This is a genomic window from Actinosynnema sp. CS-041913 (genome assembly GCF_050942485.1).
Classification (GTDB): domain Bacteria; phylum Actinomycetota; class Actinomycetes; order Mycobacteriales; family Pseudonocardiaceae; genus Actinosynnema.
In genome coordinates, this window is the sequence record NZ_CP192037.1 from 5,908,783 (window position 1) to 6,370,155 (window position 461,373).

341 protein-coding genes, 2 tRNA genes, 17 pseudogenes and 1 riboswitch (2 of these 361 cut by a window edge) are annotated in these 461,373 nt (G+C 70.7%); of the genes and pseudogenes, 181 read left to right on the plus strand and 179 right to left on the minus strand.

Translation table 11 applies throughout. From position 1 onward, the window contains the following. The 4 genes from ACQPZF_RS26575 to ACQPZF_RS26590 all read right to left on the minus strand — a co-directional run. Positions 1 to 736, minus strand: the 5' portion of a protein-coding gene (locus tag ACQPZF_RS26575; protein ID WP_433261363.1) for a sensor histidine kinase. Its footprint begins 692 nt before the window's first position; only the first 736 of its 1,428 coding nucleotides appear in the window; the start codon lies at positions 734 to 736; its stop codon lies off the left edge, out of view. Further along, positions 733 to 1,422: a response regulator gene (locus ACQPZF_RS26580; RefSeq protein ID WP_433261365.1), complete on the minus strand. Its 690-nt coding sequence runs from the start codon at positions 1,420 to 1,422 to the stop codon at positions 733 to 735. Before ACQPZF_RS26580 ends, ACQPZF_RS26575 begins: the two co-directional genes overlap by 4 nt. 155 nt (positions 1,423 to 1,577) lie before the next feature. After that, on the minus strand, positions 1,578 to 2,003 hold the full coding sequence (locus ACQPZF_RS26585) for a hypothetical protein (protein WP_433261367.1): 426 nt from the start codon (positions 2,001 to 2,003) through the stop codon (positions 1,578 to 1,580). Positions 2,004 to 2,016: 13 nt separating this feature from the next. Then, complete coding sequence (locus ACQPZF_RS26590; protein ID WP_433261368.1) at positions 2,017 to 7,806, minus strand: hypothetical protein; 5,790 nt, start codon at positions 7,804 to 7,806, stop codon at positions 2,017 to 2,019. A 262-nt stretch (positions 7,807 to 8,068) separates the two neighbouring features. Between ACQPZF_RS26590 and ACQPZF_RS26595 the strand changes: the two genes are divergently transcribed. Both ACQPZF_RS26595 and ACQPZF_RS26600 read left to right on the plus strand, forming a co-directional pair. Further along, positions 8,069 to 8,437 carry a hypothetical protein gene (locus tag ACQPZF_RS26595; RefSeq protein WP_433261370.1) on the plus strand — a complete coding sequence of 123 codons (369 nt, stop codon included), beginning with the start codon at positions 8,069 to 8,071 and terminating at the stop codon, positions 8,435 to 8,437. After that, positions 8,371 to 8,787: a thiopeptide-type bacteriocin biosynthesis protein gene (locus ACQPZF_RS26600; RefSeq protein ID WP_433261372.1), complete on the plus strand. Its 417-nt coding sequence runs from the start codon at positions 8,371 to 8,373 to the stop codon at positions 8,785 to 8,787. The genes ACQPZF_RS26595 and ACQPZF_RS26600 overlap by 67 nt, the downstream gene beginning before the upstream one ends. Positions 8,788 to 8,845: 58 nt before the next feature. On the opposite strand, the gene ACQPZF_RS26605 is transcribed toward ACQPZF_RS26600, so the two are convergent. From ACQPZF_RS26605 to ACQPZF_RS26705, 21 genes are all read right to left on the minus strand, one after another. Then, a complete protein-coding gene (locus ACQPZF_RS26605) occupies positions 8,846 to 9,256 on the minus strand; it encodes a peptidase inhibitor family I36 protein (protein WP_433274700.1) in 411 nt (136 codons plus the stop codon). Positions 9,257 to 9,496: 240 nt separating this feature from the next. Continuing rightward, a complete protein-coding gene (locus ACQPZF_RS26610; RefSeq protein ID WP_433261374.1) occupies positions 9,497 to 10,033 on the minus strand; it encodes a hypothetical protein in 537 nt (178 codons plus the stop codon). Between the two features lie 163 nt (positions 10,034 to 10,196). Further along, positions 10,197 to 12,674, minus strand: coding sequence for an XRE family transcriptional regulator (locus ACQPZF_RS26615; RefSeq protein WP_433261376.1), 2,478 nt, complete (start codon positions 12,672 to 12,674; stop codon positions 10,197 to 10,199). Between the two features lie 256 nt (positions 12,675 to 12,930). After that, positions 12,931 to 13,209, minus strand: a complete 279-nt coding sequence (locus ACQPZF_RS26620; protein WP_433261378.1) for a hypothetical protein — start codon at positions 13,207 to 13,209, stop codon at positions 12,931 to 12,933. Positions 13,210 to 14,604: 1,395 nt separating this feature from the next. Continuing rightward, positions 14,605 to 14,817: a hypothetical protein gene (locus ACQPZF_RS26625; protein WP_433261380.1), complete on the minus strand. Its 213-nt coding sequence runs from the start codon at positions 14,815 to 14,817 to the stop codon at positions 14,605 to 14,607. Then, positions 14,814 to 15,077 (minus strand): hypothetical protein, encoded by a 264-nt coding sequence (locus tag ACQPZF_RS26630; protein WP_433261382.1) that lies wholly within the window; start codon positions 15,075 to 15,077, stop codon positions 14,814 to 14,816. Before ACQPZF_RS26630 ends, ACQPZF_RS26625 begins: the two co-directional genes overlap by 4 nt. A gap of 480 nt (positions 15,078 to 15,557) precedes the next feature. After that, positions 15,558 to 17,174: a thiamine pyrophosphate-binding protein gene (locus ACQPZF_RS26635; RefSeq protein ID WP_433261384.1), complete on the minus strand. Its 1,617-nt coding sequence runs from the start codon at positions 17,172 to 17,174 to the stop codon at positions 15,558 to 15,560. Beyond that, positions 17,171 to 17,932: a cyclase family protein gene (locus tag ACQPZF_RS26640; RefSeq protein WP_433261386.1), complete on the minus strand. Its 762-nt coding sequence runs from the start codon at positions 17,930 to 17,932 to the stop codon at positions 17,171 to 17,173. Before ACQPZF_RS26640 ends, ACQPZF_RS26635 begins: the two co-directional genes overlap by 4 nt. A gap of 102 nt (positions 17,933 to 18,034) precedes the next feature. Beyond that, on the minus strand, positions 18,035 to 18,736 hold the full coding sequence (locus ACQPZF_RS26645) for a cupin domain-containing protein (protein ID WP_433261388.1): 702 nt from the start codon (positions 18,734 to 18,736) through the stop codon (positions 18,035 to 18,037). Further along, positions 18,733 to 19,164 (minus strand): OsmC family peroxiredoxin, encoded by a 432-nt coding sequence (locus ACQPZF_RS26650; protein ID WP_433261390.1) that lies wholly within the window; start codon positions 19,162 to 19,164, stop codon positions 18,733 to 18,735. The genes ACQPZF_RS26645 and ACQPZF_RS26650 overlap by 4 nt, the downstream gene beginning before the upstream one ends. Then, positions 19,148 to 20,317 carry an aminotransferase class V-fold PLP-dependent enzyme gene (locus ACQPZF_RS26655; protein WP_433261392.1) on the minus strand — a complete coding sequence of 390 codons (1,170 nt, stop codon included), beginning with the start codon at positions 20,315 to 20,317 and terminating at the stop codon, positions 19,148 to 19,150. Before ACQPZF_RS26655 ends, ACQPZF_RS26650 begins: the two co-directional genes overlap by 17 nt. A gap of 177 nt (positions 20,318 to 20,494) precedes the next feature. Then, positions 20,495 to 21,028 (minus strand): cupin domain-containing protein, encoded by a 534-nt coding sequence (locus ACQPZF_RS26660; RefSeq protein WP_433261393.1) that lies wholly within the window; start codon positions 21,026 to 21,028, stop codon positions 20,495 to 20,497. Between the two features lie 45 nt (positions 21,029 to 21,073). Beyond that, complete coding sequence (locus ACQPZF_RS26665; protein WP_433261395.1) at positions 21,074 to 22,072, minus strand: LLM class flavin-dependent oxidoreductase; 999 nt, start codon at positions 22,070 to 22,072, stop codon at positions 21,074 to 21,076. After that, positions 22,048 to 22,947, minus strand: a complete 900-nt coding sequence (locus tag ACQPZF_RS26670) for an ABC transporter permease (protein WP_433261397.1) — start codon at positions 22,945 to 22,947, stop codon at positions 22,048 to 22,050. Before ACQPZF_RS26670 ends, ACQPZF_RS26665 begins: the two co-directional genes overlap by 25 nt. Next, positions 22,944 to 23,948: an ABC transporter permease gene (locus ACQPZF_RS26675; protein ID WP_433261399.1), complete on the minus strand. Its 1,005-nt coding sequence runs from the start codon at positions 23,946 to 23,948 to the stop codon at positions 22,944 to 22,946. Before ACQPZF_RS26675 ends, ACQPZF_RS26670 begins: the two co-directional genes overlap by 4 nt. A 3-nt stretch (positions 23,949 to 23,951) precedes the next feature. Next, on the minus strand, positions 23,952 to 24,338 hold the full coding sequence (locus ACQPZF_RS26680) for a hypothetical protein (RefSeq protein WP_433261401.1): 387 nt from the start codon (positions 24,336 to 24,338) through the stop codon (positions 23,952 to 23,954). Between the two features lies 1 nt (position 24,339). Beyond that, on the minus strand, positions 24,340 to 25,821 hold the full coding sequence (locus ACQPZF_RS26685; protein ID WP_433261403.1) for an ABC transporter substrate-binding protein: 1,482 nt from the start codon (positions 25,819 to 25,821) through the stop codon (positions 24,340 to 24,342). 122 nt (positions 25,822 to 25,943) lie between these two features. Further along, a complete protein-coding gene (locus ACQPZF_RS26690) occupies positions 25,944 to 26,933 on the minus strand; it encodes an ABC transporter ATP-binding protein (protein WP_433261405.1) in 990 nt (329 codons plus the stop codon). Then, positions 26,926 to 27,915: an ABC transporter ATP-binding protein gene (locus ACQPZF_RS26695; RefSeq protein ID WP_433261407.1), complete on the minus strand. Its 990-nt coding sequence runs from the start codon at positions 27,913 to 27,915 to the stop codon at positions 26,926 to 26,928. The genes ACQPZF_RS26690 and ACQPZF_RS26695 overlap by 8 nt, the downstream gene beginning before the upstream one ends. Positions 27,916 to 28,196: 281 nt before the next feature. Next, positions 28,197 to 29,909 (minus strand): sensor histidine kinase, encoded by a 1,713-nt coding sequence (locus tag ACQPZF_RS26700; protein WP_433261409.1) that lies wholly within the window; start codon positions 29,907 to 29,909, stop codon positions 28,197 to 28,199. Then, entirely contained in the window at positions 29,899 to 30,600 is a 702-nt protein-coding gene (locus ACQPZF_RS26705; protein WP_433261411.1) for a response regulator transcription factor, read from the minus strand. Before ACQPZF_RS26705 ends, ACQPZF_RS26700 begins: the two co-directional genes overlap by 11 nt. Positions 30,601 to 30,722: 122 nt before the next feature. On the opposite strand from ACQPZF_RS26705, the gene ACQPZF_RS26710 reads away from it, so the two are divergent. The 5 genes from ACQPZF_RS26710 to ACQPZF_RS26730 are packed head-to-tail and all read left to right on the plus strand — an operon-like array spanning position 30,723 to position 35,384. Further along, complete coding sequence (locus ACQPZF_RS26710; protein WP_433261413.1) at positions 30,723 to 31,808, plus strand: peptidoglycan-binding protein; 1,086 nt, start codon at positions 30,723 to 30,725, stop codon at positions 31,806 to 31,808. Next, positions 31,805 to 32,491, plus strand: a complete 687-nt coding sequence (locus tag ACQPZF_RS26715) for an ABC transporter ATP-binding protein (protein WP_433261415.1) — start codon at positions 31,805 to 31,807, stop codon at positions 32,489 to 32,491. The genes ACQPZF_RS26710 and ACQPZF_RS26715 overlap by 4 nt, the downstream gene beginning before the upstream one ends. Further along, positions 32,488 to 33,705, plus strand: a complete 1,218-nt coding sequence (locus ACQPZF_RS26720; protein ID WP_433261417.1) for an ABC transporter permease — start codon at positions 32,488 to 32,490, stop codon at positions 33,703 to 33,705. Before ACQPZF_RS26715 ends, ACQPZF_RS26720 begins: the two co-directional genes overlap by 4 nt. Positions 33,706 to 33,732: 27 nt before the next feature. Next, on the plus strand, positions 33,733 to 34,272 hold the full coding sequence (locus tag ACQPZF_RS26725; protein WP_433261419.1) for a lipoprotein: 540 nt from the start codon (positions 33,733 to 33,735) through the stop codon (positions 34,270 to 34,272). Further along, the gene (locus ACQPZF_RS26730; RefSeq protein WP_433261421.1) at positions 34,269 to 35,384 is read left to right on the plus strand and encodes a hypothetical protein; all 1,116 of its coding nucleotides are present in this window, start codon (positions 34,269 to 34,271) and stop codon (positions 35,382 to 35,384) included. Before ACQPZF_RS26725 ends, ACQPZF_RS26730 begins: the two co-directional genes overlap by 4 nt. Before the next feature lie 30 nt (positions 35,385 to 35,414). On the opposite strand, the pseudogene ACQPZF_RS26735 reads toward ACQPZF_RS26730, so the two are convergent. From ACQPZF_RS26735 to ACQPZF_RS26795, 13 genes and pseudogenes are all read right to left on the minus strand, one after another. Continuing rightward, a pseudogene (locus ACQPZF_RS26735) lies at positions 35,415 to 35,912 on the minus strand (transposase); the annotation flags it as partial. 40 nt (positions 35,913 to 35,952) lie between these two features. After that, positions 35,953 to 36,353: pseudogene (locus ACQPZF_RS26740) on the minus strand (transposase); the annotation flags it as partial. Positions 36,354 to 36,440: 87 nt separating this feature from the next. Further along, complete coding sequence (locus ACQPZF_RS26745) at positions 36,441 to 37,667, minus strand: MFS transporter (RefSeq protein ID WP_433261423.1); 1,227 nt, start codon at positions 37,665 to 37,667, stop codon at positions 36,441 to 36,443. A 762-nt stretch (positions 37,668 to 38,429) separates the two neighbouring features. Then, on the minus strand, positions 38,430 to 39,398 hold the full coding sequence (locus ACQPZF_RS26750) for a TauD/TfdA family dioxygenase (RefSeq protein ID WP_433261425.1): 969 nt from the start codon (positions 39,396 to 39,398) through the stop codon (positions 38,430 to 38,432). 156 nt (positions 39,399 to 39,554) lie between these two features. Beyond that, positions 39,555 to 39,695 (minus strand): hypothetical protein, encoded by a 141-nt coding sequence (locus tag ACQPZF_RS26755; RefSeq protein ID WP_433261427.1) that lies wholly within the window; start codon positions 39,693 to 39,695, stop codon positions 39,555 to 39,557. Beyond that, complete coding sequence (locus tag ACQPZF_RS26760) at positions 39,692 to 40,888, minus strand: ATP-grasp domain-containing protein (RefSeq protein WP_433261429.1); 1,197 nt, start codon at positions 40,886 to 40,888, stop codon at positions 39,692 to 39,694. The genes ACQPZF_RS26755 and ACQPZF_RS26760 overlap by 4 nt, the downstream gene beginning before the upstream one ends. Positions 40,889 to 41,057: 169 nt before the next feature. Further along, positions 41,058 to 42,230 carry a pyridoxal phosphate-dependent aminotransferase gene (locus ACQPZF_RS26765; protein ID WP_433261431.1) on the minus strand — a complete coding sequence of 391 codons (1,173 nt, stop codon included), beginning with the start codon at positions 42,228 to 42,230 and terminating at the stop codon, positions 41,058 to 41,060. A gap of 31 nt (positions 42,231 to 42,261) precedes the next feature. Further along, positions 42,262 to 43,629, minus strand: coding sequence for a 3-deoxy-7-phosphoheptulonate synthase (locus ACQPZF_RS26770; RefSeq protein WP_433274702.1), 1,368 nt, complete (start codon positions 43,627 to 43,629; stop codon positions 42,262 to 42,264). A gap of 158 nt (positions 43,630 to 43,787) precedes the next feature. Beyond that, complete coding sequence (locus ACQPZF_RS26775; RefSeq protein ID WP_433274990.1) at positions 43,788 to 44,003, minus strand: hypothetical protein; 216 nt, start codon at positions 44,001 to 44,003, stop codon at positions 43,788 to 43,790. 127 nt (positions 44,004 to 44,130) lie between these two features. Beyond that, positions 44,131 to 44,313, minus strand: a pseudogene (locus tag ACQPZF_RS26780) (FAD/NAD(P)-binding protein); the annotation flags it as partial. A 20-nt stretch (positions 44,314 to 44,333) separates the two neighbouring features. Next, a complete protein-coding gene (gene pheA / locus ACQPZF_RS26785) occupies positions 44,334 to 45,182 on the minus strand; it encodes a prephenate dehydratase (RefSeq protein ID WP_433261433.1) in 849 nt (282 codons plus the stop codon). Continuing rightward, positions 45,179 to 46,360, minus strand: coding sequence for a LeuA family protein (locus tag ACQPZF_RS26790; protein ID WP_433261435.1), 1,182 nt, complete (start codon positions 46,358 to 46,360; stop codon positions 45,179 to 45,181). Before ACQPZF_RS26790 ends, pheA begins: the two co-directional genes overlap by 4 nt. Positions 46,361 to 46,404: 44 nt before the next feature. Continuing rightward, positions 46,405 to 47,409, minus strand: coding sequence for a TauD/TfdA family dioxygenase (locus ACQPZF_RS26795; protein WP_433261437.1), 1,005 nt, complete (start codon positions 47,407 to 47,409; stop codon positions 46,405 to 46,407). On the opposite strand from ACQPZF_RS26795, the gene ACQPZF_RS26800 reads away from it, so the two are divergent. Continuing rightward, on the plus strand, positions 47,408 to 47,548 hold the full coding sequence (locus ACQPZF_RS26800) for a hypothetical protein (RefSeq protein ID WP_433261439.1): 141 nt from the start codon (positions 47,408 to 47,410) through the stop codon (positions 47,546 to 47,548). The two genes, ACQPZF_RS26795 and ACQPZF_RS26800, sit on opposite strands and share 2 nt — an antisense overlap. A 76-nt stretch (positions 47,549 to 47,624) precedes the next feature. On the opposite strand, the gene ACQPZF_RS26805 is transcribed toward ACQPZF_RS26800, so the two are convergent. Next, complete coding sequence (locus ACQPZF_RS26805) at positions 47,625 to 47,816, minus strand: hypothetical protein (RefSeq protein WP_433261441.1); 192 nt, start codon at positions 47,814 to 47,816, stop codon at positions 47,625 to 47,627. 71 nt (positions 47,817 to 47,887) lie between these two features. Beyond that, a complete protein-coding gene (locus ACQPZF_RS26810) occupies positions 47,888 to 48,175 on the minus strand; it encodes a hypothetical protein (protein WP_433261443.1) in 288 nt (95 codons plus the stop codon). 189 nt (positions 48,176 to 48,364) lie between these two features. Here ACQPZF_RS26810 and leuC point away from each other — a divergent pair, with 189 nt between their 5' ends. From leuC to ACQPZF_RS26825, 3 genes and pseudogenes are all read left to right on the plus strand, one after another. Beyond that, positions 48,365 to 49,774 carry a 3-isopropylmalate dehydratase large subunit gene (gene leuC / locus ACQPZF_RS26815; RefSeq protein ID WP_433261445.1) on the plus strand — a complete coding sequence of 470 codons (1,410 nt, stop codon included), beginning with the start codon at positions 48,365 to 48,367 and terminating at the stop codon, positions 49,772 to 49,774. Between the two features lie 14 nt (positions 49,775 to 49,788). After that, positions 49,789 to 50,397, plus strand: a complete 609-nt coding sequence (gene leuD / locus ACQPZF_RS26820) for a 3-isopropylmalate dehydratase small subunit (protein ID WP_433261447.1) — start codon at positions 49,789 to 49,791, stop codon at positions 50,395 to 50,397. A 221-nt stretch (positions 50,398 to 50,618) separates the two neighbouring features. Beyond that, positions 50,619 to 51,268, plus strand: a pseudogene (locus ACQPZF_RS26825) (glyceraldehyde 3-phosphate dehydrogenase NAD-binding domain-containing protein). Positions 51,269 to 51,318: 50 nt separating this feature from the next. Here the strand turns inward: ACQPZF_RS26825 and ACQPZF_RS26830 are convergent. Beyond that, positions 51,319 to 51,975, minus strand: a complete 657-nt coding sequence (locus tag ACQPZF_RS26830) for a response regulator transcription factor (RefSeq protein WP_433261449.1) — start codon at positions 51,973 to 51,975, stop codon at positions 51,319 to 51,321. A 443-nt stretch (positions 51,976 to 52,418) separates the two neighbouring features. On the opposite strand from ACQPZF_RS26830, the pseudogene ACQPZF_RS26835 reads away from it, so the two are divergent. From ACQPZF_RS26835 to ACQPZF_RS26855, 5 genes and pseudogenes are all read left to right on the plus strand, one after another. Next, positions 52,419 to 52,805 (plus strand): annotated as a pseudogene (locus ACQPZF_RS26835) (transposase); the annotation flags it as partial. Between the two features lie 250 nt (positions 52,806 to 53,055). Then, on the plus strand, positions 53,056 to 53,331 hold the full coding sequence (locus ACQPZF_RS26840; protein ID WP_433261451.1) for a tetratricopeptide repeat protein: 276 nt from the start codon (positions 53,056 to 53,058) through the stop codon (positions 53,329 to 53,331). Next, on the plus strand, positions 53,217 to 53,555 hold the full coding sequence (locus ACQPZF_RS26845) for a tetratricopeptide repeat protein (protein WP_433274704.1): 339 nt from the start codon (positions 53,217 to 53,219) through the stop codon (positions 53,553 to 53,555). The genes ACQPZF_RS26840 and ACQPZF_RS26845 overlap by 115 nt, the downstream gene beginning before the upstream one ends. Before the next feature lie 238 nt (positions 53,556 to 53,793). After that, positions 53,794 to 54,285, plus strand: a complete 492-nt coding sequence (locus ACQPZF_RS26850; RefSeq protein WP_433261453.1) for a hypothetical protein — start codon at positions 53,794 to 53,796, stop codon at positions 54,283 to 54,285. 1,173 nt (positions 54,286 to 55,458) lie between these two features. Further along, entirely contained in the window at positions 55,459 to 55,986 is a 528-nt protein-coding gene (locus ACQPZF_RS26855; RefSeq protein WP_433261455.1) for a hypothetical protein, read from the plus strand. A 104-nt stretch (positions 55,987 to 56,090) separates the two neighbouring features. Here ACQPZF_RS26855 and ACQPZF_RS26860 read toward each other — a convergent pair whose 3' ends face one another. After that, a complete protein-coding gene (locus tag ACQPZF_RS26860; protein WP_433261457.1) occupies positions 56,091 to 56,849 on the minus strand; it encodes an SAM-dependent methyltransferase in 759 nt (252 codons plus the stop codon). Positions 56,850 to 56,937: 88 nt separating this feature from the next. Beyond that, positions 56,938 to 57,562, minus strand: a pseudogene (locus tag ACQPZF_RS26865) (transposase); the annotation flags it as partial. Between the two features lie 65 nt (positions 57,563 to 57,627). Between ACQPZF_RS26865 and ACQPZF_RS26870 the strand changes: the two are divergent. The 5 genes and pseudogenes from ACQPZF_RS26870 to ACQPZF_RS26890 form a co-directional block, all read left to right on the plus strand. Further along, positions 57,628 to 57,813, plus strand: a pseudogene (locus tag ACQPZF_RS26870) (tetratricopeptide repeat protein); the annotation flags it as partial. Then, complete coding sequence (locus tag ACQPZF_RS26875) at positions 57,799 to 58,068, plus strand: hypothetical protein (RefSeq protein ID WP_433274706.1); 270 nt, start codon at positions 57,799 to 57,801, stop codon at positions 58,066 to 58,068. The pseudogene ACQPZF_RS26870 and the gene ACQPZF_RS26875, both read left to right, overlap by 15 nt. 157 nt (positions 58,069 to 58,225) lie before the next feature. After that, entirely contained in the window at positions 58,226 to 58,408 is a 183-nt protein-coding gene (locus ACQPZF_RS26880; protein WP_433261459.1) for a beta-ketoacyl synthase N-terminal-like domain-containing protein, read from the plus strand. 17 nt (positions 58,409 to 58,425) lie between these two features. Then, positions 58,426 to 58,776: pseudogene (locus ACQPZF_RS26885) on the plus strand (aldehyde dehydrogenase family protein); the annotation flags it as partial. Between the two features lie 22 nt (positions 58,777 to 58,798). Next, entirely contained in the window at positions 58,799 to 59,530 is a 732-nt protein-coding gene (locus ACQPZF_RS26890) for an aldehyde dehydrogenase family protein (protein ID WP_433261461.1), read from the plus strand. A gap of 73 nt (positions 59,531 to 59,603) precedes the next feature. On the opposite strand, the gene ACQPZF_RS26895 is transcribed toward ACQPZF_RS26890, so the two are convergent. Further along, positions 59,604 to 60,818: an alpha/beta fold hydrolase gene (locus tag ACQPZF_RS26895; protein WP_433261463.1), complete on the minus strand. Its 1,215-nt coding sequence runs from the start codon at positions 60,816 to 60,818 to the stop codon at positions 59,604 to 59,606. Between the two features lie 132 nt (positions 60,819 to 60,950). Here ACQPZF_RS26895 and ACQPZF_RS26900 point away from each other — a divergent pair, with 132 nt between their 5' ends. Further along, positions 60,951 to 61,556, plus strand: coding sequence for a TetR family transcriptional regulator (locus ACQPZF_RS26900; protein WP_433261465.1), 606 nt, complete (start codon positions 60,951 to 60,953; stop codon positions 61,554 to 61,556). 16 nt (positions 61,557 to 61,572) lie between these two features. On the opposite strand, the gene ACQPZF_RS26905 is transcribed toward ACQPZF_RS26900, so the two are convergent. Together ACQPZF_RS26905 and ACQPZF_RS26910 are read right to left on the minus strand one after the other, a co-directional pair. Continuing rightward, positions 61,573 to 61,923, minus strand: coding sequence for a DMT family transporter (locus tag ACQPZF_RS26905; protein WP_433261467.1), 351 nt, complete (start codon positions 61,921 to 61,923; stop codon positions 61,573 to 61,575). Between the two features lie 127 nt (positions 61,924 to 62,050). Then, positions 62,051 to 62,371: a DMT family transporter gene (locus tag ACQPZF_RS26910; RefSeq protein ID WP_433261469.1), complete on the minus strand. Its 321-nt coding sequence runs from the start codon at positions 62,369 to 62,371 to the stop codon at positions 62,051 to 62,053. Between the two features lie 267 nt (positions 62,372 to 62,638). Here ACQPZF_RS26910 and ACQPZF_RS26915 point away from each other — a divergent pair, with 267 nt between their 5' ends. The 7 genes and pseudogenes from ACQPZF_RS26915 (at position 62,639) to ACQPZF_RS26945 (ending at position 67,139) form a co-directional block, all read left to right on the plus strand. Then, on the plus strand, positions 62,639 to 62,998 hold the full coding sequence (locus tag ACQPZF_RS26915; RefSeq protein WP_433261471.1) for a MerR family transcriptional regulator: 360 nt from the start codon (positions 62,639 to 62,641) through the stop codon (positions 62,996 to 62,998). Positions 62,999 to 63,159: 161 nt separating this feature from the next. Then, positions 63,160 to 63,672 (plus strand): TetR family transcriptional regulator, encoded by a 513-nt coding sequence (locus ACQPZF_RS26920; protein WP_433261473.1) that lies wholly within the window; start codon positions 63,160 to 63,162, stop codon positions 63,670 to 63,672. 14 nt (positions 63,673 to 63,686) lie between these two features. Beyond that, a complete protein-coding gene (locus tag ACQPZF_RS26925) occupies positions 63,687 to 64,043 on the plus strand; it encodes a hypothetical protein (RefSeq protein ID WP_433261475.1) in 357 nt (118 codons plus the stop codon). Between the two features lie 904 nt (positions 64,044 to 64,947). Continuing rightward, a pseudogene (locus ACQPZF_RS26930) lies at positions 64,948 to 65,436 on the plus strand (macro domain-containing protein); the annotation flags it as partial. An 87-nt stretch (positions 65,437 to 65,523) separates the two neighbouring features. Next, a pseudogene (locus ACQPZF_RS26935) lies at positions 65,524 to 65,835 on the plus strand (FAD-dependent oxidoreductase); the annotation flags it as partial. Positions 65,836 to 66,136: 301 nt separating this feature from the next. Beyond that, a complete protein-coding gene (locus tag ACQPZF_RS26940; RefSeq protein WP_433261477.1) occupies positions 66,137 to 66,736 on the plus strand; it encodes a hypothetical protein in 600 nt (199 codons plus the stop codon). 64 nt (positions 66,737 to 66,800) lie between these two features. Next, positions 66,801 to 67,139: a hypothetical protein gene (locus ACQPZF_RS26945; protein ID WP_433261479.1), complete on the plus strand. Its 339-nt coding sequence runs from the start codon at positions 66,801 to 66,803 to the stop codon at positions 67,137 to 67,139. Here ACQPZF_RS26945 and ACQPZF_RS26950 read toward each other — a convergent pair. Next, positions 67,103 to 67,288: a PspC domain-containing protein gene (locus tag ACQPZF_RS26950; protein WP_433261481.1), complete on the minus strand. Its 186-nt coding sequence runs from the start codon at positions 67,286 to 67,288 to the stop codon at positions 67,103 to 67,105. The genes ACQPZF_RS26945 and ACQPZF_RS26950 overlap by 37 nt on opposite strands. Positions 67,289 to 67,652: 364 nt before the next feature. On the opposite strand from ACQPZF_RS26950, the gene ACQPZF_RS26955 reads away from it, so the two are divergent. Further along, positions 67,653 to 69,314, plus strand: coding sequence for a recombinase family protein (locus tag ACQPZF_RS26955; RefSeq protein WP_433261483.1), 1,662 nt, complete (start codon positions 67,653 to 67,655; stop codon positions 69,312 to 69,314). Positions 69,315 to 69,504: 190 nt separating this feature from the next. Here ACQPZF_RS26955 and ACQPZF_RS26960 read toward each other — a convergent pair whose 3' ends face one another. Continuing rightward, positions 69,505 to 70,275, minus strand: coding sequence for a transposase family protein (locus tag ACQPZF_RS26960; protein ID WP_433261485.1), 771 nt, complete (start codon positions 70,273 to 70,275; stop codon positions 69,505 to 69,507). Positions 70,276 to 70,693: 418 nt separating this feature from the next. Between ACQPZF_RS26960 and ACQPZF_RS26965 the strand changes: the two genes are divergently transcribed. The 4 genes from ACQPZF_RS26965 (at position 70,694) to ACQPZF_RS26980 (ending at position 75,410) form a co-directional block, all read left to right on the plus strand. After that, a complete protein-coding gene (locus ACQPZF_RS26965; RefSeq protein WP_433261487.1) occupies positions 70,694 to 72,025 on the plus strand; it encodes a PIN-like domain-containing protein in 1,332 nt (443 codons plus the stop codon). A gap of 33 nt (positions 72,026 to 72,058) precedes the next feature. After that, positions 72,059 to 72,733 carry a DUF4145 domain-containing protein gene (locus ACQPZF_RS26970; protein WP_433261489.1) on the plus strand — a complete coding sequence of 225 codons (675 nt, stop codon included), beginning with the start codon at positions 72,059 to 72,061 and terminating at the stop codon, positions 72,731 to 72,733. A gap of 405 nt (positions 72,734 to 73,138) precedes the next feature. Continuing rightward, positions 73,139 to 73,513: a hypothetical protein gene (locus ACQPZF_RS26975; protein ID WP_433261491.1), complete on the plus strand. Its 375-nt coding sequence runs from the start codon at positions 73,139 to 73,141 to the stop codon at positions 73,511 to 73,513. A gap of 343 nt (positions 73,514 to 73,856) precedes the next feature. Beyond that, a complete protein-coding gene (locus tag ACQPZF_RS26980; protein WP_433261493.1) occupies positions 73,857 to 75,410 on the plus strand; it encodes a transcriptional regulator in 1,554 nt (517 codons plus the stop codon). Here the strand turns inward: ACQPZF_RS26980 and ACQPZF_RS26985 are convergent. The 3 genes from ACQPZF_RS26985 to ACQPZF_RS26995 form a co-directional block, all read right to left on the minus strand. Beyond that, on the minus strand, positions 75,399 to 75,749 hold the full coding sequence (locus ACQPZF_RS26985; RefSeq protein ID WP_433261495.1) for a signal peptidase I: 351 nt from the start codon (positions 75,747 to 75,749) through the stop codon (positions 75,399 to 75,401). The genes ACQPZF_RS26980 and ACQPZF_RS26985 overlap by 12 nt on opposite strands. Next, a complete protein-coding gene (locus ACQPZF_RS26990; RefSeq protein ID WP_433261497.1) occupies positions 75,746 to 77,314 on the minus strand; it encodes a transcriptional regulator in 1,569 nt (522 codons plus the stop codon). The genes ACQPZF_RS26985 and ACQPZF_RS26990 overlap by 4 nt, the downstream gene beginning before the upstream one ends. 137 nt (positions 77,315 to 77,451) lie before the next feature. Beyond that, on the minus strand, positions 77,452 to 77,835 hold the full coding sequence (locus tag ACQPZF_RS26995; RefSeq protein WP_433261499.1) for a helix-turn-helix domain-containing protein: 384 nt from the start codon (positions 77,833 to 77,835) through the stop codon (positions 77,452 to 77,454). Between the two features lie 358 nt (positions 77,836 to 78,193). Here ACQPZF_RS26995 and ACQPZF_RS27000 point away from each other — a divergent pair, with 358 nt between their 5' ends. From ACQPZF_RS27000 to ACQPZF_RS27030, 7 genes are all read left to right on the plus strand, one after another. Then, entirely contained in the window at positions 78,194 to 78,523 is a 330-nt protein-coding gene (locus ACQPZF_RS27000) for a WhiB family transcriptional regulator (RefSeq protein WP_433261501.1), read from the plus strand. Further along, positions 78,520 to 78,852, plus strand: coding sequence for a hypothetical protein (locus ACQPZF_RS27005; RefSeq protein ID WP_433261503.1), 333 nt, complete (start codon positions 78,520 to 78,522; stop codon positions 78,850 to 78,852). Before ACQPZF_RS27000 ends, ACQPZF_RS27005 begins: the two co-directional genes overlap by 4 nt. Next, positions 78,849 to 79,463 (plus strand): hypothetical protein, encoded by a 615-nt coding sequence (locus ACQPZF_RS27010; protein ID WP_433261505.1) that lies wholly within the window; start codon positions 78,849 to 78,851, stop codon positions 79,461 to 79,463. Before ACQPZF_RS27005 ends, ACQPZF_RS27010 begins: the two co-directional genes overlap by 4 nt. Next, on the plus strand, positions 79,460 to 81,517 hold the full coding sequence (locus ACQPZF_RS27015) for a cell division protein FtsK (RefSeq protein WP_433261507.1): 2,058 nt from the start codon (positions 79,460 to 79,462) through the stop codon (positions 81,515 to 81,517). The genes ACQPZF_RS27010 and ACQPZF_RS27015 overlap by 4 nt, the downstream gene beginning before the upstream one ends. 138 nt (positions 81,518 to 81,655) lie before the next feature. Beyond that, a complete protein-coding gene (locus ACQPZF_RS27020; protein WP_433261509.1) occupies positions 81,656 to 83,671 on the plus strand; it encodes a recombinase family protein in 2,016 nt (671 codons plus the stop codon). Between the two features lie 240 nt (positions 83,672 to 83,911). Then, positions 83,912 to 85,123: an ISAs1 family transposase gene (locus tag ACQPZF_RS27025; protein WP_433261511.1), complete on the plus strand. Its 1,212-nt coding sequence runs from the start codon at positions 83,912 to 83,914 to the stop codon at positions 85,121 to 85,123. Positions 85,124 to 85,162: 39 nt separating this feature from the next. After that, a complete protein-coding gene (locus ACQPZF_RS27030; protein WP_433261512.1) occupies positions 85,163 to 85,654 on the plus strand; it encodes a hypothetical protein in 492 nt (163 codons plus the stop codon). A gap of 310 nt (positions 85,655 to 85,964) precedes the next feature. Here the strand turns inward: ACQPZF_RS27030 and ACQPZF_RS27035 are convergent, their stop codons facing one another. Next, the gene (locus ACQPZF_RS27035) at positions 85,965 to 86,981 is read right to left on the minus strand and encodes an SGNH/GDSL hydrolase family protein (protein ID WP_433261514.1); all 1,017 of its coding nucleotides are present in this window, start codon (positions 86,979 to 86,981) and stop codon (positions 85,965 to 85,967) included. A gap of 325 nt (positions 86,982 to 87,306) precedes the next feature. On the opposite strand from ACQPZF_RS27035, the gene ACQPZF_RS27040 reads away from it, so the two are divergent. Further along, the gene (locus ACQPZF_RS27040; RefSeq protein ID WP_433261516.1) at positions 87,307 to 87,834 is read left to right on the plus strand and encodes a terpene synthase family protein; all 528 of its coding nucleotides are present in this window, start codon (positions 87,307 to 87,309) and stop codon (positions 87,832 to 87,834) included. Between the two features lie 29 nt (positions 87,835 to 87,863). On the opposite strand, the gene ACQPZF_RS27045 is transcribed toward ACQPZF_RS27040, so the two are convergent. The 9 genes from ACQPZF_RS27045 to ACQPZF_RS27085 all read right to left on the minus strand — a co-directional run bounded on the left by ACQPZF_RS27045 (position 87,864) and on the right by ACQPZF_RS27085 (position 103,508). Then, positions 87,864 to 88,748 (minus strand): IS3 family transposase, encoded by an 885-nt coding sequence (locus ACQPZF_RS27045; RefSeq protein ID WP_433261518.1) that lies wholly within the window; start codon positions 88,746 to 88,748, stop codon positions 87,864 to 87,866. After that, complete coding sequence (locus tag ACQPZF_RS27050; RefSeq protein ID WP_433261520.1) at positions 88,745 to 89,038, minus strand: transposase; 294 nt, start codon at positions 89,036 to 89,038, stop codon at positions 88,745 to 88,747. The genes ACQPZF_RS27045 and ACQPZF_RS27050 overlap by 4 nt, the downstream gene beginning before the upstream one ends. A gap of 536 nt (positions 89,039 to 89,574) precedes the next feature. Then, entirely contained in the window at positions 89,575 to 91,146 is a 1,572-nt protein-coding gene (locus tag ACQPZF_RS27055) for a hypothetical protein (RefSeq protein WP_433261522.1), read from the minus strand. 9 nt (positions 91,147 to 91,155) lie between these two features. Continuing rightward, a complete protein-coding gene (locus tag ACQPZF_RS27060; RefSeq protein WP_433261524.1) occupies positions 91,156 to 91,614 on the minus strand; it encodes a hypothetical protein in 459 nt (152 codons plus the stop codon). Then, entirely contained in the window at positions 91,611 to 93,488 is a 1,878-nt protein-coding gene (locus ACQPZF_RS27065) for a hypothetical protein (protein ID WP_433261526.1), read from the minus strand. The genes ACQPZF_RS27060 and ACQPZF_RS27065 overlap by 4 nt, the downstream gene beginning before the upstream one ends. 30 nt (positions 93,489 to 93,518) lie before the next feature. Further along, the gene (locus ACQPZF_RS27070) at positions 93,519 to 95,231 is read right to left on the minus strand and encodes a hypothetical protein (protein ID WP_433261528.1); all 1,713 of its coding nucleotides are present in this window, start codon (positions 95,229 to 95,231) and stop codon (positions 93,519 to 93,521) included. Further along, complete coding sequence (locus ACQPZF_RS27075; RefSeq protein ID WP_433261530.1) at positions 95,228 to 97,492, minus strand: hypothetical protein; 2,265 nt, start codon at positions 97,490 to 97,492, stop codon at positions 95,228 to 95,230. Before ACQPZF_RS27075 ends, ACQPZF_RS27070 begins: the two co-directional genes overlap by 4 nt. 6 nt (positions 97,493 to 97,498) lie before the next feature. Continuing rightward, entirely contained in the window at positions 97,499 to 101,755 is a 4,257-nt protein-coding gene (locus ACQPZF_RS27080) for a DUF6603 domain-containing protein (protein ID WP_433261532.1), read from the minus strand. Between the two features lie 31 nt (positions 101,756 to 101,786). Next, positions 101,787 to 103,508 (minus strand): hypothetical protein, encoded by a 1,722-nt coding sequence (locus ACQPZF_RS27085; protein ID WP_433261534.1) that lies wholly within the window; start codon positions 103,506 to 103,508, stop codon positions 101,787 to 101,789. A gap of 300 nt (positions 103,509 to 103,808) precedes the next feature. Between ACQPZF_RS27085 and ACQPZF_RS27090 the strand changes: the two genes are divergently transcribed. Then, positions 103,809 to 104,843, plus strand: coding sequence for a hypothetical protein (locus tag ACQPZF_RS27090; protein ID WP_433261536.1), 1,035 nt, complete (start codon positions 103,809 to 103,811; stop codon positions 104,841 to 104,843). A 101-nt stretch (positions 104,844 to 104,944) separates the two neighbouring features. On the opposite strand, the gene ACQPZF_RS27095 is transcribed toward ACQPZF_RS27090, so the two are convergent. Together ACQPZF_RS27095 and ACQPZF_RS27100 are read right to left on the minus strand one after the other, a co-directional pair. Beyond that, positions 104,945 to 106,843 carry a hypothetical protein gene (locus ACQPZF_RS27095; protein ID WP_433261538.1) on the minus strand — a complete coding sequence of 633 codons (1,899 nt, stop codon included), beginning with the start codon at positions 106,841 to 106,843 and terminating at the stop codon, positions 104,945 to 104,947. A gap of 54 nt (positions 106,844 to 106,897) precedes the next feature. After that, entirely contained in the window at positions 106,898 to 109,537 is a 2,640-nt protein-coding gene (locus tag ACQPZF_RS27100) for an NACHT domain-containing protein (protein ID WP_433261540.1), read from the minus strand. A gap of 142 nt (positions 109,538 to 109,679) precedes the next feature. On the opposite strand from ACQPZF_RS27100, the gene ACQPZF_RS27105 reads away from it, so the two are divergent. After that, entirely contained in the window at positions 109,680 to 110,858 is a 1,179-nt protein-coding gene (locus tag ACQPZF_RS27105; protein WP_433261542.1) for a hypothetical protein, read from the plus strand. Between the two features lie 381 nt (positions 110,859 to 111,239). Here the strand turns inward: ACQPZF_RS27105 and ACQPZF_RS27110 are convergent, their stop codons facing one another. Further along, a complete protein-coding gene (locus tag ACQPZF_RS27110; protein WP_433261544.1) occupies positions 111,240 to 111,926 on the minus strand; it encodes a hypothetical protein in 687 nt (228 codons plus the stop codon). A gap of 590 nt (positions 111,927 to 112,516) precedes the next feature. Between ACQPZF_RS27110 and ACQPZF_RS27115 the strand changes: the two genes are divergently transcribed. The 7 genes from ACQPZF_RS27115 (at position 112,517) to ACQPZF_RS27145 (ending at position 120,011) form a co-directional block, all read left to right on the plus strand. Continuing rightward, positions 112,517 to 113,146, plus strand: a complete 630-nt coding sequence (locus tag ACQPZF_RS27115; RefSeq protein ID WP_433261546.1) for a hypothetical protein — start codon at positions 112,517 to 112,519, stop codon at positions 113,144 to 113,146. A gap of 146 nt (positions 113,147 to 113,292) precedes the next feature. Then, entirely contained in the window at positions 113,293 to 113,946 is a 654-nt protein-coding gene (locus tag ACQPZF_RS27120; RefSeq protein ID WP_433261548.1) for a hypothetical protein, read from the plus strand. Positions 113,947 to 114,107: 161 nt separating this feature from the next. After that, a complete protein-coding gene (locus tag ACQPZF_RS27125; RefSeq protein WP_433261550.1) occupies positions 114,108 to 114,785 on the plus strand; it encodes a YaaC family protein in 678 nt (225 codons plus the stop codon). A gap of 202 nt (positions 114,786 to 114,987) precedes the next feature. Continuing rightward, positions 114,988 to 115,374, plus strand: a complete 387-nt coding sequence (locus ACQPZF_RS27130) for a YaaC family protein (protein WP_433274708.1) — start codon at positions 114,988 to 114,990, stop codon at positions 115,372 to 115,374. Between the two features lie 69 nt (positions 115,375 to 115,443). After that, positions 115,444 to 116,415, plus strand: coding sequence for a DUF4365 domain-containing protein (locus ACQPZF_RS27135; protein ID WP_433261552.1), 972 nt, complete (start codon positions 115,444 to 115,446; stop codon positions 116,413 to 116,415). Positions 116,416 to 116,755: 340 nt separating this feature from the next. Then, the gene (locus tag ACQPZF_RS27140) at positions 116,756 to 119,221 is read left to right on the plus strand and encodes a hypothetical protein (protein ID WP_433261554.1); all 2,466 of its coding nucleotides are present in this window, start codon (positions 116,756 to 116,758) and stop codon (positions 119,219 to 119,221) included. Positions 119,222 to 119,546: 325 nt separating this feature from the next. Continuing rightward, positions 119,547 to 120,011 carry a hypothetical protein gene (locus ACQPZF_RS27145; RefSeq protein WP_433261556.1) on the plus strand — a complete coding sequence of 155 codons (465 nt, stop codon included), beginning with the start codon at positions 119,547 to 119,549 and terminating at the stop codon, positions 120,009 to 120,011. A 120-nt stretch (positions 120,012 to 120,131) separates the two neighbouring features. Here the strand turns inward: ACQPZF_RS27145 and ACQPZF_RS27150 are convergent. Together ACQPZF_RS27150 and ACQPZF_RS27155 are read right to left on the minus strand one after the other, a co-directional pair. Continuing rightward, a protein-coding gene (locus ACQPZF_RS27150; RefSeq protein WP_433261558.1) for an IS5 family transposase occupies positions 120,132 to 120,960 on the minus strand; the annotation gives its coding sequence in 2 pieces (ribosomal slippage) (positions 120,132 to 120,651 and positions 120,650 to 120,960; 831 coding nt in all). A gap of 67 nt (positions 120,961 to 121,027) precedes the next feature. Beyond that, entirely contained in the window at positions 121,028 to 121,723 is a 696-nt protein-coding gene (locus ACQPZF_RS27155) for a hypothetical protein (protein ID WP_433261560.1), read from the minus strand. A 40-nt stretch (positions 121,724 to 121,763) separates the two neighbouring features. Here ACQPZF_RS27155 and ACQPZF_RS27160 point away from each other — a divergent pair, with 40 nt between their 5' ends. The 4 genes from ACQPZF_RS27160 (at position 121,764) to ACQPZF_RS27175 (ending at position 124,710) form a co-directional block, all read left to right on the plus strand. After that, positions 121,764 to 121,934, plus strand: a complete 171-nt coding sequence (locus ACQPZF_RS27160; RefSeq protein ID WP_433261562.1) for an Lsr2 family DNA-binding protein — start codon at positions 121,764 to 121,766, stop codon at positions 121,932 to 121,934. Positions 121,935 to 122,078: 144 nt separating this feature from the next. Further along, positions 122,079 to 122,561, plus strand: a complete 483-nt coding sequence (locus tag ACQPZF_RS27165; RefSeq protein WP_433261564.1) for a DUF6283 family protein — start codon at positions 122,079 to 122,081, stop codon at positions 122,559 to 122,561. Beyond that, positions 122,554 to 122,898, plus strand: a complete 345-nt coding sequence (locus ACQPZF_RS27170) for a hypothetical protein (RefSeq protein WP_433261566.1) — start codon at positions 122,554 to 122,556, stop codon at positions 122,896 to 122,898. Before ACQPZF_RS27165 ends, ACQPZF_RS27170 begins: the two co-directional genes overlap by 8 nt. A 462-nt stretch (positions 122,899 to 123,360) precedes the next feature. Next, the gene (locus ACQPZF_RS27175; RefSeq protein WP_433261568.1) at positions 123,361 to 124,710 is read left to right on the plus strand and encodes a hypothetical protein; all 1,350 of its coding nucleotides are present in this window, start codon (positions 123,361 to 123,363) and stop codon (positions 124,708 to 124,710) included. Here ACQPZF_RS27175 and ACQPZF_RS27180 read toward each other — a convergent pair. Then, entirely contained in the window at positions 124,707 to 125,132 is a 426-nt protein-coding gene (locus ACQPZF_RS27180) for a hypothetical protein (protein WP_433261570.1), read from the minus strand. The genes ACQPZF_RS27175 and ACQPZF_RS27180 overlap by 4 nt on opposite strands. A 708-nt stretch (positions 125,133 to 125,840) precedes the next feature. On the opposite strand from ACQPZF_RS27180, the gene ACQPZF_RS27185 reads away from it, so the two are divergent. After that, a complete protein-coding gene (locus ACQPZF_RS27185; RefSeq protein ID WP_433274710.1) occupies positions 125,841 to 126,329 on the plus strand; it encodes a helix-turn-helix domain-containing protein in 489 nt (162 codons plus the stop codon). A gap of 290 nt (positions 126,330 to 126,619) precedes the next feature. On the opposite strand, the gene ACQPZF_RS27190 is transcribed toward ACQPZF_RS27185, so the two are convergent. The 5 genes from ACQPZF_RS27190 to ACQPZF_RS27210 all read right to left on the minus strand — a co-directional run bounded on the left by ACQPZF_RS27190 (position 126,620) and on the right by ACQPZF_RS27210 (position 130,822). After that, positions 126,620 to 127,915 carry a hypothetical protein gene (locus tag ACQPZF_RS27190; protein WP_433261572.1) on the minus strand — a complete coding sequence of 432 codons (1,296 nt, stop codon included), beginning with the start codon at positions 127,913 to 127,915 and terminating at the stop codon, positions 126,620 to 126,622. Between the two features lie 156 nt (positions 127,916 to 128,071). After that, complete coding sequence (locus tag ACQPZF_RS27195; protein WP_433261574.1) at positions 128,072 to 128,641, minus strand: hypothetical protein; 570 nt, start codon at positions 128,639 to 128,641, stop codon at positions 128,072 to 128,074. Further along, the gene (locus ACQPZF_RS27200) at positions 128,638 to 128,937 is read right to left on the minus strand and encodes a hypothetical protein (protein ID WP_433261576.1); all 300 of its coding nucleotides are present in this window, start codon (positions 128,935 to 128,937) and stop codon (positions 128,638 to 128,640) included. Before ACQPZF_RS27200 ends, ACQPZF_RS27195 begins: the two co-directional genes overlap by 4 nt. Before the next feature lie 401 nt (positions 128,938 to 129,338). After that, positions 129,339 to 130,550 carry an AAA family ATPase gene (locus tag ACQPZF_RS27205; RefSeq protein WP_433261577.1) on the minus strand — a complete coding sequence of 404 codons (1,212 nt, stop codon included), beginning with the start codon at positions 130,548 to 130,550 and terminating at the stop codon, positions 129,339 to 129,341. Then, positions 130,547 to 130,822, minus strand: a complete 276-nt coding sequence (locus ACQPZF_RS27210; protein ID WP_433261579.1) for an AAA family ATPase — start codon at positions 130,820 to 130,822, stop codon at positions 130,547 to 130,549. The genes ACQPZF_RS27205 and ACQPZF_RS27210 overlap by 4 nt, the downstream gene beginning before the upstream one ends. 477 nt (positions 130,823 to 131,299) lie before the next feature. Between ACQPZF_RS27210 and ACQPZF_RS27215 the strand changes: the two genes are divergently transcribed. After that, positions 131,300 to 134,356 carry a hypothetical protein gene (locus ACQPZF_RS27215; RefSeq protein WP_433261581.1) on the plus strand — a complete coding sequence of 1,019 codons (3,057 nt, stop codon included), beginning with the start codon at positions 131,300 to 131,302 and terminating at the stop codon, positions 134,354 to 134,356. Positions 134,357 to 134,493: 137 nt separating this feature from the next. On the opposite strand, the gene ACQPZF_RS27220 is transcribed toward ACQPZF_RS27215, so the two are convergent. Next, positions 134,494 to 134,805 (minus strand): hypothetical protein, encoded by a 312-nt coding sequence (locus tag ACQPZF_RS27220; RefSeq protein WP_433261583.1) that lies wholly within the window; start codon positions 134,803 to 134,805, stop codon positions 134,494 to 134,496. A 246-nt stretch (positions 134,806 to 135,051) separates the two neighbouring features. Beyond that, the gene (locus ACQPZF_RS27225; protein WP_433261585.1) at positions 135,052 to 136,200 is read right to left on the minus strand and encodes a hypothetical protein; all 1,149 of its coding nucleotides are present in this window, start codon (positions 136,198 to 136,200) and stop codon (positions 135,052 to 135,054) included. A gap of 48 nt (positions 136,201 to 136,248) precedes the next feature. On the opposite strand from ACQPZF_RS27225, the gene ACQPZF_RS27230 reads away from it, so the two are divergent. Continuing rightward, entirely contained in the window at positions 136,249 to 136,413 is a 165-nt protein-coding gene (locus ACQPZF_RS27230) for a hypothetical protein (RefSeq protein WP_433261587.1), read from the plus strand. A 157-nt stretch (positions 136,414 to 136,570) separates the two neighbouring features. Here the strand turns inward: ACQPZF_RS27230 and ACQPZF_RS27235 are convergent, their stop codons facing one another. The 3 genes from ACQPZF_RS27235 to ACQPZF_RS27245 form a co-directional block, all read right to left on the minus strand. Then, positions 136,571 to 137,701, minus strand: coding sequence for a tyrosine-type recombinase/integrase (locus ACQPZF_RS27235; protein ID WP_433261589.1), 1,131 nt, complete (start codon positions 137,699 to 137,701; stop codon positions 136,571 to 136,573). Continuing rightward, a complete protein-coding gene (locus ACQPZF_RS27240) occupies positions 137,638 to 138,114 on the minus strand; it encodes a hypothetical protein (RefSeq protein WP_433261591.1) in 477 nt (158 codons plus the stop codon). The genes ACQPZF_RS27235 and ACQPZF_RS27240 overlap by 64 nt, the downstream gene beginning before the upstream one ends. Positions 138,115 to 139,296: 1,182 nt before the next feature. After that, positions 139,297 to 143,946 (minus strand): NACHT domain-containing protein, encoded by a 4,650-nt coding sequence (locus ACQPZF_RS27245; RefSeq protein WP_433261593.1) that lies wholly within the window; start codon positions 143,944 to 143,946, stop codon positions 139,297 to 139,299. 178 nt (positions 143,947 to 144,124) lie between these two features. On the opposite strand from ACQPZF_RS27245, the gene ACQPZF_RS27250 reads away from it, so the two are divergent. Continuing rightward, the gene (locus ACQPZF_RS27250) at positions 144,125 to 144,322 is read left to right on the plus strand and encodes a hypothetical protein (protein ID WP_433261595.1); all 198 of its coding nucleotides are present in this window, start codon (positions 144,125 to 144,127) and stop codon (positions 144,320 to 144,322) included. 621 nt (positions 144,323 to 144,943) lie between these two features. On the opposite strand, the gene ACQPZF_RS27255 is transcribed toward ACQPZF_RS27250, so the two are convergent. Continuing rightward, a complete protein-coding gene (locus ACQPZF_RS27255) occupies positions 144,944 to 145,078 on the minus strand; it encodes a hypothetical protein (protein ID WP_433261597.1) in 135 nt (44 codons plus the stop codon). A gap of 265 nt (positions 145,079 to 145,343) precedes the next feature. Between ACQPZF_RS27255 and ACQPZF_RS27260 the strand changes: the two are divergent. Both ACQPZF_RS27260 and ACQPZF_RS27265 read left to right on the plus strand, forming a co-directional pair. Beyond that, positions 145,344 to 145,969, plus strand: a pseudogene (locus tag ACQPZF_RS27260) (transposase family protein). Between the two features lie 36 nt (positions 145,970 to 146,005). Beyond that, the gene (locus ACQPZF_RS27265; protein ID WP_433261599.1) at positions 146,006 to 146,323 is read left to right on the plus strand and encodes a hypothetical protein; all 318 of its coding nucleotides are present in this window, start codon (positions 146,006 to 146,008) and stop codon (positions 146,321 to 146,323) included. Positions 146,324 to 146,719: 396 nt separating this feature from the next. Here ACQPZF_RS27265 and ACQPZF_RS27270 read toward each other — a convergent pair whose 3' ends face one another. The 4 genes from ACQPZF_RS27270 to ACQPZF_RS27285 all read right to left on the minus strand — a co-directional run bounded on the left by ACQPZF_RS27270 (position 146,720) and on the right by ACQPZF_RS27285 (position 155,278). Beyond that, positions 146,720 to 151,267, minus strand: a complete 4,548-nt coding sequence (locus ACQPZF_RS27270; protein WP_433261601.1) for an NACHT domain-containing protein — start codon at positions 151,265 to 151,267, stop codon at positions 146,720 to 146,722. Between the two features lie 422 nt (positions 151,268 to 151,689). Next, positions 151,690 to 152,214 (minus strand): IS3 family transposase, encoded by a 525-nt coding sequence (locus tag ACQPZF_RS27275; protein WP_433274712.1) that lies wholly within the window; start codon positions 152,212 to 152,214, stop codon positions 151,690 to 151,692. A 1,038-nt stretch (positions 152,215 to 153,252) separates the two neighbouring features. After that, positions 153,253 to 153,813 carry a hypothetical protein gene (locus ACQPZF_RS27280; protein WP_433261603.1) on the minus strand — a complete coding sequence of 187 codons (561 nt, stop codon included), beginning with the start codon at positions 153,811 to 153,813 and terminating at the stop codon, positions 153,253 to 153,255. A 226-nt stretch (positions 153,814 to 154,039) separates the two neighbouring features. Then, positions 154,040 to 155,278: a NucA/NucB deoxyribonuclease domain-containing protein gene (locus tag ACQPZF_RS27285; RefSeq protein ID WP_433261605.1), complete on the minus strand. Its 1,239-nt coding sequence runs from the start codon at positions 155,276 to 155,278 to the stop codon at positions 154,040 to 154,042. 603 nt (positions 155,279 to 155,881) lie between these two features. Between ACQPZF_RS27285 and ACQPZF_RS27290 the strand changes: the two genes are divergently transcribed. Beyond that, positions 155,882 to 156,166: a hypothetical protein gene (locus ACQPZF_RS27290; RefSeq protein WP_433261607.1), complete on the plus strand. Its 285-nt coding sequence runs from the start codon at positions 155,882 to 155,884 to the stop codon at positions 156,164 to 156,166. 179 nt (positions 156,167 to 156,345) lie between these two features. Here ACQPZF_RS27290 and ACQPZF_RS27295 read toward each other — a convergent pair. The 5 genes and pseudogenes from ACQPZF_RS27295 to ACQPZF_RS27315 form a co-directional block, all read right to left on the minus strand. Further along, positions 156,346 to 156,660: pseudogene (locus ACQPZF_RS27295) on the minus strand (transposase family protein); the annotation flags it as partial. 35 nt (positions 156,661 to 156,695) lie between these two features. Further along, complete coding sequence (locus ACQPZF_RS27300) at positions 156,696 to 156,953, minus strand: integrase core domain-containing protein (RefSeq protein WP_433274714.1); 258 nt, start codon at positions 156,951 to 156,953, stop codon at positions 156,696 to 156,698. A gap of 140 nt (positions 156,954 to 157,093) precedes the next feature. After that, positions 157,094 to 157,699 (minus strand): annotated as a pseudogene (locus ACQPZF_RS27305) (DDE-type integrase/transposase/recombinase); the annotation flags it as partial. Continuing rightward, a complete protein-coding gene (locus tag ACQPZF_RS27310) occupies positions 157,699 to 158,133 on the minus strand; it encodes a transposase (protein WP_433261609.1) in 435 nt (144 codons plus the stop codon). The gene ACQPZF_RS27310 and the pseudogene ACQPZF_RS27305, both read right to left, overlap by 1 nt. A 384-nt stretch (positions 158,134 to 158,517) precedes the next feature. Continuing rightward, positions 158,518 to 161,757: a hypothetical protein gene (locus tag ACQPZF_RS27315; RefSeq protein WP_433261611.1), complete on the minus strand. Its 3,240-nt coding sequence runs from the start codon at positions 161,755 to 161,757 to the stop codon at positions 158,518 to 158,520. Positions 161,758 to 162,171: 414 nt separating this feature from the next. Here ACQPZF_RS27315 and ACQPZF_RS27320 point away from each other — a divergent pair, with 414 nt between their 5' ends. From ACQPZF_RS27320 to ACQPZF_RS27335, 4 genes are read left to right on the plus strand one after another with little or no spacing between them, the layout of a single operon-like run. Continuing rightward, on the plus strand, positions 162,172 to 163,713 hold the full coding sequence (locus tag ACQPZF_RS27320; RefSeq protein WP_433261613.1) for a DUF2397 family protein: 1,542 nt from the start codon (positions 162,172 to 162,174) through the stop codon (positions 163,711 to 163,713). Next, positions 163,710 to 164,960 carry a DUF2398 family protein gene (locus ACQPZF_RS27325; RefSeq protein WP_433261615.1) on the plus strand — a complete coding sequence of 417 codons (1,251 nt, stop codon included), beginning with the start codon at positions 163,710 to 163,712 and terminating at the stop codon, positions 164,958 to 164,960. The genes ACQPZF_RS27320 and ACQPZF_RS27325 overlap by 4 nt, the downstream gene beginning before the upstream one ends. Next, positions 164,957 to 169,906, plus strand: a complete 4,950-nt coding sequence (locus ACQPZF_RS27330; protein ID WP_433261617.1) for an SbcC/MukB-like Walker B domain-containing protein — start codon at positions 164,957 to 164,959, stop codon at positions 169,904 to 169,906. The genes ACQPZF_RS27325 and ACQPZF_RS27330 overlap by 4 nt, the downstream gene beginning before the upstream one ends. Then, positions 169,906 to 171,117, plus strand: a complete 1,212-nt coding sequence (locus ACQPZF_RS27335; RefSeq protein WP_433261619.1) for a DUF2399 domain-containing protein — start codon at positions 169,906 to 169,908, stop codon at positions 171,115 to 171,117. The genes ACQPZF_RS27330 and ACQPZF_RS27335 overlap by 1 nt, the downstream gene beginning before the upstream one ends. Positions 171,118 to 171,332: 215 nt before the next feature. Here the strand turns inward: ACQPZF_RS27335 and ACQPZF_RS27340 are convergent, their stop codons facing one another. Both ACQPZF_RS27340 and ACQPZF_RS27345 read right to left on the minus strand, forming a co-directional pair. Beyond that, a complete protein-coding gene (locus ACQPZF_RS27340) occupies positions 171,333 to 172,658 on the minus strand; it encodes a hypothetical protein (protein ID WP_433261622.1) in 1,326 nt (441 codons plus the stop codon). A 289-nt stretch (positions 172,659 to 172,947) separates the two neighbouring features. Continuing rightward, on the minus strand, positions 172,948 to 174,192 hold the full coding sequence (locus ACQPZF_RS27345) for an IS110 family transposase (protein WP_433261624.1): 1,245 nt from the start codon (positions 174,190 to 174,192) through the stop codon (positions 172,948 to 172,950). Positions 174,193 to 174,710: 518 nt separating this feature from the next. Between ACQPZF_RS27345 and ACQPZF_RS27350 the strand changes: the two genes are divergently transcribed. Then, positions 174,711 to 175,916 carry an IS110 family transposase gene (locus ACQPZF_RS27350; RefSeq protein WP_433261626.1) on the plus strand — a complete coding sequence of 402 codons (1,206 nt, stop codon included), beginning with the start codon at positions 174,711 to 174,713 and terminating at the stop codon, positions 175,914 to 175,916. A gap of 417 nt (positions 175,917 to 176,333) precedes the next feature. Here the strand turns inward: ACQPZF_RS27350 and ACQPZF_RS27355 are convergent, their stop codons facing one another. The 6 genes from ACQPZF_RS27355 to ACQPZF_RS27380 all read right to left on the minus strand — a co-directional run bounded on the left by ACQPZF_RS27355 (position 176,334) and on the right by ACQPZF_RS27380 (position 182,254). Beyond that, positions 176,334 to 176,747 (minus strand): hypothetical protein, encoded by a 414-nt coding sequence (locus ACQPZF_RS27355; protein ID WP_433261628.1) that lies wholly within the window; start codon positions 176,745 to 176,747, stop codon positions 176,334 to 176,336. Between the two features lie 105 nt (positions 176,748 to 176,852). Next, positions 176,853 to 177,161, minus strand: coding sequence for a hypothetical protein (locus tag ACQPZF_RS27360; protein WP_433261631.1), 309 nt, complete (start codon positions 177,159 to 177,161; stop codon positions 176,853 to 176,855). A gap of 1,259 nt (positions 177,162 to 178,420) precedes the next feature. Further along, on the minus strand, positions 178,421 to 179,311 hold the full coding sequence (locus tag ACQPZF_RS27365) for an IS3 family transposase (protein WP_433261633.1): 891 nt from the start codon (positions 179,309 to 179,311) through the stop codon (positions 178,421 to 178,423). Then, the gene (locus ACQPZF_RS27370) at positions 179,308 to 179,610 is read right to left on the minus strand and encodes a transposase (RefSeq protein WP_433261635.1); all 303 of its coding nucleotides are present in this window, start codon (positions 179,608 to 179,610) and stop codon (positions 179,308 to 179,310) included. The genes ACQPZF_RS27365 and ACQPZF_RS27370 overlap by 4 nt, the downstream gene beginning before the upstream one ends. A gap of 1,118 nt (positions 179,611 to 180,728) precedes the next feature. Continuing rightward, complete coding sequence (locus ACQPZF_RS27375; RefSeq protein WP_433261637.1) at positions 180,729 to 181,193, minus strand: hypothetical protein; 465 nt, start codon at positions 181,191 to 181,193, stop codon at positions 180,729 to 180,731. Next, complete coding sequence (locus ACQPZF_RS27380; RefSeq protein WP_433261640.1) at positions 181,190 to 182,254, minus strand: tyrosine-type recombinase/integrase; 1,065 nt, start codon at positions 182,252 to 182,254, stop codon at positions 181,190 to 181,192. Before ACQPZF_RS27380 ends, ACQPZF_RS27375 begins: the two co-directional genes overlap by 4 nt. Before the next feature lie 146 nt (positions 182,255 to 182,400). On the opposite strand from ACQPZF_RS27380, the gene ACQPZF_RS27385 reads away from it, so the two are divergent. Next, positions 182,401 to 182,673, plus strand: coding sequence for a helix-turn-helix domain-containing protein (locus ACQPZF_RS27385; protein WP_433274715.1), 273 nt, complete (start codon positions 182,401 to 182,403; stop codon positions 182,671 to 182,673). 370 nt (positions 182,674 to 183,043) lie between these two features. Further along, positions 183,044 to 186,268: a hypothetical protein gene (locus tag ACQPZF_RS27390; RefSeq protein ID WP_433261642.1), complete on the plus strand. Its 3,225-nt coding sequence runs from the start codon at positions 183,044 to 183,046 to the stop codon at positions 186,266 to 186,268. A gap of 380 nt (positions 186,269 to 186,648) precedes the next feature. Here the strand turns inward: ACQPZF_RS27390 and ACQPZF_RS27395 are convergent, their stop codons facing one another. The 7 genes from ACQPZF_RS27395 to ACQPZF_RS27425 form a co-directional block, all read right to left on the minus strand. Next, a complete protein-coding gene (locus ACQPZF_RS27395) occupies positions 186,649 to 187,557 on the minus strand; it encodes a DUF4231 domain-containing protein (RefSeq protein WP_433261645.1) in 909 nt (302 codons plus the stop codon). A gap of 6 nt (positions 187,558 to 187,563) precedes the next feature. After that, complete coding sequence (sepF, locus tag ACQPZF_RS27400) at positions 187,564 to 188,025, minus strand: cell division protein SepF (RefSeq protein WP_433261647.1); 462 nt, start codon at positions 188,023 to 188,025, stop codon at positions 187,564 to 187,566. Between the two features lie 58 nt (positions 188,026 to 188,083). Beyond that, positions 188,084 to 188,284, minus strand: coding sequence for a hypothetical protein (locus ACQPZF_RS27405; protein WP_433261649.1), 201 nt, complete (start codon positions 188,282 to 188,284; stop codon positions 188,084 to 188,086). Positions 188,285 to 189,542: 1,258 nt separating this feature from the next. Next, on the minus strand, positions 189,543 to 189,701 hold the full coding sequence (locus ACQPZF_RS27410) for a hypothetical protein (protein WP_433261651.1): 159 nt from the start codon (positions 189,699 to 189,701) through the stop codon (positions 189,543 to 189,545). 569 nt (positions 189,702 to 190,270) lie between these two features. Then, positions 190,271 to 191,275, minus strand: coding sequence for a tyrosine-type recombinase/integrase (locus tag ACQPZF_RS27415; RefSeq protein ID WP_433261653.1), 1,005 nt, complete (start codon positions 191,273 to 191,275; stop codon positions 190,271 to 190,273). Further along, complete coding sequence (locus tag ACQPZF_RS27420) at positions 191,265 to 191,645, minus strand: hypothetical protein (RefSeq protein WP_433261655.1); 381 nt, start codon at positions 191,643 to 191,645, stop codon at positions 191,265 to 191,267. The genes ACQPZF_RS27415 and ACQPZF_RS27420 overlap by 11 nt, the downstream gene beginning before the upstream one ends. A 271-nt stretch (positions 191,646 to 191,916) precedes the next feature. After that, positions 191,917 to 192,002 (minus strand) — tRNA-Leu (locus tag ACQPZF_RS27425). A gap of 1,175 nt (positions 192,003 to 193,177) precedes the next feature. Here ACQPZF_RS27425 and ACQPZF_RS27430 point away from each other — a divergent pair. Both ACQPZF_RS27430 and ACQPZF_RS27435 read left to right on the plus strand, forming a co-directional pair. Further along, entirely contained in the window at positions 193,178 to 195,127 is a 1,950-nt protein-coding gene (locus tag ACQPZF_RS27430; protein ID WP_433261657.1) for an ATP-binding protein, read from the plus strand. A 100-nt stretch (positions 195,128 to 195,227) separates the two neighbouring features. Next, positions 195,228 to 195,365, plus strand: coding sequence for a hypothetical protein (locus ACQPZF_RS27435; protein WP_433261659.1), 138 nt, complete (start codon positions 195,228 to 195,230; stop codon positions 195,363 to 195,365). A gap of 395 nt (positions 195,366 to 195,760) precedes the next feature. Here the strand turns inward: ACQPZF_RS27435 and ACQPZF_RS27440 are convergent, their stop codons facing one another. The 5 genes from ACQPZF_RS27440 to ACQPZF_RS27460 form a co-directional block, all read right to left on the minus strand. Next, on the minus strand, positions 195,761 to 197,323 hold the full coding sequence (locus tag ACQPZF_RS27440; RefSeq protein ID WP_433261661.1) for a hypothetical protein: 1,563 nt from the start codon (positions 197,321 to 197,323) through the stop codon (positions 195,761 to 195,763). A 660-nt stretch (positions 197,324 to 197,983) separates the two neighbouring features. After that, positions 197,984 to 202,048 carry a TIGR02680 family protein gene (locus tag ACQPZF_RS27445; RefSeq protein WP_433261663.1) on the minus strand — a complete coding sequence of 1,355 codons (4,065 nt, stop codon included), beginning with the start codon at positions 202,046 to 202,048 and terminating at the stop codon, positions 197,984 to 197,986. Further along, positions 202,045 to 203,277, minus strand: a complete 1,233-nt coding sequence (locus ACQPZF_RS27450) for a TIGR02678 family protein (protein ID WP_433261665.1) — start codon at positions 203,275 to 203,277, stop codon at positions 202,045 to 202,047. The genes ACQPZF_RS27445 and ACQPZF_RS27450 overlap by 4 nt, the downstream gene beginning before the upstream one ends. Then, on the minus strand, positions 203,274 to 204,827 hold the full coding sequence (locus ACQPZF_RS27455; RefSeq protein ID WP_433274717.1) for a TIGR02677 family protein: 1,554 nt from the start codon (positions 204,825 to 204,827) through the stop codon (positions 203,274 to 203,276). The genes ACQPZF_RS27450 and ACQPZF_RS27455 overlap by 4 nt, the downstream gene beginning before the upstream one ends. A 38-nt stretch (positions 204,828 to 204,865) precedes the next feature. Next, positions 204,866 to 206,095, minus strand: a complete 1,230-nt coding sequence (locus ACQPZF_RS27460) for a TIGR02679 family protein (RefSeq protein ID WP_433261667.1) — start codon at positions 206,093 to 206,095, stop codon at positions 204,866 to 204,868. A gap of 162 nt (positions 206,096 to 206,257) precedes the next feature. Here ACQPZF_RS27460 and ACQPZF_RS27465 point away from each other — a divergent pair, with 162 nt between their 5' ends. From ACQPZF_RS27465 to ACQPZF_RS27495, 7 genes are all read left to right on the plus strand, one after another. After that, complete coding sequence (locus tag ACQPZF_RS27465; protein WP_433261669.1) at positions 206,258 to 207,568, plus strand: serine hydrolase domain-containing protein; 1,311 nt, start codon at positions 206,258 to 206,260, stop codon at positions 207,566 to 207,568. Between the two features lie 366 nt (positions 207,569 to 207,934). Continuing rightward, positions 207,935 to 208,090: a hypothetical protein gene (locus ACQPZF_RS27470; protein WP_433261671.1), complete on the plus strand. Its 156-nt coding sequence runs from the start codon at positions 207,935 to 207,937 to the stop codon at positions 208,088 to 208,090. A 139-nt stretch (positions 208,091 to 208,229) separates the two neighbouring features. Further along, the gene (locus ACQPZF_RS27475) at positions 208,230 to 208,646 is read left to right on the plus strand and encodes a hypothetical protein (RefSeq protein WP_433261673.1); all 417 of its coding nucleotides are present in this window, start codon (positions 208,230 to 208,232) and stop codon (positions 208,644 to 208,646) included. Beyond that, on the plus strand, positions 208,643 to 208,969 hold the full coding sequence (locus tag ACQPZF_RS27480; RefSeq protein ID WP_433261675.1) for a hypothetical protein: 327 nt from the start codon (positions 208,643 to 208,645) through the stop codon (positions 208,967 to 208,969). The genes ACQPZF_RS27475 and ACQPZF_RS27480 overlap by 4 nt, the downstream gene beginning before the upstream one ends. Positions 208,970 to 209,192: 223 nt before the next feature. Beyond that, positions 209,193 to 209,399, plus strand: coding sequence for a DUF5988 family protein (locus ACQPZF_RS27485; protein ID WP_433261677.1), 207 nt, complete (start codon positions 209,193 to 209,195; stop codon positions 209,397 to 209,399). Between the two features lie 58 nt (positions 209,400 to 209,457). After that, on the plus strand, positions 209,458 to 210,879 hold the full coding sequence (locus tag ACQPZF_RS27490) for an acyl-CoA carboxylase subunit beta (RefSeq protein WP_433261679.1): 1,422 nt from the start codon (positions 209,458 to 209,460) through the stop codon (positions 210,877 to 210,879). A gap of 147 nt (positions 210,880 to 211,026) precedes the next feature. After that, a complete protein-coding gene (locus tag ACQPZF_RS27495) occupies positions 211,027 to 213,765 on the plus strand; it encodes a LuxR C-terminal-related transcriptional regulator (protein WP_433261681.1) in 2,739 nt (912 codons plus the stop codon). Positions 213,766 to 213,820: 55 nt separating this feature from the next. On the opposite strand, the gene ACQPZF_RS27500 is transcribed toward ACQPZF_RS27495, so the two are convergent. Together ACQPZF_RS27500 and ACQPZF_RS27505 are read right to left on the minus strand one after the other, a co-directional pair. After that, the gene (locus ACQPZF_RS27500) at positions 213,821 to 214,018 is read right to left on the minus strand and encodes a ferredoxin (protein WP_433261683.1); all 198 of its coding nucleotides are present in this window, start codon (positions 214,016 to 214,018) and stop codon (positions 213,821 to 213,823) included. 5 nt (positions 214,019 to 214,023) lie between these two features. Then, positions 214,024 to 215,247 carry a cytochrome P450 gene (locus tag ACQPZF_RS27505; RefSeq protein WP_433261685.1) on the minus strand — a complete coding sequence of 408 codons (1,224 nt, stop codon included), beginning with the start codon at positions 215,245 to 215,247 and terminating at the stop codon, positions 214,024 to 214,026. Positions 215,248 to 215,416: 169 nt separating this feature from the next. Here ACQPZF_RS27505 and ACQPZF_RS27510 point away from each other — a divergent pair, with 169 nt between their 5' ends. The 10 genes from ACQPZF_RS27510 (at position 215,417) to ACQPZF_RS27555 (ending at position 264,475) form a co-directional block, all read left to right on the plus strand. Continuing rightward, positions 215,417 to 215,824 (plus strand): nuclear transport factor 2 family protein, encoded by a 408-nt coding sequence (locus ACQPZF_RS27510; protein WP_433261687.1) that lies wholly within the window; start codon positions 215,417 to 215,419, stop codon positions 215,822 to 215,824. Between the two features lie 89 nt (positions 215,825 to 215,913). Next, complete coding sequence (locus tag ACQPZF_RS27515; RefSeq protein ID WP_433261689.1) at positions 215,914 to 216,945, plus strand: 3-oxoacyl-ACP synthase III family protein; 1,032 nt, start codon at positions 215,914 to 215,916, stop codon at positions 216,943 to 216,945. After that, positions 216,942 to 218,804, plus strand: coding sequence for an HAD-IIIC family phosphatase (locus ACQPZF_RS27520; RefSeq protein WP_433261691.1), 1,863 nt, complete (start codon positions 216,942 to 216,944; stop codon positions 218,802 to 218,804). The genes ACQPZF_RS27515 and ACQPZF_RS27520 overlap by 4 nt, the downstream gene beginning before the upstream one ends. Next, the gene (locus ACQPZF_RS27525) at positions 218,801 to 219,028 is read left to right on the plus strand and encodes an acyl carrier protein (protein WP_433261693.1); all 228 of its coding nucleotides are present in this window, start codon (positions 218,801 to 218,803) and stop codon (positions 219,026 to 219,028) included. The genes ACQPZF_RS27520 and ACQPZF_RS27525 overlap by 4 nt, the downstream gene beginning before the upstream one ends. Next, the gene (locus ACQPZF_RS27530; protein WP_433261695.1) at positions 219,025 to 219,786 is read left to right on the plus strand and encodes a 2-oxo acid dehydrogenase subunit E2; all 762 of its coding nucleotides are present in this window, start codon (positions 219,025 to 219,027) and stop codon (positions 219,784 to 219,786) included. The genes ACQPZF_RS27525 and ACQPZF_RS27530 overlap by 4 nt, the downstream gene beginning before the upstream one ends. Positions 219,787 to 219,791: 5 nt before the next feature. After that, a complete protein-coding gene (locus tag ACQPZF_RS27535) occupies positions 219,792 to 220,874 on the plus strand; it encodes an alpha/beta fold hydrolase (protein ID WP_433261697.1) in 1,083 nt (360 codons plus the stop codon). A 12-nt stretch (positions 220,875 to 220,886) separates the two neighbouring features. After that, on the plus strand, positions 220,887 to 238,805 hold the full coding sequence (locus tag ACQPZF_RS27540; protein ID WP_433261699.1) for an SDR family NAD(P)-dependent oxidoreductase: 17,919 nt from the start codon (positions 220,887 to 220,889) through the stop codon (positions 238,803 to 238,805). A 47-nt stretch (positions 238,806 to 238,852) separates the two neighbouring features. Further along, complete coding sequence (locus ACQPZF_RS27545; protein ID WP_433274719.1) at positions 238,853 to 250,000, plus strand: SDR family NAD(P)-dependent oxidoreductase; 11,148 nt, start codon at positions 238,853 to 238,855, stop codon at positions 249,998 to 250,000. 61 nt (positions 250,001 to 250,061) lie between these two features. Continuing rightward, entirely contained in the window at positions 250,062 to 261,251 is an 11,190-nt protein-coding gene (locus ACQPZF_RS27550) for an SDR family NAD(P)-dependent oxidoreductase (RefSeq protein WP_433274721.1), read from the plus strand. Beyond that, the gene (locus ACQPZF_RS27555; RefSeq protein WP_433261701.1) at positions 261,248 to 264,475 is read left to right on the plus strand and encodes a type I polyketide synthase; all 3,228 of its coding nucleotides are present in this window, start codon (positions 261,248 to 261,250) and stop codon (positions 264,473 to 264,475) included. Before ACQPZF_RS27550 ends, ACQPZF_RS27555 begins: the two co-directional genes overlap by 4 nt. Before the next feature lie 44 nt (positions 264,476 to 264,519). On the opposite strand, the gene ACQPZF_RS27560 is transcribed toward ACQPZF_RS27555, so the two are convergent. Continuing rightward, entirely contained in the window at positions 264,520 to 265,407 is an 888-nt protein-coding gene (locus ACQPZF_RS27560) for a TIGR03620 family F420-dependent LLM class oxidoreductase (RefSeq protein ID WP_433261703.1), read from the minus strand. A 151-nt stretch (positions 265,408 to 265,558) separates the two neighbouring features. Here ACQPZF_RS27560 and ACQPZF_RS27565 point away from each other — a divergent pair, with 151 nt between their 5' ends. Both ACQPZF_RS27565 and ACQPZF_RS27570 read left to right on the plus strand, forming a co-directional pair. Continuing rightward, a complete protein-coding gene (locus tag ACQPZF_RS27565) occupies positions 265,559 to 266,842 on the plus strand; it encodes a cytochrome P450 (protein ID WP_433261705.1) in 1,284 nt (427 codons plus the stop codon). A gap of 16 nt (positions 266,843 to 266,858) precedes the next feature. Further along, the gene (locus ACQPZF_RS27570) at positions 266,859 to 268,118 is read left to right on the plus strand and encodes a cytochrome P450 (protein WP_433261707.1); all 1,260 of its coding nucleotides are present in this window, start codon (positions 266,859 to 266,861) and stop codon (positions 268,116 to 268,118) included. Between the two features lie 263 nt (positions 268,119 to 268,381). Here the strand turns inward: ACQPZF_RS27570 and ACQPZF_RS27575 are convergent, their stop codons facing one another. The 3 genes from ACQPZF_RS27575 to ACQPZF_RS27585 form a co-directional block, all read right to left on the minus strand. After that, positions 268,382 to 269,818: an FAD-dependent monooxygenase gene (locus ACQPZF_RS27575; protein ID WP_433261709.1), complete on the minus strand. Its 1,437-nt coding sequence runs from the start codon at positions 269,816 to 269,818 to the stop codon at positions 268,382 to 268,384. Next, positions 269,815 to 271,305: an FAD-dependent monooxygenase gene (locus tag ACQPZF_RS27580; RefSeq protein ID WP_433261711.1), complete on the minus strand. Its 1,491-nt coding sequence runs from the start codon at positions 271,303 to 271,305 to the stop codon at positions 269,815 to 269,817. Before ACQPZF_RS27580 ends, ACQPZF_RS27575 begins: the two co-directional genes overlap by 4 nt. Positions 271,306 to 271,477: 172 nt before the next feature. Then, positions 271,478 to 272,971, minus strand: coding sequence for an MFS transporter (locus tag ACQPZF_RS27585; RefSeq protein ID WP_433261713.1), 1,494 nt, complete (start codon positions 272,969 to 272,971; stop codon positions 271,478 to 271,480). Between the two features lie 130 nt (positions 272,972 to 273,101). On the opposite strand from ACQPZF_RS27585, the gene ACQPZF_RS27590 reads away from it, so the two are divergent. Next, positions 273,102 to 273,710, plus strand: a complete 609-nt coding sequence (locus ACQPZF_RS27590; RefSeq protein WP_433261715.1) for a TetR-like C-terminal domain-containing protein — start codon at positions 273,102 to 273,104, stop codon at positions 273,708 to 273,710. Here the strand turns inward: ACQPZF_RS27590 and ACQPZF_RS27595 are convergent. Further along, on the minus strand, positions 273,659 to 274,303 hold the full coding sequence (locus ACQPZF_RS27595; RefSeq protein ID WP_433274723.1) for a TetR/AcrR family transcriptional regulator: 645 nt from the start codon (positions 274,301 to 274,303) through the stop codon (positions 273,659 to 273,661). The two genes, ACQPZF_RS27590 and ACQPZF_RS27595, sit on opposite strands and share 52 nt — an antisense overlap. A 202-nt stretch (positions 274,304 to 274,505) precedes the next feature. On the opposite strand from ACQPZF_RS27595, the gene ACQPZF_RS27600 reads away from it, so the two are divergent. Continuing rightward, a complete protein-coding gene (locus ACQPZF_RS27600) occupies positions 274,506 to 275,288 on the plus strand; it encodes an AfsR/SARP family transcriptional regulator (RefSeq protein WP_433261717.1) in 783 nt (260 codons plus the stop codon). A gap of 49 nt (positions 275,289 to 275,337) precedes the next feature. Here ACQPZF_RS27600 and ACQPZF_RS27605 read toward each other — a convergent pair whose 3' ends face one another. Both ACQPZF_RS27605 and ACQPZF_RS27610 read right to left on the minus strand, forming a co-directional pair. Continuing rightward, entirely contained in the window at positions 275,338 to 275,661 is a 324-nt protein-coding gene (locus ACQPZF_RS27605; protein ID WP_433261719.1) for a non-heme iron oxygenase ferredoxin subunit, read from the minus strand. Between the two features lie 173 nt (positions 275,662 to 275,834). Further along, positions 275,835 to 276,794, minus strand: coding sequence for a toxin glutamine deamidase domain-containing protein (locus tag ACQPZF_RS27610; RefSeq protein WP_433261722.1), 960 nt, complete (start codon positions 276,792 to 276,794; stop codon positions 275,835 to 275,837). A 312-nt stretch (positions 276,795 to 277,106) separates the two neighbouring features. Between ACQPZF_RS27610 and ACQPZF_RS27615 the strand changes: the two genes are divergently transcribed. Next, positions 277,107 to 278,411 (plus strand): glycoside hydrolase family 18 protein, encoded by a 1,305-nt coding sequence (locus tag ACQPZF_RS27615; protein ID WP_433261724.1) that lies wholly within the window; start codon positions 277,107 to 277,109, stop codon positions 278,409 to 278,411. Positions 278,412 to 278,478: 67 nt separating this feature from the next. Here the strand turns inward: ACQPZF_RS27615 and ACQPZF_RS27620 are convergent, their stop codons facing one another. Beyond that, positions 278,479 to 280,773, minus strand: a complete 2,295-nt coding sequence (locus tag ACQPZF_RS27620; RefSeq protein WP_433261726.1) for an Orn/Lys/Arg decarboxylase N-terminal domain-containing protein — start codon at positions 280,771 to 280,773, stop codon at positions 278,479 to 278,481. Positions 280,774 to 280,941: 168 nt separating this feature from the next. Here ACQPZF_RS27620 and ACQPZF_RS27625 point away from each other — a divergent pair, with 168 nt between their 5' ends. Further along, positions 280,942 to 282,267: a M20/M25/M40 family metallo-hydrolase gene (locus ACQPZF_RS27625; protein WP_433261728.1), complete on the plus strand. Its 1,326-nt coding sequence runs from the start codon at positions 280,942 to 280,944 to the stop codon at positions 282,265 to 282,267. A gap of 31 nt (positions 282,268 to 282,298) precedes the next feature. Here ACQPZF_RS27625 and ACQPZF_RS27630 read toward each other — a convergent pair whose 3' ends face one another. Next, a complete protein-coding gene (locus tag ACQPZF_RS27630) occupies positions 282,299 to 283,462 on the minus strand; it encodes a Vgb family protein (protein WP_433261730.1) in 1,164 nt (387 codons plus the stop codon). 188 nt (positions 283,463 to 283,650) lie between these two features. On the opposite strand from ACQPZF_RS27630, the gene ACQPZF_RS27635 reads away from it, so the two are divergent. After that, on the plus strand, positions 283,651 to 284,502 hold the full coding sequence (locus tag ACQPZF_RS27635) for an alpha/beta fold hydrolase (protein ID WP_433261733.1): 852 nt from the start codon (positions 283,651 to 283,653) through the stop codon (positions 284,500 to 284,502). Between the two features lie 6 nt (positions 284,503 to 284,508). Here ACQPZF_RS27635 and cph read toward each other — a convergent pair whose 3' ends face one another. Next, positions 284,509 to 285,336: a capreomycin phosphotransferase gene (cph, locus tag ACQPZF_RS27640; RefSeq protein ID WP_433261735.1), complete on the minus strand. Its 828-nt coding sequence runs from the start codon at positions 285,334 to 285,336 to the stop codon at positions 284,509 to 284,511. Positions 285,337 to 285,566: 230 nt separating this feature from the next. Between cph and ACQPZF_RS27645 the strand changes: the two genes are divergently transcribed. After that, a complete protein-coding gene (locus ACQPZF_RS27645; RefSeq protein WP_433261737.1) occupies positions 285,567 to 286,082 on the plus strand; it encodes an OsmC family protein in 516 nt (171 codons plus the stop codon). A 30-nt stretch (positions 286,083 to 286,112) separates the two neighbouring features. Here the strand turns inward: ACQPZF_RS27645 and ACQPZF_RS27650 are convergent, their stop codons facing one another. Next, positions 286,113 to 286,511 (minus strand): DUF4267 domain-containing protein, encoded by a 399-nt coding sequence (locus ACQPZF_RS27650; protein ID WP_433261739.1) that lies wholly within the window; start codon positions 286,509 to 286,511, stop codon positions 286,113 to 286,115. Between the two features lie 89 nt (positions 286,512 to 286,600). Between ACQPZF_RS27650 and ACQPZF_RS27655 the strand changes: the two genes are divergently transcribed. Then, entirely contained in the window at positions 286,601 to 287,170 is a 570-nt protein-coding gene (locus tag ACQPZF_RS27655) for a TetR/AcrR family transcriptional regulator (RefSeq protein ID WP_433261741.1), read from the plus strand. Between the two features lie 31 nt (positions 287,171 to 287,201). On the opposite strand, the gene ACQPZF_RS27660 is transcribed toward ACQPZF_RS27655, so the two are convergent. Then, the gene (locus ACQPZF_RS27660) at positions 287,202 to 287,723 is read right to left on the minus strand and encodes a hypothetical protein (RefSeq protein WP_433261744.1); all 522 of its coding nucleotides are present in this window, start codon (positions 287,721 to 287,723) and stop codon (positions 287,202 to 287,204) included. Between the two features lie 190 nt (positions 287,724 to 287,913). Beyond that, complete coding sequence (locus tag ACQPZF_RS27665) at positions 287,914 to 288,396, minus strand: anthrone oxygenase family protein (RefSeq protein ID WP_433261746.1); 483 nt, start codon at positions 288,394 to 288,396, stop codon at positions 287,914 to 287,916. Between the two features lie 276 nt (positions 288,397 to 288,672). Here ACQPZF_RS27665 and ACQPZF_RS27670 point away from each other — a divergent pair, with 276 nt between their 5' ends. From ACQPZF_RS27670 to ACQPZF_RS27680, 3 genes are all read left to right on the plus strand, one after another. Beyond that, a complete protein-coding gene (locus tag ACQPZF_RS27670; RefSeq protein WP_433261748.1) occupies positions 288,673 to 290,424 on the plus strand; it encodes a M28 family peptidase in 1,752 nt (583 codons plus the stop codon). 204 nt (positions 290,425 to 290,628) lie between these two features. Continuing rightward, a complete protein-coding gene (locus ACQPZF_RS27675) occupies positions 290,629 to 295,875 on the plus strand; it encodes an NACHT domain-containing protein (RefSeq protein ID WP_433261750.1) in 5,247 nt (1,748 codons plus the stop codon). Between the two features lie 180 nt (positions 295,876 to 296,055). Then, a complete protein-coding gene (locus ACQPZF_RS27680; protein WP_433261752.1) occupies positions 296,056 to 298,320 on the plus strand; it encodes an ATP-binding protein in 2,265 nt (754 codons plus the stop codon). Between the two features lie 14 nt (positions 298,321 to 298,334). Here ACQPZF_RS27680 and ACQPZF_RS27685 read toward each other — a convergent pair whose 3' ends face one another. Further along, positions 298,335 to 298,796: an Lrp/AsnC family transcriptional regulator gene (locus ACQPZF_RS27685; protein ID WP_433261754.1), complete on the minus strand. Its 462-nt coding sequence runs from the start codon at positions 298,794 to 298,796 to the stop codon at positions 298,335 to 298,337. A gap of 158 nt (positions 298,797 to 298,954) precedes the next feature. On the opposite strand from ACQPZF_RS27685, the gene ACQPZF_RS27690 reads away from it, so the two are divergent. Both ACQPZF_RS27690 and ACQPZF_RS27695 read left to right on the plus strand, forming a co-directional pair. Next, a complete protein-coding gene (locus tag ACQPZF_RS27690; RefSeq protein ID WP_433261756.1) occupies positions 298,955 to 302,467 on the plus strand; it encodes an indolepyruvate ferredoxin oxidoreductase family protein in 3,513 nt (1,170 codons plus the stop codon). A gap of 114 nt (positions 302,468 to 302,581) precedes the next feature. Next, positions 302,582 to 305,806 carry a DUF3376 domain-containing protein gene (locus ACQPZF_RS27695; protein ID WP_433261758.1) on the plus strand — a complete coding sequence of 1,075 codons (3,225 nt, stop codon included), beginning with the start codon at positions 302,582 to 302,584 and terminating at the stop codon, positions 305,804 to 305,806. A gap of 135 nt (positions 305,807 to 305,941) precedes the next feature. Here ACQPZF_RS27695 and ACQPZF_RS27700 read toward each other — a convergent pair whose 3' ends face one another. Next, positions 305,942 to 306,655, minus strand: a complete 714-nt coding sequence (locus tag ACQPZF_RS27700; RefSeq protein WP_433261760.1) for a GntR family transcriptional regulator — start codon at positions 306,653 to 306,655, stop codon at positions 305,942 to 305,944. Positions 306,656 to 306,814: 159 nt separating this feature from the next. On the opposite strand from ACQPZF_RS27700, the gene ACQPZF_RS27705 reads away from it, so the two are divergent. The 7 genes from ACQPZF_RS27705 to ACQPZF_RS27735 all read left to right on the plus strand — a co-directional run bounded on the left by ACQPZF_RS27705 (position 306,815) and on the right by ACQPZF_RS27735 (position 315,024). Beyond that, entirely contained in the window at positions 306,815 to 308,020 is a 1,206-nt protein-coding gene (locus ACQPZF_RS27705; RefSeq protein ID WP_433261762.1) for an ROK family transcriptional regulator, read from the plus strand. Positions 308,021 to 308,132: 112 nt separating this feature from the next. Beyond that, the gene (locus ACQPZF_RS27710; RefSeq protein WP_433261764.1) at positions 308,133 to 308,834 is read left to right on the plus strand and encodes a Crp/Fnr family transcriptional regulator; all 702 of its coding nucleotides are present in this window, start codon (positions 308,133 to 308,135) and stop codon (positions 308,832 to 308,834) included. Positions 308,835 to 308,989: 155 nt separating this feature from the next. Continuing rightward, positions 308,990 to 309,607: a Crp/Fnr family transcriptional regulator gene (locus tag ACQPZF_RS27715; protein ID WP_433261766.1), complete on the plus strand. Its 618-nt coding sequence runs from the start codon at positions 308,990 to 308,992 to the stop codon at positions 309,605 to 309,607. 207 nt (positions 309,608 to 309,814) lie between these two features. Continuing rightward, entirely contained in the window at positions 309,815 to 311,347 is a 1,533-nt protein-coding gene (locus ACQPZF_RS27720; RefSeq protein ID WP_433261768.1) for a hypothetical protein, read from the plus strand. A gap of 42 nt (positions 311,348 to 311,389) precedes the next feature. After that, positions 311,390 to 313,501, plus strand: a complete 2,112-nt coding sequence (locus ACQPZF_RS27725) for a hypothetical protein (RefSeq protein WP_433261770.1) — start codon at positions 311,390 to 311,392, stop codon at positions 313,499 to 313,501. Between the two features lie 30 nt (positions 313,502 to 313,531). Further along, the gene (locus tag ACQPZF_RS27730) at positions 313,532 to 313,759 is read left to right on the plus strand and encodes a hypothetical protein (RefSeq protein WP_433261772.1); all 228 of its coding nucleotides are present in this window, start codon (positions 313,532 to 313,534) and stop codon (positions 313,757 to 313,759) included. Continuing rightward, entirely contained in the window at positions 313,756 to 315,024 is a 1,269-nt protein-coding gene (locus tag ACQPZF_RS27735) for a CHAT domain-containing protein (protein ID WP_433261774.1), read from the plus strand. The genes ACQPZF_RS27730 and ACQPZF_RS27735 overlap by 4 nt, the downstream gene beginning before the upstream one ends. 47 nt (positions 315,025 to 315,071) lie before the next feature. On the opposite strand, the gene ACQPZF_RS27740 is transcribed toward ACQPZF_RS27735, so the two are convergent. The 3 genes from ACQPZF_RS27740 to ACQPZF_RS27750 all read right to left on the minus strand — a co-directional run bounded on the left by ACQPZF_RS27740 (position 315,072) and on the right by ACQPZF_RS27750 (position 317,300). After that, complete coding sequence (locus tag ACQPZF_RS27740) at positions 315,072 to 316,187, minus strand: hypothetical protein (RefSeq protein WP_433261776.1); 1,116 nt, start codon at positions 316,185 to 316,187, stop codon at positions 315,072 to 315,074. 11 nt (positions 316,188 to 316,198) lie between these two features. Further along, positions 316,199 to 316,861, minus strand: coding sequence for a hypothetical protein (locus ACQPZF_RS27745; protein ID WP_433261778.1), 663 nt, complete (start codon positions 316,859 to 316,861; stop codon positions 316,199 to 316,201). A 70-nt stretch (positions 316,862 to 316,931) separates the two neighbouring features. Next, complete coding sequence (locus ACQPZF_RS27750; RefSeq protein WP_433261780.1) at positions 316,932 to 317,300, minus strand: hypothetical protein; 369 nt, start codon at positions 317,298 to 317,300, stop codon at positions 316,932 to 316,934. A 31-nt stretch (positions 317,301 to 317,331) separates the two neighbouring features. Here ACQPZF_RS27750 and ACQPZF_RS27755 point away from each other — a divergent pair, with 31 nt between their 5' ends. Both ACQPZF_RS27755 and ACQPZF_RS27760 read left to right on the plus strand, forming a co-directional pair. After that, positions 317,332 to 321,615 (plus strand): hypothetical protein, encoded by a 4,284-nt coding sequence (locus ACQPZF_RS27755; protein ID WP_433261782.1) that lies wholly within the window; start codon positions 317,332 to 317,334, stop codon positions 321,613 to 321,615. A 66-nt stretch (positions 321,616 to 321,681) separates the two neighbouring features. Further along, positions 321,682 to 322,625: pseudogene (locus ACQPZF_RS27760) on the plus strand (DNA polymerase domain-containing protein). A gap of 45 nt (positions 322,626 to 322,670) precedes the next feature. On the opposite strand, the gene ACQPZF_RS27765 reads toward ACQPZF_RS27760, so the two are convergent. Then, on the minus strand, positions 322,671 to 324,290 hold the full coding sequence (locus ACQPZF_RS27765) for a helix-turn-helix domain-containing protein (protein WP_433261784.1): 1,620 nt from the start codon (positions 324,288 to 324,290) through the stop codon (positions 322,671 to 322,673). Between the two features lie 206 nt (positions 324,291 to 324,496). Here ACQPZF_RS27765 and ACQPZF_RS27770 point away from each other — a divergent pair, with 206 nt between their 5' ends. The 3 genes from ACQPZF_RS27770 (at position 324,497) to ACQPZF_RS27780 (ending at position 327,386) form a co-directional block, all read left to right on the plus strand. Beyond that, positions 324,497 to 324,901, plus strand: coding sequence for a hypothetical protein (locus tag ACQPZF_RS27770; RefSeq protein WP_433261786.1), 405 nt, complete (start codon positions 324,497 to 324,499; stop codon positions 324,899 to 324,901). Between the two features lie 246 nt (positions 324,902 to 325,147). Beyond that, positions 325,148 to 326,449 carry a M28 family metallopeptidase gene (locus ACQPZF_RS27775; RefSeq protein ID WP_433261788.1) on the plus strand — a complete coding sequence of 434 codons (1,302 nt, stop codon included), beginning with the start codon at positions 325,148 to 325,150 and terminating at the stop codon, positions 326,447 to 326,449. A gap of 82 nt (positions 326,450 to 326,531) precedes the next feature. Then, positions 326,532 to 327,386, plus strand: a complete 855-nt coding sequence (locus tag ACQPZF_RS27780; protein WP_433261790.1) for a hypothetical protein — start codon at positions 326,532 to 326,534, stop codon at positions 327,384 to 327,386. Here the strand turns inward: ACQPZF_RS27780 and ACQPZF_RS27785 are convergent. The 3 genes from ACQPZF_RS27785 to cysC are packed head-to-tail and all read right to left on the minus strand — an operon-like array spanning position 327,383 to position 330,072. Then, positions 327,383 to 328,660, minus strand: a complete 1,278-nt coding sequence (locus ACQPZF_RS27785; protein ID WP_433261792.1) for a sulfate adenylyltransferase subunit 1 — start codon at positions 328,658 to 328,660, stop codon at positions 327,383 to 327,385. The genes ACQPZF_RS27780 and ACQPZF_RS27785 overlap by 4 nt on opposite strands. Continuing rightward, positions 328,661 to 329,548, minus strand: a complete 888-nt coding sequence (gene cysD, locus ACQPZF_RS27790) for a sulfate adenylyltransferase subunit CysD (protein WP_433261794.1) — start codon at positions 329,546 to 329,548, stop codon at positions 328,661 to 328,663. After that, positions 329,545 to 330,072, minus strand: a complete 528-nt coding sequence (cysC, locus tag ACQPZF_RS27795; protein WP_433261796.1) for an adenylyl-sulfate kinase — start codon at positions 330,070 to 330,072, stop codon at positions 329,545 to 329,547. The genes cysD and cysC overlap by 4 nt, the downstream gene beginning before the upstream one ends. 296 nt (positions 330,073 to 330,368) lie before the next feature. On the opposite strand from cysC, the gene ACQPZF_RS27800 reads away from it, so the two are divergent. From ACQPZF_RS27800 to ACQPZF_RS27835, 8 genes are read left to right on the plus strand one after another with little or no spacing between them, the layout of a single operon-like run. Further along, entirely contained in the window at positions 330,369 to 331,511 is a 1,143-nt protein-coding gene (locus tag ACQPZF_RS27800) for a Glu/Leu/Phe/Val dehydrogenase dimerization domain-containing protein (protein ID WP_433261798.1), read from the plus strand. Further along, complete coding sequence (locus ACQPZF_RS27805) at positions 331,508 to 332,452, plus strand: NAD(P)-dependent oxidoreductase (protein ID WP_433261800.1); 945 nt, start codon at positions 331,508 to 331,510, stop codon at positions 332,450 to 332,452. The genes ACQPZF_RS27800 and ACQPZF_RS27805 overlap by 4 nt, the downstream gene beginning before the upstream one ends. Next, complete coding sequence (locus tag ACQPZF_RS27810) at positions 332,449 to 333,555, plus strand: sulfotransferase family protein (protein WP_433261802.1); 1,107 nt, start codon at positions 332,449 to 332,451, stop codon at positions 333,553 to 333,555. Before ACQPZF_RS27805 ends, ACQPZF_RS27810 begins: the two co-directional genes overlap by 4 nt. 16 nt (positions 333,556 to 333,571) lie before the next feature. Continuing rightward, on the plus strand, positions 333,572 to 334,783 hold the full coding sequence (locus tag ACQPZF_RS27815) for an ABC transporter substrate-binding protein (protein ID WP_433261804.1): 1,212 nt from the start codon (positions 333,572 to 333,574) through the stop codon (positions 334,781 to 334,783). After that, positions 334,783 to 336,336, plus strand: a complete 1,554-nt coding sequence (locus tag ACQPZF_RS27820) for a thiamine pyrophosphate-binding protein (RefSeq protein ID WP_433261806.1) — start codon at positions 334,783 to 334,785, stop codon at positions 336,334 to 336,336. Before ACQPZF_RS27815 ends, ACQPZF_RS27820 begins: the two co-directional genes overlap by 1 nt. Before the next feature lie 11 nt (positions 336,337 to 336,347). After that, on the plus strand, positions 336,348 to 337,736 hold the full coding sequence (locus ACQPZF_RS27825) for an FAD-binding oxidoreductase (protein ID WP_433261808.1): 1,389 nt from the start codon (positions 336,348 to 336,350) through the stop codon (positions 337,734 to 337,736). Continuing rightward, complete coding sequence (locus ACQPZF_RS27830; RefSeq protein WP_433261810.1) at positions 337,736 to 339,013, plus strand: APC family permease; 1,278 nt, start codon at positions 337,736 to 337,738, stop codon at positions 339,011 to 339,013. Before ACQPZF_RS27825 ends, ACQPZF_RS27830 begins: the two co-directional genes overlap by 1 nt. Before the next feature lie 18 nt (positions 339,014 to 339,031). Further along, positions 339,032 to 340,117, plus strand: coding sequence for a pyridoxal phosphate-dependent aminotransferase (locus ACQPZF_RS27835; protein WP_433274725.1), 1,086 nt, complete (start codon positions 339,032 to 339,034; stop codon positions 340,115 to 340,117). On the opposite strand, the gene ACQPZF_RS27840 is transcribed toward ACQPZF_RS27835, so the two are convergent. Next, the gene (locus ACQPZF_RS27840; RefSeq protein ID WP_433261812.1) at positions 340,100 to 340,837 is read right to left on the minus strand and encodes a class I SAM-dependent methyltransferase; all 738 of its coding nucleotides are present in this window, start codon (positions 340,835 to 340,837) and stop codon (positions 340,100 to 340,102) included. The two genes, ACQPZF_RS27835 and ACQPZF_RS27840, sit on opposite strands and share 18 nt — an antisense overlap. Positions 340,838 to 340,956: 119 nt before the next feature. Between ACQPZF_RS27840 and ACQPZF_RS27845 the strand changes: the two genes are divergently transcribed. Beyond that, positions 340,957 to 341,412, plus strand: coding sequence for a DUF4383 domain-containing protein (locus tag ACQPZF_RS27845; protein ID WP_433261814.1), 456 nt, complete (start codon positions 340,957 to 340,959; stop codon positions 341,410 to 341,412). Here the strand turns inward: ACQPZF_RS27845 and ligD are convergent. The 10 genes from ligD to ACQPZF_RS27895 form a co-directional block, all read right to left on the minus strand. Then, the gene (gene ligD / locus ACQPZF_RS27850; protein ID WP_433261816.1) at positions 341,409 to 342,365 is read right to left on the minus strand and encodes a non-homologous end-joining DNA ligase; all 957 of its coding nucleotides are present in this window, start codon (positions 342,363 to 342,365) and stop codon (positions 341,409 to 341,411) included. The two genes, ACQPZF_RS27845 and ligD, sit on opposite strands and share 4 nt — an antisense overlap. Positions 342,366 to 342,430: 65 nt before the next feature. Then, positions 342,431 to 342,571 (minus strand): hypothetical protein, encoded by a 141-nt coding sequence (locus ACQPZF_RS27855; protein WP_433261818.1) that lies wholly within the window; start codon positions 342,569 to 342,571, stop codon positions 342,431 to 342,433. 53 nt (positions 342,572 to 342,624) lie between these two features. Continuing rightward, entirely contained in the window at positions 342,625 to 342,978 is a 354-nt protein-coding gene (locus tag ACQPZF_RS27860) for a hypothetical protein (RefSeq protein ID WP_433261820.1), read from the minus strand. 96 nt (positions 342,979 to 343,074) lie between these two features. Continuing rightward, on the minus strand, positions 343,075 to 344,184 hold the full coding sequence (locus tag ACQPZF_RS27865; RefSeq protein WP_433261822.1) for a helix-turn-helix transcriptional regulator: 1,110 nt from the start codon (positions 344,182 to 344,184) through the stop codon (positions 343,075 to 343,077). Positions 344,185 to 344,484: 300 nt separating this feature from the next. Then, entirely contained in the window at positions 344,485 to 346,068 is a 1,584-nt protein-coding gene (locus ACQPZF_RS27870) for a dipeptide ABC transporter ATP-binding protein (RefSeq protein WP_433261824.1), read from the minus strand. Beyond that, positions 346,055 to 348,337, minus strand: a complete 2,283-nt coding sequence (locus ACQPZF_RS27875; protein WP_433261826.1) for an arylsulfatase — start codon at positions 348,335 to 348,337, stop codon at positions 346,055 to 346,057. Before ACQPZF_RS27875 ends, ACQPZF_RS27870 begins: the two co-directional genes overlap by 14 nt. Positions 348,338 to 348,353: 16 nt before the next feature. Next, the gene (locus ACQPZF_RS27880) at positions 348,354 to 349,151 is read right to left on the minus strand and encodes an ABC transporter permease (protein WP_433261828.1); all 798 of its coding nucleotides are present in this window, start codon (positions 349,149 to 349,151) and stop codon (positions 348,354 to 348,356) included. Next, complete coding sequence (locus tag ACQPZF_RS27885) at positions 349,148 to 350,107, minus strand: ABC transporter permease (RefSeq protein ID WP_433261830.1); 960 nt, start codon at positions 350,105 to 350,107, stop codon at positions 349,148 to 349,150. Before ACQPZF_RS27885 ends, ACQPZF_RS27880 begins: the two co-directional genes overlap by 4 nt. Continuing rightward, a complete protein-coding gene (locus tag ACQPZF_RS27890; RefSeq protein WP_433261832.1) occupies positions 350,104 to 351,663 on the minus strand; it encodes an ABC transporter substrate-binding protein in 1,560 nt (519 codons plus the stop codon). The genes ACQPZF_RS27885 and ACQPZF_RS27890 overlap by 4 nt, the downstream gene beginning before the upstream one ends. Continuing rightward, positions 351,660 to 352,850, minus strand: a complete 1,191-nt coding sequence (locus ACQPZF_RS27895; protein ID WP_433261834.1) for an ROK family transcriptional regulator — start codon at positions 352,848 to 352,850, stop codon at positions 351,660 to 351,662. Before ACQPZF_RS27895 ends, ACQPZF_RS27890 begins: the two co-directional genes overlap by 4 nt. 326 nt (positions 352,851 to 353,176) lie before the next feature. Between ACQPZF_RS27895 and ACQPZF_RS27900 the strand changes: the two genes are divergently transcribed. Then, positions 353,177 to 354,082, plus strand: coding sequence for a TauD/TfdA dioxygenase family protein (locus ACQPZF_RS27900; protein ID WP_433261836.1), 906 nt, complete (start codon positions 353,177 to 353,179; stop codon positions 354,080 to 354,082). Positions 354,083 to 354,306: 224 nt separating this feature from the next. Here the strand turns inward: ACQPZF_RS27900 and ACQPZF_RS27905 are convergent, their stop codons facing one another. Next, positions 354,307 to 354,708, minus strand: coding sequence for a VOC family protein (locus tag ACQPZF_RS27905; protein ID WP_433261838.1), 402 nt, complete (start codon positions 354,706 to 354,708; stop codon positions 354,307 to 354,309). A 131-nt stretch (positions 354,709 to 354,839) separates the two neighbouring features. On the opposite strand from ACQPZF_RS27905, the gene ACQPZF_RS27910 reads away from it, so the two are divergent. The 16 genes and pseudogenes from ACQPZF_RS27910 (at position 354,840) to ACQPZF_RS27985 (ending at position 377,747) form a co-directional block, all read left to right on the plus strand. Further along, the gene (locus ACQPZF_RS27910) at positions 354,840 to 355,532 is read left to right on the plus strand and encodes a TetR/AcrR family transcriptional regulator (RefSeq protein WP_433261840.1); all 693 of its coding nucleotides are present in this window, start codon (positions 354,840 to 354,842) and stop codon (positions 355,530 to 355,532) included. 589 nt (positions 355,533 to 356,121) lie between these two features. Next, on the plus strand, positions 356,122 to 358,407 hold the full coding sequence (locus tag ACQPZF_RS27915) for a VWA domain-containing protein (RefSeq protein ID WP_433261842.1): 2,286 nt from the start codon (positions 356,122 to 356,124) through the stop codon (positions 358,405 to 358,407). 25 nt (positions 358,408 to 358,432) lie between these two features. Further along, the gene (locus ACQPZF_RS27920; protein WP_433261844.1) at positions 358,433 to 361,552 is read left to right on the plus strand and encodes a tubulin-like doman-containing protein; all 3,120 of its coding nucleotides are present in this window, start codon (positions 358,433 to 358,435) and stop codon (positions 361,550 to 361,552) included. Continuing rightward, a complete protein-coding gene (locus ACQPZF_RS27925; protein WP_433261846.1) occupies positions 361,549 to 363,723 on the plus strand; it encodes a hypothetical protein in 2,175 nt (724 codons plus the stop codon). Before ACQPZF_RS27920 ends, ACQPZF_RS27925 begins: the two co-directional genes overlap by 4 nt. Continuing rightward, complete coding sequence (locus tag ACQPZF_RS27930; protein ID WP_433261848.1) at positions 363,720 to 364,724, plus strand: hypothetical protein; 1,005 nt, start codon at positions 363,720 to 363,722, stop codon at positions 364,722 to 364,724. The genes ACQPZF_RS27925 and ACQPZF_RS27930 overlap by 4 nt, the downstream gene beginning before the upstream one ends. Further along, complete coding sequence (locus ACQPZF_RS27935) at positions 364,721 to 365,809, plus strand: hypothetical protein (RefSeq protein ID WP_433261850.1); 1,089 nt, start codon at positions 364,721 to 364,723, stop codon at positions 365,807 to 365,809. Before ACQPZF_RS27930 ends, ACQPZF_RS27935 begins: the two co-directional genes overlap by 4 nt. Next, positions 365,793 to 367,538, plus strand: coding sequence for a hypothetical protein (locus ACQPZF_RS27940; RefSeq protein WP_433261852.1), 1,746 nt, complete (start codon positions 365,793 to 365,795; stop codon positions 367,536 to 367,538). Before ACQPZF_RS27935 ends, ACQPZF_RS27940 begins: the two co-directional genes overlap by 17 nt. Before the next feature lies 1 nt (position 367,539). Next, positions 367,540 to 368,385 carry a DUF4231 domain-containing protein gene (locus ACQPZF_RS27945; protein ID WP_433261854.1) on the plus strand — a complete coding sequence of 282 codons (846 nt, stop codon included), beginning with the start codon at positions 367,540 to 367,542 and terminating at the stop codon, positions 368,383 to 368,385. 2 nt (positions 368,386 to 368,387) lie between these two features. Then, positions 368,388 to 369,605 (plus strand): toll/interleukin-1 receptor domain-containing protein, encoded by a 1,218-nt coding sequence (locus tag ACQPZF_RS27950; RefSeq protein ID WP_433261856.1) that lies wholly within the window; start codon positions 368,388 to 368,390, stop codon positions 369,603 to 369,605. 12 nt (positions 369,606 to 369,617) lie between these two features. Next, positions 369,618 to 370,580: an AAA family ATPase gene (locus ACQPZF_RS27955; RefSeq protein ID WP_433261858.1), complete on the plus strand. Its 963-nt coding sequence runs from the start codon at positions 369,618 to 369,620 to the stop codon at positions 370,578 to 370,580. Beyond that, positions 370,570 to 371,583: a hypothetical protein gene (locus tag ACQPZF_RS27960; RefSeq protein WP_433261860.1), complete on the plus strand. Its 1,014-nt coding sequence runs from the start codon at positions 370,570 to 370,572 to the stop codon at positions 371,581 to 371,583. The genes ACQPZF_RS27955 and ACQPZF_RS27960 overlap by 11 nt, the downstream gene beginning before the upstream one ends. After that, the gene (locus ACQPZF_RS27965; RefSeq protein ID WP_433261862.1) at positions 371,574 to 374,267 is read left to right on the plus strand and encodes a hypothetical protein; all 2,694 of its coding nucleotides are present in this window, start codon (positions 371,574 to 371,576) and stop codon (positions 374,265 to 374,267) included. Before ACQPZF_RS27960 ends, ACQPZF_RS27965 begins: the two co-directional genes overlap by 10 nt. A 40-nt stretch (positions 374,268 to 374,307) precedes the next feature. Beyond that, positions 374,308 to 374,364: pseudogene (locus tag ACQPZF_RS27970) on the plus strand (PadR family transcriptional regulator); the annotation flags it as partial. A 45-nt stretch (positions 374,365 to 374,409) separates the two neighbouring features. Continuing rightward, positions 374,410 to 375,992 (plus strand): annotated as a pseudogene (locus ACQPZF_RS27975) (FAD-dependent oxidoreductase). Between the two features lie 45 nt (positions 375,993 to 376,037). Continuing rightward, positions 376,038 to 376,166, plus strand: coding sequence for a hypothetical protein (locus ACQPZF_RS27980; protein ID WP_433261864.1), 129 nt, complete (start codon positions 376,038 to 376,040; stop codon positions 376,164 to 376,166). Between the two features lie 15 nt (positions 376,167 to 376,181). Beyond that, positions 376,182 to 377,747 carry a PH domain-containing protein gene (locus ACQPZF_RS27985; RefSeq protein WP_433261866.1) on the plus strand — a complete coding sequence of 522 codons (1,566 nt, stop codon included), beginning with the start codon at positions 376,182 to 376,184 and terminating at the stop codon, positions 377,745 to 377,747. Between the two features lie 118 nt (positions 377,748 to 377,865). Here the strand turns inward: ACQPZF_RS27985 and ACQPZF_RS27990 are convergent, their stop codons facing one another. Beyond that, on the minus strand, positions 377,866 to 381,078 hold the full coding sequence (locus ACQPZF_RS27990) for a S8 family serine peptidase (RefSeq protein WP_433261868.1): 3,213 nt from the start codon (positions 381,076 to 381,078) through the stop codon (positions 377,866 to 377,868). A 273-nt stretch (positions 381,079 to 381,351) separates the two neighbouring features. Between ACQPZF_RS27990 and ACQPZF_RS27995 the strand changes: the two genes are divergently transcribed. Then, the gene (locus ACQPZF_RS27995; protein WP_433261870.1) at positions 381,352 to 382,473 is read left to right on the plus strand and encodes a hypothetical protein; all 1,122 of its coding nucleotides are present in this window, start codon (positions 381,352 to 381,354) and stop codon (positions 382,471 to 382,473) included. A 64-nt stretch (positions 382,474 to 382,537) separates the two neighbouring features. Here the strand turns inward: ACQPZF_RS27995 and sigC are convergent, their stop codons facing one another. Continuing rightward, entirely contained in the window at positions 382,538 to 383,107 is a 570-nt protein-coding gene (sigC, locus tag ACQPZF_RS28000; RefSeq protein ID WP_433261872.1) for an RNA polymerase sigma factor SigC, read from the minus strand. 64 nt (positions 383,108 to 383,171) lie between these two features. On the opposite strand from sigC, the gene ACQPZF_RS28005 reads away from it, so the two are divergent. Beyond that, complete coding sequence (locus ACQPZF_RS28005; protein WP_433261874.1) at positions 383,172 to 383,942, plus strand: zf-HC2 domain-containing protein; 771 nt, start codon at positions 383,172 to 383,174, stop codon at positions 383,940 to 383,942. Positions 383,943 to 384,098: 156 nt separating this feature from the next. On the opposite strand, the gene ACQPZF_RS28010 is transcribed toward ACQPZF_RS28005, so the two are convergent. Beyond that, complete coding sequence (locus ACQPZF_RS28010; RefSeq protein ID WP_433261876.1) at positions 384,099 to 385,172, minus strand: P1 family peptidase; 1,074 nt, start codon at positions 385,170 to 385,172, stop codon at positions 384,099 to 384,101. Continuing rightward, entirely contained in the window at positions 385,173 to 385,778 is a 606-nt protein-coding gene (locus ACQPZF_RS28015) for a TetR/AcrR family transcriptional regulator (protein WP_433261878.1), read from the minus strand. 135 nt (positions 385,779 to 385,913) lie between these two features. On the opposite strand from ACQPZF_RS28015, the gene ACQPZF_RS28020 reads away from it, so the two are divergent. Further along, positions 385,914 to 387,341, plus strand: coding sequence for an APC family permease (locus ACQPZF_RS28020; protein ID WP_433261880.1), 1,428 nt, complete (start codon positions 385,914 to 385,916; stop codon positions 387,339 to 387,341). A 59-nt stretch (positions 387,342 to 387,400) separates the two neighbouring features. Here ACQPZF_RS28020 and ACQPZF_RS28025 read toward each other — a convergent pair whose 3' ends face one another. Beyond that, complete coding sequence (locus tag ACQPZF_RS28025; RefSeq protein WP_433261882.1) at positions 387,401 to 388,246, minus strand: LysR family transcriptional regulator; 846 nt, start codon at positions 388,244 to 388,246, stop codon at positions 387,401 to 387,403. Between the two features lie 70 nt (positions 388,247 to 388,316). Here ACQPZF_RS28025 and ACQPZF_RS28030 point away from each other — a divergent pair, with 70 nt between their 5' ends. Then, entirely contained in the window at positions 388,317 to 388,913 is a 597-nt protein-coding gene (locus ACQPZF_RS28030) for a short chain dehydrogenase (RefSeq protein ID WP_433261884.1), read from the plus strand. On the opposite strand, the gene ACQPZF_RS28035 is transcribed toward ACQPZF_RS28030, so the two are convergent. Together ACQPZF_RS28035 and ACQPZF_RS28040 are read right to left on the minus strand one after the other, a co-directional pair. Then, entirely contained in the window at positions 388,903 to 390,066 is a 1,164-nt protein-coding gene (locus ACQPZF_RS28035; RefSeq protein ID WP_433261886.1) for a helix-turn-helix domain-containing protein, read from the minus strand. The two genes, ACQPZF_RS28030 and ACQPZF_RS28035, sit on opposite strands and share 11 nt — an antisense overlap. Continuing rightward, complete coding sequence (locus ACQPZF_RS28040; protein WP_433261888.1) at positions 390,063 to 390,848, minus strand: hypothetical protein; 786 nt, start codon at positions 390,846 to 390,848, stop codon at positions 390,063 to 390,065. The genes ACQPZF_RS28035 and ACQPZF_RS28040 overlap by 4 nt, the downstream gene beginning before the upstream one ends. 219 nt (positions 390,849 to 391,067) lie before the next feature. On the opposite strand from ACQPZF_RS28040, the gene ACQPZF_RS28045 reads away from it, so the two are divergent. Both ACQPZF_RS28045 and ACQPZF_RS28050 read left to right on the plus strand, forming a co-directional pair. Beyond that, positions 391,068 to 392,789, plus strand: coding sequence for a LamG-like jellyroll fold domain-containing protein (locus ACQPZF_RS28045; protein ID WP_433261889.1), 1,722 nt, complete (start codon positions 391,068 to 391,070; stop codon positions 392,787 to 392,789). 156 nt (positions 392,790 to 392,945) lie between these two features. Beyond that, the gene (locus tag ACQPZF_RS28050; protein ID WP_433261890.1) at positions 392,946 to 394,388 is read left to right on the plus strand and encodes a flavin monoamine oxidase family protein; all 1,443 of its coding nucleotides are present in this window, start codon (positions 392,946 to 392,948) and stop codon (positions 394,386 to 394,388) included. Positions 394,389 to 394,415: 27 nt separating this feature from the next. On the opposite strand, the gene ACQPZF_RS28055 is transcribed toward ACQPZF_RS28050, so the two are convergent. From ACQPZF_RS28055 to ACQPZF_RS28065, 3 genes are all read right to left on the minus strand, one after another. Next, entirely contained in the window at positions 394,416 to 394,985 is a 570-nt protein-coding gene (locus tag ACQPZF_RS28055; protein WP_433261892.1) for a hypothetical protein, read from the minus strand. Beyond that, positions 394,982 to 395,935, minus strand: coding sequence for a hypothetical protein (locus ACQPZF_RS28060; RefSeq protein WP_433261894.1), 954 nt, complete (start codon positions 395,933 to 395,935; stop codon positions 394,982 to 394,984). Before ACQPZF_RS28060 ends, ACQPZF_RS28055 begins: the two co-directional genes overlap by 4 nt. A 150-nt stretch (positions 395,936 to 396,085) precedes the next feature. After that, positions 396,086 to 396,892, minus strand: coding sequence for an SDR family NAD(P)-dependent oxidoreductase (locus ACQPZF_RS28065; protein ID WP_433261896.1), 807 nt, complete (start codon positions 396,890 to 396,892; stop codon positions 396,086 to 396,088). 147 nt (positions 396,893 to 397,039) lie between these two features. Here ACQPZF_RS28065 and ACQPZF_RS28070 point away from each other — a divergent pair, with 147 nt between their 5' ends. The 5 genes from ACQPZF_RS28070 to ACQPZF_RS28090 all read left to right on the plus strand — a co-directional run bounded on the left by ACQPZF_RS28070 (position 397,040) and on the right by ACQPZF_RS28090 (position 403,266). Then, positions 397,040 to 398,065 carry an ABC transporter permease gene (locus tag ACQPZF_RS28070; RefSeq protein ID WP_433261898.1) on the plus strand — a complete coding sequence of 342 codons (1,026 nt, stop codon included), beginning with the start codon at positions 397,040 to 397,042 and terminating at the stop codon, positions 398,063 to 398,065. 26 nt (positions 398,066 to 398,091) lie between these two features. Next, a complete protein-coding gene (locus tag ACQPZF_RS28075) occupies positions 398,092 to 399,138 on the plus strand; it encodes a sugar ABC transporter substrate-binding protein (RefSeq protein ID WP_433261900.1) in 1,047 nt (348 codons plus the stop codon). After that, positions 399,138 to 400,619: a sugar ABC transporter ATP-binding protein gene (locus ACQPZF_RS28080; protein ID WP_433261902.1), complete on the plus strand. Its 1,482-nt coding sequence runs from the start codon at positions 399,138 to 399,140 to the stop codon at positions 400,617 to 400,619. The genes ACQPZF_RS28075 and ACQPZF_RS28080 overlap by 1 nt, the downstream gene beginning before the upstream one ends. Before the next feature lie 546 nt (positions 400,620 to 401,165). Further along, the gene (locus ACQPZF_RS28085) at positions 401,166 to 402,317 is read left to right on the plus strand and encodes a family 2 encapsulin nanocompartment cargo protein terpene cyclase (RefSeq protein WP_433261904.1); all 1,152 of its coding nucleotides are present in this window, start codon (positions 401,166 to 401,168) and stop codon (positions 402,315 to 402,317) included. Positions 402,318 to 402,444: 127 nt separating this feature from the next. Further along, positions 402,445 to 403,266, plus strand: a complete 822-nt coding sequence (locus tag ACQPZF_RS28090) for an alpha/beta hydrolase (protein ID WP_433261906.1) — start codon at positions 402,445 to 402,447, stop codon at positions 403,264 to 403,266. Positions 403,267 to 403,269: 3 nt separating this feature from the next. Here the strand turns inward: ACQPZF_RS28090 and ACQPZF_RS28095 are convergent, their stop codons facing one another. Both ACQPZF_RS28095 and ACQPZF_RS28100 read right to left on the minus strand, forming a co-directional pair. Beyond that, complete coding sequence (locus ACQPZF_RS28095; protein WP_433261908.1) at positions 403,270 to 404,694, minus strand: helix-turn-helix transcriptional regulator; 1,425 nt, start codon at positions 404,692 to 404,694, stop codon at positions 403,270 to 403,272. A 156-nt stretch (positions 404,695 to 404,850) separates the two neighbouring features. Then, the gene (locus tag ACQPZF_RS28100) at positions 404,851 to 406,290 is read right to left on the minus strand and encodes a GMC family oxidoreductase (RefSeq protein WP_433261910.1); all 1,440 of its coding nucleotides are present in this window, start codon (positions 406,288 to 406,290) and stop codon (positions 404,851 to 404,853) included. A gap of 149 nt (positions 406,291 to 406,439) precedes the next feature. Here ACQPZF_RS28100 and ACQPZF_RS28105 point away from each other — a divergent pair, with 149 nt between their 5' ends. The 10 genes from ACQPZF_RS28105 (at position 406,440) to ACQPZF_RS28150 (ending at position 417,597) form a co-directional block, all read left to right on the plus strand. Next, positions 406,440 to 407,501: a DUF4037 domain-containing protein gene (locus tag ACQPZF_RS28105; protein ID WP_433261912.1), complete on the plus strand. Its 1,062-nt coding sequence runs from the start codon at positions 406,440 to 406,442 to the stop codon at positions 407,499 to 407,501. A gap of 82 nt (positions 407,502 to 407,583) precedes the next feature. Next, positions 407,584 to 408,411 (plus strand): hypothetical protein, encoded by an 828-nt coding sequence (locus ACQPZF_RS28110; RefSeq protein WP_433261914.1) that lies wholly within the window; start codon positions 407,584 to 407,586, stop codon positions 408,409 to 408,411. After that, positions 408,408 to 409,352: a polysaccharide deacetylase family protein gene (locus ACQPZF_RS28115; RefSeq protein WP_433261916.1), complete on the plus strand. Its 945-nt coding sequence runs from the start codon at positions 408,408 to 408,410 to the stop codon at positions 409,350 to 409,352. The genes ACQPZF_RS28110 and ACQPZF_RS28115 overlap by 4 nt, the downstream gene beginning before the upstream one ends. Then, positions 409,349 to 410,647, plus strand: coding sequence for an O-antigen ligase family protein (locus ACQPZF_RS28120; RefSeq protein WP_433261918.1), 1,299 nt, complete (start codon positions 409,349 to 409,351; stop codon positions 410,645 to 410,647). The genes ACQPZF_RS28115 and ACQPZF_RS28120 overlap by 4 nt, the downstream gene beginning before the upstream one ends. Then, positions 410,622 to 411,686 (plus strand): glycosyltransferase, encoded by a 1,065-nt coding sequence (locus ACQPZF_RS28125; protein WP_433261920.1) that lies wholly within the window; start codon positions 410,622 to 410,624, stop codon positions 411,684 to 411,686. The genes ACQPZF_RS28120 and ACQPZF_RS28125 overlap by 26 nt, the downstream gene beginning before the upstream one ends. Continuing rightward, the gene (locus ACQPZF_RS28130) at positions 411,683 to 412,600 is read left to right on the plus strand and encodes a hypothetical protein (RefSeq protein WP_433261922.1); all 918 of its coding nucleotides are present in this window, start codon (positions 411,683 to 411,685) and stop codon (positions 412,598 to 412,600) included. Before ACQPZF_RS28125 ends, ACQPZF_RS28130 begins: the two co-directional genes overlap by 4 nt. Beyond that, positions 412,597 to 413,955: a glycosyltransferase family 87 protein gene (locus ACQPZF_RS28135; protein WP_433261924.1), complete on the plus strand. Its 1,359-nt coding sequence runs from the start codon at positions 412,597 to 412,599 to the stop codon at positions 413,953 to 413,955. The genes ACQPZF_RS28130 and ACQPZF_RS28135 overlap by 4 nt, the downstream gene beginning before the upstream one ends. Then, entirely contained in the window at positions 413,952 to 415,358 is a 1,407-nt protein-coding gene (locus tag ACQPZF_RS28140) for an oligosaccharide flippase family protein (RefSeq protein WP_433261926.1), read from the plus strand. The genes ACQPZF_RS28135 and ACQPZF_RS28140 overlap by 4 nt, the downstream gene beginning before the upstream one ends. Continuing rightward, the gene (locus ACQPZF_RS28145) at positions 415,355 to 416,443 is read left to right on the plus strand and encodes a glycosyltransferase (protein WP_433261928.1); all 1,089 of its coding nucleotides are present in this window, start codon (positions 415,355 to 415,357) and stop codon (positions 416,441 to 416,443) included. Before ACQPZF_RS28140 ends, ACQPZF_RS28145 begins: the two co-directional genes overlap by 4 nt. Then, a complete protein-coding gene (locus ACQPZF_RS28150; protein ID WP_433261930.1) occupies positions 416,440 to 417,597 on the plus strand; it encodes a glycosyltransferase family 4 protein in 1,158 nt (385 codons plus the stop codon). Before ACQPZF_RS28145 ends, ACQPZF_RS28150 begins: the two co-directional genes overlap by 4 nt. Before the next feature lie 24 nt (positions 417,598 to 417,621). Here the strand turns inward: ACQPZF_RS28150 and ACQPZF_RS28155 are convergent, their stop codons facing one another. Together ACQPZF_RS28155 and ACQPZF_RS28160 are read right to left on the minus strand one after the other, a co-directional pair. Next, entirely contained in the window at positions 417,622 to 419,229 is a 1,608-nt protein-coding gene (locus ACQPZF_RS28155; protein WP_433261932.1) for a putative glycoside hydrolase family 15 protein, read from the minus strand. Continuing rightward, complete coding sequence (locus ACQPZF_RS28160; RefSeq protein WP_433261934.1) at positions 419,211 to 420,608, minus strand: exopolysaccharide biosynthesis polyprenyl glycosylphosphotransferase; 1,398 nt, start codon at positions 420,606 to 420,608, stop codon at positions 419,211 to 419,213. The genes ACQPZF_RS28155 and ACQPZF_RS28160 overlap by 19 nt, the downstream gene beginning before the upstream one ends. Positions 420,609 to 420,958: 350 nt before the next feature. On the opposite strand from ACQPZF_RS28160, the gene ACQPZF_RS28165 reads away from it, so the two are divergent. Together ACQPZF_RS28165 and ACQPZF_RS28170 are read left to right on the plus strand one after the other, a co-directional pair. Then, positions 420,959 to 421,759: a glycosyltransferase gene (locus tag ACQPZF_RS28165; protein ID WP_433261937.1), complete on the plus strand. Its 801-nt coding sequence runs from the start codon at positions 420,959 to 420,961 to the stop codon at positions 421,757 to 421,759. A 194-nt stretch (positions 421,760 to 421,953) separates the two neighbouring features. After that, positions 421,954 to 423,432, plus strand: coding sequence for an FAD-dependent oxidoreductase (locus ACQPZF_RS28170; RefSeq protein ID WP_433261939.1), 1,479 nt, complete (start codon positions 421,954 to 421,956; stop codon positions 423,430 to 423,432). On the opposite strand, the gene wecB is transcribed toward ACQPZF_RS28170, so the two are convergent. Then, positions 423,355 to 424,467, minus strand: coding sequence for a non-hydrolyzing UDP-N-acetylglucosamine 2-epimerase (gene wecB, locus ACQPZF_RS28175; RefSeq protein ID WP_433261941.1), 1,113 nt, complete (start codon positions 424,465 to 424,467; stop codon positions 423,355 to 423,357). The genes ACQPZF_RS28170 and wecB overlap by 78 nt on opposite strands. A gap of 140 nt (positions 424,468 to 424,607) precedes the next feature. Between wecB and ACQPZF_RS28180 the strand changes: the two genes are divergently transcribed. Further along, complete coding sequence (locus tag ACQPZF_RS28180) at positions 424,608 to 425,543, plus strand: lysyl oxidase family protein (RefSeq protein ID WP_433261943.1); 936 nt, start codon at positions 424,608 to 424,610, stop codon at positions 425,541 to 425,543. Positions 425,544 to 425,671: 128 nt separating this feature from the next. Here the strand turns inward: ACQPZF_RS28180 and ACQPZF_RS28185 are convergent, their stop codons facing one another. Next, the gene (locus tag ACQPZF_RS28185) at positions 425,672 to 426,517 is read right to left on the minus strand and encodes an SDR family NAD(P)-dependent oxidoreductase (RefSeq protein ID WP_433261946.1); all 846 of its coding nucleotides are present in this window, start codon (positions 426,515 to 426,517) and stop codon (positions 425,672 to 425,674) included. 177 nt (positions 426,518 to 426,694) lie between these two features. On the opposite strand from ACQPZF_RS28185, the gene ACQPZF_RS28190 reads away from it, so the two are divergent. Continuing rightward, positions 426,695 to 428,161 (plus strand): flavin-containing monooxygenase, encoded by a 1,467-nt coding sequence (locus tag ACQPZF_RS28190; protein ID WP_433261948.1) that lies wholly within the window; start codon positions 426,695 to 426,697, stop codon positions 428,159 to 428,161. Positions 428,162 to 428,217: 56 nt separating this feature from the next. Then, positions 428,218 to 428,820 carry a DUF4232 domain-containing protein gene (locus ACQPZF_RS28195; protein ID WP_433261950.1) on the plus strand — a complete coding sequence of 201 codons (603 nt, stop codon included), beginning with the start codon at positions 428,218 to 428,220 and terminating at the stop codon, positions 428,818 to 428,820. Between the two features lie 97 nt (positions 428,821 to 428,917). Here ACQPZF_RS28195 and ACQPZF_RS28200 read toward each other — a convergent pair whose 3' ends face one another. After that, positions 428,918 to 429,178: a hypothetical protein gene (locus ACQPZF_RS28200; protein ID WP_433261952.1), complete on the minus strand. Its 261-nt coding sequence runs from the start codon at positions 429,176 to 429,178 to the stop codon at positions 428,918 to 428,920. Between the two features lie 278 nt (positions 429,179 to 429,456). After that, positions 429,457 to 429,536: riboswitch (ZMP/ZTP riboswitch) on the plus strand. Positions 429,537 to 429,563: 27 nt separating this feature from the next. Between ACQPZF_RS28200 and ACQPZF_RS28205 the strand changes: the two genes are divergently transcribed. Continuing rightward, complete coding sequence (locus ACQPZF_RS28205) at positions 429,564 to 430,403, plus strand: bifunctional 5,10-methylenetetrahydrofolate dehydrogenase/5,10-methenyltetrahydrofolate cyclohydrolase (protein WP_433261954.1); 840 nt, start codon at positions 429,564 to 429,566, stop codon at positions 430,401 to 430,403. Between the two features lie 155 nt (positions 430,404 to 430,558). On the opposite strand, the gene ACQPZF_RS28210 is transcribed toward ACQPZF_RS28205, so the two are convergent. After that, positions 430,559 to 432,151, minus strand: coding sequence for a TlrC/CarA/OleB/SrmB family ABC-F type ribosomal protection protein (locus ACQPZF_RS28210; protein WP_433261956.1), 1,593 nt, complete (start codon positions 432,149 to 432,151; stop codon positions 430,559 to 430,561). A gap of 913 nt (positions 432,152 to 433,064) precedes the next feature. On the opposite strand from ACQPZF_RS28210, the pseudogene ACQPZF_RS28215 reads away from it, so the two are divergent. Beyond that, a pseudogene (locus ACQPZF_RS28215) lies at positions 433,065 to 433,415 on the plus strand (transglycosylase SLT domain-containing protein); the annotation flags it as partial. A gap of 279 nt (positions 433,416 to 433,694) precedes the next feature. On the opposite strand, the gene ACQPZF_RS28220 reads toward ACQPZF_RS28215, so the two are convergent. After that, positions 433,695 to 433,916: a hypothetical protein gene (locus ACQPZF_RS28220; protein WP_433261958.1), complete on the minus strand. Its 222-nt coding sequence runs from the start codon at positions 433,914 to 433,916 to the stop codon at positions 433,695 to 433,697. Between the two features lie 209 nt (positions 433,917 to 434,125). Here ACQPZF_RS28220 and ACQPZF_RS28225 point away from each other — a divergent pair, with 209 nt between their 5' ends. Continuing rightward, positions 434,126 to 436,858, plus strand: coding sequence for a BTAD domain-containing putative transcriptional regulator (locus ACQPZF_RS28225; RefSeq protein ID WP_433261960.1), 2,733 nt, complete (start codon positions 434,126 to 434,128; stop codon positions 436,856 to 436,858). Between the two features lie 462 nt (positions 436,859 to 437,320). Here the strand turns inward: ACQPZF_RS28225 and ACQPZF_RS28230 are convergent, their stop codons facing one another. Continuing rightward, complete coding sequence (locus ACQPZF_RS28230; protein WP_433261962.1) at positions 437,321 to 437,887, minus strand: hypothetical protein; 567 nt, start codon at positions 437,885 to 437,887, stop codon at positions 437,321 to 437,323. A 152-nt stretch (positions 437,888 to 438,039) separates the two neighbouring features. Between ACQPZF_RS28230 and ACQPZF_RS28235 the strand changes: the two genes are divergently transcribed. The 3 genes from ACQPZF_RS28235 to ACQPZF_RS28245 all read left to right on the plus strand — a co-directional run bounded on the left by ACQPZF_RS28235 (position 438,040) and on the right by ACQPZF_RS28245 (position 441,409). Beyond that, entirely contained in the window at positions 438,040 to 439,158 is a 1,119-nt protein-coding gene (locus tag ACQPZF_RS28235) for a sensor histidine kinase (protein WP_433261964.1), read from the plus strand. A gap of 82 nt (positions 439,159 to 439,240) precedes the next feature. Next, positions 439,241 to 439,897, plus strand: coding sequence for a response regulator (locus ACQPZF_RS28240; RefSeq protein ID WP_433261966.1), 657 nt, complete (start codon positions 439,241 to 439,243; stop codon positions 439,895 to 439,897). A 186-nt stretch (positions 439,898 to 440,083) separates the two neighbouring features. Then, positions 440,084 to 441,409, plus strand: a complete 1,326-nt coding sequence (locus tag ACQPZF_RS28245) for an alpha/beta hydrolase family protein (protein ID WP_433261968.1) — start codon at positions 440,084 to 440,086, stop codon at positions 441,407 to 441,409. An 8-nt stretch (positions 441,410 to 441,417) separates the two neighbouring features. On the opposite strand, the gene ACQPZF_RS28250 is transcribed toward ACQPZF_RS28245, so the two are convergent. The 6 genes from ACQPZF_RS28250 to ACQPZF_RS28275 form a co-directional block, all read right to left on the minus strand. Further along, on the minus strand, positions 441,418 to 442,095 hold the full coding sequence (locus ACQPZF_RS28250) for a response regulator (protein WP_433261970.1): 678 nt from the start codon (positions 442,093 to 442,095) through the stop codon (positions 441,418 to 441,420). After that, positions 442,092 to 444,659, minus strand: a complete 2,568-nt coding sequence (locus ACQPZF_RS28255) for a DUF4118 domain-containing protein (protein ID WP_433261972.1) — start codon at positions 444,657 to 444,659, stop codon at positions 442,092 to 442,094. The genes ACQPZF_RS28250 and ACQPZF_RS28255 overlap by 4 nt, the downstream gene beginning before the upstream one ends. Positions 444,660 to 444,852: 193 nt before the next feature. Then, entirely contained in the window at positions 444,853 to 445,227 is a 375-nt protein-coding gene (locus ACQPZF_RS28260) for a YbaB/EbfC family nucleoid-associated protein (RefSeq protein WP_433261975.1), read from the minus strand. Beyond that, entirely contained in the window at positions 445,224 to 446,303 is a 1,080-nt protein-coding gene (locus tag ACQPZF_RS28265; protein WP_433261977.1) for a hypothetical protein, read from the minus strand. Before ACQPZF_RS28265 ends, ACQPZF_RS28260 begins: the two co-directional genes overlap by 4 nt. 18 nt (positions 446,304 to 446,321) lie before the next feature. Next, positions 446,322 to 446,675 carry a hypothetical protein gene (locus tag ACQPZF_RS28270; RefSeq protein ID WP_433261979.1) on the minus strand — a complete coding sequence of 118 codons (354 nt, stop codon included), beginning with the start codon at positions 446,673 to 446,675 and terminating at the stop codon, positions 446,322 to 446,324. Between the two features lie 103 nt (positions 446,676 to 446,778). After that, entirely contained in the window at positions 446,779 to 447,531 is a 753-nt protein-coding gene (locus ACQPZF_RS28275) for a nucleotidyltransferase domain-containing protein (protein ID WP_433261981.1), read from the minus strand. A gap of 89 nt (positions 447,532 to 447,620) precedes the next feature. On the opposite strand from ACQPZF_RS28275, the gene ACQPZF_RS28280 reads away from it, so the two are divergent. Together ACQPZF_RS28280 and ACQPZF_RS28285 are read left to right on the plus strand one after the other, a co-directional pair. Then, a complete protein-coding gene (locus tag ACQPZF_RS28280) occupies positions 447,621 to 448,067 on the plus strand; it encodes a hypothetical protein (protein ID WP_433261983.1) in 447 nt (148 codons plus the stop codon). Positions 448,068 to 448,211: 144 nt separating this feature from the next. After that, complete coding sequence (locus ACQPZF_RS28285; protein ID WP_433261985.1) at positions 448,212 to 448,637, plus strand: DUF6292 family protein; 426 nt, start codon at positions 448,212 to 448,214, stop codon at positions 448,635 to 448,637. Between the two features lie 168 nt (positions 448,638 to 448,805). Here the strand turns inward: ACQPZF_RS28285 and ACQPZF_RS28290 are convergent, their stop codons facing one another. The 3 genes from ACQPZF_RS28290 to ACQPZF_RS28300 form a co-directional block, all read right to left on the minus strand. Continuing rightward, a complete protein-coding gene (locus ACQPZF_RS28290) occupies positions 448,806 to 449,150 on the minus strand; it encodes a hypothetical protein (protein WP_433261987.1) in 345 nt (114 codons plus the stop codon). Positions 449,151 to 449,264: 114 nt separating this feature from the next. Then, on the minus strand, positions 449,265 to 450,548 hold the full coding sequence (locus ACQPZF_RS28295) for a DUF3500 domain-containing protein (protein ID WP_433261989.1): 1,284 nt from the start codon (positions 450,546 to 450,548) through the stop codon (positions 449,265 to 449,267). A gap of 133 nt (positions 450,549 to 450,681) precedes the next feature. Then, positions 450,682 to 451,329 (minus strand): NAD(P)-dependent oxidoreductase, encoded by a 648-nt coding sequence (locus ACQPZF_RS28300; RefSeq protein WP_433261992.1) that lies wholly within the window; start codon positions 451,327 to 451,329, stop codon positions 450,682 to 450,684. A gap of 88 nt (positions 451,330 to 451,417) precedes the next feature. Between ACQPZF_RS28300 and ACQPZF_RS28305 the strand changes: the two genes are divergently transcribed. Continuing rightward, the gene (locus tag ACQPZF_RS28305) at positions 451,418 to 451,810 is read left to right on the plus strand and encodes a winged helix-turn-helix transcriptional regulator (protein ID WP_433261994.1); all 393 of its coding nucleotides are present in this window, start codon (positions 451,418 to 451,420) and stop codon (positions 451,808 to 451,810) included. A gap of 62 nt (positions 451,811 to 451,872) precedes the next feature. Here ACQPZF_RS28305 and ACQPZF_RS28310 read toward each other — a convergent pair. Further along, a tRNA-Arg gene (locus ACQPZF_RS28310) sits at positions 451,873 to 451,946 on the minus strand. Between the two features lie 373 nt (positions 451,947 to 452,319). Here ACQPZF_RS28310 and ACQPZF_RS28315 point away from each other — a divergent pair. Further along, positions 452,320 to 454,002, plus strand: coding sequence for a PHP domain-containing protein (locus tag ACQPZF_RS28315; protein WP_433261996.1), 1,683 nt, complete (start codon positions 452,320 to 452,322; stop codon positions 454,000 to 454,002). A gap of 57 nt (positions 454,003 to 454,059) precedes the next feature. On the opposite strand, the gene ACQPZF_RS28320 is transcribed toward ACQPZF_RS28315, so the two are convergent. Continuing rightward, entirely contained in the window at positions 454,060 to 455,646 is a 1,587-nt protein-coding gene (locus ACQPZF_RS28320) for a hypothetical protein (RefSeq protein WP_433261998.1), read from the minus strand. 201 nt (positions 455,647 to 455,847) lie between these two features. Between ACQPZF_RS28320 and ACQPZF_RS28325 the strand changes: the two genes are divergently transcribed. The 3 genes from ACQPZF_RS28325 to ACQPZF_RS28335 are packed head-to-tail and all read left to right on the plus strand — an operon-like array spanning position 455,848 to position 456,855. Next, positions 455,848 to 456,174 (plus strand): PadR family transcriptional regulator, encoded by a 327-nt coding sequence (locus ACQPZF_RS28325; RefSeq protein WP_433262000.1) that lies wholly within the window; start codon positions 455,848 to 455,850, stop codon positions 456,172 to 456,174. Then, positions 456,171 to 456,527 (plus strand): DUF1048 domain-containing protein, encoded by a 357-nt coding sequence (locus ACQPZF_RS28330; RefSeq protein WP_433262002.1) that lies wholly within the window; start codon positions 456,171 to 456,173, stop codon positions 456,525 to 456,527. Before ACQPZF_RS28325 ends, ACQPZF_RS28330 begins: the two co-directional genes overlap by 4 nt. 1 nt (position 456,528) lies before the next feature. Then, entirely contained in the window at positions 456,529 to 456,855 is a 327-nt protein-coding gene (locus ACQPZF_RS28335) for a DUF1048 domain-containing protein (protein ID WP_433262004.1), read from the plus strand. Between the two features lie 28 nt (positions 456,856 to 456,883). Here ACQPZF_RS28335 and ACQPZF_RS28340 read toward each other — a convergent pair whose 3' ends face one another. Genes ACQPZF_RS28340 through ACQPZF_RS28360 form a run of 5 tightly spaced genes read right to left on the minus strand, consistent with a single transcriptional unit; the run spans position 456,884 to position 460,042 of the window. Further along, positions 456,884 to 457,345 carry a MarR family winged helix-turn-helix transcriptional regulator gene (locus ACQPZF_RS28340; RefSeq protein ID WP_433262006.1) on the minus strand — a complete coding sequence of 154 codons (462 nt, stop codon included), beginning with the start codon at positions 457,343 to 457,345 and terminating at the stop codon, positions 456,884 to 456,886. Between the two features lie 5 nt (positions 457,346 to 457,350). Then, positions 457,351 to 457,731 (minus strand): hypothetical protein, encoded by a 381-nt coding sequence (locus ACQPZF_RS28345; RefSeq protein ID WP_433262008.1) that lies wholly within the window; start codon positions 457,729 to 457,731, stop codon positions 457,351 to 457,353. Between the two features lie 39 nt (positions 457,732 to 457,770). Next, complete coding sequence (locus ACQPZF_RS28350; RefSeq protein ID WP_433262010.1) at positions 457,771 to 458,211, minus strand: HIT family protein; 441 nt, start codon at positions 458,209 to 458,211, stop codon at positions 457,771 to 457,773. A gap of 38 nt (positions 458,212 to 458,249) precedes the next feature. Further along, a complete protein-coding gene (chrA, locus tag ACQPZF_RS28355; protein WP_433262012.1) occupies positions 458,250 to 459,374 on the minus strand; it encodes a chromate efflux transporter in 1,125 nt (374 codons plus the stop codon). After that, positions 459,371 to 460,042, minus strand: coding sequence for a helix-turn-helix domain-containing protein (locus ACQPZF_RS28360; RefSeq protein WP_433262014.1), 672 nt, complete (start codon positions 460,040 to 460,042; stop codon positions 459,371 to 459,373). Before ACQPZF_RS28360 ends, chrA begins: the two co-directional genes overlap by 4 nt. A gap of 341 nt (positions 460,043 to 460,383) precedes the next feature. Between ACQPZF_RS28360 and ACQPZF_RS28365 the strand changes: the two genes are divergently transcribed. After that, on the plus strand, positions 460,384 to 461,253 hold the full coding sequence (locus ACQPZF_RS28365) for a hypothetical protein (protein ID WP_433262016.1): 870 nt from the start codon (positions 460,384 to 460,386) through the stop codon (positions 461,251 to 461,253). Positions 461,254 to 461,263: 10 nt separating this feature from the next. After that, a protein-coding gene (locus ACQPZF_RS28370) for a beta-propeller fold lactonase family protein (protein WP_433262018.1) crosses the window boundary here: on the plus strand, positions 461,264 to 461,373 show its 5' portion. 853 nt of this gene lie beyond the right edge of the window; only the first 110 of its 963 coding nucleotides appear in the window; it begins with the start codon at positions 461,264 to 461,266; the stop codon falls past the right edge of the window.

Sequence of the window (461,373 nt, forward strand, 5' to 3'; positions counted from 1 at the left end):
CGAGCCGCTCTGCCATCGCGTTGAAGGAACCGGCGAGATCGGCCAGCTCGTCCCGGCCCTGCACGGGCAACCTGGTGGCCAACTCGCCTGCCCCGAACCGCCGGGCGGCGTCGGCCGCGGTGCGCACCCGGCGCTGGATCGCCCGTGCGGCCAACACGCCCAGCGCGCTGCCGAACAGCGCGATCAGCACCGCCACGGCGGCGAGCCGGGTGCGCAGGGTGGCCAGTTCGCTGTCGATGCCGCGCGTGTTGTAGAACTCGGCCAGCAGCAGGCCCGGTTCGACCTCGCCGACGATCACGAGCTGCGAACCCACCGGGGTGTCCACGGTGTAGCGCACCGAACCCCGGCGCCCCCGGATCTCGTCCACTTCGGACACGGGGAGCTGACCGGGGAACGACCCCGTGCCGGCCACCGGGAGGTACATCCCGTCCCGGGAGACGGAGACGGGACCGGACGTCGGGGTGAAGTTCACCAGTGCCCACGTCAGGCCCAGCCGCGCCCGCATGTACTCCGCCACACCATCCACAACGGACTTGAAGGCGGTGCTGCGGACGAGGAACTGGTGCGCCTGCTGGGTGTCGGAGTCGAAAGCGGCCTGCGCCGCGGCGGTGAACCGCTCCCTGGTGGCCCCGGCCTGGAGGTGGTATGTCGTGAGCGCCATCGTGACGGTCGTGACCAGGGTGACGACCACGACGGTCAGCACGATGCCGGCCCGCAGGCCCGGCCGCCACGTCACGGCTTGACCAGGCGGTAACCGAATCCCCGGACGGTGCGCAGCAGCACGGGGTTGGTCGGCTCGGGCTCGATCTTCGCCCGCAGGCGGGCCACGGCGGCGTCGACCAGGCGCGAGTCGCCGGAGAACCCGTAGTCCCACACCCGCTTCAGCAGCGCCTGCCTGCTCAGGACCTGACCCGCGTGCTCGGCGAACTCGATCAGCAGGCGGATCTCCGTGGACGTGAGGTTCAACTCCTCGCCGTTCCGGGTCACGACCATCGCGACGGTGTCGAGTTCCAGGTCGCCCAACGTGTGCACGTGCTGCCGCGACGGCTGTGCGGGCACCGCGCGACGCAGGACCGCCTTGATCCGGGCGTCGAGCACTCGCGGCTCGACCGGTTTCACGACGTAGTCGTCGGCACCGCACTCCAGGCCCACCACGATGTCCACCGCGTCACCGCGAGCGGTCAGCAGAATCACCGGAACCGTGTCGCCCGACCGGATGCGGCGGCACACCTCGAACCCGTCGACACCGGGCAGCATCACGTCCAGCAGCACCAGGTCCGCGGCCTCCCGCCGCTCGACCAGGCTCTCCAGCGCCTGCTCTCCCGTGGTCGCCACCGCGACTTCGTGCCCGAGGCCGCGCAGCGCGAGCGACAACGCCTCGGCCAACATCGCGTCGTCCTCCACGAGCAGCAAGCGCGACACTGGTGGAACTCCTCGTCCTCGGCACGCCCCCTCGCCCACAAGCGTATAGGCCCACCATTGACGACGAGTGTGCGCGCCCTGCCCCAGAATGATGACAGGTCTGTGACGAAGTGTGACGAACGCGCACAGCCGCACCCCGGCCACCACGGCCGGCCTCAGGGCTCGTAGCGGAACGGGGCTTGGCTGCTGCGGATGCACACGGCCTTGCCCGCCTCTTCCGAGGTTTGGAATTCCGACACCTCGGCCTGGTAGCGGCCGATCGCCGTGAAGTCCACGCCCTGCACCGGTGTGGCCCGCAGGTAGTCGTCCACGTGCAGGCGCGCGACCCCGTCGGCGTCGGTGTCGGCCGACCCGGCCAGTGCGCCGCCCTCGGGCGGCCAGCCGACTCGGAACTCCAGCACCAGCCCGGCGACCGGCTTGCCGCCGTCGACGACCCGGGCCTGGAGGTCGAGGTCGGCCGCGGGTGCGCCGCTGCCCTGGATGACCACCGGGTCGACGGTCACCGTCGTGTCGCACGCGTCCCCGCCGCCGGTCGCGCAGGCCGACACGGCCGCCCCGCACAGGACGACCGTGCCGACCACCGCTCGAAGCCGTTCAGCAGCCAGGGCCCGGCCCCCCGTTCTTGTCGAACGGACTGTACTTGAACGCCGTGGCCAAATCGATCAGCGGGCGGTCCTTCTCCTCCAGGCCCGGGTCGAGGAGGCTGAACACCAACTTTTGGTCCTGTTTGGACGGTGTGTAGACGAACCCGGACAGGGTTCCGTTCGGCTCGACGTCACGCAGGTGCCGCGGCACCCGTTCGAGGTCGAAGTCGAACAGCTCCGCGTCGCCGATCTTGAGCACCAGCTTGGCGACCGGGCCGTACTCCTGGTCGTAGAGGTGCATCCGCACGGTGTTGCGGGTGACCGCCGGGTCGAGCAGCACCCGGTTCTCGTAGAACGGCTTGATCGTCGGGTCGTCGAACTTGAGCACCTTGATCTGGAGGTCGACGTCGATGTTCATGACCATGTCGTCCATGCCGACGCCGAACTCCCGGTAGTCGCCGTCGACACCGAGTGCGAGGTACTGCTCGCCGGGGTGCACCGAGAACCTGGTGAACCCGTCGGCGTGCAGGTAGACCGTCCCGATCTCCATCTTGTTCACCTGGACGTGGCCGCCGAGGTGCAGCGCCGCGACGTCGACGCCGCAGATCGGGATCCGCAACGCCGGGTCGGGGATGGTGATCCGGTCCGTGCGCAGCGAGAACGCGCCGCCGATCAGGATGGACCCGGCGGCGGGCGAGGAGGTGACCGTGGTGTCGAAGCTACCGGTCACCACGTTCTGCACGATCTCGGTGGTCACCTGCGACCCGGCGTCCTCCAGCTTCAGGAAGGCGTCGTGCAGTTGCAGGTGCACCGGTTTCGCGTTGATGCCCAGCGTGCCGCGGACGAACGCCTCGACACCCAGGCCCGCCGCCGGCGCGTCGACCCTTACCTTCGGAACCTTGAGCGCTGTCCCGTGGCTGTCGGTGCCCTCGATCCGCACGGTCACGCAGTTCGTGCCGACGCACGCCGGGATGTTCGTGACCGATGCCCGCGCCGAGGCGGGCTGACCCGAGAACCGGGCCGTGACGCCCGCGTCCACCAACGTGATCGGCGAGGACGCCTCGACGCGCACGGTCGAGTTCTTCCCGAAGCCACCGGTGATCCCCATCCGGGCGGGCACCCCGAACACGTCGAGCTCGCCGACCAGGTCGCCGTGCTCGGTGGTCGTGCGCGCCTCCGCTTTCAGCGCGAGCGTCTCGATGGCGGCCGAGCTGTCGTAGGCGACGGCCAGCGTGCTCGGCTCGGCGGGGTCGAGGCTCTGGTCGAACCCGAACGGCCCGATGTGCAGGTCGAACGGGGCGGGCAGCCCGCTGAGCTTCGCCTGGGCGGCGGCGTGCGGCACCCGGGCGATCAGGTCGTCCAGCGCGACGTACGCGGTGAGGTCGACGCCGGCCGGCGGCTGGTAGCCCACCACGTCGACCTTCTGGTTCTGGATGTCGAGGTCGACCCGCGTGGGCAGACCGGGCAGGTTCACGGTCCCGACCGCGCCGAAGCACCTGCCGAACACCTTGCACAGCGGCGTCTCGTCGCGCGCGCAGCCCGCGCCGCCGTCGCACCCCTTGGCTTCCAACGCGACGCCGTGCGGGTAGAACGGGGCGCCGCCCACCGCGTTGATCGCCGCGACCTTGCCGATCCTGGCCTCGGCCACCAGCCCGACCGGGCGGTCGGTCTCGTAGTGGAACTTGTCGCCGCTGTAGTCGATGAGCAGGTGGCTGGGCAGGCTCACCCGGCCGACGCCCGCGAACCGGGTGTCGTCCGCGCCGCCGGCGGCCAGCACCACGTCGCCGTCGAAGGCGAACACCCCGTTGCCCGACCGCATGTCGAACGCCAAGCCGTGGTCCTTTTTGGACACCGACACGGCGGAGAGCCCGTCTACCGAGGCGCTGGCGTCGAGGTCGCCGGTGAGCTGCCGGTAGTGCGCCGCCACGTGCTGTCCGGCGGGCGCGGTGGCCCCGGGGTGGTTGGTGACCGCGAACCGGGCCGCGCCGACCGGGCCGGTGACGCCGCGGAAGTCCAGCGCACCGCCCGACCACTTGGCCGTCATCTTCGTGGGCAGACCGGTCGCCTGCGCGAACACCTGGTGCCCCCGACCCTGGAACGGCACACCCGCGGCGGCGAAGGTGAGGTCGCCCAACGGGTCCGACAGCGTCGAGGTGAACGTCCCGGCGGGCACGTCGGCCCGCACGTCGATGTCCTTGGGCACGCCGGTGGCCGACGCGGACAGGTATCCCCTGTCCACGCCCCACAGCGCGGCGGTGATCTCGTCGATCCCGGCCGAGTTGTGCACGCCGAGCGTGGTGACCGCGTCGAAGGCGCCGACGACGTGGACCGTCGCGGGCAGCTTCGAGATCGTGGCCCGGCCGCGCAGGGTGCCGTACGCGGTCGAGGTCGCCGCTTCCGCGTCCACCCGCAGGGTGCCCAGCGGCGCGGACGCCCGGTAGCCGACGTCCACCCGGGCCGGGTTTCCGTCGACGGTGATCGGACCCACGGTCAGGTCGACCGCGGCGGGCAGGCCGTCGAGCCGGACCAGGCCCTCCAGCCGGGGCAGGCCGGCGAGCAGGCCGTCGACCTCCAGGTACGCGCTCAGCGGCGCGCCGGCGGGCTGGCTGTAGCCGGTGAACTCGACCTGCTTGGCGGTGAGGTTGAGCGCGAGGGAGGTGGGCAGGCCGGGCAGGCGCACGGTGCCGACCAGGCCGAGGCAGCGGGGGAACAGCGTGCACAGCGGGGTGTCGTCGCGCGCGCAGCCCGGCCCGTCGTCGCAGCCCCGGGCGCGGACCGCCACGCCGTTGTCGAACAGCGGCGCGCCGAGCCCGCCCAGTGCCTTGACCTTGCCGACGCGCACCTCGGCGGTCAGGCCGATGGACTTGTCGCCGGTGTAGGTGAGCCTGCCGTCCGCGAGGTCCTGCACCAGTTCCAACCGGGTGGGCAGGTGGTCGATCCGCGCGGTCAGCGCCAGGCGGGTGTCGTCGACGCCGTTCGCGGCGAGCACGACGTCGGCGTCGGCGAACACCGGCTGACCGCCGGTGTCGGAGTCCAGCCGGGTGGTCTGCTTCGCCGCGCCGCGCGAGTACTCGGCGTGCGACAGGTTGCGCACCAGGACACTGCCGTCGAAGTCGCCGGTGGCCTGCCGGTAATGCACCGAGACGTGCTGGCCCGTCGGCGCGGTGGCGCCCGTGTGGTTGGTCACCGCGAACCGGGCGGAGCCGAGCGGACCGGTGAGCCCGCGGAAGCGCATGGCGCCGTCGGCGAAGTCGGCGTCGAACCGGGCGGGGACGCCGGTCAGCGCGGCGATCGCCACGGTGTCCCGGCCGGCGAACGGCGTCCGCGCCACGGCGTCGATGCCGCCCAGCGGGGCCGACATGGTGCCTTCGAGGTGCCGTGCCGGGAGGTCGACCAGGATGTCGACCTCGGTCGGGACGTCCGTGACCGCCGTGGACAGGTAGTGGTGCGCGCCGGGGTCGAGCGTCTCGACGCCCTGCGGACTGGCGAATAGCTCCACCCGCGGGACCGGGCTGGACGCCCGGTAGCGCACGCGGGGACGCTCCCCGAGGTCGTAGTCCACGTCGACGGACGCGGGCACCCCGTCCACCGCGGCCACGGCGCTCGGGCCGGTGGTGGTGTCGACGTAGGCGGCCCGCACCCGTTGCACGACGCTGCTCGCGCGGAACGCGACCTTGCGCTGGGCGGTGTCGAGGTCGAACGACAGCGTCGCGGGCAGGTTGGACACGTCCAGCCGGGCCTTCTGGTGGCCGTCGACGTGCCCCGCGCCGACGAACGCCTGTCCGCCGGGGGTGAACTCGAAGGCGCCCCGAGGGTGGTCGCCGAAGAACACGTCGATCTTCTTCAGGCCGGTGACCCGGGCGCTCGCGCCGAGCCCGCCGCCGTTGAGCACCAAGGTGGTGTGGTCGCCCGCGAGCGGCGCGAACGCGCCCTGGTCGCGCGACACGAACACCTCCGCGGAACCCAGCGCCTCGGCGGCGTCGAAGAGCACGTGCCGGCCGGGGATGTCGACGTCGACCGTCGCGGACGTGGGGATGTCGCGCAGCGCGCCGCGCAACACGATGGCCGGGTCGCGGTCGAGCACTGCCACGTCGAGCGCGCTGAGCCGGCTCGCAGCCGTGTAGTCGAGCTTCACCTTGTCCTGCACGGAGGTCAGGACCGCGTTCCACCGCGTCGGCACGGCCTTCGCTTGGGCTTGGACCGCGCGGGTCAGGTCCCGTCCGGTGTAGACGTAGTCGGCGAAGAACACGTCGTCGATGGCCGAGTCGGCGGTGTACTGCACCGTGGCCTGGGCTCCGCCCGCCGGTCTGGTCAGCGCCGCGGCCACCGAGGTGGGCAGCAGGTCGACCTTGAGCTGGTCGAAGCGGTTGGCCGCGGGGCTGTTGGACAGCACCTGGGTGTCGAGGTGGGTGCGTTCGCTGCTGGACGAGTCGACTGTCGCCTTCTGGTCGCGGTCGGCGGCGCCGGGGTCGATGAAGGCGTGCGCGGTGAACAGGTTCGGCACGGGCGAGAAGCGGGCGCTGGCGACCGTCGGGTCGACCGCCTCGCCCTGGTCGGTCTCGGCGACACCGGCCAGCCCGGCCGTCACCGCCATCGATTCGCCCGCCCCGACCTGCACCACGGTCGCCTTGATGTCGAAGATCCCGCGGACGGCCTGGACCGGGTTGAACGTGTAGAGGCCGAGGGCCGCGGTCGGCAGGCTGGAGCCGCGCCGGAGGCCGTCGAAACCGACCGAGATCCGCTTGCGGGTGGGCAGGTCGTAGACGGCCCACACGTGCGCGGGAAGGTCGCCGCCGGCGTGCTCGCTGGTGGGCAGGCGCACGCTGAGCACGCCCAGGCCGGCGTGGACCAGGTTCAGCAGCGCCTCGACCTTCTGCCGCAGCAGGTCGTTCAGGCTCGTGAGTAGCTGCTCCAGTTGGAGCCGCTCGATCAGCAGCTCGGGGTGGAGGATGACGTTGATCGGGTCCTTGAGCAGTTCGACGACCACGTTGAGCCGCGCGGTGGTGTCCGCGATCTGCCGTTCGAGGTCCAGGACCTCCCGGGACGCCCCGACGACGTCACCGAGGGCGGCGACGGGGACCAGGTCGGCGAGGACGTCCGGGGTGCGGTCGCCGGTGACGTCGACGATCGCCGGCACGGCCAGCGGCAGGGTCAGCGAGCAGGACACCGCCTTGGTCGGGGACTCCGAGCAGATCCGGTAGGTGATCCTCGGGATGCCGTCGGGCAGTTCCTGCAGCAGCGCCAACGGGTCCACCGGCAGGGGCGGCGGGAGGTTGCCCGACGTCACCGCGTCGATCAGCTCCTGGAGCGTCCCCTTCCGCGAAGGGTCGAGCACCTGCGCCGAGGACACCTGCGGTTGCAGCTTGGTCGCGTCGAGGTCCGGTGCGCCGTCCGGCGCAAGCCTGCCCGCCCGCCCCAACGCGGCCGACGCGTCGGCGGAGGTGGCGTCGACCAACTCCTGTGCGGGCCGGGTGGGCAGGTCCAACGTGGTCGGGCGCACCGGCGGCTCGGGCACGATCGCCTGCCGTTCAACGGTGACCCGGCCGTCAGGCCCGGGGTCCACCTCGGGCAACGGGGCCACCGGCTGAGCCCGCGACGGCTCCCGCCCGACGTCCGGCGCACCGTCCGGCCCGGGGTCCAGCGGCGGGAGGTCCCGCGGCGGCGGCAAGGGCGCCGACTTCGCGGCAGCGCCGGCCATCTCATCGACGACCGGCTGGGTGGCCGACCCGGTGCCGGGCTCCGCCGAGGCCGGAACGGCGGTGGCGCCGACACCGAGGACCGCCGCCAACGCGACGATCAAGAGCTTGAATCTGATCCGAACCGGTCTGGCCGTGAGAAACGCATGCCGACGAAGACGTGCCACCGGAACCCCCCTGGTCGATGCACAGTGACCGAGGGCCCCCACCCCCGTCCGGTTGAACTCACCACAGATCACCTTCGGCGGTCAAGCGGGTTCACGATCTGCCGGCACGATCGGAACGCTCCACTGCGGCCGATCGGGACGATGGCGCGACCGGCCGGGCGGTGTCGCCGCCGGAGGTGCCGCACCATCCGCGGTCAAGATGTTCAAGGCCGACGGCAGACGACCGGACCTCTCGACGAGACCGGTCGGGTCGCCCGACACCTGGGTGTCGTCGGGACACCTGATCCGCAAGCCGATGTCGATCAGCGACGCGGCCTCGCCCGGACAATCGACTCCGACTCCGCGCGCGATGGCCGAATGCGACCTGATCTGCGGCCTGTCCGGCCTGGGCGCCTACCACCTGCACCACAATCCGCAGCACGAGATCACCGACGAGGTGCTGTCCTACCTCGTGCGGCTCACCGAACCCCTCCCCGGCAGCACCGACGACCTGCCCGGCTGGTGGACCGACGTCGGAACCAGATCTACGAGCCCGAGGGGCATGCCTTCGGCGGCCCCGACGGCATGACCGTGGCCCACCGTCTCTTCCATTCCGACAGCCGCCACAGCCTCGTCCACCTCCGCACCGGGCAGGCGGCGATCGGAGAGCGCGAGTTGCCCGTTCTGCTGTGCAGCACGCTGCTGCGCGGCGCAGGCCAGGACCGGCTGCACCGCCTACGAACCCAGCTTTCGGCGACTCATGACCACCGACACCTCACCCGGCAGCCTGCTGCCGGCCGACACCGCACCGCCAGCCGCCTGGGTCACCGCGTTCGCCGACGCCGGCGCGCCCTGCGCGACCTCGCCGCCACCGGTTCGCCGCGTCTCCGACTTCGGGTAGCCGGCTCACCCGCATCGGCGCAGGTCTGCCGCTGGTAACCGTGGGCTTCCCACTCCGCTTGAGCGGCGTGGGAAGCCCACGGTCAACTACCTACGGTCAGGGGCACACTCGCAGTGAGCTGATCTTGTTGTCCATGCTGTACTGCGCCGTGTTGCCGCGCCAGTTTCCGACCGGCCACACTCTTCCCTGGTACTCCTTGTCGACGTGGGTGCACCAGACTTTGCCGGTGCGGTTCCACACCGACGAGATCTTGTCGTTGAAAACGAAACCGCCGATCGGGTTCGCCAGATTCTCCGATCCCCACGCGAAGCGGGCGAAATGCCCGCCGATGACGCCCGCATTCCCATTGGGATACTCCCACACGCAGAAGTAGCCGTCGAGGCACTGTTCCCACGAAGCCACGGACACCGGAGTGTCGAGCGGCGTCGCGTGGGCTGCGGCCGGTGCCACAAGGGCAGTCGCCGCGACAAACCCCAGCGCAGCAGTCAAACCTTTCAGCCAACGCATGCTGTTCACAGCCTCTCTCATCCATCGATGCCGGATGGTCCGGCGTTGCCTCATCCCCTCTTCGAGGCCGAGGCAATGGTCACCGGTGTAGTGCAGACGGGTTGTCCGGTGCCGGAAGGATGGATGCCGGACATCAACGTCCGGTCAATGGGAATCGACGTGGAGCGCCGGTCGGAAGTGTCGCGTGTTGAACGACTGGTACACCTTGATGGCGATCCTAGATGTGGAATATGCGCGTGGTCACGGGCACAGTTCCTGTTGGGGCACGCCGGGGAAATGTAGCGCCCAGCCAACGGCTTCTTTGTCCACGTCGCGGCGGGCACAAACCTTTCCCAACAGACTTTCGGCGTCCAGGTCGAACTTCCACAACCAGCCTTGAGGGCTGACGGATACAGCTTCACGCGTATCGGGACGGTAGCTCCATCCGGCCACGGGGTCGCCGAATTTTCCGATACCTACGACTCGGCGGAAGCCTTCCCGGCCCTTCACGTCCCATACTTCAAATGACGAAGGGCCGGTCATCGCCAGTGTCCGGCCATCAGGGCCTAACTCGACCTCGGATACGGTGCCGAGCTGCTGACTCAAGTCGACTCGCAGCGTAGGAGCGTACAGGTCCCCGACGTCGATGACAGCAGGTGCTTTTTCGCGCTGCCTGACGGCGAGCGATCGCCCGTCTGCGCTGTACGTCAAGGTGACGTCCCAGTTCTCTCCGGAGGAAGTGGCGGCGATACCTGCTTGACGCGGTGCGCCGTCGGGCTCAAGGCTCCAGAGTTCCACATCGGTCTCTTTCGTGACGGGATCAGGCCGGACGACCGCTGCTGCTCGCCCGTCGGGGCGCAAGGTGATCCTCTGTCCGTGCCTATCGGGCAGTGCGAAGCCTGCGAACTGTCCCGAGCTGTCTCGCCGCCATACCACAATGCCACTAACTTTAGCCACGTTTTCACAGCTCAGATCGATCCAGAGGACGTTCAGCTCGACCGGATCCGGGCCATCCCGGACTCGTTGGGGCGAGAGGCGACCTGGGGATCTGCGCCTGCGCGATGCAACTATGTCCTAAGTGGACAATCTTTCGTAGTGTCATCCGGCCTGTTCGGCGGACGAACCTGGCCCTGACCAGCGGAAAGCTTAAGTTAGTGGCATTGCGCCATACCATCACGTTGTAGGCCGATCGACATTGAGGCGGGACCGGTGCGCCCTCCGGGATCACACCGTCCGGTACCCGACTCACTCCGGCCATGGTTTCCCCGGATTCACTGATGCTGTGAATCAATGTCGGGCAGTTCAGCGTGGCGATCACACGGGGATGTCTCTGGTCGGTAACGTCCCACAGCCGGGTCAGCCGCTCTTCGGAGAGCGCGACAAACCGCCCTTCCGGACTGAATACCGGAGGGTAACGTCCCTTCCAGATCTCGGAGACGTACTTGTCCCGGTCCACTGACCACAGTCGATATGGTGATTCGGGGTTCAGTGGCCTTGTCGTCACGATGAAGCGTGCCTGAGGTCCCACATCGTGCACGTGTTCGTCGGCCGACAGGTCTGTTCCGAAGATGTATTCACCTTGTCCTGCGGTGATGACGCGCAAGGCATTGAGGGCTTCCGCCGTGGGCGCCACCCGGTAGGCCGCGAGCGCGAGCAAAAGCCCTTGATGGGAATCATCTTCCGCAAGAACCAGTGCCGCATCGGCAGCTCTCAGTGACAAGGCGTTGTTGCGCTCGCTTGTGGCGGTTCGTTGGGTGACCACGGCGTATGCGGTCATGCCAGTGAGCACCACCACGAGCACGGTCAACACGGCGACGAACTGCCGCAACCTGCGGGCGCGACGCCGGGCCACCGCTCGTGCGGCCTGGTCCGCGGAGATGCTGGCGTCGAGGAACTCCTGCTCCGCAGCGCTGGCCGGCCCACCACGGTCGGCCCATTCCCTCGTGGCATCAAGTCGAGCACCGCGCAGCAGGGCATCGGGGGCCCTGTTCAGGCTGAGCCAGGTGTGGGCGGCGTCGGCCAGTTGACGGTGCAGGCGCAGGTCGTCGCGATCGTCCTCCAGCCACTGACGCAGTCGTGGCCAGGCTCGGATCAGCGCTTCGTGGGTGATTTCCAGGGCATCGTGGTCCCGGATGAGCAGCCGTGCCCGGATCAGGGTGTCGAGCACGGCCTCCAGGGTGGAGTCCTCGTCGAGTTCGGCGGTGTCGAGTCGCCGTCTGGTGTCCTCGGTGCCTTCACCGAGTGCGACCAACCTGCCGAACAGCGTCTTGGCGGTCCGTCGCTGCTGGGCGTTGAAGCTGTTGTAGATCTCCTCTGCGGTCCGGCTCAGCGCGCCGTCGAGCCCACCGCCGGCCTGATACGCGGACAGTGTCATCAGGCTTCCGCTCCTGCGCCCCCACACCTGCAGCAGCACGTGCGACAGCAGCGGCAGCACGCCGGTCCGCCCGTGTGCCTGGGCGATGAGCTCGGCCAGCAACCGGCTCTCCACGGCGCAGCCCTTGCGCATGGCGGGTTCGACGATGGCACGGCGCAGTTCGTCGGTGGTCATGGGTCCGACCACGACCTGTCCCTCTGGCAGAGCCGCGAGGAGGGAGGGGTGTGCCGAGAAGTGGGCGAAGAAGTCCGATCGCACGCTCAGCGCGACTCGGCACCTACTGCCCTCGGTGGACGCCGCGGTGATCAGCCCGGCGATGAACCGCTCGCGCTCGGCGGTGTCACGGCACAGCGCGAACACTTCCTCGAACTGGTCCACCACGACCACCATTTCAGCGCGCTCGTCGTGCCCGACCAACGCCTGCAATACCAGCCGGTGCAGGCCACGCTCGTCATGCCACCACTCGTCCGCGACCACGCTCGGCACGACGCCCAGGACGGACGCGAGATGAACACACCCCTGTTCAATCGGGCGAGCTCCCGGAGCGAAGGTCGACACGACGGTGCCACGAGCTCGCAACTCCGGGACGACACCCGCTCGCAGCACCGAGGACTTCCCCGAGCCGGAAGCGCCGAACAACACCGCGATCCGCCGTTCCCCAAGCCGGTCCAGCACCTCGGAGACCAGTCGTTCCCGGCCGAAGAACAAACCCGCGTCATCGGGACCGAACGAGCGCAAACCAAAATACGGCGCTCCAACTGCGACCTCGTCGACTGGCCCAGGAACCGCCGCGCGTGCGTTCAGTTCCGTGGCGACCGCATGCCAGCGTTCCTTCCACTCGATCTCGTTTCCGCCGCACGCGCGAACGAAAGCAAGCGTAACGTCGAGGCTGGGAAGTTTCCGCCCTGCGGCGGCCTCAGCGAGCGTCGTCGACGCATAGTGCGCCAGACGAGCCAGCTCCCGATAGGCCGGCAGCCCTGCCCGAGCCCGCAAAAGCCGCAGGTCAATCGCGAATCCCACGAGTGCGGAACCGTCCGGCACAAGCGGCTGCTCGACACGCGGCACACGTCCACCTTCCAACGGTCCGGACAGCCATTATCCGGACCGCGTTGTCAAGTGTCCACCTCGACCGCCTTCGACTTTGATATGCCGCGGATTTAATCGAGTCAGGTTACTGGACAGTCATGCTGATGATCCCGGTGCGAGGTCGGCATACCCAGGGATTACCCGTCGGAGCTTCGTCGCAAGATTTCGACCCGCCCAAGGCCAGCAGCACGGTCGCGCAGGTCCTCCATGACCTGGAGATCAGCGAGCTGACGAACTACACCTGGCGCGGCCGGTCGGTGGCCACCACCGTGGCCGGACCAGCGTGGAGTTCAACAAGACCGGCGTCGACGTGCTCGAAGGCCGCGATGAGGGAGCGTGCTCCGGGTCCGGAAGGAAGCCGACCTTCCCGGTATTCCCGATAGGCGGCCTTGGTCAGTTCGCCCTTGCGGCTTTGTTCCTCCCGCTTGAGCTCTACGTGCAGCCGGGCCTGTGCCCCGTCTGGCCGGGCGGCGTACTCCTCGGTCGTGGACACGTTGATCTGTTCGAGGTCCACTTTCGCCGCCAGAGTCCATGCGGGCGGCGAGCCATCTCCAGCGCCAGTGTTTCGGCGGGCCGTCCGGCCGGTGACGTCGCCGTCCGGGATGGGCGCCTGGCCCAGCCGGCCGCCCACGGGGCTGTTGACCCGGTCGGACAGTCCGGGCGGAATTCCACCGACGCGGCCGGTGCCGCAGTGGAGGGCTGAAACCGCCTCCGCTGCCACCTGTCGCGGCACGAGGGGCGCGCGGCGCCGATCGGGCGCTCGGTTTGGGAGCAGTTGAGCGCACTTGACGCCTCGTGTTCAGGGGCCGTCCTGCCGACGGCCCCTGACGCTGGAACACCTTCTCAAGGCATACCCGGCGCCGTGGACCAGACGCCTGCCGTGGTGAACGCCGCCCGCGCCCAGGTGCGGGCCAGGGCCTCGTTGGGCTTGATCGCCAAGGATGGGCGTCGTGAGCGCTCCCCTGGTCCGTCGATCCGACATCACCATGTACCTGGTCGAGAGCACCGCCGATCTGGAACTACCCCGGTGCGTTCTGGCGGATCCTGCTCCATCGCGACGACATGGGTCCGACCGACACTCCAGAGCCGTACCTGCAACCGCGCCGGCTCACTCTCAACCCGGGCGCCGAGAAACTCACGATCTGGTGGCCTGAGCAGAAGCTCACCGACGACCAGATGACCGACGGCCAGGTGACCGACGAAGCATTCACCGAACACGGCACCGCGGTCTGCCTGAGTTCAAGATCGGGGGTGTCCCGTCCTGGATCCAGGAGCGCGAGTCCTACTGCTGCCCCTGTGGCACCGACCTGGTGTACGTGTGTCAGCTACCCGAGAACACCAGGTTCGACAAGAACCCCCACCAGCCCGACGCGTCCGACCGCGACAAGTACCTACTCTTCCTCGGTACCGAGTTCTACATCCTGGCCTGCCCGGCACACTGCAACCCCGCTGCGGCATGGCCCGTCAACCACAACTGAACCGAGGCCGCTCCACTCCCCCGACGACGCTCGGTGCTCCACGGCCTCCGGGCCGGTGCCCCACACCATGCAGGACCCGTTCGCCGAAGGCCCGGCCACCTGGCAGGCGGCCGTGAACAACAGCCCGCCAACCGCGATCAACCGGCGGGACAAGGAATACGCGGCGCGGTCGGTCACCGGCCCGACTCTGCCCACTCACCCCGACGACCGACCGCCTTCCTCGGTCAGCGGTGCGACTGCACGCCCACTCCTCTCCGGTGACGATGCCGTACTGGTGCTCGCGGTCACGCTGATCGCAAACCCGACCTCTGCCCCGCCCTCCGATCGGGGAAGTCCCGGAACGCGACCCTGAACCTGCTCGGAGCACCCTGTCCTTCGTGATGTGGCGAAGGTCGCCGTGCCTCACGACGACGGGACTGTACAAACGTCGGCTAGGGCACCGGTTGCGTGATCAACCAGCCGGGGCCGGGTGCGAGGTCGAACCCCTGCTCGTTGGCGAAGTGTCGCTGGTCGAGCAGGATTCGCTTGCGCAGCAGGGCGATGCTCGCTGCTCCAGAGGTTGGTCGCTTGAGCGGCTCGACCTCGTTGACGACGCCTTCGATGACGTCCCTCGGGCCTGGCAAGCACCCGAACAGCTCGATCACGCAACCGACCACAGGGTCACCGAGGGCGTGTGCCCTCGGTCCGCCCCGTGCTGGAAGGGGTTCACGCGCCGCCGCGGATCACGCGGGACGCTGCGGACGACGACGTCGGTCGACCCGCCGTTGTAGACGCGGAAGTCCATGCCTCCCGCCTGTGCTCCGCGGATCGCGGCGTCGGACAGGGTGAAGATCGCGGTCTTGAGGGCGCCGGAGTTGGTGTTGGTGACCGTCGGGGTGGAGGCCGTGGCGGTGCTGTACTGCACGCTCCACTTGGCGGTTCCGGTGTCGCGGTAGGTGACGGCGATCCGGAACGCGCGTTCGGTCGCCGGCGCGAAGCGGGGGTCGACGTCGAAGTAGATGTAGTCGTTGCGGCTGGCGTGGTCGGTCCGTCGCGCGAAGTTAGGTCACCGCGGGTTGGGTGACGTTTGCAGAACCCGTAGTGCTGGGGGTGCCAGGTGAACTGCTCGGTGAGAGTGGTGCGACCGCCTCCCTCGACGTCCCGCTGGAGCAGGTCCTTCTCGTAGTTGTGGTAGCGCCGTGTGCCGTTGTAGCAGCCGTCGTAGACATCTGAGGGTCGCGCAGGCATCGGGCGCCTGGCCGACCGCGTAGCCCGCGCTCTGGCGGAAGTAGTTGCGCAGGGCCGCGAACCGCGGGTACCCCGCGTCCTGTTCGCCGGTGCGCAGGTCATGGGGGAAGATGGCCTAGTTGTGACCCTTGCGCAGCATGTTCACGAGGGTTCGACGTCAGTGGCCGCGAAAGGCCTCTTCCAGCCACCAGGACGCACGACGAGCGGTGACCTTCGCATCGATCAGGAGCGGGGTGTCGCGCGGGCCGTTGAGCCACTGGGTCAGGCCGGCGAGGTCGGCGCGGCGGCGCACGGTCAGTGCGGTGCAGCCGAAACCGCGTCCGACGGCCGCGAGGTCGGTGTCGGGGAACCGCACGGTGTCCAGCGGATGCCCGGCGGGACCGAAGTGGTGGAACTCGGCGCCGTAGCCGCTGTCGTTGTAGATCACGACGACCATCGGCAGGTCGAGCCGGACCACGGTCTCCAGTTCGGCGATGCCCATCAGGCCTCCGCCGTCGCCGAGCGCCGCGACCGGCAGGCGGTCGGGTTCGGCCAGGGCCGCGCCGATGGTGGTGGCCAGGCCCAGGCCGATCGACTGGAACGCCTGGGTGAAGCAGAATCCGCGTTCGTCGGGCACCGAGAGGTACGCGCTCGGATAGCCCATGAAGTTGCCCGAGTCCACCCCGATCACCCGGTCGGCCGGCAGCAGGTCGTCCAGCCCGATGGACAGCGTGCGCGGGTCGATTCTGTCCACTTCGGACTCATCGCGGTAGGGGACGTCGCGCCAGCGGCCGGAACGCGCGATCCGCGAGGCCAGTCCGGACGACCGGTAGCCCGGCGATTCCTCGACCCGCAAAGCGGCGGCGACGGCCCGGACGTCGCCGACAACCCCCAAGTCGACAGGACGGTGCGCACCAAGGGCGTCCGCATCCAGGTCGACCTGCACGACGGTCGCTTCGGGGCCGATCAGCGTGCCGTGCCGCGTGGTCCACATGTTCAGCGCGCAACCCCAGCCGACCACGAGATCCGCGTCGGCGATCAGCTCGGCGGCGAGCGGGCCGGAGAAGCCGCCGGAAATGCCCAGGGACCACGGGTTCCCGGCGAACAGCCCGTTGGCCACGGCCGACGTCGCCAGCAGCGCGCCGCATCGCTCGGCGAGGCGTTCCAGCTCGGCGCGGGCGTGGCGGGCGCCCCGGCCGGCGACGAACACCGGGCGACGCGCCTTGGTGATGGCCGCCGCGAGCGCTTCGACGGCTGAGGGGTCGGGCGTGGGTGGGAGGTACGTCGGCACGGGGTCGATCGAGCCGACCGGAGCGGGTTCGGTCTGTTGGTCCAGCGGCAGGTTGAGCACGACGGTACGACGTTCGTGCGTGGCGCGGCGAACCGCTCGCACGACGGTGTCCACGGCGGATGAGGCGGAGGTGACGCGTTCGGCGACGGCGCCGACGGACGTGGCGAGCGCGGTCTGGTCGACGAAGAAGTTCGAGCGCGATGAGGTGGCCTCGGCGGCGAGCACGATCATGGGGGTCCGGCTCTTGGCGGCCTCGGCGATGCCGGTCATCGCGTTCGTCAGCCCGCAGCCTTGGTGCACCGACAACACCCCGAGCTTGCCGCTGGTACGCGCGTACGCGTCCGCCATCGTGGCCGCACCGCCTTCGTGCCGGGCGGCGACGTACCGCGCTCCCCCCGCGATCAGGCCGTTGGTGACGTGGAAGTTCCCACTGCCGACCACGCCGAACACGTGGTCGGCGCCGAGATCCGCCAGTGCGCGGCCGACAGCGTCCGCGACCGTCATCGTTCGACCAGCGCCAGCACCCGGGTCGGGCTGCCCGAACCACCGACGATCGGCAGCGGCGCGGTGAGCACCACGGCGCCGGTCGGCGGCAGGACCGCGAGGTTGCGCAACTGCGTCAGGCCGTACTTGCCCGCGCCCAGGAGGTAGGAGTGGCAGGGGAAAGCGGGCTCGAACGAATGCGCGGCGCCCGCGTCCGTGCCCACGGTCTCCACACCGACGCCGATGATCGGGGTCTCCTCGGCGAGCCATCGGGCGCACTCCACGGAAATGCCGGGACTGTGACCGCCGTTGAGGAACTCCGACTGGCTCTCACCCCGGGCGTCCCACCCGGTCCGGTACAGCAGCCAGCCGCCGTCCGGCAGTGGGCCGTGCGCCTCCTGCCACTGCTTCACGTGCGCGATCTCCAGCAGGAAATCCGAGTCCTGGGCCGCATTCCCGGCGAAATCCAGCACCGCGGCGGGCGCGACGAGTTTCGCCGGGTCGACCTGGGACACGTCCTCGCCGTCCCTGCCGGTCGCCCAGTGCACCGGCGCGTCGAAGTGGGTGCCGGTGTGCTCCCCGGTGTGGATGTCGTTCCAGTACCAGCCCGGTCCCCGGTCGTCGTAGCGGCTGATCTCCTCCAGCCGGAACGGGATCGTGTTCGCGAACGGTTCCGGGAGTTGCAGCAGCGGGGTGCCCGAGTGCAGCGGAGCGGTCAGGTCTACGACCTCGACCCGTCCCGAGCCGAGCGCGCCGAGCAGGTCGGACAGAATCGACATCAGCCTCTCCCATCTCACAGAGCTTGAACCGCTGCACCAGCCGGTGGCGGGTCAGGGCGTCGAGGAACCGCTACGGTACTTGACCTTCAGCCGCACGACACGTCACACCGGGATGTTCTGCGACGGGCTGCCCGCAGGCACGAACACCCCGAGCAACCGGAGGAATCCTTCGCCACCGAGGTTCTCCACCAGGTGGTGGACGCCGGCCGGAAGGTAGAAACACGTGCCCGCGCCGATCGTGGACGTCGAACCCGCGATCTCGACCCGACCGGTACCCGACAACACGAACACCATCTCGCTGTAGGGGTGGTAGTGCATGGGCGTGCGGATCGCCGGGATGTACCCGACGAACTGGGTCACGCCGGAACACCCGGTCCCGGGGTCGAACAGGGTCTGGTACTCCCGGTCGCTCACCGCGTCCTGCTTGACCTGATCGGCGAGGTCGATCCACAGGCGGTAGTCGCCGCACGCCACGTCGGGATGCTGTCGCGCCGTGACCGACACGAGCACGACCTCGCTGTCGGTCGTGATCTCGTAGACGTCCTCCCCGACGACGAGTACCGCGAGTTCCGCGCGCAGCGCCTGGCTTTCCCCGTTGACGTGCAGCGTTCCGTCGCCGGACAGCACGAACAGGGTCTCCAGCCGCCCGGCGCCCGGCGAACGCGGCATCGAACGGCCGGCACGCACGTGGTAGACCGCCTGCCGCAGTCCGGCCGCGTCGTCCCGGTGGGTCTCGCGGACGTCGACCGTGTCACCATCCACACAGGACGGTTCGACCAGGCCGTAGTGGAAGACCTTGCTCACGATTCGACCTCGACTTTCAGGGTGACATCGGCGGCGTAGAGGAGCCGGACCGGACAGGTGCGCTCGGCGTGTTCCGCCATCTCGCGCACCTTGTCCTCGGCCACGCCCGGCGCGTGGACCACGCAGGACAGCTCGACCCGGGGGATGCGGAACCCCTCTGCCGTCTGCACGAGGTGGACGACGGCGACCGCGTCGATCGACTCGACCGGGGTGCCGTTCTCCTCGGCCAGGTTGGCCAGCGACATCGAGAAGCACCCGGCCAGCGCGGAGCCGAGCAGCTCCTCGGGGTTGGTCGCGGGCTCCTCGCCGACCCGGCTGCGCAGGCTGAACGGCAGGGACGCGCCCCGCCTGCCGAGGTCGAGCGTCCCGCTTCCGGTGGACGCCGGACCGTGCCAGCTCGCTCGGGAGGACCTACGGATGTGCAGCACCTGTGTCTCCTCGGTTCTTCGCGCGGTAGTCGGCGATCGCCGAGCACACCGCGTCCACATCGGACTCGTCGTTGAAGTAGTGAAAGGCCAGTCGCAGCACCGTTCCCCGCGGCGCCGTGGCGATCCGGCGCGCGGACAGGTGGGCGGCGAGGGCATCCGGGTTCTGGTCGACCAGTGCCACCTGGGGGCCGGGGTGCGCCGGGTCGCGCGGCCCCCACACCTGCTCGCCCGCATCGAGCAACCGCTCGGACGCCAGGGTCGCCAGCTCGCCGACATGGCGCTCGACGTCGTGCAGGTCGACCCGGGACAGCAGCCGCAACCCGGCGTTGGCGCCGTAGACGGCGGGGATGCCCGGAGTGCCGGTCTCGAACCGGCGCGCCTCGGTCGGGTAGTCGACCTTCCTCGGGTCGAACCGGAACGGGTCGACCCGACCGAACCAGCCGGTGAGCTGCGGCGGCAGGTCGTCCGCCAACCCGCCCCGGGCGTAGAGGAACGCCACACCGGGCAACCCCAGCAGGTACTTCAGCGCGCCCGAGACGAGGTAGTCGCAGTCGAGCGCGCGGACGTCCACCGGTAGCACCCCGGCAGCCTGGTACGCGTCGACGAACACCCGCGCGCCGACCTCGTGCGCCTTCTCGACGGCCTCGCGGACCGGCATCCTCGCGCCGTTCCGGTAGGACGCGATCGGCACCGACACCAAGCCGGTCCGCTCGTCGATCGCGGCGACGAGTTCGCCGATGTCGACGGCGGCGTCCCGCTCGGGCACGTGCGTCACCCGGGCGCCCCGCGCCGCCTGGGCCAGCCAGACGTGGCCGACGGACGGGAACTCCATGTCGGTCGTCACGATTCCGGGCCGCGCCGACCAGTCCTTCGTGGAGGCCACCTGGTACGCGCCGTCCGACGCGCAGTGGACCACCGCGATCTCGTCGGGGTCGGCGTTGACCAGCGCGGCGAACCGCCGCCGCGCCTGCTCGACCTCGGCCATCCACAGGTCCCACGGCGCGGCGTGCTCGCGCATCGTGAAGGTCATCTCGGACAGTGCGGCCAGCAGTTCGCCCGACAGCGCGCCCTGGCTGCAACTGGCCAGGTGCACGGTGTCGGCCAGGACGGGGAAACACTCCCGGAACTGGCGGCTGGTGAGTTTCACTGGCATGACACCTCAAAACTTTTAGTGTGACTAAAGGATGGTAGGGAGCCTCGCCGAGCCAAGTCAAGGATGCGCTGACCCGCGTCCCCACCGCACGAACTCCCTGAAGCCTTGTAGGCAAACCAAAAACCGGTCGGTGACCATGGCGGCCACGCAAAAGCAAGCCGTCGGTGGCCGGGACCGTCAGTAGCTCGGCGGCGTCACCGACAGCATGAACCGCACCGGTTTCGTCGTCTCGTTGAGGTACCGGTGCGGCAGCCGGGAGTCGAAGCTCCCGCTGTCGCCCGGCTTCAGCTCGTACCGCTCACCGTCGACTTCGAGCACGAGGCGCCCGGTCAGCACCACGACGCACTCGTCCGACGGGTGGCTCCAGCCTGTCTCCGAGGACGCCGCGCCCGCTTCGAGCAAGCCTTCGAGCACCTCGATCTTGCCCACGCCCGCCGACACCCGCTGGTAGACCAGGCCACCCTGCGGCGAGCGGATGTCCATCCTGCGGTCCTTGCGCACCAACGCGACCCGTTCCAGATCGGTGTCCTGGAACAGGTTGAACACCGGGGTGTCCAGCGCTCGCGCGATCTTGCGAACGGTCTCCAGGCTCGGGTCGGTGATCCCGCGCTCGACCTGACTGATCAACCCGACCGACACGTCGGCCGCCTTCGCCAGCTCGGTCGCCGTCATCGACCGCGCCGCGCGCAGCTCCCGAATCCGTTCGCCCATCACGGTGTGTGCTCCCCTATCGTCGTCGGCTCGGTCAGACAGTAGTTAATCCAACATCGGCAACACCTGCTCACCCAACAGGCGGATCGCCGCGTCCGGGTCGGGGCCGAGCGGGCCGCCGATGCTGAGCTGGGTGACACCGGCGGCGAGGAGCCGGCGCAGTCGGACGACGACCTCGGCCGGGGTGCCGACGACCGCGAGCCTCAGCATGTCGTCGGTGACGAGCTTCGCCGCCGCGTCGACACCGTCGGCCTGCATCGCGGCCGTGACCGGCGCGAAGTCCGCCGAGCTCAGACCGACCACCGCGAGTTCGCGATCGGACAGGTACGGCCCGAAGAACGCGATCGTCGGCCGGATGAGGTCGCCCGCCACAGTCGGGTCGTCGGCGACCGACACCCAGACGCAGCCCGCGATGTCCACTTCGGACGGATCACGGCCGGCCGCCACCGCGCCGGCGTGCACCCATCCGACCACTTCGGGCGCTGTCTCCGGGGGGAACAGGATCGGCAGCACGCCGTCGCCGTAGCCGCCCGCGGCGGTGAGGAACTCCTCGCCGTATGCGGTGACGTGGAGCGGGATCCGGCGCCTCGGTGGCGTGAAACCGAGCGCACACCCCGGTTTCCACCGGAAGTGCTCGCCGTCCGTCGGCGCCTCCTCCCCGGCGATGAGCGCGCGGATCAACCGGACGGCCTCGGCCGTGCGGCCGGGGATGGCCGTGCCGTCGATACCGAGCTTCGGGACCATCCCGTCGGTGTGCGCGCCGATCCCGGCCAGCGCGCGGCCGCCGGACAACAGGTCGAGCGTGCCGAGGTAGGCCGCGATCTCCGACGGGTCCACGGTGCCGGGGTTCATCCCGAGCGCGCCGACGTGGATGCGCGACGTGCGTTGCGCCACGGCGGCGCACAGCGCCCAGGTGTGCAGCATGAACGGGTCACTGGCGAACCACACCTGATCGAACCCGGCCTCCTCGGCCGTGACGGCCAGGTCGACCAGTTCGGCCGGTCCTCCGACGAACTGGGTCAACCGGATGCTGGTGAGGACCACTTCTGACGCACCTTTCGCTTCTTGCCGCCGGAGCCACCGGAGAGCCGGTCCCCGACGTTGTCGCCGAGGATGGTGAACGCAAGGACCACGAGCGCGATGGCCAGACCCGGGAACAGCGAGTACCACCAGGCATCGAGCAGGAACCCGAGCCCGTCACTGGTCATCACGCCCCATTCCGGGGTCGGCGGCCGGGCGCCGAGGCCGAGGAAGCCGAGCCCTGCGCTGGCCAGGATCACGAATCCGACGTCCGTGGTGGCCAGCACGACGATCGGCCCGACCGCGTTGGGCAGCACGTGCCGGAGCAGGATGCGACGGGTCGGCACCCCGAGCACGATCGCGCTGTCGACATAGGGCCGTCGACGGACCGACACGACCTGCCCGCGCATCAATCGCGCGTAGGAGGGCCACCACACCGCCGCCAGCGCTATCGTGGTGTTGACCAGGCCGGGTTGCAGCGCGACCACGACCACCATCGGCAGCAGGATGTAGGGCACCGAGAGGAAGACGTCGGTGATCCGCATGAGCACCTCGTCCACCCAGCCGCCGCGAAATCCCGCGATCAGCCCGAGCCCGCCGCCGACGATGGTCGAGAACAGCACCACCGACACACCGATCGCGAGCGAGATGCCGGCTCCGTGCATGATGCGGCTCAACAGGTCCCGGCCGTTGTTGTCGGTGCCGAGCAGGTGATCCGCCGACGGTGGCCGGAGGCCGGCGCCGAGGTCGATCGCGTTCGGGTCGTACGGTGCGAGCACACCCGGGATGACCGCCATCACGACCGTCACCCCCAGCACGGCGAGGGCGACCGCGGTGGACGGTCGCCATCCCGCGAGGCTGACCCGGCGGCGGATCCGACGCGGCGGTCCGGCGGTCATGACAGCCGGACTTTCGGGTCCAGCACCGCGTGCAACACGTCCACCAGCAGGTTGACCACGAGGAAAGCGACGGTTGCCACGAGGGTCACCCCCATCGCGGAGTTGTAGTCCAGCATGGTGATCGACTCGTAGGCGTACCGGCCGACACCCGGCCACTTGAATATCTTCTCCACCAGCACGGAACCGCCGAGCAGGTACCCGAACGCGAGCCCGGTGACGGTGACCACCGGCATCATCGCGTTGCGCAGCGCGTGCACGTACACGACCCGGTGCTCGGGCACGCCTTTCGCCCGCGCGGTGGCGACATACGGCTCGGACAACGCTTCCAGCATCGCCGCCCTGGTGGTCCGCATGACGCGGGCCAGGGTCGGCAAGGCCAGCGTGGTGGCGGGCAGGACCAAGTGGTGCACCACATCCAGGAAACCCGCGCCGTCGCCGCGCAGGATCGCGTCCAGCGAAGCGAAACCGGTGATCGCCCCGGTCCCACCGGCCACGTCGGCCTGCCCCTCGCTGGGCAACCACCCGAGCTGGGCGTAGAACACCACCACCAGCACGATTCCGACCCAGAACACCGGAACGGCGACCCCGGCGAGGCTGAGCACCCGCCCCAGGTGGTCGAAAATCCCGCCCCGACGGGTCGCCGCGAGCACACCGAGCGGGATGCCGAACGCCAGCGCGATGATCAGCGACGCGATGGTCAACTCGATCGTCGCGGGCAACGCGCCCAGCAGGTTCGACAGCACCGGCTGCTGGTTGGTCAGCGAGTCGCCGAGGTCGCCGCGCCCCAGCCGCAGCAGGTACAGCCCGAACTGCGTCACCAGCGGCTCGTCCAGCCCGGCCTGCTCGCGAATGCGCTGCACGGCCTCCTCGCTCGCGTTCAGCCCGGCCAGCACCCGCGCCGGGTCGCCCGGGACGATGTGCGTGAGCAGGAACGTGATCAACGAGACCGCGAGCACCAGCGGAACGGCGATGAGCACCCGGAGCATTACGAATCGGCCCATGGACTACGACCGTGATCGGCCGGGCAGCCACAGCCCGCGTTCGACCGGCTCCCAGAAGTTCAGCGTGACGTCGTCGAGGAACGGCTCGTAGGGGTCCACCTTCTTGTATTCGGCGTACGGCCCGGACCAGTCCTTGCGCCGCTCCTTGTACGCGCGGCGCTCCGCTTCGGAGTGGTACTCGAACAACATCGTGTACCGGCCGGTCGGCGTCAGCGTCGCCGGATCGACCTCGTGGTAGTAGGACGCGGCCTTCCACTCGGGGAACAGCTCGGCCCGCCGGTCGGCCACCCAGCGGAACCAGGTCCGCATCCCCTCGTGGTACTCGCGCGGGTCGACCCCGTCCCGGATGGTCCACGACTCGACCTCGATGATGCTGTTGTCCTCTGCCATGTCAATCCTTCCCCACGATGGACAGGTCGGGCCGCGACAGCGCGGATTCCCGGTAGTTGCTGATGTTCTTGCGGACCGCCCGGCGGTCGACGTCCTGGTACAGCGGCAGCCACGGGGCGTCCTGGCTGATCTGGGCCGACGCCGCGAGCCAGTCCGCGTCCTGCGCCTGGTGATCGGCCGAGCCGCGCGCCCGGTCGAGCAACTGGTCGACCTTGTCGTTGCGGTAGTGCGCGAGGTTGCCCTCGACCGACCGGGACGCCTTGCCGTGCAACTTGCCGTACAGCAACGCGTCCGGGCTGGCGTAGTTCAAAGTGGACTTCCAGGAGAAGAACGGCAGTTCGCCCTTGCCGACCTTGTCGATGATGGTGGACAGGGGGAGTTCACCGATCGAGCACTCGACGCCCACCTCCTTGAGGTTGGCCTGCATCACCTCGGCGATCTGCTTGAGCGTGCCGTAGCCGGGCACGTAGGTGCTGTCGATCTTCAGGCCGTTGCCGTGGCCGGCCGCCGCCAGCAACGCCTTGGCTTTCGCCACATCCCGCTTGTACACCACGATTTCACCGTGGTCGGCGTACCCGCCGACGAGGCTGCCCGGGATCGGGCCGCGCAACGGGATGCCGCTCTCCTTGACGACGTTGGCCATGATCGCGTCGTGGTCGATCGCGTAGCAGATCGCCTGGCGCACCCGGACGTCGTCGAACGGCGGCTGTTCGGTCTGGAAGATCCAGTAGGTGATGTCCAGCAGCGGCGTGGCGAGGACCGTCACGTCCTTGTTCTGCGCCAGCCGGTCGATCAGGTTGACCGGCAGGTTGCCGACCACGTCGAGGTCGCCGCGCTCCAACTGCAACGCGGCGGTCGACGGCTCCACCGGCGAGTTGAACAGCACCCCGGCCAGCTTCGGCCTGCCGCGCCAGTGGCCGTCGAACGACTTGACCTCGATCACCTGGTTGGGCGACCAGCGGACGAACTGGAACGCGCCGCTGCCGGCCATGTTCCTGGCCAGGTACTTCGCCGCGGTCGGATCGGCCTGCGTCTTGTTCGCCGCGACCACCGCCGGGTTCACGACCGAGCCGACCGCGTCCAGCGCCAGCGTCCGCAGGAACGGCGAGAACGGCGCGTCCAGCGTGATGAAGACGGTGCCCGCGTCCTTGGCGACGATGTTGCCCGGCTTGACGTGGTCGATGAGCAGATCGCTCGCGCCCTGCCCGACTTCCATCGTCCGCCGCAGCGAGGCGACCACGGCGTCGGCGTCCAACGTACTGCCGTCGGAGAACTTCACGCCCTGGCGCAGGTGGAAGGTGTGGCCGATGCCGTCCGGCGTGACCTCCCAGCGCTCCGCGAGGCCCGGGGAGACGTCCTTGCCGTCCCCGGTCAGCTCCAGCAGCCGGTCGTAGACGTTGTGGATCACGATGCCGGAGTTGGACTCGCCGGTGGAGGCCGGATCGAGTCCCTTCGGCTCGGCGGACAACGCGTACCTCAGCATGCCGCCCGAACCCGATTGGCCCGTCCTGGTGTCACCGCAGGCGGAAGCGAACGGGACGAGCAGTGCGGCGCCACCGGCCGCGCGCAGAAAACCCCGCCGGTTCAGGGGTGAGTGGTGACCGGTCACGATTGGCCCTCCGTCGGGATTTGCGAGCGGCGGATCTGGGGAAACAGGCAAGCGGCCAGGTGGTTCGGCGCGAACGCGGCCAAGTCGGGCAGGCGGGTGCCGCACTCCGCTTGGGTGTGCGGGCATCGCGGCCGGAAGTGGCAGCCTGCCGGCGGATTCATCGGGCTGGGCGCCTCACCGTGGAGCCGGGTCGGTCCGCCCGGCGTCAGAGTGGGGATCGAGGCGAGCAGGGCTTGGGTGTAGGGATGAACCGGAGACTCGAAAATGTCCTGCGCGGTACCGGATTCGACGATCCGGCCGAGGTACATCACCGCGACGCGGTCGGCTATCTGACGCACCACGGCCAGGTCGTGGCTGATGAAGACGTACGCGATGCCGAGGTCGGACTGCAACCGGCGGAGCAGCGCGATGATCTGGGCCTGCACCGACACGTCGAGCGCCGATGTCGGCTCGTCGCAGATCAGCACCGCCGGCTGCGGCGCGAGCGCCCTCGCGATGGCAACCCGCTGCCGTTGCCCACCGGAGAGTTGGCGGGGGTGATGGCCGGCCATCGCGGGTTCCAGACCGACCCGTGCGAGCAGCTCGGCCACTGCGGCTCGCGCGGAGCCGACGCCGTCGGGCAGGCCGTGCACCTCGAACGCCTCACCGATCAGGTCGCCGACGCTCATGCGCGGGTTCAGCGAAGCGAACGGGTCCTGGAAGACCATCTGGATCCGCTTGCGCTGCGGCCTGCGCCTGCGTTCCGGCAGCCCGGCGAGGTCGGTGTCGTCGAGCATCACCCGGCCGGACGTCGGCTGTTCGAGGCACACCAGTGTTCTGGCCAACGTCGATTTCCCGCAGCCCGATTCGCCGACCAGCGCCAGCGTCTCGCCCCTGCCCAGTTCGAAGCTGACGTCGTGCACCGCGCGAACGACACCGCGCTTGCGTCCATTTCGGACTTGGTAGTGCTTGACGACGTTCTCGGCGCGCAGCAACGGATCAGCCACCGGCCACCTCCTCCGCGCGGTGACAGGCGACCAGTGACTCGTCCGCCAGGACCCGCAACACCGGCTGCTCGGCACGGCAGATGTCGATGGCGAACCGGCAGCGCGCTGCGAACGCGCATCCGGCGGGCAGCGCGGCCGGATCCGGCGGGGAGCCGGGGATGGAGCCCAGTTCCTCGACCCGTCGTTCCACCCTGGGCACCGATTCGAGCAACGAGATCGTGTACGGATGCCGCGGTGTGCGGTAGAGCCGGTTCAACGGACCGGTTTCGACAACCTGACCGGCGTACATGACCGCGCCCCGCGACGCGACCTGCGCGGCGACCGCGAGATCATGGGTGATCAGCACGAGCGCGGTTTCGTACTCCCGGCGCAATTCCTGGAGCAGCTCGATGATCTGGGCCTGCACGGTGACGTCGAGCGCCGTCGTCGGCTCGTCGGCGAGCAGCAACTCGGGGCCGAGCGCGACGGCCATCGCTATCACGACGCGCTGGCGCATGCCGCCGGAGAGCTGGTGCGGGTACTCCCCGGCACGCCGCCGCGCGTCCGGGATGCCGACCCTGGCGATGAGGTCGGTCGCTCGCTCACGCGCGGCCTTCTTGGACGCGCCGGTGTGCACGCGGAACATCTCGGCGATCTGGTCGCCGACCGTGAACGACGGGTTCAGCGCGGTCTGCGCGTCCTGGAAGACCATCGCGATCTTGCTGCCGCAAAGCGCGCGGCGGCGCTTGGCCGGCAGGGTGAGCACGTCCTCGCCCCGGTAGACGATCCGGCCGATCACCTCGGTCCCCGGGTCGAGCAGGCCCATCACCGCGCGGGCGGTGGCCGTCTTGCCGCACCCGGACTCACCGAGCACTGCCATGGATTCCCTGGCCGACAGGGAGAACGACACGCCGCGTACGGCGCGAACCTCCCGTTCGCCGTGGAAGGTCACGCGAAGGTCCTCGATCGCGAGCAGTGCAGTGTCGGCAGTGGACTCGCTCATCCCGCCTCCGCCCTTGGAGATTTCGGGAAGGCTAAATCCGTTTAGCTACACTGTCAACGCCTGGCCGAGGCCCACGCCGTGGAATCCCCCGTCATGCCGGCCGATCCGGCGTCGCCCGCGCTGATCGACGAAGCCCTCGGGTGATCATCCTGCTGCCGCAAGAAGAATGATCACCCGAGGGCTTCGCTCATGATCGACCAGAAGTCCGGCGGCGTCCCAGGCGTGATGCCACGCACTGGTCGCGGAAGTCGATGGCGGAGAGGTCCGGGCTGAGCAAGTCGCTAGCCGTTCGGCAGCCGGAGTGTGAACGTCGTCCCCTGACCCTCCGCGCTCACAGCGGTCACGTCGCCGCCGTGCGCTTCGGTGAGCTTCCGGACGATGGCGAGCCCGAGTCCGCTGCCGCCGGTCTGCCTGCTGCGGGACTTCTCGGCCCGCCAGAAGCGGTCGAACACGTGCGGCAGGTCCTCGGCGCTGATGCCGGTGCCCGTGTCGGCGACGTCGATGACGGCGGTGTGCCCGTCGGCACGGGCGGTCACCGCGATCGAGCCGCCACCGGGCACTTGCCGCAGCGCGTTGGTGACGAGGTTGTCCAGAATCTGCCGCAGTCGCAGCGCGTCGGCGCGCAGCATCAGTCCCGGCTGCGACGCGACAGACAGGGTGATCCCGTTCTGGGTCGCCCGCGGCCCATGCGCCGACCGTAGCTGCGCGAGCAGGCTCCCCGCGTCGAGTGCGTCGAGGCTCAGGCGCAGCTCGCCCGCGTCGGCGGCGGCCAGGTCCTGCAGGTCGTCCACCACGTGCTGGAGCATGAGCGCTTCCTTGAGCAGCAACGCGATCAGTGCCGGGTCGCGTTCGCTGATCCCGTCCTCGGCGGCTTCCAGCCAGCCACGGATGTTGCTCAGCGGCGTGCGCAGCTCGTGCGCGATGTCGCTGACCATTGCCTTGCGCAGCCGCTCCATCCGGGCCCGTGCGGCGGACATGGTGTTGAACGCCGAGGCGAGCTGGGCCAGCTCGTCCTTGCCCTTGACCACCACTTGCGGGGTATCACCGCCGGCCACCCGATGGGCTGCCCCGGTGAGCGCTCGCAGCGGGCGGATGAGCCGGGCGCAGGCCGCCGCGGTGACCAGGACCGCGACGAGCAGGATCGCCAGCGCGACGGCAGCGATCCGCCGCCAGTTGCCCTCGGACAGGTCGAAGGTGGTGGTCGGCGCTCCCGCCGGGCTGGTGACGAACAGCAGCGCGGACTGCGTGACATAGGGCGCTAGCTGCTCCTGCCTGGTGGTGGTCACGCAGGTCCCGATGGCCTGCTCGTCCCTCGGCACGTTCTCCTCGAACTTCGGCTGCCAGGTCAGGCTCGGGTCGAGCTCCACCGGGAGCAGACCTCTCCTGTCCAGGCAGACGTTGACCAGCTCTTCGAGGGCGAACACCGCCCGGAGATCGCTCAGCTCGGACTCGGGCATCCGCGAGTCGAGGCACCGCTTCTCCTCGCCCTGCGCCTTGGCCGGGTCGTCGATCAGAGCAACGTTCCGCAGGCACTTGAGGGTCCCCGTGTGGTCTTTGGGTGCCCGCTGGTCCGCGGGCACCCAAAACGGGCCGAGCGCACGCCTGTCGATCCGGTCCCGCGCGGCGTCGGGCACCAGGACCGGGTCGACGGCGAGCGGGTCGATGACAGCGGAAGCGGTGGCGGGCAGTGGACCGCCGCCTCCGCCGACGTCGGCGATCGGCCGGCGGTCCCTGGTGAGCAGAGCGATCCGGCGGTTGGGGTGCTGCGCGGCGAGACCCTGGACGACCGGCGTGACCTCGTTCCAGTTCGGGTGCGTCGCGGCGTATCCGAGCAGGGTCGAGTAAATGTTGTTGTCCACGGCGAGTTCCCGGCCCTGCTCCTGCTCGATCGAGCCACGGGTGATCTGCGCGACCAGCCATGCGGTCGCCGCGATCGAGCACATGGCGAGCAGCACGGTGACCCCGAGCAGCCGGGTGAAGATGCTACGGCGCATCGGCGCGTCCGCCGGTGAGTTTGTATCCGACGCCGTACACGGTCACCAGGTGCACCGGGTTGCGCGAGTCGGCCTCGATCTTGCGGCGCAGGTTCTTCACGTGCGCGTCGATGGTGCGCCCGGTGATGTACCGGTCGAAGCCGTGCATGCGCTCCAGCAACTGCTCCCTGGTGAACACCCGGTCCAGCTCGGCCGCCATGGTCTCGAGCAGGCGGAACTCGCCAGGTGTGCACTCGACCGGACGACCGCGCACGGTCACCTCGTGCCGAACTGGGTCGACGGCCAGCGGCCCCGCCCGCAGCAGCGGGTCGGGCGGGATCGTCACCTGCTCGGCCCGCCGTAGCAGGGTGCGCACCCGGGCCACCAGTTCCCTCGGGCTGAACGGCTTGGTCATGTAGTCATCGGCGCCGAGGTCCAGTCCGAGCAGCATGTCGTCCTCAGTGGACCGCGCGGTGAGCATGAGTACCCGGACGTCGGACTCGGCACGCAGGATGCGGCACACGTCCAGCCCGCCGACCTTGGGCAGCATGACGTCCAGCACGACCAGCGCGGGCAGGTGCTTGCGCGCCTCCTCGATGGCGGCGCGCCCGTCAGCGGCGAGGATGACGGTGTGGTGGTCCTGCTTGAGGTACCGGCGGACCAGTTCGGCCTGGTTCTCGTCGTCCTCGGCCACCAGGATGAGCGCGCACACGCGGCGATGATAACCAGGCCATGGCGCGTTCGGCCGGGTCCGCACGACCGCGAGGCCCTCGGCTCACGGGAGCCGCACAGGACGATCACAGGTTCCTCACAAGCTCCTTCGATCATCGCCGCATGACCAAATCTCCCCATCGCCGCCGGGCGGTCATCGCGGTGGCCGCGCTGGTCGCCGTCGCGGCGGGCGTCGTGGTGCTGATCGCCCAACGCAGACCGCCGGAGAGTGCCCCTTCGGCGGCCCCGGAGGTCAAGACCACGACCGTGCGCAAGTCCGATCTGACCAACACCCGGTCTGTCGGCGGGATGCTGGGTTTCGGCGCCCCTCGCGTGGTCAAGGGCGCGGGCGCGGGTTCGCTGACCAAGCTCCCCGCTGTCGGGGACGTCGCGGAGCTGGGCAAGCCCCTGTACCGGGTGGACGACCGGCCGGTGCCGGTGTTCTTCGGCGATACCCCGCTGTTCCGCAAGCTCGAGGCCACCGGCACCAAAGGCGCGGACGTGGCCGTGGTGATGGACAACCTCGCCGCGCTGGGCTATCAGCCCGGTCGCAGGCCGGACGACGCCCAGCAGGCCGAGTTCACACCCGCCGTCGTCGCCGCTCTCAAGAGGTGGCAGAACAAGGTCGGCCTGGAGCCGAACGGCACGCTGGACGTCGGCCAGGTCCTGGTCCTCGACGCGCCGGCGCGGATCGCCGCCGTGACGGCCCAACTCGGCGATCCCGCGACGGGCCCGCTGGTCTCCGTGACGGCGAACGCGCGGGTGGTCTCGCTGTCGGTGCCGGTCGGTGAGGTCGGCACGCTCAAGGCAGGCTCCACCGTGGTCGTGGTGCGCCCGGACGGCAAGGAGCTCCCGGCGAAGGTCGGTTCGATCAGCACGGCGGTGGTGAGCGGCGACTCCGGCCAGTCCCAGACCGGACAACCGGGCGGTGGCGTGCAGAAGATGGACGTCGTCGTCATCCCGGACGACGCGGACGCCGTCGCCGACCTCGACTCGGCATCGGTGCAGGTGAAGATCACCACCGAGAGCCGCCCCGGCGTGCTGGTCGTGCCGGTCCACGCGCTGATCGCGCTGCGCGAGGGCGGATACGCCGTGCAGCCGCGCGACGGACCGCTCAAGGCCGTGCAGACCGGGATGTACTCGCAGAACCTGGTGGAGATCACCGGCTCGGGCATCGCGGAAGGCCTGGAAGTGGTGACCGCGTCGTGAAGGCTGTACTGGAGCTGCGCAGCGTCAGCAAGCACTACGCGGGCGGTGTGACGGCGATGGACGACGTGTCGTTGAAGATCACCGAAGGCGAGCTGCTCGCGATCGTCGGCCCGTCCGGATCGGGCAAGTCCACCTTGCTCAACATCATCGGCACCCTGGATCTGGCGACCGAGGGCACCGCGGAGGTCGGTGGCCAGGACGTCGTCCGGTTGTCCGACCGAAGTCTCGCGGCGCTGCGCGGCAGCCGACTGGGCTTCGTGTTCCAGCAGTTCCACCTCTCCGACGGGCTCAGCGCGGCGCAGAACGTGGCAACGGGGCTGCTCTACGCCGGGATCCGCCGCCGCGAGCGTCGTCCACTGGCGTTGGCCGCGTTGGACCGGGTCGGGCTGAGTCATCGGGTCGACCACCTGCCGCACCAGCTCTCCGGCGGTGAGCGGCAACGGGTCGCCATCGCCCGCGCGGTGGTCAACGAGCCCGAACTGGTGCTCGCCGACGAACCGACCGGGGTGCTGGACACCGCCAACGGCACGGCCATCCTCGACCTGCTGGTCGAGCTCAACCGCGACGGCACGACCATCGCCGTCATCACGCACGACCGCGACATCGCCGCCCGGCTCCCCCGCCGCGTGGAGATGCGCGACGGCCGGATCGTGTCCGACACCCGCGCGGGCGGTTGGTCATGACCAGATCCACTGTGGACGGACCGCGTCCGGTGCGGCTGTCCGTCGTCGACATGTTCGGGCTCGGCATGCTCGGGCTGAGCACCCGCAAGATGCGGGCCGCCTTGTCGGCCCTGGGTATCTCGCTGGGAATCGCCACCATGGTGGTGGTCACCGGCATCCCCGCGTCCAGTCAGCAGGCACTGCTCGAAGAGCTGACAGCGTTGGGAACCAACACGTTGCGGGCCCAGCCGATGCCGGGACAGGACAAACCGGTCGAGCTGCCCGAGGCTTCTGCGGGCATGGTCGAGCGGATCGGCCCGGTGACCGCCGTTGCCCAGGTGGCGAACACGCACGCCCGTGTCCGGCGTTCCGACCGGCTGGACGCGAGCTACGGGTCAGACCTGACGGTCCTGGCCAGCAGCACGGGACTGCTGGAGACCGTCAACGGGGGCGTCCAGAGTGGACAGTTCCTCACCGAGTCCACCCAGGCGTTCCCCGTCGTGGTGCTCGGGTACGTCGCCGCGAGCAGGCTCGGCGTCGACCGGGTCCTGCCGGGAGGCGCTGGTCCGGCCGTCTTCGTCGGTGATCGCTGGTTCAGCGTCGTCGGCGTGCTGAGCCCGATGCCGCTCGCGCCGGAGATCGAGCGGTCGGTGCTCGTCGGCTGGGACGTCGCGCGCTCCGAACTGAAGTTCGACGGGCACCCGACGGTGATCTCCCTCAAGGCCAGGGAGGAGGCCGTCGAGGACGTGCGCGCGGTGCTTCCCGCGACGCTGTACTCGGAGATCCCCGGCCTGATCCAGGTCAGCCGCCCGTCCGACGCACTCGCGGCGAAGCGGGCGACCCAGAACTCGTTCGCCGCGCTGTTCCTCGGTCTGGCGGGCGTCGCCCTGCTCGTCGGCGGGGTCGGCGTGGCGAACACCATGGTCATCTCGGTGTTGGAGCGCCGCAGGGAGATCGGGCTGCGCCGGGCGCTCGGCGCCACCCGCGGGCAGATCCGCGGCCAGTTCCTGACCGAGGCCGTGCTGTTGTCGGGCCTCGGCGGTCTCGCCGGGACGGCGCTCGGCGTGCTCGGCACCGTCGGGTACGCCACTTCGCAGGGCTGGCCGCCGGTCATCCCGCTGACGGCGCTGACCGGCGGTGTCCTCGCCGCGGTGGTGGTCGGTGTGGTCGCCGGCCTCTACCCGTCGATCCGCGCGGCCCGCCTCACCCCCACGCAAGCCCTCTCCGCGCAGTAACCGTTCCCTCCCAGATTGGGTGTGCAGATGCGGAAATTCGTTCTCGGCCTGGTGCTCGTCGCCACGGTCACGGCGTGCTCCTCCCCGCCGGACCAGGCCGACCAGGTCGCCTCGCTGACCACGCCCGGCAGCGGCTCACCGTCCTCGCCGGCGACGCCGGCGGACTCCCAACGACCACGTATGCGGATCGACATGACGCCCGAGGACAAGGACGCCCTCTACCAGGTCCACATCCGGTGCATGGCCGAGCACGGTGTGGACAAGACGCGCTTCCAGACCGAGGGGATTCCGACGGACGAGGTGCAGAAAGCCGCCGCGAAGGCGTGCGAGTCGAGCGATCCCCTGCCGCCGTGGGAGATGGACCGCGCCAACCCCGAAACCCCCGACTTCACCCGCCGCGTCGTGCAGTGCCTGCGCGACAAAGGAGTGAGGGAGGTCGAGGTCGCCAACGATCCCAACTCCCCGATCGTCTCCGTCTCCCTCGGCGGCCCGGAGAACGACAGGGAGTCCGTCGTCAAGGGCTTGGAGCTGATGCCCGAGTGCGAGAAGGAGGCGTCGAAGAAATGAGGACCATAGCTGCGCTGCTGGCCGCGATCGCCCTGATCTCACCCACCGCGGCGCGGGCCGACCACGGCCCGCCGCAGGTCGGAGTCGCCGTCTACGACCTCGGCGACACCGCGTTCACCCGAGAGGGCTTCCGGGGCCCCAACGAGCTCCGTGCCGTCGTGCACTACCCGAAGCAGCGGACGACCACGCCCCGACCGCTCGTGCTCCAACTGCACGGCATGTGGTGGACCTGCGTGGCCACCCCGAAGAACGAGCCCACGATGGACTGGCCATGCCCGCAGGGGCATCACGAGCTGCCCAGCTACCGGGGTTACGACTACCTCGGAAAGGCGTTGGCGCGCCGAGGTTTCGTCGTGGTCTCCATCGGCGTCAACGGCATCAACTCCGCCAACCCCGGTGCCGCGTACACCGACCGCGCGCACCTGCTGAACAAGCACCTGGAGATGTGGCAACGTCTGTCGAGCACAGGAGACGGCGAACTGGCGGGCAAGTTCGCCGATCCCGTGACAGGCGCACCGGTGCCCGTCGACTTCCGCGGTCAGGTCGACCTGACCAACGTGGGCACGATGGGCCACTCCCGCGGCGGGATGGCCGCCATGCTGCACTCGTCCGAGCAATGGCGGCCGACCTGGCCGCCGGGAGTCCAGGTGCGGGCCGTCCTGCCGCTGGGCGCCGTCTACAACGTCGTCGAGCCGACCGAGGTGACCTCGGTCCCCTTCGCCGTCCTGGACGGCGGCTGCGACTCGATCAGAGGGCGGTCGTACTTCGACGATGTCCGGGGCCGTACCAAGGTGCCCATCCACGCGTTCCTGGTGCACGGCGCCAATCACAACTTCAGCAACGTCCAATGGTCGCCGGGCAGCGGCCAGGCGGGCGCGGTGGACGACGCGTCGCACGAGGGCCTTCCGGCGGGCCAGTGCACAGACGGCCATGCGGGCAGCACACCCGGGCGGCAGCTCACCGAAGCCCGGCAGCGGGAGGTGGTCGTGACCTACGCGACGGCGTTCTACCAGCGGTACCTGCAGGGCCGCACCGACCGCGACCCGGTGCTGACCGGACAGTCGCATCCGGTTCGGCACATCACACCGGTCGACGTGGAGTTCGCGTCATGAGGTACCCCGCCAACCCGGACGCGGCCGACTTCAGGTTGGCAGGAACACCAACCCGACGGCGTTGCACTGAGCCCCTGGCGGACGTCGGGGTGCCGGTGGGACGTGAGGTTGCCCATGATCAGAGCAGGGATCCGGTAGTGGATGCGTCCGGTGGTCAGGTCGACTGCGGCGAGCATGTTCACAACGCCGTGCCGGCGGTTGTAGGTCGTGGTCGATCCAGGCGTTGCGGTGGGTCAGGCGTGGGTGCAGGCGGTTCCAGGCCTGTGCGGTGGCGGTGCCGTAGAGGCGGGTGTCGGTGCGCGTCAGCACGTCCTCGGCGCCCCGGGTGGCCGGGTCGCCGAAGACGAACTCGCCGCCGTGCTCGGGAAAACGTCCGCCCAGAGGATTGTGGACCCGGGGTGGGGTCGGGCGGCGCAGCACCCGGTCCGACCGCATCCGTCCCAGCACCCGCACCGGCAGATCGGCCGACAGGTACGCGATGCGCGGCACGTCGTAGCCGGCGTCGAGCACCACCGGGATCTCCGGATCGCCCTGCCTCCACTACCCGGCGGCGATCAGCCGTTCGACCACCCCGCGCAGCCGGGCGACGGTCACCGCGGCGACGTCCGCGCCGGGCGGCAACCGGACCGCGTCCGGCAACGCCGTCCACGACGTGCCGCCGGTCTCCAGCGCGGCCACGAACGAGTACTGCTCGTCCAGGACCGCGACGTGCAGACGACGCCACAACCCGGCCTCGGTCCACTGGGAAAAACGACGGTGCACGGTGGGCACGGCCACCCCGGACGAGGGCGGCAGATCACGCCACGCACACCCGCCGGCCAGGACTTACACGATCGCGGTGAACACCGCCCGATCGTCCACCGGCGGGGTGCCGCCACCCTGCGGACGCACCGCGAACCCCGGAACCAGCGGCTCGACCAGCGCCCACAGCCCGTCCGGCACCAACCGCAACGCCAACTTGTCCGTCATGGCATATCAGCATCCCACCAGCCCACAACCCCACCACACGAAACACGGTCTTAACCTGCATGGACGTAGTTTTCGGCACGCACACCGCTACACCGGCGCCTGAATGGAAGCCCGCCGCAACCCCGGAGTGGTGGCCCCGACCACCGCGACCGCGATCACGCACAGTAGCCCACCGCTCACCAGCGCGAAGGGCCCCGACGTCGCACCGGCCACCAGGCCACCGCGCATGTTGCCCACGTCGGGCCCGGCCTGCGCGACGATCTGCTCGGCGGCGGCCACCCGCCCCAACATCGAGTCGGGCGTGTGCAACTGCACCAACGCCCCGCGCGACACCACGGAAACGGTGTCCGCCACCCCCGCCAGCACCAGGAAACCCAACCCCACCCAGGGATTGGTGGATATCCCGAACAACGCCACCGACACGCCCCACCCCAGCGCCCCGACGACCATCACCACCCCCGGTCGCGCGAGCCGGGTGAACGTGCCGGAGAAGACCGACGCCGCCACGCCACCCACCGCGATGGCGGTGAGGAACAACCCGAACGTCCGCGGATCCCCACCGAACCACTCCGCGTTCACCAGCGGGAAGACGCTGATCGGCATGGACAGCACCATCGCGGCAAGATCGGTCAGCAACGCCCCGCGCACCACGGGTTCCCGAACCAGGTACGCCAACCCGTCCACGACACCACGAACCCCCGGCCGCGACAACTCCCCTTCCGGCACCATCGGCGGCAACCCGAAAGCCCCGTAGAACGCCACCCCGAACGTCACCACGTCAACCAGGTAGCACCCACCAACCCCTGCCCACGCCACCAGGACCCCACCGAGCGCGGGCCCGAGCAACATCGCCCCCTGGACCCCGATCCGGTTCAACGCCAACCCGGCCGCGAGTTGCTCCTTGGGCAACAACCGTGGGATGAACGTCCGCGACGCGGGCCCACCACCGGCGACGAAACAGGCTTGGAGGGCAACCAGCGCCAACACCCCTCCCACGGGCAGGTGCCCCACAAACCCCTGCACAGCGAGCAGAACACCGCAGAACGCCTGCCCGGCAACCGTGATCAGGTAAAAACGCCGCCGATCAACCCGATCCACCAACGACCCGGCGAACAACCCGAACACGATGATCGGCAACGCCATCGCCAACCCCACAGCCCCGGTCCACACCGTGCTACCGGTCATGGACCAAACCTGGAACATCACCGCGACGAGCGTCATCTGACTGCCAAAACCAGAGAACACCCGCCCAACGAACAACCGCCGAAAAACCGGAGCCCTCAACGGCGCAACATCGATCAACGCCCGCCCCAAAAAAACAACACCCCTCCCACTGTCAAGTACCGGGTTTGATGGAGACTGGATTAGCTGGTTTCCAGGCTTGCAGTGACCGGCCGGGTCACCCCGAAACTACGTGATCCCGACGCGGCCGATCGGTGGACCTGGCTGCTGCCGGCCGCCTCTACCCAACTGCGCTTGGCACGCGGCATGGTCGCGGACTTGCGTCATCCCTGGGAGAAAACCGTTCTGCCACAACGACTCACCCCGGCACAGGTCCGACGGGGATTTCGGTACATCCGCCAGCAGGTGACCTGTCCGGCCCATGCGCCGAAACCCACCAGACCCGGACCGGGTCGACCATCAGGACGGCCCAATCGACACCCGGCCACACGCCTTAAAACTCAAGCTTGGTGTGGGACCGGTGTCTGGCCAAACTCGTTCCAGGCGTCCGGCGAGTCGCTCTCTCATTGCGGCTGCCCACCGATTGGTTGGCATGTCCCACTCATGGCCTGCGCCTCGCCGAACGCCGTGTGAGGAGGGACTTAGAAGAGGTTTGCCCTGATCAACGTCGAGGAAGGCCGTCGCAGACCCGACCGATTGTGGGCGGTCGGGTCGGCGACGGCGTAGTCAAACACCTCGCGCAACGCTTGGTCGCCGACAGCGAACCGGTCCTCGGCATTCCCACCAAGCTCGCGGTCGAAGCCAGGGTGTTCGACACCGGTCACGGCCGCAAGACCGACGCCACCAACACCCGCTTCGTGGCCCTGGTCACGCTGCGGCAGTTGGCTGACGTGGTCAGAACAACAACGGCGTCTGCCCGTAACCATGTTCAGTCTGCTCTCGGGAAGGACGCAGCCGAGGCGCTCGAACGAGGACTCGCTTCAACCAGCGATCCGTTCCGTCATAGCGAGGCCGGAAAGCTACTCGACCATGAACCAAAACGTCGTTGTCGACGACCAACAGATCGCCCGGTCGAAGGTTCACGCTGAAACTGCAGTCTTCGAAACGCTGGGCGAGTTGCTCGTAGGTATCGAGGAACGTCGGCTCCTCCTCAAGGAAGCGCGTATAGAAAGGATCGTAGCGCACGCACAGTCCATCGGTTCGGGACCAAACGGTCGACATCCCGACATCGGATGCACCGTCGCGCCCGTCGATCCTATAAGAATCGTCCGGATTGATAATCGCGAGCGGCTGTTGGAGGCGCTCCAGCTCGGTCGAGCTAAGCGCGATGTCGCGAATGGACGCAAGTCGGGTGCCCACGGAATCAGGATTTCGCATGCACGCGAGCAGTAGTACATCCGCCCGTTCTGAATGGAATGCATCCTCTGTATGCCAGGCCAGGGGAACCGCACTGCTGGCACCGACCTGTAGTCCAGCGCTCTCCGGGCTGGGCAAGATATTATGCACCAGTCGACCGTCCTGCTGTCCCGCCCATCCGAAGGGTCGCCCCAGAGCGGAGGCGACAAGGACAAGAGCCACATCATGGGCCGCAGCCTGCGTTGCTTCAACCTCGGACCAGCGCGGTGGCGTGTGCCCAGGATCGCCAAGCCCATTCAAGAGGCCCGGCACCACTCGAAAGCCCCGATCCTCTGGGTGCAGTGAAACGATCTCCTTCATGGCCGCGCTCAGGCCCGGATCCAACTGCCATTCGGTCTTGGACATTACCGTTTGGCCGGACGCGCCGTCCGAAATCAACCGGCCGACAGTATTGCGGAACATTGACTGAAAGTTGCCAGATAGCAAATCTGACTCGATTACGGACATTCTTATTCCTTCACCTTGACACAGGCAAACAAATCAACGCATGAACGGTGCCGTGCAGCGCATATTGCGCGAATCCTACGGCCCCCCAAAGAAAGCAAGTGAAAAATCTTCGATACATCGACATACGGTAAAGAACCCATATGACCGACAGCACACTCAGGACTTGCGTCCCCAGCCGCCGGCCTCGTTTTGTACGCGGACGACGAGCAGCGGCCAGCCGCCGGTCACGGGCCGCCCGTGCTTGAACTGAGCCCGGCGCAGCGGCGTCGTCACGACCCTGGCTCCGATCGCCGTCACCTGCGCGGCTGCTCCACCCGGACGGTGACCTTCTCGCGTATCCAGTCGATTCGAGCCCGGACCTGTTCCTCGTCGGAGCCGGCCACGACGTACTGAGCGATGCTGCCGCCGACACGCCCGAGCGGTTGAACGCTGTCGCCGACGTCGGCGAAGACCTGCCGGGAGATCAGCCAGTCGGGTGGCACCATGGCGTCGTCCATGCCCTCGAACACCCCTGGGCGGGCGTAGAACATCACGTCGCCGATTGCCGGCGGGCCCGGCTGCCAGTCCGGGTCCGGCTTGCTCGGCTCACCCACGGCCATGTCGATCATGGACCCCATCAGGTTGTAGCCGCTTAGCTGGTAGACCATCTCGTTGATCGTCCCGCCGCCGACGCGACAAGCGACCTCGTTGAAGACGAGGCCGTCCGGGCTGATGAACGCCTCCAGGTGCAGCACGGAGTCCCTCACCGAGAACGCTTCCAGCACCTGGCTGGTCAGCGCGTCGGCTGCCCGCTGGAGCGCGAGGTCGTCGCTGATGGCCGTAGCGGTCGGCCGACCTGTGGTGTACTCGAGCTGCGAGTTGACGTAGCGGAACACCGTCCGGTGCAGCACGCTCCCGTCGCGGACCAGGCAGTCGACGTGGAGCATCTCGCCTTCCACGAACTGTTCCACCTGGTGGTGGCGTAGCTGCGGCGGGAGCAGGTCGAGGTCGGCCGTGCTCGATAGGACGTGCACGCCGACCGAGCCGGCACCGTCCCTCGGCTTCACCACGACCTTGCCATAGCGGGCCAAGAACGGCGCCACGTCGGCGGGCGTGTCCACCAGGGCGTGCGGGGCGCAGCGCAGCCCACCGGCCCGCGCGACCTGCTTCATCAGGTTCTTGTCGCGGAATGGCGCCACCCAGTTGGTGTGCGGGCCCGGCAAGCCGTGCTCGGTGCGGAACTGGGCCACTGGTAGCTGGAGGTTCTCCGGAAAGACCACGACCGCGTCCAGGCTCCGCCCCGCGTGCAGGGCTGTGAGCATCCCGATCAAGGTCGGCTCGGAATTGATCGGGAAGCCGAGCACCGCGGACCAGTCGCTCAGCCGGGACTTCGACACCTTGTCTGGGTCGGTGAGCAACACCGCGTCGGTGCCAGATCGGTGCAGCCAGGCGTCACCGTTAGCCCGTGCGAACCGGTCGGCCCCTCCTCGGTCGATGATCGCTATGCGCATGCCCCTACCCTTCGTGTCTGGTCGTACATTCGCTGCCGCTCGTCGGCGACGGCGGCGCCGTCATGGCGCGGCCATCAGGCCGAGCAGGACTTGGTCGAGCTCTACTGGTGCAGGCGCGGGTAACGGCACCATCTACTGAGCCGGGACATGGCGCTTGTCGTGCTCGTCGTTAGATGCGGCTCTGAGCCTTCTCGATCCGCACCAATGCGTCCTCTAGTTCCTCCTCGGGCGCCGCGAACGACAGCCGCACGTGGCCCTGTCCCCCAGGACCGAATGCGGAACCGGGTGTCGTCACCACACCTGCCTCGCGCAGCAGCCAGTCCGCGAACTCGGCCGCGTCCGGCAGGTGGGTCGCACGGATGTCCGGGAACGCGTAGAACGAGCCTTCCGGCGCAGCACAGGTGATTCCCGGCAACGCGTTGAGCCCGTGCACCAGGAGGTCACGTCGCCGGGTGTACGCGGTCAGCATGGCGACGACGGCCCTGGTGCCTCCGGTCAGTGCGGCCTCGCCCGCGATCTGGACGAAGGTCGCGGCGCAACTCACGCTGTGCTCGTGCACCTTGAGGGTGGCGGAGATCAGGTCTTCCGGTCCGGCCAGGTAGCCGAGACGCCAACCCGTCATGGCGTAGCCCTTGGAGAAGCCGTTGACGGTGAGCGTGTTCTCCGGCAACTGAGCGGCCGGGCTGAGGTGCGAGCGGCCGTCGTAGCGCAGGTGTTCGTAGATCTCGTCGGAGATGACAATGAGATCGTGGGCTCGTGCCACGGACACCACCGCCTCCAGTTCGGCTGAGTCGAGCACCCGGCCCGTGGGGTTGTTGGGGCTGTTGACCAGCAGCACGCGGGTGTTCGGCGTGATCGCCGCCGCCAAGTCGTCACGGGAGATGCGAAAGCCCGAGGACGGGTCCAGCGGCAGGGGCACCGGTGTCGCGCCCGCCAGCGACACCATGGCCGCGTAGCTGACCCAGCCCGGAGACGGGATCACGACCTCGTCGCCGGGGTCGAGCAACGCGGTCAGCGCCGCGTAGAGGGCGTGCTTGGCCGATGGGGTGATGATCACCCCATCGGCCGGGTTGACGAGGATGCCGTTGTCCTTCGCCAACTTCGCCGCCACCGCCGCGCGCAGTCCAGGCAACCCGCGGCTGGGCGAGTAGTGGGTCTGGCCCGAGCGCAACGCGTGGATCGCCGCTTCCGTGATCCCAGACGGGGTGGTGAAGTCGGGCTCGCCCCTGGACAGGTCCACAAGGGACGCGCCAGACGCCCGCAGGTGCTGCACCGTCTCCAGCATCGCCACCGTCGCCGATCGCTCGACGCCCGCCACCCTTCGCGCCGCACGCTTGGTCATCGCCATCTCCTCGTTCTGCTTCGGAATCCGGTCAGGACCGGAGCATCTCGGCGATCAGGAACGCCAGTTGCACCGACTGCTGGGCGTTCAACCGCGGATCGCACGCGGTCTCGTAGCGGCGCGTGAGGTCCGCCTCCGAGATCTGCTGTGCGCCACCCAGGCACTCGGTCACGTCGTCGCCAGTCAGTTCCAGGTGAACGCCACCGGGGTGTGTGCCGAGCTTGCGGTGTACCTCGAAGAAGCCCTGCACCTCGTCGACGATTCGGTCGAAGTGCCGGATCTTGTGGCCACTGCCGGAGTTCTGGGTGTTGCCGTGCATCGGGTCGCACTGCCACACGACCTTGTGCCCGGACGCCACCACCCTCTCCACAATCGGCGGCAACGCCTCGCGGACGCGGCCGTTGCCCATCCTGGCGATCAGGGTGAGCCTTCCCGGCTCATGCCGCGGGTCGAGCCGCTCGACGTAGTCAAGCGCCTGCTCTGGCGATGTCGTCGGCCCCAGCTTCACGCCGATCGGGTTCGACAGGTGCTCGGCGAACGCGATGTGCGCGCCGTCGAGGTGGCGAGTCCGTTCGCCGATCCACAGGAAGTGCCCGGACGTGCCATAAGCGCGCCCTGATTCGCCGGCGCGGACCAGGGCCGCCTCGTAATCCAGCAGCAGTGCCTCGTGCCCCGCGAAGAACTCCGGCGCCCGCGCCAGGTCGCCGGAGAACCCGCCGAAGGCGTTCATGAACGCGAGACCGCGGTCCACCTCGGCGGCCATCGCGTTGTACCGGCCGCCCGCGCGGGCCGAGGCGAGGAACTCCTCGTAGCCTTGGTGCGCGCCGCGCATGCTGCTCGTGCCCACCACCGCCCGCAACATGTTCATGGTGACGCAGGCATTCGCGTGGGCGCGGACCATGCGGTCGGGGTTAGGCACTCGGCCGTCCGACGTGGGTTCGAACGCGTTGACGGCGTCACCGCGGTAGCTGGGCGGACCGAGCGCGACGGTGTCGCCGGAGCGGGGTTTGGCGTCCTGGCCCGCGATCCGGCCGAGGTGCACCACGGGAATGCCCCCGTGGTAGCCCAACACGGCGCTCATCCGCAGCATCGTCTGGATGTTCCTGCGCAGGTGCGTCTCGGTGTTGCCGTCGAACGTCTCCGCCCAGTCACCACCCTGCAGCAAAAACGCCGAGCCCGTCGCGACATCGGCGAGGCGGGAGGTGAGGGTGTCGATCTCGGGCGGGGTGACCACGGGCAGGGCTTCGGCGAGTTCGGCCGACGCCGCCCGCAGCACACTCTTGTCGGGCCACGACGGCTGCTGGGCGGCGGGCAGGTCGAGCGCGCCGGCCAATCCGGCCCGGACATCCGGGCGGAGCAGGTCGAAGTGAGGACGGGGGATGGTGGTGGACTGGCCGATCCAGGCGGTGGCGGGTGCCAGCGTCGGGACGGTGGTGGTCACTGGGCTTCTCCTTGTCGGTGGAGCACGTCACGCACCGCGCGCGACCACTTCGGCAGGCACGCGGACGGGGCGAGCACCGAGACGGTGATCGCGGCGACGTCGTGGACGATGTCGCTTCACTGGCCGGATCTGCTGCTGCCGACCTGCATGAACCAGCGGGTGTGCTCGGTCGGGATGCCAAGCACGTGCAGTCCTTCGTCGGGCCGACCATGCCGGTCGACCGGGTGGAACGGGCTGGCCGTGACGGCGACGCCACCGGTGTCGTACTCCTCGCTGGCGCCGCGGTTGACGAAACTGGACCAGATGCCGCGGTCGTGCAAGTCCCCCGTCAACGGCAAGGAGTCCACACGGAGGTCCGGGCTCGGGATGCGGGCGTCTATCGGGCCCCTGGCAGCCGGGTTCGGCGGCTTCCCGCCACTCCCAAAAGGACGGTCCCGCACCCGCGCGAGCCTGCTCGTCGTCCGGCAGGCCCGAGAACGCCGAGATCTGGCCGAGGACTGTGTTCATGAGGAACCAACGGGGATGGTCGGTGCGGTGCACGCGGCCGGCGCCCACCTCCACCGCGTCGATGGCAAGGACCTCGACCGCTCGGTCGCGGGGCTCCGCGGCCGGCCGGGCTGCGATCCGCTCCAGCACCATCATTGCGCGCAGACCCGTCCCGATCACCTGACCACCTCCTTCACCACTGCACGGGGCGCGCGGGCGTAGCTGCCCAAGACCGCGACGTCGGCGGCTTTCCGCAGTGCCGCAACGGCATCCGCGAGGGGCAGGTCGTCCAGGTGACCCTCCACGTCGACGAAGAACCGGAAGCGGCGCAGGCTCGACCCGTCCGGCCACGAGTGCAGCCAGACCAGGTCCACACCACGCGCGCCGAACTCGGCCAACGACTCGGCGAGCACGCCAGGCCGGTTGACCCGATGTGTGATCAGCAACGATGTCCGGTCGTGCCCGGTCGGAAGGACGGACTCACCCGCCCGGCGGACTGACACGAACCTCGTCCACGCGTCGGTTCGGTCACCCACGCTGTCGACGAGCACGCTCAAGCCGTAGTGGGCGGCGGCCTCGGGTGAGGCGATGGCGGCCACCGCGGGTGAACCGCCCGCGGCGACCTCCCTCGCCGCAGCGGCGGTGGAGTCCGACAGAACGACCTCGACACCAGGTAGCGACTCGCTGATCCAGCGGGCGCACTGGCTGTGCGCGTGTGGATGACTGCGCACACGGTTGACGCCGGACAGGCTCGCTCCGGACAAACCGAGCAGCGCGAGTCGCACCGGCACCTCGACCTCGCCGTCGACCCGCAGGTCCTCGCCGATCCTGGCGAGTTCGCCCAACGTCGCGGGCACCACGCCGCTCGTGCTGTTCTCCAACGGGATAACGGCCGCGTAGCACTCGCCACCGCGCGCGGCGGCGAGCGCGGCGGAGACCGAGGTGTAGGGACGGACCCGCGTGCCGAACGAGCGCGCCGCCGTCTCGCTGAAGGTTCCTTGCGGCCCGAGGTAGGCGTGGGTCATGACGCTACGACCGAGGCTGGTGCGACGGACAGTTCCGCGGCCATCCTGGCCTGCACGACCGAGAGGTCCTCGCAGTCGCCACCGGGGCGTTCGGCGACGTGCCTGCGGTAGAGGTTCTCCAACTCGGCGTCGGTCACCCGCGCACCGAGGTTGTCCAGGATGTGGCGCAGCACGGCCCGGCCGGAGTGGCGGGCGATGAGCAGCGAACGCTCGCGGCCGAAACGGGACGGCTCGACGAACTCGTAGGTCGCCGGGTTGTTCAGGATGCCCTGCTGGTGGATGCCCGCCGCGGTGCCGAACGCGTACGTGCCGAAGATCGCCTTGTTCCTCGGCTCCTCAAGGCCGATGATCTCGCGCAGCCGGTTGTAGGCCGCGTACATGGACTCCAGCTTGATGTCGGCCCGCATCCCCAACTCGGCGGACTTGTAGGCCAGCACCGCGGCCAGTTCCTCCAGCGGGGTGTTGCCCGCGCGCTCACCGATGCCACCGAGCGTCACCTGCACCTCGTCAGCGCCCGCTTCCAGACCGGCGATGGCGTTGGCCAGCGACAGCCCGAAGTCGTTGTGGCAGTGGGTGGACACACGGACCGGACGGGGCGCCCACGAGCGGATCTTGCCGATCAGCTCGGCGTACTCGGCCGGCAGGTGGCACCCGGTCGTGTCGGCCAGGATGATGCACGTCGCGCCCGCCTCCAGCGCGCTGTCGGTGAGTGCGCGCAGCAGGTCGTCGTCGCCGCGGCTCGCGTCCTCGATGCCGACCGAGATGTGTTCCACGCCAAGCGATCGGGCGAAAGCAACGGTGTCGGTGACCTCGGCGACAGCAGCGGCTGCGGTGATGCCGCGCTTGTGCTCCAGGTGGATGCGGCTGCCGGTGGCCACCATCTGCACCTCGTGGTTGTCCACGCCTCCCGCTTCGACGGCGCGCGCGACATCGAGGCGGGACGTGCGGGAGAAGGTGGCGAACCGGGTTCCGCGCAGGTTCTGTGAGATCAGGCGGGTCGCCTCGAAGTCGCTCGGCGACGACGCGGGGAAGCCTGCCTCGACGCAGTCCACGCCCAGCTCCGCGATGCGCAGGGCCAGGTCGAGCTTCTCCTCGGGGCGCATGGCGTTGCCGGGAGCCTGCTCGCCGTCGCGCAGAGTGGTGTCGAACAAAGCGATCCGCCGCGTGCTCTGGTCCATGACTGCCTCTCCGGTGGGTGTGTGGTCCGCGGTCACCGGTTTCCTCAGTCCCCCACCAGTCCGGGGATGCCGTTGATCCAGCGATCGGTATGGTGGTCGGCGGCGGCCTGGTCGCGGAAGGCGTAGGTCTTGAGCAGCCAGCGCGAACGGGATCGTTCGACGTCGACGACCTCGATCAGCTCGCGGTTGTGCAGACCGTCCTGGTTGGCGAAGGTGAAGAGGTCGCCTTCGAGGATCCGGTGTCGCTTGCGCTCCGCACGGGAGAGCGCGCTCTTGAGCGCCAGCAAGGCGTCCTTCGCTTCCGGCGGCGCGGTCCGCGACACCGTGGTGTGCGAGTCCAGGTACCGGATGCTGTGATCGTTCTCGAAGATGACGTGCGGCGCCGACTCGGTGAGCGAGTTGTTGTTGTCCTTGGACACCACGTCGAACGGTGTCACGAAGTGCGGCAGGCGCAGCACCGCTTCCTCGTCGGCGCTGAGGTTCGCGAGCAGTGAGCGTCCATCGATGAACGCGGTGTAGGTCATCTCTTCCGCCGGGCAGCGCATACCGAGCAGGGTGATGAAGTCGGCGCGGACCGGGTGCGCGGTGCGGTCGTTGTGGAACACGAGTTCGCCGTCGCTGTAGCCGGTCTGCTTGCCGAAGTACTTGTCGATGGCGAACACGTCGGTGAAGAAGTCGCCGTTGAACCGCGTGGCGTAGGCCAGCAGCGGAGTTGTGGTCAGCAGGCCGAAGGCCGCGAGGAACGCCTCACCGACGTACGTCTTCTTCCGCGCGTACTTGTCGACCTGCGGGTTGCTGTGCGACAGAGTCGGCAGTTCGGTGTCGACAGGGCAGTTGCGCAGCGCGTGCACGTCGGAGTGGCCGCTCTCGCGCTCGCCCCGAATCTGGTCGGCGACTTTCACCAGCGGGGCGGGCAGGCCGTCCCGTACCAGTGCCGCGACCGCGGCCGTGAAGCCGAGGTAGTCGCGGTAGGGGTCGACGGTGATCGCTCCCAACGCCGCGCGGATGTCGTCCCGTTCGGTATCGGAGAACGTGTGGATCGGTTGCATGAAGTCCCCCTCTGTCGATCGGATCGACTTCGATTCTCACGACCTCGCCATGTCGGCGAATCGTCCGAGGGAGGAGACCGAGGAGCTGGAGGTGGAGGTGGACTACGTGCGTTCGGAGGAACGACTGCCATTGGTGTAGCCGTGGACGCCGACGGCGGATGTCTGCTGTGGACAGTCGTCCGCAGCAGACATCCGCCGTTCCTGCTCGACCAGGGTCAGGCTGCCCCGGTGGCCCGTGCCGCCTTGAGCGCCGCTGGGGCCAGGGGTACCGCCACCCCCGAGGCGATGCCGACGAGCAGCCACACCCAGCACCCGTGCCAGGCGTTGGCGAACACGCCGCCGATCGCCGGCGTGGCGGCGACCAGGACTGTCGGGGCGTCGACGAGGAACGCCGACAGCACGAGCATCACCGCCGCGGCGGCACCGAAGACCTTGATGGCCTGCCTGCGGTTGCCGTGCTTGTCGGTGTACCTGCCGCTCAGATGCGCGCAGCGCCACCGCCGATCTGCACCACCATCAGCATCACGACGGTGGCCGGCACGCCCACGCCCTTGGCGTCGTGCAGGAAGACCGCGCTGAAGGTCAGGATGCCGAACTGCGGCACCGTCAGCAGGGCGCCGGCCGGCGCGAGCCGCCAGATGTCCCACCGCACCAACGGAGAACGGACGCCAGCGGCCGTCGCGGCGTCGCCGATCCCCAGCACCGTCCAGCGGTGGTTAGGCCCGAAGCGGTGGGTCTCCCTGCGTTCCTGGCCTGCGATAGCCAAGGCGGACTTACTGTCTCCCCAATCAGGTAACCGTACAAACAGGTTGTTTTAGCGGTAGCAGCCCGGTGGCCCACGCGAAAGCGTGACTCCACCGGGTGGACACGAGTGGAAATCGCCCTAGCCGAGGGACGAGCACGTCTCATCCGTCGGCCGTTGCCCGCCCACCGCCCAGCGGATGAGCTTGGGGACATGCGAGCGACCCAAGGCCGGACCCTGGCTCGGAAGGTGTGGGACGAGCACGTCGTGCGTTCCGGCGACGGCGGGCTCGACGACCTCCTCTACGTGGACCTCCACCTGCTGCACGAGGTCAACACGCAATACGCCTTCGACGACCTGAGGGCAGCGGGACGTGCGGTCCGCAGACCCGACCTCACACTGGCGGTCGAGGACCACAACACCCCGACCAGGTCACTCGACGAGGTCATCCACGAACCCGCAGGCCGCCGCCAATCGGCTTTGCTACGCCGCAACTGCGCCGAGTTCGGCATCCCGATGCGCAAGCTCGGCGACCGGAAACAAGGTATCGTGCACGTCATCGCGCCTGAACAGGGCCTGGTTCGGCCGGGCATGATCATCGTCTGCTGCGACTCGCACACCACCACACTCGGCGCGTTCGGAGCGGTGGCGTTCGGCATCGGCACCGGCCAGGTCGAGCACGTGCTGGCCACCCAGACCCTGCCCGCGCGCAGGTTGAAGGACATGGCGGTGACCGTGCGGGGCGACCTGCCCGCCGGTGTCGAGGCGAAGGACCTGGCGCTGGCGCTGGTCGCGCGGATCGGCACGGGAGGCGCGCAGGGACACGCCCTGGAGTATCGCGGGCCCGCGATCACGGCGATGTCGATGGAAGCGCGCATGACCCTGTGCAACATGGCGGTCGAGGCCGGTTCGAAGGCCGGGGTGATCGGCCCGGACGAGACGACCGTGCGCTACCTGCGCGACCGCCCTGGCATGCCTGCCGACTTCGCCGCCGAGGTCGAGCGCTGGCTGGCCTTCCGCACCGACGACGACGCCGAGTTCGACACCCGGTTCGTGATCGACGCGAGCGAGCTGACCCCGTTCGTGTCGTGGGGCACCAATCCCGCGCAGAGCCTGCCGCTGGCAGAGGTGGTCCCCGACCCGGACGCCTTCACCGACGAACGGGAGCGCTCAGCCGCACGGCGGGCGCTCGACTACATGGGCCTGCGACCCGGCACAGCCATGCGCGACATCAAGGTGGACTCGGTGTTCGTCGGCTCGTGCACCAACGGGCGGATCGAGGACCTGCGTGCCGCCGCGGCAGTGCTGTCAGGCCGCAAAGTGGCTGACGGGGTGCACCTGATGATCGTGCCGGGGTCCGCCGACGTGCGCGCGCAAGCAGTCACCGAGGGGCTGGACCACGTCTTTGCCGAGGCGGGCGCCGACTTCCGCGTGGCGGCCGGGTGCTCGATGTGCTGCGGCCTCAACGACGACCGGCTGCTTCAGGGCCAGCGCGCGGCGTCCACCTCGAACCGCAACTTCGAGGGCAGGCAGGGCAAGGGCTCCCGCACCCACCTCGTCTCCCCGGCGGTGGCCGCCGCCACCGCCGTCGCGGGCCACTTGGCCGCGCCGTCCGACCTCTGACCCGCCGAGGACGTATGTTCCCCATCACCGCACACACCGGTACGGCAATGCCGCTACGCCGCAGCGACGTCGACACCGACCAGATTTCCCCCGCACGGTTCGTGCCCTACTACGCCAGGGGTGGCTACACCAACATCCTGTTCGCGGACTGGCGCGACGACCCAGGGTTCGTGCTCAACAAGCCGGAGCACCAGGGTGCCACCGTGCTGGTGGCGGGCGCGGACTTCGGCACCGGTTCGTCACGCGAGTCGGCGGTGTGGGCGCTGCAGTCGAGCGGGTTCCGCGCGGTGCTGGCCCCGCGCTTCGGCGACATCTTCTGCGGCAACGCCCTGACCAGGGGCCTGCTCGCGGTCGCGTTGCCGGACGACGAGATCCGCGCGCTGTGGGACCTCGTCGAAGCCGATCCTTGGCTGGAGATCACCGTCGACCTGGTGGCGCGCGAGGTGCGCCACTCGGACCGTGTGCTGCCGTTCGACATCGACCCCGCGGCGCGGGCACGGCTGCTGCACGGGGTCGACCTGATCACCGAGACGTTGCGCCGCGAGGCCGACATCGCCGGTTTCGAGCGGTCCCGCCCTTCGGGCCCGTCGTTGACGACCGAACCCGTGGAGACCCCCGCATGAGAGCACTGCTGGTGCTCGATCTGATCAACGAGATCACCCACCCCGACGGCCGCTATCCCGAGGCGTGCCTCGACCAGGTGCGCGAGCGCGGGGTGCTGGAGAACGCCGCACGCGCGGTGGCCGCCACACGCGCTCAAGGCGTGCCGGTGGTGCACGTCGTCGTCGGCTTCTCCGCTGGTTACGCGGACTGGCCCCGGTCCTCACCGCTGGGGACTTCTGCGATGACCTTGCGCATCGGCGTGAACGGGTTCGGCCGCATCGGCCGCGGCTTTCTGCGCGCGGCGCTGTCCCGCGACGACGACATCGAAGTAGTGGCGGTCAACGATCTCACCGACGCCGCCACGCTCGCACACCTGCTCAAGTACGAGTCCGTCCTGGACATGCTGCCTCTCTATGTGACCGCGGGCCAGGACTTCATCCCGGTGGACGGACGCAAGATCACCGTGCTCGCCGAGCGCGACCCGGCCGCGCTGCCGCGGGCCGACTTCGCCATACGCGTGTGTGAGGTCCTCGTTCGTGGCAGGCACGGAGATGATCACCCTGCGCGCACCCGCCTCGATGTGTGCGCGGGCCTTGGTGGCGTCGGTGAACACGCCGGTCGACTCGATCACGAGGTCGACCGAGTTGTCGGGACGACTCGACGGCTACTCGATCCGCGTACCGGTGCCGACGGGCTCGCTGACCGACCTGACCGTGCAGATGAGCACGGACACCACGATCGAGGAGATCAACGCGGCCTTCGCCGCTGCCAAGGGACGCGGGCCTGACCAAGGTCGTCGGCGGCCGCACCGTCAAGGTGGCCGGCTGGTACGACAACGAGACCGGCTTCTCCCAACCGCCTGCCGGACACGCGCTGCTCCTGGCGGACTGAGGACCGCCTGATCCGCGCGGACCCGGCACCGCTGTCCGTTCGGCGACTCGTCACCGCCGGACGACCGAGCGGACCATCAGCACGGCCTCCACACGGTTGCGCACCCCGAGCTTGGTGAGCGAGTGTGAAACGTGGCTCTTCACCGTCGCGGCGGAGACGTGCAGCGCCGCGGCCACCTCGGCGGTGGTGTTGCCTGCGGAGAGCAGGGTCAGCACCTCCAACTCGCGTTCGGTGAGCGAACGGACGAGTTGCTCCGGTGACAACGCCCCCGGCCTGGTGATGCCCTGCGCGACCTCGGCAGGCCGGTAGAACCGGAGCAACTCGGGCGAGAGGATCAGGTGGCCGGACCCGGCAGCGGCCGCGGCGGTGGCGATGGTGTCGATCCGGGTGTTCTTCACCAGGCACCCCCTGGCTCCAGCCGCGAGCGCCTCACCCACGGACTCGCCGGTCCACCTGGTCCCGACGAGCAGCACGGGCAGTCCTCTGCCCGCGATCTCGCGGACGTGAGCGATCGCCTGACTGTCCGGCAGGGCGCAAAAGACCACCACGTCAGCCTGGTCGGGTCCCCAGGCCCGGATCTGGTCCGGCCCCTCGACGGTCGCCACGAGCACCACCATCTCCTCCTGTCCGAGGACGGCGCCGACGACGTGCCGGGAGATCGGATCGTGGTCGACGAGCAACACCCGTACCAGGGATTTCTTCTTCATCTCTTGCCGAATGTCACCTAATTCGGCGGACATCCCATCCTCCTTGGTCGGCTGACTGTTCGCACGGCTGAATGACTGATGTCGTGCCCACGCCGGAAACGGCCACACCCAACCGGCGCCAATACAGGAGCCGTCAGCGAAAACCGCATCGCAATAACCGGCTTGCTTAACACTGAGCGTATCCCCGGGCCGGTTCACGAAGATCGATGGTGCCCTCCGCCACAACCGGATGTCTTCACCGCAACCCTAGGACGCCGTTCCGGCGGCTGGTTTACCGCCCGCAAACTCATGACCTTAAGTGCACGTTTAGGTGCATACAAGTTCACGCCACTGTCAGTTTTCGGCAACGGCGCCAACAGTGACGTGATTCGGAGTAGCCTGATCACGCTCGGAACTAGAGCCGGCCTCACGTGGCGGTCGCAATGCTGTCATGATGTTGTGTCGTGTTCGATCGTTTGGCGTTGCGGTTGGTGCCTGATGACTTGTGGGCTGTGGTCGAGCCGCTGATCCCGAAGTTCGCGGCGCGTCCGCAGGGTGGCGGGACGGCCCCGGTGGACGACCGGGCGGTGTTCACCGCGATCGTGTTCGTGCTGACCAGTGGCTGTCGGTGGCGGGACCTGCCACCCTCTTTCGGTGTCTCGGCGCCCACGGCGCACCGGCGGTTCACGCAGTGGACGCAGGCCGCGTTGTGGCGGCGACTGCACCAGGCGGTACTCGACGCCGTGCTGTGCGCCGATAGGCGGTGCGGACCCTGGTCGGCTTGTCGCTGGCACCGGAGCACCGACGCGGTCACGGCGGCCTGTACGACGCGGTCAACAACGGCCGGATCGACGTCGACCGGCTGCGGAACGCACTGGTCAGGCTGCCGATCTCGCGGCCCTCGGCGAGATCGCCCTCGCCGCCGCCACAGCCCTCGGACACACCACCGGCCAGGCACTGGCGCACCGCGGTGTGGCACTCGCGCAAGCCTGGCACGGCGATTACGTCGACGCCGAGCGCAACTTCGACCAGGCACTCGCACTGCACCGCGCCGACAGCGACCTCATCCGAGAGGCCAGGACGCACCTGGAGATCGACTGGATGTACCACCGCGGTGCGCGTCACCGTGAAGCACTGGGACACGCACAGCACGCGCTCGCGCTCTACAGATCGACACACCACCGCGCCGGTCAGGCGGGCGCGCTCAACGACGTCGGCTGGTGCCTGACAGAACTCGGCGAGCACGAGGAGGCACTGGTGCACTGCGACCAAGCCCTCCGCCTGCACCGCGAGCTGGACACCGCTACGGCCAGGCCGCGACGTGGCACAGCATCGGCTACGCCCACCACTACCTCCGACACCACCCCGAGGCGATAGCGGCGTACCGGTCCTCACTGGCGCTCTACCGCGAACTGGGCAGCCGGTACGACCAGGCCGTCACGCTGGACCACCTGGGCGACACCCTCCACGCGACGCACGACGACACCGCGGCAGCGGAGTGCTGGCACGAGTCCCTGGCCATCCTGGAACAGCTCCGACACCCCAACGCCGCAGACGTGCGCGTGAAGCTGGACCTGTCCGGTAGCCGGCTCTTCCATTAGCAGTGCCTTGTCAGGTCGATGCCCCGGGACGGCGGTCGTCCAGCGGATCGTCCTCGACCTGGTCGGCCAGTCCGGGACCGAGCACGTCGTGGTAGCGGAGCTACGGGTTCAAGAAGTCTGCAAACTTCTTGCCGGATGCCTCCGGTGCGCTGGTCTCCGCAAGCCGTGCCGAACTTCCCGACCGGTGGAACCAGCCTTCTTCGCCGGTCCAGCGCGAAGTCTTCCAAGGAGATCGACCATGAAGCGCATCATCATCGTTTTCGCTGCGGCCCTGGTCACCATGCTGTCCATCGTCGCACCCGCGCAGGCCGCAATCCCGTTGGCGTGCACCAACGGCTCGTACACCGACCCGGCCTTCCCCTACCAGACCCACTGGCTGATCGGGGAACGCAAGTACGGCAGTGCCGTGACCAACCGAGTCACCTACCGATTCTGGCTGCACGAATCCCTTCTCAGCACTCCTCGATTCCTGTCGGTCAGCTACGCGCGGTGCCTCGACTTCACCGGCAGCGAAACCACGATTCAGCCGTACAACGGCAACTTCGATCGCCCGTGCTCCGCGAGCGGTGACTACGTCACTGTCGTGGGCGATCGATTGATCAACCACCGGCTCATCGGCTCCCGCTTCAGCCCGCCGGTCCGACCACCGGCCCTCGCCTTCACCTACAGGTTCTGGGTGCGCGAGGACAACGGCTGGTATCTCGACAACAACGTCGCGCGGTGTGGATAGGGCTGTCTGGCGGCGACACCGCCATGACCCCACCGCTCCCCCACCCGGCCGCATGTCGCTCGCCGACGTCCGCCGCGCCCGACTACGACCTGGTCGAGCTGCCCCGCAACTTGCACAGCTTCGACAGCGGGCCTTCGCCGCGCGATTCCGGCGGCCCGCCGATCCCCGGCCACGCGTGTGCGGGCGGCCACCTCCGCAGTGCGGACCGGAATACGCTCACCGGTCCGCACTGCGGAGCACTCCACTTGGTTACCCCGTAGCCGGGCCGAGCGCGCCACGGCGACTGCTCGGGTCGGCATCGACGGATTCCGGCTCCGGGATATGCCCGCGCGGCGGTGTGGTCACAGGAGATCCCGGCCGTGATCGTGCTGTGGACCGTTGGACCACGCAGTACCACGGCCGCCCACGACGGTGAGGAGGTGTCCGGGCGGGAGGAGAAAGACCTCCCGGCCGGCAGGGAACGTCTCTGCTCCCCGGTGACGGCTACGGCCGTGCCGCGTCCACCATCGACCGGGACCGTTGTCAGGCCCCCTGACCGCCAGGCGACCGACGAGTGGAAACAGCGCGACGCGATCCGGGCCGGTGTCGAGGGCTTCCGTCCACCAAGCGGTCGCCGCCACCAACACCGTGATCACAGACCGTTCAGGTTCGAGTCCTACCGGGGCCATACAAGATCGGCAGCGTCAAAGTCCGGGCTTCTCGTGTTCGAAGACACCTACCGGGTGTGAGTACCAGCCGTTTCCCGTTACCAGGGTTCGGTGGTTCGAGCAGGGCAACCGCGATCCAGCAGTCCCTCTGCGTGGGTTACTGGACCGCCCGCATCGCGGCATCGCGGACGCCGGGATGTCACCGGACCGTGGTCCCGCGCAGCCGGGTGATCTCCGAGCCTCACAGCTGACCACGACATGCTCGCGTTGCTTGCCCGACGGGGAAGCCCGGCTGCCCATGCGGGCGTACCCACATCCCTTCCAGCACGGGCACGCCGGGCGCGGATCTCATGTGTATGAACGCCAGCGCGGTCGTGCAGGACGAGGAGGGCAGGCGCACCCACCAGACGATCGCGCGAACGCCGCAGCCTGTATTCCGTGCGTCACGATTGCTGGCGCTGCAGCGCACAACGGGAACCAGGCCACGGCGGCGCTGGTGGCGGCCAAGTCGGTGCAACGTGACTCGGTGACGTTCGAGCTCGAACAGGTCACACCTGCACAGCAGGCTGATCTCGCGGCGCGTGGCATTCGACTGCCCGGCGCGTCGGCGGCATCCGTCGATCCCCGGCACCACGGTGATTACACCGATCTCCGGGTGAACGCCGTCGGTTTCGGCATCTACCTCGGTGGCTACCTGGTGTACTGCGACGGCTTGCCGTTGCCGGTGTTCGTGCCCGACTCCGACGTGGACTTCGGGTCTGCCGCAGCGAATGCGCCCGACTCCGCGATCTACCCGGACCGCACCGAAGCGGTGCGGGCAATCCCGTTCGGACCGCCCGCACCGGGGGCACGGCCCACCGGTGGCCTTCTACCGCGGCGCGGGCGGAGCCGTAGTGGCACCGACGAGCTTCTCCCCGCTACCACGCCTCGTTTCGCCGAATGCGCGCTACGCGCCCGCCGGGAGTTGGCCGAGCAGGTGCAGCACGACCTGAATCCAGAAGGCCCTGAGTGTCATGCTCGGCAGGGTCGAAGACCACATCGGTCCGAGGAATAGTCAAGACCTGTGGATCGGCGTGTCGTGCGACTTGCCCTTCTGACTTCTTGTCGGATCACGCGACGAGCTGGCCGCCGTAACATTGGCAGCAATGTGAACGCCGATCAGTCGCGCGCGCCAGCGGCGGCGGCGTCGTGCAGGACGAAGGTGGCGAACCCAAGCTCGCGTCGCGCGCCGCTCAGCCAGGACTCGCGATGCTCACGTGCAACGGCAAGCGCCTGGGCACGATCCTCCGTCGTCGAGGCCTCCCGTACGGCCCAGTCGACGAGCGACCCGGCCCAACTGAACTGGTAGTCGTCCCACTCGGCCAACGTGCTTACGTGCCCGTACGACGGCTCGAACCCGTGCTCACGGATGGCTCGCACGAAGCCGGCGAGGTCGGGATAAGCGTCGGCAGAAACCTCAAGCGCCGCCAGCGCAGAGGCCGACGGGCGGCCCTCCCAGATGCTGTCGCCGATCAGCGCTTGGCCGCCGGGGCGCAGATGCCGCCGGACAGCGACCAGCATGTCCTCCAGCCGGCCGAAGGCGTGGCTCGCACCGACGCACAGCACCACGTCGAAGACCCCGTCGGCCCAGGTGGCGGCATCCGTTTCGATCCAGCGCACACGGTCGCTCAGCCCCCGCTCGCCGGCACGCCCGGCGGCAGAGGCCGGGAGCATGTGGTCTACCCCTACGCCCGTGATCCCGGGGTGGGCAAGCAGCAACTCCTGCAGCCACTCGCCCTCTCCGCACCCGAGGTCGACGGCGCGGGCGCCGTCGCTTGGGCGCAGCCAGCCGACCAGTTCGCGTAGCCGCTGGGGCGCCACCGGCGCCGCGATCGGATGGCGCAGGTGGGCAATGTCGAAGATCTCGGAGCGCTCCACTGCAGCAACTCTACAAGCAGACTCAACCGAGGCTGAGGCATGCCAGAATGAGGCACATGATCCGCCGTACTTGCGTGGATCGGCGTGGTCATGCGACGTGCTGATCGCCTCCTGACTTCTCATCGGGTCGCTCGACCAGGACGCCGCGTTCGAAGGTCGCGCCAGCGCGGACGAGGGCGACCAGGTGGGGTGCGTTGACCGCTCGCCACCGATGCTGGGCGGACTCGATCAGCTTGAACGCCATAGCCAGGCCTGCCGCGCGGGATCCGGGGCCCTCGGTGACCTTCTGCCGCAACCGCACGGTCGCGAAGGTCGACTCGATCGGGTTCGTGGTCCGCAGGTGCACCCAGTACTCGGCCGGGTAGTTGTACAACTCCAGCAACACGTCCAGGTCGTCGGTGATCTTCGCGGAAGCCTTGGGAAACCTCACCCCGTAGGCATCGGCGAAGCTCGTGGCCGCTGTCCGGGCGTGGTCGGCGTCTTCGGCGTTGTAGATTTCCTGCATCGCTTTGGTCGCTGCGGGCTGCGCTGACTTCGGCAGCGCCGCAAGAACATCCGCACTCTTGTGGAACCAGCAGCGCTACTCCCGGGTGGTCGGGAACACCTCCCGCAGCGCCGCCCAGAAGCCGAGCGCCCCGTCGCCCATCGCCAGTATCGGGGCGCATCCCGCGCCGTTTGCAGTCGCGGAGCAGATCGGCCCAGGACTCGGCGGTCACGATCAACTGCTCCACGGGCACCGTGAACGCCACTCCACACCTCCAGAGACCACAAGCACCTCGGCCGCATAGGCCAGGCCGAGACCCTGTGCGAACGCGCGCTGGCGATGATCGCCGACCACCCTCCTCCGGCGACTCGATCAGTCGCCGCCACCGCGTACGGCCACCTCGGCATCGTGCACCGCATGGCGGGACGACCCGACCGAGCCGTCGACGCGCTACAGCAATCCCTTGTGCTGCTGCGGCAAGCAGGCGACCGGCTCAACGAATGCCTGTTCCTCAACGAACTGGGCGAGACACTGAGGATCGACGGCAACCTCCCGGAGGCCCTCGCCACCTTCCGGCAGGCACTCGCCCTCGCCACCACCATGAACCACCCCCACCAAACCGCCCGCGCACACACCGGCATCGCCAACTGCATCCCCCGACACGCCGCCGCCGCGCATCACGCACGGGCACGCGCCATCCTGACCGAACTGGACGTCGGCCCGTTCTGCCGATGACCGCACCCGTCCCATCCGACAGCCGCACGAAGCAGCCTGATGCGTGCGACCGACGGTGACGACGCCGGCCAACCTGGCTGCGCGCCTGGGCCGAGATGGGCTGATGCCGTGCGTGTGACACGACTCCCTGTCACCCCTTGCCGGACGATCACCGGTCATGTCGGCCAGGATCTCGATCGTGGGTGTGGGGTGCCGGTTGCCCGGTGGGGTGACCGACCTGGACGGGCTGTGGTCCGTGCTGGTCGAAGGGCGGGACGTGGTGGACGAGCCTCCCCCGGACCGGTTCGACACGGAACGGTACTGGGACGTCAACCAGATGGAAGCAGCGCGACCTCGTTGAGCTACGCCCTGCACAACGTGATCATCCCCGTGTTCGAGGCGCACGGCGCGCCACCCGGCACGATCAACGTCATCTGCGCCGACTTCGAGGTCACCATGCGGCAGTGGCTGGACAGCCCGTCGGTGAACACCGTCTATTACTTCGGCTCCAGCGACCACGGGCTCGCGCTGGAGCGCAAGTGCGTCGAACGCGGCAAGAAGGCGATTTTGGAACTGTCGGGCAACGACGGTGTGCTGGTCTGGCACGACGCGCACCTGGAACACGCCACTGCGGCGTTGCCGGAGTCCTTCTACGCCTCGGGCCAGGCCTGCGTCGGCCCGAAGTACGTCATCGCGCACCCGGACATCGCCGACGAGTTGCTGACCAGGTTGGCCACGGCCCACGTCGGCGTTGCGACCAGGGGATCCCGAGACCTCCGACACGGTGCTCAGCCCGGTGCTGCGAGCCACCGCGTTCCAGCGCACCCTCGACGACACCACGAGCGCGGGCGCCGTGAAAGTCTGCGGCGGCAACCGGGTCGGCCTGGACGGCGAGCCGGACCCGAACGGGCTGTTCATCGAACCCACCGTGCTGCGGGTCGACGGGTTCGAACAGGCGGACAGTCTGCCTGCGGTGCGCGGCGAGAAGTTCTTCCCGATGCTTTCCGTCGTGGTGCCAGAGGACGGCCCCGACCTGCTCGACCACTGCCTGGACTTCCTCAACCGCAACAAGTTCGGCCTGCGCAACTCCTTGTGGGCCGAGGACCCCGTCGTGGTGGAGCGGTTCACGACCGAGGTGGTCAACGGCGGCCTGCCGAAGGTCAACGACTCACATTTGGCCAGCGCCCCGTACCTTCCCGGTCTCGGCGGCACCGGCGACAGCGGCGGCACGCACGGCGAGGCGGCGTGCCCCATCCTGGGAGCAAGCCGATTGCAGGCGGTCGCGATCGCCACTTCACGGGTGCACCCGCACGCCGCCGTGTTCGGCTCATCAGCGGCGGCGGCCTCGGAGGTCTTGCCGAGCAGCACGCCGACGGCGGCTCGGTCGGTGTTCTGCTCGAAGCTGGAGCCCTGGAGACCGGCCCGGTCGACCGAAGTCGGCGTTGAACTCGGTGTAGGAGGTGTGCGCCCGGACGAGGGCTGACCTGCGGTGGTTCCTGATCATCTGAGTGCCCCGGCAGGACTCCAACCTGTCGAAGTGCCACGAGGACCGGTCGTCATGCGAGGGCGTCGTCGTCGAGCGCTCGTGCGGCTTCGACGGGTGCGTAGGCAGCGAGCGCGGTCACGAGGCGGCGGATCCCGTTCAGGGTAGTGACGGGAAGACGGGCGAAGCGGGCTACGTCGAGTTCGTTGGCGATGGTGAGCACGGCGAAGTCGGCGAGGTCGGCCTCATGGATCGGTGTGCTGTCGCCGGTGAAGCGATCACGCACGGGAAGCGGTTGGTGCCCGAGGTTGCGGTAGGTCTGGGATCGGTCACAAGCGCCATAGAGGTAGACGAGCGACTCGGCCTCGGGCCCGATGACGCGTTCGAGCCGTCGCCGCTCCGTCGCCGCCAGCAGCGCGTGCGGGAACCCGTCGGTGCCATAGGTCGCGTGGCAGATGGCGGCCAGTTGGATGCGTGGCGTGGCGGACCATTCGACGGTCAGACCGTGCACCCTGTGCAGGTGGGCAAGCAGCGTTCCGCCCGGGTGGTCGAGCCGGTCGGCGCCCAGAGAGCGTTGCAGCGCGAAGGCGCGACGGGTGGTCGTCTCGGTGTCGAGCCACGTCGACGCGTGGTCCGCGACGAGGTGTGCGAGTTCCTCGGGAGCATCACGAGCTACCAGGTGACCTGCGGCAGGCACCCGGGAGACCGTGACCGCGGGGTTGGCGGCGCGGAAGCGCTCCACCTCAGCGTCGCGGAGCGGTGAGCTCGGCCCGCCACGGACCAGCAGAATCGGCAGGTCGATCTTCGTGGCTGTCGCCAGAAGCTCGGGACCGCGTTCGAGGATGTCCTCGACGATCTCGGCGCGGTCGTGGCGGAGGCCGCGGCCGTCGAGCCAGGCGCGGACCCGAGCGGGATCGGGGTCGGGTACGACGTCGACGAGCACCAACCCGGCAACGTGACGTGCCGTGCGCGGGTTGGCGAGGGAGGCGATAGCGGCCAGTCCGCCCAGGGAAGCGCCGACCACCACGACCGGTGCCGGCTCACGGCGGATCATCGCGGTCACGTCCTCCGCGATCGCCCGCAGCGTCGTTGCCCGTCCCGAGCTGTCGCCGTGACCGCGCAGGTCGAAGGTCACGCTCCGGAGCCCGCACAGGGTGAGCGCCGCCGCGACCGGCGTCCAGACACCGCGATGTTCGCCGCCGGCGTGGAGCAGGAGGACGGTCGGACCGGTGCCGGTGGCCGTGCCTCGCAGCGTTGCGCCTCCTCGGGCGAGGGTGACGTCGGTCATCGCCGGTTGAAGCGCGAGGCTCGCTGTCGAGCCGTGAGGTCAACCATGGGCACAGCCGCGCTCCCTCCACCTTGAGCTGTCAAGGTACGATACGACCCACTGCTTTGACTGGTCAAGGTAAGGTCGAAGGTCATGGCGACACGTCGAACACGCAGACCGCCCGAGGAGGCTCGCCGCCTTATCCTCGACGCCGCAGCAGCGCTGCTCGCCGAGGGAGGCGTCGCAGCGGTCCAGGTCCGTGCCGTCGCCGCCCGGGTCGGCATGACGGACGCCGGCGTCACACACCACTTCCAGAGCCGCGACAACCTGCTGCGCGAACTGCTTCGACACGGTGGACGACAACTGAAAGCCGCCGTGCAGGACGTCCTCTCGTCGTGGCTGGACCGGGGCGCAGACCTCCTGGAACTCGTCGAGTCACTCGCCAACCTCTACCGGCAGGGCTACGGCGAGCTGGCGGTCGCTCTGCATGCCGCGGGCTGGCGCGAGCATGGCAGCGGGATGCTGACCCCTGTGGTCGAAGCCCTCCACCGGCTGCGGCCATCCGCGGCTTCGATCGAGGACACGCAGCTCGCGGTCGCGGCCCTCCACCAAGCGATGGCGATAGACCCCCTCTACGGGAGCGCCTTCCGCCGCAGCGCCGGCCTCACCGGCGTCACAGCGAGCACCCCGACCGCTCACCTGCGCTGGTGGACGCGGCAACTCCAACTCGCACTCCAACTCGAACCGTCCGCGCTTTGACCTGACCGGTGACTGGTCATGGCCTGTGGTCGCTCATCTCGGCCTGCGTTCGCTTGGGGCCGTCGGAGAGCTTGAGCCAGACGACGCCGACGATGATCACGGTGAGCCAGAATGCCTTGACCGGGGTGAGGGTCTCGCCGAAGAAGACGGGACCGAGTACTGCGGCTCCGACGGCGCCGATGCCGGCCCAGACGGCGTAGCCGATGCCGACGTCGATGGTGCGTAGGGCGACGCTGAGGGCAAAGAGCGCCAGAAGGAAGAACACGACCGAGACGAGCGACCAGGAGAGCACGGTGAAGCCTTGGCTGCCTCCGACGCCGAGGGCGTAGCCGACCTCGAAGGCTCCGCGAGGAGGAGTACGAGCCATGCTCGTGCCCGGTCGCTACGGGTGGTGGCGTTCGTGTGGGTGGTGGCGGTTTCGCTGGTCATGTGGGTTCCTTCCGCAGGGTCGATTTCGGCGAGATGGCGTGGTGCGGGGTTGGCGTCCTGGGTCATCACGCTGCTCCGCTGAGTTGGAGGCCGACGACTCCGGCGATGACGGCGGCGATGCCGAGAAGCTTGCGCCAGTCGAGACGTTGGCCGAAGAAGGGAGCGCCGAGGACGACGATCCCGACGCCGGCGACGGAGGTCCAGATCGCGTAGCCGACGCCGACGTCGAAGGTCAGCAGCGCCAGGTTGAGGAGGTAGGTGGCGATGCCACCGCTGACCAGCGTGGCAGTGGTCCAGGCGGGTCGGGTGAAACCCTGCGCCTTGCCGGCGGAGATGGCGACGGCGATCTCGAAGACGACGGCGATGCCGAGGTAGAGCCAGTGCATGGCGGGTGTCCTTTGTCGGGGTGGGTTACGAGTGGGTGGTGAAGTCGGAGCGGTACCGGGTGAAAGGGACCAGGCCTCGCTCCATGGCGTCGGCCATCAGTGCCCCCGGATCCGGGTCGTGTCTGCGGTCATGCGGATGCTTCGTGCCGGGCTCGGCGGATCACTACTTCGGTGGCGACGCCCTCCAGGGTGGGCCCCTCGATCGTGAAACTTCACGCCGGTGTCAACTGCAAGGATGGGAGCCGGCGGGCAGCCTTGGGAGGTCTCATGCGCATCGGTGAGCTAGCGGATGCCAGCGGCGTCAGCACCCGGCCCCTGCGGTACTACGAGGAGCACGGGCTTATCCGCTCCGAGCGCACCCCCGGCGGGTGGCGCGCCTTCGACAGCTCCATGGTCGAGCGGGTCGTGATGATCCAGCACCTGTTCGCCGCCGGACTGAGCAGCGCCACCGTCAACGAACTGCTCCCGTGCCTGGAGGCCCCGCCCGACGAGCACACAGGCGTCATGGAGCAGTTGCTCGCCCAGGAAGTCGAGCGTCTCGAAGCCAAGCGACGTGACATCGATCGCGAGATCGACACTCTGCAGGCGCTCCGCAGCGAGACGGCCTTGGCCGGTGAGATCCTGTGATGCACGACACGGCTCAGCAGCCGCACGAAGCATCCTGACCTGGGGGAACTCAGCTTCAGGCGGAGGCGTCCACCCTGGTGACGAACGCGGAGGCCGAGCTCGCGCGAATTTAGGAACGATCGTTCTTGACTGATCGTTCCCGAATTGTCTACGGTTGCCGCATGGGCCGACCGAGGGGATTCGACGAAGCCGAAGTGGTGCGAGCCGCGGCAGCGCTGTTCGCGGAGCGGGCGTACGACGGGGTCTCCGTGGACGACCTGGTCAGCCGCCTCGGTGTGCATCGCAACAGCCTGTACAAGACCTTCGGCAGCAAGCAGGGCCTGTACCTGGCCGCGCTGCGCCGACTCCTGGACGACGATGTCCGTCCGCTCGCCGAGGCCCTCACCGAGGCGGACGGGCCGGCACAGGCCGCGCGCCTGGTGGCGGAGGCGGGGCTGGACCTGCTGCTGCTGGCGGCGGTCGAGCGCGCGCCCTCGGACACTGGGGTCGCCGCGCTGGTCGGCGAGGCACTGGAGGTCCTCGACCGGGCGCTCGGCGCGGTCCTGCCCACCTCGGACGCCACGGAGACCGGCGCGTTCACCTCGGCGCTGCTCGGGCTGCGCCTGCGCGCACGGGCCACCGACTCCGCCACCGAACCCGGTTCCGCCGCGTTGGCGCGGCGGTTCGACACCTGATGAAGGAGCACCACATGGCACGGATCGAGATCGACGGCGGCGACCTGGTCGTGACGATCGAAGGGCTGGACAAGCTCTGGGCGCTCAAGAGCCGCCTGACCGTCCCTCTGACCAACGTCCGCGGCGCCACCGTCGACCCCGGCATCGTCAAGGAACCCAAGGGAATCCGGGCCCCCGGAGCACACCTGCCCGGCGTGATCACCGCAGGCACCTTCCACCGCGACGGAGAACGTGTCTTCTGGGACGTCCACGACGCCGCCAAGGCCATCGTCATCGAACTGGCCGACGAGCGGTACGCCCGCCTGGTCGTCGAAGTCGAAGACCCTCGCACCGCCGTCGCACTCATCGAGAACGCCCTGCACCGCTCCTGACCCGTGTTCGACGCCCTCCTCGGACGGGCGCACGGCACCGGTGGCCACCCCCCGGCGTGGGTTCCGCGCCGGGGGCCCGTCCACCCGAACGAGCCTTCCCGAACCAACGTCGTGTCGGCCGGCCCGGAGTAGCTGGTACGGGAGTCTCATGACGCTACCCGAGACGCACCACCGCACGATCGTGGTGGTCGACATCGCCGACTACACCAACCCCGCCCGCACCGCCGCGCACCAGGCCGCCGCGCACGACGGCCTGCAACGGATCCTCGGCTCGGCCTTCTCCGACGCCGGTGTGGAACTCGGGCAGTGCTTCACCGAGAACCGGGGCGACGGCGCGTTGATCCTGGTCCCGTCCGAGGTCTCCAAGAGCGCGTTCGCCAATCGGCTGCCGGACGGGCTGCTCCGCGCCCTGCACCGGCACAACGCCGTGCACTCCGCCCGAGCCGCGATCAGACTCCGGGTCGCGTTGCACGCCGGCGAGGTGCGGCTCAACAGCAGGGGTGCGGTGAGCCCCGCCATCAGCTTCGCGTTCCGCATCCTCGACGCCGAGGCCGCGCGGCTGGTGTTGAAGCGCGGCGACACGCCGTTGTCGCTGGTCGTCTCCGACTCGTTCTTCCACGACGTGGTCGAGCAGGACCCGGCCGCCGCCCCGGAGGAGTACCAGCAGATCCCGGTGCGCGTGAAGCGCACCTCCACCCACGCCTGGCTGCGGGTTCCCCGACTGCCCGCTCCCGTCGGGGAATCCGCGTCGCGGCGGAAGTCCCCCGTGCGGCCGCCGATTCGCCGGCGCATCTCGCCGCCCCGCTTCGCCGTGCACGCGTTGTCCGCCTTCGGCGTCGCGGTCGCGGCCACCGCGGTCGTGGACGTCCTGCTGGACACGGCGGCCAGGCAGTCGTGGGCGGCGATGGCCGTGCCCGCCGTGGTGGGGCTGGCGTGGGGCCTGCGGAAGGGAGCGCGTCCGGTCGGTGTCCGCAGGGACTTCCGACACCCGGCAACCGCGGTCCGGGTGGTGGTCGGCGACCTGTTCGACCAGCCGGGGCACATCGTCGTGGGCTTCGCCGACACCTTCGCCACCGACACCACCGACGACCTGGTGATCAGCCGGCGGAGCGTCCAGGGCCAACTGCTGGACCGCCGGTACGCGGGCCGCGTGGACCGCCTGGACCGCGACCTGGCCGAGGCGCTGGACTCGGCCGAGCCGCAGGCGGCGGTCGCCAGGGCGGACAAGCGCCTGGGCAAGCTCGTCCGCTACCCGATCGGCACGGTGGCGGTGCTGCCCGCCGACGACGGCCGGGTGTTCTGCCCGGCGTACAGCACGATGGGCGACGACCTGGTGGCGCACTCGACCGTCGACATGCTCTGGACGAGCCTCGGCCGGCTGTGGGCGACGCTCGCCGAGCACGCCTGCCGACCGGCCAGCGGCTCTACGCACCACCCGGTCGGGCTACGTGGCACGAGAGCATCTGAGGCCCCTGGATGTGCCCTGCCCGTCGGCCACTCGTGGGGCCGCGTGCCCGGCGTGACGCTGCTCGGCGATGCCGCACACCTGATGTCACCGTTCGCCGGCGAAGGCGCCAACCTCGCCATGTACGACAGGTCCGGGCTCGCCTTGGCCATCGCCGCCCACCCCGACGACGTCGAAACCGCGCTCGCCGCCTACTAGGCCGAACTCTTCCCCTGTTCCGAGGACACCGCAGCCGAAACCGCGCGCAGCTTGGAAATGCTGTTCAACGAGCACTCGCCCGGGCCGCTCCTGAAGGCGTTCAGCCGGATCGGCCAACCGACACCCTGACCGTCGAACTCCGCCCGAACGACTGCACCTCCGGACCTCGATCGGTCGAACGACGATGGTGACGATCGGGCCGTGTTGGAGCATGCGGCGATGGGACCACAGCAACAAGCCGAACCCACCTCACCGTTTCGAGTCACGAGTCGGTCGTCGCCCCGTATGCACCGCTGTCCCCGGCTGCTTTTGCCCGCCTCCAGCGGGCGGTGGGCAACGCCGCCGTCCAACGGATGCCGTAGTCCAACGCACCGGCCTGACCACCCCGGACGAGGGGCACCGACGAGTGCTTGACGCCCTGGACTCCGCCATGCCTGAGGAACGTGTGGAGATCGCCACGGCGTTGTGCGCCGCGAGGGGTGACCCGGCGATCGTCGACCTGCCCGCACGGCTGGTGGTCGCGGGCACGGTGACGGCGGTCGCACGTGCCGACGTCCCGGCTCTGCTCGAAGCGGCGCGGAGTCGTCCGGTCGGCGCGGAGCGGTCCGGGGTCGACGCCGACGCGGAAGCACCACCGGAGCCGTCGGTGCCACGGTCCAGGACCGTGCCGCCGGCGCTGTTCATGCTGCCTGATCGCGTGCTGCACGACCGGGTTTCCCGCCGCTTCCCGCTGGGCCACCACGCACTGAACTTCACCGTCGCCAGCGCATCGCTGTCCCTCGGCTCCGGTTGGACCATCGGCGCGGAGGTCACCGGTCACGTGGGCGGCACGCTCAACGCCGATGCCGAGTTCGGGCCCGTGATGGTGCGCGAACTCAGGTTAGTCGGCCGGAGCGGGCACGCCGAACTGCACGTCGCGGCACGTGCCCGCCTGCGCCTGGTGCTGTCCGGTGGCCTCCGGGGCAGCCTGCACTTCCCGGGTGTCGACGACGTGATCGGCGTGGCGGGCCGGATCACGGGGTGTCGGTGAGCTTTTCGGCGCAGTCGGCGTCCGACCGACGTCGTCAACGCACGACGAGCGCATCGCACACGAGGTGGAGCGGTTCCACCAGGCTTTTCGCGCCATCGCCGCCCTGGGAACCGACGACCGTGTGGTCCACGGCATCGCGCGGTTCCTCGTCGAGGTGTCCAACCGCATCGAGAACGAGATCAACAGCGAGGACGGCCAATCGAGCGGGCCTGCTTACGCCGCCGAGGTGCTCGGAGGCGCCACACAAGCCCAGACTCCGGCCATGCGACTCATCCTCGACATCACGGCGCTCGCGGTGCAGTGGGACATGTCGCCGGACAAGGCCGACGTGCTGTGGTCTCAGATGGTGGGAGCCGCCGACGATGGTCAGCGCGAGGGCATGATGGCCCACAGGACGATGTAAATCAGGATCTGCGGGCCGGGAAGCAGGCAGGACAGCACGAACAGGAGCCGGACCGCGCCAGGCTTCATACCCCATCGCTGGGCCAGACCGGCGCAGACGCCGGCGATCCTGCGGTTGTCGCGTGGCCTGCTCAGTGCGCTGGTCGTCATGCGTTTCGACGAACCAGGCGGCTTTAACTACTCCAACCGGGCGTATCTTCGGAGTTCTTTGTCATCGAGGCAAGCGTGTCTCGTCACCTCGGCATCCAGCCCCTTCCGATGTCGAGGACCGCGTCATGACGGTGTCCGCCCTGCCACGCCCGACTACGCTCGCCGAGTGGATCGCCGCGACCATCCCACCGGGCATCCCGGCCCTGGACGCCGCTCCGGTGGAGAGTCTGCGGTTCTTGTTCTACGGTCGCGCTTCCACCCGTAAGCACCAGGACCCGCGCACCTCGCGGGCGTGGCAGTTGGATGTCTCGCGCAGGGTCACCACGGAGCACGGCGCGATCGTGGGAGAGTACTTCGAGGTGGGGTGTCCCGTCAGGTGCCGTGGCATCTGCGGCCTCGGGCGGCGGCGATGCTGCGGTACATCGCGGCGAACGCGGATCGGATCGACGCGGTGGTGGTCGGCGAGTACGAGCGTGCGTTCCTCGACGGCGCCCAGGTGCGGGAGCTGCGGGCGGTGCTGGAGCGGTTCGGGGTGCAGCTGTGGCTGCCGGAGGCCGAGGGGCCTGTGGACTTCGACAACCCCGCGCACGAGGCGTTGCTGTCGCTGCTCGCGGCGCGCTCGCAGACGGAGGTGCTGCGCTCCCGGCACCGGGTCGTCACGGCCATGCGGATGCAGACCGTCGAGCAGGGGCGCTACCTCGGTGGCAGGCCGCCCTACGGCTACCGGCTCGTCGACGCCGGGCCGCATCCGAACCGGGCGTTGGCGCGGCGCGGCGTTCGGCAGCAGCGGCTCGTGCCGAACCCGGCCACGGCACCCGTGGTGAAGCTGATCTTCTCGTTACGCCTGGCGGGGCACAGCGCCGCGGGCATCGCCCGTCACCTCAACGAGCAGGCCGTGCCCAGCCCGTCGGGTGTGGACACGGAACGCGACAGGGCTCGGGTGGACCCCGAGTGGTCGCTGCGCACGGTGGTGGAGATCCTGGGCAATCCCCGCTACACCGGCCGCCAGGTGTGGAACCGCACCAGCGCCGACCGCGCCACCCGCTCGCCGAGCGGCCGACGGACCAGCGTCCGCAACGAGCAGCACGCCTGGGCGATCTCGACCCGCATCGCCCACCCGCCGCTGGTGTCCGAACAGGACTTCGTCACCGCCCAGACCATCCAAGCCGCCCGGCACAGCACCGGCCAGGCCGCCGACGCTGATGGTGGCGAGTGCGTCTACCTGTTGGCGGGCCGGCTTCAATGCGGATTGTGCGGGCGGAAGATGGACTCGCACCGCTCCCACAGCCGGGCCGCCTACCGCTCCCACAGCCGGGCCGCCTACCGCTGCCGCCACGGTCACACCAGCGCCCGCACCCGACCGGAGAGTGCACCCGGCAACCTGTACTTGCGCGAGGACCACCTACTCCCCCGCATCGCCGCACACCTCACCACCACGGGCATCACCGACAACCCCGACGCCGAGCAGACCGCACGACTGGCCGACGAACTCGGGCTCGTCTTCCGCTGCGACGCCACCCGCGTCGAACTCCTCGACCGCGGCACCACCACGTCAGCGCGCACACCACGCAGACGCCTTGCCCAGCAGCCCAGCAACGACACGCTCCGGAACGGAGACAACCAACTCCTGCTGTCCCTGACCTACGCGACAGCCAAGGAGACGGACCGGCCCGACACACCCGCGGACCGGGATGACGCACCAGCCAGCGAAATCCACTCTGCGCGACAGCCTCTCCGGCCGCCGCCCCGCCCGCAACGCCCTGCGGTGCCACAGCGACGACGACGGCAGAGCAGGCTGCACGCGGCTATCGCCGCCAGGCGGTCGCGAGACACCTGCCGGGCCGGGCGAGACGACCGCCCGCCGAGCGGGCTCCATGACAACCACAGTCAACAGGAGCTGGCACGAAGAGCCGGGCGTCGCCCGCTGCTCCTACCCGCACGCCAGCAGACACCCCACGGCCAGCGGTCGACGGGTAGGCTCGGAGCAGCGTCGGGAAACACCAAGCCCCGCGAGCCTTCCAGGTGACCTGGAGATATCTCGCGGGGCAAATTATGTGTCCGAAGACTATTCACCCAGGTAGTTCTGCGGAACGATTCATGGCAGCAGTAGAATTCCATGACCAAGCCGGTGTTACCTGAAATTATTGTGCGGATGAACCCCAAAGGCCCGACACTAAGATTCCATCCAAAGTTTCGAACCTGCCAAGGAGCCTTATTCATAATGGCTGCCATCCGAGTCGGTAGAATTCCAGGGCGGTGATGACGCGGATGATGGTGGGGAGTTCCGCGAGGCGGCCTCGGTAGCCGGTTTTGAGTATCTTCCAGTTTTTGAGGTGGGCGATGGCGCGTTCGACGGGGGCGCGGAGGGCGGATATCTCGCGGTTGCATTCGAGGTCGCCGGGTGAGTGTTCGCCGCCGCCGTAGTTGCGGCGGCGGGGTGTGACGACGGTGGTGCCGCGGTAGGCGAGGTCGCCGATGGCGTCGGTGAGGTGGGTTTCCCAGCCGGTGTGGGCCAGGGCGGTGCGGTCGTGCAGCGAGCCGCGTTGCGGCGGGGACACCGCCAGGAGGGTTCCGCCGAGGTCGGCGAGGACCTGGACGTTGACGCCGACCCTGCGGTGTTTGCCGGAGAAGTGGTCCTGGCGGCCGGCGCGGTCGCCGATCGGAATCAGGGTGCCGTCGACCAGTACGGCCCGGCCGCGCAGGATCTCGGGGACGGGCGGGATGTGCAGGCACAGGGCCTGGCCCACCAGTGGAGTGAGTCTGCGGTGGATGCGGGAGACCGTCGGTTGGCTGACCCCCACCAGATCGGCCAGGGTGGCCTGGTCGAGATTGGACCGCAGCAGGATCAGGGTGACCACGACCGACCGGTACAGGCCGAGTGCGGGAGGCCGTCCCCGTCGTCGTTCCGGCGGCAGGATCTGTCGGATCCTGGCGACCAACTCCTGGATCTGGTCCGGGTCGAGCCCGGTAGTAGACTCGTAGTGCAACAGCCCCGCCGTGGATCGGTTTCCGTGAGAAGAAGCGATCCTAACCGGTCGGGGCTGTTGTCTATTCCACGGGTGGGCAACACTTTTGAATAAGGCTCAAGGTCACCGATGCTCACAACCGACCGCTCTCTTGCGTCAACTCCACGCGCCTAGGAGGGTTCTGCGAGGCGACGCAGAGCAGACCGCAAGACGAAGAGGGCACGCTGACAGAGCCTCTGACGCGATCCGGTGTCAGTGGCATGCCCAGCAGCTCGCTAGAGTAGTGTGCACTCCTAACATGACCGCAAAAACGACAGAGATGACGAAAGAAGAGAAGCCATGCAAGGGTTCACTCAGGAAAGAGCAATCAGACTTTTCAGTCGAGTCTAATCACGTGCCGTCCGCACGTGCAATCGAACCAACACAAGGAGGTCACGCAATGACCGATGACAACGAGCACAGACAAGTTCGAGATGGTGCAAATATTGCAGATAATTTTGGAGCGTACCAGACAGCTTCGAAAGATGACTATCACAGGGTTCTTGCGAGTGGCCTAGTAGTGCTCGACACGAGCTGCCTGCTCAGCTTATATTTGTATACACCGCAGACCCGCAGGGACTTTATTGGCACCTTCTCCGCTATAGGACCCAATCTCTGGATTCCCCACGAGGCTATGCAAGAGTTTTGGGAAAATAGAGAGCACATCGTTGAGGAAGCAACGAAGCTGTCGCAGAGAACTTCAGATTCCCTGCGTAGCCTAGAAATCAAAATGCTCATGGAAATGCAGACCTGGGGACGCCGCGTATCGCTGTCAACCGACCAACTAGACTCTCTTGAGAATATACTCTCGCGAGCGGTCGAAGAAGTACAGCAAAAGATACTTAGTACTGGCACCCGAAATGACCTGAGCGAAGCGCGAGATACAACACGCGATCCCGTGCTACGAGAATTGATGGGTGCACTAGAGAAAAACGTAGGGCCACCACTGTCGCAAAGCGAACTTGAAAACGCAATTCAAGAAGGTCAGCGCAGGCTTGCGAATAAAATTCCTCCAGGATACATGGATAGGAATAAGGCGGATCGATCAGCATCCGGCGACTACATCAAGTGGGAACAAACACTCAGAGAAGCTGAACTGCGTTCGCGCGACGTTCTCCTAATTACTGCCGATGCAAAAGAAGACTGGTGGAGGAGATCAAGAGGCAGACTATTGGGTCCACGACCGGAACTCTTCGAAGAGTTGGCAGAAAGAACTGGCAAAAAGCTCTTCATGGCACGTCCAGATACGTTCCTGCGACTCGCAAGCAATCTATTCTCCCTACCTGTGACGTTCGCTTCTGTCGACAACGTGCTGACTGTGGAAGGTTCGGAGGTGAACATTGACCGACGGCCCGAAACACACGATATACACGCTCGAGCACAATTGATTGCAATGGCATACTCAGAATACCTTTCGAAGCGCGGAATCGAAACGAAACCAGCTACACAGGACCAATACGGCTCCTTTACTGCCAACATAAATGGGGCGTGTTACTTCTTCAAGTTCCGATCCGCCGCCACAGTCCTACGAGTCGACATGCTCGGTTCGATAAGTCAAGCAGCACAACAGGAGGGGGCAGAGGAGGGCGTGATTCTTTCCGATGCCATCCCCAATCCGATAACACTCGCCATCCTCGAACGAAATGGCGTGGCCGCTATATGGCGCGCCGCCGATAAATCTTGGTCTGGCAACGCCTACGCTGATCAAAAGGGCCTCACCGCCTCCTCGTAAGAGCTCTCATGTCAACGAACCGACTGGAATGCGATGCCCATCACTCCGGAATCTCGCTCATCAGAAGTTGTCGGAAAGATCATCGCAAATTGCTTCATATGCGATGATCCCGGCGAATTGTCAGTATACGGCTTCATTGCGATTAACCAGCCCGATATCGGACACGAGAACGTCCGCTACACCTTGTCACAATGCACCAGATGCGGGGACGTAGCACTTCTTCAGCAGAAAATTTCACCGCAACGATTCGATGGTTGGTCCACACCCGAAAGGGTGTGGCCATGGGAAGAGGGGTATCTGAATAACTTCATACCCTCGGCAATCCGAAACGAGATGACACAAGCTCGGAATTGCTTCAAGCATCAAGCATATACTGCCGCCGTAGTCATGGTCCGCAGAACACTCGAGGGAGTCTGCGCAGATCACTCAATCAACGAGAGGACTCTTATCTCGTCCCTCCGAAAAATGGAGGAGAGAAAGATCATCGATGGCCAATTGGTGGAATGGACCACGGAGCTTCGAACTTTAGGAAATACAGCAGCCCACTACACCGGCGAAGCTTTGACTAAGCAGGATGCACAGGATGCGCTTGCACTCGCCGAGGCATTACTAGACTATGTCTACTTCTACTCCAGGAAGTTTGCAGACTTCAAACAACGTCGACAATCGAACTCCGACGGAGTTGCTTCAGACGAGAACCTGCCATAAAAGCGCCCCTGGGATGCTTGTGCAGACTGTAGCGATTTCCAGGAGCTCAGGCATTCACGAATGCTCCACTTTAGACAGCTCAGCAAGTCGCCCGATGTCGTTTCATGTCAGGTTTTTGTCGTTGACTTACCTGTGACGACTTCCCCAGACTCCTCATTACGCATTCAGTCCGATCGAGGTGGTGGTGGAGATGTGGAGCGCTTTGAGCGTCGACGTAGGCGGGATTGTGTTGTTCCTGGTCTGGTTGGTGTTGCCTCCGCTCTACGTCGTCGCGCTTGGTCGGCGGTATGTGCGGCAGTGCGTGGAGAGCGCTGCGGCGGCGGTGTGGGCGCAGCAGGAGGTTCTGGCTGTGCTTGAGGGGCCGTCGTCTGTTGGTCGGCATCGTCTGGAAGGAACATGATTGGCATGGCGGCTGTGACGACTTTGGCGGAGTCCGGGGACGGCGTGACCGAGGAAGAGGCCGCAGAGGCGCGGTGCGGTGCGGGAGATCTCGGCTCTGAGCCGTATGACCCGGACATGTTGGACATGGTGGTGGCGTCGGCTCCCAGCGTGTTCGCCGTGGTGGAGTACGAGGTGAAGAACCCGGAGATCGCTCGGGTGATGGGGTTCGGGATTTCTGCTGACGAGTGGGTGCACGTGGTGTCGGTGGACGGGAAGGCGTGCGGCACGTTCGGGACGACGGAGGAAGCGCTCAAGCCCTACGGCAAGTCGGACGAGGTGGCGGTGCGGGTCGTGTGGGTGTCGCCTGCCTTGGCGCTCCGGAAGATGCTCATGGGGTAGCGCCCCCTCGGCAGTGAGTGGGACGGGACGGCTGTGGGCGGCGCATCTCTGGATGTCCCGCCCACAGCCGTTTTGTGTCCGTTGGGACGGGGTTGCGGGCACGCGTCCCGGTGTCCCATGGGCGGTTTGCTCTGGTCAGTGCGGGTTTGGGAGGTGTCCCGCGATAGTGGTAGGTGGGACACGCGGGACGGCTGCGGGGACGCCTGGTTGATCTCTATGGGCATGGCTTGGAATCAAGTAGGCGTGGGCATGTCAGACTGAAATCAAGAGATGGTCAGCGCTCAGTCAGCTCTGATCTTGGTCCGACGTGATGGGAGGCGGGGCTATGCGGACGCCTCGCACGGTGCTTGAGCAGAAGATTCGTGAGCGGCGGATGACCTTGGAGGAGTTTGCCGAGTACGCCGAGACGTTCGCTCGTGAGCGCGGTGAACCGGGCACGTTGGGGCTGCGGCACCTTCAGCGCCTGGTGGCTGGGCGGAAGTCGTCCGGGGAGCCGGTAAGGCCGGTTCGGCAGGTGACTGCTCGGCTGCTGGAGAGCATTTTTGAGGTCGGCATTGAGGAGCTGTTGGCCGTGCCTTCGCCGGACGCTGGTCTGGTGAGGGTCGCGACTGCTGAGCCGCCTGTCCGCGCGGACGTCGAGTTCGCGGCGGCGCTTGACTGGCTGGACGATCGGGCCGGGTGGTCGGCTGGCACGAGTCGCGCTGAGGTCCGGTCTGGACTGTCCGGGTTGGAGCCTGGTGCCTTGCTCGATCGGCGCGCGACGCGGGGCAGGGTTGGGCGTCGGCAGCTTGTGCGGACGCTGGCCCACTACTACCGCGATGGGGTGGAAGGGTACGACACCTACCGGGTTCGCTTCGGCGGTCAGGGCCTCATGACCACGATCTTCGGTGCACCGGAGTGGTGGGCTGAGGTTCGACCGCTGGCGGACGGTAGCGAGCGGATGAAGTTGTTGCGGGACAAGGAGACTGCGCGGCCTGAGCTGGGGGGTGCGATGGCTCACGCGGCGGCTTCGAAGCTTGCCGAGTCGGCCGCGCTTGGGGTGCGGGTGGCGAACCTTCCGCTGTACCGGTTGTTGGAGATCGAGCAGGGCGATCCGCTGGTGGGCACGGTGGGGTTGGTGCCGTTCGTTGAGTACGCGCTGACCGCTGATCTGCTTGAGGGTGAGCTGGTCGACGCGGTGAGCCGGCATCACGGCGGCTTGCCGTTGCGGGATGAGTACCTGCCGGACCTGGAGGCCGTGCTCGACTTGCCGGCGCGTACGTGTGCGGGTGGCGTGCTGGCTCTGTGTGCCATCGCGCGGCCACGTGATCGTTTCCGGGGTGAGCCTGACTATGCGTTGCTGGTGCAGGAGCGGTCTGGGCATGTGCTCAATGCGGCTGGGCGGCTGGCGGTCATCCCGAAGGGATTTCACCAGCCGCTCAACGATGTCCGGGGTGATGTGCCGGTGAGCGCGACGCTGCTTCGGGAGATGGAAGAGGAGCTGTTCGGGCGCGCGGAGGTGGATACCACCACCGGGGAGAGCCGGGCCGCTTCGCCGATGCATCCGGGGCGGTGGTCAGCGCCGATGCGATGGCTTGCCGAAGAGCCTGGCCGAATGCGGATGGAGTGCACCGGGTTCGGGTTCAACCTGGTGAGTGGGAACTATGAGTTCGCCAGTTTGGTCGTCATCGAGGATGAGGAGTTCTGGCCACGGTTTGGCGGTCAGGTTGAGGCGAACTGGGAAGCGGCTGGGTTGCAGCTCTATTCGAGCCTTGACGGCGAGCTGGTTGAGGATCTGGTGGCGCGCGAGTCTTGGAGCAACGAAGGGTTGTTCGCGTTGCTCCAAGGACTTCGGCGGCTTCGGGAGATCGGTGGGAAGCGGGTGGACTTGCCGGCCGTTGAGCTGTCAGGTCTGTGATGGCCACCGGACGGTCATGACCGTGGAGTCGGCCAAGGCTTCCCACGAGTGGTCGACGCCTGGACCCCACATGATGTAGTCGCCGGGGCGCGTCATGGTGGAGTTGCCCTCGGTGGTGTCTACGCGGAAGTGGCCCTGCACAAGGAGAACCAGGGTGGTCCGTTGGTCGTCTGCCGTCCAGTCCGGGCGCTTGTCACCGGCTGGGTGGTTGGCCCACTTGACCTCTACGTCCTTCTGAGAGCGGATGCCCTGGGACGGGTCGATGAAGTGGCCTACCAGCCAGCCGCGCGTGTCGCTGCCGTCCTCGGTGGCGTTTCCGGCCTGCCAGTTGGCGGTCACTTGATCTCCCATTCGATGGTTGGCAGGTTGACGCGGTTTCCGCCGATCTCGCGTAGTCGGCGGAGACCTTGCATCAGCGCGAACAGCCCTTCGTTGCTCCACGCTACGTCGTTGGCGAGTTCTTCCAGCAGCTCCCTGTCCAGGCTGGAGTACTGGCGCAGGTTCGAGGACTCCCAGTTGGCCCGCACCTGACCGCCGTAGCGGGTCCAGAACTCCTCGTCTTCGATGACGATCAGGCTGGCGAACTCGAAGTTGCCGCTCACGAGGTTGAGGCCGAAGCCGGTGCACTCCATGCGTAGGCGGCCGGGGCCGGACATGAGCCAGCGCATCGGCTCGGACAGGCGGCTGGGGTGCATGGGATCGGCGTGGCGCTGCTCCCCCACCGTGTTGTCGATGTCTTCGCGGCCGAACAGTTCCTCTTCCATCTCACGGCGGAGCGTTGCGCCGATCTGTGCGTCAGCGCGGAAGTCCGTGAGTGGTTGGTGGAAGCCTTTCGGGATGACTGCCAACCGGCGCGCGGCGTTGATCACGTGGCCGGAGCGTTCCTGCACCAGCAGGAGGTAGTCCGCTTCGCCTCGGAAGGGGTCGGCCGGGCGTGCGATGGCCGTCAGGGCGAGGGCGCCGCCGGCGCACATTCGGTCGGACACGTTGAGGGCGCCGGCGAGGTCCGGTAGGTAGGCGTCGCGCAGGGGCAGCGTTCCGCGGGAAGTCGGTTGGCCGGTGGTGAGCGCATCGACCAGCTCGCCTTCGAGCAGGTCCATCGTCACCACGTACCCCACAAAGCTCGTCACGCCAACGGAACTCGCGATCGCGTGCTTGCGCACGCCTACGTCCAGTAGCCGGAACAGGGGCATGTTGACCATGCGGTTGCCCAGTGCCAGCGTCTCGGCCAACCGCTGAGCGGCACGCCCGGCGGTCTCCTCGTCCATCGCTGGATCATCGTCCGGGGTTACGCCCGTGAGCTTGAGGCGGTCGTGGCTGGGGAGCAGTGGGCAGTCGAGGTCCAGCCAGTCTCGGTGGGTCAGGACTGTGGTGGACGCTTCGACGGTGCCGAACCGGGCCGTGTAGCGGCCGTGGTCGTCGGTGGGTTCGCCGTAGTAGTCGGCAAGTGCTCGGGCTGAGTCGCGCTGGTTGATCCGGCCACGTCGGACGCCTCGGTCGTATAGTGCTCCGACATCCAGGCGCACGAGCCGTGCAGCCACTTCTCGGCGGGCGGTTCCCGGCTCCCAGTGGGCGTGTTCGTCGAGCCAGTCCAGAGCGGCGACGATGGACGTGTCTCCGCTCAACCGTGCCTCTGCGTCGGCCGCCGCACCTTCCGGGAGGTCCAGGGCCGGTCCGGTAACGAGTGCGGCGAACCGGGCCTTGACCGCTGGGTCCGCTCGGTCCAGTGCCGTGTCCAAGAGCTGTTGCATCTCCGACTTCGGCCGTAGGTCCGGCTTCTGGTGCCAGGACGCGACTGTGCGGACACCGATGCCCAAGTGTTCGGCGAACGTCTCATTGGTGAGGCGCAAAGCGGCTTGGAGGGCGGACGCGGTTCGGCCGGTCCAGCCGTCGTTCAAGCTCATCTCGTCGCTACCCCCGCGCGCGATATGCATTGAACCTGCACTGGTTGTGCATCGGTGGTGCATGGGTTCCGGCCGCTAATCGCAGTGGAATTAGCGGCATGGGAAACAAGCGGTCTAACCAGCGGAAACGCATTGGGCTACCGGCGTTCGCGGACATGTTCGATCACTGTCGAGAGGTCCGACTTGAGGTCGTCCAAGCGTTCGGTGATCTCGCTCAGGCGTTGCTCGACACTGTCCAAACGGGACCAGAGGCTGTCTGCGGGGTCCGCCACCGGTTCGTCTGCTTCGGGTGGCCTTCGGCCGTGCAGCACGGCATCGAGGTGTTGCGGGTGCCAGCCGAGCGCTGTCGAGAGGGACTCCAGGGTTCGAGGGCTGCGACGACGCTCAACGGTGTGGTGCTGGACTTCGCGGACGATGGCTTGGGAGACGTGCGAACGTTCCGCAAGCTCCCGTTGACGCCAGCCCAGCTCGTTCACTCGCTGGTTGATGGCCTTGGCGACTGCCGCCCAGTCCTCCGACACGTATTCCTCCGCGCTCCGCCTCAGCGCTGAGATTAGCCGCCTTCCGCTGTTCCGCGATGAGACACGGCGCATTTCCCGCCGGTCGCGATCAAACGCGTACTCAATCGCGCTGAAATCAGCAACCTAGAGCTGAAATCGTCAGCTCTCTCAATCGAAGGGCATTTCTCATGAGGACTTCTCTGCCTTCTTCCGGCTACACCGTTCGTCAGGCCGCTTGGCTGCTCGGTGTCGAGCCGTCCACCGTTCACCGCGCTGTCCGCGTCGGGACGGTTCGGCTCGTGCGTCGGCGCGGTCGGTACGTCCTGCCGGCGAACGTGCTGGTTCGGCTGCTCGGTGAGCCCCGTTCCGGGGGTACGCCGTGAACCTGATCTGGATTGCTTGGGAGCTTGATCGGCTTCGGTGGGTGCCTACCGCCCTGCTCGCCGACGTGGTCGAGCGTGACGGCTTGTGCATGTGGGCGTTCACGGACGTGCCGCCGTGGGCCGATGAGGAGATGACCGATCGGGAGTTGGCCGCGCGGATGTGCGCTGGCTGCCCGGTGCGGGACGAGTGCTTGGAACTGGAGTTGCGCACCGCCGGTGAGGACACCGTTGGAGTGTGGGGTGCGCTATCGGCCGATGACCGGCGGGCGTTGTACCCGCACTGGCTCCGACGTGGTGAACGCGCCGAGAGGGGGCCGCGTTCATGAACGCCCTCAGCGTGACGCCTGTCCAGTTGCTGGCCGGGCTCGGCGTGGTCCTGGTGCTGCTGTTGGTGTGGCGGGCGGGTGCCCGCCGAGCCAAGGCGACCGCTCGTGCGGCGCGAAGCGGTGTGCGGTTGGCGTCGCTGGCCGGTCGAGTGGTGATCAACGCGGCGTTGATCGTGGTCGTTCAGTGGGTGGTCGTCACCTATCGCGGGGACGGTTGGCTGCTCTTGGCCGTGCTCGTGGTGCCTGCGCTGTTCGCGTCCTACACGTTGACGCGGGCGCTGATGATCACTACCTACGAACCGCGTCGTGGCCGAGGTGAGCGGCGATGAGCGAGTCGGTTGAACGGGTGGCGGTGCAGGTGGACCGGTTGTGTTGGACCGGGATTCTGCTGGGGCTGGCGTTCACGATGACCAACGTCCAGCAGTTCGCGGCGGCCGGTGCGGCGGTGTGGTCGTTGGCTTGGTCTGCGGCTTGGCTGCTGGACCCGATGGTGTCGCTGGTGTTGTTGGCCATTCTGCGGGCTGAGCAGGTGACGGCTCGGTACGGCGTGCGGATGGGCGGATGGGTTCGCGGTGCGAAGTGGTTCACGCTTGCGGCCACGTACGTCATGAACACCTGGGGCGCGTTCATGGACGGCTCGGCTGCGCTCGTGGTGCTGCACTCCGTGCCGCCGCTGGTCGTGTTCGTTGCGGCTGAGGCAGTGACCGAGCTGCGGGACAAGCTCGGCGCGGCGGTGGCGAACGCCGCGCCGACTGGCCCGAATGAACCGACGCCACCTGTGCCGAGGACGTCCTTCGCGGACTACCTCGAAGCGGCGCGGGCGGCGCGTACGCCGGACGTGGTGGTGACGCCTGCCTGGGTTCGGCAGGTGACCGGGTGCTCGCGTGGGTTGTCCTCTCGGCTTGCGGCGGCCCTTGACGAAGATGGGGGCCGTTCATGAACGGCGACCTGGTGCCCGCCGAGCCCGTCTATGAAGGGGAGTTGGTTGCTGACCAGCCGGAGCCGGTCCGGCGCTTGGGTGTGGGATGGCAGCGTGAGGGATTGCGTTACGTCGCAAGGGATGCGGTTGGGTGGTTGGTGCGGCTGCCGGGGCGGTTCCTTAGTGGGGTTTGTCGCGGCATGGTGGTTGCAGCTCGTGCGTGGCGGCGTTGGGTGCGGGTGCGCGACTACCGGGAGGCTGCCGAGCAGTCGGAGAAGTTGGCGGACAAGTTCGTGGAGATCCGGGCGCTGACGCTGTTCCGCTGGAAGGTGACCGGGGTGGTTGTGGCTGCCATCTCAGCGGTGCTGGTGGTGGCGTATGTGATCTACGGGTGGCTGGCACTGTGGGCTGCGGTGGGTGTTGTGTCGGTGGCGCTGGCGGTCGCCGGGCGACGCAAGGACGGCTCGCCGGGGCGGAAGGCGGTGCTCGCCGGGCCGCGCACGCTGACGTGGACGATGGACCCTCAGGTGCTGGTGGATGCCTTCCGGGACGCGAAGTTGATCGGCAAGGACGAAGCCTTGCGGCTGGTCGAGCGGGCCAGGCGGACGGGTGACGGTTGGGCTATGACGGTCGACCTGCCGGCTACGCGCAAGGCGGCCGATGTGATCAAGAATCGGGACGCGCTGGCGTCGGCGCTGGCGGTGGATGAGGTTCAGCTCATCGTTGAGCGCGTGCGTGGTCGTGGGGGTCATGCCGGGCGAGTGTTCCTGTGGGTGGCGGATGAGGACCCGTACGCAGGTCCGCCGGTGCGGACGCCGTTGCTGGATGTGGAGTGGTGGGACGCGTGGCGGCCGGTGCCGTTCGGGCGGGACGCGCGGAACCGGCGGATTGATCTTCCGTTGGTGTGGACGTCGTTGCTTGTGGGCGCGATTCCTAGGCAGGGCAAGACGTTTGCTTCTCGGCTTGCCGCCGCTGGATTGGTGCTGGACCCGTACGCGCGGCTGTACGTGTTCGACGGCAAAGGCGGCAAGGACTGGGACGCAGCCGAACAGCTCGCGTACCGGTACGTGTGCGGGGACGAGCTGTCACACGCCTACGCCGTGCGGGATCACCTCGTGGAGCTGGTGGCAGAAGTCCAATCGCGGTACGCGCGGATGGCCACATTGGACGATGAGGTTTGTCCCGAGTCGAAGATCACTCCGGCCATTTCGCGAGATGTGGACCTTGGGATGCCGATCACGGCGGTGATCATTGATGAGGTTCAGGTCTTCCTGGAGAACCCGGCTCGGGAGCAGGTGGGCGGCAAGAAGACCACGCTCGGCTCGTACATCGCTGACTTGTTGACCTACCTGGTTCGCAAGGGGCCAGCGGCTGGTGTGGTGGTCATCCTGGCGACGCAACGGCCGGACTCAAACACCATTCCGTCCCGGCTGCGGGCGGTGTTGGGGTCTCGGTTCGCGCTGCGGGTGATGGACTGGCGGGACTCCAACATCGTGCTCGGTGAGCAGATGAACACGCGTGGGTTCGACGCTTCGACCTTGTTGCCGAGTCACAAGGGCGTCGGCATCCTGCGGCCTGACGGGGAGACGGACGCTGGGGCTGACATGGTCGCCATGACCGTGCGGACGTACTACATGCCGAACACCGACTGGCGGGTGATCTGCGACCGGGGACGTGCGCTGCGGGAGGCTGCCGGGACGCTTTCAGGCCACGCTGTGGGCGACGATGCAGTGCGGTCGGTTGACTCGGCAGCCGTGGTTCAGGTGCTGGGGAGCGGAACGGCTGACGGGTGGGTGGTCGAGTTGCCCGAACCGTTGGCGGCCGTTGTGGACTACCTCGGGGACGACCTGGACGAACGGGAGTTCGTGCCTACCGCCGAGCTGGTCGAGGCGTTGGAGGTCGAGGCGGGCACGTTCGGGCGGGAGATGGGCGAGCTGGGTTGCCGCCCGTTGCGGCAGTACGTGCCCGATGGTGACGGCGCGCGAAGGGTCCGTGGCTACCTCACGGCGGACATCCGTGCTGCTGTCGATCAGGTGGGTGATGAAATCGGCTCACCAGGGTCTGAGCAGCCATGAGCGCAGGTGAGGACGTCACGGTGAACCTGCCGGACGAGCTGCCTCCGCTCACGCCCGTGACCAGCCGTGCTCTGCTTGCCATACTGGTCGAACTGACCACCGTGGAGGTCTTGGACGGACCTCGGGCAGGGGGCGACCGTGACTGCTGAAATCAGCCGAGACCCATGGGCGACGCTGGACGAACTGCTCGGCATCGAGGTAGCCGACACAGTCGAAGACGGTATCGGGCCGATGGCGGGCTACGGCCGGTGCTCGACCGAGGACAACCAAGATCCGGAGACATCGCGCGGGTGGCAGTTCGGCAACGGGCGGAAGTTCGTGGAGCCGTTCGGTGGGGTGATCGTGGAGGAGTTCTTCGATATCGGGCAGTCGCGGTCCGTGCCCTGGGATCGGCGGGAGGAGGCGTCACGGTTGCTGGCGGCGTTGAAGAACCCGTATCGCGGGTGGAACGCCGTGGTCGTGGGTGAGGGCACCCGGTGCTGGTTCGGTAACCAGTTCTCGTTGATCGCGCCTCGGTTCGCCGCGTACGGGGTGGATCTGTGGGTGCCGGAGTTGGGCGGCAAGTACGACCCTCGCAACCCGTCGCACAAGATGCTGATGAGCGTGCTCGGCGGCATGAGCGAGTCCGAGCGTCAGCACGTCCAGGCACGGGTGCGGGCGGCTATGGATGCTCAGGTGCTCAATGAAGGGCGACACCAAGGAGGGCGCGCGCCGTACGGGTACGAAACCGTGGATGGTGGGCCGCATCCGAACCCGCGCAAGGCTGTCGAGGGCTACCGGTTGCGGGTGTTGGCGATTGACGAGGGATCGGCGTGGGTGGTGCGGCGGATCTTCGCCGAGTACCTGAGCGGGCGGGGCGACCGGGCGATTGCGACGGGGTTGAACCGCGACCGCATCCCGTGTCCTTCGGCGCGGCGGCCGGACCAGAATCCGCACCGGCCCGGCGACGGTTGGCAGGGCAGCACGGTTCGGGCGATTCTCGACAACCCCCGGTACACCGGCTATGCGTTCTTCGGCCGGTGGATGCGTCAGGAGATGCTGCTCGATCCGGACGACGTTGCGGCCGGGAACGTGATCCGGTTCCGGCGCGCGAGCGCTGACCGCATCGTCCGGTCACGTAGGCCGGCGCACCCGGAGATCGTCAGCGTGGAGGAGTTCACGCAAGCGCAGTTGCTCCGCAAGTCGAAGTCCGCCGGCGGGCTGAAGACGGCTCGGAAGACGGAGCGCGCCGAGCGGCCGACGAAACAGACCTACCTATTCCGAGGGCGGCTGCGGTGCACGGTGTGCGAACGGAAGATGGAAGCCAGTCCACGGGCGCGCGGGATGTACTACCGGTGCCCCGCAAGGACATTGCCCAACGGGTCGCCCGCGCTGGGCATCCACCCGCCGACGATCTACCTCCGTGAGGACGTTCTGCTGGACGCGGTGAACAAGTGGCTGGGCGGGCTGTTCGACCCGAGGAATGTCGACCGGACTGTGGCGGCGCTGGTTGCCTCACAGGGGACTCTGACCCCCACGAACCACGATTCGGCGCGAAAGCGGTTGGCGAAGGCAGAACAGGAACTGAGCCGCTACCAGGCAGCCATCAAGGCGGGAATCGACCCGATGGCGCTGGTAGAGCCCATGAACGAAGCCCAGGCAGTGCGGGCTGCGGCCAAGGCCGAGCTTGACAACACTCCCCCGCCGGGCCACCTGACAGCGGCCGAAGTGCACGCCATGATCGACTCACTCGGGGACGTCGGAGCGGCGCTGAAGGGAGCCAAGACGGAGAGCCTGCTCAAGGTCTACCAGGGGCTTGACCTGCATGTTCTCTACAAAGACAAAGCCCACGTGGCTGATGTGATGATCAAGCCAGTGGGCTATGTGAATAGTGCTCGTGTCCGAGAGGTTTGCCCAAACGCGCAGCTGTGGGGAATTCCCCACTCCCCTCGAAGAGGAGTGGCTCATAAGTCCAGCTTAGCAGCCGTTCGAGGCTCCCGTGCAAGAGTGGGGAATTCCCCACTCAGTCTTTCGTCCAGTGAAATGACTCGACCCAGGGTCAGCCGCAGACGGTCACCGTCAATCGCGTTAGACGCTACTTGTCCTGCTTGGTCAAGAAGGGTTGCGGCTCGATCCAAGGAATTCAAGAACTACAGCAAACGCGATAGCGAATAGGAAGGATCGAGGTGATTCGTCGAATAGCGGAGGTTGGAACGTGTGGGGCTTGGGGATGGCAATTGACGCATCAGAGGAAGGGAGGCAAGTCCAGGGCGATTGCGTAGTCAGAAAGCAAGGCTCTGAGCTGCGAGTTTGCGGAGCGAAGGGCCTTCATGGAGGCGGGAGCGGCAGGTGAGACCGCATCGGTGATCATGGAGTTGCGACGCTTCACGACTCCGAGGAAGACCTCACCCGCCGATGACATCATCTCTCATCACCGCACTGACCGTCACCACACCCACCCTTGACCGGCTACCAGCGCCCGTCGCCGACGGCGAGCATGGCGGTCTGCTGGACGCTTTGGCGAAGGTCCCGGACCCGCGTGACCCGCGCGGGATCCGTTACCCACTGTCGGCATTGCTCATGATTGCGGTCTGCGCGGTCCTGGCCGGGGCGTCGTCCTTCGCGGCGATCACCGACTGGATACAGGATCTCGACAGCGATGCCCGTGGCCGGCTCGGTTTCGAGCGCATCCCTTCCGGCACAACGATGTGGCGGCTGCTGACCCGCCTCGACGCCGACCTGTTGGCCACCGTCCTCGCCGGCTGGCTCACCACCCGCGCCCGGCGATCACCGCCGGTCCGTCCACGCCGACACCGCCATGTCATCGCCGTGGACGGCAAAACCCTGCGCGGCGCCCGCCTCGACGACGGCCGACAGGTCCACCTGCTCTCCGCCCTGGACACAGACACCGGCATCGTCCTGGCCCAGGTCACCGTGAACGCGAAGTCGAACGAGATTCCAGCGTTCACCCCGCTTCTCGACGCCGTCCACAGGGTTGTGGGCACCCTGGAGGGCGTGGTGTTCGTCGCCGACGCACTGCACACCCAAGCCGGCCACGCCCACCAGGTCGCCACCCGCGGAGCCCACCTGATGACCGCGGTGAAGGGCAACCAGCCGACATTGTTCACCCAACTGAAATCCCTGCCCTGGCCCAAGATCCCCGTCGGGGACCGCACTCGCGACCGAGGTCACGGACGCCGCGAGACCCGCACCGTCAAAGCCGTCACCCCGCACACTCCCGGCGGCATCGCGTTCCCCCACGCAGAGCAGGCCGTCCGGATCACCCGCAGCCGCACCACCGGCACGAAGACCACCCGCGAAACCGCGTACTTCACCGTGTCCCTGCCCGCCGGCGACGCCCTGCCGGTCGATCTGCAGGACTGGATCCGCCGCGAATGGCTCATCGAGAACCAGGTCCACCACGTCCGCGACGTGACGTTCCGTGAAGACTCCCACCAAGCCCGAACCGGCACCGGCCCCGCCGTCATCGCCACTCTGCGCAACACCGCGATCGGCTGGCACCGCACCAACGGCCACACCAACATCGCCCGCGCCCTCCGACGCGCCAACCGCCGATCACACGACCTGATCACCGCCGTGACCAGCAGCTACTCCACAACGCAATGACCCTGGAGGCAAGTCGGATCGAAGGATGCCCTCCGCGAGGTGCGTTTCGCGTTCTACGGGTGTGTCGGGGCGTCCGATCCGGAAGGGCCGGAGGTGTCGGAGGCGTGGCAGCGTGAGATGGCCGAGCACACGATCGCCGATCAGGGTGTCATCGTGGCGGGCTTCTTCGACGTCGGGGTGACGTCACGCGTCTCGTGGTCGGATCGTCCGCGGGCTTCGGCGTTGCTCGTGGCGTCCGGTGATCCGGATCGGGGTTTCGACGCGGTGGTGGTCGGTGACTACGAGCGGGCGTTCGGCACGGTCGCCGAGTTCAGGGAGTTGGTCCTGTTGTTCGAGGGCCGCGGGGTTCAGGTGTGGATGCCTGAGGCGGGTGGTCTCGTCTCGGTGGACGGCCCGGACTTTCCGGCGTTGTTGACCATGTTGCAGCCGGTTGTCCCCTCGTCCACCGTGCGAGAAGTTCGGGCGGGCAGGCGTCGACCGGGTGGGCAGGCCGGACGCCGCGCTCGGCCAGGCGTCGGATCACCGGCTTAGGGTCCGACTCCCGGTACAACCGGACCGCACGGGACCTCAACTCGTCTGGGTACTTCTTCGGTGGTGCCACGGACGACTCCCTTCAGGCCCTATCGGACCATGTCTGGAAAGCCTTCGGGCTGCCGGGGGAAGCTCATACTCGGGGGCGAACAGGTGGCTGGCAGGGTCGATGTCTTCGGAGTACCGGATGACGCTGGTCAGGACGCGATCAGGTGTGCGCGAGGTAGGCGACCTGGCTCGCCGGCGCGGTCCGCGCCGCCTCCGCCGCCTGGGTGAGGGTGGACGAAGAACCGGTGGGGACCGGTAGAGGTCAGGTGCGGAGGGTGTGCTGAATGGCGGTGGCGACGTGGTGACCCTGGATGTCGCGTCCGCGGGTGTTGGGGTGCAGGAGCCAGGGCAATGGCACGCCGAGGAGCTTGACCTGGGATGTCTCGAACAGGCCGCCGATGCCGCGGTCGTCGCCGTCGCAGGCGGTGTTGTAGCCGGTGACCGCGTAGAGGTCGACGAACAGCGCTCCTGCCTCGTCGGCCTTGGCGCGCATCAGGTCGTTGAGGCGCTCCTGGATGTTGTCGAACACGGGCAGGGCGTTGGTCGGGATGTCGGCCAAGGGCTTGTACTTCCGCCCTGGTGCGGGGATCTGGCACTTGACGAAGTTGTCGGGCACGATCCGCGGATAGCCGACCAGCACGGCCTTGGCGTGCGGCGAGAGTTCGCCGACGTTGTCGAACAACACCCCCAGCTCCGTCTCGACCGTATCGAATCGGGAGTCGAGCCACTGCCTGCCGGCGCCGACGGTGAAGAAGGCGGCGCACTGCTCGGCGGGGTCGTCGGGGTCGACCGGGTCGCCGGGCAGCACCGCGTCCAGGTTGCGGAAGGTCTGGGAGCACTGCTGGAGGATCTGGACGAAGCCGAGGGTGTTGCCGCCGAGGGTGCCGACGACGAGCCTGGTTTCGCTGCCCAGGGCCTCCTGCTGGGGCGGCTTGCTCTTGCCCTTCGGCAGGGGTTGCGTGGTCCAGAAGTGCTCGATGACCGCGGCGCCGCAGGAGCGGTCGGAGGCGACGTCGAGCGTGGTGCCCTGCTCGGCAAGTTCCCGGGCCGCCACCGCCGGATAGTTCTCCTCGGACCGGAAGCAGTAGTACTCGTTCAGGTCCCAGGCCCCGAAGATGGGTGCGATGCCGAAGTTGGCGGCGTAGGAGTCGCCGAAGAATACCGTCGACACCGGCTCCGGCCGCGCCAGCTCGTGCGCGGCTGCGGGCGCGGCCCCCGCGCACATCACCACGGCCACCGCCGCCACGAGCAGGCTGCGGCCCCGTCTTGTCGTTGTCACCGCTGCGATCTCCTCACCGGTCCGTCCAGCGCCGCCGCCCTACCCGGACGACAGCGGCGGTCGCCGATCCGGCGACCCGCAAGCAACGTAGGCACACCCCGGACCGCACCGCCGGCACTCCACCCGACCGTGCGCCACCCACCCGACAGCGGTGCTTCCGCCGCGACGACCGCAGCCACGCTGCGAGAACCCTCGGGACGACCGAGCCGGTTCCTTCGCCGGAAGGTTCCTGAACAGTTGGGATGCACGTCGGGTGCGGTCGGTCGCGAGCAGCGTGGTCGGGTGGGTTCACACGGTCGAGCGATCGACCACCGCGCCCGCTGGCTTGGATGATCACCGTCGTGCCGCGCACCTGTCACCCGACTGGGACTACGCCGAACGGCAGGTACGCGCCTGGAGCGCTGACGTCGGCTTGACGACCAACGCGGACGGCGAGCACGCACTGGCCAGGATGGGCCGCGGCGGGATGGCGGGCTGGCTAGCGTCTGACGCCGATCGCTTCGAACCGGCCCTGCTGTCGCGGCGGAGCGTGTTCATCGCGGTGGTCGACGACGGGTTCGACCATGAGCGGGCCGAGCCGGAGCGGGTGCGGGTGTTGCTGGAGCAGTTGATCGGGGTGCTGGAAGGCGTCGACATACCACGCGGGTACCCGGCTGTGGCGGCGCTGGCGGATCTGTGGCCGCGCAGGCTGGCGGGTGCCGCGTCGGGTTGGGCGGTGCGGTTCGTCGAGGTGTACCGGCGGCACGCCGACGCCACGTACACGGCGGTCGAACTGTGTGCGCGCGGCGGCAAGCAGGGCTTGGCGGACCACCCGGCGCTGCGCAGGCACACCATCACCGCGTTGCCGACCTGAGGTTGTCCCCGATGACCGGACACCGGATTTCATGCCACGAGGGTGAGGTCTCGACGATAGCCGACGCTGACTTCGTGCGGAGTGCGGTAGTCGAGTGTCGAATGTAGACGGTCGTGGTTGTAGTAGCCCAGGTAGGCGAAAACGTCGCGTCGGGCTGCGTCGCGGGTGTCCCAGACGGTGGTGCCGATCTCGGTCTTGAGGGTGGCGAAGAACGACTCCGCCACCGCGTTGTCGAAGCATGACCCGGTCCGCCCCACCGACGGCCGGAAGCCGTGACCAGCGAGCGCGGAGCGGAACAGTCCGGAGGTGTATTGAGTCCCGCGATCAGCGTGGAAAATCGCGTCGTCGCCGGTCAGGCCGCGTCGGACGGCGAGGTCGAGGGCGTCGCGGACCAACTCGGCGCGCATGTGGTCGGCCATCGCGTGCCCGACCACCTCGCGGCTGTGCAGATCGATCACCGTGGCCAGGTAGAGCCACCCCTCCCGCGTGGGCAGGTACGTGATGTCCCCGACCAGCCGCATCCCCGGCGTCAGGGCGGTGAAGTCGCGGCCGATCAGATCCGGCACTGGCGCCGCGACCGCATCAGGCCTGGTCAACGACCTGCGGCGTCTGCGGGTGAGCCCGACGACCCCGCGTTCGCGCATGACCCGCCCGACCCGTTTGTGGTTCACCCGCCGGCCTCGACGACGCAGCGCGACGACGATCCGCGGACGCCCATAGGCACCCCGGTGACCGGCGTGGACCTCGGCGATCTCGGCGGCCAGGCGCTCGTCCGCCTTCGCCCGCTCCGCCCTGGCTGGGGCGGCGGCCAGCCATTCGTAGAAGCCCGGGCGTCGCACGCGCAGGACCCTGCACAGCCGGGTGACGCCGAAGGCGGCACGGTGTTCGGAGATGAACCGGTAGCTGCGGGTCAACGACCCATCTCCTTGGCAAAATACGCGGCGGCCTTGCGGAGGATGTCCTTCTCCAGCTCCAACTCGGCCACGCGCTTGCGCAGCGCCCGCAGCTCCTCCTGGTCCACCACCACCGCCGCCGTGCCGACCGATCCGGCCTGGGCCTGTTCGGCGGTGCGGACCCAGTTGCGCAGGGTCTCGTGGTTCACGCCCAGCTCACGGGCGACCTGCCGCAACGGCCGGTCCGACGAACGGGCCAACGCGACGGCGTCCCTGCGGAACTGCTCGGGGTACTTCGACTTGCCTGACACGGGGAACATCCTTCCCCAGACCGCTGTCTGGGATCAGGGTGTCCGGTTCAAGGGGACAACCTCAGTAGGTGGCCACTGCCGCACCTTGCCGCCGACAGCGGGAGAAACCGACCGTGTGAGTGAGAGGTCCACGACCGGACGGTGACGGTGCCGCGCCCGAACACCGAGTGTGTCGTTCGTTCCGATCGGATAGCGGTTGCGCGGTGGGCTGGCTCAACCCCGACGAGTACGAAGCCGCCGGGCATGCCGCTCGGGCCGACCCGACTGCCATCCCGGCACCACCTACCCGATCCAGGTAACAACCGCCTCGGGTCATCGGGGAATCTCAAGCGATTCGGGCTGGCCGCGGGCCGGACCAACGTGTCACCCACTTCGGAGCCCATCTCGACACCCCGCCTTGCTTGACCTGATCAGCGGGTGCATGGGAGTGGGCGCTTGAGTTCCCATCGTGCACGAGGCGGTGGAATCGCCGGGGTCTCGGGCGACGGGGGCGGAGCGGTGACGACTGTCCACGGAGGACGGGGCTCCCGGCGGGATCAGTCGAAGGGCTCGGGCTCCGCCGCGTCGTGCTGGTCGAAGTCGTCCACCTCCGCCGGCGCCGGGTCGAGGCTGATGGTTCCGTCGCCGAACGGAACCCACCTCAGCCAGGCGTACTTGCCCTGGCGACCGGAGGCACCGCCGTTGTCGACGAAGCTCACGGTGCAGTCGACGCCCCTTTTTACTGGTAGCACGGTGGTCGAGTAGGTGTTTCCGCGGTCGGTGTTGTATCGCCGCGCGGTCGCCTGGGCTGATACTCCGCCGGTCTTGAGTTCCAGCATGGGGTTGCTGTGGATGGAGGTGCTCAGCACGATCCCGATCGCGAGGCCCGAGGTGGGCGCGGTGAACTTGTGCGCGGTGTTCCATTCCAGCTCAAAGGACTGCATGCCTCCGACCAGCCTGGTTTCGCCGAAGGCGGAGAGCAGGCCGGCGACGGTGAGGGACCCTTCCTCGGTGACCGTGACCTCGCCGGTGAACTCCGCCTTGGGCGTCACCAGTCTCCCGTATCCGGTGATCTTGAGGCTGGCGCCTCTGTAGATTTCGGTGGTGCTGCCGATCTTCAGTACCTCTTCGGACCCCCCGCGCAGTTCTCTGATGTACACGATCTTGTCCTCGGCAATCGCCGACACGTGCCCGTTCGCCGTAAACCCGCCGGTGCCGGTGGTGATCGATGCGACGGTGCCCGACTGGTCGAGGTCGTCCCTGACCTTGATCGCCGACCCGCCACCGGACAGGGTGCGCACCTTCAGCGTCTTGGCGGTGTCCACGACCAGGTCGCTGACCACCTTGTCCGCCACCCCGAGCGTGTGGACCCGGACGTCCGGGTCGGCGACCCGGACGTGGGTGGTCTGGTAGAGGTCTTTGTCTCCGAGGGTGGCTTTGAGGGTGAAGTTCGTGGCGTCGACCAGCGGGGGCGAGGTCCAGGTGCCGCCGGGGTTGTCCAGCACCTTCGCTTGGTCCTCGCCGTCCTTGTCCCGGTAGTACACGGTGTACTGGGCGTTCGTGGAGCCCTCCCAGTTGAGCTGTGCCGTGCCGTCGCGGGAAATGACGTTGTCGGCCGGTCGCAGCGAGTGCAGGAAGAACACGTCGTCGCGCTTGACGACCTCGACGTGGCCCTTGCGCTCGGTCCACTCTTCTCCGGCGGTCTTCGTCCGTTCGGCGAGTTCGATCGTCACCGGGCCGATCGCGCCGTTGACCTCGATGCCGGACAGTTTGACGTCCAACTGCCACGTGCCGTCGAACGTCGCGTTGTCCTCCGGGACGAGGGTGTATTCGGTCCGGTTCGGGTCGGTGGAGTCCCTGGCGACGTGCCACCTCTTTCCGGTGCCGTCGGTGAAGACGCCCGTGGACGGGGTGATCCGCTGCGGGTCGCCGGTCAGCGCGGTGGCCGATCGGCCGGTGGGGATGGAGATCCGCAACTTGCAGCAGTCGGTCGGCCAGCTCGCGGCGGGGTCCTTCTCCCTGCCGTACACCAGGGTCAGCGTGGCGTAGGAGGGTTCCGCGAACGTGCTCACCGTCAGCGGGTCCGGGTCGGTCGCGAGGACGGGTTTGATCAGGTTGTCGTCTGGCACGAAACGCTCCTATGCCTGCGTGATCGGGACTGGTGCGGTGCGGGCGGTCAGGGCGGCGGTTCCGGCGGCGGCGCGCTCGCTGATCTCGGCCGCCGCCGAGCCGACCGGGACAGGGAGGTCGATCTCGAACGTCACCGACCAGGTGCCGTCGAAGGTGGCGGGCTCGTCCGGGACGCACTCCAGCCTCAGCACCGCCGGGTCGGTCCGGTCGGCGGCGATCCACCAGTGCCTTCCTTGAGCGCGGCCCCGCACGGGGGTGCCGCGCAGGTGCGGGGCGTGCCGCACCGCCGGGTCGACGGGCACGGACAGCACGAAGCCGTCGCAGCGCACCTGCGTCTCGTGCTCGGCGGAAGGGCCTCCGACGGTGAGCAGGAGCCGCGTGCCGGGCGCGGTGGCGTCGACGGCGGCCTTCGATCCCGCGCGGCTCTCCAACCGGTACGGCAACAGCAGTGGTCGGTCCTCGCTCACGTGTTCTCCTCTCCGGCCGGGTCGGTCGGGCGCAGCAGCAGGTAGCCCGCGCGGGCGGACGGTACGGGGTCGTCGACGCGGGCGGAGTCGTCGGAGGCCAGGATCGGCAGCTCGGCCCAGTCCGGCAGCGGCGCGGCGTCCACCACGACCGGTTCGGCCCAGGTCCACTCGCCGTGCCACTGCGCCGGCTTGGGCATGACCACGCCGGGCTGTTCGTCGTCCGAAGTGCCGTCGCGTGGGCCGCGTTCGACGGCGAGCAGCGGGTTGAGCCGGAACGCCGCCCGGATGCGGCGCAGCGCCGCGCCGACGACCTCGGTGTCCACGCGCAGCGCGGCGATCGGGAGGATGTCGGTGGTGGCGTGGACGGCGCTGTGCGGGCACATCAGCAGGGTCAGGTCCAGTGGTTCGAGGTCGTCGGAGAGCCGGGCTCGCACCCGGACGCCCGAGCCGGTGCCGATCGGTTCGACGTAACCGCCCGCCCCGGCGGGGGTGACCGCGTGCAGCGCCTCGTACTCGACGGGCGCGCCCGGCTCCGGCGCCTGGTAGTAGCCGATGAGGCCGTCCTTGAGCTGTTCGGCGTCGCCGAGCCGGACCGTCCACCGCCAGTCCGGGTACGGCTCGCGCGGCGGATCGAGCACCCGGTCCCACGCGGGGTCGGTGAGCAGGGGACCGCGCAGTTCCAGGCCGAGGCGGGCGCGGACGAGGGCGACCGGCCGGCCGATGAGCCGCAGCGGGGAGGTGTCCTCGCTCGGGGTGAGGTCGCTGATCCGCTCCAGGCTGGTGTCGATCGTGGTCATCAGCGCGGTGAACGCGTCGGGGCCGCGTCCGAGCAGCCCGAGGGCGAAGCCCGCCACGTGCGGGTGGGCGGCGCGGAAGTCCTCGTCCGCCGGGTGGCGCAGCGGCGCGTTGGGCAGCGGCGTCCAGGTGATCTCGTGGGTGTCCGACGCGAGCACGACGACGCGCAGCTCGCCCAGCGGCAGGCCGTCGGGGGCGTGTACGAGGACGGTCTGGTCGAGGTGGTTGACCAGCAGCCAGCCCACGATCGGGGTGTCGGCCCCCTCGCGCGTCGGCTCGAACCGGATCCTGGTCTCGTGCAGCAGCCTCGGCGGGAGTTGGAGGTAGCGCTGCGGGCCGGGCGCGTCGGGGAAGATCAGCCGGTCCGGCTGGACGCTGGCGGCGCGGATCGGCGCGAACTGGATCGGCTGGGAGCCCTGGGCGGCGACCTTGCGCACGGTCTGGCCGAACCGGTCGACCAGGTGCAGTTCGCGGAAGTAGAACTGGCCGCCGCGCACCGGCTGGAACCGCTGGTCGCGCCGGTCGCCGGCGCCGTCGGGCACGTGGTTGGTCTCTCCGACCAGCTCGGCCAGGTCTTCGTCACCGGCCAGTGCGACCTGCGTGGTGACCTGGCACTGCCCGTCGCGTTGGAGCAGCCAGTCGGTGAGGCCGTCCAAGCGTTGCGACAGGACGCTCAGCTCGGACAGGTCGGCGCGCAGGCCGCGCAGCGCCGAGACCTGCCCCGCGGGCGCGCTCTCGGTCTGCCGGTCGATCTGGCCGCGCAGCACGTAGGAGAAGGAGGGCGTGAGGAACGCCCGGCCGGTGAAGTCGGTCTTGCGCAGGCCGCCGTGCTCCTCCGGGCCGGAGCCGGAGTCGGTGGCGGGTTCGGCTCCGGTGCCGAGCCAGCGGTAGCGCTCACCGTCGAACTCCCAGTGCTCCCCGTCGTCCCCGGCGTACGGGGTGGCGCAGTGCACGATCCGCCACTGGATGTACATCGGCAGCCACGGCTGCGACCAGACCGCCAGGTACTCCGGCCACGGCCCTTCCGCGCAGCCGTCGGGGTCGGTGGTGATCGCGTGCAGCGCGGTCGCCCCGTCCACGGCGGTGGTGGCCGCGCGCTCCAGCAGCTCTTACTCCGCGATGAGCGCCGCGCACGCCGGGGGCAGCCCGTCGCTGTGGGGTGGCAGCGGCGCGGCGGGGTCCGCCTCGGCCCAGGTGTCGCCGATCCTGACCCTGGTGAGCAGCGCGGAGGGCAGCCTGCACGGCAGCGGGTCGTCTTCGGCGCGGGCGAGCGGGTCGACCGGGCCGCAGTCGCTGAGCAGCACGACCGGGTCGGCGGGCCGGTGGAACACGCCCAGCGGCCTCCTGCGCAGCTCGAACTCCGAGGTCAGTCCTTTGCCGGCGGCGAAGTCGGCGATGGCGGCGGGCAGGTCGTCGGGGTCGTCGGCGTGCGGGATGCGTGCCCGTGCGGCGGTCAGCGCGGTCAGGTGAGCCTCGACCTCGGCGTGTGCTTGCGCGATGCGCTCGTCCCAGGTGTCCGGGTCGACGACGTAGTCGGGCGGGCGGTGACCTTCTTCTTCCGGCAGGTCCCGCATCCACCGCAGGCTCCACAGCCGCCACCGCGCGGCCTCCAGGCGCGGCGGGATCAAGTCGTGGGCGGCCTGGTCGGCGTTCAGCTCGGCCACCCAGGCCGGTTGGGCGGGTGGCGGCGGCGGGGTTTCGGCCGGGTCCGCCGGACGGGTGGTGACCTCCCACTCCTGGCCGCCGTCGCGCGCGGCGAACCACGACCCGTGGGTCAGCTCGGCGAGGTCGATCTCGCCGTCGGCGGTGTCCAGGGCGTCCGGGTCGCCGTGGAACAGCGCGTTGACCAGGTCGCCCATCCGCGCCGAGCGGGTCTGGTGCGCCGCAAGTGCGGTGGCGGCGTCGGCGGTGGAGTGGCCGATGGCGACCTTCACCGCTTCGGGGGCGGGCCTGCTCGACGGGGGCTGGTAGCCGCGCTGCTGCCAGTGGATGCCCAGCGCGGTGCCCGCGTACCGGGTGTGCCGGACGGTCGTGGGCAGGGCGTCGGGTATGGACCAGCCCAGCGCCGCGGCCACCGCGCGGACGTCGTCGGGGTCGGTGTCGGGCGGGAGCAGTTCGGGGACGTCCCGGGCGCGGCGCAGCACGTCGGCGTCGTCGTCGCTGTACCAGCCGAAGACCTGGTAGCTGAGCGTGGCCTCCGGCGGGTGGTTCCCGCCCGGCAGTGTCAGGTCCGCGAGCGTGTCGTGGAACAGGAACACGTTCTCGTGGTACGGCGCGAACGCGGCGAACGCCGGGAGACCGGGGCCGATCGCGGTGAGGAACAGCGGCCGCGCGGGCGGCTCCTGCCACGGGCCGTCGGCCAGCGCGTGGGCGCGCCCGATGTAGTCGTGGCGCGGCTCGCCTGCGGGCGCGAACGGGTCCAGGTACTGGGTGTACGCCTCGATCCCGAGGTCGTCGTGCTTCTCCAGGTAGTCGCTCTGCACCAGCCACCCGGCAACCTTGCGCTCGCCGCCCACCCGCGCGTAGCGCACGACGAGCCACCGGTTGGGCACCAGGGGGAAGACCGACTCGCCGGTCTCGGGGTCGATGTGACCCGCGGTCAGCGCCTCGGGCAGCTGCCACTGCACGTGGACGCCCTCGGAGCCCGGCATGTCGAAGAGGTCGCCGTCCTCGTACGGTCCCGGTTCGGCGCTGAGCTTGTAGCGGGGGTTGAGCATCATCGTGTACCGCGGCTGCCAGCGCAGGAAGTCCTGGGCGCGGACGTCCTGGTTGACCATGAGCGCGTGCACCCGGACGGGCACGAGGAGTTCGGTGTCGGTCACGCGGTCTCCTCGGTGGGGGCTCCGGCCCTGATCGAGACTTCGACGGGGGCGTTGACCAGTTGCAGCGCGAACTCGGCCGGGGTGAGGTCGTCGCGGTCGAGGGCTTGCGCCAGCGCGGGCACGATCCCGCGCAGGTCCAGCACGTCGGGGGTGCCCGCGGCGGGGCGCAGGTGGTCGTCGAAGACGGTGCCCTCGTCCGGGAACGAGCGCTCCAGCGGATAGCCGAGGGTGGGGCCGGGGTCGAGCCCGCGCAGCGAGATCACGTCGCCGTGGTCGATGCCGAAGTGGATGCCCTGGCCGGGTTCCCTGATCACCACCTCGTCGGGGACCTCGCCGAACAGGCACAGCAGGACGTCGGGTGCCGGGTGGTCGCGGCGCAGCTCGATGACCGGCGCGCCCGACGCTGTGGCCAGCAGGTCGAACACTGGCCAGGCCCTGACCAGCGCGGAGCGGATCAGCACCCCCGCGGCGGCCCGCTGCCCGGTGCGGGCGGCGTCCACCTCGGCGGTGAGGGCCGCGTCGGCGGCCACGTCGACCGCGGTGTGCACGCCGACGTCACGGGCCCCGGCGACCAGCGACTCCACCCACTGCCGGTCCACCACGAAGAACCTCAGCGACTCCGGCGGCAGCAGGTCCTGGTGCGGAACGAGGTAGCGGAAGGGCACGCCGCGCAGCAGCGCCACCCCGTCCAGCCAGGTGGGCATCCCCGAGCCGCGTTCGCGGGCGGTGCGGCGCAGCAGCCGCTGCATCCGCCCGCCCGCCAGCGCGCCGACACCCGCCCTGGTCCTGCGGGTCCGCACGCCGGGGGTGGCGGGCACGTCGTCCTCGGGGCGCTGCGGGGCGGCGAGCGCGTCGACCAGCGCGCGCCCGAGCCCGCCCGCGGCGAGGCCCGTGGCGGTGGTGGCCGTGCGCGCCGGGCGCTCCGGGTCGATGCCCAGGCTCTCCAGGTGCGGGTCACCGGCCACGGCGAGCCCTTCGACGGCCTGGTTGGCCAGCTCCCTGCGGACCTGGGCCAGCTCGGCGGCGTAGGCGGGGTCGCTGAGGGCCAGCGCGCGGCCCAGCGTCCACGCCGCGGCGTAGGAGACGTCGAACAGGCCGTTCTCCGGCTCGAAGATCAGCGCGTGGTCGGCGGTGGTGTGCGGGGTGGACCTGCCCACGACCGGGACCGGTGGCACCGCGGCGGGCGCGCAGGGGCCGCGGTACCAGCCGAAGGTCAGCTCGCCGGAGCCGACCCGGTACGGCACGGGCGCGTACCCCAGCCACAGCCGCCGGGCGGCGTAGTCGGCCGCCTCACCGCCCGCCCCGCCGTCGGCGGGCCGCAGTCGCGGCGCCAGGTTCTCGGGATCGGCGCGCCCGGGTTCGGCCAGCGCGTCGAGCAGGCTCCGCGCGTCGAGGACGGCGGCAGGGTCGCACCGGAACGACCACGAGCGCAGCGAGCACAACCGGAACGCCCGGTACTCCTCGGGTGTCCCACCGTCGTCCAGGCAGCCCGCCCGGTCCTGCTCGGGTGGCTCGGCGTCGCCGAGCCACTCCTTCCAACCCTCCAGCGACACCAGGTGCACCGCGTGGGCGCCGGTGGTGCGGGCGAACCGGTTGGCGGCGATCACCGCGTAGCGGCCCTCGGTGAGCACCTCGCCGTCGTCGAGCAGCAAGGGCGCGGTGGTCACGTCGCGCACGTGGGCGAGGTGGCGCAACTCGTCCAGGCGCGGCACGACCGCCGAGAAGACCTCTCTCGGCACGTCGATGGTCTTCGTGGTGCTCGCGGAGACGTCGGCGTCGATCCCCTCGTCAGCGAGCTTCGGCCCGAGCACGTCCTTCTCGGTGGGGCAGCGCAGCTCCTCGACGGTCCTGGACACGGCGTCGCCGCGGGCGTCGGGGTCGTCAGGCAGTTCCCCCGCGCGGAACACCAGCAGCGCCAGCCAGGGTTCGCGGACGGGCACGTCCTCCAGGGCGTGGCCTTCGGTCTCCCGCTCCCACGGCAGGACCGCCCGGTTGAGCGTGATGTGCGGCAGGGTCAGCCGGTAGTCGCCTTCGGCTCCCTCGGCCGGGTAGAGGGCGTGCACCGAGGACTCGTCGAGCACGAAACGCACGGCCCTGACCTCGAACCGCTCGACCACCTCGGGCAGCTCGTGCCCCGGCGTGGGCACCGGGTCGTCGCCCTTTTCGAGCACCTGGGTGGCCTCCACCGTGTAGACACCGGCGGTGGCGCGGGGCTGGTAGTAGTCGTGGAAGCTGATGCGCAGGTCGGGCTGGGTCGGCAACGCGTCTCACCTCGGGGCGGTCGTGGTCAGCGGCTTGTCGGTGAAGGCGGTGGCCGCCACCTCGGCGTAGTGGGTGAGCGGGCCGTCGGCGCCCGGGCCGAGACCCATCGCCGACAGCGCCTCGTGGACGGCGGTCCGCCTGGCCGCCGTCGCCGTGATCCCGGTGATCTCGGTGATGCTGTCCGGGTCCTCCCGCGGGGCGGGTCCTCTCGGCTCGGGGTCCTGTCCGGGCAGTCGCGCGGGCTCCAGCGCGTCCACGTCGAACGCCTCGGCGTCGATCGGTCCGAGCGCGGGCGCGAGGTCGGGCGGCGGGACGGCGAACCGGAGCCCGGTCAGACAGTCCGGCACCTGGGGGTCCTCGGTGAGCGCGTCACCCGGCCTGTCCAGCAGGTCACCCCACATCGCGCGGGGCAGGCCCTGGACGACCGCGGTGACGCTCCAGCCGTAGTCCTGCGGGTCGAACGGCTTGTCGCCGAGCCGGATGGTGACGACGTGCTCGCTGGTGGCGCCGGTCAGCCGCATCGGCCGGATGTTCACCGACGTCGCCTCGGCACGGTCGAACTCGGTGCAGTTGAGGACGATCCTGGTGGAGGGCAGGTTGGTGAGCGTGGCCAGGCTGAACCCGTCGGAGGAGACCAGGATGGGCTTCTTCTCGGCGGCGCGCAGCGCCTTCTCCTCCTGGTCGACGTCGGCGAGCAGCCCGGACTCCGGGACGATCGCGATCGGCGACGGCAACTGGGTGCTGAACTCGTCCCAGTCGACCGCGGGGGCGCTGTTCCGCGACGCGCCGATGCCGATGGTGAAGGAGATGAACCAGACCTTGACGTGCACGGTGCCGCCGATGGGCGGCCCCCACAGCGACAGCCGGACGCCGACCTCCAGCGAGACTCGAACCCGAACGAACAGCACCTTCACGGTGGCCGCGACCCCGACGGACACACCCATGTCCAGGTCGAAGTAGAACGGCTTCCACTGCACCAGCACGTCGAGCCACGCGGTGTACCACGCCTCAAGCCGGATGCCGTGGCCGCGGTCGTAGCGGGCCTCCAGCCTGCCGCCGGCCATGAACGCGCCGTCGGTGACGGCCGCGTACACCTCGCCCCGGATCGACACGTCGCCGCGCTTCCACTCCCAGCCCACCCTCGGCGGGCGCGGGTAGTAGGGGGGCACGACGAACTTCGGGTGGTAGCCGCCCAGGGTGAACACGAACCCCCGGCCGCCGCCCACGGCCGTGGTGTCGGTGCCCCAGATGTAGAGGGACAGGCCGCCGGTCAGCCGCGCGTCGGGGTCCAGCACGTAGGAGCCGGGGGCGATCAGGACGTCCATGTAGAAGAGGTGGTGGGCTTCCCGGTAGCCCATGGCCATGTCGACCACGACCCTGGCCAGCGGTCGTCCGCCGGACCTGTTCCTGGGCAGGTCGACCGTGGCCCGCGCCAGCAGCATCACGTTCCACTCACGGCCGCCCTCCACGAGCAGCAGCGCGCGGGCCTCCAGGAAGCGGAACGAGGTGAACTCCAGCCCGCCGGCGCCCCAGTACTGGCCCTCCTTCGGGGTGATCCACCCGTCGGGGCCGACCAGCCGTTCCAGCGCGGCCGACGGGTCGCCGTCCTCGGACAGCCGCTGAACCAGCGGGAACTCGCCCACCTGGTCGATGGTCGGGGTGCGCACGGTCGAGTTCACGCCGAACCCGAGCGCCACCGAGGTGACGGTGAAGGCCGGCACCCCGAACAGCCCGACCCCGTTGCGGCTGCCGATCTCGCCGAACAGGAACAACGAGGTCCAGCCGTCGTGGCCGCGCGCGTAGCTGCCGACGGCCTCCAACGCGAAAAACCCGGTCTCGACGCTGAGGCGGCCGGTGAACCACTCGCGATAGGCGGGGTCCTCGCGGCGCTCCATCATCCCGGACAGCTTCACCGGCGGCTTGTCCATCAGCACGCCCGCGCCGCCCAGAACCGGCCGCACCCCGAACGAGCCGTCAATGCCGATCCCCAGTCCCAACAGGACGAACCGGACGGGGCCCAGCGCCAGCTCCGCGTCGAGCACGACGTGCGCCGCGCCGGCGGCGTAGGACAGCGCGATGCGGTGGAACCGGGCGGGCCCCAGTGCCAGGTCGAGCTGCCTCGCGGTGGAACTGTCGTTCGCGAGCACCGCGCCGCCGGTGGGAATCGGCAGCGCGAGCGGGTCCTGCGCCACACCCCCGAGGCTGTGGTCGAGGGTCACCTCCAGCCCGCGCGGCAGCCCGGCGGCGGGCAGCTCGGGCACCCTGGTCCGGTCGACGAGGTCCTCGGCGGGAGCGAGCGCCGCGACGACGTCGGCCACCTGCTCGGGCGTCCACGCCGTGGCGGCGTACCGGAACCCGAGGCCGGTGAGCACCAGGTCGTGGTCCGCCGGCACCGCGCTGCCGACCACGGGCAGGTCCGAGGCCCGCACCTCCAGCGCACCGCGCACGACGACCGCGCGGGCCCGGGCCTGCCCGGTGCCGGTGACCGCGCCGAGCACCCCGATCCGCTCACCCGCCACGGCGAGCGCGAACGTGCCCGTGGCGGGCGCGCAGGCGATCGTCACCCCCTCGACGCCGGGCCAGTCCAGCGCCGCCAGGTGGTCGCGGACCTCCTCGACACCGGGCCCGAGCACCCCGAGCAGGTCGAGGACGTCCACACCCGCCCCGGGATCGGCATGCCAGGACGCGGTCAGCACGGTGCCGTCCGGGTCGGTGTCCAGGGTGAGCCGGTAGTCCATCCACGCGGGCTCCTCCGCGGTCCCGCCCGAGGGCAGGGTCAGCTCGCCTTCCGCGCCGCCGACCCACGTGCCGCCCTTCTTCGCGAACCGCACCCGCACCCGCACCGACCCGGACAGGTCACCGACGGGGAACTCGCCGTCCAACGTGAGTGCGAAGCTCTTGGCCGCCGGGTCGAAGGTGGCGGTGGCGCCGTGCAGGACCAGTCCGGCTAGCGACGCGGGCAGGGGGATCCCCCAGGTGTCGTGCAGCCAGTCGGCGACCTCGGCGAGGTCGAGGTCGGCGCCGCCGGTGCCCGCGGCCATCGACCAGCCGCCCGCGGCCGTGCGGCGTGCCTCCAACCGCAGGGGCAGGTTCCCGATGGGCAGCGACGCGCCGATCACGATGTCGTCGACCGCGCCGCGGTGCCCCGTCAGCTCCAGGGTCAGCCCGTCGGCGGTGAGGCCGTCGAAGAAGCCCCAGTCGGTGTCGAGTCCGCAGGACAGGCTGTAGTCCAGGTCCCGGAGCCGGACGACGGCGGACAGGTGCGACAAGTGCACGCCATCGGGGATTCCGCTGCCCGCGAGCCGGTCACCGATCAGCTCTCCGGTCTCGGGCGGGTCCTCCAGGTCTGCGGTGAGCACCAGGCTCGGCAGGTGCACGGTGGCGGACATCCGGTTGCCCAGGACGGTCGCCGTCGCGCCGAGCTCGGCGGTGACGACGTAGCCCGCGGCCACCCCCTCGCCGAGGTCGGGATCGTCGTGCCCGACCGCGAACTCGGCCCACACCTCGTCCAGCACCACCACGCCGGGGATCAGCTCGTTGCCCGCCCCCACCAGCGCGGCGCGGACCCGCGCCCAGCGGATGCCGTGCGCGTCGACCCGCACCAGCACGTCGAGGCCGGTGATCGCGCTCGCCGCCGGGATCTCCTCCGGCAGCACCAGTTCTCCCGGCCCGACCGGGTCGAAGCCGGGCACGCCGACGAGGTCGGCGGTGCCGGGCAGGGTCAGCTCGGGCCCGAACGCGCCGAACAGCTCGTACCCGCTGTCGAGCCCCTCGCCCCGGACCACCAGGCACACGGCCTGGCCCGCCAGCGGGAAGGTCACCCCGGCCGCGACCCACGAGGACGGCAGCTCGCCGCCGGGGGCGACGCCGACGCCGAGCAGCACCACCGCCGAGTCGAACCCGCACTCCCGCAGGAAGTCCAGATCCACCCGCAGGAAGGGCACCTCCACCGACCACCCGGTCAACGGGGCGGCCACCTGGAGGCCGGCGACGTGCTCGTCCTCGTCCGCCAGGAAGGTGATCGCCACGCCGCCGAGCGTGCCGAGTTCGCCGAGCTCGACCTCGCCGGTGAGGGTCAGTGAGTCCTCGTCGAAGGTGAACCCGGCTCGCACGACCAGATCGGCCCCGCCGAGGTAGGTGTCGAAGAACTCGCGCGCGTGCTGCAACCCGAGCAGGTCGAACGACAGGGTGAGCGGGGAAGAGGACTCCTCCGCCTCGCCGATCTTCTCCAGCAGGTCGGACACGGGCAGGGCAGCGGACATCGGGCGCTCCCAGGGGTCGTCGGACGGCCGGTCAGGGCTTGGGCGCAGGCGGCAGCGGGGCGGCGGTGGCACGGCGGAGGAGCTCGTTGCCCCGGCTGTCCACGGGTGTGCCGGGATGGGCGTCCACGTCCTCAACGACCTTGGCGGCCCGCTCGCGCACCTGCTGCGGCACCGTGCCCGCCTCGACCGTGACGGTCCGGATCGGTTGTCCCGTCACGCAATCGGTGACCGGGGTGTCGCCAGGCTTCCAGCCGCTCGCGGCGGCGGGGGCAGGGTTGCCGGACTCCCAGGCGTTCAGCGCCGCGACGTACTCGTCGAGGTGGGCGACCGAGTCCGGGTCCTCCGGCTTCGAGGTGGCCCCCGCGAGGGCGGTGCGCAGCGCGGTGTAGGGGGCTTGGCCGGTGAAGGTCTCGTTGGGCAGGTCGGCGCGCTTGAGCGGCAGGTACAGGTGGCGGTGCAGGTGCGCCTCGACCTTGCCGGGAGCCGTCTGCTTGGACAGCGTGGGCGCGTAGGACATCCGCGTCGGCAGCCCCAGCTGTCGGGCCAGGACGACCTCGTTGACGTCGCGGGTGCACAGGCGGAGCTGCCTGACCAGCTTGGCGGCGGTGAGCGCGGCGGCCGTGGCCTTGTCCTTCGGCTTGGCGCGCAGCAGCTTCTCCAAGCGCTGGACCTCGCCGCTGGCGGCATCGTCGCTGCCGCGTTCGGCCACCGTCGGCCGGATGCGGCGGAGGTCGACCACGACGTGGACGCCGTGGAACCACGCCGTGGTCAGGTCCGCGCCGTGGGTCTTGGTCTCCTCCAGGTTCACGATCGGCTTCTGGAAGACCACGTCCCCCTCCGGCTTCTCCTGCACGGGCATGACCGGGGCGAGCGCCTGGCTCGCGAGCACGAGGAGTTCGTCGTACAGCTCGACCATGTCGTCGATCCGGTCCCGCTGCCCCTTGGGGAGCTTGTCGTAGGCGGCGGCGTTCGCCGGGTCGAGCCAGGCGATGAGCAGGTTCACATCCAGCCCGGTCTCGGCCGTGAACAGGGCTGCGGCGAACGCCTCCGGGCCCCCGGTCCTGGCCTTCTGCACATGCCTGCCTCGGCTGAGGCTCCCCGACAGCATGTGCACTGCGTGCACCAATTCGTGCCCGAGGATCAGTTCGGGGGCGATGGCAAGGCGGTCGACCAGCACCCCGTTGCGCGGTCCGAACACGACGGTCGGCGCGGCCCCCAACCCGGCATGCGCGCTGACGGACCCGTCGGGCAAGACATGGCAGTGGTCCTCGAACGTCTCATCCTGGAGGATCACCACGTTGATGGAGACCTCGCGCTGCGGCGCGGCCGCAGTGACCGCTTTCCAACGACGTGGATTGATCCCGAACTTCGAGTCATCCGGCCCGTAGTCCCACGCCAGGGACGTGCTGCGCCGTCGGGGCAGCGGGAAGCCGGATGCGAAGAACCCGATGAGCCTGCGCCCCGCGTCGGTGGTCTCCAGCCGGCGCACCAGGTGCTCGACCTCGTCGACATACTCGGCGAGCCCCAGCGCGGGCCGCTCGGGAGCGTACCCCCACCCCATCTCCCGCAGCCTTCGTCCGGTCACCTGGGTGTCACCGGACACCGCCACGCCGGGACGGATCTCGACAGCGGACAGCTTGATCCCGTGGTCCCAGTCGATCAGGACGCTCCGGCGGCAGAAGGGCACTTTCGCCTTGCTCCCGCCCCCACCCGCGATCAGGCCGCTCCCGCTTCCTCCTACGGGCACCAGCACACAAGACTCCTTCCCCTCGGACGCCGTCCAAGGGTTCGGCGTGGTCCGCCATCAAGTCTTGCCTGCTGAAGCTCGCCAACAAGTCCAGTGACGGCGCTTCACCCCGACGTGCGCCGGATTCGACGGATCGATTCAGAGCTTCGGCAAGCGGTAGCCGATCACCACCCCCGCTCGTGGACCGATCGCACACGGACGGTGGCGGCACACCCATGCCGACCGCCACGCACAGTCGACCGCCACGAGGTGCTCAACCCGGAGACCACTGCCTGGTTGACGTGGGGTCGGGCCAGCCGCCACGGCGTGACCTACCAGTCCCAGCGCTTCGACTTCGTCGCGGCAGGGATCCCTGCGGTCAACCGGCTGGCGCGGCCCGCGGTGCGCGATCTCGGTCTCGCCGACTGGGTGCAGGCCAAGAGCCGCGAGCACGGCCTGGAGGTCCGCGTCAGCGATGCCGGGCAGCGCAGCGCGCTGCTGGCACGGATGCTGGGCGGCCGACGACAGTTCCTCGACCTGTTTGCGGGGCCGTTTCTGGGCGCCTTGCACGGCATGCGCCCGACGAGCGCGACCAGCAGTCATGCCTACCCGCACCGGGATGGTGTTGCGCTGTCCAGCGAGCAGGGTGTGTTGACCTTCGGTGGGCTGTGTGCGCGCATGCCCGACACGTCGCGTGAGCAGGCGCGGGCCTTGGCGGATACCGCGTTGCGCGCGGGGGTGCTGCGCCGCGGCCTGGTGCTGGGGTGTGCGGTGTGCGAGGAGGTGCAGTTCCAGCCGCTGGAGCGTCTGGGGCAGACCTGGACCTGTCTGCGCTGCGGTGCCACCGGTCAGCTGGACTTGGCGGCGTGGCGGATGCCGGTCGACGTACCGACGTGGTTCTACGACCTGCACCCCGTCGCCCGTCATTTCCTGCGTGACCACGGTGAGGTCTCGGTGCTGTTGTCCGCACATCTGGCTTCGCAGACTCCGAGGCTGCCCAAGGCTGTGTTCCAGGACGTCGAGGAACTGGAGTTCGCTCTTCAGGGCACGCCGAGGGTCGAGGTCGACCTGATCACTTACAACGACGATATCCTCACCGTCGCGGAGTGCAAGAGCACCGACCACCTCGCCGGAGGCAAGGCTAAGGGTCAGGCGGAGGTGGCCAAGAAGTGCCAGGCGGTTGAGTGGCTTCAAGCAGACCGCTTGCTGTTCGCCACCACCGCACTCACGTGGTCTGAGGCGACACGCAACGTGATCCGCGGTGGCGTGGCGACATATCCGTGGGGACCGCTCGGAGCCCCCGAGGTTCGCCTAGTCACCGGCCTGGGCACGCCTGAAGTCCTCGATGAACGGCTGCTGTGAACCGGCCGTTCCATACAGCTGCGGGTGCTACCTCGTCCGTTGGAGCTGGTCCCTCCAGGTGTGAGAGCTCCGATCGGTGTGTGGTGATCTTCCAGGTGGGATCAGCCGGACAGTTCGCTCCTTCCGCTGGGTGTAGCTCTCGGGATTGTGAGGATGGCGGGGAAGGTACGCTTTCCGGTTCCTTCCCGGATCTGCTTGGCTTGCTCTTCTAGGATTTCGGTCAGCTGTTCCGGTGAGTTCAGTCTCGTAGCTGCTCGTTTCGGGTTCGGGTCGTCGGAGGTCCAGTGCTCCAGGTCGTACCAGCCGACCAGGTAGATGCCGACGTCGGTGTTTTTCGCTGCCAGGTAGCGCATCAGTTGGTCTTGTTGGGCCGTCGGAACTGCTTCGTGCCAGTTGCCCTTGATCTCGATGGGCACGCTGATCGTCTCGATGCTCTCAAGCCATGAGGAGGTGGCCGTTGCCTCGACGAGGATGTCGGGACGTTCGCCGGAATCGCCTTCGTCGGTCGGCCTGATCATGACCTCGCGGTTGACGATGATGCCGCGGAGTTGCAGTCTGAGCAGCAGTTCGTGGGCGATGTAGGCCGAGAGCGCTCCTTCGCGTTTGGGGCGCCACAGACGATGTTGCTTGCTTTTTCCTGTTGTTTCGTCAAGTTCCGATACGCGTTCGCAGTCCCAGAGCAGGTTCGAGTGGGTATGCAGGTCGCGTTGGATGTCGGCGATGGTGTCGATGAGGACTTCGGCGAGTTCGACGGCCGTGCGGACAACTCGTCGGTGTGGGTCGGCGAGGAGGGTGGTGACTTGGTCGTGTGTGAGCAGCATGGCTGCGGCTGCTTGGGCTTGGCGCCGTGCGTTGATCAACGCGGCCCGAAGCGTGCGATCTTCCGGGAACCGGTCGACGATCTTGCGGACGCTGCGGACCGACTCGGTGGTGCCTCGGCGGGACAGCAGGGTCAGCGTCCTTTTGCGCCATTCGTGAACCGCCTGGTCACCTGTGACGTAGAAGTCTGCGGTCAGGTCAGCCTCGGTGTCGGGAGGGCAGGTGTCGGCCAGCCAGAGGTAGACCTGAGCCAGTTCGGTGTCGGACAACGTCTCGATGATCGAATCGCTCGTGATCCGGTTCGCGCACGCCTGGGCGAGGTCCTGCGCGAATTGAGGTGATTCTGTCAGTTTCGGGCGGATGATCGGCCATGCGGTGGCTGCGTCTGAGGACAGCAGGACCCCGCCGGCTGCGACGCCTACGGGATGCGAGGTCTCGCTGTCTTGGACGGTGTCCAACGCCTGGGTGACCAGTTGGACGGCTCGGGCGTCTCCGGCAATCAGGGGGTGGCGCAGGAGGTCCTGCCAGGTTCGGAGAGCGGCATCGCGAGCTTGTTGGGTCGGAGGCAAGGTGATGCGGTCGGCTTGGTCCATGGCGGATGACGGGGACGGTGAGGCGTCGCTCGACTGGGGCGTGGTGTCGATGGCCTGTCTGCTCAGCGCCGTGTGAAGTTCCTCCGCGAGGGTGACGAGAAGATGGTGTGCGGCCGGTGGGAGTGCCGAGGCGAGGTGGCTCAGCGCCCACGGTTGCTGGCCGTCGTTGCAGGCGCGACGAACCAGTTGCTGGAGAGCGTCGCCGAGTTGAGTCGGTGCGCGAACCGCCATCTGGCTGAGCAACTTGCGGCAGGCAGTGCCCTCTTTGGCCACACCTAGTCGGTGTGCCTTATCGATGACGGCACCCACCCAGGCACTCCACGGGACGTCCAGGTCGTCGAGTCGGCCGGTGTTGCGCAGGAACAGCAGTGCGGCGTAGCCCGCTTCGGCCTTGCGGTTGGTCAGCCGGGCGCCGAGCCAGGTGTCGCGGTCGTCGTTCTCGGTGAGCAGATAGTGGCGGGCGGCGAGGTGGAAGGCGTGATCGAACTCGTCTTCGGACCACAGGCTCGCGCCCGCATGGCGACGTACATCGTAGGTGTCGCTGACGTCGGGTCGCCCGGTTAGCGGGTCGGCGCGTAGGTCGTGCACGAGGCGATGGAAAGCGGTGGTGTCGCCTTCCGCGGCCTCGCGCAGGCGCTGGCGTTACATCTGAGCGAACTCGGTGGCGTGTTCCCACTTTTTCGGTCCGCGCAAGCTGCGCTTCATGTTCTTCGCGCGCCGACTGTCCAGCTCGACGCCTTCGTACATCCACTTGATGTTTGTCCACTCAGGCGTGTCGCGGAGAGTGTAGGCGCGCTCGAACGTTGCGGGGTTGTACAGGTCGGCGATGGCGGTCGCCAGGACTCGCAAAGCCGCTGCGTGTGCTGGGGCACCTTGGGTGTGGTGGTGATCTGCGCGGTCCATCGCCCAGGTGAAGTCTTGGTCGTCGAGCAGGTGTGTCCGGTCGCCACGCTGTGTTCCGATCGGGGCGAGGGTGTCGCGGTATGAAGGGGTGCGTCGCCACTCGTGGGCGATCATGAGGGCGAGTGCCAGTTCGAGGTCGCCTGTGCGCTTGACGATCTCCAGCACCATGGCTTCGGCCAGCGCGTGCCGCAGTTCTCTGCTTCCGCCGTCCTCGATGCCGTCGTTGTGCACGAGGTCGAGCCCGACGGGGAGCGTCGGCCGGAACTCGACTCGGATGAGATCGGTGAACAGGTCCGCCAACGCCGGAACATGCAGATGCGCATCGGAGGAAACCGACACGCGGTCGGTGATCGGCGCGAGGACCTCCTCCAGCGTCGTTTCGCGCGAGAGCCCGTGGTTCGGTGCGCCCGTGACGTCGACCAGGTCGCCCTCGTCGGACAGGCCCGCGACCTTGCGTGCCAGCTGACGTGCGGTGTTCAGCAGGGCCGGGACATCGGCATCGGCGACCGCACGCGGGAACTGGCCCAACTGCCACCGGTACACGCCTTGCGGTCTTTGCTGCACGGGTCGGCCGTGCGGTAGCACCTCTGCGAGGTCCGCGTGCTCAGGCCACAGCAAGGACAACAGGACACCGACGAGTTCGTCGTGCTCCTGGTCGCGATCGTCGGACACGTCCTGGAGGGTGCCGAGCAGTGCTCGCAGCCGTGGCGCTGCGACGGTGACAGCGGTCTCCATGGCGACATCCGCAGCGGTTGTACGCAGCAGGATGGGCAGCTGCGAGTTCTCCGCCAACCGCAGGAGCAGGTCGGTCACAGTCTCATCGGGGCAGTCGCGTGCCAGGTGCAGGGCGACAGTCACCTCGGCGTGGTTCCACTCTTCCGCCGGATCGATGTTGGACGTGTCGAGGACGACGCGGAGTTGGTCGGCGAGGCCCGGATGCGCCAGGTGCCAACGTGTGCCTCGCCAAGACCATTGGGACAGTTCGACCTCGGCGGCGCGGCGCAGCAGCTCGTCGGTCATCAAAGCCCGCGTATCATGATCGGTGATGACGGCGCTGTGCGCCACGAGACCTTGAGGATCGGCGCGGGCCAGCCAGCGGTGCTGAGTCGGAGCGTGCGCCAGGAGCCATGCGGCGGTCTCACGCAAGTGGATCGGGATGCTGACGGTGTCCTCGTCAGGGGCTGCGACCAGGAACAAACCGGCCAGCTGGCGGCGCACACCGCTGCCGCCTTGGTCGGCCCGAATCGCGAGATGTCGGGCTGCGAGGTATGCGGCGAACGACGAGTGGGCGAACGCCCTACGGTGCGGGCCGCTTCGGGAGAACAACGCCGTTCGAAGGGTCTGAGCGACAGCAGCGGGCGTGACGTCGAAGCTTCCGCCCGCGATTTCGGTTCCTCCGGCCAGCACGCCCTCGGTGAGATCGTGTGCATCTGCCAGCGCGTACTCACCGGTCCAGATCGCCCGCTGGCCGGAGAGTACGAGACGTGCGGCGATGCGGCCGGCGATCTCCACGCGCTGCGGCACACTGGTGATCGGCGCCCAGGTCCGGGCACGTTCGCGATCGTGTTCGTCGGCCAGGTGCCCGACGCCCAGGGCGAATAGACCGAGCGCTCCCTGGGTCAGCGATTGGGTGTTCTGGCGGTAGGCACCAAGCAGTATCGCCAACGTCAGCGGGACGCTGGCAAGCGTGCCGGCGCCGTTGGCGACAACAGCCTTCACGAACGCCTGCGCGTCCACACCGTCGAAGCTTGCGGCCAGAGTGGTGACATCGGCCCGGGTCAATGGGGCGAGGTCAGCGACTATGCACCCGCCCAGCGCCTGCTTGAGCACCGCGGTCAGTGATTCCGGGTAGTCGGCTGTGCGGCAGGCGATCAGCAGCCGCAGAAACCGCACGTCCTTATCCTTGAGCGCTTGGTGCAGGCGTCGAGGCAGGTTCCGGAGGAACGGGCTCTCGTCGAGCTGGTCCAACACGATCGTCAGTGGGTGTGGCTCCAGGTCCGACCCGCTGGAGGGTAGGGCGGCCAGGTGCTCGCCGACGGTCTCCCGAAACGTCGTAGGGTCGCTCAACTCGGAGCCGGTCACCCAGACCGTGCCAGGCTGACCTGGATCGGGTGGCGGGGTGTCGGGGTCGGCGCCGGTCACCAGCGACAGCGTCGTGGTCTTGCCCGCGCCGGGCTCGCCCAGCAGAACCAGTGCGCCGCTGTCGGCTGCCTCATCGGGGCGGATCAGAAGTTGTGAGACCGAGCGAGCCGCGTGGCTGTCCGGCGCAGGCAGGAAACCGTCCTCGTCGAGGTCGAATGGCGGATCGCCATCCTCTGACTCGTCCCGGACCCGTACCCAACGGGGGACAGGTGCATCGAACTTCAACTTGCTCGGCACGACACCATGATCGCTGCTCGCCCGCATACCGCTACACGACACGGCTGGCTGCATCCCTGTCAGCATGAATCGAGGCCGTCGTCGAGTGTCGAGCCAGACCCTGCGAGAGGGGCTGCCGAAAGCACATATACCATCGAGGGTCATGGTCGTCTACACGAACCGGAACCGGACGGATCCGTCACCAAGAAGGGCTTCCGAGCCTGAAGCGGAGTTCTACGAGCGGGTTGCCGGGCCGTACTGGGACCAGGTTCGTGAGGTGATCAACGAGTGGGTTTCGCATTTCCCGGAGCACAGCCGCTCCGGCCTCCTCAGTCGCTTGCTGGACCGGAATTCCGACGCGAACGTGTACTCCGCGCTGTGGGAATTGTATCTGCATGAGATGCTGCTCGGCTCAGGCTGCACTGTCCAGGTCGAGCAATCACTCGGAAGTCGCGGCAAGAGTCCGGACTTCCTCGTGACCCGTGATGACAGGCAGTTCGTCATCGAAGCGATCTGGACGGCGCAGCGTATCGGTGACATGACAAGCGGCGCGTTGACGCCTTCTCTGATCGACGCCATCGAGAGTGTGCCGAGCCCCAACTTCTATTTGGCGGTCTCGGTCAATCAGGCAGGATCGGCAGCGCCGTCGCAGAAGCGACTGAAAGCTGGCCTGATTCGCTGGCTCGCCGCGTTGGACCCGGACCGATTCCTGGCTGACCGAGACCGACACGACATGCCTCTGTCGGCCCATGTCTGGCGGGAGGCAGGCTGGTCCGTCTCGTCCCGGGCTATCCCGCGAAGCATCGAAAACCGAGGTCTTCCATCGAACGGAACCATTGGGTTCTACCCAGCGTTGGCCTGGTTCGACAGTGGCTCCAGCCTGGTGTTTGACGCGGTCAGGAAGAAGGGCAAAAAATACGGCGACCTGTCACTTCCTTTCGTTGTGGCAGTCGGAAACGCATCCGGGTTTCCCGAGGAAAGGGACACCGAGAGATCGCTGTACGGAAATTTGGTCGAGCGTGATCACGCCGGTGGCGCATCAACTTTGTATCGCCGGGCGGACGGCTATTGGACAACTGCTCACGCCCAAGGTCGCGAGCGGGTGAGCGGCGTTCTCATCGTCGACAATCCCGCGCCATGGACCTGGACGATAAACACGCCCGTTCTATGGCGCAGCCCCAACCCGAACTCGATCGAAGCCCCGACGCTTCCGACTTGGGCGACAGTGCGACTCGTCGGCGATCAGGTCGAACGCCAGCCACCTGCCGCCCCTGGCCACACGGCGGTCGGCCTCGCCGAACAGTGGCCGCTCGGCGACGCCTTCCCGCGGCAAGTCGATTGAAAGTTGTAGTTACAACCGGTTTGATGCTTAAGGTCCGGTTATTGAATCGAAAGTGATCGTCTTCCGGCAGGTCGATCACTTTCGGTTCAATAAGACGAGATTCAGAAGGTCGACTCCCGCGTCGCCGTGCGGTCCGCTGACCTACCTGGTGCCGGTGCAACCCGCCCTGATCTTTCTCACCCGTCGTCCAGTTCGCCTACGACCCGCACGCGACACGACCACACCCACCGCCGGCGACCCGGCCGACGACCGCGAACAGACACCGGCACCCCACCTGCGTGGCACCCCAGCCCTGGCCGTCATCGGTGACGAGTTGCCCGCCGTCGGCCGTAGCAGTTCATACGAGGCCGACGGCCTTGGGTCGGCTCGTGCGGATCATGATCACTTCGGATCGAGATAGGCCGACCACTGGCGGGCATCGGAACCCAGGACACCAGTGATCCATGCGCGGAAGTACAGCTCACGCCACCGTGCGATCGACGCGTTGATAATGCCGTTCACTCGCGTTCGGGATTGCGCGAAACCGGGTCCACCTGCGGTCGCCAAGAGCGTCGGGTCATTCTCCCAAACCATGGTTTCCGTCATGGTCCAGAGTTCTCGGGGTGAAGGCTCGGCCTGCGGACTTTCGGCCAGGGCGTCGAGGTTGTGGAAGCGGCCTTGGGAGCCGTAGCGATCGAGGGTTTCCAAGACTGCGGCCAGGACGCGGTCCTGTGCGACCTCGTCCAGTAGTGTGCGGATGAGTGGTGTGACGCTGGATAGTTCAGCGTGTGAAGCCATGTGCTCGCGACACTTCGAATCGAGCAGTACGACGCGGTGGCGCAACAAATTCTGCATTGTGACTTTGTCAGGCCAGTGCCCGGTGTCCTGGATACCCGCCATGCCCAGGGTCAGTTTTGTCGTCTTCTCCACGCCGATGGACAGGCACGCCAACAACGGGTCGGCGTCGTGAGCCGCCGATTGATAGCGTTCGAGTAGCTCGACAGCGCGCTTCATGAGACTGGCCGCTGCGTCCAGCTCGTCCATCAGCGCCTTGACGACGGGCAGCCTGATTCCACCGGGGTTCACCACGGTCCCATCATCGCAGGCCACTACAGCTGATGAACCGGTGGCTGCGAGTCCGAAACCACTCCTCCGCGAGATACGCAGTCGTCTCCCGCAGTATCCCTTTCTCCTACTTGCCCGCCTGCTTGCGTAAACGCCCGCAGCTCTCCCTGGTTCGCGGCGGTGGCCGCGCCCGACGGTCGTGGCGAGCCTGCTCGGCGCTGTGCACCCGGTGCAGCTGGATCCGGTCGATCACTGGCACGCCAGGGAGTGGGCGCACGGCGATGTCGCGGCGTTGTTGCGGTCGTGGTTGCCCGAGGTGTTGGGGGTGTTGAGCGGTGCCCAGCGGCACTCGATCGCCGACGAGCTTGCGTTTGGACGCGGCCGGGCGGGTCGAGGCGCTGCGGCTGCTGGTGACCGGGTGGGATCCGGAGTCGGCGGCCTCGCGTATCTGGCAGATGGGCGAGGTGACTCGGTGGCCGCGGAACTTGCCGCTGTTCGGGGTGGCCGATCAGTGGCAGGTGCGGACTTCACGTCCGGTACCCGCGCCGAGGTCGGGCAGCAGTCTGGCTAGGGATGACGAGGTGACGGCGCTGTGGCAGGTATCCCACACGGCTGTGACCGGCCTGGTTGCGGCGGTGGACCACTTCCATGCGGCCAAGTCGCTCGTCACCGACGCGCACGTGCTGCATACCCACGCCTTGTTCACGCTGCTCCGGGCGGCGTTGGAGAATGCCGCCACCGCGGCGTTCGTGCTGGCCCCGCCCAGTCGGAACACCAGGATCCTGCGGAGCCTTCGGGTGACGTGGGCGGACCTGGTGGAGCGGGACAAGCTGATGGGGTTGCTCGACACGAAGCCCGCTGTCACCACAGGCCGCCGCAAGACCCAGTTGCAGGACATCGCGCGAGCGCGAGGCCTGTCCGTCGACGAGGTTGCGCAGGTTGCCGCGAGGTCCATCTCGTACTCGACGATCGTGCGCGCGGCCGGTGACGAGGCGTTGCGGGGTGCCGGTGAGGAGATGTTGGCGATCTGGATGTTGAACAGCGGCTCGGCGCACGGCAAGAAGTGGGCGTCGATGATGATGCTCGACCGCTCCCGGATCATCCCGTCGGAGGTGCCCGGTGTGCGGCAAGGGCTGGTGACCGCGCCGGAGGGGCAGGTGTCGTTCAGCGTGCTGGCGGCGCGGCGGATGATCGAGCGCGCATGGCATCTGCATGACCTGCGTTCGCTGGGATCCGGTTCGTGACAGAGTGCTCGACCTACCGTCGCGGCTGGCGGGGGTGTGTAGGTCGGGCGAGGGAAGCGGGAGCGTTGGCGACGCGGTGTGTGATGTGCGGGGCGACCGGAGGGCTGACGCGGGAACACGCGCTTCCTGCCTGGCTGGGACGGGTGATGGATCCGATCGGTGAGCCGGTGGGGCACCGCTATGAGGGAGCGCCGGGCAGTGGCGTGCTGCGGGAGTGGCATGCCTTCGGTCTGGGCATCACGGTCAAGGCGGTGTGCGCGTCGTGCAACAACGGGTGGATGTCGGAGTTGGAGAGCAGCGCGCAGGCGGTGCTGGCCCCGTTGATCCTGGGTCAGGACCGTGCGGTGACCACCGTGCAGTGCAAGTTGATCGTCCGGTGGTTTCTCAAGACCATGCTCATGCTGGAGTTGGCCGGTGCGAGGGCGCAACGTGTCGCCCCTGTCGAGCAAGAGGCGTGGGTACGGGACGACGCTGCCCCCACTGAGGGAGTGACGGTGTGGGTGGGAGCCGCACGGGACCTGTCCGGGGTGGCTACCGCGGGTCGAGGCGCCACGGTCCGAGTCGGTGAAGACGTTGTGGGCGACGGCTGGTTCTTCGTGATCATCTTGGGACGTCTCGTCCTCGCAGCGTTCGGTGGCCCGCCCGGCTACAAGCGGCCTTCGTTGTCGCCACCGCTGACGAGTGCCTTGACCAGGCTGTGGCCCGCGCCTCCGCTGCTTGTGCCGTTCCCGCCAAGAGTGCGACTGAAGCGCTCGCAGACGCCCCTGATCCTGGAGATGTTGTCGGCCTGCCTGGTCTGAGGACCGAACCGATCGCCCCTGTAGAGGTGCTCAGCCTCGCCATGCGGGTGGTTGGTTCCGAGATCGCCTGTCTTGGTCAGCCAGCGGCGGGCCCCCGAGTCGCAGTCGAGCGTCCATTTAGTCCATGAGCTAGGTTATGGCGCTGTCCCTGAGGAGGTCAGGTGGTCACAGGAACGCTCCTGCGAAGCCTTCGCGCTCTGCGCTTCGATCCACCCGGCTACGCAAAGCAGGGTGCACGACGAGCGATGTTCCAAGCTGCTCTGGAACAGTGCGAACAGTTTCTGGCCGCTGCTCGTGAAGCAGGTTACGCCACTCGGCCGGTGCAATTATTCTACGCGCTGTCGCAGGCTGGTCGGGCGGTTGTGGCGGCGTCACCACATATCAGTAATCAGCACTGGCGAGTGTCCGGCCATGGAATGACTGTCGACACTAATTTCTCCAATGCTGTGGATGTCACCGTCACGGCGGCCAAAACCGGACTTTATCCGGCTGTTGCCTCGGCGCTAGGTGTGGAGCCTCTGGTGTCCGGAGAAGCTATACCGCTCGGTCAACTATGGCCGCTGCTCCCTGAAGTCGCCGGATTCCCCATCGTGACCGAAAGGCCGTTGCCGGCGCTGCTCTTTTTTCCTGGCAGCGGGTTGGCGGGTGAAAGTTTCTCTCAGGCGGAAATCTCATGGATCCCTCCATGGCTGAAGGAGCAGCATGGTGACGATCCTGTTCGCGTCAAAACGCATCTTGATCGGTATCCTGCACTTGTCGACAGTGAGTTGGTGTTGTCGCAGCCGCTGGGCAGTTTGAGATGGCGGTCGGCTGGTCATGGGTCAATGCCACTAACTTAAGCTTTCCGCTGGTCAGGGCCAGGTTCGTCCGCCGAACAGGCCGGATGACACTACGAAAGATTGTCCACTTAGGACATAGTTGCATCGCGCAGGCGCAGATCCCCAGGTCGCCTCTCGCCCCAACGAGTCCGGGATGGCCCGGATCCGGTCGAGCTGAACGTCCTCTGGATCGATCTGAGCTGTGAAAACGTGGCTAAAGTTAGTGGCATTGGGTCATGGGTTCACGCTCGAAGTTCGGTGGCTTACGGGAGAGACATGGCGTACAGGAGAGACTCCGTTGCGTGTCTCGGAACCTCGGACACTCGCAGATCTCGGCGTCATTGCGTACAGATCCGCTGATGATCTTGTCGTGACTCCGACTCTTGGAACGATGGCGAACGGGCTGCATCCGTTTCTGGCACTATGGTCGACACTGCTCGCATTGTCTTCGCTGGCGCGGTACGAACCTGCCAGTTGGTCGAAATTGATCAACATCGACAGGTCAGCCGAGGCGAATCCGATCGAGCACTTTCTCGATGAAGCCGTTAACTCGATCGCCCAAACTGTCCGGCATGTTCTTACCACAATAGATTATTCGACTCGGCCGTAGGTGGCGTGCATCCCAACGCCGCAAGGCGGATTGTCTTGCGGGCGATCACAGGAATGATGAGGTGCGGCAGTGCGCCGCAAGTTCTCGGCAAAAGTGGCCAGTATTGGAGTAACCCGCACGCAACTTGCCATCCAGGAAGAACTCGGATGGTTGTTCCGTGAGCAGCCGACCGAAGACTACGGCATCGATGCGCACGTTGAGGTGGTCGACGGACATCGAGTCGAAGGTAGGCTTTTGGCACTACAGATCAAAAGCGGTGTGAGCTGGTTTCAAAAACCCGTCCCCGGCGGCTGGTGGTTCCGTCCCAGGGCGGAGCACGTGAAATACTGGCTCAACCATTCCCTGCCGGTCGTAGTGGTGTTATTTCACCCTGACGCCAACCGGTGCTACTGGCAACTGGTCAATCAGGCCACCTTGCAAAAGGCGTCGACGGGACAGGGGTGGAAGATTCTTGTTCCTGAAGAGCATGTCCTCAATGGAAGTGCAAGGACGCGACTTCGCGAGGCGGCCGAAGGTGACCCATACCTTCTGAGGATGCGGCAACTGCGACTGGCTCGGCCCTGGATGGACCTGTTGGTCCAAGATCATCGTGTGATCATCTACATCGAAGAATGGCTCAACAAGATATCCGGCCCCGCGTCCATCGCCCTGGAGGTAGTCCATCCTGGCAGTGGAAGTATGGAGAAGTTGGCGACCTGGGGAGTCAGGCTTGGTGGGGAAGTCTATGCGGACGCAATTCCGTCACTGTTCCCGTGGGCAGATGTGAAGTTGCATGAGGAGACGTACCGCAACTCGTTCTACCCCGGCCGGGATTTTGAATATCTACTCGACTACGAACCTTCTTCCTCTGGCGAGGAAGAATCTGGCGAAGCGGAAGGTATCCAGTTTCTTCCCGGTCTTCGGCCGTATGCGAACTCAATGGGGGAAGTCGATCATTGGCGCCTCGAACTGACTCTCAACGAACTGGGCAGAGCATTCATGGTAGTGGACGACTTCGGGATGAACGTCGACTCCTTGCCGTCTTCTTCGTCCGCGCCGTAAGTTCAGGTGTACCTGATGCAGGTGTACCTGATGGGCGAGCGGCAACGGTCCGAGACCGGTAGCCTGCGGGTCCGTTTCCCGCGTCGTTGACATGGTCCGGCCGCGGCCAGCTGGCCTCGGCCGATAGGTCGTAAGGTCCTGTGATCGGCTGCGCGCGGTGGCCGGGCAGGGTGGGAGTACTGGGGTGGCCAGACGGAGACGGGGCGCGGCGTGGTCGTGGCTGCTGCCGGCCGCAGCTGGGTTGACGTCGTGGTGGTGGCTGCCGTCGCCGTTGGCGGTGCTCGACTCCTATTGGTCGTTGCCGTGGGAGGAACGTGATCAGCGAGCCAGCGTAGCCGGCATGGTGATCGGCGCGGCCTCGCTCGCGGTTGGAACCGTATCGATCTTGCAGAACCGTCGGCGTTCCGCCGCCGCCGCCGTCGAGGTCCCCGAGCCCGTCCGCGCACCTCGCGCTGAGCTCGCGGAGTTGCCACTGATGCGCACGCTCCCGGCGGGCCGGGCTCGGGTGCACGAGGCGGTGCCGCTGCCGGCAGGGCACGGCCGCCACCGACGTCGCCGGTGGGCGCTGCGGCGGGCGAACGGCGCTGCACTGGACGCGGATCTGCCGTTGTTCGTGCCCCGCGAGCTGTCGGCGGACGTCGCGGCGTGGATGCGGCAGGCGCGCCGCGAGGGTGGCTTCCTGCTGTTGGTGGGTACTTCCAGCGTGGGCAAGACCCGGTTGTTGTTCGAGACCGCCCGCCAGGAGCTGGGCGGTGCCCGGGTCCTGGTGCCCGATCTAGGCGACGGCGGGGCCGTCAACGCCCTTGCCGATGCCGCGCTGTCGGGGCCGGTGGTGGTGTGGTTGGACGAGCTGCAACGCTTCCTGGCCGGGCCCTATTTCGTCACCGACGACAGCGTCGACGACGTGCCGGTTACCGCCGCCGTCTTGCGGCGCTTACTCGACGGTGACGCGCCGGTGATCGTGCTGACAACCCTGTGGCCGGACTACCTCGACCGGCTCCGCGCCAGCGACACCGACGACGCGGGTGTGACCAGGCCGCGCTACCCAGGTGCTGCGGACGTGCTGGCCCTGCGCTCCAAGCAGTTGCGCGTGGACACGTTCACCGCGGCGGAGAGGCATCGTGCCCGCGAGTTGGGTCCACGCGACCCCCGGCTGGCCTTCGCCGTGGAAGGCACGGACTTCAACGTCACCGAGACCCTCGCCGGTGCTCCGCGCATCATGCAGCGCTACCGGGAGGCTCCCGCCGAGCGGCAGGCGGTCGTCCACGCCGCTGTCGATGCCCGACGCCTGGGCATCCAAGGCCCGCTGAGCCGGCGCCTGTTGTGCGAAGCCGCCCGCGGCTACCTCACTGGCATCCACGCCGACGACACCTGGTTCGATCGCGCCCTGGCCGAGCTGACTCGCCATGACCGCCGTGACGACGCCGCCACAGCGCCACTGTTGGCCATCGCCACGGCCGACCACCGCCGCGTTCTCGGCTACACCGTCACCGACTACCTGCTCCAGGAACTCCTCCGACACCGCCGAAGCGCCCTGCTCTCCGACACCACCTGGGACGCCCTTCTCGACCACACCGATGACGTCGACGACCGTCGCCGCCTCGCTCGGGGTGCCGAGCAACGGATGCAGTATCGGCACGCCCACCGTCTCGACCACGCCCTCTCGAACGTCGGTGACATCGACGCCACCGTCCGAGTGGCCAAACGGTTGGCCAAGCAGGGCAGGGTCGACGAAGCCGTGGAGATGGTGCGTCCCCTTGATGCGACAAGCGAGTCGTTCGTCGTCCTGAGCTTGTCGGAGTTGCTTGAACAACAGGGTGAAGTCGGTAAAGCCGTAGCACTGCTGCGTACTCTGGTTGACACCGGTCACCGCTACGCAGACATACTTCTGGTCGAGATGCTGACCCGCCACGGCATGGTGGAAGGGCTGTTGCCCCTGGCCCTTGATGGTGACATCTACGCGTCCATGAAGTTGATCCCACTGCTGACCGAGCGCAGCATGGTGAAGCCGCTGCGCCGCCTCGCCGAGGCGGGCAACACCCAGGCTGCCTCCTACCTGGCTGGGCTGCTGATCGAACAGGGAAAGATCGACGAGGGCTATACGTGGCTTCGCGCTCACTACGATGCGACGCACGCCCGGACCGGCACGTTCGCCCTCTGGTTGGTCGAGCGGGGCGAAACGGACAAGGCCCTGGCTGTGCTGCGCGCCATCGCCGACGACAGCCCGCTTGCCGCCACGCTGCTGACCCGTCTGTCTGACAGGCAGGACACGATCGAGGAGCTGCGCACGATCGCTGGCCTTACTGCATCCCTCACCTCGCACGCGCTGGCCGACATGCTGGCCGAGCACGGCATGCTGGACGAGCTACGCTCCCTATCCGACGCTGACGACACCCACGCTCGCCGCCAGCTCTATCACCAGCTTGCCAAGCACGACATGCTCGACGAGTTGCGCGCTCGTGGCGACGCTGGCGACACCGACGCCGTAATCGAGCTGGCCCGACACCTTGCCACGTGTGGACGCCTCTCCGGGGCCGTGACACTACTGCGCAGCCGTGCCGAAACCGATTCCACGTGTGCGTGGGCGTTGGCAGATCTGCTAGCCAAGCATGGCGAACACGAGCTGCTGTGGGACGAAGTGCACGCCGGCAACAAGCACGCCTCTCGCGGCCTGATCAATTCCCTCCGTGCCACCGGGCAGCAGGAACACGCCGAGCGACTGCGCATGTGGGGCCTGACATCCGACGGAATGCCATCGCCGCCCTGGTGGCCGACAGCGGGCTGCACCGGTGAATCCAGCCATTGACGAGTATTTCTCGCTGGGCACAGTCACCTCGGTGGAGGCAGACACCACCGCGCAAGGATGAGCGGGCAAGCGGCACGGCGCATGCCCGTCTTGGCCGACGCAACACGCAGCGCCCGGCTCGAACTGCCTCCCGACCATATGGCTGTCTCGACGGCGCTAGAGCCTGTCTCCTTGGAGTTTTCCCACGTCCGGGTGGTTTGCCGCGTGGGGGCGCATTCCCAGGGCATCGGCAGTGTTGCCTGGGGCCCGGCCCACTCGTTGCCGCAGAAGGTCGTTGACCGGAGGCGGTCGCGGGCGCGGCGATCACCAGGTGAAGGAGTCACCCATGGAAACCTTGAAGTCTGGCGTCTACCGCATCGTCAGCTGGTCCAGCGCCATGAGCCCCGAGGCGCGGGTCCTCACAGCCGGGGAGAACGGTGTGACCGTTGCGGCTCCGGGGGCCGCGCCGGAACGGGAGCAAGAGTTCAGCGTGGAGGTCCGCGAGGACGGCACCCTTTGCGCCATCCAGATTCCCGCCCGGCTCTTCCCCTCTCGTTCCGTGAGCTACAAGGAGGCGGAGATGGGCGAGAGGGTGATCCTGGGGCCGGTGAGTGACTTCCCCACTCGTGAGTGGAAGATCGAGCCTGCTCCGCAGAACCCGCTCCCGATCCCCTACTTCCTCCGTGTTCCCGACCGGGACCTGCAACTGGTGATCTCGCCGAAGGCGATCTTCCCGCCCGAGCTCGAACTGGTGCCTTCCGACTCCGACCTCCAGAACGCCTGGGCGCTGCTGCCCGTCAAGACGGATTAGCCACCTGACGCCCGGGTGAGGGCACCGGTCCCCCTGCGCATGGCGTTCAGCGTGGTGCAGCACGTCGGTACTGGCGCTTCGCCTGCGGACGCGCGTTGGGCGGTTGACTGCTGACGACGGCTATCGCCGGGCCCAGATGAGGATCGCGGCGAGGTGGAGTGCGGCCTGGTAGGCGATGGCGAGCTTGTCCGTTCGCATGGCCAGGCCGCGCCACTGCTTCAGCCGGGCGATGCACCGCTCGACGGTGTTGCGTCCCTTGTATGCCTCTGGGTCGAACGTCGGCGGCCTCCCGCCGTGCGAGCCGCGTCGCCGACGGTGACGAACCTGGTCCGCCGGCTGCGGGATCACCGTGCGCACGTGCCGCTCGCGCAGGTGAGCGCGGATCGCGCGCGAGGAGTAGGCCCGGTCCGCGAGCACCACGTCCGGCCGGGTCCGCGGTCGCCCGGTCCGGCCGCGCGGTATACGGATCGCGGCCATCACCGCGGTGAACGCGGGCGCGTCGCCAGCCTGACCTGCCGTCAGGACAATCGCGAGGGGACGGGCGTGGGAGTCGCTGGCCAGATGAACTTTTGTGCTCAGGCCACCTCGCGAGCGTCCCAGCGCGTGGTCGGCGGGCTTACCCCGGCCAGCGTCACCCTTTGCGGGCGCCCGCCGCATGCTGATGGGCCCGGCAGACGGTCGAGTCCACCGTGACCACCCACCCGATGTCGCCGTCCGCGTCCGCCGCCGCCAGGACCGCAGCGAAGATGCGGGCCCACGTGCCGTCCACCGCCCAGCGCAGCAGCCGCTTATGAGCGGTCTTGAACGAGCCGAGCTCCCCGGGCAGGTCCCGCCAGGGCGAGCCCGTCCGGAACTTCCACGCGATGGCCTCCAGAGTCCGGCGATGGTCCGCCCACCGCCGCCCACGGACCGGATCGGCCGGCATCAACGGCTCGATCCGGCCCCACATCACATCGCTGATCACCAATCGAACAGACACATCCGATCAACAGCTCAACCCATCAAAGAGACACGCTCTAGCTGGTGGAGTCCGTCGCAGGCAATGGCGGGATGGAATCGCGCATCATGCCGATACCGGCGCTGACAAGGAACTGGGCCGACTCCGAGCCAAGTTTCCACGGGTGCTGAAGAAGCGCACGTCGCAGCCGGTTTTTGTCTGCGATCTCCCGTGGGCGTGGGCGCAATCGGGAGAACCATTGGCCTTCCGCGCCCCAATGCGAGTCGGTCGGGTCGTCCAGCGCGCGGACGAAGCGGTCGACCAGCCCCGGCCAGGTCGGGGTACCCCACCAGTGGCGACAGGCAAGCCCTGCATGGGCTGCGGCGCGCCAGAAGGCGTAGTGGGCGTCGCGGTCTTCGGCCAGCTGGGCAACACCGCCGAGGACCCCCAAGGCGTGATCGGTGTACTCGTCGAGGTTGTCGCCAGCGAGGTCGGCGAGGGCGACCCCGGTAGGCAGTCTGCGTCGAGGGTCGGTCAGCCAACGGCACAGCTTGCCCGCGAGCCAGTCGACCGCCTCGATGTCGAGTTCGTCCAGGTAGGCGATGGGTGCATGGGCGTCGATGCCGCAGTCGGTGCGCCAGCGTCGGATGATGTCGCGCATCCGGCTGGTTGTGTGGGAATTGATGCGGAGCATGTCGCCGTCGCTCAACGGGCCGTCGCCGGCGTGCCAGTCCTCGACCGGACTGTTTCGCCACGCGCTGTTGACCAGTCCCACTGCGGCGAGGTCGAGGACCGCGCCGCAGTGGTCGGGTTCGATGCCGACCTGGTGGCGCCGGTCGGACGTCGCCCGCAAGACCACGACCGGCGACCGGGAGTTGAACCAGGCGATCCGCGACTGGGCCAGGAACCAGGGACACCAGGTCTCGGAACGAGGCCGCATTCCACAGGACCTGGTCGTGGCCTTCAAGGAAGCACAGCCGGCCTGACCGGCAGTCCGCTCGCCTGCCGGCAAGGCATTCGGCACGTCTCGGACCGCCCCTCGCAGACCGCCCGAGCAGGATGGTGATCTACTGCGTCACCATCCTGCTCGGGCGGCACCACGGCGACCAACGCGATTGGGAACAATCACCGTGACTGACAGCGACCGACCGAAGATCGTCATGGTTCGTCCGGCAGGGGACGGCAAGTGGGGCGTCGTCACCGTCGAACGCCGAGGAAGCGACCACCGGACCGAACCGTGTCCGCGCTGCCCTTGGCGGCTGGACGCCCCCGCCGGGGCATTTCCTCCGCAGGTGTTCCGCGACAGCGCCCGCACCACCTACGACATGGCCATCCACACCTTCGGCTGCCACGGCTCGGCCCGAACGCGACCCCAGATGTGCGCGGGGTTCCTCCTGCGAGGAGCCTCCGACAACCTCACCGTCCGCCTGGCTTTGATCAAGGACCGGATCGATCCCGACTCGATCAGCAGCCCCGTCGGGCTCTACCCGAACTACCGCGCGATGGCCGTCGCCAACGGCGTCGCCCCGGACGATGCCGCACTGGCGCCCTGCCGCGGCGACCGGCCGATGATCGGTCTCGACCACGGGCAGGACGACACCAACGGTGACTGAGGACGACCGGCGCGACCGGTTCGCCGACATCTTCACCGTGGTATTGATCAAAGGCGCCGTGGAGGGCGATCCCTACCGGCACTTCGGTTCCCTCGGCGGCGTCACCCAGCACCTGGCGACCGCGCGACGCCTGGGACTGATCGACCCCGAAGACGAGTACACGGCAACTGCTCGTGCCCAGGCGTTGTACCAACGTCATGGACTCAACCGCCTGTCCGCCGGGCGCGCCTACCTGGCATGGCGCGGCTCGCCGATCGTGGAAGCGGTCCTGGCCGAGTTGCTGCCCGAAATTACCCCGCCCGTCGACCAAGCTCGCCACGAGGCGGACAAGAGTTGAGGTTCACTCGGGTGCGGGTCGGGACCTCGCGGTGCCGCGCGCGGGCAGCGCGAGGTACCGTGCGGTCTCAGCGACGATCGGCGAGGCTCTCGGTCGAGATGAGCAGGCCGTTCAGTTTGGTGATGAACCGCGGCGAGTTCCGTGACGCGCTCGCCGCTTGTGGCCGAGAGCGTGAACATGGTGTGCAGCGCCACGAGACCGGTCGAACATCATCCATGGGTCCGCGGGCCGAGCGTGTCCTCGTCCACGGTGTGCCGGACGGCGGTCATGTCCGGATGGCAGGCAGCAAGTCGCAACGAGAGTCACCGGTCAGCGAATCCGTGGTGTCATGGCGACCCGAAGTAGCATCTGCCGATGCAGGCTCAGTTACCGGTGCATGTCGGCCGACCGCAGAATCCCTTACCTTCGAGTTCAGGTCCCGACCGGTCGTCATTGCCGACGGGTTACGAGGTGGAGCCGGTGGTGACGGTCAGGCGGCCGTCGCTTCATGAGGTCGACTGGGCACGGCACGAGGTCGAGCCGCGATGGTTGGGGTACGAGACGGCCCACTGCGTAGCCGCGCTCGAACCCAACCTCTACAACGGCACGAACGAACTCCGACGCTTCCTCGCAGGCGCGGCCAGGCGAGACGAAACCGCCCTGATCATCGCCGTGATGGGCACCGTCAAGGGCCGCCCGTCCCGGCCGCCCGGCGACTACGACGACTCGATAGCACTGCTGGACCACGACACCACCATCTACGGCTGCCTCTGCCCGCAGGGAACCCGACCGGTACTCGCCGACGCACTCGACCCTGCGGATCGGGATCTGGGACTGCGACTGCTCAACCGTCCCCCCGACGCCTCGTGGTGGGAAATGCAGTCCGACCGCGAGGGCGGAGACCCGGCCGGAGCGCAATGGGGCACAACCCGACCGGCAGGGCAGTTGCGTCCGATCCTGCTCGATCCGCTCGGTACTCCGGTCGTCGCAGTGTGGGTGTCCCCGGACGAACGTGAGCGCTGGTACATCGTGCCCGACGGCGTCGACTGGGACACGATGATCGACTGGCTGGTGCAGCGCGCCGTCCCCGCCTACGCCCCGGACGCGCCACGACGTCACCGCCTGACCTTCGCGGTCGACGCGGACTTGGAGACGCCAGCGGAGACCGAGGCCCGCGCCGCGCTGGCCGACCTGGAGGTCCGGTACGCCCGGGACAGGGCGCGGCTGCAGCAGGACCTGGCAGACGCCACAGCCGTCGCGGACCCCATCCGCAACGGTCTGATGTTCGGCACCGGCTCGGTTCTGGTTGACGCGGTCACCCAAGCGCTGTCCGCTGCGGGGTTCACCGTCGACGACGTCGACGCCCGACTGGGCGCGACGGTGTCGGCCGACCTCCTGGTGACCTTCGGCCCGCACCACCGCCTGGTCGAGGTGAAGTCCGAAGGAGGCAGAGCCAAGGAAGCGCTGGTCGGCGACCTACTGCGACATCTAAGCACCTGGGGCGGCCTCCAGCCCGACTCACCTGTCGACGGCGGCACCTTAATCGTCAACCACCAGCGCAAACAGCCGCCCGGTGAGCGGTTCCGGCAGATCTACGGGCGCCCGGAGTTCGTCAAGACGCTCACAGTGCCGGTCGTCGGCACCCTCGACCTGTTCGACTGGTGGAAGACCGAGAACTGGGAAGCCATCCGGACCGCGGTGCTGGGAACTTCACCGACCGCTGACGGCCAGCCCTCGACAGGGCTTGTGGAGGGCACGGCAAGCGCGCCACCCCATGCCGCCGTACCCAGCCACCTGCACCGGCCACCGACCCGCGATCCCGCTCCAGGCTAGTCCTCCTGCGGGCCGAAGTTCTCGTCGACGAACAACTCCGAAGGAAGATCCGACCGTGCCCTGACGCGGATTCGACGGTCTTCAAGACCTCGAATCCGCATGTTCAACTCGAACACGTGGGTCATCTCCTGCAAGACCGCGAGGGGGTCGACCTTATGGACCAAAAACTCGGTCACTTCGATCTCGGCGTTGTCATCGGATGCGCGTTTCTCCCACACATCGCGGGGCGCGGCGTAGACCCGCAGGTCGTACCCGTGCTCGCCTCCGCCGATGCTGAACCCGACCACCTGCCACTGCTCGCTGTCGAGACCTACCCTCCGCACAAGCCCTCTCCACGGCACAGTCTTGCGCTCGTCGAGCTGTGCCGTGCCTTTCCAATCGGGAAAGGTGACGCTCGCCTCGCCCCAGGGTTCCCCTTCCACGCCCTACTCCTTTCGTCTGCGACCGGAATATACCCCTCGGCATGAGTCGCACAGCAGAAGGACTGCGCCGATACGACCCGGTAGGCCCGATTGAGCGCCAAGACAGCAACGCGCTGTTCGTCCGGCTGTGGCCGATCGGTCGCCGCGTCAGGAGTTGGTGACTAGTCGAGGTTGATCGTGTCTCGGGCGTGCCCGTGTCGACGTCGGAGTGGGCCAGGGGATCAAGGGATAGAACGTCATAGGACGTAACGGGTGGCGTAGCTGTGTCACCCCAGCCCCGGCACGACCGTGCTACCGCAGCCCCGGCGCAGCTGCGCCACCGGCGGCAATCTGCCGGGGGTGGCAACCTGCCGGGGGTGTGGACAACTAGGAGTCCGACCTCAGGGTCTACGCGTGAAGAAGTGCAATCGACATGACGGATTTCGCACACCGAAATCCCGGATCGATTTCGTTCTTTGTGCAAGATTTCACCCGTTGAAAACTTTGACACTTCGGACGATCGATGTGACGATGCCCTGCGGAGCGAACCGGGGGGCGTGAAGTCGGATGGTGGCAGCAAAGCGGCAACGACGCACCGCAGGAAGACTCGGTCGACCCGCTACGCACGTCGAAGAGGGGCATGGGTCGGCAGCGGAAGAGGAGCCCGGAAACTGCGGTGATTCCGCCGGATACTCATGCGGTCGGTGAGTCCGCATGAGTATCCGGGTGATGACCTGGGTGTGGGAACACGCCGAGGCCGCGGGCACCGACCTGCTCCTGCTGTTGGCGATCGCCGACTCGGCCGACGACCAAGGGCGCAACGCCTGGCCATCGATCGCCGATCTGTCCCGCAAGACACGACTGGACGAGCGCACAGTCCAGCGTCGCCTCAAACGCCTGCACGACCAAGGACGCATCGCGATCGAGGTCGGCGGCGGACGGCGCCGCAACCGCTACGCCATTTTCATGAACCCATCACCGATTCTGTCGCCACCACAGGATCGGCCGGCCGCACCGGTCGAGCGCCACACGACCACCGCGTCCTCCCGCCGGGGTCGTGCCCGGGAACCGGACCGGAGATCCGACCGCGTCGACTGGCCGCAATGGTGCGGGCGCTGCGACGGCCCCGCACCGCAGGAACGCTACGTCGACGACGGCACCGGCCTGCTGGTCCCATGTCCCCGCTGCCACCTAAAAGGACGTGATCGGAACACCTGATCGTCCACCAGACCCTCATCCAACGGCGACAGCACTCCGGCAGTCCTCTGCCGCACCTCACCCGCCGGCAGACGGCCTGGTCGGCTTCGGATCGATCCCGTGCGCCAGGTTGGATTAGTACCGACGACCGCGCTTGACCACGGCCAGGAACACCCAGGCCCGTAAGGCGACCCATACGACGGTGGTCATCGGCGCACGACGCGGTCGAGTTCCGGTTGCCGCCCCACGGGACGCTGTATCAGGCTTGCAGGTTGTCGAGCCGGCGATCCTCACCGGCCCGGCTTCACCGTTCAGGATTCGGCGGTCCACGGGGGTAGCAGGGACGGCACCCGAGCACGGCCGGGAGCGAGAGGACGTGCGTCGAGTCCTGCCTGGGTGGCGTGCTGAAGGATCGTGTGCCAGTCACCGCTGGTCACTGTGTGAGCAGGGCAGACCGGACACGGCCTTGCGTCCTTACAGGCGCTGGTGGCGTCGGTCTGGTTGCGGATGTGGTTGAACGCGCTGAGCGGGTCGTCGGCCTTGACCAGGAACCAGGTGCCGGCTCGCTGGTCGGAGGGCAGTTCGGCCGTGACCGCAATGCCTCGGGGCGGGTCGACGTGGTCGCCGTGGCGACGGATCACGAAGTGGCGGTCCAGGGTGTCGACCTCGTCGTCCACGGGCCGGTGGGCCTCGACCCAGGCTCGCGCCTGCTCGACGGTGCCCGGTCCCCAGAGCAGCTCCACCGGGTAGCGGGTGGTCTCGAACCGGGGATCGAACCCGAGCAACTCCTGGCGGTTGTCGGCTTGTGCCCGCACAACCAGGCAGGTGGGGTCGACCACCATGTCCGAGCTGGGCACCGAGGCGACATCGCCGATCTCCACGCGTTCGGTGTCGTCCCAGACGATGAGCTGCACCGGCCGGTGCACGGGGGCGGGATGCAGGCGACCGCCGGGCGTCCGGGCACCCCACAGGCAGTTGATGATTTCGGCCAGGTCGCGGATGACCCGCACAGCGTCGACGGGTGTGCCGAGGTGATAGCCGGAGGAGTGCGCGACCATGTTGCGCAGTTCGATCCACGCAGACCGCATCCTCCGGGCCCGTTGGCCGGGCAGGAGCCCTTCCACGCCGGCCCACTCCCTCAGATCCTTGAGCATGCCGTTGAACTTTTCGAGCTCGCCGCCGGTGGCCAACTTGAGCTTCCACGGGCCGCCCCGCCGCTTGAAGGCGGCATGGACCTTCTCGAACGAGTCGACCTCTACGGTGCGTTCCCGCCCGCTGGAGGCGCTCACCAGGACGATGCGGTGCTCGTAGAAGGTCAGGAACCGGTCGCGAAGGGCGTGCTCGACGACCAGGCGGGCGTAATCACCGGCGATGGTGAAGAACTCGTAATCCAGCACGCCGTGGAGGTAAAGAGTGCGGACGCGCTCGAAGCGCAGTCGCGTGCCCTCGGTGACCTCGTCCACCAGGTCGGTACCCGTCAGTAACGTGTGCTGGTAGGCCAGAGCCGCTTCCGGCGTGAGCATGTGGGTGATGCCCAGCCCGTAAGGGGTGAAGTGCTGCGTGCGCTCGTCGGGCGTGCGCAACTGCTCCAGCGTGTGGGTGATCACGGACCTGCTCCTTCATCGCCAGCTGCCGACCGAGGTGGGTAGGCCGGCCGGGAGGCCAGCCGAGCAGGATGCCACACCAAGCCGCGGTTGGCTCGATGTTTTCGGCGGGACGAGCCGACGAGCAGGACAGGGTGTCGCAGCCGGAATTCCCGATGCTCAAGCGCGCCGAATCAGCAGCGGGCGCTGTCGAGGCAGGCGGCGGCTCGACCGGAAGGTGGTTGGCTGATCATGGGCTCGGCGGCGGCGAGGGCTGGTGTTCGGGGCGCAGGACGGGCGGGTCGATGCGGGTTCCGAGTGCCTGTTCGGCGCGGGAGATGGCCTGGTCGAACGGATGTCCGGCGACGAGTCGGTGATGGTCCTGGTGGTCTGGATCGCGCAGGCGGCGGTGTGGAGCAGTCCGCTATAGCTTTCGAGGATCGGCGTGCTGTGCGGTCCCGTCTGTGGGTCAAGGTAGGCCATCGCGCCCTTGGTGGAGGGGTGGACGTGGGCCGAGTAGAGGCCGAACGCGACGTAGGTGGTCTGTGCGTCGTAGGCGCGGCAGAGTTCGGCGAAGTTCTTGACCATCGGCAGCAGCGGATGAAGCGTGTCCGGTTTCGGCGGGACCGTCGTGCCGACGGCTTCGGGTGCTGGCCAGCCGGCTCGCTGCGCGTGGCCGAAGAACCTGCGCTGTTCGTTCTCGCCGTGCTCGGCCATCGCCTCCAGGGCCTGGTCGCCAACGTCGATCACCCATTGGAGCACCAGGGCGTGTTGCCGGATCGACCGGCAATGGGTTCCGCTTCGTGGTCCAGGCCGTTGTCGTGGAGCAGGACGGTGGCCTTGCTGCTGCGCATGATCCAGGCCCACCAGCCGAACATCGCCTGGAAGACGTGGCTGGTCTGGGCGTGGACGGTGATCTGCCCGGCGTCCACGACCGCGTCGAACGCCTCGGTCAGGATCGTGATCGCGGTCCGGGCCTTACGTGCGTTTTCCCTGTCGTCCCACAGTCGAGTCTTGGACGTGTGGTTCCGGTCGTCGGTGGTCATCAGACGTCACCGAGGCTTTCCCGGCGCAGGTCGTAGAGACGCCAGGCTTCCTTGAGCAGCAGCGCGGCGGCGCCGGTGGCGGTGACCACCTGCTCGAACGAGGTGCTCGCCGCGCCTCACAGGGTGCCGTTGCCGCGGTCGACGACGCTGCCGTGGTCGATCAGCGACAGGCGACTGCCCGGAGTGCCGTGGGCGTGGCCGCTCTGCGAGCGTCACAGCAGTCCGGTACCCGAACGGATCACCGCTGCGTCGGCGGCGTCGACCAGGTTGGCCAACCCGACCGCCTCGGTGATCACCAGGGTCATGTTGAACTTCCACTTGCGGATGTTGGCGGGATTCTTAAATCAGCGGTGCTTTATCGAAACGATAGGAATTGGTAGAGAGTCGCCCTAGGTCGATCCCTACTTGAGTGGAATGATGTCGATGAATTTGGCAACCATGTCCCGGACCTCCTCGGGGCGCTCTTGTGCCCATATCGCTAGGAAGGCGCTGGCAACGACCATTCCGGCGATGAAGCCCAAATCCTCGCCAATCTGCTCGAAAATAACATGGCGGTCGCGATTCGTCAGAGCCCTGTCGCGTACTACTTGCTTTACGTGTTCCTGTTCGCTCGGTGGCAGTTGCATGGAAACGGTAAGGCGCGCTGCGACATGGTCCAATCGGTCGAGGGCGACATCAAAAACATGTGCCTCCGGGTCGCTGTCGCCTGGGAGGATGAACACCCGGTTCGCGGTATCCGCCTTTGCGGACTGGTCTCCGTCAAGCAGGCACACGGAGGGGAACTGGGAAGTGGGGTCGAGGTTATGCTGTTGGTTCACTTTGATGGCAGGATCCTCGCCGCCCATGCCGTGAATTTTGACAGCGTCAAGCTCAACTTTGCCATGATAGCGCAAAGCTGTTGCTACCATCAGTTCGGCGAATTCGTCCTCGACGAAGATGGCCAATTTGGCGTCAATCTGTCCTGTGATGGTACGGAGGGCCTTAATGTCAAGCTTGCCTTGCAGGACCTCGCCATTATAGGCGGCCCAAATTGCCGTAGATGGCAGTGGGGTAAGCGCATCGTTGCTATGAGTAGTGAAGACAACTTGGCAAGACTTGCGCAATGCGACATCGACGAGATATTCAACCATTCGCCGAGTGGCAATCGGGTGCAGGCCGTTCTCGAGTTCCTCGATGAGGATCATTGCCCCATCCGGGGCTTCCTCGATTGCGGAAACGATCCTAATGACGCTAGCCTCTCCGGCGCCAAAGTGAAACTCAGAGTACTCGCTGCCGTCGGAGTTGCGCACCGCGAAAAGAGTTGCGTGGCCGAGAGCGTCGATGGACAGGCGGTTGCAGCCTTGCATGTCCTTACCTAGAATCTTTTCGACTGCATCCACCACGCCCGACGAGAGCGCCACTTCGTGGCGGGCGACAAATTTGCTTCCGATGGCCTTGACTAGTTCTTTGCGTTCCGTGGCGGGAAGGGTTCGTGAGAGACCAAAGAATAGTACTGGTCGCTTAATGGCCTTACGGTTCCATTTAAGTTGTCGGAAACTCGCAGTACGTTGAAGCGGAAGGCGTGCATTTAGGGTCTTATCGATCAATTCATACTCGATGACCCAGTTCTTCATACTCGCGTCATAGCGTCCACTTTTGCGAAGAACGTCCCCGGTGAGATGCCGCTATAGGCTAGTCCGACAGCGCCGAGAATGGTCGTCTTTCCGCCTCCATTGGGGCCGACGAGCGCGGTTACCGGAAAATCGAAGCTAACCACACGATCGGTGAACTTGCGGATCTGCTTGAGTGTGATTCGACGCAGGTATGTGCCGTAATTGCCTGCGCTTACCTTCTTTTCCAGACGATCGAGATCGCTATCTCGAACCTCGCTACGGTAGTTGCTCACGGCACCTTCCAATGGTGGCAGCGCGAGAGACCACCTGCTGCGCGCCCTCGCGGCCCGGATCTTAGCAAAGTGCGCGCGAGATACCCGGTGCCTCGCGCGCAAGCAGCGTGGGTTGCGTACCGCCTGAGCCCATCGGGCTACACGACGCAACATCAGCGGGCTCGACAGGAAACTGACCTGCGACGGGGACGGGTCCGTCGTCTGCCAGCAGCGCCGCGCCGACCTGCCAGTCACTGGAGATGTCGACGCTCGCAGACGGACCGGGGCAGGGAGCCAGGCGGCGTCAAGGGGGCGAATAAGGATGACAGGGTGTGTGTCGGTGAGTGCCGCAGACCTTTCGCCGTCTCGTAGATCGTGATGTGCACCCGCCGTCCGAGCAGGGCGGTCTGTCGGGTCGCTGATGTCGACCCGTCGACTGGTTTGCGAGGTGGCAGGATGTCCGGACTGCTCCACCGCGTGAGGCAAGGCGAGGTATAGGTGGCCACTCCGGTCGAGACGTCCCAGATGATCCGGTTCGCGCTGCACACCCTGGCTGCGGACAACGCTCATCACTCGTTCGAGCACGTGTGCCGCCACGTGGCCAAGCGGCGCATCACGAGCAACATCCTGCCCGCGACCGGCCCGGTGTCCGCAGGCGGCGACCAGGGACGGGACTTCGAGACTTTTCGCACCTACCTGGCCGGTGAACTGCCCTTCGCGCTGGCTTTCCTTGCGCTGGCCTCCACTGACGTCGTAGTTTTCGCCTGCACCATCCAGCGCGATGGGTTGCGGGCGAAGTTCGAGGGCGACATCACCTCCATCTGTACCCAGGGCACCCACGTCGACCGCATCTACATCTTCGCCATCGAGAACGTCCCGACCCGCCTGCGTCACGACCTGCAAGCCTGGGCGGGACAGCGCTACGACGTCGCGGTGGACATCGTCGACGGAACGGCCCTGGCGGAGTGGCTGGCCGAGCCGGAGCTGTACTGGATCGCCCAGCAGTACCTGCACCTGCCTGCCGAGCTTGCACCCCCGACCGATTATCCCGACCCCGGGTCGCAACTGCCCGACTGGTACGTCGAGCTGCGCGGGTTTTGGCAGCACCCCGACTCCCGACCGCTCAACCTCGGCGACCTGTTCGACCTGCGCCATGGTCTACGCCACGCCATCCCTCCGGGCCCGGCCCGCGCCGACCTGCCCGGCTGGCTGACCCTGATGACCCGACTCGCCGAGCGCACCCCGGACGACGAGGCCCGCCTGCACGCCGTCTACGAGATCGCAGTCGCCCACAGCCGCGGCACTGCCGACCTGCGGCCCGCCGAGCCATTGATCCGCCGCTTCTTCGACGACATCCACCACAGCGACGACCCGACCTTGCTGTTCAACGCCAGCCTGCTCATCCAGTTCTGCACTATCGCAGCCGCGAATGGCCACACCGACATCCCACTCGCCGAAGTGCTGGACTGGACAGCACCGCTACGTCACCACGTCGACCGACTACTGGAGCAGGAGTGGGGACCCAACACGCGAGCTGGCCTGCTCAAGGTAGCCGCGCACCTGGCGCTGCACATCGACTACACCGACGGGGAGATGCGGAGTGGCGCGACGTTGGAGGACGTTGACCATCTGTATGACGACCTGATTCAGGCCATGGAGCACGGCACGCTCCAGACCCATCTGCAGACCGCGCCGGTGCTCGACCTCGACGCGGGCATGCGACACCTGCTGACCCTGGTCGAACTGCTGCCCGAAGCTCCCACCTATCCGATCGACGTGTTCGGCACGGTCGTCGACCTGCTCACGCCGACTCTGCGTGACCACCCGCTCTACCGACAGGTGTGCGACGGTCTGGACCGGGCCGTCGCAGCGCAGGAAGGCGAGGCCGCGGTCGGCGACAGGTGTCGCCAACGGGCCGAAGCCCTTAGCGACGCCGGCCGACTCCTCGATGCCCTACGCGAGTTCCACCAATCGAAGATCAACTGGTTCCACGGCGACACCCTCTTCGGCACCCTGCTGGCGATGTCCAGCATCGTGGACATCTACTCCACCCTGGGCATGTACCTGGCCGCCAAGAAGTACGCCCTGGCCATGGCAGCTCTCGCCCGCAGCAGCGCAGACGCCGACGACCGCAAACTCGTCCCGATCGCCTTGTTCTCCGCCGCCAACATGGACCACCTGGCCGGAGCCTGGATCTCCTCGGCGAAACTAGCCACCATCGCAAGCCAAGCCCACTTCGCATGGGCACCCGATCCGGGCAACCTCGAACGCCACGCCTACATCACCGATGCGATCAAGTACCAGGGGTTCACCACGGTGATCGCCGAACAGACCCGACCGGAGTTCCTGCCGATCATCCACGACATCCAGCGGGACAGTGTGTTCGACGGCTTCACCCACACTCGCGACACCCCCGCCTCGGGGACCCCACGCAGCGAACAAGAGTGGACTGACTGGCTATCGGACAAAGCCGGTGCCCCGTTCAGCGACGTCGGACCACGCCGTACCGTCGCCTTCCACGCCCTGGGCGTGCGGTGGACGGTGCACGGCCTCAACGAGCAGGACACCGTCCTAGCGGTGGAGGACTTCACCTCGACCCTGCAGATCCTGCTGGTGGAGTTCGCCTCCCTGGATCCCGTCCTCGTCACTCAGGACGTCGACATCGAAATCCGCACCTACCCGCCCGTTCGACGCCCGACCGAGACCTACCGGACCCGCGTCGAGGGTGACCGGCGACTGTGGCTGCTGTTCCTGCCCGTCCACCCGCCGTCCGACAATCAGGTCCATGACGGTGTACTGCACCTGGCTTTCCAGGTGCTACTCGGCAATTCCCTGCTCGACCAACAGTCGTTCGGCCGGCTCATGGACCAGGCAGCCGGCAACGGCCTCTTCTCCAACCTGGAGATCGGCCGCCACTACCGGGAACTGGCGCTGTTCCGCGCCGAACCCGTACCACCCCTGACCGGCCCGCGTCACCGCCCACTGACCAACACCGAACACCCCAACCCGCGAGCAGGCGCACCCCACCTCCAGCCACGGACAGGCCCTGGACCCGGCTACAGCACCGACAAGGCCCACGCCATCCTGGCCGAACGCTACGAGGTCCTGCCGATCGCCATCCGGCACACCATCCCCGCCCTCGTAGCCGACCCACGCGTCCGCGACCTGTTCCGCCAGCTGCGCGAGGAAGGCTGGAAGGACTGGCACCTGCTCAACGTCGTGACCAACCTGACCGTCAACCACCGCCTGGCCCTGCGTCACGGCCCTATTACCGCCGACCGCGCGCACCAGATGATCAGGCTGTTCCACGACGAAGCACTCCGCGACGAGCAACCCGACGCCCCCCGGATCTCCCCGGACCGGATCACCCGCAACGTCATGGATGACGGGATCTTGCTCGTCGCGACAAGCAGCCTGCATCGCTGGGAGCTGACGCTGCACCACGCAACCACCAATCCCACCATCGTGATGCGGCTACTGGCCGAACGCTACGGCTTCTGGACCGACGACATCCCGCACGCCGACCCCTTCACCGACCTGTTGACCAACGCCTGATCACCGAGCCACAGGGTGATCGACGTTGCTCCACTGCTCAGGAACCAGGCCACGGAGGCAGCGGCGGCGGTACTCGGATGTCGGGGGGGTGTGTGTCGAGTCCCGCCTGGGCGGCATACCGGATGGTCGTGTGTCAGTTACCTCGGATCACGGTGTGGGCAGGACAGGCCGGACGGGGCCTCGGCCCACACAGCCGCTGTTCCGGTCGGTTTGGTTGCGGACGTGTTGAACGCACCGAGTGGGTCATCGGCCTTGACCAGGAACCAGACGCTGATCCGCCGGCTGGTGGGGAGTCCGGCGGTGACCGCGGTGCTGCGAGGCGGGTCGTGGTCGACGTGGCGGCGGATCACGAAATGGCGGTCCAAGGTATCGACCTCGTCTACCGGATGGTAGGCCTCGGTCCACGCCCGCGCCTGCCCTACGATGCCCGGCCCCCACAGCAGCTCCACCGGGTAGTGAACCGGAGCAACTCGTCACGGTTGTCGGCTGCTGCCCGGACGAGCAGGCAAGTGGCGTCCGCCGCCATGTGCTCGGTGGGCACGGAGGTCATGTCGCCGATCTCTACTCGTCCGGTGTCATCCCACGTGATGGGCTGCACCGGTCGGTGAATGGGCGCTGAGTGCAAGCGCCCGTCGGAAGCCCGGGTGTGCCCACAGACAGTTGATGATTTCTAGGGGTACTTCTAACCGAGCCCGTCAGCTGGTCTGCTCCTCAAAGACCTCGCCATCGGCCACCGCCTGGACGGTGCCACGGCGGCCGACGTAGCCACCTCGGTAGAGCACCCGTTTGCAGGCGGCCTCGGCTTCGTTGTGGAACCTTTTGGTGGAGTCGTAGCGCTTCAGCGTCACGCCGGGGTGATCGGCTTGCTCGGTGATCCAGTCGTTCCACAGCATCCGGATCTCATCCCACGTGCACCCTGGCCGACGACGGGCGACGAACCGGGCCAAGGCAAGCTGTGGAATCGCCTGGGAACGCGCTCGGTACTCACCCTCGGTGCGGATGGCGTCGAACCGCTTGCGGGCAGCGCGGTAGGCCTCGGCGACCTCCTCGGGCATCGCAGCGGGGTGAACGTCCAGCGTGATGCGCTCCGACCAGGCCATCCACCACGAATCCCGGATGTTCTCCCGCGCCTCGGTGACCCGGATCAACCCGACCAGCGGGGTCACCCCGGTCAGCACCCAGGTGGTGGCCTGCGCGGGTTCCCACCCGTGGGCGGTGGCCAACCCCACCGACAGCCTGCGCAACCATCCCAGCACGCCACCGGGCACGACCACGATCCACCGAACCCGGTCGTACCCCGGCACGACGTACTCCAGCCGGTCGACGAACAAGCTCGCCGAGGTCGACGGCAGCGGCTCGTCAGGTTGCCAGCCGGCCGGAACCTGGACGCGGGCCTGCCGCAGATCACCCGGCTGCTCCTGTGCCCGTAGGCTGATCCACTCCTCGACCTGGTCCAGTCCAATGACACCGTCGGGCAGGTGGGCCGCGCGGAAGGCCCCGGTCTGGCGATCACGATCGGCCACGGCGGCGATGTTCTCGCTCAACGCCAACGCGTATGCCGCCGACCGTTGCCCCACCGCAGCCGAGTGAACCTGCGGCGAGGACGGCGACGGGAGGGTACGACCCGGGTCGGAGGACCCGGCCGGGTCGGAGGCAGGGTATGCCTCCCTCATGTCCTTGAACAGCTCCGCGACGGCCTTGATCTCCTCGCCCAGATCACCGCCCTCGCGGGAGAGCAGGTCGTCCAGGTGGCCGCGTTTGACCAGGAATGCCCACTCGCGCTCCGTCAGACCCGCACGCAGACGCCTGGTCAACAGCTTGCGGATCTCCGCCTCGGTGGCCATGACTGTGAGTTTATGGGGTATGGAAAATGGGGTATCACCGTGGTCGGTGTGAACATCAACCAGCGCATCACCCGGTGGGCCAAGACCGCCTGTACCCTGCTGGACGCCGTGCGGTCGGTCCTCATCTCCGCCCGACGGCTCGTCATCACCGCCACCGCGCTCACGGCCGCCATCACGCTCCTGATCACCCAGGTCGTTCCAATGCTCAGGTAGCCGCACCTCCTGCGATACCCATCCACCGCAACACCTCCGGCAACCCTTCGCCGTTGTCGACAGCCGCTCGGCAACGTGCACGACGGCGAACCCAAGAGCCGAGTCACGGCCAGGGTCGCCCGACCGTCAACCAACGGTCGGGCGACCATCACCCCGACTACAGCTCCTGCGGCCCGACGAGCACCGCCGCCAACGGGTGCTCCTCCACCTCCTCGTACCCGAAGATCGCCAACGGGTGCCGGATGCCGGTCATGGCCTGCAACGCCGTGGCCACCTCTGTGAGGCTGGCCTTGACGTAGGTGTAGGTCGCGCCGTGCTTGTTCGAGGTGGGCTCGGCGTGCCCGGCGTAGGCCCGCGCCACCGCGAACCCGAAGTTGCGCTCCACCCAGGTCAGCGTGGTATGCCGCAACCAGTGCGTGCTGATCATCTGCGTGTGCACGGTGTCCACGTGCTTGCCGATGCGCCCCCACAGCGTCTCGTAGCGCTTACGGGTCAGCGGGGTGCCGTCGTGGTAGCGCAGCACCGGACTGTCCTCGTCCCGCGCGCCGCGCTGATGGGCGTGGTGGACCAGGGTGTCCATCAGCGTCGGCGACACCGGCTGCCACCGCGACGTCATGCCCTTCTCCCGCAACAGCACCAGGCACTGCTCCCGGTCCAGATCCCGCAGCCGCAGCCCGAGCGCGCCGCCGCGCCGGGCCGCGGTCTCGATGTGGAACCGCAGCAGCAACGCGTCCAACCCCGGGTCGTTGCCAGTGGTCGAGGCGACCTCCTGAATCTTCGCCACAAGTTCGGGGTCGAGGCTGTGGCGACGCGACCGCACCCGCTTCGGTTTCGCCACCCGCAGCATCACGTTCTGCCGGACCGACAGCAGTTCCTCGTCCATCGCATACCGGTACAGGCACAACAACGCGTTGTAGGCGTGCTCGGCCGCGCCCTGACCGCCATTGCCCGACCGCCGCTTCACCACCCCGGTCCTGACGGACTCGAACAGGCCCTGGACATCGGAGACGGTGACCTCGTCCAGCCTCCGCCCGCCCCAGACCTCGACGATCTTGCGCCAGTAGGTGCCGTACACCCGCCGCGAGGGCGCCGGAACCGCACCCTCGACCACCGGCACGAACTCCGCGAACGTCGGCACCCGCCGCACCGTCGGAACCTCACCGCCGGCTCCCGCGCGCTCGGCCACCAACGCGTCGAGGTCGACCAAGTCCTCGATGCGCAGGTTCATCCGCGCCAGCAGCTGCGTGGCCATCGCCACGTCGGCCGGGTCGGGAACAGCCTCAGCCACGACGCCCACCTCCCGACTCCACGGATCCGGACCGACGCCCCCGCCTCTGCGGCTCGAACAGAGGGGCCATCGCCGGGACCGCCGACTTGGACCCCCACGGCGCGAGCCGCGTCCACGAGTCGACGTGGGTCGGGCAGGGCGTGGTCCAGCCGTTCCTGGCCGAAGATCAGCAGCGTCGACAGCTCCGGCACCGCCCGCAGCAGTACCAGTTCACGCTGGCCGAAGGAGCACCAGTGCCGGACGGTCGCCGGGATGTGCAGGAACCGGCGGCTCTTCACCTCGTACTCGCCGCCGCGGGCGCGGCGCACCACGACCGTCCCGGCCTGCGCGGTGATGTCGATCCGCGTTCCCGCTTCCCAGTCGAGAACGTCGAACAACATCCCGCACGTCAACCGGCCCTTGTGGTCGAACATCGACGTGGAATACCGGCGCAGGTGCCGCATCCGAATCGGCGGAAGCTCGCCCGGAGCCGGTGCCGGAGTGCGCCGCAGATCCAATTCCCTGGGTGCGAGAGGTTCCGCCGCGGGGATGCCCGTCCCCGCTGTCGAGGGCGTCCGTCCCGGATCCGACGGTGCGCCCGAGGGGGTGCGGCGGGTGGTTCGGCCGGGAACGAGCGCGGGGATGATCCGATCACTCAAGGTGACCACCCCGCAGGAGGGCGGACTGCCGTCGAAGCGACTTGAACCCCCGACCGCGTGCTGCGATCGGGGGCCGGTACTGCCATGATGGGTAGTGGGGAATTCCCCACGTTTGAGTGTCCGAGAGGGACTTTCAACCACCCTGCCGTGGGCTGCAACCCACACCCGAAGGGTGTGAGGAGCCATGAAATGAAACTCTAGCAAGGGTTTCAACTCTGCGGATCACTGGGTCGTGACCCAAGTAGACGGTGTCATCGTCTGTGGTGGCCAAGGAATCCTCGGACACCACCGCTCGCTCCATCGAGCGGTGAGCGGCGTCCGCGAACACCGCTTCCGACGGCTTCGGTGGCGACGCCACGTGGTTTCCTTCTGCGTTCGGCACCTAGGCAAGGCCGTCGCCCTGATCGGAGAACGAGCCGCGACCGCAGCCACCAGATCAACCTGGCGGCACACGGGGACATCAGGGTCGACACGTGGATCACGTCGGCGCCAAGCTCGCGACATCGCCGCTGCGCGCGCAGACCGGTGCCTCCCCCGCCCACAACGATTCGGGATCCGGCGGCGAAGTCGACGTTGAATCAGCGGCCTGCAAGACGGCGCGTCGGTACTCGGAGTTCGCCGTAGAGGTTCAGAACACCCGCCTCGCCCGCCATGGGTGCGGACCTGTGTCGTGGACGCCTTGGCTGACGATCAGGACGGCTTCGTCGAGCGACTGGGCGTTCCGGCATTGTCCCGATCTCGTGATTCCGTACGCGTCCGATGAGCGATCGCCGCTTCACCGGTCAGGCGGAGCCTGTCTGACCACCCGCCCGGACTTCGCGCTTGGCGAATCGTCCGGGGGGCTGTGTCGCGCACTTCGCGCTGCGCCAGCGTGCCAGGACGAGGACGGGCACGGTTGGCCGGCCACCTATTCCCGAGAGGGCCGCAGCACGTCCCGTTAACACCGTCCATGGCGGCTCAGGCCCACCAGCGCCTGGCATCGTCGATGGCCTGGTCCGTCTCCTCGACGGCCGCTTTTCCGCCCAGCACGTGAATGTGCCGGAATGCACTCGTGAGTGCGACGAGGAGTTCGGGTCGAGGAAGGTTCGACAAGGCAGGTCCGATCGGCCCTACCATAGCGGGTGTCTCCGGCGTGATGGCGTCCGCGCGGTCGTCGGCGTACCAGCGGATGTGGTAGGCGTGTGCGAGGACCGTGGAGAGCAGAGCCACCTTGTGGTGGGGGCGGGTGAACCTGTGGATTCGGTCGAACAGGTCCTGCCAGAACCACACGGCACCGTCTCCGACGGCGTTCAGTTGCTGGGTGGACAGGATTCCCTCGCTGTGTGCGTAGCTCCCGTAGTGGGAAGCCATCGCGCGCAGGATGGCGGTCCGCTCCGAGGCCGTGGCGCAGTTGAGCAGTGGGACGAGTACCGCGACCGGAGCCAGGTGGCCGGTCGAGTTGGTCACCAGGGCCAGTCGTTGCTCGGGGGTCAAGTACGGGGCGATGCAGTCCAGCACGATTCGCATGACTGTCGGACTACTGGTTTCTCCGAGTCGACCTAGTACTGCGGTGGCGGCAGCAGGGCGCTCGTGCTCGGGCAGCAGCCGGACGAGCCCAGCCGCGAGGGTGACGTGGACCCCAGCGTCCTGGGTTCCTGGTTGGTCGGCGACTTCTTGTGCCCGGTCTGGCATCGCCTTCGGCGGATACAGGGACAGGACGGCAAATCCGTTGGCACGTTGGATCGCGCTGGGGTCACGGATGATTGCCCCAAAGGCTTTGTTCCGTTCCCGTTCGGTCATGTACGGCAGCATGAGGCGCAGCATCGCGGAGTAGTCCAACCCGTAGCCCGAGCGGTACGGGCCCTTGCACAGCCGCCGGGTGTAGGGACGCCGATCGGGTATCGCGGCGAGCACCTCGGTGACGTACTCCGACTCGTAGAAGAAGAGGATCTTCTGCTCCGGCAACAACGGAAGCATTGCGCCCACCGTGTCCGGAGCCACGGTCACAATCCGGTCCAGGACCTGCCGGTGTCGGTCACTTCCGGGGTCGGTCGTCGCGGCCAGTGCGAGCAGGGCGGCGATGTCGTCGCCGAGCATGTCGATCGCCTCGTCCAGACGCCCGAGCGTCGCGCGCGCCGCCGCCTGGGCCGCTCGCACGGCGCGGCCTTCCCCGAGCGAGACCTGCTGGTCGGTGACCCGCCTGAGTTGCCCGTCCGTCAGGTACGGCAGCAGGGCTTCCACCGCGGCGACCCGGTTGCCACCGGTGAAGCCGGTCGCAGTGTCGAGGGCAAGCTCGGATTGCACATGAGACACCACCTTGTCAGCGATCAGCGGGGCGAACGCCGTGATGATCTCCGCCGCGCGGCCCTTCCCCTGAGTTCCGAGTCGGCGTGCTTCCTCGAAGTAGTCGCCGAGCAGTCGATCGCGTTCCAGTTGCGGCATCCCACGCAGCATCGTCGGAACCACAGGAGTGTCGGGTTCGACGGTAGACCGGAGGTCGCTGTTGTGGTCGAGTCGTCGTGCCAGTTTCGCCGCGCGCACCGCCTGGTCGCCGCGAACGACGGGGGCCAGCCAGGTCAGGGCCGGTTCGAGGGTCACGATCCACGAATCGGTGTCCCGTTCGAGGTCACTGAGCGCCAGGTCGATCAGTTCGTGCTGGTCCGCCGGAGGCATCCACGGTGCCAGCGCCGCGAACACACACGCCCGTGCGGATTTACGGCCAGCTTTGCGCCACGAGCCGGTGATCCGTGCCCGTTCTTCCGGCGACAGGTGTGGTGCGGCGTGGACGAGCCTCCAGGCGAACTGGACCCCGTAGTGGCTGCCGTCGCTGCGGAGTGCGTCCAATGCCCGCTGGCGGGGCCAGTCCGTTTGCCCGATCACGGACGCCCAGGCAGGGTCGTCGAAGTAGGTCTCGGACTGGGTGCGCCGCGCCGTCTCCGCCAGGGTCAGGACTTGCACGCCCGACAGCCGGGGTACCAGTGCCCTGGCCAGCAGCGGATCATGGCTCCTCTCCATCAGCTCTTCGGCGCGGTCGAGCAGACTCTGCACCTTCTGCTCGGAGACGCGTCGTGCTAGCGCGCACAGCGCGGGATCGGTGCCGTAGCCCACCACGGTACGTCGCTCCGTGCCGTTGACGACGATCTCGTGGGTGGACCTGGCCAGGGTCAGCGCCACATCGGCCGCCCCGTCGATCATCTCCTGTTCGCTCAGCAGTGGCGCAAGAGGAACGAGAAGCACTGCGCGCAGCCGATCGTCCAGCTTGTCGTCCGCCTCGTTGCAAAGCAGATTCCATACGCGGCTGATCTCCTCCTCCCGCGCCGGACCCTCCAGATGGTCGACCAGGATGAAGTATGTGGCCAGCTCCGTCACTTTCGGGCTTCCCAGGAGGTCCAATGCCACCTTGACGGCGTACCCGCGCAGATGCGGGGCGAGCGCCTCCACCATCCGCACTCGTTCTTCTCGGTCCTCGGCCCCTGCCGCTTGGGCCAGTGCGTCGATCGGGCTTCCCAGGCCTCTACGGACCAGTTCGGCCATCATCGCCGGGCTGGTCGAGCGCCTAGCCGAGCGCACCGATGCCAACATCAGCAGATAGCGGCAGTCCAGAGCCAGGTCCGGCTCCGCGCCGTCGACAGGCCGGGCAGCGAGGCTGCGGGCACTGGAGAGATGCCGGCGATAGCGATTCACATCGCCTGCGTGGATGTGCGCCCAGATGTTGACCGGGCGTCCACTGTCGGCGATCGCGCCCTCGGCTCGGAGCAGCTTGTGCAGCTCGGCGTGGCGACTGGTGAAGGCCAAGTGCCGGACCAGGAAACGGGCACCGTAACCATCATCGAGGTCCGCCGCCGCAGCATTGGCGAGCAGGACCGGAAGCCCTGCGTCGAGTCCTCCCCAAGCGGTGAGGTAACGGTCGACGATCCTGTGATGGGCGTGCCGCGCCTGCTTGGCCACGGCGAGCTGCTCAATGTCCCCCCGGGATTCGGGATCGGGATCGGTGCGACTCAGAAAGTCGCGAAAGCTCCCGTGGTACGGGCTGTAGCGGGCCGTCCCGAAGCCCTGGTCGCGGTCTCGGCGGACGAACGCACCAAGGTGCGGTCCACTGAGAAACCGCTCCACAACGTCCGCCTCCTGGCCCGCCAGGCCCGCCAATGCCGTCACCACGTCGGCGGACACCGGCACCTGAGCCGCGGCGAGCGCGCACAGGGCGGGAACAACCCTGGCGGAGTACCGCGACGGGGCTTGTTCCGGATTGCCGTTCGACGCCTCGACGTCCGACCCGTCGGTGTAGCGACGCAGGTCGCCGAGCACCTTGGCGTAGTAGCCCTGCACGGTGGCGGGAAGATTCCACAGTTCGCCGATGGTGGTGATCCGGCCAGCGCGCAGGTCCGCCAGCAGGTAGCGCTGGTAGATCCAGCTGCCCCAACACACTGTGGCCACTCTGGCGACCAGTTGGTCGATATCGGCTCCTAATTCGGCAGGTACCGCGCCCTCCTTAACCAAGGCGGCGCGCAGGTGTGTCACCTGATCCTGGAGGTTGCGCTCGTCGGCAACGTCCAGACTGATCACCCTGCTGCGGGCCGGCCGCACCTGGAGGTCCGTCCCCTTCCTCAGGGTCGCCACCACGTACACACCGGCGGGGAGCGCTTCCGCGGGCAACCCAAGCGGGAGGTACGCGCCATCGGGGTGCTCCGGATCACCCGGCTCGGGCAGAGCCTGATCGAGGCCGTCGATGACCAGGACGATCCTGTGCCCGCGATTGTGCTTCGGGTCGAGGGCTGCGTTGAGGACCCTGATCAGCCCGTCGGGTCCGTCGGCTGCGGCCGACAGCATGCCCTTCGAGGTCAGAAACTTGCCGAGTCGGTACCGGGCGACGATCTGGGCCGCGAGGCTGCGCAGCGCGGTCTCGCCGTTCCTGGTCTCGGGACTGGTCGAGAGCACGAAATGCGGTATCGCGTCCTCGTCCCATGCGGTCAACCACGCGGCGAAGGTCGTCTTGCCCACGCCCGCGTCGCCTTCGACGAACACGTACCCGCCAGGTACCTGGTGCTGCCGTTGGAGGTCCTCGAAGGCGTCTCGTACCGCGTCCCGTAACCACTCGCGGGCCAGGGGGGCAGCGGTATCGAGATCTGTGAACACCTCTCCGAACTCGCATCGGCGACGCAGGAGGCCGGGTTTGTATGCGGCGATGTCGGCCGTAACTCGATTCCAGTAGTCGCGGCCCGCTTTTTCTTCGTTCGTGATCTTGGCGAGCCTGCCGGGGCTGCCGTCCGGTGACCTTTCGTGCTTGGTTCGACTGCCGCCTTGGATTTGGGCTTCTTTGTTCTCCTCCTGTGCCCGCTCGAATCTCCGCTCCACCTGCTCCAGGGTCGACACGGGACTGTCCGGCAGGATCGCTTCCGAAAAAACCTTGTATAAGGCTACGAGCACCCCTCGGCTAGGGAGAGTGGTGCCCCCGTCCGCCAGGTAGTCGCCCAAGGACGCACGCCCTACCTCCGCCCCCTTGGTCTTGACCAGCTTCGAGATTTCGTCGTAGGTCATGCGAGGATTCTTCGCCTTTGCGGACTTGTGAAGGTCTCTCAGGTCCGTCAGCAGTTCACTCTTGGCGGTTACCGGCTCGTCGGCATCGTCCACGAGCCACACCGTAGCGGGCCGAGCAAGGGGAACGCCATCGTGCGCCAAGTCCGAATCCGAGCCTCTGACCTGCAAAAATGAAAGTCATCGCCCTTCGGGTGTCGCCGGAAACTATCTGGAAGGGGTGACCTCGAACCCGTTGCGACCCGCGCAGCACCTCACACTCTCGGAGGCGTGGATGACCACTTCCGCACTGATGGACCTCGTTCGGGGCGGAGCAGTGATCGCCCAGTTCTGCTCGCTCGTCTACATGCTTGCCGTGTTCGGGGCGGCGACCGCCGCCGTGTACTCGGGAAAACCTGCGCGACGCCAGCGGGCTCTGGACGTGCTGCGGCTGCTTCTTCGTGCGCGAGCGGAGGTCAAGTCGAGCGAATAGCGTCCCTCGACGAATCGGCACGAGCGGGACGGTCAACCGAACTGAGGGAAACTCGTGTCGCTCGGCATTCGGTTCATTGCAGCTACGTGGCTGACTATGGCCGCGTCATCCCGACGCAAGTGATTACGCCCTTCACCGGCTCGCAGGTCGAACTCTTCTGCGAGCCGGTGAAAGGCGTCAAAGAGCGCGGGTGGAATCTTCGCTGACTAGCAGGCAGCAGTTGGTGCACAAGGCTTCTGCGGTCGTACGTTGCCGAGACGGCCGTGTCGACAGATCCAAGAACAAATACTCCACGAGGATTTTTACCGAAGTGCTGTTGGTCTGCGCCGATGGGTTCCGGCTACGTGGGGGCAGGCGGTGTAGTCGCGACATTTCGGGCCGTGCAGGCCTGCTGATATCCAGGTCGGTTGGTGAGGTGCTGAGCCCTGGTGTGCCAGTCTTCGCGGTGTACAGCGGGGATCGTGGATGCACGCTGGCGCGGTTCGACGGGACCTCCGCCGAGTGGCGGTGGTGCGCCACAGCCCGGCGTTGTGGCGGGAGGCGCGGGAGCCGGATCACCCTTGGTCGCACTGCCCTCGCACTGCCCGTGGATCTGTCCTGACCGCAAGGCGGATGCGGTGGCTAGAAGTGGTCGGGCAGCCAGGATTCCTGCTCCGTCGTGCTGCGGACGAGCGTCGCCAGCGCCGTGTCCGAGGCCGCGCGTACCCCGGCCAGGCGTGCCGAGGTGGCGGTCCGGTAGCCACCGGCGTACCACACGGCGAGCTGTCCGCGGGTCAGTGAGCCCTTTCCAACATGGCGGCGTGGGTGGTGACCGTGGTGGAGACATGGCGAAGCTCCTGGTAGATGACTTCTCGACCAAGAGCAAGGCCATCGCCAGGAGCTTCGAGTGCTTGTCCACCCATCCGCGATCGACCTGTCCAGTTCACACCTTCAGTTCCGGGCGCGGGAACCGACCACGCACCGGCGCCGGATCGGCAGCAGGTGGCGACGCCTCGACCCCGGACGCCAAGCCCTGCTGGTCCTGGCCCACCTACGGTGCGGCGATACCTATACCCGCTTGGCGGCTGGGTTCGGCATCGGCCTGGCCACCGTCTGCCGCTACATCCACGAAGCGGTCGAACTCCTGGCCGCACTGGCACCGGACCTGGACGACGCGGTGAAAGTCGCCTCACGCAAGGCCTACGTCATCCTCGACGGCACCCTGTTACGCATCGACCGCGTCGCCGCCGACCGGCCGTACTACTCCGGAAAGCATAAGCGCCACGGCATGAACGTCCAGGTCCTCGCCGATCCGGCCGGGCACCTGCTGTGGACCTCGCCCGCACTGCCCGGCTCGGCCCACGACCTGACCGCAGCACGCACCCACGGCATCGTCGACGCCCTCACCGCAGCGGACATCCCATGTGCGCGGACAAGGCCCACCGAGGCGCCGGCGGTGCGATCCGCGTCCCCTACCGCGGCCGATGGCACCAACTCCCGCCAGGACAGCAGGCGGTCAACCGCTACCACACCCGCATCCGCGCACTGGGCGAACGTGCCGTCTCCATCCTCAAAGCCTGGCGACTTCTGCGCAGACTCCGCTGCTCCACCACCCGCATCACCGACCTGACCCGAGCCGTTCCGGCTCTTCATCTTGCGGCCGGGTGAGGTTGGAAAAGGCTCAGGTTGTCGCCCTGGAACGGAGTGATCGTCTCCTGGGCGATGAGAGTGAGTGAGTCTGCGGCGCTGCGGGTCGCCCGTGCCAGGTCGGGCACTCCCATACCGTATCGGCGCAGCACGGTGCGATTGTCCCGCTTCTTCGATGCCTTCGAAACATGGATCGCCGGATTGGGAATGGGTTGGCTCGACGTGTCCTCCGACAGCGGCTTCGAGTTCGCTGTCCGCGCGTTCGAGCGATTCAGGACGGAGGTCGCCCGCCTTACCGACGACGAGATTCATGAGCTCACCAAGGACGAGGCGTCGAGATTTATCTCGGACTCCACCTGGTACATGCGACCGTGAACCTGTGCCGCTCAAAAAGTCATCGTCGCTGGTTGAGGAGCGGGGGTCGGTTCGCGGAATTGTAGCGGACCGGGCTCGCGAGCTGTCGGGGAAGCACCGCGTTCTCGTGGCGCAGCACGAGAAGTTCGGCGTTCCTCGTCGCCTCGCTGTGAAGCAGCACTGACGGGGCGGCCACCAGCTTCCGGGTCACCCGTACAGCAGGGACACGATTCCCCTGACATGCTCTCAACTCGCCAGCAGCGTGGCTTGACCCGCGACGATGACTTTTTGTGTGGCACACGGTTGGGCGTCGACCTGTCGATCGCATCGAAGGCCCATGTATTGAATGACTCGATCGGTGCGAAGTGCTTGGTACCGCAACGGGTCGAAGCTCGTAACGGTTGTACTGGCCCGGGGTCAGTTGACTTGCACGGCTTCCGGGTGCGGGATTGTGAGGATGAAAGGTGTCGTATGGACACCCAGTTCCTTGTTGAGTCGCAGCGCCTGATCTTTCAATCCGTATAGGGTATCCGGGGGAAACCTTCTGGCGTTGGTTTTTCGATAGTCCTGTGCTGTCCACTGGTTTAGGGGGTAGTAACCGATGACGTAGATCCCCGTGTCGGTTCCGGCTTCCGGAAGATAGCGATGGACGAGTTGTGTTTCATAGGAGTTGACTAGGTCGCGGTTCCACGTAGGTTTGACTTCGATGACGACGGTGGGCTGTTCGTCAGTCTGGTTACCACTGGTGTTGGTATACGTCGTGGTTTGTACCAGGATGTCGGTGCGGTCACCGGCGCCGTAGGCGTCTCGCGGGAGGATCAAGACCTCGCGGTTGACGACTATGCCGCGGCCGTGGAGCCGGATTTTGAGTTCGTGGGCTAGGTAGGCGGACAGGGCGGCTTCGAACTTGGGGGCCCAGGTTTCCGGCGTCGTGCCGCTGGCGCTACGGGTTCGGGTTGGGGTGTGGTTCCAGAGCAGTTCGCCGTGGGCTGGCAGGTCATCGGCGATGTCGGCGAGTGTGTCGAGCAGCAGTTTGGCCAGCTCGGTGTTGGAGCGGATCAGTCTGCGGCTGGGGTCGTTGAGTATCTCGGTGATGTTGTCGACCGAGGTGTTGTCGGTCCATCGGGTGGCTTGGACGCGGCGTCGGGCATTGATGAGGGCTGCGGCGACTTCGAGGTCGTCGGGGTGCTCGCAGGCAAGGCGGCGCAGTTGGTCGACGGAGGCCTGGGTGGCTCGTTGGCCCAGGGTCCGCACGCACTCCATGCGCCAGGAGCGGACCTCGTCGCGAGGTGTGATCCGTCCTGGTTCGAGGCGTTCGGTGTCGGCGGTAGGCGGGAACAGGGTGCTGAGCCACCGGTGGTTGTCGGCGAGTTGTTCCTCGTCGAGGCGGCCGAGGATGGCTTCCCGGATGTGTCTGGAGGCGCAGGCCAGCGCGAGTTCGCGTCCGAAGTCGTCGTCGGTGCGGGCTGTGGTGGCTGTCGGTTGCCAGAACCGGGCCGGGTCGTGGCGTAGCAGGATGCAGCCTGCTTGAACCGCGAGGCTGCGCTGGGAGGTGCCTGCGCCGGCGCGGGCGAGGGTGTCGGCGGCGATCTTGAGCGCTCTTGGGTCCTCTGCCGTTACCAAGGGCGCCAGGAGTTCGGCCCAGGTGCTGATCGCGGCGGTGCGTGTTTCGGAGGTCTTGTTCAGGTCGGCGCCGGGCCATAGTGACGGTGTTGACGCGGCGTCGAGCGCGGAGGCGATCTGGTCGATCAGTGTGAGCATGGTGTCGGCGATGTGTGGTGAGTAGTCCGCGCCGAAGTGCCCAAGCTCCAGGGGGCGCTCGCCTCGCACGAGATCGTTGTGCACCAGGCCTCGCAGCAGTGTGGCGACCACAGTGGGAACGCGTTGGGTGGCGATGCGGAGCAGGTGTCTCCTGCGGTCGCTGCCCTCTCCGCTGTCGGCGGAGGTAAAGGGGCTCAACAGTGCGCCCGCCCATGCCGTCCAGTGGGCGTCGGTGATGCGGTGGAGTCCGCCGGTGTGGTGCAGCAGGGTGATCGCCAGGCAGCCGGCCCACGCTGGATAGTGGATCTTTCCTTGGCCGAGCCAACTGTCCCGGTGGTCGTGTCCGTGGTCCAGGTAGGCCAGGGCTGCGGTGAGAAGTTCGGTTTCGGCATCGTCTCCCAAAACGCTGACCCCGACGAACGTCCGAAGGTCGTCGGACTTCGGGTAGACCTGCTGGCCGGTAAAGGGGTCGAACTGGAGGTTCCAAGCCAGCGACCAGAACGCATTAGGGTCGTCGCCCAGGGCGAGGCGCAGGCGATCACGCTGGGCCTCGATGAACTCCTCCGACTGATCCCACTGTCTGGGGTGGCCGTGGCGGACGGCATTGCGCATGGCGTCGGCGAGGTCGCTGTCGCGTGGTACGCCGTCGTAGACCCAGCGGATGTGCTCCCAGGCCGGATTGTCCTGGTGATTGTAGGCAAGGGCGAGGATGTCGGGGTCGTATCCGTTGAACAGGTGGGACGCCAGTCGCCCCATCGCCGCGGCCAGGTCGTCCTGTCCGGACTCGCGCGCTTGGTCGGCTTGGTCGAGTGCCCAGGCGAAGTCGCTGCTGTCCAGCAGTGCGGCGCGTTCGGCTTCATGGAGCCCGTCCGGTGGTGGGTATTGACCTACTCGCCGTCGGGCGGTCTCCCAGTCGTTGGCGATGGCCCACACGTCGGCGTTGCGGCGCCCGGTGTCGTCGGCGACCGCCTGCTGGACCAGGCGGCTCGCCAGTGCTCGGCGCAGCGTTGTGGTGGCTTCCGGTTCGACACCATCGGCGTCGACCAGATCGAGCGGTGCGGGGATCGGTGGATGTTCGTAGTCACGCAGTTGGGACCACAGCAGGGTGGCGACCATGCCGAGGTGTTCGTGCGCGACCGGTGAGCCGAGGACGCGGTTGACGATGGGGGGCAGCAGCTTCGACGGGAGTTGGCCGATCGGCTCGTCGTCCAGGGGCAGCATTATGTCGCTGTCGTCGGGGTCGATGGACAGGATCGGACTGATGGAAGAGGTAGGTGCCGGTCCGCCGACGCGGGCGCAGGCCCACCGCAGCAGGGCGTCGAAGTCGTCGGCGTGTACGTCGTTGGCCATCTCCGACACGAAGCGTTCGTACTCGCCGTACCACGAGCGCTGTGACGGGCGCACGTGCCGCAACATCTCTTGCAACGGCAGGTAATGAGGCCACAGCAACCGCAGAAGCGTGCCCTCCAGCTCCTCCATCTCGATGGGCGGCGTGGTGTCGGCGGGCGCGTGGAGGGTGTGCAGCAGGGCGCGTAGGCGGGGTGCGGCGATGTCGGGTGCGGCTTCCATGGCCGTCACCGCGGCGTGGCGGCGCTCGTAGATGTCCCAGCCGTCGTGTTCGGTGATGGCCAGCAGCGGGTCGGCCAGTTCGGCGACGGCCGCGTCGCGCGCCAACCGTACGGCCAGGCGCACTCGGGCGTGTTCGGACCACTCGGAGCCGGGTGCGGTCGATTCGAGCGTTGGTCTGAGTTGCTCGGCCAGACCGGGGTGGGCGACTTGCCAGCGTCCGGGCACCCATCCGGTTTCGCTGAGTTCCACCTCGCCCGCGTGGTCGAGCAGGCGGGCGACGACCAGCGACCGGATCGGCTCGGAGTCGACGATGACGCTGTGCGCGACCAGGCTCTCCGCGTCGGCCGCGGCCAGCCATTCGGTGTTGGCCGGGTCGAGGGCGACCAGCCACGTCGCGGCCTCGCGCAACGGCACTGGGATGCCGGCGGTGTCGCGATCCGGTGCGTCGACGAGGAACAGGCTGACCAGCTGGTGGCGGGGCAAGTCCCGGTCGTGGACGTAGCGGGCGGCAAGGTAGGCGCCCAGCGACGAGTGCCGGAACCCCAGGCGGTCCTGCCCGTGCGCGGTGAACAACGCCGTGCCCAGCGTTTCCTTCATCGCCGCCTGGCTGACGTCGAACACGCCGCTGGTCGTCCGCTCCTGATCACCGGCCAGGCTCCCGGCGACCAGGTCGGTCTCCTCCCGGGCGTCCAGACCGCTGCCCATCCAGATGCTGCGGCGACCCGACAGCAACAGCCGTGCGGCGATACGTCCGGCGACGGCCAAGCGCTGGTCGACGCTGAACTGCTCGGAATTGCGATAACGGTCCGGTTCCTCGGCCAACAGCCGCGTGCCCTGGGCGAACAAGGCGGCCGGGCCGCCGGTCAGCCGGCCTTCGCGGTTGTGGATCCGCACCAGCAGCTCCAGCGTCAGCGGCACGCTGGCCAGCGCACCCGCCCCCACCGCGACGGCGGCTTCCACCAGCGCCTGCCCGTCGTCGTGCACGGTGCTCGCCAACTGGACCGCCTGCGCTCGCGTCAGCGGCGCCAGGTCCGCGAGGACGTAGTCGTCCACGTGGCGGTTCAGCACGTCGGTCAGGGCCGGCGGGTAGTCCGCGGTACGACACGCTATGAGCAACCGGACCGCGCCTCGCGGTATGCGATCCAGTGCACGGCCCAACCTGCCGGGCAACCACTCCCGCATGGGGCTCTCGTCCAGCTGATCGATGACCAGGGTCAACCGAGGGTGGTTCAGCTCGCCAGCTGGCTGTCCAGGCGCGGCCAGTCCCTTGAGATGGACGCCGATGAGTTCGTCGAAGGAAGCGTCCACCAGATCGCCACCGTCGACCCACAGCACCGCGTGGGATTTGTCGCCGTCGGCTTGGTCGGTGATGTCGGTCAGCCCGTCGACCAAGCGGCGGAACGCCGAACTCTTGCCCACACCCGGTTCGCCCAGCAACACCAGCGCCCCGCCACCGGAGGCTTCCTCCGGCGTGAGCAACCCGCCGGGCAGCGCCGCACCGGCGGTGCGCCACCATCGAACGGAGACGTCGAGAAACCCCGCGGCATCGAGATCGAAGGGTGTGTCGCCGTCCGACCCGCGACGGTCCCGGCACAACCGGTCCACCTGCTCGGGGAAGAAGGGCGCTCTACTCATCTGTCCATCATCGTTCAGTGTCTGGGCAACCCTGTAGCTCTGGGCCCGTGGATGACGGCGTGTCGCCGCGACGGCAGCGACCCCGGCACCAAATCACCCCATGTGGCCTGGCCTGCGGACAGCGGGTTGCGAAGCAGGGCGGCACCGTCCATCAACGGACCATGGCAAGTGCGCTGATCAACCTGAACACCGCCTTGATCCGGCAGGGTGGTGACGTCCTGGACGAAGAGTTCGGGGCGATGACCGAAGCCATTGCCCTCCTACGTCTCCCGTCCACTGCGCCCCTTGCCGTTGCAGCACGCTCCGCTTGACCGTGATCTCGGATGCTGTGTTCCTCGTCCATACCGCCGCTTCCGAAACAGCTGCCTCCTCATTCGGTTCCGCTCCGAGTGAGGTTGTCCCCGAAGACCGGACACCGGATTTCATGCCACGAGGGTGAGACCTTGACGATAGCCGATACGGACTTCGTGCGGGGTGCGGTAGCCGAGTGTCGAATGTAGACGGTCGTGGTTGTAGTAGCCCAGGTAGGCGAAAACGCCGCGTCGGGCTGCTTCGTGGGTGTCCCGGACGGTAATGCCGATCTCGGTCTTGAGGGTGGCGAAGGACGACTCCGCGACGGCGTTGTCAAAGCACGACCCGGTCCGCCCCACCGACGGCCGGATGCCGTGCCCGGCGAGCGCGGAGCGGAACAACCCTGAGGTGTATTGCGACCCGCGATCGGCGTGGAAAACCGCATCGTCGCTGATCAGACCGCGTCGGACGGCGAGGTTGAGGGCGTCTGGGACCAGCTCGGCGCGCATGTGGTCGGCCATCGCGTGTCCGACGACCTCGCGGGTGTGCAGATCAATAACCGTGGCCAGGTAGAGCCACCCCTCCCGCGTGGGCAGGCTGCCTTGTGACCGACCGACCGTACGGGTTCGGCTGTCGAGGGCTCTGGTGAGCTGAATATTTCGGGTGCACCCACTTTGCCGACATCGCCGGGAACGCTACGTTCGCCGACACCACGACAGCGAACAGGGCCAGGCGGGCCTCGACCGGAGAGGCACCGCCCAACGGTGACCAGCGCATCCTGCGGAGGTGACGGCACGTTGACTGGGCCACCTGATCGAAGACGACCACGTCGACCGTTGCCGCCGTGCTCGTGGGCGGCCCGCCGTGCCCTCACGTCGGGTGACTCAGGTTGACCGCAACAGCGAGGCGGGCCAAGACGGCGGGAACAGGAGAAACACGCGTAGGCGGGCTATTCACCGGCAACAGGGCTATCCACAGATGCAGTGGCCTGCCAGGGCGATGGTCAGCGCCCGATACAGTCAGCGACGGATCACCGATCACACCATTCCCGACCACGTCGACGGGTCGGGAAGGTCTCGACACGTCCACGCGAGTGGATGAGTCCAGGGAGGTTGTGTGATCCGAAGAAGAACGGTCGAGGGTGGACGCCGTAGGCGTTCGACGCGGAGGCCCAAGCGGAATGGCAGTTCCGCACGGGCCGCCGTCACCGTTGGCCTCCTGGCACAGGTCGTCGCGTTGATCGCCTCGATCGTCGATCTGCTGCCCAGGTAACAAGTCGGGGCGTACCTGCGGGTGCGTCCCCGACCCTTGCTCGCGGAACACCTCCTGCGTGTGGATCTGTACGCAGCACCGCGACCGCGTAAACCGTAGCACCGTGCTGCGTTCACGGCCTATGTCAACCCGTCGGATCCCGAGCCTCGGTGTTCCGCCAGCCGAGGCTCGCGACCTGGGTGGCGTGTCGGGTCGTCCGAACTGCCAGAAGGCACACGGCCGGCACCGGTCATCGCGGATCATCCACTCCTAGCAATTCTACGACGGCTCAGTGTGCACGGGCGAGGCAACCTTGACGTAGTCGGCGAACACGCCTGACCCGAACGCTTCCGCGAACCGCCGATAGTCCACCGGCACTCCGCGCCCAAGCACACGCTCAACTCGATCCCAGAACACCTCCATCAGGTGCGTCGGCGTAGCCGTTAGTGCCCGTCTGGCTGTTCGCCTGACTTGTATTGGGCGATGAGGCCGAGGAGGGCGTCGTGGTTGCGGGCGCGGGTGCGCATTTCGTCCTGCGCGTGGGCCGGGACGGGGTCGGCGGATGGTTCCGGGAGGGAGGGTGGTTGGGTCTGGCGGAGCGATCGTCCGCAGCGGTCGGTGCTACGGAGGATGCGTTCGGGTGCGGGAGGCGATGGCCACCCGATGATCAAATAGGCCTCGCCGGGATCGCTGTGGACCTGGTCGTAGTGGAGGTCGCGGCCCTGGGCATGCACCCGGAGTCGGTAGGTTCCGGCTCCGCCTGGGCTCAGCGAGGGCAGTTCGGCAGGTGGTCCCTTGTCGTAGGAATCGACCCGTAGCTGCCCGTAGGGGGCGGTCACACTCACATCGACGATCTCCTCCCATGGACCGGGCTCGACGTCGGGTGGCTCCCGGTCCGTGACGGCCGCGCACACCCGGACGCGTCCGTGGCTGATGCCGGTGAAGACCAGGGCTCCGAACGGCAATGGCCGGATCAAGCCGTTGCTCCAAGCTCCTGGGGTCATCGGCATCTCACCGCGGTCGGACACTGCGAAGCCGTGGTCCGAGACGCGGAGTGTCGTCCAGTGTCGTGTCATGGCGGTGGCCTCGCTGCGACTGGCTGATGGTGGCGGGCGGCGGGCGGAGCCGTCCGGGTCAGGTCGTCTGACGATACTGATCCGGACGGCACCTTGTGGGCCGAATCGTCCGCAGAATCAGTCGGCTGTCCCGCGGCTGGTCACCAGCGATCGCTTACGGGCTGATGTAGATACGGAACGTGTCACCGTCGAGCATGCGTTCCCTGCGGTTGAACTGGGTGTGGATGCCGCCCTGGGCGTTGTTCTCGGTGGCGGTGATCATGCAGACGCTGACGCCGGAGTAGCCGGTTTGGCCGGGCAGGGCGAAGTTGCACCCTTCGAAGGTTCGGCGGGTGCCACCGGCGCTGAGGCCCTCGCGGGACGTGGCGATCGGGTACTCGTCGCAACTGAGGCCCGCGATGCTCGGTGCGTCACCGCAGGCCAACTGGCGATTGGCGTCCACGATCGCAGAGTTGGTCGTGTAGGTGAGCGGGTATCCGTACTGGCCGCCGGGCAGGCCGGATGCCTGCGCGCGCTCCACGTGGGCTGCCAAGGAGGGGTACTGTGAGCGGCTGTAGTACATCTCCGGCTGGGACCAGGGCACCACGCAGCCGATCGTGGTCGTGCCGGCGGTGGCGTTGTCGCACCGGATCTCCAGCATCGCGTACTCGGCCTTCTCCGGAGTGTAGCTGCCGTTGAGGAAGAGAAGGTCCCACGTGGTGGTGCAAGCGCCCTTCGCGCCGGAGATGCGCACGGTGGTCTCGAAGCTCGCCTCGCCGTCCTTGAAGCTGTGGAGCGGACTCAGGTTTTGGCGAGGGAACGCCGAGTTGAGTCGGGTGCAGTTGCCTTCGAAGCGGATCTCGCCCTGCACCGTGGCGTTCAACGCGTCACCCCAGCCGAAGTAGGCCGACACCTGAATCTGGTGCGCCCACACAGGCAGCGTCGTAGACGTGTACGCGTAGGGGTAGATGCGCATCGACGCCGAGCCAGTCAGGACCCAGATGCCGTTTTGCAACCGCTCGGTCGAGTACTTGAGCCGCCGCAGTTCGCATAACTGTGTGCGGGTGCCCCAGAAGCCCCCGTCCACGGACTTGGTGCAGAACTCCGGTAAAGGCTGGATTGTCTGGGACGACACCTGGTTCTGCGGCACCGGGAGTTCCTCGACGTCGTCCGTGTCGACCTCATGCAGGCATGCCCTCGTCAGTCCGTCAGACGACGGCTCGCACTCTGACATCGTGACGCGTGCCTGTGTCCGCACCGACTCCGGCGCGGGGACCGCATTGCGCGTCGGACTGCCGGGAACCGGCATCCCCGACGACGGTGACGTCACCGTCGGGCGTGAAGACTTCTCCTGCTCGCCTGAGGCACCGGCCGTCAACGTGGCCAGACTGCCCGCCAGCGCCAGCGCGATCATCAGGCCACCTCGGACACATAGTAATCGAGACACACATCCCCCTCAATCGAAAAATATGAAACATCGCGGTAACCAGCAGGCGGGCGGCGTAAGAAGCTAGTCGTCAATGGGCACGACGCACAACAATCGGTCGATCCAGGCATCGACAGCGCGTGATGCGGCAGTGGTCTCGCCCGACCCTCAGACCGCTGCCCCCTTACTGTTCCCTCGTGCGGTCGATCAACAGTCGTCGACGGCGCAAGATGCTTCCAGTCGCGGAGAGCCACAAGAAACCGCCGTAGTGGTGAACGTCGCACACCCCCGAGAACGGTGCGGTGAGTAACGAACGCAAACAACTAGTTTAATCAGATCGGACTAACCGATCAGGCTGGTGTGTAGCAGACGGCAGGTAAGGTTGTCGCGCTCTGCGGCCGCGAGTCCCGAATACATGGCAAACGAGTGAAATCGGCGCTGTACGCGCACCTCTCCGACTGGCCCGCTCGGAGCAGAGGTAATGCACGCCCCAACAATTGTTGTTCAAATTCGCACGGAGTCGCCACCGTCGCGCTAGGCTGCGCCCCCATGGGGGGAAGGGAACTGGCCGAGGAACATGCCCGGAGAGCGGTGACTGAGTTGGGTCACGCCGTGCTCGACTTGTTCGGCGACCCGATACTGGCCCGCCTGTGGGCGGCGGAACAGCTCCGTCGCAGCACCGAGGAACAGGTCGGCATGCTGCTCCGGGAGGCACGGCGAGAACACCGATCAGGACAACCAGTACACAGTGCCTACACCTGGGAGGAACTCGGGGAGCTACTCGGCATGTCGCCCCAGGGGGCACGTCAGCGGATGCTGCGGCGCCGCACACCGCTGGACCCGCTCAATCCCCGTGATCGACAGAATTCGGAGTGACGCCCGGTTTCTTTGTGGCCGCTGTGGGCAGAGGGCCAGTCCAGGCCCGGCCAGCCGAACGCGGGCTCGGCATGCCTGTTTGTGCAGCTCGGCACCGGAAAGACCGCCGCAAGCCCAGGTGGTGGAGTTTGCGAGATCGTACTGTGCCCGACGGCCGCCGGGTTGAGCCTTTTCCAACCTCACCCGGCCGCAAGATGAAGAGCCGGAACGGCTCGGGTCAGGTCGGTGATGCGGGTGGTGGAGCAGCGGAGTCTGCGCAGAAGTCGCCAGGCTTTGAGGATCGAGACGGCACGTTCGCCCAGTGCGCGGATGCGGGCGTGAGAGCGGTTGACCGCCTGCTGTCCTGGCGAGAGGTTGTGCCATCTGCCGCGGTAGGGAACGCGGATCGCACCGCCGGCGCCTCGGTAGGCCTTGTCCGCCCAGCATGGGATGTCCGCTGCGGTGAGGGCGTCGACGATGCCGTGGGTGCGTGCTGCGGTCAGGTCGTGGGCCGAGCGGTAGTTGTCAATTCAAGTGAGACAGGTTGTGTCTACGGGGTCGGTTGCAGTTGCTCGACGGGCTGGTTGATCCAGGCCACGTCGGGCAGTGCGGGTGGACGGGGACGGCGTGCGAAACGCTCCGGATATCGGGCATAGGCGCGGTCGAGGACGCCCTGGCGTTGATCGCGGATCTGGTCGGCGGTTCCGAAGTGGACGGACGCGGGGGTGTGCATGCCGATGCCGGAGTGGCGGTGTTCGTGGTTGTAGGCGAGGAAGAACTCCTCGCAGAACGCGCGTGCGTCCTGCAGGGAGCCGACCGGTCGGGAAAGTCGGGCATGTACTTCATCGTCTTGAACTGCGCTTCGGAGTAGGGGTTGTCGTTCGAGACGCGGGGACGGGAGTGCGACCGGAGTACGCCGAGGTCGACCAGGAGCTCGGAGACCGGTTTGGAGACCATGGCGCCGCTGCGGTCGGCGTGGACCGTGTGCGGCGCGGTGCCGTTGCGGGCGACGGCGTCGGCGAGGAAGTCCCTCGCCACGACCGCGTCCTCCGCGGCGGCGACCAGCCACCCGGTGACGTACCGGGAGAAGATGTCCAGCACGACGTAGCAGCGGTACCAGACGCCTTTCACCGAGCCTTTCAGCGCGGTGATGTCCCAGGACCACACCTGGCCCGGGCCGCGGGCGAGTAGTTCCGGACGCGCCCGCGGAGGGTGGGTGGCGACGCGGCGGCGTTCGCGGACCTGCCCGGCGGCGCGTGCGTTCCGGTACATCGTCGACACCGAGCACCGGTAGCGGCCCTCGTCCAGTTCGCGTGCCCACACCTGCGGGACCGCCAGGTCCCGGTAGGCCGGGCCGGCCAACACCTCCAGCACCCCGGCGCGTTCGGCGGCGTCCAGGGCGTGCGGCGGCGGACACCGGCGCGGCCGGGGGCCGTGAACCGGACCCGGCGTCCCGGCGTGGCGGTAGTGCGTGGCCCGGGACCTGCCGGTCAACGCGCACGAGGTCGTTACCGGCACGTCGGCGGCGCGCAGCTCGGCGAACGCGGCCGTCATCACCTCCCGTGCGGCCTGTCCTCGTCCGCGCTCTCGGAGAGTTCCCGCAAGAGCGCGTGAGCTTTTCCCATGATGTCCAGCGCCATCCGGGTCCTGGTCGGATCGGAGGTCAACTTCTCGTTCTGCCGGCGCAGTTTCTCCAGGTCGATCTGCTCGGCGGTCCTGCGCGCCGGTGTCGCCGAGGCCGTCGATTCCGCGGGCCCGCCGCCCAGTCGGCCCGCGTCGCGGGCCCGGGTCCACTCGATGACGTGCGAGGAGTACAGGCCCTCGCGGCGCAGGATCGCGCCTTTCTGCCCGTTCGGGGCGTTCTCGTATTCGGCGACCAGGGCGAGCTTGTACTCGGCGGTGAACCTCCGCCGGGACGGGCGCGCGGCCGGATCGGCTGGCGTCCCACCAGAGGAACGCCGGGGCGGCTTGTCGGATGGGGTGGACACGAGCATAAGGATCTCCGATCCCGCCCTTGGCCAGGAACCCCGCTCACACGAGGTGTCTCACAGCAGTCTGACCGAGAGGGATCCGCCAGCGGATCTTGGCGGTTCTGACCAGGTCACACAGCCGGACGTCGGCGGGCAAGGTCGAGAGCCAGTAGTTCCGTGGGCTCGGCGGTGCCGTTTGTAGACCGCGCCGCTGGACGTGGTCCGGCTCAAGCCCGCGTCGGCGGCGAGCGGGCGGAATGGTCACAAACTTTCCGGGACCTCGCGGCTGTCCGAGCGAGGGGTGACGGGTGCCGGTAGAGGGCGACGACCGGAGTCGATCTACAACAACCAGTGGCACCTGTAGCCGGACACCGATGACTCAAGCCGACGACTTCCCCAGGATCAGGTTGCTGTGTGAAGAAAATCGTCGACGAGCAGCGGGATGACCTCCGGGTGGTGCCGGGTGATCACCGGCACGACGTTTGCCCAGTGGAGGAGCCGCAGCATCTCCGCCGCCGGCCGTCCGGTCGTGCCGAGACGGGTCTCCATCGCCAGGCGGTGCCACCCGCGCCCTCGCTCGTAGTCGGACGGCATGGTTCGGACCAGGTGTGCGGCCAGGTCTTCTGCACCGGTGTTGGCCAACGCCACCGCCGCCCTCGCCCGCTGCTCGGGGTGGGTGATTACCGCCGCCTGGCTCGCGGATCGACCCTCCAGCGCGGCTTCGAGCGACTCGGTGAATGTCGTCAACGTCGAAAGACCGCTCGGCGTCCTGGTTTCCGCGAGTTGGCCGGTGGCCGTACCGAGGGTGGAGGATCGTGCGGCGGCACTGTGCAGGGCTGCGGACAGGTGACGGACACGGCCTAGGTCGCGTCGAGCTGCGGCCGCCTCAAGCACACCAAGCAGCGCGTCCGGGCGGTCGTCGTCGTTCGAGATCTCGTCGAGGCACGCGTTCGCCACGTCGACCGCGCCCGTGTGCTCGGCGGACCGGGCGATGGACGCACGCAGCGCGTTGCGCCGCTCCTTGGGCACGAGAAAGGCCAAGTGCAGGGCATCGGCGGTGAACGGTCGCCGCGCCAGGGCGGTGGCGACCACTCGCCACGCCGGGTCTGTCTTGCACCGCATGATTGTGGTGACCGCTCTGGTCAGCTCTCCGGTATCGATCAGCGCTTCCGTAGTGACAGCGAGGGCCTCCTCCCTGCGGTGTCGGTCGGATAGGCCAAGGGATATCTCCAGCGCGGCGGCGGTCTCTCCCATTTCGGCGGCGGCGCGCACGACTGCCACGAGTACCCGTTCGTCGTCACCGGCATATGCGGTCGCCAAAGGCAGATCGCCGGTCAAGGCCGTTGCCGCGGCGAGTTGATCGGCGAACTCGGTGCCGTACCCGTGGTCCTCGACCTTCGCGATGAGGCGCTTCGCGGCAACGGCGTCACCGCACCGCGCGGCCGCCTGCGCCACGACCGCCATCCCACGCAGGTCGTCGACAGGGTCGGTGCCGGCCGCGACGAGGTTCATCGTCGCGGAAAGGAGCTGCTCGGCCATTCCCGGACTTCCGGCGACCGCGGCACGGCGGGCCACGGCCACCAAGGCCGCGCTGTCCGCCGCGCGCGTCGCGAGCTTCGCCGCACGTGGCAAGTCACCCGCGTCTGCGACGGCGACCGTGAGCGCACGGGTGTTCCGGGTGCCGCCGACCTCAGCCAACCGGTCCTCAAGCTCGGCGGCCTGGTGCTTCGGCCAGGGCACGGCCCCGAGCAGGTGGACGATGAGCGGGCGCGCGTCCGGTGCGTTGAGCGATGCGACGAGGTCCACCACGGTTGGGAAATCGCCGAACCTTGCCGCCACCTCCGCTCGCGCACCGGCCACCTCGACCTCGAACGCTCCCGAGCGGAACAAAGAGCGGATTGTGGAGTCGGCGACGTCGTACGGTAATAGCCGTGACGCGGCGCGCGTGATGTGGCGCAACGTGTTCCGGACCTCCCATCGGGGAATGCCCGGCAGGAGCCGAACGGCGTGATCGAGGTGGCGGCGGGCACGGTCCGTGTCCGGGGAGACCTCCGCTATGCCCAGGCACATGCGCAGCCGGGCGGTCTCGTCGTCGATGTAGTTGATCGCGACGTCCGACTGCCCGGCACCCCACCGGGCCTCGATCGCCCGACCGATCTCCCCGAAGTCGTCGGCTGACAGACTTGTTCGCGAGCGCAGGACGGCGAATACCCCGGCCGGATCTCCGACCGCGACCGCCGCCTTGGCGAGCGCCGCGACCGCCCGGCTTCGGGATGTCGGCTCGTCCACCAGGCTGAGTTGCTGCTCGGCGCGGGAAAGCGTGGATCTCGCGCCGTCGACGTCCTGCTCGGCAAGTTCGACCGCGACGAGCGCCAGTGCCTCGATGCGGTCCACGACCGAGCCGATGGCGTCGGCGAGTTCCGCTGCCCGCTGCTGTCGACCGAGTGCCGCCCACGCGGCCGGCAGGTCGACGGGAATCGCCGCGCTACGGTTTCTCAGCCGCTGCCGGTTGAGCGCGAGTCGGGTCATCGCGGTCACGGCGACCTCGTTTCGCGCGAGCAGCTTCTCCTCGGTCGCGACGAGCTGGCTCAGGGCCTCAGAATCGCTTCCCGAGACCTTTCGCATCAGGTCGATCCGGTCGCGGTCAGTCGCGACCGCGACCATCCGGACGACATCCTCGTCCGCGGCCACCATGCGGAAGTACCCGTGCAGCAGGTATTCCGGCGTCGGCATCGGCCATCGGCGGTCCCGATAGGTATCGGCCCACCGGTGGATGCGTGCCCGGTGCTCGTCCACCGCGGCTCCCAGGTGCGTCGCGGCCTCCGCCAACAATTCGGTGTGGCTCAGGAGGTACACCTCGCCCGCGGTCCATGGGCTCGGCCGTGAGGCGAAACTCCGGCAGGCGGTGGAGGCGAGCCGCTCAGTCATCTCGCGCGCGGGCACGTCGGTCAGCTCCGCCAAGTCCTCCGCCGACAACCCTCCGCCCGACGCCACGACGAACGCCACCAGATCGCGTTGCCCGGTCAGCAATCCGCGCAATTCCCTTTCCTTGTCCGACCGGCTCACGGTAGCCGCCGGGGACGTCTCCAGTTCACGGACCAAGGAGCTCGTGCGAAGCGGGTGGTCCTGAGGCAGGTCGTAGGGCAGCGGGCGGTGTGACCGGCTCGCTACAACGACGTTCGCGCCGAAAGGTGGGGTGAGGGGGAGCAACCCGGCAACACTGTAATCGTCCGGCCCCGTCGTGACACCGCGGTCTTCGTCGAGACCGTCCACCAGGAGGACGAGCCGCTCCTTCCGAGAGCGGCACAACGCCGCCGCGTCCTCCAACATGCCCAACAGGTGCGCTTCTCCGGTCGCCTCGGATAATAGCACCGGGGGTGTTTCGCCCAGCATTTCGGATAACTGCCCGAGGACGTTTTCGATGAACGCGCCGCGATGGTTCTGGCCAGCCATCCGAGCGGTAACGAAGAAAGATATGATCCGCACCCCAGGAGGGGGATTCAGGGTGAACCACGACAACAACGCCGACTTGCCCGCCCACGGCTCACCCTGCCACCAGGCGTAGGCCCCGGACCGCGACGAGCAGAACTCGGCCAGTTCCGCGAGTTCGGCCTCGCGCCCGACGAGGTCCTTCGGTGCCATGCGCCTTACCTGGTGCAGGTATCGGGACCGGAAAGGAGTGCCTGACGTGAGGTGCACGTCCCCGATGTGCACGCCTGCGTTCGCGTAGCCGCCGGGTGCGGTCGCGGCACCGTGCAGGTACCCGGCCTGCACCACGGGGCCGGACGACGCGTCGGCAACGGTGTTCGACACGGTCCGGCGCGCGCGAACGGGAGCAGGTCTTCCCGTCTCGTCGGGTCCGCCGCCCCTGTCGCCCACCCACAGATCATTGCGCATCACCGCGCGTCGACAATAGTTCGATCATCAGACGGGGACTTCGCGCTCAGTCGGACTGTCAGGTTATGGTGTCCCCGCCGGGATCGTTCAAACGCGACGTCGAACAAGTAAGCCGCACTATTGCGGCAATGATGCGCAGTCGTGTCCGAAAGGGGTGCGGTGAGGGATCCGCGACGGTGGTGGCAGGAGGTCGAGGCGGACGATTGGGCCGCGTTCGCCACGTCCGACGACCTCGTGCGGGAGCGGTACACGGCGCTTCTGGCGGCCCTGGAGGAACTGTCGACGCGTGGACCGATGGCCACCCTGGCGGACATCTCCGCCCAGGCAAGGGTGGTCGGCTACCACGACCCCCTACCGGAAGGTGATCTCCGCGAGTCGCTGGACAGGCTGGCGCAATGGGGGTTCGCCGAACCTTTCCGGGACTACGCCGCGCCGGTCCGCAGCCTCCAAGGCGTGATCGTCAGGCAGGAGGCGTGGGCGCTGACCCGCAAGGGGCGTGGCATCGTCGCCGCGGTGCGCCTGGCCGTGGTCGACGCCAGACGCGCCCTCCAGTTGCCCAGCAGGCTCCTGGACGGCGTGGAGAGCACGCTCCGCGCGCTGCTGGAGCACGCCGCGCACGACCCCGGTCGCCTGCCCATCGACCTCGACGACGTACGCACCCGGATCGACGAACTCCGCCGCGTCACCGCCGACTTCTACGACGCGCTCGCCCGCATCGTCCAGTCCGACGTCACCGACGACAGCGTGTTCGGCGACAACCGCGACCGCGTCATCGAGGCACTGCGGCAGTTTCCCCGCGAGTACGGGAGAGCACTGCGGCGGGTGGAGCACGCGCTGGAAGATCTCCAAGCCGCCGGGCACCACGCCGTCGCGGAGGCCGCTGTCGCCCACGCCGGCCTCATCGACGCCGCCGAGCAGCAGAGCTGGGTGGAAGACCGGGTGCGCAGGCTCACCGACCTGACGGCGTGGTTCCACCAGGACGGCGGCGTACACCGGCTGATCGGCTCGGCGACCGGCGCGGTGCACACGCTGCTCGTGGCCATCGACCGCCGCTACACGGCCCGCCGCCGGGGTTCCGACCTCGGGCACGACTTCCGACTGCTGGCCCGCAGCCTCCACCGTCAGTCGACCGACGAGGAGGCCCGGCGCGTGTACGCGGCGGCCTTCGGCGACTGGCCGGCGTGGCACGCGGTGCCCCGGATGGTCGAGGAGAGCGTTGCGCACGGCACCCTGGCCGCAGCGGGCCGGACCAGGCACCAGGTCGAGGTGACGCTACGCGAGCACGAACGTCACGGACCGCCCAGCGGTCGACCGCGCAAGCTCGCGGACACGAGCCGGGAACGTGCGGCGGCAGCGGCCCAAGCAGCGGAGGAAGCGTCCCAGCGCAGGCACCTCACCACGTTGCTCGCTACTGAAGGCGAGGTATCGCTGGACCACTTCACCGGGTACGCGTCCGCCGCCGTAGCAGTCCTGTTACGCGCGGTGGAGGTGGCGCTTGCCCAGTTCGACCCGGATACCGGCACCGGCCAGGCGTACGCGGACGGTGCGAGCGTGCGGGTGCTCGTCAGGGTCGGCACACCGGGTCGTACCGTCCGCGTTCGGCTCGCGGACGGTGTTCTGGCCGCACCGGACCTGCGGGTACGTGTGATTCCGTCGGGCGACATCGGCATCCGCGAGGAGCGGAAGGGCGGTGTCGCGTGAGCGTCGTCCGCGCACTGGTACCGGAACTGCGTGAACCCGCCCGTCGGTTGGTCGCCACAGGGCGCATCCGAGCCGAGGTGGACGCCGAGTTGTACCGCGCCGCCGTCCGCGGACGACGGCAGCTGACCGACTTCTTCCGGTCGGAGCTCGGTTGGGAATTGGAGATCGCCGAGTCGGCGGAGCTGGTGCGGCTGCACAAGCGCCGGGCCGACGTGCCCGCCGAACGCGGCCCACGGCTGCGCCGCGACGGTCGGGACGCACACCTGGCGCCGAAGGACGTCTTGGCGCTCGTCGCGCTCGTGTGCGAGCAGCTGTGGCGCAGGCCTCGGATGAGCCTGCGTGAGCTGATGCAGGCCATCGCCCAAGTGTGCGCCTCGGAGGCGCCAACTGGTGGTTTGCCGCAGTTCAGGATCGTGGCGACCGACGGGACCGGGAAATCGGAGGCGAGGACCAGTCGGCTCAACCTGGTCGACGCGCTCAGGCTTTTGGTTGCCGAAGGCTCGATCTCGGTGGACGCGGACTTGGAGCGGATCGCCGGTCAGGACGACGGTGACCTGGTGGTCAGCGCGTCGAGGGAGCGGCTGGCCATGAAGTTCTCCTCGCTGTCACCAACCCTGCTCGGCTTGGACGGCGTGGATCCGGAGCGCCACGTCACGGTGCTGTCCGCGGACGTGCTGGCCGACGACACGGCGGCGCACGATGAGCCGACGGTCGACGACCGACGGCTACTCGCGTTGCGCCGCCTGGTCGACGACCCGGCGGCCGACCCGCTCGACGACCGGGCGCCGATGCCCTACCTCCACACGCCCGCCGGTCGCGAGCGGGCGCTGGAAGTCGTCGCGGCGCTGGGGTTCGCTACGACGGCCCGCCGCGACTGGTGGGAGATCACCGATCCCAGCGGCATCGGCACGCTCGTCGACTTCCCCAACGGTCGCCGCAACGAGCGGCAGGCGGCGCTCGCGCTGCTGGACGCCCTGACCTTGCGCCCCGAACCGCGCGCGGTGCTCGGCATCGCCGAGGTCGTCGCACTGTTCGAGCGGGTGCGGACCACATTGCCCCGCTGGGCCGCGGCGTACGAGCACAGACTGCCCGCGCTGGCCCGCGCCGCCGCGGCGGAGCTGGTGGCGGTGGGGCTGCTCGTCCCACTGCACCACGACATCTGGGAGCCGACACCAGGCGTCCACCTCTGGCGGATCAAGGTCCAGCAAACCGCCGTACAGCTCACCGAGGAGCCGACCGACCGATGAACATCACCAAACACCCGGTCGGCGATCTGGACGCCGTGCGCGACTTGCCCTCGGTCGGGGCTCCCACTGCCGAAGGGCGTTGGCAGCCATCGAGGGCGGGCGTCGTCAACTCCTGGGCGTGGTCCAACGAGATCCTCGTCTTCGCCGACGGGTGGATGACCCTGACCGGCCCCAACGGATCGGGCAAGTCGCTCACCGCGTCGATGCTCATCACGCTGCTGCTGGACGGGGACACCTCGCAGACGGCGCTGTCGGTGTCGGGCAAGGCGGCGGGAACACTGACCAGCAGGCACACCGACCGCAACGAGCGCGAGGACCGTACCGGGGCTTGGTGGCTGGAGTACGGCCGCCACGAACCGCGGACCGGGAAAATCTCGTACCTGACCACAGGGTTGTGGCTGCGCGCGGTCGGCGGGAACCTCCAGCGCGCATTCTTCATCAGCCCCGGCCGAGTGGGCGAACACCTCGTGCTCGAACGCGACGGCGACCCCGTGCGGATCGACGACCTCGCCACCCAGCTCGCGACCACCGAGGGGGAGCTCTTCACCTCGGCGCAGGCATTGCGCTCGAAGGCACGCGACCACCTCGCCGCCGTGAACGACGAGCCAGGGTACCGAAACGCCGTGCGCATCCGCCTCTTCACCCCGCTGGACGAGGTGCAGTTCGAGGCACTGACAGGAGTGCTGCGCAGCCTCCGGAGCCTGCGCACGGCCGAGGCGATCCCACCCGCGCAGATGCGCGCCGTGTTGACCGAGGCGCTGCCCGCACTGGACCCCGACCGGCTGACGGTCATCGGCGAGGCGATGGAACGCATCTCCGAACTCGAGACCCAACTGGCCGACATGCGTGACGAGGCCAGGCAACTGGCCACCACCGACAAACGCTACCAGCGCTACGTCGAAGCGCTCGTTGACGTCGAGGCGGCGCAGCTCACCGCAGCCAACACCGAGTTCGATGCCCAGACGCGTCGAACCCGCGAAGCCACCGCGGCCCTGGAGACCGCGCAACAGAAGCAGCAGGAGGCAGCCGGACAGCTGAAAGTCCTGAACACCCGCATCTCCGCCCTCGAAGGCCGTCGCGAAGCAGCGGACACCGCCCTGCGCGACCACGCCGGAGCCGAACTTCCGCACATGGAACGTCGTGCCGCGGAGTTGGCTCGGGAAGCCGAACGCGCCGCGGGCCGCGCGGAAAGCGCCGCCAAGGAGGCCACGACCGCGGCGGAGCAGTCCGAAGAAGCGGCGATGACGGCACAGGAGGCCGGGGAGCACCTGGCCACGCTGTCCGACGAACTGCGCGCCGCGTCCCGCGCCGTGGGCGCCGACGCCGTTCTCGAACAGTTGGCCGCCACGACGGCCCTGCTCAGCGCGGGGCGGCACGGTGAGACCTCGGTGGCGGACGTAACGCAGACCTGCGCCACTCCGGCGGCGTGGGCGGACGCACGCGTCGTCCAGGTGCAGCGGGTCGACGACGCGCTCAGGGCACACGCGTCGGCGCAGGACAGGGAGCGGGCAGCGGCGGAGGAACTGCGCCGGGCCGAGCACCTGGACGACGAGGCGCGCAGCAATGCCGATGAGTCCGTTCGGCTGCGCCGAGCCGCCGAGGCCGCTCTGCTGGAGTCGATCGCCGAGTGGGAGGCGGCCGCCCGCCATTTCGGGCCGGTGCCTCGTGAGCTGACCGAGCCCCGTGACGGCACGGACGACCCCTTGGCCATCGACCGCATAGTCACCTGGCTAGCCGAGGCTCGGGACGATGCCCGCACTCGGATCGATCTGGTGGGCCGACGCCAAGCCGCAGCGACGGCCACGGCGCTGGTGGCCGAAGCCGTCCGCGCGCTCAACCAGGCACGTGCCGATCACGACAGCGCTGTCGGCCGGTCGGAAATCGCGGCATCCGCCCTGCGTGAGGAGCGCGAGCGGGTGCTGGCCGAGGAGTCGCGCGACGCGGGGGAACGCGCCGCGGCCGACCAGGCGCACCGGCGGGACGTGGACGAGGCCCGACGGAACGTCGCCGCGGCCGAGGAAACCGTTGCAGCGGCCGACCTGGCCGCCCACCGGGCCGCGACGTTGTGGATCGAGCAGGCTTACCGGTGGCGCGGGGCAGCTCGCTTCGTGAACGCGGTCGTCCTGCCCGAAGCCGACGAGCACGATGTCGACCCCGCTGTCGTGCGTCTGGCGGTGGAGCAGGCGCACGCCCAGGCCCGCGTCGGGCTCGGGCTCGCCGTGGCCGACGCCCGGCACGACGTCGACCGGACCGAGTCCGCAGTCGCGGAGCTGACGGCGGACCTGGAGGAGGCGCGTCGCGCGGCACCGGTGCCGCAGGCTGCCCCGTGGCGTGACCGCCGGCCGGAGGACGGCGTCCCGCTGTGGGCGCTCGTGGACTTCGCCGGCCACCTGTCGACGGAGGAAGCGGACCGGCTGGAGGGCGCGCTCCTGGTCGCCGGGCTGCTCGACGCGCTGGTGACGCCCGACGGTCAGGCACTCGCGGGCGACCTCGTCATCACCACCGGCCGCCCGGTGCCCGGGCGCTCCCTCGGCGACCTGCTCGACGTGGAGAGTTCTCCCGCGATCCCTGCGGAACGCGTTCGGGCCCTGCTCCAGTCCATCCCGATCGACGGCGACGCCGAGCACGGCCGGGTGCGTTCGGGCGTCCTCACCGCGGCGGCGCCCACGGGCTACCGGACGAAGTTCATCGGCCGCACCACCCGTGAGCGGGCTCGCCTGCGGCGGGTCGCGGACCTGGAAGGAGCGCTGGCCGGTGCGAGGAACGACGTCGCCGCCGCTCGCCGAGAACTCGCGGACCGTGAGGCCGACGTCCTCGCCGCGACAGCGGAACGAGACGCGTTCCCGCCGCACGACGAACTGGTGGCCGCGCGCCGCAGAGCCGAGCGACGGCACACCGCCGCCGAAACGGCACGGCGCGAGGCCGCCGACCGCATCGCACGGGCCGATCTGGCGAAGCAGCAGGTCCTCGCCCGGCTGGATGCCGCCGCAGTCGGACGATCGACCCGGATCGCTGTAGCCGAACAACAACTACGGCACACCGCGGACGTCGCCGCCGGAGCACGGCTCAAGGTCGAGGCCGCGGAGCAGGTGGTCGAGGAACGTCGAGCCGCCGAAAGCGGGACCTCGGCGGGCCTCGCCGCCGCCGAGGAAGCACAGCGGGAAGCCGATGCGGAGCACGCATCGTTTCCCCCGATGTCCGAGGTCCGTGCGGCCCAGCTCGGCGAGGACCGCTGTGCGGAGGACTTGCGCAGGTCGGAGGCAGCCGTCATCGCGGCGGCTGAACGTCATCGGGAGGCCGGTGGGGCGGTCCACGAAGCGTTGCGCGAGCTCAACCGCCAGGCCACGCTGCCGGACGGTACGTTGCTGCCGACCGAGCGGACGGCGTTGGCTGCCCACGGCACGACCGTCGCCTACCTCGGGCACCGCGTGGAGTTGTGGGGCCAGGCGGCGACCAGGGTGATCGGGCTGTTCCACCAGGCCCGTCGCGCCGAAGGACTCACGCGGCAGAGGGCGGAGGTCCTGGCCGAGGCCCGCGCCGAAGCCGAGGAGGCGCGGCTGACCGCCGTCCGTGAGGCTTCCGCCGTGGCCGAGGCTCGGGAGCTGTACGGCGCGGAGTACGAACAGTTGCGCGCCACGCGGCAGCGGATCACCGACGACCTCACGAAGGCCAAGGACGACGCCATGTCCATGGCGGAACTAGGACAGCGAGCCGGGGAGGCAGCCGCCGCTGCGAAAGCCACGCTCGACGGGATCGCCCCGCAGCGGGAAGCCGCCGAACAACGGCGCGACACGCGGCTCCGACAGTTCGGCGCGCTCGTGGACGAGGGATTCGCCTCGGTGCCCGACGACCTGCCCCGCACCCCGGCGGGCAAGCCCGCGCACCTCACCGCCGCGCTCCAGTGGGCGAGGCGCCTGCTCGCCGACCACTCCGCGACCGGCGACCGGCTCGGCGCTCTTGTGCAAGCACGCAGCCGCGCCCTGGCACAGCTGGAATCGAGCGTGCGCACGACCAGCACCGCGCTGGCGCGGTTCGACCGGCAAGTCGTGCTGGTCACCGTCGACGACACCGAGTGGCGTCGCGCCGTGGTCGCCGATCCGGGTGCGACCAGGGGCGAGGATCTGCACGTCGCCGTGGGGAAACTGGAGGCGACAGCCACGCAGCTGGAGGACGACCTCCGAGACGACGTCAAGCGCACTCTGAAGACCAGTTTGTTCACGGAGCTGCGACGCGACATCCTGGTCCGCCGTGACGCGGCCCAGGAACTCGTCCGACAGATCCGCAGGACGCTCGACGGCGTCCGCACCGGCGTGGCCAAGGTCGGCGTGCAGGTGGAGTGGAACGTCCGGGAGGACGAGGACGCCCGCCGCATGGTCGACTTGATCTCCCAGCCGCAGTCCGACGACATCTTCGAGGACATGTACATCGTCCTGAAGCAGCGGATGAGCGAGAAGGTGGGCGACTCCTGGAAGGACCGGGTCGCACACACCTTCGACTACCGCTCCTGGCACGACTGGAGAATCACGGTCACCCACTCGTCGTTCACCGATCAGAAACAGGAGAAGTTCCGCGAGGTGACCGCGCGGTCCAACCCGCTGGACTCGTTGTCCACCGGGGAGCGGAGGCTGGCGACCATGCTGCCGCTTCTTGCCGCAGCGTGGTCCATGTACTCCGGCGAGCACTACAACGGTCCCCGGTGGGTGTCGATCGACGAGATCGACGCCGCGTTCGACGAGCCCAACCTCCGCCAAGTACTCGCGCTGCTGCGTTCGTGGAAGTTCGACGTGCTGGCGACCGCGCCGTTCATCACCCCGATGCTCAAGAAGGAGAGCGGGCAGGTGGTCGTCCACCAAGTCGTGACCGCGGGCAGGCACCGCGTCACGGTGCCGTGGCTGTGGAAGGGACACGGTGAGGCGGAGCCGCTGACCTTGAACCTGGGTGCGTGATGGCGGTCGACATCGCCGCCCTGGCGGCCGACCGAGACCTGACCGCATTGTGGACTGCCGTCCACGAGCGACTGTGCGCCGGTCGCCAGCCCGCAACGATCGCGCGTGTGCGGGTCAAAGGACTGTCGAGCGTCGGGCTGGCCACCTTGAGGACGTGGGTCGACACCAGTGCCCGCCGTCGGCGCGACCAGTCCGCGGTGGTGGCGAGCGGTGACGTGACGGTAGTGCCCCTGCGCGACGTGCTCACCGCCCTGGGCCTGTCGGCCGAAGATCTCCAGCAGTTGGTGGAGACCGCGGTGGGACGGCCCGTGGTCGACGTGGCCGCCGCACGGCGAGCCACATCGGCGCAACGGCTGGGCCTGTGGGCAGACGTCGAGGAGGTACTGGCTTTGTTGCCGCGCTTGGTAGCCAGGATGCGGGCGGCCGGGACGGATGACGAGACATCGGTACGGCAGTTGGCAGGGGCGTTGGCACAAGTGGTGTCGCGGTTGCCCTGCACACCACCGACCAGCCTGGCGAAGCTGTCCCACGACTGCGCGGGCGATCCCCATTACTTCGACCTGGACCGACTGCCCGGCGTGCGGTTGGTGGCCGCGGTGGCGGAGTTGACCGGCGTGCCCGAACCCCGGCGGCCTGATCTGATGCGCGCGATGCTCGCCGGGATCGGCATCCTCGCGGACCGGTTGTCTGCGACGGTCTTGCTACACCAGGTGCGAGTGCGCGGAACCGGCCCGATCGACTTGAGGTTGCGGGAAGCGACGACTCCGGTGGCTCTCACGCTCCTGGACCTGACCGTGCACCCGCCGACATTCGCGCCGCAGTTGCTCACCGTCGTGGAGAACCCTTCCGTGTTGGAAGCGGCGATGACCCACGGCAGCCCGCTCGCGTTCGCTTGCACCAGCGGCCAGCTCGGCAGCGTCGACCACGCGCTGTTGCAACTGGCCGTCGATCACGGTGTGAGCCTCCGGTACGCAGGCGACTTGGACGGTCCAGGGCTGCAGATCGCCAACGTGGTGGCCGAGACCTATGGCGCCCGACTCGTCGCCATGTCAGCAGACACCGTCGAGCAGGCCGGACGGGAGCCGTCCGGTGTGCCTCTCGGCGAGCTTCCGGTGTGGCTCGACCAACGGCTGAGTGACGCACTCCGCTCATCGGGACGTGTCGTATGCCAGGAGCACGACGCAGTGCTCCGGAACTTGTTCACGTCCTGAACGTTCCGACGGTATGGGACGTGACGCGGACCGGATCCGGGTTCCGGTCCAAGGGGACGACTCGACAATGCTCAACCCCGCACGAGGACGTGTCTCGCGTGGGCCTTGCAGGTGGGCTTGCTCCGGACAGTGTCAGCGATGCGGCCAGCACGCAGCCAATCTGGGCTCGGGAAGGGACCGGCCGTCGCCGTCCACGTTGAACACCTGGAGCGCTATCAGGCACTCGACGACGAACGACGGGTCCGGCACCACCAGCTCAGCAGCGGCTCGAGGTCCGCTCGGCTGACACCGGCCGAACCGATCACCTCGACCATCGTGTCGTACGCGGTGTTCAGCCGCTGATCCGCCAAACCGACCTGCGCCACGATCGAGGATGTGCCGCTCGGTGTGTCAAGCTCGCTCCAGCCTACCCGCGCTTCGGCCTCCCATTCCGGAGGAGTTCTGTGCGTTCGCACCGTCACCCCTGGACCAGCTGCGCCGCATGTTCCACCAACGACGCCAGCCACCGGTGACTCGGAGCAGTTCATTGCGCCGTTCCTCGTGAACACGGTCGCCTCGACGGACCACACGCACAGCGTCGCCAGGTCGTAGCGACGGAGGGTCACGGTGCTCAACGACAAGGCTCCCGTTGCGCGGAAGCTCGCTTGGTCGATCCGCGCGAACGCGTGCCGCCACAGCGTCATCTGGTCCTGTCCTGACCCGACCACCACAGAACGCGTCACCTCTGGTGCTGCGAGCGTCCGAGTCTGGGCTAGCTCCAGCGCCTCAAGGCATGACTGTTCGTGCGGCGCATGACACCGACCAGGTCGTCCAACACGACCCGCCACTCCCCCGGGCTTGCCTGAGACGGGCTGTTCCTCGAACTGACTCCGACTCTCCACCTGAAGCGGGAAGAAGCGGTTACCCACGGCCGCCGCGGGGTGTACCGCCTCGGGAACCAGGTGGATACCGGTCGCGCGACCCCTAGCACGACTCGCATCCGGTGGCGGTGGTCGCCCAACAGGTCGTCGATTTGAGCCGCCGTCAGCGGTGAGCGCATGCCGTACTCCAAAGATGTCACACGGCACGCCACCGTGGTGCTGGACGACGGCGAACCGGTACAGCCCTTCGGGGTTCCCGGCCCTCGATCCGGCAAGCTTCGTGAGAATGGCCTTCCGCTGCTCGTGGTCGATCACCTCGTCCAAGCCGTCGACCGGGACGAGCCAGCTGCCACCCGGAATCGGCGGCTCGGCGAAGAACCCGGGCGGCCACGAGTGGAGCAGCCCGAGGGCGCTCAGATTTGCGCGGACGCTCGCGGCGATCGCCTCGGGCAGCGGCGAGGAAGCGACGAAGTCGGTGGCCAGGACGCGCACCGGGGCGGGTGGAGTCTCACCGCGCAGCCAGCGCTCGACCAGGAAGGTGACCGCGGAACGCAGCAGACTCGACTTCCCGGCGCCGGGGCCGCCGACGAGCAGGCTGTCCTCGGAGCGGTCGAACAGGACGCCGGCCGGAAAACCCGACGCCGGGTCAGTGGACGCCTCGGACAGGGTGTCCTCGGGCAAGGCGTCCTGCTGGATGTGGACGTCGGACAGCGGCGGCGTCCAGTCACCGGAGACGGCGGGATACGGGTGGTGTCGGGCCGCGCGGACGGCGGTCCTGAGGTAGGTGAGCAGATTCGGTCCGGCGACCGCCCAGCCCCCCGTTACCTTTTTCGTAGCTCCTGATCAAGGAGTCGTGGTCGCCAGGTCCGGCATGACTGACGCCCCCAGTCGAGCGCATGATCCGGGGGGTGGTGTCACCGGACCTGGTGGCATCGAGGGACCGCTGATAGACCTCCGATCTTGCTAACTGTCAAGCCGCAGCTCCGGTTGGGGTGTCGAGCTGGGTGTCGAATGCCTTGATCGGGTCGTAGGTCTGGCCGGTCTGGAGGCAGTGGTGGAGCTGTCCGAGGAAGCGGTTGAACAGATGGCGCAGGGCGGCGGCGTGCCGGTCGCCGTGTGCCCGGCGGCGTTGGTAGTGGTCGCGTGGTGCGCCGGCTCGGCCGATGCTGGCGAAGGCCCAGACGAATCCGGTGGCGTTGAGGCGGTCGTTCTTGACGGTGCGGCGGGTGATGGAGATGCTGCGGCCGGAGGCCCGTGTGACGGGTGCGGAGCCGGCGTAGGCCTTGAGTGAGCGGGCATCGGTGAAGCGTGTGCGGTCGTCGCCGATCTCGCCCAGGACGCGGGCCCCGGACAGGTCGGCCAGGCCGGGGAAGCTGGTGATGATCGCGTAGTCCGGATGCTGTTGGAACGCCGCCGTGGTGGACTCGGTGAGCCGGTCCGCGCCGGCGCACTCGGCGTTGAGGGTGGCCAGCAGCGCGAGCGCCTGGTGGCCGAACGCCTCCTCGACCAGCGGCGGTTGCCGCAGCTGCGGCTTGCGAAGGTCGTTGAGGAGCTGCGCGGCCAGGGCGTCGATGCCGCGCTGGCGACCGGCGCGACGCAGGGCCGCGGCGATGCGCGCCTTGGTGATCTTCGTGGCGGCGGCGGGTGTCGGTGCCAGCTCCAGGACCATGCGCGCTTCGGGACTGGCGAGGTTGGTGGCACCGCCCTTCGCGAACGCGGCGAGAAACGCGGGGTAGTACTCGCGCAGCGCGGCGCGGAGTTCCTGTGTGGCGCGGGATCGCCGCCAGATGGCATCCTGGGTTGCGCGGGACAGCACCGCGACGGCCTGGGCGAGCTCGCTGTCGGCGGGCAGCGGCCGGTGGACGTGGGCGTCGGTGCGCAGGATGTTCGCCAAGGTCATGGCGTCGACGTGGTCGGATTTCTTGCGCGAGACGCTGTGTCGTTCGCGGTAGCGGGCCACTGCCATCGGGTTGATCGAGTAGACCCGTCGCTCGGTCTGTCGCAGGCCGGCGACCAGCAGGCCGCGCGGGGTCTCGATCGCGACCGGGATCGGGTCGGCCGCGGCGTCACCGGCGTCGGCGAGCATCGCCAGCAGCTCGGCGAAGCCGCTGGCCGAGTCGTCGATGCGGCGCTTGGACACCAGGACACCCTCGGCGTCGACCAGGGCGACGTCGTGGTGGTCCTCGGCCCAGTCGATCCCGCAGAACACCTTCACTCTGAACTTTCCCCTCGACTGACTGTCTGTGCTGGTCCGAACCCTGACGAGAACGCGCGGCGCCCTAATGACGAGGCTCTGTGGCCTGACCTCCGATTGAGCCGTTCGCGATCCCAGCGATCCGCGCGGGCACCGGTCTCGACGGAGAACTCGACGGTTCCCGGTCACTGAGGTGTCCTCCGCGCGGACGGGCTCGGACGACGAACAAACTGCCTGATCGAGTGAACGGGTGGAGCACGGACACGCCGGTCGCGCCGATCTATCAGGAGGGCTCATCAGCCCAGGGACACGGAAGACGTCCACCGGACACGTCCGGCCCCACCCGTCCGAACGAGCAAGTGGGAGCGCCGGCCTGCGGATCAGACCTGTGCGGCCGTGTCGCTAGAAGGCGTCACCCGTCAGCTCGTTCGGTAGTCATTAGGGACACGGCCGCCCGCCGGGCAGGTCTCGTCGTAACGTGGGTGCCGGCCGTCGATGCCCGACCGGCGACCACCCGCGATGAACGAACGGCAGGACGGATGACCAGCGGTTACCAGGTGTTCCTCGGCCTGGACGTCGGCAAGGGCGAACACCACGCCGTCGGCCTGGACCCGGCGGGCAAGCGGCTGCACGACGCGCCATTGCCCAACAGCGAACCGAGGCTGCGGGCGCTGTTCGACAAGCTCGCCGCGCACGGACCGCTGCTGGTGGTGGTCGACCAGCCAGCGACGATCGGCGCGCTGCCGGTCGCGGTAGCCCGCGCGGCCGGTCACCGGGTGGCCTACCTGCCGGGCCTGGCCATGCGCCGCATCGCCGACCTCTACCCCGGCCGGGCGAAAACCGACGCCCGGGACGCCTTCGTCATCGCCGACGCGGCCCGCTCGCTGCCGCACACCCTGCGCCCGGTCGACGTCGGCGACGACGCCCTGGCCGAGCTGGACGTGCTGGTCGGGTTCGACGACGACCTGGCCGGCGAGGCCACCCGCATCGCCAACCGCATCCGCGGCCTGCTCACCGGCGTCCACCCCGCCCTCGAACGCGCCATCGGGTCCAGGATCAGCCACCCGGCGGTGCTGGAGATCCTGTCCCGCTGCGGCGGCCCCACCGGCATCGCCAAGGCCGGACGCCGCAAACTCACCTCGATCGCCACCGCCCACGCACCGAGAATGGGCGACAAACTCGTCACCGCGATCCTGGCCGCGCTGGACGAACAAACCGTCGTCGTCCCCGGCACCACGGCCGCGGACACCGTGCTGCCCCGCCTGGCCGACAGCCTGAAAACCGTTCTCCGGCAACGCAAACAGGTCGCCACCGAGGTCGAAAGGATACTCGAAGCGCACCCTCTCGCCGGAGTCCTGACCTCGATGCCCGGCATCGGCGTCAGGACCGCAGCCCGCATCCTGCTCGAAATCGGCGACGCCACCGGGTTCAGGACCTCCGGCCACCTGGCCGCCTACGCCGGCATCGCCCCGGTCACCCGCAGCTCGGGCTCCTCCATCAAGGGCGAACACCCGGCCCGCACCGGCAACCGCAAACTCAAACGGGCGTTCTTCCTCGCCGCGTTCGCCGCCCTCTCCGATCCGACCAGCAGGGCCTACTACCAGCGGAAACGCGACGAAGGGAAGAAACACAACGCCGCGCTGATCTGCCTGGCCCGGCGCCGCTGCGACGTCCTGTTCGCCATGCTCCGCACCAAGACCAACTACCGGCACCCGGAGACCACTCCCGCCCCGGCTGCGGTTTGACAACCACATAGGGACACCCCCCGCGCGGAGCTGGGCGTCGTCGAGGTGGCGCAGCCAGTGCTGGTAGCTGATCCACGTGGTCTGCCCGAGGAGCGCCGCGTCGGCACACCTCTCTACGAGGCCACGCCGGTGCCCAGGCCAGTCTTTGAAACTGTCGAGGACGAATACTCAACTGTCGCGGGTTCGCCGTGAAATGGCTGTTCGTGAACAGACACACCACTACAACCGCGGAGACCCGCGACAGTTGAACATGCAGTATCGCCATCACGACCCAAAGACGTCAGATCGTTGCTTCCGCAAGCGGCGAGCGTGGCTGCTCGCCCACCGAGCCGGTCGGCCATCTCCGATCAACCGACCTCGCGTGACCGCGTCACCGGACGCCGCCCGATGGAGGGCAGACTAGGTTTCGAAGATCTTTTACGGGTGGTTAACATTCTTGGTCGTCGCGCAATATGTCACCCGGTTGTCCAAATCAGTCACGCTGACGTAGATGGCGATCCTCGCCCCGTTCACGACGGCGAAGACACTCAGCGGATGACTGGAGTCGATGAAGACGTCGCGATTCTCGGAGGCGTCGTCGTCGTCGAACGAGAGGAAGACACGCCCGGCACCACCAGGTAGGATCTCACTGAGACCGGCTCCGGTTACTCTCAACTGCCACGCATTGACAGGCTGCTGAGTCCTGGCGTACACCTGGATCCTGTCGCCGCAGTCCGGTGGCGGAGGCATGAAATCGGCCGGGCCGCCTTCGGCGGAAGCGGTCGAGTTGGGCACCAATAACGCAGTCAGCGTGAGCGGCAAGGCAGCGATGATCGAAAAGATCCTTTTCAAGGACATTCCCCCACTATTCAACGACGCATAGTCTCCGTTCGATACTTCTCGAAACTAACGAGGAGGATCGTCCGGTCGTACCGCCGATCGGGTGACCGGTTGTGTTCACCCTTTTCCTTGGACGTGGGTGCCGAACTCCTGGGCCAGCGCAGCCGCACGAACAACGTGCTCCTCGTATGCGTCGAGCAGTCGAACCGTTTCCATGCCCCACTCCTCGGTGTTCGAGATGTCAGCGCGGACGCGGCGGGCGATGTCGCCTGCGAGGAACGTGAGTGCGATCTGTGCCGCGCTGAGTTCCTTGAGCATGGCCGGCTCCGAGGGTGCCGACTCGGCGGACAGGGCATCGGACAAGACGTCTCGAAGAGCGTGCAGCGCCAGGCGTACCCGGCGGTGCGGGGGCGTGTCGTCCAGCACAGGTTCTCCATCCGGTGTCGGGCGTCGAGGCTGATCCGACGTGCAGGGTATCGGCCAATGCCTGACCAGCGGACCCCCGACACCCTCGGCTACCACCACGTCACCACCCACAAGACCGCCACCCAGGCAGGCGCGACCTGAAGTTGATCCGCACCAGGTGTTCGGCGGCTCACGACGGTGCTTCCCTGTGACAGCAGCAGTGCCGGGTGTTGGGCCAGGACCGAGTTCTCGACCCGAAAACGGGACGGCGCGAGACATCGGCTTCGACCGCGCAGTCCGGGCGGTCGACTACCGACCGACCTTCGCCCACGAGCCCGTCCTCGCCGCTTCGACCACGCCACAATGCTCGACGAGGACGTGCCGGACGCCTACACACCTGGGTCGAGCCTGCCCGACGAGTGGTACGGCGGGGGACGCGCTCGCCGACGACGCGTCGGTTGAGCCGTGGTGGGGGCACTTCGCCCGGATGGCGGTCGGCGAGGCGATCCACGAGACGCCGGAGTACTTTCGCGTCGACGGCGCGCTGTGGCTGGACCCGCATGGCAGGCACGCCAACTCGACGACCTCGACAACACCACCAACGACGGTCCGAACGGAACCGCTGCCCCTTCAGAGGCGACCCTCTGGGAGGGAAACAATCATCGCCAACGGGGGAACGGCGCCAGTTTCCACCACCCACGCCGCTGCTCAGTGTGCATTCCGTCGGCGGCCCGTTCTCCGACATCCTGGCCGCGCGGGCGTGAGTCGCGCACGCGGTCGGCGACATCGAGCAGGCGCTGGCCGACCTGTCCGATCGTGAGGATCGTATTCTGGGGTGGGTTGTACTCGCCCGGCCTCGATCGCGTTTTCGTCCTTGCCGACCCGCTCGGCGTCGCGCCGCTCGAACTGTTCCAGTGGAGCGACTCGTGATCCGCTCCATCGAGTGGATCACACCCAGTGTCCACAGCGGAGAGTGTCGGTCGAGGAATCGGCGTTCACCGACCGGCACCTTCACGGCCGCCATCACCTCGGCGCGTGATCAACGATCACAGTCGGCTCAGCTCGGCCAACGGGTGTGGCTCACCTGTCTAGGCCGACAACCCCTGGGCCACCTCCACTGGCATCCCCTTGATGTAGGTCAGCGTGGAGCCACCTCTGGTGTCGGTGTGTCCCGCGGAGGCTCGGGCGACGGCACAACCGTAGTGACGTTCCACCCAGGTCAGCGTCGTATGGCGCAACCTGGGGTTGACCCGTTTTGACGGACAAGGTCGATGAGGTGGTCAGGCTACCCGGTTTACCGGGTGGTGTCGGGTCGCCTCGTAGGTGGCAGGGCTGAGGTAGCCGAGGCTGGAATGCAGGCGGCGGGTGTTGAACCAGCCCTCGATGTACTCGAAGATCGCCTTGTGTGCCATCGTCCTGGTGGGCCACGGTTGCCGGTCGAGCAGTTCGGTTTTGATGGTGGCGAAGAACGATTCCGCGACCGCGTTATCCCAGCACTGGCCCTTGCGGCCCACCGACAAACGCACTCCCAACTCGTCGGCCAGGGCACCGAACCGGGTGGACGTGTATTGACAGCCGCGGTCGGCGTGGAAGATCACGCCGGGCTCGGGCCGCCGTTGCCGCACGGCGTTGTCCAGGGCCCGGGCGACGAGGTCGGTGCGCAGGTGGTCGGCGGTGGCCCAACCGACGACGCGCCGGGAGGCGATGTCGATCACGATGGCCAGGTAGAGCCACCCTTCCCAGGTGTGGATATAGGTGATGTCACCGCACCACCGGGTGTCGATCTCCGTTGCGGCGCAGGAGAAATCCCGACGGATCAGGTCCGCCGGGACGGTCGCGGCGGGGTCGGGGACGGTGGTGGTGCGCCACCGTTTCGGGGCGCGTCCGGCCCGGCCGGCGGCGCGCAGAAGTCGGGCGACGCGCTTGCGGGAATGCCTTCCGCCCCGCGCCCGCAGTTCGGCGTGCACCCGTGGCGCCCCGTAGGTGCCCTTGGACTCGTCGTGGATCGCGACCACCTGCGCGGTCAGGTCCGCGTCCTGCCGTGCGCGGGCGGAAGGAGCACCGGCGCGGTGGGCGTAGTAGGCGGATCGGGAGACCTTCAGCAGCGTGCACGCCCGATGGACGTTGCCGCCGCCCGTCTTCTCCGCCTCGATGAACGGATACACGTTCACCGGATCTCCTTCGCGAAGAAAACCGTGGCACGCTTGAGGATCTCCACGTCCTCGGTCAGGCGGCGGTTCTCCCGCCGCAACCGGGCGAGCTCCTCCCGCTCGTCGGTGGTCAACCCGTCGGTACGGATCCCCGCGTCACGCTCGGCCTGCACGACCCACTGCCGCACCGCGGTCTCGGTCAGATCGAAGTCCGACGCCACCTGACCCACCGACCGGTCGCCCCGCCGGCACAACTCGACGATCTCGGCCTTGAACTCCGGGGTGAACGATCGGCGAGGCCGCCGCTTCTTCCTGCCCATGGGCTCCATGATGGGACATCCCTCCGGGGAAACGCGTCCCCTGATCTCAGATGTCCGTCAAAACGGGACAAGCCCAACCAGTGCATCGACAACTCGAGGTGTGCCGCCCACTTCAGGCTCTTCTGCACCCGCATCCACAACAAGTCGTATCGTCGTCCGGTCAGCGGTGTGCCGTCCGGATGTCGTAGGAGTTGATCATCAGCATGCCGCGCTCCGCGCGAGTCCGCATGTTCCGTCAACAGCGCGAACCAACGTCGGCCTGGATCGGCTGCCACCGCTCGGTACCGAACTTCTCCCGAAGCCGTACTGTACTGCGCAGGACTCGGTGTCCAGGTCGGGGCCAAGCGGAGATCAAGCACCCCGGCCTTGCGGCACGCCGTCTCGGTGTGCAACCGCAGCAGCAGCGAATCCAACGCCACATCTCTGCCACTGGTGGCGACGACATAATTGATCGCCGCCATCTCGCGGTGCGTCAACGCGCGACGCACATTGGGCAGCCGACGTGGGAGCTCGACCTCCATCGCCGGATTGGTCCCGGCCCTGAGTAGACCGTCCACGATGGCCAACCGGAAGAACATCCCGCATCGCCCGAACCGCACTCTCGCCGGCATGCCTGCCCTTGCGACCGTTGGAACGCACCTGGGCCTTGCTGGTCGCCAGCCGTTGAAGAGCCAACACGTCAGTCGGCTTGACCTCGTCGATCCCCTTCGAGCCGAACGCGCGCACAGCGCGTTCCCAGTGCACACCGTACTTCTGCAACTGCGACGGCGATGCCGCCGCCAACACCCGCGGCAAGTACTCCGAGACCGTCGGAAACTTCGTCGTGGGAAGTAGATCCGACAACTCGACGCCCACCTCCCGGAGGAGCCGCCGAACGAGTTCGATCTTGCCGAAGTCATCGGACGCGGAGAGCCCCCTGGGCAACGGCATAGTGCCGGAAGAGTAGATCGGCGATGATCACCGGTGGAGCGGCCCGGTGATCACTGGCCGCTCCACCAGGCGGACGAATCCGGATCCCGGATCGTTCCGACAGGCGCCGGAGGCACGCTCCCACCTACGGCCGCACGGTCTGGCGAGCAGAGCTCGCGTGGACGACATCCGTCAGCTCAAGGTCGTGCTCAGCGTGTTGGTCGCGTGCGGTTCGCTCTGCAAGGCGGTGCCGGTGTCAGATGGCCGGACACGAGCAGGCGCAGCACGCTGCCTGGGTGGACGATCAGGGTGTCGGTGGCCGGAGATGCTGTGAGCAGCACTCGGTCGCCGGTGGTGATGCCGGCCAGTGCTCGGAGCCCGGCCGGGACGAAGGCCTGTCGGCGGCTGTCGATCCTGTGTGGACTGTCGGAGTCGGGTTCGACGACGATCGCGTCGCCGCGCAGCCGTGCCCGCGTTGGCAGGCCGATGTGCCAGCCCAGTGCGTTGAGCAGTCGGGCGGCGGGTACGCGTCCGGAGTGGTCGATGGTCGAGGATGCGACGACCAGACCCGAATCTCGCCCGAGGTCGACACGTCGCGGGATGACGATCTCGGCGAGCGGGCTGACCGGCCGCTCGACTGGTGGTGTGAACAGCGGGGTGAGGTGTTCGGTCATGAGCCGACCGGGTTGAGGATGGGGAACGCGGGCAGGCCGCCGTCGGGTGGTGGTGTGGTGGCGAGTGGGTGGGGTTCACGGGTGTAGGCGGCCAGGGCGGTGGCGAGGTCGGCGATGGTGGGTTTGGTGTAGACGGCGGTGACGTCGTCGCCGCGCGGGTGGGTGTGCCCGGCGTAGCCGTGGGCGATCGAGGGGCCGTAGTGGCGGTCGACCCAGGTGAGGGTGGTGTGGCGGAGCCAGTGGGTGGAGACGTTGCGGGCCGTGACCCAGTCCAGTTGGCGGCCGACACGCTGCCAGAGGCGGTCGTAGCGGCGCCGGTTGATCGGATCGCCGTCGCGGTGGCGCAGGAGTGGTTCGGGGGTGGGTTTGTCGTTGCCGCGGTGGCGGCGGTGGTCGAGCAGGGATCGGACGAGGGTGGGGCTGGCGGGTTGCCAGCGGACGGTGTTGTTTTTCTCCCGCAGCCGGATCAGGCAGGTGGTGGGTTCGATGTCGTTCTCGCGCAGGGCCAGGGCGCCGCCGCGGCGGCAGGCGGTCTCCAGGTGCAGCCGGAACAGCAGGGTGTCCAGTGGGGCGTCGTGGCCTCCGCCGGTGATCGCGTCGGCGAGCGCGGTCACTTCTGCGGGGCCTAGGGCCCGGCGGGCGGTGGGTCGTCGGCGGGGTTTGGGCACCTTGTCGGCCGGGTTGTAGTTCGGAGGCACGAGGTTGTCGTTGATCGCCCGGTTGTAGACCGCGCGCATTGCGGCGACCAGGTGCTCGGCGACGGAGTGGCCGCCGCAGTCGTTGCGGCGGATCGTGCGGGTGGCGACCAGGCGGCGCATCAGCGCCTCGATCTCCGACGGGGCGGGCTCGTCCAGGCGGCGGTCGCCGAAGGTCTCGACGATCCGCGTCCAGTAGGTGCCGTAGGTGCGCACCGCGCCAGGGCCGGACGCGGCGATCACGGTGGGCACGTAGGCGGCGAACGTCGGCAGGTCCACCGGTATCCGCATCAGGTCATTCGGGGTCACGCCGAGCTGGGCCAGCAACAGACGGGCGGCCTGGACGGTCTTGGGGTCACTGCTCACTCATCGCCTCCACAGATGGATCGGCAACAGCACGACAGCAGCACAGAACCCGGTCTGACCAGCGCCTATACTCGCCAGACAAGGCTGCGCGACCGAATTTGTACCACCGTTGACACGGACTCGCGCGGCGTGACGTACCAAGCCCGCTGCCGTGCCGGCACCGCTCGTGCACCCGCACCTCGCGGGACGGCGCACACAGCTCGACCACCGCAACGCCGCCCCCCGGGCCGAACGCGACTGGCCCTGGGGAGCAACTCGCCGAGGCCACCGGGTTCGACCGCAAAACCGTCGACCGCGTCGAGAATGGCCGCCACTCCCCCGGCCTCGACCGCGTCTTCGTCCTCGCCGAAGAACTCCACGTCGAGCCCGCCGAACTCTTCCACCAGCACGACACCGGCAGACCAGACTCGATCGGGTGACGGCACGCATCGCCGTTCATCCACATGCGACGCTGATCCAGGGCGAGCGGAAAAGACATTCCTGCAGTCCCGATGACGGGGGCGGGCCGGGACGTCCGCGCGCCATATCGGTTGGCGAGGAGTCGTTGCCAGGGGGCATTTGGTTCCACATGGCGTGCCCGGTCCGCACTTCTGTCACCGCAGCCGCGCAAGGGGATACGGTGCCAACGTGTCGAGGAGCAGCACCGGGGGATCCGGAGCGTCGCGCGGGTACGGTTTTGAGGTCCAGGTAGGCGCGATGTTCGCCGCACATGTGTTGGCGGAACGTCCGTTGGCGTCGAATCCGTCCCGGCCGTGGCCGAACACAGCGGGTTGGCCCACACGTGTGGGCATGCAGACCGGATACCCGGTGGACGACGTCTGTGTCGTCACCCACGACGGCGGATTCATCGTCGTTCAAGCGAAGACGAATCTGAGGCTGGAGGCCACCGAGGGGTCACCGTTGGCTCAGGCACTGGCACAGGCCGTACGGATGTATCGGGAGGGGATTCCCTACGACACCACGGAACCGGGGTCCGGTAGGGCTTGGAACGCCACCGTCGACCGAATCGTGATCGCGACAGACCATGCGGCCCCGGCGACAGTGCGTCACGCTCTGGTCACCGTCGTCGATCGACTGGCCACCGCCCCTGGGTGGTCCGACGAGCGTCAACTGGTCGACAACAACGGGCAACAGGCTGCTCTCGATGTCTTCAAGAAGCACGTGGACCGCCTGTGGAGGCAGGAGGCGGGTGCCGAGATCACCCGCGAGGAGTTCCGAGAGTTCTGCGCGGTGCTTCGGCTGATGGTTTTCGATCTCGAACCCGGAGGGCGGGACCTCCTCAGCGTTCATGCGCTGTTGGCAGGGGCGCTCGTCGACCGCAGTCGGATCCAATCCGCGTGGAAGAGTCTGCTGTCGGAATGTGGGCGCCTGTCCGCGGGCCGACGGTTCGCCGCCGCCGGGTCGCTGCGTGGAAACCTGGCTGTCGACGGCATCGTCGTCAACGAGGTGGAGCATCCGGGTGACGTCTGGCCCGCGTTCGCCCCCGAGGAGGTGCTCTACGGTCCGCTCGCCGCAGGACCCTTGCACGACCGCCTGGCCGAAGCCCACAGGATCCTGGACTCCGATCCTCATACTGCGGCCGAACTCTTCGCTCGGACGATGACCGATCTTCACGCCGCCGGTCACATCCACGAGGCCGCCACCATCCAGTCGCGCCTCTCCCATGCGCTGCATGCCGCCGGGCGGCACGAAACCGCAGTGCGCGCCACCGTGACCGGCGCCTGGTCGCCTCTTCAGCGGGGAGAGGTTCCATCCCAGTTCTCCGACGAGTGGGAACTGGTGGACGAACTGAGAAAGTCGCCTCAGGTACGGTCACCGGCCGGGAATGCCGTGGTGGCGATGTTGCAGTACGAAGCCGGACAGGCATCGCTGACCGATGTGGCCGTGCACGTCGCGGAACTCGACCAGGGCGACGAACACGCCGGAGAGCTCCTGTTGTGGCTGGCCGAGGAAGCAATCGCGGCGGGTCGCCCCGAGGTGTTCGGAGATCTGTGTGATCGTGCCCTCGCCCACGCCCGAGAGGCGGCCGCCGAAGCAAGGGAGTTGGCCGGACGGCTACGGATCGCAGTGGCGGAGTGCCGCGAGGAATGGCCGTCCCTGCTGGCCGTGATCGAGGCGGACTGCGGCGGTCCCCTGTACGCCCTGGCTCTGGCACGACACGGACAGGCGCTCGCAAAGGAATGCAGGCTCGCGGAAGCCGTCGACAGCTACGAGAAGGCCATCGAACGTGCCACCGGCGAACACATGTACGCCGAGATCCGCAACTGGCTGTACGACCTGAGGAACCTCCGCCACGCCCTCGGCGGACCCGGAACGGGCCACGAGACCCACTACACGGCACAGTCACTTCCTCAAGGCCACAAGATCAGCGTGTTCCAGGGCGAGGAGCTCCTGCTGGCACGTGGACTTGAGTCTCTCACTCCCGAGCGGTACGACAGAGCCCGCCGCATCTTCATGCGGTTGAGGCATCGCATGTCCGCAGGTGCCGCACTGGGCATGCAGCGCCAGTGCGAGAAGAACCTCGGGGCCGCCCACGCCTCGGACAACCCCGAACACGCCGTCGGCTGCTACCTGCGGGCAGGCGAATCCGCCATGGCCGTGGCGCTGGTACGAGACCAGCCCGACGCACCTCTCATCCCCGATCGTGCCTGGCTCAACGGCCCTGTGTGGCAACTCCGGGCGACCTACGAATTCCTCGGAGCACACGGCGATCTCGTGCCCGACTCACACGCGCGGCCGGTGTTCGAGGAACTCGGCGACAGGCTGATCACCACGGGCACCGTCCCTGGCTGGTCGATCCTCGCGGCGAACGAGGCCCTGCTAGGCCCGCTCGCGGCTCTCGCGTGGGCGTCCATGCCCACCACGGCCGCCAGGTTGGTCGACCGGCTGGCCCCGGCCGCACGAAGCGGCCGGTTCCCACGGGCGATCAAGGATCACGTTTCGCTTCTCCTGGGATGCGCCCGTACCCACCCCACGCTCGCCGCCGAGGCCGCCGACCAGTTCGCGAACCTGGCCCGATCATCCACGCGGGCGTTGGAGATCACTTCCGACGCTATGCTGACCAGCCTGGCCCCCGCCAAGGAACTGCTGGTCAAACGACTGTCGCAGGCCGCCATCGAGGGAAGAGCGCCGTGGCTCATTCCCGTACTCGTCGGACTGGGTGTCCAAACACCCGACATCGTCGAGCACGCCAAGGCGTCCCTGGACGCCGCAGCTGCACCACGGTCGTATCAACGGAACTCCCTGAGTTTCGGCAGCGACATGGTCAGCGTCGCCCAACTCTCCCCTGTCTGCGACCTCGACCGTCGCAGCCGGTTCTTGACCGCGATGCTCGACATCGCCCTCGAACCCCGCGAACCGAACCTCGAACGCCACGAGGCGATCGACGCCATCGTGACCGTCGTTCACCTGTGCGGAGTCAACGCGCTCGACCCGGGACTGCGCGCCAGGATCGGAAACGCAATCCGACCACTCGCCGCCGGTCAGGGCGTCACACCTGACGACGACCCTGCCGCCCTGCAGATAGGTTCCCCGAAGGAGTTGATCCTCGCCGCCAACCGCCTCCTGATCGTCCTCGCCGAGAACGATCAGGACCAACGGACCCTGGCCCGCACTCTGCTGCTGACCCTGATGGACGGCGACATCGACAACCCCCGGCTCCTGCGAAGCGCACTCTCCCAAGCACCGGCCGACACGTTCCGCCACGACCTGCTCGCTCTCGCCGTCTCGCGCTCTCCCTCCATCCGGGTATTCGCCGCACAATGCTGGACCCGGATCCCCGACACCGACCCCGCCATTGGACAACGTCTGGCCGCCGACCCGTCTGGCCTCGTACGCCTGGCCCTGGCACACAGCCTCACCTCCACCGTCAAAGGCGGCACCGACGACATCCGATCCACACTCGGAAAAGACTGCAGAGCCAGTGTTCGCGCAGCCATCCAGCCACCATTACGCCGGTGTCCACGGCAGGGAGTTCCTGGCCACACCCCGAAATGCCCGGTTCCAGGAACCTGATCGTGGTCCACTACGACTCTTCACCCGGAGACATCGCAGGAGCACGGTCAGCGGCGAGCGAGGCGAGACCGGGTGCAGGCAACAACCAGCACCCACATCCCGCAAATCCAGCACCACCTCGGTGCAGCGCAGCCGCCGCTAAAAAGGGCACCGTGGGCGAACACTGCCCCGTCGAACTCGGCGTTCCCGGTCAGGCCGGACTTCACGCTCCTGAATCCGGTTCCGGTGCTCCTCCCGGGCGGCCCGGTCGGCGTTCTCACCGGGTGGCCCGTCCGGCGCGTCAAACGACATCCTCAGATAGGCGCACAGCACGCCGACCACAGTCGGCCGCAGGTCAGGACGGTCCGGATTGTCCTGCGCCCGGCATTCCAGCGCATACCTCAAGCCTCGCCACTGCTGCGGACTTCGGGCGGCTGCTCCAGGTTCTGCTGGCGCTTGCGCTGTTCAGACTTCAGCCTGTGGACCTCTTCGACGAAGTCGGCGAGGGCATCCGCAGCGGTGTCGGCCCGCTTGTAGCGCCCGACGCCGACCTCGAACGCCTCCCACTCGTGCTCGATCGCGTCGGCGGTCTGTTGGAGATAGAAGCTGCGCTCCTTGTACTTGTAGTAGCCCATGAACCCGCTCGCGAGACCAACCGCGACGGCGATGCCGAACGTAACCCACCGCAGTGCCTGGAGTTCGGCTGCGATCGCCGACGACCCAGTCGCGCCGAGCGCACCCACGATCAGCACGCCTTGAAGGAAGTTGTTGACGTTGCGGTACTTGCGACTCTCCTCTCGCAGCCTCTCGATGTCCGCGTAGGCATCCTCCTTGTAGAGCAGCCGACGCGTGGTAGTGTCGTAGAGCCCATGTGCGACCTTGAATTTGCGCAGGTCGTGCTTGCGTGCGAGTTCAAGATCCAACTCGAGTTCGGTCTGCCGGCGTCGCACTCCGCCAGCGTCCGGCTCGAGCGGGCCGCCCGGGTTGTTGTACAGACGTCTCGCGTTCCACAGCAGAACTAAGACGACTACGAGTCCCGGAAGGTAAAACGGCCTCAACTGATCCCACTGGAACAAGTCCAGGAAGAACAGCACATACATGATGAGCGCCAAGATCGGCCCGAGCACGATCGAGCATTGAGCGAAGATTCGACGCCGCCGCGCGATCCGCAGCGAACTCTCCAGTTGCCGGAGAGTGTGCTTGATCTTGAGAAGTTCCTCGTTGGCGGCAAGGCTCTGTTTGCGCCGTTTGGCTTCCTGTTCGGCGGTGACGACCGCTTCGGGCTTAGCCGATGTGCTGCGCGCGGCCACGCGGGGTCACCTCGCCCGATCGAGGGTCAGCAGCACGACGGCGCCGGAGATCTGGAAGAACGTGCCACCGCCGCCCATCGTGAACCCGCCGCAGAACTCGACGAGCCGGGTCGCGGCGTCCTCGTCCAGCGCGGAGAGGTCGACGATCACGACGTGTCCCGCGCGCAGGTGCTCGACGACGTGCCACTCGGCGTCCCGGGGCTCGGTCGGTGTCAGCCGGATCGTCTCGCCCAGGTGCACGGTGGCGTCTGCGGGTGGTCCGCCGCCTCGACCGGTCAGCGCCTCGACCTCGGTGATCGCGGTGGCTACGGAGTCGCCGGGGTGGCGGATCACCGGTCGTGGCGGCGGCGGTGTCGGTGGGGCGACGCGGGGTGCGGCCACGCGAACCACGACGACTAGGGCGATCAGGATCGACAGCGGCCAGACCAGTGCCTCGACGAACCTGAGCACGAGGTCGAGAGAGGTCACGGTGCGTGAGCGTAGTGCGTAAGGCCGATCTTCGTTGCATCCCAGAGAAAATACGCTTTCACTTGGATTTGATGCGGAGTGCCGACTCGGGCAGGGCGGGCCGCTCCCATGGGTGATCGCCGGGCTCGTGCTCTGCCCCGACGTGGATGCCGTGATGGACGTCCGCGTGGTCAACGCGTAGGCCCGACCGCCGCTCAGCCTCGGCCAGCAACTTCTGCGCGCCAACCTGCTCCTCCTCCAGTTGGGCGGCGGCGTCCAATGCCCAGGCACCGATTGCGCCAGCCCACGCCACAGGGCGAGGGCTTCAGTCAACAGGCGCGCGGCCTCGTCATCCGGCTTCGTTCTCGCCGCTGCGACCAGTCGCCGGAAGCGCTGGTGCGCGTACGGCAGGCCGAGTAGCCGGTGTACCGGATCGTCTCGGACGCCGAGGCCCTCGACCAGGTCGCCGCCCCAAGCGCTCGCCCCTACGCCGAAGTGCTCGCTGTACTGGAACTGGAGCCCTGGAACGGGCCTCCTCAGCACCGGAACAATCCAGACGCGGTCGTCCGCTACTGGCACTTCGGCCCGGACGACGCGGGCCAGGTCGCGTACCTGATTCTCGAAGAACAACGCGAGCTGCACACCTGCTGCTCGCCCACTGACTGGGCTGACCACGCCGCTAGATCCCGCCTACTTCGCAACGGTGACGGAGCTCCGGAGATCGGCCTCGGGGATCGTGGCGTTCTCTGCCAGCAGCGACTCTCTCAGGGTGGAACATCTGGTGTCGCTTGGCCGACTTTGTGTGCCGACGTGCCCCTTGGAGCGGTCAGGTGATCACCGGACCGCTCCACGGGGCCGACAACGTGGGGCCCCGATCAACCGACAGGCGCCGGAGCTACGCTCCCACCTACGGCCGCACGGCCTGGCAGGCGGAGCTCGCGTGAACGACACCTGTCGATTCGAGGTCGTGCTCAGCGGGCTGGTTGCGCCCGCGCGCGTTCGTCCAACTCGGCGTGCCTGCCGTCGAAGAACAGCGCGTCGGCAAGAGCCTCGGCACGGTACTTGTCGCCGCCGTGAGCCCGCTCCGGAGCCAGTCCAGAACGCGGTCGACACCGTCCTGTCGACCGTGCCCTGTGGCACAACTCGATCAGCAGACTGTCGTCGATGCCGTAGTAGAAGTTCCACTCCTCGTCCGACCACTCTTCACCCGACCACTCCTCATCCGAGAAGTCGCCGTAGGGCAGGAGGAACCTGTCGACCGGCCGACCAACGACCCCGCGGGCCGCGCCGGCGGTTCGCGCGCTGGCTGGCGCGGGACCGGTCGTTCGACCGCGATCCTCACCGGACCGGAAACCGCGGGCCAAGGAAAGCTGGGCTGCCGACCGGGAAATGTTCGAAGGCCCGAGTCGCGTTCGACCGCGGGACGCCCCGGTAGTTGCTTGTGTCGAGGATTCGCGACGCGTTCCCGTCCCTCCACGTTGTCCGGCAGCCAAAGGCCGGTGTGCAGTCGCCCACAACCGCACCCGACCAAGCCCCTGCTAGAGGCTTGTTCCGCTCAGCATCCGCTCGACCCCGGCGGGAAGTGCGGAGGCGACGCGGGCGATGTCGGCGGTGTAGCTGACGGGAGCCGTGATGGCGGTGCGGAAGCCGGTGGCGTGGTGGCGGCAGACCTCGAGCGGACCGCTGAGGGTGATCACACCGTCGACTGGGAGCCACTCGGGGGCGTAATCCCGTACGACCGCGCCGTATCGGCCCAGGAAGAGCACGCAGTCGCCGTGCTCGAGATCCCGGTACGGGAAGGGCCAAGCGAGGGTTCCACGAGCAGGGTGGCGACCTGCTCGACCGACGCGCGCCGAGCCAGATACGGCGCTGCTTCCCGCCCCGGTGCCGTATCCGAATCGGCGGCGGGTGTTCTCCCTGTGGGAGGGCAACGGCGACGAACAGGGGTGGCCAAGGTCCGGTTCTGGTCGTCGGACAACCACTGGGGGCGTCGACTCGCCACCGCCTCCACAACCTGGGGCCGACCCGGCGGTCCGTGTTGGCGGTGTCCCTCCACGTGCCTACAAGGGCGCATCGGATCGCGGCGCGGTCGCGGGAGCCGCCCTCGGCGGCGCGCAGCGAAACGACCAGCCGCGACAGCTCGGGCGAGGACCCATTCGTAGCAGCCTGGCACAGTGAAAGGTTCCCGGCGTCCGCCGACGCCCGCACCTCCATCGCTTCCTCGGACAACCGGTCCGGGCGCTGCGGTCCGAACCGAAAGGGGTGTTCAGGCCGCCTCGGCGAGGGGGTGCGCTTCGCCGGTGTAGTCGGCCAGCGCGGTGGCGACCTCGACAGGGAGTCCTTTGGTGTAGGTAGCGGTGGGGGCGCCTTTGGCGTCGGTGTGTCCGGCGTAGGCGCGGGCGACGGCGTAGCTGTAGCTGCGTTCGACCCAGGTCAGGGTCGAGTGGCGCAGCCAGTGCGCGGACACCCCGAGACTCGCCGCCCAGGGCAGCACCGCCCGGACCCGCTTCCACAACAGATCGTAACGGCGACCGGTGGCGGGCGTGTGCCTCGTGGTGCGCAGCAACGCGTCGCCCGGCCTCGTGGCACCGCGCAGGGCAGCGTGCTCGTGCAGGGCGGCGGCCAGTGTCGGGCTGACCGGCTGCCAGCGGTGCGTGCTGCCCTTCTCGCGCAACCGCACCGCGCAGCGCTGCACGTCCAGGTCGGCCAATCGCAGGTTCAGCGCACCGCCCCGGCGGCACGCGGTCTCCAGGTGCAGGCGGAACAACAGGCTGTCCAACGCCACGTCGTGGCCGCCGGTCACCACCGCCTGCGCGAGCTGGGCGATCTCCTCGCGCTGCAACGCACGCCGGGTCGACGGCAGGCGCCGAGGGAGGGCGACCTTGCGCGCGGGATCGGACTCGCGCGCGACGAATCCGTCGAGTGTGGCGAGCTTGAACACCAGCCGCATCGCCCGCACACACGCCTCCCCCGCGTACCGACCACCGCGACTGTTGGCTCGCACCCGCGCCCGCGCCACCGACAACTCCTTCAACCCCAGGATGTCGGTCACCCCGACCCGGTCCAGCCGGCGGCGACCGAACGCCTCCTCCGCACGCCGCCAGTAGGGGCGGTACCGCTGCAGCTGCGACGGCGTCGCCGCGGCACGGACACGAAGCAGGTACTCCCCCACCTTCGGCACCACCGGCGAACCCGCCACTGCGGACCGCGGCACTCCCATCGCGGCACCCACCTCGCGGAGCAGCCGCACCTTTTTCCTGTCAGAGCCCATCGGTAACACCGTCCATACAGGAGTAGTAGCGCGCCACCAGGTCCGCGACGACACGCATCGGATGGATGATCAGCACACCGAGGTCCAGACGCGCCACCAGCACCACCGGATCCCCCTTCCTGATCCCAAGAAGATCACGGGTACCGGCGCGGACCCCCACATACCCACGGGAGTCGATCCGACCCTTCCCTTCTGCGGACAGGGAAACCGTCGCCCGGTCCGATTCGACAAGGAGCTCGTAGCGAGCACCCGGAGGCCAGCCCAACGCCTCCATCAGCCACCGCTCGCCGATACGACCCGAATGATCGAAGCGGGCCACACCCACTATCAACCCGGACCCGCCGATGGCGGCACGGACGACAGGCGGCATCACAGGAGGCTCTACACGCTTCCGCCGCCGAACCGGCGGCGGCACGAACAATGGAACAGGCCGCTCAACCACCGGCCACCACCCGCCCGACGGCTGGAATCCCAGCCGAACCGGTGGAGACAACCGAAGCGAAAACACGCACGCCAAGAAGCGCATCGAGCCTCAAGGCTCGATGCGCTCTCAGTTCAGGCCGCGCCACTTGTAGCTTGATCACAGTTAGTCACTTTCGTGTGACCTCCCGTAATCACAGCGGCTGAAATTCCAGTCGATGTGGTGTCCGAGGGGGGACTTGAACCCCCACCCCCTTTCGGGGACTAGCACCTCAAGCTAGCGCGTCTGCCATTCCGCCACCCGGACTCGGCTGTCGCCGTGGTGTGCGCCTAGATTACATGATCGTCTTTCACGGTCCAAATCGGGCCCTCTGTCGTGCGGACGGTACAGCTTTTGGCTGGTCAGGGCGGGCTTGCTGGAGACCGAGAGGAGGGGTCGCCGAAGGGACAGTCGGCTCCTGAGGGTGGGTGGCTTGATAGGCCCGTGGCGGCTGTCTTGGGAAACGCTGGTGACCTTTGACGCCAGCACCCCGACGGAATCGGGGGTCCACGGGGCGCGCTGAGAGGTGGGGTGCACCGTCTTTGGTCCGCCTACCTGCCGCAGCGACCGTGAGCGAGGGGCAGGGGGTGGCCACTGCGGTGGGCGAAGCACCGTCGGCAGTCCGGCCTCCCGAGTCGAAGCGGGTGCTCGTGCAGATCAGGGTGTCGGCGCGGGCTCCGGTTCTGCGTTGGCGGGTTCGCGATGGCTAGTGAGATGAGCGCTGCACCGGCTCGGCTTCACCATCTGGAGCCGACCGGCATGCCGGCGGTGCCGCTGCGGGTGGACGGGGTGATCCGCTCGGCCGCGGTCCGCCGCCACGGCGACCACCCGAGCAGTACCTCAAGGACTACGTCTCTACTCCCTTCCATGCGGTTCGGATCTCCGGGGGCTCCCGTGATGGCGACTCAGCTATACGTCTGATGCCTTCGTCTTCCGAAGAGTCCGGCACCTACGCCAGTTCTCGACCCGAAGGTTGGTTAAGAAGGCGATGATCTCGTGACACGTCAACGCGCCGCAGCCGTGGATGTTGTGCAGGTCGGTCCGTCTTTCTGCGGCACGGGGTTGGACCAGCCGGATGATTTCGGCCGACGCCGCTCAAGGGGAACCCTGGTGTGGTGGAACGCTGATAGCCGCCAGTCGGTGACCGGACGGGAGGTGTCCGGGTGGCGATACCCGAGTCGAAACGAACCGCAGGTCCCGTGCCCGCCGTCGGCGACAGTGTGGGCGCGCCGGGTGTGTCCAATGCGGTGTCGGGAGGTGCTGCCGCTGTGGTGCAAGCAGGGATCGTGCATGGCGACGTGCACCTGCACGCTCCACTACGACCGCCCGAAACGGGGGTGCCGTGCCAACTGCCCGCTGCACCAGGGGTGTTCGCTGGACGAGCGGCGGAGTTGGCCGCGCTGGACCGAGTCCTAGCCGCGGCTGATCCCGCGGCGGGTGCGATGGTGTCGATCTCTGCGATCGGCGGAGCTGGGGGGATCGGCAAGACCTGTCTCGCTCTGACCTGGGCGCACCGCAACCTGGTCCGGTTCCCCGACGGGCAACTGTTCGTCGACCTGCGTGGATTCAGTCCTACCGGGCCGCCTACCGAACCAGCGGACGCCGTGCGGGGATTCCTCGCCGCATTGGGCGCCGACCCTGACCACCTTCCGCGGGGTCTCGACGCGCTGGCCGCGATGTTCCGCGGCCTGGTCAGCGGGAAGCGGATGTTGATCGTGCTGGACAACGCCGCCACCGTCGACCAGGTGGTGCCGCTGCTGCCCGGCGGTGCGACCTGCACCGTGCTGGTCACCAGCCGCACCAGGCTGGCGTCCCTCATCGACCGCCACGGAGCCCGTCACCTCCCACTGGGCGTCCTGACCCACAAGGAGGCACGTACCGTACTGGCCGCGCGCCTTGATGAGGCGCGCGGCGACGCCGAGTCCGACACGGCCGACGAGTTGATCGAGCTGTGCGGACGCCACCCGCTGGCGTTGGCGATCACCGCCCGCCACGCCGCCATCCACCCCACCATCCCGCTGGCCGAGATCGCCGCCGAACTGCGCGACCTGGGTCTGGACATGCTCGACCACGACACCGACCCTGCCGCCAGCCTTCCCGCCGTGCTGTCCTGGTCTCTGCGCCGGCTCACCGACCAGCAGCGGACGGTGTTCGCGCTGCTCGGCATTGCCCCCGGCCCGGACACGGATCTGTCCGCCGCCGCCTCCCTCACCGGCCTGTCCGAGGCTCAGACCCGCAAAGCGTTGCGCGCCTTGGAGGATGCCTCACTGCTCGACCGGCACCCGCACGGCCGCTACACCATGCACGACCTCATCCGCGCCTACGCAGCCGCGACCGCCCACGGTCACCTCCCGGATTCGGTACGCCGAGCGGCGCTGGAACGGGTGGTGGACTTCTACCTGCACACCGCCCACACCGCAGACCGCCTGCTCAACCCCCACCGCCCGCCCATTTCGCTCGATCGACCATCACCCGGCACCCACCCGCAGCCGCGGCTGTCCGACGTCCAGACCTCACTGACCTGGATGGACGCCCACCACCCCCACCTACTGGCCGTCCAACACACCGCCGCCGCCCACCGCCGCCATCGCGCCGTCTGGCAGCTCGCCTGGGCCCTGACCACCTTCCACCAGCGGCGGGGGCACCGACACGACGCGCTCACCGTGTGGCAGGCCGCCGCCGACGCAGCGGACCGCCTGCTCGATCCCGCCGCCCGTACCCTCGCTCAGCGTCGTCTCGGCCACGCCCACGCCATGATGGGCGGGCACGAGCAGGCAATCACCCACCTGCACCAGGCCCTCGCCCTGGCCGAACACCACCACGACCTCGCCCAGCAGGCTCACACCCACGACGCACTCGCGTGGGCCTGGGAGCGCCGGGAGGACTACCGACAGGCACTGGAGCACGGCCGCCAAGCCCTCGGCTTCTTTCGTGCACTCGATGACTCGGTGTGGGAGGCCGTCGAGCTCAACGCCGTCGGCTGGCTGGCCGCCCGCCTGGGCGACTACGACACCGCCCGAGAACACTGCCTGGCTGCCCTCACCCTGCACCGCCGCCACCACGATCCCCAGTCCGAGGCGGCCACCCTGGACAGCCTCGGCTGGATCGACCACCACACCGAGCATCACCGCCAGGCCATCGACCACTATCAGCAGGCCGTTCTGCTGTACCGCACGGTCGGCAACACCGCCGAGGCCGTCGTGGTTCTGGACCACCTCGGCCACTCATACGCTGCTCTCGGCCAACACCACCAAGCCCGCGAAGCGTGGAGGACAGCCCTCGACCTGTACCGGCAACAAAGCCGCGACGCCGACACCGAACGCGTCCAACAGCAACTCGACGACCTTCACCACGCCAGTCACGACACGATCGCCCCGAATCACAGCCACTGACCGCCAACGGTGCATCCGCATCGTCATCGAATGCGACGGCCGCCGGCACTACGCCGATCCAGCCACCGGACAGGCCGACCCGCGCCGGTATGCCGGCATGATGGCTGAGGACCGCGAACTGCGACTGCGCGGCTACGAGGTCTACCGCTTCGGCGGCAACAAACTGACCGTCGTCTTCACCAACCGCCACCGGCTCTACACCTTCTTCGGCCGCCTCGCCGAGCCCTACACCACCTGACCCTGGTCTTGTTGTCCCGCGGGCGCTCCAGGCTTGCGCCGGTGGAGGTGGCCTCAGCGGTCGAGGACCGACGAAGGGCAGTGGGCGTTGGACGTGGCCGGGCGGCCGTTGCACCGGGGAAGGGGCGGTCGAGCGCCCACGCCGGTCTAGGCGATGTGGGGTTCGAGTGGCGGCGGACGCTGGCCTCGGCGACGTTGCGGGGTATCGGTCGGGATACGCGGGTCGTCGTGTCGATGCTGTGAAAATAGCGAGACGTGCCGGTTCCGAGATGAATCCCGATGGCCGATGCGACATCGACCGGTCGGGCGGTTGTACCCCCGCTCTTTAAGCGCTCCGCGCAGTGGCTCAGTGGGCGCTGAAAATCATGCGGCAGGGCCGGGATGTCCGTCAACGGGTCAAGGCAGAGAAGTTGTCTGAGACTTGTGTGTGCGGGCCATTGGGATGGCGAGGGGGAGCAGTAGACCTGTCCCGGCCGGAGTGGCGAGCGGGTCACGGAGTGGGTCGGTTGGAGTCGGGACAGGCGCGATGTCGGCGAAGGCGCCGGACAGGGCCGCTGCCGTGCGCAACCGGCGGTTGAAGCGGTCGCTGAGGTTGGCGTAGCCGTCGGTTTCCGTGGTGTGGGCGAAATCTGTTCGGGCAGAGGTTGCCAAGCCGCGGTCGCGCGTGACGGTTGCATAGAGCAGGGTGATGTCGTGGGCCGCCAAGATGCGATTGGGTTTGCCGGTGTGATGGGCTAGTTCGAGGAACCGATCGAGTTGGGCTTCCAGCCGCGAATGTCGACCACCCGAAGTCACCGACAGTTCCAACACGTCCGGTCTCGTGCTCTTCACGAGATCGAGTTCGAACATGCGGCGCGCGGTGGTGAACCGGATCTCCGACACGTCCGACAGTCGGTCGGCTTCCGCCAGCATGCGACGGGCAGGACCGTCCGCATGTCCGGCTCGGCCGGACATCGCCAGCGTGACCACAATCTGTGCCAAGGCGCCGTGCGTCGTCGTCAGCTCGTCCTCTGAGTCGGTGCTCGGAGGGAAGTGCAGAGCGTGTCGCACCGCCCGCATGAAACAGGACAGCGCCGCCTCGTAGTGGCCGAACATCTGAAGGATGTGGCCGCGTCCCTGCAACCCTCTCCGCACACGCGGATCGCCCACGCCTGCAAACCGCTCGGCATCATTCTGCAATGCCTGGGCGAAGCGCAGCGCGGACACGTGTTCGACTTCCATCGCGGCGTGATAGCTCAGGTGCAGATACGACAACCAAGCATCCACACCCGCCGCGGCGACATCCGGAATGAGCCGGGCCGTATGCGCCAGCAGTACCGGCAGCACGTCTCGCTGTTTGGCGATGATCACCTGACGAAGTTGTTGCAGTGCTACCTGCGGGTCGTCGGCCAGTTCGATTCCGGCGCAGTCCGTCAGAGGACGTGGTATCCCGGTGCTCAACGGCGGGTGGTGCAACAACGTAGCCAGCCACCCGCCGACGCGACTTGCATCACGGTATCTTCTGTCCTTGTGCCGGTCGAGGTAGAGGCCGCTTTTGCGCAACGACGGCTGTCGGTTGCGCGCGTACGACGTGAGCGCGTCGAGTGCGCGGGCCGGCTCAGGCATTGTGAAGCTGTCGCCCTGTGCGGTGAGGAGCAGTTCATCGTTGCTCAACTCCGGTGGCGGCGGTCCTGCCAAGCCGTCGACGGCCAACGTGTCCAGCAACCCCGCCACGATCACGTCGACCGCTTTGATCCGCCGATGGGCCTGTCGACTCGAGATGCCGAGCAGACGGGCGGCGTCCGCGACCTTGGTGCGCAAGCCCCGCAACCCTGAAGTCTCCACCCACAGCCACACTTCGGGCGCCGAGAGGTTCGCAGCAACGCGGTTTCGTACGACGAGCCACGTGAGCCCGGCCCGTAAACGACCGGCGCTCGCTCGACCGACAAGCCGCTGGACCGCAGCGGGCAGTCCGGTCACCTCGCGATCGTCTGCGTCGCGCAACCGCGCCGACAGTGCCGCACGGAGTGCCCTGACCTCGTCTGCTCGGATACGCCCCACACGGTCAGCATGCTGGACTCAGAGGCGCTGGAGTCCGTCATGTCGCGGTTTCGCGAAGTTGTCGCCACCGGCCTGTTCGTCCATGCCCATCGGTGATGCGGTGGGCTCGCGGCAGTGATCGGGCGAAGCGGAGAGGGCACATGGCGATGTCGATCGCGAATCGGCAATGGCAGGAACTGCACAACACAGTCGGTCGAAGCGGCGGCCCGACAGCGCAGGTTGGTGTCGTACACGGCGGCTTGCATCTCCACACCAAACAAGTCGACTCCCGCCTTGCACTCCTGTTCGCGGCGCTACTGCTGGCTTGTTGCATAGTGCTGAGAGCATGAACCTGCGGTCCGTGCCCTGGCCCTGGCAGCCGCGGCGATCGCCGTGCCGGACGGTTGGCCGCGGCTGTGCGGGGACCGTTGGCGCCGATCTGTGGGCGTGGCGGCAGCGTCGGCTATCGGTGGGGCCGGAGGATCGGCAAGACCTGGCTGGCGTTGGCGTGGGCGCACCGGAACCGCCCGACACGTGACACGGCCGGAGAGTGCGGTGATGTGGGTTCGGGGTGCGCCCTGGGACCGCGTCGGAACGCGCTCATGCGTCCTCTTCCGCTTCTTCGTCGACCACCTCGGCGCCGGTCCACACGAATCGGGCCGTGGTGACGGCGTCGTCGCCGTCCCCGCCGCTGATGAGCTGGTGGATCGCGATGCCGTCCAACTCGCGGTAGGTGCACCACTCGTGGTCGGAGGTGAGCACCAAGTCCAGGTCGAGCGCCGACAGCAGTTCGAACACTTGGCCGCGGTTGATGTTGTCGACGCCGACGAAGACCTCGTCCAGCAGGATGATCCGCGGTGCACCGGCGACGGCTTGGTAGTGGGCGGCCACCGCCGCGAACAGCGGCAGGTGCAGTGCGATCGCCTTCTCGCCGCCGGACAGCGCCCCGTGGAGCTTCTTGGTCAGGGGTTGCCAGCCCGCTCCGTTCATGCGGTCGACCTTCACCACGAACCGGTGCCAGGAGGTGTAGTCGAACACCTGCCCCAACTGTTGCTCCCAGTTGGCGGCCGTGTCGTCGCCCTTGGCCTGTTCGACCCGGTCGCGGAAGAACCGGTGCAGCGACTCGCGGTCCGTCTCGGTCAGTCGCACCGGGTCCTTGAGCAGGAGGTCGCGTGCCGCTTTCGTGCCCGCCGACAGTTCTGGCGACACCTCCCACACCAGCCGCACCGCCACCTTCGACGCGGTGCGCACGCGCTCCAGGCGGGCGTTCATCCCATCGACCAGCTCGTGCGCCTGGCGTATCCGGGCGGCGAGGTGGCGGCGCGTGTCCCCGGTGAGGGTCCGGTCGAACAGCTCGCGCTCCTGTGCGGTGATGTCCTCCCTGCTGCGCTCGGCGTCGGACCTCAGCAGGTCGAACAGCGCCGAAGCGCCGATCCTCACCCCGTCCACCATCGCGGAGAAGACCTGGACGTCCTCGTCGGAATCGAGTTCGAGGTCGGCCCGGCCGCCCAGCACCTCGCGGGACGCGTGCACCTCCTCGGCGAGCCGGTGTGCGGCGTCGCCGAGGTTCTTCGGCGAGTGGGGCAGCGTCGGCCACGCGGCGGCGATCGACCTCGCCGCGTCCAGCGCTGCCCGGACGCCACCGGACGCCGTGAGCACCCGCCTGAACGCGGTCGGGTCGTCCAGACCGCTGTCGGCCGGGAAGCTGCCGTCCGCCAGGTGCCGGAACCGCGCCGCGACCTGGTCGCGCACCTCGGTGGCACGGTCGCGGTCACGTGCGTCGTTGGCGCGTTGGGCGGTGAGCTCACCCAGGCGCACCGCCAAGGCGGCTATCTCCTTCCGGTTCGTGCCGACGTGCTGTCTGAGCGTCAACAGCGTCTCGCGCAGGCCGGCGAGTTCGTCCAGCACCTGCCGGTAGTCGACGCCGATGGTGCCTTCGACGGCGTCCAGCTCGCTGTCGAGTCCGCGGGCCACGGCTTCCGCGTCGTCCGCCTCGTCCTCGCGCTGCTCGGCGGCGAGCCTGGACCGCTGGGCCTGCTCGGCGGTCCGGTCCGCTTCACGACGTGCGGTGAGCAGCGCGGCGTGCTCGTCGATCCACGCGTCGGACGCGGTCCGGAAGGCGTCCACGGCGGTCGCGACGGCGGTGAGCGCGTTCCGCTCGGTGGGCAGGCCGTGTTCGGCCGCCGTCGTGGTCAGCGCGCGCAAGGCTCGGTCCACGCGCTGCTCGCTCTTCGCCAGGCCGTCCAGCGAGCGCCGGACCACGCCGTCGGCGCTGGAGACCGCCGCATCCGCCCTGGTCAGGGCCTCCAGCGTCGCGTTCGCGTCGGCGTGGTCTGGCCGGGCGCGCCGGTCGGCTTCGACGTCCGACCTGCGTGCGGCCAGCGACCGCAACGCGGCCGTGTGCGTCTCGATCAGCTCTTCCGACGCGGTGATCCGCTCGCGCAGTTCGGTCAACCGACGCTGCCGGGCCCGTTGCCTGGCGAGTGCGCCGATGTGCGCCGCCTCGTCCTTGCGCCAAGTGCCGCGCAGGTTGCCCATGCGCCAACCACCGTCGGCGCCGATGGCGGCCGGGTGCGTGCCGGGCGGGCTGTCCCCGTAGGCCACGCCACCGAGCAGGTGGGCGACGACATCGGCGGCCACGGGCGTGTCGACCTCGGGCACGAGGACGTCGGCGAGTGAGCGACCCGGCGCCGGCGGCACGGCGCCGGGCACGGCGAACGTGTCGTGTCCGATGACCGCTCCGTCGTGGCCGACCCAGGCGTCCAGGAGCCCGGACGCCTGGAGCGCGGCCTCCACCGAGGCGCGGACGCCGTCGGGCACGGTGTCGGCGAAGCGGACCAGGCGCCACAGCGGCGCGCCGGTCATCGTCCCGCGGTCCGCCGTGCGCGTGTGCGGCGGCAGGGGAGGCAGGTCCTCCTCGGCCAGCAGGCGCCGGACCTCGTCGCGCAGTGCGTCCCGATCACGTCCGGTGTTCTCCAGCGCCGTTCCGACGAGGGTCTCGTCCCTGGTGATGGCGTCCAGCACGCGGCTCGCGGCGGCATCGGTCTCGGTCAGCACGGCGGTCTCCGACGCCGCGAGACCCGCCAGTGCCCCGTGGTCGGGGAAGGCGAGCTCGCGGCAGTCCGCCGCCCACGCCAGGATGGCGGCCCGCAGCTCCACGAGCGCGGCCTCGCGCCGGTCGGCGAGTTCGGCCCGCCGTTCGGTGGCGGACGCCAGGGCCTCCCTGGCCTCGTCGAGCGCCTGTTCCGCGCCCCGCCGGCTGTTGACCGCCACCTCGTGCTCGTTCACCGCGGCGCGTACGGCCTCCACCTGCTCGGCACGCGCCTGCACCGCGGCGCGCAGCAGGGTCCGCGACCGCGAGGGGTCGGCGAGGGCGCGGGTGATCTCGGCGTGCACCGAGGCGAGACCGACGCGGGCGGCGGCGGTCGAGGCGCCGTCGGCCAGCGCCCCCGCGGTCGCGGCCCGTGCCCCGGCGTGCCGGGTGGCGGTGTCGGCCACCTCCGCGTCGGCCTGGGCGGCTTGGCGGTGGCGGGTCGCGTCGGCGCGCCTCTTCCCGGCGGTCGCACGGGCCTCGCGCACGCGGGTCCGCAGCCGGTCGAGCTGTTCGCCCTTCCGGTACGCCTCGCTGCCGGTCAGTCCCTGGATGCGCCCCTCCGTCTCGACGGTGCGCTGTTCCAGCAGCTCGCCGCGTTCCTCGGCCTCTTGTTTGCGCTGCGCGGCGCGGTGGTGCTCCTCTTCCGAGAGCTTCGCGGCGTCCGCCAGGTTGCCCAGCTCCGTGGTCGCGGAGATCAGCCTCGCTGCCGCGGCGCGCAGCACGCGCTGCGCGTACGCGCGCTGCCTGGCTTTGAGGTGCTGCGCGGCCTCCACCTCCGCGTCGAGGCGTTTGAGCTGTTCACGCTGCCGGTCCAAGCGCTCGAAGCCCTCCGCGAGGTCGCTGATCTCCGCCTCGCCCAGCGGCGGCAGCGCCTTGGACAGCAACGTGGACAGCAGCCCGGGGTCGAGCCGTTGCGAGAGCTTCGGCGTGCGGAGCTGGAGCAGGGCCGTGATGAGCGCGTCGTAGCGCTGCTCGCTCAACCCGGGGAACAGGGTCGAGCGCACGGCCGCCCGGTGGTCCGCCGCGTTCTGGTGGAGCGTGCCCCGCTCGCCGAGCGCGGCCTCCAGGGCTTTGGTGGTGAGGGGCGCGCCGTTCGGGTCGGTGAGGGCGAGGCCACCCGGCACGCCGATGCGCTGCCCGCTGGTGAAGTAGTCCGGGTGCACCGCCGTGGTGTGCCTGGTGGCGGCCAGCCGCGCGCCGCACGTGAACCACCTGTCCGGCGAGCCGTCCGCACCGGGGAAGCGGAACTCCAGCCACACGTACCCGACCCTGGTGGCGCCGGTCGCGCCTTCACCCATCAGGTTCCAGTGCATGGTGCGCTCGGACGTGCCGAACGTGGAGAGCCGGTTGGCGCGCAGGTTGGCGTCGAACAGGAACGGCAGGAGCAGTTCCAGCGCCTTCGACTTGCCGGTGCCGTTGGGACCGCGCAGCAGCAACCGTCCCTTGTGGAACCGGAAGACCTCGTCGTAGTAGCGCCACACGTTCAGGATCCCGGCGCGGTGCGGCACCCACCTGGACACGTTCCGCTGCCCGGCGCCGACCTCGGCACGCGGCAGTTCGGTCACCGTCATGTCTTGTCCTCGACCTCGTCGGCACTCGTTCGGGTCACCGCGTAGCGGGTGGCGGCGGGCCGGGCTCGCACGACACCGCCGTCGAGCCGGACGAGGCCGAACGCCCTGAGCACGTCCAGCGCGTCGGCGACCAGCCGCGTGGCTCCGTCCTCGACGCGGTAGCCCTTGGCCCAGTTGGGGAAGCGGCCGAGCAGCGTTTCGGCCTCGGCGTGCAACTGCTCGACGGCGACCGGTCCGGCTCCGGCCGTGATCACGTCGAGCAGCAGCAGGGCGGCGACCTTGGCGTTGCCGGAGTCGTCGGGGAACCGGCTGTCCGTGGCCACGCCGTCCGGGTCGACCAACATGACGCCTTCGGCACGTTCCTCCACCAGGAACCCCGCCTGGTCGGCGGCCCGGCGCAGGAGCTGCCCACCGGTCGGTGAAGACAGGTAGGCCAGTTCCGCGGGCGTCAGCTCGTCGCGGTGCACGACCGGGTCGTCGACCAGCTTGCGGAACACCGAGTGCCGCAGCCACAGGTTGCGCTGGACCTCGGACCCCGGCTCGTCGGCATCGCCGTAGCGCCGTTCGCGGGACAGCCGGGTCAGCAGCTCCGGGAAGCGCAGCGGCACCTCGTCGGCGGGGACCGCGACCTGCGACGCGCCGACCGGGGCCGCCAGCAGGCGCATGAGCAGCGTCGCGTCCACCCGGTAGAGGACCTTCGCGTCGGCGGAGTCCACGAACGACTCGGTGGCGCCGTCCACCACGTCCACCGCGCCGACGGACTCCAGCAGGCGCAGCGCGTCGACGAACGCCATCCGCTCGGCGCGGCTGGACGTGTCGAACGGCGGCAGCGCCGGGTCCGCGGCCGACGCCTGGGCGACGCGGTCCGCCAGCAGCCCGACCGTGGTCACCGGGACCGCCATCAGCTCGGCGGCCACCACGCACAGCAGGGTGTACCGGCGGCGGTCGAACGGTGCCCGCCCGGTGCGGTGCCGTCGCGCCGGGCGGGTGGGGTCGGTGGCGACCCGGACCTTGGCCAGCCGCGCGTACCCCAGACGGGGTTCGACGATCAGCGACCACCCGCAGTAGTAGTCGAACCACTTCTCGACGGGTTCGCGCCGCCTGCGCACGAGGTCGAAGGCTTCGGGTGCGGTCCCGGCGCCGATCAGCGGTGTCGCCAGCAGCAGGCGGATCGCCCGCGCGACCTCCTCGCGCTCCGCGATGACTAGCTGGTTCGCCAGGTTGCTCATCCGGTCGCCGCTCCTTCGGCGGCGCCCCGTGGCGGCCGTGCCGCGCGACCACCCGGTGTGCGGATCTCGACGTCGTAGTCCGGGCCGGTGAGCACGCCGCGCGGTGTGCTGAGCACGGCCTGCTCCCGGTGCGCACCAGGCGGCTTCAGCAGGATCTCCACCCGGCCGTCGCCCGTGGTGGCCCGGTGGACGCCGTGCCGGTCCGGGGTCGCGGCCAAGGCCCGCCCGAGGAGGTCGAGCAGCCGTTCGAGCACCTCGTGATCCAACCGCCCGAACTGCGACAACCTGATGCCGCCACCGGTGTCCAACCGGTCCCACGCGGCCTTCAGCGCGGCCCGCTCCGCACGAGCCGACTCGGCGCGCGCGGCCTTGACCGCGGCCACGTCGCGCACCCGCCCGGTGCGGCTGAACCGCTCGGTCCGCCCCGAGGTGCGCAGCAACGCCGACACCTCCACCGGCGGCGCGTCGGCCCACCGGGCGGACGACCCCACCAGCTCCGGGTCGGGGTGCCCGAGGTGCGCGTGCCGGGCCGAACCGAGCCCGAAGGCGGTCGACCACAGCAGGTGCAGATCCTCCTCCCCCGGCGCGACCGCGAACCAGCGCGCCAGCTCGCGGAAGTCGGCTGCCGCACTGGTCGACCTGCGCCTGGACTCGGTGATCCGGTCGAGCACCTGCAACAACGCGATGATCGCCCGCCTGGCGACCACGAAAAGCTGCTGCACCCTGGGCGTGCCGCCGTCCACCGGCAGGAACCACGCGCGCAACCCTTCCCACCTGGCCCGGCGCAGCTCCAACCACGCCACCCCCGGGTCGTCGCCCGAGGTGGGCGGGAGTTCGGCGCCGACCAGCGCGCGGTGGTGCAGGAGAGCCACCCCGCCGGCCTCGACCAGCCCGACCCGGTTGGCGATGGCGTGCGCCCGCTGCTCCAGGTTCGTGGTGAACTCCTGGAGATATGCCACGGTCGCCGCCTTGACCTCGCGGAACGTCTCCTGGTCGGCTCCCTCCGCGCGCAGCAGCCGCTGCAACTCGCCGTTGAACTGCTTGGTGTTGCCCCGCAACGCTTCCAGGTGACCCTCCAGCTCGACCAGCGTGCTGAAGATCCGGCGATCCGGCACCCCGGGATCACCCAGGTGCGCGACCAGCTCACCGAGCCGGTCCGCGATCGCGTCGAGCACGGCCGTCTGGAGCGCGCCCGTCGAAACCAGCACGCCCATCGCGTGCACCACACCGGCCAGGGCGGCTTCACCGCGCTTGGTCAACGAGTACTGGAGGTTGCGCCGCTCGTACTCGTCGGCGGTCCGGTAGTTCTCGGCGTGGTTCTGGGTGACGTCGAGCAGCCGCCAGTCGCGCAGGCTCCCGAGCGCTCCGGTCAGGTCCTTGTCGTCCAGCGGGTCGAGCCACCCCACCGAGCGGAGCCTCGCCCGCACGTCGTCCAGCCCGAGAGCGGTCTCCAACCGCTCGTTGGCCTCACCGAACGCGTGCAGGATCGCCACGTACAGCTCGGCCCGCTCGCCCGTGGTGAACCGGAACATCTCCGGCGGCACGCGCATGGCCTCCAAAGAAGCCCTCCTCCCACCGGTCGGGCACGTTACGGCAGACCACCGACATCCCGGCCGCAATCATCGAGTTCGTCCAGCAGTCGCGGGGTGACCCGTTCCTCGGGAACCGCCAGCCCGTGGTCGCGCATCGCGCTCGCCAGCCCGCCGTCCCACGGTGCCTCGGTGACCCGCCCCACCGGCGTGCCGACGCGCGTGCCGCCCAGCGCCAGGAGGTAGTCGTCGGTGGCCATGCGCCACGGCGTGGCCCCGGTCCGCGCACTCACGTGAGCGGCGATCCGAACGCCCTCGCCGTCGAAGTCACCGTGGTAGCGCAGAGCGGACCCGGCCGCGGACAGTCCCCGCAGGAGCGCGATCACGGCGCTGTTGGGCCAGCCCGACGTGCACACCAGCGGTGGGCACGAGGCGCCGAACCGGGCCACCGCCACCGCGAGCACGCTCGGGTTCTCGAACACCCACACGTCCCGCGGCGCCCCGGCGAACGAGGTGGCCCGGACCTGCGCCAGCGTCAGCGCCGCGACGTGCCCCTCGTCGGCGCACACCCGCAGCAGCCGACCGCCGACACCGCCCAACCGCAGCCCGGCGGCGAGGACCACCGACGACAGCTCATCCTCGACCACCCCCGCGCGCTCCCACAGCGCCCGACGCTCCTGCGCGTCCCCGGGCAGGTCGACACCGTGGATCACCGCCAACGCCCGCAGGACCAGCCCGGCGCACCGTGTTCCCTCGTCCAGGGCGTGCGGATCGCCGAGCACGTCCTCCGCCAACACCGGCAGCGGCACACCCGCCGCGGGCAGCCCACCGACGACCCGCAGGGCCCGTTCGAGCACGTCCCGGGTGCGCTCGACGGAGCCACCCACGAGCCCGGCCGGCCGAACGCCGTCCACCCACTCCAGCAAGGCCGGCTGGGCGCTCACCACAGGGTGCCCGCGCAACCACGTCCACAGTTCGGACCGCGCGCCGGCCGCGAGCGCCCGCCGTGCGGCCCGGTCGTCGAGCGGTCCTCGTAGAGCCACGACGACCTCTCGCACGCCCGCTCCCACCGACTCCCGGAGCAACTCGTCCAGCCCGTCCACCGACACCGTCGCGTACTCGCCCGGCAGGCGATCGTTCCCCAGCAGATCGGCCACGGCCGACCGCTGCTCGTCGTCCAGGGGACCGACCTTCACCCGGCTCACCCGCTGCCCCGACGACAGCCGGTCGTGCACGGCCTTCCACAAGGGCCCCAGGGCGGCGGAGTCGAGCCCGTCCAACGAACGCACGACCCCAACCCTGCCACAGCCCACCTTCGCGGACTCCGGCCGGGACGACGGGCGCGTGTGGCGCCGTAGCCTCGGTGGGACGCGCGCGCTGAGAGGCGCCGAGTGGAGCGGAGCGGGGAATTGGCTGGTCGAGCGCGAGCCGTTGGTGAGTGGCTCGGCGAGGTGCTACCGGAGCTTGCGGCTCGGAATGGCCTGCCTGGGGCCCAGGTGGCTGTGCTGGTGGACGGGGAGGTTGTCGATGCTGCGGCCGGTGTGCTCAACCTGGCCACCGGTGTGCCGGTGACCGGTGACGCGTTGTTCCAGATCGGCTCGATCACCAAGGTGTGGACCGCGACGCTGGTGATGCAGTTGGTGCGCGAAGGCGTGGTCGACCTGGATCGGCCGGTGTCCGAGTACCTCGACGGGTTCCGGCTCGCCGACGAGGTCGCGAGCAGAACCGTGACCGTTCGGCAGCTTCTGAGCCACACCGGGGGTTTCGACGGGGATATCTGGACCGACACCGGCCGCAACGACGACGCGGTGCGGAAGTACGTCGAGGCGCTCGCCGATGCCGTCCAGTTCTTCGCGCCCGGTGAGCGTTTCTCGTACTGCAACAGCGGCTACGTGGTGCTCGGCAGGCTCGTGGAGGTGCTGCGCCGCAAGTCGTACAACCGCGCGCTGCGCGAGCACCTGATCACACCGCTCGGCCTGGCCCATGTCGCGACGTGCGTCGATGAGGCGATTCTGGCCCTGCCCGCGGTCGGGCACGAACGGGCGCGGTCGGACGCACCGCTTGAGCCGGTGAAGAAGTGGTCGCTTGTGCCGGCCGCAGCTCCTGTTGGTGCGATGCTCGCGATGAGTGCGCGTGATCTGCTCGGCTTCGTCCGGCACCTTCTCTCGACGCCCGGGTACGACGCGATGCGAGAGCCTCAGGTCGAGGTGCCTGAGCCCGGGTTGGTCAACGGCCGTTGGGGGCTCGGCTGGTCGCTGCCTGACTACGGCGGGCCTGTCGTGTTAGGCCACAGCGGCTACACGATGGGGCAACGTGCGTTCGTGCGCGTGGTGCCCGATGAGGGTGTCGCGGTGGCGATGTTGACCAACGGCGGTGATGTGTTCCCGGTGTTCAGCGAGGTGTTCGGGCACTTGCTGAACTCGTTGGCGGGCGTGCGCCAGCCCGAACTTCCCTCTCCTCCGGCGAATCCTCGGCCTGTCGACGCGAACCGGGCTGTCGGGACGTATCGGTCCGCCGCAGGTGACTGGGTGGTGAGTGTGGACGCCGACGGTCGCGCGTGGGTCAGTGTGTCGTCGTCGGATGAGGACGAGGATGACGAGTCGTTCGAGTTGGTCGCGCTGAACGAGGACGCGTTGATCACCCTGATGCCGCAGGAAGGTAGGCACGTGGTGTACGGCCTCGGCGATGCCGATGCAGCGGGCCGCGCCCGGTTCTTACGGTTGACGGGGCGGGCGGTCGTCCGCGATTACGTCAGCGGATAGTGGTTTTTGACGTGGGCACTCGATCTCCGACGTGGTCACCAGTGACGTTGCCGATTGGCGCTGACGGGCATGCACGTGACCGGACAGTGGCCTCGTTCCCATCGCGCAGTCGCCGCCGGTTGGGTCGTCCCGGAGCCGAAGCCAAGCTCCTGCGGCAGGATTCGCTGGATGCCGGCACGCACAGGATGCCTTGCAGACACAGCCGATCGGGAACCGGCATGATCCACATTGACCGTGCTCGACGCCACCACGGTGATCATTTTTGTTGGGATCGGCAAGCGCCGCTTTAGCCCTCCTCCGGATGATCGGTCGGACCAACCGGCCACTGGAGAGGGAACGGCATGCGTTCCACGACTGAGCCGACGCGTGATCATCGCGGGAGCCGGGGCGGCCGGTCTCATGCTCGCCGCCGAGCTGAGCATGGCGAGCGTGCCGGTGCTGATGCTGCCCGAAGGGCCGGCTTGGGAGCGGGAGGCGTTGTGCGCCGAACTGGTCGACGGGCACCGCAGGCGGACGGGGTGATTGACGAGGTGGTCCGGCCGGCCGACACCCGGTGCCGGCTGGTGCGGGCGTTCGGCGAGGCCACCGCCCGCGCCCCCGGGGCCCGGGGCGATCACGGGAACGTCCCGTTGTGACCGGCGGGTCCGCGACGGGGCGGCGCGTGGTCGCGTTGATTGACGACCGCTCGTGCAGCCTGGCCACGGTGCGGCACGGTGCCCGGCTGGTCGGCGTCGGCGGCGAGCCCCTGCTGGTGGTGCTGCGGCTGCGGCGGGCGTTGCCGTGGCTCTCTGGCGGGATGGCGCCATTCGTGTCGTGGGACGACGAGGTGGAGGCGGAGTCGTTCGAGCACGCCGCAGGGGTGCTCGCGCCTACGGGCGTCCCGTGGGATTTCCGGGCGGTGTACGACCTGGCGCGGTTGGAGCTGCCGCGTCCGGCCACGGTGCTGGTCGCCGGGCACCACCGGCTCTGGCGGCGGCCGTGGCCGGCGGGGGTCCGGGCGATGGGCCCGTGCGTGGTGGTGGCCTGTGACCGGGGCTCCGGCGGCGAACGCCGGGCGCACGAGGGGATGTTGCGATGACCGGGGTCCGCGATTTCTCGTTCGGCGGCCCGTTGGACGCCGAGGTCGACCCGGCCTACGCGCGGCTGCGCCGGCACGAGCCGCCGGCGCGGGTGCGGATGCCCTACGGGGCCGAAGGGTGGCTGGCCACCCGGCACCAGGACGTGCGCACCGTCCAGGCCGTGGCGGTGGAGGCGCTGCTGCGCCGCCTGCCCGGTGCCCGGCTCTCCGGGCGGCCCCGGCGCGGTGGAAGACCGGGATGCTGCTGCGCGGCCCGGTTGCCCTGCCGGTCACTGGACCGGGCCGCGGGCCGCCCCTTAAGCACCGCGCAGGCGGCGTTTTAGCGCCCTGCCCGAGGCTGGTCCCGGCCTGGGTCGACGAACGAGGCGGGAGCGGCCCCATGGAACTGGCAGGGCAGCGGGTTGTGCATCGGCGGCACGTCGGGGATGGGGATGGACGTCCGCGACGCCTACCTGCACCTGATGCGCAGCGGCTGCACCACCGGTTCGGTCCTGCGGCTCGACGAACCACCGAGGACGAATCCGCCGACCACACCGAGGAGCGCGAATGCCGAACTTCGACGTAATCCTGACCGGAGGCCCGGACCACCTCCCGCGACAGCTCCGCTTCCAGCAGGTGCAGAAACTGACTGACAAGATCAAGCTCAACTTCGGAGCCGGCTACGAGCACTTCGTCCGCGACGAGACGAACCCGGTGGACGAGGAGGGCGTCCCGATCTTCCGCTGGGTCGGCCGAACCGCGATCGCGGAGTGATCCGGCCAACGCCGGCGCGCGCAATCGATGCTTTAGCAGCGGTGGTCACACTGCCACCATGACAGCACTCGACACGCGGGGCCCGTCCGCCACCGTTGCCGATCCCCGTGATCCGGTCGCCCGTCTCGAGCGCCTGCTCGACCCGGGTTCGGCCACGGTCCTGGGCAGCGCGGTGGGGGCCGAGGTCGTGGTGGCCACCGGCTTGGTCGAGGGGATCCCGGTGGTCGCCTACTGCAGTGACGCGACGACGATGGCGGGCGCGCTGGGCGCCGCCGGGGCGGGTCAGGTGGTGCGGGCGATCGAACTCGCGGTACGGCGCCGGCAGCCTGTGATCGGGCTGTGGCACTCCGGCGGCGCGAAGCTGGCCGACGGTGTGGAGTCGATGGACGGCGTCGGACGCATGTTCGCCGCCATGACCCGCGCCTCGGGGGTGGTGCCGCAGGTGTCGGTGATCCTCGGGCCCGCGGCGGGCGCCGCGGCGTATGGGCCGGCGCTCACCGACGTCGTCGTCCTGTCCACCGGGAGCGGGCGGTTGTTCGTCACGGGTCCGGACGTGGTCCGCTCGGTCACCGGCGAGGAGATCGACCAGGAGGGTCTGGGCGGCGCGGAAGCCCACGGCAGGCGGTCGGGTGTGGCACACCTGCTCGCCGACTCCGAGGACGATGCCCTCCGCACGGGCCGGGAGGTCACCGCGCTGCTCGCCGCGCCGGGGTCGGTCGACATGTCCCTGCTCGGCGAAGAGGAGGATCTACGGCTCCTGCTGCCGGACAATCCGCGCCGCGCCTACGACGTGCACCCGCTGTTGGCCCGGCTGGTGGACGGCGGGCGATTCCACGAATTCCAACCGAAGTGGGCCCGCAACGTCGTGGTCGGCTTGGGCAGGCTGGCCGGGTGCTCCGTCGGCGTGGTCGCCAACAACCCGCTGCGCAAGGGCGGCTGCCTGGACTCGCTGACCGCCGAGAAGGCGTCGCGGTTCGTGCGGATGTGCGACTCGCTCGGCATTCCGCTGGTCGTGGTCGTGGACGTGCCGGGCTACCTGCCCGGTGTCCGGCAGGAGTGGGAGGGCGTGGTGCGGCGGGGCGCGAAGCTGTTGCACGCGTTCGCCGAGGCGGTGGTACCGCGGGTCACGCTGATCACGCGCAAGGCGTACGGCGGTGCCTACATCGCGATGAACTCGCGGTCGCTCGGCGCGACCGCCGTGTTCGCCTGGCCGGAGGCCGAGGTGGCGGTGATGGGCGCGGAGGCGGCCGTGAAAGTCTTGCACCGCAAGAAGTTGGCGGCTGCCGGCGAGGACGGGCGGCCCGCCTTGCTGACCCGGTTGGTCGCCGAACAGGAGCAAGCCGCAGGAGGCGTGCGGCGGGGGCTCGCCCTGGGCGTCGTGGACGAGGTCGTCGAGCCCGCTCGGACGAGGCGACGCATCGCCGAGGCGATCGCGGCGACGCCGCCGGCCCGCGGGTGGCACGCGAACATACCGCTGTGAAGCCGCGGGCCCATCACGACCGGTCCGCCTGATTAACAGAATATCGACGATATTCACACCGGACAAGTGACCCATCAGGTAACGTGAATAGATCCACACTGCCTGCCACGGGGGTCAACGGCATTGAGGGAATCTCTGAAATCAGCCGTGCCTCGGTCGGTCCACGTCCGTGAGGCCCACCGACTGACCGCCGCACTGGACGTGGTCGACGCGACGAACGGCCACCTCGTCGAAGTCACCGGCGAACCCGGCAGCGGCAAGACCCGACTGGTGTCCGAACTCGTGGCGGCAGCCAACCGGCGTGGCTACGAGGTGTTGGTCGGGCGGTGCACCGAGCGCGAGCGGCACAGCGCCCTCCACCCGTTCGCGCACATGCTGCGTGGCCGCTCCGATCCCAGCACGTGCACCCGCCGCACACCGCTGGAAATGCTCGAGGTGTTCCAACTCATCGAAGCCATGGCCTGCCGGCGCACGCTTCTGGTCCTCGACGACTTCCACTACGCCGACGACAGCTCGACGGATCTCGTCGAGCGGTTGATCACGCTCACCATTCCGAACCTGCTGCTCGTGGTCGTGCACAGGCCGCGGCAGGCAGCGCAGCGCATGGTCGACGCGCTCGCGCACGCCCGGGAGATCGGCACCGCCGAACGAGTGGTCGTCCGGCCCCTGGGGCTGTCCCAGGCCGCCGAGGTGGTGGGGCTGCAAACCGACGACCCGCGGCTGCTGCGGCTGCACGAGCGCAGTGGCGGCAACCCGGCGTACCTGCTGATCCTGTCGCGAGCCGAACAGGCGCCACCGAACCAGCAGGCGGCCGGGCTGCTCGGTGAACTGGCGCCGCTCGACACCGACGAGCGGGCCGTGTTGAGGGCCGCCGCCGTCGTCGCCGGCCGCTTCGACATCGCGTGCCTGTCGGCGGTGGCGGAACGGAACCCGGACGAGGTGCGGGCGATCAGCTCCCGCCTGGTCGACCGCGACCTGTTCCGCACGGCCGGGGGCAGCATGACCTACGCGTTCCGCCACCCGGTGGTGCGCGATGTGGTCTACGACGACACCGAGCCCGAGTGGCGGGCGGCGGCACACCGGCGGGCGCTGGAGGTGATGCTGGCCCGGCAGGCCCCGTACGAGCAGCAGCACGAGCACGTGGAGGCGTTGCTGGGGTTGGCCGATCCGCAGTGCCACCGGCTGGTGGCGCGGGCGGCGGCGCAGGTCGGGGCGGACGAGCCGGTGGCCGTGGCCGAGTGGTTGGGCCGGGTGCTGGCGGTGTGGCCGGATGACGAGACGCACCAGGCGGATCGCGCGGAGGTGTCGCTCCAGCGGGCCGCCGCCCTGGCCGCGTGCGGGCGGGTCGCGGAGAGCTCGGCGCTGTACCGCGACACCCTGGCTGCGATGGGTTCGGCATCGCCGGAGGACCGGGCCAGTGCGGTGATCCGGTGCGTGCAGTTGGAGTGCATGCTGGGCTCCTTCGAGGAGGCGACGCACCTGCTGGACGCCGAGATGGCGCGGGTGCCCGCCGACCACCACGAGCTGCGGATCGAGTTGCAGCTCGCACAGCAGTTCATCTCGCTGGCACACGGCGGGCGCGGATCCCGGACCCGCATCGAGCACACGCTGCACATGGCCCTGCGCCACAGCGGGCCGATCAACCGGGTGGGTGCGCTGGCGGCGGCCGGGTTCGAGCGGCTGTTCACCGGCGACGTGCGCGGCGCGGCCGAGGCGGTGTCGGCCTGCGCGGCGATCGTGGACATGCTGGCCGACTCCGACCTCGGCCAGCACAGCGAGTACCTCGGCATGCTGGCGTGGACCGAGGTCAACATGGAGCGGTTCGCGGCGGCACGGCGGCACTTCACCCGGGCCGCCGAGCTGGTGCGCCGGCGCGGCACGCTGCACCAGGTGCCGACCATGCTGTTGGGGTTGAGCGTCACCGCGCTGCAGATCGGCGAGTTCGACAAGGCGACGGCCGCGGCGGCGGAGGCGGCCAGGTTGGCCGCCGGGATGGGCGCCGACCAACTGCGCGCCCTGGCGCTGGCGCGTGAGTCGACGTGCGCCTTGGCGGTGGAGCGCGACTGCGGCCGGGCGCTGGCGCTGGCCGAGGAGGCACTGGCGACCCTCCCGCGGGATAGCGTCTACGGGCGACCCGAGGCGGTGTTGGCGCTCGCCTTCGCGGCGCTGGCCGACGGCGACCCGTTGCGCTGCACCGCGTTGGTGCTGAGCCTGGGCGGTCCGGGCCTGCCCGGGGTTCCGCTGATCGACAGGGCGCTGTGCTATACGCGGCTGACCGAGGCCGCGGTGGCGCTGGGCGACCTGCCGGCCGCCCGTCGGTGGACCGGGGCCGCGGCATCGGCGGCGGACGCGACGGGACTGCGGTCGCAACGTGGGCACGCCTTGAGCGCGCAGGGGCACCTGCGACGCGCCGAGGGTGACGTCGAGGGCGCGGTGGCGAGCTATGCGGATGCGGCGGAGTCGTTTTCCGAGGTGCGGATGTCGGCGGCCCAGCTCCGGGCGCTGGTGGCCGCGGCGGGCAGTTCTCCTGTCGAGGGCGACGCGGTGCTGTTCATGGCGTTGGCACAGGAGCTGGTGGCCTCCTGCGGTGCCTGGGGCGACTACGAGCGGGCGCAGGCCGCGCACCCGGAGGCGTGGTCGGCACGGCCCGAGGTCGTGGACGGGACCGCGACCGCGGCGCTCACGTCGAGGGAGGCGGAGATCGCGTGGCTGGCCGCCACGGGCGAGCGCACGAAGGACATCGCCAAGGACCTCTTCCTCAGCCCGCGCACGGTGGAGACGCACCTGTCGCGCATCTACCGGAAGATGAACGTGAAGTCGCGAGCCGCGCTGGCCGGCGCGCTGCGGCTGGGCGCCTCCGGCGAGGACGCCGTCGGCAGGCCGTGACCTCCCGCCCCCGCGGACACCGGGTCCGCGGGGGTCGCGTCGGCCTCGTCCCGGCTCAGTCGGACGCGGTGATCGCCTGCTCCGGGCAGGCTCGGACGCCGGTCACCACGGCCTCGCGCAGGCCCTCGGCGACGTCGAACTCGCCCGCCTCGTTGAACCCGGTGGCGGGGTTGACCTCGAACACCCGCGGAGCCGTGAGCTGGCACAGGCCGTGCCCGTTGCACCGGTCGGCGTCGACGCGCACGTGGACCACGGCGCTCAGCCGATCGTCAGGTCGAGGCGGTCGATGCCCCGGACCGGCGTGTAGCGGTGCACCCGGGTCGAGCCGGGGGTCACGTGGTAGCGCGGGATGCGGGCGTGCCACTCCTCCAGGGCGACCTTGAGGATGCGCCGGGCCAGGTGCATGCCCAGGCAGCGGTGCGGACCGATGCCGAAGCTGAGGTGCCGGACGGCGTCGCGGCCGAAGTCCAGCTCGTCCGCGCGGTCGAACGCCTCCGGGTCGCGCCCGGACATGCCCCACGCCATGAGCACGCGGTCGCCGGCGCGCAGGGTGACGCCGTGTCGCTCGACGTCGCGGGTGACCACGCGCGCCGACGACCCCATGGCCTGGAACCGGATCAGCTCCTCGATGAGCAGCGGGACGCGGTCCGGCGACGACACGATCAGGTCCTGCACCTCCGGGTGCTCGGCCAGGTGGGCGAAGATCAGGCCCAGGATCGAGTTCGTGGTGTCCAGCGACGCCAGCATGGTCATGAAGGCGACGTTGACGACCTCGTCCTGGGTCAGCGGCCGACCGTCCACATCGGCCTTGAGCAGCAGGCTCATGACGTCCTGCCGGTTCTCGTGGCCCTCGCTGCGCCGCTTGTCCACCGACTCGGAGAAGAAGTCCCACAGCGGCTTGCTCGCCGCGTAGCGCTCCTCGTCGCTGGTGGCCAGCATGGCGCCCTTGCGCAGCCAGTCCTTGTGGTCCAGCAGGGCCTGGAGGTGCTCGCGGCCGATGCCGAAGTTGATCAGGAACGTCTCCGCGGGCAGCGGGATGGCGAACTCGGCGATCGCGTCGCACGACCCGCGCTCCACGATCGGGTCGATGAGGTCGGCCGCCGCCCGGCGGATCTCCGGCGTCAGGTGGTTGACCACGGCCGGGTTGAACACCGAGGTCAGGGTCTGCCGCCAGACGCGGTGCTCCTCGCCGTCGAGCTGCACCGGGATCTGCTTGTCCGCGTAAAGCTGCATGTGCGGGATGCTGACCTTGGCGTTGGAGAACACCTCGGGGTTCTTCGCGGCCCATTCGATGTCGGCGTAGCGGGTGAGGATCCAGAATCCACCCAGCTCCTCGGAGCGGACGACGGGGGCGTGTTCGCGCAGCTTCGCCCACTGCGAGATCGGGTCCTGTTGCAGCCAGGGCTGGAACAGGCTCCACCGTCGACCCAGTTCCTCGACGGTCTGCGGCGGCTGGACCACCGGGGGCTGGTGCATCGCCATGATCGGCTCCTCGATTTCATCGACACGAGTCGGCGCACAGGGTGACGGCTTCCGCTAAGCCGCGGCTTGTCGATTTCTAAAGCGGCACCCGGGACATCGGCACAGCGCCGCTTTAGATCCCGCACGTATGGTCCCGCACTGTCAGAGGAACAGGTGGGACGGGATCGGGATGACAGTGGACAAGTGGGTGGCGCAGGCTTTCCTCCAGGCGGTCGGACTGGGCGACGTGGACGCGGTCGAGGAACTGCTGGCGCCCGGCGCGACCTGGGAGGCAGCCGCGGCCGGTGACCACCCCTTCGGCGGCGTGCAGAGCCGTGACCAGTTCATGGGGATGGTCCGGGTGATCCGCGGCCAGTTCCCCGAGGGCATCCGGTACGAGGTGCACCGGGTGGTGGCCGAGGGCGGCGTGGTCGTGGTCGAGGCCACTGGCGACGGCCCGGTGACACCCGACCTCGTTTACCGGAATCGGCACGTTTTCATCCTCGAAGTGCGTGCCGGGAAGGTCGTCGGCGGGCGCGAGTACATGGACTCGGCGTACCTGACCGCATTCATGGCCGCACTGCCCCGGCCGAGCTGATCGGCGGTCTCGAAAACGGCTTCAGCCGCTGTTCCCGGAATGTGTCGGGAAACCGGGCGGAAATCAGACGGCGGAAAAGGAATTCAGGCATGAACGGCTCCGACGTACGCATCCTCGCCGCCGGCTCGGCGTTGCCGGGCGGGCCCGTGGGCAACGACGCCCTCGCCCGCCGGTTCGGCATGGACGCCTCCTGGCAGCAGTGGATCGACGTGTTCATCGGCACGAAGTCCCGGCACCTCGCGGTGGACCTGGACACCGGCGAGGTGCGGACGACGCTCGCCGAGTTGGGCGCGGAGGCGGCGCGCCGGGCACTGGAAGCCGCGGGGGTGCGGCCCCGGGACGTCGACCTGGTCGTGATGGCCACCGCCACCCCGGACCAGTTGATGCCGGCCACGGTCAACATGGTCGCCGAGCGGCTGGGCGTGGACGGCGTGCCGACCTACCAGTTGCAGTCCGGCTGCACGGGCGCGGTCGCCGCGCTGGACGTGGGCGCACAACTGCTGCGCGCCGGCGGGAAGCCCGCGACGGCGCTGGTGCTGGGCGGCGACGTGTGCGCCAAGCACTTCGACGTGCACATGGACCTGCGCGGGCTGCCGCCGGACGAGCTGGTCAACGTGGTGCTGTTCGGCGACGGCGCGGGCGCGGCGGTGCTGACCACCGAACCGGTCGACGACGCGGCGGTCCTGCACCACGTGATCAACCGGCTGACCGGGCTGGGTCGCGAGCCCGGCCAGGTCGTGGAGTGGTTCGGCCAGGCCGACCGCGAGCGCGGCCCGGCGCTGCGCGAGGACTACAAGGCCATCGAGCGGCTGGTGCCGGAGATGTCGGTGGAGATCCTCAAGGAGCTGCTGGACACCATGGGGTGGAGCGGCACCCACGTCGACTACCTGCTGCCGCCACAGCTTTCGGGCACGATGACCGACCGCATCGTCGCCGACCTCGGCCTGACCACCGCCGAGGAGGTGAGCTGCGTGGCGGAGATCGCCAATGTCGGCAACGCGGCGCCGTTCGTGCAGTTGGAGCGGTTGCTGCCGGAAATGGTCGCCGGCGACCGCGCCATCGGCATCGCCGTCGAGTCCAGCAAGTGGATCAAGGCCGGCTTCGCGGTGGGCAAGCGGTGAGCGCCTCGGTGGGGCTCGACCGGCTGACCGAACTGCACCGCGCCGACGCGCTCGCCGAGCGGTACGCCGAGGTGCCCGCGCTGCTGGCCGGGCTGTCCGGCGACGAGCTGACCCGGGCCGGACGGCTGCTCGACCGGGTGGACCCGGACGCGGTGGTGGGCGTGCCCGCGGTGTCGGTGGCGATCACCGGCAACGGCACGCTCGCCACGTTGACCGCGCCGCTGACCGCGGAGATCGCCCGGCACGGCCTGCTGGCCCGCACCCGGCTCGGCGACTTCGGCTCCTGGGTGACCGACCTGTCCGACCCCGGCGGCGACCTGCTGGGCGGCGCCCCGCACGACCTGGTGCTGTGCGTGCTGGACCACCGGGTGGTGTTCGACGAGGTCCCGACGCCGTGGCGGTGGGAGGACGTGGCGGAGGCGCTGGCGGCCAAGATCGCCCTGCTGGGCGCGGTCGCGGCCCGGCACACCACCGGCACGCTCGTGCTCAACACGCTGCCGCTGCCGCACACCGTCGCGGCGCAACTGGTGGACCTGCGGGCACGCGCCCGGCTGGGCGCGGTGTGGCGCGAGGCGAACGCGCGGCTGCTGCGCCTGGTCGAGGACCACCCGGCGGTGGTCGTGATCGACCTGGACACCCTGCTCACCGAGCCGATCGCGGCGAGCGACAGCCGGCTCAGCGCCTACGTCAACGCCAACCTGTCCCCCGACCTGCTGGCCCGCTACGCCCGGCAGGTCGGCCACCTGGCGCGCAACGCGACCGGGCGGACCAAGAAGGTCCTCGCGCTCGACCTGGACGACACCGTGTGGGGCGGGGTGCTCGGCGAGGTCGGCCCGGACGGCGTGGAGGTCGGCGACACCTACCGCGGCGAGGCGTTCACCGCGTTCCAGCGGGTCGCCGGGCAGCTCGCGGCGCAGGGCGTGCTGCTGGCCGCGGTGAGCAAGAACGATCCGGAGGTCGTGCGCGAAACGCTGCGCACCCACCCTCGGCTGGCGCTGCGCGAGGACGACTTCGTGCGGGTGGCCGCGAACTGGCGGCCCAAGCACGACAACCTGACCGAGCTGGCCGCGGACCTGAACCTGGGGGTGGACAGCCTGGTGTTCGTCGACGACAGCTCCTACGAGTGCGGGCTGGTCCGGCACGCGCTGCCCGGCGTCGCGGTCGTGCAGGTCGACGCCGAACCGGCGCTGCACGTGGAGAAGCTGCTGCGCGACGGCTGGTTCGACGTGCCGCGGGTGACCGACGAGGACCTGGCACGGCCCGCGCGGTACCGCGACGAGCTGGCGCGCGCGGACTTCCTCCAGAGCTTCCCGTCGCTGGAGGACTACCTGGCGCAGCTCGGCGTGTGGGTCCACCTGGGCGGGATCGGCCCGGCGGACGTGCCGCGGGTCTCGCAGATGACGTTGCGCACCAACCAGTTCAACCTCACCACGCGCCGCCTCCAGCAGGCGGACGTCGCCGCGCTGCTGGAGGACCCGGCCGCCACCGTGTACGGCATCCGCTCCGGGGACCGGTTCGGTGACAACGGCCTGGTCGGCGCGGTGTTCACCCGGCGCGCCGGCGCGTCGGTGGAGATCGAGAACTTCCTGCTGAGCTGCCGGGTGTTCGCGCGCGGCGTGGAGCAGGCCGCGCTGAGCGGGGTGCTGCGCCGGGCGCGGGACGCCGGCGCGGCCGAGGTGCTGGCCCGCCACGTGCCGAGCGCCAAGAACGGCAAGGTCGCCGAGTTCTACCCGCACAACGGGTTCACCGAGATCGCGCGGGACGGCTCGGGCGCGGTCTTCCGCCACGACCTGGCCCGCATCGACCACGTCCCCGACCACGTCCGCGACGCCACAACCGCCGAAGGGATACTCGCGTGAACACGATCGACGAGTTCGTCGCCCTGCTCACCGACGAGGTCGGCGTGCCGGTCACCGAGGCCGACCTCGACGCCGTCCTCGACCACGTGCCGGGCTGGGACTCGGTGCACCTGCTCGCCCTGGTGATGGCGCTGGAGCGGAGCACGGGCCGCACCATGCCGATGGCCGAGCTGCTGGCGGCGTCGAGCCTCGGCCACATCTACCGCCTGGCGGTGGCGTCGTGACCGGACGACCGTTCCCCCGCCGACGCCGGCAGACCCTCCACTTCCTGGCCCAGATCCGGGCCGTCGCGCCGGTGTTCCTGGACACCGAGGTGGACATGGGCGGCGTGCTCTCCCACCGCGACCGGGCCCGGCAGGTCGGCACGCGGTACTCGTTGGTGACCTACGTCCTGCACGCGGGCGCTCAGGTGCTGGCCAAGCACCCGCAGGCCAACGCGGCCATCCGCGGCGCGCTGCGGCCCCGGGTCGCGCACTACGAGGCGGTCAACGCCAAGCTCGCCCTCGACCGCACCCTCGACGGCCAGCGCGCCGTGCTGTCCGCCGTGCTGCCCGACCTGGCCGACACCGACCTGGACGGCATCCAGGAGCAGGTGTCGCACTACCGGGACGGCGACGCGGAGCGGATGCCGGAGTTCGCGGGCGTGCGGCGGTTGCAGGGTCTGCCCGTGCCGCTGGGACGGCTCGCGTTCCGCCGGTTCGTCGGCCCGCTGCACCGCCGCAACGAGGTGTTCGGCACGTTCGCGGTGACCTCGCTCGGGCACCGCGCGGTCGACTCGTTCCACTCCGTCGGCGGCACGACCGTGACGCTCGGCGTGGGCCGGGTGCTGCCGCGCCCGGTGGTCCGCGACGAGGCCGTGGTGGTGGCGCCGGTGATGCGGTTGAGCCTGTCGTTCGACCACCGCGTCATCGACGGCGCGGAGGCGGCGGACGTGCTCACCGAGATCAAGGACGCCCTGGAGAGCTACGGCGGTGCCGGGTGAACGACGTGGCGGAGCTCAAGCGGTTCATCGTGGTGCACGCCAAGGCCCAGGGGCTGCGGCCCGCCGCCTACCAGCCCGTGCTCGACGGCATCGACTCCGACGTGGACGGCGAGCCCCGGTCGTGGGCGACGGCGTGGCGGGCCTCCGGTGAGGCGCTGGAGCGTGCCGGCAGGGCGCTGGACGCGTCCCGCCGGTACGTGATGGCGCGCTTCCCCTACGTCGACGGCCCGGCGCGGCGCGACGCCCAGGAGCGCTACCTGCGGTTGTTCGTGCGGTGGGCCGCCGCGCAGCGCGACGTCCGGCCCCTGGAGGTGCGGGTCGGCGACGCCGTCGTGCGGTGCTGGACGACCGGCTTGTCCGCGGCGGCGCCCCGACCACTCGTGCTGATCATGGGCGGCATCGTCAGCGTCAAGGAGCAGTGGGCGCCGACGCTGCGGCTGGCCGACCGGCTCGGCCTGGCCGCCGTGGTCACCGAGATGCCCGGCGTCGGCGAGAACGCGTTGCGCTACGGCCCGGACAGCCACCGCATGATCTCCGCGGTGCTGGACGCGGTGTCCGACCGGGCCGACGCGAGCCGGACCACCGCGCTGGCGTTGAGCTTCAGCGGGCACCTGGCGCTGCGCTGCGCCGTCGAGGACCGCCGCATCGCGGGCATCGTCACGGCCGGCGCGCCGGTCTCGGCGTTCTTCACCGACAGGCGGTGGCGCGAAGGCGTGCCGCGGCTGACCACGGACACCCTGGCGCACCTGACCGGCGAGCCCGCCGACGCGCTCGACGACCTGCTCCCCGCCCTCGCCCTGACCACCGACCAGCTCGACGCGCTGGACGTCCCGGTGCGCTGCCTGGTCAGCGGGCGCGACGAAGTGATCCCGCCGGACGACGCGCGGCTGCTCCGCGACCACGTCCGCGACCTGCGGGTGCAGCAGAACGACGACTACCACGGCTCACCGCGGCACGTGCTCGACAGCAGGCTCTGGGTCGTCGAATCCCTGCTGCGGCTGACCGGCGGGCGGGGGCTGCGCCCCGCGCTCGTGCGCGGCCTGCGGACGCTGGCGCGCACCTGGCAGCCACTCACCTCCGACCGATAGGCACTGGTCACCATGCGTGAACTCGAAACGGACGCCACCGATGCGATCGCGATCGTCGGCCTGTCGTGCCGGCTGCCCGGCGCGGACGACCCGCGGCAGCTATGGGAGCTGCTCGGCGGGGGTCGCAGCGCCATCGGCGACCCGCCCGCCGACCGACCGGGACTGCCCCGCCGCCCCGGCGGCCACCTGGCCGACGTCAGCGGGTTCGACGCCGCGTTCTTCGGCGTCAGCCCGCGCGAGGCGACGGCGATGGACCCCCAGCAGCGGCTGGTCCTCGAACTGGCCTGGGAGGCGTTGGAGGACGCGCGGATCGTGCCCGCCGCGCTCGGCGGCACCCGCACGGGCGTGTTCATCGGCGTCATCGCCGACGACTACGCCGCGCTGGCGCACCGGCGGGGCGCGGACGGGATCACGCAGCACAGCCTGGTCGGCCTCAACCGGGGCGTGATCGCCAACCGGGTCTCCTTCGCGCTCGGCCTGCACGGCCCCAGCGCCGCGGTGGACACCGGGCAGTCGTCGTCGCTGGTGGCCGTGCACCTCGCCGCGGAGAGCCTGCGCCGCGGAGAGTCCACGACCGCCCTCGCCGGCGGGGTGAGCCTCAACCTGGTCGCGGACAGCACGATCGGCGCGGAGCGGTTCGGCGCGCTGTCACCGGACGGGCGCAGCTTCACGTTCGACGCCCGCGCCAACGGGTACGTGCGCGGCGAGGGCGGCGGGTTGGTGGTGCTCAAGCCGCTGGCTTCGGCGCTCGCCGAGGGCGACCGGGTGCTGGCGGTGCTGCGCGGCAGCGCGATGAACAACGACGGTGCGACCGACTCGCTGACCACGCCGAGCCCGGACGGGCAGCGCGAGGTGCTGCGCGCGGCGTACCGGCGGGCGGACGTGCCCGTCGAGTCGGTGCAGTACGTCGAGCTGCACGGCACCGGCACGCGCGTCGGCGACCCGGTCGAGGCGTCCGCGCTGGGCGCGGTGTTCGGCCGCTCCCCCGGTGACGCGCTGCGCGTCGGGTCGGTCAAGACCAACATCGGGCACCTGGAGGGTGCGGCGGGCATAGCCGGCCTGCTCAAGGCGGTGTTGAGCATCCGGCACCGCGAGCTGGTGCCGAGCCTGAACTTCGAGACGCCCAACCCGGACATCCCGCTGGCCGAGCTGGGCCTCGCGGTGCAGGTCGCGCGGGAGCCGTGGCCGCACTCCGAGCGGAGGCTGTACGCGGGCGTCAGCTCGTTCGGCATGGGCGGCACGAACTGCCACGTCGTGCTGTCCGACTGGCCCGTGCCCGCCGAGCCCGAGCAGCCGGTCCTGGCGGGACCGGTGCCCCTGGTGCTGTCGGGCAAGTCGGCCGCCGCGCTGCGCGCTCAGGCGCGCGCGCTCGTGCCGCTGCTCGACACCGACCGGCCGGCCACCGTGGCGCGGTCGCTGGTGGCCACGCGCACGCAGTTCGACCACCGGGCCGTGGTGATCGGCGACGGCACCGAGGCGGTCGCGCGGCTGGAGGCGCTGGCGTCGGACCAACCGGCGATCGGCGTCGTGACCGGTCGCGCGGAGTCTGGCGGGTTGGCTTTTCTGTTCTCGGGGCAGGGCAGTCAGCGTGCCGGTATGGGCTTGGAGCTGTACCGGTCACAACCGGTCTACGCCGTCGCGTTCGATGAGGTGTGTGCCGAGTTGGACAGGCACCTGGACCGGTCCATCGCCGAGGTCATCGCCGACGAACCCGACCTGCTCAACCAGACCGGCTACACCCAACCCGCACTGTTCGCCGTCGAAGTCGCCCTCTACCGGCTCCTGCGCCACCACGGCGTCACCCCTGACTACCTGCTCGGGCACTCCATCGGTGAACTCTCCGCCGCCCACGTCGCCGGAGTCCTGTCGCTGTCCGACGCCGCCATCCTGGTGTGCGCCCGCGCCCGCCTGATGCAGAACCTCCCCGCCGGCGGTGCGATGGCAGCACTCCAAGCCGACGAACAACAAACCCGCGAATGGCTCCTGCCGGGCGTCGACATCGCCGGCCTCAACAGCCCCGACACCACCGTCATCTCCGGCAACACCGACGCCGTCGAGCAGATGATCAAGACCTGCAAGGCATCCGGGCGCAAAGCCACCCGGCTCACCGTCAGCCACGCCTTCCACTCCCACCACCTCGACCCCATCCTCAACGAACTCACCCGAATCGCCACCGGCCTGACCCACCACCCCACCCAAATCCCCGTCATCTCCAACCTCACCGGAGAACCGACCGTCTTCACTCCGCAGTACTGGGCCGAGCAGGCACGCAACGCCGTCCGCTACCACCACGGCACCACCACATTGCAAGAACTCGGCGTCACCCGACACGTCGAACTCGGACCCGACACCACCCTCAGCAGCCTGACCTCCAACACCACCCCAACACTGCGCCCCCACCAACCCGAAAACACCACCTACCTCACCGCACTCGCCACCCTCCACGTCCAAGGCGTCCCCATCACCTGGACCGACTATCTACCGCCCGCACCGGTCACCGACCTCCCCACCTACCCGTTCCAACGACACCACTACTGGCTCGGCGCCACCGAGCCCGCGCGGGTCGAGCCGGACGTGGCGCGCACCGACCCGCTCGACCTGGTCCGGGCGCACGTCGCCGTGGTCCTCGGGCACGGGACGCCGGACGAGGTCGAGGCGGGCACGGCGTTCAAGGAGCTGGGCTTCGACTCGATGACCTCGGTCGAACTGCGCAACGCGCTGAGCACCGCGACCGGCTTGTCGCTGCCGACCGGCCTGCTCTACAACCACCCGACCCCGGCGGCACTGGCCGAGCACCTGCACGACCTGATGGACGGCGTGGACCGGGACGTCGTGGTGAACGGTGTGGACGTGTCGGACGAGCCGATCGCGGTCGTCGGCATGGCGTGCCGCCTGCCCGGCGGGGTGTCCTCCCCCGAACAGCTATGGGACCTGGTGCGGACGGGCGTGGACGCCGTGGGCGACTTCCCGACCGACCGGGGCTGGGACCTCGCGCCCGGTGACTCCGCCGTGGCGCGGGGTGGATTCCTGGACGGCGCGGACCTGTTCGACCCGGAGTTCTTCGGCATCAGCCCCCGCGAGGCCACCGCCATGGACCCCCAGCAGCGGATCCTGCTGGAAACCGCCTGGGAAGCCCTCGAACGCGCGGGCATCGACCCCACGTCCCTGCGCGGTTCGCGGACCGGTGTGTACGTGGGCGCGACGGCGATGGAGTACGGCCCGCGCCTCTACCAGGACGCGGGTGGCCACGAAGGCCACGTGCTGACCGGCAGCAGCGCCAGCGTCATCTCGGGGCGGGTGGCCTACACGTTCGGCCTGGAAGGCCCGGCGGTCACCGTGGACACCGCGTGCTCGTCGTCCGTGGTGGCACTGCACCTGGCCGCTCAGGCGCTGCGGCAGGGCGAGTGCACGACGGCCTTGGCCGGTGGTGTGTCGGTGATGTCCAGTCCCGGCATGTTCGTGGAGTTCAGCCGCCAGGGTGGTCTGTCCCCGGATGGCCGCTGCAAGGCGTTCTCGGCGGAGGCGGACGGCACCGGCTGGTCGGAGGGCGCGGGCCTGCTGGTGTTGGAGCGCCTGTCCGACGCACGGCGCAACGGGCACCGCGTGCTGGCGGTCATCCGGGGTTCGGCCGTGAACCAGGACGGCGCTTCGAACGGCCTCACCGCACCGAACGGTCCGGCGCAGGAGCGCGTGATCCGCCAAGCCCTGGCCAGTGCGGGACTGTCACCGTCCGATGTGGACGCAGTCGAAGCGCACGGCACCGGCACCAGGTTGGGCGACCCGATCGAAGCACAGGCGCTGCTCTCCACCTACGGACAGGACCGCGAAGCACCACTGCACCTGGGATCGCTGAAGTCCAACATCGGCCACACCCAAGCCGCCGCAGGAGTCGCCGGCATCATCAAAATGGTGATGGCCATGCGTCACGAAACGCTCCCGGCCTCGCTCCACATCACCGAACCCACGCCACACGTCGACTGGACGACCGGCGCAATAGCACTGCTGACCCACAACATTCCGTGGCCCGAAACCGGAAGACCACGCCGAGCCGGCATCTCCTCCTTCGGCATCAGCGGCACCAACAGCCACATCATCATCGAACAGGCACCGGCGGAGGACCTGGTCGAGGAAGTTGCGGGCTTCGCGCCATGGGTGCTGTCGGCCCGGTCCGGAGCGGCGTTGGCCGAGCAGGCGCAGCACATGCTGGCACGCGTGGGTGACGCATCGACGTCGGTCGCGTGGTCCCTGGTGACGCAGCGCACCGGCTTCGCCCACCGCGCGGTGGTGGTCGGTGACCCGGAGAAGGGTCTGCGGGCCCTGGCGTCAGGCACGCCCGACGCGGCCGTGGTCACCGGGCAGGTGCAGGCAGGCGGGTTGGCGTTCCTGTTCTCGGGGCAGGGCAGTCAGCGTGCCGATATGGGCTTGGAGCTGTACCGGTCTCAGCCGGTCTATGCCGCCGCGTTCGACGAGGTGTGTGCCGAGTTGGACAGGCACCTGGACCGGTCCATCGCCGAGGTCATCGCTGCCGAGCCCGATCTGCTCAACCAGACCGGCTACACCCAACCCGCACTGTTCGCCGTCGAAGTCGCCCTCTACCGACTGCTGCGCCACCACGGCGTCACCCCTGACTACCTGCTCGGGCACTCCATCGGCGAACTGGCCGCCGCCCACGCCGCCGGAGTCCTGTCGCTGCCCGACGCCGCCACCCTCGTCTGCGCCCGCGCCCGCCTGATGCAAAACCTGCCCACCGGCGGTGCGATGGCAGCACTCCAAGCCGACGAACAACAAACCCGGGAATGGCTCCTGCCGGGCGTCGACATCGCCGGCCTCAACAGCCCCGACACCACCGTCATCTCCGGCAACACCGACGCCGTCGAGCAGATGATCAAGACCTGCAAGGCATCCGGGCGCAAAGCCACCCGGCTCACCGTCAGCCACGCCTTCCACTCCCACCACCTCGACCCCATCCTCCACGAACTCACCCGAATCGCCACCGGCCTGACCCACCACCCCGCCCAAATCCCCGTCATCTCCAACCTCACCGGAGAACCGACCACCTATACCGCCGGCTACTGGGCCGAACAAGCACGCAACACCGTCCGCTACCACCACGGCACCACCACCCTGCAACAACACGGCATCACACGACACCTCGAACTCGGACCCGACACCACCCTCAGCAACCTCACCCCCAACACCACCCCCACACTCCGCCCCCACCAACCCGAAAACACCACCTACCTCACCGCACTCGCCACCCTCCACACCCAAGGCACCCCCATCACCTGGACCGACTACCTACCCGCCGCACCAGTCACCGACCTCCCCACCTATCCGTTCCAGCGGCAGCGCTACTGGCTGACTCCGCCCCGCCCGCAGACGCCGGCGAGCCTGGGCCTGGCCGCCACCGACCACCCGCTGCTCACCGCACTCATCTCGCAGCCCGACGGCAACGGCGTGCAGCTCACCGGCACGGTGTCCCTGGCGACGCACGCGTGGTTGGCGGACCACGCCATCGGCGGCAGCGTCCTGGTGCCCGCCACCGCGCTGCTGGAGATGGCGGGGCAGGCCGCCGACCAGGTGGGCTGTTCGACGGTCGCCGAGTTGACGCTCCAGTCACCGGTCGTGGTGCCCGCCGTCGGGGACGTGCGGCTCCGGCTGGTCGTGGACGAGTCGGACGAGCGCGGTGAGTGGCAGCTATCCGTGCACTCGCGGACCGGGGACGGTCCGTGGGAGACGCACGCGACCGGTGTCCTGACCTCGGCGCGGCGGTTGGCCGGCGTCGCCGGTGGGGAGTGGCCGCCGGCAGGCGCGACGCCTGTCCCGCTGGACGGCGCGTACGACGAGCTGGCCACCCTCGGGTACGAGTACGGTCCCGCGTTCCAGGGGCTGCACGCGCTGTGGCGCGACGGCGACGACACCTACGCCGAAGTCGAGCTGCCCGCGCACCTGCACGCCGAGGCCGGCAAGTACGGCATCCACCCGGTGCTCCTCGACGCTGCCCTGCACCCGTGGGTGCTGGAGGCCGCGGGCGGGGAGCCCGACGAGATCCGGTTGCCGTTCTCGTTCACCGACTACCACCTGGGCGCGGCCGGGACGACGGCGCTGCGGGTGCGGTGGCAGCGGACGGGCGCGGACACCGCGCACCTGTGGGCGTTCGACGGCTCGGGCCTGCCCGTGGTCGAGGCCGGGTCCGCCGTGCTGCGGCCGGTGAAGCGCGCGGCCCTGGGTCGGTCACGGACTGCCGGGTCGCTGTACCGGTACGTGTGGCGGCCGGTGCCGGTGACGACCGACGAGATGCCTGCGGAGCACGCCATCGTGCTGTTCACGGAGGCCACGACCGATCCGGTGGAGCACGCGCACCGGTCGGCCGAGCGGGCGCTGCAAGCCGTGCAGGACGAGCGGTTCGCGGACACCAGGCTGGTGTTCGTCGTGGCCGAGGACGAGGTGCACGCCGCGCCCGTGGTAGGCCTCGTGCGGTCCGCGGAGACCGAGCAGCCGGGCCGGTTCCTGTTGTTGCAGACCGACAACGAGGACGACGCGCTCCGGTTGGTGGGCAGCGCGTTGGCATCGGGTGAGCCGGAGTTGGCGGTGCGCGGCGGAACCCTCCACGCACCCCGACTCACCCCCGCCACCACCACCAACCCCACACCCATCAACCCCGACACCACCATCCTCATCACCGGCGCCACCGGCACCCTCGCCACCCACCTCATCCACCACCTCATCACCCACCACCACGCCAAACACTTCCTCCTCCTCAACACCACCGGACCTCACACACCCCAAGCCCAACAACTCCTCCACCACATCCACACCCACAACGCCCACGCCACCCTCCACCCCTGCGACCTCACCAACCCCCACCAACTCCACCAAATCCTCACCACCATCAACCCCCAACACCCACTCACCACCATCATCCACACCGCAGGCACCCTCAACGACACCACCACCACCCACCTCACCCCCCACCAACTCCACACCACCCTCACCCCCAAAACCGCCACCCACCACCTCCACCACCTCACCCGACACCACCCCATCACCCACTACATCCTCTACAGCAGCATCACCACCACCACCGGAAACCCCGGCCAAGCCAACTACACCGCCGCCAACACCTACCTCAACACCCACGCCACCCAACGCCACCACAACAACCAACCCGCCACCGCACTCGCCTGGGGACTCTGGGACACCGAGGGCGGAATGGCCGGCGGGTTGTCCGCGGCGGACGTGGCGCGCTGGCGACGCCGAGGGATGCCACCCATGAGCGTCGAGGACGGCTTGGCGCTGTTCGACCTGGCGCTGGGCGCGACGGACCCCGTGCTGGTGCCCGCGGTGTTCGACATGGCGGCGCTGCGCGCGCGAGCCGACGAGGGCACGTTGCCGCCGGTGCTCTCCGAGCTGGTACCGGCGCGCCGACGCGCGGCGGTGAACGCGCGGTCCACTCAGGACGGTGACTGGGCGAGCGGGGTCGGCGCGCTGCCGGAGCAGGAACGACGGGCGGTGGTGGCCGATGCGGTGTCGCAGACGGTCGCGCTGGTGCTCGGCTACGACGGGGACGCCTCGGTCGACCCGGCGCGGACGTTCCGCGAGTTGGGCTTCGACTCGCTGACGGGCGTGGAGCTGCGCAACCACCTCAACGCCGTCACCGGGCTGCGCCTGCCCACCACCCTCGTCTTCGACCACCCGTCACCGGACGCCGTCGCCGAGTTCATCCTGGGCCGGGTCACCGGTGAATCGAGGTCCCGGCGGGTGACCGTGACGACGAGTGCGGTGGACGAGCCGATCGCCATCGTCGGCATCGGCTGCCGCTACCCGGGAGACGTCACCACACCCGACGAACTCTGGCGACTCGTCGCCGAAGGCCGTGACGCCATCGGCGACTTCCCGGTTGACCGGGGTTGGAACGTGGAGGAGCTGTTCGACCCGGACCCCGACGCGGTGGGGCGGACGTACACCCGTCACGGCGGTTTCCTGTACCGGGCGGCGGACTTCGACGCCGACTTCTTCGGCCTCAGCCCCCGCGAAGCCACCGCCACCGACCCACAACAACGACTCCTCCTCGAAACCGCCTGGGAAGCAATCGAACGAGCCGGAATCGACCCCGCCACCCTCCACGGCACACCCACCGGCGTCTACACCGGCGTCATGTACAACGACTACGGCACCCGCCTGGCCTCCGCCCCGGACGGCTACGAAGGCCACCTCCTGACAGGCACGATCTCCAGCGTGGTGTCGGGCCGCATCGCCTACACCTACGGGTTCGAAGGCCCCGCCCTCACACTCGACACCGCCTGCTCCTCCTCACTCGTCGCCATCCACCTCGCCACCCAAGCACTACGACAAGGCGAATGCACCCTCGCCCTCGCCGGCGGCATCACCATCATGTCCACACCCAACACCTTCATCGAATTCAGCCGCCAACGCGGACTATCCCCCGACGGCCGCTGCAAACCATTCGCCGCCACCGCCGACGGCACCGGCTGGTCCGAAGGCGCAGGCCTCCTCCTCCTCGAACGCCTCTCCCACGCACAACACAACGGCCACCCCGTCCTCGCGGTCATCCGCGGCTCCGCCGTCAACCAGGACGGCGCATCCAACGGACTCACCGCACCCAACGGACCCTCACAAGAACGCGTCATCCGCCAAGCCCTCGCCAGTGCGGGACTGACACCGTCCGAAGTGGACGCCGTCGAAGCACACGGCACCGGCACCAGGTTGGGCGACCCCATCGAAGCCAACGCCCTGCTCGCCACCTACGGACAGAACCGCGAAGCACCACTGCGCCTGGGATCGCTGAAGTCCAACATCGGCCACACCCAAGCCGCCGCAGGAGTCGCCGGCATCATCAAAATGGTGATGGCCATGCATCACAAGACGCTCCCCGCCTCGCTCCACATCACCGAACCCACACCACACGTCGACTGGACCACCGGCGCGGTGGAGCTGCTGACCCACAACATCCCGTGGCCCGAGACCGGAAGACCACGCCGAGCCGGTATCTCCTCCTTCGGCATCAGCGGCACCAACGCCCACGTCATCGTCGAACAGGCGCCCGTGGCCGAAGCGGTCACCGCGACCGGGACCGACCTCCCGCTCCTGCTGTCGGCCAAGAGCCCGGAGGCGTTGGCCGCCCGCGCGGAGCAACTCGAAAGCTTCGCGCCCGAGGAGGTGGCAGTCGCCCTGGCGACGCGGACGCCGCACCTGCCGGTGCGCGCGGCCGTCACGGGCGGCGACCACGCGGCGGCGCTGCGGGCGCTGGTGACGGGCGAGCCGGCCGGGAACCTGCTGCTGGGCACGGCAGTGCGGGGCAAGACGGCGTTCGTGTTTCCCGGTCAAGGTCCCCAATGGACCGGCATGGCCCTCCAACTCGCCGCCACCTCACCCACCTTCGCCCACCAACTCGACCTCTGCGCCCAAGCACTCCACCCCCACACCGGACACCACCTCCACCACCAACTCACCCAACCACTCACCACCACCGACACCATCCAACCCGCCCTCTGGGCCACCATGATCAGCCTCGCCACCCACTGGCAACACCACGGCACCCACCCCCACACCCTCATCGGACACAGCCAAGGCGAAATCGCCGCCGCCCACATCGCCGGCGCACTCACCCTCCACGACAGCGCCAAAATCATCACCCTCCGCAGCAAAGCCATCACCACCCTCACCACCACCACCGGCGGCATGCTCTCGATCCAGCTCCCGGTGGCGCGGGTGCAAGCCCTGCTGCCGGACGACGTGTCGGTGGCGGCGGTCAACGGGCCGCGGTCGGTGGTCGTCGCGGGTTCGGCGGCGTCGTTGGACGACCTGCAGATCCGCTGCGCGGCGGCAGGCGTCCGGACCCGGCGCGTGGCCGTCGACTACGCCTCGCACTCCGCCCACGTGGACGCCCTGCGCGAAGAGATCATGACCGCACTGGCCGACATCGAGCCGATGCCGACGAAGATCCCGTTGCTGTCCACGGTGACCGGCGAGCTGGTGCGCGGCGAGGACCTGGACGCGGACTACTGGTTCCGCAACCTGCGGCAGACCGTGCTGTTGGAGGAGGTGACCCGGACGCTGCTGCGGGAGGACCACCGGGTGTTCATCGAGGTCAGCCCGCACCCCGTGCTGACGACCGCGATGCAGGAGACCATCGAGGACGTCGGTGTCACCGACGCGGTGACCGTGCCGACGCTGCGCCGCGACGACGGCGGACGCGACCGGTTCCTGGCTTCCCTGGCCCAAGCGCACGTGCACGGCGTCCCGGTGGACTGGTCCGTCGCGGCAGGCGTGGGTGCCGGCACGGGTGCAGGCACGGGTGCCGGCGCGGTCCACCTGCCCACCTACCCGTTCCAGCGCAAGCGCTACTGGCTGGACCGGCCGGTGGCCGACGCCGACGCGGGCAGCCTCGGGTTGGCGGTGGACCCGCACCCGCTGGCCGGTGCGGCGCTGGCCGTGGCCGGGTCGGACACCGTGGTGCTGACCGGCCGCATCTCGACGCGGTCGCAGCCGTGGCTGGCCGACCACGCCGTGGCCGGGGTGGTGCTGCTGCCCGGCACGGCGTTCGCGGACCTGGCGATCCGCGCCGGTGACCGCGTCGGCCTGGACGTGCTGGAGGAGTTGACGCTCGGGTCGCCGCTGGTGCTGCCGGACCGGGCGGGTGTGCAGGTGCAGGTGGTGCTGGACGCCCCGGACGACGAGGGCCGCCGCGCCATCGCGGTGCACGCCCGTCCCGAGTCCGACGACGACCTGCCGTGGACCACGCACGCCACGGGTGTGCTCGGCACGGCCGTCGGGACGCCGACGCCGGTGGTCGAGTGGCCACCGGCGGGCGCGACGGCGGTGGACCTGTCATCGGCGTACGAGTCGCTGGCGGCCCGGGGTTTCGAGTACGGGCCCGCGTTCCGCGGCCTGCGGGCGCTGTGGCGGTCGGGGAAGGAGCTGTACGCCGAGGTCCGACTGCCCGAGGACGTCGCGACGGCCGGTTTCGGCCTGCACCCGGCGCTGTTCGACGCCGCGCTGCACCCGCTGGTCCTGGACGGTGACGGCGTGCGGCTGCCGTTCGCGTGGACCGGGGTCCGGCTGCACGCGGTCGGAGCCGAGGAGGTGCGCGTGGTGCTCACGCCGACCGCGGGCGGCACGGCGCTGCGCGTGCTGGACCCGACCGGCGCGCCCGTCGCGTCGGTGGAGTCCCTGGTGCTGCGCGACGTGCCGCTGGAGCGGTTGGCGGCCGAGGCCGACCACCCCCTCCACGAGGTCGAGTGGGTGCCTGCCGGCGCGGACGGCGAGGTGCCGGACTGGGTTGTGCTCGACGACGCCGATCTGGGGCTGCCCGCCCCGCTCGGCACGGTCGCGGCACTGGCGGACGTGCCGGTCACGCCGGTCCTGCTCGTGCCGTGCCCGGAGGGCGCAGACCCGGCCGGCACGGCCCACCGCGTGCTGGGGTTGGCCCGGGAGTGGCTGGCGGACGAGCGGTTCGCCGACTCGCGGATGGTGGTCGCGACGCTCGCCGGCGACCTGGGCGCGAGCACGGCGTGGGGCCTGGTGCGCACCGCGATGACCGAGCACCCCGACCGGTTCGGCCTGCTGGAGCTGCCCGACTGGACCACCGACCCCGGTCCGGCGCTGGCCGGTGAGGCGCAGACCGCCGTGCGGGACGGCGTGGTGCTGGCGCCCCGCCTGACCAGGTCCGTGCCCTGTGACGCCGCGACGGTGTTCCGCACCGGCGGCACGGTGCTGATCACCGGTGCGACCGGCACCCTCGGCCGCCTGGTCGCCGGGCACCTGGTCACCCGGCACGGGGTGCGTGACCTGCTGCTCACCAGCCGTCGTGGCCGCGCCGCCGAGGGCGCGGTGGAGCTGGAGGCCGAGTTGGTGGCGCACGGCGCGTCGGTGGCGTTCGCGGCGTGCGACGTGGCCGACCGGGACGCGCTGGCGGCGCTGCTGGCCGGCGCGGGGGTGACGGCCGTCGTGCACGCGGCAGGTGTGCTCGACGACGCCACGCTGGAGGCGCTGACCCCGGAGCGGCTGGACGCGGTGCTGCGGCCGAAGGTGGACGCGGCGCGCAACCTGCACGAGCTGACCGCCGACCTGGACGCGTTCGTGCTGTTCTCGTCGCTGGCGGGCACGGTCGGCACGGCCGGGCAGGCGAACTACGCGGCGGCCAACACCTACCTCGACGAGCTGGCCCGCCACCGGCACGGCCTGGGGCTGCCCGCGGTGTCGTTGGCGTGGGGCCTGTGGGCGGACGACAGCGGCATGACCGCACGCCTGACCGCGGTGGACCGGGCGCGGCTGACGCGCTCCGGCGTCGCCCCGCTCGACGCGGACACCGGCCTGGCGCTGTTCGACGCGGCGCTGGACTCGGCCGCGCCGGTGGTCGTGCCCACCCGGCTGGACCGGGTGGCGCTGCGCGCGTCGGCCGCCGCCGGGGCGCTGTCACCGCTGTTCGCCGACCTGGTGCGCGGCGTGCGGCCGACGGCGTCCGCCGCGACCCGCGCGGGCACGTTGTCGCTGCGCGACCGGCTCGGGCCGCTGTCCGGGCCGGAGCGGGAGCGCGTGCTGCTCGACGTGGTGCGGTCGAGCGCGGCGGCGGTGCTCGGGCACGCGGGCGCGGAGTCGGTGCCCGTCGAGCGCGCGTTCAGCGACCTGGGCTTCGAGTCGTTGACCGCGGTGGAGCTGCGCAACCGGCTCGCCGCCGCCACCGGCCTGCGGCTGCCCGCCACGCTGGTGTTCGACCACCCGAACCCGCCGGCGCTGGCGCGGTTCCTGCGCACCGAGCTGCTCGGCGACCCGGACTCGTCGGCCGACGAGCGGGTGGGCCGGGTCCGCGTGGCGGCCCCGGTGGACGAGCCGATCGCGATCGTCGCGATGGCGTGCCGCTACCCCGGCGGGGTGACCTCGCCGGAGGACCTGTGGTCGCTGGTGTCGGACGGGCGCGACGCCATCGGGGGCTTCCCCGCCGACCGGGGTTGGGACCTCGACGGCCTCTACGACCCGGACCCCGACCACGCGGGCACCTCGTACACCCGTCAGGGGGGCTTCCTCTACGACGCGACCGACTTCGACGCCGGGCTGTTCGGCATCAGCGCCCGCGAGGCCACCGCGATGGACCCTCAGCAGCGACTGCTGCTGGAGGTGTCGTGGGAGGCGTTCGAGCGCGCCGGGATCGACCCCTTGTCGTTGCGCGGCAGCCAGACCGGCGTGTTCGCCGGGGTCATGGCCAACGACTACGCGGCGCGGCTGAAGGACGCGCCCGAGGCGATGGAGGGCTTCCTGTCGGTCGGCAGCACGGTCAGCGTCGCCTCCGGGCGCGTCGCCTACGCGTTCGGCCTTCAGGGCCCGGCGATCACGGTGGACACGGCGTGCTCGTCGTCGCTGGTGTCGATGCACCTGGCGGCGCAGGCGCTGCGGCGCGGCGAGTGCGACCTGGCGCTGGCCGGCGGGGTGACGGTGCTGGCCGCGCCGACGCTGTTCGTGGAGTTCAGCCGGCAGCGCGGGCTGTCGCCGGACGGGCGCTGCAAGTCGTTCTCGGCCGCCGCGGACGGCGCGGCGTGGGCCGAGGGCGCGGGTCTCGTGCTGCTCGAACGGCTGTCCGACGCGCAGCGCAACGGCCACCACGTGCTGGCCGTCGTGCGCGGGTCGGCGGTCAACCAGGACGGCGCGTCCAACGGCCTCACCGCGCCGAACGGCCCGGCGCAGGAACGGGTGATCCGGCAGGCGCTGGACAGCGCGGGCCTGTCCCCCTCCGACGTGGACGCGCTGGAGGCGCACGGCACCGGCACGACGCTGGGTGACCCGATCGAGGCACGCGCGGTGCTGGCCGCCTACGGGCAGGACCGGAGCACGCCGCTGCTCATGGGTTCGGTGAAGTCGAACATCGGGCACGCGCAGGCCGCGGCGGGCGTCGCGGGCGTGATCAAGGTGGTGATGGCGATGCGGCACGGCGTGCTGCCGCGCAGCCTGCACATCGACGAGCCGACGCCGCACGTGGACTGGGATTCGGGCGCGGTGCGGCTGCTGACCGAGCCGGTCGAGTGGCCCGCCGCGGGCCGGCCGCGGCGGGCGGCGGTGTCGTCGTTCGGCATCAGCGGGACCAACGCCCACCTGATCGTGGAACAGGTCGAGCCGGAGGAGGAAGCGCCCGCCGCGGCGACGGCACCGGTGCTGCCGCTCGTGCTCGCCGGGCACACCCCCGCCGCGCTGGACGCCGCCGCCGACCGCCTCGCCGGGGCGCTGGCCGCCGGCACGTCCCCGGCCGGTGCCGCGCGGACACTGCTGGCGGGACGGGCCGCGCTGCCGCACCGCGCCGTGGCGCTGGTGTCGGGTGACGACGACCCCGCCGCCGAGGTGGGCGGGTCGGTGCGCGGCACGGCGGTGGACGGCGGGCTGGCGTTCCTGTTCACCGGCCAGGGCAGCCAGCACCTCGGCATGGGCGCGGGGCTGCACGCCGCGTACCCGGTGTACGCGGAGGCGTTCGACGCGGTGTGCGCCGAGGTGGACCAGTGGCTGCCGCGACCGCTGCGCGAGGTGGTGTTCGGCGAGGAGCAGTCGCTGCTGGACGACACCGGCTTCGCCCAGCCCGCCCTGTTCGCCACCGAGGTCGCCGTGTTCCGGCTGCTGTCCTCCTGGGGGCTGCGCCCGGACTTCCTCACCGGCCACTCCGTCGGCGAGATCGCAGCCGCGCACGTCGCGGGTGTGCTGTCACTGCCCGATGCCGCCCGGCTGGTCGCGGCACGTGGGCTGCTCATGCGGGCGATGCCCGCCACCGGCGCGATGCACGCGGTGCGGGCGACCCTCGACGAGGTCGCGCCCCTGCTGGTCGGCCTGGAGGACCTGGTGGACGTGGCGGCGGTCAACGGCCCGGACTCCGTGGTGATCTCCGGTGACGCCGAGGCCGCCGGGCGCGTCGTCGCCGCGCTGGTGGGACGGGGCCGCAAGGTCACCCGGCTGCGGGTGAGCCACGCGTTCCACTCCCCGCACGTGGACGCGGTGGCGGACGAGTTCCGCACCGTCGCGGAGAGCCTGGCCTACGCCGCGCCGGCCATCCCGGTGGTCTCCGCCCTGACCGGCGGTCCGGTCGGTGCGGCCGAACTCGGCGACCCCGGCTACTGGGTGCGGCACGTCCGGCAGCGGGTGCGGTTCCTCGACGCGATGCGCGCGCTGGGCGACGCGGGCGTGCGGACGTTCGTCGAGGTCGGCCCGGGCGGCGCGCTGAGCGGCCTGGCCCAGGACTGCCTCGGCGAGGATGTCGTGGCGGCTCCCGTGCTGCGCCGGGACCGGCCGGAGCCGCGGACCGCGCTGACCGCGGTGGCGTGGGCGCACGTGCGCGGCGCGGACGTGGACTGGACCGCGGTGGTCCCGCCCGGTCCGGCGGCCGACCTGCCCACCTACCCGTTCCAACGGCAGCGGTTCTGGCTCACCGGGAGCCGGTCCGGCGGCGACGTGGCCTTGGTCGGACTGTCCGACGCCGGGCACCCGCTGCTCGGCGCCGCGGTGCCGTTGGCCGACTCGGGCGGTGTGCTGTTCACCGGTCGGGTGTCCGCGCGCAGCCACCCGTGGCTGGCCGACCACGCGATCGGCGGCACCGTGCTGGTGCCGGGGACCGCGCTGGTGGAGATGGCGCTGCACGCCGGCGCGTCGTCCGGTTGCGACCGGCTGGACGAACTGGTGCTGCGCGCCCCGGCCGTGCTGCCGCAGGACGCGGCGTTGCAGTTCCAGGTGATCGTGAGCGGTCCGGACGACAGCGGTGCGCGGCGGGTCGGCGTGCACTCGCGGGTGGACCGCGCCGACGAACCGTGGATCACCAACGCCGTCGGCGCCCTGTCGGCCGACCCCCACCCGGGCGAGGCCCCGCTGACGTGGCCCCCGGCGGCGCAGGCCGTGCCCGTGGACGACCTGTACGACGACCTGGCCGACCGGGGCTACCGGTACGGACCGGCGTTGCGCGGCCTGCGGGCCGTGTGGCGGGCCGGCGACGAGGTGTGGGCCGAGGCGCGGCTGGACGGCGACGCCGACCGGTTCGCGGTGCACCCCGCGCTGCTCGACGCCGTCCTACACGCCCTGATCCCGTCGACATCGGGCACGCCGCGGCTGCCGTTCTCGTTCACCGGGGTCCGGCTCGCGGCGGTGCGGCCGACGACGCTGCGCGCCAGGCTCGTCACGGGCGCGGACGGTGCGGTCGAGGTCGTCCTCGCCGACGGCGCGGGCACGCCGGTCGGCTCCATCGCCGCGCTGGTCACCCGGCCGGTCCCGGTGGAGGGGCTGTCCGCCGCGGCCCACACCGACCTGCTGTTCGGGGTGGACCACGTCGAGGTGGACGTGCCGCCGGGCGACCACGCCCCCCGCGTGCTGACCGTGCGGGACGCGGAGGTCGACGAGGCCCACGGCCTCACCGTCGAGGTGCTGGACGCCGTCCGGACGTGGTTGGCCGCCGAGGAGCCGGGCGAGCTGCTCGTGGTCACCCACGACGACCTCGCGCACGCCGCCGTGCGGGGCCTGCTCGGCGCGGCGCGGTCCGAGCACCCCGGTCGGGTCCGGCACGTGGTCACCGACGACCACCCCGCCAGCCGGGCGGCGCTGCCCGCCGTCCTCGCCTCCGGCCTGCCGCACGCGGTGCTGCGGGCGGGGCGAGCCCACGCGCCGCGGCTCACCCGGCTGCGCGAACCCGGCGGACCGGTCGACTTCGGCGGCGGCACGGTGCTCGTCACCGGCGGCACCGGGGCGCTGGGCGCGGAGGTCGCGCGGCACCTGGTGACCGCGCACGGCGTGACCGACCTGCTGCTCATCGGCCGGCACGGCGGCGGTGAGGCGCTGGTGGCCGAACTGGTCGGGCTCGGCGCCCGCGCCGGTGTCGTCGCCTGCGACACCTCCGACCGCGACGCGCTGGCCGCCGTGCTCGACGCGATCCCGGACACCGCGCCGCTGACCGCCGTCGTGCACGCCGCCGGTGTGCTCGACGACGGGTTGCTGGAGTCGCTGACCGCCGAACGGCTGTCGGCCGTGCTGCGGCCGAAGGTGGACGCCGCGTGGCACCTGCACGAGCTGACCGTAGACCTGGGCCTGTCGGCGTTCGTGCTGTTCTCGTCGCTGTCCGGCATCGTCGGCACGACCGGGCAGGCGAACTACGCGGCGGGCAACGCCTTCCTCGACGCCCTGGCCGTCCACCGCAGGTCGCTGGGTCTGCCCGCGCTGTCCGTGGCGTGGGGGATGTGGCGGACCGGCATGGCCGACACCCTCGACGCCGCCGATCGTGCCCGGCTCGCGCGCGGCGGTGTCGTGCCGATGGACACCGACGCCGCCCTGGCCGCGTTCGACGCCGCCCTGGCGGGCGACCGGCCGCTGGTCGTGGCGGCGGCCCTGGACCGGGCCGCGCTGCGCGGGCTCGGCGACGCGCTGCCCGACGTCTACCGGGACCTGGTCCGGGTGGAACGCCGCGGCACCACCGCGGCCCCGCGCGCGGCGCTGCGGGAACGGCTGGCCGCCGCATCCGGCCCGGACCGGGACCGGGTGCTGCTCGACTTCGTCCGCGAGCAGGTGGGCATCGTGCTCGCCCACCCCGACCCGCGGGCCATCGAGGAGCAGCGCGGTCTGCTCGACCTCGGCTTCGACTCGCTCACCGCGGTCGAACTGCGCAACCGCATCAACGCCGAGACCGGTCTGAGGCTGCCGAGCACGCTCGTGTTCGACCACCCGACCGCGGCGGCGCTGACCCGGCACCTGCGGCGCGAACTGGACGGCGACCAGGTCCAGGCCGCGCTCGACACGCTCCAAGCCGCGCTCGACACCGACGGCGACGTGCTCGCCGACCGGCTGCGAGCGCTGCTGCGCACCGCGGGCGCGGGCAGCGGTGGCGACAGCGCACCGCCCGACCTGGGCACCGCCACCGACGACGAACTCTTCGCCGCACTCGACCAGGAACTCGGCAGGTAGGCATGGACAACGAGCAGAAGCTTCGCGACTACCTCAAGCGGGCCACCCTGGACCTGCGTGAGAGCCGCCAACGGGTGCGGGAGCTGGAGGACCTCGCGCACGAGCCGATCGCGGTCGTCGGCATGGCGTGCCGCCTGCCCGGCGGGGTGTCCTCCCCCGAGCAGTTGTGGGAGCTGGTGGGCGCGGGCCGCGACGCGATCGGCCCGTTCCCGGAGGGGCGCGAGTGGGACCTGGAGTCGCTCTACCACCCGGACCCCGAGCACGTCGGCACCTCCTACGTGCGCGAGGGAGGCTTCCTGTACGACGCCGACGCGTTCGACCCGGAGTTCTTCGGCATCAGCCCCCGCGAGGCCCTGGCCGTCGACCCCCAGCAGCGACTGCTGCTGGAGACCGCGTGGGAGGCCGTCGAACGGGCGGGGATCGACCCGACCGCGCTGCGTGGTTCGCGCACGGGTGTGTTCGCCGGGGTCATGTACGACGACTACGGATCCCGGATGTCGACGGCGCCCGAGGGCTTCGAGGGCTTCCTCCTCACCGGCAGCACGGGCAGCGTGGCGTCCGGCCGCGTCGCGTACTCGCTCGGTCTCGAAGGCCCGGCCGTCACCGTCGACACGGCGTGCTCGTCCTCCCTGGTGTCCATCCACCTCGCAGCGCAGGCGTTGCGGCAGGGCGAGTGCACGCTGGCCCTGGCCGGTGGCGTGACCGTGATGGCGACACCCGGCACGTTCATCGAATTCAGCCGTCAGCGCGGACTGGCACCGGATGGCCGCTGCAAGCCGTTCTCCGCCACGGCCGACGGCACCGGCTGGTCCGAGGGCGTCGGGCTCGTGGTGTTGGAGCGCCTGTCCGACGCGCGGCGCAACGGGCACCGCGTGCTGGCGGTCATCCGAGGTTCGGCCGTGAACCAGGACGGCGCCAGCAGCCAGCTAACCGCGCCCAACGGTCCGGCGCAGGAACGCGTGATCCGCCAAGCCCTGGCCAGTGCGGGACTGTCACCGTCCGATGTGGACGCAGTCGAAGCGCACGGCACCGGCACGAGGTTGGGCGACCCGATCGAGGCGCAGGCGCTGCTCGCCACCTACGGACAGGACCGCGAAGCACCGCTGCGCCTGGGATCGCTGAAGTCCAACATCGGCCACACCCAAGCCGCCGCAGGAGTCGCCGGCATCATCAAAATGATCATGGCCATGCATCACGAAACGCTCCCGGCCTCGCTCCACATCACCGAACCCACACCACACGTCGACTGGACGACCGGCGCGGTGGAGCTGCTGACCCACAACGTCCCGTGGCCCGAGACCGGAAGACCACGCCGAGCCGGTATCTCCTCCTTCGGCATCAGCGGCACCAACAGCCACATCATCATCGAACAGGCACCGGCGGAGGAAACACCGCCGCCCGAAGTCACGGGGCCGTTGCCGCTGTTGCTGTCGGCCAAGAGCGAGGACGCGCTGGCGGGTCAGGCCCGGCGGTTACCGGTGTCGGACCCGGCAGTCGGCACGGCCTACTCTCTCGTCACCACGCGGACGCTGTTCGACCACCGGGCCGTGGTGATCGGTCACGACGCGGAGGAGTTGGCCGCCGGGCTGCGGAGCCTGGCGTCAGGCACGCCCGACGCGGCCGTGGTCACCGGGCAGGTGCAGACAGGCGGGTTGGCGTTCCTGTTCTCCGGGCAGGGCAGTCAGCGTGTCGGTATGGGTTCGGAGCTGTACCGGTCACAACCCGTCTACGCCGCCGCGTTCGACGAGGTGTGCGCCGAGTTGGACAGGCACCTGGACCGGCCCATCGCCGAGGTCATCGCCGACGAACCCGACCTGCTCAACCAGACCGGCTACACCCAACCCGCACTGTTCGCCGTCGAAGTCGCCCTCTACCGACTGCTACGCCACCACGGCGTCGTACCCGACTACCTCCTCGGGCACTCCATCGGCGAACTCTCCGCCGCCCACGCCGCCGGAGTCCTGTCACTGCCCGACGCCGCCACCCTGGTGTGCGCCCGCGCCCGCCTCATGCAAAACCTCCCCGCCGGCGGTGCGATGGCAGCACTCCAAACCGACGAACAACAAACCCGGGAATGGCTCCTGCCGGGCGTGGACATCGCCGGCCTCAACAGCCCCGACACCACCGTCATCTCCGGCAACACCGACGCCGTCGAACGAATCATCAAAACCTGCAAGACGGCCGGACGCAAAGCCACCCGACTCACCGTCAGCCACGCCTTCCACTCCCACCACCTCAACCCCATCCTCAACGAACTCACCGACGTAGCCGCACAACTGACCCACCACCAGCCCGAGATCCCCGTCATCTCCAACCTCACCGGCCAACCCACCGTCTTCACACCGCAGTACTGGGCCCAACAAGCACGCAACACCGTCCGCTACCACCACGGCACCACCACCCTCCACGAACACGGCGTCACCCGACACCTCGAACTCGGACCCGACACCACCCTCAGCAACCTCACCCCCAACACCACCCCCACACTGCGCCCCCACCAACCCGAAAACACCACCTACCTCACCGCACTCGCCACCCTCCACACCCAAGGCACCCCCATCACCTGGACCGACTATCTACCGCCCGCACCGATCACCGACCTCCCCACCTATCCGTTCCAGCGGCAGCGCTACTGGCTCCACAAACCACCCACCACCAACCCCACCCAACTCGGCCTCACCCCCACCCGACACCCCCTCCTCACGGCGCTGATCACGCAACCGGAGGCGGACAACGTCCAGTTCACCGCAACGCTGTCCGCCGCGGGCTGGATCGGCGAGCACACCATCGACGGCCGGCGGCTCGTGCCCGGAACAGTCCTCCTGGAGCTCGTCCGTCACGCCGGGAACCAGCTCGGCTGCCCGTTGGTGGACGAACTGACTTTGGGCACGGCGTTGGAGGTCCCGGACGCGGGCGTGGTCACGCTGCGCCTGACCGTCACCGACGCCGACGCGAGTGGCGCGCGCGACCTGGTGGTCTACGCACGCCAGGACGACGAGTGGGTGCGGCACGCGTCCGGCCGTCTCACGGTCGGGGACGGCACGGTGGCCGCGGCCCTCGCGTGGCCGCCGGCGGGGTCGGCCGTGGACGTGGACGACCTGTACTCGACGTTGGCGGACAACGGCTACGAATACGGCCCCGCCTTCCAGGGCTTGCGCGCCGCGTGGCGCGACGGCGACGACACCTACGCCGAGGTGGAACTACCCGTCGACCTGCGCCCGGAAGCCGACCGCTACGCGATCCACCCGGCGCTCCTCGACGCCGCGCTGCACCCGATGTTGCTGGACGTGGGCACGGGTCCGACGAAGGTGCCGTTCTCCTTCGGGAGGGTCGCGGTCCACTCGACCGGGGCGACGGCGCTGCGCGTGCGCATCACGCGGTCAGGCGAGGACGTGGTGGCGGTCGACCTGTCCGACGACACGGGTCGACCGGTGCTCACCATCGGGCGGTTGGAGGTGCGCACCGCGACACGCGCGCCGCTGTACCGCGTGGAGTGGGTTCCGGTGTCCGCGACGGGCGCGCCGGAGGACTGGGAGACCACCGTGGTCCCCGTGCCGGAGGACGAGGAACCCGCGACCGCGCACCGGATCACCGAGCACGTGCTGGGCGTCGTCCAGGACTTCCTGTCCGATGAGGACGGTGAACGGCGGTTGGCGGTCGTGACGCAGGGCGCGGTGTCCACTTCGGCGGACGACCCGATCCGGGCCTTGAACCAGAGCCCCGCGTGGGGCTTGGTGAAGTCGGCGATCTCGGAGAACCCCGGCCGGCTCCGGCTGGTCGACGTCGACGACCTGGACGCGGCGCAGCTCGCTTTCCGCAGTGACGAGCCGGAGTTGGCGGTGCGCGGCGGAACCCTCCACGCACCCCGACTCACCCCCGCCACCACCACCAACCCCACACCCATCAACCCCGACACCACCATCCTCATCACCGGCGCCACCGGCACCCTCGCCACCCACCTCATCCACCACCTCATCACCCACCACCACGCCAAACACTTCCTCCTCCTCAACACCACCGGACCCCACACACCCCAAGCCCAACAACTCCTCCACCACATCCACACCCACAACGCCCACGCCACCCTCCACCCCTGCGACCTCACCAACCCCCACCAACTCCACCAAATCCTCACCACCATCAACCCCCAACACCCACTCACCACCATCATCCACACCGCAGGCACCCTCAACGACACCACCACCACCCACCTCACCCCCCACCAACTCCACACCACCCTCACCCCCAAAACCGCCACCCACCACCTCCACCACCTCACCCGACACCACCCCATCACCCACTACATCCTCTACAGCAGCATCACCACCACCACCGGAAACCCCGGCCAAGCCAACTACACCGCCGCCAACACCTACCTCAACACCCACGCCACCCAACGCCACCACAACAACCAACCCGCCACCGCACTCGCCTGGGGACTCTGGGAAGACAGCGGCATGGCCACGACGCTCGGCGAGGCGGACCGCGAACGGATCAGCAGGGCCGGCGTCGCGCCGATGAGCGTCGCCGAGGGCTTGGCGCTGTTCGATTTGGCGCTCGGCGCGACGGACCCCGTGCTGGTGCCGGCGAAGCTGGACCTGGCCGCGATACGGAAGCGGCCGAGCGTGCCACCGGTGTTCCACCGCCTGGTGCCGCCGACCGCGCGGCGCGCGGCGCACCGATCGGTGACGTCCATGTCCACAGAGGACTTGACGGAGATGGTGCGGGCCGAGGTGGCGGTGGTGCTGGGCCACCGGAGCACTGCCGGGATCACGCACGACCGGGCGTTCACGGAACTGGGCTTCGACTCGCTGACGGCCGTGGAGCTGCGCAACCGCCTCAACGCCGTCACCGGGCTGCGCCTGCCCACCACCCTCGTCTTCGACCACCCGAACGTGGCCGCACTCGTGGCTTTCCTGGCGGAGCAGGGCAAACCCCGTGCGGTGGTCGCGCCCGTGACGACGAGTGCGGTGGACGAGCCGATCGCCATCGTCGGCATCGGCTGCCGCTACCCGGGAGACGTCACCACACCCGACGAACTCTGGCGACTGGTCGCCGAAGGCCGCGACGCCATCGGCGACTTCCCGGAGGACCGGGGTTGGCCAACCGACCTCTACGACCCGGACCCGGACGCCGTGGGCAAGACGTATTCCGTGAGCGGCGGTTTCCTGTACCGGGCGGCGGACTTCGACGCCGACTTCTTCGGCCTCAGCCCCCGCGAAGCCACCGCCACCGACCCACAACAACGACTCCTCCTCGAAACCGCCTGGGAAGCAATCGAACGAGCCGGAATCGACCCCGCCACCCTCCACGGCACACCCACCGGCGTCTACACCGGCGTCATGTACAACGACTACGGGTCGCGGTTGCCGGTGACACCCGAAGGCTACGAAGGACATCTCCTCACCGGCACAATCTCCAGCGTCGCCTCCGGCCGCATCGCCTACACCTACGGGTTCGAAGGCCCCGCCCTCACCCTCGACACCGCCTGCTCCTCCTCACTCGTCGCCATCCACCTCGCCACCCAAGCACTACGACAAGGCGAATGCACCCTCGCCCTCGCCGGCGGCATCACCATCATGTCCACACCCAACACCTTCATCGAATTCAGCCGCCAACGCGGACTATCCCCCGACGGCCGCTGCAAACCATTCGCCGCCACCGCCGACGGCACCGGCTGGTCCGAAGGCGCCGGCCTCCTCCTCCTCGAACGCCTCTCCGACGCACGGCGTAACGGGCACCCGGTGCTGGCCCTCGTCCGGGGCTCCGCCGTCAACCAGGACGGCGCATCCAACGGACTCACCGCACCCAACGGACCCTCACAAGAACGCGTCATCCACCAAGCCCTCACCAACGCCGGCCTCACACCATCCGAAGTGGACGCCGTCGAAGCACACGGCACCGGCACCAGGTTGGGCGACCCCATCGAGGCACAGGCGTTGCTCGCCACCTACGGACAAGACCGCACCACCCCCCTACGACTCGGCTCCATCAAATCCAACATCGGCCACACCCAAGCCGCCGCAGGAGTCGCCGGCATCATCAAAATGGTGATGGCACTGCGCCATGAAACCCTTCCCGCCACCCTCCACGCCGATTCCCCGTCGCCGCACGTGGACTGGACGACCGGCGCGGTGGAACTACTGACCCACAACGTCCCGTGGCCCGAAACCGGAAGACCACGCCGAGCCGGTATCTCCTCCTTCGGCATCAGCGGCACCAACGCCCACGTCATCCTGGAGGAAGCACCGCCCACCACCGCGCCCACCACCGCACCGATCGCGACGGACGCGGACCTGCCGCTGCTCCTGTCGGCCAAGTCCCCGGAGGCGCTGGCGGCACGGGCCGGGCAGGTGGCGGACCTCGCCCCGGAGTCGGTCGCGCCCGCGTTGGCGACCAAGGCTCCGCGGCTGCCCCACCGGGCCGCGATCGTCGGCGGCGATCACTCGGCCGCGCTGCAGGCGCTCCTGGCCGGTGACATGGCACCCAACCTGATCCAGGGAAAAGCCGACGCACAGGGAAAAACTGCGTTCGTGTTTCCCGGTCAAGGTCCCCAATGGACCGGCATGGCCCTCCAACTCGCCGCCACCTCACCCACCTTCGCCCACCAACTCGACCTCTGCGCCCAAGCACTCCACCCCCACACCGGACACCACCTCCACCACCAACTCACCCAACCACTCACCACCACCGACACCATCCAACCCGCCCTCTGGGCCACCATGATCAGCCTCGCCACCCACTGGCAACACCACGGCACCCACCCCCACACCCTCATCGGACACAGCCAAGGCGAAATCGCCGCCGCCCACATCGCCGGCGCACTCACCCTCCACGACAGCGCCAAAATCATCACCCTCCGCAGCAAAGCCATCACCACCCTCACCACCACCACCGGCGGCATGCTCTCGGTGAGCCTGGGCGCGGCGGAACTGGCCGGGCGCATCGCCCGCTACGACGGGGCCGTGGAGGTCGCTGCCGCGAACGGTCCGGCGAGCACCGTCGTGTCCGGCGCCTCGGAGGCGTTGGCGGACCTCCTGGCGAGTTGTGAGGCGGCAGGCATCCGGGCCCGGCGCGTGCCCGTCGACTACGCCTCGCACTCCGCCCACGTGGACACCCTGCGCGAACCGCTGCTGGCAGCCCTGGCCGACATCCGGCCCCGGCGATCCGACATCGCGTTCTTCTCGACGGTCGTCGGCGAAGTCGTGGACACGCGGACTCTGGACGCGGACTACTGGTTCCGCAACCTGCGGCAGACCGTGCTGTTCGAGCAGGGTGTCCGGTCGCTGCTGGACGACGGGCACGGGGTGTTCATCGAGGTCAGCCCGCACCCCGTGCTGACGGGTGCCATCGGCGACACGGCGGCGGACGCGGGCCGCGACGTGGTGGTGCTCGGCTCTCTGCGCCGCGACGACGGCGGACGCGACCGGTTCCTGGCTTCCCTGGCGGAAGCGCACGTCCGGGGCGTCCCGGTGGACTGGTCGGCGGTGGTGCCGGAGAGCGGCGCGGTCGAGCTGCCCACCTACCCGTTCCAGCGCAAGCGCCACTGGCTGGACGGGCCGGTCCGGGCGGGTGACGCGGCCTCGCTCGGTCTGCACGGCGCGACGCACCCGCTGCTGGGAGCCGTGGTGCGCACGGCCGGGTCGTCGGGGTTGGTCTTCACCGGGCGCCTGTCCCGGTCGGCGCAGCCGTGGACGGCCGAGCACGTCGCGCTGGGCGCGGTGCTGTTGCCCGGGTCGGCGCTGGTGGACCTGGCGATCCACGCGGGCGACCAGGTGGGGCTCGGACACCTGGACGAGTTGGTCCTGGAGGAGCCGCTGGTGCTGCCCGAGCACGACCTGGACGTGCAGGTGCTGCTGGGCGAGCCGGACGGCGACGGACGGCGGCCGGTGACCGTGCACTCCGCGTCGACGGCGTCCGACGAGTGGGTGCGGCACGCCTCGGGCACGGTGTCCGCCGCCGCCCCCGAGGACGTCGGCGACCTGGCCCAGTGGCCGCCCGCCGGCGCGGAACCGCTGCCGGTGGACGACTTCTACGAGTCGCCGGCCGCACGCGGGTACGCCTACCGCGGGGCGTTCCGGGGCCTGCGGGCGGCGTGGCGGGCGGGTGACGAGGTCTACGCCGAGGTGCGGCTGCCCGACGACGCCGACCCGACCGGGTTCGGCGTGCACCCGGCGCTGCTGGACGCGTCGCTGCACGCGGTGGGCCTGGTCGACGGGGACGGACCGGTGCGGTTGCCGTTCACGTGGACCGACGTGCACCTGCACGCGGTCGGCGCGCGGTCGGTCCGGGTCCGGTTGACCCGGACGGGCCCCGACGCGCTGGCGGTGCTGGTCGCCGACGAGGCCGGCGCGCCGGTGGCGCAGGTCGGTTCGCTGCTGGTGCGGGAGGTCGGGGGCGACCGCCTCGCCCCGCGGTGGGATGCGAGCCAGGCGCTGTTCACGGTGGACCTCGTGCCGGTGGAGCTGACCGAGCCGGACCTGACCGGAGCGCGCTGGGCGGTGCTGGGTCCGAAGCCGACCGGGCTGCCGTTCACCCGGTACGCGGACGTCGCGGAACCGGCGGCGATCGCCGCGGACGAGTTGCCCGAGTTGGTGGTGCACCCGGCCGCCGAGGACGTGGGCGAGGTGCTGGCCACCGTGCAGCGGTGGATGGCCGAGCCCGGCCTGGCGTCCGTGCCGCTGGTGGTGCTGACCCGGGCGGGGTCGGTCGCGCACGGCGCGGTCACCGGGCTGCTGCGCGGCGCCCGTGCCGAGCACCCCGGCCGGGTGCGGCACGTCGACGTGGACGACCACCCGGACAGCAGGGCGCTGCTGCCCGCCGCGATCGCCGCCGACCACACCGAGGTGGTGGTGCGCTCCGGCGCGGCCTCCGTGCCGCGGCTGGTCCGTCCCACCCACCCGTTGGCCGAACCGGCGGACGGGCCGTGGCGGCTGTCGCTGACCATGCGCGGCGAGTTGGACAGCTTGTCGCTGACGCCGTGCCCGGAGGTGCTGGACCCGCTGGGACCGGGTCAGGTGCGGGTGGCGGTGCGCGCGGGCGGCCTGAACTTCCGCGACGTGCTGCTGGCGCTGGGGATGGTGCCCGACGACGGGCGACCGCCGGTCGGCGAGGGCTCCGGCCGGGTGCTGGAGGTGGGTCCGGGTGTGTCGCGGTTCGCGCCGGGCGACCGGGTCATGGGCCTGTTCTCCAGCGGTGTCGGCCCGGTCGCCGTCACCGACGAACGACTGCTGGCGGCCGTGCCGGCCGGGTTGACGTTCGCGCAGGCGGCGGGCGTGCCGGTGGTCTACCTGACGGCCTACTACGGACTGGCGGACCTGGCCGGCCTCACTGCGGGCGAGTCCCTGCTGGTGCACGCCGCGACCGGCGGGGTCGGCACGGCGGCGCTCCAGCTCGCCGAGCACTGGGGCGTCGAGGTGCACGCCACGGCGAGCCCGGCGAAGCAGCACGTGCTGCGCCGCCTCGGCCTCGCCGAGGACCGCATCGCCGACTCCCGCACCCTGGACTACGAGGAGCGCTTCCGGTCGGCGACCGACGGCCGCGGCGTGGACGTGGTGCTCAACTCGCTGGCCGAGGACCACGTGGACGCGTCGTTGCGGCTGCTGCCGCGCGGCGGGCGGTTCCTGGAGATGGGCAAGACCGACATCCGCGACGCCGACGAGGTCGCCACCGCCCACCCCGGCGTCCACTACCAGGCGTTCGACGTGCTGGAGGCCGGTTCTGAGCGCATCAGGGAGATGCTGGACGAGATCAGCGCCCTGTTCGACGCCGGTGCGCTGCGGCCGATGCCGATCACGGTCTTCCCGGTCCACCGGGCCGCGGAAGCCCTGCGCCACCTCAGCCAGGCCAGGCACGTCGGCAAGGTGGTGCTGACCGTCCCGGCGCCGGCCGAACCGGACGGCACGGTGCTGGTGACCGGCGGGACGGGCGTGCTGGGCGCGCTGGTGGCCCGGCACCTCGTGCGGCGCGGCACGCGACGGCTGGTGCTGACGAGCCGCCGCGGCGAGCGGGCGCCGGGTGCGGCCGGGTTGCGCGACGAGTTGCGGGCGGTCGGTGCGGTGGTGGACGTCGTGGCCTGCGACGCCGCCGACCGCGATGCGCTGGCCGCCGTCCTTGATGCGATCCCGGCGGAGCACCCGCTGACCGGCGTCGTGCACGCGGCGGGCGTCATCGACGACGGCGTGCTGGACGCGCTCACGCCCGAGCGGATCGCGACCGTGCAGCGGGCCAAGGCCGACGCGGCGCGCACCCTGCACGAGCTGACCCGGCACCTCGACCTGTCGTCGTTCGTGCTGTTCTCCTCGCTGGCGGGCACGCTCGGCAACGCCGGGCAGGCGGGGTACGCGGCGGCCAACACCCAGCTCGACCGGCTTGCCGTCGAACGACACGCGCTGGGCCTGCCGGCACTGTCGATCGCGTGGGGCTTGTGGGCCGACACGAGCACGATGACCGGCCACCTGACCGACACCGACCTGCGCCGGCTGGACCGGATGGGCATGGCGGCGCTCACCGACGAGCAGGGGCTGGCGCTGTTCGACCTCGCCGCGACGCTGCACCGGCCGGTGGTGGTGGCCGCGCCGCTGGACGTCGCGAAGCTCCGCGCGAGCGGGCAACCGGTGCCGGAGGTGCTGTCCGCGCTCGACGCCTCGCGGGCGGGCGGCGGGGCGCGGCGGTTGGTGGAGACCGCGGACCGGTCGTCGTCGTTGGCGGACCGGCTGGCGGCGCTGCCGGAGCCGCAGCAGCGCCGGGTGTTGCTCGACTTGGTCACCGGTTCGGTGGCGACGGTGCTCGGCCACACCGAGGCCGTCGGCGAGGGCCGGGCGTTCAAGGAGATGGGCTTCGACTCGTTGAGCGCGGTGGAGCTGCGCAACCGCCTGGCCAACACCACCGGTGTCCGGCTGCCCGCGACCCTCGTGTTCGACCACCCGACGCCCGCCGCGGTGGCGGCGTTCCTGCACGGCAAGGTCGTGCCGCCGCGCGTGGCGACCCCGGACTCCGTGCTCGCCGAGCTGGACCGCCTGCGGCCGGCCGACCTCGACGACGAGGCGCGCCGGCTGCTGTCCGGGCGCATGCAGGACCTCCTGCGCCTGCTCACCGGTCCCGAGGTCGTCGCCGAGGGCGACGAACGGGACCTCGGCGAGGCCACCGACGACGAGATCTTCGACTTCATCGACCACGAATTCGGCACGGCCTGACCGGCCACGATCGGCGAGGTGTGACAACCGCATGTCCAACGAGCAGAAGCTGCGCGACTACCTGAAACGGGTCACCACGGACCTGCGGAAGGCGCGGCGCGAGCTGCGCGACGCCGAGGCGGAGCGGCACGAACCGATCGCCGTCGTGGGCATGGCGTGCCGGTTCCCCGGCGGCGTCGCGTCGCCGGAGGGCCTGTGGGAGCTGGTGCGCGACGGCGTGGACGCGATCACCGAGTACCCCGCGGACCGCGGCTGGGACGCGGCGGCGCTGTACGACCCCGACCCCGACCACCCCGGCACCACCTACGTGACCCGAGGCGGGTTCCTGGACGACGCCGCGCTGTTCGACCCGGAGTTCTTCGGCATCAGCCCGCGCGAGGCCACCGCCATGGACCCCCAGCAGCGACTGCTGCTGGAGGTGTCGTGGGAGGCGTTCGAGCGCGCCGGCATCGACCCGGCGGCGCTGCGCGGCACCGACGGCGGGGTGTTCGTCGGCGCCATCGCCCAGGACTACGCCACGCGACCCGCGGAGACTCCGCCCGACCTGGAGGGCTACCTGCTCACCGGCAACACGCTCAGCGTGGCGTCGGGTCGGCTCGCGTACACCTTCGGGCTGGAGGGCCCGGCCCTGACCGTGGACACGGCGTGCTCGTCGTCGCTGGTGGCGATCCACCTCGCGGTGCAGTCGCTGCGCGGTGGCGAATGCGCGCTCGCCCTGGCGGGCGGTGCCACCGTGATGGCGACGCCGAGCCTGTTCACCGAGTTCAGCAGGCAGCGCGGACTGTCACCGGACGGTCGGTGCCGCTCGATGGCCGCGTCGGCGGACGGTACCGGGTTCGGCGAGGGCGTGGGCCTGCTGGTGCTGGAACGCCTGTCCGACGCACAACGCAACGGCCACCACGTCCTCGCGGTCATCCGCGGCTCTGCCGTGAATCAGGACGGCGCCTCGAACGGGCTCACCGCACCCAACGGACCCTCACAAGAACGCGTCATCCGCCAAGCCCTCGGCGACGCGGGCCTAGCACCGTCCGAAGTGGACGCAGTCGAAGCGCACGGCACCGGCACGAGGTTGGGCGACCCGATCGAGGCGCAGGCGTTGCTCGCCACCTACGGGCAGGACCGCACCACCCCTTTGCGACTCGGCTCCATCAAATCCAACATCGGCCACACCCAAGCCGCCGCAGGAGTCGCCGGCATCATCAAAATGATCATGGCCATGCGCCGGGGAACCCTCCCCGCCACCCTCCACGTCGACGAACCGAACGTCGAGGTCGACTGGACCTCCGGCGCGGTGGAGCTGGTCACGGAGAACCTGCCGTGGCCGGAGGTCGAGGACCGGCCCCGACGAGCGGGCGTGTCCTCGTTCGGCGTCAGCGGCACCAACGCGCACCTCGTGCTGGAGCAGGCCGTCGCGCCCGAGCCCGTCGAGTCCGCGCACGCGCCCGGTCTCGTGCCGTGGCTGGTGTCGGCCCGGTCGCCCGAAACGCTGTCGGCCCGTGCCGCTCAACTGCTGTCGCGGGTGGACGAGGACACCGCCACCATGGCCCGGTCGCTGGCGACCACCCGTGCGCACCTGGAGCAGCGAGTCGTGGTGCTCGGCACCGAGCCGGAGGACTTCACGCGCGGTCTGACCGCGTTGCGCGACGGCACCACGATCGCCGGAGTGGTCGGCGGGCAGGTGGAGTCTGGTGGGTTGGCGTTCCTGTTTTCCGGGCAGGGCAGTCAGCGTGTCGGTATGGGCTTGGAGCTGTACCGGTCTCAGCCGGTCTATGCCGCCGCGTTCGACGACGTGTGTGCCGAGTTGGACAGGCACCTGGACCGGCCCATCGCCGAGGTCATCGCCGACGAACCCGACCTGCTCAACCAGACCGGCTACACCCAACCCGCACTCTTCGCCGTCGAAGTCGCCCTCTACCGACTGCTACGCCACCACGGCGTCGTACCCGACTACCTCCTCGGGCACTCCATCGGCGAACTCTCCGCCGCCCACGCCGCCGGAGTCCTGTCACTACCCGACGCCGCCACCCTCGTCTGCGCCCGCGCCCACCTGATGCAAAACCTCCCCACCGGCGGCGCGATGGCAGCACTCCAAACCGACGAACAACAAACCCGCGAATGGCTCCTGCCGGGCGTCGACATCGCCGGCCTCAACAGCCCCGACACCACCGTCATCTCCGGCGACACCGACGCCGTCGAACGAATCATCAAGACCTGCAAGACGGCCGGACGCAAGGCCACCCGACTCACCGTCAGCCACGCCTTCCACTCCCACCACCTCGACCCCATCCTCAACGAACTCACCGACGTAGCAGCACGACTGACCCACCACCAGCCCGAAATCCCCATCATCTCCAACCTCACCGGCCAACCCACCGTCTTCACACCGCAGTACTGGGCCCAACAAGCACGCAACACCGTCCGCTACCACCACGGCACCACCACCCTCCACGAACACGGCGTCACCCGACACGTCGAACTCGGACCCGACACCACCCTCAGCAACCTCACCCCCAACACCACCCCCACACTCCGCCCCCACCAACCCGAAAACACCACCTACCTCACCGCACTCGCCACCCTCCACACCCAAGGCACCCCCATCACCTGGACCGAATACCTACCCGCCGCACCGATCACCGACCTCCCCACCTACCCCTTCCAACGGCAGCACTACTGGCTCCACAAACCACCCACCACCAACCCCACCCAACTCGGCCTCACCCCCACCCGACACCCCCTCCTCACGGCCGCCGTCCGGCCCGCCGACAGCGACACGGTGGTGTTCACCGGCTCCCTGTCGGTCGCCGCGCACCCGTGGCTGGCCGACCACGCCATCGGCGGCACGATCCTGCTGCCCGCCACCGCCCTGCTCGACCTGGCGATCCACGCGGGCGACGCGGTGCGGTGCGAGCGGGTCGAGGAGTTGGCGCTGGAGCAGCCGCTGGTGCTCCCGACCACTGGTGACGTGCAGGTGCAGGTCACCGTGGGCGCGCCGGACGAGGCGGGTGGGCGGACCATCGGGATCCACTCGCGGCCCGGTGAGCAGGCGTGGACCCGGCACGCCACGGGGTTCCTCGGCACGGCCGACGGCACGCCGGAGTCGCTGGAGCAGTGGCCGCCCGCCGGGCAGGCGCTCCCGGTGGACGACTTCTACGACGACCTGGCCGCCCTCGGCTACCGGTACGGGCCCGCGTTCACGGGCTTGCGCGCGGTGTGGCGGGCGGGCGAGGACGTGTTCGCCGAGGTGGAACTACCCGAAGGGTTGGCCGTCGAGGGCTTCGGCCTGCACCCGGCGCTGCTGGACGCCGCCCTGCACGCCCTCGCCGCCGCCGCCGCCGACCGGCCCGAGCCGGGCACGGTGCGGTTGCCGTTCGGCTGGACGGGCGTCGTGCTGCATGCGACGGGCGCGACGCGGCTGCGGGTCCGGTTGAGCCCGGCCGGCTCCGACGCGGTGTCGCTGCTGGTCGCCGACGACACGGGTGCGGCGGTGGCGGAGGTCGCCGGGCTCAGCCTGCGCACGGCGTCGGCCGCGGCGCTCGCGGTGCGACCCGGCGGCCCGCTGTTCGAGCCGGTGTGGGAACCGGTCGAGCCGGCCGGCGAGGTCGGCGAGGTCGTGCGCGTGGACCTGGAGTCGGACGGGGCGGCCGGTGTGGTCGAGGCCGCGCACGACGTGGCGGCACGTGCGCTGCGGACCGTGCGCGACTGGTTGGCGCAGGACCACTCCGGCACGCTCGTGGTGGTGACGCACCGCGCCGTGGCGGCGCTTCCCGGCGACCGGGTCTCGGACCTGCCGGCCGCCGCGGCGCGGGGCTTGGTGCGCACGGCGCAGACCGAGCACCCCGGGCGGATCGTGCTGGTCGACGTGGACGACCCGGCACGGGCCGACGAGGCGGTGGCGGCCGTCGGCGTCGGTGAGGCCGAACTGGTGCTGCGGCACGGAGTGCTGCACCGCCCGCGGCTCGCGGTGCAGACGGACCGGGACCGGTTGCGACCGCCCCTCGGGGTCGGTTGGCGGCTGGAGGCGACCGGGTCCGGCACGGCCGACGGCTTGCTGCCCGCACCGCAGGGCGCCACTGCCCTCTCCGGTGACCAGGTGCGCATCGCGGTGCGTGCTGCGGGCGTGAACTTCCGCGACGTGCTGATCGCCCTGGGCGTCTACCCCGGCGACGCGTTGCTCGGCAGCGAGGGCTCCGGTGTCGTAGTGGAGGTCGGACCGGACGTGGCGGACCTCGCGCCCGGCGACCGGGTGATGGGCCTGCTCGCGAACGGGGTCGGGCCGACCGCGGTCACCGACCGGTCCCTGGTGGTGCGCATGCCGGACGGCTGGTCGTTCGCGCAGGCCGCCGCGACGCCGATCGTGTTCCTCACCGCCTACTACGGCCTGGTGGACCTGGCGGGACTGCGGGCGGGCGAGTCGGTGTTGGTGCACTCCGCGGCCGGTGGCGTCGGCATGGCCGCCGCGCAGCTCGCACGGCACCTGGGTGCCGAGGTCTACGGCACGGCGAGCGAGGGCAAGTGGCCCGTGCTGCGCGCGCAGGGGTTCGCCGAGGACCGCATCGGCAACTCCCGCACCCTCGACTTCGAAGGGCGGTTCCTCGACGTCACCCACGGGCGCGGCGTGGACGTGGTGCTGGACGCGCTGGCCGGGGACTTCGTGGACGCGTCGTTGCGGCTGCTGCCGCGCGGCGGGCGGTTCCTGGAGATGGGCAAGACCGACATCCGCGACGCCGACGCGGTCGCCACCGCCCACCCCGGCGTCCACTACCAGGCGTTCGACCTGATGGAAGCGGGCCCCGCGCGCATCCAGGAGATGCTGACCGAACTGGTGGCGCTGTTCGCGGCGGGCGTGCTGCGACCGCTGCCGATCACCGCGTGGGACGTGCGGCAGGCGCCCGCCGCGTTCCGCTACCTCGGCCAGGCCAAGCAGGTCGGCAAGGTGGTGCTCACGGTGCCCGCCGAGCCGGAGGGCACCGTCCTGGTGACCGGTGGCACGGGCGCGCTGGGCGCGCTGCTCGCGCGGCACCTCGTGGCCGAACGGGGTGTGCGGGACTTGCTGCTGATCAGCCGCCGCGGCCCCGCGACGCCGGGTGCGGACGCGCTGCGGGCGGACCTGGAGGCGCTCGGCGCACGGGTCCGGGTGGTGGCGTGCGACGCGGCCGATCGGGACGCGCTGGCGGCGCTGCTGGCCGGCGAGCGGCTGGCCGGTGTCGTGCACGCCGCCGGGCAGCTCGACGACGGCCTGGTGAGCTCGCTGACCGAGGACCGGCTGGCGGCCGTGCTGCGGCCCAAGGTCGACGCGGCGTGGCACCTGCACGAGCTGACCCGGCACCACGACCTGGGTTTCTTCGTGCTGTTCTCGTCGCTGGCCGGGCTGGCGGGCAACGCCGGGCAGGCGGCCTACGCGGCGGCCAACACCTTCCTCGACGCCTTGGCGGCGCACCGGCACGCCGGCGGGCTGCCCGCCGTGTCGCTCGTGTGGGGGCCGTGGGCGGGTGACGGCATGGCCGACGGGCACGCGGCACGGCTCGCCCGCGGTCCGATCCGACCGCTGGCCGCCGAGGACGGGTTGCGGTTCTTCGACTCCGCCGTGACGGGCGACCGGGCGGTGGTCGTGCCGGTCGAGGTCGACCTGGTCGCGCTGCGGGCCGCACCGGAGGTCCCGCCGCTGCTGCGCGGCCTGGTCGCGCTGCCCGCGCGCCGCGCCGCGTCCCGGCAGGCGGTGGGCGGTTCGTTGGCACACACCCTGGCCGCGCTGCCCGTCGCCGAGCAGGAACGCGTGCTGCTGGACCTGGTGCGGGCGCAGGCGGCGCTGGTGCTGGGGCACGCGGGCGCGGAGGCGGTGGCGGCGAACCGGGCGTTCACCGAGCAGGGCTTCGACTCGCTGACCGCGGTGGAACTGCGCAACCGCATGGGCGCGGCCACCGGCCTGAGGCTGCCCACGACCGTCGTGTTCGACCACCCCAGCCCGGTCGAGCTGGCCGGCAGGCTGCACACCGAACTGCTCGGCGAGGCCCCCGACGTGGTCGCGACCGCCGCACCGGCGGCCGTGGGCGACGACCCGGTGGTGATCATCGGCATGGCCTGCCGCTACCCCGGCGGCGTCGAGTCGCCGGAGGACCTGTGGCGACTGGTGGCCGACGGGGTGGACGCGATCGGCGGGTTCCCGGGCAACCGGGGCTGGGACTTGGACTCGCTCTACGACGAGGACCCCGACGCGACCGGCCGGTCCTACGTCCGCGAGGGCGGTTTCGTGCACGACGCGGACCTGTTCGACGCCGACTTCTTCGGCATCAACCCGCGCGAGGCCACCGCGATGGACCCGCAGCAGCGGCTGCTGCTGGAAAGCGCGTGGGAGGCCGTCGAACGGGCCGGGATCGACCCGACGGCGTTGCGCGGCTCGGCCACCGGCGTGTTCGCCGGGGTCATCGCGGGCGACTACACCTCGCGGCTGCCGTCCGTGCCGGACGGCTTCGAGGGCTACCTGTCCACCGGCAACACCACCAGCGTCGCGTCGGGCCGCGTGTCCTACTCGCTCGGGCTGCACGGCCCGGCGGTCACGGTGGACACGGCGTGCTCCTCGTCGCTGGTCGCGCTGCACCTGGCGAGCCAGGCGCTGCGCCGCGGGGAGTGCGACCTGGCCCTGGCCGGTGGCGTCACCGTGATGGCCGGTCCGGGCAACTTCGTCGAGTTCAGCCGCCAGCGCGCCCTGGCCCCGGACGGCCGCAGCAAGGCGTTCGGGGCGGGCGCCGACGGCACCGGCTGGGGTGAGGGCGTCGGCGTGCTGGTGCTGACGCGCCAGTCGGTCGCGGACCGCGACGGGCACCGGGTGCTGGCCGTGCTCAGGGGCTCCGCGGTCAACCAGGACGGCGCTTCCAACGGGCTCACCGCACCGAACGGGCCGTCGCAGCAGCGGGTCATCCGCGCCGCGCTGACCGACGCCGGGCTCACCGCGGCGGACGTCGACCTGGTCGAGGCTCACGGCACCGGCACCGCGCTGGGCGACCCGATCGAGGCGCAGGCCCTGCTGGCCACCTACGGCCGCGACCGCACCGGGGAGCGACCGCTGTGGTTGGGGTCGATCAAGTCCAACATCGGGCACACCCTCGCCGCGGCCGGTGTCGCCGGCGTCATCAAGGTCGTGCAGGCGATGCGGCACGGCGTGCTGCCGCGCACCCTGCACGCCGACGAGCCCACCCCGGAGGTCGACTGGGGCTCGGGCGCGGTCGGCCTGCTCCACCAGGCCCGGCCGTGGCTCGCCGATCGACCGCGCCGGGGTGCGGTCTCGTCGTTCGGCATCAGCGGCACCAACGCGCACGTCGTGCTGGAGGAGCCCGCCGCGCCGCGGACCGGGCACGCCGGGCCGCACGAGGGCCCGGTGCCGATCGTGCTGTCCGGTCGCGGTCCGGAGGCGCTGCGCGAGCAGGCGGCCCGGGTGCGCGACCTGGTCGTCGCCACCGAACCGGACCTGGGCGACCTGGCCTCGGCCCTGGTCGGGTCACGCCCTGCGCTGGATGACCGCGCGGTGGTCGTGGCCGCGGACCGGGACGGGCTGCTGCGCGGCCTGGACGCGCTCGTCGCCGGGCAGCCGGCCGCGAACCTGGCCGTCGGCGCGACCGACCGGCCGGTGGAGGCGGTGTTCGTCTTCCCCGGCCAGGGCTCGCAGTGGCCGGGGATGGCCCTGGAGCTGGCCGACCGCGTGCCGGTGTTCGCCGAGCGCCTGACCGAGTGCGCCGCCGCGCTGGCGTCCCACGTGGACTGGTCGCTGATGGCGGTGCTGCGGGGCGACGAGGACGCCCCCGCGCTGGACCGGGTGGACGTGGTGCAGCCCGCGCTGTTCGCGGTGATGGTGTCGCTGGCCGAGGTCTGGCGGTCGTTCGGCGTCGAACCCGCCGCGGTCGTCGGCCACTCGCAGGGCGAGATCGCCGCGGCGTGCGTGGCGGGCGCCCTGAGCCTGGAGGACGCGGCCCGGGTGGTGGCGCTGCGCAGCCGGTTGATCGCCGGGCGGATGGCGGGCGGCGGTGGCATGGGCGCGGTGTCGCTGCCCGCCGACGAGGTGCGGGAGCGGCTGGCCGGCGGGCTCGACGTCGCCGCCCTCAACGGACCGGGCTCGACGGTCGTCTCGGGTGAGGACGAGGCGCTCACCGCCTTCCTGGCCGCCTGCGAGGCGGAGGGCGTGCGCGCCCGCCGGATCCAGGTGGACTACGCCTCGCACTCGGCGCACGTCGAGCAGATCCGTGACGAGCTGCTGGAGGCGCTGGCGGGCATCACGCCCCGGCCCGCGCGCGTCGCGTTCCACTCCACGGTGACCGGGGAGGTCGCGGCGGGCACCGAGCTCGACGCCGGGTACTGGTACCGCAACCTGCGGCAGACCGTGCGGCTGGAGCCCGTCGTGGCGGGGCTGGCCGAGCAGGGCCACCGACTGTTCGTCGAGCTGTCGCCGCACCCGGTGCTCGCGGTCGCGGTGCAGGAGACGTTGGAGGCGCGCGAGGTGGCGGGCACCGTGGTCGGGTCGCTGCGCCGCGACGAGGGTGGCCTGGACCGGGTGCTGCTGTCCGTCGGGCAGGCGCACGTCGCGGGCGCGCCGCTGGACCTGACCGCGCTGCTGGGCCCGCGGGCGCGGCTGGACCTGCCGACCTACCCCTTCCAGCGCCGCCGGTTCTGGCTGGAGCCCGGCGGGACGACCGGTGACGCGACCGGCCTGGGACTCGTGCCCGCGGGGCACCCGCTGCTCGGCGCGACGGTCGAACTGGCCGGTGGGCGTGGCGTGGTGGCCACCGGCAGGCTGTCCGCGCGCACCGAGCCGTGGCTGGCCGAGCACGCGCTGGCCGGGACCGTGCTGCTGCCCGGCACGGCGTTCGTCGAACTGGCGCTGTCGGTGGGCGCGCGGGCCGGGTTCGGGCGGCTCGACGAGCTGACCCTGGAGGCGCCGCTGGTGCTGACCGGGGACCGGACCGTCGCCGTGCAGGTGACCGTGTCGGAGGCGGGTGTGGTGGAGGTGCACTCCCGGGCGGACGACGAGTGGGTGCGCCACGCGGCCGGCCTGCTCTCCGCCGCCGTCACCGCACCCTCCCCCGCGCCGGCCGCGTGGCCGCCCGCCGGAGCGGAGGAAGTCCCGCTCGACGGCAGGTACGCCGAGCTGTTCACCCGCGGCTACGAGTACGGGCCGGTGTTCCAGGGGCTGCGGGCGCTGTGGCGGGCCGGGGACGACCTGCACGCCGAGGTCGAACTGCCCGCCGACGCGCGGGACGGCCGGTACGCCGTGCACCCCGCGCTGCTGGACGCGTGCCTGCACGCGATGGCGCCCGAGCAGGACAGCGGGACGGTGCGGGTGCCCTTCGCCTGGCGGGGCGTCGAGGTGCACCGCACCGGCGCGACGGCGGTGCGGGTGACCCTGTCGCCGGTGGCCGGCGCACCGGACGAGGTGACGCTGACGCTCTCCGACGATGACGGCGCGCCGGTCGGCTCGGTCGCCTCCATCGCCGTCCGCCCGATGGCCGCCGAGCAGCTCCGTGCGCTGGGCGCGGAGGACCGGGCGCTGTTCGGGCTGGAGTGGCGTCGGGTGGTCCCCCTCCCGGTGGCGGAGGACAGGTCGGGGTGGCCGGTCCTCGACGTCGAGGGCGGCGCGATGTCCCCCGCGGCAGCGCTGGCGGCGGCGAGCCGCGTGCTGGACGCGCTGCACGCCGACGTCGGCCTGGTGGTCGTCACGCACGGCGCGGTCGCCACCGGCGCCGCGGACGACGTGCCCGATCTGGCCGCGGCCCCGGTGTGGGGTCTGGTCCGGTCGGCGCAGGCGGAGAACCCGGGTCGAGTGGTGCTGGTGGACCTGGACCCGGCGGGCGGTCCCGACGACGTGGCCGACGCGCTGGCCACCGGCGAACCCCAGGTCGCGGTGCGCGGCGGTGGACTGCTCGCGCCACGGCTGACGCGGGCGATCCCGGCCGGGGAACCCGTGCGGTTCGCCGACGGCGGCACGGTCCTGGTCACCGGCGGCACCGGCACGCTCGGCAGGCTGCTGGCCCGGCACCTGGTCGTGGCGCACGGCGTGCGGCGGCTGGTGCTGGTGAGCCGCGGTGGCGGCGAGGCGGAAGAGTTGCGCGAACCGGGCGCCGAGGTGTCGGTGGTCGCGTGCGACACCTCCGACCGCGCGGCGCTGGCCGGGCTGCTCGCCGGCATCGACCCCGCGCACCCGCTGACCGCGGTCTTCCACCTCGCGGGCGCGCTGGACGACGGTGTGGTGGCCGCGCTCGACCCCGATCGGCTGCGGACGGTGTTCGCGCCCAAGCTCGACGGGGCCTGGCACCTCCACGAGCTGACCCGCGACCTGGACCTCTCGGCGTTCGTCCTGTTCTCCTCCGCCGCGGGCACGATCGGCAGCCCCGGCCAGGGCAGCTACGCGGCGGCCAACGCGTTCCTCGACGCGCTCGCCGCGCACCGGCGCTCGACGGGCCTGCCGGGCAGCTCGCTGGCGTGGGGGCTGTGGGCCGATCCCTCGGCGCTGACCGGCGACCTGGCCGGAACCGACGTGGCACGGCTCGCCCGCGCCGGCGCCCGCCCGCTCGACGCGGACGAAGGGCTGGACCTGCTCGACCGGGCCCTCGCGGCGAACCCGGCCGCGGCGGTGCCGGCGGCGCTGGACCTGCCCGCGCTGCGGCGCACCGCCGCGGCGGGTCTGCTGCCACCGCTGTTCCGGGGGTTGGTGCGAACGCCGTCCTCGGTGGCCGCCGCCGTGCGGACCGACCTGCCGAAGCGGCTGGCCGGGCTCTCGGCGCAGGAGCAGCACGACGTCGTGCTCGACCTGGTGCGCGGCACGGCGTCGGCGGTGCTGGGGCACGCCGAGGCCATCGACGCCGACCGCGCGTTCAAGGACCTGGGTTTCGACTCGCTGACCGCCGTGGAGCTGCGCAACCGGCTCAACGCGACCACCGGGCTGCGGCTGCCCGCCACGCTGGTGTTCGACCACCCGACCTCGTCCGCGGTCGCGCGGTTGGTGGTCGCCCACCTCGCACCGGTCGACGAGCCCGTGCCCGGCGCGGTGGCGGTCCTGGCGGACCTGGAGCGGATCGGCACGACCCTGGCCGCCGTCGCCGCCGACGACGGCGGACGGGACGCGATCACCGCGCGGCTGCGGCAACTCCTCGCGGGCTGGGACGCGCCCACCGCCGACGACGGCATCGCGGAACGGATCACCACGGCGTCGACGAGCGAGATCTTCGCATTCATCGACCAAGAGCTGGGTCGGAGGCACGCATGACGAACGAGGAGAAGCTCGCCGACTACCTGAGGTGGGTCACCGCAGACCTGCACCGGACCAGGCAGCGGGTGCGGGAGCTGGAAGCCGCGGCGGCGGAGCCGGTGGCGGTGGTCGGGATCGGCTGCCGGTTCCCCGGCGACGTCGGCACACCCGACGAGCTGTGGCGGCTGCTGGCCGACGGCGTCGACGCGGTCGGCGGGTTCCCCACCGACCGCGGCTGGGACCTGGAGGCCCTGCACCACCCCGACCCCGACCGACCCGGCACCACCTACACCGCGCGGGGCGCGTTCCTGCGTGACGCGGACCGGTTCGATCCCGGGTTCTTCGGGATGAGCCCTCGCGAGGCGACCGCGACCGACCCGCAGCAGCGGCAACTGCTGGAGGTGGCGTGGGAGGCGCTGGAGCACGGGCGCATCGATCCGCGTGCGCTGCGGGGCAGTCCGACCGGCGTGTTCGCGGGCGTGATGTACGGCGACTACGCCGGCCGACTGCGGTCCGCGCCGCCGGAGTACGAGCCGTTCCTGGGCAGCGGCAGCGCGACCAGCGTGGTGTCGGGGCGGGTGGCCTACGCGTTCGGCTTCGAGGGGCCGGCGATCACCGTCGACACGGCGTGCTCGTCGTCGCTGGTGGCGATCCACCTCGCCGTGCAGTCGCTGCACCGCGGCGAATGCGCGCTCGCCCTGGCGGGCGGGGTCACCGTGATGGCGACACCGGCGGTGTTCACCGACTTCAGCCGGCAGCGGGGGCTGGCGGTCGACGGTCGCTGCAAGGCGTTCTCCGCCGATGCCGACGGCACCGGTTTCGGCGAGGGCGCGGGACTGCTGGTGCTGGAACGCCTCTCCGACGCACAACGCAACGGCCACCACGTCCTCGCGGTCATCCGCGGCTCTGCCGTGAACCAGGACGGCGCATCCAACGGGCTCACCGCACCCAACGGACCCTCACAGGAACGCGTCATCCGCCAAGCCCTCGGCGACGCGGGCCTGACACCGTCCGAAGTGGACGCCGTCGAAGCACACGGCACCGGCACCAGGTTAGGCGACCCCATCGAGGCACAGGCGCTGCTCGCCACCTACGGACAAGACCGCACCACCCCGTTGCGACTCGGCTCCATCAAATCCAACATCGGCCACACCCAAGCCGCCGCAGGAGTCGCCGGCATCATCAAAATGATCATGGCCATGCGCCGTGAAACCCTCCCCGCCACCCTCCACGCCCACGTCCCGTCGCCGCACGTGGACTGGACAGCCGGAGCGGTCGAACTGCTCGCCGACAGCGCACCATGGCCACGAACCGACCGACCACGCCGAGCCGGCATCTCCTCCTTCGGCATCAGCGGCACCAACGCCCACGTCATCCTGGAGGAAGCACCCGTGCAGGACGCGGAGGCGCCGGCGCGCGCCGTGCCGATCCTGCTGTCCGCGAGGGGCGAGGCCGGGGTGCGGACCAACGCCGCGCGCCTGGCCCGCTTCCTGGAGGAACGGCCGGACGTCCGTCCCGCGGACGTGGCCGCCGCGCTGGTGGGGCGCACCGGCTTCACCCACCGCGCCGCCGTCGTCGCCGACGACCGGGCGACCTCGCTGAACGGCCTGCGCTCGCTGGCCGCCGGGAAACCCGCCGCCGGGGTGGTGCGCGGCCAGGTCGGGGCCGGGCGCACGGCCGTGCTGTTCACCGGCCAGGGCAGCCAGCGGCTCGGTATGGGCGAGCAGCTCGCCGCGGCGCTGCCGGGCTTCGCGCGGGCGTTCGACGAGGTGTGCGCGGAACTGGACGGCCACCTCGACCGGCCGCTGCGCGCGGTCGTCCGCGCCACGGCCCGGTCCGCGGACGCCGCGCTGCTCGACCGCACCGCCTACACCCAGGCGGCGCTGTTCGCCGTCGAGGTCGCCCTGGCCAGGACCGTGCTGGACGCGGGCGTGCGGCCGGACTACCTCATCGGCCACTCCGTCGGCGAGCTGGCCGCCGCGCACGTCGCCGGTGTGCTCGACCTGGCCGACGCGTGCGCGCTGGTCGCCGCCCGGGGCCGGTTGATGCAGGCGGCGACGGCCGGTGGCGCGATGGTCGCCGTGGCCGCCGCGCACGACGAGGTGCCGGCGTCGTTCGAGGACCTGGCCGACGTGGTGTCGATCGCCGCCGTCAACGGTCCACACGCGACGGTCGTGTCCGGTGACGCGCAAGCCGTGGCCGAGGTGGCGGGCCGCTGGCGGGCGCGCGGTGTGAAGACCAAGCGGCTGCGCGTGAGCCACGCGTTCCACTCCCACCACATGGACCCGGTGCTGGACGAGTTCCGCCGGGTCGCCGCCGGTCTGCGGTTCGCCGCGCCGACCATCCCCTTGGTGTCGAACGTGACCGGCGCGCTCGCCACCGCCGACCAGCTCGGCTCGCCCGACTACTGGGTGCGGCACCTGCGCGGCGCGGTGCGGTTCCTGTCCGGCGTGCGGACCCTGGCGGAACTGGGGGTGGACCGGTTCGTGGAGGTCGGGCCGGACGCGGTGCTGTGCGGGCTGGTGGCGGACTGCCTGGACACCGCGCCGGCGGTGGTCGCACCGCTCCTGGTCGCCGGCAAGCCGGAGCCGGCCACCGTCACCGCCGCGCTGGCCGCGCTGCACGTGCACGGCGCGGAGGTGGACTGGCCGGAGGTGTCCGGTCCCCCGACCGCGCTCGTGGACGTGCCGCCGCACGCGTTCGCCCGCGGCCGGTACTGGTTGCACGACACGGATGAGCCGGTGGGCGCGGACGCTCCCCTGTGGACGGAGGTGGCGCTGGGCGACCCGGTCGCCGTGGCCGCGCTGCTCGGCGCGGACCACGACCTCGTGGAGCCGCTTCGGGCGGTGCTGCCCGCCCTGGCGCGGTGGCGCGCGGACCGCGTCGCGGCCCGGCTGCCGGGGTCGGTCACCCGGGTCGAGGAGGACGTCGCCGAGTCCGACCCGACCGTGCTGCGGGCCGTGCTCGCCGGGCTGGCGCCGGCGGAGGCGCGGGAGGTCCTGATGGAGATGGTGCGCGACCACGCCAGCCAGGTGCTGGAGCTGGGCGCGACCGAGGAGTTCGACGCCGAGGGCAGTTTCCTGGACATCGGCATGTCGTCGTTCACCGCGCTGCAGCTACGCAACGCGCTGGTCGACCTGACCGGTCTGGAGCTGCCCGCCGTGGTGGTCATGAGCCACCCGACGCCGCAGTCGCTGGTGGCGTACCTGCACGCCGAACTGGTACCGGGTGCGGCGGTGTGACGGTGGTCCGGTCGTCCCCGGCGGGACGACCGGACCACCGGACGTCAGCGGCGGGTCAGCGCCGCCAGTTCGCGCCACTCGGCGAGGGGCAGCTCCTCCGCCACGCCGCCGGTGACCGAGAAGGCCACGTGGTCGGCGCCGGCGGCCAGGTGCTCGTCCACGCGCGCGGCGATGGCCTCCGGGCCGCCCCAGGCCACCGCGGAGCGCACCAGGCGGGAGGCCTCCCGGCCGTGCAGGTCGACGTCGAAGCCGAGTTCGCGCAGCACGTCCGCCCGGTTGGGCAGGGACTCGGCCACGTAGGTGCGGGCGATGTCGCGGGTGGCCGCGTCGTCGGGCCCCAGCACGACCGGGAGCACCACGCCGAGGAACCGGTCCGGGCCCAGCAGCTCGCGGGTGCGGGCGGTGTGCTCGACCGGCATTCCCAGCGGCAGCGCGCCGTGCGCCCGGCCGGCCGCCAGGCGCAGCATCTTCGACCCGACCGCGCCGATCACGCGCGGCCCGCGCTTCTCCGCGCCGGGCGGCCCGAACGGCGCGGCGTCCATCCTGTCCAGGTAGCCGCGCATGGTCGCCACGCGCGGCCCGTACACGTGGCCCCGCACCTGCTCGACGAACCACGGGTGGCTGATGCCCAGCCCGAGCACGAACCGGTCGCCGTACGCCTCCAGCAGGGTGCGCTGGCCCTGGGCCATCGTGACGGGGTCGCGGCCGTACACGTTGGCCACGCCGGTCGCGATGGTCATGCGGGATGTCGCGGCCAGCAGCAGGGCGGCCTGGGTGAGCGCCTCACGACCGAACAGCTCACCCGCCCACAGCGCCGAGAACCCGAGCTCCTCGATCTCGCGCGTCGCCTCCAGCACGCGGCCGACGGGTTGGCCGTCCAACTGGTTGGTCCACAGACCGACCCGACCGACTTCCACCTTGGCACCGGACATAAGCGGAATCCTCACTGACAGGGGAATCTCGGCCCCGGCCAGAATACGGAGGAAGCCTCCGCTTCGCAACAGATCACGCCGCCCTTTAGCCGTCCCCAAGGGCCGCGGGTCACCATCGGCGCTGACGCAGCCGTACCCGAAGGGGTTGTCCGTGACCGAGTCCATCGCGCCCGAGACCGACACCACGCCCGACGACGCGGCCCCGGAGACCGCCCGGAACAGCTTCCCGTTCCCCCAGGGGCCCGACCGCTTCCCGTTCCCGGACGGGCCGATGGCGTCACCGCCACCGGAGTTCGGCCGACGACGCGCCCAGTGCCCCGTCAGCGAGGTCACCCTGCCCATGGGCGACAAGGTGCTGCTGCTGGTCAAGCACGCCGACATCCACGCCGTCATGAGCGACGACGCGCGGTTCACCCGCGACCTGTCCCAGCCGGACCGGCCGAGGCTGTTCCCCAACCAGGAGGTCCTGGAGGACCCGACCCTGGTGATGAACATGAACGGCGACGAGCACCTCCGGCTGCGCCGCATCATCGGCCCGGCCTTCACGCCGCGCCGGGTGGAGGGGTGGCGACCGGAGATCGCGCAGATCGTCGGCGAACTGCTCGACGACATGGAGGCCGCGGGCTCACCCGCCGACCTGATGGCCGACTTCGCCAACAAGCTGCCGACCCGCTTGGTGCTGCGCCAGTTCGGCCTGCCCGACGACGACGGCGCCCGGCTCCAGCGGTGGGTCTCGGCGTGGCTGTCGGTCGCCGCGCCCGAGGAGATGGACGCGATCCGCGTGGAGTTCAGCCAGTGGGTCGTGGACACCGCCGAGCGGTCCCGTCGCGACCCCGGCACCGCGCTCATCGACCGCCTGGTCGACGCGCACGACGAGGGCGACCGGATGTCGGACGCCGAGCTGGAGTCGATGATCCGGTCCATCGTGGCGGCCGGTATCGAGTCGATCGGCAACGCCATCGCCCGTTCGGTGTTCACGCTCCTGCGCGATGTCGAGCACTGGGAGGCGCTGGTGGCCGACCGGTCGCTGCTGCCGGGCGCGATCGAGGAGCTCATGCGGGTCAATCCGCCCGGTGGTGGTTCCGTCGGCCTGATGCGCAAGGCCACCGAGGACGTGGTGCTGCCGTCGGGCGCGCTGGTGCGGGCGGGCCAGTGGGTGACCACTCCGGTGGTGGCCGCGGCGCACGACCCGGAGGTCTTCCCGGAGCCGGAGGAGTTCAGGCTGGACCGGCCGAAGACCGCGCCCACGATGATCTTCGGCGCGGGCAGGCACTTCTGCCCCGCCGTGCACCTGGCCAAGGCGGAGGTGGAGGTCACGCTGTCCGCGTTGATGGACCGCTTCCCGGGGCTGCGGATGGCGGTCGCGCCGCAGGACCTGCCGTGGTCGAACTCGAACTTCACCGTGGGTCTGCCCGGCCTGCCGGTCACCTGGTGAGCTGGAGGACCGGCACATGAGACGAGCTGCGCACGACGAGCCGGTGAGCACCACCCGGCAGTCGCCCGCCGACGAGGAACTCGCCGACTTCCCGTTCCCCGAAGGACCACGCGCCACCCCGTCGCCCGAGTTCGCGCGCCGTCGGGCCGAGTGCCCGCTGAGCCGCGTCAGGCTGCCCACCGGCGACACGGCGCTGCTGGCGGTGCGGCACCGGGACATCCAGCAGATCATGGGCGACGACGCCCGGTTCACGCGCGACTTGTCCGCGCCCGGGTCGCCGCGGTTGTTCCACAACCTGCTGATGCTGGACGACCCGACGATCCTGCTCAACATGCACGGCGAGGACCACCTGCGGCTGCGCCGGATCATGGCCTCGGCCTTCACCCCCCGGCGCGCCGACGCGCTCCGCCCGAAGATCCAGGAGAAGATCGACCTCCTGCTCGACGAGGTGGAGCGGGGCGAGCGACCGGTGGACCTGATGCAGTTCGCCTACCGGCTGCCCACCAGCCTCATGTGCGGCATGCTCGGCATCCCCGAGGAAGACGGCCCGCAGCTCAAGGAATGGGTGTCGGCCTGGCTGTCGTTCGCGATGTCGCCGGAGGAGCTGGACCGCGCGGCGCGCGGGTTCGACGACTACGTGGTCGCGCTGGCGGCCCGACGGCGGGCGGAACCCGGTGACGTGCTGATCGACCACCTCATCAGCGCCCGCGACGTGGACGACCGGCTGTCCGAGGACGAACTGGTGTCGATGGTCCGGACCCTGGTCATCGGCGGCAACGAGACGATCGCCGGTTCGCTGAGTCGGATGCTGCTGACCCTGCTGACCAGGCGGGAGCACTGGGAGGCGCTGCGCCGCGACCGGTCGCTGGTGCCCGCGGCGATCGAGGAGCTGTTGCGGCACAGCCCGCCGGGTGGCGGTGGCAGCGGCCTGATGCGGATGGCCACCGAGGACGTCGTGCTGGAGTCCGGGTCCGGTGTCGTCCGCAAGGGCGAGGGCGTGTTCACGCCGCTGGTGGCGGCCGGGCACGACCCGGAGGCGTTCCCCGAGCCGGACCTCGTCCGGTTCGACCGGCCCAGGACGCCGGGCACCGTGCAGTTCGGGGCCGGGCGGCACTACTGCGTCGGCGTGCACCTGGCCCGCGTGGAGTTGGAGCTGGCGTTGACGTCACTGCTCGACCGCTTCCCGGACCTGCGACTGGCCGTGCCGGTCGAGGAGCTGGTGTGGTCGGAGGGCACCTACGGTGTCACCCTGCCCGCGCTGCCGGTCGTCTGGTGAGACGCGTGCGCCGCACCTACGGTGTCACCCTGCCGGTGGTCTGGTGAGACGCGTGCGCGAGAAGGCCTGGGGCACTTGAGTTGCCGCGGTAGGCGACACCTGTTCGTCCAGGGGCCGGGCGGAAGGCTGTTCGACAGCCTTCCGCCCGGTCTGCGTTCTCCGGCCGCTGTCACCGCCCGATCCGACCACCCGTGCGCGAGTGCCCGGCCGGGGTTCCGGCCGGGCACCTCGCCACCTCTCGGCCGAAGCCGGTCCACCACGCGTCAGGCGGCGCCGAACCAGGTGCGCAGCGCGGTGGCCAGCGCGTCGGAATCGTTGCCCGCGTAGGCCACGTGCCCGTCCGGGCGCACCAGCAGGAAGTCCGCGTCGACCTCCTGCAGCGGCTTGGCCCGGACCGCGCCCACGCCGTCGGGCAGCTCCGCGGCCGGTGACCGGTCCGCGGACGACACCAGCAGGGCCCGGCCGGACGCCATGGCGCGCGCGACCGTTGTCTCACCCTGCTCGGTGAGCAGCGGGTAGTTCGGCACCGGTTCGCCGATCAGCGGATGGTCGCCCGGTCCGGGTTCGGGGTAGCGCGCCAGGGTCGGCATGCGCAGCAGGAGCCGGCCGGCCTCGCCGATCCGCAGCATCCGGTCGAGCAGGTCGCGCAACGGGCCGACCTTCGACAACGGGTGCATGAGCGCCATCTGGGCGCGGGCGTGGTCGCAGGCCCGCAACGCGACGGGCCGCCGTTCGGCCTCGTAGGTGTCCAGCAATCCCTCCGGAGCCCGGTCGGTGACCGCGGCGGCGAGCTTCCAGCCGAGGTTGGCGGCGTCTTGGAGGCCGGCGTTGAGCCCCTGCGTGCCCGAGACGAACGACACGTGCGCGGCATCACCCGCGAGGAACACCCGGCCGTCGCGGAACCGGTCCGCCACCGTGCTCTGGCGGCCGAAGCGCGCCACGAACCCGGTGCCGCGCAGCTTGGGCGCGGTGCCGGTGACGCGTTCGACGGCCGCGACCAGGTCGTCCTCGGTGACGGACCCGTCGGCGGGCTCCGGGCGGGATCCCCACTCGATGGTCATGAAGCGCAGCACACCGGGGGCGACGGGGATCGCGCCGAACACGCCGTCGTCGTGCAGGCCCGCGTCGAACTGCTCGCCCTCGACCAGCTCCACGTCGCCGAACACACCGCGGTACGCCGAGGTCGGGTGATCGGCCTGCCCGATACCCGCCAACGCCCGCACCTCGCTGTCCGCGCCGTCACACCCCACCAGGTAGGAGGCGCGCACTTCCTGCTCCGCGCCGTCCGTCGCGCGCACGGTCACCGTGACGCCGTCCGCGTCCTGACGGAACGCCACGACGCGGTGGCCGCGCCGGACCTCGGCGCCCAGTTCGACGGCGCGGCGCTCCAGGACCGTCTCGGTGCGCCACTGCGGGATGCCGTAGGTGAGTTCCTCCGGACCCGCGTCGGAGATGTCGAGCCACAGCAGGCCGAAGGGCGTGCGCGGCCAAGCGAACATGCCCTGCGCCCGCAATTCGTCGGCCAGCCCGCGCCGTTCCAGCAGTTGCAGCGTGCGACCGTGCACCGCCATGCCCGCCGAGTGCTCCTCGATGCGCGCCTTCGGTTCCACCACCAGCACGGGCACGTCCGCCAGCCGCAGTTCGGCGGCGAGCATCAGTCCCACCGGACCGCCGCCCGCCACCACCACCGTTGCAGTCATCGCTTGCTCCCAAGGGTCGTCGTGGTCGGCTCGCCGAACCAGGTGCGCAGGCCGCGGCTCAGCGCGTCCGGGTCCGTGCCCCGCTCGTCGGCGTGGGCCACGTACCCGTCGGGGCGGATCAGCAGCGTTCTCGCGGGGATGTCGGCGGACTCGGCGACGCGGACGACGTCCACGCGGTCGGCCCACCCGGAGGCGAGGTCGACGGCCGGCTCGTGCTCGCCGAGGACCACCAGGACGCCGCGCCCGGCGTGCAGGGTGCTCGCCAGCGTCACCTCGCCGGCGGAGGTGCTGATCTTGGCGTTGGGGATGCGCCCGCCGACCATCGGGTGCGCGGCGCCCTCGAAGTCGTAGCGGATGTCGCGACCGGAGAGGATGCCCATCAGGTACCGGTTGACCGGCTTCAGCCGCACCAGTTCCTTGAACAGCCCGCGCAACGGCTCGACCTGGTCCAGCGGGTAGAGCAGGCCGTCCTGGGCACGGGTGCTCCAGCACAGCCGCTCCCCCACCGGCCGCCGTTCGCGGTGGTAGCTGTCGAGCAGGTCGGCGGGCGCCCACCCGTCGATCTCGGCGGCCAGCTTCCAGCCGAGGTTCAGCGCGTCCTGGACGCCGGTGTTCAGCCCTTGGCCGCTGATCGGCAGGTGGATGTGGCAGGCGTCGCCGGCGAGGAGCACCCGGCCCTCGCGGTACCTGTCGACGAGGCGGGTCGCGTTGCCCACCCGGGACAGGAACCGCACCTCGCCGGTGCGCAGGATGCCCAGGTCGCGTCCCGAGCACTTGCGGAACTTGGCCCGGAACTCCTCCACCGTCGGCTCGACCTCCTTGCCGGTCTTGGGCACGCCGAACTCGAACGCGGTCACCCGGTGCAAGCCGGGCCGCAGTGGGATCGACGCGTACATGCCCGGTTGGGAGATCGTCGGGTGGATGAACTCCTCGACGTCGTCGGGCGTGATGACGTCGGCGGTCAGACCGTCCGCAGTGGACACCGTGCCCGGGAAACCGATGCCGGCCCGCTTGCGGACGATGCTGCCGCCGCCGTCGCACCCGACGAGGTAGGCGCACCGGATGCGGTACTCCGCGCCGTCCGCCGGTCGCACCAGCACGGTCACGCCGTCGTCGTCCTGCTCGAAGTCCACGACGTCCTGGCCGCGCCGGATGTCCGCCCCCGACTCGACCGCGCGGTCCTCCAGCAGGCGCTCGATCTCCCGCTGGGGCACCAGCAGCGGCAGCAGGCTGGCATCGCCCACGTAGTCCTGGAGCTCGACCAGGCCGAAGTTGTAGGACGCCACCTGCGGGTAGTCGCTGAACTGGTGGAGCCCGCGCTGTTCGAGCACCTCCAACGTCCGGGCGTGCAGGGTCAGCGACCGGGAGTACTCGCTCGGTTCGGAGAACCTCTCCACGACCGTGACGGGCACGCCCGCCAGGGCGAGTTCACCGGCGAGCATGAGACCTACGGGCCCACCACCGGCGATCACGACAGTGCGACTCACTACGACTCCTCTGCGGCGGCGGGCGCGATGCTGGCCCACAGCATTCGCGGAGCCTCTAAAACCAGCCTGAAGCGGAGTCGGTGGAGCACCGGGGACGTGCGAATACGGCACGGACGCAGGCGGTCCGGGTCCTGGGGGTCACCAGGTCCGCCTGCGTCCGTGCCGTGCCTGCTCAGTCGGCCGGGGTCGCTTCCGCATTGCCTGGCTGAGTGGCCTCCGCTGCCGGAGCAGCGGGTTTCGAGATGACGAACAGGGCGATCAGGAACGCGAGTCCGACGAAGACCAGGGAAGCCAGGAAGGCCGCTCCCATGCCCTCCACCATGCCGAACCGGACGTCACCCGGCGCGATTTCCCCCGCGCCGCGGAAGGCCGCGCCGAACACGGCGACCAGGACGCTGATGCCGAGGGTGAAGCCGATCCACTGCATGACCTCCAGCACACCGGCGGCCGAGCCCGCGTTGCGACCGGACACATCGGACAGGATCGTCACCGAGACGGCGGTGAACGCGAAGCCGGCGCCGATGCCGAACAGCAGGATCGGACCGAGGACGCTGCCGAAGTAGTTGCTGGACAAGGACACCGTGGACAGCCACGCCATCCCGGCGAAGATGATGGCGGAGCCACCCAGGATGAGCGGTTTGGCACCGACCTTGGCCAGCAGCTTGGCCGCCTGGCTGCTGGCGATCATGATCGCCGCCGCCATGGGCAGGAACGCCAGGCCCGCGATCAGCGGCGTGTAGCCGAACACGTCCTGGAGCAACTGGCTGACGAAGAAGTTCATCGCCGCCATGGTGGCGACCAGGCCCACCAGGGTGAAGTAGCCGCCGGTGCGGGTGCGGCTGCTGAACAGGTCGAGCGGCATCAGGGGCTGCTCGGTCCTGCTCTCCACGAACAGGAACGCGATCAGCAGCACGAGCGAGGCGCCGAGCGCGAGGTAGGTCGGCATGTCGGACCAACCGCGTTCGGCGGCGTTGAGCAGGCCGTACACGAACGTGGCCATGGTGGCGGTGGACAGCACCATGCCGGCCCAGTCCGCCTTGCCGGGGTGCCGCTCGGCCTCCTTGACGTGCAGGGGCGCGAGGATGAGCACCACCAGGGCGAGTGGCACGTTGATGAACATCACCCAGCGCCACGTGCCCGCCTCGGTGAGCAGGCCGCCCAGGATGAGGCCGACCGCGAGGCTCGCCGCGTAGGCGCTCGCGACCATGCCGAACGCCTTGTTCCGCTGGGGGCCTTCCTCGAAGTTGCCGGCCACCAGCGCCAGCGAGTTCGGCGCGGCGAGCGCGGCGGCGACACCCTGCACGACGCGCCACAGGATCAGCAGCTCCGCGGAGTCGGAGAGGCCGCCGAGCAGCGAGGCGATGGCGAAGACCACCAGGCCGATGATGAAGATCCTGCGGCGGCCGAAGATGTCGCCGATGCGGCTGCCCAGCAGCAGCAGGCCGGCGAAGGCGAGCGTGTACGAGCTGCTGACCCAGGCCAGGCCGGTGGCGGTGAATTCGAGGTCGGCGTGGATCTGTGGCAGCGCGATGTTCACGACGGTGGCGTCGATGCCGACCATGAACTGGCTGAGCACGATCACCAGCAGGGCTAAGCCGGTCTTGCCCCGTTTGCCGGGGGCACCGGGACGTCCGACCTCTTCAGCCGGCACAGATGCGGTGGACAAGAGCCCCTCCAAGGGGTCAAGATGCGTCGGGTCCAGAAGACCAGTAGTAGACGTTCGCGTTCACTATAGGAACGTCGCCACTCCCGGCGCAAGGGATTCCCCTAGGATTGCCCCGGAGGTGTCGCGTCGAATGTCAGCCGTGCAGGACCCAGCCGCCGGGCCTCGTCCGGGAACCCGCCGTCGCGGAGAAGCCCTGGAGCGGGCGATCCTCGACGCCACCATCGAGCAGTTGAGCTCGGTGGGCTACACCGGGCTGACGATGGAGGGCGTCGCCGCCGCCGCGGGCACCGGCAAGGCCGCGCTGTACCGCCGCTGGAGCGACCGCGACGACCTGCTGGCCGCCGCGCTGCGCCACGTGCTGCCCGACCCGCGCGCCGTCGAACTGACCGGCGACGTCGGCGCGGACCTGCTCGCGCTGCTGCGCTGCATCCGCGACGCCATCACGCGCACCCACGGCTCCGTGTTCAAGGTCGTGCGCGCCGAGGTCGCGGGCGCCGGCGGGATGCTGCACTCCGTCGTGGGCCAACGGGTCATGGACCCGTGCCACGAGCTGATCGCCGAGGTGCTCCGGCGTGGCGCGGAATCGGGCGAGCTGCGCCCCGAGGCCGCGTCACGGATGGTCGCCACCGTGGGCCCGGCGTTGATCGTGCACTTCGTGGTGCACCACGGACCCAACGTGCCGGACGACTACGTGGACTCGATCGTGGACGAGGTGCTGGTTCCGCTCACCGCGCGCTGACGCCGTCGCGGGCGGTCGTCGCGCGGGCGCAGGCCGTCCAGCACGAGCGAGACGAGGCGCCCGCGCTCGGCGGTCGAGCCACCGGTCTGCTCGCTCGCCCAGGCGATGGCGTTGACCAACTTGAACACCTCGTCCACCGCCACGTCGGGGCGCAGCGCGTCGGCCTCCTTGGCCCGCTCCACGAGGGCGGCGCCGGCGGCGAACATGTCGTTGTGGCACGAGGAGAAGAGCTTCTCCGTGCGCTTGAGGCCGCTGACCATCAGCACGCTGGCAACGCCTCGGAACCGGGCCGCGTGCTCGGCCACCGAACTCAGCCACTCGACCAGCGCCGCGCCGACGTCCCGCTCGGACAACAGCTCCGCCGCGCGGGCGGTGATCACGTCGACCTGTTCGCGCAACAACGCCTCCAGCAGGTCCTGCCGCGTCGGGAAGTGGCGGTAGAGCGTGCCCGGCCCCACACCCGCCCGCCGGCACACCTCGTCCAGCGTCGCGTCGTGCCCCTGTTCGGCGAACACCTCGGCCGCGGCGGTCAGCAGTTTGACGCGGTTGCGCCGCGCGTCCGCCCGCAGCCCTCGATTCCCGCCGTGTTCCATCCCGCCCACCCATCACCGGCACCTCGGCGCTTCCTGTCACCAAGCTTCCCACGTCGGACACCGGCCGCGGCCCCTCCGGCCGGCGGCTCGTACGTGTTTTCCCCGATGCGGAGACTATCTCCGCTCTGGCAGCGTGGGCCGTAGCGGCGCTGGGGGCGTCGTCGGACGGCCCTGGCTGTCCGTGCAATCACTAGGGGGAAGCATGCAGTTCCAGATCCTCGGCCCGATCCGGGTGTTAGACGGCCGGCACGAACACGTCCTGAACCCGCGCAAGGTGCAGGCGTTGCTCGCCGCCCTGCTCATCAAGTCGGAGCAGGTGGTCAGCACGGACCAGATCATGATGGAGATCTGGTACGAGAACCCGCCGCGGCGGGCCATCGCGTCGTTGCACGTCTACGTGTCACAACTGCGCAAGTTCCTGGCCGGGACCGGGGAAGACGGCAGCCGGGTGCTCACCAGGGCGCCGGGCTACCAACTGTCGCTCGGCGCGGACACGGTCGACGTCCACGAGTTCCGGACGCTGCTGGAACGCGGCCGGACGCTCCTGCAGGCGGGGCGACCGGCCGAGGCGGACCACGAATTGGACGCCGCGCGGGTCCTCTGGCGCGGTCCCGCGCTGGGCGAGGTCGCCGGCGACGGCCCGCTGCTCCAAGGCTTCACCGCCTGGGCGCAGGAGGCGTGGCTGGAGTGCCTCGAACTGCACATCCGCACCCAGTTGGCGCTGGGCAGACACCGGTCGGTCATCGGCAAGCTCCACCAGTTGATCTCCGAGTACCCACTGCAGGAGTCGTTCTACCTGCAGTTGATGCTGGCGCTGTACCGGACGGACCGGCAGGGGGACGCGCTTCGCGTCTACCACCAGGCGCGCAACGTGCTCAACACGGAGTTGAGCGTGGAGCCCTGCCGGGCGCTGCGGGACCTGCACCGCACGATCATCATGGGCGCGGAGGTCGTGGACGAGCGGACCGCGGCGCTCGCGTCCTGAGGGTGCGTCCGGGTGGGTGCCCGGCACCCACCCGGACGCGGCCGGAGCGCTACGCCTCGGGAGGCACGCGCACGTACACATCGCCGTTCTCCACCGCCGCGCGGAACACCGTTATCGGTTCGGTGGCGGGCGGGCTCGTCGGCTTGCCGGTGCGCAGCTCGAAGCACGAACCGTGCAACCAGCACTCCACCACGCCGCCGTACACCTCGCCCTCGGTGAGCGGCACGTCGGCGTGGCTACACCGATCGAGCACGGCGTGCACCTCACCGCCGGACCGCACGATCGCCAGCGGCGTGTCGTCCACCTCCACCGCGAGCAGACCCTCCTCAGGCATGTCGCCCAGCGCACACACCCGCACGAAGCCCTCTTCCACGCCGCTTCCTCCACTCCGCCGCTGCTCGTGCCGACGTTATCGAGTCGTTCTAAAGCGCCGGTTCGGCGGCACCGGAGGTCATCTTGACGGGCACCAGCGGTAGGGACGCCGGCGACTCCATCAGCTCACGCAATCGGAGGCTCGTCGCCGCGCACCGCACGTCCCGGCACACCTCAGCCCACCGACATCCGCATCGGGTTGAGCTCTGGCGCGTCGACGGGCTCGAAGTCGCTGCCTTTCACCACGATCATCATCAACGATGCCGCCTGGAAATCGAATTCCCTGGAGATCTTGCGGTTCTGGGGGTCGATCCAGAAGATCGAGCCTTTGTAGTTGACGGCGTTGACCGCGTGGTTGTACTGCCTGCCCTCCGGGCGGAACACCACCATGGCGGCCGAGCCGGGCCCCGCGCCGGACAGCCGGGCCTTGACGTCGGCCGGCGTCGAATAACGGCCGCCGTCGGGGCTGTCCTCCGACGCTCGCCACGGGGCTCCGAGCCATTTCTGGGTCGCCTGGGCACCGTTCGACTCGATCCCCGGAGTTCCGTCTTCGTGGCGGTCGAAAACGCCTGACGCGGCCTTCGGGTTTCCGAACCACGAAGCCAGGAAGGCGCGCGTGGCGTCCTGGCAGTTCGATCGGAACCTGGGGTCTTCGTCGTACTGGCTGTTGAGCGCCGCCAACCAATCCGCGGGATCCAACTTCATGAAAGGGATGTTGGCGCCCTTGTACGGTTTCGGGAATTTCTTGTGCTCACCGCTCTTGGTCTTGGGGAACTTCGCCTCCAGTCCGCTCTGCGCCTCCGGGGACGCGGGCACCAGACCCCCGGGACGGAAGTACAGGTCCTCACGTGCTTCATCCAGAGTCTCGGGAATCCTCGTGCGGTCCGCCGGCGCCCGCTGGACCGCAACGTCGGAAGCCGCCGGAACGGGTCCTCCAGGCCCCGGATCGACCGGGGCGCCGTGCCGGTGTGCCAGCAGGCGGACGACGGCGCGGTTGCCCACCGCACGCTGGAGAGCCGCCAGCTCGGCCGCTCCGGCCGGGACGGTGCTGTGCGCCCGGAGTTCCGACGCCGCCGGTGAACGGTCCGGATCACGTCGCCTCCGGATCGGAAGCTCTTCTTGTTCTGGTTGCATGTGCGGAGGACCTCCTGGCGTTTCAGCCATGGTTTCCGGCGCACCGCCGTTCCGGAGTGTCGGCACGGGCACACCGCGGGCACACCACCGGCACGTTCGGGCAAGTGGTCAGCGGGTCGAGCACCGATGCCGCGGTGGGCTTCCACTGCGAGTCGCCCACGACGATCGCGGGACGCCGTCGGGCGGTGGTGGGTTCGTCCCACCTCGTGGGCTCGGGCCTTCCGGTTGCGCCGTCCGGGCGTAGCTGTGGTCTAGACCTCCATCTAGCGTGGTCTGGACCTTACCGTCGTCGCTGCTAGCGCGAGGAGAACCATGTCGATGAAGAGATGGGGCGCCGCCCTCTTGGCCGGTGCCTTGTCGGTCGGGTTGTCGGTCGTCGCGTCGCCGGCCCAGGCCCACGACCACCACGGCGGCAGCGCCGTCCGCACCGTCGGGTACTACACCCAGTGGAGCATCTACGACCGCAACATCCCGATGCGCTACCTGGTCGAGAACGGCACCGCGGCCAAGCTCACCCACCTCAACTACGCCTTCAGCGTCCTCGACGAGCAGGGCGGCTGCGTCAGCTCCGACCCGTGGGCCGACTACCAGCGGCCGTTCTCGGCGGAGCAGGCCATCAGCGGCAAGGCCGACGAGCCCGGCCAGGCACTGGCGGGCAACCTCAACCAGATCAAGCAGCTCAAGCAGAAGTTCCCCAAGCTGCGGGTCTACATCTCACTCGGCGGCTGGACGGGGTCCAAGTACTTCTCCAACGCCGCGCTCACCCCGCAGTCGCGCGCGGCGCACGTCAAGTCCTGCATCGACCTCTGGCTCAAGGGCAACCTGCCGGGTGCGCCCGCCGGCGCGGCCAAGGGCGTGTTCGACGGCATCGACCTGGACTGGGAGTGGCCGTCCACCGAAGGCGAAGTCGGCAACGTCGTGCGCCCCGAGGACAAGCAGAACTTCACCAAGCTGCTGCGCGAGTACCGCCTCCAGTTGTTCAAGCAGGGCTTCAAGGACCGCAGGATCTACGACCTCACCGCGTTCCTGCCCGCCAACCGCGAGGCGATGGACCGCGGGTACGAACTCGCCGAGGTCTACAAGCTGCTGACCTTCGCCACCGTGCAGGGCTACGACTACCACGGCACCTGGGAGAAGACCACCAACCAGCAGTCGGCGATCCGGGTGCCCGAGGGCGACCCGACCACGCCCAAGGACAGCGGCGAGATCGTCGTGGACGCGCACATCGAGCGCGGGGCGCCACGCCACAAGATCACGCTCGGCGTGCCGTACTACGGTCGCGGCTGGACCGGCGTGACCAACCGGAACAACGGTCTGTTCCAGCAGTCCACCGGCCCCGCCCCGGCCACCTTCGAACCGGGCTACGACGACTACCGCACGCTCAAGAACCTGTTGGCAGGCGGGAAGTACAAGCTCTACCGCGATGAGAAGGCCGGGCACGCCTGGCTGTTCGACGGCACCACGTTCTGGACCTACGACGACCCGACCGAGCTGAAGCGCAAGGGCAAGTTCATCCGCGACCGCAAGCTCGGCGGCGCGATGATCTGGTCGCTGGACGGCGACACGCCGCAGGGTGACCTGATCAAGGGATTGCACGCCGGTCTGCACCGGCGCTGAGCGAAACCGGGGCCGTGGGGCGGGTCTGTTGGTGGCCCGCCCCACGCGGGCGGCCCTCGGCCTCGGCTCACCGGCGGAGGCAGGTGATCCAGTAGTGGCCTGCCGCGTCCCTGGTCACGCCGTGCGTTTCGCTGGCGAAGCCGGGGAATTCGCGGTCGAACGCTTCGAGGGTGCGGAGGTAGCGCATGGTCGCCGTGTCGGTGTCACCGGCTGATTCACCGGGCATGAGGACCGGGATGCCGGGTGGGGTCGTGACGACCATGGTCGCCACCACGCGGTCCGCCAGGTCGGACAGGCGGACCGGTTCGGTGCCGCCTCGGATCAGCCGCTGGTACGACTGCGCCGGGGTCAGCACGGGCTGCGGTGGGTCGGTGAACGCCTCGTCCAGGAGCGTGATCAGGTCGCCCTTGCTCAGTTGCGCGTGCATCTTGTCGCACAGGCCGCGCAGGGACAGCCCCGCATAGCGGTCGGGGTGTTCCTTGACCAACGCGGGCAGCACCTCGGCCAGCGGTGCCGCGGTGTCGTAGAGCTGCTTGAAGTCCGTCAGGGCGTCCAGCAGAGTGCCCCACTTGCCTTTGGTGATGCCCATCGAGAACAGCACCAGGCAGGTGTAGGCGTCGGTCTTCTCCACGACGATGCGGCGGGTCTCCAGGTACGCGGTCACGATGCGCGCCGGGATGCCCGTCGCCGCGGCGGTGCCTTGCGCGTCGGTGCCGGGGCAGGTGATCGTCACCTTGATCGGGTCGAGCAGGCAGTAGCCGGCCTCCACGCCGGCGAAGCCGTGCCAGTCCGCGTCGGGTGCGAGCGTCCAGCACCCCGGCTCGGTGCGCAGCAGGTCCAGCGGGGCGTCGGCGAACGCGTACGTGCTGCCGGTGCCCGGATCGGTGACGGTGTCGGGCTGCCAGGTGCCGAAGAACCAGTCCGGCCGGTCGGCGGCCTCGGTGATCCGCCTGCCGAGCCGGGCGACGGCCTGGCGGAACCGGATCGCCTCGGTGATCGCCTCGTCGGTGAGCCACCGCCCGCCGGGGCCGTCCATCATGCCCGCGGCCACGTCCAGCGAGGCGAGCATCGGGTACAGCGGCGAGGTCGTCGCGTGCATCATGAACGTCTCGTTGAACTGCCGGTGTTCGACCGGCGACCTCGGCGAGTTCTTGATGTGCACCATCGAGCTTTGCGACAGCGCGGCCAACAGCTTGTGCGTGGACTGCGTGGAGAAGACCGTCGGGCGGGTCTCGTCGGGCATGGTCGTGGCGTCCACGGACATGCCGTACCGGCGCGCGTAGAGCGGGTTGAACCGGGCGTAGGCGAACCACGCCTCGTCCAGGTGCAGCCGGGGCACGCCGGCGCCGAGCAGTTCGGCCACCCGGACGGCGTCGTAGCACAGCCCGTCGTAGGTCGAGTTGGTGATCACCGCGTACACCGGCCCGTCGCCGGCGGCGCCTTCGGCCAGCGGGCTGTCGCGGATACCGGCGGCCACGGCTTCGGCGGTCATGGCGCCGGGCGGGATCGGCCCCATCAGGCCATAGCCGTTGCGGGTCGGGACCAGGTACACCGGGCGGCCTCCGGTGATGGTCAGGCCGTGGTAGACCGCCTTGTGGCAGTTGCGGTCGACCAGCACCAGCTCGTCGGCGGCGACGCTGGCGTGGCAGACCATCCGGTCGGCGGTCGAGTCGCCGTGCACCACGAAGTACGTCGAGTCCGCGCCGAAGATGCGTGCCGCGTTGCGCTCCGCCTCGCCGATCGGGCCGGTGTGCTCGAACAGCGAGCCGAGTTCCCCGACGGAGATCGACAGGTCGGTGCGGAGCAGCCGTTCGCCGTAGTAGTCGAAGAACGCCCGGCCGACCGGTGACTTCAGGAACGCCACGCCGCCCGCGTGGGCCGGGGTGTGCCAGGAGTACTCGTGGGTGTCGTCGAACCGGCGCAGCTCGCGGAAGAACGGCGGCAGCACCTCGTCCAGGTAGCGCGTCGCGGCGAACCCGATCCGGCCCGCGATGAAGTCCGGGGTGTCCTCCAGCAGCCACACGTAGCCGCTGACGGCCTCGGAGACCCACAGCGGGAGGTCGTCCACGTCGGTCGCGGTCGGCACCAGGAACACCGGGAGCCGGGTGAACCGGGCCATCAGCGCCTTCAGCACCGCCTCCGCGGGGCGCTGCCCGTCGCCCGCGCCGAGGTCCCAGCCGACCACCGCCGCCGCGAGGTCCGCGCGGCACTGGGTCAGGGCGAGCGCGTCGGGCGCGGTGCGGGCCCGCGCCACCTCGTGGCCCTGGTCGGCGAGCCGCACGCAGAGCGCGCGGAGTTGGTCGGCCAGCACCGAGCCGTCCGCGCTGCCGTCGACTGCGACCAGGACCGTTGAACGCGGCATCACGGGGCTCCTCGGTGATCCGTGGACTGTGGTACCGCTCACACTCTGCGGCCGAACGGCCCTGTTGTCGATGCACCGAAAGCATGACGGCGCACCGTCGGGGCGGGGTCCGGTTCCTCTCGTGGCCTGCGCGGATCGTCCGGCGCGGCGCAGTGGTAGGAAGACCGGGTGAGCAACGTCGAAGAGGGCCTCCGGGTGGCGCAGGACGAGGTCGTCGCCCTCGCGAGTGAGCTGATCAGGATCGACACGACCAACACCGGGGATCCGGCGACCCTGGTCGGGGAGCGCGCCGCCGCCGAGTGGGTGGCCGAGAAGCTGGGTGAGGTCGGCTACGAGACGACCTACGTCGAGTCCGGGGCGAAGGGGCGCGGCAACGTCGTCGCGCGGCTGGCCGGCGCCGATCCCTCGCGGGGCGCGCTGCTGGTGCACGGGCACCTCGACGTGGTGCCCGCCGACCCGTCCGAGTGGACCGTCCACCCGTTCTCCGGCGCCGTGCAGGACGGCTACGTCTGGGGGCGCGGGGCCGTCGACATGAAGGACATGGTCGCGATGACGCTGGCCGTGGCCCGGCGGTTCAAGCGGGACGGTGTGGTGCCGCCGCGCGACCTGGTGTTCGCGTTCCTCGCCGACGAGGAGGCGGGCGGGGTGTTCGGGGCCAAGTGGCTGGTGGACAACCGGCCCGAGCTGTTCGAGGGGGTGACCGAGGCGATCAGCGAGGTCGGCGGGTTCTCCATCACGCTGAAGGACGACGTCCGCGCCTACCTGGTGGAGACCGCCGAGAAGGGCATCCGGTGGCTCAAGCTGCGGGTGCGGGGCACCGCCGGGCACGGGTCGATGATCCACCACGACAACGCGGTGGCGAAGCTGGCGGCGGCCGTCACCAAGCTGGGGCAGCACCGGTTCCCGATCGTGCTCACGCCGTCGGTGCGGGAGTTCCTGGCCGGCGTCTCGGAGATCACCGGCCTGGAGTTCCCCGAGGACGACATCGAGGGCGCGATCGGGAAGCTGGGCGCGCTGTCCCGGATGATCGGGGCGACCATCCGGGACACCGCCAACCCGACCATGCTGTCCGCCGGCTACAAGTCGAACGTCATCCCGTCGCTCGCCGAGGCCACGGTGGACTGCCGCATCCTGCCGGGGCGCGAGGAGGCGTTCGACCGCGAGCTGGCCGAGCTGCTCGGGCCGGAGGTCGAGCGGGAGTGGCTGGGCCTGCCGCCGGTCGAGACGACGTTCGACGGGGCGCTGGTGGACGCCATGACCGCGTCCATCACGGCGGAGGACCCCGGCGCCAGGGTGCTGCCCTACATGCTGTCCGGTGGCACGGACGCGAAGTCGTTCCAGCAGCTCGGCATCCGCAACTTCGGGTTCGCGCCGTTGAAGCTGCCCGCGGACCTGGACTTCTCCGGGCTGTTCCACGGCGTGGACGAGCGGGTGCCGGTCGACGCGCTCCAGTTCGGCGTCCGGGTGCTGGACCGGTTCCTGCGCAGCTCGTAAGCCTCCGGGCGGACCGGCCCACCACCCCCGGTCAGCCGGGTTCGCCCGGGACCGGGGTGGTGGGCCGGTCCCACCGCCCCGTGGTGAGCTGGGCGACGGTGGAGCTGGTGAGTTCGGTGGCCAGCACGCTGCGGCGCAGCGGCAGCAGGCGGTGCGCCTTGCAGTGCTGGGTGGGCAGCACCGCGACCTCCTCCCCCGTGATCCTGGTGAAGTCCGGGTCGAAGGTCACCCGGACGACCACGTCCAGCGCGTTCGGGTTGACGATCGAGGAGCCCAGCAGCCAGGCGCGGGGCCGGCGGGGCGTGCCGGGCGGGTCGAACGCGAGGTGCAGCAGTGCCGCCGCGGCGACCTCGGGCGACCGGAGGTGGAACCAGGTGGGCCTGCCCTGCGCGTCGATGCGGCCGAACGTGCCGGTGCCCTGCTCGGGACTGCCCAGCAGCGCCACCCACAGGCCGGTCGGCCCGGCCACCAGTCCCATCGGTGTGCCGCCGCGCTCCGCCGGGACCGCGAGCTGCGCGGTGTCGCGGGTGCGGGGGTCGATGCGCAGGATCAGGCCCGCGTCGTCCTGGGTGACGTAGAAGTCGCCCGAACCGGGGTGGCGGGCGACGAAGACCGGGTTCGGCCGGCAGTCGTGGAGCCGGTGGCGGGCCGGGTCGGCGGGGTCGATCGCGAGCACCTGGCGGCTGCGCCGGAGGCTGACCCACAACTGCCCGTCGTACTCGCCGACGTGGTGCGGCCCTTCCCCGCCGCCCGGCACGTCGATCGTGCGGACCACCTCGGGCCGAACGTCCACCGACGCGCCGCCGGGGTCGATCAGGAGCAGCCGGTTCGCGGACTCGTGGGTGGCCCACACCATGCCGGGGTGGCGGTGCGACACCGCCAGGCCGTGCAGCACCGCGTCCGGTGACCCCAGCGGGAACGCCCGCGCCGCCACGACCTCCTCGGTGGCCGGGTCGAGCCGGAGCTTCACCAGCTTGCTGTCGGCGGACTGGGACACCAGCACCAGCGGCTCGCCGGGCACCTTCACCATCTCGTGGGTCCGTTCCGCGGGTGGCAGCCCGTACTCCACCACCGACCGGCGCGGCACCCCGCCCGACGGCGGCCGGCCGTGCGCGACCGCGACCCCGGCGCCGACCGACGCCGACGCGGTGAAGGCGCCCAGCAACAACGAACGGTGGAACGCACGCCGGTCCACGCGACTCCCCTCACGGCGGGAACGGACCCCACGACGGTAGGAACCACCGGGCCCGGCCACCCGCCCAAACCGCCAACGCAACCGTCCCGGGTGACAGCGGCCCACCGCCGGGCGAATTGCGGAACCGTGACGTCCGGTTCGTCCGGTCGTTGGGACCGGTGAGGTCCGACGACGGAAGGGGCAGCGGCATGGCGACCGAGCGGTTGCGGCTGGAGGACGGCACCGAGCTGCATCTGGAGCGCAGCGGCACGCCTGACACCGGGTTGACCGTGGTGCTCGCACACGGTTACGCGTTGGACCACCGCAGTTGGCACCGGGTGGTGGCGGAGCTGCCCGCGGACGTGCAGGTCATCCGCTACGACCACCGCGGGCACGGCGGGTCCGGGCCCGCCACCAAGGAGACCGCGTCCGTCGAGCAGCTCGGGGACGACCTGGGCGAGCTGGTCGAACGGCTCGTGCCGGACGGTCGGGTGGTGATCGCCGGGCACTCCATGGGCGGGATGGCCGCGATGGCGATGGCCGAACGCCGCCCTCGGCTCTACCGGCAGCGGGTGGCGGGTGTCGTGTTCGTCTCGACGGCGGCCGGCGGGCTGGCGGAGACGTCGCTGGCCTGGCCGAAGGCGCTGGGCAAGCTGGTGCGGGAGCTGGAGCGGGCGTTCGGGCCGCTGGTGCGCACCATCCGGGAGAAGATCGAGCCGGCCAAGACCGCGGGATTGCGGTGGTGGCTGTTCGGGGACGAGCCCCGGCCGGAGGACGTCGACCTCACCGCCGACATGGTGTGGGCGCACTGGCCGGACACCATCGCGCTGTTCCGGCCCGCCGTGGACCGGTACGACCGCGAGGCCGCCCTCACCGTGGCGGGCGAACGGCCGGTGATCGCGATCGTCGGCGACGAGGACCGGCTGTGCGCGGAGTACAACGCGCGGGCGCTGGCCGAGGCGGTCGGCGGCGAGGCCGTCGTGGTCGCGGACGCCGGGCACATGCTGCCGCTGGAGAGCCCGGCCGAGGTTGCGGCGCAGATCGTGAAGCTGGGCTCCTGACGCTCCTCACCGGTAGGACGCGAGGCCGTCCGCCAGTTCCGCGTCGTCGCCGTCGCGCGCTGCGGCCAGTGCCTGTTGCAGGGCGAACGTGCCCTGGTAGGCGGCTGTGCGACGGACGGCGGACGTCCGGTCGACGCCCAGCAGGGTGATGATCCGGTCGAGCAGGCCGGCGCCGTAGCTCGCGCCGACGGCGGCGAGGTCTTCGGCGGGGTCGCCGATCACCGCGCCGTCCCAGTCCACGATGCCGACCAGCCGGGGCCGGTCCCCGGTCCGTCGCCACAGCACGTTCTCGCCGCCGAGGTCGCCGTGGACCAGGCCGGTGGTGACGTGGTCGAGCCGCTGCACGGCGGCGAGTTCGCGTTCGGCGCGGTTCCGGCCGGCGGCGTCCATCAGCGGGAACAGTCCGGTGTGGACGCCGGCGGCGAACTCCGTCCACCGGTGCGGGTCGGCCGCGGGCACCACGTCGACGGGCTTGGTGTCCGCCATCGTCCGCAGCACGCGGGCGAACTCGGCGACCATCGCGTCGACCGCCTCGGCGTGGCCCAGTGGGGCGCCGGGCACGCGGCTGAGGGTCAGGAAGGTGTCGCCTACCGGCGCGGAGGGGTCGACGTCGGACAGCGGTGTCGGGATTTCCACGCCCAGGTCGAGCGTGTTCAACGCGGTCAGCAGTGCGGCGCGGCGGGGTAGTTCGGCTGCGGCGGCGGCGGTTTTCGGGAACCTGAACACCCGGTCCGCCGCGATGAGCACGTCGTGGAACTGGCCGCTGTGCAGGCTGACGTCGCCGAGGTCGTGTCCGGCGTGGCGGAGCACGGCGACGTAGTGGGACAGGGTCATGATCCCGGATGGTGCGGTCGTGTCCGGCTGAAGGCGAGCGAATTCGCCGCGGGCGTTCACGAGCTGGGACGGTTGCCGTCCGCATCGTGGGCGGTGCGGGTTATTCCCTCGTTGCGGGCGGCATCCCAGGACGTGGTGAGCGCTATCGGCGGGACCGGTGGGCGACCCAGACTGCGACGCGTGGTTCCGCTCCCGGTGCGGTGCCCGTGCCGTGATCGAAGGAGAATTTCGTGGCCGTTGAGACGCAGTTGAACGACGTCGACATCCAGGCGGTCGGCACGCTCGTCGCCGCCATCCGGGAGGACGCGACGAAGGCCAGGACCACGTGGGCGGCGCACGTCCGGTGGCAGGGCGGTTTCCGGTCCGAGGCGCGGGTGCGCGGGTTCGCCCCGACGGCCTCCGACGAACCGCCCGCGCTCGGCGGCGGCGACAGCGCGGCCAACCCGGTCGAGCAGTTGCTCAGTGCGCTCGGCAACTGCCTGGCCGTGGGGTACGCGGCGAACGCGACCGTGGCGGGGATCGCGATCGACCGGCTGACCATCGACCTGAAGGGCGATATCGACCTGCGGGTGTTCCTCGGGCTGGCGGAGGGGCACGCGGGCTTCGACACGATCAGCGCGAACGTCCACATCGAGTCGTCCGCGCCGCGTGCCGACATCGAGGCGCTGCACGCGAAGGTGGTCCGCTCCTCCCCCGTCGGCCACACCCTGGGCAACGCCGTGCCGGTGGACGTCCGACTGGACTGACGGGGGCCTCGCTGTCCGGAACGTTCACGATCAGCGCCGGGCCGTGACCCGCTGCTCGACCAGCAGGAGGACACCGGTGAGCAGAACGAGGACGGCGGCCGTGCCGTGGACGGCGAGGGCGTAGGCGGCTGTGCCGCCGTGGGTGAGGACGGCGATGCCGTCGCCGATCGGGATGATCGCGTCGGCGAGGACGACCCAGCCCAGGGCCTTGCGGTGGCCGAGGAGCAGGAGGACCAGGGCGGTCAGGGCGTAGGCGAAGTCGCGGACGGCTTTGACGATGAAGTAGCCGGTTCCCTCGTCCGTCGGCCACGGGGTGATGCCGAAGCCCGCCGCCGCGGTGTCGCCGTCGAGCAGGAAGTTCAGGCCGAACCAGAAGCCCGCGAGGACGACGAGTGCCGACAGGACCGTGTTGACGCGCTTGAGGATCATGACCGCTCCGATGGCTGCTAGCACTGCTAGGTACAAGAGCGACACTAGATCTAGTCACGCTTGAATGTCTAGCAGTGCTAGTGTGACGTGTGTCCATCCAGCAGCGCCGCGAGCGCGAACGAGCGGAACGCCATCGGCTGATCGTCGACGCCGCCCGCGACCTGGCCGAGACCGAAGGCTGGGACGCGGTCACCACGCGTCGGCTCGCCGAGCGCGTCGAGTACAGCCAGCCCGTGCTCTACAGCCATTTCAAGGGCAAGGACGCGATCGTGCGCGCGGTCGCCGTGCAGGGTTTCGTGGAGTTGGGTGAGCGGTTGCGCGCCGCCCGGGGCGGGCAGGACGGTCCGGCGGCGTTGCGGGCGGCGGCCGAGGAGTACCTCGCGTTCGCGCAGGCCCGGCCCGCGCTGTACGACGCGATGTTCGTGCGGCGGGTGGACCTCCCGTTCGGGACCGCCGAGACCCCCGACGAACTGCGGGCCGCGTTCGGCGAGTTCATCGCGGCGGTGGCACCCGTTGCGGCACAACGGGATCTGGAGACGTTGACCGAGGTGGTGTGGAGCGCTCTGCACGGCCTGGCGACCCTCACCGACGGCCGACGCCTGCGCCCGGATCACGCGCGTGCCCGGCTGGACCTGCTGCTGGCCGCGTTCCTGGAGTGACGCAGGCTGTGACGCTGGCTGTGACGCAGGCTCACCCGGTGAGGTCGGCTTCGATCGACCGCACCGCCGTGATCGCGCCGTAGGCGAGCAGGTGCAGCAGGCAGTGGTCGGTGTACCGGTCGGTGCGCCAGCCGGTGACGTCGTCCTCGGTGATCCGGCTCGGCGCCAGCCCGGCCAGGATCGCGAGGGCCGCGCCGGGGCGGTCGTCCTCGGTGAGCGTGGCCAGGGATTCGGCCGGCCAGGTGGGGCCGCCTTGCGGGTCGCGGCCCCGGTGCCGGGTGATCGTGTCGTGCACGACCTTTCGAGCCGGTTCCGACAACAGACCCCGGCCGCGGTCGGCCGCGACCCGCAGTGCCGCGTAGGCGGGACCGACCGGGTGGTCGCCCGCCCATGCGGGGATTTCCTCCGGTGGCACGGAAGCGAGCAGGCGGAGGCTTTCACCGGGTGTGCGCTGCCGCTGGATCGCACGGGCGATCGGGGCGCCGTCGAACGCGGCCGGCTCGTCTTCCCGCATGCTCCCCGGCAGCAGGTCGCCGGCGATGAGCACGCGCACCAATCGGTTGATGAAGTGCAGCGCCAGTGCGGTCCCGATGTACTCGGGCGCCTCCTCGGGCGTGGCGAGAGCATCATGACCGCCGGGCCGATGCTGCTGAACTCGGTGTCGACCTGGTGGTAGACGGCGGCCACCTGTCCGGCGGCGTCCTCCGGCCGTACCGGCGTGATGTGGCGGAAGGTTTGTGGCATCAGGGAGTTCCTTTCCGTTCGACGGTCGGCCGACTGCGGACCGCGAGCGAGATGACGAGCACGAAGGCGGCGAGTGCGGTGACGGTGCGCGCGATGTTGAACATCTCCCACCGCTGGAGGATCGAGGCGTAGTCGGCCGGTGGCGTGGTCACGGCCCACACCTTGATCCGGCCGTTGATCGGCACGTTGCCCAGCCTGGTGATCAGGAACGACGCCACGGCCAGTCCGCCTGCCGCGCCCGCCAGGTATCTCGGCGCGCCGCGGGACCACAGGGCAAGAGCGAGCGAACTCAGCGCGGCCAGCCCCATCGCGGTCTGCATGACGGGGCCGTTCATCTGCATGAGGGCGGCGTGGAAGGTCAGGCGCACGTCGAGCGGCACCACGTTGAACGTCGTCGCGACGTTGACCGCGCCGTAGCCGAAGGCTCCCGCGAGCAGGCCGGTGGACAGCAGCGCGAGTGCGGTGACAAGTCGGATCGCCATGATCGGACCCCCTCGGACGTCGGCCATGAGCGTGCGATGTACGCCTACCAGGTAAGGGTACAACACACGCCTACGAGGGTCGGCCGACCACGCGCCACGAGGGGCAACCCGACAGTGTCGCGGTGAACGGCGGTCACCGGTACCTACGGCAAGCCCTACCTCGCCGGACATCGGAAATGCGAGGCTTCGTTGGTTCGGCCGTGCACCGCATACGGTGCCGCCTTTCCTGCGGGGCGCAGCGGCCGGACCTTTCCCTGCCTTGTGAGGAGCAATCGGATGAAGCACAGAACCCTGGGTGCGGCGGTCGCCATCGCGGCCCTCGCCTGGGTGACCACGGCAGCGACTCCCGCCCTGGCGAACCAGGAGCAGCCGGGCGGAACGTCGACCGTGACGGCCCTCGCGCCGCCCAACATCGATGTGGCGGCCGTGCAGGGCCACCTGGCCCAGTTCCAGTCCTTCGCCAACAGCGGCGGCGGCAACCGCCGCGCGGGCGGTAGCGGGTACACCCAGTCGGTCGCCTACGTGAAGGCCAAGCTCCAGGCCGCCGGCTACACCGTCGTCGAGCAGCGGTGCACGAGCTGCACCTACGTGTCGAACAACCTGATCGCGGACTGGCCGGGCGGCGACGCCAACCAGACCATCATGTTCGGCGCGCACCTGGACGGCGTCTCGGCGGGTCCGGGCATCAACGACAACGCCTCGGGCTCGGGTGCCCTGCTGGAGAACGCTCTCCAGCTCGCGGCGCGGAAGCCGACGATGACCAAGCACGTCCGGTTCGCCTGGTGGACCGACGAGGAGCAGGGCCTGAACGGGTCCAGGTTCTACGTCAACCAGCTACCCGCCGCGCAGAGGTCGGCCATCAAGGCCTACTACAACTTCGACATGGTGGCCTCGCGCAACGCCGGCTACTTCATCAACAACATCAACACGGCCGCCGCCGCGCCGCTCAGGGAGTACTGGAACTCGCTGAACCTGCAACCCGAGGAGAACACCGAGGGCGCGGGCCGTTCGGACGACGCCTCCTTCCAGCGGGCGGGCATCCCGTCCTCCGGCTACGCCACCGGCGCGTCGTACCGCAAGACCAGCGCGCAGGCCGCGAAGTGGGGCGGGACGTCGGGCGGCGCCTACGACGCCTGCTACCACAGCTCGTGCGACACGACGAGCAACATCAACGCGACCGCGCTGGACCGCGCGTCGGACGGCATCGCGTACACGATCTGGAAGCAGGCCGTCAGCGACGCGCCGGTGAACGACTTCTCGCTGTCGCTGAGCCCGACCTCGGGTTCGGTCGCGGTGGGCGGCACCGGCACGTTCACGGTCAACACCCAGACCACGTCGGGCGCGGCGCAGAGCGTCGCGCTGACCGCGACCGGCCAGCCCGGCGGCGTGTCGGTGGCGTTCAGCCCGGCCACCGTGCAGTCCGGCGCGTCGTCCACCGCCACGGTGTCGGTCGGGTCGTCGGTGTCGAACGGCACGTACCCGATCACGGTGCGGGGCACCGGCTCGGTGGCCAAGACGGCGACGTACAACCTGACCGTCACCGGTGGCGGCGGCAACGACTTCTCGCTGTCGCTCAACCCGGCGTCGGGCACGGTCGCGGTCGGCAACTCCGGCACGTTCACGGTGAACACCGCGACCACGGCCGGTTCGCCGCAGAACGTCGCGCTGTCGGCCACCGGCCTGCCCAGTGGGGTCACCGTGTCGTTCGACCCGTCGACCGTGCAGTCCGGTTCGTCGTCCACGGCGACGGTGTCGGTCGGTTCTTCGGCCGTCAACGGCACGTACACGATCACCGTGGTCGGCACAGGCGCGTCGGCCCGCACGGCGACGTACAGCCTGACCGTCACCGGCGGCGGCGGTCCGGGCGGCTGTGACGGCGTCCCGGCGTGGAGTGACACGGCTTCCTACGTGCCGGACGACATGGTTTCGCACGCCGGCCACAAGTGGAAGTCCACGTGGTACTCGGCCGGCGCGGAGCCCGGCGCGCCCGGCTCGTGGGCCGTCTGGCAGGACCAGGGCGCCTGCTGACCCACCTGTGTGAGTCCTGAACGCCGAGAGGCGGTTGTCGGCTTGCCGCGCCGACAACCGCCTTCGTTCGTCCACAGTGGACATATGGCGTGCGTCTCCACGAATGACCCGCATTTTTGCGGATATTCAGCCTGAAGACGCCACCCTGACGCCCGTCGGCGCGCGTGGGACCATGCGTGGGAACGCGGACGCGAGGGGGTGCGGGTGGAACAGGAAGGGCAGTCGGTCTCCAACCACATCGGTGGGGTCGTCGGCCCCAGTGTCCAGGCCGGCCTGATCCAGGGTGGCGTCCACATCCACGTGGCCGCGAGACCGGACCTGCCGGTCGAGGCGGCGCAGCCCGTCGCCGAGGGGTGGCCGGCGTGTCCCACGCTGCCGCCGGTCATCCAGTCGCTGATGCACGCCCAGGTGCGGGCGGCGCACGAGTTGCCGTACCGGCTGCCGGGGTCGCGTCGACCGTCACTCGCGACCGTGTACGTGCGGCAGGACCTCAGCACCGGCACCGAGGAGCCGCGCTCCGAGGCGTCCCGGCCGACACCGATCCTGGACGGGCACGGGCAACTGGTCGAAGTGCCCCGTGCGCCGGTCGTGCGGGTGGCGGTGCGCCCGCCGGCCCGCACCGTGCGGACGGCGTTGGACGGTGACGAGCACCTGCTGGTGACCGGGGGCGCGGGGCAGGGCAAGTCGACGCTGTCGCTGCGCCTGGCCGCCGACATCGCGGCCCGGTGGTGCGGCGAGGGGCAGGACGAGCCGCTCGCCGAGCCGGTCGTGCCGCTCCGGCTCACCGCGCGCGAGCTGGCCGCCCGCCTGGAACTGCCGTTCTCCCAGGCGCTCGCGGACAGCGCGCACGCCGAGTACGGCGCCCTGCTGCGCGGCCCGGTGACCGCCGAGGCGCTCGGCGACCGGATCGCCGGCTGCCGGTGGCTGCTGCTGGTGGACGCGCTGGACGAGGTGGCGGACGCGGCCGACCGGGACCGCCTGGTGACCGTGCTCGCCGCGTGGGCGGCGGAGCCCTCCGGGTCGCCGTACCGGGTCGTGGTGACCACCCGGCCGATCGAGGGCGCGGCGCTGGCTCCGCTGCAACGCATCGGCGCGGCCCGTTACGAGTTGCAGCCGTTCGACGAGGAGGCGCTGCGCTCGTTCGCCGAGAACTGGTTCGCCGAGGAGGGCGCCGAGGTCGCGCGCCGGTTCGTGCGGCAGATCCGGGAGGCGCACCTGGACGAACTGGTCCGCGTCCCGCTGCTTGCGACCATCGCGGCCATCATCTTCCAGCAGCGGGGCGACCGGCCGCTGCCGGACAACCAGTACGAGCTGTACGAGGCCTACCTGGCGTTCCTCCGCTCGGCCCGCACCCCGACCGCGCCGTTCGAGGACCACCGCACCCTCCTGCTGGAACACCTCGGGCGCATCCGCCTGGAGACCGACACGTCCCTGGTCGAGGCAGCCCGCGACTGGGTCCGCCGGCACGTGCCGGTGGAATGCCTGTCCCCCGACTGGCCGGAGGCCCTGACCGCGTTCCTGGTCTCGGTGGGCCCGCTGGTGATCCGCTCGGACGATTTGCGCTTCCTGCACCACAGCTTCGCCGAGCACCTGGCCGCCACCTCGATGGCCCGCGACCTCCCCGACCACTTCGCCCCGGACCACGACGAGTTCGCCCGCACGCTCTACGCCGCGCGGCCCAAGGAACGCGGCCAGTACGCCAGGTCCGTGCTGCTGCACTACACCCGTCTGCGTCCCGCCGAAGCTGATCCGCTGATCCGGTTCCTGCACGGCGGCGACGCCGAACAGCACCTGCTGGCCGCCCGCTTGCTGGCTAAACGAGCCCCCGCGGGCAAGGCCGCTGTGGACGACTTCCTCACCACGGTGTGGGGCTGGGCCATGACCACCCAGTACCCCGGCGGTGCCGTCCTCGCCCAAGCGTGTCGCGCCACCCACCACCCCGGCCTGGCCGCGTGGCTGACCGCGCTGATGCGCGCCGACACGGCGCCGGCGGATTCCCGGATCGAGGCCGCGTCGGCGTTGGCGACCCGGTTGCGCGGCGACCACACCCGGGAGGCGGTCGTCTTCCTGACCACGCTGGTGGACGACCCGAACGCCTCGGTGGCCGAGCGCTGCGCCGCCGCCGAGGCGTTGGCCGACTGCGGGCCGGAGCAGCGCGACCCCGCGGAACGCGGTCTGCGCGCGGTGCTGGCGAACCCGCTGGCGTCGGGCTTCACCTGCCGCACCGCCGCCGTGGCGCTGGCCGCCTTCGGCCCCGACGCCCGCGAGTTCGCCGTGGCATCGCTGTCCGCGCGGCTGGCGGACGACGGCACCGCCACGCGCCACCTCGTCGAGATGGCGACAGGTCTGATCGAGATCGGTGTCGAGTTCCACGCGGCGGGCGCCGAAGCCCTCCACGCCATCCTGTGTGATCCCGTCCTCAGCATGACCGGCCGACGGGACGCCGCGCTGGGGCTCGCGTCACTGGGCCCCGACCACGGCGCCGCCGCCGTCGCGGCGCTGACCACGCTGATCAGCGACCGGCGCCGAGAAAGGGTCGACCGCGCCGCCGCGGCGCTGGTGCTGGGTGAACTGGGGCCGCAACACCGCGCCTCGGCGGGCGACCACCTCATCACGCTGGTGGACGAGCCTGGCCTGGCCCCGCACGAGAAATGGCAGTGCGCGGAGCGGCTCGCCGATCTCGGTGGACGTTTCCGAGACCTCGCCGCTACGCGGCTACGCGCGCAGATCACCGACCCCGGGACGATCACCAACTACTCGCTGTGGGCGGCCAAGTCACTCGCCGGCCTGGGGCCCGAGCACTTCGCGGAAGCCGCAGCGGCGATGTGGCGGGTGTGCACCGACGCGTTGACGCGGCCGGCCGACCGGCTGACGGCGCTTGGTTTCCTGATGGACCTCGGCGACCCGCACCGGACCACTGCCGTCGGCAAGCTGCGCGACCTGGCGGCCGAACAGGGAGCCGACCCGGAAGTGCGCTGCCAGGCCGCCAACCGGCTGATCCGGTCCGGGCCCGAGTTCCACGCCGAAGTGAGTCGGACCTTGCTCGGGATCGCCACCACCCACACCGACACCAGGGTTGTCCTGATGGCGTGGCGGGAACTGCTCTACCTCGGTCGGGAATCCCCGAGCCGGGCGCTGGAAGTCTTTCTCGGAGCAACGCGGATGGACGACCCAGGTGAAGTGGGGCTGTTCGACGGAGCGTTCACGTTCGCCTCCACCGACACCGGCGACTTCCGTGTCGCGGAAGCACTGCTGTCGGTGCTCGGGGACGCATCCAGGAGTTACCGGTCACGGATGTCGGCGGCCGGCAGCCTCATACCCTTGGCAGGACTGTTCCACTCCGCCACGGTGACCGCGATGTGCACACTCCTCCGCGCCGCCACTGTTCCGGGCTTCGACTTCCCCTACGTGGCAAGGGTCTTCAGGGACGTGGGAAAGGGGCTCCGGGCTGAGTTGGCGCAGGCGCTGCACGAGGTGGTGGCCGACGGCCGGGCGAACGCCCACCGCACGTGGAAGGCGTTGCGGGCGCTCGACATCCTCGGCGCCGGCTCGGGAGCCGAGTTCGTCGCGGCACTGCGGTCACTGGTGGCCGACCGGTCCGTGGACCCGACCACCCGCCACGCCGCCGCCGTGATGCTGGCCCGGACTGCCCCCGACCACCTCGCGGAGGCGATCGCGGCGGTGTTCGACCCGAACGAGGTGTGGTTGGGGTCGAGCTGGCAAGACCACGTCTTCGGACTGGCCGGGTGTGGTGTCGACGTGGTGCTCCCGCTGCGTCGGCTCCTCGCGGACGCGGACACACCTCGTTCCATCCGCGAGGTTGCCGCTTCGGCGTTGCACGAGCTGGTCCGAGACGGCGACGCTCTCGCTGAAGTCCGCCGCCAGGCCGCTGACGAGCACTTGACGATCGACACGCGGGGCGAGGTCATCTGGAACCTGGTGGAACTCGACCGGAGCACGGCGGATGATGCGATCGCATACTGCCGGTCCGTGCTGGAAGACGAGCATGAATCCGTCGAGAATCGTTGTGCGGCAGCGGCTCTGGTCACCCGCCTCGACCGGAACCACGAACCCGGTACGGCCGCTTTCCTGCGGCACATCGCCGAGAGCCCACACGCCACCGCCCGCGCACGTGCGACCGCCGTCGGCTGCCTGACCGAAATCAACCTCTCGCACCTGGACCAGTGGCCCAGCCTGGCCGCAGCCGCGGCGCGCCACCCCGCCACCCCTCGCTGGACACGCAGGCGGCTGATCAACGCTCTGCCGCGTAGATCGCGCACCGAGGTCGAACGCGACCTGCTGGCTGATCGCACGGTGCCGCTCGACCAGCGGCTGCCCGAGGCGGACATCTGGGACGACCTGCCGCTCGCGGCCGAGGCGGAAGCCGAGATCCGCGATGTGCTCGCCGGGCCCGAAACTCGCGCGAAGGACCGGGTCACCGCGGCTTCCGCGCTCGCGGAGCTGTCGGTGCGGCTCGTCCCGGAAGCCGCACGCCTGCTCGAACGGATGGCCGGCGAACCCACTACCGAGCGGAAGGCGCGGCGGGCCTTGGCGAAGCTCGGCTCGACGTGGTGGGAGCGGGTGCTGTCCGAGGCGCAATCACGGGCACTTGACGAGGCGCGACCGCTTCCCGAGCGCCGTCGAGCGATCCGACTCGTACTTGATCTCACCCTTACACCGCCCGAGTCGGTGGTGCGCCTCGTACGCGAGTGGGAAGCCGACTCGCGGATCTCGGACCTCCGCCGCGTCGAACTCCGGTTCGCGCTCAGGCGGTTCGACGGGCTGAACCCCGTGCGAACCTTGCGCGACGATGAGCGGAGGACTGCGGCAACCCGGTCGCTCGCGGCGGCCAAGCTGGTGGGCTACCAGGCCGAGGACCGTGCCGCGGCGGCTCGGGTGCTGCACGCGGTCGCCGCTGATCCGGCGGTTCGGCCGGCGATGCGCAGGCGGGCGGCCGAGACGTTGGCCGGGTTGGGCAAGCCGGGACGCGAGCGTGCGGCGGAGGCGTTGCGCGCGATGGTGGTCGACACCGCGCTGTCCGCCTTGGCGCGGGCACAGGGTGCCGCTCAGCTCATCGGTATCGCGCCTGCTTGCCGACGTGAGGTGATGGCGGTGCTGCGCGGCCTGGTGACGACACCGGACCAGTTGCACAGCAGGTACGTGTGGCGGGCGATCGGGGTGGTCGAGCCTACGGAGGCGGCCTTGGAGCTGCTGGCGATGGCGTGTGACGGAAGGCTTTCGGCGGTGCAGCGGGTCCGGTGCGCCGAGGCCGCCGTGGAGTTGCGGTCCGACTTCCGGGAACGGGCGGCGATGGCGGTGCGTGTGGTGGCGCGGGACGAGGCGGTGGCTCGCCACGTCCGGCGACGGGCCGCCTGCGGTCTCGCCCGCTGGAGCGCGTTGGGCCGGGAGGAGGCACGGGACCTGATCCGGGCGTTGGCCGCCCGGGTGTGACTCGACCGGGTGCGTGGATGCCCACCCCCTGGTCGGGCATCCACGCATTCCCCCTGATCGGGAAAACGCGCCGTGGACTGCGATTCACGTGCGTTCCCCCGCATTGCTGAGCGACAGTTTTTCCTGTTGTCGCGCAACGCGACAGCGACAATCTCTACAGTCGACCCCCACACTTCCGTTGTGGGGGAAGGACGAATGGACATCTCCTTCGGCGCTCTGCTGCGACGGCACCGGAAAGCGGCGGGACTGACGCAGGAGGCGCTGGCCGAGCGCGCCGGGCTGAGCGGGCAGGCGGTCGGCGCGTTGGAGCGCGGCGACCGGCGGTTCCCGTACCGGGACACGGTGGACCGGCTCGCCGAAGCCCTGCGGCTGACCGACGCGCACCGGGCGGAGCTGGTCGCGGCGGCTGCCCGGCGGCCGGGGCCGCGGGGCGGGTCGGCCGAACAGCCGCCACGGCAGTTCCCGCCGCCGGTGGCGCACTTCACCGGACGTGCCGCCGAGGTGGACGCGATCGTGCGGCTGCTGGACCGTTCGTCCACGGTCGTCGTGTCGGCGATCGCGGGCATGGGAGGTGTCGGCAAGACGGCGTTGGCGACCCACGTCGGGCACCGGGTCGCCGACCGGTTCCCGGACGGCCTGCTGCACGTCGACCTGGGCGGCGGCGGCACTCCCCTGCCCGTCCGCGAGGCGTTGGCGCGGTTGCTGCGCTCGGTCGGCGTCGTCGCCGACGAGGTCCCGGCGGACTCGGCGGAGGCCTCGGCGCGGTTCCGCTCCGGTCTGGCCGGGCGGCGGGTGTTGCTGCTGCTGGACGACGCGGCGGACGCCGACCAGGTCCGGCCGCTGCTGCCGGGCAGTCCCGGCTGCGCCGCGATCGTCACCAGCCGGCACGCGCTGGACACCCTGCCCCAGGCCCACCACGTGCGGCTGGACGTGCTCACCGAGCAGGAGGCCCTGAGCCTGCTGGCCGCGTCCGTCGGCGCCGAGCGCGTCGACGCGGAGCGTGCCGCGGCGGCCGAGGCGGTCCGGCTCTGCGGCAAGCTGCCGCTGGCGGTGCACCTGGTCGGCGCGCGGCTGGCCGCCCGTCCCGAGTGGCCGATCGCGCACCTCGCGGGCAAGCTCGCCGACCGGCACCGGCTGGACGAGTTGGAACGCGGGGACCTCGGGGTGCGGGCGAGTTTCGCGGTGTCGGTCGACCAGCTCGAACGGTCGGACGCGACGGCGTTCGCGCTGCTCGGCCTGCCCGACGCGCCGGACATTTCGCTGCCGGTCGCGGCCCGCCTGCTCGACCTGCCCGAACGGGACGCGGAACGCCTGCTGGAACGGCTGGCCGACGCCCACCTGCTGGACGCCGCCGAGCCCGGCCGGTACCGGATGCACGACCTGCTGCGGGACTACGCGCGGGAACGTGCCGCCGCGATCCCCGAAGCCGATCGCGTGCGGGCGCTCACCCGGGCCGTCGACCTGTTCGTGGCGGCGGCGTGGCGCAGTCTGGCGCTGGTGACCACCGGCGGGGTCCGGCAGGCGTGGGGCGACCCGGCGTGGGCGGAGGGCGGTCCGGACTTCGCCGACTCGGCCGAGGCGTTCGGGTGGCTGGACGACCACCGCCACCACCTGGTCGGCGTCACGCGCACGCCGGGTGTGCCGCCGGAGCGGTTGCTGCGGCTCGCGCCCGGCCTGTTCGGGTTCTACCTGAGCCGGGGCCACTGGCTGGACTGGTCGCTGCTGAGCCGGGCGGCGCTGGACGTGGCCGGGGACGACCGGGTGGCGCGGGCGATCGTGCGGCAGGACCTCGGGTTGGCGCTGGTCGACCTGGCGCGGGCGTGGTCCGGTGATCCGCGGGAGGCGTTCGGGCAGCTCGCCGGGAGCCTCGCGGAGTTCCGGGCGCTGGGCCACGACCGGGGCGCGGCGGGCTGCCTGATCAACACCGCGCAGGCGCTGGAGATGTTCGGGCGGCTGGAGGAGGCGATCGCGAAGGGCGAGGAGAGCTTCGCCCTCCATCGCAGGCTGGGCGACAACCCCGCCGGCGAGGCCTCCGCGCACGAGTACCTGGGCAGCCTCTACGACCGCACCGGGCAGACCGCGAAGAGCTTGCGCCACTACCGGATCTGCCTGCGCCTCAACGAGGACGCCGGGCACGAGCGCGGCAGCGCCTCCGTGCTCCGGCGCATCGGCGTCGCCCACCGCCGGGCGGGCCGGCGTGGTGCGGCGCTGAACGCGCTGCACCGCGCGGAGGCGCTGTCCCGGCGGCTCGGCGACCACGTCGGCGAGGTGGCGTGCCTGGAGGAACTGGGCAAGCTGCACCTCGACGGGCACGACTACGCCGAGGCCGTGCGGGTGCTGCGGGACGGCGCGGCCCTGGCCGAGCGGTCCGGCGACCGACGCCGGCAAGAGAGCATCCGGGAGTGCCTGGACGCCGCGCTGTCCGGCGCGGAACGGCTCCGCTGAAGCCGGACGGGCGCTCAGGGGGTCGGGCGGTCGTGGCCTCGGGTCCACGAGTCGAGGGCGATGAGGGTCTTGGTGCCGGTCACCTGGTGGTGGCGGCGGATCTCGTCGATGGTGCGCTGGAGGTGCGCCATGTCGCGCACGCGGAGCCAGACGAGGGCGTCCGGGTCGCCGGCGATGGTGAAGACCGCCTGCGCCTCGCGCATCCGGGTGGTCGTGTTGAGGATGTCCGCGACCTTCGTGGTGCCGGCGAACCGCAGCTCCGTGAACGCCTCGATGCCCCAGCCGAGCTTGGCGTGGTCGATCTGCACGGTGAAGCCGGTGATCACGCCGATCTGCTGGAGGCGGTCGATGCGGCGCTTCACCGCCGCCGTCGACAGGGTGACGCGGCCCGCGATGTCGGACAGGGTCCGGCGGGCGTCCTCGCGGAGCAGGGCGAGGATCTCGTGGTCGATGTCGTCCACCAGGTCTTCCGGCACGGGCCCAGCGTAGTCGGCGCGCAAAAGATCCGCCCTCTTCGAGGGAAGATCGACCGATCTTTGCGTCGAGTCGGCGGAAACAGGGCACGATGTTGCAACTGCGATCCGTTCCGTGTGGTGTGACCTGCACCGCAGTGGCGTCTAGTGGAGGAGTCGGCGTGGAGGCGTTCACGTTGGAGGACCGCTATCTCCGGGAGGACGGCGTCGTCCACCTCACCGGGGTTCAGGCGCTGGTGCGGATGCTGTTCGACCGCGTCCGGCACGACCGGGACACCGGTCTCGACACCGCCGTGTTCGTGTCCGGGTACGAAGGCTCGCCGCTGGCGGGCTACGACCTGGAGCTGGCGCGCCGGACCACGTTGCTGGACAAGCACAACGTGGTGCACCGGCCCGGTCTGAACGAGGAGCTGGCCGCCACCTCGGTGATGGGCAGCCAGCTCACCGGCTCGCTGCCCGGCCGGCGCTACGACGGCGTCACCGGCGTCTGGTACGGCAAGGCCCCTGGGCTGGACCGCGCCACCGACGCGCTGCGCCACGCCAACCTCGCGGGCTCGGACCCGCGAGGTGGCGCGGTCCTGCTGGTCGGTGACGACCCGAACGCGAAGTCGTCCACGGTGCCGTGCGCCTCGGAGTTGGCGTTGGCGGACCTGGCGGTGCCGATCTTCTTCCCGTCCGACGCGCAGGACCTGCTGGACTTCGGCCTGCACGCGGTCGAGCTGTCGCGGGCCGCCGGGGTGTGGTCGTCGCTGAAGGTGGTGGCGAACGTCGCCGACGCGTCGAGCACCGCGACCGTGCGCCGGGAGTGGGTCGCGCCGACGCTGCCCGAGGGCGCGTACCGGCACCAGCCGACGTCGCGGTTGCTGGGCACCGAACTCGCCGCGCTGGAGCGCAGCCTCTACCACGTGCGGCTGCCGCTGGCGCTGGAGTACGTGCGCGCGTCGGGCGTGAACCGGATCGTGCGGCGGACGTCCTCCGACCGGATCGGGATCGTCACCTCCGGGAAGTCCTATTTGGACGTCCGGCAGGCGCTGCGCGATCTCGGCCTGGACGACGGAGCCTTGGCGCGGCACGGCATCCGGGTGCTCAAGCTCGGTGTGATCCACCCGGTCGAGCCGGGCATCGTGCGGGAGTTCGCCGACGGGCTGGACCGGATCGTGGTCGTGGAGGAGAAGCGGTCGTTCGTGGAGGCCGCCGTCAAGGACCTGCTCTACGGCACGGCGGACGCGCCCGCCGTGCACGGCAAGACCGGGCCGGACGGGCGTGCCCTGTTCGGCGAGGTCGGCGAACTCGACCCGGACCGCGTCGCGACCGGGCTCGCGCGGCTGCTGGCCCCGCTGGGCATCGGGTCGGTGGAGGCGTGGCGGCGGCGCGGCCGGCGGGAGCGCATCGCGCTGCCGTTGCTGGCCCGCACGCCCTACTTCTGCTCCGGCTGTCCGCACAACTCGTCCACCAAGGTGCCGGCGGGCACGCTGGTCGGCGGCGGCATCGGCTGCCACACCATGGCGTTGTTCATGGAGCCCGAGCAGGTCGGCTCCGTGGTCGGCGTGACCCAGATGGGCGGCGAGGGCGCGCAGTGGATCGGCATGTCGCCGTTCGTGGAGACGCCGCACTTCACCCAGAACATCGGCGACGGCACGTTCACCCACTCCGGCAGCCTCGCGGTGCGGGCGGCCGTCGCGGCGGGCGTGAACGTCACCTACAAGCTGCTCTACAACTCGGCGGTCGCGATGACCGGCGGCCAGGACGCGGTCGGCGGGCTGCCGGTGGAGCGGATCGCCGCGCTGCTGCTGCTCGAAGGCGTGGCCAAGGTCGTGGTCACCAGTGACGCCCCGCGCAAGCTGCGCCGCCGGTCGTTCCCGGCCGGGGTGGCGGTGCGGGAGCGGTCGGAGTTGATGCGGACGCAGGAGGAGCTGGCCGCGATTCCCGGTGTCACCGTGCTGATCCACGACCAGGAGTGCGCGGCGGAGAAGCGCCGCAAGCGCCGCCGCGGCAAGCAGGAGACGCCCGCGACGCGGGTCGTGGTCAACGAGCGGGTGTGCGAGGGGTGCGGCGACTGCGGCACCAAGTCGAACTGCCTGTCCGTGCAGCCGGTGGCCACGGAGTTCGGCCGCAAGACCGCGATCCACCAGTCGTCGTGCAACGTCGACTACTCGTGCCTGGACGGCGACTGCCCGTCGTTCCTGACGGTCGTGCCCGGCGGGAGCAGGCCGCGCCGGGAGGCGGTCGAGCTGGCGTCCGACGCGGCGCCGGAGCCGGCATCCGTATCAGGGCCCGACTTCACCGTGCGGATCACCGGCATCGGCGGCACGGGCGTGGTGACGGTCGGGCAGATCCTGGCGACGGCGGCGGTGCTGGCCGGGCGGCACGTGCGCACGCTCGACCAGACCGGGCTGGCGCAGAAGGGCGGCGCGGTGGTGTCGGACCTGAAGGTCAGCGAGGTCCCGACGGATCAGGCGCCCAAGCTCGCCGCCGGGGAGTGCGATCTGTACCTGGCGTGCGACGCGCTGGTCGGCGCGGACCCCACCCACCTCGCGGCGGCCGATCCGGCGCGGACCACGGCCGTCGTGTCCACCACGGAGGTGCCGACCGGTCGGATGGTGATCGACACGTCCGTGTCGTTCCCGGCCGCCGGTCGGGTGCGCTCGGCACTGGAGGCCGCTGCCGCGCGGACCGTCGCGTTGGACGCCCGTGCGGTGGCGGAGGAGCTGTTCGGGGACGGGCAGTTCGCCAACATCCTCCAGCTCGGGGCCGCCTACCAGACGGGGGCGCTGCCGCTGCCCGCGTCGGCGGTGGAACGGGCGATCGAGCTGAACGGGGTCGCGGTGGCGAAGAACATCCAGGCCTTCCGCCACGGCCGGGTGCTGGTCGCCGAGCCCTTGTCCCCGCCCGCTGATGCCGAGCTGTCCTCGACTGCTGCCGGATCGGCCGCGGTGGGATCGCCGGCTCCGACCGGCTCGGCCGCCGGGGTGTCGGGATCGGCCGGGGTGGTTCCGGATCCCGCTGTCGCGCGGGTGCGGGGGTTGGTGCGGGCCGAGGTTGGTTCGGAGCTGGCCCGGGTGCTGGACATCCGGGTGCCGGACCTGGTGGCGTACCAGGACGAGCGGTACGCCCGCGCCTACGCCGAGTTCGTCGAGCAGGTCCGCGTGCTGGAGAACGGCCCGACAGTGGTGACCGAGGAAGTCGCCCGGAACCTGTACAAGCTGATGGCCTACAAGGACGAGTACGAGGTCGCCCGGCTGTCCCTCGACCCCGCCCTGACCGAGCGGATCAAGGCCGAGTTCGGTGACGCCGCCCGGTTCGCCTACCGGCTGCACCCGCCCGTGCTGCGGGCGTTGGGCATGCGGAAGAAGGTCGCGCTCGGGCCGTGGTTCCGGCCGGTGTTCCGGGTGTTGCGGGCGTTGCGCCGGGTGCGCGGCACGCGGCTGGACGTCTTCGGCTACGCCGAGGTGCGGCGGGTCGAGCGCGAGTTGGTCGCCGAGTACCGGGCCGCGATCACGACCGCGTTGCGGGTGTCCGATGTGGACCGTTCGGCGGTCGCCGAACTCGCCGCGCTGCCGGACGTGGTGCGCGGGTACGAGGAGATCAAGCTGGCGAACGTCCGCCGGTACCGGGAGCGGCAGGCGGAGATCCTGGCGCGGCTGACGGAGGTGGCCGTGCCGTCCGCGCCCTGACCCCGCTACAGCACTCGGTACCAGCCATTCGGGTGAATTGAGTAACCCCCTCGGACGGATGGGCGACCTCCAGGTACACGACCCGCGCACGACCCTGCGGGAGCGGAGGAACTCATGAGTGTGCTGCCCAAGGAACTCCGGCTCGCCCTGTGCATGCGTGGCGGCGTCAGCCTCGCGGTCTGGATGGGGGGCGCGTGTCGGGAGATCGCCACGTTGCGGTCCGCGCTCGCCGGCCCCTCGACCGCCGACGACTGCGACGCCGCCCAGCGCAAGGTCTACCGGTTCCTGCTGGAGCGGTCCGGCTACGACCGGGTGACCGTCGACATCCTCACCGGCACCAGCGCGGGCGGGTTGAACGGGGTGCTGTTCGCCAGCCACCTGATGTACGGGATGCCGTTCGACAGCCGGATCCGGGACATCTGGCTGCGGTTGGGCGATCTCGAAGGCCTGACCCGCAAGCCGGACGAGCGGACGCCGCCGTCGCTGCTCGAAGGGTGCGGGTTCCACGACAAGGTGCACGAGCAGCTCCACCGGCTGGTGGGCGAGTCGGAGCCGGTCGCGCCGCCGGCGATGCTGCGGCTCATCCTCACCGCGACCCGGCTGAACCCGCGCAACGAGTACCTGCGCACCTCGCTGGGCACGTCGATGCTGGTCAACTGGTCCCGCGCGCACCTGGTGTTCCGCCACCACGGCGACGGCGCGGCGGACGCGATGTTCACCGACTTCACCCTGGACGACCGGGACCGCACGCTGTACCGGCTCGCCTACGCGGCGCGGACGACGTCCTCGTTCCCGGCGGCGTTCGAGCCCGCCGAGGTCGAGGTGGTCAAGTCCGGCAGCGGCGACAAGCGGAACTTCCACGGGCTGATCAGCGAGACGTGCGCGCCCGACGGCAGCAGCGGCCGGGTGCAGTTGATGGACGGCGGGGTGCTGGACAACGTGCCGCTGGCGTGGGCCATCAGGGCGATCGCGGGCGCGGCGGCGAACCAGTCCGTCGACCGCTGGCTGCTCTACCTCGAACCGGTGCCGCCGTCGCCGCCGAAGCCGGAGGCCGACGGCGCCCGTTCGCTGGCCCGGCTGGTCGGCGTGATCCGGGCGTTGTTGCGGGCCAAGGCGAACAGCGAGTCGCTGCTGGAGGACGCCACCGAGCTGCGCGAGGCGTGGACCAACGCGCAGCGCCTGCACGGTGCGACCGGCGGCATCCCCGGCGACCCGGCGTTCGCGGACCTGCCCGACCCGAGCGGACACGACCGGAAGCGGTACGCCGAGGCGGTGGCCTGCGTGGAGGCGGACCGGCTGGCCCGCCTGATCGAGGACCCGATCTCGCTGGTCGGCCCCGATCCGCTGCCCATCCCGGACACCAGCGCGTTCGCGGGCGCGGAGCGGTGGCCGCTGCTGGAGGAGCTGCGCGGCGCGGTCGACACCGACCTGGCCCAGGCCGGGACGTCGTTCCGGTCACCGCTGGCGGGCGCGCGTGCGGTCGCGTTGGCGCTGGACTGGGTGCACGCCGTCGAGAAGGCCTCGGACGAGCCGCCGGAGGCGCTCCGGGACGCGCGGGAGTCCTTGTACCGGGCCAGGTTCGCCTGCGAGGTGTTGTTGGCGGCCCGGGACCGGCTGCTGCTGCGGGTCGGGAGTCCGGGCAGCCGGGTGGACGACTGGGTGACCGAGGCCGATCAGCGGCTGGACCGGTTCGTGCGGGACGCGGGCGGGCTCGGGGACTGCGGTGTCGGGATGCTCGGGCAGGTGGCGCGGCGGGCCGTGCACGAGGAGCTGGGCGCTCTCCCGGCCGACGCGGCGGAGCCGTTCTCGAACGCCGTGCTGGACCACGTCGCCGGGACCTGTGCCGTGCTGCGGGACGAGTTGGCGGAGCGGGCGGCCGTGCCGGGCTTCCGGGCGCTGGCCGGCGCGACCGACGAGGCAGGCATGCGGAAGGTGCTGGACTACGCGGAACTCGTGCTCGGCCCGTTGCGGCCGGACCCGCTGGCCGAGCCGACGCACATCCGGCTGCACACGATCAACGCCGCCGCGCACAGCCCGTTGGAGGGCCTGCTGTTCGGGGCCGCGCCCGAGCCCGAGGACCGGGTGGACCGCAAGCTGAGCGGCAACACGCTGATGAACTTCGCGAGCTTCCTGTCGTCGCGGTGGCGGCTCAACGACTGGACGTGGGGTCGGATGGACGCCGCGTCGTCACTGGTCGACGTCGTGGCGCGGCCCGAGCGCGCCGAGGCCGACGGCGCCGGCCTGCTGACCCGGCTGGTCGACCTGCACACCGACCTGGTGGCCGACCACCCGGACCTGGCGGAGCTGATCGGCCCGTTCCCGAGGGACGTCGACGCGGACAACGTGGCGCGGAAGGCCCCGGAGCTGCTGAAGACCTGGTTGCACTGGAACATCCTCCGGCAGGAGATCCCGCTGCTGAAGGCGCTCGACGAGGCCGGCCACAACCGCGACCTGCCGCCCGCGCCGAAGGTGATGGAGCAGGCGGCGCAGCACACCGCGGCCGAGCACGCCGTGCTGGCCGAGGTGGGCGCGGAGTCCGTGCGGGACCTGCTGACCAGGTCTTCGCTGCGGCGCGCGGCGATGCGGCTCGGGCTGGTGGCGTGGCGGGCGGTGCAGCCGGCGGGAGACGGCCTGGCGCGGCTGGTCCGGGGGCTGTTCGCGGTGGCGAAACCCGTTGTGCTGCCGCCGGTCCTGGTCGGTTTCCTGGCTCCGGTGGCGAGCATGGCCGCCGCCGCGCTGTGCTGGATCGCGGTCACCGTGGCCACCGACGACGGCTTCAGCCGGCCCGCGCACGTGCTGGTGGCGCTCGGCTCGGGCGTCGCGGTGGGGTGCGCGGTGTGGCGGTGGTGGCCGCACCGGCGGAGTCCGTGGGCGACCGTGCGGGCGGTGCTGGTCGGTGTGGTCACGGTGGCCGCCGTGGTGGCGGGTGTCGTGGGGTGGCTGGGGTTCGTGCCCGAGGGGGTGCGGGAGTTCCGGTCGGTGTTCGTGGGGCTGCTGACCGGGTTCGCCGTGCTGACGTCGTTGTGGAGCGTCGCCGGGTTCGGGCTGGCCGGCGGGGGCAGCCGGTGGCGGCGGGTGTTCCTGATCGGGTCGCTGCCCGCGCTGCTCGCGGCGGTGCTGACCTTCGGCTTCCAGTGGGTCGCCGACCCGCTGGGCCCGTGGCCCGCGATGCTGGTCGTGTACCTGGCGCTGGCTCTGGAGACCTCTCTGCTCACCAAGCGGTTCCCGGACGCGCCCACCGTGCCCGGCCCGGTTCCGGCGGGTGGTGGTCGGGTCGACCGGATCGCGGAGCCCGAGCGGGACGTCCCGGTCGGCGAGCGGGCCACGGCCGAGGCCTGAGCGCCGGGACCGACCGCGTGGGCCGGGTCGGCCGCGTGGGCCGGGTCGGCCGCGTGGGCGGGGTCGGCCGCGCAGGCGGGGTCGGCCGCGTGGGCGGGGTCAGCCGTGCAGGCAGGGTCAGCCGCGCAGGCAGGGTCAGCCGGTCAGCGGGATGGTGAACTTCGGGGCCGCTCCCCCGGTGCTCGACACCGTTGTCGTCGCCTCGACCGGCGTGCCGGACGAGCCGTGCGTGATGCGGTGCACGATGAGGACCGGCGCGTCGGCCGGGATGTTGAGGGTGTCCGCCTCGGAGCGGCTGGGCAGGCGGGCGTCGAGCTGCACGGTCGCCACGATCGGGTCCAGGCCCGCGTTGCGCAGCAACGGGGTCAGGTCCGGCTGCGGGGTGTCGTTGCGGTCCGAGATGTCGTGGCCGGTGTGCTGCTCGATGGTGGTCGCGACGACTCGGGGCAGCCACTGCTGGTCGATGCTGGTGACCCGCGCGCCGGTGTGGTGGTGGCGGATGCGGTGCACCACCAGGCTGCCGGTGGCCAGCCCGAAGCGGCCCGCGATGTCCGGGCCGGCCGCGGCCCAGCCGCTGAGCACGACCTTCGGGTAGGTCGCGCCGTCGGGCAGGATGCGCGGCAGGTGCTGGTCCGGCGGGGTGGTGGTGCCGCAGACGAGGGTGCCCAGGCCCTGCTTGGAGGTCGCCACGCCTTGCGCGACGAGGACCGCGACGGCGGCGCGGGCGGTGCCGCGGGCCACGCCGAAGCGGTTCATCAGCTCGTGCAGCGTGGGCAGCGCGCTGCCCACCGGGTATTCGCCGCGGTCGATCGCCCCGATCAGGTGATCGGCGATGAGTCGGTACTTCACGTCTTCCACCGTGGCCTCCCCCGAGCCGTGTCTCACCGCAGGGACGTGAGCTGGGCGCACTTAGTAACGAACCGTTCGATACTTTGCTATGGTCTGGACCACTTGTCAAGGCTTTGGCTCTGCTAGCGTGCGCGGCACGTAGGTGAAAGCGAGGCTGGGGTGTCATCCGGATCAGCGGCCAGCGGGCCCCACGTGCTGCGGCGGATCAACGCCACCGCCGTGCTCAACGCGCTGCGCGACGCCACCGGCCACACCGCCACCGTCTCCGACCTGGTGGTGGCGACCGGCCTGTCCCGCCCGGCCGTGACGCGTGCGCTGACCACCCTCGCCGAGGCCGGCATCGCCGAGTTCGCGGGCACCACCGAGCACCAGATCGGCCGCCCCGCCCAACGCGCGCGCTTCCGCGCCGAACTGGGCCACGTGGCGGGCATCGACATCGGCCCGCACAAGGTCCTGGTGATGGTGGCCGACCTGGCGGGCACGGTGCTCGCCGAACGCCGCGTCGCCACCCCGCCCCGCCCCACCGGATCGCACCTGGTGACGCTGCTGCGCGCCACCCTCGCCGAGGTCGCCGCCGAGGCCGACGTGACGCCCACCGACCTGTGGTCCGCAGCGGTGGGCACGCCCGGCATCGTGGACCACGAGCGCGGCGAGGTCGTGCTGGCCCCGAGCATCCCCGGTTGGAGCAGCCTGCCGGTGATCGCCGACCTGCGGGACTGGCTCGGCTGCCCGGTCGGGATCGAGAACGACGTCAACCTCGCCGTGGTCGCCGAGCGGTGGCGTGGCGAGGCGGGCGCCAACCTCCTGTTCGTGCAGTGGGGCGAGCGCATCGGCACCGGCATGGTGATCGACGACAAGCCGTACCGGGGCGCGTCGTCGGCGGCCGGCGAGCTGGGGTTCATCGACCTGGTGACCGACCTGGACGACGAGCCGAAGCCGCCCACCGACGGGCTGGGCGCGTTCGAGCGGCTGGTCGGCGCGGGCGAGATCCTGCGGCTGGGCGTGCAGCGCTGCGAGAGCCCGCTGCGCGACCGGCTCGCGACGTCCGACGACATCGCGCCGCTGTTCGACGCGGCCGTGGCGGGCGACCCGGCGGCGTTGTCCGTGGTGGACACCATCGCGACCAGGTTCGCCCGCGGTCTGGCCGTGCAGCTACTGATCATGGACCCGCAGCGGGTCGTGGTCGGCGGCGGCGTGTCCCGCGCCGGCGACGTGCTGTTCGACGCCGTGCGCAAACGCTTGGGCCGCATGCTGTTGGTGCCGATCGACCTGCGCGTGTCGGCGCTGGGCACCGGCAACGTCGCGCTCGGCGCCGTGCGCATGGCCCTGGACCAGGTCGAGGAACGCCTCACCGCGCTGCTGTGACCAGGCGGTGCCCGGCAGACGGGTGAACGTGGACGCGCGCGATACCCGGCGGGCACCCGGCTTGGCACGCTCGACGTCTCCGCGGGGGACGACGAGACGGCCAGGGAGTCGCATGGCGCACGGGACGTGGCGGTCCGGCAGCCTGATGTCCACGCTGTCGCCGGCGGCCGAGCACGACCTGCTGACGGCCGGCGTGTCCGTGCGGCACCCGCCCGGCAAGGTCCTGCTCCGTGAAGGCGAGCGGTCCTCGCACGTGTCGCTGCTGCTCAGCGGGTACGTGAAGGTGACGGCGGGCAATTCCGACGGCGGGGTGGCGCTGCTGGCGATCCGGGGTCGGGGCGACCTGATCGGCGAGTTGGCCGCACTGGACGGGCAGCCCCGGTCGGCGACCGCCGTCGCGGCCGACACGGTCCGGGCGCGCGTGCTGTCCAGCGCGGCGTTCCACGAGTTCCTGCTGCGCCACCCCGGGGCGGCCGAGGCGGTCAGCCGCAGCGTGGCGGCGAAGCTGCGGTGGTCCACGCAGCGCCGCATCGACTTCACCGGCTGCCCGGTGCGGACCAGGGTGGTGCGGGTGCTGCTGGAGTTGGCCGCCGACCACGGCGAGCCGACCGCGCACGGCATCGGCATCGGTTTCCCGCTGACCCAGCCGGAGCTGGCGGCGCTGGTCGGCGCGGCCGAGCCGACCGTCCACAAGGTACTGGCGGACCTGCGCAGACGCGGTCTGGCGGACACCGGGTACCGGTCGGTGACGATTTTGGACCAGGGGTCGATGCGGGCGCTGGTGGAACCGCACTCGGGCCGACCCCGTATTTAGACGGGGTACCGCGGCCGGCCTGGCACCACGATGCGGAATCGCCACACCGGGCCGACAAGGGGGCGGACGATGCAGGGCGGTCGACGCTGAACCGCGAGCCGTGGCCGGAGCACACGCTGCTCGGCAGGCTGCGCGGCCGGGACCGCGAAGCGCTGTTGAGCCTCGGCACGGAGGTCGGCTACCGGCCGCACCAGCGCATGATGCGGCAGGGCGAGGACCACCGGCACGTGCTGGTGGTGCTGTCCGGGCGGGTCAAGATCACGGTGACCTCGGAGTTCGGCCGGGACCTGCTGGTGGCCGTGCGCGGACCGGGCGACCTCCTGGGCGAGATGGCCGTGCTGGAGAACGAGCGCCGCACCGCGACCGTGATCGCCAGCGGACCGGCCACCGCGCGGGTCATCAAGGGCAGCGAGCTGGCGGAGTTCATGGAACGGCACAGCGAGGCGTGCCTGGCGCTGGCCGGGATGCTCAGCGAGCGGCTGCGCCGGCTGCACGCGCGGTGCGTCGACATGATCGTGTGCCCGGCCCCGGCGCGGGTGGCGCGGGTGCTGGCGGACCTGGTGCGGTTCCACGGCAGGCGGACGCCCGAGGGGTGGAGCCTGGACGTGCCGCTGACCCAGCACGAGCTGGCGGCGCTGGCCGGGGTGGCGCTCAGCTCGGTGGAGAAGGCGCTGCGGGACCTGCGGCGCAACGGACTGCTGCAGCAGCGCGGCCGACGGATAGTCATCACCGATCTGGCCGGACTCCGCCGGAACGGCGGATTGAACGGCTGAATCCCGTACCAATACGGGGTCTGTCGTAGCGAAGTGTCACAAAGTGGTGCCCGATCCCCCGCCGCGCACCACATCACCGCCACCAGGAGGAAATGCGACTCCGGACGGCAGGACCGTTCAGGGCAGCTCCGCAGGACCCATGTGTCGCACCGAGTTCCGACCCCACCCGGCACCGAAACCGCGGAAACGCGGTGAAAGGGCTCAACCATGCCGAATCCCCGCCACAGGTTCGCCCAGGTCCGTGACGCGATGAGCGTGGGCGTGCGCCAGGCGCTGGGCGCGCACCGAGAGGGCGGCCCGCACACCCCCGACGCGTTCGCCCGCGCCATGCTCGCCGAGGCGTCGCTGACCGAGCACTACCACTACCGCCAGGAGATCTCCCGCAACCGGTCGTTCCAGCAGGAGAGCGAGCCGACCGGCCGCATCGACCTGACGCTGCCCTACGACGGCGCCGAGCACTTCACCCGGCAGGCGCTGGCCGACGTGACCGCCGGGGAGTCCCTGCCGGAGCGGGCGCTGATCGGGCACCTGGCGCTCGGCGACCACTCGCACACCGACCTGTCGGAGGTGCTGGACCTGTCCGCCGGGTACGGCTCGGTGCCGATCACCGTCCCGATCGCCGAACTCGGCGAGCGCGGCCTGGTGGCGGACCGCTCCGCCTGCGAGATCCGGCACGACTACACGCCCGCCGACGACGCGCTGCGGGTGCGCCCGGTGGACGTCCACGTGGACCTGATCGACCCGGACGGCACCGAGTTGCACGACCTGCTCACCGTGACCACGTTCGGGCACGATCAGCTCCGGCAGGTGGGCCACGAGCTGTCGAAGCAGATCTCGTTCCGCTCCTACCTGCGGCTGTCCGTGCAGGTGGTGCTGCACCTGCCCAACCACCGCAAGACCCGTGACCTGAGGCCGAAGGTCGGCCGGGTGTCGCTGCGGTGGCCCACGATCACCTCGCTGGGCGCGCTGAGCCTGGAGGACGACGAGGGCCGCGGCTTCCCCATCGGCTACGACCCGGCGGCGGGCAGCATCGAGTGGCGCGACGTCCCGATGTTCCTGCTGAACCCGCGCGACCAGGCCGACGGGCAGCCGCACGGCGACACGCTGCGGTTCGCCAGCGCGAAGCTGCACCTGCACATCGAGCAGCCGGGCGAGCTGTACAAGCAGCCGGACGTCCAGGGCACCGTGCAGGTCGAGGTGGACGACTACCTGCTGTCCGGCCTGCGGGCCCGGCTGTTCGACGCCCGCGGCGTCCGCGTCCCCGGCCGACCCCGGCTGACCAGCCGGATCACCACCGACCTGAGCGTGATCCTGGACGACGCGTTCAACCGCCGGCTGATGATGCCCGGCCAGCACCTCTACTTCGACGAGGTGATCCCCGACGACATGCGGGTCTCCGACATCCGGTCCGCCTTGGAGGACAAGGGTTTCGAGATCAAGGAGTCGCTGGCCTACCCGGGGCAGGGCGAGCACGCGATGCGCCACCTGCTGTGGGCCACCCGCGCGGCGGGGCCGGACGTCATGCAGCTATGGCTGCTGCTGGAGGGCCGCCGGTTCCAGACCGAGCGGCAGAACCAGCTCGCGGGCGGGCAGACGTTCAAGACCACGTTCGACAGCGGCGACCTGAAGGTGTTCATGTGCGGCGCGCTGCCCGGCACGAGCCGCGAGCTGACGCACGTGATGAACGCGCTCCAGCTCAACCTCCGCGAGCTGTTCGAACGGCTCAAGGCCCACCGCTGACCTCGATCGACATCCGCGAGAAACCCCGAGGGGACAAGGAAGATGACGACCCAAGTGGTGCCGCGCGCGCCTCGCGCCCGGTGCGGCGAATGCGGCTCCACCGACCTGTTCGCCGCCTGCCACCACTGCGGCCGGCTGATGTGCCGACAGGACGCGCACGGCGTCCTGGACGAGAACGGCAACCCGCTCAGCCGCGAGTTCGCCGACCTGGGCATCGAGGTGCCGCGCGCGTTCCACTGCGACGACTGCCGGCACGTCGTGCGGCGCAGGCTGTTGCGGGAGCTGCTCGGCGCCGCCGCGCTCGCCGCGCTCGGCGTGCTGCTGATGTTCCTCCACTTCCCGACCGGTCTGGTGGTGTTCCTGCTGGGCGGCGCGGCGGCGGGCGTGGCCTACTGGCTGGACCGGCAGCGGGTCGAGGAGGCGCAGCGCGCCATGCCGCCGCTGCCGCTGATGCCGAAGGTCGACTCGGCCAGGGTGCGGGAGAAGCTGACGGGCAGCCTGCGGCTGGACGCCGGGGGCGGGTACCACACGACGGTCTCCCGCGCCGCGGGCGAACTCGTGGTGTCCATGACGTTCGCCCGCGCCGATCTGGACCGGCTGGGGCTGTACCAGCGCAAGTACCGGCTCTCGCCCGGTGACGGCGTGGCCTACTGCGCGGGGTTCGCCGTGCTGCGGGGCGAGACCGGCGCGGAGTTCGCCGACCCCGCGATGGCCGGTCCGGTCGTGCCGCTGACCGGGCACACCGGCGGGCACCCGTTCTTCGAGGCCGCGGACGGGCGCACCGGCGCGCGGTGGGAGATGCGGGCCGCCTACGCGGTGATGCCCGGCCGCGAACCCGACCACGTGCCGATCTGGCTCACGCCGGCGCTGCGCCCCGGCGAGGACCAGCGCACGCTGGAGATCGAGGTGGGGTGGAGCGCGGTCGGCCCGAGCGGCGCGCCGCTGGTCATCGACAAGCTGGAGCCGATCACCCTGTACGTGCCGGTGGCGTGGGGCAACGTGGAACGGGCCAACCTCGGGCCGCTGGTGGGCAAGCAGCCCGATCCGGACGACCCGGAGCAGCTCGTGCGGTGCGTCGAGTGGAGCCAGATCGTGCTGACCGAGCAGATCCGCTCCTCGGGGCGGCTCACCCTGTCCGTGCAGTTCGAGGAGCGGATCTCGATGGCCGACGTCCTGCGGGGCCACGCGACGGCGCGGTTCAAGAGCACGCTGTCGGGGCTGTCCGGGGTGGAGGTGCTGCTCCCGCTGGGCGGCAGGCGCGGCGACGAGGTGACCGCGGGCAAGGCGGGCACGGAGGTGGCGGTGACGTTCGAGCTGAGCCTGGCCGGGGTGCGCTACCAGGACGTGCTGGTGGTGCCCGACCGGGACCGGGATCCGAACCGGCCGGAAACGGAGGAGTTCCCCCGCGTGATCCCCGACCACGAGACGGTCGCGCGGCTCACCAACGCGTTGAGCGACGAGGGCTACTACGTCAAGCGGGTGGTGGAGAACCCGGCGCGGACCAGCGGCAAGGCGCACGTGATGAACCGGTACTGGGACATCGCGGGCCGGGGGTACGACGGGGTGTACCCGATCGACTTCCGCCTCAGCCTGACCGGGGAGGAGCTGCACAACGGCGACATCCGGGCGCAGAGCGGCCACAGCCGGGTGCGGCTGTCCGTGCAGGGCTCCTACGCGAGCAAGGCGATGGAGCAGCAGATCGAGGCGTCGTGGGAGCGGTTGGGCTCGATCATCCGGCAGGCGCTGCAGGCCCGGTCCGGCCCTGCGCCCGACGCGTTCTTCGGCGACAGCGGCGGGTCGGGAACGCCTGGTGAGCCGGTCGGGGCCGCCCGGCCGGCTCCGCAGAACGGGCACACCGGTCCGCACGGACACGCCGGTCCGCACGGACACGCCGGTCCGCACGGGCACACCGGTCCACACGGACACACCGGTCCACACGGGCACACCGGTCCGCACGGGCCGGGCGCGCCGGCTGGTGGGGCCGCCGAGTCGTTCGGGGCCGACCACCGGCACCGGCCGGAAGTTCCGCCGCGGGTCGCCGAGCTTGAGCGCCAGCGGGCGGAGCTGGTTGCCCGGTTCGCCGGGGGCAGCATCTCCGAGCAGGCGTTCCGCGAGGTCAGCGCGTGGATCGACGGGCAGCTCGACCGTACCTGAGCACACCGGACAGCAGGAGGGAATCCGACCATGGCGTGGGAATGCGCCGAGTGCCACGCGCGCGAGGGCGCGGGCCAGGTCTTCATCGACGCGGTGTGCCACCACTGCGGGAAGCCGTTGTGCCGCCACGACCGGGTGCGCATCGTGGACGAGGCGTTCGCCGAGTCCGACCGGCACTCCGCACAACTGGCGTTGCACTGCAAGGAGTGCAAGCAGCGGCACCACCCGAGGGCGGTCGCGCTGGGGGGCGCGCAGTGATCGACGTGTCCGTGACGCCGGACCGGGTCGGCGCGGGCGATCCGGTGGCGCTCACCGTGCGGCTGACCAACACCGCCGCCGGGCCGTGCACCCGCATCGTGCTCAAGCTGGAGCTGCCCGAACAGCTCGCGCTGCTCGGCGGGGCGCCTCGGATCGAGGTGGCCCGGCTGGAGGCCGGCGCGAGCTTCGACCGGGTGCTGCGGGTGCGGCCGGACGCGGTGGGCCGGTGGCGGGTGGGCAGCGGCAACTTCTCCTACCGGGATCCGCGGGGCGACAGCCGCCGGGTGACGGACTTCCGGGCGGAGGTCGAGGTGACGCCCCGGCAGGAGGCCGCGCCCGTGCCGGAGCCGCGGTTCGCCGTCACGCTGGTGGACCGGACGCTGCCCGACGGGCAGTGGTCGCAACTGCGCGGCCGGGTGGTCAACACCGGTGTGCCGGTGCTGGTCGAGGTGGAGGTGGGCATCTCGGGGCCGTTCGACGTCTACCAGGACGACGCGTGGCAGGTGCTGGGGGTGCTGCCACCGGGCGCCGAGGCGGAGTTCACCGCGCACGTGCGGCCGACCGGCACCGGCACGCACGTCCCCGTGCAGCTCAGGGTGGACTGCCGCACGGACGCGAATCTGTTCCGGTCGGCCCGCAGCACGGTTCCGGTGCACGTGCGCCCGGCCTCGGGTCCGACGGCGGGTCAGGCAGCGGAGAAGACGCGGATCCTGTACCTGTCCGCCAATCCGAGCGACACCGAGACGCTGCGGCTGGCGGCGGAGTCCCGGACGATCCAGGAGATGCTGCGGCTGGGCAGCGCCCGCGACTCGTTCGACTTCCACGAGCGCAGCGCGGTGCGGACGCGGGACATCACGCAAGCGCTGCTGGACGTCCGCCCGCGCATCGTGCACTTCTCCGGGCACGGCGAGTCCGACGGCCGGCTGTACGTGGAGAACGAGGTGGGCATGTCGCGGCTGGTGCCGGTGGCCGGGTTGGCCGCGTTGTTCGAGCAGGTGGCGGACACCGTCGAGTGCGTCATCGTCAACGCGTGCGACACCGTGGCGCTGGCCGAGGCGGTGGCCGCGCACGTGGGCCACGTCATCGGGATGCGGCAGCGGATCGGCGACGCGGCGGCGATCGCGTTCAGCGTCGGGTTCTACCAGGCGCTGGCGGCGGGCGAGCCGGTCGAGAAGGCGTTCGGCATGGCGTGCGTGCAGATCCGGCTGGACGACACGATCAGCGGCGAGTTCGAGGCTCCGCTGCTGCTGGGGAAACCGGGGTGAGGAGGGCGCGGCCCCAGCCCGCACAGCAGCCGTGCCGCGCCCTCCGATCAGGCGCCGGGCACGTAGAGCCAGGCGGGCTCGGCGAACTGCTTGGCCGGCACCGCGGCCACCACCGCGGCGAACTCGCCCGGGTCCAGCGGCTGGTAGCCGTCGACGATGACGTCCCGGTAGAGCACGTCGGAGACCATCAGCGCGAAGTCGGCGGCGGGCGTGTCGGCCAGCGCCCGCCGCAGCGCGTCGGAGTCCAGCAGCCGGTGCACGGTGGTCACGGCGCTGCCCAGCCACCCGTTGGCCCCGGCGGCGACGTGCCCCCGGTGCATGGCGACCCGCAGGCGCAGCCGGGCGCGGTCGTTCAGGTCGCGGTTGAGGTCGGTGAGGCCCGCGCGGATGCCCTCCACCAGGCTCGGGATCACCACGGTCTCGTCCACGCCGGCCGGCAGCAGCACGAACACGCCGTCGCCGGACGGCTCGACGTCCACGTCGGCGTCGTCCAGACCCGCCCGCCGGCGGGCCCGGTCCAGCAGCTCGACGAACCGCCGCTGGGCCCGCGCGGCCTCGGGCACGGCGAACCGCCGGTACTGCTCGGTGTCCACGGCCAGGCACAGCCGCACCGCCGGCCGGGGCGCGGTGCGGGCGGCGACGGGGCGCGACGCGCCCGGGACCGCGACCTCGAACCGCACCGGCCGGTCACCGGCGGCGTGCCGCCGTGCGGTCCGCACGACACCGGTCCGCACCGCCGTGCCGTGCACCCGGATCAGGCCGGAGATCGACGCCTCCTGATCGGACGGCCGGTCCGGGCCGGCTATCGAGACGCCCGAGACGGCAAGCGGCACCGCCGAGGTGTCCAGGACGACTTCGAACCAGCCCTCGCGGGGCACCGGTGACATTCCGAGCGGGTCGCCCACCAGCCAGCCGGCGGTGCCGTCCCGCATGGTCCACGCCGTGGTCGCGTGACCCGGCTCCGGCAGCTCCACCCGCAGGTCGTGCGCCCGCACGGCGGGGTCGTCGAACCGGACCACGGCCGACAGCGCGCACAGGTCGGGCGAGCCGGCGGGCAGCGTGTACCCGAACCGCACCGCGCCACCGGCCGACACCACCGGCCGGGCCAGCGCCACCACGCCGACGCGGCGGGGAGGGGACGCCAGTTCCACCGTGCCGAGCACGTCGCCGCCCCTCACCGGACCGGCGGCAGGTCCGGTGTCAGCCTGACGCCGCCCATCAGGAACGCGCTCTGCGGCGCGATCAGCAGCCGGCCCAGCCTGCCGTGCCGGATGTCGGACCGGCTCGCGCACACCACGTCCGGGTGCTCCGCCGCCCGGCCGGCACGGGCCAGCCGCCGGGTGATCCGCAGGCCCACCCCGTTGCCCGTCACCAGGTCGTAGACCTCGAACCGGCGGAGCTGCCGGTACGGCTTGCCCGGCACCGCGGCCGGTCCCTCCACCACCGTGCGGACGTGGGCGAACCGCGCCTCGTGCAGGTTCTCGGCGGTGGGGCCGAGCCCGACCTCCAGCGACTCCTCGGCGAGTTCGCGGCGCAGGCAGTCCTCGGCGTGCTCCCGGTACGCGCCGGTCGCGAACCACGCCAGGAACCGGCGCACCGACCCGGCGGGCAGCAGCCCGCGCAGGTCCATGCCGGCCACCTCGATCCGCGGCGGCGTGCGCTCCTCGTCGAACCCCAGCCGCTCCAGCACGCCCGCCGCCGGCGGGAAGTACTTGATCACGCCGCCCGGCGGGCCGCACACACCGGGCCGGGTGGGCGAGTGGAACAGCACGAAGCGGTCGTCGTCCCGGACCCTGAGCAGGGCGCTGAACGAGATCCGCACCGGCGTCCGGGACATCCGCTCGCCCCTCTTCCCGCGGTGGGCGCTGTCCGGAACACCCTGGCAGAACACCGGGAACGCGTCCAGATCACCCGATCGGGTCGACCATGGCGCGGTCGAACGCGGCGCAGCGCGGCGGCGGCCCGAGCAGGACGGCGTCCCGGCGGCGGCAGCGGCCGGCCGGGCACGCGTAGGCGCCGGGCGCGGCGTCCTCCTCCGTCGTCACCGACCAGGTCCCGTCCCGCCCGGCGAAGTCCTCCAGGTGCCCGCGCCGCTCGGCCAGTTCGGCCAGGAACAGCCGGACCTCCCGGGCGCGCGCCGTGCCGCGCCGCACCCCGTCGACCAGGTCCCGCCACCGGCCGCCGATCCCGAACCGGTCGGCTTCCGCCGCGTACTCCGGGAACCCGGTGCACAACCTCGTCCAGACCAGGGACTCGTCCCCGGGACTCCGACGCACCACCGCTCCCCCACTCCGAGGATGACCGAGCGTGACCCCACCCGAGATTACCTTCGCCGACGTCGACCTGCCGCCGCGGCGGCGGGCCGAACTCCGGGCGGCGCTGCGCCGGATCGCCGACCACGGCGAGGGCGGGTGGCCCGCCCCGGTGGACGAGATCGAGGTGACCCGGCTGCTCGGCGGCGGGCGCAGCGGCGCGGTCGTGGCCCGGCTGGCCGTGCGGCGCGGGGCGCACCAGGTGATCCACGTGGCCAAGCTCGACGCGCCGGAGGAGTTGCGCCGGGAGTGGCAGGCCTTCCACGAGTCGGTGAAACCCGCCGCCAACGCCCTGTGCGCGCCGATCGTCGCGGCGAGCCCGGAAGCGGTCCGCGGCGGGACCGGTCCGGCGGTCGTCGTCTACGACCACGTGGGCCAGTACGCGGGACGGCCCGCCGCCGAACTGCGCACGCTGGAGGAGGTGGTCCGCGCCACGCTCGCCGGTCAGTCCACAGTGGACGATACCGTCCGGCTGCTCGACCGGCTGTTCGACGGTGTGGGACACGTGCTGCACAACCGGTGCCACGTGGTCCGGTCGGCGAAGTCGGCGCGGTCGCGGAACACCGGGCTCGGCCCGAACCTGACCGTCCGGGTGCACGGCACGCGGATCGACCGGACCTCTCCCGCGCCGACACCGCACGACGAGGTGCTGCGGACGACCCTGCGTGGCGAGCCGGACGATCTGCGGCGTGGCGACCCGATCGTGCTCACCGGCCTGCGCCGGCGGCATCCGGACGACCCGTCGGTGCTGCTCGGCGACGACATCGCGGTACGGGTCGACCCTTCGTCCACTGTGGACATACCGGACGAGGACATCACGTTGCACGGCACCGTGGTCGAGACCCGTGGCGACCAGCGCCGCGAGCGGCTGGCCGGCGCGACGGACGGGCTGGTGATCGCCGACCCGTTCGCCGCGCTGCCGCTGGTGCTGACCGAACCGGTGCGCGGCCGGGCGTTCGCGTTCTCGCACGGCGACCTCAACCCGCGCAACGTGATCGAGGCCGACTGGCAGCCGTTCCTGATCGACTACGCGCGCACCGCGCCCGACCGGCCCCAGCAGGAGGACTACTGCTGGCTGGAAACCGGGCTGGTGCGCGATGTGCTCGCCGACCTCGACCGGCACGACCTGCTCGACCTGCAACGGGTCCTGGCGCTGACCTCGTGCGCCGTGGACGGGGGTGTCGCGCCGGACGCCGCCGAGGCCGCGAGCCTCGTCCTGCTCGGCGACCGCCTGCACGGGCCGTTCCGGCTGCTGTGGGCGATCCGCCGGCAGGCGCACCGCCACTACCCGCCCGACGCCGGCCAGCCGTGGTGGCAGGCCTACGCGCACGAACTGCTCATCGCCGCCCACCGCACCCTCAAGTGGGGACCGGAACTCCAGACGCCCGCGAAGCTCACCGCCACCGCGATCGTCGCGGGCGTGCTGTCCGAGTGGATCGCCGAGCCCGATCCGTTCCGGCACTGGCGACCCGGACTCGCGGTGGCCGCGACGCACGCGGCCCCGGTGCTGATGCCGCCCCGCTCCGATGCCATGGTCGTCCTCTGCACCCGGCTGACCGCGGCGGCCGGGGACCACGACGTCGAAGACCTGATCGCCGACTACCGACGGAGGCTGGTCGTCGAACGCTGCGCGGACACCGCCGCCCGCACGGTCGGCGAGACGACCGGGGAACACCTGCGTTACCTCGACCTGGAACCGGTGCAGTCCCGGCTGGTCGAACACGACGCGGTGAACCTGGTCGGCGAGCCCGGCATCGGCAAGTCGACCGCCGCCCGCGAACTGGTCCACCGCGCCGCCGTGGCCGTGTGCGGCGGCACCCCGCGCTGCCGGATGCCACTGCTGCTCGACCACGTGCCGGACGACCTGATCGGCGAGGTCGCCCGGCTCGGCTTCGGCGGCGTGGCGGAACAGGCCCTGGCGCTGGGCGCGGTGCACCTCGTCCTGGACCCGCCGGACCAGGTCGCCGCCCGCGACTGGGCGGCCCGAACCCGGCACACCTACCCCCGCACGCCGATCGTCCGCTGCACCCGCCGGGCCGACACCGGTCCCGCCGGGTTCGAGGTCGTCCGGATGCACGGAATGGACCCCTCCGGGATGTGGACGTTCCTGCACGACCGCCTCGGCGCGCTCGGCCACCACTCGTTCCGCATCGACCACCTCCTCGCCACCGTGCTGGACGACCCCGCCTGGCGGCGGGCGGGACCGCACCGCCCCGGCGTGCTGGCGACCCTGGTCGAGCACGTGCGCGCGACCGGCGACCTCGACCACCTCCCGCACCCCTGGAAACCGGTCGGCCTGCCACACCACGACGCCGCCCGCGCCTACTGCGAACGGCTCGCCGGGCACCTGCTGACCGGGACGCCGATACTCGACGAGCCCGACGAGAGCCTGATCGCGACCGGCGTCCTGCGCCGGGTCGGCCACCGCGTCGAATTCCTCGACCCGGCACACCAGGACTACTTCACCGCCCAGGCCCTGCTGCGCACACCGGACCGCATCCCCGCCTGCCTGGCCCGCCGCCGGTGCGCGGAGGCCGGCCTGATCCTGGTCACCCTGCCCGAGGTCGACACGGCCACGGCAGCCGACATCGCGCGCCGCGTCGCCGAGTTCGACACCGTGCTGGCCGGCCGGCTGCTCACCGCCGCCCGCTGCGACCGCCGGGAGTTCACCGCGGAGCTGCGCGACTGCCTGCTCGACCCGGCTGCGGGTCCGCACGCGTGGGCCGAGGCAGCCGAAGCGCTGGCGGCGGCCGAAGCGTCCGCCGCACTCGGCGACGTGGCCGCCTGTTCCAGCGCCCCGGAACAGGCCCGGATCGCCGCCCTGTCGAGACTGGACGCACTGCACCGCAAACCCCATCCCCGTGCGGCACACCGGGAACTGACCCGACAACTCGCCGCCGCCGTCCACACCGCGCTGACCGACGACGGCGTCACGGACCTGTGGGCGACCGCGCTGGACATCGTCGCGCGAGCCCGACTGCACGGCTTCGAACTCCTGCTGGGCGCTCTCGTCCACCCGCGAGAGCCCTGGACGTTGGCCGGCCGCGCCTACCGGGCACTGCGCGCGCTGGGCACGGCACTGCCCGACGACGTGCGGGACCGACACGTCACAGCCGCCCGCGACCGGCTGGCCGCACTCGACCGACTGCTACCCGGAACCGACGACGTCGCCACCGCGTTGGCGTTGGCGGAAGAACGCGCCGAACTCGCGCCCACGGCCACCGAGGACTGGCTGTGGCTGAGACGATTCGACCCGGACCTGCACCACACCATCGCCGCCCTGGTCGCCGACCGCACCACCACCGACAACGCCGACACCCTCGTCACGGCGGCCGAAGACCCCGACCCGGCACGCGCCAACCGGGCCGCGCACCACCTGCTCCGCCACCACCCTCACCAAGCCGCCGAACTCCTCCACCGGACCAAGGCCGACGACCCACCGCACCGCCTGCTGGCCGCCGCCTCGATCGCCCGCGAACTCGACCTCCCCGAGGACGCCGCCCGACTGGCCCGCGACCTGCTCCCGGACGTGACCGACGGGAAACCGTTGGCCGCGCTCGTCTCGGCGGTGTTCGCCACCGACTCCCCCGCCGGCGTCCGACTCGCCTGGACCTGCGCCGCCGACCTGGCCGACCGCGACGTGCCCGGCCGGCTGCGGTGGCCGTGGACCACCACCCTGACCACCACCCGCAGCAGCCGCGACGACCTCGAACTGCTGCTGTGCCAAGGAGAACACGTGCCGGCGATCGAAGCGCTGGCCAGCTTCGCATTCCACCGCGACGCCGGCGCGGGACCAGGCTGGACGCTCCACCCGGAGGCGCGGGAGGCCCTGCTCGCACACCGGCCCACGACCACGACCGACACGGTCCAGTGGATCCGCGCCACCGCCACCGCCGACCTCCGCGCGGCCCTGCCCACGATCATCGACCTGCTGCCGGCGCTGACCGGCACGGTGGTCGACCGGGGCGGCGAGCGACAACCGGCCGCCACCGACATACCGGCCGTCCTCGGCTTCCTCGCCCGACAAGCGGACGAGGGAACCATCCACGACCTCCTGAGCCGCCCCTGGCCCGAAGCCGAACGAGGCCGCCTCATCGGACTGTCCTACCTCGGCGACTGGCAGCCACTGCTCGAAGCCGCCGACCACGACCACACCCTGCTCCCCGCCGCCCGCAACGCCCTCGACCTCTGGGCCACCGACCCCGACGACGCCTACCAGTGGCTCGCCGGACACCCCGCCCTCCGCCGCGCACTCCGACACCGACACGTCCGGCACTGACACCTCCGGCACTGACACACCCGACACTGACTTGCCTGCCCACGCCCGACCGGGGAAGGTGTGGGCGTGGCTGCTGCTGAGGAACGTGCCGGTGTGTCGTTGACCAATCTCGACCAGCCGCTGTTCGACGGGGCCGACGCCACCAAACGGGACCTGGTGGACTACCTCGACGCCGTGCGGGACCGGATCCTGCCGGGCCTCACCGGACGACCGCTGTCCGTGATCAGGGTGCTGCGCGGGCAGGACGCGTTCATGCAGAAGAACGTCCCCAAGTACACCCCGGACTGGGTGCGCACCACCCAGTTGTGGGCCGAAGCGTCCAAGCGACAAGTCAACTACGCCCTCTGCGACGACCGACGCACCCTCCTCTGGTTCGCCAACCAACGCGCCATCGAGTACCACGTGACACTGTCCCGGACGGACGACCGGCAACACCCCACGTACCTCGTGCTGGACCTCGACCCACCGGAAGGCGAGAACTTCGCCTCCGTCGTGGGCGCGGCCCGCCTGGTCCAGCGGGCGTTGGCCGACAGCGGCCTGGCCGGCGCGGTGAAGACCAGCGGCGCCAAGGGAATGCACATCTTCGTGCCGATCACGGCGAGCGACGACGACGCGGCAGCGGCAACCCGGGCGCTGGCGGCACGAGCGGAACGCCTGGACCCGACCGTCGCGACCACCGCCTACATCCGCGAGGAGCGGGAGGGCAAGGTCTTCCTGGACTCCACCCGTGCCTACGGGGAACGGTGGTGGCCGCCTACAGCCCCCGCGTACGCCCCGGCACGCCCGTGTCCTTCCCCGTGGCATGGGACGACCTGGACCGGATCACACCCCGTGACTTCACCTTGCGCACGGCCCTGGACCTGCTCGGTGAGACAGACCCGTGGGCCGAACGACTGCCCGAACCACAGGCCCTGCCGCCAGACCTGGTCGAAGAGGGCCACCAGATCCCCGTCGCCCGGGTCGTCGCAATGCACGAGGGCAAACGCCGGGCCCGCGAACGCCGCAGCTAGCCGCCGGACCCGGAGGCGGACGACCAAGGCAGCCCCCGGCGACGGCTACTCCAGGCGAAGCACCACCGGGCGGCCGGTGACGTCGAGAGATCCGCTGGGCCGGTCCGTCCGGGAGACCCCGTCGATGGCTTCGACGGCTGCCACGTCGGCGGGGAGGGCGAGCCGCGCGGAGCCGCGGTCGGTCCACAGGATGTCGAACCTCTCGTCGCCCTTCGTGAACCCGCACCGCCACACGTTGTCCGGCAGGCCGACCTTGCTCCCCTGGCCGCACGACGTGTTCTGCGAGTCGGTGAGCCACGACCCGAGCTCTTCGACGTGCCGCGCCGCCCGGGTGGGTTTGCCGCCGTCGGGTTGCAGGACGATCGGAATCCGGTCGCTGCCCCAGTTGTAGAAGAACACCCTCCGGTATTCGGCGTACAGGCTGACCAGGTAGTAGCGAACCGCGTGGTCCGCCGCCGGCTCGGGGTCCAGAGGCTGCTCCAGCGGCGTGGAGAAGCCCTGGCCCATGTTCCACATCGGCAGCGCTTGCGCGCCCGCGCGGTAGAGCGACCTCTCGATCTCGGTGGCGAGTTCGAGCATCGACTCCGGCGGGTCGGACGCCTGGCGCGGGTGCAGTTTCACGCCCAGGACGTCGCAGTGCCGGTAACCGCCCAGTTCCGCGAACCGCTCCATCCACTGCCGTGCCCCGGGCGCCCACAGCTCGGCCATGCCGGGACACACCACCGTGGCCGCCGGATCGACCTCCTTGACCACCCGGCCGGCCCGTTCGGTCATCGCCACCAGGGTCTCGGCCGTCCCGCTGTAACCCTGCTGCTGGTTGGCCGTGTCCCACAGCTCGTACCCGGCGATCCGGCCCCGGTAGGCGGTCGCCAACTCGCGGACGAACCGCTCCCAGTCCGCGAGGTCGTCCGGAGGTGACGTCCTCGACCCGTCGCCGTAACGCGTCTCCCGACCACCCGGGCTCGCCCACGCCGGTGTTCCGCCCAGGGTGAGCAGCACCGGAACCCCGGCCCGCACCGCGGGGTCGACCAGGCGGTCCAGCCTGAACCACTCGAATCGTCCGCGTTCCGGTTCGAGCTTGTGCCACCGCGTGCCCGAGTCCCACAGCCGCAGCGAACCCACGCCGAACTGCGGCATGTGCGGGCTCGCGGCGTTCTTCGTGACACCGACGAATTCCCTGCTCACCCGAATGGGCTTGTTGGTCCACATGGGCACCGGGCCGGCCGTGCCCGCGGCCACCTGCTCCGGCACCCGCCGGCCCGCCGTGACCAGTCCGAACATCAGCGCGACGACGAGCGCGACGCCGACACCGGCCCGCCACGCCCCCACCCGACGCCTCGAAGGCCGGCGTGGCACGGGTGTCGGCCGGTCCGCAGCGGGCGTCGGCGGCTGGGGTTCGCCGGTGCGTTCGACTTCGCGCTGCACTCGGGCGAACAGCCACAGCCGGTGCAGTTCGGCCAGTTCCGAGCGGCTGGCCGCGCACAACCGGCCCAGCCGCTCCACCGGGGCGAACTCGGCGGGCACGCCGCCTCCGGTGCAGTAGCGGTGCAGCGTGGAGCTGCTCAGCCCACAACGCCGGCCGAGCGCCTGATAACTGCGCCCGCTGCGTTCCTTGAGTTCGTGCAGACGCGCCGCGAAGGCGGCCTGATGTGCTGCCCGAGCCATCGTTCCCCTCGATGTGCGCTCGTCTCCCGTCCCGAGCATCCCACGGCACGTGCCACGGCGTAACCGTTTCCGCAGGTGGGCCGCGATCGTCCGGCCCACCGTCCCGGATCGGCCCCATCGTGTTGCCGCCGCGGCCGGTCGGGGCCGAACGTGGTCGTCGCCATCGCCGCCACGAGGGGGCGAGCATCGAGAAGGGGAGTTCATCGATGAAACGCGCATTAGGGACAGCAGTGTTCGCCGCAGCCGCCCTACTGTCCACCGCGGGCACCGCGTCGGCCTCCACCACACCGGCGGAGGGGCTGGCGGATAGCGAGGCGTCGCCCCGCGGCAGCTACTGGTGCCCGCCGTTCCCGTGGTACTTCTGCGGCTCGGTCGTCAACGCCAGCGACAAGGACGTCGTGGCGATCAAGGACTGGCGCAAGCCGCACCACGTGCTGCGGCCGGGGCAATCGACCCCGCCGACGGTCGACTACGACGGCGTGCGACTGCCCTGCACGGCCACCGGGATCAAGGTGGTGGGGGTCAAGCCCCAGGTCTGGATAGGCGGGAAGGGCGACCACCGCATCCACGGCTACGAGAAGTTGGTGATCATGAAGGTGCTGGACTGCTGAGTCCGTGCGGCGAACGGGGCCGCTCCGCGCCGGGGAGGAGCGGTCCGCAGCATAGTTGCTGGTCAGTGCGGTTCGTGGGCGCGCCACTCACTGACCGAAGATTTATTCCAATCTACACTGAAGCTATGGAATAAATCGAGATGCCGTATTTGCGTCCGAATGTGCCACGACGAACGTCGCTACCGCCGGATTGCGCCAGCCCGCAGGCTCATCGTTGGCTTTCCCTACATCCCTGCGGAGGCAGCCATGTCCCTGAAGAGGACGACACCGGTGGCGAGCGCCCTGCTGCTCGTCGCGGCACTGCTGAGCCCACCAGCGGTCACGGCGGCGCCGGGCGCCGCCTTGGCCGTGCCGGACATCTCGCTGTCCAACGTCCAGGCCCACCTGAACAGCTTCCAGACGATCGCCACCAGCAACGGCGGCAACCGGGCGCACGGCCGGCCGGGGTACCGGGCGTCGATCGACTACGTCAAGGCGAAGCTCGACGCGGCGGGCTACACGACGTCCATCCAGCAGTTCACCCACGGCGGCGCGACCGGGTACAACCTGATCGCCGACTGGCCGGGCGGCGACGTGAACGACACCCTGATGATGGGCGGGCACCTGGACAGCGTCAGCGCGGGCCCCGGCATCAACGACAACGGCACCGGCTCGGCGGGCATCCTGGAGGTCGCGCTGACCGTGGCGCGGGAGAACTTCAGGCCGCAGAAGCACCTGCGGTTCGGCTGGTGGGGCGCGGAGGAGCTGGGGCTGATCGGCTCCAACTACTACGTGAACCAGCTTCCCGCCGCCGAGCGGTCGCGGATCAAGGCGTACCTGAACTACGACATGATCGGCTCGCCCAACCCCGGCTACTTCGTCTACAGCGCCAGCGGCCAGCCCGCGGGCTCCGCGCAGCTCCAGCAGACGCTGCAGGCGGCCTTCAGCGGCGTCGTGGCCACCGAGCTGACGTCGGTCGGCGGGCGTTCCGACCACGCGGCGTTCGCGCGGGCGGGCATCGCGGTCGGCGGCCTGTTCACCGGGGCCGAGACGACGAAGACCGCCGCGCAGGCGTCCAAGTGGGGCGGCTCGGCCGGTGTCGCGTTCGACCGCTGCTACCACCGCTCGTGCGACACGATCAGCAACATCGAGACCACGTCGCTGGACCGGATGAGCGACGCCATCGCGTACGCGCTGTGGACGCTGGCCGGTATCGGCGACGCGCCCGGCAGGAAGTTCGAGAACGGCGACGACCTGGCCCTGCCCGACCAGGCCACCGTGGAAAGCTCGATCACCGTCTCCGGTGTTGCCGGCAACGCGCCGTCGACGCTGGTGGTGGGCGTGGACATCACCCACACCTACCGGGGTGACCTGGTGATCGACCTGGTCGCGCCGGACGGCACGGCGTTCCGGGTGAAGAACTCCAGCAGCGACAGCGCGGACAACCTCGTCACGACCTACCCCGTCAACGCCTCCGGCGAGGTGGCCAACGGCGTGTGGAAGCTGCGCGTCCGCGACGCGGGCCCGCAGGACGTCGGCACGCTCAACGGCTGGCACCTCCAGTTCTGAGCCGCGGCCGGCAGCGGGACTCCCCCGCTGCCGGCCGCAAATCCGTTCGGCCCCGGCGCGCGGAACCTGCGACCATCCGCCGGTGCCCACCACTGCCGAACGACTCCACGCTTTGTTGACCGACCTGGACGCGCCCGACCGGCTGGAACGGCCGCGCGTCAAGGATCCGGAGGTCGTGGAGGAACACGTGGCGCGGTTGGCGCACCGGTTGGAGCACGAGTTCGACTGCCGCTGCGCGCACGAGCGCCTGCCGGCGGGCGCGGACCACCACGGGAGCATCACCCTGCCCGCCGAGGCGGTCCACGCCCGCCTGCCGGTCACCGTCCTGATCGGCAGGTACGGGCTCACGGCCGCGCTCGTGCCGACCCACCGCACGCCGGCGGGCGACACCGTGCCGCTCACCGACGACGAGCTGGCCCGCGTCCGGACGGCGGTCATGGCGACCGGTTTCGGGTTCGCCCACCCGGTCTCGTCCCTGACGCCGTCGCGCCCCGCGCCGCCCCGCCGCCTGCTGGACGCCCGGACCGCCGCGGAGCTGACCGACCAGATCCTCCGGCTGCCCACCGACGAGGCCGACCGCGAGCCCGCCGAGCTGCGCGACCGGCTCTGCCGGGCCCTGGGCCTGCCCGCGGAGCAGCGCCCCGGCAACCGGCTCGACGCGCTCGACGTCCTGACGCGGGACCAGGTGCTCGCGGAGGTCGAACGCCTCACCGCGTGCCTGACGGCGCTGGAGCTGCCGGAGGACGCCGAGGAACGGCGGTGGCTCGCCATAGACGACGAAATCCTGGCGGGCCGCAACATCTACGCCATCAAAGCCGTCCGTGACGAGTTCCGGTGCAGCCTGAAGGACGCGGTCGAGCGGTTCAGCCTGCGGGTCGAGGCACTGCGCCGGACCCGGCCGCACGGTCACGCGACCAGGAAGGCCGGAGCCCGCTAACGGAGAGCGCCCCCGGTCGGCAGTGGGGCTCCCACGAGTCCCGCCGCCAGCGTGCCGCCGTCGGCCGGGTCGATCACCAGGAACGCGCCCGTGCGCTGGACGTGCACGTAGTCGTCCAGCGCCAGCGGCTCGGCGGCGCGGAGTCCCACCCGGCCGATCTCGTTCAGCGCCAACGTCGTCGGACTGTCTACACTGGACAGATCCTGCTCGTCGAAGCGGGCGTGCAGAGCGGTGACGACGGCCTGCACGGTGCGGGTTCCGTGCTTGACCAAGACTTTCGCCTCGGGCGTCAGCGGCTTCTCGGCCAGCCAGCACACGGTGGCCTCGAATTCGTCGGTGACGGTCGGCGGTTCTCCGCCGGTGATCAGGTCGCCGCGTGAGATGTCGAGGTCGTGTTCCAGGAGGAGGGTGACGGATTGGCCGGCGGCGGCCTGGTCGAGTGGGCCGTCGGCGGTGTCGATCCGGGTGATGGTGCTGCGCAGGCCGATGGGCAGGACGGTGATGGCGTCGCCGACGTGGACGGTGCCGGCGGCGACCTGTCCGGCGTAGCCGCGGTAGTCGGGGAAGTCGGGGGTGCGCGGCCGGATCACGTACTGCACCGGGAAGCGGAACGGCGCGTCGTGCGGGTCGGGCTCGACCGGCACGCTCTCCAGGTGCTCCAGGAACGTCGGCCCGGAGTACCAGGGGGTGTGCGGCGAACGCTCCACCACGTTGTCGCCCACCAGCGCCGACACCGGGATCTCCACGACGCTGCCGTCGGGGTAGCCCAGCGCGAGGGCGTGCGCGGTGAACTCCTTGGCGATCCTGGTGAACGTCACCTCGTCGTACTCCACGAGGTCGATCTTGTTGACCGCCAGCACCAGGCGCGGCACGCCGAGGAGCGCGAGCACGGCGGCGTGGCGGCGGGTCTGCTCCACCACACCCTTGCGCGCGTCCACCAGGAGCACACCCAGTCGGGCGGTCGACGCGCCGGTCACGGTGTTCCGCGTGTACTGCACGTGTCCCGGCGTGTCGGCGAGCACGAAGGACCGCTTCGGGGTGGCGAAGTACCGGTATGCCACGTCGATGGTGATGCCCTGCTCGCGTTCCGAGCGCAGGCCGTCCACCAGCAGCGACAGGTCCGGCGTCGCCAGGCCGCGGTCCGCGCTCGCCCGGTGGACCGCGTCGAGCGTGTCGGCGAGCACGGACTTGGTGTCGTACAACAGTCTTCCGACCAGGGTGGACTTCCCGTCATCGACGCTGCCCGCGGTCGCAAGCCTCAACAGGTCGCTCATTTAGAAGTAGCCCTCCCGCTTGCGGTCTTCCATGGCGGCTTCCGACAACCTGTCGTCCGCTCGGGTGGCACCGCGCTCGGTGAGCCGGGACGCGGCGACTTCCGCGATCACGGTCTCGATGTCGGCGGCGTCGGACTCCACCGCGCCGGTGCACGAGCCGTCGCCAACGGTGCGGTAGCGGACCGTCTTGGAAACCAGGGTCTCCCCGTCACGCGGTCCGCCCCACGGACCCTCGGCCAGCCACATGCCGTCACGCAGGTACACGTCACGTCGGTGGGCGTAGTAGATCGAGGGCAGCTCGATGTCCTCGCGGGCGATGTAGTGCCAGACGTCCAGCTCGGTCCAGTTGGACAGCGGGAACACCCGGACGTGTTCGCCGGGGCGGTGCCGCCCGTTGTAGAGGTTCCACAGCTCCGGGCGCTGGCGGCGCGGCTCCCACTGACCGAAAGCGTTGCGCAGGCTGAAGATCCGCTCCTTGGCCCGCGCCCGCTCCTCGTCGCGGCGTCCGCCGCCGAACACCGCGTCGAACTTGTGGGAGGTGATCGCGTCGAGCAGCGGCACGGTCTGCAACGGGTTCCGCGTGCCGTCGGGACGTTCCGCGAGCCGCCCGTCATCGATGTAGTCCTGCACGCGGGCCACTTCCAGCCGCAGGCCGTAGCGCTCGACCACGCGGTCGCGGAACCGGATGACCTCCTCGAAGTTGTGGCCCGTGTCCACGTGCAGCAGCGGGAACGGCACCGGCGCGGGCCAGAACGCCTTCACCGCCAAGTGCAGCAGCAGCGTCGAGTCCTTGCCGCCGGAGAACAGGATCACCGGCCGGTCGAACTCGCCCGCCACCTCGCGGAAGATGTGGATCGCCTCGGACTCCAGGCGGTCGGCGACCTTCATCGGGCCACGGCGCCGGTGACGAGGGCTACCATGCGGTCCAGGCAGTCCGCCACCGAAAGCCGGTCGGTGCGGAGGTGCAAATCGGGCTGGAGGGGCGGTTCGTACGGGTCGTCGAAACCGGTCAGACCGGTGATCTCACCGCGCTTCGCCCGCGCATATAACCCCTTCACGTCCCGTTCGGCGCAGATCTCCGGGGCCGCGTCGACAAAGACTTCGAGATAACGCAGTCCGAAGGTTTCGTGGTCTTTCCGAACCGCCTCCCGCGCGGCCCGGTATGGAGCGATCACGGGCGTGATCACGACCGCTCCGTGACCGGCCAGCAGCCGGGCCACCAGGCCCGTCCGACGGACGTTCTCCGCCCGGTGTTCCTTGCTGAAGCCCAGCTCAGGGAATAGCTGACGCCGGATGACGTCCCCGTCGAGCACCTCCACGCGACGGCTCTCGGCGAGCCGGTCCGCGAGCGCGCCGGCCAGCGTCGACTTACCGGCGCTGGGCAGTCCGGTCAACCAGACAGTCGCACCCACAATGTCCCCCTTCGTATTCCCGAAGCACCGCCGTGAAACACGTCGTTCACATTGACGGTAAACCGCAGGCAGTCACGTCCGTGGACCGCGAACCGAGGCTAGAGCAGTGTGTCAAGAGCGTCCACCTATCGGACACATCACCCTTTCGGCGGTATAGATGCCTCGGAGCCCGATGCTCTGATGTGCGCGGCGCCTGGGGGCCACTAAATCCATTCAATCCACGCCGCAATAACACCGTCGCGGCGTCGGGAAAGCACGCCCTGCCCAACGCGGACTGAATGTAGGGGAACGCCGACATGACCCAGCAACTTCTGCACGCCGACGCCACGAACGCGGCGCACCCGCTGTTCTCGACCACCCTGACCCTGCCCGACTGCGACGCGACCGGCTGGGTGGTGGTCGACAGCATGGTCGACGGCCTGGCCATGGGCGGCACGCGGATGACCACCACCGTGGACGAGGTGGAGCTGGCCTCGTTAGCCCGTGCCATGACGCACAAGCTGGCGCTGGTCGACCTGCCCATCGGCGGCGCGAAGGCCGGCATCCGCCCGAACGGCCCGGTCCGCGACCGCCACGCGCTGATGCGGACCTTCGGGCAGGTCACCCGGCCGCTGCTGCACGGCGGCGTGTACCTGGGCTGCGACCAGGGCACCACGCACCCGGACCGGGACGAGTTCTTCGCCGCCGCCGGCTACGACATCGCGGGCCGCCCCGGCGCGACCAGGCTGGACGTGGACTGGGCGGAGTTCTGGCGCTCGATGGTGGACATCACCGGCTTCGGCGTCGCCACCGCCGCGCTCAGCTCGCTGCGGGCCGCGAACGCCAAGACGCCGCAGCGCGTCGTGCTCCAGGGCTTCGGCACGGTCGGCCGGGGCGTCGCGCAGCACCTGGCCGCGCACGGGCACCGGGTCGTCGCCGTCGCCGACGTGCTCGGCACGGTCGAGGACCCGGCCGGGCTGCCGGTGGACAAGCTGATCGCGTGCACCAGCACCGACGGCACCATCGACCGGTCCGGGCTGCCCGCGTCGGTGCGGGCGCACGGCGGCGACCGGGCGTGGTTGAAGGTGGACGCGGACGTGCTGGTGCTCGCGGCGGGCGCGGACGCGATCGACGAGTCGGTGGTGTCGTCGGTGCGGGCCGGGATCATCGTCGAGGGCGGGAACATGAGCTGCACCAAGCCCGCGCGCCGGATGCTCGGCGAGGCCGGCCGCACCGTGCTGCCGGACGTGGTGGTCAACGTCGGCGGCGCGGCGGTCACCGGCTGCATCATCGCGGGTGTCGCGCCGGACGGCCTGACCGTGCCGGGGATGTCGGCGTGGCTGCGGAACTGGATCGCGGGCAAGGTCACCAAGAACTGCGAGCTGATCGCCGAGCTGAGCGCGTCCGGCAGCGCCGAGCCGGTGGCCGAGCTGCTGGCCGACCGGAACATCGCGTGGTGAGCTGGGACCGCCCGCGCGTCCTGGTCGCGCACTCGAAGATGGCGCCGGAGCTGGCGCCCCGGATCGAGGCCGAGGTGCCGGTGCGGCGGGCGGAGGTCGTCGGCGACCTCTCCCCTGCCGAACGGGCCGGGGTCGAGGTGCTGGTGGGCTACCAGTTCCCGCCCGGTGTGCTGGCGGAGCTGCCCGCGCTGCGGTGGCTGCACCTCACCGGCACCGGCACCGACCACCTCGCGGCGGCGGGCCTCACGCCCGGCGTGCTGGTGACCAACGCCGCGCGGGTGCCGGTGGAGTCGGTCGCCGAGTACGCGGTGGCGGCATTGTTCATGCTGCTCAAGGACTTCCCCGCACTCCCGGTCCGGCCGCCCTGGTACACCTCGCGGGCGGTGCTGCTGGACGGGTCGACCGTCGTGGTGCTCGGCGGCTCGGGCCGGATCGGGCGGGCGGTGATCCGGCGGCTGACGGCGCTGGGCGCGCGGTGCGTCGCCGTGACGCGCACCGGCCGGACGCCCGTGCCGCTCGCGTACCGCACGGTGCCCGTGGACCGGCTGGTGGAGGCCGCCGCCGACGCCGACCACCTCGTCGGCTGCCTGCCCGCGACGCCGACAGCGCTGGTGGACAAGGAGGTGCTGGCCGCGCTGCCGCCGCACGCCGCGTTCGTCAACGTCGGCCGGTCCTCCACTGTGGACGACCAGGCGCTGCACGAGGCTTTGCGGGCCGGGCGGATCCGGGGCGCGTTCCTCGACGTGCACCACACCGAACCACTGCCCGACGACGACCCGGCCTGGTCGGTGCCGAACCTGGTCGTCTCGCCGCACCGGGCGTTCGCGTTCCCCGGCGAGCCGGCGGAGGTCGCGCGGACGTTCCTGGACAACCTCGCCGACCTGCGTGCCGGACGTCCCGCGCGGGACGCCGTCATCGTGCCCCACAAGGAGGATTCGTGACCACGACACTCACCCTCCGGCCGGACCCGGCGTTCGACGTCGGCGAGGAGCGGTTCCGGGAGTCCGTGCTGGCCGAAGGGCGGCTCCGCGAGGACGACGTGCCCGTGGTGCTGGCGTCGCTGGACCGCAGCCGCCAGGTGATCGCCGAGGTCGTCGCGGCGCGGGCCGAGCGCACCCCGCCGCCGGTCGACGGGCCCGTGGTGGTCATCGGGATGCTCCGCACCGGCACCACGCTGCTGCACAACCTGTTGGCGCTGCACGGGAAGCTGCACGGCCCGAAGCTGTGGGAGCTGGCCGACCCGGTGGCCGCGAGCGGCGACCCGGCGCGGTACGCCGAAGTGCGCGACGCCGCCCAGCGGTACGTGGACGACTACAACCGCAAGGCCCCGGACCTGCCCGGCATCCACCTGCTGCACGCCGACCGGCCCGACGAGTGCCTGCGGCTGGTGGTGAACACGTTCCACAGCATGGTGCTGGAGATGCGCTACCGGGTGCCGTCGTTCGGCGAGTGGCTGCGCCGGCAGGACCTGACCGTGCCGTACCAGTGGCACCGCCACCAGTTGGAGCTGCTGATGAGCAGGCGGGTGGACGCGGACGGCGCGCCGCTCACGCCCGTGCTCAAGTGCCCGTTCCACACCTGGTACCTGCCGGAACTGGTGGCGGCGTACCCGAACGCGCGGTTCGTGCACCTGCACCGCGACCCGGCGGAGGCCATCGCGTCCACCGCCAGCCTGTGCCGGGCGGTGCGGGGCGCGCGCAGCGACGACCTCGACCTGCCGGAGATCGGGGCGTTCTGGCGGGAGCGGATCGTGCCGCTGACGGCGAAGCTCGCCGACGCGCGGGACGACCTCGTGGCCGGGCGGCCCGTGCTGGACCTGCGCTACCGCGAGTTGGTCGCCGACACCGAGGGCACGTTGCGGCGGGTGCTGGACTTCCTCGGCCTGCCGATGTCCGACGAGTTCCTGGCCGAGGTGCGGGCGTACCTGTCCCGCAACGGCCGGCGCAAGCACGGCGTGCACCGCTACACCACCGACGAGTTCGGGCTGGACGCCGGCGCGCTGCGCGCGGCCACCTCGGACTACCGCAGCCGATTCGACGTCTGAGCGAGGGGATTCTCCGATGACGAGCGAGAACGAGACCAGGGCGAGGGCGCTGGTCGACGCGCACAACGCGACCGTGTCCGGGGCGGCGATGCCGGTCGGCGTGCTGACCCCGTTGAGCCTGCCCGGCGACCCGACCGCGGGCGAGCTGGTGGTGCGCGGCGCGGTGCTGGGCGCGCGGTTCGTGCACGAGCACCCCGGCGACTTCTCGATGCGGCAGGTGCGGCTGTTCCTGGAGAATGACCAGCGCACCGCCGACACCGAGCACATGGCCCGCTCGGCGGCGGGCGGGATGGCCAAGCTGGTGGCGCTGGACGGCGTGAGCGCCGTGGTGGGCCAGTGGCACCTGCGGACCAGTCCGGTGGTGGCGGAGCTGGCCGAGAAGTGGGGTGTGCCGACGTTCATCGAGAACGGCCACAACACCATCACGCACGGCCGCAAACACCTGTTCCGCACCTACTTCTCGATCGCCGACCGCGCGCCGCTGATGGCCGGGTTCGCCGCGAAGCAGGGCTGGAAGCGGGTCGCGGTGGTCGCGGCGGACACCGTGTTCGGGCAGATGCTCGCCGACACGATCTGCGAGGCCTTGCAGGACGCGATCCCGGACCTGGAGCTGTTCCGCGAGGACTTCGCGCAGGACGGCGTGCAGGACGTGCGCGGTCCGCTGGCGCGGGCGACCGAGTTCGGGCCGGAACTGCTGGTGAACGCCGGCGTGGTGCGGACCAACTACATGATCGTGGAGGCGGCGGCGGAAACCGGTCTGCTGCCCAAGGTGCCGATGATGGCGTGCTTCCCGTTCCCGATGCGGTCCTCGGACTACTGGGAGTTCGCCGGGCAGGCCGGCGCGGGCGTGCTGTGGCCGGCGACCCGGTTCAGCCCGGAGTGGCCCGGACTGACCTGGACCGGGCGGTGGTTCGTGGACACCTACTACCGGGAGTTCGGCAGCTACCCGCCGGACAACTCGCTCAACTCGTTCACCGACGTGGTGGTGCTGGCCCAGGCCGCGGCGCTGGCGGGCGCGCACGACCGCGCCGCGCTGCAGAACGCCCTGGAGTCCGGCAGCTTCCGGACCTGGCGCGGGCCGGTGCGGTTCTCGAAGGACCACCACCAGCCGCCGGAGATCGTGCTCATGCACTACCAGGAGGTGGGCGACACCGCGGACAAGGCGGTCGTGGTGTGGCCCGAGGAGTCCGTCACCGGGGACTTCCGGCACCCGTCGGTGAAGCGCTGATGGTCGTCGACGTGCTGTGCCGGTGGCTGGCGCGGCTCGGTGCGGACGAGCTGTGCACGGTGCCCGGCGAGGCGTTCCTGCCGCTGCTGGCGCACGCCGGGACGCACGGCATCCGCACCGTGACCACGCGGCACGAGGGCGGCGCCGGGTTCATGGCCATCGCCTCCGCGCGGATGACCGGGAAACCCGGTGTGGTGGCGGTGAACCGCTCCCCCGGCTCCACCAACGTGGCCATCGCGGTGGACGCGGCGGCGGCCGACCCGACGCCGCTGGTGGTGCTGGTCGGCGACATCCCGAGCGACGCCGACCGGCGGACGGCGTTCCAGGGCGCGGACCTGGCGGGCATGTTCGGCGCGCTGGCGACGACGTTCACGCTGTCCGCGGCACACCTGGCCGAACAGCTCACCCAGGCCGCGGAAGTGCTGGCCGGGCCGGTGCCGCAGCCGGTCGTGCTGCTCGTGCCGGAAGACCTCTGGACGGCGCCCGCCCACGCCGACGTGCCCCCGGTGGGGCGTTCGCTGGCCGAGCCGGACATCGCCGACGTGTGGTCGGAGCTGGCGCGGGCGCAGCGGCCCGTGCTGCTGGCCGGGCGGCTGCTGCGGTCCCGGCACCCGGACCGCACGGCCGGTGACGCGGTGGCCGCGTTGGCGGCGGCGGCCGGCCTGCCCGTGCTGGTGGGCAACAAGCAGCAGGACCTGGTGGACAACCGGCACCCGAACTACGCCGGGCACCTGCACCTGGGCACGCCGCGCGCGGTGCGGGACCGGCTGGCGCGGGCCGACCTCGTGGTGTTCCTCGGCGAAGCGCCCGACGAGATCCACCTGACCGGCTGGCACGGGCCGCGGGTGCACGTGGTGGAGAAGCAGGCGCCGCGGGCGGTGCTGGACGCGCTGGCCGCCGCGCAGTGGCCGGCGGTGTCGCCGGACCGCGAGGAGTGGGTGCGCGGGTGGCACGAGCTGGCCGTCGACCTGGCCACCCCGCGCCCGAAGGTGTTCGAGGACGGCGTGGACTTCACGCACGTCGCGGCGGCGCTGGACGCGGAGCTGCCGGAGGACGCCGTGGTCACCTTCGACGCGGGCAACTTTTCGAGCTGGGTCCACCGGTACGTGCACGCCGGGCCGTCGCGGCTGATGCTGGCGCTGGGCAACGGGGCCATGGGCTTCGGCGTGCCGGCGGCGGTGTCGGTCGCGCACCGGTTCCCGGAGCGGACCGTGGTGGCGGTGGTCGGCGACGGCGGCCTGCTGATGACCGGTGACGAGCTGGCCGCCGGCCGCGCGCAGGGCCGGTGCCCGGTCGTCGTGGTCGCGGACAACGGCGGCTACGGCACGATCGACCAGCACGCGCGGCGCGCGTTCCCGGGTCGGTACTGCGGCACGAGCCTGCACACCCCGAACCTGGTCACCTGGGCCGAGTCGTTCGGGATCCCCGGCGAGACGGTGCGCGGTCCGGGCGAGGCGGTCGGCGCGGTCCGCCGCGCGCTCGCCTCGGGGCCCGGCGGGTATCTGCTGCACGTCCGGACCAGCCTGCGTGCCGGGCACGCCAACAACGGATGAGGGGAACGGCCGTGAGGGTGCGGGTCGAGGAGCTGGCGGCGATCGTCGGCGCACGGCACGTGGTGACCGAGGACGTGCCCGCCCGGCACACCCAGGACCTCTGGGGCAGTGACCGGGTCGGGCACGCGTCCGTGGTGGTGCGGCCGGGCAGCGCGGCCGAGGTCGCCGCGGTGCTGGCGCTGTGCGACGCCCACCGGCAGCCGGTCGTGGTGCAGGGCGGCATGACGGGGCTCGTCAGCGGCGCGGTGCCGGGCGCGGACGAGGTCGTGCTGTCCACCGAGCGGCTCGACGCGGTGTCCCCGGTCGACGTGGCCGGGCGGACCGTGACGGCGGGCGCGGGCGCAACGCTCGCGGCGGTGCAGGATTCGGCGGCGCAGCACGGTTTCCTGCTGCCGATCGACCTGGCGTCCAAGGGCAGCGCCACCATCGGCGGGTGCGTGGCGACGAACGCCGGCGGTGTGAACGTGGTCGGGTTCGGCATGACCCGGCAGCACGTGCGGTCGCTGGAAGTCGCGCTGGCCGACGGGCGGGTGCTCACGCTGTCCACGCCGCTGGTCAAGGACAACGCGGGGATGGACCTCAAGCACCTGTTCATCGGCAGCGAGGGGCTGCTCGGCGTGGTCACGAAGGCGACGCTGGGCCTCCAGCCCGGCGCGCTCAGCCGGACCGGGGCGTTCGTCGCGCTGGAGGACGTGGACGCGGCGCTCGGCCTGCTGAACACGTTGCAGCGCAAGCTCCCCGGCGCGGTGACCGCGTTCGAGGTGATGTGGGACGACGCCTACCGGACGCTGGAGCCGACCGGCATCAGGCTGCCGCTGCCGTTCGGGCACCCGCTGTACGCGCTGGTGGAGTGCCGGGGCGCCGATCCCGAGGGCGACGCCGAGCGGCTGGCGGCGGCGGTGGACGGGTTCGCGGACTCCCTGCTGGACGCGGCGGTCGCGTCGAACGCGGGCGAGCTGGCGGCGTTCTGGGCGGCCCGCGAGCGCATCCCGGCGGAGATCCTGCGGATGCAGCCGCTGTTCGGGTTCGACGTGAGCGTGCCGGCGCGGGAGCTGGCCAAGTGCCTCGCCGCGATGCGCGTCGAGCTGGAGCTGTCGTGGCCCGCCGTGAAGCTGCTCGTGTTCGGCCATCTAGGTGACGACAACGTGCACATCGCGGTCATCACCGGAGAAACCACCCGGGAGCGGAAACCCGAAGTCGAACACATTGTGTATCGTCTCGTCACCGAAAGTGGCGGTTCGATTTCGGCGGAACACGGCGTGGGGTTCGAGAAGCGGTCCTTCCTCGGTTATACGAGGTCAGCGGGCGAGATCGCGCTGATGACCCAGCTCAAGGAACTCCTCGACCCCCGCGGCATCCTGAACCGCGACCGCATGATTCCTTGGGGTGGAGAACGCTGATGACCGACAGGCACGTCGACGCGGCACCGGGTTTGAGCCGGCGGCAGGCGATTCCGCTGGCGATCGGGTCCGTGGCCGGATCCGGGATCCTGTTCTTACCCTCCGCGGTGTACGCGGAGGCCGGGTCCAACAGCCTGCTGGTGTGGCTGCTGTCGACGGTGGTGTGCCTGCCCATGCTGCTGATGTTCGAGGACATGGTACGGGCCAACCCGGACGGCGACGGGATCGAGGCGTTCATCCGCACCGGTCTCGGGCGGGTGTTCGGGCGTTGTGTGCCGCTGATGTTCGTGTCGCTGGTGATCGTGGGCCTGCCGTCCGGCGCGATGGTGGCCGGGCGGTACGTGTCGCAGGCGCTCGGGGCCGACGCGCTGGTCGCCGTGGTGGCCGCCGCCGCCGTGCTGGTCGCGGCGGTGGCGTCGAACCTGGCCGGGGTGAAGACCTCGACCCGGGTGCAGAACGCGGGCACCTGGGCGCTGGTGGCGATGGCCGCCGTGCTGATCGTGGCGGCCATCCCCGGTGTGTCGACGGGACTTCCGGCCGTGACGCCGGACTTCTCCTCGCTCGGTGTGCTGCTGCCCGGCGTGGTGCTGGCGTTCTGGGCGTTCGCCGGGTTCGAGAACCTGACGTTCCTGTCCAAGGAGTTCCGCGACCCGCACAAGGACTTCCTGCCCGTGTCGGCCACCGCGTTGGGCGTCTACGGGGTGTTCACCATCCTGCTGACCGTCGCCATCGCGGTGCGCATCCCCCGGACCGAGGTGGACGAGGTCACCGGGCTGTTGCAGCTCGCGCAGACGATCCAGCCGCGGCAGCTCGTGGTGCTGGCGGTGACCGTGATCGCGTTCGGCGCGATGGTGCTCAACGCCGTCGCCTGGGTGTGGGGCGTGTCGAGGCTGGTGCAGGGCGCGGGCGCGAGCGGGATCCTGCCGCGCGGGCTGGCCGTGGCCACCGGCTCCGGTGTCCCCCGGCGGGCGATCTTCCTGCTGTCCGGCCTCTTCCTCGTCGTCGGCGCGGTGCTGGTCGTCTGGCCGGACGTGATCGTGGACGCCGTCGCCACCGCGTCGGCCATCTTCATCGTGCTCTACCTGCTGTCGATCGTGTCCTACGCGCGGGTGCGCGGTCTCACCGTGCGGTCGGTGCTGAACCTGTTGCTGCTGGTGGTGTTGGGCGCGAGCCTCATCCAGTCCGGGTGGCGCTCGCTGTACGCGGTGGTGGTGCTCGCGGTCGCGCTGACCGTGCAGGTCATCCAGAGTCGCCGGGCGTCCCGGGCGGAAGGGTAGGTGTCGGCCGTGGAGTCGATGTTCGTGCGGATTCCGGCGTTGGCGGCGCGGCACGGCGCGATCAACCTGGCGCAGGGCGTCTTCGACCACGGCCCGCCGCCGGAGTTGCTGGCGGCCTTGGCTTCCGTCGCGGCGAACGACGCCGTGCACCAGTACATGCCGAGCGCGGGCGTGCCGGCGCTGCGTTCCGCGGTGGCGTCGGGGTGCTCGCCCGACACCGAGGTCACCGTCACGGCGGGTGCGACGGAGGCGTTGCACTGCACCATGGCCGCGTTGTTGCGGCCCGGTGACGAGGCGTTGGTGGTGGAGCCCGCGTACGAGCAGTACGCGCCCGCGATCGTGGCCGCCGGCGGGGTGCCCGTGCCGGTGCGGGTGACGTCGTCGGAAGGGACGTTCGCTTCCCTACTGGCGGACGCGTGCACCTCGCGGACCCGGCTCGTGGTGGTGAACAGCCCGTGGAACCCGTTGGGGCGCACGCTGTCCGACGACGAGTGGGCGGCGTTGGCGGAACTGGCCGAGCGGCGCGGGATCGTCGTCGTGTCGGACGAGACCTACGAGCACCTGCTCCCGTCCGGGGCGCGGCACCGCGGCGTGCTGGACGTGATCCAGGACCCGGAGCTGCGGGTCAAGGTGTCGTCGGTGTCGAAGTCGTTGGCCGCCACGGGGTGGCGCGTCGGGTGGGCCGTCGCCGGGCCCGGTCTGACCCGGCGTATCCGGGCCGTGCACCAGTACGTGACGTTCTGCCCGGCCGTGCCGCTGCAGTTCGCGGTGGCGGACCTGATGGCCTCGCCGTCGTTCGGCGACGTGGTCGGGTCGGTCGCGGCGGCGCTGCACGAGCGGGCCGGGTGGTTCGCCGGGGCGTTGACCGGGATGGGCGTGGGGACCAAGGTGGCGGCCAGCCCGTTCTACCTGGTGGCGGACGTGGGCTCGCCGGCAGGCGAGTGGTGCGACCGGATGGTGCTGGACGGCGGGGTCGCGGCCCTGCCGCTGTCGGTGTTCTACTCCGCGCCGGTGCCCGCCGTGGCGAACCTCGTCCGGTTCGCGGTGTGCAAGCGGCAGTCCACTGTGGAGGAAGCGGCGGCCCGCCTAGCCGCCCGGCTGTGAACGGCCCCACGCGCAGACCGTGATCTGCGGGATGTCCAGGAACGCCGGGTCCGTCCGCAGCGCCTCGAACTCGGCGAGGTCGTCGGCGGTGACCGTGCCGGCCGCCACCAGGTCCGGCGCGGCCCGGCGGATCAGCTCCGCCCACCGGTCGCCGGGCCCGCCCATGCGGCCGAGCAGGCCGGCGTAGTCGACGTCGGCGAGGCCTGCTCGGGCGAACACCGCGGGCAGGCCGCGGGCCCACGTGATGTCCGAGCCGAGGTCGCGGTAGTGCTGCTGGTAGGCGGCCATGATCCGGCGCACCACCGGGAACGGCGAGGTCTCGGCGGGCAGGTGGTAGGGGTCCTCGACGACCAGCCAGCCGCCGGGCTTCAGCCACGTGAGGGCCCGGGTGACGAGTTCGCGCCGGTTCGCGAGGTGGCAGAACACGTACCGGGCGTGCACCAGGTCGAACCGGCCGGGCTCGAAGTCGTCGGCCGTGATGTCGGCCTGGACGACGGCGAGGTTGGCGGCCCTCGCCGGGTCCAGGTGCGCGGTGTTGCGGTCGACGGCGACCGTCCGGCCGTCCGGGCAGCGTCCGGCGAGCCAGTAGGCGATCGAGCCGGCGCCCGCGCCGAGTTCCAGGCAGTCCCACGACGCCTGTGGCCGCCGTGCTTCCAGCACCCCGGTGGTGTGCCCGTCGACGGCCCGCTGGATCGCCTCCAACCGTTCCCGTTCCCCCATGCGGCCCGAGGCTACGCGACCCGCGCCACCTCGGACCGGTTCACCTGGATGGGTTACACGCGGTGGTTTCCGGGCACGCCTAGGGGTACCCGATGATCAGGGCAACGGAAGGACGGCCGATGGCGACGACACCCACCCGAACCACCCGACGCCCCGTCCAGGCTGCCGCGCTGCTGGTCGGCGTGGTGTTCCTGTTGGCAGGCGTGCTGGGCTTCATCCCCGGAGCGACCACCGGCGACCTGTCGTTCGCCGGGCCGCACACGCACGCCCTGCTGTTCGGGTTGTTCGCGGTGTCGGTGCTGCACAACCTCGTCCACCTGCTGTTCGGGGTGCTGGGTGTGGTCGCGTCGGCGTGGCGGGGCGCGTCGCGGTTCTTCCTGGTGGTCGGGGGCGGCATCTACCTGCTGCTGTGGGTGTACGGCTCGTACATCCGCGAGGGCGGCCCGCTGCCGGTGAACGTGGCGGACAACTGGCTGCACCTGGGGCTGGGCGCGACCATGATCCTGCTGGGGGTGGCCACCACGGCGGTGGAGCGGTCACGTGGGCAGTACCCGGGGCGCGAGCAGCGGGGTTAGCGGCGCAGGTCGTCGGGGGTCTTGTCCGGTCGCAGGCCGCGCCAGGAGGCGTGGCGCAGGCGGCCGTCTTCGGTGAACGTCCGGTACTCGACCTCGCCGACCAGGTCCGGCCGGGTCCAGTGGGCCGCGCGGGCGTGCTCCGGGGGCACCGCGTCGGTGAACGGCGGGCGGGGCTGTTCGAGCGGGCGCAGGCGGTCGTGCAGGTCGTCCAGGATGGCCTGGGTGAAGCCGGTGCCCACCTTGCCGATGTAGTGCAGGCCGTCCGGGGTCGGGATGCCCAGCAGCAGTGAGCCCACCGTGCCGCGGCGGCGGCCGTCGCCGGGTTTCCAGCCGCCGATGACGACCTCCTGGGTGTGCAGCAGTGGCACCTTGATCCAGGAGCGGGAGCGCCTGCCCGGCTCGTAGCGGGATGTGACGCGCTTGGCCACCACGCCCTCCAGGCAGTGGTCGCGGGCGGCGGTGAGGACGTCCTCACCGTGCACGCCGGTGAAGCGCGGCGGCACCTGCACCTGCGCGGCGGCCAGGCCGAGGCCTTCCAGCAGCTCGCGACGCCGGGTGTAGGGCTGGTCGACCAGCCGTTCGCCGTCCGCGAAGAGCAGGTCGAAGACGTAGTAGACGACCGGGACGCGGGCGAGCAGGTCGTCGGTCGGCCGCCCGACGTGCATCCGGGACTGCAACCTGCCGAAACTCGGCCGCCCGCGGTCCAGCGCGACGACCTCGCCGTCCAGCACGACGCCGTCGACCAGCCCGCCGAGCGCCCGCAGCTCAGGGTACGAACGGGACACTTCGAGGTCGTTGCGGGTCATCAACCGCAACTTCCGGTCGAGCACGTACGCGACCGCCCGCACCCCGTCCCACTTGAACTCGAACGCCCACCCCGGCCCGTCCGGCAACTCGCCCGCCGTGGCCAGCATCGGCCGGACCAGGTCCGGGAACCCCGTGCGCCGCTCCATCGCGACCGTCCTCTGTAGACGGCCCCCTCGCGCACAGTGTCACCCGGACGGCCCAGCACCGCAGCTCAAGGCCCCTCCGTGGCCTCCTCCGACTCCGGGAACGGGTCCGGCGTGGTCTCCCGCAGGTCCCGCGCGATGGCGTCGGCTTCGTCGATGAGCTGCTGCGTCCGCTCCAGGTCCGGCTCGTCCGGCTCCGACGTGGTCATACGGCACCTCCTCGGTGGAGGTATTGCCGCCGACCGCCGGGACAAACCGCCGGTCAACGGTGCAAGTTGCGCGGGATGTGCCGCCACCACTGCGGCGTGGGGTTCACGAGCGGCACCAGGTAGATCAGCACCGCCATCCCCGCCAGACCCACCAGCCCCACCGGCCACGCCCAGCCGCGCCGGGTGCCGATGGCGTCCTCACAGGCCGCGCGGTGGACCGCCACCTCCTCGGTCCGCTTGTCGTGCGGGTCGTAGGTGATGGCTCCGCGAAGTCCGGTGACCGCGCTGCCGCAGTCCAGTTTCCTGTCGCCGACGTCGACGCCTACGGTCAGCAGGAGCGCGCACGTGCCGATCAGGACCATCAGCCCGAACAGCTCGGCGAGCGCGGTGTGCAGGACGGGGCTCATGCGGCGTCCTTCGCGTCCTGTCATGGCTCCAGTCTGGCCTGTGGCAGCGCCGTTGTGGTGAGGAAACTTCCGGTTCCTGTCCGGTCCACCGCGGTCTCAGGGTGCGAGGAGCAGCCGTCGATCACGCCAGGCCAGCCGCAGGAGGGTCGACGCCCCGGCGGACAGCCGGGGATCGAGCCGACAGATGGCGTCCTCGGTGAAGGGCAGGTCCATTCTGCCGTCCTTGCCGATCAGTGTTCCCTCGTCGTTCACGGCGACCAGCCGGGAGAACAAGGCATCGAAGTGTTCGCCGTCGATGACGGCGACCGTCAGTTGTTGCGCACCCAGTTCGAGCGGTTCGACGACCAGGCCGTAGTACCACAGCCGGAACCCGCCCCGCGCCCGCGCGTGCTCGAAGGACTTGAACGGCTCGGCGCCCGAATAGTCGATCAGGCCGCCACCGAACCCATCGTGCTCCGGGTTCCCCAGGAATTCCTCCGAGAACTCGCGCATGATGTTCCGCCACAGTGAGAAGTCATGCCGCACACTGTCCGGCTCCGCCGAGGAGGGCTGGAACTCCCCGGCGGGCATCACGTGGCACAGCCCTCCGCCATCCGCCACCTTGCCACCGTCCCGCTCGTGCAGCACGAATCGGTGGTCCCTGCCGTGACCATCCCGCCGGATGGTCAGCGTGCTGATTCCCGGAGACATCAGGAGGCGCTCGGGGTCGAACGGATCGCCGATCGCGGACCGCAGCGGCAGATCATGCGGCTGCGGCAACTGCCGGCCGGATCGGAGCCAGGCCGACTTGAACTCGTGAGCCAGCAACTGCTTGAGGTTGAACACCTCGAAGAAGGTGGTCCGACTGAACCCGAGCCGGTATCGGCCATCATTGTGCACGGAGACCAGGCGGTAGCTGAACCTGTTCTCAAGCAACCGCGGCCGGACCAGATCCCGCACGGCGCGGGCGTAGTCGGCATAGCGGGTGCCGTCGTCGCGCAGGGGCAGCAGATCGTCCAGAGCGCCGGCGGTGTTATCCGGCATGGCGTAGGCAGGCCACTCTGCGAACCACTCCAGCGTGACGGAGTCGAGGTCGATCGGTTCGTCCAGCAGCCACCCCGGCCCGGTCAGCACGTGCCCCCCGGGGGCACGGCTCGACTCGGGGTAGAGCCAGGCGGCGAGTTCCGTCAATTCCCGGCCACGCACTCCGGGCGCTGCCCGAACCATCAGCCAGGCACGCTGACCGGCCGCGGGGTCGGCGGCGCCCGGTGAGTTCTCCGGGACTTGCGGCGAAGGCCCGTCCCGGCCGACTTCCGACCTCCGGCGGGCATCCTGTTCGACCCTCGCCGTTTCACGCAAGGCGACGAGTTCACCCTGGGCTTCCGGGGCGGCGTCCACTCGCGCGCCTCCATCGTGCTCGTGAAGATCACCCACCGGACTCCGTGACCACGATAGCGGGCCCGCCGGCCGGCAGTTCGGCTCCGCCGGCGGGCGACCCGATCGGATTACCGCAGGTGAGATCACCGCTCACGCCCGGACGTCGGCCAGACCCGCGCGGCGGGCTCGTTGCGCCGCCGGGTCCGGGATCGGGACGGCGGCGACCAGTTTCCTGGTGTAGTCGGCGGTGGGGGTGCGGAGGACTTCGTGGTGCGGGCCCTGTTCCACCACTCGGCCTCGGTGGAGCACCGCCACCCGGTGGGCCAGCGAATCGACCACGGCCAGGTCGTGGCTGATGAACAGGCAGGCGAAGCCGTGGTCCCGTTGCAGGTCGGTGAGCAGGTCCAGGATCGCCGCCTGCACGGAGACGTCCAGCGCGCTGGTCGGCTCGTCGGCGATGAGCAGGTCCGGGTTCAGCGCCAGTGCCCGCGCGATGCCCACGCGCTGGCGCTGGCCGCCGGACAGTTCGCGAGGGCGTCGGCGCGCGTGGGAGGACGGGAGGCGGACCGCGTCGAGCAGTTCGGCGACGCGGTCGGTGTAGCGCGTGGTTTCCTTGTGCACGCGCAGGGGTTCGCCGATGCAGTCCTCGATGGACAGCCGCGGGTCGAGCGAGCTTCCCGGGTCCTGGAACACGAAGCCCACGCGTCGCCGGACGGCACGCAGCCGGGGGTCGTCGCCGAGCACGGTGACCGCGCCGGTCGTCGGGCGCAGCAGGCCCGCCGCCACCCGGCCCAGCGTCGACTTGCCCGAGCCGGACTCGCCCACCAGGCCGACGACCTCGCCCCGCGACACGTGCAGTGAGACGTCCGAGGCTGCGGTGAAGTCGCCGTAGTGGACGGTGACGCCGGTGAAGCGCAACGCGTCGGTCGACGCGAGAGGCGGCGCGGGGTCGCGGTGGCCGAGCCTCGGGACGGCGGCCAGCAGCTCTCTCGTGTAAGCCCGGGACGGGCGGGTGAACAGGTCGTCCACCGCCGCCTGCTCGACGATCTCGCCGCGGCGCATGACGGCCACCCGGTCGGCCAGGTCCGCGACCACGCCCATGTTGTGCGTGATGAGCAGGATCGCCGTGCCCAGGCGGTCGCGGAGGTCGCGCAGCAAGTCCAGGATTTCCGCCTGCACGGTGACGTCCAGGGCGGTGGTCGGCTCGTCGGCGATGATCAGGCTCGGGTCGTTCGCCAGCGCCAGCGCGATCACCACGCGTTGTTTCTGGCCCCCGGAGAGCTGGTGCGGGTAGTGGCGCACCTTCGTGGCCGGCTCCGGGATGCCGACCAGGTCGAGCAGTCGCACGGCTTCCCGGCGGGCGGACGCCCTGGACAGCGCGCGGTGTGCCCGCAGCACGGCCGCGAGCTGCCACCCGACCGTGTGCACGGGGTTGAGGGCGGTCGCGGGTTCCTGGAACACCATGGCGATCCTGCTGCCGCGGACGCCGCGCATCACCTTCTCGTCGGCGCCGACGAGTTCCACCGCGCCCAGCCGGACGCTCCCCCGCACCCGCGCCGTCGGTGGCAGCAGGCCCAGCACCGCCCGTGCCGTCACGGACTTGCCCGAGCCCGACTCGCCGACCAGGGCGACGATCTCGCCGGGCGCGACGGCCAGGTCGACGCCCCGCACCGCCTCGGTCGCGCCGAACGCGACCGCCAGGCCGGAGATCCTGAGCAGGTCAGTCGTAGACACGTTCGGCCTCCGCCCACAGTCGCGCCACCAGCTTGGGGTCGTAGTCGGCCTGCTCGCCCGGCTCGTAGCGCACGCGCCGCAGTATCCCGGTGAACGGGAACGTCCTCTCCCGGACGTGCAGCTCCCAGTCCACGGGGCCGCCCAGGTCCGCGCCGACGCTGATGCCGGTGAACGGCGCCAGACCGATGAGCTGCGGCACGGGACCGAGCGCCGCCGTGCCGGCGCCGGTGTCCAGCACCAGTTCCCAGTGGAACTCCGGCAGCGCTTCGACGCGCAGGCGCACCTCCCCGGCGCCCAGCGGCACCGGGCCGGTGCGGTGGACGTCGCCGTACGCGTTGTACGTCAGGTGCGCCGCGCCGTCCGCCACGTACACCACGTACCCGCCGCCCTGGTCGCCGTGGGCGAACAGCACGCCGCGGTCGCCGGGCCGGTGCTCGACCGACGCGGACGCCGAGAACGACCGGAACTGCACGAGTTGCGCCGACCGGTAGCGCTCCAGCAGCGGCGTGCCGGGGTAGAGGTCGACGGGGCGTTCCAGCCGCTCGTCGGCGGGCCTGCGCAGCGCCGCCGCCGGGCCGTGGTCGTCGAGCGGGAACACCGCGTTCCGCCAGGCGGCCTCCTCCCACGCGGCGGCCAGCTCCGCGAGCTTCTCCGGGTGCGCCGCGGCCACGTTCGCCGCCTCGGTCGGGTCGACCGCGACGTGGTAGAGCTCCCATTCGCCGTCGTCGTAGGGAGTTCCGGGACGGTGCCGGGTGACGATCTTCCAGCCGTCCGCGTAGTAACCGCGGTTGCCCCCGGTCTCGGTGTACTGGGTGGTGTGCCTGCTCGGCTCGGCGGCGTCGCGCAGCAGGGGAACCGCGCTGACGCCGTCCAACGCCACCGCGGGCACGCCGTGCCGATGGGTCGACCGGGGCACGCCCGCGAGGTCGAGCAGGGTCGGCGCGACGTCCGTGACGTACACGTACTGGTGCCGCAGCCCGGCTTCGAGCCCGGCGGGCCAGTGCAGAATGAACGGTGTGCGCACCCCGCCCGCGTAGGTGTCGGACTTGTAGAGCCGGAACGGGGTGTTGGACGCCTGCGCCCAGCCGCGCGGGTAGTGGACGGTGGCTTGCGGCCCGCCCACCAGGTCCAGCTCCCGTGCCACGTCCCGTTCCCACGAGTCGGGCACACCGGGCACGTGCATGAACTGGCTGAAGTAGCTGCGGGTGCCGTCCGCGCCGCCCTCGGCCGTCGCGCCGTTGTCGGAGGTGAACACGATGACGGTGCCGTCCAGCTCGCCGTGCCGCCGCAGCGCCGCCACGACCCGTCCGACACTCTGGTCCACATTGGACAGCGAAGCGGCGTAGACCTCCATGTACCGGGCGAAAAGCGCACGCTGCGAGTCCGGGACGTCGGACCACGGCGGCACATCCCGGCCGGGTTCGCCGTTGCGCGGCGGCAGGACGGTGCCCGGCGGGAACAGGCCTTCGGCGAGCTGCTTGGCGAACCGGCGTTCCCGGATCACGTCCCAGCCCTCGTCGTAGCGCCCCCGGTACCGGGCGAGGTCCTCCTCCTTGGCCCCGAGCGGCCCGTGCATGGCGTGGTGGGCGAAGTACAGGAAGAACGGCTTGTCCGGGTCGTTGGCGCGCAACGTGTCGATCATCCGCACGGCCCGGTCGGTGAGGTCGTCGGTGAGGAAGTAGCCGTCCGGGTGGTCGCCCACGTCGTACGGGCTGTTGTCCCACACCAGCCGGTGCGGGTGGTGCAGGTTGGTCAGGCCTTCCAGGCTCCCGAAGTAGCGGTCGAACCCGCGTTGCAGCGGCCACGACGACCGGTCGGCCGCGTCGTGGCTCGCCGCGTCCCGGGTCAGGTGCCACTTCCCCACCGCGAACGTGGCATAGCCGTTGTCCCGCAGCGACTCGGCGAGCGACGGGGCGTCGTCGGGGAGCTGGAACGAGTACGCCGGGTAGCCCGGGTCGGCGTTGGCGGGGAACGCGAAGCCCGCGCGGTGCGGGTTGAGCCCGGTGAGCAGCGCCGCGCGGGACGGCGAGCACAGCGGCGTGGTGTGGTAGTCGGTCAGCCGCAGGCCGCCGGCCGCCAGCGCGTCCAGGTGCGGCGTCTCGACCTCGCCGCCGTACGGGCCGATGTCGGCGTACCCGAGGTCGTCGACCAGGATCACGACGATGTTCGGTCCGCGCGACCGGCGTTCGGCGGGCCACGCCGGGCGAGAGGAGCCGAACGTGCGGCCCACCGTGCCCGCGAAGCCGCGGTAGCTCGGGGGAAGGGTCATCGGAAGCGGTCCTTTCTCAGCCTCGGGCGGCGTTCGCGGCTTGCGCGACGAGCTGGAAGCCCAGCACCAGCACGGCGGTCACCGCCAGCGGCCCGAGGGCGAACAGCGGGTTGAGGTCCAGGTAGCGCAGCGACGTGGTGAGCACCACGCCCAGCGACGGGTGCGGCGGGCTGACGCCGATGCCGAGCACGCTCATCGCGCCCTCGATGAACACCGCGACCGACATGGACAGGGCGAGCTGCACCACGACCGGCTCCAGCGAGTTGGGCAGCACGTGGGTCCGCAGCACGTGCCCGCGCCCGGCGCCCACCACCTCGGCGGCGGTGACGAACTGCGCCTCGCGCACCCGCAGCACCGCGGCCCGCAGCAGCCGCCCGAAGACCGGGATCTCCACGGCGACCACCACGATCACCACGGACGACGTGCCCGGACCGAGCACGGCCGCCAGGCCGACCGCCAGGATGAGCTGCGGGAACGCCAGCAGCACGTCGAACAGCCGCTGCACGGCCACGTCCAGGAAGCTGTTGACGGTCGCCAGCGCCCCGATCGCGCACCCGACGAGCGCGCCGGCGGGCACCGCCGTGAAACTGATCAGCAGGTCCACCCGGATGCCGCTGAGCAGCCGGCTGAGGACGTCGCGGTTGAGGTCGTCGGTGCCGAGCGGGTGCGCGGCGGACGGCCCGAGCAGGTTCGCGCCCTCGATCTGCTGGTACGGATCCCAGGGCGCCAGCAGCGGACCCAGCAGCCCGGCCGCCACGACCAGGCCCACCAGCACCAGCCCGACCAGCCCCCGCCCCCGGCGGAACGCGCTCACCGCCGCCCGCCCAGCCTGACCCGCGGGTCCAGGTAGGCGTGCGCCACGTCGGTCAGCAACTGGACCAGCACGAACACCGTCACCGACAGCATCAGCAGCACCTGCACCACCGGGTAGTCGCGCCGCGTGATGCCCTGCTCCACCAGCAGGCCGAGACCGGGCCACGCGAAGATCGACTCCACCAGCACCGCGCCGCCCAGCAACGCGCCCGTCTGGAGCCCCAGCGTCGTCACGGCCACCGGCAGCGCGCCGCGCAGGGCGTGCCGCACGACCACCTCCCGCTCGCGCACCCCGGCGGCCCGGACCGTCGTCACGTAGTCCTGGCGCAGCTCGCCCCGCAGCGTCTCGGCGAGGAACCCGGTCAGCACGCCCGCCACCGGCAGCGCCAGGCACACGGCGGGCAGCACGAGGTACTGCGCGGTGATGTCGACCCGGTCCAGCAGCCCGTCCGGCGGCACCCCTCCGGTCGGCAGCAGCCGGAAGAACACCCCGAACACCAGGATCAGCAGCACGCCCGTGACGAACGTCGGCAACGCCACGGACGCGGTGTGGAACCCGGTCAGCAGCCGGTCGACCCACGGGTTGCGGGTCGACGCCCACACCGGACCCAGCACCAGCGCCGTCAGCACCGCCGGCAGCAACGCCGCCGCCGTCAGCGCGAGGGTGTTGCCCAGCCCCTCGGCCACCAGCGCGGCGATGTCGCCGCCGATCAGGTAGGACCGGCCGAGGTCGCCCGCCAGCAGGCCGCCGACCCAGTTCAGGTACTGCTCGACCACCGACCGGTCCAACCCCAGTTCGGCGCGGATCGCGGCCACTGCCCCGGGCGCGGCGTCGGCCCCCGCGAGCACGGCCGCCGCGTCGCCGGGGATGGCCCGGATCAGCAGGAACACCAGCACCGAGGCGAGCCACAGCACGACCAGCGCCGACGGCGCCCTCCGCAGCAGGTAGCGGGTCACCTCAGGTGCGCCTTGCCGAGGTCCAGCTCACGCCGCTTCGTCCAGTCCACGCCCTGGAGCGCGTCGCGGACCACGACCTGTTCCAGCACCACGCCGATCTCGGCCAGGAACCCGCCTGCCAACAACTGCTCCGACACCGCGCGGTAGGCGGCAGTGGCCTCGGGGCCGGTCGCGGTAGGCAGCCGCCACGCGGCCTCGGCGGCGGCCGTGTAGTCCGGCGACGAGAACCGCGAGGCGTTGCGGCGGGCGTTGAACGGGTAGGCGCTGACGGTCAGCGTGGCGGGCGAGAGCTGCGCCCACGAGTGGTTGGTCGTCCACAGGCCGCTGAACTGCGCGCCGATGAGCTGCTTGACGAACTGGGTCGAGTCGATCGGCTCCAGCTTCACCGCGAGGCCCGCCTCGGCCAGGTTGTTCTGCACGATCTGGGCGATGGCGGTGAACACCTGGTCGTTGCCGACGTAGGCGAGCGGGATCTCCGGCACCGGCTTGCCGTGCTCGGCGAGCAGCGACCTGGCCTTGCCCACGTCCCGCCGGTAGCGGCCGTCGAGGTCCCGGTCGAACGCGGGGCTGGTGCGCGGCCACGGCAGCGAGGTCGGGTAGCCGCGGTCGCGGAACACCTCCTTGATGATCCGCTCGCGGTCCAGCGCGTAGGCGACGGCCTGGCGCACCTTGGGGTCGTCCAGGCCGGGTGCGGTCACGTTGAGGCCCACGTAGGCCTGGAGTTCCGCGCCGTCCAACGGGATGGTGCGCAGACCGGGTGAGGAGGAGGCCGCCTCGGCGTCGCGGTAGCCGATGCCGCGGGCCAGGTGCACCTGACCGGACTTGACCGCCGCCAGCAGCGACTGGCTGTCCGGGACGACCCGCACGTGCACGCCTTCCAGGTAGGGCGGGCCGTCCCAGTACCCGGTGTTGCGGGTGAACCTCAGGTCGGTGTTCGGCCGCCACGACTCGAACGCGAACGCGCCGGTGCCGACGAACCTCTTGCCGGTGGCGATGTCGGCCGCGCTCTCGGAGTCGATGATGGGCACCGTCTCCAGCAGGTCGAACAGGTTGCTGACCGGGTGCTCCAGGCGGAGCGTGACCTCGTCCGGCGCGGGTGTCTCGATCGCGGTGACGATCTTGGCGGTGCTCAGTAGCTGGCCGTTCCACTTGGGGTCGGTGTAGGACTGGAGCGAGAACTTGACGTCGGCGGAGGTGAACGCCCGCCCGGAGTGGAACTTGACGTCCTCGCGCAGCTTGAGGGTCAGCGTGCGGCCACCGTCGGCGGCCTGCCACCCGGTGGCCAGCGCGGGCCTGGGGTCCAGGCTCTCCCGGTCGTAGCGCACCAGCGTGTCGTAGACGAGGCCGACCAGGGTGGTGATGGCCGCGTTGCTGTTGGTGAACACGTTGGCGGGCACCAGGTCCAGGGTGACGCCGACCTCGGCGACCCCGCCCGGCTTCGGCGCGGCGGACGCGTCGCCCGCCGCGGTCCGGGCGTCCACCGCCGACTGGCAGGCCGTGCCGGCGAGCAGCAGCGCCACCGCGGCGAGGGCCTTGAGCGGTCTGGTCAGGTTCATCGGACGGGTGCCTTTCTGGCGTCGTCGAGCAGGTCGAGCGGGTGGTCGAAGAGGCGGTTGAGCAGGCCGGTGCACGCGGCGGTGGCCTGGAGCGCCGGGCCGAGGCGGGTCACCGAGACGATGTCCGCGCCGGGCAGGTTCGTGGTGTCGGCGTACGACCGCAGCAGGTCGGGCAGCCGTTCGGCGGGGTCGGTGATCGCCTGGCCGCCGAGCACCACGCGGTCCGGGTTGAGCGCGTCGCGCAGCAGCCCGACGGCCCGGCCCAGCGCGGTCGCCCGGTCGGCGAGCAGCCGGGCGGCGGTCGGCTCACCCGCCCGCGCGGCGGACCGGACCAGCCGGATGTCCGGCTCGGCGACCGCGCCCGCGCGCACGGCGGCCTCGGCCACGGTGCGGTCGGCGACCGTGGCCTCCAGGCACCCCGTGGCGCCGCAGGGACATCGCGTGTCGCCGCCGATCGGCAGGTGCGCGATGCTGCCACCGCCGCCCGGTCCCCGGTGCGGCGCGCCGTCGACGGCCAGCGCGATGCCGACCACCTCGCGGGCGTAGAAGTAGAGCAGGCTGGACGCCCGCGGCCCCCAGCCGAACAGCAGCTCGGCGTTGGCCATCGCGGCGACGTGGCCGTCCAGCCGCACCGGCAGGCCGGTCGCGCGGTGCAGCAGGTCGGCGGCCGGCACCCGGTGCCAGCCCAGCCGGTCGTGGTCGAGCAGGCCGCGGACCGGGTCCACCAGGCCGCCGCTGGCCAGGCCGATGCCGAGCACCGTGCGGCGCGGCCACCGGCGCAGGAACGCGCGCACCTTGCCCGCGATGTGCGCCAGGGCGTCCTCGGCGCTGCCGCCGGGCGTCGGGATCTCGTCCGAGTCGAGCAGCGTGCCGCGCAGGTCGGCGAGGCCGTACGTGGTCGTGCTCACCCCGATGTGCACGCCGCACGCGGCGAACACCGTGCCGTCCAAGGCGATCGGCACCCGCGGGCGGCCGATCGCGCCGGCCGGCGCCAGGTCCGGGTCCTCGCGCAGCAGGCCCAGCTCCATCAGCGCGCCCACCTGCCTGCTCACCGTCGGCAGGCTCAGCCCGGTGTGCTCGCCGATCGCGGCCCGCGACAGCGGGCCCTCACGCCGGATCACCGCCAGCACCGCGGCGGCGTTGACGGCGCGGACGCCCGGGCGGGCGGCGCGTGGGCTCTCGGTCACGGCGAACCTCTCGGGGTGCGGGCACGGCGGGGCGCCCGCTTTTGTGCGGGTGGGCAAGGAAGTCACGGGGGCGGCCGGCGGGCCGGCGGTGGAGGTCAACAGCAGCGGTGCACAGCCCGAAGACTCCGTGTGTCCACTTCGGAAGTCAACGACGTCCGGGATATGGAATGCCGACCACTACTTATTTTCAGTGCCGCACGGAACCTCGTTGGGCGGCAGGGCCATTCGTACCGTCGAGGCGCGGGTGAGGCCCGCTCTCCGGCCGCGGGTCCGCGGCGCGAAGCCATCCAGCCGAAGGGAACACCGTGAGCCTGACTGTGGAAAGCGTGAGGACCGACGTGTCGGTGGTGCGGCTCGGCTCGGTCATCGGCGCCCGGATCGACGGCGTGCGCCTCGGCGGCGACCTCGACGCCGGGGCCGTCGCCGGGATCCGGGCGGCCCTGCTCGCGCACAAGGTCGTCTTCTTCCGGGGCCAGCAGCACCTGGACGACGCGGGCCAGCTCGCGTTCGCGGCCCTGCTGGGCACGCCGACGCTGGCGCACCCGACCGTGCGCGGCCGGGACAACGCCAACGTGCTGCCGATCGACTCCGACTACGGCAAGGCCAATAGCTGGCACACCGACGTGACGTTCGTGGACCGCGTCCCGGCGGTCAGCATCCTGCGGGCCGTCCACCTGCCCCCGTACGGCGGCGACACGACGTGGGCCAACACCGTGGCCGCGTACGAGTCGCTGCCGCCGTCGCTGAAGGCGTTGGTGGACAACCTGTGGGCGGTGCACACCAACGCCTACGACTACGCGGCCAACATCGACGAGCTGCGCATCGGCGGTGTCGACGTGAAAACCGAGGAATACCGCAAGGAGTTCGTGTCCGACGTCTACGAGACGGAGCACCCGGTGGTCCGCGTGCACCCGGAGACCGGCGAACGCGCGCTGCTGCTCGGCCACTTCGTCAAGCGCCTGGTGGGCTTGACGTCCAGCGAGTCGCAGGCGCTGTTCCAGTTGCTCCAGCAGCGGGTCACGCACCTGGAGCACACCGTGCGCTGGCACTGGCAGGAGGGCGACGTGGCGATCTGGGACAACCGGGCCACACAGCACTACGCGGTCGCGGACTACGACGACCAGGCCCGCCGCCTGCACCGGATCACGCTGGCCGGCGACGTGCCGGTGGGCATCGACGGCACCCGGAGCGTGATCCGCAAGGGCGACGCCGCGCACTACTCCGCTTTGTAGGCCGCCCTTTGTAGTTCGCAAGGCCGCCCCTGGAAGTCGGTTCGGTTCCGAACCGGTGTATCACGGGCCGCGCGGCCGGTCTCACGTTCACGTTGCCTCCCCTGAAGGGAAGACGCGTGAGCCCTCCACCGACGCCCGCGGTCGACCACGCCGGCGGCCACGTCAACGACCACGTCAACGGCGGCGGGCGGCTCACCGAGCCGCCCGCCGCCGTGCTCCCCGAATCACCCCTCGGCGGACTCGTCCATCCAGAACAGCTCCCACACGTGGCCGTCCAGGTCGGTGAAGCCGCGCGAGTACATGAAGCCGTGGTCCTGCGGCTCCTTGCTCGGCTGCCCGCCCGCGGCGAGCGCCTTGTCCGCGATCTCGTCCACCTGCGCGCGGCTGTCGACGCCGAGTGCCAGGATCGCCTCCACGGTCTTGCCGGTGTCGGCGATCTCCTTCTGGGTGAACGTCTTGAAGTACGGCTCGGTGAGCAGCATCGCGTAGACGGCGTCGCCGAACACGATGCAGGTGGCGTTCTCGTCGGTGAACTGCGGGTTGTGCCGGAAGCCCAGCGCGGCGAAGAACTCGATGGACTTGGCGAGGTCGGTCACCGGCAGGTTGACGAAGATCTTGACAGACATGAGGGGCCCCCACTCCGGGTGCTGCGGACACTCGGGTATCCGCAGGTAACTTGTGTGTCCGGCGGACACACGGTGTACCCTAGACACAGATCGACAACGGGTGCAAGCCCCTGTGCGGAAGCGGTGTGCGGATGGGCGAGAGCCAGGGCGCGGAGCTGTTGTGGGGCTCGCGGCAGAAGGCCGCGCGACCGCCGAGGCTCGCGCTCACCGTCGACCGCATCGCCGACGCCGCGATCGGGGTGGCCGACGCCGAGGGCATGGCGGCCGTGTCGATGCAGCACGTCGCGGCCAAGCTGGACGTCACGAAGATGGCGCTCTACCGGCACGTGGCGAGCAAGGCCGAGCTGGTCGCGGTGATGATCGAGTCGGCCGTCGGCGAGCCGCCGGACCTGCTGACCGTGCCGGGCGGCTGGCGGCCGAGGCTGGTGCGGTGGGCGGACCTGATGCGCGAGACGTGGGAGCACCACCCGTGGCTGCCCGCCGCGACGACCGGCGAGCGCCTGACCGGGCCGCGCGAGGTGGGGTGGACGGAGTCGGCGGTCGCGGCGCTGGCCGGCACCGGGCTGGACGGCGGCGAGCGGATGGACGCGGTGTTCCTGCTCAGCGGCCACATCCGGAACACCCGCTCGGCGGCGACCGCGGGCACCCAGCCGTGGACGGCGGAGAAGCACCTGCGCGACATCCTGCGCCGGCACAGCGACCGGTTCCCCGCGCTGGTGGCGGCGGCCGACTCGACCGACGGCGCGGTCCGCGACAACGGGTGGAGCTTCGGCCTGGAGCGCATCCTGGACGGTCTCGCGGTGCTCATCGACTCCCGCCGCTGAACTGCGATTCAGGCCCACCCGACGCCGGGCGGGAATCGAATGCGATTTCCCCTCGGTTTACGACGGGCGCGGGAAGTTACCGCAGCCGTTGCCGGAGAAGTCCGTAATTCTGCGCTTATTGGGCCGTCCGTGTCGTCGCGCGGTGGATCGTGTCGGCCGGTTGACCGGGTCGTTACCGAACGGTGTCCGCCAATTCCAGGCCGAACCGACCGGAACTTAGGCCAGACGGGTGATCACCGTTGCACGCAGTAACAGGCCCCCAGGATTGGTGTATATCTCGGATAGTCATAATTCGAACCACCACGGAGTGACGGAGAGCTGTCCACCGGGACGAACCAGCCGTCCGCAATAGTGCGGATGACTTCCTCGTGCGCCCTTTTCCCTGCCCCTGCCGCTCGCTGGAGGAATTTCCGGGCATGCCTTCACGCGGCGTCACGGCAGTCGGAAACCGCAGGTCAACACGTGTAGTCAAGCTGGTCGGCCCGGCGCGCAGAAGCCGGAACACCATCGAAGGGCAAGCGAGGGCAGAGAGTTGACCTCAACGGGAACCGTTCGCACCAGGCGTGCGGCACGCTTTTTCCGCACGTCCATGGCGGTCATCTTCGCGCTCGGCGCGGTGGCCGGCCCGGCCGCGCCGATTTCCGCCGCCAGAACGGCCGCCGGCGCCGCCCAGGATGATCCCCAGATCCGGCCGCTGCACATGGTGGTGCTGGTCGACGAATCCGGGAGCATCGATCAGGAGTCGATGGACCGGGAGAAGGATGCGGCCCTGCTGATCGCGCTCGGTGAATTCTCACCCGGTTCGACGATCAGTGTGGTGGGATTCGCCAGCGACAACGACGGGCCCGGCCCCCAGGTCGCGGTGGACCCGGTGTGCCCGCCGACCGTGGTCGAATCCGCCCCGGACCGGGAAGCGCTTGCCGCGTGCGTGCAGAAACTGCGCAAGCGCGCGCCGAACGAGGGCGACAGCACCGATCACGTCCTCGCGTTGCAGCAGGCGCTGAGCAACCTGAACGCCGCGCCCGCCGACCAGGCCAAGATCGTCTTCCTGCTCACCGACGGCCGGCTCGACGTGAGCAACAGCGAGGTGTACGGCAAGGACAACAACGGCGACCTGCGCAACGAGGCCGCGCGGCAGGCGCTGCGCGGCCAACTCGACCGGGCGAGCGAGCGGGGCGTGCAGGTCTGGCCGCTGGCCTTCGGCAGCAACCTGGACCACGCGCAGCTCGACGCGTTCGCCGCCGGCGGGTCGCAGCAGACCTGCGGCGAGAAGTCGCCCAAACCCCAGGCCAAGGTCGTCACCAGCGCCGACGACGTGATCGGCTCGATGAAGGACGCCTTCAGCTCGGGCCGCTGCGCGGGCTCGGGCGCGCTGGTCACGACGACCTCCGAGCCCGGCGGCACGGTCGTGGCGAACGTCGAGATCCCGGCCATCGCCACCGACGGCTCCATCGTGGTGTTCCGGCGCGACCCGCGGATCGCGGTCAGCTACGAGGACCCGCGCGGGCGGGCGGTGCCGAAGTCGGCGAGCTTGGACGACTCCTCGTTCCAGGTCAGCGGCGAGTCCGGCCCGGTCGAGGCGCTGCGGGTGGTCAACCCCGTGCCGGGCACCTGGAAGATCAAACTCACCACGCCGGCGGACGGCCCCCGGCAGAGCGTCGTCTCCACCGTGCTCTGGCAGGGCGCGGCACGGGCCGTGCTGTCGGTCGACCCGCCCGCGCCGACCGCCGGCCAGCAGGTGACCCTCGGGGTCCGGTTGCAGACCCGGAAGAACGCCATCACCGACGCGGCCTCGCTGACCGGGCTGGCGTTCTCCGCCAAGGTCGGCGGCGAAGGGTTCACCGAGTTCCCGGTCGTGCTGGCCGACGACGGGAACACCCCGGACACCAAGGCGGGCGACGGCGTGTTCACCGGAGCCGGCACGGTGCCGCAGAGCGCCACCGGCGCGCTCCGCTTCACCGGCGCCGTGTCCGGTGTCGGCGTGCAGAGCGACGAGCGGACGCTCGACACGCGGGTCGCGGCGGTCCTGGCCCAGGTCCGCGCCCAGGTCCGGCTGACCGACAACGAGCCGTTCGTGCCGCCCGGCAGTTCCCGGCCCGGCGAGCTGACGGTCACCAACGACACCGGCAAGCCGCAGAAGGTCCGGCTGGTGGTGCGCAACCCCGGTCCGGGCACGGTCGTGTCGGCCGAGCCGGCCGTGTTCGACCTGAAGACCGGGGCGAACAAGTTCGACTTCGCCCTCGCGTTCGCCGAGAACACCGTGATCGGCGCCAACTCGGGCACGATCGACGTGGTGGACGACGCCAACCCGGCCGTCGTCTGGCACTCGATGCCGTTCACCGCCGCGGTGTCCTACCCGCCGACGCTCGTGGAACAGCTCCTGTGGCTGTGGATCGTGCTGGCCGTGCTGATCGCGGCGGCGCTGGGCTACCTGCTGGTGCGGTTCGCCAAGCGCAAGCGGGACCGGGACGTGCGCGGGCTGCGGGTGCAGTTGACCAAGGCGGGCCGCCCGAGCTACCTGCACGCGCCGAACAAGCCGTCGCAGGTCTTCCGGTTCACCGCCAAGGAAGCCGGCGGCGCGATGACCGTCAACCACGCCACCGACGTCGAGACCGCCTACGAGCTGCGCCGCACCGACGACGGCCGGGTGGTGCTGCGGCACGTCGACGGCCGGACGTTCGACCTGCGTCCCGGTCAGCCGGAGAGCATCGCCGCGGACGTGGAGCTGACCTACCACGACGAGCGCCGGCCGTCCCGCCGCCCGCCGCAGACCCGGTCCAGGTCCGCCACCGCACCGCCCGCGACGGCGCGGCCCGCGGTCAGACAGACCTCCGGCCCCAGCGCCGGCCCACCGGCCGACGACGACCTGCTGTGACCGAGGACCGGACGAGGAGCGCCACATGAAGATCTACCAGCCGGTCCTGTTCGTGGGACTGGGCGGCACCGGGTGCCTGATCGGCGCGGAGCTGGAGCGCCGGCTGCGCAGCGAGCTGTGCGGCCCCGACGGCACGAACCTCCAGGAGCTGCTCAGCGGCGAGAACACCCTGCCGTACCAGCTTCCCTCGTGCCTGCAGTTCGTCTACGCGGACCTCAGCGAGGACGAGTTCACCCGCCTCCAGCGCCGGGTCGTGCCCGGCGAGGAGCACCTGCCCGCCGCCGAGCGGACCATGCACCTGGTCAAGGACCTGGTGCCGCGCCAGGACACCTACCCGGAGGTGGCGCGCAGCCTGCGGCTCAACGCGGGCGGCGCGGTGGACTGGCTGCCGCCGGTCGACGGCGAGCCCCGGATCGGGCCGCTGGCCAAGGGCGCGGGGCAGTTCCCGACGGTCGGCCGGGCCGCGCTGTTCGAGACCCTGCGCACCGGCCTCGGCCCGGTGCAGAACCCGATCAGCCGGGCGATCGGCGCGATCAACAAGTCGGCGGGCGAGCTGGCGCGGCTGGGCGGCAAGCTGACCGGCTCGTGCGACGTGTTCGTGGCCTTCTCGGTGGCCGGCGGCACCGGCAGCGGGATCTTCTACGACTACCTGCACCTGGTCGGGGACGCGTTGGCGCGCAACGAGTACCGCGCCCGGATCTACCCGCTGGTGCTGATGCCGTCGGCGTTCGACGAGGGCCTGGGCGGCGGCCGGCCGGCGCGGCTGAACGCGGGCCGCGCGCTGCTGGACCTGTTCCGGCTGGTGGACGACCAGAACTCGCAGTCGGCGGGCACCGAGCTGAACGACACCGGCATCAGCGGCGCGCTGTCCGTGCGCTACCCCAGCGGCGAGGAGCTGCGGCTGCGCGCGGGCACGGCGCAGACCGCGTTCCTGTTCAGCCGCAGCGCGGGCGTGGAGCGGGAGGACCTGCACCGGTCGGTGGTGTCGCTGATGCTGTCGCTGATCGGCACCGGGCCGACCGAGGGCAGCGCGCTGGCGCAGGGCACCGACCGGATCTACCAGTCGTTCGCCGACGACTTCGTGAACCGGGCCGCCGAGCGCGAGCTGCCCTCGCCCAGCGGCATCGGCAACCGGGGCGTGTCCACCAGCCTGGTGGCGTCGCTGACCGTGCCGGTGGACGAGCTGGCCGAGCTGGTCAGCTCGCGGCTGCTGGCCGAGGCGGTGACCGAGCTGGTGGAGCCGCCGCCGGGCCGGGCGGAGAACAACCGGGACGCCATCGAGCAGTTCTTCACCGGGTCCAACCTGGACGCGTTGCGGCAGCGCGCGCCGATCGAGTTCGCCGAGCCGCCGATCGCGACCGGCGCGGAGGCGATCCTGCGTGCGCTGAGCACCCGCGTCCAGACGCTGGAGGCCGCGCTCAACACGCTGGAGCAGCAGCTCGTGCAGCGGGTGCCGAAGCTGGCGCAGGACTTCGACCCGCACCGCGCGGCGGACCTGATGCTCGGCGAGATCGACCTGTTCCGGCTGCACCGGGTGTTCGCCGGGCACCCGTCCCTCGCCGACGCGGCCGACCAGCGCGGGTTCGCCCGCATCCTGGAGAGCAGGCGCGGCGAGCCGGAGGCGCCCGCCGGGCTGACCCTCGCGCCGCCGCAGGCGCAGGAGATCCGCAACAAGCTGTTCAGCCGCGTGAAGTGGGCGGACCCGGTGGTGCGGGACGCGATCGAGGACCAGAACCGCTGGTACAAGTGGCGGGCGCGGCGGTTGTGGCACGCGGCGTGGAACGAGCAGTCGCTGCGCTGGGAGCGCACGCTGCGCCGTGCCGAGCTGGACCTGCGGGCCGTCGTGGACGCGTTCGTCGAGCACGCCCGGTCGGACGCGCCGCGGTTCCGGCGGCGGGCGCGGGAGCTGTACCGGCCGCGGGTCGGCGTGTCCTACCTGCTGCCGCCGCAGGGCGGCGACCTGGAGCCGTTCTACCAGGCGGTGCGGCGGCGGTTCATCGACGTCTACGCGCGCCTGGGCCGGCTGCGGCCCACCGCGACGACCGGCGACCTGGTCAACGAGATCCTCGGCGCGGAGGCGTGGCGGGCGGCGTACCAGACGGCCGTGCAGGGCGACGCGCGCCAGGCCGTGGGCGCGGTGCGCGACCGGCTCAAGCGCGAGGTGCAGCTCCTGTTCCGGCACAAGGACGCCGAGACCAAGCCGCTGCTGCCGCCGTTGCAGGACCTGCTGGCGGCGGCGGCCGGGTCGGACGTGGCGACGGTCGACGAGGAGGACCTGGCGCAGTTCCGGCAGAAGCTCGCGGGCCTGGTGCCGGGCGGGTTCTCGCCGCCGGGGGCCGGTCCGCTGAAGGTGCTGTTCAGCTACCCGTCCGACAGCGCGAACCCCGACCTCCAGCGGTACCTCCAGCAGGAGGTGAACTTCCACCGGGACGCGGAGACCGTGGTCGACTTCCGGCCCACCAGCGCGGAGTCCATGGCGGTGGTGCTGTTCCGCACGTCGATGAGCGTCACGGAGGTGCCGGAGCTGCGCGAGGTGCTGCGCACGTGGGCGGACGCGCAGCGGCGGCCGATGGACCACGACTTCCTGAAGTGGCGCCAGCGCACCGGGTACGACTACAGCTACCTGGCCACCGCCGAGGAGCACCGGGTGCTCATCCTGCACCGGCTGCTGTGCGCGCTGTGGAACGGGCAGGTGCAGGTCGAGGGCGACCCGGAGTCGCCGACGGCGATCGCGGTGCGGCTGGGCGGGCACGACGAGGTGTCCATGCGGCTGGGCCTGACCGACTACTTCCGGATGTCGTCGTGGGCCAGCGTGCTGTCCGCGTACGAGGAGTGGACGCTCACCGACGACGAGGGCATCCGCCGCGACTTCGGGGCCCGGCTGATGGGCGTGCTGCCGCACCGCGTGGACGAGACGCCGAACCCGCCGTCCGACCTCTACCGGACGGTGGTGAAGCTGGCCCACGACCAGGCCGCGTCGATCAACTCGGCGCTGGGCGGCCTCGGCAAGGCCAGCGCGAGCCGGGTGGCGCAGCTCCGCTCGTTCTGGACCGGCACGTTCCCCGCCGCGCTCGACTTCCCGTTCCGCCACACCGCGCCGGTCCAGGTGTCGCTGCGCGAGCTTGAGAAGTGGGTCGACCAGTGACGGCCCCCGGCACGGAGCCCGTGCACTACCTGAACCTGATCCGAGACCGGGCACTCGCCCTGTCGTGGCTGCGGATGAGCCGGTCCGGCGAGCGCCGCTTACCGCAGCGGGTCCTGGTGGTCGCCGACACCGGGGACCTGGCGGAGGACTTCGCCGAGTTCCAGCACCTGTACGTGGACCGGCTGAACGTGATCTGCGTCGTGGTCGGCTCCACCGCGAAGACCGACTCGGGCGCGGAGCTGCGGCTGCCCGCCGTGCTGTCGCAGGACGGCTCGGCGGTGCTGTGGGTCGGCGACCCGCGCGGCGTGTGGTGGAGCCCGGACAGCGTGCGCGGCCTGCCGTCGTCCGCCGACACCCGGGCCGGGCTGGACGAGCTGGTGGAGGCGCTGGCCATCGGAGACGTGTTCGACGAGGTCGTGGAGCGGGCGCGGAAGATACCGCACGCGACCGCGAGCCCCGGCCTGCACACGGTGTCCGGGTACATCGAGCCGGGCCAGGTCACGGCGGCGGTGTGGCAGGCGGTGCCGCGGCTGACCGCCCAGGGCGGCGGCGCGGTCGACCTCGTCACCCCGCCCGAGCCCGACGGCCGCACCGAGGACACCGGCTTCGTGATCGAGGGGTCGGAGCTGGACCAGGCGTGGCAGCGCGCGGCCCGACAGGCGCACTACGCCGACACCTCGGTGCAGCGGCTGTCGGGCTGGGCCGGGCTGCTGGGCCTGGAGGACGCGACCGCCGCGCGGGACGCCGTGGTCGCGACCGGGGACGAGCTGGACGCGTTCGCCGACGTCGTGCGGGCCACGGCGGACGAGGTCTCGGCGCGGTCCATGTCGGGCTCGTCGGTGGCCCTGTCCGACCTGGGCCTGCCGCCCCGGCTGCCGGTGGAGCCGGACGAGGTGGCGAACCGGCTGCGCACCCGGGTGACCGACGAGCTGCGCGGCGGGCGGTCGCTGACCGAGCTGGCGGCCGGCCTGCGCGGCGGGGCGACGTGGCTCGCGCCGGGCGGGTCGCGGCAGGTGGGCCGGCAGCTCGACGAGGCCTACCCGGCCGAGCTGGGCGCGCGGCTCAAGGAGCCGGCGGTGTTCCGGCGCTGGGTGCTGCCGGTGGTCACGCTGCCGCTGGCGGCGGTGGGCATCGGGGTGGCGGCGCTGCTGCCGGGCGCGTTCTGGCTGCTGGGCCCGGTGCTCGGGCTGGCGTGGGTGTGCGCGGTGCTGCGGACGTCACTGTCCCGGCCGAGGGTGGGCGAGTCGCAAGCTGTCCGGCTGCTGCCCGCCCTGACGCACGCGGCGGTGGCCGCGGTCGGGGTGGTGGTGGCGCGGGCGTTGCCGTGGCCCGTGCCGGTGGAGCTGACCGCGCCGGTCACGGTGGCCGCCGTGGTGGGGCTGGTCGTGCTGCTGGGGCTGTCCTGGCGGCGGGCGGTCCGGGAGTGGCACGCGGCCGTGGCCACCGGGGAGGCGGTGGCGGCCGTCGCGCGGATCCGGGTGGTGCTGGAGGACCTGGTGGACCGGGGCTGGCGGCAGGCCGACCGGCTGCGGTTCTGGTCGGACGCCATGCGGACGGTCGCGGGCGCGCTGGACGACGCGGCGACCGTGCTGCGCGGGATCGCCGCCGAGGGCGAGCCGGCGCACGTCGTCGTGGACAACCCGCTGGTGTCGCCGGTGGTCGCGGACGACCTGGCGGACCTGACGCTGGAGGTGCTGGCGCCGTGCTGGGCCGGTCTGGCGTCCCGGCGCGGCCTGGAGGGCGTCGGGCTCGGCGTCGGCGACCGCGTGCAGCACCTGTTCGGCGAGTACCGGATGCACTTGGCGGACAAGGGAGTCCAGGCCGCGCCGCCGTTCGGCCGGACCGACGGCAACCGGGAGCTGCTGATCACCGAGACGCTGCGCCGCGTGCCGGAGATCGAGGCGGTCACGCAGCGCACCGGCCGCGAGGAGATGCGCCAGCTCTGCGCGCCGCGCGACCTCGCGGAACTCAAGCACGAGGCGAAGGACATCCAGATCGTGCGCTTCGCACCCCTGCTCGCGCAGCCGCACCTGGCCGAGGCCGCGGTGGACACCCTGCTGGAGACGTGCTGGACGACCAGCACCCTCGCGGCCGGCGTCGTGCGGCTCGTGCCGCTGCGGGGCGAGGTCGTTCGCACCTACTGGCCGCACACCCCGGAGAGTGGGCGATGACCGGCGCGTGGCAGTTCGTCGACTACCGGGACTACCGGTACCAGTCGCGGCGGATCGAGGTGCGCGAGCAGGACGACGGCCCGGCGGTGCGCAGCGAGTTGGCCGTGCGCTCGCTGGTCACGTCCGAGGGCTCGCCGCTGGTGCGCAAGAGCGTGCCGAGGGAGGCGGGGCTGGTGAATCCCGGCCTGTACCTGTTGCTGGACCGGGAGATCCGGGCGGGCGCGCGGCTGCTGCGGCGGTTCCCGGCCGACGGCTACCCGGCGGAGCTGTCCCGGATGGTCGGCTACGACATCGACGGCGAGGAGCCGTTCGTGCTGCTGGAGCGGTACCACGGCGGGCCGGTGGCGGACCGGGCCGGGCAGCTACTCACCGAGCAGCAGCACCAGTTCGCGGTCGGCCTGTTCCGGGCGCTGCGGCTGCTGGAGGCCGCGAAGCTGGTGCACGGCGGGCTGAGCCCGGACACCGTGTGGTGGGGCGACGGGCGGGTCCAGGTCGTCGGGTTCGAGCACGCCGTGCTGACCGGCGAGCCGAGGGTGCGCAACGGCAAGAGCCGGTGGTGCTCCCCCGCGCAGCAGGCGGGGGACGGCGCGGCGGCGACGCCGGACGACGTGTGGTCGGCGGGCGCGGTGGTGCTGGAGGCGGTGACCGGCGAGCCGCCGGGGTCGCACCCGGCGCCCGAGCGGTTCGGCGTGGCCATGGGCGAGCTGCTGGCCGGGGTGTTCACCGCCCGGTCCGCCGACCGGCCGCGGGCCGAGGACCTGCTGACCCGGTTGCAGGCGGCGGACGGCGTGCCGGCGCGGGCGGACAGCGCGGTGCGGGACTTCGCGCGGTCGCGGGCCCGGTTCGACGAGGTGCTGGCGGACAAGCTGGCGCCCCGGGCGGTCGCGGAGGAGCCGCCGCCGTTGCCGCGCCGCAGGCTGCCGCTGTGGCAGCTCACGGTCGCGGCGGCGGTCGTGCTGGTGGCGCTGGTCGCGGGCGTGGCGTGGATGGTGACCGGGTGACCGCGCCGACGACCGGGCCGGAGGTCCGCTGCCCGGTGTGCCTGGACCGGTTCGAGTGGCGCGAGGACGAGCTGTGGATGACCACCGACGAGGTGGGCCGCTACGAGCTGATCGACCTGAGTTCGGTGAACGACCCGGTGAAGCGCCTGGACATGCGCCGGAGCTGCTACCAGCGCTGCCCCAACCCGTCCGGCGACACCGAGTCGCACCACCTGCCCGCGTCCTACCTGGACTACGGCCCGCCGCTGGTGGTCGGGCTGGTGGGCCGGTCGGGCAGCGGCAAGACGCACCTGCTCACCTCGCTGATCGCCGAACTGGAACGGGGCGGTCTGCAGGGGTGCGACGTGTCCGCCCGAGCCATGGACCTCCAGCTACACCAGCGGTTCGAGGCCGAGCACCTGCAGAAGCTGGAGCGCTCCGAGGAGCTGCTCGGCACCCCACACGGGCTGAGCGGCTTCACCAACGTCATGACGCTCACCTCGTCCGCCGGCACCCGCCCGGTCACGTTCTTCGACATCTCCGGCGAGGACTTCCTCAAGGACGGCGAGGACCTGGGCAAGACCGCGCGGTTCGTCATCGGCGTGGACGCGCTGCTGTTCGTGGAGACGCCGGAGCACGCGCTGGGCATCCGCAACCACGAGCCGGAGAGCACCATGGGCGTCAACAAGGCGTTCCTCAACGTCATCGGCCGGCTCCGCGACCTGGGGATGCTCGCGTCCACCCCGGCGGCCTTGGTGCTCAACAAGTCCGACCGGCTGCGCTACCTGCCACCGGTCGACCGGTGGATCCGGCGGGAGGACGACGGGACGCTGGACGCCGACGTGATGCTGGAGGAGAGCCGGGACGTGTACGGCTTCCTGCACCAGCACGGCGCGCACTCGTCGCTGTCGCCGTTCCACGAGTTCCCCCGCTGCACCCTGCACTTCGCCTCGGCGACCGGCGCGGAGCCCGTCGACCGCAAGTTCGTGCGCGGCGTGCGGCCGATGCGGGTGCTGCGCCCGCTGATCGCCCTGCTGGCCATGACCGGTGTGCTCGCCGGCTCGGAAGCGCGGAAGGTGGGTCACTGGCATGTCCCGACCCGATGAGTCCGAGGTCGACCAGCTCGTGTTCGCGCCCGGCGAGCACGGGGTCGGGTGCCGCGGCACCTCGCTGCCGCCCGGCCCGAGCCGGGGGTGGGAGAACCTGCTGCTGCCGCTGTCCCGCATCCAGTCGTACAACACCGGCGACATGCCGGACACCAGCCTGTCGTACTTCGCGTTCGACCGGTTCGGCGTGGCGGTGGTGCGGCGCAGCAACGACGGGTGGAGCAACGGGCGCAACTCGGCGCACGCGGTGGTCGGCCCGGCGGCGGTGCTGACGCCGCGGCGCGCGCTGTCCATGGCGTCCTGGGACGGCTGGCTGAGCGACGCCGACCCGGCGCGGCCGATGGAGCGGCTGGCCGGCTCCGACCTGCCGGACGGCGCGACCGACGCGGACCGGCCGCCGTCGGGCTGGCTGACCGCGCTGGTCGCGGCCCACCTGCGCGAGCCGCGCGGGAACCTGACCGTGGTGGGCGCGGGCGACGCGGACCGGATCCCGTTGCTGCGCGGGCTGGTGGACGTGCTGGCCGCGGTGTGGGCGGGCTCGGACCTGACCCGGCGGTGGACGTTCTCGACCCACGAGCAGAGCGTGGACCACAAGCTGAAGAACGCGGCCGAGGTGATCTTCCTGCCGGGGTACGAACCGGGGGCCACCAAGTTCGCGGGCACGCTGGTGCGGCTGGACTCGGCTCCGGCGGACGGCTGGGAGGCGGACGCGGCCGCCACGCTGGTCGGCGAGTACCTGCGGAGCGACCCGGCGGCGCTGTTCGAGGGGCTGGCGCGGGCCCGGGTGCCGGAGAGCACGGACGTGGCGGGGCGGCTGGCCGCGCTGCGGCACCTGGCGGAGCGGCGGTCGGGTCGGGAGGTCGCACTGACGGCTCGCGGACCGGACCGCTCGGCCGACGCCACGCAGGAACTCAGGCTCGATGACGCACAGCGGGGGGACGCCGCCGGCGTCGGCACGACGCAGGACGCTCCGAGTGTCAACGCGACCCGGGATTACCACGCCGGACCCGGCACGACACACGACTTCTCGGGCGTCGGCGCAACGCACCGCCCTGCCGGCCTCGGCGGGCCGGAAACCGGCGGCGTGACACCGAATCCCGGCCCCAGCAGGCTGGAGTTGGTGCGGGAGCTGAGGGCGGCCGAAAATCCCGACCAGGCGGCACGGCTGGTCGCGGCGTTGGACGAGGCGGGGCCGGAGGAGTCGCAAGGCCAGCGGTACGCGATCCGCGGCGAGCTGCTCAACCCGAGGTTCACCGGCGGCAGGCTGGACGCCATCGGGTACCGGGCGGCGGGCGTCTACCCGGTGGTGACCCGGCTGTGCTTCGGCGACCGGATGGAGGACCTCCGGCTCGACGACCGCACCACGCTGGCCGAGGTGGGCGATCTGGTGGTGGACAACCGGACGTCCTCGTTCCTGGTGCGGGCCATGGTGGAGCGGTCGGTCGCGGCGGGCAAGGCCGACCTGTTGGTGCCCGCGTTCGGCGTGCGGGAGCTGCGGCACCAGGGCCTGCCGGTGGCCACGCCGGACTGGTCGGTGATGTGGTGCGCCGACCCGGACGCGCACCGGCCGCCGCCCGAGCCGCCGCCCACCACCGCCACTCCCGCCACCGCGGTGCTGCCGACCGTCGTGACGTGGCCGGACGCCCTGCGCAGCTTCCCGGTGATGGTGCTCATGGGCGCGCTGCTGTTCGTCGTCGGACTGCTCCTGGGGGTGACGCAGGGTGCCTGACGTGGACACCGCTTCCGCCCGGGTGTGGCGGTTGCAGCGGCGCTGGTCGCTCGCGGCGGACCGGGCCAAGAGGGGGCTGGACCGGTCGCGCCGGCTCACGCTGCTGCTGGTCGTCGGGGCGGCGTCGGCGGGCGCGGCGGCGGCCGGCACCGGATCGGCGGCGTACGCCGGGCTGAGCGCGGGCGCGACGGCGGTCGGCGCGGCGCTGGCGGCCAGGGCCGGCGCGGACCTGCGCACGGCGACCAAGCTGCGCGCCGTGTCCGAGGCGTTGAAGAGCGAGGTCTACTCGTTCCTGGCGCGCGCGGGCCGGTACCTGGACGGCGACCGGGACGCCGTGCTGGACGAGCGGACCGCCGAGCTGATCCCGGAGGACCAGGCGACCGGCTCGCGCGTGGCCCGGCAGCGGCCGGACGACCGGAAGCCGCCCGCGGTCCACGACGTGCCGTCCTATGTGGACGTTCGACTGACCGGCCAGTTGGAGGAGTACTACCGGCCCAAGGCGACGCGACTGGCGCACTGGGCGGCCGGGTTCCGCTACGCGCAGGTGTCGCTGACCGTGCTGGGCGGCGCGCTGGCGGGCCTGGCCGCGGCCGGGAACACCCAGACCGCCGGGTGGATCGGCGCGCTCACCACGGCGGCCACCGCCGTCGCCGCGCACAGCGCCGCCGCCCGGCACGAGTACCTGGCCCTGGTGTACGACCGGACCGCGCAGCGGCTGGAGTCGCTGCGCGGCCGGTGGTCGTCGGGGCGGCTCGGGGCCGACGTCGTCACCGAGTGCGAAGTGCTGCTGGCCACCCAGAACGAGGCGTGGCTGGCGCAGTGGAACACGGCGGAAGGCAAGGGCTGACCGTGCGCGACAGAGTCTTCATCAGCCACAGCTCCCGGCAGCGGACCTACCGGGACGGGACGCCGACCCGTGCCTCGCTGCTCCGGGACCGGCTCCACGACGAGCTGGAACGCCTGAACTACACGGTGTTCCTGGACCTGGAGGACATCGGGCCGGGCATGGACTGGCGTCCGGAGGTCACGAACGCGCTGGACCGGTGCGACGCGTTCATCGTGCTGCTGGACGAGTTCGCGGTGAAGTCGCCGCGGGCGCGCCAGGAGACGATCGTCGCGCTGCACAACCGTGCCACCCGCGGCACGCCGCACGTGATCCCGGTGCTGGTCGACGACCTGAGCACCAGGCAGGTGAAGGCCATGGGGTTCACCGACCTCGACCTGGTGCAGGCGGTCAAGCTGGACGCCGCCGCCGGGCCCGCGGAGGTGGACCGGGTCGTCGCGAAGGTGACGTCGGTGTTCGCCTGCCTGCCGCCCGGTCTGGACCCGGCGGACGCCACGTGGGCCGAGCGCCTCAGCTACCAGCTCAGATCCGTGGACCACGAGCTGCGCTACAAGGGCGCGAAGGCGCTCGGCATCGAGGAAAAGCTGTGCACCGCGACCCGCGCGGTGGCCGGCGACCTGCTGCTCGCGATCCAGTTGCTCAACCACGGCGGACAGCCGGGAGTCGTGCGCGCCGTGGGCGTGCTGCGGTGGCGCATGGGTTCGGAGGACCTGACCCGCCTGGTCCGGCTGCTGCACCCGAGCTGGGTGAACCGCGCGTCCGCCCGGAAGCTGCGCCCGTCGGACGACGGGCCGATCCCGCTGCGGGCCGCGCTGAACGCCTCGCACGCGTGGGTCGGCCGGCACTACCTGGACGTGGCCTTCTGCTTCGACGACGCGAACATCACCGTGCGGGACATCGGCTTCGTCGCGGGCGAGGACGCCGGCCGCAGCATGTCCGCCGAACTGCGCAGAGAGGTCGCCGAAGCCACCAGGGGCACCGCCGGCCGATGCCACCTGGTGGTGATCGCGCAGGGCGTCCGGCCGGCCCGGCTGCACGAGGCGCTGGACGACCTGCAGAAGGAGTTCCCCGACGTCGCCGCGATCCTGCTGCTGGGTCCGCGGGGCCGGGTGGCACGACCGGAAGTCCTCGAACTCGACGCGCTCGACGCCGACGCCGAGGAGCTGGCGCACCAGTTCGTCAACGACCTGAACCGGGCGGCCAAGCTCGCCGAATCGGTCTGAGAGGCAGGACGGATGACCATCTCGTCCACTGTGGACACCCCGGACCGGGACGGCGCGGTCTACCTGATGACCGACGAGCTGGAGCACGCCGTGCGCATCGCGCTGGCCACCGGCCGGCCGCTGCTGCTGCGCGGCGATCCCGGCTCCGGCAAGTCGTCGCTCGCGCCGTACATCGCCCGGCAGGAGGGCTGGCGCTTCTACAAGCACGTGGTCACCGCCCGGACCCAGGCGCAGGACCTGCTGTGGACGTTCGACAGCGTGCGCCGGCTGGGCGACGCCCGGCTCGCCGACGGGCAGCGCGGCAAGTGGCACGAGCACAAGTACATCGACCCCGGCCCGCTGTGGTGGGCGTTCGCGCCGCGGTCGGCCGCGCTGCGCGGCTCGCACCCGCAGGACGGGATGCCGGTCAAGGACCGCGCGGTGGACAAGGGCAACCGCTCCCCCGCGTTCCCCGACCACGCCGTGCTGCTGATCGACGAGATCGACAAGGCCGACCCCGACCTGCCCAACGGCCTGCTGGTGCCGCTGGGCAGCGGCGAGTTCCACGTCACCGAGATCGACCGGACGATCGCCAAGGAGCCGCCCACCGCCGAGGTCGAGCCGCCCGGCACCGCGTTCACCGCGCCCGGCCTGGCCCGGCACCTGGTGGTCGTCACCACCAACGAGGAACGCGAACTGCCCCGCGCGTTCCTGCGCCGCTGCGTGGTGGCGTGGCTGCCGGAACCGGACCCCCAGCGGCTGGTGGCCATCGCCAGGGCCCACCACAGCAAGGCGGACGAGGAGCTGGCGGGCGACCTGGCGCGGAGGCTGGACGAGGCCCGCGGCGAGGCCAAGGGCAACGGGCAGCGCCCGCCGAGCACGGCGGAGTTCCTGGACGCGTACCGGGCGTGCCTGCGGCTGGGCATCCGGCGGGACACGGCGACCTGGGAGGAACTGCTGAAGCTGACCCTCCTCAAACCCGACCATGTCCACTGAACCGGCCCCACCCGGCACGGGCGCGATCTGGGTCGGCGACCTGGCCCGCGCGGCGCACGTCCTCGGCATCACCGACGCGGGCAAGCTGCGAACGACGGCCGCCCTGCTCGGCCTGGTCGCCGTACGAGAGCGGCCCGTGACCCCGATCGTCGTGGAGCACGTCGCGGTGGAGGTGCCGGTGACCGTGGTGGGCGACCTCCCCGGCGATCCGCCGCTCCCCGAGCAGCCGGACGCCCCGGCCGACACCACCGCTGACGCTCCCGGACAGGCCTCGACGCCGGCCGCGTTCCCGACCATCCCCGACGTCGCGTGGACCACCGAGGAGCACGAGCCGGACGTGTGGCGCCGGGTGAAGCCCGTCCCGGAGCCCGAGGAACGCCACCTGGACGCCCGTCCCCGGCACGTCAGCCTGCTGTCGCCGCGCTCGGAGCGGGCGATCCTCCAGACGATGCTGTCCCGGCCGGTCCCGGACGGCAAGGTCGACATGCCCGCCCTGGTCGACTCGATCGCCCGCGGCCTGCCGATCCGGGCGCTGCCCCGCGAGAACGTGCGGACGTCGCGGTTCGGCGTGCAGGTGCTGGTGGACGTCGGGCCGGCGATGGCCCCGTTCGCCACCGACCAGCGGGCGCTCGTGGACCAGGTCCGGGCGGTGGTCGGCAAGCACGCCACCGAGGTCCGGCACTTCGCGGACAGCCCGCTGCGCGGGGTGTGGCACGCCGACGGCGACGTGGCCGGCCCGTACCACCCGCCCGCGCCGGGCTGCCGCGTGCTGCTGCTGTCGGACCTGGGCCTGGGCGGCTCGCCGCTGGAGCGCCACCGGTCGCGGCGGGCCGAGTGGGCGAGGTTCACCACGATCCTGCGCTGGCACGGCTGCTCGCCGATCGGCCTGCTGCCGTTCCCGCCCCGGCGGTGGCCGGGCTGGCTGCGCGCGCTGCTGCCGCTGGTGTGCTGGGACCGCACGACGACCGTCAGCGGAGCGCGCGCGAGGTCGTCGTGGGACTGATCGCGACCCGGCTGGAGGAGACCCTCGCCGAACACGACTTCCCCGACCTGCCGGGCGACGTCCAGTTGGCCGTGATGCTGAGCTGCGCGACCCGCATCGAGCCCGAGCTGATGCGGGCCATGCGCCTGACCACGTTGCCGCTGCTGGACGTGTCGGCCGAGTCCGACCTGTGGTTCGGCGACTGGATCGGCAGCCGCTCGCCCAGTGGCGTGGCGTTGCGGCGCGACCTGCTGCCCGCCTTGCGCGGCGCGCTGCGGGTGCGGCTGGGCACCCCGCCGGCGGACCGGGTGTGGCAGGTGCTGGCGAATGCGCACGACCACTGCCTGTCCCCCGCGCTGCGCCTGGAGGAGCGCATCGTCCAGTGCGTGCTCACCGACGTGGACCCGGAGCCGAAGTTGCGGTCGGCGCTGTACTCGCTGGCCGTCGAGGGCCGTGCGGGTCTGGCGGACTGGCTCTACGGCGGGTGGCACCGGCTGCCGGCGGCGGCGCGCGCCAAGGTGTCGGGGTGGCTCCTGCACGCGGTCGCGAACCAGGAGCTGGCGGAGGACGCGCTGGAGTCGGCGAGCCCGCCGGAGGACATCCGGGCCGGGCACCTCCGGCCGGTGGCGGACGCGTTGGGCCGGCGGCGGCTGTGGCTGGCGTGGCAGGGCGACCTGGTGGACATCGGCGGCACGCGGACGGCGGGCAGCACCTGCCTGGACGTGCCCGACACCGAGCCGGCGCTGATCGACCTGCTGGACGAGCAGGGCCGCTACCTGCGCACGGTCCGCGTCCCGTCCGGCGAGGTGGTGTCGGTGAAGTCGCCGGCGGGCGACTTCCGGGGACGCTCCGGCACCGGGCTGGTGCTCACCATGCGGCGCGGCGACCTGGTGGACCGGGCCCCGAACCGGCACAGCCCGCTGCCGAGCAGGCTGCTGGCCGACACCGAGCGGTTCCCGCCGGCCGGGCGCGACGGGGCGCAGGCGGAGCTCGCGGCGTGGTTCCTGGGCGGCGGCGGGGTGGGCGTCCGCCTGCTGCACGGTCCGCCGGGCACCGGGAAGGGCCAGCTCGCGCACGTGCTGACCACCATCGCGGGCAACCAGGCGTGGGAGGTGCGGCGTCCCGCGAGGCCGTCGGCGGTGCCGTTCGACGCGCCGGCGAACCTGCTGCTGGTGGTGGACGCCCCGGCGTGGCCCCCGGCCCGCCTGGCGAAGCTGGTGGCGCGGCTGCGCCCGCCCGCCCGGGTGCTGGTGCTGGCGCGGGAGAACCACGCCTGGTGGGAGGCGGCCTGCCACCTCCTGGCGTCCGAAGTGGACGGTGTCGTGCTGACCGAGCAGCTCCTGCCGCCGATCAGCGACCCGCTGGCGGCGTACGCGGCGACGGTCCGCGAGTTCTCGCCGCGGGTGGACACCCGGTCGGTGCCGGTCTCGGTGCGGCGCGCCAGGTCGCTGGACGTCATCCACATGGCGGCGGTGGCGGCGGCGCTGGGCGCCGCGGACGAGCGCGGCGAACTGGCCGACCACCTGCTGGACCGCGAGGTGGCGGCGTGGCGGGCGGGGGTGGAGGACAAGGTCGGGCTGGCGATGGTGGTGCTGGTCGCGACGCTGGCGCACCCGCTGTCCCGGTGGGGTGCGGCGGAGGCGTTGGTGCGCCTGGGTGTCGCCCCGGACGCGGCGCGGGCGGAGACGCTACTGGCGCGGTACGAGGAGCGGTACCCGGCGGCCGAGCGCAATGTGGTGGAGCCGCTACGGCCGCTGTGCCTGGCGGACGCGCTGGTGGAGCGGGCGGTGAACGGGCGGGACGTGCTCGGGCTGTCCGGCGGTGTGGCGTGGGCGTTGTTCCGGCGGTTGCTGACCGGCGGCGGCGAGGTGGCGGCGAGCGCCCTGCGGACGGCCGTGATGACGTGGCCCCGCGAAGACCTGCTGGACACGCTGGCCGCCGAACACCCGGACCTGCTGGTGCACACGTCGGACGCGGTGTTGGCGGAGTTCGCGGCGCACGCGCGGATCGGGTCGCTGCACACGTTGTGGCAGCGGGCCTTGTCCCTGTCGCACGACGAGGACAGCGCGCTGGGCCTGGCGCTGGTGATGGAGCGGCTGGTGGACGTGCTGCCCGAGTCGGGCGGCCGGTCGGCGCTGGCGGAGCGGTACGCGGCGGCGGGGCTGATCTGGCGGGCGGTGCGGGCGATGGAGCGGACGGCGGAGACCTTGCGGACCCGCGCGGCGGCCGACCCGGTGTCCTACCGCCCGGCGTTCGCGGACGCGTTGTGCCTGTACAGCAGGCTCCTGCTGGCGGCGGGCCGGCACCAGCGGGCGATCGACGTCGCGCAGGAGGCCATCTCGGTGTCGTACTCGCTGGGCCGGTTCGCCTTGACCGGCCACCAACAGGTGCTCGCGTCGGCGCTGCTCGACTACGGGGCGCGGCTGTCCTCGCGGGGCGACGGCCGGGACGCGGTGAGCGCGACGGCCGAGGCCATCCACATCTACCGCGTGCTCAACGGTCTGGACGCACACCGGTACGACGCCGAACTGGCATCGGCCCTCCGGCGGCAGGCCGACCTGCTGGTGGCCGACGGCGAGACCGCGGCGGCGCTGCGTGCGCTGCACGAGGCACTGGACCTGCTGCGCCCGTTGGCCGAACGCCTGCCGGCCGTCTACCGGGAGCACGAGGCGGCCACGCTGAGCAGCATCCGCGCGCTCGGCTGAAGCCGCCGGCCGATTATGCAACTGGTTGCACAGCGCGCCGTTGCACCAGTACCTCGTGCTGCGCGGCGGCATCCGCGCCGAGCAGGGGCTGGTCGAGTGGTGCGACGAAGGTGCCGGCGGCGATGCGGGAGGACGACCGGCGATGACCGACTACCCGAACCTGTTGCGCCCCTTGGACCGGGGCTTCACGACCCTGCGCAACCGGGTGCTGATGGGCTCGATGCACACCGGCAACGAGGACCGCTTCAAGGACTTCGACCAGCTCGCCGAGTACTTCGCCGAACGCGCCCGGGGCGGCGTCGGCCTGATGGTCACCGGCGGCTTCTCCCCCAACCGGGCGGGCTGGTTCTACCCGTTCTCGTCCAAGCTCTCCACGCACCGCGAGGCACGCCACCACCGCGTGATCACCGACGCCGTGCACGAGGCGGGCGGCAAGATCGCGGTGCAGCTACTGCACGCGGGCCGGTACTCGTACCACCCGCTGTCCGTCTCGGCGTCCGCGATCAAAGCCCCGATCGGCAGGTTCCGGCCACGCGCGCTGTCGGACCGGGGCGTCCGGTCGCAGATCGCGGCGTTCGCGCGCAGCGCCGAACTGGCCCGCGAGGCCGGGTACGACGGCATCGGGATCATGGGCTCCGAGGGCTACTTCATCAACCAGTTCCTCGCGCCGCGCACCAACCGGCGCACCGACCGGTGGGGCGGCAGCGCGGAGAACCGGCGGCGGATCGCGGTCGAGATCGTGCGGCGGTGCCGGGACGCGGCCGGGCCGGACTTCATCATCGTGTACCGGCTCTCGATGCTCGACCTCGTCCCGGACGGGCAGACCTGGGACGAGGTCGTCGCGCTCGGCCGGGAGGTGGCGGCGGCCGGCGCGGACCTGGTGTCGATGGCCCGGCCGTTCCTCGCCGACCCGGAGTGGGTGCGCAAGGCGGAGACCGGGCGGGCGGACGAGATCAACACGTGCATCGCGTGCAACCAGGCGTGCCTGGACCACACGTTCGCGCTGAAGAAGGCGTCCTGCCTGGTGAACCCCCGCGCGGGCCACGAGACCACGCTCAAGCTGCTGCCCACCCGCCGTGCCAAGCGGGTCGCCGTGGTGGGAGTGGGTCCGGCCGGGCTGTCGGCCGCCGTGACGCCGGCCGAGCGCGGGCACTCCGTCGAGCTGTTCGAGGCCGAGGACGACATCGGCGGGCAGTTCGCCATCGCGCGGCGGATCCCCGGCAAGGAGGAGTTCGCCGAGACCATCCGCTACTACCGGCGGCGCGTCGAGCTGACCGGCGTGCGGCTGCACCTCGGTCGGCGCGCCACGGCGGACGATGTGGCGGGCTTCGACGAGGTGGTGGTCGCGACCGGTGTCGTGCCGAGGGTGCCGGCCATCCCGGGCATCGAACACGCGCTGTCCTATGTGGACGTGGTGCGCGGCGGCGCTCCGGTCGGCGCGCGGGTGGCCGTGATCGGCGCCGGCGGCATCGGGGTGGACGTGACCGAATTCCTCACCCGGTCCCCCGCGCTCTCCGTCGCCGAGTGGCGTGCCGAGTGGGGGCGCGTGTGCTGGAGGTCGACACGGTGGTGGTGTGCGCGGGTCAGGAGTCCGTGCGCGATCTCGCCGACGTGTTGGCGGCACGAGGTGTGGTGACCCACGTCATCGGCGGCGCGGACATCGCCGCCGAACTGGACGCCAAGCGTGCCGTCGACCAGGGCACGCGGCTGGCGGCGACGATCTAGGCGGCTCCGGGGTTCCGGGCGGCGGCCGATGGGGCGGACACGGCGTTGTCCACGACCGGCGGGGCCGGCACGGCGCTGTTCATGGTCGGCGAGCCCGCTGCGGCCGGCACGACACAGGTCACGGCCGGTGAAGCCCACTACCCGGGGCTGGTGGCGGACGGCGGCGTGTCGTAACGCAGGATTTGCGGTATGAGCCGACCGTTCACCGCAGAGGACCTGCGCCGCTGGGAGGCGCACGCCGTGCCGGCCTGGGTCTACAAGGGCGTGCTGCTGGTCGGCTGGGGCGTGGCCTTCGGCTACGCCGTCACCACGACGTCCGGCTGCACCCCGGCCGCGCCGTGCTACCCCGACCCGTGGCTGTCCGTGTTCGCGGCGGCACTGCTGGCCACACCCGTGCTGCTGTGGCGGGAACCCGTGCTCGGCTGTGCGCTGGGCGCCGGCTTCGGCCTGGTCGAAGTCGTGTTCGAGGCGCACGAGGGCATCCGCCTGGCGTTCGGGCTGCACGGCTTGGCGTGCGTGGCGGTCGCGTTGTGGCTGGTGGAGGCGCGGCGGGCGCAACACCGGGTGTTCGGCGGGATCAGCCGACCCGTCCTGGTGCCGCACCCGACGCCCGTGCGGTTCACCGGGCGGTCGGTGGTGGCGGTGCTGATGCTGCTCGTCGGCGTGCTGGCGCTGGGGAAGTACGCGGTGGACTCGACCGACGCGGCCGAGCACACGGCGGCGGCCGTGCGGGTCAGCGGCACCGTCGTCACGGTCGGCGAGTACGACGTGACGCTGGAGCTGCCGTCGTCCCGCCGGACGTTCGACGTGCTGGTCCCGGCGTCGTACGCGGTCGGCATGGACGTGCCGGTGCTGGTGGACGGCCAGTGGGCGGAGCTGGTGGCCGAACCCGAGGACGTGACGTTCCCGCTGACCGTGATGGCCCTCACCCTGGGCATGGCGGCCTTCCTGCGCCTGCGCGACGTCGCCGGCCGCCGGGCGTGGCAACGCGTCTTCGCCACCCCGTCCCCGTCCGTGGAGGTCCTGGTCCGCGCCGACCCGCGCGGCCGGGCGGTGCTGCACACGGTGGACGGCAAGCCGTTCGGCTCGATGCCGGTGTCGAGACCGTTCGAGGACGACCGGATGCTGGCGGTGGGCGACCTGAGCTACGGCGGCTGGGTCGTCCTGGTGGGCGCGGACACCGTCCTGCTGCCCAACCGCCCCTTGCGCCCGTACCACCGGACGGTCCCCCGCTTCGACGACCCCGGTGAGGAACTCCTGGGCGTGGCCCTGGAAATCCCACCGCTGCCCTTCCCGGTGCAGCCGCACCACCGGGACGTGGTCGCGAGCCGCTGGCTCTTCGCCGCCGCCGTGTTCCTCACCGCCGGCGCGGCGACCCTGGACGGCCCGATCGTCCTGACCGCCCTGTGGACGGCCGGCACGTGCGCGGTGGCGGGCTGGGTCCGTGGCCGCCCGTCAGCCGTCTTCCACCAGGACCACGCCACCGTCCGCTCCTGGCTGCGCACCTACCACGTGCCGTGGTCGGCGGTGACCTCGATCCGCCGCGACGGCGACCGCCTGGTCCTGGAACTCGACTCGGGAGCCCGCTTCACCCTCGCCCAGAGCCGCCGCCCGGTGACCGAACTGGGCGCCATCGCCCGCCGCCTGCACGACACGTCACCCCACGGCGGCGAGCTGACCTCCCGCTTCGGCGGCGCGCTGCCGGTGGCGCTGTTCTTCACCCTGGCGGCGGGCGCGGTGCTGTTGCTGACCTGAGCACACGACCGCCCGAAGCCAGGTGCCCCCAGGCTGACCGGCGTGGAGGTCTGCTCCGGCCGGCGCGTGCCGGACAACCCGTTGGACCCGCGGTGAGACGGGTCCAACGGGTCGGCGACTACTTCAGGCCGTAAGCGCGGATGATCGTCTGCTCGACCGCGTTGCCGTCCTTGTCCTTCGCGGACGCCCGGAGCGACACGTACTTCGCCCCGGCCGGGTGCGACACCGCCGCCAACCAGCGCTCACCCAGCTTCACCAGCGGCACGGGCTTCCAGGACGCGCCGTCGTCGTAGGACACCTGCACGGAAGTCCGCACATCACCCGGCTTCACCGCAGCGTTGCGCTGCACGTACACCGGGAACGCGAACGGCCGGCCGGCGGCGGCGCGGTTCCGGTCGTCCAGGACCGGCGCGAACCGGACCGCCAGCAGTGGCAGTCCGGCCGGGGTTGCGCCGGCCACGGTGTCCGACTCGAACGTCCAGGTCGCGGACACGTTGGTGGACAGCTCCGACACGCCCGCGCGATGCGCCTCCGTGTGCAGCTCGAACGTGCCCTTGCCCGCGGGCACGACCGCCCGCACGCTGCCCGCCGACCCCGACTCGCCGACCGGCGCACCGTTCCGGTGCAGCGTCGTCCGCGCCTTCACGGTCTCCGCGAACCCGTAGCGGTTCGGGTCCTGGTCGGTGAACATCGGCACGGACACCCGCACCTCGTCACCCAGCCGCGCCGCCCACTCGTCAGGCCTTGCCATGTAAGGGAAAGCGGGACCGTACACGGCCATGTTCCACTTCTCCGCCACCGGCCGCCCGGCCTGGAACCGCCGCGGCGCGGCCGTCTGCTGGAACGACTCCGGCGGGAACGCGTTCGCGGCCGTCATCACGGCGAACGAGCCGTACCAGTCGAGACCCGGCGAGTAGTGCTCGGTGATCCGCAACGGCAGCGGCCCGCCCGCCATGAAGTCGCGGAAGCCGCGCTTGTCCGCCGCCGACGACGCGCTCAGCGAGTTCACCCTCACCAGGTCGCGGTCGGCGAACCGGCGGGACAGCGCGGCCGGCACCCCGCCGTCGTGCGACCAGCCGACGTAGTACTGGTAAGGACTGCCGACGTAGCCGCCCGCGCCGTCCGGCTCCGCGAGCTGCGCCGTCACCGCGAACGTCGCCCGGTCCGGCGCGGAGGTCTTCGACGGCGCGAACAGCAGGCCCTCGAAGTCGTTGCCGATGGTGCCGCTGCCGGTGTCGCCCCACTCCGTCTTCATGTCGAAGAACGTGGTCGCGTAGCCGACCTTCGCGTTCGGCTTGTCCACGGCCACCTCGATGGTCTTCCCGGCACGGGCGTCGAACACCAGTTCGGCGGGACCGTCGACGGTGATGGCGGGCTCGATGAAATTCGTGATCAGCCGTTCGTCGCCGAGGGTCTGCACGTAGGAGTCGAAGTAGAACGTGCCCTTCGGGATGCGCGCCGTCACGGTGCCCGACGGGTCGTGCCGCACGTACGCGCGCGGATGGACGACGTCGACGAACCGGAAGAAGTACTCGGGCGTGGGCGATCCGTCGTGGTCCAGGAAGCTGAGCTTCACGTCGTAGCTCTCGACTTCCTTGGTGACGCCGATCGGCGTGCGCACCGCCGTGTCGCCGCCGACCGCGACCAGCGCGCCGCTGTAGATCCCGTCCGGGCCGTCCAGCGACGTCTTCACGGTGACCGCGACCTCGGCCGACGAACCCGGCGCGACGGTGATCTCCGCCGGCGTCACGGCGACCATGCCCGCCGGTGCGGCGTTGCCCGCCGGGTCCTTGACGTCCGCGGCGACGCGCAGGGTCAACGGGGCCGTGCCGTCGTTGCGGTAGCCGATCTTCCGCTCGATCGGCGCGTCGTCGTGGTGCGGCCACAATGCCGTGCCGAGGCTGAGCGTCGACGGCGACGCGTGCACCGGCTGCCGTGCCGCGCGGGTCACGTCGACCCGGCCCGCGCCCTGCTCGTACACCGACAGCGCCGGGTTCGGCTTGGCGCTGCCCATCAACGCGCCCTTGAGCTGCGCGGCGGTCCAGTCCGGGTGCTGGGCGGCCAGGATCGCCGCCGCGCCCGCGACGTGCGGGGTGGCCATGGACGTGCCGGACAGCGCGACGTGCGCGTCGCCCACCGGGTTGCCGATGGTGCCGTTCTTGGCCTTCGCCGCGACGATGTCCACGCCCGGAGCGGTGATGTCGGGCTTGATCGCGTCGTCCAGCCAGCGCGGACCGCGGGACGAGAACTCGGCGAGCCGGTCGTCCCGGTCCACCGCGCCGACGGTGAGCGCCGCGTCGGCCGCCGCCGGGCTGCCGATCGTCTGGTCGGACGGCCCGCTGTTGCCCGCCGCGACGACGAACAGCACGCCCGTGTCGGCGGTGATCCGGTCGACCGCCTGGGACATCGGGTCGGAGCCGTCGGTCGGCCAGGCGCTGCCGAGGCTCATGTTCACGATGTCGGCGCGCGCCGCGGCGGCCCACTCCATGCCGGCGATGATGTCCGACTCACGGCCGCCGCCGTGGTCGCCGAGCACCTTGCCGACCAGCAGCCTGCTGTCCGGCGCGACACCCTGGTACCGGCCCGCGCCGGTGATGGTGGCGGCGACGTGCGTGCCGTGGCCGACGCGGTCGTCGGTGTCGGCGCTGTCGCTGAAGTTCTTCGCCTCGACGACCGCCCCGGCGAGGTCCGGGTGGGTCGGGTCGACACCCGTGTCGAGCACGGCGACGGTCGCGCCCTGCCCGGTGTGCCCGGCCCGCCAGGCGTCCGGCGCACCGATCTGCGGGACGCTCCGGTCGAGCGTGGCCCGCACGGGGCCGTCCAGCCAGACCTTGTCGACGCCGGCCGCCCGTGCGCCGGACCAGAACGCGGTGGTCTTCGCCGCGTCGAGCGAGTAGCCGCCGACGCTGGGCAGCGCGCGCACGTCGGCCGCGCCGGCGATCCGCGTGCCGCTCGACGTGACGATCAGCGGCGTGACGGGGCTGGACCGGTCGTCGTACCCGGCCCGGATCAGGCCGGTGACGTCGAACAGCCGCTCGTCCAGCCGCCCGTCCCGCACCGCCGGCGCGGCGTCGGAGGGCACGACGTGCAGGTCGCCCCGTTCGTCCTTGCGCTGGAGGAAGAACACGTCCGCCCGGCCCTGCCCCGGCCGCACCTGTGCCCTCCCTCCCCGCACCGTGACCTGGTCGCCGGTCACCAGCGTGACCGTGCCCTCCGGTCCGCCGGGTGCGGCGCGCTCTTCCGCGTGCGCGGTCGCGGAGCCGGTCACAGCGGTCATGGTCGCCGCCGTCACCAGGCCCGCGACCAGGAGTGGTGTTCTCCTGCGGGTCATGTGGACCCTTTCCCTCACCGTGGCGGCACCTGGTCGGCCGCCACTCCCCTCGGTGACTAAGACACCGCAGAGCGCTATCTCGTTGCTCGTCGGCCGAAGTTGTCCGTATCGACTGGTGGCCCCCGGCCGGCTCCCGGCCGGTGACCGGCGTCTCACCGACCGGCGTCTCACCGACCGGCGCGGTCATTCCGCTGTCCGGCCGACGCAGCCGCCGGCCCGTCGCCGATAGCGTCCGGAGCAGGGCCGCCAACGTCTTCCCCATTCGGAGCGACCATGCCCCAGTCCCGCCTCCTCATCCCCTTGCTGCTGGTCGTGACCCTGCCGCTGCCGGCCACTCCGGTAGCCCACGCCGCCGACCGCGTGACGACCATCGAACTGCCCCCGCTGCCCGGTCGGACGAGCGCCGACCCGGTGGGCGTGAACGACGCCGGCCAGATCGCCGGCGCGAGCGCCGGACACGCCGTGCTGTGGCACCGCGGCCAGACCACCGACCTGGGCCGCGGCCACGCGACCGCGATCAACCGGCGCGGGCAGGTGCTCGTCCTGGAGCAGTTGAGCGGCAGCGGCCCGTACGTGCAGCACCCGAGGATCTGGCACAACGGCGCCACCACCGACATCGCGCCCGAGGGTGCGGGCTGGGTGAGCGCGACGGCCATCAACGCCGACGGCGTGGTGCCGATGACCTATTCGACGTCTCCGTACGGCTACCACCAGGACGCGTCGTCGCTCTGGAAGGACGGCCGCCTGCTGGGCCTCCGCGGGGGCGGCCCGCACCTGAGCGTCCCGGTGGTCAACGACCGGGGCCTGGTGGCCGGCACGCACCTGCCGATGTCCGGCACGGACAGCCACGCGTTCCGCTGCCAGGAGACCTCCTGCGCCCGCCTGGCCGCGGCCCCCGGCGACGGCGGGTACCAGGTGTCGGCGGCCAACGAGTCCGGCGTCGTCGTGGGCGCCCGCGCCACCCTGCCGCTGCGCTGGGAAGGCGACACCGTGACCGTGCTGCCGGGCGGCGTCGGCGAGGTCTCCGCGAACCCCCAGGCGATCAACGAACGCGGCGACATCGTGGGCTGGACGCAGGACGCGGCGGGCGTGCGGCAGGCGACGGTGTGGCGCGGCGGCCGTCAGGTGGTGCTGGAGGTCCCCGGCCCGGCCGAGGCCGTGGCGATCAACGACTCGGGCGACATCGTGGGGTGGAGTTCGTCGTCCGGGCAACGCCGGGCGTTCCTGTGGCGGCACGGCCGTGCCGCCGACCTGGGCACCTTGGGCGGCGCGTACAGTGTGCCGGTGGCGTTGAACAACATCGGCGTCATCGTCGGCCGGTCCACCGCGGCGGACGGCACCTACCGCGCCGTGAAGTGGCAGGTCCGCCTGGACTGGCCCACATCGGTCGGGTGATCACCCGGGCGATCCGGTCCGGGCCGGACAACGCGTTCCGGCCGGGACCGGGTCGTCCCCGACGTCAGCCGGTGTTGATGTCCTCGTGGCCCCGACCGCGCAGCAGGTCTTCGCGGGCCCGCGCGACGCGGGAGCGCACCGTCCCGATCGGGCACCCGCACACCTCGGCCGCCTCGGCGTACGACAACCCCAGCACCTGGGTGAGCAGCAACGCCTCCCGGCGTTCCGGAGCCAGCCCCGCGAGCATCAGGTTCAGCTCCACGACGTCCTCGAACCCCGGCGCGCGGGAAGCGGACCGCTGGGCGTCGGACACCTGCTGGACGTCCGCCGACCAGGCGATCGCGGGACGGGCGCCGGTGGCGCGGATGTGGTCCACGACGGTGCGGCGGGCGATCGACAGCAGCCACGTGCGGGCCGACGAGCGGCCCTCGAACGCCGGCAGGCTGCGCAGGGCCCGCAGGTAGACCTCCTGCGCCAGGTCGTCGGCCCGGCCCGGGTCGGTCAGGTGGGCGACCAGCCGCCAGACGTCGCGCTGGGTGGCGCGGACGAAGCTCTCCAGCGCGGCACGGTCACCGGACCCGGCGGCTAACGCCCACGTGGTGACCGTGTCGTCAGCACCGCGTGAGATCGACACAGTCGATCAGGCTAGTGCACCCCGCCGTGGGAACTTCTACGCCCACTTGGCCGACAATATGACCGTGGACTGCGAGACCTGTCGGGAGGCCCTGTCGGCGCGGCTGGACGACGAGCGGGAGCCGGCGCCTGCCGCCGACACCGACGCGCACGTGGCCGGGTGCGCCGCGTGCCGGGAGTGGCAGGACGGCGCGGCGGCGTTGACCAGGTCATTGCGGCTGCGCCCCGCTTCGGCGACGCCCGATCTGGTCGACGCCGTGCTCGACAATGCCGTGCTCGACAACGCCGTGCTGGACCCCGCGTCGCCGGTTCCGCCGAAGGCGACGCGTGGCTGGTACCCGCGTGCCGCGCTGGCCGGGGTCGCGGTCGCGCAGATCACGTTGGGGCTGGCGCAGGTGCTCGGGCCCGGCGCCGCGCCGGACCTGGCGGGGCACGGTATCCACGGTGCGAGCGGGAACCACCTGTTCAACGAGAGCACCGCCTGGAACCTGGCGCTGGGCCTGGGCCTGCTGTGGACCGCCCTCCGGCCGCGGGCCACCACCGGGATGCTGCCGGTGGTGGCGGGGTTCGTGGTGGTGCTGGGCGCGTTCTCGGTCCAGGACCTGGTGGCCGGTCAGGCGACCGTCCAGCGGGTGACGTCGCACGCGATCCTGGTGCTCGGCCTGCTGCTGCTGGTGGTGGTGCACCGGGGACGCCGCGATCCGGACGGCGCGCGGGTCGCACGCCCCCGGCCGGACTCGCCGGACGGGACGGCGGAGGACACCTACCCGGAGCCGGCGGCCGAACGCCCCGCCCGGCCGAGGCTGCGGCCGGTGAGCCGGCGGCGGGCGGCCTGATCACCTCGAACCGACCGGGGTGGCCGCCGAACGCTCCTGTGCCGGCGACGGGCGCGCCGGACCACGACAGACGGCTGGCCGCTTCCGACCACCGCATCGACCACTATGCACCCACGCGGGAAAGCGCTTTCCGCCGCCGGAGTCAAGCTGCGGGTGCTAGCGGATCAGTTCCCGCAGCCGGTCCACCGGCAACCCGGGTGAGCGGCGGCCGTTGCGGCCCACCATGGTCGTGGCGGCCACCAGCGCGTTGAGCACCGCCTCCTCCACGGCGTGCACGACGGCGGCGAAGAAGTCGTCCATCCGGTTCCACGGCACGTGCCGCAGGTGGTCGTAGTCCGGCTCGCCGTGGGGGAACGCGGACGGCGTCTGGGTGCCCGCGTTGCCGGTGGAGAAGGCCAGGAAGATGTCGCCCGAGAAGTGCGACCCGGTGGTGCCGGTGCGCGCCAGGCCGAGCGGCACCCGCCGCGCCAGCGCCGTGCACTGGCCGGGCAGCAGGGGCGCGTCGGTCGCGACCACGGCGATCACCGAGCCCGCGCCGGGCGGGAACGCCCAGTCGCCGTCCTCGATCGGGTTGTCGTCGGCCAGCCGCTCGCCGACCGGCACGCCGGCCACCACGAGTTCCTTGCGGGAGCCGAAGTTCGCCTGCACGAACGCGCCGACCGTGTAGGTGTCGGCGCCGTAGGGCACCACGCGGGACGACGTGCCGCTGCCGCCCTTGAACGCGTAGCAGTTCATCCCGGTGCCGCCGCCGACCGAGCCCTCGGCGACCGGGCCGGGGCGGGCGTTGTCGATCGCCGCCACCGCGTGCGCGGGCTGGAGGTGCGGACCGTTGATGTCGTTGAGGTAGCCGTCCCAGGTCTCCGCGACGACGGGCAGCAGCCACTGGTCGGCGACCAGGGGCTTCTCCCGCCCCACCCACTCGATGACACCCCGGTGGCACGGCCCGACCGCGTGCGTGTTGGTGATCAGCACCGGCAGCCGCAGCGAGCCGGTCTCGCTGAGCAGGGCCGTGCCGGTCATCTCGCCGTTGCCGTTCAGCGAGAACCAGCCCGCCGTGCACGGCACGTCGAAGTCCGCCCGGCCGCGCGGCAGGATCGCCGTCACGCCGGTGCGCACCGCGTCACCCTCGATCAGCGTCGTGTAGCCGACTTCCACACCGGGCACGTCGGTGATCGCGTTGTGCGGCCCCGGGTCGCCGGGCAGTCGCAGTCCGAGGTCACGTGCGCGCATTCACGCCTCCAGGTCGCATCGGGTGGCATCGGCCGCGTGGGCCAACAGGATCGCCTCGGCCTGCGGGGTGGTGAACGTCGGCACGGCCTGCGTGATGTGCAGACCGAGGCCGTCCTCCAGCGCCACCAGGCCGCGCGCGATGGTGGTCGCGTCACGGGTCAGGTCGAACACGCCGGTCGCCGCGCCGGCTTCGAGGATCGCGGTGTAGAGCGCCACCTGGCGTTCGCACAGCCGGATGTGCTGGGCGGCGTAGGCGGGGTCGCGGCGGGCGTGGGCGCCGAGTTCGTAGATCAGCACGCACAGCTCGTCGTCCTGCCCGGTGGGCAGGCCCGCCCGGATCGTGTCCACCAGCCTGCGGCGCAGGTCCGGTTCGCGGCGGGCCGCCTCCTCGCGGTCGACGCAGAACCGCTCGATCGCCTCCCGCTGCACCTCGTAGAGCAGGTCGCCCAGGGTCGGGAAGTAGTACAGCACCGAACCCGGCGACATGGCCGCCTGGTCGGCGACATCGCGCAGGCGCAGGTCGAGCACGCCCCGGTCCAGGACGGCCTGGCGGGCGGCGGCGACCAGCTCACCGCGCTTCTCGTGGGCCCGGCTCGGTCTCGGCATACTCCGATTCTTCGGGTGATCTTCAAAGAATGCAAGTGCGGTGCACCGAAACACACTCGTAGCCGAACATGGTATTGACGTAGACCTCGCCGAGTTCTTTGATGACCAGTCAAAGAACCGACCGAGGAGACCGCCATGCCGGATCCGTCGTCGCCCTCCCCCACCTCGTCCGACCGCACGTCCGTACCGAAGCCCGACCCGGCCCTGCGCCGGGGGCTGAAGGTGCTCGGCACCCTGCTGATCACGCTCTCGGCGATCTCCCCCGCGTCCTCGGTCTTCATCATCGCGCCGGGCGTGGTGGCGCAGGCGGGCAGCGGGGCGTTCTGGAGCTTCGTGATCGCGGCCGTGGTGGGCGTCTTCATGGCCTTCGTGTACGCCGAGCTGGCGTCGGCCTACCCGCTCAGCGGCGGCGAGTACGCGATCGTCGGCCGGACGCTGGGCAAGCTGCCCGGCTTCGTGACCCTCGGCCTGCTGATGGTCACCCAGCTACTGATCATCGCGGTCATCGCGCTGGGCGTCGGCACCTACCTGGAGGTGCTGATCCCCGGTCTGAACGGCCCGCTGGTGGCGGCCGTGACGACGGCCGGCGCGACCGTGCTGGCGGTGTTCGACGTGAAGCTCAACGCGTGGATCACCGGCGTCTTCCTGGTCATCGAGCTGATCGCGCTGGCCGTGGTGAGCGCGCTGGGCCTGTTCGACCCGGCCCGGCCGCTGGGCGAGCTGCTGACCGCCCCGGTGGCCGCCGGCGCGGACGGCGTGGTCGGGCCCGCGGCGTTCGGGCTGATCACCGCGGCGGCGGCGGTGGCGATCTTCTCCTACAACGGCTACGGCTCGGCGGTGTACTTCGGCGAGGAGACCGCGAACGCGCACCGCGGCATCGCCCGCGCCATCCTGTGGGCGCTGGCGATCACCGTCGCGTCGGAGCTGATCCCGGTCACCGCCGTGCTGCTCGGCGCGCCGTCGCTGGAGGAGCTGTTCGCCGCCGACAACATGATGAGCTACTTCGTCACCGCGCAGGCGGGGTCGACGGTGAACACGGTGATCAGCCTCGCGGTCGCGCTGGCGATCCTGAACGCCGTGCTGGCGATCATCCTGATCACGTCCCGGATGGTGTTCAGCACCGGCCGGGACGCGGCCTGGCCGGGCACCGTCAGCCGGGCCCTCGCCGCCATCCACCCGCGCACCGGCACGCCGTGGATCGCGACCATCGCCACCGGCGTGTTCGCCACCGCGCTGTGCTTCGTGGACAAGGACCTGCTGCTCGTCGTGACCGCCACGTCCATCGTCGCGGTGTACGCGGCACTGTGCCTGGCGGTGCTCAACGGACGCCGCAACGGGTCCACCGCGCACGCCGCGTACCGGATGCCGTGGTTCCCGGTCGCTCCGGTGCTGGCGCTGGCCGCGCTCGCGTACGTGGTGTGGCAGAACGCGATGGACCCGGTCATCGGCCGGCCCAGCCTCGCGATCACGGCCGGGATCGGCGTCGCCGCCGCGCTCTACTACCTGCTGGTGGTGCGCCGGCGCGGCGTGTGGGAGCTCAAGGGGCCGGACGACGAGAGCTGAGCCCTTCCCTGCCCGGTAGCGGGAGGAACACGCAAGCCGTCCGCCCACGACCACCTGACTCAACCGAGCACGGCGACGTGCGCATGGAACGCGTGGGTCGCCGGGTGCGTGGGGGTGCGCGGCCACACCAGGCGCACGGTCACCGGTTCGGCGTCCGCCAGCGGCAGGTAGCGGATGTCGGGGTGCGGGTGGCTGTGGCCGGTGGCCTCCGTGGTGACGCCGACCGCGTCACCGGTCGCGATCGTGGTCAGCCACTCGTCCACCCCCGGCACCTCGAACGTGCTGGGGCGCGCGCCCTCCGGCCACAGGTCGGCGCTGGTGGTCGCGGCCGCGGCGCACAGCGCGACCGGCTGGTCGGCCAGGTCGGCCAGCCGCACGGCGTCCCGCCCGGCCAGCGGGTGGTGCTCCGGGACGGCGGCGATCCGCTGCTCGCCGTACAGCGCGCGGTCGGCGAGCGTCGGGTCGACGGGCGCGGCGCGCATGAACGCCACGTCCACCTCGCCCCGGCGCAGCGCGACCTCCGGATCCTCACAGCGGCGGACCTGGAGGGGCGTGTCCGGGTGGGTGTCCCGCCAGCAGCGCAGCAGCGGCACGGTGTGCCGGCCCAGCGCCGCCCAGCCGAACCCGATGCGCAGCGGGCGCGGACCGGCCGTCGCCTCCGACAGCGCGTCGTCTAGCTGGTTGAGGATGCGGTGCGCGTGCTCCCGAAGCCGTTGGCCCGCCTCGGTGAGGGCGAGCCTGCGGGTGGTGCGCTCGACCAGCCGCGTGCCGAGCCGGTGCTCTAGCTGCTCCAGGGTACGGGACAGCGCGGGCTGGCTCACGTGCAGGGCGATCGCGGCGTCGGTGATGGTGCCCTCGTCGCCGATCGCGGCCAGCGCCCGCAGGTGCCGCAGCTCCACGTTCATAATCACCGAGCATAAGTGCTCCACGGGAAGCATTTCCCTCGCCTCGTGGACCACCCCTAGCGTCAGCGGCATGAAGATTCTGCTCATCGGGGCCTCCGGCACACTCGGCACGGCCGTGCACCGGACGCTCACCGGCCGCGGCCACGAGGTCCGCACCGTCGGCCGCCGCGCGGGCGACCTGCGCTACGACATCGCCGAGCCCTCCCGGGTGGCCGAGCTGTATGACGCGGCGGGGCCGGTGGACGCGGTGGTCAGCGCGGCCGGCGACGTGCCGTTCAAGCCGTTGGCGGAGCTGACCGCCGACGACTTCCGCGCGGGCTTCCACGGCAAGGTGCTCAGCCAGGTCGAACTGGTCAGGCAGGGCGTGTCCCGGATCGCGGAGCGCGGCTCGTTCACCCTGATCACGGGCGTCCTGGCCCGCGAGCCGATCGTCACGGGCAGCGCGGCGGCGATGGCGAACGGCGCGGTGGAGTCGTTCGTCCGCGCCGCCGCCGTCGAGATCGCGCCCCAGCGCGTGAACGCCGTGAGCCCCACCGTGTTCACCGAGAGCGTGCCCGACTACGGCGACTTCTTCCCCGGCATGCCGCCCGTCGACCTCGCGGTCGTCGCCCAGGCCTTCGTGCGATCGGTGGAAGGAGCGCAAACCGGCCAGGTCTTCATTCCCTAGGCGGCCGACGCTCCAGGATGGACACCACCCGCGCCCGGGTGGCGTCCCGCTCCGGCACGTGCGACTCCGGCGTCCGCGCCGTGACCGTGCGGAACAGACCGGCGGGCACCCGGCACTGCCGGATGAGCAAGGTGTCGTCGATCCCTTCCTGCGCCAGCAGTTCCACCGCCCGGGGCAGCAGCGAGGGCTGTTCGATGGCCGCCACCAGACCCGGTTCGCTGCGCCGCCAGCCACGGGTCGAGATGGTCGTCATGGCGTTGCGGTAGGACACGTCGCCGAGCCGCCCCAGCCACCGGGCGCGGTAGAGCAGGGCCTGGATGCTCACGCCCCACTGCTCCTTGAGCCGCGCGAGCGTCGGCCACACCGCGCCGCCCATCGAGGCGGGCAGCAGGTCGCGGACCTGGTCGGCGGGCATCAGCAGCTCCGCGGCGAACCGGTGGGCCTGGTCCTCCACGGCCCGGCCGCCCGGTTCGGCGTCGCCGTGCATGACGAGGTGGCCCAGCTCGTGCGCCACGTCGAACCGCTGCCGGTAGTAGTCGTGCTTGACCGGGTTGAGCACCACCACCGGGCGCAGCCCGCTGTCGAACGAGTACGCGTCCACGGACGCCGCCTGCGGCGGGCTGAACACCACCAGCACGCCGTGGTTCTCCAGCAGCCGCACCAGGTGCCCGCACGGACCCGGCCCGATCCCCCACCGCTCGCGGACCAGCCGCGCGGCGCGTTCGGGGCCGTCGCCGGCCGGGTCGTCCACCGGCACCGGCAGCGCCGGCACGGCCGGCTCGGGGAACTCGACGTGGCGTTCCAGGCTGGCCACCACGTCCACCGCCACCTGCCCGTACGCGAACGCCTGGTCCCGGGCGAGCTGGCTGGTGGAGCGCAGCGACCGGAAGTGCGGCGTGGCGCTCAGCGCGGCCACGTCGTCGGCGCGCACGGCGAAGAAGCCGGGGTCCACGGACAGGCTCAGCGCGAGCTGCGCCACGGTCGCGGCGGTGGGGCGCTTCGCGCCGGACTCCCACGCCGCGACGGCGGTCGGGCTCTTGTCCACCCGGCCCGCCAGGTCGCTCTTCCGCAGTCCCGCGAGCCTGCGGGCGAGGGTGAGCCGGGATCCGTCGAACAGGGGGGCGACCTCGGCCGCCGGCGTGCGAGGGCTCACCGCTCACCGCTGGCGCGGCCGTCGCGCTGCTCGGCACGGCCACGCAGGCGCACCGGGGCGTCCGGCGCGGTGTCGGGCGCGATCGGCGTCGGCTTCGCGGTGCGGCGGCTCCCGCCGGCGGCGGGCGTCCGGAGGACGTCCGTGCGCCACGTCCACGCCGGGCCGCCGCCCGCGTTGAGCCGCGCGCGGCCGAGGATCAGCTCGGCCTGCCTGCTGACCGGGTCGAGGCTGTGCGCGACCACGAAGGTGTCCAGGTCGAGGCTGCGGGTGGCGAGCGCGAACAGGCCGCCGACCTCCTCCTCGGCGAAGTGCTCGAACAGCGACGGCTGCGCCGGGTGCGGCTCGCGTTGCAGCGCGACCCGCTGCTTGGTCGTGCTGCGCCGGGCCCAGGACAGCTCGTCCAGCTTGCCGAACTCGCCTGCCGCGAGCAGGAAGCGCCGGTCGCCGACCGCCCAGCCGGGGCTGTTGTTGAGGTTGGACCGCCGCACCGCGCCGGGCGCGACGCGCGGCATGGTGTCGATGTCCCGCCCGGACAGCCTCGCGTACAGCTCGTCCAGCCCCGAGTCCTCCTCGGGCGCGGCGTACCGCTCGCAGTGGAAGACCCGGTCCAGGCGGTTGCGGAACAGGGTGAACCGGGTGTTGCCGAGCCAGGCCGCGTCGTGGCCGTCCGCCTCGGAGAAGTCCTCCAGCGCCCGGGTGGTCGCCGACAGGTACGCCCAGCGCAGACCCGCGAGCACGCCGGCGGCGCCGAACTCCGCGACGACCTCCTGCTGTTCCGTCATGCGTCAAACCTACCCGGAAACCAGCAAATCGTGCGTGAAACTGAACCGGCTCGGCGTGTCGGCGTGTCGTGGGTCCGCTGCCCCCTCCGGTCCGGAGCCCGGCGCTCACCCTCCGTCCACAAAGGCCGGTCGGCGGTGGGCGGCCCTGTCGGGACAACGGAGACAAGGGTTAACGTCTGGTTTGTTGCCTGTTGCGCCGGCCGACCTGGCATCCCCCGCATGACGACCCGCCGCACGTTCCTGCTGGGCACCGGTGCCGCCGCCGCGAGCACCCTGGTCCCCGCGCCCGCCCTCGCCGCGCCGGACAGCTTGGCCGCCGGTCGGCCCGGCGTCGGCGGCGACCGGTTCACGATCGCGGTGATCCCCGACACCCAGTACCTGTTCGACCGCGACCGGGGCGACGCCGAGCCGCTCGACGCGGCGCTGCGGTACCTGGTCGGCCAGGACGACATCGCGTTCGTCGCGCACCTGGGCGACCTCACCGAGAACGGCCTGAAGAGCGAGATCGAGGGCATCGGCCACTCGTTCCGGGCGCTGGACCGGCGGCAGGTCGGCTACAGCGTGCTCGCGGGCAACCACGACCTCGACGCCCGCACCGACGACCAGCGCGGGCGCACCCCGTACCTGGACGAGTTCGGGCCGCACCGCTTCCGCGCGTCGCCGACGTTCCGCGGAGCCAGCCCGGACGGCTACAACAGCTTCCACGTGTTCCGGGCGGCGGGCCGGGAGTGGCTGGTGCTCGCGCTGGACTGGCGCATGTCGGAGAAGGGCTTCACCTGGGCGCGCGGGGTCCTCGCCAAGCACCCGAAGCTGCCGGTCATCCTGACCACGCACGAGCTGGCGGACGCGGGCGAGGCCGGGAACGCCGAGCTGTCCGACTACGGCCGGCGGCTGTGGGACGACCTGATCAAGGACAACGACCAGATCTTCCTCACCCTCAACGGCCACTTCTGGCCGCCCGCCCGTGCCGTCCTGCGCAACGCGGCCGGCAACGACGTGCACGTGCACATCACGAACTACCAGGACCGCTACTACGGCGGCAGCGCCATGATCCGGCGGTACGACTTCGACCTGGCGCGCAACACCATCGACGTGCGCACGTTCTCCCCGTGGCTGCTCGCCAAGAGGTCGCTGAACACGTTGGAGCGCAGAGAGATCGAGCTGACCGGCGACGCCGACCGGTTCAGCGTGCCGATCGACTTCGCGCGGCGGTTCGCGGGCTTCGCGCCGGTGCCGGTCCGCCCGGCCAGGCCCGCGCGGGACGTGCTGGTGCCCGGCACGGTCGCCTACTGGCGGTCCGACTCGCTCAAGGACCTGTCCGGCAACGGCAACGACCTGCGCCAGGTCGGCACGCTCACGGCCACCGACGACCACCACGCCGACTCCCCGGCTCACGGCAGCCGGTTCTTCGACAAGAACGGCTACCTGTCCACTGTCGACGGTGCGCCGCTGAACCGGATGACGTTCGAGCGCGGTTACACGATCGAGACGTTCATCAAGCTGCCCGCGGGCTTCGACCACCCGTGGTGCGGCCTGTTCACGAAACTCGCGCCGGGCGCCGCCGCCGGCAAGACCGGCGACGACCCGAGGGAACCGCTCGGCACGCTGAACGTGGCGGGCGGCGGCGCATTGCAGTGGGCGGTGTTCCCGAGGAACCAGGCAGGCTCGTCCACCAACTGGGGCCACGAGATGGACGAGGAGACCTGGTGGCACGTGGCGGTCGTCAACGACGGCCGGCACACCAGGCTCTACGTCGAGGGCTCGGAACTGCTGCGCAACCCGTCCACCCCGGCCACCGGCATCTCGACGGCCGGCGACCCGTGGCTGGTCGGCGCGTACGCGTACGACCGGGTCGTCGAGAAGTCCTACCACGGCTGGCTCGGCGACCTGCGCGTCGTGGACCGCGCCCTGCCCCGGGACAGGTTCCTGACCGCCCGCTAGTTTCCGCACAATTCGGGAAAGGGGTTCCCCCGGACGGAAGCACTGCGTCACGCACCGGTGCGGACGCGGCGGCCGGTGTGACCGGACCGGGGGAAAAACGTCGCCGATCGGGCTGCGGGCCTTGCTGTGCGCTGTCGTCCGGGGCGAATGTGGGCCATGGAATTGGCAGCGCTCGACCTGCTCAGAGAAGGATTGCCGGACAGTTCCGCGCCGCGTCGGCGGATCGTCGTCGTCGGCGCGGGAATGGCCGGTTTGACGGCCGCTCTGCTGTTGAAGGAAGCCGGCCACGAGGTGACCATCCTGGAAGGCCAGAATCGGCTCGGCGGGCGGATTCTGACGCACCGGGGATTCGCCGGGAACATGTACGGCGAGTTCGGCGCGATGCGTTTCCCGCTCCAGCACCCGCTGGTGCAGTGGCTTATCCAGGACAAGTTCGGGCTGGCCACCCGGCCGTTCCCGATGTACGACGAGGACACGTTCGTCTACCTCCAGGGAAAGGGCGTCCGCCGCCGGGACTTCGACGCCGGCCTGTTCAACTTCGACCTGCGGCCGGACGAATCCGACAAGACGCCGCACGAACTGCTGCGGCACACCGTCCAGCCACTCGTGGACATCATGGAGCACGAGGACGAGGACAAGGCGTGGCACCGCCTGCTGGAGGACTACGACAAGTACACCCTGCTCGGCTATCTCAAGGAACGCGGCCTCGGTGACGGCGCGCTGGCCATGCTCGGCCCGCTGTTCAACCTGGAGGGGCGGTACCACTTCTCGCTCGTCGAGTGGTTCTCGCACTACTACGAGGACGTGTTCGGCCAACTCGTCTACATCGAGGACGGGGCGGACTCGCTGCCGCGGGCGTTCGAGCCGTACCTCATGGACGACATCCGGTTCGGCGCCCAGGTGCACGCCATCGACCAGACCGACACGAACGTCCGCGTGCACTTCCGCACCGGGCGCAGGACGCAGGAGATCACGGCCGACGAGTGCATCGTCACCGTGCCGTTCGCGAGCCTGCGGCACATGGAGATCCAAGGGCTGGACCCGGACAAGTGGTACGCGATCCGCAACACCTACTACGGGCGCGCGCACAAGCTGTTCATGCAGTTCAGCGAACGGTGGTGGGAGAGCTCGTACGGCATCACGCACGGCCTGACGGTGACCGACCTGGCCATCCGCAACATCGTCTACCCGCCGGCGGGCCAGGACACCCGGTTCCGCAAGGGCGTGATGATCGCGTCCTACTGCTGGGAGCAGGACAGCATGCCGTACACGCCGCTGGCCGGTGACGAGTGCGTCGCGCAGGCGCTGGAGGACCTCGCCAAGATCCACCCCGAGGCGCGGGACACCTTCGAGTTCGGCGTCTACAAGGACTGGGCGCTCGACTGGTTCGCCTGCGGCATCGGACCGCTGTACCGCGCGTTCGAGATGAGCGAGGCGTTCTACGACGACGTGATCCGGCCGGTGAACCGGGTCTGGTTCGCCAACGACGCCTGCGACCGCCGCCACCGGCGCTGGGTGGAGGGCGCGTTGAAGGCCGCGATCAAGAACGCCTACGCGATCCACACCGGACTGCGGGACGAGATGCCCTGGAAGGACTGAACGGCGGAAGGACGCGACGCGAGTGGCTCAGCGCCCGCACAGCGAGATGGCCAGCGACGAACTGGGCGGGAGGAACGCCGACCACTTGCCGGGCCGGTCCAGGGTGCCCCGGGCGAAGACCGCCGCCGCGCCGCCAGGGTGGCAGAAGAACAGGCCGCCCTGGTCCACGGCCGCCGGGGCTTCCAGCGTCTGGGCGAGCAGCACGACCTCGCCGGGATCGGCCCGGAGGGCGGCCACGGCCTGCTCCGGGGGCTCGTTGCCGAACGGGGTGTCCATCTCGGCGAGCAGCGCGTCGAAGTCGCGGCGGCACGCGGCGTCGTGCACCCGGACGGCCTGGTCGAGCGCGCCGGCGGGCAGTGGCCTCCCGTCGGCGTCGGTGCCGGCGACCGTCCCGCAGGCCCACGACGGCGTGGTGGTCACGCTCGGGATCGTCGTGGCGGTCGTCGTCGGCGCGGCGGTGGTCGGGAGCCCGGCGCTCGTCGGCGGCGCGGCCACCGGCTCGGCGCGTTCACGTTCCAGCCGGATGAACACGGCGGCCAGCACGATCGCAACCCCCGCGACCACGCTCCACAGGACCACGTTCCCCGGCCGTCTCATGTGCAGTCCCGGTAGCTGACACCGAACCGCCGTGGATAGGGCACGGGTCCGACGCTGAACCCGGTGGCGAGCAGGTAGGCCGAGCGGTAAGAGACCTCCTGCGGGCCACTGCACGCCAACCCCGACACCCGGAACGGCCTGCCGCCGTCGTTGACGACCGTCTCCCGCAGCCGGTCGCCTTCCTGGTGGACGACCACAAGTTCGTACTCGTAGGCACGCAGGCGGGCGAACGTCGTCAGGGCCACCTCGTGGGTCTCACCGGGCGCCAGGTTGATCGTGCTCGACGGGAAGAACGGCCCGGTGGGCTCGCGCTTGCCCGACTGGCCCGGCGGCGGCGAGGGCACCGGCGTGGTCGCCATCAGGCTCGGGAAGGCGTCGTCCAGATACAAGTGGACGTTCGAGGACTCCTCGCCGCCCTGGGGATACACCTGGACCAGGCTGCCGGACAGCGGGGCCGTGCTGCGGCGGACGGCCGGCCTGATGTCGGTCACCCGGACCGGCCGGTCCCGCGAGCCTTCGAGGTGCAAGCGGACGGTGTGCTGCTGCAGGCTGACGGCGTTCGGCTGGGTGCGGACGTCCTTGATCAGCGTGCGGTCGACGGCGGACATCGGCTGCGCCAGCCGGGCCAACAGCTCGGGACCTGGGAACTCGGCGGACTCGCTGACGTAACCCCACGGCCCCTGGTCGTTGTGCGTCATGTCGGCGGTCACCCGCAGGTCGGGCGGCGCGTCGGGGTTCGCCGCGGTCGGCCCGCTCGGCCAGGACACGACCAGCGCGGCCACCACCACCGCGACGCCCAGCACGGCGGTGGGCAACAGCCACGCGCGGAGCTTCGGCCCGGTCAGGTGGACGTCGCCGTGGATGTCCCGCGCCTGCACCACCCGGTCGACCGGTCCGTGGTGGACGTTCCGCGTCGCGCCGGACTCGTCCTCGGCTCCACCGCCGGTCATCCCACCCCCAAGTCCGGCGCGAGTGTAGCCGGCCGGCGGGATCGTTCAACCGCAGAAATCGTGGTTCGACGGCTCAGTACTTCGGTGCGGCGGCCGGTCGTCCACTGTGGAGTCCGCGGCGCACGGACTCCACCGCCGGGCTGCCCACCGTCAGCGGATCACGAAGCCGCCGTTGGGGCTCAACGTCTGCCCGGTCAGGTAGGTGCCGTCCGGGCCCACCAGGAATGCCACCGTCGACGCGATCTCCGCCGGTAGGCCGAACCGCCCCAACGAGATCTGCCGCTCCAGGTCACGCCGCACCACGGGCGCCATCACGTCACCCAGCGGCGTGTCGATGTAGCCGGGCGCGACGCAGTTGACCCGGATGCCCTGGGGCGCGACGTCGCGGGCCACCGCCCTGGTGAGGCCCTCGATGCCGGCCTTGGCCGCCGAGTAGTGCGGGATGTGCGCGCAGCCGGTGAGACCGCAGATGGACGACACGTTCACGATCACCCCGCCGCGCTGCATGTGCCGGAGCGCGGCGCGGATGCCGTAGAAGGTGCCGTCCAGGTGGACGCCGAGCATCCGGTGCCACGCCTCGTCGCTGATGTTCACCGTCGCTTCGAGCAGCGTCGTGGGCGTCCCCGACGCCTCCTCCTCCAGCCGCGACGCGAGCCGCCCGAAGGCGTCGTCCGCTTCCTGGCCGCCGCGGATGCCCGCGTTGTTGACCAGGATGTCCAGCTTGCCGTAGGTCTCGACGACCGTCCGCACCGCCTCGTCGACCTGCGCGGAGTCGGCGACGTCCGCGATCACCGCCATGCCGCGCGTCAACAGACCCGCGGTCAGCTCCGCGCCGGACGAGTCGACGTCCAGCGCCGCCACCCGCGCGCCCTCGGCGTCCAGCCTGCGTGCGACCGCCTCGCCGATGCCCGAGCCCGCGCCCGTCACCAGCGCCACCTTGCCCTCGATGCTGCCCATGGGCGCAGACGCTAGTTATGCCCTGCCGACTTGCTGTGCCCTCGACCACAGTCGGTGCGCTGGTGGTCAACGGGTGTTCGCCATCGGGCAAGCGTTCATCCGGTCGTCACCGCACGCTGGTGGCCGTACCGGGCGGACGGAGGCGGCATGACCGAGGTTGACCGACGTATTCCCACGAAGAGCGGGGGAAATTCGATCGTCGGATTCGGCAGGCAGGTATTTCGCGCGGAGTCCAGCAGCGTGCTGATCGCGACGATCCTGCTGGTGCTCCTCATCGGCGCGCTGCGCCCGACGTTCCTTTCCGTCGGGCAGTTGAAGGACGTGCTGAACAGTTCGGTGTACGTGGCGCTGCTCGCGGCCGGCATGGCGTTCCTGTTGGCGATGCGCGAGATCGACCTGTCCGTGGGGGCGATGTTCGGGCTCTCGCTGATCACGTCGGCGCTGCTGATGCGGGACGGGATCGACCCGTGGCTGGCGTGCGGGGCCGGGATCGTGCTGGGCGCCGTGCTGGGTCTCGCGAACGCGCTGGTGGTGCGGCACATCGCCATCCCGGCGTTCGTGGCGACCTTGGCCACGATGCAGCTCTACCGAGGACTCGCGGTCGCCCTGGGCGACGGGCAGCAGGTGACCGGGCTGCCGCTGGAGCACTCGTTCTTCTCCGTGCTGGGCGGTGACCTGCTGGGACTCCCCGTGAGCGTGTGGATCCTCATCGTGGTCACCGTGGCGCTCACCGTGGTGCTGCGCTGGACGCCGTTCGGCTACCGGGTGCGGTCCATCGGGTCCAACCCGGACGCGGCGGCGTTCTCCGGCATCTCGATCCCGCGCACCCGGCTGTACGTGTTGGTGCTGGTCGGCGCGGTCGCCGGGCTGGCGGGCGTGCTCGGCCTGGCGTTCTTCACCTCCGGTGACCCGAACATCGGCATCGGGTTCGAGCTCCAGGCCATCGCCGCGGCGGTGATCGGCGGCACGCCGCTGCGCGGCGGCGTCGCGACCGTGGTCGGCGCGGTGTTCGGGGCGATCCTGCTGGGCGTCGTCTCCAGCGGACTGGTGTACTTCAGCATCCCCGCGAACTGGAGCGGCTTCGCCACCGGTCTGGTCGTCCTGCTGGCCGTCGGGGTGGACAGCGCGCTGCGCAGCCGGCAGCGGGCGCGCGAATCAATGCTCGGACTGTGAAACCCCGCGTAGGAAATGAGGTCCTGATGCGTCCCCAACGGTACGTGGCGGCGTTGGCCGTCGCCGGCCTGGTCGCAAGCTGCGGCACGGCGGAGCCGTCCGCCAACGCCCCGCTCAAGATGGCGTTCGTCTACGCCACCTCGACGCAGAACCCCTTCCAGGAGATGGCGTTCGGCGCGAAGGCCGGCGCGGCCGACGCCGGCAACGTCGACCTGGCGCTGAGCGCCCCGTCCGGGGTGGACGGTCCGCAGGAGGTGACGCTGTTCCAGTCCGCGATCCGCAACTCCAAGGACGGGGTGGCGCTGGAGACGCTGACGCCGGACCTGTTCGTCCGGCCGCTCAACCAGGCCACCGACCTCGGCGTGCCGGTGGTCGCGGTGGACACCGCTCCCCCGGCGGGCACCAAGGTCGACCTGTTCATCGGCAACAGCAACACCGAGCTGGGCAAGCTGCTCGGCGAGGAGTTCGTCAAGCAGGTCCCGGAGAACGCCACCGGTGAGGTGGTGCTGGGCAACGCCATCCCCGGCCTCACCCTGCTCCAGCAGCGGCTGGACGGGATGAAGTCGGTCATCGAGGCGAAGCGGCCGGGCCTGCGGATCACCGGGCCGTTCGACTCCGGCTCGGAGCCGACCTCGAACTTCACCAAGTGGAACGACATCGTCAAGGCGCACCCGGACGCGATCGGCTACCTGGGCGTGGGCGCGCAGGACGCGGTGTCGCTGGCGCTGATCCAGAAGAACACCGGCCGGAAGTTCCTCGCGGGCTCGTGCGACCCCGACGTGTCGGCGCTGCAGGCGGTCAAGGACGGCTACGTGTTCGCGCTGGCCTCTCCTGAGCACTGGCTGAAGGGCTACGTGGCGCTGCGGCTGCTGGCCGACCACAAGCGCACCGGCAAGGAACTGCCCAAGGGCTGGTGGAACACCGGCTCGCTGGTGGTCAACGCGGCCAACATCGACCAGATCATGACCCGCCAGAAGGACGAGGACTCCCGCAAGGCCGCGTTCAAGGCGGAGACCGACAAGCAGCTCGCCGACCCGTCGAAGTACCTGCGTCCCATCGGGGAGGCCAACTGATGCACGCCCTCACCGCACAGGGGATCACCAAGGCCTACGGCGGCGTCACCGCGCTGGCCGGAGCGGACCTGACGCTGCGCCCCGGCTCGGTGCACGCGCTGCTCGGCGAGAACGGCGCGGGCAAGTCCACGCTGATCAAGGTGATCACCGGAGCGGTGACGCCGGACGCCGGCACGCTGCGGCTGGCGGGCGCGGAAGTCGCGTTCGCCAGCACGGCCCAGGCGGCGGCCAACGGGGTCGCCGTGGTGTCGCAGGAGCTGAACCTGTTCCCCGACCTGGACGTGCTGGCGAACCTCTACCCGATGCGCGAGCCGAAGCGCGGTCCGCTGTTGGACCGGAAGGCGATGATGGAACGGGCGTTGCCCGTCCTGAAGCAGCTCGGCCTGGACATCGACCCGCGCGTGAAGCTCGGTTCGCTGTCGCTGGCGGAGCGGCAGCTCGTGGAGATCGCGAAGGCGCTGATCGTCGAGCCCAGGGTGCTGATCCTGGACGAGCCGACGTCGGCGCTGGACAAGGACAGCTCCAGCCGCCTGCTGGACATCCTGCGGGTGATGCGGGACCGCGAGGTGGCGGTGGTGTTCGTGTCGCACATCCTCGAAGAGGTGATGAACCTCTGCGACGAGATCACCGTGCTGCGCGAGGGCCGGACCGTGCTCGACGCCCGGCCCCGCGCGGAGCTGGACATCGGCGACATCGTCCACGCGATGCTCGGCCAGGACCTCCCCACCCCGGTGCGGACCACCGGCAAGCCGTCCGCCGCGAAGCTGGAACTCCGCGACGTGACCGTGCCCGACCGGCTGGCCGGGGTGGACCTGACCTGCTCCGGCGGCGAGATCGTCGGCCTGGCGGGTCTGGCGGGCGCCGGTCACACCACGGCGCTGGAGGTCATCGCCGGCATCCGCCGCCCCAGCCGGGGGTCGGTGACCTTGCCGGGCGGCCGGACACCCCGTGACTTCCGCTCGGCCATCGCGGCCGGCGTGGCCCTGGTGTCCGGCGACCGGCGACGGGTCGGGCTGATGCTGGACAAGCCGGTGTGGGAGAACATCGCCCAGGTCCGGCCCGTGGCACTGGCCGGCGCCGGGCTGCTGCGGACCAGCGCGCTGCGCGACTCGGCGAGGGAACTGGCGGCCCGCGTCCGGGTGCAGCCGCCGAACGTCGACGCCAGGGCCGGCCTGCTGTCGGGCGGCAACCAGCAGAAGGTCGTGCTGGCGAAGTGGCTGGCCGCCGACCCGTCCGTGCTGCTGCTGGACGACCCCACGCGCGGCGTGGACCTCGGTGCGCGCGCGGAGATCCATTCGCTGCTACGGAGCGTGGCCGACACGGGCAAGGTAGTGGTGCTGTGCTCGACCGACCTGGACGAGCTGGTGTCGGCTTGCGACCGGGTCGTGGTGTTCCACAAGGGGAAGGTGTGCGCGGAACTGACCGGTGACCGGATCGACCAGCACACCATCCTGCGCACCATGAACACCGGGGCGTTGTAGGCCTTCGACGCCAAGAACGCTGGTCCCCCGTTTTTGCTTTCGGTTTTTACGCAGCTTGACGGCAGAAGAGTGACCACGGACTCAAAGCACTCTATAAGCACGCAATTCTGGGCTCAAGCCGGGAACAGCACGCAACGGGACCACATCATCGATAGCCCTAAAAGCTGCCGGGGGACCGGACTCAAAGCAACACGCCGCCCGCAAAGCAACCCGCCCAGCGTGCCAGGCCGCGTGCCCTTCAGCCCGAGGAGCACGCGACCTGGCACCCGCAAGTGCACGTTCCGTAGCGCGCGTGGCGTTCCAGCCGTCCCTGACAGCTTCAGGGCTTATCGATAATGTGGTGCCGCTGCTTAACGTTCCCGGCTTGAGCCCAGATCTGCGTAAGTACTGGTCGCCTTGCTTTGTGGTTCCTCTGCGGTGGTGCCGTTTCGTCACTGAGTTCACGGAGTGCGTTCGGCTCGGTGGCGTTGAACCACCCGATAGTGCGAGGCCTATCCCCGGCTGGTGGATGCCGTCCGGGGGTCCGGGCTGCCAGTCTCGGAACTTGTGACGGACACCGCCCCCGCCTCCGCCCCGAAGGCTGCCGACTGGACCATCCCGACCGGGCTGGGCACGTCGGCGGCTCGTGTCGCGACCGAGTTCGCCCAGGTGCTGGCCGCCGCGTCGGCCCCGGCCCGGTCGGCCCCGGTCGATCCGGTTCCTGTCCAGGACCCGGCCTATGCCCTGCGTCCGTGGGGTGACGGCTCCGCGCCGCCGTTGTACGTGCCGATCGTCGAACGGATCGACGACGCTCTGACCGAAGTGGTCGAGGACCTGCTGGTGGAGTGGGCTCGGGAGTGCGGGTTCGAGGGTGCGGAGCTGGACCAGTTGCGCAAGGCCGGGTTCGGGCGGCTTGTCGTGCTCGCCCACCCCGACAGCGACGATCCCGAACGCCTCCTGATCGCGGCCAAGCTGAACGCCGCCTGGTGGGCCGCCGACGACCTCTACGCCGATGACAGCGGGATGGGTGCGACGCCGACCGCGCTGCCGCCACAGCTTGCCCTGGCGATGGCGGCCATGGACCCGGTCGCGCCCGCCGGCGAGTTCTCCGAGCCGTTGGAGGAGGCGCTGCGCTCGGACCCGGTGCTGGTGGCGTTGCGGTCGGCCACCGAGCACCTCGCCCGGCACGGCACCCCGGCGCAGGTCCAGCGCGCCTGCTACGCGACGTTCGCGATGTTCGCCAGTTGGAACGCGTACGCGGCGTGGCGGCACACGGGCGAATACCCGTCCGCCTGGCAGTACCTCGCCACCCGGCAGCACGACAGCTTCTACACGTCGATGACGCTGTCGGACCCGGTCGGCGGGTACGAGCTGCCGGCGAACCTGTACTACGAGCCGCGCGTGCGGCGGTTGACCATGCAGGCCGGCACGGCGTCGGTGATGGTCAACGACCTGCTGTCGGTGGCGAAGGACGCCGCCGACGAGAAACCGGTGTGCAACATGGTCCTCCAGATCGCCGCCGACCGGCAGTGCTCGGTGGAGGAGGCCACCGAGGTCACCGTCGGCCTGCACAACCAACTGGTCCGCGACTTCGAGGCAGGCCACCGGGAGCTGCTGTCGGTGCCGTCGCCCGAACTCCACCGGTTCCTGCGCGGGCTTCGGGCGTGGATGGGCGGCGGGTTCGAGTGGCACAACACGAACCCGCGTTACCGGGCCTGAGCCCCAGTTTCGCCTTCATCGTGCGCTGAACGACGGAAACATCGATCTTGCGACTCACCTTCCGGGGGACGGTTCCTCGCTGGAGCGGCCGTGGAACCATGGAGTCACCTGGTCGAGAGGAGCCGGCGTGTCGGTCGAAGGTGTTGCCGCCGCAGTCCGCACCCTGGATGGGCGCACGCTTGCCGGGACGTTGGTCGCGCCAGGCGTCGCCGAACGCGCGGCGGTGTTCGTGCATGGCGGCGGCGTGACGCGGAACGAGGGCGGCTTCTTCACCCGGATGGCCACCGGCCTGGCTGAAGCCGGAGTAGCCAGCATGCGCTTCGATCTACGCGGCCACGGTGAAAGTGAGGGGCACCAGGAGGAGCTGACGCTCTCAACCATCCTCAACGACATCTCGGCGGTCATCGCCCAGGTCCGCGAAGCGACCGGCGCGGCAGCCGTGAGCCTGGTCGGTGCGAGCTTCGCGGGCGGCATCACCGGCTACTACACCGCCAAGCGACCGGATGACGTAGACCGACTGGTCATGATCAATCCGCTGATCGACTACAAGAAGCGCTTCGTCGACGACAAGCCGTACTGGACGAACAACCACATCGACGACGAAGCCGGCCAGGAGCTGGCCGGGCAGGGCTTCGTGGCGCACTCACCGACCTTCAAGCTCGGCCGGGCGCTGCTCAACGAGGTCTTCTGGCTCAAGCCCGGTGAGGTGATGGCGGAGATCGCCCGTCCAACGCTCATCATCCACGGCACGCAGGACACGTTCATCCCTGTGGAGTCCTCGCGGACCGCTGCGGGGCGGCTGCGCGCCGAGCACCGCCTGGTGGAGATCGAGGGCGCGCAACACGGCATCGCGGTGCACGAGGACCCGCAGTACCTCCACCCGCAGACCCAAGAGTGGCAAGCGTTCGCCATCCGCACCGCGGCCGACTGGATCACGGGCCGCGGCTGACCGCTACGCCTTCACCGCTCCACGCAGCTCGCGTACCACGGCCCTGTTGCGCCAGGGCTCCAATGTCTGAAGCACCTTGGTCAGTTCCTGCACGGTCCGGGCGGAGTTCGCGTCACGGGCGTACTTCAACGCTGTGATGCCGGTCTGGGCTGCCTGGTCCGGCTCTCCGGCCAGTGCGAGCGCGGATGCCTTGAGGGACAAGAAGTAGCCGTAGTCGCGGGGCGAGAATTGGTTGGTGCTGAGCCACTCCTCGTACAGCTCGGCGGCCCGTCGCGGCCGGCCGGCCTCCGTGTGGCAAATGGCGGTCTGCATGGTCAACAAGGTGCGGTTGTAGTGGGCACCGAGCGCACTCTCCGTCACCTGCTCGTCGGCTTCGGCCAGCAACTCGTGTGCCTGGTCCAGCTTCCGCGCCACCAGCGCGCCATCGTGGCCCAGCATGGCGTGGCCGCGCGCTTCCTGCTGCGCAACCTCGGCGCGCACCCGGACCGGCAGTCGCCAGGGGCCGGCCTGAGCAGCCTCGGACAAGGTGAGCATCCGCAGCGCGTCCCGCTCGTCGTAGGCGGCTTGGGCCTTCTTGAGCAGGACGTAGCCCTGCATGGCCGTGTCACCGGCTTCCTGCGCCCACTCGGTTGCCCGGTCACGCCAGAACTGCGCCAGGACGAAGTCGCGGAGGTCCCGGTACAACCAGCCGGCCAACTCCGCGCCGACCGCCGCTGTCTTCAGCAGCTCGCGGCGCACTTCCGGTCGGACATCACGGGCACGCTTGTCCACCGCGCCCAACAAGCCAACCAGCACCGGCAACGTCTTGCCGGGGCCAAGCCGACCGTCGTCGGCCGCGCAGCCGGCGAACTGCGCGCGGAAGTAGTCGACAACCGTCCCGTCCAAGTAGCGGCCGGCCTGGTTGAGCGCGGCAGCCACATGCTGGAGTTCATCCAGACCAAGTGCGGGCAAGGCTGCGGCGGCCAAGCCGTGCTGAAGGAAGGATCGCCGGTCCAGCCGGTTCATGGCACCCCATCCGGCAGCCGTCGTGAACCAGTGCTCGTCCGTTGGCCCTGCCGAGGTATCCATCGGCAGGAGCACCACCTGGCCGTCGACCAACACCGGTACGAGCATTCGCGCACCGTCGGCTGACTTCGCGGGCATGTCGGGGCGACGTTTGGACCGCTGTTCGGCTTTCGCCGTGTCGCGGAGGGCGAGCAAGGCTCCGCCGGCCTCAAGGGCGCGGTCCAGGGCTTGCACGAGTTCCCGTGATGGCAGGTTGTTCGTCGCGCGTTCCGCGAGCGACACGTATTGACGGGTGTAACCGATCTTCGTGGCCAGCTCGGGCTGGCTGAGCTTGGCATCCGTGCGACGCCGCTTGATCTCCTGTGCCAGCCGCGCAGCAGCCGGAGCTGGTTCGTCTACCGTCGGTCCCTCGCGCTCGGTCACGGTGACTCCAAACGAGATGCCTCGGCCGAGGCCAGGAGCGGCAAGGAAGGTGCCGTCGAGTCATCGTAGCTGGTCGGAGTCAGAGCGGAACGGAGCGTCACCGCTGTGGCCGCTCCCGAGGGGAACCGGCCTGCCCGCGATGAAGCCGGGAGCGGGTCAGCCGGCGATCAGGGCGGCGGCCTTCTCCGCGATCATCGCGGTCGGGGTGTTGGTGTTGCCGGACACGATCGTCGGCATCACCGAGGCGTCCGCGACCCGCAGCCCGGCGATGCCGCGCACCCTCAGCTCCGGGTCCACGACCGAGCCCATGGCGCACGTGCCGGCCTGGTGGTGGTAGGTGACCACGGACCGCCGCACGTAGTCCCGCAGTTCGAGCTTGCCCGGGTACAGCTCGTCCGTGCCGAACTCCTTGAGCGCCCGCTCGTGCCCGATCTCCTGGCACAGCAGCACGGCCTCCACCAGAGCGTCCACATCGGACTGTTCGGAGAGCACGCGCGGATCGATCAGCGGGGGGCCGTCCGGGCTGGACAGGGTGATCCGGCCGGCGCTCGCCGGGCGGATCAGGCCGGCCATCAGGGAGAAGCCGTTGTCCGGGCCGGACATCCACGTCTCGTAGAGCGGGGCGCTGAAGTGCAGCGGCTGGAGGTCGGGGGTGGGCAGGCCTGGCCGGCTGCGCCAGAACAGGTGGGTCTGCGCGGGTGGGAGGCCCGGCGTGTGCTCGATCGGCTTCGACGTGCTGAAGATCGTCGGCACCAGCCAGTGGTCCTGGAGGTTCTCGCCCACGCCCGGCAGGTCGGCCACCACGTCGATGCCCAGCGCCCGCAGGTCGTCCGCCGGGCCGATGCCCGAGCGCAGCAGCACCTGCGGCGAGCCGATCGCGCCGGCGCTGAGGACGACCTCGCCGGCCCGTGCCCGGTGGACGCGGTCGTACTCCGTCCACTCCACACCGACGCACCGGTCGCCGGACATGAGCAGGCGGCGCACGTGGGCGTTCGTGACGAGGGTGAACCTCGGGTGGTCGAGCACCGGGGCCAGGTAGGCGCGGGCGGTGGTGTGGCGCAGGCCGGCGGCGATGGTGAACTGCATCCGGCTCACGCCGGTCTGGTCGGCGCCGTTGTAGTCCGGGTTGTACGGCACGCCCGCCTGCTGCGCCGCCGTGAGGATGGCCTCCTGGACGGGGTCGGCGGTGAAGTCGCGCAGGATGGTCAGCGGGCCGCTCTCGATGCGCCGGAACACCGGCTCGACGTCCGCCCAGGACCAGCCGGTGTTGCCGCGCGCCGCCCAGTCGTCGTAGTCGGCGGGGTTGCCCCGGACGTGGATCATCGCGTTCAGGGCGTGCGAACCGCCCAGCACCCGACCCCTCGGCAGGTGCAGCGGGCGGTTCGCCGCGTCGCGTTGGGGGACCGTGCGCAGACCCCAGTCCTGCGCGCTGTCCCACAGCTCGTGCATCCGGAACGGGTCGTGGATGGCGGGGTTGGTGTCCCGTTCGCCGGCCTCCAGCAACAGCACCGTGCCCTCGGTGAGGTCCAGCAGCCTCCGCGCCAGCACACAGCCGGCCGTGCCCCCACCCACCACCACGAAGTCCGCGTCGACCATGGTCCAAGTGCAGCAAACCGGAGGCCGACGTCCTTGAACCGCAGCGCACGCCCGTTGACCGGCCGTGCATCATCGGACCCGAAAGCTTCGTGCCGGCGCCCGCGATACCCGGCTGCGCGGCGAGGCGAGCAAGAGGCAGGATCGGCAGGGTGTTCATCCCCGGTCTGGAACTGTCCCGCCGCTACTACGCCGAGGCCGTGCTCCCGGTCGTCCGGTCGCGGTTCGGGGACGTCCCGCACACCGCCGCCCGGATCGGGTCCGGGTCGGAGGTGCTGGGCTTCGACACCGCCCGCTCCTCCGACCACGACTGGGGTCCACGGCTGCAGTTGTTCCTGGAGCCCGGCGACGAGCGCGGCCCCGCGATCCGCGACGCCCTGCGTGACGGGCTGCCCAAGTCGTTCCTCGGCTACCCGACGCACTTCACCGACGACGGCGACGTGGGCGTCATGGCGCACACCGACGGCCCGGTGAGCCACCGGGTGGACGTCACCACGCTGGACGCCTGGTTCGCCGGGCAGCTCGGCTTCGACCCGCGGGAGGGGATCGCGACGCGCGACTGGCTCGCCACGCCCACCCAGGCGTTGGCCGAGACGACCGGCGGCGCGGTGTTCCACGACGGGTCGGGTGGGCTGACCGCCGCGCGGGCAAAGCTGGCCTGGTACCCGGACGACGTGTGGCGCTACGTGCTGGCCTGCCAGTGGCAGCGGCTGGCGCAGGAGGAGGCGTTCGTCGGCCGGTGCGGCGAGGTGGGCGACGAGTTGGGGTCGGCGATCGTCGCCGCCCGGCAGGTCCGCGACCTGGTCCGGCTGTGCCTGCTCATGCACCGCCGCTATCCGCCTTACGGCAAATGGCTCGGCAGCGCTTTCCGGTGGCTGCCGACCGAGTTGACGCCCGTGCTGACGGCGGCGCTCGCGGCGACTTCCTGGTCCGACCGGGAACGGCACCTGGCGACCGCGTATTCGACGGTGGCGCGGATCCACAACCGGCTGGGGCTCACCGAGCCGTTGGACCCGGCGACCGGGCCGTACTACGAGCGGCCGTTCCAGGTGCTGCGGGCCGGGCGGTTCGCCGACGCGTTGATCAGCGGCGTCACCGATCCGGCGCTGCGACAGCGGCCACTGATCGGGGCGGTTGACCAGTTCGCGGACAACACCGACCTGCTCAGTGACAGCGCGCTGACCAGAAAACTTCTTCGTCACTCGTTCGAGTAATTGGAATATCGCTCAATCGGGCAACGAATTCCGACGTCGTACGCTGCCGCACGTCCCATCCCCTTTCCGCGGGAGTTGTCGCGTGCCCGGATATCTCGCCCTCGCGGCGGCCACGGCGATGTACGCGCTGGGCATCGTGGCGCAGACCGTCGCCGCGCGCCGGGCCGAGCCGGGCAGCGGCTTCGGGCTGCTCGCCAGGCTGGCCGTCGACCGGCTCTACCTGCTGGGGTTCGCGGGCCAGGTGGGCGGGTTCGTGCTGGCGTTCTTCGCCCGCGCCGAGCTGCCGCTGTACCTGGTGCAGGCGGGTTCGTCCTGCGCGGTCGGCGTGGCGACCGTGTTCGGCGTGCTGGCGCTGCGGTGGCGGGTGCGGCCGGTCGAGGTCGCCGTGCTGGTCCTGATGGCGCTGGGGCTCCTGCTGCTGGCCGGTGCGTCCGCGTCCTCGGTGGCCGCCGATATCCCGGTGGACACCGGCTTCCTGCTGCTCGGCGTGCCGCTGGTCGTGGTGTTCCTGGCGTCCCGCAAGGCGAAGGGCGTCGTGTCGGTCGCCGTGTCGGCGGGCCTGGCGTACGCGGTCGTCGCCATCGCGAGCCGGTCGCTGGCCGACGAGCCGGTCCTGGCCCTCCCGTACTACCCGCTGGTGTGGCTGATGGTGCTGGCCGCGCTGGTCGGGCAGGCGTGCATGGCCGTCGCGCTGCAACGGGGCTCGGCCACGTCGACGGTCGCGACCATGGACTCGGTGACCGTCGTGGTCACGTCCGCGGTCGGCATCCTCGCGCTGGGCGACCGGATCGCGCCCGGCCGGGAGTGGTGGGTGGCGCTCGGCGTCGCCCTCGTCGTGCTCGGCGTGCTGGCGCTGGGCTACGCGGCACGGCTCGCCCCGGCGCCGGTCACCGCGCGGGAGGCCTCGTGAACGTCGCCAGCGTCTCGCTCGACCTCGACAACCTCTGGGCCTACCTGAAGACCCACGGCGACCCGGCGTGGGAGCGGATGCCGAGCTTCCTGGCCGCCGCCACGCCCCGCCTGCTGGAGGTCTTCGGCGAGCAGGGCCTGAGCACCACGGTCTTCGTGGTCGGCGCGGACGCGGCGCGGGACGACGGGGCAGCCGCCGTCGCCGCGATCACCGCCGCCGGGCACGAGGTGGGGAACCACTCGTTCGGCCACGAACCGTGGCTGCACCGGTACTCCCGGCCCGAACTCGAAGCCGAGGTGGAGCGGACCGAGGACGCGATCGCCGCCGCGGGCGCCCCCCGACCGGTCGGGTTCCGCGGTCCCGGCTACAGCGTGACGCCCGAACTGCTGGACGTGCTGGCCGAACGGGGCTACCGGTACGACGCGAGCACGCTGCCGACCTGGATCGGTCCGCTGGCCCGCCGGTACCACAACCGCTCCGCTCCGTCTACAAAGGACAGCGCGGAGCTGTTCGGCGGGTTCTCGAAGGTGCTCGCGCCGAACCGCGCCTACCGCTGGGACAGCGGTCCCGTGGAGCTGCCGGTGACGACCATGCCGCTCCTGCGGGTGCCGATCCACGGCTCGTACCTGCTGCAACTGCACCAGGTCTCCCCCGCCGCCGCCCGCGGCTACTTCCGCACGGCATTGCGGCTGTGCCGTGTTTTCGGCGTGTCGCCGTCGTTGTTGCTGCACCCGACGGACGTGTTGAGCGCCGCCGAAGCGCCCGGCATGGAGTTCTTCCCCGGCATGGCCGTGTCCGCCACGCACAAGGTCGAACTGCTCGGCTGGGTGCTGGGCGCGCTGCGGCGGCACTTCGAGGTCGTCGGCACCGGGGAGCACGTCGCCCGGCTGGGCGGGAACCTGCGGGTGCGCGGCACGACGAGGCTGGAACGTTCGGGATGACGTGGCTCCTGCGTGTGCTCGCGTGCGCGACCGTGGCGCTGGCCCCGCTGGAGGGCTACCTGTTCGCCGTGCACGGGCAGTTGGCGAAGGTCACGCCCGCCCTGCTGGCCGCGGTGTGGGTCGCGGTCCGGGTGCGGGAGCGGCGGATGCCCGCGCCGCACCCGGTGCACGCGGTGCTGGCGCTGTTCGCGGTGGTGCTGCTGGCTTCCACGGCGTTGCACGCGGGCGGCCCGTACGCGGTCGACTACCTGCAACGGTGGCTGCCGTTCCTGGTGATCACGGTGATCCTGGTCGACGTGGCGGCCCGTGAGGTGCCGATCCGGGCGCTGCTGGCGTCGATCGTCACGGGGGCGGCGGTCGCGGCGGTGGGCGCGCTGCACAGCATGGTCGCCGAGGGCGAGACACGGGCCACCGGGCCGTTGGAGGACCCGAACGACCTGGCGTACTTCCTGGTCGCCGCGCTGCCGCTGCTGGTGGCGCTGCTCGACACCGGGCGCTCCCGGGCGGGGTTGGCGTCCTCGCGGGCGAGGTCGGCGGGGTTCGCGTTGACGGGGCTAGTCCTGGTCGCGGGTGCGGCGGCCACGTTCTCGCGGGGCGGCGCGCTGGCGTTGACCGTCGCCGTGGTGTGGTTGACGGCCCGGCGCGCACTGCCGGTGCGGGCGGTCGCGGGCGGGGTCGCGGTGGTGATGGCGCTCGGGGTCGGCGTGCTGCTGTTCGGCGGGCCGACGCTGGACCGGGCGGTGCGGGAGAAGAGCCACATCGCCGAGACCAATGTGGACACCCGCGAGCTGCGGTGGCAGGCCGCCGCGCGGATGGCGGCCGAGCACCCGGTGCTCGGCGTCGGGCCGGGCGGGTTTCGCAGCGACTACCCCGCCGCTTCGGGGAACGCCGAGGTGGACGAGCAGACCCCGGTGGCGCACAACATGTACCTCGAAGTCGTGGCCGAGCTGGGCTTGCCGGGGTTCGGGCTGTTCGTCGGGCTGCTGGCGGTCGCGGCGGTGCGCTCGGAGCGCGTGCTGCGGTCCGGCACACGGCCGCCGGCGACAACGGACTCCGGGCGCATGCTGCGGTCCGACCCACGACCACCACCGACAGCGGGCGACTCCGAACGCGTGCCCCGGACCGACACACGGCGGTCGATGGTGGCGGTGCAGGCGTCGTTGCTTGCCGTCGTGGTGGCGTCGACCTTCCTGTCCCAGCAGTACTACCTGCCGTTGTGGTCACTGGTCGCGGTCGTCGCCGCGGCCGATCTGCGTCGAAGGGGAACCGATGCGTGTGCTCCACGTCATCAGTGAAATGGGCGCCGGCGGGGCGGAGGCCCTGGTCGCCGGGATGGCCCGGACCGGTCCGGAGTTCGGCTGGCAGACCGCCGTCGCCAGTGCGGGCGGGCACCGGGCGGACGCGTTGCGCCGGCATGGCGTGCCGACGTTCACGGTGCCCGCGCCGCACCGCAAGGCGGCCGGTGTGCTGCGGGCGACGGCCGCGACCCGGTCGGCGATCAAGGATTTCCGGCCCGAGGTCGTGTTGGCGCACAACGTGTCCGCGTCGATGGTGGCCCGGTTGGCGTTGCTGCCGCGGAGAGTCCCGCTGCTGACGGTGTTCCACGGCGTGGCGGACGCCGACTACGCCGGCGCGGCGCGGATTCTGCGGCGGACGTCCCGCGCGGTGGTGACGGTGGCGGAGGCGACCGCGGCCCGGTTGCGGGCGGCCGGGCTCACGCCGGACCCGGTGGTCATCCCGAACGCCGTGTTCCCGCAGGAGCCGCGGGTCGACCGGGCGACCGTGCGGGCGGCGCTCGGCGCGCCCTCGGAGGTGCCGGTGGCGTTGTGCCTGGCCCGGCTGGAGCCGCAGAAGCGGCACGACGTGCTGTTGGAGGCGTGGAAGCGGGTCGGCGGCGGCGCGGAGCTGTGGCTGGCCGGGGACGGGTCGCTGCGGCGTTCGCTGGAGCGCAACGCGGCGGGCCTGCCGGGCGTGCGGTTCCTCGGCAACCGGCCCGACGTGCCGGACCTGCTGGCGGCGGCGGACGTGACCGTGCTGACCAGTGACTGGGAGGGCATGCCGGTCGCGGTGCTGGAGTCGCTCGCCGCCGGTCGCCCGGTGGTGGCCACCGAAGTCGACGGCGTGGGCGAGGCGTTGGCGGGTGGTGGCGGTCTGGTGGTGCCCCGGCGCAACCCGGAGGCGGCGGCGGAAGCGTTGCGGCTCTTCCTGTTCGACGCGGGCAAGCGCGCTGTGGAGGGTGCGGCCGGGCAGGCGTCCGTGTCCCGTGCGCACAATCCGTGCGTGCTGATGCGGTCCTACGACGAGTTGCTGCGCGAGTGGGAAGGTCGACGGTGAAGGGTGGACGCGTCGGTGACAAGGCGGCCGTGGCGGTGTTGAAGGTCCGGCTCGCCGGCATGGGCGCGGCGACGGCGCTGGGCAGGGTCCGGCTCCTCGTGGAGAGCGTGGTCGTGGCGCTGGTGGTGGGCGCGCTGGTGCTGCTCGCGACCGTGGTGAAGGGCGAGGAGTACCAGGGGCGGGTGAGCCTGCTCGCCGGTCCGGCCGGGACCGAGGCCCCGCAGTACGGCGAGGTGGTCGCGCTCTCCCTGCCCGCGCTGGTCGAGGTCGCGCGCAGTCCTTCCGTGCTCAGCCGGGCGGGGACGGCGGCGGCGCAGGTCACCGTGGAGGTGGTGCCCGCTTCCGGGCTGGCGCGGCTGTCCGTGCGGGCTCCTACCGCCGGGCAGGCGCGCGACGGGGCCGCGGCGGTCGCTCGTGCGGTCGTCCAGGCGGATCTGCTGGCCCCGGCGGCGAAGCTGCGGCTGTTGGACACGCCGCAGGTCACCCGGATCGCGCCGGACTGGCCACTGGCGGTCGGGTTGGCGTTCGCGGCGGCGGTGGTGGCCGGGCTCGCGACGGCGGCGCTGCGGCACCTGCGGCGGACGCGGGTCACCGACAGCGTGCGGGCGGCGCTGTCGGCGGCCGGTGTGGGGCATCCGGTGGCGGTGGTGCGCGACGACGATCCTGGGCTGGTGGACAGGCTGACGGTGCTGTGCGACGCGGCCGTGCGGCCCGCACGCGTGGTGGCGGTGTTGCCGGCGCTGGCCGAACGGGCCGAGTCGTTGGCGGAACAGTTGCCGGACAAGACGTCCGAGCCTGCCGACGGGGTTGCGCTGATCGCCGTGGCGCCGCTCGGCGGGCGGCAGGACGAGTTGGCGAGTGTCGTCGGCGCGCTGCCGGCGGGCACGACGGTGGTGGCGGTGGTGCTGGCGTGAAGCGTGGCAACCGGTTCGGCTCAGGTGTGGACGGGCAGCCCGCCGGGCGACGGCCGGCCGACACGAACACGCAGCCCGGCGGGCAACGGCCAGGCAACACGAACGCACAGTCCGGCAAGCTGAAGCAGGCAGGTGTGGATCGGCGGCTCGTGGTTACCGTGGTGGCGGCCGTGGTCGGGGTGTTCAGCGCCTGGCGGGCGTTGCGGCCGTCGTGGGATGTCCCGCTGCCCACCGCGGCGAACCGCCCCGAGGAGCGGATGCAGGACTTCCGGGACGCGTTGTACTTCCCGATCCGCGAGTTCCTGGCCGGCGGCAACCCGTACGACCCGGCCACGATGTTCGCGCACTGGCCGGTGCGGCAGAGCTTCAACCTGTACCAGCCCTACCACCTCGTGCTGCACCTGCCGTTCGCGCTGCCGGACTACCGGTTCGGCGCGGTGGCGTTCGCGGTGGTCTCCTTGCTGTTGCTGGTGTTCCTGGCGGTGTTGGCGGCCGGTCACGTGCGGGCTCCGCTGTTCCTCGGCACGGCGGTGGTCGGGGCGCTGCTGGTGATCAGCCAGGTCGGCAAGGCGCAGCTCTACGTCGGGCAGGTCAACCCGCTGATCGCGGTCGGCGCGGCGGGGGCGTTGCTGGGGCGGCACAGCCATCCCCGGTTGGCGGCGGTCGCGTTGGCGTTGGCTTGGCTGAAGCCGCAGTTCGGGTTGCCGCTGGCGGTGCTGCTGTTCGCCCGCGGGTCGCGGAAGGTGGCGTTGGGCGGCACGGCGATCGCGGCGGTCGCGAGCCTGTTCGTGGTGGTGCCGCTGGTGTTCCGGGGTGGCGGGGTCGGCGCGTTCCTCGACGTGGTCGCGGCGAACCTGGAGCACGCCGGCTCCACCGCCTACGGCGCGGTGGATTCCCTCACCTCGCAACGGGCCGACCTGGCGGCGGTGTTCTTCCGGGTCACCGGGTGGCTGCCGCCCGGAGCGGAACTCCTTACCCTGGTCACCGTGATGGCGGTGACCGTGGTGTTGGTGCGGCGGCTGGACCGGGTCGGCGAGGTGGCCGCCGCGGATCTCCTGACGTGCCTCGCGGTGGTGGTCGCGGTGGTGCACCAGCCGGGTGATGTGCTGATCGCGGTCCCGGCGCTGGCGCTGGTCGCCGTGCGGTGGTGGCGGGACAGGACGCCGGTGCTCGGGATCGTGGTGGTGGCGATGGCGGTTCCGTTCGCGCACTTGCACTTCGTGGACACGGTGATCCGAGACCTGTTCGGCGCACGGGCGAGTGTGACCGTGGACGGGATCGCGCTCGTCGTCGCGTGGGTGGCGTTGGCCGTCCTCGCGCGCGGCCGTGCGCGAGTCCACATCGGACAGACGTGACCACTGCGGTTCGCGGGTCGCTCTGGCTGTTCCTGGTCAACCTGGTCGGGAAGGGCGGCCAGGTGGCCGTCACGCTGGTGCTGGCCGCGTTCCTCACCGAGGAGGGGCTCGGCCTGGTCGCGCTGACCGTGTCCCTGGTGAACATCGGCCAAGTGGTGCAGTCCATGGGTGTCTACGACGTGATCAGCCGGACCGGCCTCGACCCGCGCCGGATGGCGGGCACGCTGCTGACGTTGAGCGTCGGCACGGGTGTCGCGCTCGCCGTGCTGCTCGTGGCGACGGCGGGCTCGATCGCGGACGCGCTGGGCGCGCCCGAGGTGGCGCCGCTCATCGGGTTGGCTGCGGTGAGCCTGCCGTTCACGGCGGCGGGCGGCGTGCAGATGGGTCTGCTGCACCGGGATCTGGACTTCCGGCGGCGGATGCTGCCCGACGCGGGCGGTGCGGTGCTCGGCGCGGCGGTGACGATCGTGCTGGCACTGCAAGGCTTCGGGCCGTACTCGCTGGTCGTCGGGCTGTTGTGCACGGCGGTCGCGCAGCCCCTGCTGGGCGTGCTGGCGGGGGTGCGGGTGCGGCCGGTGTGGGACGTGGACGCGGCGGCCGAGGCGTTGCGCTGGATCGCGGTGGTCGGGCCGGGGGCGTTGGTGGCGGTGCTGCTGATCAACGTCGACTACCTCGCCGTCGGGCGGGTGCTGGGCACGGAGGCGGTGGGCGTGTACTCGTTGGCCTACCGGATCGCCTGGGTGCCGTACATCATGGTCGCGGTGGTGCTCGGCGGAGTGGTGTTCCCGGTGTGCGCCAGGCTGATCCGGCACGGACAGCGGGCAAGGCTGCCGGCGGCCGTCGGCCGGTTCACGCACGCCGTGCTGGTGGTGACCGGCGGGCTCTACGCCGTGACGGCGGCGTTGGCCGACCGGGTGGTGCTGTTCGGCGAACGGTGGTCGCCGGCCGCGGTACCGCTGGTGCTGCTGTGCGGCTACGGACTCGGCTTCGGCCTGCTCCACCTGTGGTACCAGGTGATCCGGGCGGCCGGGCACGCCCGCCGCTACCTGGCGCTGGAGCTGACGCACCTGGCGGTGCTCGTGGCGGCGCTCGCGGTGGTCACCCGGCACGGTGTGGTGGCGGTCGCCCTCACCCAGCTACTCGTGGTCTGGGCGATGGTCCCGGTGGCCTGGGTGGTGTTGGCGCGCAACGGACTCGCGCCACCGCAGCTCGGGCGGACGGCGGTCGGCGTCCTGGTGGGCGCGGCGTGCTGCCTGGTGGTGGCGCACCTGTTCGGAGGTCTGTTCGGCCCGACGCTGCCGGGTGCGCTCGGCGAGGGGTCGGCCCTGGTGCTCGGCTACACGGCGGCGGCGCTGCTCGCCAACCGCCGCACGGTTCGCGAACTGCGTGAGGTGCGCCGGTGAAGATCGTGCACGTGACCCAGCCGGTGGCCGCCGGCGTGGCGGCGGTGGTGCGGGAACTCGCTGTCTCACAACGGGAACGCGGCTGGTCGGTCGCCGTCGTGTGCCCGCCGGGACGGTTGGCGGACCGGCTGCGGGACGAGGGGGTCGACGTGCACGACTGGCCCGCCACCCGCACCCCCGGTCCGCGCACCGTCACGGAAGTGGTGCGGCTGAAGAAGATCCTCGACCGGCTCGACCCGCACGCCGTGCACCTGCACAGCTCCAAGGCCGGCCTCGCGGGGCGGCTCGTGCTGCGCGGCCGTCGTCCGACGATCTTCCAGCCCCATCTCTGGTCGTTCCAGACCGCGCACGGCCTGCTGCGGCACGTGTCGGCGGCGTGGGAGCGACTGGCGGCGCGGTGGGCGCACCAGCTTGTGTGCGTGAGCGACGACGAACTGCGTGCGGGGCGCGCCAAGGGCATCGCCACGGCCGCCGAGGTGGTGTGCAACGGCGTCGACACCACGGTGTTGCGGCCCCGCAGCCGGGTCGCCGCACGCCGCCGCCTCGGACTGCCGGACGTGCCGACCGCGGTGTGCGTGGGCCGGCTGGCGCCGCTCAAAGGCCAGGACCTGCTTTTGACGGCGTGGCCCGCAGTCCTGGCGTCGGTGCCGGACGCGCAACTCGTGCTGGTCGGCGACGGCCCGATGCGGGACCGGTGGCGCGCGATCGGCGACCACTCCTCCGTGCGCTGGTGGGGCCACGACACGGCGGTGGCCGACTTCTACACCGCCGCCGACGTGGTGGTGCTGCCCTCCCGGGCGGAGGGCATGGCGCTGGTGCCGCTGGAGGCGATGGCCAGCGGCCGTCCGGTGGTGGCGTTCGACGTGGGCGGGGTGCGGCAGAGCGTGGGCGACGCGGGCGCGGTCGTGGAGGCCGGGAACGTGCCCGCGCTGGCGGAGGCCATCGCGGCCCGGCTCGCGGACCCGGTGCTGGCCACCGGCGAAGGCCTGACCGGGCGGCGGCGGGCCGAGGTGCTGTTCGACTCCGGCCGAGTGGGCGACCAGATCGCGACCCTGGTGGACAAGCTCGTGGGAGAGGGCCGGTGAAGGTCGCCTACCTGCTGACGCAGGACAAGGGAGGTCCGGTCGACGTCACGGTCCGGCTGGCCGCGACGCTCGCCGCGTCGGGCGAGGCCGAGGTGCGGGTGTTCGGGCCGGTGCCGTCGCGGGGCGCGGAGCTGATCGCGGGGTGTCACGAGGTGGTTTCCGTGGCGAACAAGGGTGATCTCCGGGCCGGGCGACGGGCGCGGGACGCGCTGCGGGCGTGGCGACCGGACGTGGTGCACGCCCAGGACCGGCGGGCGGGTTTGGTGAGCGCGGGGCTGCGGCTGCGGCACAAGGTGGTGCAGACCTACCACGGGGTGCCCGACGACGTGCGCCAGGAGTGGTTCCGGGGAGCGCGGGGCGCGGCCGGTCCGTCGACGTACACCCGGACCGTGCTGGCGGCGGACGCCGGCGTGGCCAGGTTCGTGCACCGGACGATCGTGCCCGCTCCCGCGATGCGCGACTTCCTGGTGCGGCGCCTCGGTGTTCCCGCGCACCGGGTGGCGCACATCGACAACTGCGTCGAGCTGCCGGTGCCCTGCCCGCCGCTCGGGCCGGTGCGCAAGCTGATCTTCGTCGGGCTCCTGGTGGAGCGCAAGGGTTTGCTGACGCTGTTGGACGCCCTGGCGCGGCCCGGCGTCATGCCGCCGGACGCTTCGCTGACCGTGATCGGGTCCGGGCCGCTGTGCGAGGTGGCGGCGCGGCAGGCACAGCGGGACCTGGCCGGCCGGGTCTCGTTCCTCGGCTTCCGGACCGATGTGCCCGACCAGCTTCGGCGGCATGATGCGCTGGTGCTGCCGTCGACGATGGAGCAGCAGCCGTTGGTGGTGGCGGAGGCGATGGCGGCGGGCAAGCCGGTGGTGGCCACCGACACCGGCGGGGTGGCCGACATGCTGGCTCTCCCGGAGGGTTCGGCGGGTTCGGACGGCTTGGCCTCTTCGGGTAGCTGGGCCTCTTCCGGCGGTTTGGTGCCTCCGGGCGATGTGGGCGCTCTGGCGGCTCGGCTGGCGGCGCTGTTCGCCGACCCTGATCCGGGTCGGACCGGTCGGGCTCTGGCGGAACGGGCACGCGCCCGCTTCGCGCCGGACGTGTGCGCGGAACGCCACCTGGCGCTCTACCGCGAGCTTGTCTCGGGCCCTTCGCTCGTCCAAGCGTGAGCGTCGAGCGGGCTCACGTCGGAGTCACGGTCCGGCGCGGACTGTCATGGGGATGGCGGGGGCTGCGGGTGTCGTGGTTGCCGTTGTCGTCGGGGTGGGAGCGGCGGTTGTCGCCGGGGCGGTGGGAGCGGTGGCCGTCGTTGGGCTTGGGGTCGCCGCGGTAGTCGTGATCGGGGTGGGGGCGGTCGGCTTGGTGGGTGGTGTCGGAGGCGTCGGTTTCGGTGGGCTCACCGTGGCGGTGGGGGTGGGGGTGGGGGTGGGTGCCGTCGCGGTGGATTTCGGCTTCACCAGGATCACGGCGTCCGCGCCCGCCAGGTCGATCGGGCCGGTCACGGCGGCTCCGTCGAGGGTCGCCAGACCGGGTGGCGGGGTGACGACAGCGGCCTTCGCGGTCGGGTTGACGGCCACCCAGCCGTTGCTGAAGTGGCGGGTCCACGTGCCGTTCGGCAGCCGGTTCGCCGTCTCGACCGCCTCGCCCAGGTCGGTGTCCTGGTACACCGACCAGTCCGGGTTCCGGTAGTCCTTCGTGGCCGACCCGTTCCAGCACGTGTACGGGCCGGCCAGCAGGGCGGCGGTGGCGTAGCCGACGCGTTCCTCCCGTTCGCTCTTGGCGTGCGTGACCAGCAGCAGCCACGACTCGCCGAGGGCGGCTTGGGCGCGCAGTTCCTTGAACTCGTTGCCCTTGAACGTGATCAGCTCGCCGCCGCCGCTGTCGCGCAGGCCGAAGTTCTCCTCCATCGCGCCGTCGTACCGGGAGTGCGCCGACCACCTGCCCGGGGTGAGCTGCGACTCGGACACGTTGGGAATCAGCATCTTCCCGTGCTTGTGCAGCGCCTCGCCCGCCAGGTCGAGGAAGCGGTCCATGCCGTCGCGGATCAGGCGGTCGGTGGCGGCGGCGTCGGGGGTGCCCTTGACGACGGCCGTCGAGTAGTGCTTGAGCGAGTTGAAGTCGTTGTCCGCCAGCACGCCGTCCCAGCCTTCGCGGACGACCTCGGCGGTCACCGCGTCGGCCCACGCCCGCTGGTAGCCCTCGTCCCACACCGCCATCTGCCAGTGCCGCGGGTAGCCGTTCCACTCGATGCGCTGGTCGGCCTGGTCGACGGCGAACCACTCCGGGTGCCGGGACTGCGCCGCGATGTACCCGACGCCGCTGGGCAGCAGCGGCGCGTCGCCGTCGCCGACGACCGCGCCGGGGTAGTTGCGGGTGCTGGCGAAGTCCTTGTACACCAGCACCTTGATCTTCGGGTTGAACTTGCGCAGCAGCCTCATGGCGGTGGTCTCGATCGCGTTGAGCACCACCAGGTCGTAGTGCTGGGCGACGAACTTGAGGTCCGCGTAGGTCGGCGGCTCGCCGATGCCGTACCACCAGGCGCACGGCGCGAGCGGCTTCGGGGGCGGGCCGAACGGGTCGAGGCCGGGTGGCACGGTGTAGTTCCGCCGCCGGTCCAGCTCCTCGGTCCCGGCGTGCGCTCCCAGCCGGTCCAACTCCTCCAGCACGGCGGGCGGTCCGGGCGCGCCCGGCTCCCCCGCCGTGCTCGGCAACGCCGCCGAGCAGGCCAGGAGGAGCGTCAGGACGCAGGTGCCGGCGAACACGCGCCGGGGGCGGTCACGGATCAGCGATTCCTTCGGCACAACAGCTCACCCACCGTCAACAACAGGATTCTCACGTCCAGCCACAACGACCAGTTGGCGATGTAGTAGTTGTCGTAGCGGGACCTGTCGACTATCGAAGTGTCCCCTCTCAACCCGTGGACCTGAGCGAGTCCGGTCAATCCGGTCGGCACCCGGTGCCGCGCCCAGTATAGGTCGTGGACCGCCGAGAATTCGCGCACGAAACCCGGTCGTTCCGGTCGCGGTCCGACAATGGACATGTCACCCTTCAGGATGTTCCACAACTGCGGCAGCTCGTCCAAGGACGTGCGGCGCAGGAATCGCCCGACCGGGCCCACGCGGCGGTCGCCGACGACCGACCAGCGAATCTGGGAATCGTCCTCGTCGGTCATCCGGACGCTGCGGAGCTTGTAGAGCACGAACGTGCGGTCGTCCATGCCGACCCGGACCTGGCGGAAGATCACCGGCCGCCCGCTCTCCAGCACCACGGCCAGCGCGCACAACGCGAGCACCGGGGCCAGCGCGACCAGCGCGACCGCCGCCAGCACCACGTCCACCGCCCGCTTGACCCACCAGCTCGGCCTGCTGGTGGGCGCCGTGCTCAGCCGCACCAGCGGGTAGCTGCGCAGCCGTTCGACGTCCGGGCCGTCCTGGTACAGCTCGTACATCCGGGGCACCACGAAGATCGCGCAGCCCAGCCGGTGCGCCGTGATGGCGGCGTTGACCAGCGGCGAGTCGGCGGCGTGCGAGAACGCCAGCACCACGCTGCCCGCCCGCAGCCGGGTGATGGCGTCGTTGAGGTTCCCGGCCAGCAGCGGGACCGGCAGCGCGGCGGCGTCGAGCGCGGGCGCGGGGTCGACGAACCCGACCGGGCGCAGGCCGAACTCGGGGTGCTGGAGCATGGCCCCGGCGAGGGTCGCGCCGACCTGGCCCGCCCCGACCACGATGGTGCGGTCGCAGCGGTGGAAGCGGCGCCGGGCCCAGCGGCCGAAGGTGAACACGAACAGGCGAGCAGGTTCACTCCACACGGTGAAGTTCACGATCGCCCACTGCACCTCGGCGGTCGTGTCGGCCGGTGTCCGGAGGACCAGGGTGGCGCCGGTGACCAGGGCGAACGCGGTCGCGCTGGCGATCACCGAGCGCGGCAGGTCGTGCAGCCAGGACAGCCACAGCCGCCGCCGGTAGAGCCGGCAGGACGCCCGCACGCCGAGCAGGACGGCCGCGACCGCGCCCGCCCTGGCCCAGCCGAGGCCGTCGACCACGGTCGCCAGCGCCGCCACGTCGACCACGACGAGCAGCACCGCGACCGCGTTGACCCGGCCCATCAGGTCACGGCCGACCGCCGACCGGGCCTGCCCCGGCGGCGACAGGGCCGTCGCCGTCGAGCCCGTCCGGTTCATTACGAGCCACCCTTCCGGGGGGTCGACAACACTCGTCCGCTCCGGCCCCGCTGCCGCAACACCTCGCCACACCACATTCCGACGACGTCCTTCCCACCGGTCGACAGATACCGACCAGGTTCACTCGAACGAGAGCTTTGATCACTCAATGCTTGGAATACTGAATGAGGCACCTCGACTTCACTCTTCCGGGAGATCAAGATCCTCCTATCCGGCGACAAAGGGGTGTGTCTCGTACTGGTTCCCGTCACCAACTCGGCACGGGGAACACGGGGTGGTGGAACTCGGGCCGAGTTCCCAGGCGAATAATTCTGACCCGCCAACCCGCACCGATGGAAATGGGGTCGATAGTGGCCGTCGACGAACAAGAGGCGCCCGCCGCGCCGGGGGCGACGCGCACCCGTGGCCGAGCGCACGTGGTGCTGCCCGCGTACAACGAGGCGGCCTCGCTGCCGCCGCTGCTGCGCCGGCTCGCCGAGGTCGCGCGGACCGAGGAGGTCGCGGTCTGGGTGGTGGACGACGGCTCCTCCGACGGCACCGCCGACGTGGCGGTCGAGGCGGACGGGCTGGTCGTGCGGGTCGTGCGGCACCCGGTCAACCTCGGGTTGGGCCAGGCCGTGCAGTCCGGGCTGCGGGCCGTGCTGGAGGTGGCGGACGAGGACGACCTGGTCGTCGTGATGGACGCCGACGACACCCACGACCCGGCGCTGATCACCGCGCTGCGGGCGGAGATCGCGGCGGGCGCGGACGTGGTGATCTGCTCCCGGTTCGTGGCCGGCGGCGACGACACCACAGCGCCCGCGTTCCGGCGGCTGCTCTCCCGGGGGGCGGCGGTGCTGTTCCGGCGGGTGCTGCGGGTCGACGGGGTGCGCGACTTCACCAGCGGGTTCCGGGCCTACCGGGTGAGCCTGCTCGACCGGGCGGCGGTGCACTGGGGTGAGCGGCTGGTGGAGGAGCGCGGTTTCGCGTGCATGGTGGAACTGCTGCTCAAGCTGCGGCACTGCCGCCCGGTGATCGCCGAGGTGCCGCTGCGGCTGCGCTACGACCGGAAGCGGGGGCCGAGCAAGTTGAAGCTGCGCAGGACGATCATGCAGTATCTGAAACTACTCATGCGCGATCGTCTCGCACCCGCGCCTTACCGCCCGCTGTGAGGGACGAGGTGGCCGGGGCGGGGCGCGGCGCGGCAACGGGATCGGACCGGGATGCCGCGCCAGGACAGGGATCGACGCCAGGGCCGAGTTCCGCACCGCGACAGGGTTTCGCACCACGACAGGGTTTCGCACCACCACAGAGTTCCGCGCCAGGACAGGGTTCGGCGGAGTCGGCGCGGAAGGCGTCGGAGGGTTTGCGGGTCGCCGTGCTCGGCGGCGGGATCTGCGGGTTGGCCGCCGCGCACCGGCTGGCGCGGTCCGGGGTGGCTGTCACGGTGGTGGAGGGCAGCGACCAGCTCGGTGGGCTCGGCACGTTCTTCCCGTGGCGGGACCGCTGGGTCGAGCGGTTCTACCACTGCATCATGCCTACCGACGACGATCTGCTGGCGTTGCTCGGAGAACTCGGGCTCCGCGACGCCGTGCGCTGGCAGCGCACCCGGATGGGCATGGTGGTGGACGGGCGGCACTTCCCGTTCAACTCGGCGCTGGACCTGATGCGGTTCACGCCCTTGCCGCCGCACGACCGGCTGCGGTTCGGGGTCGCCACGCTGCTGTTGCGGCGGTTGGGGCGGGGCAAGGACCTGGACCTGCTGCGCACCGAGGACTGGTTGCGCGGGGTGTACGGCGACCGGGTGTGGGAGCGGCTGCTCGCGCCGATGTTCGGGTCCAAGTTCGGCGCCTCGTTCGGCGACGTGCCCGCGCTCTACCTGTGGCAGCGGCTGGGGCGGGAGAGCAACGTCTCCGTGCGCGGCTATCCCGTCGGCGGCTACAAGACCGTGATCGACGCGTTGAAGGCCTCGATCGAGGCGTCCGGCGGTGTGGTGCGGACCTCCGCCCCGGTCCGGAGGCTCGCGGTCGACCGGGGGCGGGCGCTGGTCACGGTGGCGGACGGCAGCGTGCTGGAGGCGGATCGGGTGGTGTCCACGCTGCCGCTGCCGGTGCTGCGGGACGTCGCGGACGGCGAGCTGGCGCGGCTGGTGCCGGACGTGCGGCTGTCGTACCAGGGGGTGGTGAACGCGTTGTTCTTCCTCAAGCGACCGCTGTCCGGGCACTACTGGGCGCCGGTGGTGCGGTCCGGGACGGACTTCGACGGGGTGGTCGAGATGTCGGCGCTGGCCGGGCCGTTCGCCGGGCGGCACCTGGTGTACGCGATGCGCTACACCGACCGGGAGTCCGCGCTGTACCGCGAGGACGAGGGTCGGATCGCGGCGCGGTGGACCAAGCAGCTCGTCGGTCTGTACCCGGACCTGACGTCGGCGGACGTGGACGACGTGCGGGTGTTCAAGGCGCCGTTCGTGGAACCCGTGTACCCCTTGGGCTACCTCGCCGAGCGGCCACCGGTCGAGGTCGAGGGCACGCCGCTGCTGCTGGCCACCACGGCGCACGTCTACCCGTCGGTGACGAGCTGGAACTCCAGCGTGGGCCTGGCCGGCCGCGTCGTCGCCCGGCTGGACGACGACGCGGTCAGCGGGGCCTCGGCCGGCCCGCACCGCGACAGCCCAGCCGACCGCCACCGCGACGCCCCGGCCGACCGGCATCAGAACGCCCCAGCCGACCAGCGCCGGGACACCCCGGCCGACCGGCACCAGGACGCCTCAGCCGACCAGCGCCGGAACGGCGAGGCGTTCGCCGACCAACTGCTCCAGCGCGGCGGTGATCCGCACCGAGGGTGAGCCGGTGCCGTAGGGCGACGGGATGCCGGCGAGGCGGGCGCGGTGGCCGGCGATGTCGTCCAGCCACGTCCGCGCCGCCACGCCGACGCCCGGTCCGGGTGGGACGAGCGTGCCGAACGTCCCTTCGATCTCGGGCCGCTCGGTGCTGCGCCGCACCACGACGACCGGGCGCTTGAGCACGCTGACCTCCTCCTGGATGCCGCCGGAGTCGGACACGACGACGGCGGCTCCGCCCACCAGGGCCAGGAACTCCGGGTAGGCCTGCGGCTCGATCACGTGCAGCGCGGGCAGCAGCGGGCCGAGGCCGAAGTGCTCCACCCGCTTCGCCGTGCGCGGGTGCAGGGGCAGCACGACGGGCAGCGGCAGGGCGGCCAGCTCGCGCAGGATCGTCTCCAGGGTGGCCGCGTCGTCCACGTTCTCCGGGCGGTGGATGGTGGCGACCGCGTAGCCGTCCCGGCGGAGGCCGTGCGACGCCAGCACGGCGGCTTCCGCGTCCGGGCCGGGCAGCGCGGCCTCCAGCGCCTCCACGACGGTGTTGCCGGTGACGGCGATGCGGTCGGCCGCCACGCGTTCGGCCAGCAGGTTCCCCCGGTTGAGGAGGGTCGGCGCGCAGCACAGGTCGGCGAGGTGGTCGATGGCCACCCGGTTGTGCTCCTCGGGCATCGCCCGGTCGAAGCTGCGCAGGCCCGCCTCCACGTGCACCAGCGGCACGTCGACCGCGTTGGCGGCCAACGCCCCCGCGAGCGCGGAGGTGGTGTCGCCCTGCACCACGACGGCCGCGGTGCGGTGCGCGGCGAGGACGTCGTCCACGGCCTTCACGGCCAGGCCGAGCTGCGCGCCGCGCCGGGCGCCGCCGAGCGCGAACTCGTGGAAGCCGCCCGGTTCCGCGATGTCGCGGCGGATCAGCTCGTACATCGTGCGGTCGTAGTGCTGTCCGGTGTAGACGACGACCGCGCGCGGTCCGAACAACCGGATCAGCGGGGCGAGCTTGATCAGCTCGGGGCGCGTGCCGCAGACCAGCGTGACGGTGTCCAATGTTCTCCTCGGGTGCCCTGGAGGTCCGGTGCCGGATCGCGCGACACGTTAGGTTCTTTGGGGTGGATTTCCGTTGCACCTCAGTCGATCGAGTGAACATTGGTGTCGGACCTCCCTTCGCCCGCAGTACATTCCGGGTGGTGATCAAAAAATTCCGCAACGCGGCCAGCGCCGCGATGACCGTGGCCGCGCTCGGCGCGCCGGCCACCGAAGGGCCTCTGCTGCCGGATCTGAGACAGGCGCCGGTCGGCTGTCCCGGTGGCGCGAGCAGTGATCCGCTGCTGTGCGCGGACTGGGACGTGTGCCTGGTGGCCGACGCGTCGGCCCCGGCCGGATCCTGTGTGGACTCCGGCCCGATCGGGGCGGTGCGGCTGAGGTTCACCACATCGGTGGACAACATCGGCGACGGCCCGCTGCTCGTCTACGCCCGGCGCGGCTCGGTGGACGAGCCGACGATGACCGCGCGACAGGCGTTCCAGTCCAGGGTGGACCGGTCGATCCCGCGCTCGTACGACCAGGCGCAGCACCCGATCCGGTCGAAGGTGTACTACGAGCCGGCTCCCGCGCACGTGCACTGGCACCTGCTGGACTTCGAGCGCTTCCAGCTCCGCACGCCGAGTGGCCGGACCCTGGTGCAGGACCGCAAGAACGGCTTCTGCCTCGGCGACCGCTACACCGCCAGGGACGCCGCCGCGCTGGCGAACCGGCCGAAGGACCCGCACAGCCCGGAGGGCGGGCTGGCGACGTTCCTGCGGGAGAACCGGTGCCGGCACCACGAGCCGAAGGCGCTGGACGTGGTGGAGGGCATCTCGGTGGGCGCCGGTGACGACTACGACTACCGGGTCGACTACCAGTGGCTCGACCTGACCGACGTGCCGTCGGGCGTGTACGACGTGGTGAACCTGGTCAACTCCGACCGGAGTTTCGTCGAGAAGAACTACGACAACAACGCTTCCTCGATGGCGATCTCGGTGCAGTGGCCGGGTGGCGGCGCCCGCCCGCCGGTGATCACCGCTCCGCCCGAGGTGGAGTTGCTGCGCAACTGCCCGGACCGGGTCCGCTGCGCCCAGCCGTGAGCACGCGGCCGTGAACGCCCGATCGCCGCGTCAGGCCCGGGCGGCGGGTCGTGAACATCCGGCGGTGAGCACGGTGAACCCGTCGGCCATCCACGGCGGACGGTTCGGCCCGCTCGCACCACGAGCGGTCAACGGGCCTTGGCGTGGGTGGCCGACGGGCGCAGGCGTTTCAGCACCGCCATGTGCGACTGGGGGAACAGGCGGGCGAGGATGTCGGGCACGTAGGCCGTGAACGCGATGAGGACACGGGCTTTGCGGTTCCGCACGCCTTTCAGGATCCGCTCGGCCGCCTTGTCGGCCGGGTAGGTGAGCAGTTCCGCGAAGCGCTCCTTCTCGCGTGCCGCTTCGGCCTGCGTCACGCCACTGGCGACCCGCGCGGACTCGGCGATGCGGGTCCGGATGCCGCCGGGGTGCACGGTGGTGACGCCGACGCCCTGGTCGGCCAACTCGTGGCGCAGGGACTCGGAGAACCCGCGCAGCGCGAACTTGCTGGCCGCGTACGCCGCCTGACGGGGCGGCGCGATGAGGCCGTACAGGCTGGACACGTTGACGATGTGGCTGCCCGGCGACGCGCGCAGCCGGGGCAGCAGCAGGCGGGTCAGGGCCACCGGCGCGCGGAAGTTGACGTCCATCACCCAGTCGAACTCCTCGGCGGTCACCTGGTCGAACGTGCCGCCCAGCGCGACGCCCGCGTTGTTGACCAGCAGGGTGATCCGGGGGTGCGCGGCCAGGACGGCGTCGGTCAGCGCGCCGAGGCCGGCCACGAACGCGAGGTCCGCGACGTGAATGTCGACGCCGACCGCCGGGAACCGGGCGTGGATCGCGCGGGCCACGGCGGTCAGGCGGTCGGCGTCGCGGTCGACCAGCACGAGGTCGCTGCCGCGGGCCGCCAGGCCGTGCGCCAGGTGCTCGCCGATGCCGCCGGCCGCGCCGGTCAAGACCGCCGTGCCGCCGGTGAACCGGTACTCGATCATGTCTCTCCCTTCGGTGGCTCGATCCTGTCGGCTCGGCCGGGGGACTTCTTGCCCGAAGACGACGGACATCTACCCCGACGCGCCAACCCGTGCCGCCGGACCACCGACATGTCGTACCGGGTCCGGTTGGCGCGCGAAGTCGGGAATCCGAGTTGGCGGGGTCGGCACACTGGGGCCATGGCCACCACCGAACCCGCCCATCTCGACGTCGTGATCGTGGGCGCCGGGCTGTCCGGCATCGGCGCGGCGTACCGCCTCGGCGCCGGGCACCCCGGCAAGTCGTACGCCATCCTCGAAGCGCGGGACGCGATCGGCGGGACGTGGGACCTGTTCCGCTACCCCGGCATCCGGTCCGACTCGGACATGTTCACCCTCGGCTACCCCTTCCGGCCGTGGCGGGAGGCCGCGTCGATCGCGGACGGGCCGGCCATCCTGGACTACATCCGGCGCACCGCCGCCGAGCACGGCATCGACCGGCGCATCCGGTTCCGCACCAGGGTGCTCGGGGCCGACTGGTCGACCGCGGACCAGCGCTGGACCTTGACGCTGAGCGACGGCAGCACGCTGACCTGCGGTTTCCTCTACACCTGCGCGGGCTACTACGACTACGAGCGGGGCCACGAGCCGGAGTTCCCCGGCCTCGCGTCCTACCGGGGCCGGGTCGTGCACCCGCAGTTCTGGCCGGAGGACCTGGACTACGCGGGCAAGCGGGTCGTCGTCATCGGCAGCGGCGCGACCGCCGTGACCATCGTGCCGTCGATGGCGCGCGCCGCCGCGCACGTGACCATGCTCCAGCGCTCGCCCACGTGGATCAGCCCGGTGCCGGGGCGGGACAGGCTCGCCGACCGGATCCGCGCGCTGCTGCCCGCCGACCTGGCGCACCGGGTCGTGCGGGCCAAGAACATCGCGTTCACCACCGGCTTCTACCAGTTCTGCCGGCGGTTCCCCGGCGCGGCGCGCAAGCTGCTCACCGGTCTGGCGAACCGGACGCTCAAGGACGACCACGCGGTGCGCGAGCACTTCACCCCGACCTACGACCCGTGGGACCAGCGGCTGTGCGCGATCCCGGACGCCGACCTGTTCCAGGCGGTCAGAGCGGGCACGGCGGCCGTGGTGACCGACCGGATCGACACGTTCGTGCCGGAGGGCGTCCGGCTGGAGTCCGGCCGGGTGCTGGCGGCCGACGTGGTGGTCACGGCGACCGGCCTGCGGCTGCTGGCGTTCGGCGGGATCGAGCCCCGGGTGGACGGCGCGGCCGTCGACCTGTCCGGGCAGTTCGTGTGGCGCGGGGCGATGGTCACCGGCATCCCGAACTTCGCGGTGTGCATCGGCTACACCAACGCCTCGTGGACGCTGCGCGCCGACCTGACCTCCCGGCTGGTGTGCCGGGTGCTCGACCACATGGACCGCGAGGGCCTCACCTCCGTGGTGCCCCGGCCGGACCGGGTGATGGCACGCGAACCGTTGCTGGACTTGGCTTCCGGCTACATCCAGCGGTCGATCGACGCGTTCCCGCGGCAGGGTGACCGCGGCCCGTGGCGGGTGCGGCAGAACTACCTGCTCGACGCCGTGCAGACGTTGCGCGGCGACGTGGGCGACCAACTGGCCGGCACCCGGGCCCGCGCGTTCCAAGGCGTCCGGTGAGCTGTCCGGCCCGGTCGCCGAGGCCCTCCCGAGCGCGGTTGTGAAATAGTCACCTGGTGAACGTCCGACCGGTTGCCCTGCTGCTCCTGCTGTCCGTGACCGCGTGCGGCAGCCCGTCCGCCGGGCAGCAGCTCACGCTCGCACCCACGTCGTCGTCCTCCCGCCCGCCCGCGCCGACCACCTCGCCGTGCCCGGAGGGCGGTGTGCTCGTCACCGCGCTCAGCGGCGACGCCGCGATGGGCCTGCGGGTGCTGACCTTGCAGATGCGCAACTGCGGCACCGCCCCGTACACGGTCGCCGGCTACCCCGACCTCCGGCTGCTGGACGAGGACGGCGACGTGCTGGACGTGGAGGTCCAGCGGGGTTCGGCGGGCGTGTCGCGGATCGACTCGTTCGAGGTGCCGCCGCAGGAGATCACCCTCCAGCCCGGCGACACCGCCAAGACCGGGCTGGTGTGGCGCAACACTTACGACGACACCACCGATCCTCCACAGGTCGGCACGCGGATCGACATCGCACCGGCCGTCGGGCGGCCCCGGCAGACGTTCATGCCGAGGCTGGGCCCGAACGGCGAGCCGTGGGCCGAGGACATGCCGCCCGTGACCGTCGACCTGGGCAGCACCGGCAAGCTCGGCGTGAGCCCGTGGACCAGATCCTGAACCGTGTCGCGGTACGGGCTTGACCCTGCCCGTGCCGGCCGACCGCACCCGGCGGTGGCCGGTCTGGGGACGCGGAGGTGCCGCTCCCGGCGGTCGATCAGTAGCGGCGCCGGGGCTCGTAGTCGTCCTCGTCGTCGTACTCGGGCGTGAAGTCCTTCATCGGCCGGTTGGACCACGAGTCGACCAGCACGACCAGCACGGCGACCACGATCACCACGACACCCACCAGCACGAGGCCGCCCCAGAACATGAGCCCCGCCAGCAGCAGCATCGGCAGCACGGCGAACAGGCAGAACGGGTCGACCCGCCCGAAAGCCGGCCGCCGCTGCCCCGAAGATCGACCGTACTGCCCCGCCATCAGCCCGCCTGTCCGTCGTCCGCCATGTCCGGTTTCCCCGGCTTGGTCGCCCCGGGAGCCTCGAACAGCATAATTCGCGCCTTCCGAGCGACACGGCGGGTCACGGGCAGGCCTGCATCCGGTGGACCGACCCGGCCGCGTGGGCCGCTCACCGGGCGGGCGGCGACGCCGTCGACCAGCGCCCGACGTGGGCACCACACGGTAGAGCACGCCGTTGTGATCTTGATCTCGGGCGGTTCGCGCGGGTCGCCGGATCGGCGGCGCGGGGAGCGCTAGACTCGGCGGCGCACGACTGGCGTCGGGTGGTCCACCACCGGGGAGTGCAAGCGAGTCGGCATCGCACGCCTGGGTGCCCCTCATTCGGTCACGAGTGAGGAGTACCGCCATGGCAGCACGCGTCCTGGACGGCACGGCCGTGTCGCGGTCGCTGTTGGAGTCCACCGCCGAACGGGCCCGTACGTTCGCGGACAGTGCCGGCCGCCCCCCTGCGTTGGCCACCGTCCTGGTCGGTGACGATCCCGCCTCGCGGACGTACGTGAAGATGAAGCGCTCGCGGTGCGCACGGGTCGGCATCGCGTCCCGCGCGGTGGAGTTGCCCGCCGACACGTCGACCGAGCGGTTGGTGGAGGAGATCGCCGCGCTGTCCGCCGATCCCGCGGTGGACGGGATCCTGTTGCAGCACCCGGTGCCGGGGCAGATCGACGAGCGGGCGGCGTTCGAGGCGATCGCGCCGGGCAAGGACGTCGACGGGGTCACCATGCACAGCTTCGCCGCGATGGCGTTCGGGGAGCCCGGTTTCCACTCGTGCACGCCGGGCGGGATCCTGCGGCTGCTGGACGCTTACGACATCGGGCTGGCCGGCAGGCGTGCCGTGGTGGTGGGGCGCAGCCCGATCCTCGGCAAGCCGGTCGGGATGCTCCTGCTGGCCCGCGACGCGACGGTCACCTACTGCCACTCGCGGACGGTGGACCTGGCCGAGGTGGTGCGCGAGGCGGACGTCGTGGTGGCCGCGGTGGGCAGGCCGGAGCTGGTCCGCGGGGAGTGGATCAAGCCGGGCGCGGTGGTGGTGGACGCGGGGTACAACCCCGGCAACGTCGGTGACGTCGAGTACGCGGCGGCGGCGGAGCGGGCCGGGCACATCACGCCGGTGCCGGGCGGGGTCGGGCCGATGACGATCGCCCTGCTGCTGGAGCAGACCGTCCAGGCGGCGGAGGCCAAGGGCTGACCGGGACATGCGGCCGGCTCACGAGGGCCGACGGGGGGGACACGAGCCGGGGCGGCCTGCGGAGGGTGACACGAGCCGGGGCCGCCGCGGAGGCCTTGCGACCGGTCGCTCGCGGAGAGCGGCCGGCCGCAAGGCCTCGCGGGCGGAGGTCCGGCTCACCCGACCGGCACGCCGGCGGCCAGCCGGACCTCCGTGCCCTCGAACCGGGACCGGGTGCGGCGGTCGTGGGTCACGACGACCAGTGCGCCCGGGTAGTCGGCCAGCGCCTGCTCCAGGTCCTCCACCAGGGCCGGCGACAGGTGGTTCGTCGGCTCGTCCAGCAACAGCAGGTCCACCGGCTCGGTGACCAGCCGGGCCAGTTCGACCCGGCGGCGGCGGCCGTAGGACAGCTCGCCGAGCCGCAGCCCCAGGTCCCTCGGCGCGAACAGGCCCAGCGACAGCAGCCGGTCCACGTGGTCGTCGGGGTGGCCCCGGCCCTGCGCGAAGGCCTCCCGCACGGTCAGCTCCGGCCGCCACGGCGTCTCCTCCTGCCGCAGGTGCCCCACCCCGGCCGGGGTGACGACGTGCCCGGCGTCCGGCGCCAGCTCGCCCGCCAGCACCCGCACGAGCGTGGTCTTGCCCGCGCCGTTCGGGCCGGTGACGAGGAGCCGTTCACCCGGCCGGATCGCCAGGTGCGGCACGTGCAGCCGGTCGCCGACCCGCACGTCGTGCAGCTCGGCCACCCAGTCCGCCTCGGCCGTGGCGATCCGCGCGGTGAACCGCAGCGGGTCCGGTGGCGGCGCGACCGGGTGCTCGGTGAGCCGGGCGACCCTCTCCTTGGCGTTGCGGACGCGGCTCATCGCGCCGTGGCCGCGGCCCCTCGCCCGGAACGGGCCGGCCGCGAACACCGCCAGCGGCAGCTTGCGCGGGATGGCGTCCAGGCGGGCCACCGCCGACTCGGCCAGCCTGCGGTGCCGGGCCAGTTCCTCCTTCCACTCCTCGTGCTCGCGCAGCCGGCGGGCGCGGGCGGCGGCCTTGGCGACGAGGTAGCCGTCGTAGCCGTCGCCGTAGCGGGTCACCCGTCCCTCCTCGACCTCCAGGATGGTGTCGGTCACGCGGGCCAGGAACACGCGGTCGTGGGTGATCGCGACGACCGTGCCGCGGTGGCCGGCCAGGTGCTGTTCGAGCCACGCCACCGCCTGGTCGTCCAGGTCGTTGGTCGGCTCGTCCAGCAGCAGCAGTTCCGGCTCGGACGCCAGCGTCGCCGCCAGCGCCAGCCGGGACCGCTCGCCGCCGGACAGCGTGCCCAGCGGCCGGGACCGGTCCAGACCCGGCAGGCCGAGGCCGTGCAGGGCGATGTCCACCCTGGTGTCGGCCTCGTACCCGCCGCGCGCCTCGAACCGGTCGACCAGCCCGGCGTAGTGCGCGAGGTCGGTCAGCCCGTCGGCCTCGGCCGACCTGATCCGCGCTTCGAGGTCGCGGAGGTCGGCGAGGGCGAGGTCGATCGCGTCCGCCACGGTGGCGTGCGGCGGCAGGTCCAGGGTCTGCGGCAGGTAGCCGACGCCGCCGGGCGCGACCACGGTGAGGTCGCCGTTGTCGGCGGCCAGCTTGCCCGCGACCAGCGCGAGCAGGGTCGACTTGCCGGAGCCGTTGTCGCCGACGACGCCGACCTTCTCCCCCGGCTTCACGGTCAGCGAGATCCCGTCGAGCACCACGTGGTCGGCGTAGCGCTTGGTGACGTCATGAAGGGTCAGTTGCGCGGTGCGCAAGGCGTGCTCCTGTTCTCGGCCGCGGAACGGCCGAGTCGATCGGGTGCGGTGGATGGCGAGGCCGCGCCGCGGAGCCGTGCTCTACGCGGACGCGATACCGATCACAGGAAGTACAAAGTGCCCATAGATTTGACCACCCTACGCGAACGTCGGTTGATCGACAAGTAGGAAAATACCTGCTGGCACGTCATCCGCGCGCGTCCGGATGGCGTATTCCCGATTACGACAACAGGGCAATGACAGTGCGTAGCACTCTTGTCAACAAACGTGACTCGTGTCACCCCTAATGGGCGACCTCTTGCCCTGGTGAGTTACCAACGGTTACGTTCCTCGGCGCACATCACGGTTCGATCACTTGTAGGACACGGGCCCGTCATCCCCGAGGCGGCCCGGCCTGGATCCCCCGCCAGGTCGACGGTGGTCGAACTCCCCGACGCAGGAGGCCCCACCCTTGGCTCGCCACAGGAAACCCCGTGGGCAGCAGCCGATCGTCTACACGGTCAGCGCGCAGTCCCCGGGCTACATCGGCGCGCACCGTGCCGAACCGGATCGGAAGCTGCCGAAGCGACTCGGCGCCGTCGCCGTCGCGGTCGGCATCGCGACCGGCGCGGGCGCGGCGGCCCACGCCATGAGCAGCGGCGCGCTCGACCCCCAGGCGGGCGGCGCGGACTTCGGCGGCTGGCCGGACGACCACGTCCGCACCGGCAAGGTCGACACCGTGCACGCGATCGACCTCGGCTCCGAGACGGCCCGCATGATCCGCCAGGAGCAGCTCACCGCCCTCCAGGCGTTCTCCCAGGCGAGCGGTGTCGCGCAGGGCGGCTACACGGCGCGCCAGCAGGCCGCCGCCGAGAAGGCCGCCAAGGACGCGAAAGACGCCGAAGAGGCGCGCAAGTCGCCCCACCAGCGGCAGGTCGAGGGCTGGATCCGGGAAGCCATCGCGATCCTCGCGGCCAACGGCACCCCGATCACCGAGGACAGCGTGGACGAGATCTACACGATCGTCCAGAAGGAGTCCAACGGCAACCCGAACGCCGTCAACAACTGGGACTCCAACGCCGCGCGCGGCACCCCGTCCAAGGGCCTGATGCAGTGCATCGACCCCACGTTCCAGTCCTACAAGCTGGCCGGGCACGACAACATCCTCAACCCGGTGGACAACATCATCGCGGGTGTCCGCTACACCTACGCCCGGTACGGCGGGTTCGGCAACCACCCGGGCCTGGTGTCGATGAACAACGGCACGGGCTACCGGGGCTACTGACCCCGGCTCGGGTCGACCGATCTCCCCGACCCGAGCCCCGACCCGATCGTTTTCCGACCCGATCGCCCGACCCGGTCGATTCCCGGCCCGATCCCTGACCCGGTCGACTTCCCGACCCGGTCCCTGCGGCCTCACGCGGCCGATCGGACAGCCGTGGCCTCCGCGATCTTTCACCGGGGCGGCGACCCCCTCAGCGGGTCGCCGCCCCTGTCCAGCCCGCGACGGAGCCCTGTTGGTTTCCCTCGCCCACGTTTCCCTCGCCCACGTTCCCCTCGCCCGTCACGCGACAGCCGCGCTGACCCGCAGGTGGCGGGCGCAGTTCGGGCAGATCGGCCAATCCCGCCACGTGTACGAGCCCCGGTCCGGGGTGGGCAGGCACAGCGCCCGGCACACCGCCCGGTAGCGGTCGCCCACGTGGGCCGAGTGGTGTGCCGGTTCGTTCGCCGGCACCAGGTGGCGCTGCTCGGCGAAGACGCCGGGCAGCAGACGACCGGTTGTCACGAGTCCTCCCGGGTGGTCGTCGGGAGGCCGGTGGGGCGCTCGGGGCGACTGGCGCCCCGAGCGGTCACTAAGTTGGGGAGGCGGCCCTCCCCCCTGGCCCCCCTAGGTTGCAAGACCGCCTCGGGTGCCAGTGTGCGCGACCGGCCGTGTGTATACCTTGCACGGTCCTGCAATGCGCAGGTCAGGGACGGTTTCGGGAGGTCGCCGGAGTGGACTTCGGGCTGCTCGGCGAGGTCACCGCGCGGGTCGGCGGGCGGCCGGCCGACCTCGGTCCGGCCCGGCAGCGGTGCGTGCTGGCCGCGCTGGCGGTCGACATCGGCCGGGTGGTGCCGGTCGACCGGTTGGTCCGACGGGTCTGGGGCGACGACCCGCCGGCCCGGGTGCGGGGGACGCTGTCCAGCTACGTCTCCCGGCTCCGGCAGGCCCGAGTGGACATTGTGCTCCGTTCCGGCGGATATGTCCTGGTGGCCGACGAATCCGCGGTGGACCTGCACCGGTTCCGCGCGCTGCGCGTCCGGTCCCGGGCCTCCGACGACCGCACCGCCGAACGGCTGCTGGCCGAGGCGGTCGGGCTGTGGCGGGGCGCGGCGCTGACCGGTCTGGACGGCGACTGGGCGACGTCCGAACGCGACCGGCTGGGGCTGGAGCGGCTGGACGTGGAGTGCGACCACACCGAGCTGCGGCTGCGGCTGGGGCACGGCGACCAGTTGGTGGCCGAGCTGTCCGCCCGTGCCGCCGAGCACCCGCTGGACGAACGGGTCGCCGGCCACTACCTGCTCGCCCTGTACCGGGCCGGCCGTGCGGCCGAGGCCTTGGAGCACTACCAGCGGGTCCGCGCGCGGTTGGCGGACGAACTCGGCGCGGACCCCGGCGCCGCGCTCGGGCTGCTGCACCAGCGGATCCTCACCGCCGACCCGACCCTGTCCGCGGCCACCGAACCCGTCCAGGCGGGCCACCGGCCCGCGGCGCCGCCGGTGCCCCGGCAGCTACCCGCCGTGCCGACGTCGTTCGTCGGCCGCGCGGAGGAGCTGGACCGGCTCGACGCCGACGGCACGACGGTGATCGCGGGCCCCGGCGGGGTGGGCAAGACCTGGCTGGCGCTGTGCTGGGCGCACCGCGAGGCCGACCGCTTCCCGGACGGCCAGCTATTCGTGGACCTGCGCGGCTTCGGCCCCGAGGGCACGCCGATGCCGCCCCCGGTGGCCGTGCGCGGGTTCCTGGACGCGCTCGGCGTCGACCCCGCCCGCCTCCCGGTCGACCCGCACGCGCAGGCCGCGCTGTTCCGCAGCCTGGTGGCGGACAAGCGGGTGCTGCTGGTGATCGACAACGCCGCCGACACCGCCCAGGTCGCGCCGCTGCTGCCCGGCGGCCCGGCCAACACGGTCGTGGTCACCAGCCGCAACCGGCTGCCCGGCCTGACCACCGTGCACGGCGCGCGCCACCTCTCCCTGGACGTGCTCACCGACACCGAGGCGCGCGCCCTGTTCACCGCCCGGCTGGGCGCGGACCGCGTGGCGGCCGAACCCGACGCCGTCGCCGACCTGATCGCGCTGTCCGGCGGGTTCCCGCTGGCGCTGGGCATCGTCGCCGGCCGCGCCCACGGGCACCCGGCGCTCCCCCTGGCGACGCTCGCCGCCGAACTGCGCGACCTCGGTCTGGGCGCGCTGGACGACGACGACCCGGCCGCGAGCCTGCCCGCCGTGCTGTCGTGGTCGCGCCGAGCGCTCACCGCCGACCAGGCCCGCGTGTTCGCCGTGCTCGGCATCGCGCCCGGCCCGGACGTCAGCCTGCCCACCGCCGCCGCGCTCACCGGACTGCCCGCCGACCGGGCACGGGCCGTGCTGCGTGCCCTGGAGCAGGCGTCCCTGCTGGTCCAGGACGCGCGCGGCCGGTACCGGATGCACGACCTGATCCGCCGGTTCGCCGCCGACACACCACTGCCGGCCGAGCAGCGGTCCGCCGCCCTGCACCGCTTCGTGGACTTCCACCTGCACACGGCGTTCGCCGCCCGCCGCGTGCTGAACCCGCACGCCACGTCCGTCGACCTCGATCCCCCGGCGCCCGGCGCGGACCCCCACCCGCTGCCGGACGACCCGTCGGCGATGGCGTGGTTCGACACCGAGCACCGCGGCATCCTGGCCGCCCAGCACACCGCCGTCGCACTGGGCAGGCACCAGGCGGTGTGGCAGCTCGCGTGGACGCTGACCTCGTTCCACCTGCGGCGAGGCCACAGCCACGACAACCTCGCCGCGTGGCGGACGGCCATGGACGCCGCCGACCACCTGGGCGACCCCGTGATCCAGACCCGCGTGCACCGCCTGCTGGGCGACGCGCTGGTGGAGGTCGGCCGGCACGACGAGGGCGTCGACCACCTGCACCAGGCGCTGGCGCTGGCCGTGAAGAGCGACGACCTGCTGAACCAGGGTCAGGTGCACCGGACCCTGTCGTGGGCGTGGGACGAGCAGGGCGACGGCAGGCAGGCCTTGGCGCACGCGCGCCACGCCCTGGACATCTACCGGGCGCTGGACGACCCGACCGGCGAGGCGGACGCGCTCAACGGCGTCGGCTGGTTCGCGGCCCGCCTCGGCGACCACGACCAGGCCCGCGAACACTGCGCGGCGGCTCTTGCCCTGCACCGGGCACACCGGTACCGGTACGGCGAGGCGAACACCCTCGACAGCCTTGCCTACATCGCCCACCACACCGGTGAGTTCGCGGTGGCGATCGGCCACTACCGCGCGGCTCTCGACCTGTTCCGCGAGTTGGGCGGCACCTTGCAGGCGGCGGGGACGCTGGAGAAGCTGGGCGACTCGCACCTGGCGGCGGGCCAGTCCGCGGATGCCCGCGCGGCTTGGCGGGAGGCCTTGGACCTGTTCCGGGCACAGGGCCGTGCCGAGGACGCCGACCGGATGCGGGACAAACTCACCACGCCACCCGCCTGACACCCGACCGCCGTTCGCCTGCCCGCCGACCTCCGAGCCCGCCGGCGCAGCCGACCGGCGGTCTCCGGCCGAACAGCGCAGCCGCTCCTACTGCGGCAGGTCCAGCGCGCCTGTGACCAGGCACTAAAGCATTACGACAGCGAAGCTCAAACCGGCCGACGCAGACTGGTGCGGTGCACGGGCGGGGAGCGCGCGAAACGCCGCACCACCCGCCGTGAACCCGGAGACGGTCGCCGTGGCTATGCCGGCGCTGGCCACGGCCGACCCTCCGGTCCGCCAAGCCCACTCCCGAAGTTTCCCGCCGCGTCGAACGGGTGAACCATGCGCCCCGGGGGAACCGATTTCCCTCCCGGCACGACTACCTGACGTGTCGGGTGCTTCCCCCTTGATGCTCCCGGCGCCGCACGGAACGTGCTCACGCCGGGCCGGTCCCGCCTCTCCGACTGGCCCACCGGCCCGGCGTCACACGGCAGGCCGACGCCCGACCACGGCCCGGCCGGTCAGCACGAGCGCGCCCACGATCAGCGCCAGGCCCAGCACCTCGCCCGCCCGCAGCCCGGTCACCCGCGCCGCACCCACCAGCAGCGCCCCCGCCACCAGCAGGCCGCCCGCCCACCGCCACGACCGGTTCACCAGGCCCACCGCCGCCAGCGCCAGTCCGGTGAACAGCAGCGCCGGGCCCGCCTGGTAGAAGACCAGCGCGAACACCGGCGACTCCTGGATGGTGTCGAACATCGCCCCGGCCGCCGCCCGCTCGCCGTGCGCCAGCCGCAGCACGGTGAAGTCGATGACGAACTGCCCCGCCAGCGCGAGCGCCCCGGCGACGGTGAGGACGAGCGCCGGCACCCGGATCCACGGTGGACTCGCGTCCCGCAGCAGGGCGTCCAGCCGGACCGCCACCGGCAGCATCGCCACCGTGCCCAGCAGGAACACCAGGTGGGACAGCGTCCACACGTTCGGCATCATCATCAGCACCACGCCGACGAGCAGCAGCACGGGACCGGTGACGAGCGTGACGACAGTGCGCATGGCGGAACTCCTCGAAGTCGGTGACCCGGCAACTGTCGCCGCGGCGTCCCGGTCCGCGCATCGCCGGCGCGAGGGAGTCCCGAGCCGGCTCGCACGGGTGAGGACACCGCTCGCGCGGCGGAGCTAAAGTCGGCCCGGTCGAGGGGAATTCCATGTCGATGCGCCGCTTGCGCGCCCTGTCGCCAGCCTCGGTCGACGTGATGCTGACCGTACTGGCGTTCATGGGGCAGACCGCTCCGTTCGTGTTGACGGCCGGCACGTCCGGCCGGCCGTGGACGGTGGGCGCGTTCCTGCCGGTGCTGCTGGTGTCGCTGCCGCTGATCTGGCGCCGGCGGGCCCCGGTGGCCTGCCTGGTGGTGACGGCGCTCGGCATCGCCGCGTACTCGGTGGTCGGCACGGACGGGCCGGAGCAGCCGGTCTGGTTCGGCGCGCTGCTGGCGTTCTACACGGTGGCGGACCTGTCGCCGAGGAACACCCGACTGGTCACGCTGGCGGCGTCGGTGGTCGGGATCGTCGTCATCGGCGGTGTGCTCGGGTCGGCGTCGACGGCGATCCGCGAGGGTTTCCTGTGGGGCGCGGCGTATGCGCTGGGCCGTAGCGCACACATCCGCCGCGCCTACGCGACCGTGCTGGAGGAACGCGCCGCGAGCCTCGAACGGGAACGGGAGGCGGATGCGGAACGGGCCGCCGAACGGGAACGCGCCCGGATCGCCCGCGACACGCACGACATCCTCGCGCACGCGGTCAGCCTCATGGTGGTGCAGGCCGAAGCGGGACCGGTGGTGGTGCGCAGCGCACCGGACCGGGCGGTCGCCGCGTTCGACGCCATCGCCTCGGCCGGGCGCGACGCGATGGCGCAGCTCCGCCGCACCCTGGGCCTGCTCAAGGACGACGCCGAGCCGCGCCCGGCGGTGGACCGGGTGCCCGAGCTGGTGGCCGGCGTCGGACCGCACGTCACCCTCGCGACCACCGGCGAACGCCGTGAGCCGGGCCCCCGGGTGGACGCGGCGGCGTACCGGATCGTGCAGGAGGCGCTGACGAACGTGGTCAAGCACAGCACCGGCGACACCGCCTCGGTCACCCTGGACTGGACCGCCGCCGAACTGGTGATCACGGTGGCCGACAACGGCGTGCCGGCGCCGGAACCCGTGCCGGGGCACGGGTTGCTGGGCATCCGCGAACGAGCCGCGGCCTGCGGGGGCTCGGCGGCGTTCACCGCCGGGCCGACCGGGTTCCGGGTGTCCGCCCGACTGCCGCTGGAGGTCGCGTGATCGCCCGGACGGCTGATCGACTGCCGCTGGGGCAACCTGTCATCGGGGGCAACGTGAGCACCCGGCTGCCGTCGGAGGCGACGTGAGCATCCGGGTGGTCGTCGCGGACGACCAGGAGCTGGTGCGCGCGGGCTTCGCGATGATCCTGGGCGCGCAGCCGGACATCGACGTGGTCGCCGAGGCGGCGGACGGGCTGGAGGCGGTCGCGGCGGTGTTGGAGCACCGGCCGGACGTGCTGCTGCTGGACATCCGGATGCCGCGCATGGACGGCATCGAGGCGGTGCGGATCGTCTGCGGGCAGACCGACACCCGGGTGGTCATGCTGACCACGTTCGACCAGGACGACTACGTGTTCGAGGCGTTGTCCGCCGGGGCGAGCGGCTTCCTGCTCAAGGACGTCCGGCGGGACGACCTGGCGCACGCCGTCCGCGTCGCGGCGGCCGGCGAAGCGCTGCTCGCGCCTTCCGTGACCCGGCGGCTGATCGACGACGTGGTCCGCCGCAAGCCCCGCCCGACGCCCGCGGCCGACCTGGACGTGCTCACCGCCCGCGAGCGGGAAGCGCTGGTGCTGCTGGGCCGCGGGCTGTCGAACGCCGAGATCGCGGCCGAGATGGCGGTCAGCGCGCACACCGTGAAGACCTACGTCAGCAACGTGCTGTCCAAGCTGCACCTGCGGGACCGCGCGCAGGCCGCGATCACCGCCTACGAGCGGGGTCTGATCGTGCCCGGCTCCCCCTGACGGGCGAGCGGCGGACCGGGTCGCGCGGGCGATGTGCCGGAACCGCCCGCCGATGACCATCGGGGTGTCACCGAAACCCTTGGGGGGACACCCTTGTTCACGAATCTCGCCCTGGCCGCGCTACTGGCCCTCGCACCGGCCGCGCCGACAGCACTCGACGCGCCAATCGCGCTTGCCGCAACTGCCGTGCCCACCGCACCTTCCGCACCCACCGCGCCCGACGACCTGGTCACGTCCGACGTGAGCTTCCGGACCCCTGACGGCATCACGCTGGGCGGCACGGTGTTCGCTCCGCGTGGCGCGACCGGCCGGCTGCCCGCACTGCTCCTCGTGCACGGCTCGGGCACCGGCGGCCCCGGCTTCCGCGAGCAGTTGCGCGGCGAGGCGGAGGCGTTCGCCCGGCAGGGCATCGTGGTGCTGGCCCCCGACAAGCGGCAGGACGGCTACAGCCGGTTCGACCGGGACTTCGCGCAGCTCGCCGACGACGCGCTGGCCGCGTTCGCCGTGCTGCGCGACCGTCCCGAGGTGGACCCGACCAAGGCCGGCGTCTGGGGCCTGAGCGAGGGCGGCTGGGTCGCGCCGATGGCGGCGGCGAAGTCGCCGGAGGTCAAGTTCGTGATCATGGCGGCGGGCTCGGGCGTGTCGCCGGTCCGCCAGCAGTCCTGGAACGTGGCCAACAAGTTCGCGTGGTCGGGCGTCGGCGGCTCGGTCGCCCGCACGTTCCCGACGACGTGGCACCGGATGATCTCCGACGCGGGGCTGTTCGGCGCCGCGCACCACGACCCGGTCCCGGTGCTGCGGGCGGTGCGGCAGCCGCTGCTCGCGTTGTACGGCGCGGAGGACGTCGCCGTGCCGCCCGCCGAGAGCGCCGAGATCGTGCGCGACACGCTGTCCGGCGCGGGCAACCACCACTACACGATCCGGTTCATCCCGAACGCGCCGCACGCCATGCACCGCAGCGACCCGCAGGGCCGCCGGCTGCCCGACCTGATGCCGGGCTACGCGGACGCCGTCGGCGACTGGGTGGATGCCGTCACGAGCGGCAACCCGCCGCGCGCGGTGGTGGAAACCCTGCCGCCGCAGGAGAGTCGGTCCACCGAGGTGATCCGGTCGGCGTGGTGGGAGTCCGCGCCCGTCCAATTCGGCGTGCTGGGGCTGTTCGTGCTGCTGTTCGGCGCGTACCCGGTGCTCTTCCGCAAGGGACGCGCGGGCACGTGGCCGGCGCGGGTCGTGGTGGTCGCCGGGCTGGTGGGGTCGTTCGGGACGGTCGGCTACCTGTCGACGTTGATGTTCAGCCTGACCGAGTACGGCGTGCAGGCCGGTCCGCTGCTGGGCGACCGTCCGGTGGTGTGGCTGGCGTTGCAGCTCACGGCCGTCGCCGCGACCGTCGCCGCGGTGCTGGTCGCGCTGCGGTGGCGCGCGTCGGCGGACCGGCTGCGCCAAGGCCTGGTGTTGGCGGGTGGCGCGCTGTTCGTGCCGTGGGCGTTCTACTGGGGTCTGCTGCTGCCCTGAAACCACGCTCACACCTGGAAGCGGTAGCCCCGGCCGGGTTCGGTGAGCAGGTGGCGGGGCCGGGAGGGTTCGGGTTCGAGTTTGCGGCGAAGCTGCGCCAGGTAAACCCGCAGGTAGTGGGTCTCCGACTCGTGGCCCGCGCCCCACACCCGGTCCATCAGCTCGCCCCGGCCGACCGGCTCGCCGCCGGCCCGGACGAGCACCTCCAGCAGGCTCCACTCGGTACGGGTGAGGTGCACTTCCGCGCCGTCGCGGTGGATCTTCTTCGCGGTCAGGTCGACGGTGAACGACGCGGTGCGGACCGGGGGCTCGCCCTCCCGCCGGGGTCCGGTGCGCCGCACCGCCGCCCGCAGCCGCGCCAGGAACTCGTCCATCCCGAACGGCTTGGTCACGTAGTCGTCCGCGCCCGCGTCCAGCGCCGCGACCTTGTCCGCCGAGTCGGTCCGCGCGGACAGCACCACGATGGGCCGGGTGTACCAGCGGCGCAGACCGGTGATCACCTCGACCCCGTCCACGTCCGGCAGACCGAGGTCCAGCACGACGACGTCCGGCTTCCCGGACGCCGCCTCCTGTAACGCGGACGCGCCGTCGTGCGCCGTCAGCACCCGGTACCCGTGTGCGGTCAGGTTGATGCGCAAGGCGCGGACGATCTGCGGGTCGTCGTCCACGACCAGCACGGTGGTCACGCGACCGCCACCTCCGCGACGGGCAGCGAGATGACGATGGTCAGCCCGCCGCCGGGGGTGTCCTCGGCGGCGATCGTGCCGCCCATCGCGTCCACGAAACCCTTGGCCACGCTCAACCCCAGCCCCACGCCGGGCGTGGCGTCCCGGTCGCCGAGCCGCTGGAACGGCGCGAACACGGCGTCCGCGGTGTTCTTCGGCAGGCCCCGCCCGTGGTCGACCACGCGCAACTCCACCCGGTCACCATAGGCGCTCGCGCGCACCGCGATCTCGGGTTCGTCGGCGGCGATCGTGCCGTCGCCGTCCACGTCCACCAGCCGGCGCGGGCTCAGCAGCCCGTGCCGCAGCGCGTTGTCGATCACGTTGGCGACCACCCGCTCCAGCAGCCCGACGTCCGCCAGCACGGCGGGCAGGTGCTCCCCCACGTCCACCGACACCCTCCGCCGGTCGTCGATCCCGGCCAGCGCCCGCGCCACCACCTCGTCGAACGTCACCGCCCGCAGCAGCGGGCGCACCGCGCCGGTGGCCAGGCGGGACGAGTCGAGCAGGTTGTCCACCAGGCCGGTCAGCCGGTCGGCGGACACCTCCACCGTCTCCAGCAGCTCGTCCGTGTCCTCTGTGGACAGTCGAAGCTCGTGGTCCCGCAGGCTCCCGATCGCCGCCTTGATGGACGTGAGCGGCGTGCGCAGGTCGTGCCCCACCGCGGAGAGCAGCGCGGTGCGCAGCTCCGTGGTCTCGGCGCGGCGCTGGGCGTCGGCGGTCTCGGCCGCCATCCGCTGCTGCCGCAACGCCATCAGCGCCTGCCCGGCCGCCGCCTCCAGCGCCCGCTGGTCGCTCGCCGGCAGCGCCCGGCCGCGCAGCGCCAGGTGCACGTCGGCGGTCACCGGCACGTCCGCGTCCGCCTCGTCCGGCTCGTCGCACGGCCGCGGCCCGACGCACGCGACCCGCGTCCACTCGCCGTCGCGGCGCTCCAGCAGGGCGACCGACTCCAGCCCGAAGTTCTCCCGCACCTTCTCCAGCAGCCGCGCCAGCGGGTACGGGCTGGTCAGCACGGTCCGGGCGTAGGAGGCGAGCAGCGCGGCCTCGGTGCGCGCCCGCGCGCCCTGCTCGGCCAGCCGCGCGGCCCGGTCCACCACCAGCGCCACCAGCACCGCGACGGTCAGCATCGCGACCAGCGTGACCAGGTTCTCCGGCGTCGCCACGGCCAGGCTGTAGTAGGGCGGCGTGAAGAAGAAGTTCAGCAGCCCCGCGCCCAGGAACGCCGCGCCGATCGCCGGCCCCAGCCCGCCCACCAGCGCGACAACCACCGTGGCCAGGACGAACCCGATCAGGTCGGTGGAGAAGGTGAAGTCCTCGGGGGACAGCAGGCCCACCCCGGTCACCGCGCCCGGCAGCAGCACCGCCAGCAGCCAGCCCACCAGCACCCGACCCCGGCTCAGCGGGTTGCGCACCACCCGCCACCGCGGCCCGCGCCGTGCTTCGGCGTGGGTGACCATGTGCACGTCGATCGGCCCGGACTCCTGGATGACCGCCGCGCCGATGCCCTCGTCGAACACCCGCGCCAGCCGGGACCGCCGGGACGTGCCCAGCACGAGCTGGGTGGCGTTGACCCCGCGCGCGAACTCCAGCAGCGAGGTCGGCACGTCGTCGCCCACGACGGTGTGGAAGGTCGCGCCCACGTCCTCGGCGACCCGGCGGACCTTCGCCACGAGCTGCGGCGGCGCGCCGGTCAGCCCGTCGCCGCGCAGCACGTGCACGACCATCAGGTCGGCCCCGGCGCGCGCCGCGATCCGCCGCGCGCGCCGGATCAGCGTCTCGCTCTCGTTGCCGCCGGTGATCGCGACCACGACCCGTTCGCGCGTCTCCCACGTGTCGGTGATCCGCTGCTCGGTCCGGTACCGCTGGAGCGCCACGTCCACCTGGTCGGCCACCCACAGCAGGGCCAGCTCGCGCAACGCGGTCAGGTTCCCGACCCGGAAGTAGTTGCCCAGCGCGGCGTCGATCTTGTGGGCGGCGTAGACGTTGCCGTGCGCGAGCCGGCGGCGCAGGGCCTCGGGCGTGATGTCGACCAGCTCGACCTGCCCGGCCCGCCGCACCACCTCGTCCGGCACGGTCTCCCGCTGCCGGACGCCGGTGATCCGCTCGACCACGTCGTTGAGCGATTCGAGGTGCTGGACGTTGACCGTGGACAGCACGTCGACACCCGCGTCGAGCAGCTCTTCGACGTCCTCCCAGCGCTTGGCGTTGCGCGAGCCGGGCACGTTGGTGTGCGCCAACTCGTCCACCACCGCGACCTCGGGGGCACGGGCCAGCAGCGCGTCGACGTCCATCTCGCCGAACTCGCCGCCGCGGTGGTGGACCTGCCTGCGCGGCAGTTGCTCCAGCCCGTCCAGCAGCCGGGCGGTCTTCTCCCGGCCGTGCGTCTCGACCAGCCCGACGACCACGTCCGTGCCGCGCTCACGGCGGCGGTGCGCCTCGCCGAGCATGGCGAACGTCTTGCCCACACCGGGCGCCGAGCCGAGGTAGATCCGCAGCTCACCACGCTTCCGTGCACTCTCCACGCCCATAGTGTGCTCGCTGTCCGCCCAGCGGTCGGTATGACGATCCAGACTCGCTAGGAACGCGTAAACAACCTGCGCGCCCCCTGGCACGGCTGCTGTACCGGGAACGGGACTGTCGCACGATGCCGCACTCGACCACGCCCTGGTCGCTACGCTGCGCGCACGGTCGATGGCGGTACGTGGCAGCGGCGACGTGGTCTCAGCGGCGGGGCGTGTCGCGCAGGGCCTGACCCAACTGGTGCAGGAAAGGGCCCAGCTCCACGTCGGTGTCCTCGAAGGTGGCGTCCGCGGGCAGCAGGGCGCGCAGGCGGGTGAAGACCTGGCGGTGGGCGTCCAGGGTGGCCCGTCGGGTCGCGTCGAGGATGGCATCGGACAGGGCCGCGGAGTCCGGGGCGTGGTAGACGCGCGGGTCGATGCGCAGGTCCGCCAGTTCGCCCCGCGCGGTCACCGTGGCGGTGATCAGGCCGTCCGGGGAGTCGGCCGAGACGCGCAGGTCCGCCGTGCCGTCGCGGGTCGCCTCGATCCCCGCGAGCAGCCGGTCGTAGGTGTCCGCCAGGCCACCGAAGTCGTTCACGACGGGTATCCCTTCATGCTGACCACGTTGCCGTTCTGGTCGAGCACCACCGTGGTCTTCGCGCCCCACTTGACGCTCAGGTTGTACGGGTCGGCCAAGCCGCCGCTCATCGTCTCCGCGCGGCTGCTCTTCTCGACGTCGGTCGAGTACCTCGGGTTCGGGTCGATCTTGTCGTGCCAGGTGTAGTCGCCGTCGATGGTGACCTCGTAGTTGCCGTCCGGGCGGGCCGTGACGGTGGTGTTGCCGTCGAACCGGAAGTCGCCCGCGTCGGCGTCCGTGCCGTGCAGGTACTCGTAGCCGACCATGCCTTCGCCGTTCTCGATGGTCGCGTGGAACTGCTGGGAGAACTCGCCGTTCGCGCCCTCGCCGGCGCGGAACCCGTCCAGCGCGTCGCGCGCCGCGGTGAGCGTCGGGCCCAGCAACTGCTCGCGCAGGCGCTGGTTCCCCGTCATGTACTCGGTCCACCGGGGATCGTCGACGATGGTCCGGTCGTCGCCGCCGAGCAGGTAGCGGCTCAGGATCTCCCGTCCCGCCCAGTCGTTGTCCCAGTTCGGCCCGAGGAACGGCGGGTTGCCGACGCCCTGCCTGGTGCCGCCGCCGTACTTCGACTCGTTCTCGATGTGCCCGAGCATGTCGTTGATCGCCGAGGCGACCTTGTTGACGATGAGCGTGCGCGCCATCCCCTGGTAGGGCCACGGCAGCGCGCCGGCCAGCCGGTAGGGCCACAGGTTCGCGTCGATGATCCGGTGGATGTAGTCCTTGGCGGACCTGATGTCGTCGGCGAACTCCTTGGTGATCCCGCCGAGCCGGTACATCTCCGGTGCGACGGTCTTCGTGGCGAAGTCCACGTTCCCGCGCAGCCGGGCGGCCATCGTCGCGCCCGCCTCGTCCCGCCAGCCCGACTCGACGGCGGGGACGTCGCGGCCGACCCGGGACGCCCGCCCGACCACGCCCGCACCGTTCAGCCAGGCGCGGGACAGCTCGGCCACCCGGTCCTCGTCCGTGTCCGGCCACCCGGTCCTGCTCTTCACCGCGGGCCACAGCCCGTGCTCGCCACTGGGTTCCTGGATCGCCACCGTCGCCACCTCCCCCGGTCAGCGGCCGTAGCCGCCGGCGGCGACCTGGTCGGCGGCCATGTACACCCGGACGGCGTCGACACCGGCCTGCCCCGAGGCCTCCAGGTCCGCGATGGCCTTGGTCGCGCCCGCAGCGGTCACCGCGGCGCCGGGGTCGCGGGACATGCCGGGGTCGGTCGTCTTCTCCGTGCCCTGGTCGTAGCGGGTGCGGAAGGCCCGCGCCAGCCGGTCCGCGCCGATCCCGGACTCGTTGGCGGTGATCGCGCCCCGGATCGCCGGCCAGTCCTCGGACATCGCCAAGCTGAGCGCCACGATGCCCTGCATGATCGGCTCGATCACGTCGTAGTCCATGTCGATGCGGCCTGGTGCCATCCGTCGACTCCTCACGCGGCAGTCCTGATCTCCCCGTCGACTGTGGCGCAGGAGTGCCCGCCGCGCGGCCCGATGTCCTGTTCCGGCCGCGTTTCCGGCTCGCTCAGAGTGGCGTGCCGGCGAAGCCCGCCATCTCCCGCACGGTGTCCGCGATGCGGGCGGCCAACCCGGTGTCGACGTGTCCGACCTCCGCCAGCAGGGCCTCCGTGGCGGCGGCGAACGCGCGCCGGAGTTCGGTGGTGTGCGGCGCGCGGACGAGCGTCGCGGCCATCGGCGCGGTCACGGCGGCGGGCAGGTCGTCCAGGCCACGCCCCTGCACGGCCGGCACGCCGTGCCGCAGGCACGCGAGGGCGAGCACCTGCTCGCGCAGGCCGCTGACCATGTGCTCCGCCTGCCACACCCGGCCACGCGCGATGCTCGACCGGGCGTGCAGGGCGTACAGCCAGCCCATCCCGACGAGGTGCTCGGGCTCCGGCGACCGCACCGGCCGCGGCTCGACCGCCGTGCCGAACAGCAGCCGGAACGCGGGACCGGTCGCGCCGAACTCGTCCGGCGTCCAGAAGGACACGTCCACCTGCAGGGTGTTCGCCAGCAGGAACACCCGGAAGAGCGTGCCACCGTGCCGCACGTCGAAGTGGTGCACGGCGTCGCCGTCCCGGTACAGCCGCGCGGTCCAGTCCCGGACCACCTGGTCGACGTCGGCCTCGACCGCCATCGCCAGGTCGATGTCCGACCACCGGTCCTCCCGACCGGCCGCGGCCGAGCCGACCAGCGCGGCGGCGACCACGCGGGGATCGGCCTCCGCAGCCGCGACCAGCCCGTCCCGCAACCGGTTCCGCTCGTCCGGGGTGAACACGGAGCGACAAGCTAGCAGGTTTCACGCCACGACGAGGTCCCGGCCGACGGCGGACGATTGACCGCCCGCCGGTCGGGTATTCGGCGTCCATGACCTCCAGCGACGACGCGTCGACCGACTACACGCCACCGCACGACACCGGCGCGCCGGACTCGGTCGAAACCGACCCGGTGGCCCTCAACAGCGCCGAGGACCTCGACGAGGACCGGCTGAAGCTGGACCCGCTGGAAGCGGGTATGGACCCGCCCGAGCACTGGACCGGCGCGGACAAGTACGGCATGACGCCCTACGAGCAGGCGCACGCCCGGCCCTTGGACGACCGGCTCGCCGAGGAGCAGCCCGATCCGACGGCCGCCCCGGACGTCGTCCCGGAGACCGGCGACGAGGCCGAGCGGGCGGACACCGAGGTCGCCCTCGAACCCTCGCCCGACGCTGACGAGGAGGCCCTGTCGGAGGCCGTCCACCGAGGTCAGGCGGCGGATGAGCCCGGAGGGTCGGTCGCCGCCTCCATCCGGCAGCCCGAGGACAAGCCGTGATGGCGGGTCGCGGGCCGTGACTGGATCGGAACAGTGACCTCATCGCCACCCGGAAGTTTGGCCCGTCGCCCGACCGGGTACCTGCGATGCGCGTCGAGCAGAGTCGACGCGCTCTACGGACGGTTGGCAAGGCGGCGGTTGGGGATGGACTTGGATTTCGACGACGTCATGACATGGGGCCTGCGGGGCTACGTGCAGCTCGTCACGGCGGAACTGGGGCTGAGCGGCGAGTGCTCGTACGTGCAGGGTGACCGGCCGGCGACCGCCTACCTGGCGCTCGACGGCCGCCTGCCCGGCTTCCCGGAACGCGACGTGGCCCTGCTGTGGGACGAGCGGGAGGGCTGGTCGGCGGCGGTGGAGACGCACAGTGGCGAAGACCTCATCGTGCAGGCCCACCTGCGGGGTGACGTGCTGCCGCCTCCCCGGGTGGTGGCTGACTGGGTGCGGCGGCTGTTCCGCGGCGATGGGCAGTCGGCGGTGCGGTCGGCCCGGACGGCAGGTGGCGACATCGTGAGCCGGGTGAAGGTCTACGCCTCGGCAGCGACCTCCCCCCTGTCCCAGACCGCGTGACCCAGACCGGGTGACCCAGACCACGCGAGCCCAGACCACGCGAGCCAGACCACGCGAGCCAGACCGCGTGAGCAGACCGCGTGAACGGCTGACGCGTCAGGCCATCGCGGCCGGCAGGCGCGGCACACCTGGCGAGGTGCGCCCGACCCGCGGCACGGACCCCGCCGGCTAGTTCGTCCGCCACTCCTCCTGCCAGCCGTGATGCGTGTCGTACGCACCGGCCAGCAGACGCAGCAGCGCCGCGTCCGACGTCGCCTCCACCTCGACCCGGAGCAACCGCAGCTTGTCGTCGAACGCCACCGGCGCCCGCTCCTCCCGCGCCTGCACGGGACCGGGGATGAGCAGCAGCCCCCGCCCGTCGTCGGACCGCAGGATCCGCAGTCGCCCCTGGCGCTCGGCATCGTCCAGCGCCGGCAGCTCCTCGCGCGCCAACCGCCGCTCGTCCTCGGCCAACCGGTCGAGGACGAACCGCCGCAGGTCTTCCAGTGACGTGTGGTTCGGCTCGGGTTCCATTCCGGAGGGGTATCCGGTCAGCGCCGAGCCGACACGTCGGACCGGGTCGACCGGGAAGGTGCGGCGACTTGCCGCGGGAGGCGACCGGATGAAGCGCTGGTCACCTCCTGCGGTTCAGGCGCTCCGCAGCGCGTTCGGCCCTGCAGTTCGGCGTCCGTGCTGTGGGTGGTGGCGGGCGAGGTGTCGGCGCAGCAGGTCGCGCCCGTAGTCGCCGCCGTTGGGGGTGCGCACGATGGTGTGGACGTGGAACGGTTCGGGCTGGTCGTTGTCGAGGAAGACGCCTTGGTGGCAGTCGTATTCGATCAGGACGACGGGGCTGTGGATGCGGTAGTAGAAGGCGTCATCGTCGCCGCTCCCGCCGATCCAGGCGATGTGCGTGTCGTCGAGATGCCGCTCGATGCCCTCCATGAACGCGGCGGCGGGACCGTCCGGGAGTCGCCGCGCGTAGGTCTTCACCAAGTGGAGCAGCGACTCCCGTTGCCGGTGGGAGAGTCCGCCGGCCGGTAGCCCGGCGTAGGGGATGACGCGGTTGTCCTGGGCGGCGCCACCCAGGTGCCTGCCGTTGACCGGGTCGGCAAGTTCGGCGGGCAGGTCCTGCACCCGGATCGAAGTGTGGAGAACGGCTTGACGTGCCTGTTCAGGGCGCAAACTGCGCCGCAGGTCGAGTCCGGCCGACCGCTGCTCCTCGAACAGGCGCAGGCCCTTGTGGGTACCGCGGTCGGCCTCGGTGGGCTCGGCACCGATGAAGGTCGGGGTGAGGACCATCTGCCGGCCGACGATGAAGCAGTGCACGTCGAGGTGGTGACCCCACAGTTGCCATCCCCACGGCTCCGTTGGCGAAGGGGTGCCGAACACCGCGAAGGAATAACAGTATTCGGTGAGGGTGTCGCGGTACTGGTCGATCAGCTCGCCGAGCGCGGCGTTGAGCTTCATCGCCGTCCGAGCGTCGGAGAAGCCGGTGGCGGACAGGGACGCCTCGACGATCGCGAGCGCACGCCCGCGCTGCGCGGGGTCGAGTTCGTCCAGGCGCAGGCCGTGCGGATCCCAGTTCGGGAACGCATTGATCCACATACGCCATTCGTCCGCGTCGACGGCGAAGAGGACGTCCTCGCGCTGCGCGGAAGTCAGGCAGTCGAGGAAGGCCGTCGCCGCCTTGCTCGCGGGCTCGGGATTCCAGCCGGTGTCCTGGAGGGCGAACAGATCGGGTACGACGTGCCCGTCCGTCGTAATGCCGACCAGCGGCTCCTTCGCCCTCTCCAGCACGGGCGGGAACAACTCCCGCACCACCGCCCGGAGGTCCGGGGGAAAGGCGGAGAGATCCACCCGGGCGTCCTGGATCGGCAGCCCGAGGACGGGTCCGAATCCCCGGTAGTGCGTCTTCTCGTCTTCATCATCCATGGTGGAACACGCCTTCCTTGCGCTCGGCCGCCGGTCGGTCAGGCCGCGGCGGGGCCGCGATGACAATGGCGGCGAGCGGGGTTGTCGGCCGGTTCGAGCGCCGGACAGCGAACTGGATCCCGCTGGGACCACCTCAGTGGCCGAGGTTGACCTGTGCCCTGTGGTGGTCGCCTTTCTCGATCAGGTCGACGAACCCGAGGGCGTAGTCCGCGGCGGAGATCGCGCCGCCGTCGGGCTGGACCGCGACGTCGTCGCCGAGCCGGTACCGGCCGAGTCGTTCGCCGGGCATCCGTGCGCCGAACCTGAGCGCCGGGCTGACGAAGACCCAGTCGAGTGTCGCGGGTGTGGCCGGGAGGTCCACGAGGACGAGCGCCGCCCCAGCGCGGATCTCGTCGTGCAGCTCGGCGGGGATGTGGCTGAGGTCGGTGACGAAGCGATCCGCCCCCGGCGCGGGGCGCAGCGACGAGGCACCGCCGACGACGTACAGGGGAACGCCTGCGGCATCGGCCAGGCGCGCGATGGTGCGGTAGGCGTCGCGGAAGGTGTGGGCCGACAGGCCGCCGCGCGGGGCGAGTGCGCCCACGACGACGTCCGCGCCCTCGATGGGCGCCGAGAGCGTTGCTTCGTCGGTGGCGTCGCCTTGGACATAGGTCACGTTCGGGATCGGCGCGCCGGGGAGGGAGCGGCTCAGCGCGGTGACCCGGTGACCCCGGGCAGCGGCCTCCGCGACGATGGCCGAACCGGCATAGCCGGTGCCGCCGATGACGGTAATGCGGGACACGAGGTGCCTTTCTACGCGACGGGTGGTGTTGGACGACGTGCTGCGATTACCGTATGAGAGCAACTCTCCAACGGGAAGAAGGCACCTTGTGGTAACCACTCCGGCCGAGTCGGTGCTCCGCGGCAGCCCTTACCGCGCGGACTGCCCGACCCGCCACATCCTGGATCGCATCGGCGACCGCTGGACGGTGCTGATAGTGGGCGCACTCTGGGACGGCAGCGCCCGTTTCTCGGAGTTGCGTCGACGCATCGAGGGCGTCTCGCAGAAGATGCTCACCCAGACTCTCCGCGGGCTCGAACGGGACGGGCTCGTGCGCCGCACCGTCCACCCCGAAGTTCCGGTCCGCGTCGAATACACGCTCACCGAGGCGGGCCGCACCCTGCGCGAGCCGCTGCGCGCACTGCAGGAATGGGCGATCGCGCACCTCGGCGACGTGTCAGCGGCGCAGGAGACCTACGACCAGACGAATCGACCGTCCTGACTCCACGGATCACGACTAGCAACCCTGCGATATCGGCGCTGCTTGCCGGGGCCGGTCGGAAGTGCCCGGGCCAGGACTCGAACCTGGGACCTCGACGTTCGTAGCGTCGCGCTCTGTCCACCTGAGCTACCGGGGCGCGGCGGCCGGCCGTGTTCGGCAGGACCGCCTGCTCGCCCTGGTCGCACGGATCGGCGGCGGGGGCGAGCGGTGAAAATGGTCTTCTCGTACCGGAAAAAGTCGCCCGGACCGGTTTCCCGGTGGGCGACTCCCCAAGGTCATGGCCGTGCTATGTCACGGCGGGGAGTCCGCGCAGGGTCGGAGCACTCGGATCTTCGTCACGACCGCCCCTTCCCTTCGTCGATGCGCAGATCATCGCCGCGGTGGCCGCCGGTGGTCAACCGATATTCCGGTCCGGCGGAAGTGTTCACCAGGTGTTCGCGCTTCCCCACCGCCGGACGGGGAGCGCGCTCACGATACTTCGGCGCGAGCGCCGTCGGATCGGAGTTTCCATGTCACACCAGCACGATCACGATCACGATCACGACCACGAGCCGGTGGCAGGCGGCTGGCGGGACGTGGAGGACGACCGGCCGCTGTCCGTCGCACGGCGGCGGTTCCTGGCGGGGCTGGGCGTCGCCGCGGCCGGGTCGGCGGCGTTCACCGTCCCCGCCGCCGCGCACGACCACCGGCCGACGCACCCGGTGAACCCGTGGGGGCGGCGGGACCGCTGGTACGCGGGCGACCACCACATCCACACCAAGTACTCGTCCGACGCCCAGTACGAGGTCTCCACCCAGGTCGCCAACGCCCGCAAGCACGGCCTGGACTGGCTGGTGATCACCGACCACGGCGGCGTGGCGCACGAGAAGTTCTCGGTCGACCAGGTCGCCCCGGACATCGAACGGGCGCGCGAGGAACACCGGGACACGTTGGTGTACCAGGGTTTGGAGTGGAACATCCCCGGCGCGGAGCACGCCACCGTCTTCCTCCCGCCCGGCAGGTCCACTGTGGACATCCTGAAGGCGTTCGAGGCGGCCTACGACGGCGGCATCCTCGCCACGCCCGTCGCGCAGGGCGGCAAGGGGCTGATCGCCAGGGCGACGTCCGCCGACGGTGAGCCGTACGCGCTGGCCGCGTTGCGCTACCTGGAGGCACAGGTCCTCTCCGGCCGCACGGAGATCGCGCTGATGTTCGCCAACCACCCCGCACGCCGGGGCGTGGACAGCCCGCACGAGCTGCGGGGCTGGCGGGACGCCGCGCCCGGGGTCGCGGTCGGCATGGAAGGCGCGCCGGGTCACCAGGCGGCGGGCATCCCCGCGGCCCGAGGCGGCCGGGGCGGGGCGCGCGGCTACTACGAGGGCGCACCCAACCAGGACAGCTTCCCGGGCTACCAGCCGACCGCGCTGGAGAACCCGTACCGCACCTACGGCGGTTTCGACTGGATGACCGCGAAGGTCGGCGGCCTGTGGGACGCGCTGCTCGCCGAGGGCCGGCCGTGGTGGGTCACGGCGACCTCGGACAGCCACCAGGTGCACGGCGACACCTTCATCCCCGGCACCCGGGACCACGCCACCACCGGCAGCCGGGGCGCGCCCGTGGACACCGGCAAGCCGCAGGTCTACGGCGACTACTGGCCCGGCTACTACAGCGCCACGCTGGTCGGCGCGCCGTCGAAGTCCTATGTGGACGTGATGCGCGGCCTCCGGAGCGGCAAGGTGGTCGCGGTGCACGGCGGGCTCATCGACGGCCTGGACCTGCGGGTCAGGTCGGACGCCGACAGCCGCGGCGTGACGATCGGCGGGCGGACGTTCGTCGAGCGCGGCGGCGCGGTCGAGGTCGTCGTCGAGGTCCGGTTGGCGCGGCGGCCGAACTTCCACGGCGCGATCCCCCGGCTCGCGAAGGTGGACCTGATCGGCGGGCCGATCACCGGGCCGGCGGCCGACCGGGACGCGCTGTCCGCGCCGGGGACCACGGTGCTCAAGACGTTCGAGGTGGCCCGCACCGCACGCGGGACGGTCAAGTTCACCCACACGTTCCGCGACGTCGACCGCTCGTTCTACCTGCGGCTGCGCGGCAGTGACGGCAACCGGCTCACCTCGGACGGCGGCCCGGTCATGGACGTGGTCGGTGACGCGGACCCGTGGTCGGACCTGTGGTGCTACGCCAACCCGGTGTTCGTCGACGTCGTCTGACCGGTGGCCGGGCGCTGTGCCCGCCCCATCAGCCGGGCACAGCGCCGCCCGTCCCGGTCACCACAGCAGGAACACCACCAGTGCGACCAGGACCAGCACGACGACGCCCCGCCACATCCGGTACCCGTAGCCGGTGAGCGCCCGCATCAGCAGGCTCCACGCCGTCACCACCGGCCCCGCCCACCCGGCGGCACGGGCCCGTTCGACGTACCGCAGCCGCTGCTTCTCCACCAGCACGGTGTCCGCGTCCACCTCCTGCCCGTCGGACCGCAGCACGGCCGCCAGCCGGTCGTACGCGTCGGGCGTGAACCGCCGGGTCGCCCGCCGTAGCTGCGCGAGCCGCCGCCGCACGGCCGGCCGGTCGTCCAGGCGCGGCTCCAGCCGCAGGTAGTCGAACCCGGCCAGCTCGACCCCGCCGCCCGCGTCCCACAGGAACCTGTTGTCCTGCAACGAAGCGCACCGCGCGTACTGGAGGTCGACCCGGCCCGGCGGCGCGTCCTCCACGGCCAGCCGCAGCTCCCCGGTCACCAGCCGGCACGCGGCCAGCGCCACGGTCCGCGCCCCGAGGTGCGCGCCACGCAGGTCCACCCGCCCGCGCACGGTCGCGCCGGACAGGTCGACGGTGCCCTCGGCGGCCATGTCGGACAGCACCAGCTCGTCGCCGACCCGCACGTCCCGCAGGTCGAGGGCCACGCCGCCGGGGTCGTGCAGCGCCGCGCCGGACAGGTCGACCCGGCCTCCGACGTCCATGCCGGGCAGCAGCACGCCGCTGTCGCTGCGGGCCTGCGTCAGGTCGACGTCCCCGGTGATCCGGGCCCGCGCGCCGGACATCCCGCGCAGCTCCACCCGGGACGCCCGCAGGTCGCCGCCGATCCGCGCGTCCACCAGCCGCACGCCGGACTTGACCAGCGCGAACGCCAGGTGCACGTGCCCGGCGACGCGCGCCCGGTCCAGCGTGACCAGGTCCTCGTCCACCTCGACCGCGCCGAGCACCAGCGAGCCGCCGACGCTCGCGCCCACCAGGCACAGCGACCGCAGCCGCGCCTCGGTCAGGTCCACGTCGCCGGTCAGCCGCGCCCGGTCGGCGACCAGGTCCGCCAGCCGGGCCTGGCGCAGCGACACCGCGCCGCCGATCCGCGCGTCGGCCAGCACCACGGCCCCGGTCGCGGTGACGCCGATGCGCACGTCGTCCTCGCCGAGCACCCCGCCGCCGACCCGCATCCCGCGCCCGTCCAGCGCGACGCCGTCCGCGCCGTCGAGCACCGCGCCTGCCAGGTGCAGGTCGCCGCCGACCGCCAGCCGGTGGGCCCGCAGCATCGCGATCCTGCTGTCCCGCAACGAGACCTCGCCGCCGACCACCGCGTCGCCCAGCTCCACCGCGCCGTGCACGGACGAGCCGGCCAGCACGAGGTCGCCGCGGCACCGCATCCGCCGCGCGTCGAGGCCCGGCAACTCGCAGTCCTCGAACTCCAGCCGGCGCACGGCCGCCTCGCGCAGCACCGGCGGCCGGTCGAACCGGCAGCGCGTGAACCGCAGGGCGCGCGGCGGCCCGTCGGGCAGTTCGAGCACCCCGGTGACACGGGCGTCGACCACCTCGACGTCCTCACCCACGAGCTCCGCGGCCGGGATCTCCCCGGACGTCATCCCCATCCCCCTATCGCCCCGCGCCGGCGGCACCGGGGTGTGGGCGATGCTAACGGTGCATAGTCGCCTTTACCTCCGCCCCGATGCGGAACACCGCCGGCGGCGGACGTGGCCGAGCTGATATCCGGTCCGCCCGGTACTCTGTGATACCGTGTAGCAGTAGTCGGTACCACCGAGTACCGGGATCGAAGAGGACTCACGATGGACGACCTGACGGAGATGCTGAAGGGCACGCTTGAGGGCTGCGTGCTGGAGATCATCGGCAGCGAGGAGACCTACGGGTACGCCATCACGCGTCGGCTGAACGAACTCGGCTTCGCCGACGTCGTCGAGGGGACGGTGTACACCATCCTGCTGCGACTGGAGAAGAACGGCCTGGTCCAGGTGACGAAACGACCGTCGGGGCTGGGCCCGCCGCGCAAGTTCTACGCGCTCAACGACGCGGGGCGGGAAAAGCTCGCCACGTTCTGGGCCAAGTGGGAGTACATCACCTCACGGATCGACCAACTCAAGGAGGGCGGGAGATGAACTTCTGGGAGACCGTCACCGGCAGCGACCTCACCAGGGAGTGGAAGGCGTTCGAAACCCGGGCCGAGGCGTTGCCGGCCGACCACCGGGCGGCGTGGGAGGAGATCAAGGGACATCTCCTGCCCTACGGGGACTTCACCGGCCGGAACCTGATGCCGATCCTCGACGGCGCGCTGGGGCTGCTCGAAGAGACGGCTGGCGACGGGCAGGGCGTCCACGAGGTGCTGGGTGACGACATCGGTGGCTTCTGCGCGGCGCTGGCCGGCGGAGCGGGGGCCCGGAACTACCGCGACCGGTGGCGCGAGCAGTTGAACAGGAACGTCGCGAGGAAACTGGACAAGCTGGGAGGCTGACGTGGGCATCCAGGACATCATCGAGGGCAAGAAGCAGTGGCGGGCGCACCTGGCGCGGGTCAAGGCCCTCCCGCCGGACTACCGGATCGTCTACCAGGAGATGCAGAGGTACCTCTTCAAGGTGGGGCCGATCGACCTGCCTGACGGGCCCCTGCTGCCGGGAATCGTCGACTTCTTCGAAGAGGGCGTCGCGGCCGGCAAGGGAGTCCTGGAACTCATCGGCGACGACGTCGCCGCCTTCTGCGACGAGCTGATCAAGGACTCGCGCACCTACGCGGACGTCTACCAGGAGTCCATCGGCGGGAAACCGGGCACGGCCGGGAAGTGACACCGCCGGACCCGGACACCGGCCGCGGTCACGGTTCGAGGGTGTGCGAGCGTTCGAGCAGGCGGAGCATCGCCCGGTGGAACTCGGCCCGCTGCCGTGCGGTCCACTGCGCGGTGAGGTGGTCGAACACCGCCTCCTGCCACCGGTGGGCGTCCCGGAGCAGGTCCAGGCCCGCGGCGGTGACCGACACCTCCCGGCGGCGGGCATCCGCGGCCGAGGGCCTCATCTCCAGGTAGCCGGCGCCGACGGCGTCCTTGACGAGGCGGGACGCGCCGCTCTGGTCGATGCCGATCTCCCGCGCCACGGCGTTGACCGTGGCGACTCCCCGACCGCCGAGGGACCGCACGGCTTCCGTGACCAGGACCAGGCGGCCCCGCTGCGCGGCCGGTCCGTCGCCGGGCGCGTTCCACCGGCGCGACCAGTGCCGGACGAACTCGAAGAGGACCTGTCCGGGGCCGGTCGCGGGTGGCGGTGAGGCTTCGTCGTCCACGCCGCTCACCCGGTCTCGGCCAGCGCATGGCAGAGGTGGGCGAGTTCCAGGGCAGCCCGGAGGTCCGGCATCCGCAGCGCCGCCGACACCCGGTGCCCGGTCGACCGGAAGACCGTGGCCACCCGGGTCGGCCCGGTGCTCTCCGGCCAGGTCGCGTCCTGCTCGACGACCATGAAGCGGTCGCCGACCGGGTGCCACGACCGGGGCGCGAGCTTGATTCCCGACCGCGCCACCCAGTCGGCGAAGTCGGCGGGGCCGATCGGGCCCGCGCCCTTGGGGCCCAGCACCACGACCGGATCGCTGACCGCGGCCTCGGCGTCGGCCGGGTCGCCGCCGTTCACGGCCGCGTGCCACCGGTCGACGGCTGTTTCGAGAGGAGGTGCCATTCCGCCATCGTATGCGAATCGCATATACCTCGCCACCGGTCAGCCCGCGCCGCGACCGATGTCGACCACACCCTCCGCACCCAGCCGGTCGCGCACGGCACGCGCGGTGCGGAGCGCGGCGGCGGGATCGCCGCTCTGCGGCGCGTCGAGGAATGCCGTGCCGCGCAACGGGTGCGCCGCCGGCCGCGGGTACAGCCACGCGTGGAAGTGCGGCACCCGGTCGCGGGTGGAGACCAGGTGCACCCGTTCGGCGTCGGTGACCGCGCGCAACGCCGCGTCCAGGCGGTGCAGCAGGATGCCGAACGTGGCCGCCTCGGCGGAAGTCATCTCGGCGAAGTCGGTGAAGTGCCTGCGCGACGTGACGCGCAACCCGCCGGCCATGGTGGTCGCGGCCGGCCCCTGGTTGACCAGCCAGTGCTCGTCGGCGTGCACCCAGCCGACCTGGTCCGGTTCGGCGAGGTCGCAGTAAGGGCAGGTCATGGCTGTTCACTACCTCCACGTCAGGGGATTGCACCCGGTCAGAGCAGGGCGATGAGGGCGCCCGCCGCGCCCGCCGCCAGCAACGCGGTGACCACGCCACGGCGCAGCACGAGCAGCCAGACCACGGCGGCGCCGAGCACGACGAACTGCCAGGCCGTGTGCAGCGACGCGGCCAGCGGCAGGGTCGAGCCCGCGATCGCGCCGATCGCCGCCGCGCCCGCGCCGGTCAGGAACGCCTGCGCCGTCCGGTTGTGCCGCAGCTTTTCCAGGCGGGGCCCGCCGAGGATGACGAACGCGAACGACGGCGCGAACGCGACCACGGCGGCGAGCAGCCCGCCGACCAGCCCGGCCGCCGCGAACCCGACGACGGCCACGGTCTGCACGACCGGTCCGGGCGTGATCTGGCCGAGGGCCACCGCGTTGAGGAACTGGGCGTCCGTCATCCACCGGTACGTGTGCACGGCGTCCTGCCGCATCATCGGGATGATCACGAACCCGCCGCCGTAGGACAGCGCGCCGACCTTCGCCGCGACCCACGCCACCGCGAGCAGTCCCCCGCTCGCGGCGGGCAGCGCCAGCACCACCGGCCACGACGTCCGCTTGCCCGACGGCGCGTTGACGGTGATCTCCACGATCCCGGCGGCGACCAGCACGAGCACCAGCCACGGCCCGGTGAGCGCCGCCGCCACCGCGCCCGCCACGAGGTACGCGACCCACCGCGCCCGGGCCGCCCGCGCGTCGCCGACCCGGCGCCAACTCGCCGGGATCAGCCCCCACGCGGCGTGCAGGGCCACGGCGGGCACGGCGGCTCCCGCGCCCGCCGCCGCGCCGAGCACCCACGCCGGCGGGTCGGCGGCCAGGAACAGCGCGGCCAGCGCCAGGATCAGCACCAGGCCGGGCACGATGAAGCAGAACCCGCCGACCAGCGCGCCCGCCGTGCCGCGCAGCCGCCACGCGCACAGGATCGCGAGCTGGGTCGACGCCGGGCCGGGCAGCAGGTTGGTGGCCGCGATCCCGTCCTCGAACTCGGCTTCGCCGAGCCACTTCCGCCGCGTCACGCACAGGTCGCGGAGCAGCGAGATGTGCGCGGGCGGGCCGCCGAAGCCGATGCAGCCGATCCGGCCCCACTCGCGGGCGATGACGCCCAGCCCCACCCGGGTCACGCCGCGCCCGCGATCGCAACCAGGCGGTCGACGCGCCCGGCGAGCTGCGCCAGGACGTCTTCGAACACCTCGTCGGTGTCGACGGCGCCGGGATCGGGCACCGACCAGTGCACCCGCCGGTCGTCCGGGCCCAGCTCCTCGTAGGCGTTGTCGCACACCGCCACCACGAGGTCGTCGGGCCGCACCACGTCGCCGATGTGCGCGGTGTGGTCGCGTTCGAGGCGCAGGCCGTGCCGGCGGGCCGTGCTGATCGCGCGCGGGTTGATCCGCGGTCCGGGGTGGGTGCCGGCGGAGGTGACCGGGATGTCGCTGCGCCGGCTCCACACGGCGGCGGCCAGCGGCGAGCGCGCGGCGTTGCGGGTGCAGACGAACACCACGCGCGGCGCGGTCACCGAGGGCGCGTGCCACATCCCGTCCAGGGCGTCGGGCAGCAGGCGCACGTAGGCGCGCCGTCCGTCGGCGTGCGACCGGGTGCGCGCGACCAGGTCGACCTCCCGCAGCACGCGGAGGTGGTGGGCCAGCAGGTTCGACGTGAGGGCGAAGGTGCGGGCGAGTTCGCCGGGTGACCGGTCGCCGACCGACAGCAGCTCGACGATGCCGAGGCGGACCGGGTCGGACAGCGCGTGGTGCAGGGCCGCCCGGGTGCGGAGATTGGCGTCAATGTCCATTGAGGCAATCCTCACTGAGGTGGTTCGCTCAAGTCAACGGCCGCCCACACCCCCGACCCCAGGAGGCCACCGGGCCGCACCACCCCCCACGCCACCCCCAGCACCGCACGCCGCACCGGCCCGCCGCCCCGGCCGACGCGGCGGGCGAACGCGTCCCCCCGTCGCAGGACGATTTCTCGGGCGAACCGGCGCGATTCAGCGCGGCCATTTTCAAGTTAGCTGTGCTTTGTATGTGATTCAGATCACAATGCGAATTGGTGCATTCCGGCGATTCCCCGACCGGCAGGTTTCCGTACGTTCAGCCCGGTCAGCACCATCACCCCTCGGCGAATGGGGGAACTGTGACCGATCAGATTATCGGGACCACTACCGGCGGCACGCTTCGGGAGAAGTGGGCGCAGACCCCGGTGGTCACCAAGCTCTACTGGCTGCTGCGCATCGGCGTGGCGATCGAATACCTCGGCCACGGCTGGGCCGGCCTCAGCCGGTCCCGCGCGTGGCTGCCCTACTACGACCTGTTCGGCATCTCCGCGGACGCCGCCGTGGACTACATGATGTACCTCACCGGCGCGGTCGACATCACGGTCGGCCTGATCGTCCTGTTCTGGCCGGCCCGGATAGTGTTGTTGCACGCCACCGTGTGGGGCGTGTTCACCGCGCTGCTCCGGCCGATCGTCGGCGAGGGCTGGTGGGAGTTCCTGGAGCGCGGCGGCAACTACGGGATGCCGCTCGCGCTGCTCATCCTGGTCGGCTTCGGCGGCTGGTCGGTGCGCGGCTGGCTGAGCAAGGGCGAACTGCCCGCCGCGGTGTCCGACCGGGCGCACGTCGGCGTCCACTGGGCGGCGCGCGGCGGTCTCGCCCTGCTGCTGATCGGGCACGGCGGATTCGGCGCGTTCGAGCAGAAGGCCTATTGGTACAAGTTCTTCGAGTTCTTCGGCGTCGATCGCGCCGGGGTGGATTCGGCGAACCTGATGGTGGTCTTCGGCACGTTCGAGATCCTGCTCGGACTGGCCGTGCTGATACGTCCGGCCAAGCCGCTGCTGTGGTTCGTGCTCGGGTGGAAACTCGCCACCGAATTGCTCCGGCCGCTGGTCGGCCAGGAATGGTTCCAATTCGTCGAGCGGGACGGCGACTACGTGCTGCCGCTCGTGCTGATCATCGGCGCGGCCACCTACGCGGCGGCCCGCGACCGGCTCCGGTCCCGCGTCTGAGAGGACAACCGTGCTGCACCGCCTAACCCTGCTCATCGCCGCGCTGCTCGTCGCGATCCCGGTCACCGCCGTGGCCGCGACGGGACAGCCGGTGGTCGTCGACACCGTCGCCGTGGGCCT

Excerpts from the sequence above, each read along its gene's own strand:
- ACQPZF_RS26595 (WP_433261370.1), top strand. The coding sequence starts at position 8,069 with ATGTTCAAGGCCGACGGCAGACGACCGGACCTCTCGACGAGACCGGTC.
- ACQPZF_RS26605 (WP_433274700.1), bottom strand. The coding sequence starts at position 9,256 with ATGCGTTGGCTGAAAGGTTTGACTGCTGCGCTGGGGTTTGTCGCGGCG.
- ACQPZF_RS26635 (WP_433261384.1), bottom strand. The coding sequence starts at position 17,174 with ATGACGGTCGCGGACGCTGTCGGCCGCGCACTGGCGGATCTCGGCGCC.
- ACQPZF_RS26640 (WP_433261386.1), bottom strand. The coding sequence starts at position 17,932 with ATGTCGATTCTGTCCGACCTGCTCGGCGCGCTCGGCTCGGGACGGGTC.
- ACQPZF_RS26655 (WP_433261392.1), bottom strand. The coding sequence starts at position 20,317 with ATGCCAGTGAAACTCACCAGCCGCCAGTTCCGGGAGTGTTTCCCCGTC.
- ACQPZF_RS26660 (WP_433261393.1), bottom strand. The coding sequence starts at position 21,028 with ATGGGCGAACGGATTCGGGAGCTGCGCGCGGCGCGGTCGATGACGGCG.
- ACQPZF_RS26670 (WP_433261397.1), bottom strand. The coding sequence starts at position 22,947 with ATGACCGCCGGACCGCCGCGTCGGATCCGCCGCCGGGTCAGCCTCGCG.
- ACQPZF_RS26675 (WP_433261399.1), bottom strand. The coding sequence starts at position 23,948 with ATGGGCCGATTCGTAATGCTCCGGGTGCTCATCGCCGTTCCGCTGGTG.
- ACQPZF_RS26680 (WP_433261401.1), bottom strand. The coding sequence starts at position 24,338 with ATGGCAGAGGACAACAGCATCATCGAGGTCGAGTCGTGGACCATCCGG.
- ACQPZF_RS26685 (WP_433261403.1), bottom strand. The coding sequence starts at position 25,821 with ATGCTGAGGTACGCGTTGTCCGCCGAGCCGAAGGGACTCGATCCGGCC.
- ACQPZF_RS26695 (WP_433261407.1), bottom strand. The coding sequence starts at position 27,915 with ATGAGCGAGTCCACTGCCGACACTGCACTGCTCGCGATCGAGGACCTT.
- ACQPZF_RS26700 (WP_433261409.1), bottom strand. The coding sequence starts at position 29,909 with ATGCGCCGTAGCATCTTCACCCGGCTGCTCGGGGTCACCGTGCTGCTC.
- ACQPZF_RS26710 (WP_433261413.1), top strand. The coding sequence starts at position 30,723 with ATGACCAAATCTCCCCATCGCCGCCGGGCGGTCATCGCGGTGGCCGCG.
- ACQPZF_RS26720 (WP_433261417.1), top strand. The coding sequence starts at position 32,488 with ATGACCAGATCCACTGTGGACGGACCGCGTCCGGTGCGGCTGTCCGTC.
- ACQPZF_RS26725 (WP_433261419.1), top strand. The coding sequence starts at position 33,733 with ATGCGGAAATTCGTTCTCGGCCTGGTGCTCGTCGCCACGGTCACGGCG.
- ACQPZF_RS26730 (WP_433261421.1), top strand. The coding sequence starts at position 34,269 with ATGAGGACCATAGCTGCGCTGCTGGCCGCGATCGCCCTGATCTCACCC.
- ACQPZF_RS26750 (WP_433261425.1), bottom strand. The coding sequence starts at position 39,398 with ATGTCCGTAATCGAGTCAGATTTGCTATCTGGCAACTTTCAGTCAATG.
- ACQPZF_RS26760 (WP_433261429.1), bottom strand. The coding sequence starts at position 40,888 with ATGCGCATAGCGATCATCGACCGAGGAGGGGCCGACCGGTTCGCACGG.
- ACQPZF_RS26765 (WP_433261431.1), bottom strand. The coding sequence starts at position 42,230 with ATGACCAAGCGTGCGGCGCGAAGGGTGGCGGGCGTCGAGCGATCGGCG.
- pheA (WP_433261433.1), bottom strand. The coding sequence starts at position 45,182 with ATGACCCACGCCTACCTCGGGCCGCAAGGAACCTTCAGCGAGACGGCG.
- ACQPZF_RS26790 (WP_433261435.1), bottom strand. The coding sequence starts at position 46,360 with ATGGACCAGAGCACGCGGCGGATCGCTTTGTTCGACACCACTCTGCGC.
- ACQPZF_RS26800 (WP_433261439.1), top strand. The coding sequence starts at position 47,408 with ATGAAGTCCCCCTCTGTCGATCGGATCGACTTCGATTCTCACGACCTC.
- ACQPZF_RS26795 (WP_433261437.1), bottom strand. The coding sequence starts at position 47,409 with ATGCAACCGATCCACACGTTCTCCGATACCGAACGGGACGACATCCGC.
- ACQPZF_RS26805 (WP_433261441.1), bottom strand. The coding sequence starts at position 47,816 with ATGCTCGTGCTGTCGGCGTTCCTCGTCGACGCCCCGACAGTCCTGGTC.
- leuC (WP_433261445.1), top strand. The coding sequence starts at position 48,365 with ATGCGAGCGACCCAAGGCCGGACCCTGGCTCGGAAGGTGTGGGACGAG.
- leuD (WP_433261447.1), top strand. The coding sequence starts at position 49,789 with ATGTTCCCCATCACCGCACACACCGGTACGGCAATGCCGCTACGCCGC.
- ACQPZF_RS26830 (WP_433261449.1), bottom strand. The coding sequence starts at position 51,975 with ATGAAGAAGAAATCCCTGGTACGGGTGTTGCTCGTCGACCACGATCCG.
- ACQPZF_RS26840 (WP_433261451.1), top strand. The coding sequence starts at position 53,056 with ATGTACCACCGCGGTGCGCGTCACCGTGAAGCACTGGGACACGCACAG.
- ACQPZF_RS26850 (WP_433261453.1), top strand. The coding sequence starts at position 53,794 with ATGAAGCGCATCATCATCGTTTTCGCTGCGGCCCTGGTCACCATGCTG.
- ACQPZF_RS26880 (WP_433261459.1), top strand. The coding sequence starts at position 58,226 with ATGTCGGCCAGGATCTCGATCGTGGGTGTGGGGTGCCGGTTGCCCGGT.
- ACQPZF_RS26895 (WP_433261463.1), bottom strand. The coding sequence starts at position 60,818 with ATGACCGACGTCACCCTCGCCCGAGGAGGCGCAACGCTGCGAGGCACG.
- ACQPZF_RS26900 (WP_433261465.1), top strand. The coding sequence starts at position 60,951 with ATGGCGACACGTCGAACACGCAGACCGCCCGAGGAGGCTCGCCGCCTT.
- ACQPZF_RS26905 (WP_433261467.1), bottom strand. The coding sequence starts at position 61,923 with ATGGCTCGTACTCCTCCTCGCGGAGCCTTCGAGGTCGGCTACGCCCTC.
- ACQPZF_RS26910 (WP_433261469.1), bottom strand. The coding sequence starts at position 62,371 with ATGCACTGGCTCTACCTCGGCATCGCCGTCGTCTTCGAGATCGCCGTC.
- ACQPZF_RS26915 (WP_433261471.1), top strand. The coding sequence starts at position 62,639 with ATGCGCATCGGTGAGCTAGCGGATGCCAGCGGCGTCAGCACCCGGCCC.
- ACQPZF_RS26920 (WP_433261473.1), top strand. The coding sequence starts at position 63,160 with ATGGGCCGACCGAGGGGATTCGACGAAGCCGAAGTGGTGCGAGCCGCG.
- ACQPZF_RS26925 (WP_433261475.1), top strand. The coding sequence starts at position 63,687 with ATGGCACGGATCGAGATCGACGGCGGCGACCTGGTCGTGACGATCGAA.
- ACQPZF_RS26940 (WP_433261477.1), top strand. The coding sequence starts at position 66,137 with ATGCCTGAGGAACGTGTGGAGATCGCCACGGCGTTGTGCGCCGCGAGG.
- ACQPZF_RS26950 (WP_433261481.1), bottom strand. The coding sequence starts at position 67,288 with ATGACGACCAGCGCACTGAGCAGGCCACGCGACAACCGCAGGATCGCC.
- ACQPZF_RS26965 (WP_433261487.1), top strand. The coding sequence starts at position 70,694 with ATGACCGATGACAACGAGCACAGACAAGTTCGAGATGGTGCAAATATT.
- ACQPZF_RS26970 (WP_433261489.1), top strand. The coding sequence starts at position 72,059 with ATGCCCATCACTCCGGAATCTCGCTCATCAGAAGTTGTCGGAAAGATC.
- ACQPZF_RS26975 (WP_433261491.1), top strand. The coding sequence starts at position 73,139 with ATGGCGGCTGTGACGACTTTGGCGGAGTCCGGGGACGGCGTGACCGAG.
- ACQPZF_RS26990 (WP_433261497.1), bottom strand. The coding sequence starts at position 77,314 with ATGAGCTTGAACGACGGCTGGACCGGCCGAACCGCGTCCGCCCTCCAA.
- ACQPZF_RS27005 (WP_433261503.1), top strand. The coding sequence starts at position 78,520 with ATGAACGCCCTCAGCGTGACGCCTGTCCAGTTGCTGGCCGGGCTCGGC.
- ACQPZF_RS27010 (WP_433261505.1), top strand. The coding sequence starts at position 78,849 with ATGAGCGAGTCGGTTGAACGGGTGGCGGTGCAGGTGGACCGGTTGTGT.
- ACQPZF_RS27015 (WP_433261507.1), top strand. The coding sequence starts at position 79,460 with ATGAACGGCGACCTGGTGCCCGCCGAGCCCGTCTATGAAGGGGAGTTG.
- ACQPZF_RS27025 (WP_433261511.1), top strand. The coding sequence starts at position 83,912 with ATGACATCATCTCTCATCACCGCACTGACCGTCACCACACCCACCCTT.
- ACQPZF_RS27080 (WP_433261532.1), bottom strand. The coding sequence starts at position 101,755 with ATGTCCGCTGCCCTGCCCGTGTCCGACCTGCTGGAGAAGATCGGCGAG.
- ACQPZF_RS27105 (WP_433261542.1), top strand. The coding sequence starts at position 109,680 with ATGGTCGTCTACACGAACCGGAACCGGACGGATCCGTCACCAAGAAGG.
- ACQPZF_RS27120 (WP_433261548.1), top strand. The coding sequence starts at position 113,293 with ATGGATCCGATCGGTGAGCCGGTGGGGCACCGCTATGAGGGAGCGCCG.
- ACQPZF_RS27140 (WP_433261554.1), top strand. The coding sequence starts at position 116,756 with ATGGTGATCGGCGCGGCCTCGCTCGCGGTTGGAACCGTATCGATCTTG.
- ACQPZF_RS27145 (WP_433261556.1), top strand. The coding sequence starts at position 119,547 with ATGGAAACCTTGAAGTCTGGCGTCTACCGCATCGTCAGCTGGTCCAGC.
- ACQPZF_RS27160 (WP_433261562.1), top strand. The coding sequence starts at position 121,764 with ATGCCGACCTGGTGGCGCCGGTCGGACGTCGCCCGCAAGACCACGACC.
- ACQPZF_RS27185 (WP_433274710.1), top strand. The coding sequence starts at position 125,841 with ATGACCTGGGTGTGGGAACACGCCGAGGCCGCGGGCACCGACCTGCTC.
- ACQPZF_RS27200 (WP_433261576.1), bottom strand. The coding sequence starts at position 128,937 with ATGACCACCGACGACCGGAACCACACGTCCAAGACTCGACTGTGGGAC.
- ACQPZF_RS27205 (WP_433261577.1), bottom strand. The coding sequence starts at position 130,550 with ATGAAGAACTGGGTCATCGAGTATGAATTGATCGATAAGACCCTAAAT.
- ACQPZF_RS27225 (WP_433261585.1), bottom strand. The coding sequence starts at position 136,200 with ATGGCCACCGAGGCGGAGATCCGCAAGCTGTTGACCAGGCGTCTGCGT.
- ACQPZF_RS27240 (WP_433261591.1), bottom strand. The coding sequence starts at position 138,114 with ATGTTCGACCACAAGGGCCGGTTGACGTGCGGGATGTTGTTCGACGTT.
- ACQPZF_RS27250 (WP_433261595.1), top strand. The coding sequence starts at position 144,125 with ATGACCACTTCCGCACTGATGGACCTCGTTCGGGGCGGAGCAGTGATC.
- ACQPZF_RS27270 (WP_433261601.1), bottom strand. The coding sequence starts at position 151,267 with ATGAGTAGAGCGCCCTTCTTCCCCGAGCAGGTGGACCGGTTGTGCCGG.
- ACQPZF_RS27280 (WP_433261603.1), bottom strand. The coding sequence starts at position 153,813 with ATGACCCCAGGAGCTTGGAGCAACGGCTTGATCCGGCCATTGCCGTTC.
- ACQPZF_RS27285 (WP_433261605.1), bottom strand. The coding sequence starts at position 155,278 with ATGATCGCGCTGGCGCTGGCGGGCAGTCTGGCCACGTTGACGGCCGGT.
- ACQPZF_RS27315 (WP_433261611.1), bottom strand. The coding sequence starts at position 161,757 with ATGGCACCGAAGGACCTCGTCGGGCGCGAGGCCGAACTCGCGGAACTG.
- ACQPZF_RS27330 (WP_433261617.1), top strand. The coding sequence starts at position 164,957 with ATGAACATCACCAAACACCCGGTCGGCGATCTGGACGCCGTGCGCGAC.
- ACQPZF_RS27335 (WP_433261619.1), top strand. The coding sequence starts at position 169,906 with ATGGCGGTCGACATCGCCGCCCTGGCGGCCGACCGAGACCTGACCGCA.
- ACQPZF_RS27350 (WP_433261626.1), top strand. The coding sequence starts at position 174,711 with ATGACCAGCGGTTACCAGGTGTTCCTCGGCCTGGACGTCGGCAAGGGC.
- ACQPZF_RS27370 (WP_433261635.1), bottom strand. The coding sequence starts at position 179,610 with ATGGGCAGGAAGAAGCGGCGGCCTCGCCGATCGTTCACCCCGGAGTTC.
- ACQPZF_RS27375 (WP_433261637.1), bottom strand. The coding sequence starts at position 181,193 with ATGACCGAACACCTCACCCCGCTGTTCACACCACCAGTCGAGCGGCCG.
- ACQPZF_RS27390 (WP_433261642.1), top strand. The coding sequence starts at position 183,044 with ATGCAGACCGGATACCCGGTGGACGACGTCTGTGTCGTCACCCACGAC.
- ACQPZF_RS27415 (WP_433261653.1), bottom strand. The coding sequence starts at position 191,275 with ATGGGCTCTGACAGGAAAAAGGTGCGGCTGCTCCGCGAGGTGGGTGCC.
- ACQPZF_RS27420 (WP_433261655.1), bottom strand. The coding sequence starts at position 191,645 with ATGCCGCCTGTCGTCCGTGCCGCCATCGGCGGGTCCGGGTTGATAGTG.
- ACQPZF_RS27430 (WP_433261657.1), top strand. The coding sequence starts at position 193,178 with ATGGTGTCGATCTCTGCGATCGGCGGAGCTGGGGGGATCGGCAAGACC.
- ACQPZF_RS27435 (WP_433261659.1), top strand. The coding sequence starts at position 195,228 with ATGGCTGAGGACCGCGAACTGCGACTGCGCGGCTACGAGGTCTACCGC.
- ACQPZF_RS27445 (WP_433261663.1), bottom strand. The coding sequence starts at position 202,048 with ATGACGGTGACCGAACTGCCGCGTGCCGAGGTCGGCGCCGGGCAGCGG.
- ACQPZF_RS27450 (WP_433261665.1), bottom strand. The coding sequence starts at position 203,277 with ATGAGCAACCTGGCGAACCAGCTAGTCATCGCGGAGCGCGAGGAGGTC.
- ACQPZF_RS27455 (WP_433274717.1), bottom strand. The coding sequence starts at position 204,827 with ATGCGCGTGCCGCCGGAGATGTTCCGGTTCACCACGGGCGAGCGGGCC.
- ACQPZF_RS27480 (WP_433261675.1), top strand. The coding sequence starts at position 208,643 with ATGACCGGGGTCCGCGATTTCTCGTTCGGCGGCCCGTTGGACGCCGAG.
- ACQPZF_RS27485 (WP_433261677.1), top strand. The coding sequence starts at position 209,193 with ATGCCGAACTTCGACGTAATCCTGACCGGAGGCCCGGACCACCTCCCG.
- ACQPZF_RS27490 (WP_433261679.1), top strand. The coding sequence starts at position 209,458 with ATGACAGCACTCGACACGCGGGGCCCGTCCGCCACCGTTGCCGATCCC.
- ACQPZF_RS27505 (WP_433261685.1), bottom strand. The coding sequence starts at position 215,247 with ATGGCGATGCACCAGCCCCCGGTGGTCCAGCCGCCGCAGACCGTCGAG.
- ACQPZF_RS27510 (WP_433261687.1), top strand. The coding sequence starts at position 215,417 with ATGACAGTGGACAAGTGGGTGGCGCAGGCTTTCCTCCAGGCGGTCGGA.
- ACQPZF_RS27515 (WP_433261689.1), top strand. The coding sequence starts at position 215,914 with ATGAACGGCTCCGACGTACGCATCCTCGCCGCCGGCTCGGCGTTGCCG.
- ACQPZF_RS27540 (WP_433261699.1), top strand. The coding sequence starts at position 220,887 with ATGCGTGAACTCGAAACGGACGCCACCGATGCGATCGCGATCGTCGGC.
- ACQPZF_RS27555 (WP_433261701.1), top strand. The coding sequence starts at position 261,248 with ATGACGAACGAGGAGAAGCTCGCCGACTACCTGAGGTGGGTCACCGCA.
- ACQPZF_RS27560 (WP_433261703.1), bottom strand. The coding sequence starts at position 265,407 with ATGTCCGGTGCCAAGGTGGAAGTCGGTCGGGTCGGTCTGTGGACCAAC.
- ACQPZF_RS27570 (WP_433261707.1), top strand. The coding sequence starts at position 266,859 with ATGAGACGAGCTGCGCACGACGAGCCGGTGAGCACCACCCGGCAGTCG.
- ACQPZF_RS27575 (WP_433261709.1), bottom strand. The coding sequence starts at position 269,818 with ATGACTGCAACGGTGGTGGTGGCGGGCGGCGGTCCGGTGGGACTGATG.
- ACQPZF_RS27590 (WP_433261715.1), top strand. The coding sequence starts at position 273,102 with ATGTCAGCCGTGCAGGACCCAGCCGCCGGGCCTCGTCCGGGAACCCGC.
- ACQPZF_RS27595 (WP_433274723.1), bottom strand. The coding sequence starts at position 274,303 with ATGGAACACGGCGGGAATCGAGGGCTGCGGGCGGACGCGCGGCGCAAC.
- ACQPZF_RS27600 (WP_433261717.1), top strand. The coding sequence starts at position 274,506 with ATGCAGTTCCAGATCCTCGGCCCGATCCGGGTGTTAGACGGCCGGCAC.
- ACQPZF_RS27610 (WP_433261722.1), bottom strand. The coding sequence starts at position 276,794 with ATGCAACCAGAACAAGAAGAGCTTCCGATCCGGAGGCGACGTGATCCG.
- ACQPZF_RS27615 (WP_433261724.1), top strand. The coding sequence starts at position 277,107 with ATGTCGATGAAGAGATGGGGCGCCGCCCTCTTGGCCGGTGCCTTGTCG.
- ACQPZF_RS27620 (WP_433261726.1), bottom strand. The coding sequence starts at position 280,773 with ATGCCGCGTTCAACGGTCCTGGTCGCAGTCGACGGCAGCGCGGACGGC.
- ACQPZF_RS27635 (WP_433261733.1), top strand. The coding sequence starts at position 283,651 with ATGGCGACCGAGCGGTTGCGGCTGGAGGACGGCACCGAGCTGCATCTG.
- cph (WP_433261735.1), bottom strand. The coding sequence starts at position 285,336 with ATGACCCTGTCCCACTACGTCGCCGTGCTCCGCCACGCCGGACACGAC.
- ACQPZF_RS27650 (WP_433261739.1), bottom strand. The coding sequence starts at position 286,511 with ATGATCCTCAAGCGCGTCAACACGGTCCTGTCGGCACTCGTCGTCCTC.
- ACQPZF_RS27665 (WP_433261746.1), bottom strand. The coding sequence starts at position 288,396 with ATGGCGATCCGACTTGTCACCGCACTCGCGCTGCTGTCCACCGGCCTG.
- ACQPZF_RS27670 (WP_433261748.1), top strand. The coding sequence starts at position 288,673 with ATGAAGCACAGAACCCTGGGTGCGGCGGTCGCCATCGCGGCCCTCGCC.
- ACQPZF_RS27695 (WP_433261758.1), top strand. The coding sequence starts at position 302,582 with ATGAGTGTGCTGCCCAAGGAACTCCGGCTCGCCCTGTGCATGCGTGGC.
- ACQPZF_RS27710 (WP_433261764.1), top strand. The coding sequence starts at position 308,133 with ATGGCGCACGGGACGTGGCGGTCCGGCAGCCTGATGTCCACGCTGTCG.
- ACQPZF_RS27720 (WP_433261768.1), top strand. The coding sequence starts at position 309,815 with ATGCCGAATCCCCGCCACAGGTTCGCCCAGGTCCGTGACGCGATGAGC.
- ACQPZF_RS27725 (WP_433261770.1), top strand. The coding sequence starts at position 311,390 with ATGACGACCCAAGTGGTGCCGCGCGCGCCTCGCGCCCGGTGCGGCGAA.
- ACQPZF_RS27730 (WP_433261772.1), top strand. The coding sequence starts at position 313,532 with ATGGCGTGGGAATGCGCCGAGTGCCACGCGCGCGAGGGCGCGGGCCAG.
- ACQPZF_RS27745 (WP_433261778.1), bottom strand. The coding sequence starts at position 316,861 with ATGTCCCGGACGCCGGTGCGGATCTCGTTCAGCGCCCTGCTCAGGGTC.
- ACQPZF_RS27765 (WP_433261784.1), bottom strand. The coding sequence starts at position 324,290 with ATGGCTCGGGCAGCACATCAGGCCGCCTTCGCGGCGCGTCTGCACGAA.
- ACQPZF_RS27770 (WP_433261786.1), top strand. The coding sequence starts at position 324,497 with ATGAAACGCGCATTAGGGACAGCAGTGTTCGCCGCAGCCGCCCTACTG.
- ACQPZF_RS27775 (WP_433261788.1), top strand. The coding sequence starts at position 325,148 with ATGTCCCTGAAGAGGACGACACCGGTGGCGAGCGCCCTGCTGCTCGTC.
- ACQPZF_RS27785 (WP_433261792.1), bottom strand. The coding sequence starts at position 328,660 with ATGAGCGACCTGTTGAGGCTTGCGACCGCGGGCAGCGTCGATGACGGG.
- cysD (WP_433261794.1), bottom strand. The coding sequence starts at position 329,548 with ATGAAGGTCGCCGACCGCCTGGAGTCCGAGGCGATCCACATCTTCCGC.
- ACQPZF_RS27800 (WP_433261798.1), top strand. The coding sequence starts at position 330,369 with ATGACCCAGCAACTTCTGCACGCCGACGCCACGAACGCGGCGCACCCG.
- ACQPZF_RS27815 (WP_433261804.1), top strand. The coding sequence starts at position 333,572 with ATGACGAGCGAGAACGAGACCAGGGCGAGGGCGCTGGTCGACGCGCAC.
- ACQPZF_RS27820 (WP_433261806.1), top strand. The coding sequence starts at position 334,783 with ATGGTCGTCGACGTGCTGTGCCGGTGGCTGGCGCGGCTCGGTGCGGAC.
- ACQPZF_RS27830 (WP_433261810.1), top strand. The coding sequence starts at position 337,736 with ATGACCGACAGGCACGTCGACGCGGCACCGGGTTTGAGCCGGCGGCAG.
- ACQPZF_RS27835 (WP_433274725.1), top strand. The coding sequence starts at position 339,032 with ATGTTCGTGCGGATTCCGGCGTTGGCGGCGCGGCACGGCGCGATCAAC.
- ACQPZF_RS27840 (WP_433261812.1), bottom strand. The coding sequence starts at position 340,837 with ATGGGGGAACGGGAACGGTTGGAGGCGATCCAGCGGGCCGTCGACGGG.
- ACQPZF_RS27845 (WP_433261814.1), top strand. The coding sequence starts at position 340,957 with ATGGCGACGACACCCACCCGAACCACCCGACGCCCCGTCCAGGCTGCC.
- ligD (WP_433261816.1), bottom strand. The coding sequence starts at position 342,365 with ATGGAGCGGCGCACGGGGTTCCCGGACCTGGTCCGGCCGATGCTGGCC.
- ACQPZF_RS27855 (WP_433261818.1), bottom strand. The coding sequence starts at position 342,571 with ATGACCACGTCGGAGCCGGACGAGCCGGACCTGGAGCGGACGCAGCAG.
- ACQPZF_RS27860 (WP_433261820.1), bottom strand. The coding sequence starts at position 342,978 with ATGAGCCCCGTCCTGCACACCGCGCTCGCCGAGCTGTTCGGGCTGATG.
- ACQPZF_RS27865 (WP_433261822.1), bottom strand. The coding sequence starts at position 344,184 with ATGGTTCGGGCAGCGCCCGGAGTGCGTGGCCGGGAATTGACGGAACTC.
- ACQPZF_RS27875 (WP_433261826.1), bottom strand. The coding sequence starts at position 348,337 with ATGACCCTTCCCCCGAGCTACCGCGGCTTCGCGGGCACGGTGGGCCGC.
- ACQPZF_RS27890 (WP_433261832.1), bottom strand. The coding sequence starts at position 351,663 with ATGAACCTGACCAGACCGCTCAAGGCCCTCGCCGCGGTGGCGCTGCTG.
- ACQPZF_RS27905 (WP_433261838.1), bottom strand. The coding sequence starts at position 354,708 with ATGTCTGTCAAGATCTTCGTCAACCTGCCGGTGACCGACCTCGCCAAG.
- ACQPZF_RS27910 (WP_433261840.1), top strand. The coding sequence starts at position 354,840 with ATGGGCGAGAGCCAGGGCGCGGAGCTGTTGTGGGGCTCGCGGCAGAAG.
- ACQPZF_RS27915 (WP_433261842.1), top strand. The coding sequence starts at position 356,122 with ATGGCGGTCATCTTCGCGCTCGGCGCGGTGGCCGGCCCGGCCGCGCCG.
- ACQPZF_RS27920 (WP_433261844.1), top strand. The coding sequence starts at position 358,433 with ATGAAGATCTACCAGCCGGTCCTGTTCGTGGGACTGGGCGGCACCGGG.
- ACQPZF_RS27930 (WP_433261848.1), top strand. The coding sequence starts at position 363,720 with ATGACCGGCGCGTGGCAGTTCGTCGACTACCGGGACTACCGGTACCAG.
- ACQPZF_RS27940 (WP_433261852.1), top strand. The coding sequence starts at position 365,793 with ATGTCCCGACCCGATGAGTCCGAGGTCGACCAGCTCGTGTTCGCGCCC.
- ACQPZF_RS27955 (WP_433261858.1), top strand. The coding sequence starts at position 369,618 with ATGACCATCTCGTCCACTGTGGACACCCCGGACCGGGACGGCGCGGTC.
- ACQPZF_RS27960 (WP_433261860.1), top strand. The coding sequence starts at position 370,570 with ATGTCCACTGAACCGGCCCCACCCGGCACGGGCGCGATCTGGGTCGGC.
- ACQPZF_RS27985 (WP_433261866.1), top strand. The coding sequence starts at position 376,182 with ATGAGCCGACCGTTCACCGCAGAGGACCTGCGCCGCTGGGAGGCGCAC.
- ACQPZF_RS27990 (WP_433261868.1), bottom strand. The coding sequence starts at position 381,078 with ATGACCCGCAGGAGAACACCACTCCTGGTCGCGGGCCTGGTGACGGCG.
- ACQPZF_RS27995 (WP_433261870.1), top strand. The coding sequence starts at position 381,352 with ATGCCCCAGTCCCGCCTCCTCATCCCCTTGCTGCTGGTCGTGACCCTG.
- ACQPZF_RS28010 (WP_433261876.1), bottom strand. The coding sequence starts at position 385,172 with ATGCGCGCACGTGACCTCGGACTGCGACTGCCCGGCGACCCGGGGCCG.
- ACQPZF_RS28015 (WP_433261878.1), bottom strand. The coding sequence starts at position 385,778 with ATGCCGAGACCGAGCCGGGCCCACGAGAAGCGCGGTGAGCTGGTCGCC.
- ACQPZF_RS28020 (WP_433261880.1), top strand. The coding sequence starts at position 385,914 with ATGCCGGATCCGTCGTCGCCCTCCCCCACCTCGTCCGACCGCACGTCC.
- ACQPZF_RS28025 (WP_433261882.1), bottom strand. The coding sequence starts at position 388,246 with ATGAACGTGGAGCTGCGGCACCTGCGGGCGCTGGCCGCGATCGGCGAC.
- ACQPZF_RS28030 (WP_433261884.1), top strand. The coding sequence starts at position 388,317 with ATGAAGATTCTGCTCATCGGGGCCTCCGGCACACTCGGCACGGCCGTG.
- ACQPZF_RS28040 (WP_433261888.1), bottom strand. The coding sequence starts at position 390,848 with ATGACGGAACAGCAGGAGGTCGTCGCGGAGTTCGGCGCCGCCGGCGTG.
- ACQPZF_RS28045 (WP_433261889.1), top strand. The coding sequence starts at position 391,068 with ATGACGACCCGCCGCACGTTCCTGCTGGGCACCGGTGCCGCCGCCGCG.
- ACQPZF_RS28050 (WP_433261890.1), top strand. The coding sequence starts at position 392,946 with ATGGAATTGGCAGCGCTCGACCTGCTCAGAGAAGGATTGCCGGACAGT.
- ACQPZF_RS28055 (WP_433261892.1), bottom strand. The coding sequence starts at position 394,985 with ATGAGACGGCCGGGGAACGTGGTCCTGTGGAGCGTGGTCGCGGGGGTT.
- ACQPZF_RS28060 (WP_433261894.1), bottom strand. The coding sequence starts at position 395,935 with ATGACCGGCGGTGGAGCCGAGGACGAGTCCGGCGCGACGCGGAACGTC.
- ACQPZF_RS28065 (WP_433261896.1), bottom strand. The coding sequence starts at position 396,892 with ATGGGCAGCATCGAGGGCAAGGTGGCGCTGGTGACGGGCGCGGGCTCG.
- ACQPZF_RS28070 (WP_433261898.1), top strand. The coding sequence starts at position 397,040 with ATGACCGAGGTTGACCGACGTATTCCCACGAAGAGCGGGGGAAATTCG.
- ACQPZF_RS28075 (WP_433261900.1), top strand. The coding sequence starts at position 398,092 with ATGCGTCCCCAACGGTACGTGGCGGCGTTGGCCGTCGCCGGCCTGGTC.
- ACQPZF_RS28080 (WP_433261902.1), top strand. The coding sequence starts at position 399,138 with ATGCACGCCCTCACCGCACAGGGGATCACCAAGGCCTACGGCGGCGTC.
- ACQPZF_RS28100 (WP_433261910.1), bottom strand. The coding sequence starts at position 406,290 with ATGGTCGACGCGGACTTCGTGGTGGTGGGTGGGGGCACGGCCGGCTGT.
- ACQPZF_RS28120 (WP_433261918.1), top strand. The coding sequence starts at position 409,349 with ATGACGTGGCTCCTGCGTGTGCTCGCGTGCGCGACCGTGGCGCTGGCC.
- ACQPZF_RS28125 (WP_433261920.1), top strand. The coding sequence starts at position 410,622 with ATGCGTGTGCTCCACGTCATCAGTGAAATGGGCGCCGGCGGGGCGGAG.
- ACQPZF_RS28160 (WP_433261934.1), bottom strand. The coding sequence starts at position 420,608 with ATGAACCGGACGGGCTCGACGGCGACGGCCCTGTCGCCGCCGGGGCAG.
- ACQPZF_RS28185 (WP_433261946.1), bottom strand. The coding sequence starts at position 426,517 with ATGATCGAGTACCGGTTCACCGGCGGCACGGCGGTCTTGACCGGCGCG.
- ACQPZF_RS28190 (WP_433261948.1), top strand. The coding sequence starts at position 426,695 with ATGGCCACCACCGAACCCGCCCATCTCGACGTCGTGATCGTGGGCGCC.
- ACQPZF_RS28200 (WP_433261952.1), bottom strand. The coding sequence starts at position 429,178 with ATGGCGGGGCAGTACGGTCGATCTTCGGGGCAGCGGCGGCCGGCTTTC.
- ACQPZF_RS28205 (WP_433261954.1), top strand. The coding sequence starts at position 429,564 with ATGGCAGCACGCGTCCTGGACGGCACGGCCGTGTCGCGGTCGCTGTTG.
- ACQPZF_RS28230 (WP_433261962.1), bottom strand. The coding sequence starts at position 437,887 with ATGCGCACTGTCGTCACGCTCGTCACCGGTCCCGTGCTGCTGCTCGTC.
- ACQPZF_RS28235 (WP_433261964.1), top strand. The coding sequence starts at position 438,040 with ATGTCGATGCGCCGCTTGCGCGCCCTGTCGCCAGCCTCGGTCGACGTG.
- ACQPZF_RS28255 (WP_433261972.1), bottom strand. The coding sequence starts at position 444,659 with ATGGGCGTGGAGAGTGCACGGAAGCGTGGTGAGCTGCGGATCTACCTC.
- ACQPZF_RS28270 (WP_433261979.1), bottom strand. The coding sequence starts at position 446,675 with ATGGCACCAGGCCGCATCGACATGGACTACGACGTGATCGAGCCGATC.
- ACQPZF_RS28280 (WP_433261983.1), top strand. The coding sequence starts at position 447,621 with ATGACCTCCAGCGACGACGCGTCGACCGACTACACGCCACCGCACGAC.
- ACQPZF_RS28285 (WP_433261985.1), top strand. The coding sequence starts at position 448,212 with ATGGACTTGGATTTCGACGACGTCATGACATGGGGCCTGCGGGGCTAC.
- ACQPZF_RS28290 (WP_433261987.1), bottom strand. The coding sequence starts at position 449,150 with ATGGAACCCGAGCCGAACCACACGTCACTGGAAGACCTGCGGCGGTTC.
- ACQPZF_RS28295 (WP_433261989.1), bottom strand. The coding sequence starts at position 450,548 with ATGGATGATGAAGACGAGAAGACGCACTACCGGGGATTCGGACCCGTC.
- ACQPZF_RS28315 (WP_433261996.1), top strand. The coding sequence starts at position 452,320 with ATGTCACACCAGCACGATCACGATCACGATCACGACCACGAGCCGGTG.
- ACQPZF_RS28320 (WP_433261998.1), bottom strand. The coding sequence starts at position 455,646 with ATGACGTCCGGGGAGATCCCGGCCGCGGAGCTCGTGGGTGAGGACGTC.
- ACQPZF_RS28325 (WP_433262000.1), top strand. The coding sequence starts at position 455,848 with ATGGACGACCTGACGGAGATGCTGAAGGGCACGCTTGAGGGCTGCGTG.
- ACQPZF_RS28330 (WP_433262002.1), top strand. The coding sequence starts at position 456,171 with ATGAACTTCTGGGAGACCGTCACCGGCAGCGACCTCACCAGGGAGTGG.
- ACQPZF_RS28345 (WP_433262008.1), bottom strand. The coding sequence starts at position 457,731 with ATGGCACCTCCTCTCGAAACAGCCGTCGACCGGTGGCACGCGGCCGTG.
- ACQPZF_RS28350 (WP_433262010.1), bottom strand. The coding sequence starts at position 458,211 with ATGACCTGCCCTTACTGCGACCTCGCCGAACCGGACCAGGTCGGCTGG.
- ACQPZF_RS28360 (WP_433262014.1), bottom strand. The coding sequence starts at position 460,042 with ATGGACATTGACGCCAATCTCCGCACCCGGGCGGCCCTGCACCACGCG.